Source organism: Streptomyces roseofulvus (assembly GCF_039534915.1).
GTDB lineage: Bacteria > Actinomycetota > Actinomycetes > Streptomycetales > Streptomycetaceae > Streptomyces > Streptomyces roseofulvus.
The window spans coordinates 2,764,927-3,223,373 of record NZ_BAAAWE010000001.1 but is presented as its reverse complement, the minus strand read 5'-3'; the positions used below and the strand labels follow the sequence as shown (position 1 = coordinate 3,223,373).

390 protein-coding genes, 12 tRNA genes, 4 pseudogenes and 1 riboswitch (1 of these 407 running past the window's edge) are annotated in these 458,447 nt (G+C 73.2%); of the genes and pseudogenes, 247 read left to right on the top strand and 159 right to left on the bottom strand.

All coding sequences use genetic code 11. The annotated features are described in order from the left end of the window. The 4 genes from ABFY03_RS14830 to ABFY03_RS14815 form a co-directional block, all read left to right on the top strand. Nucleotides 1-512, top strand: the 3' portion of a protein-coding gene (locus tag ABFY03_RS14830; RefSeq protein WP_319009387.1) for a GNAT family N-acetyltransferase. Its footprint begins 4 nt before the window's first position; 512 of the gene's 516 nt are visible here — the last part of the coding sequence; its start codon lies off the left edge, out of view; it ends in the stop codon at nt 510-512. A gap of 62 nt (nt 513-574) precedes the next feature. Then, nucleotides 575-2,854, top strand: coding sequence for a HelD family protein (locus ABFY03_RS14825; protein WP_346170095.1), 2,280 nt, complete (start codon nt 575-577; stop codon nt 2,852-2,854). 436 nt (nt 2,855-3,290) lie between these two features. Then, the gene (locus ABFY03_RS14820) at nt 3,291-4,706 is read left to right on the top strand and encodes an NAD-dependent malic enzyme (RefSeq protein WP_319009385.1); all 1,416 of its coding nucleotides are present in this window, start codon (nt 3,291-3,293) and stop codon (nt 4,704-4,706) included. Nucleotides 4,707-5,044: 338 nt separating this feature from the next. Next, nucleotides 5,045-5,326 carry an HU family DNA-binding protein gene (locus tag ABFY03_RS14815; protein WP_017237029.1) on the top strand — a complete coding sequence of 94 codons (282 nt, stop codon included), beginning with the start codon at nt 5,045-5,047 and terminating at the stop codon, nt 5,324-5,326. Nucleotides 5,327-5,546: 220 nt separating this feature from the next. Here the strand turns inward: ABFY03_RS14815 and murA are convergent, their stop codons facing one another. Continuing rightward, complete coding sequence (murA, locus tag ABFY03_RS14810; RefSeq protein WP_031008410.1) at nt 5,547-6,887, bottom strand: UDP-N-acetylglucosamine 1-carboxyvinyltransferase; 1,341 nt, start codon at nt 6,885-6,887, stop codon at nt 5,547-5,549. Between the two features lie 288 nt (nt 6,888-7,175). Here murA and ABFY03_RS14805 point away from each other — a divergent pair, with 288 nt between their 5' ends. The 9 genes from ABFY03_RS14805 to ABFY03_RS14765 all read left to right on the top strand — a co-directional run bounded on the left by ABFY03_RS14805 (nt 7,176) and on the right by ABFY03_RS14765 (nt 17,974). Then, complete coding sequence (locus ABFY03_RS14805) at nt 7,176-7,736, top strand: YqgE/AlgH family protein (protein WP_319009384.1); 561 nt, start codon at nt 7,176-7,178, stop codon at nt 7,734-7,736. Between the two features lie 30 nt (nt 7,737-7,766). After that, nucleotides 7,767-8,057: a DUF3039 domain-containing protein gene (locus tag ABFY03_RS14800; protein ID WP_037879418.1), complete on the top strand. Its 291-nt coding sequence runs from the start codon at nt 7,767-7,769 to the stop codon at nt 8,055-8,057. A 223-nt stretch (nt 8,058-8,280) separates the two neighbouring features. Next, nucleotides 8,281-9,585 (top strand): extracellular solute-binding protein, encoded by a 1,305-nt coding sequence (locus ABFY03_RS14795; protein ID WP_346170094.1) that lies wholly within the window; start codon nt 8,281-8,283, stop codon nt 9,583-9,585. Nucleotides 9,586-9,590: 5 nt separating this feature from the next. Continuing rightward, nucleotides 9,591-10,559 (top strand): carbohydrate ABC transporter permease, encoded by a 969-nt coding sequence (locus ABFY03_RS14790; protein ID WP_346170093.1) that lies wholly within the window; start codon nt 9,591-9,593, stop codon nt 10,557-10,559. Continuing rightward, on the top strand, nt 10,556-11,404 hold the full coding sequence (locus ABFY03_RS14785) for a carbohydrate ABC transporter permease (protein ID WP_319009381.1): 849 nt from the start codon (nt 10,556-10,558) through the stop codon (nt 11,402-11,404). The genes ABFY03_RS14790 and ABFY03_RS14785 overlap by 4 nt, the downstream gene beginning before the upstream one ends. 4 nt (nt 11,405-11,408) lie before the next feature. After that, a complete protein-coding gene (locus tag ABFY03_RS14780) occupies nt 11,409-13,034 on the top strand; it encodes a beta-N-acetylhexosaminidase (RefSeq protein WP_319009380.1) in 1,626 nt (541 codons plus the stop codon). Between the two features lie 307 nt (nt 13,035-13,341). Then, complete coding sequence (locus ABFY03_RS14775) at nt 13,342-14,217, top strand: FAD binding domain-containing protein (RefSeq protein WP_319009379.1); 876 nt, start codon at nt 13,342-13,344, stop codon at nt 14,215-14,217. Continuing rightward, the gene (locus tag ABFY03_RS14770; protein WP_346170092.1) at nt 14,214-15,650 is read left to right on the top strand and encodes a (2Fe-2S)-binding protein; all 1,437 of its coding nucleotides are present in this window, start codon (nt 14,214-14,216) and stop codon (nt 15,648-15,650) included. Before ABFY03_RS14775 ends, ABFY03_RS14770 begins: the two co-directional genes overlap by 4 nt. Further along, nucleotides 15,647-17,974, top strand: a complete 2,328-nt coding sequence (locus tag ABFY03_RS14765; RefSeq protein WP_319009377.1) for a xanthine dehydrogenase family protein molybdopterin-binding subunit — start codon at nt 15,647-15,649, stop codon at nt 17,972-17,974. The genes ABFY03_RS14770 and ABFY03_RS14765 overlap by 4 nt, the downstream gene beginning before the upstream one ends. Before the next feature lie 10 nt (nt 17,975-17,984). Here ABFY03_RS14765 and ABFY03_RS14760 read toward each other — a convergent pair whose 3' ends face one another. The 5 genes from ABFY03_RS14760 to ABFY03_RS14740 form a co-directional block, all read right to left on the bottom strand. Next, nucleotides 17,985-20,066 carry a protein kinase domain-containing protein gene (locus tag ABFY03_RS14760; protein ID WP_346170091.1) on the bottom strand — a complete coding sequence of 694 codons (2,082 nt, stop codon included), beginning with the start codon at nt 20,064-20,066 and terminating at the stop codon, nt 17,985-17,987. 28 nt (nt 20,067-20,094) lie between these two features. Next, nucleotides 20,095-22,263 (bottom strand): protein kinase domain-containing protein, encoded by a 2,169-nt coding sequence (locus ABFY03_RS14755; RefSeq protein WP_346170090.1) that lies wholly within the window; start codon nt 22,261-22,263, stop codon nt 20,095-20,097. 5 nt (nt 22,264-22,268) lie between these two features. Then, nucleotides 22,269-23,243 (bottom strand): protein kinase family protein, encoded by a 975-nt coding sequence (locus ABFY03_RS14750; RefSeq protein WP_319009374.1) that lies wholly within the window; start codon nt 23,241-23,243, stop codon nt 22,269-22,271. Between the two features lie 71 nt (nt 23,244-23,314). Then, complete coding sequence (locus tag ABFY03_RS14745) at nt 23,315-23,698, bottom strand: hypothetical protein (RefSeq protein WP_319009373.1); 384 nt, start codon at nt 23,696-23,698, stop codon at nt 23,315-23,317. Between the two features lie 162 nt (nt 23,699-23,860). Continuing rightward, nucleotides 23,861-23,935, bottom strand: a tRNA-Cys gene (locus ABFY03_RS14740). Between the two features lie 309 nt (nt 23,936-24,244). Here ABFY03_RS14740 and ABFY03_RS14735 point away from each other — a divergent pair. The 8 genes from ABFY03_RS14735 (at nt 24,245) to ABFY03_RS14700 (ending at nt 32,927) form a co-directional block, all read left to right on the top strand. Continuing rightward, the gene (locus ABFY03_RS14735; RefSeq protein WP_319009372.1) at nt 24,245-24,655 is read left to right on the top strand and encodes a hypothetical protein; all 411 of its coding nucleotides are present in this window, start codon (nt 24,245-24,247) and stop codon (nt 24,653-24,655) included. A gap of 12 nt (nt 24,656-24,667) precedes the next feature. Continuing rightward, a complete protein-coding gene (locus ABFY03_RS14730) occupies nt 24,668-27,034 on the top strand; it encodes a hypothetical protein (RefSeq protein ID WP_346170089.1) in 2,367 nt (788 codons plus the stop codon). Nucleotides 27,035-27,440: 406 nt separating this feature from the next. Next, entirely contained in the window at nt 27,441-27,707 is a 267-nt protein-coding gene (locus tag ABFY03_RS14725; RefSeq protein ID WP_319009370.1) for a hypothetical protein, read from the top strand. A gap of 82 nt (nt 27,708-27,789) precedes the next feature. Next, complete coding sequence (locus ABFY03_RS14720; protein WP_346170088.1) at nt 27,790-29,250, top strand: MFS transporter; 1,461 nt, start codon at nt 27,790-27,792, stop codon at nt 29,248-29,250. Nucleotides 29,251-29,295: 45 nt separating this feature from the next. Further along, a complete protein-coding gene (locus ABFY03_RS14715; protein WP_030221768.1) occupies nt 29,296-29,496 on the top strand; it encodes a ribbon-helix-helix protein, CopG family in 201 nt (66 codons plus the stop codon). Further along, a complete protein-coding gene (locus ABFY03_RS14710) occupies nt 29,493-29,882 on the top strand; it encodes a type II toxin-antitoxin system death-on-curing family toxin (RefSeq protein WP_346170087.1) in 390 nt (129 codons plus the stop codon). Before ABFY03_RS14715 ends, ABFY03_RS14710 begins: the two co-directional genes overlap by 4 nt. Nucleotides 29,883-30,074: 192 nt before the next feature. Further along, a complete protein-coding gene (locus tag ABFY03_RS14705) occupies nt 30,075-31,868 on the top strand; it encodes a DEAD/DEAH box helicase (RefSeq protein ID WP_037879424.1) in 1,794 nt (597 codons plus the stop codon). A 417-nt stretch (nt 31,869-32,285) separates the two neighbouring features. Then, nucleotides 32,286-32,927 carry an IclR family transcriptional regulator gene (locus tag ABFY03_RS14700; RefSeq protein WP_189847334.1) on the top strand — a complete coding sequence of 214 codons (642 nt, stop codon included), beginning with the start codon at nt 32,286-32,288 and terminating at the stop codon, nt 32,925-32,927. 39 nt (nt 32,928-32,966) lie between these two features. Here the strand turns inward: ABFY03_RS14700 and ABFY03_RS14695 are convergent, their stop codons facing one another. Continuing rightward, entirely contained in the window at nt 32,967-33,932 is a 966-nt protein-coding gene (locus tag ABFY03_RS14695) for a helix-turn-helix domain-containing protein (RefSeq protein ID WP_346170086.1), read from the bottom strand. Between the two features lie 102 nt (nt 33,933-34,034). Here ABFY03_RS14695 and ABFY03_RS14690 point away from each other — a divergent pair, with 102 nt between their 5' ends. Further along, nucleotides 34,035-35,123, top strand: a complete 1,089-nt coding sequence (locus ABFY03_RS14690; protein WP_346170085.1) for an alpha/beta hydrolase — start codon at nt 34,035-34,037, stop codon at nt 35,121-35,123. A gap of 91 nt (nt 35,124-35,214) precedes the next feature. Continuing rightward, entirely contained in the window at nt 35,215-35,997 is a 783-nt protein-coding gene (locus ABFY03_RS14685) for a S16 family serine protease (RefSeq protein WP_319009415.1), read from the top strand. Here ABFY03_RS14685 and ABFY03_RS14680 read toward each other — a convergent pair. From ABFY03_RS14680 to ABFY03_RS14670, 3 genes are all read right to left on the bottom strand, one after another. Next, complete coding sequence (locus ABFY03_RS14680; protein ID WP_319009365.1) at nt 35,930-37,249, bottom strand: MFS transporter; 1,320 nt, start codon at nt 37,247-37,249, stop codon at nt 35,930-35,932. The genes ABFY03_RS14685 and ABFY03_RS14680 overlap by 68 nt on opposite strands. 173 nt (nt 37,250-37,422) lie before the next feature. Next, a complete protein-coding gene (locus ABFY03_RS14675) occupies nt 37,423-38,028 on the bottom strand; it encodes a helix-turn-helix domain-containing protein (protein WP_346170084.1) in 606 nt (201 codons plus the stop codon). A gap of 73 nt (nt 38,029-38,101) precedes the next feature. After that, a complete protein-coding gene (locus ABFY03_RS14670; protein ID WP_319009363.1) occupies nt 38,102-38,581 on the bottom strand; it encodes an Lrp/AsnC family transcriptional regulator in 480 nt (159 codons plus the stop codon). A 121-nt stretch (nt 38,582-38,702) separates the two neighbouring features. Here ABFY03_RS14670 and hppD point away from each other — a divergent pair, with 121 nt between their 5' ends. Then, nucleotides 38,703-39,848, top strand: coding sequence for a 4-hydroxyphenylpyruvate dioxygenase (hppD, locus tag ABFY03_RS14665; protein WP_319009362.1), 1,146 nt, complete (start codon nt 38,703-38,705; stop codon nt 39,846-39,848). A 58-nt stretch (nt 39,849-39,906) separates the two neighbouring features. Here the strand turns inward: hppD and ABFY03_RS14660 are convergent, their stop codons facing one another. Next, nucleotides 39,907-41,367 carry a tetratricopeptide repeat protein gene (locus ABFY03_RS14660; protein WP_346170083.1) on the bottom strand — a complete coding sequence of 487 codons (1,461 nt, stop codon included), beginning with the start codon at nt 41,365-41,367 and terminating at the stop codon, nt 39,907-39,909. A 98-nt stretch (nt 41,368-41,465) separates the two neighbouring features. Between ABFY03_RS14660 and ABFY03_RS14655 the strand changes: the two genes are divergently transcribed. Next, nucleotides 41,466-42,842, top strand: coding sequence for an FAD-binding oxidoreductase (locus ABFY03_RS14655; protein ID WP_319009360.1), 1,377 nt, complete (start codon nt 41,466-41,468; stop codon nt 42,840-42,842). 28 nt (nt 42,843-42,870) lie between these two features. Here the strand turns inward: ABFY03_RS14655 and ABFY03_RS14650 are convergent, their stop codons facing one another. Continuing rightward, the gene (locus tag ABFY03_RS14650; protein ID WP_319009359.1) at nt 42,871-43,362 is read right to left on the bottom strand and encodes an SsgA family sporulation/cell division regulator; all 492 of its coding nucleotides are present in this window, start codon (nt 43,360-43,362) and stop codon (nt 42,871-42,873) included. Between the two features lie 283 nt (nt 43,363-43,645). Between ABFY03_RS14650 and ABFY03_RS14645 the strand changes: the two genes are divergently transcribed. Further along, nucleotides 43,646-45,064, top strand: coding sequence for an RDD family protein (locus ABFY03_RS14645; RefSeq protein WP_346170082.1), 1,419 nt, complete (start codon nt 43,646-43,648; stop codon nt 45,062-45,064). Nucleotides 45,065-45,148: 84 nt separating this feature from the next. Beyond that, on the top strand, nt 45,149-45,805 hold the full coding sequence (locus ABFY03_RS14640; protein WP_319009357.1) for an RDD family protein: 657 nt from the start codon (nt 45,149-45,151) through the stop codon (nt 45,803-45,805). Between the two features lie 36 nt (nt 45,806-45,841). Here the strand turns inward: ABFY03_RS14640 and ABFY03_RS14635 are convergent, their stop codons facing one another. Continuing rightward, entirely contained in the window at nt 45,842-46,120 is a 279-nt protein-coding gene (locus tag ABFY03_RS14635; protein WP_319009356.1) for a hypothetical protein, read from the bottom strand. A 362-nt stretch (nt 46,121-46,482) separates the two neighbouring features. Here ABFY03_RS14635 and ABFY03_RS14630 point away from each other — a divergent pair, with 362 nt between their 5' ends. Continuing rightward, on the top strand, nt 46,483-48,915 hold the full coding sequence (locus ABFY03_RS14630; protein WP_346170081.1) for an immune inhibitor A domain-containing protein: 2,433 nt from the start codon (nt 46,483-46,485) through the stop codon (nt 48,913-48,915). Between the two features lie 122 nt (nt 48,916-49,037). Further along, on the top strand, nt 49,038-49,349 hold the full coding sequence (locus ABFY03_RS14625) for a hypothetical protein (protein WP_319009354.1): 312 nt from the start codon (nt 49,038-49,040) through the stop codon (nt 49,347-49,349). 6 nt (nt 49,350-49,355) lie between these two features. Here the strand turns inward: ABFY03_RS14625 and ABFY03_RS14620 are convergent, their stop codons facing one another. Both ABFY03_RS14620 and ABFY03_RS14615 read right to left on the bottom strand, forming a co-directional pair. After that, nucleotides 49,356-49,955: an isochorismatase family protein gene (locus tag ABFY03_RS14620; protein WP_319009353.1), complete on the bottom strand. Its 600-nt coding sequence runs from the start codon at nt 49,953-49,955 to the stop codon at nt 49,356-49,358. Between the two features lie 93 nt (nt 49,956-50,048). Continuing rightward, the gene (locus ABFY03_RS14615; protein ID WP_346170080.1) at nt 50,049-51,377 is read right to left on the bottom strand and encodes a nicotinate phosphoribosyltransferase; all 1,329 of its coding nucleotides are present in this window, start codon (nt 51,375-51,377) and stop codon (nt 50,049-50,051) included. Nucleotides 51,378-51,488: 111 nt separating this feature from the next. Between ABFY03_RS14615 and clpS the strand changes: the two genes are divergently transcribed. From clpS to ABFY03_RS14580, 7 genes are all read left to right on the top strand, one after another. Next, on the top strand, nt 51,489-51,794 hold the full coding sequence (gene clpS, locus ABFY03_RS14610; protein WP_346170079.1) for an ATP-dependent Clp protease adapter ClpS: 306 nt from the start codon (nt 51,489-51,491) through the stop codon (nt 51,792-51,794). Beyond that, nucleotides 51,794-52,375: a DUF2017 domain-containing protein gene (locus tag ABFY03_RS14605; RefSeq protein WP_319009351.1), complete on the top strand. Its 582-nt coding sequence runs from the start codon at nt 51,794-51,796 to the stop codon at nt 52,373-52,375. Before clpS ends, ABFY03_RS14605 begins: the two co-directional genes overlap by 1 nt. A 313-nt stretch (nt 52,376-52,688) precedes the next feature. Continuing rightward, on the top strand, nt 52,689-54,125 hold the full coding sequence (locus ABFY03_RS14600) for an amino acid permease (RefSeq protein WP_319009350.1): 1,437 nt from the start codon (nt 52,689-52,691) through the stop codon (nt 54,123-54,125). 76 nt (nt 54,126-54,201) lie between these two features. Continuing rightward, complete coding sequence (locus ABFY03_RS14595) at nt 54,202-54,627, top strand: M67 family metallopeptidase (protein ID WP_031011679.1); 426 nt, start codon at nt 54,202-54,204, stop codon at nt 54,625-54,627. A gap of 107 nt (nt 54,628-54,734) precedes the next feature. Continuing rightward, nucleotides 54,735-54,851 (top strand): putative leader peptide, encoded by a 117-nt coding sequence (locus ABFY03_RS14590; RefSeq protein WP_315986240.1) that lies wholly within the window; start codon nt 54,735-54,737, stop codon nt 54,849-54,851. 90 nt (nt 54,852-54,941) lie between these two features. Beyond that, complete coding sequence (locus ABFY03_RS14585) at nt 54,942-55,220, top strand: MoaD/ThiS family protein (protein ID WP_031011677.1); 279 nt, start codon at nt 54,942-54,944, stop codon at nt 55,218-55,220. 4 nt (nt 55,221-55,224) lie between these two features. Next, nucleotides 55,225-56,175, top strand: coding sequence for a PLP-dependent cysteine synthase family protein (locus ABFY03_RS14580; protein ID WP_031011676.1), 951 nt, complete (start codon nt 55,225-55,227; stop codon nt 56,173-56,175). Nucleotides 56,176-56,417: 242 nt separating this feature from the next. Here ABFY03_RS14580 and ABFY03_RS14575 read toward each other — a convergent pair whose 3' ends face one another. Then, complete coding sequence (locus ABFY03_RS14575) at nt 56,418-56,936, bottom strand: type II toxin-antitoxin system PemK/MazF family toxin (protein ID WP_346170078.1); 519 nt, start codon at nt 56,934-56,936, stop codon at nt 56,418-56,420. Between the two features lie 206 nt (nt 56,937-57,142). Here ABFY03_RS14575 and ABFY03_RS14570 point away from each other — a divergent pair, with 206 nt between their 5' ends. Then, complete coding sequence (locus ABFY03_RS14570; protein ID WP_319010302.1) at nt 57,143-57,895, top strand: MBL fold metallo-hydrolase; 753 nt, start codon at nt 57,143-57,145, stop codon at nt 57,893-57,895. 65 nt (nt 57,896-57,960) lie between these two features. Here ABFY03_RS14570 and ABFY03_RS14565 read toward each other — a convergent pair whose 3' ends face one another. Both ABFY03_RS14565 and ABFY03_RS14560 read right to left on the bottom strand, forming a co-directional pair. Continuing rightward, on the bottom strand, nt 57,961-59,226 hold the full coding sequence (locus tag ABFY03_RS14565) for a PTS transporter subunit EIIC (RefSeq protein ID WP_319010303.1): 1,266 nt from the start codon (nt 59,224-59,226) through the stop codon (nt 57,961-57,963). 309 nt (nt 59,227-59,535) lie between these two features. Beyond that, nucleotides 59,536-60,834, bottom strand: coding sequence for a PTS transporter subunit EIIC (locus ABFY03_RS14560; RefSeq protein ID WP_346170077.1), 1,299 nt, complete (start codon nt 60,832-60,834; stop codon nt 59,536-59,538). Nucleotides 60,835-61,071: 237 nt separating this feature from the next. Between ABFY03_RS14560 and ABFY03_RS14555 the strand changes: the two genes are divergently transcribed. The 4 genes from ABFY03_RS14555 to rdgB all read left to right on the top strand — a co-directional run bounded on the left by ABFY03_RS14555 (nt 61,072) and on the right by rdgB (nt 63,310). Continuing rightward, nucleotides 61,072-61,305 (top strand): PTS sugar transporter subunit IIB, encoded by a 234-nt coding sequence (locus ABFY03_RS14555; RefSeq protein WP_030760915.1) that lies wholly within the window; start codon nt 61,072-61,074, stop codon nt 61,303-61,305. A gap of 142 nt (nt 61,306-61,447) precedes the next feature. After that, complete coding sequence (rph, locus tag ABFY03_RS14550) at nt 61,448-62,179, top strand: ribonuclease PH (protein WP_346170076.1); 732 nt, start codon at nt 61,448-61,450, stop codon at nt 62,177-62,179. A 142-nt stretch (nt 62,180-62,321) separates the two neighbouring features. Further along, nucleotides 62,322-62,693, top strand: coding sequence for a hypothetical protein (locus ABFY03_RS14545; RefSeq protein ID WP_319010338.1), 372 nt, complete (start codon nt 62,322-62,324; stop codon nt 62,691-62,693). An 8-nt stretch (nt 62,694-62,701) separates the two neighbouring features. Further along, nucleotides 62,702-63,310 carry an RdgB/HAM1 family non-canonical purine NTP pyrophosphatase gene (gene rdgB, locus ABFY03_RS14540; protein ID WP_319010306.1) on the top strand — a complete coding sequence of 203 codons (609 nt, stop codon included), beginning with the start codon at nt 62,702-62,704 and terminating at the stop codon, nt 63,308-63,310. Nucleotides 63,311-63,360: 50 nt separating this feature from the next. On the opposite strand, the gene ABFY03_RS14535 is transcribed toward rdgB, so the two are convergent. The 4 genes from ABFY03_RS14535 to bcp all read right to left on the bottom strand — a co-directional run bounded on the left by ABFY03_RS14535 (nt 63,361) and on the right by bcp (nt 65,344). Then, nucleotides 63,361-63,433: transfer RNA gene (locus ABFY03_RS14535), tRNA-Leu, on the bottom strand. 12 nt (nt 63,434-63,445) lie between these two features. Then, nucleotides 63,446-64,099, bottom strand: coding sequence for an HNH endonuclease signature motif containing protein (locus ABFY03_RS14530; protein ID WP_319010307.1), 654 nt, complete (start codon nt 64,097-64,099; stop codon nt 63,446-63,448). Then, complete coding sequence (locus tag ABFY03_RS14525; RefSeq protein ID WP_346170075.1) at nt 64,096-64,737, bottom strand: HNH endonuclease signature motif containing protein; 642 nt, start codon at nt 64,735-64,737, stop codon at nt 64,096-64,098. Before ABFY03_RS14525 ends, ABFY03_RS14530 begins: the two co-directional genes overlap by 4 nt. Nucleotides 64,738-64,876: 139 nt before the next feature. After that, nucleotides 64,877-65,344, bottom strand: a complete 468-nt coding sequence (bcp, locus tag ABFY03_RS14520) for a thioredoxin-dependent thiol peroxidase (protein ID WP_319010309.1) — start codon at nt 65,342-65,344, stop codon at nt 64,877-64,879. Between the two features lie 122 nt (nt 65,345-65,466). Between bcp and ABFY03_RS14515 the strand changes: the two genes are divergently transcribed. The 3 genes from ABFY03_RS14515 to ABFY03_RS14505 all read left to right on the top strand — a co-directional run bounded on the left by ABFY03_RS14515 (nt 65,467) and on the right by ABFY03_RS14505 (nt 66,619). After that, complete coding sequence (locus tag ABFY03_RS14515; RefSeq protein ID WP_319010310.1) at nt 65,467-65,787, top strand: DUF3618 domain-containing protein; 321 nt, start codon at nt 65,467-65,469, stop codon at nt 65,785-65,787. Between the two features lie 23 nt (nt 65,788-65,810). Then, on the top strand, nt 65,811-66,146 hold the full coding sequence (locus ABFY03_RS14510) for a GroES family chaperonin (protein ID WP_031011657.1): 336 nt from the start codon (nt 65,811-65,813) through the stop codon (nt 66,144-66,146). Nucleotides 66,147-66,202: 56 nt separating this feature from the next. Continuing rightward, a riboswitch (guanidine-III (ykkC-III) riboswitch) is annotated at nt 66,203-66,265 on the top strand. A 33-nt stretch (nt 66,266-66,298) separates the two neighbouring features. After that, nucleotides 66,299-66,619, top strand: a complete 321-nt coding sequence (locus tag ABFY03_RS14505; RefSeq protein ID WP_030497525.1) for a DMT family transporter — start codon at nt 66,299-66,301, stop codon at nt 66,617-66,619. Nucleotides 66,620-66,698: 79 nt separating this feature from the next. Here the strand turns inward: ABFY03_RS14505 and ABFY03_RS14500 are convergent, their stop codons facing one another. Beyond that, nucleotides 66,699-68,855, bottom strand: a complete 2,157-nt coding sequence (locus ABFY03_RS14500) for a transglycosylase domain-containing protein (RefSeq protein ID WP_346170074.1) — start codon at nt 68,853-68,855, stop codon at nt 66,699-66,701. Between the two features lie 329 nt (nt 68,856-69,184). On the opposite strand from ABFY03_RS14500, the gene ABFY03_RS14495 reads away from it, so the two are divergent. From ABFY03_RS14495 to ABFY03_RS14480, 4 genes are all read left to right on the top strand, one after another. Further along, a complete protein-coding gene (locus ABFY03_RS14495) occupies nt 69,185-69,988 on the top strand; it encodes an ABC transporter permease (RefSeq protein ID WP_319010339.1) in 804 nt (267 codons plus the stop codon). Then, nucleotides 69,981-70,862, top strand: a complete 882-nt coding sequence (locus ABFY03_RS14490) for an ABC transporter permease (protein WP_386723703.1) — start codon at nt 69,981-69,983, stop codon at nt 70,860-70,862. The genes ABFY03_RS14495 and ABFY03_RS14490 overlap by 8 nt, the downstream gene beginning before the upstream one ends. A 197-nt stretch (nt 70,863-71,059) precedes the next feature. Beyond that, nucleotides 71,060-72,031: an ABC transporter ATP-binding protein gene (locus ABFY03_RS14485; RefSeq protein ID WP_319010341.1), complete on the top strand. Its 972-nt coding sequence runs from the start codon at nt 71,060-71,062 to the stop codon at nt 72,029-72,031. A gap of 36 nt (nt 72,032-72,067) precedes the next feature. Further along, entirely contained in the window at nt 72,068-73,336 is a 1,269-nt protein-coding gene (locus ABFY03_RS14480) for a DUF445 domain-containing protein (protein WP_346170073.1), read from the top strand. A gap of 1 nt (nt 73,337) precedes the next feature. On the opposite strand, the gene ABFY03_RS14475 is transcribed toward ABFY03_RS14480, so the two are convergent. Then, nucleotides 73,338-73,646, bottom strand: a complete 309-nt coding sequence (locus ABFY03_RS14475) for a hypothetical protein (RefSeq protein WP_319010313.1) — start codon at nt 73,644-73,646, stop codon at nt 73,338-73,340. Between the two features lie 63 nt (nt 73,647-73,709). Next, nucleotides 73,710-75,476 (bottom strand): DUF262 domain-containing protein, encoded by a 1,767-nt coding sequence (locus tag ABFY03_RS14470; RefSeq protein WP_346170072.1) that lies wholly within the window; start codon nt 75,474-75,476, stop codon nt 73,710-73,712. A gap of 199 nt (nt 75,477-75,675) precedes the next feature. Here ABFY03_RS14470 and ABFY03_RS14465 point away from each other — a divergent pair, with 199 nt between their 5' ends. After that, the gene (locus ABFY03_RS14465) at nt 75,676-76,455 is read left to right on the top strand and encodes a hypothetical protein (protein WP_346170071.1); all 780 of its coding nucleotides are present in this window, start codon (nt 75,676-75,678) and stop codon (nt 76,453-76,455) included. 23 nt (nt 76,456-76,478) lie between these two features. Here ABFY03_RS14465 and ABFY03_RS14460 read toward each other — a convergent pair whose 3' ends face one another. Then, entirely contained in the window at nt 76,479-79,625 is a 3,147-nt protein-coding gene (locus ABFY03_RS14460; protein ID WP_346170070.1) for a DEAD/DEAH box helicase, read from the bottom strand. Between the two features lie 82 nt (nt 79,626-79,707). Next, nucleotides 79,708-80,706, bottom strand: a complete 999-nt coding sequence (locus ABFY03_RS14455) for an SEC-C metal-binding domain-containing protein (protein ID WP_346170069.1) — start codon at nt 80,704-80,706, stop codon at nt 79,708-79,710. 63 nt (nt 80,707-80,769) lie between these two features. Here ABFY03_RS14455 and ABFY03_RS14450 point away from each other — a divergent pair, with 63 nt between their 5' ends. Continuing rightward, a complete protein-coding gene (locus tag ABFY03_RS14450) occupies nt 80,770-81,573 on the top strand; it encodes a class E sortase (RefSeq protein ID WP_346170068.1) in 804 nt (267 codons plus the stop codon). Here the strand turns inward: ABFY03_RS14450 and ABFY03_RS14445 are convergent. Then, nucleotides 81,545-83,023 (bottom strand): MFS transporter, encoded by a 1,479-nt coding sequence (locus ABFY03_RS14445; RefSeq protein WP_346170067.1) that lies wholly within the window; start codon nt 83,021-83,023, stop codon nt 81,545-81,547. The genes ABFY03_RS14450 and ABFY03_RS14445 overlap by 29 nt on opposite strands. Nucleotides 83,024-83,139: 116 nt before the next feature. Here ABFY03_RS14445 and ABFY03_RS14440 point away from each other — a divergent pair, with 116 nt between their 5' ends. From ABFY03_RS14440 to ABFY03_RS14420, 5 genes are all read left to right on the top strand, one after another. Continuing rightward, entirely contained in the window at nt 83,140-83,670 is a 531-nt protein-coding gene (locus tag ABFY03_RS14440; RefSeq protein ID WP_319010325.1) for a winged helix-turn-helix transcriptional regulator, read from the top strand. A 97-nt stretch (nt 83,671-83,767) separates the two neighbouring features. Continuing rightward, a complete protein-coding gene (locus ABFY03_RS14435; protein ID WP_319010326.1) occupies nt 83,768-84,094 on the top strand; it encodes a DUF6412 domain-containing protein in 327 nt (108 codons plus the stop codon). 178 nt (nt 84,095-84,272) lie between these two features. Beyond that, nucleotides 84,273-85,001, top strand: a complete 729-nt coding sequence (locus ABFY03_RS14430) for a YidC/Oxa1 family membrane protein insertase (RefSeq protein WP_346170066.1) — start codon at nt 84,273-84,275, stop codon at nt 84,999-85,001. A 137-nt stretch (nt 85,002-85,138) separates the two neighbouring features. Then, nucleotides 85,139-86,008 (top strand): fumarylacetoacetate hydrolase family protein, encoded by an 870-nt coding sequence (locus ABFY03_RS14425; protein ID WP_319010328.1) that lies wholly within the window; start codon nt 85,139-85,141, stop codon nt 86,006-86,008. 185 nt (nt 86,009-86,193) lie between these two features. Continuing rightward, the gene (locus ABFY03_RS14420) at nt 86,194-87,804 is read left to right on the top strand and encodes a choice-of-anchor A family protein (RefSeq protein WP_346170065.1); all 1,611 of its coding nucleotides are present in this window, start codon (nt 86,194-86,196) and stop codon (nt 87,802-87,804) included. Here the strand turns inward: ABFY03_RS14420 and ABFY03_RS14415 are convergent. Then, complete coding sequence (locus ABFY03_RS14415) at nt 87,767-88,882, bottom strand: Gfo/Idh/MocA family oxidoreductase (protein ID WP_346170064.1); 1,116 nt, start codon at nt 88,880-88,882, stop codon at nt 87,767-87,769. The two genes, ABFY03_RS14420 and ABFY03_RS14415, sit on opposite strands and share 38 nt — an antisense overlap. A 65-nt stretch (nt 88,883-88,947) precedes the next feature. Here ABFY03_RS14415 and ABFY03_RS14410 point away from each other — a divergent pair, with 65 nt between their 5' ends. The 14 genes from ABFY03_RS14410 (at nt 88,948) to ABFY03_RS14345 (ending at nt 103,074) form a co-directional block, all read left to right on the top strand. Then, nucleotides 88,948-90,210 carry an ROK family transcriptional regulator gene (locus ABFY03_RS14410; protein ID WP_346172250.1) on the top strand — a complete coding sequence of 421 codons (1,263 nt, stop codon included), beginning with the start codon at nt 88,948-88,950 and terminating at the stop codon, nt 90,208-90,210. 118 nt (nt 90,211-90,328) lie between these two features. Next, a complete protein-coding gene (locus ABFY03_RS14405; RefSeq protein ID WP_346170063.1) occupies nt 90,329-91,162 on the top strand; it encodes a hypothetical protein in 834 nt (277 codons plus the stop codon). Nucleotides 91,163-91,349: 187 nt separating this feature from the next. Next, the gene (locus ABFY03_RS14400) at nt 91,350-92,129 is read left to right on the top strand and encodes a GntR family transcriptional regulator (protein ID WP_319011333.1); all 780 of its coding nucleotides are present in this window, start codon (nt 91,350-91,352) and stop codon (nt 92,127-92,129) included. A 131-nt stretch (nt 92,130-92,260) separates the two neighbouring features. Then, the gene (locus tag ABFY03_RS14395) at nt 92,261-93,382 is read left to right on the top strand and encodes a TIGR03364 family FAD-dependent oxidoreductase (protein WP_319011334.1); all 1,122 of its coding nucleotides are present in this window, start codon (nt 92,261-92,263) and stop codon (nt 93,380-93,382) included. Between the two features lie 8 nt (nt 93,383-93,390). Further along, nucleotides 93,391-94,068 carry a phosphonatase-like hydrolase gene (locus tag ABFY03_RS14390; protein ID WP_346170062.1) on the top strand — a complete coding sequence of 226 codons (678 nt, stop codon included), beginning with the start codon at nt 93,391-93,393 and terminating at the stop codon, nt 94,066-94,068. After that, complete coding sequence (locus ABFY03_RS14385; protein WP_319011336.1) at nt 94,065-95,117, top strand: ABC transporter ATP-binding protein; 1,053 nt, start codon at nt 94,065-94,067, stop codon at nt 95,115-95,117. Before ABFY03_RS14390 ends, ABFY03_RS14385 begins: the two co-directional genes overlap by 4 nt. Further along, a complete protein-coding gene (locus ABFY03_RS14380) occupies nt 95,110-96,000 on the top strand; it encodes a 2-aminoethylphosphonate ABC transporter permease subunit (protein WP_346170061.1) in 891 nt (296 codons plus the stop codon). Before ABFY03_RS14385 ends, ABFY03_RS14380 begins: the two co-directional genes overlap by 8 nt. Next, nucleotides 95,987-96,784 carry an ABC transporter permease gene (locus tag ABFY03_RS14375; RefSeq protein ID WP_319011338.1) on the top strand — a complete coding sequence of 266 codons (798 nt, stop codon included), beginning with the start codon at nt 95,987-95,989 and terminating at the stop codon, nt 96,782-96,784. The genes ABFY03_RS14380 and ABFY03_RS14375 overlap by 14 nt, the downstream gene beginning before the upstream one ends. A gap of 27 nt (nt 96,785-96,811) precedes the next feature. After that, nucleotides 96,812-97,870, top strand: coding sequence for a 2-aminoethylphosphonate ABC transporter substrate-binding protein (locus ABFY03_RS14370; protein WP_346170060.1), 1,059 nt, complete (start codon nt 96,812-96,814; stop codon nt 97,868-97,870). Nucleotides 97,871-98,002: 132 nt separating this feature from the next. Continuing rightward, nucleotides 98,003-99,538, top strand: coding sequence for an alkaline phosphatase family protein (locus tag ABFY03_RS14365; RefSeq protein WP_346170059.1), 1,536 nt, complete (start codon nt 98,003-98,005; stop codon nt 99,536-99,538). 87 nt (nt 99,539-99,625) lie between these two features. After that, nucleotides 99,626-100,405: an HAD-IIA family hydrolase gene (locus tag ABFY03_RS14360; RefSeq protein WP_319011341.1), complete on the top strand. Its 780-nt coding sequence runs from the start codon at nt 99,626-99,628 to the stop codon at nt 100,403-100,405. A 74-nt stretch (nt 100,406-100,479) separates the two neighbouring features. Further along, on the top strand, nt 100,480-101,049 hold the full coding sequence (locus tag ABFY03_RS14355) for a hypothetical protein (RefSeq protein WP_319011342.1): 570 nt from the start codon (nt 100,480-100,482) through the stop codon (nt 101,047-101,049). 2 nt (nt 101,050-101,051) lie between these two features. Continuing rightward, entirely contained in the window at nt 101,052-101,702 is a 651-nt protein-coding gene (locus ABFY03_RS14350; protein ID WP_319011343.1) for a class F sortase, read from the top strand. A gap of 367 nt (nt 101,703-102,069) precedes the next feature. Then, nucleotides 102,070-103,074 carry a glycoside hydrolase family 6 protein gene (locus ABFY03_RS14345; protein WP_346170058.1) on the top strand — a complete coding sequence of 335 codons (1,005 nt, stop codon included), beginning with the start codon at nt 102,070-102,072 and terminating at the stop codon, nt 103,072-103,074. Nucleotides 103,075-103,129: 55 nt separating this feature from the next. Here the strand turns inward: ABFY03_RS14345 and ABFY03_RS14340 are convergent. After that, nucleotides 103,130-103,203 (bottom strand) — tRNA-Lys (locus ABFY03_RS14340). Nucleotides 103,204-103,386: 183 nt separating this feature from the next. Between ABFY03_RS14340 and ABFY03_RS14335 the strand changes: the two genes are divergently transcribed. The 6 genes from ABFY03_RS14335 to ABFY03_RS14310 all read left to right on the top strand — a co-directional run bounded on the left by ABFY03_RS14335 (nt 103,387) and on the right by ABFY03_RS14310 (nt 111,538). After that, nucleotides 103,387-104,754, top strand: coding sequence for a peptidoglycan-binding protein (locus tag ABFY03_RS14335; RefSeq protein WP_346170057.1), 1,368 nt, complete (start codon nt 103,387-103,389; stop codon nt 104,752-104,754). A 25-nt stretch (nt 104,755-104,779) separates the two neighbouring features. After that, entirely contained in the window at nt 104,780-107,059 is a 2,280-nt protein-coding gene (locus ABFY03_RS14330; protein ID WP_346170056.1) for an SPFH domain-containing protein, read from the top strand. A gap of 202 nt (nt 107,060-107,261) precedes the next feature. Next, a complete protein-coding gene (locus ABFY03_RS14325) occupies nt 107,262-107,852 on the top strand; it encodes a lytic polysaccharide monooxygenase auxiliary activity family 9 protein (protein ID WP_346170055.1) in 591 nt (196 codons plus the stop codon). Nucleotides 107,853-107,877: 25 nt separating this feature from the next. Beyond that, the gene (locus ABFY03_RS14320) at nt 107,878-109,563 is read left to right on the top strand and encodes an AMP-binding protein (RefSeq protein ID WP_346170054.1); all 1,686 of its coding nucleotides are present in this window, start codon (nt 107,878-107,880) and stop codon (nt 109,561-109,563) included. Nucleotides 109,564-109,649: 86 nt separating this feature from the next. Next, nucleotides 109,650-110,945 carry a sensor histidine kinase gene (locus tag ABFY03_RS14315; RefSeq protein ID WP_346170053.1) on the top strand — a complete coding sequence of 432 codons (1,296 nt, stop codon included), beginning with the start codon at nt 109,650-109,652 and terminating at the stop codon, nt 110,943-110,945. Continuing rightward, nucleotides 110,885-111,538 carry a response regulator transcription factor gene (locus ABFY03_RS14310; protein ID WP_319011350.1) on the top strand — a complete coding sequence of 218 codons (654 nt, stop codon included), beginning with the start codon at nt 110,885-110,887 and terminating at the stop codon, nt 111,536-111,538. Before ABFY03_RS14315 ends, ABFY03_RS14310 begins: the two co-directional genes overlap by 61 nt. 62 nt (nt 111,539-111,600) lie before the next feature. Here ABFY03_RS14310 and ABFY03_RS14305 read toward each other — a convergent pair. Together ABFY03_RS14305 and ABFY03_RS14300 are read right to left on the bottom strand one after the other, a co-directional pair. Continuing rightward, a tRNA-Lys gene (locus ABFY03_RS14305) sits at nt 111,601-111,674 on the bottom strand. A gap of 75 nt (nt 111,675-111,749) precedes the next feature. Next, a complete protein-coding gene (locus ABFY03_RS14300) occupies nt 111,750-112,508 on the bottom strand; it encodes an IclR family transcriptional regulator (protein WP_319011351.1) in 759 nt (252 codons plus the stop codon). A gap of 376 nt (nt 112,509-112,884) precedes the next feature. On the opposite strand from ABFY03_RS14300, the gene ABFY03_RS14295 reads away from it, so the two are divergent. Both ABFY03_RS14295 and ABFY03_RS14290 read left to right on the top strand, forming a co-directional pair. Then, nucleotides 112,885-113,988 carry an LLM class flavin-dependent oxidoreductase gene (locus ABFY03_RS14295; protein WP_346170052.1) on the top strand — a complete coding sequence of 368 codons (1,104 nt, stop codon included), beginning with the start codon at nt 112,885-112,887 and terminating at the stop codon, nt 113,986-113,988. A gap of 253 nt (nt 113,989-114,241) precedes the next feature. Then, nucleotides 114,242-115,942, top strand: a complete 1,701-nt coding sequence (locus ABFY03_RS14290) for a glycosyl hydrolase family 18 protein (protein ID WP_346170051.1) — start codon at nt 114,242-114,244, stop codon at nt 115,940-115,942. Between the two features lie 97 nt (nt 115,943-116,039). On the opposite strand, the gene ABFY03_RS14285 is transcribed toward ABFY03_RS14290, so the two are convergent. After that, nucleotides 116,040-117,935, bottom strand: a complete 1,896-nt coding sequence (locus ABFY03_RS14285; protein ID WP_319011354.1) for a putative bifunctional diguanylate cyclase/phosphodiesterase — start codon at nt 117,933-117,935, stop codon at nt 116,040-116,042. A gap of 384 nt (nt 117,936-118,319) precedes the next feature. Here ABFY03_RS14285 and ABFY03_RS14280 point away from each other — a divergent pair, with 384 nt between their 5' ends. Beyond that, nucleotides 118,320-119,543 carry a M6 family metalloprotease domain-containing protein gene (locus ABFY03_RS14280; protein ID WP_386723684.1) on the top strand — a complete coding sequence of 408 codons (1,224 nt, stop codon included), beginning with the start codon at nt 118,320-118,322 and terminating at the stop codon, nt 119,541-119,543. Between the two features lie 61 nt (nt 119,544-119,604). On the opposite strand, the gene ABFY03_RS14275 is transcribed toward ABFY03_RS14280, so the two are convergent. The 3 genes from ABFY03_RS14275 to ABFY03_RS14265 form a co-directional block, all read right to left on the bottom strand. Then, nucleotides 119,605-119,678: transfer RNA gene (locus ABFY03_RS14275), tRNA-Lys, on the bottom strand. Then, complete coding sequence (locus ABFY03_RS14270; protein ID WP_346170050.1) at nt 119,669-120,313, bottom strand: hypothetical protein; 645 nt, start codon at nt 120,311-120,313, stop codon at nt 119,669-119,671. Before ABFY03_RS14270 ends, ABFY03_RS14275 begins: the two co-directional genes overlap by 10 nt. A gap of 165 nt (nt 120,314-120,478) precedes the next feature. Then, the gene (locus ABFY03_RS14265; protein WP_031014634.1) at nt 120,479-120,835 is read right to left on the bottom strand and encodes a hypothetical protein; all 357 of its coding nucleotides are present in this window, start codon (nt 120,833-120,835) and stop codon (nt 120,479-120,481) included. 54 nt (nt 120,836-120,889) lie between these two features. Between ABFY03_RS14265 and ABFY03_RS14260 the strand changes: the two genes are divergently transcribed. Beyond that, nucleotides 120,890-121,021, top strand: coding sequence for a hypothetical protein (locus ABFY03_RS14260; RefSeq protein ID WP_319011356.1), 132 nt, complete (start codon nt 120,890-120,892; stop codon nt 121,019-121,021). Between the two features lie 8 nt (nt 121,022-121,029). Here the strand turns inward: ABFY03_RS14260 and ABFY03_RS14255 are convergent, their stop codons facing one another. Genes ABFY03_RS14255 through ABFY03_RS14245 form a run of 3 tightly spaced genes read right to left on the bottom strand, consistent with a single transcriptional unit; the run spans nt 121,030 to nt 125,098 of the window. Beyond that, complete coding sequence (locus tag ABFY03_RS14255; protein WP_319011357.1) at nt 121,030-122,376, bottom strand: AAA domain-containing protein; 1,347 nt, start codon at nt 122,374-122,376, stop codon at nt 121,030-121,032. Beyond that, the gene (locus tag ABFY03_RS14250; RefSeq protein ID WP_346170049.1) at nt 122,373-123,950 is read right to left on the bottom strand and encodes a hypothetical protein; all 1,578 of its coding nucleotides are present in this window, start codon (nt 123,948-123,950) and stop codon (nt 122,373-122,375) included. The genes ABFY03_RS14255 and ABFY03_RS14250 overlap by 4 nt, the downstream gene beginning before the upstream one ends. Next, nucleotides 123,941-125,098, bottom strand: coding sequence for a hypothetical protein (locus ABFY03_RS14245; protein ID WP_386723680.1), 1,158 nt, complete (start codon nt 125,096-125,098; stop codon nt 123,941-123,943). The genes ABFY03_RS14250 and ABFY03_RS14245 overlap by 10 nt, the downstream gene beginning before the upstream one ends. A gap of 138 nt (nt 125,099-125,236) precedes the next feature. On the opposite strand from ABFY03_RS14245, the gene ABFY03_RS14240 reads away from it, so the two are divergent. Next, on the top strand, nt 125,237-125,833 hold the full coding sequence (locus tag ABFY03_RS14240) for a histidine phosphatase family protein (RefSeq protein ID WP_319011359.1): 597 nt from the start codon (nt 125,237-125,239) through the stop codon (nt 125,831-125,833). A gap of 11 nt (nt 125,834-125,844) precedes the next feature. Here ABFY03_RS14240 and ABFY03_RS14235 read toward each other — a convergent pair whose 3' ends face one another. Beyond that, a complete protein-coding gene (locus tag ABFY03_RS14235; protein ID WP_319011360.1) occupies nt 125,845-127,131 on the bottom strand; it encodes an NsdA family TPR-like regulatory protein in 1,287 nt (428 codons plus the stop codon). Between the two features lie 226 nt (nt 127,132-127,357). Between ABFY03_RS14235 and ABFY03_RS14230 the strand changes: the two genes are divergently transcribed. Both ABFY03_RS14230 and ABFY03_RS14225 read left to right on the top strand, forming a co-directional pair. Beyond that, entirely contained in the window at nt 127,358-127,825 is a 468-nt protein-coding gene (locus ABFY03_RS14230) for a hypothetical protein (protein WP_346170048.1), read from the top strand. Between the two features lie 33 nt (nt 127,826-127,858). Beyond that, a complete protein-coding gene (locus ABFY03_RS14225; RefSeq protein ID WP_319011362.1) occupies nt 127,859-128,722 on the top strand; it encodes a spermidine synthase in 864 nt (287 codons plus the stop codon). 185 nt (nt 128,723-128,907) lie between these two features. On the opposite strand, the gene ABFY03_RS14220 is transcribed toward ABFY03_RS14225, so the two are convergent. Then, complete coding sequence (locus ABFY03_RS14220) at nt 128,908-129,492, bottom strand: hypothetical protein (RefSeq protein WP_319011363.1); 585 nt, start codon at nt 129,490-129,492, stop codon at nt 128,908-128,910. 79 nt (nt 129,493-129,571) lie between these two features. Here ABFY03_RS14220 and ABFY03_RS14215 point away from each other — a divergent pair, with 79 nt between their 5' ends. The 3 genes from ABFY03_RS14215 to ABFY03_RS14205 all read left to right on the top strand — a co-directional run bounded on the left by ABFY03_RS14215 (nt 129,572) and on the right by ABFY03_RS14205 (nt 133,373). After that, nucleotides 129,572-130,273, top strand: coding sequence for a response regulator transcription factor (locus ABFY03_RS14215; RefSeq protein WP_319011364.1), 702 nt, complete (start codon nt 129,572-129,574; stop codon nt 130,271-130,273). Nucleotides 130,274-130,289: 16 nt separating this feature from the next. Further along, nucleotides 130,290-131,681, top strand: coding sequence for a HAMP domain-containing sensor histidine kinase (locus tag ABFY03_RS14210; protein ID WP_319011365.1), 1,392 nt, complete (start codon nt 130,290-130,292; stop codon nt 131,679-131,681). Between the two features lie 150 nt (nt 131,682-131,831). After that, the gene (locus ABFY03_RS14205; RefSeq protein WP_346170047.1) at nt 131,832-133,373 is read left to right on the top strand and encodes a cellulose binding domain-containing protein; all 1,542 of its coding nucleotides are present in this window, start codon (nt 131,832-131,834) and stop codon (nt 133,371-133,373) included. Nucleotides 133,374-133,457: 84 nt separating this feature from the next. On the opposite strand, the gene ABFY03_RS14200 is transcribed toward ABFY03_RS14205, so the two are convergent. The 10 genes from ABFY03_RS14200 to ABFY03_RS37930 form a co-directional block, all read right to left on the bottom strand. Next, on the bottom strand, nt 133,458-135,101 hold the full coding sequence (locus ABFY03_RS14200) for a bifunctional aspartate transaminase/aspartate 4-decarboxylase (RefSeq protein ID WP_319011367.1): 1,644 nt from the start codon (nt 135,099-135,101) through the stop codon (nt 133,458-133,460). Between the two features lie 22 nt (nt 135,102-135,123). Beyond that, nucleotides 135,124-136,827, bottom strand: coding sequence for an aspartate-alanine antiporter (aspT, locus tag ABFY03_RS14195; protein ID WP_319011368.1), 1,704 nt, complete (start codon nt 136,825-136,827; stop codon nt 135,124-135,126). A gap of 18 nt (nt 136,828-136,845) precedes the next feature. Beyond that, on the bottom strand, nt 136,846-138,528 hold the full coding sequence (aspT, locus tag ABFY03_RS14190) for an aspartate-alanine antiporter (protein ID WP_319011369.1): 1,683 nt from the start codon (nt 138,526-138,528) through the stop codon (nt 136,846-136,848). A 126-nt stretch (nt 138,529-138,654) separates the two neighbouring features. Continuing rightward, nucleotides 138,655-139,500, bottom strand: coding sequence for a carbohydrate ABC transporter permease (locus ABFY03_RS14185; RefSeq protein ID WP_428838191.1), 846 nt, complete (start codon nt 139,498-139,500; stop codon nt 138,655-138,657). Further along, entirely contained in the window at nt 139,497-140,480 is a 984-nt protein-coding gene (locus ABFY03_RS14180) for a carbohydrate ABC transporter permease (protein WP_346170046.1), read from the bottom strand. Before ABFY03_RS14180 ends, ABFY03_RS14185 begins: the two co-directional genes overlap by 4 nt. Before the next feature lie 97 nt (nt 140,481-140,577). Further along, on the bottom strand, nt 140,578-141,918 hold the full coding sequence (locus tag ABFY03_RS14175; RefSeq protein ID WP_346170045.1) for an ABC transporter substrate-binding protein: 1,341 nt from the start codon (nt 141,916-141,918) through the stop codon (nt 140,578-140,580). Between the two features lie 197 nt (nt 141,919-142,115). Beyond that, nucleotides 142,116-142,188: transfer RNA gene (locus ABFY03_RS14170), tRNA-His, on the bottom strand. A gap of 117 nt (nt 142,189-142,305) precedes the next feature. Continuing rightward, complete coding sequence (gene orn, locus ABFY03_RS14165; RefSeq protein ID WP_031005797.1) at nt 142,306-142,908, bottom strand: oligoribonuclease; 603 nt, start codon at nt 142,906-142,908, stop codon at nt 142,306-142,308. A gap of 248 nt (nt 142,909-143,156) precedes the next feature. After that, nucleotides 143,157-144,326 carry a helix-turn-helix domain-containing protein gene (locus tag ABFY03_RS14160; protein WP_319011373.1) on the bottom strand — a complete coding sequence of 390 codons (1,170 nt, stop codon included), beginning with the start codon at nt 144,324-144,326 and terminating at the stop codon, nt 143,157-143,159. Nucleotides 144,327-144,733: 407 nt separating this feature from the next. Next, nucleotides 144,734-145,120: a hypothetical protein gene (locus ABFY03_RS37930; protein ID WP_386723678.1), complete on the bottom strand. Its 387-nt coding sequence runs from the start codon at nt 145,118-145,120 to the stop codon at nt 144,734-144,736. 366 nt (nt 145,121-145,486) lie between these two features. Between ABFY03_RS37930 and ABFY03_RS14150 the strand changes: the two genes are divergently transcribed. Both ABFY03_RS14150 and ABFY03_RS14145 read left to right on the top strand, forming a co-directional pair. Next, on the top strand, nt 145,487-146,008 hold the full coding sequence (locus tag ABFY03_RS14150) for a universal stress protein (RefSeq protein ID WP_123452601.1): 522 nt from the start codon (nt 145,487-145,489) through the stop codon (nt 146,006-146,008). Between the two features lie 175 nt (nt 146,009-146,183). Beyond that, nucleotides 146,184-146,747 carry a GPR1/FUN34/YaaH family transporter gene (locus ABFY03_RS14145; RefSeq protein ID WP_319011374.1) on the top strand — a complete coding sequence of 188 codons (564 nt, stop codon included), beginning with the start codon at nt 146,184-146,186 and terminating at the stop codon, nt 146,745-146,747. A 202-nt stretch (nt 146,748-146,949) separates the two neighbouring features. Here the strand turns inward: ABFY03_RS14145 and glmS are convergent, their stop codons facing one another. Beyond that, nucleotides 146,950-148,767, bottom strand: coding sequence for a glutamine--fructose-6-phosphate transaminase (isomerizing) (gene glmS / locus ABFY03_RS14140; protein WP_319011375.1), 1,818 nt, complete (start codon nt 148,765-148,767; stop codon nt 146,950-146,952). A 57-nt stretch (nt 148,768-148,824) separates the two neighbouring features. Beyond that, complete coding sequence (locus tag ABFY03_RS14135; protein WP_319011376.1) at nt 148,825-149,100, bottom strand: hypothetical protein; 276 nt, start codon at nt 149,098-149,100, stop codon at nt 148,825-148,827. A gap of 493 nt (nt 149,101-149,593) precedes the next feature. On the opposite strand from ABFY03_RS14135, the gene ABFY03_RS14130 reads away from it, so the two are divergent. The 6 genes from ABFY03_RS14130 to ABFY03_RS14105 all read left to right on the top strand — a co-directional run bounded on the left by ABFY03_RS14130 (nt 149,594) and on the right by ABFY03_RS14105 (nt 156,677). Further along, nucleotides 149,594-150,643 carry an ABC transporter substrate-binding protein gene (locus ABFY03_RS14130; protein WP_319011377.1) on the top strand — a complete coding sequence of 350 codons (1,050 nt, stop codon included), beginning with the start codon at nt 149,594-149,596 and terminating at the stop codon, nt 150,641-150,643. Between the two features lie 4 nt (nt 150,644-150,647). Then, nucleotides 150,648-151,526, top strand: a complete 879-nt coding sequence (locus tag ABFY03_RS14125) for a siderophore-interacting protein (protein WP_346170044.1) — start codon at nt 150,648-150,650, stop codon at nt 151,524-151,526. A gap of 148 nt (nt 151,527-151,674) precedes the next feature. Then, nucleotides 151,675-153,114, top strand: coding sequence for a pyridoxal phosphate-dependent decarboxylase family protein (locus ABFY03_RS14120; protein ID WP_319011379.1), 1,440 nt, complete (start codon nt 151,675-151,677; stop codon nt 153,112-153,114). Continuing rightward, nucleotides 153,101-154,384: a lysine N(6)-hydroxylase/L-ornithine N(5)-oxygenase family protein gene (locus ABFY03_RS14115; RefSeq protein ID WP_319011380.1), complete on the top strand. Its 1,284-nt coding sequence runs from the start codon at nt 153,101-153,103 to the stop codon at nt 154,382-154,384. Before ABFY03_RS14120 ends, ABFY03_RS14115 begins: the two co-directional genes overlap by 14 nt. Continuing rightward, complete coding sequence (locus tag ABFY03_RS14110; protein WP_319011381.1) at nt 154,381-154,911, top strand: GNAT family N-acetyltransferase; 531 nt, start codon at nt 154,381-154,383, stop codon at nt 154,909-154,911. The genes ABFY03_RS14115 and ABFY03_RS14110 overlap by 4 nt, the downstream gene beginning before the upstream one ends. Next, nucleotides 154,908-156,677, top strand: coding sequence for an IucA/IucC family protein (locus ABFY03_RS14105; protein WP_319011382.1), 1,770 nt, complete (start codon nt 154,908-154,910; stop codon nt 156,675-156,677). Before ABFY03_RS14110 ends, ABFY03_RS14105 begins: the two co-directional genes overlap by 4 nt. A gap of 127 nt (nt 156,678-156,804) precedes the next feature. Here the strand turns inward: ABFY03_RS14105 and ABFY03_RS14100 are convergent, their stop codons facing one another. Genes ABFY03_RS14100 through ABFY03_RS14085 form a run of 4 tightly spaced genes read right to left on the bottom strand, consistent with a single transcriptional unit; the run spans nt 156,805 to nt 162,453 of the window. Further along, the gene (locus ABFY03_RS14100) at nt 156,805-157,965 is read right to left on the bottom strand and encodes an acyl-CoA dehydrogenase family protein (RefSeq protein WP_346170043.1); all 1,161 of its coding nucleotides are present in this window, start codon (nt 157,963-157,965) and stop codon (nt 156,805-156,807) included. An 8-nt stretch (nt 157,966-157,973) separates the two neighbouring features. Further along, nucleotides 157,974-158,903: a hydroxymethylglutaryl-CoA lyase gene (locus ABFY03_RS14095; RefSeq protein ID WP_319011384.1), complete on the bottom strand. Its 930-nt coding sequence runs from the start codon at nt 158,901-158,903 to the stop codon at nt 157,974-157,976. Further along, nucleotides 158,900-160,834 (bottom strand): acetyl/propionyl/methylcrotonyl-CoA carboxylase subunit alpha, encoded by a 1,935-nt coding sequence (locus ABFY03_RS14090; RefSeq protein ID WP_346170042.1) that lies wholly within the window; start codon nt 160,832-160,834, stop codon nt 158,900-158,902. Before ABFY03_RS14090 ends, ABFY03_RS14095 begins: the two co-directional genes overlap by 4 nt. A gap of 11 nt (nt 160,835-160,845) precedes the next feature. Continuing rightward, nucleotides 160,846-162,453, bottom strand: coding sequence for a carboxyl transferase domain-containing protein (locus tag ABFY03_RS14085; protein ID WP_346170041.1), 1,608 nt, complete (start codon nt 162,451-162,453; stop codon nt 160,846-160,848). 86 nt (nt 162,454-162,539) lie between these two features. Here ABFY03_RS14085 and ABFY03_RS14080 point away from each other — a divergent pair, with 86 nt between their 5' ends. After that, on the top strand, nt 162,540-163,130 hold the full coding sequence (locus tag ABFY03_RS14080; protein ID WP_319011387.1) for an SACE_7040 family transcriptional regulator: 591 nt from the start codon (nt 162,540-162,542) through the stop codon (nt 163,128-163,130). A 115-nt stretch (nt 163,131-163,245) separates the two neighbouring features. Beyond that, complete coding sequence (locus ABFY03_RS14075) at nt 163,246-164,028, top strand: phosphatase (RefSeq protein ID WP_319011388.1); 783 nt, start codon at nt 163,246-163,248, stop codon at nt 164,026-164,028. Here the strand turns inward: ABFY03_RS14075 and ABFY03_RS14070 are convergent. The 4 genes from ABFY03_RS14070 to ABFY03_RS14055 all read right to left on the bottom strand — a co-directional run bounded on the left by ABFY03_RS14070 (nt 164,025) and on the right by ABFY03_RS14055 (nt 168,270). Then, nucleotides 164,025-164,960 carry a cation diffusion facilitator family transporter gene (locus tag ABFY03_RS14070; RefSeq protein ID WP_346170040.1) on the bottom strand — a complete coding sequence of 312 codons (936 nt, stop codon included), beginning with the start codon at nt 164,958-164,960 and terminating at the stop codon, nt 164,025-164,027. The genes ABFY03_RS14075 and ABFY03_RS14070 overlap by 4 nt on opposite strands. Nucleotides 164,961-164,981: 21 nt before the next feature. Continuing rightward, the gene (tesB, locus tag ABFY03_RS14065; RefSeq protein WP_346170039.1) at nt 164,982-165,854 is read right to left on the bottom strand and encodes an acyl-CoA thioesterase II; all 873 of its coding nucleotides are present in this window, start codon (nt 165,852-165,854) and stop codon (nt 164,982-164,984) included. After that, on the bottom strand, nt 165,855-167,012 hold the full coding sequence (locus tag ABFY03_RS14060) for an acyl-CoA dehydrogenase family protein (RefSeq protein ID WP_319011391.1): 1,158 nt from the start codon (nt 167,010-167,012) through the stop codon (nt 165,855-165,857). 76 nt (nt 167,013-167,088) lie between these two features. Next, nucleotides 167,089-168,270 (bottom strand): helix-turn-helix domain-containing protein, encoded by a 1,182-nt coding sequence (locus ABFY03_RS14055; protein ID WP_346170038.1) that lies wholly within the window; start codon nt 168,268-168,270, stop codon nt 167,089-167,091. Between the two features lie 163 nt (nt 168,271-168,433). Here ABFY03_RS14055 and ABFY03_RS14050 point away from each other — a divergent pair, with 163 nt between their 5' ends. Next, nucleotides 168,434-169,039, top strand: a complete 606-nt coding sequence (locus ABFY03_RS14050) for a hypothetical protein (protein ID WP_319011393.1) — start codon at nt 168,434-168,436, stop codon at nt 169,037-169,039. Nucleotides 169,040-169,047: 8 nt separating this feature from the next. Here ABFY03_RS14050 and ABFY03_RS14045 read toward each other — a convergent pair whose 3' ends face one another. After that, complete coding sequence (locus tag ABFY03_RS14045; RefSeq protein WP_346170037.1) at nt 169,048-170,487, bottom strand: PucR family transcriptional regulator; 1,440 nt, start codon at nt 170,485-170,487, stop codon at nt 169,048-169,050. Between the two features lie 97 nt (nt 170,488-170,584). Between ABFY03_RS14045 and speB the strand changes: the two genes are divergently transcribed. Both speB and ABFY03_RS14035 read left to right on the top strand, forming a co-directional pair. Further along, nucleotides 170,585-171,553, top strand: coding sequence for an agmatinase (gene speB, locus ABFY03_RS14040; RefSeq protein WP_031005861.1), 969 nt, complete (start codon nt 170,585-170,587; stop codon nt 171,551-171,553). A gap of 78 nt (nt 171,554-171,631) precedes the next feature. Then, nucleotides 171,632-173,314 (top strand): thiamine pyrophosphate-binding protein, encoded by a 1,683-nt coding sequence (locus ABFY03_RS14035; RefSeq protein WP_346170036.1) that lies wholly within the window; start codon nt 171,632-171,634, stop codon nt 173,312-173,314. Between the two features lie 17 nt (nt 173,315-173,331). Here ABFY03_RS14035 and ABFY03_RS14030 read toward each other — a convergent pair whose 3' ends face one another. After that, complete coding sequence (locus ABFY03_RS14030) at nt 173,332-173,706, bottom strand: hypothetical protein (RefSeq protein ID WP_346170035.1); 375 nt, start codon at nt 173,704-173,706, stop codon at nt 173,332-173,334. A gap of 159 nt (nt 173,707-173,865) precedes the next feature. Between ABFY03_RS14030 and ABFY03_RS14025 the strand changes: the two genes are divergently transcribed. The 4 genes from ABFY03_RS14025 (at nt 173,866) to ABFY03_RS14010 (ending at nt 180,134) form a co-directional block, all read left to right on the top strand. Further along, complete coding sequence (locus ABFY03_RS14025; protein WP_386723683.1) at nt 173,866-177,612, top strand: ABC transporter ATP-binding protein; 3,747 nt, start codon at nt 173,866-173,868, stop codon at nt 177,610-177,612. 49 nt (nt 177,613-177,661) lie between these two features. Next, nucleotides 177,662-178,087 (top strand): hypothetical protein, encoded by a 426-nt coding sequence (locus tag ABFY03_RS14020; protein ID WP_346170034.1) that lies wholly within the window; start codon nt 177,662-177,664, stop codon nt 178,085-178,087. 83 nt (nt 178,088-178,170) lie between these two features. Beyond that, nucleotides 178,171-178,599: a hypothetical protein gene (locus ABFY03_RS14015; RefSeq protein ID WP_319011398.1), complete on the top strand. Its 429-nt coding sequence runs from the start codon at nt 178,171-178,173 to the stop codon at nt 178,597-178,599. Between the two features lie 86 nt (nt 178,600-178,685). Then, on the top strand, nt 178,686-180,134 hold the full coding sequence (locus ABFY03_RS14010) for an aminopeptidase (RefSeq protein WP_346170033.1): 1,449 nt from the start codon (nt 178,686-178,688) through the stop codon (nt 180,132-180,134). Between the two features lie 43 nt (nt 180,135-180,177). Here ABFY03_RS14010 and ABFY03_RS14005 read toward each other — a convergent pair whose 3' ends face one another. Both ABFY03_RS14005 and ABFY03_RS14000 read right to left on the bottom strand, forming a co-directional pair. Continuing rightward, nucleotides 180,178-181,989, bottom strand: coding sequence for a glycoside hydrolase family 3 protein (locus ABFY03_RS14005; RefSeq protein ID WP_346172247.1), 1,812 nt, complete (start codon nt 181,987-181,989; stop codon nt 180,178-180,180). Between the two features lie 190 nt (nt 181,990-182,179). Further along, entirely contained in the window at nt 182,180-183,091 is a 912-nt protein-coding gene (locus ABFY03_RS14000) for a LysR family transcriptional regulator (protein WP_319011401.1), read from the bottom strand. A 100-nt stretch (nt 183,092-183,191) separates the two neighbouring features. Between ABFY03_RS14000 and ABFY03_RS13995 the strand changes: the two genes are divergently transcribed. Together ABFY03_RS13995 and ABFY03_RS13990 are read left to right on the top strand one after the other, a co-directional pair. Beyond that, nucleotides 183,192-184,238: an EamA family transporter gene (locus ABFY03_RS13995; RefSeq protein ID WP_346170032.1), complete on the top strand. Its 1,047-nt coding sequence runs from the start codon at nt 183,192-183,194 to the stop codon at nt 184,236-184,238. A gap of 154 nt (nt 184,239-184,392) precedes the next feature. Next, nucleotides 184,393-184,968, top strand: coding sequence for an AAA family ATPase (locus ABFY03_RS13990; protein WP_346170031.1), 576 nt, complete (start codon nt 184,393-184,395; stop codon nt 184,966-184,968). Nucleotide 184,969: 1 nt separating this feature from the next. Here the strand turns inward: ABFY03_RS13990 and ABFY03_RS13985 are convergent, their stop codons facing one another. Next, nucleotides 184,970-185,536, bottom strand: a complete 567-nt coding sequence (locus ABFY03_RS13985; protein WP_346170030.1) for a Uma2 family endonuclease — start codon at nt 185,534-185,536, stop codon at nt 184,970-184,972. 40 nt (nt 185,537-185,576) lie between these two features. After that, nucleotides 185,577-186,623, bottom strand: coding sequence for a LacI family DNA-binding transcriptional regulator (locus tag ABFY03_RS13980; RefSeq protein ID WP_319011404.1), 1,047 nt, complete (start codon nt 186,621-186,623; stop codon nt 185,577-185,579). A gap of 208 nt (nt 186,624-186,831) precedes the next feature. On the opposite strand from ABFY03_RS13980, the gene ABFY03_RS13975 reads away from it, so the two are divergent. From ABFY03_RS13975 to ABFY03_RS13965, 3 genes are read left to right on the top strand one after another with little or no spacing between them, the layout of a single operon-like run. Continuing rightward, a complete protein-coding gene (locus tag ABFY03_RS13975; RefSeq protein WP_319011405.1) occupies nt 186,832-187,983 on the top strand; it encodes a Gfo/Idh/MocA family protein in 1,152 nt (383 codons plus the stop codon). Then, the gene (locus ABFY03_RS13970; RefSeq protein ID WP_346170029.1) at nt 187,980-189,134 is read left to right on the top strand and encodes a dihydrodipicolinate synthase family protein; all 1,155 of its coding nucleotides are present in this window, start codon (nt 187,980-187,982) and stop codon (nt 189,132-189,134) included. The genes ABFY03_RS13975 and ABFY03_RS13970 overlap by 4 nt, the downstream gene beginning before the upstream one ends. A 26-nt stretch (nt 189,135-189,160) precedes the next feature. Then, nucleotides 189,161-189,934 (top strand): sugar phosphate isomerase/epimerase family protein, encoded by a 774-nt coding sequence (locus ABFY03_RS13965; RefSeq protein ID WP_386723682.1) that lies wholly within the window; start codon nt 189,161-189,163, stop codon nt 189,932-189,934. A 77-nt stretch (nt 189,935-190,011) separates the two neighbouring features. Here the strand turns inward: ABFY03_RS13965 and ABFY03_RS13960 are convergent, their stop codons facing one another. Then, nucleotides 190,012-190,476: a DUF937 domain-containing protein gene (locus ABFY03_RS13960; protein ID WP_319011408.1), complete on the bottom strand. Its 465-nt coding sequence runs from the start codon at nt 190,474-190,476 to the stop codon at nt 190,012-190,014. 99 nt (nt 190,477-190,575) lie between these two features. On the opposite strand from ABFY03_RS13960, the gene recD2 reads away from it, so the two are divergent. Both recD2 and ABFY03_RS13950 read left to right on the top strand, forming a co-directional pair. After that, entirely contained in the window at nt 190,576-192,819 is a 2,244-nt protein-coding gene (gene recD2, locus ABFY03_RS13955) for an SF1B family DNA helicase RecD2 (RefSeq protein ID WP_319011409.1), read from the top strand. A 178-nt stretch (nt 192,820-192,997) separates the two neighbouring features. Then, entirely contained in the window at nt 192,998-194,287 is a 1,290-nt protein-coding gene (locus ABFY03_RS13950) for a citrate synthase (protein WP_319011411.1), read from the top strand. Between the two features lie 440 nt (nt 194,288-194,727). Here ABFY03_RS13950 and ABFY03_RS13945 read toward each other — a convergent pair whose 3' ends face one another. The 3 genes from ABFY03_RS13945 to ABFY03_RS13935 all read right to left on the bottom strand — a co-directional run bounded on the left by ABFY03_RS13945 (nt 194,728) and on the right by ABFY03_RS13935 (nt 198,224). Further along, complete coding sequence (locus ABFY03_RS13945; RefSeq protein ID WP_346170027.1) at nt 194,728-196,932, bottom strand: heavy metal translocating P-type ATPase; 2,205 nt, start codon at nt 196,930-196,932, stop codon at nt 194,728-194,730. A gap of 71 nt (nt 196,933-197,003) precedes the next feature. Next, the gene (locus ABFY03_RS13940; RefSeq protein WP_319011413.1) at nt 197,004-197,228 is read right to left on the bottom strand and encodes a heavy-metal-associated domain-containing protein; all 225 of its coding nucleotides are present in this window, start codon (nt 197,226-197,228) and stop codon (nt 197,004-197,006) included. 48 nt (nt 197,229-197,276) lie between these two features. Then, the gene (locus tag ABFY03_RS13935) at nt 197,277-198,224 is read right to left on the bottom strand and encodes a PrsW family intramembrane metalloprotease (RefSeq protein ID WP_346170026.1); all 948 of its coding nucleotides are present in this window, start codon (nt 198,222-198,224) and stop codon (nt 197,277-197,279) included. Nucleotides 198,225-198,288: 64 nt separating this feature from the next. On the opposite strand from ABFY03_RS13935, the gene ABFY03_RS13930 reads away from it, so the two are divergent. Further along, nucleotides 198,289-199,497, top strand: a complete 1,209-nt coding sequence (locus tag ABFY03_RS13930; protein WP_319011415.1) for a cation:proton antiporter — start codon at nt 198,289-198,291, stop codon at nt 199,495-199,497. Here the strand turns inward: ABFY03_RS13930 and ABFY03_RS13925 are convergent. Then, complete coding sequence (locus ABFY03_RS13925; RefSeq protein WP_319011416.1) at nt 199,475-200,134, bottom strand: TetR/AcrR family transcriptional regulator; 660 nt, start codon at nt 200,132-200,134, stop codon at nt 199,475-199,477. The genes ABFY03_RS13930 and ABFY03_RS13925 overlap by 23 nt on opposite strands. Before the next feature lie 165 nt (nt 200,135-200,299). Between ABFY03_RS13925 and ABFY03_RS13920 the strand changes: the two genes are divergently transcribed. Further along, the gene (locus ABFY03_RS13920; RefSeq protein WP_346170025.1) at nt 200,300-202,579 is read left to right on the top strand and encodes an MMPL family transporter; all 2,280 of its coding nucleotides are present in this window, start codon (nt 200,300-200,302) and stop codon (nt 202,577-202,579) included. Nucleotides 202,580-202,659: 80 nt separating this feature from the next. Here ABFY03_RS13920 and ABFY03_RS13915 read toward each other — a convergent pair whose 3' ends face one another. Then, nucleotides 202,660-202,857 carry a helix-turn-helix transcriptional regulator gene (locus ABFY03_RS13915; RefSeq protein WP_189945676.1) on the bottom strand — a complete coding sequence of 66 codons (198 nt, stop codon included), beginning with the start codon at nt 202,855-202,857 and terminating at the stop codon, nt 202,660-202,662. 275 nt (nt 202,858-203,132) lie between these two features. Then, nucleotides 203,133-204,047, bottom strand: coding sequence for a sugar phosphate isomerase/epimerase family protein (locus ABFY03_RS13910; protein WP_319011418.1), 915 nt, complete (start codon nt 204,045-204,047; stop codon nt 203,133-203,135). A 179-nt stretch (nt 204,048-204,226) separates the two neighbouring features. On the opposite strand from ABFY03_RS13910, the gene iolC reads away from it, so the two are divergent. The 4 genes from iolC to mmsA all read left to right on the top strand — a co-directional run bounded on the left by iolC (nt 204,227) and on the right by mmsA (nt 209,487). After that, nucleotides 204,227-205,216, top strand: coding sequence for a 5-dehydro-2-deoxygluconokinase (gene iolC, locus ABFY03_RS13905; RefSeq protein WP_319011441.1), 990 nt, complete (start codon nt 204,227-204,229; stop codon nt 205,214-205,216). A gap of 70 nt (nt 205,217-205,286) precedes the next feature. Beyond that, entirely contained in the window at nt 205,287-206,102 is an 816-nt protein-coding gene (gene iolB, locus ABFY03_RS13900) for a 5-deoxy-glucuronate isomerase (RefSeq protein ID WP_319011419.1), read from the top strand. Next, nucleotides 206,099-207,961, top strand: coding sequence for a 3D-(3,5/4)-trihydroxycyclohexane-1,2-dione acylhydrolase (decyclizing) (gene iolD / locus ABFY03_RS13895; RefSeq protein ID WP_346170024.1), 1,863 nt, complete (start codon nt 206,099-206,101; stop codon nt 207,959-207,961). The genes iolB and iolD overlap by 4 nt, the downstream gene beginning before the upstream one ends. Before the next feature lie 23 nt (nt 207,962-207,984). Continuing rightward, nucleotides 207,985-209,487: a CoA-acylating methylmalonate-semialdehyde dehydrogenase gene (mmsA, locus tag ABFY03_RS13890; protein ID WP_319011421.1), complete on the top strand. Its 1,503-nt coding sequence runs from the start codon at nt 207,985-207,987 to the stop codon at nt 209,485-209,487. 67 nt (nt 209,488-209,554) lie between these two features. Here the strand turns inward: mmsA and ABFY03_RS13885 are convergent, their stop codons facing one another. Continuing rightward, a complete protein-coding gene (locus ABFY03_RS13885; RefSeq protein ID WP_319011422.1) occupies nt 209,555-209,731 on the bottom strand; it encodes a hypothetical protein in 177 nt (58 codons plus the stop codon). A 191-nt stretch (nt 209,732-209,922) separates the two neighbouring features. On the opposite strand from ABFY03_RS13885, the gene ABFY03_RS13880 reads away from it, so the two are divergent. Both ABFY03_RS13880 and ABFY03_RS13875 read left to right on the top strand, forming a co-directional pair. After that, nucleotides 209,923-212,568 carry an alpha/beta fold hydrolase gene (locus ABFY03_RS13880; RefSeq protein WP_319011423.1) on the top strand — a complete coding sequence of 882 codons (2,646 nt, stop codon included), beginning with the start codon at nt 209,923-209,925 and terminating at the stop codon, nt 212,566-212,568. Continuing rightward, the gene (locus tag ABFY03_RS13875) at nt 212,565-213,446 is read left to right on the top strand and encodes an ABC transporter permease (protein ID WP_346170023.1); all 882 of its coding nucleotides are present in this window, start codon (nt 212,565-212,567) and stop codon (nt 213,444-213,446) included. The genes ABFY03_RS13880 and ABFY03_RS13875 overlap by 4 nt, the downstream gene beginning before the upstream one ends. A gap of 21 nt (nt 213,447-213,467) precedes the next feature. On the opposite strand, the gene ABFY03_RS13870 is transcribed toward ABFY03_RS13875, so the two are convergent. Further along, nucleotides 213,468-214,184, bottom strand: coding sequence for a helix-turn-helix domain-containing protein (locus tag ABFY03_RS13870; RefSeq protein ID WP_319011425.1), 717 nt, complete (start codon nt 214,182-214,184; stop codon nt 213,468-213,470). A 312-nt stretch (nt 214,185-214,496) separates the two neighbouring features. On the opposite strand from ABFY03_RS13870, the gene ABFY03_RS13865 reads away from it, so the two are divergent. The 4 genes from ABFY03_RS13865 to ABFY03_RS13850 all read left to right on the top strand — a co-directional run bounded on the left by ABFY03_RS13865 (nt 214,497) and on the right by ABFY03_RS13850 (nt 220,197). Further along, on the top strand, nt 214,497-216,089 hold the full coding sequence (locus ABFY03_RS13865) for a vWA domain-containing protein (protein ID WP_346170022.1): 1,593 nt from the start codon (nt 214,497-214,499) through the stop codon (nt 216,087-216,089). An 85-nt stretch (nt 216,090-216,174) separates the two neighbouring features. Beyond that, the gene (locus ABFY03_RS13860; RefSeq protein WP_346170021.1) at nt 216,175-216,642 is read left to right on the top strand and encodes an anthrone oxygenase family protein; all 468 of its coding nucleotides are present in this window, start codon (nt 216,175-216,177) and stop codon (nt 216,640-216,642) included. A 326-nt stretch (nt 216,643-216,968) separates the two neighbouring features. Next, nucleotides 216,969-218,000 carry an AfsR/SARP family transcriptional regulator gene (locus ABFY03_RS13855; RefSeq protein WP_346170020.1) on the top strand — a complete coding sequence of 344 codons (1,032 nt, stop codon included), beginning with the start codon at nt 216,969-216,971 and terminating at the stop codon, nt 217,998-218,000. 157 nt (nt 218,001-218,157) lie between these two features. Next, on the top strand, nt 218,158-220,197 hold the full coding sequence (locus ABFY03_RS13850) for a helix-turn-helix domain-containing protein (RefSeq protein WP_319011429.1): 2,040 nt from the start codon (nt 218,158-218,160) through the stop codon (nt 220,195-220,197). A gap of 18 nt (nt 220,198-220,215) precedes the next feature. Here ABFY03_RS13850 and ABFY03_RS13845 read toward each other — a convergent pair whose 3' ends face one another. After that, on the bottom strand, nt 220,216-221,436 hold the full coding sequence (locus ABFY03_RS13845) for an IS701 family transposase (RefSeq protein WP_428838205.1): 1,221 nt from the start codon (nt 221,434-221,436) through the stop codon (nt 220,216-220,218). 544 nt (nt 221,437-221,980) lie between these two features. Between ABFY03_RS13845 and crcB (ABFY03_RS13840) the strand changes: the two genes are divergently transcribed. From crcB (ABFY03_RS13840) to crcB (ABFY03_RS13830), 3 genes are read left to right on the top strand one after another with little or no spacing between them, the layout of a single operon-like run. Further along, entirely contained in the window at nt 221,981-222,394 is a 414-nt protein-coding gene (gene crcB / locus ABFY03_RS13840; RefSeq protein ID WP_319011431.1) for a fluoride efflux transporter CrcB, read from the top strand. Then, a complete protein-coding gene (locus ABFY03_RS13835) occupies nt 222,391-222,759 on the top strand; it encodes a DUF190 domain-containing protein (RefSeq protein WP_319011432.1) in 369 nt (122 codons plus the stop codon). Before crcB (ABFY03_RS13840) ends, ABFY03_RS13835 begins: the two co-directional genes overlap by 4 nt. Further along, nucleotides 222,756-223,109 carry a fluoride efflux transporter CrcB gene (gene crcB, locus ABFY03_RS13830; RefSeq protein WP_319011433.1) on the top strand — a complete coding sequence of 118 codons (354 nt, stop codon included), beginning with the start codon at nt 222,756-222,758 and terminating at the stop codon, nt 223,107-223,109. The genes ABFY03_RS13835 and crcB (ABFY03_RS13830) overlap by 4 nt, the downstream gene beginning before the upstream one ends. A 158-nt stretch (nt 223,110-223,267) precedes the next feature. Here crcB (ABFY03_RS13830) and ABFY03_RS13825 read toward each other — a convergent pair whose 3' ends face one another. From ABFY03_RS13825 to ABFY03_RS13810, 4 genes are all read right to left on the bottom strand, one after another. After that, nucleotides 223,268-224,359: an IS630 family transposase gene (locus ABFY03_RS13825; RefSeq protein WP_346169304.1), complete on the bottom strand. Its 1,092-nt coding sequence runs from the start codon at nt 224,357-224,359 to the stop codon at nt 223,268-223,270. Nucleotides 224,360-224,420: 61 nt separating this feature from the next. Further along, nucleotides 224,421-225,341, bottom strand: a complete 921-nt coding sequence (gene pucL / locus ABFY03_RS13820; protein ID WP_346170018.1) for a factor-independent urate hydroxylase — start codon at nt 225,339-225,341, stop codon at nt 224,421-224,423. A gap of 201 nt (nt 225,342-225,542) precedes the next feature. Then, a complete protein-coding gene (locus ABFY03_RS13815; protein WP_346170017.1) occupies nt 225,543-226,715 on the bottom strand; it encodes a winged helix DNA-binding domain-containing protein in 1,173 nt (390 codons plus the stop codon). A 40-nt stretch (nt 226,716-226,755) separates the two neighbouring features. Next, a complete protein-coding gene (locus tag ABFY03_RS13810; RefSeq protein ID WP_346170016.1) occupies nt 226,756-227,967 on the bottom strand; it encodes a saccharopine dehydrogenase family protein in 1,212 nt (403 codons plus the stop codon). 127 nt (nt 227,968-228,094) lie between these two features. Between ABFY03_RS13810 and ABFY03_RS13805 the strand changes: the two genes are divergently transcribed. The 4 genes from ABFY03_RS13805 to ABFY03_RS13790 all read left to right on the top strand — a co-directional run bounded on the left by ABFY03_RS13805 (nt 228,095) and on the right by ABFY03_RS13790 (nt 231,956). After that, the gene (locus tag ABFY03_RS13805) at nt 228,095-228,814 is read left to right on the top strand and encodes a TetR/AcrR family transcriptional regulator (RefSeq protein ID WP_319008485.1); all 720 of its coding nucleotides are present in this window, start codon (nt 228,095-228,097) and stop codon (nt 228,812-228,814) included. A 152-nt stretch (nt 228,815-228,966) separates the two neighbouring features. Then, a complete protein-coding gene (locus tag ABFY03_RS13800; protein ID WP_319008484.1) occupies nt 228,967-229,818 on the top strand; it encodes an MBL fold metallo-hydrolase in 852 nt (283 codons plus the stop codon). A gap of 393 nt (nt 229,819-230,211) precedes the next feature. Then, the gene (locus ABFY03_RS13795) at nt 230,212-231,312 is read left to right on the top strand and encodes a sensor histidine kinase (RefSeq protein ID WP_319008483.1); all 1,101 of its coding nucleotides are present in this window, start codon (nt 230,212-230,214) and stop codon (nt 231,310-231,312) included. Continuing rightward, complete coding sequence (locus ABFY03_RS13790; protein ID WP_319008482.1) at nt 231,309-231,956, top strand: response regulator transcription factor; 648 nt, start codon at nt 231,309-231,311, stop codon at nt 231,954-231,956. Before ABFY03_RS13795 ends, ABFY03_RS13790 begins: the two co-directional genes overlap by 4 nt. 24 nt (nt 231,957-231,980) lie before the next feature. Here ABFY03_RS13790 and ABFY03_RS13785 read toward each other — a convergent pair whose 3' ends face one another. Together ABFY03_RS13785 and ABFY03_RS13780 are read right to left on the bottom strand one after the other, a co-directional pair. Then, complete coding sequence (locus ABFY03_RS13785) at nt 231,981-232,910, bottom strand: UbiA family prenyltransferase (RefSeq protein WP_319008481.1); 930 nt, start codon at nt 232,908-232,910, stop codon at nt 231,981-231,983. A 104-nt stretch (nt 232,911-233,014) separates the two neighbouring features. Beyond that, a complete protein-coding gene (locus tag ABFY03_RS13780) occupies nt 233,015-234,601 on the bottom strand; it encodes an MFS transporter (RefSeq protein ID WP_319008480.1) in 1,587 nt (528 codons plus the stop codon). 81 nt (nt 234,602-234,682) lie between these two features. On the opposite strand from ABFY03_RS13780, the pseudogene ABFY03_RS37925 reads away from it, so the two are divergent. Next, nucleotides 234,683-234,973: pseudogene (locus tag ABFY03_RS37925) on the top strand (ArsR/SmtB family transcription factor); the annotation flags it as partial. 13 nt (nt 234,974-234,986) lie between these two features. On the opposite strand, the gene ABFY03_RS13775 reads toward ABFY03_RS37925, so the two are convergent. The 8 genes from ABFY03_RS13775 to ABFY03_RS13740 form a co-directional block, all read right to left on the bottom strand. Continuing rightward, on the bottom strand, nt 234,987-235,757 hold the full coding sequence (locus tag ABFY03_RS13775; protein ID WP_346170015.1) for a 4'-phosphopantetheinyl transferase family protein: 771 nt from the start codon (nt 235,755-235,757) through the stop codon (nt 234,987-234,989). Further along, the gene (locus ABFY03_RS13770; RefSeq protein WP_319008478.1) at nt 235,754-236,560 is read right to left on the bottom strand and encodes an AfsR/SARP family transcriptional regulator; all 807 of its coding nucleotides are present in this window, start codon (nt 236,558-236,560) and stop codon (nt 235,754-235,756) included. The genes ABFY03_RS13775 and ABFY03_RS13770 overlap by 4 nt, the downstream gene beginning before the upstream one ends. Before the next feature lie 188 nt (nt 236,561-236,748). Continuing rightward, nucleotides 236,749-237,969: a cytochrome P450 gene (locus ABFY03_RS13765; protein ID WP_319008477.1), complete on the bottom strand. Its 1,221-nt coding sequence runs from the start codon at nt 237,967-237,969 to the stop codon at nt 236,749-236,751. Nucleotides 237,970-238,002: 33 nt separating this feature from the next. Further along, nucleotides 238,003-238,671: an HAD-IA family hydrolase gene (locus tag ABFY03_RS13760; protein ID WP_319008476.1), complete on the bottom strand. Its 669-nt coding sequence runs from the start codon at nt 238,669-238,671 to the stop codon at nt 238,003-238,005. A gap of 66 nt (nt 238,672-238,737) precedes the next feature. Beyond that, complete coding sequence (locus ABFY03_RS13755; protein ID WP_346170014.1) at nt 238,738-239,727, bottom strand: AfsA-related hotdog domain-containing protein; 990 nt, start codon at nt 239,725-239,727, stop codon at nt 238,738-238,740. Between the two features lie 108 nt (nt 239,728-239,835). Then, a complete protein-coding gene (locus ABFY03_RS13750; protein ID WP_346170013.1) occupies nt 239,836-241,029 on the bottom strand; it encodes a beta-ketoacyl synthase N-terminal-like domain-containing protein in 1,194 nt (397 codons plus the stop codon). Beyond that, complete coding sequence (locus tag ABFY03_RS13745) at nt 241,026-242,264, bottom strand: beta-ketoacyl-[acyl-carrier-protein] synthase family protein (RefSeq protein ID WP_346170012.1); 1,239 nt, start codon at nt 242,262-242,264, stop codon at nt 241,026-241,028. The genes ABFY03_RS13750 and ABFY03_RS13745 overlap by 4 nt, the downstream gene beginning before the upstream one ends. Continuing rightward, nucleotides 242,257-242,529, bottom strand: a complete 273-nt coding sequence (locus tag ABFY03_RS13740) for an acyl carrier protein (protein WP_319008472.1) — start codon at nt 242,527-242,529, stop codon at nt 242,257-242,259. The genes ABFY03_RS13745 and ABFY03_RS13740 overlap by 8 nt, the downstream gene beginning before the upstream one ends. Before the next feature lie 319 nt (nt 242,530-242,848). Between ABFY03_RS13740 and ABFY03_RS13735 the strand changes: the two genes are divergently transcribed. Further along, complete coding sequence (locus tag ABFY03_RS13735) at nt 242,849-243,901, top strand: ketoacyl-ACP synthase III family protein (RefSeq protein ID WP_346170011.1); 1,053 nt, start codon at nt 242,849-242,851, stop codon at nt 243,899-243,901. 62 nt (nt 243,902-243,963) lie between these two features. After that, nucleotides 243,964-244,668: an SDR family oxidoreductase gene (locus ABFY03_RS13730; protein WP_319008470.1), complete on the top strand. Its 705-nt coding sequence runs from the start codon at nt 243,964-243,966 to the stop codon at nt 244,666-244,668. A 147-nt stretch (nt 244,669-244,815) separates the two neighbouring features. Here ABFY03_RS13730 and ABFY03_RS13725 read toward each other — a convergent pair whose 3' ends face one another. Beyond that, nucleotides 244,816-246,831 carry a heavy metal translocating P-type ATPase gene (locus ABFY03_RS13725; protein WP_346170010.1) on the bottom strand — a complete coding sequence of 672 codons (2,016 nt, stop codon included), beginning with the start codon at nt 246,829-246,831 and terminating at the stop codon, nt 244,816-244,818. Nucleotides 246,832-246,924: 93 nt separating this feature from the next. Between ABFY03_RS13725 and ABFY03_RS13720 the strand changes: the two genes are divergently transcribed. From ABFY03_RS13720 to ABFY03_RS13710, 3 genes are all read left to right on the top strand, one after another. Then, a complete protein-coding gene (locus tag ABFY03_RS13720; protein WP_319008468.1) occupies nt 246,925-247,299 on the top strand; it encodes an ArsR/SmtB family transcription factor in 375 nt (124 codons plus the stop codon). Nucleotides 247,300-247,488: 189 nt separating this feature from the next. Further along, nucleotides 247,489-248,595 carry an ABC transporter substrate-binding protein gene (locus ABFY03_RS13715; protein ID WP_346170009.1) on the top strand — a complete coding sequence of 369 codons (1,107 nt, stop codon included), beginning with the start codon at nt 247,489-247,491 and terminating at the stop codon, nt 248,593-248,595. Nucleotides 248,596-248,724: 129 nt separating this feature from the next. Continuing rightward, nucleotides 248,725-249,039: a hypothetical protein gene (locus ABFY03_RS13710; protein WP_319008466.1), complete on the top strand. Its 315-nt coding sequence runs from the start codon at nt 248,725-248,727 to the stop codon at nt 249,037-249,039. A 69-nt stretch (nt 249,040-249,108) separates the two neighbouring features. Here ABFY03_RS13710 and ABFY03_RS13705 read toward each other — a convergent pair. Both ABFY03_RS13705 and ABFY03_RS13700 read right to left on the bottom strand, forming a co-directional pair. Beyond that, nucleotides 249,109-249,528 (bottom strand): annotated as a pseudogene (locus tag ABFY03_RS13705) (response regulator transcription factor); the annotation flags it as partial. Nucleotides 249,529-249,621: 93 nt separating this feature from the next. After that, nucleotides 249,622-250,617 (bottom strand): quinone oxidoreductase family protein, encoded by a 996-nt coding sequence (locus ABFY03_RS13700; RefSeq protein WP_346170008.1) that lies wholly within the window; start codon nt 250,615-250,617, stop codon nt 249,622-249,624. Between the two features lie 592 nt (nt 250,618-251,209). Between ABFY03_RS13700 and ABFY03_RS13695 the strand changes: the two genes are divergently transcribed. From ABFY03_RS13695 to ABFY03_RS13680, 4 genes are all read left to right on the top strand, one after another. Next, nucleotides 251,210-251,812, top strand: coding sequence for a hypothetical protein (locus ABFY03_RS13695; protein WP_319008460.1), 603 nt, complete (start codon nt 251,210-251,212; stop codon nt 251,810-251,812). Further along, a complete protein-coding gene (locus ABFY03_RS13690; RefSeq protein WP_346170007.1) occupies nt 251,802-252,650 on the top strand; it encodes a hypothetical protein in 849 nt (282 codons plus the stop codon). The genes ABFY03_RS13695 and ABFY03_RS13690 overlap by 11 nt, the downstream gene beginning before the upstream one ends. Nucleotides 252,651-253,065: 415 nt before the next feature. Beyond that, the gene (locus ABFY03_RS13685) at nt 253,066-254,367 is read left to right on the top strand and encodes an MFS transporter (RefSeq protein ID WP_319008458.1); all 1,302 of its coding nucleotides are present in this window, start codon (nt 253,066-253,068) and stop codon (nt 254,365-254,367) included. Then, nucleotides 254,364-255,446, top strand: coding sequence for a HesA/MoeB/ThiF family protein (locus ABFY03_RS13680; protein WP_346170006.1), 1,083 nt, complete (start codon nt 254,364-254,366; stop codon nt 255,444-255,446). The genes ABFY03_RS13685 and ABFY03_RS13680 overlap by 4 nt, the downstream gene beginning before the upstream one ends. 103 nt (nt 255,447-255,549) lie before the next feature. On the opposite strand, the gene ABFY03_RS13675 is transcribed toward ABFY03_RS13680, so the two are convergent. Further along, nucleotides 255,550-256,059 carry a GNAT family N-acetyltransferase gene (locus ABFY03_RS13675; protein ID WP_346170005.1) on the bottom strand — a complete coding sequence of 170 codons (510 nt, stop codon included), beginning with the start codon at nt 256,057-256,059 and terminating at the stop codon, nt 255,550-255,552. Between the two features lie 68 nt (nt 256,060-256,127). Here ABFY03_RS13675 and ABFY03_RS13670 point away from each other — a divergent pair, with 68 nt between their 5' ends. Together ABFY03_RS13670 and ABFY03_RS13665 are read left to right on the top strand one after the other, a co-directional pair. Further along, the gene (locus ABFY03_RS13670) at nt 256,128-256,451 is read left to right on the top strand and encodes an ArsR/SmtB family transcription factor (protein WP_319008455.1); all 324 of its coding nucleotides are present in this window, start codon (nt 256,128-256,130) and stop codon (nt 256,449-256,451) included. Continuing rightward, nucleotides 256,441-256,941: a GNAT family N-acetyltransferase gene (locus ABFY03_RS13665; protein WP_319008454.1), complete on the top strand. Its 501-nt coding sequence runs from the start codon at nt 256,441-256,443 to the stop codon at nt 256,939-256,941. Before ABFY03_RS13670 ends, ABFY03_RS13665 begins: the two co-directional genes overlap by 11 nt. Here ABFY03_RS13665 and ABFY03_RS13660 read toward each other — a convergent pair. The 3 genes from ABFY03_RS13660 to ABFY03_RS13650 form a co-directional block, all read right to left on the bottom strand. Next, on the bottom strand, nt 256,938-257,999 hold the full coding sequence (locus ABFY03_RS13660; RefSeq protein WP_346170004.1) for an ArsO family NAD(P)H-dependent flavin-containing monooxygenase: 1,062 nt from the start codon (nt 257,997-257,999) through the stop codon (nt 256,938-256,940). The two genes, ABFY03_RS13665 and ABFY03_RS13660, sit on opposite strands and share 4 nt — an antisense overlap. Nucleotides 258,000-258,079: 80 nt before the next feature. Then, nucleotides 258,080-259,165 carry an ACR3 family arsenite efflux transporter gene (gene arsB, locus ABFY03_RS13655; protein ID WP_319008452.1) on the bottom strand — a complete coding sequence of 362 codons (1,086 nt, stop codon included), beginning with the start codon at nt 259,163-259,165 and terminating at the stop codon, nt 258,080-258,082. Continuing rightward, nucleotides 259,162-259,470 carry an ArsR/SmtB family transcription factor gene (locus ABFY03_RS13650; protein WP_189850390.1) on the bottom strand — a complete coding sequence of 103 codons (309 nt, stop codon included), beginning with the start codon at nt 259,468-259,470 and terminating at the stop codon, nt 259,162-259,164. The genes arsB and ABFY03_RS13650 overlap by 4 nt, the downstream gene beginning before the upstream one ends. A gap of 74 nt (nt 259,471-259,544) precedes the next feature. Here ABFY03_RS13650 and ABFY03_RS13645 point away from each other — a divergent pair, with 74 nt between their 5' ends. Both ABFY03_RS13645 and trxB read left to right on the top strand, forming a co-directional pair. Continuing rightward, entirely contained in the window at nt 259,545-259,976 is a 432-nt protein-coding gene (locus ABFY03_RS13645; protein ID WP_346170003.1) for an arsenate reductase ArsC, read from the top strand. Nucleotides 259,977-259,983: 7 nt separating this feature from the next. Next, nucleotides 259,984-260,988, top strand: a complete 1,005-nt coding sequence (gene trxB / locus ABFY03_RS13640; protein WP_319008450.1) for a thioredoxin-disulfide reductase — start codon at nt 259,984-259,986, stop codon at nt 260,986-260,988. A 70-nt stretch (nt 260,989-261,058) separates the two neighbouring features. Here trxB and ABFY03_RS13635 read toward each other — a convergent pair whose 3' ends face one another. From ABFY03_RS13635 to ABFY03_RS13625, 3 genes are read right to left on the bottom strand one after another with little or no spacing between them, the layout of a single operon-like run. Next, a complete protein-coding gene (locus tag ABFY03_RS13635) occupies nt 261,059-261,760 on the bottom strand; it encodes an ATP-binding cassette domain-containing protein (RefSeq protein WP_346170002.1) in 702 nt (233 codons plus the stop codon). Then, nucleotides 261,757-263,589 (bottom strand): phosphate ABC transporter permease subunit PstC, encoded by a 1,833-nt coding sequence (gene pstC / locus ABFY03_RS13630; protein WP_319008448.1) that lies wholly within the window; start codon nt 263,587-263,589, stop codon nt 261,757-261,759. The genes ABFY03_RS13635 and pstC overlap by 4 nt, the downstream gene beginning before the upstream one ends. 3 nt (nt 263,590-263,592) lie before the next feature. Further along, nucleotides 263,593-264,507: a phosphate ABC transporter substrate-binding protein gene (locus ABFY03_RS13625; protein WP_346170001.1), complete on the bottom strand. Its 915-nt coding sequence runs from the start codon at nt 264,505-264,507 to the stop codon at nt 263,593-263,595. A 144-nt stretch (nt 264,508-264,651) separates the two neighbouring features. Between ABFY03_RS13625 and ABFY03_RS13620 the strand changes: the two genes are divergently transcribed. Further along, entirely contained in the window at nt 264,652-265,053 is a 402-nt protein-coding gene (locus ABFY03_RS13620; RefSeq protein WP_319008446.1) for an ArsR/SmtB family transcription factor, read from the top strand. Between the two features lie 24 nt (nt 265,054-265,077). Here the strand turns inward: ABFY03_RS13620 and ABFY03_RS13615 are convergent, their stop codons facing one another. Genes ABFY03_RS13615 through ABFY03_RS13595 form a run of 5 tightly spaced genes read right to left on the bottom strand, consistent with a single transcriptional unit; the run spans nt 265,078 to nt 269,506 of the window. Further along, nucleotides 265,078-265,785 (bottom strand): glutamine amidotransferase-related protein, encoded by a 708-nt coding sequence (locus ABFY03_RS13615; RefSeq protein ID WP_346170000.1) that lies wholly within the window; start codon nt 265,783-265,785, stop codon nt 265,078-265,080. Next, a complete protein-coding gene (locus tag ABFY03_RS13610; protein ID WP_319008444.1) occupies nt 265,782-266,135 on the bottom strand; it encodes a hypothetical protein in 354 nt (117 codons plus the stop codon). The genes ABFY03_RS13615 and ABFY03_RS13610 overlap by 4 nt, the downstream gene beginning before the upstream one ends. Then, complete coding sequence (gene gpmI / locus ABFY03_RS13605) at nt 266,132-267,664, bottom strand: 2,3-bisphosphoglycerate-independent phosphoglycerate mutase (RefSeq protein WP_346169999.1); 1,533 nt, start codon at nt 267,662-267,664, stop codon at nt 266,132-266,134. Before gpmI ends, ABFY03_RS13610 begins: the two co-directional genes overlap by 4 nt. After that, complete coding sequence (aroA, locus tag ABFY03_RS13600; RefSeq protein WP_319008442.1) at nt 267,661-268,962, bottom strand: 3-phosphoshikimate 1-carboxyvinyltransferase; 1,302 nt, start codon at nt 268,960-268,962, stop codon at nt 267,661-267,663. The genes gpmI and aroA overlap by 4 nt, the downstream gene beginning before the upstream one ends. 34 nt (nt 268,963-268,996) lie before the next feature. Continuing rightward, on the bottom strand, nt 268,997-269,506 hold the full coding sequence (locus ABFY03_RS13595) for a hypothetical protein (RefSeq protein WP_319008441.1): 510 nt from the start codon (nt 269,504-269,506) through the stop codon (nt 268,997-268,999). A 350-nt stretch (nt 269,507-269,856) separates the two neighbouring features. On the opposite strand from ABFY03_RS13595, the gene ABFY03_RS13590 reads away from it, so the two are divergent. Continuing rightward, nucleotides 269,857-270,828, top strand: a complete 972-nt coding sequence (locus ABFY03_RS13590) for a helix-turn-helix transcriptional regulator (protein ID WP_319008440.1) — start codon at nt 269,857-269,859, stop codon at nt 270,826-270,828. Between the two features lie 108 nt (nt 270,829-270,936). Here the strand turns inward: ABFY03_RS13590 and ABFY03_RS13585 are convergent, their stop codons facing one another. From ABFY03_RS13585 to ABFY03_RS13575, 3 genes are all read right to left on the bottom strand, one after another. Beyond that, entirely contained in the window at nt 270,937-272,484 is a 1,548-nt protein-coding gene (locus ABFY03_RS13585) for a GNAT family N-acetyltransferase (protein WP_346169998.1), read from the bottom strand. An 80-nt stretch (nt 272,485-272,564) separates the two neighbouring features. Further along, on the bottom strand, nt 272,565-272,975 hold the full coding sequence (locus ABFY03_RS13580) for a hypothetical protein (protein WP_346169997.1): 411 nt from the start codon (nt 272,973-272,975) through the stop codon (nt 272,565-272,567). A gap of 251 nt (nt 272,976-273,226) precedes the next feature. Next, nucleotides 273,227-273,580, bottom strand: a complete 354-nt coding sequence (locus ABFY03_RS13575) for an ArsR/SmtB family transcription factor (RefSeq protein ID WP_319008437.1) — start codon at nt 273,578-273,580, stop codon at nt 273,227-273,229. Between the two features lie 115 nt (nt 273,581-273,695). Between ABFY03_RS13575 and ABFY03_RS13570 the strand changes: the two genes are divergently transcribed. Next, entirely contained in the window at nt 273,696-274,757 is a 1,062-nt protein-coding gene (locus ABFY03_RS13570; protein ID WP_346169996.1) for a permease, read from the top strand. 109 nt (nt 274,758-274,866) lie between these two features. Here the strand turns inward: ABFY03_RS13570 and ABFY03_RS13565 are convergent, their stop codons facing one another. Continuing rightward, nucleotides 274,867-275,232 carry an ArsR/SmtB family transcription factor gene (locus ABFY03_RS13565; protein WP_346169995.1) on the bottom strand — a complete coding sequence of 122 codons (366 nt, stop codon included), beginning with the start codon at nt 275,230-275,232 and terminating at the stop codon, nt 274,867-274,869. 141 nt (nt 275,233-275,373) lie between these two features. Here ABFY03_RS13565 and ABFY03_RS13560 point away from each other — a divergent pair, with 141 nt between their 5' ends. Then, nucleotides 275,374-275,547 (top strand): hypothetical protein, encoded by a 174-nt coding sequence (locus tag ABFY03_RS13560; RefSeq protein WP_319008434.1) that lies wholly within the window; start codon nt 275,374-275,376, stop codon nt 275,545-275,547. A 16-nt stretch (nt 275,548-275,563) separates the two neighbouring features. Continuing rightward, on the top strand, nt 275,564-276,769 hold the full coding sequence (locus ABFY03_RS13555) for a pyridoxal phosphate-dependent aminotransferase (protein ID WP_319008433.1): 1,206 nt from the start codon (nt 275,564-275,566) through the stop codon (nt 276,767-276,769). A 171-nt stretch (nt 276,770-276,940) separates the two neighbouring features. Here ABFY03_RS13555 and ABFY03_RS13550 read toward each other — a convergent pair whose 3' ends face one another. From ABFY03_RS13550 to ABFY03_RS13540, 3 genes are read right to left on the bottom strand one after another with little or no spacing between them, the layout of a single operon-like run. Beyond that, the gene (locus tag ABFY03_RS13550) at nt 276,941-277,162 is read right to left on the bottom strand and encodes a hypothetical protein (RefSeq protein WP_346169994.1); all 222 of its coding nucleotides are present in this window, start codon (nt 277,160-277,162) and stop codon (nt 276,941-276,943) included. A 45-nt stretch (nt 277,163-277,207) separates the two neighbouring features. Next, nucleotides 277,208-277,573: an ArsR/SmtB family transcription factor gene (locus ABFY03_RS13545; RefSeq protein WP_346169993.1), complete on the bottom strand. Its 366-nt coding sequence runs from the start codon at nt 277,571-277,573 to the stop codon at nt 277,208-277,210. 4 nt (nt 277,574-277,577) lie between these two features. Continuing rightward, on the bottom strand, nt 277,578-278,411 hold the full coding sequence (locus ABFY03_RS13540) for an NAD(P)-binding domain-containing protein (protein ID WP_346169992.1): 834 nt from the start codon (nt 278,409-278,411) through the stop codon (nt 277,578-277,580). Between the two features lie 104 nt (nt 278,412-278,515). Between ABFY03_RS13540 and ABFY03_RS13535 the strand changes: the two genes are divergently transcribed. Beyond that, on the top strand, nt 278,516-279,919 hold the full coding sequence (locus ABFY03_RS13535; protein ID WP_346169991.1) for an NAD(P)-binding domain-containing protein: 1,404 nt from the start codon (nt 278,516-278,518) through the stop codon (nt 279,917-279,919). Next, complete coding sequence (locus ABFY03_RS13530) at nt 279,916-281,235, top strand: MFS transporter (RefSeq protein WP_386723578.1); 1,320 nt, start codon at nt 279,916-279,918, stop codon at nt 281,233-281,235. Before ABFY03_RS13535 ends, ABFY03_RS13530 begins: the two co-directional genes overlap by 4 nt. 40 nt (nt 281,236-281,275) lie before the next feature. Here the strand turns inward: ABFY03_RS13530 and ABFY03_RS13525 are convergent. Continuing rightward, nucleotides 281,276-281,348: transfer RNA gene (locus ABFY03_RS13525), tRNA-Arg, on the bottom strand. A 299-nt stretch (nt 281,349-281,647) separates the two neighbouring features. Here ABFY03_RS13525 and ABFY03_RS13520 point away from each other — a divergent pair. From ABFY03_RS13520 to ABFY03_RS13490, 7 genes are all read left to right on the top strand, one after another. After that, a complete protein-coding gene (locus ABFY03_RS13520) occupies nt 281,648-283,264 on the top strand; it encodes a dynamin family protein (RefSeq protein ID WP_346169989.1) in 1,617 nt (538 codons plus the stop codon). A 1-nt stretch (nt 283,265) separates the two neighbouring features. After that, on the top strand, nt 283,266-285,107 hold the full coding sequence (locus tag ABFY03_RS13515; protein WP_346169988.1) for a YfjP family GTPase: 1,842 nt from the start codon (nt 283,266-283,268) through the stop codon (nt 285,105-285,107). A 177-nt stretch (nt 285,108-285,284) separates the two neighbouring features. Then, on the top strand, nt 285,285-285,785 hold the full coding sequence (locus tag ABFY03_RS13510) for a single-stranded DNA-binding protein (RefSeq protein WP_319008422.1): 501 nt from the start codon (nt 285,285-285,287) through the stop codon (nt 285,783-285,785). A gap of 223 nt (nt 285,786-286,008) precedes the next feature. After that, nucleotides 286,009-287,466 (top strand): LAETG motif-containing sortase-dependent surface protein, encoded by a 1,458-nt coding sequence (locus tag ABFY03_RS13505; RefSeq protein ID WP_319008421.1) that lies wholly within the window; start codon nt 286,009-286,011, stop codon nt 287,464-287,466. A 191-nt stretch (nt 287,467-287,657) separates the two neighbouring features. Further along, nucleotides 287,658-289,322, top strand: coding sequence for an energy-dependent translational throttle protein EttA (gene ettA, locus ABFY03_RS13500; RefSeq protein WP_319008420.1), 1,665 nt, complete (start codon nt 287,658-287,660; stop codon nt 289,320-289,322). Nucleotides 289,323-289,329: 7 nt separating this feature from the next. Further along, a complete protein-coding gene (locus tag ABFY03_RS13495; protein WP_319008419.1) occupies nt 289,330-289,755 on the top strand; it encodes an acyl-CoA thioesterase in 426 nt (141 codons plus the stop codon). Then, the gene (locus ABFY03_RS13490) at nt 289,752-290,420 is read left to right on the top strand and encodes a DUF8010 domain-containing protein (protein ID WP_319008418.1); all 669 of its coding nucleotides are present in this window, start codon (nt 289,752-289,754) and stop codon (nt 290,418-290,420) included. The genes ABFY03_RS13495 and ABFY03_RS13490 overlap by 4 nt, the downstream gene beginning before the upstream one ends. Before the next feature lie 22 nt (nt 290,421-290,442). On the opposite strand, the gene ABFY03_RS13485 is transcribed toward ABFY03_RS13490, so the two are convergent. From ABFY03_RS13485 to ABFY03_RS13400, 18 genes and pseudogenes are all read right to left on the bottom strand, one after another. Then, on the bottom strand, nt 290,443-291,390 hold the full coding sequence (locus tag ABFY03_RS13485; RefSeq protein WP_319008417.1) for an ABC transporter ATP-binding protein: 948 nt from the start codon (nt 291,388-291,390) through the stop codon (nt 290,443-290,445). Further along, complete coding sequence (locus tag ABFY03_RS13480) at nt 291,387-294,248, bottom strand: FtsX-like permease family protein (RefSeq protein ID WP_346169987.1); 2,862 nt, start codon at nt 294,246-294,248, stop codon at nt 291,387-291,389. Before ABFY03_RS13480 ends, ABFY03_RS13485 begins: the two co-directional genes overlap by 4 nt. Beyond that, nucleotides 294,248-297,013, bottom strand: coding sequence for an FtsX-like permease family protein (locus ABFY03_RS13475; RefSeq protein WP_346169986.1), 2,766 nt, complete (start codon nt 297,011-297,013; stop codon nt 294,248-294,250). Before ABFY03_RS13475 ends, ABFY03_RS13480 begins: the two co-directional genes overlap by 1 nt. A gap of 215 nt (nt 297,014-297,228) precedes the next feature. Continuing rightward, nucleotides 297,229-297,636 carry a globin gene (locus ABFY03_RS13470; protein ID WP_319008414.1) on the bottom strand — a complete coding sequence of 136 codons (408 nt, stop codon included), beginning with the start codon at nt 297,634-297,636 and terminating at the stop codon, nt 297,229-297,231. A gap of 78 nt (nt 297,637-297,714) precedes the next feature. Next, nucleotides 297,715-298,599, bottom strand: a pseudogene (locus ABFY03_RS37920) (FHA domain-containing protein); the annotation flags it as partial. A 1,475-nt stretch (nt 298,600-300,074) separates the two neighbouring features. Beyond that, nucleotides 300,075-301,400, bottom strand: a complete 1,326-nt coding sequence (locus ABFY03_RS13460; RefSeq protein ID WP_319008412.1) for a vWA domain-containing protein — start codon at nt 301,398-301,400, stop codon at nt 300,075-300,077. Between the two features lie 40 nt (nt 301,401-301,440). After that, nucleotides 301,441-302,811, bottom strand: a complete 1,371-nt coding sequence (locus ABFY03_RS13455; RefSeq protein ID WP_386723577.1) for a PP2C family protein-serine/threonine phosphatase — start codon at nt 302,809-302,811, stop codon at nt 301,441-301,443. Continuing rightward, nucleotides 302,808-305,357, bottom strand: a complete 2,550-nt coding sequence (locus ABFY03_RS13450) for a serine/threonine-protein kinase (protein WP_346169983.1) — start codon at nt 305,355-305,357, stop codon at nt 302,808-302,810. Before ABFY03_RS13450 ends, ABFY03_RS13455 begins: the two co-directional genes overlap by 4 nt. Beyond that, on the bottom strand, nt 305,354-306,631 hold the full coding sequence (locus ABFY03_RS13445; protein ID WP_346169982.1) for a coiled-coil domain-containing protein: 1,278 nt from the start codon (nt 306,629-306,631) through the stop codon (nt 305,354-305,356). The genes ABFY03_RS13450 and ABFY03_RS13445 overlap by 4 nt, the downstream gene beginning before the upstream one ends. 18 nt (nt 306,632-306,649) lie before the next feature. Beyond that, a complete protein-coding gene (locus ABFY03_RS13440; RefSeq protein ID WP_346169981.1) occupies nt 306,650-307,681 on the bottom strand; it encodes a glutamate ABC transporter substrate-binding protein in 1,032 nt (343 codons plus the stop codon). A gap of 11 nt (nt 307,682-307,692) precedes the next feature. Beyond that, the gene (locus tag ABFY03_RS13435) at nt 307,693-309,135 is read right to left on the bottom strand and encodes a hypothetical protein (RefSeq protein ID WP_386723576.1); all 1,443 of its coding nucleotides are present in this window, start codon (nt 309,133-309,135) and stop codon (nt 307,693-307,695) included. Nucleotides 309,136-309,403: 268 nt separating this feature from the next. Next, nucleotides 309,404-310,378, bottom strand: a complete 975-nt coding sequence (locus ABFY03_RS13430; protein ID WP_319008406.1) for an N-acetylglucosamine kinase — start codon at nt 310,376-310,378, stop codon at nt 309,404-309,406. After that, entirely contained in the window at nt 310,369-311,634 is a 1,266-nt protein-coding gene (locus ABFY03_RS13425) for a 6-phospho-beta-glucosidase (protein WP_346169980.1), read from the bottom strand. Before ABFY03_RS13425 ends, ABFY03_RS13430 begins: the two co-directional genes overlap by 10 nt. Nucleotides 311,635-311,641: 7 nt before the next feature. After that, nucleotides 311,642-312,508 (bottom strand): carbohydrate ABC transporter permease, encoded by an 867-nt coding sequence (locus ABFY03_RS13420; RefSeq protein WP_346169979.1) that lies wholly within the window; start codon nt 312,506-312,508, stop codon nt 311,642-311,644. A 3-nt stretch (nt 312,509-312,511) separates the two neighbouring features. Further along, entirely contained in the window at nt 312,512-313,510 is a 999-nt protein-coding gene (locus ABFY03_RS13415) for a carbohydrate ABC transporter permease (protein ID WP_319008403.1), read from the bottom strand. Nucleotides 313,511-313,526: 16 nt separating this feature from the next. Then, complete coding sequence (locus ABFY03_RS13410) at nt 313,527-314,873, bottom strand: ABC transporter substrate-binding protein (protein ID WP_319008402.1); 1,347 nt, start codon at nt 314,871-314,873, stop codon at nt 313,527-313,529. Between the two features lie 66 nt (nt 314,874-314,939). Continuing rightward, complete coding sequence (locus tag ABFY03_RS13405) at nt 314,940-316,148, bottom strand: ROK family transcriptional regulator (protein ID WP_346169978.1); 1,209 nt, start codon at nt 316,146-316,148, stop codon at nt 314,940-314,942. Between the two features lie 163 nt (nt 316,149-316,311). Continuing rightward, nucleotides 316,312-317,397 carry a mechanosensitive ion channel family protein gene (locus ABFY03_RS13400; protein WP_386723575.1) on the bottom strand — a complete coding sequence of 362 codons (1,086 nt, stop codon included), beginning with the start codon at nt 317,395-317,397 and terminating at the stop codon, nt 316,312-316,314. Between the two features lie 240 nt (nt 317,398-317,637). On the opposite strand from ABFY03_RS13400, the gene ABFY03_RS13395 reads away from it, so the two are divergent. Next, nucleotides 317,638-318,201, top strand: coding sequence for an HNH endonuclease (locus ABFY03_RS13395; RefSeq protein ID WP_319008399.1), 564 nt, complete (start codon nt 317,638-317,640; stop codon nt 318,199-318,201). Nucleotides 318,202-318,261: 60 nt separating this feature from the next. Here ABFY03_RS13395 and ABFY03_RS13390 read toward each other — a convergent pair whose 3' ends face one another. Continuing rightward, nucleotides 318,262-321,459, bottom strand: coding sequence for a glycoside hydrolase family 84 protein (locus ABFY03_RS13390; protein WP_346172245.1), 3,198 nt, complete (start codon nt 321,457-321,459; stop codon nt 318,262-318,264). A 306-nt stretch (nt 321,460-321,765) separates the two neighbouring features. Between ABFY03_RS13390 and ABFY03_RS13385 the strand changes: the two genes are divergently transcribed. The 3 genes from ABFY03_RS13385 to ABFY03_RS13375 are packed head-to-tail and all read left to right on the top strand — an operon-like array spanning nt 321,766 to nt 324,390. Further along, complete coding sequence (locus ABFY03_RS13385) at nt 321,766-322,041, top strand: hypothetical protein (RefSeq protein WP_386723574.1); 276 nt, start codon at nt 321,766-321,768, stop codon at nt 322,039-322,041. 1 nt (nt 322,042) lies between these two features. After that, nucleotides 322,043-324,139, top strand: a complete 2,097-nt coding sequence (malQ, locus tag ABFY03_RS13380; RefSeq protein ID WP_346169976.1) for a 4-alpha-glucanotransferase — start codon at nt 322,043-322,045, stop codon at nt 324,137-324,139. Nucleotides 324,140-324,159: 20 nt separating this feature from the next. Next, nucleotides 324,160-324,390 carry a hypothetical protein gene (locus ABFY03_RS13375; RefSeq protein ID WP_031013325.1) on the top strand — a complete coding sequence of 77 codons (231 nt, stop codon included), beginning with the start codon at nt 324,160-324,162 and terminating at the stop codon, nt 324,388-324,390. Between the two features lie 129 nt (nt 324,391-324,519). On the opposite strand, the gene ABFY03_RS13370 is transcribed toward ABFY03_RS13375, so the two are convergent. Further along, entirely contained in the window at nt 324,520-325,026 is a 507-nt protein-coding gene (locus ABFY03_RS13370) for a MarR family winged helix-turn-helix transcriptional regulator (RefSeq protein WP_319008397.1), read from the bottom strand. A 137-nt stretch (nt 325,027-325,163) separates the two neighbouring features. Between ABFY03_RS13370 and ABFY03_RS13365 the strand changes: the two genes are divergently transcribed. Genes ABFY03_RS13365 through alc form a run of 4 tightly spaced genes read left to right on the top strand, consistent with a single transcriptional unit; the run spans nt 325,164 to nt 329,207 of the window. Continuing rightward, nucleotides 325,164-326,117 (top strand): EamA family transporter, encoded by a 954-nt coding sequence (locus tag ABFY03_RS13365; RefSeq protein ID WP_346169975.1) that lies wholly within the window; start codon nt 325,164-325,166, stop codon nt 326,115-326,117. A 5-nt stretch (nt 326,118-326,122) separates the two neighbouring features. Further along, nucleotides 326,123-327,064, top strand: coding sequence for a DMT family transporter (locus ABFY03_RS13360; protein WP_346169974.1), 942 nt, complete (start codon nt 326,123-326,125; stop codon nt 327,062-327,064). Nucleotides 327,065-327,097: 33 nt separating this feature from the next. Beyond that, on the top strand, nt 327,098-328,024 hold the full coding sequence (locus ABFY03_RS13355) for a LysR family transcriptional regulator (protein ID WP_346169973.1): 927 nt from the start codon (nt 327,098-327,100) through the stop codon (nt 328,022-328,024). Nucleotides 328,025-328,082: 58 nt separating this feature from the next. Continuing rightward, the gene (alc, locus tag ABFY03_RS13350) at nt 328,083-329,207 is read left to right on the top strand and encodes an allantoicase (protein ID WP_319008394.1); all 1,125 of its coding nucleotides are present in this window, start codon (nt 328,083-328,085) and stop codon (nt 329,205-329,207) included. A gap of 70 nt (nt 329,208-329,277) precedes the next feature. Here alc and pepN (ABFY03_RS13345) read toward each other — a convergent pair whose 3' ends face one another. Further along, nucleotides 329,278-331,857: an aminopeptidase N gene (gene pepN / locus ABFY03_RS13345; RefSeq protein ID WP_319008393.1), complete on the bottom strand. Its 2,580-nt coding sequence runs from the start codon at nt 331,855-331,857 to the stop codon at nt 329,278-329,280. Nucleotides 331,858-331,999: 142 nt separating this feature from the next. After that, nucleotides 332,000-333,016 carry an aspartate-semialdehyde dehydrogenase gene (locus ABFY03_RS13340; RefSeq protein WP_319008392.1) on the bottom strand — a complete coding sequence of 339 codons (1,017 nt, stop codon included), beginning with the start codon at nt 333,014-333,016 and terminating at the stop codon, nt 332,000-332,002. A gap of 190 nt (nt 333,017-333,206) precedes the next feature. On the opposite strand from ABFY03_RS13340, the gene ABFY03_RS13335 reads away from it, so the two are divergent. Together ABFY03_RS13335 and ABFY03_RS13330 are read left to right on the top strand one after the other, a co-directional pair. Continuing rightward, entirely contained in the window at nt 333,207-333,680 is a 474-nt protein-coding gene (locus ABFY03_RS13335; protein ID WP_319008490.1) for an RNA polymerase sigma factor, read from the top strand. Between the two features lies 1 nt (nt 333,681). Beyond that, nucleotides 333,682-334,398 (top strand): hypothetical protein, encoded by a 717-nt coding sequence (locus ABFY03_RS13330; RefSeq protein WP_319008391.1) that lies wholly within the window; start codon nt 333,682-333,684, stop codon nt 334,396-334,398. Nucleotides 334,399-334,456: 58 nt separating this feature from the next. Here the strand turns inward: ABFY03_RS13330 and ABFY03_RS13325 are convergent, their stop codons facing one another. Both ABFY03_RS13325 and ABFY03_RS13320 read right to left on the bottom strand, forming a co-directional pair. Further along, the gene (locus tag ABFY03_RS13325; protein WP_319008390.1) at nt 334,457-337,771 is read right to left on the bottom strand and encodes a S8 family serine peptidase; all 3,315 of its coding nucleotides are present in this window, start codon (nt 337,769-337,771) and stop codon (nt 334,457-334,459) included. Nucleotides 337,772-337,969: 198 nt separating this feature from the next. Then, the gene (locus ABFY03_RS13320) at nt 337,970-338,512 is read right to left on the bottom strand and encodes a CGNR zinc finger domain-containing protein (RefSeq protein ID WP_346169972.1); all 543 of its coding nucleotides are present in this window, start codon (nt 338,510-338,512) and stop codon (nt 337,970-337,972) included. A 137-nt stretch (nt 338,513-338,649) separates the two neighbouring features. Between ABFY03_RS13320 and ABFY03_RS13315 the strand changes: the two genes are divergently transcribed. The 5 genes from ABFY03_RS13315 to ABFY03_RS13295 all read left to right on the top strand — a co-directional run bounded on the left by ABFY03_RS13315 (nt 338,650) and on the right by ABFY03_RS13295 (nt 342,547). Continuing rightward, nucleotides 338,650-339,105 carry a VOC family protein gene (locus ABFY03_RS13315; protein ID WP_319008388.1) on the top strand — a complete coding sequence of 152 codons (456 nt, stop codon included), beginning with the start codon at nt 338,650-338,652 and terminating at the stop codon, nt 339,103-339,105. 145 nt (nt 339,106-339,250) lie between these two features. Continuing rightward, a complete protein-coding gene (locus ABFY03_RS13310) occupies nt 339,251-340,135 on the top strand; it encodes a pyridoxamine 5'-phosphate oxidase family protein (protein WP_319008387.1) in 885 nt (294 codons plus the stop codon). 68 nt (nt 340,136-340,203) lie between these two features. Continuing rightward, a complete protein-coding gene (locus tag ABFY03_RS13305; RefSeq protein WP_319008386.1) occupies nt 340,204-340,755 on the top strand; it encodes an HPP family protein in 552 nt (183 codons plus the stop codon). A gap of 38 nt (nt 340,756-340,793) precedes the next feature. Next, a complete protein-coding gene (locus ABFY03_RS13300) occupies nt 340,794-341,261 on the top strand; it encodes an NUDIX hydrolase (protein ID WP_346169971.1) in 468 nt (155 codons plus the stop codon). 113 nt (nt 341,262-341,374) lie between these two features. Beyond that, nucleotides 341,375-342,547 (top strand): serine hydrolase domain-containing protein, encoded by a 1,173-nt coding sequence (locus ABFY03_RS13295; protein ID WP_319008384.1) that lies wholly within the window; start codon nt 341,375-341,377, stop codon nt 342,545-342,547. Nucleotides 342,548-342,551: 4 nt separating this feature from the next. On the opposite strand, the gene ABFY03_RS13290 is transcribed toward ABFY03_RS13295, so the two are convergent. Both ABFY03_RS13290 and pepN (ABFY03_RS13285) read right to left on the bottom strand, forming a co-directional pair. Further along, entirely contained in the window at nt 342,552-343,559 is a 1,008-nt protein-coding gene (locus tag ABFY03_RS13290; RefSeq protein WP_346169970.1) for a hypothetical protein, read from the bottom strand. 142 nt (nt 343,560-343,701) lie between these two features. Next, nucleotides 343,702-346,248: an aminopeptidase N gene (gene pepN / locus ABFY03_RS13285; RefSeq protein ID WP_346169969.1), complete on the bottom strand. Its 2,547-nt coding sequence runs from the start codon at nt 346,246-346,248 to the stop codon at nt 343,702-343,704. A gap of 141 nt (nt 346,249-346,389) precedes the next feature. Between pepN (ABFY03_RS13285) and ABFY03_RS13280 the strand changes: the two genes are divergently transcribed. Next, entirely contained in the window at nt 346,390-347,025 is a 636-nt protein-coding gene (locus ABFY03_RS13280) for a DsbA family protein (protein WP_319008381.1), read from the top strand. Nucleotides 347,026-347,137: 112 nt separating this feature from the next. Here ABFY03_RS13280 and ABFY03_RS13275 read toward each other — a convergent pair whose 3' ends face one another. From ABFY03_RS13275 to ABFY03_RS13265, 3 genes are all read right to left on the bottom strand, one after another. After that, nucleotides 347,138-347,785: a superoxide dismutase gene (locus ABFY03_RS13275; protein WP_319008380.1), complete on the bottom strand. Its 648-nt coding sequence runs from the start codon at nt 347,783-347,785 to the stop codon at nt 347,138-347,140. 209 nt (nt 347,786-347,994) lie between these two features. Then, nucleotides 347,995-349,428 carry an amino acid permease gene (locus tag ABFY03_RS13270; protein WP_319008379.1) on the bottom strand — a complete coding sequence of 478 codons (1,434 nt, stop codon included), beginning with the start codon at nt 349,426-349,428 and terminating at the stop codon, nt 347,995-347,997. Nucleotides 349,429-349,544: 116 nt separating this feature from the next. After that, on the bottom strand, nt 349,545-350,957 hold the full coding sequence (locus ABFY03_RS13265; protein WP_319008489.1) for an amino acid permease: 1,413 nt from the start codon (nt 350,955-350,957) through the stop codon (nt 349,545-349,547). Nucleotides 350,958-351,219: 262 nt separating this feature from the next. Here ABFY03_RS13265 and ABFY03_RS13260 point away from each other — a divergent pair, with 262 nt between their 5' ends. Next, the gene (locus tag ABFY03_RS13260) at nt 351,220-351,816 is read left to right on the top strand and encodes a biotin transporter BioY (RefSeq protein ID WP_319008378.1); all 597 of its coding nucleotides are present in this window, start codon (nt 351,220-351,222) and stop codon (nt 351,814-351,816) included. A 240-nt stretch (nt 351,817-352,056) separates the two neighbouring features. On the opposite strand, the gene ABFY03_RS13255 is transcribed toward ABFY03_RS13260, so the two are convergent. Further along, the gene (locus tag ABFY03_RS13255) at nt 352,057-353,493 is read right to left on the bottom strand and encodes an amino acid permease (protein WP_319008377.1); all 1,437 of its coding nucleotides are present in this window, start codon (nt 353,491-353,493) and stop codon (nt 352,057-352,059) included. 219 nt (nt 353,494-353,712) lie between these two features. On the opposite strand from ABFY03_RS13255, the gene ABFY03_RS13250 reads away from it, so the two are divergent. Continuing rightward, nucleotides 353,713-354,201: a ribose-5-phosphate isomerase gene (locus ABFY03_RS13250; protein WP_319008376.1), complete on the top strand. Its 489-nt coding sequence runs from the start codon at nt 353,713-353,715 to the stop codon at nt 354,199-354,201. 73 nt (nt 354,202-354,274) lie between these two features. After that, nucleotides 354,275-355,084 carry an Fpg/Nei family DNA glycosylase gene (locus ABFY03_RS13245; RefSeq protein WP_346169968.1) on the top strand — a complete coding sequence of 270 codons (810 nt, stop codon included), beginning with the start codon at nt 354,275-354,277 and terminating at the stop codon, nt 355,082-355,084. Between the two features lie 18 nt (nt 355,085-355,102). Here ABFY03_RS13245 and ABFY03_RS13240 read toward each other — a convergent pair whose 3' ends face one another. Then, entirely contained in the window at nt 355,103-356,332 is a 1,230-nt protein-coding gene (locus ABFY03_RS13240; RefSeq protein WP_319013844.1) for a GNAT family N-acetyltransferase, read from the bottom strand. Between the two features lie 106 nt (nt 356,333-356,438). On the opposite strand from ABFY03_RS13240, the gene ABFY03_RS13235 reads away from it, so the two are divergent. Continuing rightward, nucleotides 356,439-357,581, top strand: coding sequence for a PP2C family protein-serine/threonine phosphatase (locus tag ABFY03_RS13235; RefSeq protein WP_319013845.1), 1,143 nt, complete (start codon nt 356,439-356,441; stop codon nt 357,579-357,581). Nucleotides 357,582-357,719: 138 nt separating this feature from the next. Then, nucleotides 357,720-357,914 (top strand): hypothetical protein, encoded by a 195-nt coding sequence (locus ABFY03_RS13230; protein ID WP_031011923.1) that lies wholly within the window; start codon nt 357,720-357,722, stop codon nt 357,912-357,914. A gap of 57 nt (nt 357,915-357,971) precedes the next feature. Here the strand turns inward: ABFY03_RS13230 and ABFY03_RS13225 are convergent. Continuing rightward, nucleotides 357,972-358,042, bottom strand: a tRNA-Gly gene (locus tag ABFY03_RS13225). A gap of 130 nt (nt 358,043-358,172) precedes the next feature. Between ABFY03_RS13225 and ABFY03_RS13220 the strand changes: the two genes are divergently transcribed. The 5 genes from ABFY03_RS13220 to clpX all read left to right on the top strand — a co-directional run bounded on the left by ABFY03_RS13220 (nt 358,173) and on the right by clpX (nt 362,877). Further along, nucleotides 358,173-358,249 (top strand) — tRNA-Pro (locus tag ABFY03_RS13220). A 186-nt stretch (nt 358,250-358,435) separates the two neighbouring features. Then, nucleotides 358,436-359,821: a trigger factor gene (tig, locus tag ABFY03_RS13215; protein WP_319013846.1), complete on the top strand. Its 1,386-nt coding sequence runs from the start codon at nt 358,436-358,438 to the stop codon at nt 359,819-359,821. Between the two features lie 262 nt (nt 359,822-360,083). Beyond that, nucleotides 360,084-360,701 carry an ATP-dependent Clp protease proteolytic subunit gene (locus ABFY03_RS13210; protein WP_031011925.1) on the top strand — a complete coding sequence of 206 codons (618 nt, stop codon included), beginning with the start codon at nt 360,084-360,086 and terminating at the stop codon, nt 360,699-360,701. A 62-nt stretch (nt 360,702-360,763) separates the two neighbouring features. Next, on the top strand, nt 360,764-361,426 hold the full coding sequence (locus ABFY03_RS13205; protein ID WP_031011927.1) for an ATP-dependent Clp protease proteolytic subunit: 663 nt from the start codon (nt 360,764-360,766) through the stop codon (nt 361,424-361,426). A gap of 167 nt (nt 361,427-361,593) precedes the next feature. After that, nucleotides 361,594-362,877 carry an ATP-dependent Clp protease ATP-binding subunit ClpX gene (clpX, locus tag ABFY03_RS13200; protein WP_030494070.1) on the top strand — a complete coding sequence of 428 codons (1,284 nt, stop codon included), beginning with the start codon at nt 361,594-361,596 and terminating at the stop codon, nt 362,875-362,877. Nucleotides 362,878-363,119: 242 nt separating this feature from the next. Here clpX and ABFY03_RS13195 read toward each other — a convergent pair whose 3' ends face one another. Next, nucleotides 363,120-364,055, bottom strand: coding sequence for a hypothetical protein (locus tag ABFY03_RS13195; protein ID WP_346169967.1), 936 nt, complete (start codon nt 364,053-364,055; stop codon nt 363,120-363,122). 138 nt (nt 364,056-364,193) lie between these two features. Here ABFY03_RS13195 and ABFY03_RS13190 point away from each other — a divergent pair, with 138 nt between their 5' ends. Both ABFY03_RS13190 and ABFY03_RS13185 read left to right on the top strand, forming a co-directional pair. Then, nucleotides 364,194-366,815, top strand: a complete 2,622-nt coding sequence (locus ABFY03_RS13190; protein WP_346169966.1) for a valine--tRNA ligase — start codon at nt 364,194-364,196, stop codon at nt 366,813-366,815. Between the two features lie 149 nt (nt 366,816-366,964). Continuing rightward, nucleotides 366,965-368,107 carry a sensor histidine kinase gene (locus ABFY03_RS13185; protein ID WP_319013850.1) on the top strand — a complete coding sequence of 381 codons (1,143 nt, stop codon included), beginning with the start codon at nt 366,965-366,967 and terminating at the stop codon, nt 368,105-368,107. Between the two features lie 27 nt (nt 368,108-368,134). On the opposite strand, the gene ABFY03_RS13180 is transcribed toward ABFY03_RS13185, so the two are convergent. Next, on the bottom strand, nt 368,135-369,157 hold the full coding sequence (locus ABFY03_RS13180; protein ID WP_319013851.1) for a rod shape-determining protein: 1,023 nt from the start codon (nt 369,155-369,157) through the stop codon (nt 368,135-368,137). Between the two features lie 65 nt (nt 369,158-369,222). On the opposite strand from ABFY03_RS13180, the gene folC reads away from it, so the two are divergent. The 10 genes from folC (at nt 369,223) to ABFY03_RS13130 (ending at nt 381,692) form a co-directional block, all read left to right on the top strand. Continuing rightward, a complete protein-coding gene (gene folC / locus ABFY03_RS13175; RefSeq protein WP_319013852.1) occupies nt 369,223-370,767 on the top strand; it encodes a bifunctional tetrahydrofolate synthase/dihydrofolate synthase in 1,545 nt (514 codons plus the stop codon). Between the two features lie 7 nt (nt 370,768-370,774). Next, on the top strand, nt 370,775-371,143 hold the full coding sequence (locus ABFY03_RS13170; protein ID WP_319013853.1) for a DUF4233 domain-containing protein: 369 nt from the start codon (nt 370,775-370,777) through the stop codon (nt 371,141-371,143). Nucleotides 371,144-371,208: 65 nt separating this feature from the next. After that, complete coding sequence (gene ndk, locus ABFY03_RS13165) at nt 371,209-371,622, top strand: nucleoside-diphosphate kinase (RefSeq protein ID WP_319013854.1); 414 nt, start codon at nt 371,209-371,211, stop codon at nt 371,620-371,622. 232 nt (nt 371,623-371,854) lie between these two features. Further along, entirely contained in the window at nt 371,855-372,874 is a 1,020-nt protein-coding gene (locus tag ABFY03_RS13160; protein WP_019886273.1) for a rod shape-determining protein, read from the top strand. 76 nt (nt 372,875-372,950) lie between these two features. Beyond that, nucleotides 372,951-374,045 (top strand): rod shape-determining protein MreC, encoded by a 1,095-nt coding sequence (gene mreC / locus ABFY03_RS13155; RefSeq protein ID WP_346169965.1) that lies wholly within the window; start codon nt 372,951-372,953, stop codon nt 374,043-374,045. Beyond that, nucleotides 374,042-374,710 (top strand): rod shape-determining protein MreD, encoded by a 669-nt coding sequence (gene mreD / locus ABFY03_RS13150; protein ID WP_346169964.1) that lies wholly within the window; start codon nt 374,042-374,044, stop codon nt 374,708-374,710. The genes mreC and mreD overlap by 4 nt, the downstream gene beginning before the upstream one ends. Nucleotides 374,711-374,729: 19 nt before the next feature. Then, nucleotides 374,730-376,919 (top strand): penicillin-binding protein 2, encoded by a 2,190-nt coding sequence (gene mrdA / locus ABFY03_RS13145; protein ID WP_319013857.1) that lies wholly within the window; start codon nt 374,730-374,732, stop codon nt 376,917-376,919. A gap of 3 nt (nt 376,920-376,922) precedes the next feature. After that, nucleotides 376,923-378,122 carry a rod shape-determining protein RodA gene (gene rodA, locus ABFY03_RS13140; protein ID WP_319013858.1) on the top strand — a complete coding sequence of 400 codons (1,200 nt, stop codon included), beginning with the start codon at nt 376,923-376,925 and terminating at the stop codon, nt 378,120-378,122. A gap of 65 nt (nt 378,123-378,187) precedes the next feature. Next, a complete protein-coding gene (locus tag ABFY03_RS13135) occupies nt 378,188-379,711 on the top strand; it encodes a CYTH and CHAD domain-containing protein (protein WP_319013859.1) in 1,524 nt (507 codons plus the stop codon). A 52-nt stretch (nt 379,712-379,763) separates the two neighbouring features. Then, entirely contained in the window at nt 379,764-381,692 is a 1,929-nt protein-coding gene (locus ABFY03_RS13130; RefSeq protein WP_346169963.1) for a TIGR03960 family B12-binding radical SAM protein, read from the top strand. Between the two features lie 66 nt (nt 381,693-381,758). On the opposite strand, the gene ABFY03_RS13125 is transcribed toward ABFY03_RS13130, so the two are convergent. Further along, the gene (locus tag ABFY03_RS13125; RefSeq protein WP_346169962.1) at nt 381,759-384,056 is read right to left on the bottom strand and encodes a bifunctional glycosyltransferase/CDP-glycerol:glycerophosphate glycerophosphotransferase; all 2,298 of its coding nucleotides are present in this window, start codon (nt 384,054-384,056) and stop codon (nt 381,759-381,761) included. A 349-nt stretch (nt 384,057-384,405) separates the two neighbouring features. Between ABFY03_RS13125 and ABFY03_RS13120 the strand changes: the two genes are divergently transcribed. Continuing rightward, on the top strand, nt 384,406-388,002 hold the full coding sequence (locus ABFY03_RS13120; protein ID WP_346169961.1) for a bifunctional glycosyltransferase/CDP-glycerol:glycerophosphate glycerophosphotransferase: 3,597 nt from the start codon (nt 384,406-384,408) through the stop codon (nt 388,000-388,002). An 80-nt stretch (nt 388,003-388,082) separates the two neighbouring features. Here ABFY03_RS13120 and ABFY03_RS13115 read toward each other — a convergent pair whose 3' ends face one another. Further along, on the bottom strand, nt 388,083-390,083 hold the full coding sequence (locus ABFY03_RS13115; protein ID WP_319013863.1) for a glycosyltransferase: 2,001 nt from the start codon (nt 390,081-390,083) through the stop codon (nt 388,083-388,085). Between the two features lie 244 nt (nt 390,084-390,327). Between ABFY03_RS13115 and ABFY03_RS13110 the strand changes: the two genes are divergently transcribed. The 8 genes from ABFY03_RS13110 (at nt 390,328) to ABFY03_RS13075 (ending at nt 402,732) form a co-directional block, all read left to right on the top strand. Then, the gene (locus tag ABFY03_RS13110; protein WP_346169960.1) at nt 390,328-390,963 is read left to right on the top strand and encodes a hypothetical protein; all 636 of its coding nucleotides are present in this window, start codon (nt 390,328-390,330) and stop codon (nt 390,961-390,963) included. Between the two features lie 254 nt (nt 390,964-391,217). Further along, nucleotides 391,218-392,009, top strand: coding sequence for a TIGR03936 family radical SAM-associated protein (locus ABFY03_RS13105; RefSeq protein ID WP_319013865.1), 792 nt, complete (start codon nt 391,218-391,220; stop codon nt 392,007-392,009). A gap of 232 nt (nt 392,010-392,241) precedes the next feature. Further along, nucleotides 392,242-396,006 carry an Rne/Rng family ribonuclease gene (locus ABFY03_RS13100; protein ID WP_346169959.1) on the top strand — a complete coding sequence of 1,255 codons (3,765 nt, stop codon included), beginning with the start codon at nt 392,242-392,244 and terminating at the stop codon, nt 396,004-396,006. A 260-nt stretch (nt 396,007-396,266) separates the two neighbouring features. Beyond that, nucleotides 396,267-396,587 carry a 50S ribosomal protein L21 gene (gene rplU / locus ABFY03_RS13095; RefSeq protein ID WP_030494089.1) on the top strand — a complete coding sequence of 107 codons (321 nt, stop codon included), beginning with the start codon at nt 396,267-396,269 and terminating at the stop codon, nt 396,585-396,587. A 14-nt stretch (nt 396,588-396,601) separates the two neighbouring features. Beyond that, the gene (gene rpmA / locus ABFY03_RS13090; protein ID WP_030494090.1) at nt 396,602-396,856 is read left to right on the top strand and encodes a 50S ribosomal protein L27; all 255 of its coding nucleotides are present in this window, start codon (nt 396,602-396,604) and stop codon (nt 396,854-396,856) included. 122 nt (nt 396,857-396,978) lie between these two features. Further along, on the top strand, nt 396,979-398,418 hold the full coding sequence (obgE, locus tag ABFY03_RS13085) for a GTPase ObgE (protein WP_319013867.1): 1,440 nt from the start codon (nt 396,979-396,981) through the stop codon (nt 398,416-398,418). 487 nt (nt 398,419-398,905) lie between these two features. Further along, nucleotides 398,906-399,916, top strand: coding sequence for a hypothetical protein (locus ABFY03_RS13080; protein ID WP_346169958.1), 1,011 nt, complete (start codon nt 398,906-398,908; stop codon nt 399,914-399,916). Continuing rightward, on the top strand, nt 399,913-402,732 hold the full coding sequence (locus ABFY03_RS13075; RefSeq protein WP_319013869.1) for a stealth conserved region 3 domain-containing protein: 2,820 nt from the start codon (nt 399,913-399,915) through the stop codon (nt 402,730-402,732). The genes ABFY03_RS13080 and ABFY03_RS13075 overlap by 4 nt, the downstream gene beginning before the upstream one ends. Nucleotides 402,733-402,789: 57 nt before the next feature. On the opposite strand, the gene ABFY03_RS13070 is transcribed toward ABFY03_RS13075, so the two are convergent. Further along, nucleotides 402,790-404,547: a stealth family protein gene (locus ABFY03_RS13070; RefSeq protein WP_346169957.1), complete on the bottom strand. Its 1,758-nt coding sequence runs from the start codon at nt 404,545-404,547 to the stop codon at nt 402,790-402,792. 227 nt (nt 404,548-404,774) lie between these two features. Between ABFY03_RS13070 and galE the strand changes: the two genes are divergently transcribed. The 7 genes from galE to ABFY03_RS13035 all read left to right on the top strand — a co-directional run bounded on the left by galE (nt 404,775) and on the right by ABFY03_RS13035 (nt 411,630). Continuing rightward, nucleotides 404,775-405,761, top strand: coding sequence for a UDP-glucose 4-epimerase GalE (galE, locus tag ABFY03_RS13065; protein ID WP_031015218.1), 987 nt, complete (start codon nt 404,775-404,777; stop codon nt 405,759-405,761). Nucleotides 405,762-405,915: 154 nt separating this feature from the next. Then, nucleotides 405,916-406,353, top strand: a complete 438-nt coding sequence (locus ABFY03_RS13060; RefSeq protein ID WP_319013871.1) for a GtrA family protein — start codon at nt 405,916-405,918, stop codon at nt 406,351-406,353. A gap of 95 nt (nt 406,354-406,448) precedes the next feature. Next, a complete protein-coding gene (gene proB / locus ABFY03_RS13055) occupies nt 406,449-407,597 on the top strand; it encodes a glutamate 5-kinase (RefSeq protein WP_319014039.1) in 1,149 nt (382 codons plus the stop codon). Between the two features lie 197 nt (nt 407,598-407,794). Beyond that, a complete protein-coding gene (locus ABFY03_RS13050) occupies nt 407,795-408,301 on the top strand; it encodes a hypothetical protein (protein WP_031015212.1) in 507 nt (168 codons plus the stop codon). A 127-nt stretch (nt 408,302-408,428) separates the two neighbouring features. Further along, nucleotides 408,429-409,712: a glutamate-5-semialdehyde dehydrogenase gene (locus ABFY03_RS13045; RefSeq protein WP_319013872.1), complete on the top strand. Its 1,284-nt coding sequence runs from the start codon at nt 408,429-408,431 to the stop codon at nt 409,710-409,712. Between the two features lie 88 nt (nt 409,713-409,800). Next, nucleotides 409,801-410,445 carry an SCO2584 family spore wall biosynthesis protein gene (locus tag ABFY03_RS13040; RefSeq protein WP_319013873.1) on the top strand — a complete coding sequence of 215 codons (645 nt, stop codon included), beginning with the start codon at nt 409,801-409,803 and terminating at the stop codon, nt 410,443-410,445. 105 nt (nt 410,446-410,550) lie between these two features. After that, nucleotides 410,551-411,630, top strand: a complete 1,080-nt coding sequence (locus ABFY03_RS13035; RefSeq protein ID WP_319013874.1) for an SCO2583 family membrane protein — start codon at nt 410,551-410,553, stop codon at nt 411,628-411,630. Nucleotides 411,631-411,637: 7 nt separating this feature from the next. Here ABFY03_RS13035 and ABFY03_RS13030 read toward each other — a convergent pair whose 3' ends face one another. Continuing rightward, entirely contained in the window at nt 411,638-412,759 is a 1,122-nt protein-coding gene (locus ABFY03_RS13030; protein WP_346169956.1) for a M48 family metallopeptidase, read from the bottom strand. Between the two features lie 145 nt (nt 412,760-412,904). Between ABFY03_RS13030 and ABFY03_RS13025 the strand changes: the two genes are divergently transcribed. From ABFY03_RS13025 to ABFY03_RS12990, 8 genes are all read left to right on the top strand, one after another. Then, nucleotides 412,905-413,252, top strand: coding sequence for a hypothetical protein (locus ABFY03_RS13025; RefSeq protein WP_346172377.1), 348 nt, complete (start codon nt 412,905-412,907; stop codon nt 413,250-413,252). A gap of 84 nt (nt 413,253-413,336) precedes the next feature. Beyond that, nucleotides 413,337-413,501, top strand: coding sequence for a hypothetical protein (locus ABFY03_RS13020; RefSeq protein ID WP_030494103.1), 165 nt, complete (start codon nt 413,337-413,339; stop codon nt 413,499-413,501). A gap of 64 nt (nt 413,502-413,565) precedes the next feature. Next, a complete protein-coding gene (gene nadD / locus ABFY03_RS13015; protein ID WP_319013876.1) occupies nt 413,566-414,186 on the top strand; it encodes a nicotinate-nucleotide adenylyltransferase in 621 nt (206 codons plus the stop codon). A gap of 21 nt (nt 414,187-414,207) precedes the next feature. After that, nucleotides 414,208-415,938: an LCP family protein gene (locus ABFY03_RS13010; RefSeq protein WP_346169955.1), complete on the top strand. Its 1,731-nt coding sequence runs from the start codon at nt 414,208-414,210 to the stop codon at nt 415,936-415,938. Nucleotides 415,939-416,007: 69 nt separating this feature from the next. Further along, a complete protein-coding gene (gene rsfS / locus ABFY03_RS13005; protein WP_031005117.1) occupies nt 416,008-416,448 on the top strand; it encodes a ribosome silencing factor in 441 nt (146 codons plus the stop codon). Continuing rightward, nucleotides 416,445-417,098: a histidine phosphatase family protein gene (locus ABFY03_RS13000; RefSeq protein ID WP_319014040.1), complete on the top strand. Its 654-nt coding sequence runs from the start codon at nt 416,445-416,447 to the stop codon at nt 417,096-417,098. Before rsfS ends, ABFY03_RS13000 begins: the two co-directional genes overlap by 4 nt. Before the next feature lie 94 nt (nt 417,099-417,192). After that, a tRNA-Ala gene (locus tag ABFY03_RS12995) sits at nt 417,193-417,265 on the top strand. A 127-nt stretch (nt 417,266-417,392) separates the two neighbouring features. Continuing rightward, nucleotides 417,393-417,626, top strand: a complete 234-nt coding sequence (locus ABFY03_RS12990) for a hypothetical protein (RefSeq protein WP_030494108.1) — start codon at nt 417,393-417,395, stop codon at nt 417,624-417,626. On the opposite strand, the gene ABFY03_RS12985 is transcribed toward ABFY03_RS12990, so the two are convergent. Continuing rightward, on the bottom strand, nt 417,605-418,894 hold the full coding sequence (locus ABFY03_RS12985; protein ID WP_346169954.1) for a glycosyltransferase 87 family protein: 1,290 nt from the start codon (nt 418,892-418,894) through the stop codon (nt 417,605-417,607). The two genes, ABFY03_RS12990 and ABFY03_RS12985, sit on opposite strands and share 22 nt — an antisense overlap. Nucleotides 418,895-419,026: 132 nt before the next feature. On the opposite strand from ABFY03_RS12985, the gene ABFY03_RS12980 reads away from it, so the two are divergent. The 11 genes from ABFY03_RS12980 (at nt 419,027) to ABFY03_RS12930 (ending at nt 431,659) form a co-directional block, all read left to right on the top strand. After that, nucleotides 419,027-419,099 (top strand) — tRNA-Ala (locus ABFY03_RS12980). Between the two features lie 71 nt (nt 419,100-419,170). Further along, nucleotides 419,171-419,243 (top strand) — tRNA-Ala (locus ABFY03_RS12975). Between the two features lie 354 nt (nt 419,244-419,597). Further along, nucleotides 419,598-422,462 (top strand): leucine--tRNA ligase, encoded by a 2,865-nt coding sequence (leuS, locus tag ABFY03_RS12970; protein ID WP_346169953.1) that lies wholly within the window; start codon nt 419,598-419,600, stop codon nt 422,460-422,462. Between the two features lie 132 nt (nt 422,463-422,594). Further along, entirely contained in the window at nt 422,595-423,335 is a 741-nt protein-coding gene (locus ABFY03_RS12965; protein WP_346169952.1) for a hypothetical protein, read from the top strand. A gap of 99 nt (nt 423,336-423,434) precedes the next feature. Next, the gene (locus tag ABFY03_RS12960) at nt 423,435-424,280 is read left to right on the top strand and encodes a DegV family protein (RefSeq protein ID WP_319013881.1); all 846 of its coding nucleotides are present in this window, start codon (nt 423,435-423,437) and stop codon (nt 424,278-424,280) included. A gap of 109 nt (nt 424,281-424,389) precedes the next feature. Then, nucleotides 424,390-425,370 (top strand): ComEA family DNA-binding protein, encoded by a 981-nt coding sequence (locus tag ABFY03_RS12955; protein ID WP_346169951.1) that lies wholly within the window; start codon nt 424,390-424,392, stop codon nt 425,368-425,370. Then, nucleotides 425,367-427,847 (top strand): ComEC/Rec2 family competence protein, encoded by a 2,481-nt coding sequence (locus ABFY03_RS12950; protein ID WP_346169950.1) that lies wholly within the window; start codon nt 425,367-425,369, stop codon nt 427,845-427,847. Before ABFY03_RS12955 ends, ABFY03_RS12950 begins: the two co-directional genes overlap by 4 nt. A 73-nt stretch (nt 427,848-427,920) precedes the next feature. Continuing rightward, a complete protein-coding gene (locus tag ABFY03_RS12945) occupies nt 427,921-428,547 on the top strand; it encodes a helix-turn-helix domain-containing protein (protein ID WP_346169949.1) in 627 nt (208 codons plus the stop codon). After that, nucleotides 428,544-429,809, top strand: coding sequence for an MFS transporter (locus ABFY03_RS12940; protein ID WP_346169948.1), 1,266 nt, complete (start codon nt 428,544-428,546; stop codon nt 429,807-429,809). Before ABFY03_RS12945 ends, ABFY03_RS12940 begins: the two co-directional genes overlap by 4 nt. A gap of 27 nt (nt 429,810-429,836) precedes the next feature. After that, nucleotides 429,837-430,664: an arylamine N-acetyltransferase family protein gene (locus tag ABFY03_RS12935; protein ID WP_346169947.1), complete on the top strand. Its 828-nt coding sequence runs from the start codon at nt 429,837-429,839 to the stop codon at nt 430,662-430,664. Nucleotides 430,665-430,768: 104 nt separating this feature from the next. Continuing rightward, on the top strand, nt 430,769-431,659 hold the full coding sequence (locus tag ABFY03_RS12930; protein WP_319013887.1) for a YceI family protein: 891 nt from the start codon (nt 430,769-430,771) through the stop codon (nt 431,657-431,659). A 9-nt stretch (nt 431,660-431,668) separates the two neighbouring features. Here ABFY03_RS12930 and ABFY03_RS12925 read toward each other — a convergent pair whose 3' ends face one another. Continuing rightward, a complete protein-coding gene (locus tag ABFY03_RS12925; RefSeq protein ID WP_319013888.1) occupies nt 431,669-431,911 on the bottom strand; it encodes a hypothetical protein in 243 nt (80 codons plus the stop codon). 94 nt (nt 431,912-432,005) lie between these two features. Between ABFY03_RS12925 and holA the strand changes: the two genes are divergently transcribed. Beyond that, nucleotides 432,006-433,001 carry a DNA polymerase III subunit delta gene (gene holA / locus ABFY03_RS12920; RefSeq protein WP_319013889.1) on the top strand — a complete coding sequence of 332 codons (996 nt, stop codon included), beginning with the start codon at nt 432,006-432,008 and terminating at the stop codon, nt 432,999-433,001. A gap of 590 nt (nt 433,002-433,591) precedes the next feature. Here holA and rpsT read toward each other — a convergent pair. Further along, nucleotides 433,592-433,858 (bottom strand): 30S ribosomal protein S20, encoded by a 267-nt coding sequence (gene rpsT, locus ABFY03_RS12915; protein ID WP_030494120.1) that lies wholly within the window; start codon nt 433,856-433,858, stop codon nt 433,592-433,594. 207 nt (nt 433,859-434,065) lie between these two features. Between rpsT and lepA the strand changes: the two genes are divergently transcribed. From lepA to hemW, 3 genes are all read left to right on the top strand, one after another. Continuing rightward, nucleotides 434,066-435,934 carry a translation elongation factor 4 gene (lepA, locus tag ABFY03_RS12910; RefSeq protein WP_319013890.1) on the top strand — a complete coding sequence of 623 codons (1,869 nt, stop codon included), beginning with the start codon at nt 434,066-434,068 and terminating at the stop codon, nt 435,932-435,934. A gap of 180 nt (nt 435,935-436,114) precedes the next feature. Continuing rightward, nucleotides 436,115-437,992: an AMP-dependent synthetase/ligase gene (locus ABFY03_RS12905; RefSeq protein WP_346169946.1), complete on the top strand. Its 1,878-nt coding sequence runs from the start codon at nt 436,115-436,117 to the stop codon at nt 437,990-437,992. Between the two features lie 48 nt (nt 437,993-438,040). Beyond that, the gene (gene hemW / locus ABFY03_RS12900) at nt 438,041-439,282 is read left to right on the top strand and encodes a radical SAM family heme chaperone HemW (protein ID WP_319013892.1); all 1,242 of its coding nucleotides are present in this window, start codon (nt 438,041-438,043) and stop codon (nt 439,280-439,282) included. 119 nt (nt 439,283-439,401) lie between these two features. Here the strand turns inward: hemW and ABFY03_RS12895 are convergent, their stop codons facing one another. Both ABFY03_RS12895 and ABFY03_RS12890 read right to left on the bottom strand, forming a co-directional pair. Then, nucleotides 439,402-440,208 carry a DUF3097 domain-containing protein gene (locus ABFY03_RS12895; protein WP_319013893.1) on the bottom strand — a complete coding sequence of 269 codons (807 nt, stop codon included), beginning with the start codon at nt 440,206-440,208 and terminating at the stop codon, nt 439,402-439,404. A 119-nt stretch (nt 440,209-440,327) separates the two neighbouring features. After that, a complete protein-coding gene (locus tag ABFY03_RS12890) occupies nt 440,328-441,065 on the bottom strand; it encodes an MBL fold metallo-hydrolase (RefSeq protein WP_346169945.1) in 738 nt (245 codons plus the stop codon). Between the two features lie 137 nt (nt 441,066-441,202). Here ABFY03_RS12890 and hrcA point away from each other — a divergent pair, with 137 nt between their 5' ends. From hrcA to ABFY03_RS12845, 9 genes are all read left to right on the top strand, one after another. After that, nucleotides 441,203-442,222, top strand: a complete 1,020-nt coding sequence (gene hrcA / locus ABFY03_RS12885) for a heat-inducible transcriptional repressor HrcA (RefSeq protein WP_319013895.1) — start codon at nt 441,203-441,205, stop codon at nt 442,220-442,222. Next, a complete protein-coding gene (gene dnaJ / locus ABFY03_RS12880; protein WP_031005076.1) occupies nt 442,223-443,359 on the top strand; it encodes a molecular chaperone DnaJ in 1,137 nt (378 codons plus the stop codon). A gap of 218 nt (nt 443,360-443,577) precedes the next feature. Further along, nucleotides 443,578-444,666 carry a nitronate monooxygenase gene (locus ABFY03_RS12875; protein ID WP_319013896.1) on the top strand — a complete coding sequence of 363 codons (1,089 nt, stop codon included), beginning with the start codon at nt 443,578-443,580 and terminating at the stop codon, nt 444,664-444,666. After that, nucleotides 444,663-445,406, top strand: coding sequence for a 16S rRNA (uracil(1498)-N(3))-methyltransferase (locus ABFY03_RS12870; RefSeq protein ID WP_319013897.1), 744 nt, complete (start codon nt 444,663-444,665; stop codon nt 445,404-445,406). The genes ABFY03_RS12875 and ABFY03_RS12870 overlap by 4 nt, the downstream gene beginning before the upstream one ends. 55 nt (nt 445,407-445,461) lie before the next feature. Then, entirely contained in the window at nt 445,462-446,838 is a 1,377-nt protein-coding gene (locus ABFY03_RS12865) for an ATP-binding protein (RefSeq protein ID WP_346169944.1), read from the top strand. Continuing rightward, nucleotides 446,835-447,980: a tetratricopeptide repeat protein gene (locus ABFY03_RS12860; protein WP_319013899.1), complete on the top strand. Its 1,146-nt coding sequence runs from the start codon at nt 446,835-446,837 to the stop codon at nt 447,978-447,980. The genes ABFY03_RS12865 and ABFY03_RS12860 overlap by 4 nt, the downstream gene beginning before the upstream one ends. Before the next feature lie 59 nt (nt 447,981-448,039). Then, nucleotides 448,040-448,399, top strand: coding sequence for a histidine triad nucleotide-binding protein (locus ABFY03_RS12855; RefSeq protein ID WP_319013900.1), 360 nt, complete (start codon nt 448,040-448,042; stop codon nt 448,397-448,399). Nucleotides 448,400-448,409: 10 nt separating this feature from the next. Next, on the top strand, nt 448,410-449,312 hold the full coding sequence (locus tag ABFY03_RS12850; protein WP_319013901.1) for a ribonuclease Z: 903 nt from the start codon (nt 448,410-448,412) through the stop codon (nt 449,310-449,312). Nucleotides 449,313-449,322: 10 nt separating this feature from the next. Beyond that, a complete protein-coding gene (locus tag ABFY03_RS12845; RefSeq protein WP_346169943.1) occupies nt 449,323-450,312 on the top strand; it encodes an adenosine deaminase in 990 nt (329 codons plus the stop codon). A 496-nt stretch (nt 450,313-450,808) separates the two neighbouring features. Here the strand turns inward: ABFY03_RS12845 and ABFY03_RS12840 are convergent. Beyond that, nucleotides 450,809-452,148, bottom strand: a pseudogene (locus ABFY03_RS12840) (MFS transporter). A 398-nt stretch (nt 452,149-452,546) separates the two neighbouring features. On the opposite strand from ABFY03_RS12840, the gene ABFY03_RS12835 reads away from it, so the two are divergent. The 5 genes from ABFY03_RS12835 (at nt 452,547) to ABFY03_RS12815 (ending at nt 456,945) form a co-directional block, all read left to right on the top strand. Beyond that, nucleotides 452,547-453,623 (top strand): PfkB family carbohydrate kinase, encoded by a 1,077-nt coding sequence (locus ABFY03_RS12835; protein WP_319014041.1) that lies wholly within the window; start codon nt 452,547-452,549, stop codon nt 453,621-453,623. A gap of 104 nt (nt 453,624-453,727) precedes the next feature. Then, nucleotides 453,728-454,765, top strand: coding sequence for a PhoH family protein (locus ABFY03_RS12830; RefSeq protein ID WP_319013904.1), 1,038 nt, complete (start codon nt 453,728-453,730; stop codon nt 454,763-454,765). A gap of 11 nt (nt 454,766-454,776) precedes the next feature. After that, on the top strand, nt 454,777-455,274 hold the full coding sequence (gene ybeY, locus ABFY03_RS12825; protein ID WP_319013905.1) for an rRNA maturation RNase YbeY: 498 nt from the start codon (nt 454,777-454,779) through the stop codon (nt 455,272-455,274). 13 nt (nt 455,275-455,287) lie between these two features. After that, a complete protein-coding gene (locus ABFY03_RS12820; protein ID WP_319013906.1) occupies nt 455,288-456,595 on the top strand; it encodes a hemolysin family protein in 1,308 nt (435 codons plus the stop codon). Further along, nucleotides 456,592-456,945 (top strand): MmcQ/YjbR family DNA-binding protein, encoded by a 354-nt coding sequence (locus tag ABFY03_RS12815; protein WP_319013907.1) that lies wholly within the window; start codon nt 456,592-456,594, stop codon nt 456,943-456,945. The genes ABFY03_RS12820 and ABFY03_RS12815 overlap by 4 nt, the downstream gene beginning before the upstream one ends. A 29-nt stretch (nt 456,946-456,974) precedes the next feature. Here ABFY03_RS12815 and ABFY03_RS12810 read toward each other — a convergent pair whose 3' ends face one another. After that, the gene (locus ABFY03_RS12810; protein ID WP_346169942.1) at nt 456,975-458,375 is read right to left on the bottom strand and encodes an MFS transporter; all 1,401 of its coding nucleotides are present in this window, start codon (nt 458,373-458,375) and stop codon (nt 456,975-456,977) included. Between the last annotated feature and the right edge of the window lie 72 nt (nt 458,376-458,447).

Sequence of the window (458,447 nt, the reverse complement as noted above, 5' to 3'; positions counted from 1 at the left end):
AGAGTGTGGGGGTCAGGGAGGGGCGGGGGGCGGACGCCGCGGCGCTCGCGGACGCGCTGGCGCGGAACCGGGCGCACATGCGGGCCACCGAGCCCTACCGCGCCGAGCGGTACTACACCGCCGAGGCGCAGGCCGAGCGGCTCGCCGACGGCGGCCGGCGGTGGTTCGCCTTCGAAGGGGAGCGGATCGTCGGGGCCGCGATCCTCTCCGGGATCGTGCTGGGGCCGTTCCGCAGCGCGTCCCTGGGCTACTGGGTGGACGGCGAGCGCGTCGGCCGCGGCATCGCCTCCCTGCTCGTCGCCGAGGTGCTGCGCGCCTCGCGGGACGAGCTCGGGCTGCACCGGATCGAGGCGTCCACGCTGCTCGACAACCACGCCTCGCAGCGCGTCCTCGCCAAGGCCGGGTTCGAGCGGATCGGGACCGCGCCCCGGTACCTGCACATCGCCGGCGCGTGGCGCGACCACCACCTCTTCCAGCGGATCCTGCACGATCAGCCGCCGCCCCTCGCCTGACACGGCGGCCACCGGTGGCGTACCTTTGACGGCTGCCCAGTGCACGTCAGAAGGGGGCCTTAGTGGCCGCGCAGGAAGCCGTCGACACGGTCAGAGACCGTGAGATCGGCGTCGAGCAGGAACATCTGGACCAGGTCTACCGCCGCCTGGAGGAGAAGATCCACGAGGCGGAGTTCCTGATGAACGACGCCGCGCAGAAGGGGCACGTCGGCACGCCCGGAGCCCTCGCCGAGCGCGACGCCCAGGTCTTCCGCGCCGGGATCCACCTGAACCGGCTCAACAACGAGTTCGAGGACTTCCTGTTCGGGCGGATCGACCTGCTGGAGGGGAAGGACGGGGTCAAGGGGCCCGACGGCGCCTACACCTCCGTCGAGCCCGCCGACGACGCCATCCGGCCCGACAACACCGCCGACATCGGCGAGACCCTGCACATCGGCCGCATCGGCGTCCTGGACGCCGACTACTCCCCGCTCGTCATCGACTGGCGCGCCCCCGCCGCCGCGCCCTTCTACCGGTCCACCCCCGTCGAGCCGGGCCGGGTCGTCCGCCGCCGGGTCATCCGGTCGAAGGGCCGCCGGGTCCTCGGCGTCGAGGACGACCTCATGCGCCCGGAGCTGAAGGCCAGCCTCCGCGGCGCCGAACTGCCGGTCATCGGCGACGGCGCCCTGATGGCCGCTCTCGGCCAGGCCCGCAGCCACACCATGCGGGACATCGTCTCGTCCATCCAGGCCGAGCAGGACCTCGTCATCCGCGCCCCCGCCGCCTCCGTCACCTACGTCGAGGGCGGGCCGGGCACCGGGAAGACCGCCGTGGCGCTGCACCGGGCCGCGTACCTGCTCTACCAGGACCGCAGGCGGTACGCCGGCGGCATCCTCATCGTCTCGCCGACGCCGCTGCTCGTCTCGTACACCGAGGGCGTGCTGCCCTCCCTCGGCGAGGAGGGGCAGGTCGCCATCCGGGCGCTGGGCAACCTCGTCGACGGGGCCGAGGCCGACGCGTACGACGAGCCCGCCGTCTCGCGGGTCAAGGGCTCGTCGCGGATGCTCGCCGTGCTCCGCAAGGCCGCACGCGGCGCCCTGGAGGGCCCCGACACGCCCAAGCTGCTCCGGGTGGTCGCCTTCGGGCGCCGCCTCGAACTGGAGGAGGGCGAGCTGCGGCGGATCCGGCAGAACGTGCTCTCCGGCACCGCCCCCGTCAACCTGCTCCGCCCCCGCGCCCGCCGCCTGCTCCTCGACGCCCTCTACGCCAAGTCGGGCGCCGCCGGCCGGCACAGCGACCCCGAGCTCGCCGCCGAGCTGCGCTCCTCCTTCGACGAGGACGTCTCCACCGAGGACTCCTTCACCGGCTTCCTCGACGCCTGGTGGCCGGAGCTGGCCCCGCGCCGGGTGCTGGACGCCATGGCCGACGAGAAGCGGCTCGGCCGCTGGGCCCGCCGGGTCCTCAACCCCGGCGAGGTCCGCCGCGTCGCCCGCTCGCTGCGCCGCCCGGGCCTCTCGGTCCACGACGTCGCCCTCCTGGACGAGCTGCACACCCTGCTCGGCGCCCCCGCCCGGCCGAAGCGGAAGCGGGAGTACGACCCGCTGGACCAGCTCACCGGCCTGGAGGAGCTGATGCCGGTACGGGAGGAGACCCAGCGGGAGCGGGCCGAGCGGCTGGCCGCCGAGCGCACCGAGTACGCCCACGTGATCGTCGACGAGGCCCAGGACCTCACCCCGATGCAGTGGCGGATGGTCGGTCGCCGCGGCCGGCACGCCACCTGGACGATCGTCGGGGACCCGGCCCAGTCCTCCTGGTCGGACCCGGACGAGGCCGCCGCCGCCCGTGACGAGGCGCTCGGCTCCCGGCCGCGCCGCCGCTTCGAGCTGACCGTGAACTACCGCAACCCGGCGGAGATCGCCGAGCTGGCCGCCAAGGTCCTGGCCCTCGCCATGCCGGGCAAGGAGTCCCCGAAGGCGGTCCGCTCGACCGGCGTCGAGCCCCGGTTCGTCGCCGTCGGCGAGGGCGGTGACCTGGCCGGATCCGTGCGGTCCGAGGCGGAGCGGCTGCTCGCCGAGGTCGAGGGCACGGTCGGCGTGGTCGTCGCCATGGACCGGCGTACGGAGGCCGCCCGCTGGCTCGACGGGCTCGGCGACCGGGTGGTCGCGCTCGGCTCGCTGGAGGCGAAGGGCCTGGAGTACGACGCCACCCTCGTCGTCTCCCCGGCCGAGATCGCCGACGAGTCCCCGGCGGGCCTGCGGGTCCTCTACGTGGCCCTCACCCGGTCGACGCAGGCGCTCACCGTGCTCGCGGGCGAGCGGGACCTGCCGGACGCGGCCGGGGTCCCGGACCTCCTGCGGGACTGAGGACGGGACTGAGGACGGGACTGAGGGCGGGGCTGGGTACGGGACGCGGAACGAGGGCTCCCGAGGGTGATTTCCGGTCAACACGCGCCAGGGGAATCACCTTCGCGGAGGCTTTGTTAGCCTTGTCGTGACACCGGCTCGATCCAAGCCCCCGGGCCCAACCTTCGTCCCTCAGAGGGACCACTTGCCGCGAGGCGAGCATGGCGGGTCGGTGTCACTTAGACATACATACGAAGTTGAGGCCCCGGTCGTCTTCCGATGACCGGGGCCTCTTCTGTTGCTCCCGCATCTCTCGTATGGTGGAAACTACTTTCCGAAAACAAAATGACCGCATTACCTGCTACCGGCGGGTAGGTGCGACGATCGGAGGGCGCCGCCAGGGCAACCAGCCGGGGCGGCGTAGCAACGAAGCTAGGGAAAGCAGAGGAACCCGGCCATGGCAACGGCGCCCAGCGTCTCGTACTCGATGACGGTCCGGCTGGAGGTGCCCGCGAGCGGCACCGCGGTCTCGCAGCTCACGGCTGCGGTCGAGTCCCACGGAGGCTCCGTCACCGGCCTCGACGTCACCGCCTCGGGTCACGAGAAGCTCCGGATCGACGTCACCATCGCCGCGACCTCCACCGCGCACGCCGACGAGATCGTCGAGCGGCTGCGGGGCATCGAGGGCGTCGTCCTCGGCAAGGTCTCGGACCGCACGTTCCTGATGCACCTCGGCGGCAAGATCGAGATGGCGTCCAAGCACCCCATCCGCAACCGTGACGACCTCTCGATGATCTACACCCCGGGCGTCGCCCGCGTGTGCATGGCGATCGCCGAGAACCCCGAGGACGCCCGCCGCCTCACCATCAAGCGCAACACCGTCGCGGTCGTCACCGACGGCTCCGCCGTCCTCGGCCTCGGCAACATCGGCCCGATGGCGGCCATGCCGGTCATGGAGGGCAAGGCGGCCCTCTTCAAGCGCTTCGCCGACATCGACGCCTGGCCGATCTGCCTGGACACCCAGGACACCGACGAGATCGTGGCGATCGTCAAGGCCATCGCCCCCGGCTTCGCGGGCATCAACCTGGAGGACATCTCGGCGCCCCGCTGCTTCGAGATCGAGGCGCGGCTCCGCGAGGCCCTGGACATCCCGGTCTTTCACGACGACCAGCACGGCACCGCCATCGTCGTCCTCGCCGCCCTCACCAACGCGCTCCGCGTGGTCGGCAAGGGCATCGGGGACGTCCGGGTCGTCATGTCCGGCGCCGGCGCGGCCGGTACGGCCATCCTGAAGCTGCTGATCGCCGCGGGCGTGAAGCACGCGGTCGTCGCCGACATCCACGGCGTCGTGCACGCCGGCCGTGAGGACCTAGTGGCCGCCCCGGCCGACTCCCCGCTGCGCTGGATCGCCGACAACACCAACCCGGAGGGCGTCACCGGCACCCTCAAGGAGGCCGTCGTCGGCGCGGACGTCTTCATCGGCGTGTCGGCCCCGAACCTGCTGGACGCGGCGGACGTGGCCGCGATGGCCGAGGACTCCATCGTGTTCGCGCTCGCGAACCCCGACCCGGAGGTCGACCCCGCCGCCGCGCGGCAGACCGCCGCCGTCGTCGCCACCGGCCGCTCGGACTTCCCGAACCAGATCAACAACGTCCTGGTCTTCCCCGGCGTCTTCCGCGGTCTGCTCGACGCGCAGTCCCGCACGGTGAACACCGAGATGATGCTGGCGGCCGCCGCGGCCCTCGCGGACGTCGTCACCGAGGACGAGCTGAACCCGAACTACATCATCCCGTCGGTCTTCAACGACAAGGTCGCGGGCGCGGTCGCCGGGGCCGTCCGGACCGCCGCGAAGGCGGCGGGCGCGGGCGTCTGAGGTCACCGGGGAGCGGTACCCCGAGCGTGTCGCGATTCGCGGAGCCGTAAACCCGCCTTTAGGGTGGCTTTTCGGCTCCGCACCGTTTGCGGGGAGTCGACGCTACGTCACCACCAGGGGGCTCCGGCGCTTTCCGTGTGACCCCAGGGGGTGCCGGATTGGCGTTCCCGCCGCTGGTGGGGGCAGGATGCTCCCCCGAGGACTTCGTCCAGGGGGGAACCCCCAGGGCGCGAGGGATCCACGAGAGGCAGACCCGGTTCCGGGGACTGTCCGAGGCCCCTGGCAGCATCGGCTTCGATCTCACGCCTCACAGGCAAGAAGAACACGGGAGTAACAACATGAACCGCAGTGAGCTGGTGGCCGCGCTGGCCGACCGCGCCGAGGTGACCCGCAAGGACGCCGACGCCGTGCTGGCCGCCCTCGCCGAGACCGTCGGCGAGGTCGTCGCCAAGGGCGACGAGAAGGTCACCATCCCCGGCTTCCTGACCTTCGAGCGCACCCACCGTGCCGCTCGCACCGCTCGTAACCCGCAGACCGGCGACCCGATCAACATCCCGGCCGGCTACAGCGTGAAGGTCTCCGCGGGCTCGAAGCTCAAGGAAGCCGCCAAGGGCAAGTAAGCGGCCTGTAGGCGCACGCGAAGGGCGGCCACCCCCTCCGGGGTGGCCGCCCTTCCGTACGTCCGGGAGAAGGCCCCGCAGGGCCTTCCGCCAGGTGTCCTGCACGAGCGCGCTGCCCGGCGGCTCGACCTTCGCGCCGAGCTCGACGAGCTTCTCCAAGCTGTGCTCGCCCGGGGGACGACCCCCGGCCCCCCCGGCAGGGGGCCGGGGGGGCCGGGCCTCAGACCAGCGCGCTGCCCGGCAGCTCGACCTTGGCGCCGAGCTCGACGAGCTTCTCCATGAAGTTCTCGTAGCCGCGGTTGATCAGGTCGATGCCGTGCACCCGGCTCGTGCCCTGGGCGGCGAGGGCCGCGATCAGGTACGAGAAGCCGCCGCGCAGGTCCGGGATGACCAGGTCGGCGCCCTGGAGGCGGGTGGGGCCGCTGACGACCGCCGAGTGGAGGAAGTTCCGCTGGCCGAAGCGGCAGTCCGAGCCGCCCAGGCACTCGCGGTACAGCTGGATGTGGGCGCCCATCTGGTTCAGCGCCGAGGTGAAGCCGAGCCGGGACTCGTACACCGTCTCGTGGACGATGGAGAGGCCGGACGCCTGCGTCAGGGCGACCACCAGCGGCTGCTGCCAGTCGGTCTGGAAGCCGGGGTGGACGTCGGTCTCCAGGTGGATCGCGTTGAGCGAGCCGCCCGGGTGCCAGAAGCGGATGCCCTCGTCGTCGATCTCGAAGGCGCCGCCGACCTTCCGGTAGGTGTTGAGGAAGGTCATCATCGAGCGCTGCTGGGCGCCGCGCACGTAGATGTTGCCCTCGGTGGCGAGCGCCGCGGACGCCCAGGAGGCCGCCTCCAGGCGGTCCGGGAGGGCCCGGTGGGTGTAGCCGTCGAGCTTGTCGACACCGGTGATCCGGATGGTCCGGTCGGTGTCCATGGAGATGATCGCGCCCATCTTCTGCAGGACGCAGATCAGGTCCTCGATCTCGGGCTCCACGGCCGCGTTCGACAGCTCGGTGACGCCGTCGGCGAGGACCGCCGTGAGCAGCACCTGCTCGGTCGAGCCGACCGAGGGGTACGGGAGGCGGATCTTGCAGCCGCGAAGGCGCTGCGGGGCCTCCAGGTACTGGCCGTCGGCCCGCTTCTCGATGGTCGCGCCGAACTGGCGGAGCACGTCGAAGTGGAAGTCGATCGGCCGGCCGCCGATGTCGCAGCCGCCGAGGCCCGGGATGAAGGCGTGGCCGAGGCGGTGCAGCAGGGGGCCGCAGAAGAGGATCGGGATGCGCGACGAGCCGGCGTGGGCGTCGATGTCGGCGACGTTGGCGGACTCGACGTGGGTCGGGTCGAGCACCAGCTCGCCCGGCTCCTCGCCGGGGCGGACCGTCACTCCGTGCAGCTGCAGCAGTCCGCGCACGACGCGGACGTCACGGATGTCGGGCACGTTGCGCAGTCTGCTGGGGCCGCTGCCGAGCAGGGCGGCGACCATCGCCTTGGGCACGAGGTTCTTCGCGCCGCGAACGCGGATCTCGCCCTCCAGCGGGGTTCCGCCGTGGACAAGCAGGACATCGTCTGTGCCGGTCATGAATCTCGCGTTCCGGAGTCGTCGGTCGGGTGGCCAGAGAAAAGGGTAAGGGGCCATTGGACCCCGATCGGGCCGGTCGGGGTGCCTGTCAGATGTAATGAATTCGGCACAACACCCTCCGTTTCCGCGATCTTGCGGACTGTCACCGTCCGGTTGTCCCGCGCGGGCGGTCCGGGCCCTCCTGTCCCGCCCCTCCCGACCTGCGAGGCTCGCCTCGGCTTCCGCGGGTTTCCCGGCATTGCGCCCGAGAACCCCCGCTCGCGCCGAAGATGCGGGATCATGTGTCGCATGACCGAGGTGTCCTCGCTCACAGGACGGCTGCTCGTGGCCACCCCCGCCCTCGCGGACCCGAACTTCGACCGCGCGGTGGTGCTGCTGCTCGACCACGACGACGAGGGCTCGCTCGGCGTCGTCCTCAACCGGCCCACCCCCGTCACCGTCGGAGACGTGCTGGCCCCCTGGGCGGGTCTGGCCGGTGAGCCGGGCGTGGTCTTCCAGGGCGGCCCGGTCTCCCTCGACGCGGCCCTCGGCCTCGCCGTCATCCCCGGCGACGAGGGGCCGATCGGCTGGCGCCGGGTCTTCGGCGCGATCGGCCTGGTCGACCTGGAGACCCCGCCGGAGCTGCTCGGTCCCGCCCTCGGCGCGCTCCGCATCTTCGCCGGCTACGCAGGCTGGGGCCCCGGCCAGCTGGAGGCCGAACTGACCGAGGGCGCCTGGTACGTCGTCGAGTCCGAGCCCGGCGACGTCTCCTCGCCGACCCCGGAGACCCTCTGGCGGCAGGTCCTCCGTCGCCAGCGCGGCGACCTCGCGATGGTCGCGACCTACCCGGACGACCCTTCGCTCAACTGAGTCCCGCGGCTCCCAGTACCCTTGGGTGCCATGAGCACTCTCGAGCCCGAGCGCGGGGCAGGTACGGGAACCCTCGTCGAGCCGACGCCGCAGGTGTCCCACGGTGACGGCGACCACGAGCGCTACGCCCATTACGTCCAGAAGGACAAGATCATGGCGAGTGCCCTCGACGGCACTCCCGTCGTCGCCCTGTGCGGCAAGGTCTGGGTGCCGGGGCGCGACCCCAAGAAGTACCCGGTCTGTCCCATGTGCAAGGAGATCTACGAGTCCATGGGCTCGGGTGGCGACAAGGACAAGGACAAGGGCGGCAAGGGGAAGTAACCCCTCCGGATCCTGTCGGGGGCGGCCCCCGTCGTGCGCACCAGCGGTGCGCGCGGCGGGGGCCGTTTTCGTTCGCCCGGGCCCGCGCGGGGCTCCTCCGCGGGCGGGAAGTGGTCGAGACCTCTTGTCGTGATCGGCGGGCGCGCCTAACCTCACCGCTGTTGTTGTGCAGCACGAAACGCCCGTTGCGCATGTTGCAACGTACGCTCGGAGGGGAACCGCCATGAAGCTTCCTGCCCGGATCACCGCCCCCGTCGCCCTGCCGCTCGCCGCCCTCGTCCTCGCCGCCTGCGCGCCCCAGACCTCCGCCCCCGCCGCCGGCGGCGACGAGAAGACCGGCACCCTGCGCGTCTGGCTCTTCCAGGAGGTCGCCAACCAGCCCAAGGAGAAGGTCGTCGACGAGGCCGTCGCCGCCTTCGAGGAGAAACACCCCGGCGCCGAGGTCGAGGTCGAGTACATCCCCGTCGAGACCCGCGCCCAGCGCGTCAAGGCGGCCTTCAACGACCCGAAGTCCGCCCCCGACGTCATCGAGTACGGCAACACCGACACCGCCGGATACGTGAAGGACGGCGGACTCGCCGACCTCACCGCCGAGTTCACCGCCTGGGACCAGGCGAAGGACACCGACCCCACCGCCCGCGAGTCCGTCACCGTCGGCGGAAAGGTCTACGGCGCCCCGCTCTTCGTCGGCGTCAGGGCCCTCTACTACCGCACCGACGTCTTCCGCGACCTCGGCCTCACCGCCCCCCAGAGCCAGGACGAACTCGTCGCGACCGCGAAGAAGATACGCAAGGCCAGGCCCGAGCTGTACGGCATCGCCGTCGGCGGCGCCTACACCTACGGCGCCCTCCCCTTCGTCTGGGCCGCCGGCGGCGACCTCGCCGTCAAGGACGCCTCCGGCGCCTACAAGGCCGCCCTGAACAGCGACGCCGCCGTCCGCGGCCTCACCGCCTACACCTCGCTCCTCCGCGACGACAACTGCCCCGCCGCCACCTGCGCCCAGATGGGCGGCAACGCCACCGTCACCGCCTTCGCCGCCGGCAAGGCCGGCATGGCCATCGGCGGCGACTTCAGCCACGCCGCCGTCGAGGCCGGCCAGGTCAAGGGCAAGTACGCCGTCGTCCCGCTCCCCGGCACCACGCCCGGCTCCGTCGCCCCCGCCTTCGCCGGCGGCAACAACATCGGCGTCCTGAAGTCCACCGCCCACCGCACCCTCGCCGTCGAGCTGACGAAGACCCTCGCCGGCAAGGAGACCCAGGCCAGGCTGTTCGACGCGATGGGCTTCCTGCCCACCTTCACCGACGTCCGCACCGCCGCCGCCGCGCGCAAGCCCTTCGTGAAGCCCTTCATCGACACCCTCGCCGCCGGCACGAGGTTCGTGCCCGCCACCGCCGCCTGGGGCCGCATCGACTCCTCGCTCGTCGTCCCCACGATGCTCCAGGAGATCGCCAGCGGCCGGAAGGACGTGAAGGACGCCGCCGCCGACGCGGCGAAGAAGATGGACGCGGCCTTCGCCGAGGCGGGCTGAACCCGATGACCGCCACCGCCACCGCGCCGCCCACGCCCCCCGGCGCCGCGCGACCGCCCGCCCGCCGGCCCCGGAGCCGTACCGCGAACTCCCGCACCGGCACCTCCGCCTGGACCCCCTGGCTCTACCTGCTGCCCGCCCTCGCCGTCCTCGGCGCCCTCCTCGTCTACCCCGTCTACCAGCTCGGCCTGATCTCCTTCCTGGAGTACACCCAGGCCCAGGTCAGCGGCGGCGAACCCACCTCCTTCCGGGGCCTCGCCAACTACACGGCCCTCTTCGCCGACCCGCAGTTCCGCCAGGTCCTGCTCGCCACCGTCGTCTTCGCCGCCGCCTGCGTCGCCGGCACCCTCGCCGTCGGCTGCGCCCTCGCCGTCCTCCTCACCCGGGTACGGGCCCTGCCCCGCCTCGCCCTGATGCTGGCCGCGCTCGGCGCCTGGGCCACCCCCGCCGTCACCGGTTCCACCGTCTGGGTCTTCCTCTTCGACGCCGATTTCGGCCCCGTCAACAGACTCCTCGGCCTCGGCGACTACTCCTGGACCTACGGGCGGTACAGCGCCTTCGCGCTCGTCCTCCTCGAAGTCGTCTGGTGCTCGTTCCCCTTCGTGATGGTCACCGTCTACGCCGGGATCCGGGCCGTCCCCACCGAGGTCCTGGAGGCCGCCGCCCTCGACGGCGCCTCCCCGTGGCGGATCTGGCGCACCGTGACCGCGCCCCTGCTCCGCCCGATCCTCGCCGTCGTCACCATCCAGTCCGTCATCTGGGACTTCAAGGTCTTCACCCAGATCTACGTGATGACGAACGGCGGCGGCATCGCCGGCCAGAACCTCGTCCTCAACGTCTACGCCTACCAGCAGGCGTTCGCCTCCTCCCAGTACAGCCTGGGCGCCGCCATCGGCGTCGTCATGCTGCTGCTCCTGCTCGCGGTCACCCTGGTGTACCTGCGGCTGCTGCGCCGTCAGGGGGAGGAGCTGTGACCGCGTTCCGCATCCCCGGCGTCCGCCGCCCCGGGCGGCTGCTCGCCGAGACGGCGGCCCTGCTCACCGCCGTCGTCGTCGCCTTCCCGCTGTACTGGATGGTCCTCTCCGCCCTCAAGCCGGCCGGCGAGATCCAGTCGACCGAACCCCGGCCGTGGACGCTCTCGCCGTCCCTCGACTCCTTCCGGCGCGTCTTCGAGCAGCAGGACTTCGGCCGCTACTTCCTCAACAGCCTGCTGGTGGCGACGGCGGTCGTCCTCGCCTCCGCCGTCATCGCCTTCCTCGCGGCCACCGCCGTCACCCGCTTCCGCTTCCGGTTCCGCACCACCCTCCTGGTGATGTTCCTGGTGGCGCAGATGGTGCCGGTCGAGGCACTGACCATCCCGCTCTTCTTCCTCATGCGGGACGCCGGACTCCTCAACACCCTCGGCTCGCTCGTCCTCCCGCACCTCGCCTTCTCGCTGCCGTTCGCGATCTGGATGCTGCGCGGCTTCGTCCGGGCCGTGCCGGAGGCGCTGGAGGAGCAGGCCCGGATCGACGGGGCGAGCCACGCCCGCTTCCTGTGGACGATCCTCTTCCCGCTGGTCCTGCCCGGCCTCGTGGCCACCAGCGTCTTCTCGTTCATCTCCACCTGGAACGACTTCCTCTTCGCCAAGTCGTTCCTCATCAGCGACACCTCGCAGTCCACCCTCCCGATGGCGCTGCTGGTCTTCTTCAAGCCCGACGAGAACGACTGGGGAGGCATCATGGCCGGCTCGACCGTGATGACCCTCCCGGTGCTCGTCTTCTTCGTACTCGTACAGCGCCGTCTCGTCTCCGGACTGGGCGGGGCGGTGAAGGACTGACGTGATGACAGAGACGGATCTGATCCCGGCACCCCTGACGGCCCGCCACCCCCGGGGCAGCCGCGCGCTCGACGCCACCACCGCCCTGGACGCCGGACCCGGCACCGGGGGCACCGCCCGCTGGCTGCGCACCGTGCTCGGCGCCGCCACCGGGCTGCCCCTGCCCGACGGCACCGGACCCGGCGCGATCCGGCTCCGGATCTCCCCGGAGACCGGGAAGGAGTACGGCCCCGAGGGCTACCGGCTCTCCGTGACCGGGGACGGCGTCCTCCTCGACGGCGGCGGCCCCGCCGGGCTCTTCTGGGGCGCCCAGACCCTGCGCCAGCTCCTCGGCCCCGACGCGTACCGGCGGGCGCCGCTGCCCGGCCGGACCTGGGCGCTCCCGTACACCGAGATCGCCGACCGCCCCCGCTTCGGCTGGCGGGGCCTCCTCCTCGACGTGTCCCGGCACTTCACCGCCAAGGACGACGTGCTGCGGCTGCTCGACCTGATGGCCGCGCACAAGCTGAACGTCTTCCACTTCCACCTCACCGACGACCAGGGCTGGCGGATCGAGATCGAGCGGTACCCGCGCCTCACCGAGGTCGGCGCCTGGCGGGCCCGCTCCAAGCGCGGCCACCGCGCCTCGCCGCTGTGGGACGAGACCCCGCACGGCGGCCACTACACCCAGGACGACATCCGCGAGATCGTCGCCCACGCCGCCGCACGGCACATCACCGTCGTCCCCGAGATCGACCTCCCCGGCCACGCGCAGGCCGCCATCGCCGCGTACCCCTGGCTCGGCAACACCGACGTCGTCGACACCGCCGCCCTCACCGTCTGGGACACCTGGGGCGTCAACCCGAACGTCCTCGCCCCGACCGAGGAGGTGCTGCGCTTCTACGAGGGCGTCCTGGAGGAGGTCCTGGAGCTCTTCCCCTCGGAGTTCGTGCACATCGGCGGCGACGAGTGCCCCAAGGACCAGTGGAAGGCGTCCCCGGCCGCCCAGGCCCGGATCGCGGAACTCGGCGTCGGCGACGAGGACGGGCTCCAGTCCTGGTTCATCCGCCACTTCGACCGCTGGCTCACCGCCCGCGGCCGCCGCCTCATCGGCTGGGACGAGATCCTCGAAGGCGGCCTCGCCGAGGGCGCGGCCGTGTCGTCCTGGCGCGGGTACGGCGGCGGCATCGCCGCCGCCGAGGCCGGCCACGACGTCGTCATGTGCCCCGAACAGCACGTCTACCTCGACCACCGGCAGCACGACGGCCCCGACGAACCCGTCCCGATCGGCTTCGTGCGCACCCTGGAGGACGTCTACCGCTTCGAGCCCGTCCCGCCCGGCCTGTCCGAGGCGGCGGCCCGGCACGTCCTCGGCACCCAGGCCAACGTGTGGACCGAGGTGCTGGAGAACCGGGCCCGCGTCGACTACCAGGTCTTCCCCCGCCTCGCCGCCTTCGCCGAGGTCGCCTGGTCCGCGCTGCCCGCCCCCGACGACCGCGACACGGACGGCTTCCTGCGCCGCATGGAGACCCACTACCGGCGCCTGGACGCCCTCGGCGTCGCCTACCGGCCGCCCACCGGACCCGCCCCCTGGCAGCGCCGCCCCGGCCTCCTCGGCCGCCCGATCGACGGCCCGCCCCCGATCGTGTGAGCCACCTCGCTCCCCGGGGTCACCCGGGAGCGGCGAAACGGGAGTTACCTTCTCTGTCAGGGCGTCCCGGGGCGTCCAGGGGGCTCTCCGGACATCCCGGGCGTCCCGGGAGTCCGGGGCACCCGGGAGGGAGGGGGCTCGCGCGGCCCCTCGCTCCGGACGGCTCGGAAGATGTGCCAGAGTTGCCACGTCCGGCCTGTGAGCACGTACGGTACGCCCACACACAGGCGCGCCGTGCGCCCGCTCGCAGGCGCGGCGGCCGGGCACAGTCGGGGACGGACCGGGACAACCGGGAAGGGGCAGCGGGTTGACCACGCACGCACCACAGACGGCGCAGTCCGTGACGCTGCCCGCCTCGCTCGACGAGGCCGTGGCCGCGCTGACCGCCATGCCGGCCGCCGTGCCCGTCGCCGGCGGCACCGACCTGATGGCCGCCGTCAACCGCGGCCAGCTCCGCCCCGCCGGGCTCGTCGGCCTCAGCCGCATCAACGAGATCCGCGGCTGGCAGTACCAGGACGGCCACGCCCTCCTCGGCGCGGGCCTCACCCACGCCCGCATGGGCCGCCCCGACTTCGCCGCCCTCATCCCGGCCCTCGCCGCCGCCTCCCGCGCGGCCGGGCCGCCCCAGATCCGCAACGCCGGCACCCTCGGCGGCAACGTCGTCACCGCCGCCCCCACCGGCGACTCGCTGCCGGTCCTCGCCGCCCTGGAGGCCGACCTCGTCGTCGTCGGCCCGCTCGGCAGCCGCGAGATCCCCGTCTCGCACCTCCTCGCGGGCCGCGACCTGCTCGCCCCCGGCGAGCTCGTGGCGTTCGTCCGGGTGCCGCTGCTGCACGCCCCGCAGGTCTTCCTCAAGGCCACCGGCCGCACCGGCCCGGCCCGCGCCACCGCCTCCGTCGCCGTCGTCCTCGACCCGGCCCGGCGCGGGGTCCGCTGCGCCGTCGGCGCGGTCGCCCCGATGCCGCTGCGCCCGCTGGAGGCCGAGCGCTGGATCGCCTCCCTGGTCGACTGGGACAACGACCGGGGGCTCGCCCCGGAGGCGCTGACCGCCTTCGGCGAGTACGTGGCCGCCGCCTGTGTCCCCGATCCGCCGGACGGCGAGCAGCTGCCGCCCGCCGTACAGCACCTGCGGCGCACCGTCGCCACTCTCGCCCGCCGGGCACTGGGGAGGGCCCTGTCGTGAACACCGGCAACCACGAGCAGAACGAGACCGCGGCCCCGGCCGCGCCGGGCGGCTGGGAGCCGATCCCGCAGAGCGAGGGGTACGACGAGGGCGCGACCGCCTTCGTCCATCTGCCGCCGGAGTTCATGCTGGACGGCGTCCCCCTGGAGGCCCCCGGCCACGGCTACACGCCGCCGATGATCGTGCCGCTCCAGCCGCTCGCGCAGCCGGCCGAGGGCGTCGAGTTCTTCGCCCCGGAGCCCGGGCAGGGCTTCCCGGAGCAGGGCCCCGAGCCGCACGGGTACGGCGACGAGAGCGCGGGCGCGCCGGTGGTCCGGCCGTACGTGGAGCACGACCCGCACGCGACGGCGGAGTGGCACTTCGGCGGGACCGGGCAGTGGGAGCTGCCGGCGGACGGGCTCACCGCGTACCCGGCGGAGCCGGTGGTGCCGGAGATGCCGGTGGTTGCCGAGGCGCCGGTGGTGGCCGACGTGCCGGTGGTGCCTGCGGTGCCGGAGATGCCGGTGGTCCCGGAGATGCCGGTGGTCCCGGAGGCCGTGGAGCTGCCGTCGGACGTGCCGCCGGCCGCGCCCCTGGACGCGCCCCTGGACGTGCCGGTCGCCGGCGCGCCCGCCGAGGCGGCCCTCGACGCGTCGCCCGAGCCCGTCTCGTACGAGCAGGCCCCACCGACCCTGCCCGGCGGCGCGCCGGCGCCGTGGGCGGTGCCGGAGGCCGTGGCGGAGCCGGTGACCGAGCCCGCCGCGGAACCGGAGCCGGGGCCCGAACCCGAACCGGACCACGAGCACGCGCCGGCGGCGCGGACGGAGGCGGACGCGGCCGTCGTGGCCGCCGGGGCCGCACCGGACGCCCCGGTGCCCTCGTACACCTCCGTCGACAGCGACGAGCACCCGCACACCTCCTACGTGCTGCGGGTCAACGGCGCCGACCGGCCCGTCACCGACTCCTGGATCGGCGAGTCGCTGCTCTACGTGCTCCGCGAGCGGCTCGGTCTCGCCGGCGCCAAGGACGGCTGCTCGCAGGGCGAGTGCGGGGCGTGCAACGTCCAGGTCGACGGGCGGCTCGTGGCCTCCTGCCTGGTGCCGGCCGCGACCACCGCCGGGTGCGAGGTGCGGACCGTCGAGGGGCTCGCGGTGGACGGCGAGCCGTCCGACGTCCAGCGTGCGCTCTCGCGCTGCGGCACCGTGCAGTGCGGCTTCTGCATCCCGGGCATGTGCATGACCGTGCACGACCTGCTCGAAGGCAACCACGCCCCCACCGAGCTGGAGACCCGCCAGGCCCTCGCCGGCAACCTCTGCCGCTGCTCCGGCTACAACGGCGTGCTCCAGGCCGTGGAGGACGTCATCGCCGAGCGCGCCGCCGGCGAACACGTCACCGCGGGCGAGGACGACGCCTCGGCCCGCATCCCGCACCAGCACGACGGAGGCAGGGCGTGAGCAGCGACGCGACCACCGCCATTCCCACACTCCCCTTCGCGGAGGCCGCCGGGGCCGCGCCGGAGCCCGAGACCCCGGTCCTCGGACTCGGCGCCTCCCTCCCGCAGGCCGACGCCCGCGCCAAGGCCGAGGGCACCTTCCCGTACGCCTCCGACCTGTGGGCCGAGGGCCTGCTGTGGGCCGCCATCCTGCGCTCCCCGCACGCCCACGCCCGGATCGTCTCCGTCGACACCTCCGCCGCCGAGGCCATGCCCGGCGTACGGGCCGTGGTGACGGCCGCCGACGTGCCCGGCGCGGCCACCTACGGCCGGCGCGTCGCCGACCGGCCCGTCTTCGCCGACGGACTCGTCCGGCACCACGGCGAGGCCATCGCCGCCGTCGCCGCCGACCACCCCGACACCGCCCGGCTCGCCACCGCCGCCATCCTCGTCGAGTACGAGCTCCTGGAGCCCGTCACCGACCCGGAGAAGGCGTTCGAGGCCGAACCCCTCCACCCCGACGGCAACCTGATCCGGCACATCCCGCTGCGCTTCGGCGACCCCGAGGCCACCGGCGAGATCGTCGTCGAGGGCCTCTACCGGGTCGGCCGCCAGGACCCCGCCCCCATCGGCGCCGAGGCCGGACTGGCCGTGCCCCGCCCGGACGGCGGCGTCGAGCTGTACACCGCCTCCACCGACCCGCACACCGACCGCGACCTCGCCGCCGCCTGCTTCGGCCTCACCCCCGAGCAGGTCAAGGTCGTCGTCACCGGCGTCCCCGGCGCCACCGGCGACCGCGAGGACCCCGGCTTCCAGATCCCCCTCGGACTGCTCGCGCTGCGCACCGGCTGCCCGGTCAAGCTCACCGCCACCCGCGAGGAGTCCTTCCTCGGCCACGCCCACCGGCACCCCACCCTGCTGCGCTACCGCCACCACGCCGACGCCGAGGGCCGCCTGGTGAAGGTGGAGGCCCAGATCCTGCTGGACGCCGGCGCGTACGCCGACTCCTCGTCCGAGTCCCTCGCCGCCGCCGTCGCCTTCGCCTGCGGCCCGTACGTCGTCCCCCACGCCTTCGTCGAGGGCTGGGCGGTCCGCACCAACAACCCGCCGTCCGGACACGTCCGCGGCGAGGGCGCGATGCAGGTCTGCGCCGCGTACGAGGCCCAGATGGACAAGCTCGCCGCCCGCCTCGGCATCGACCCCGCCGAGCTGCGCATGCGGAACGTCATGTCCACCGGCGATCTGCTGCCCACCGGCCAGACCGTCACCTGCCCCGCCCCCGTCGCCGAACTCCTCGCCGCCGTGAGGGACTTCCCGCTGCCCGCCCTCCCGAAGGACACCCCCGAGGAGGACTGGCTGCTGCCCGGCGGGCCGGAGGGCGCGGGCGAACCCGGCGCCGTGCGGCGGGGCGTGGGTTACGCGCTCGGCATGGTGCACATGCTCGGCGCCGAGGGCACCGACGAGGTGTCCACCGCCACCGTCCGGGTCCTCGACGGCGTCGCCACCGTCATCTGCTCGGCGGTGGACACCGGGTCGGGCTTCACCACCCTCGCCCGCCAGATCGTCCAGGAGACCCTCGGCGTCGACGAGGTCCACGTGGCCCCCGTCGACACCGACCAGCCCCCGGCCGGCGCCGCCACCCACGGCCGGCACACCTGGGTCTCCGGCGGCGCCGTCGAGCGCGCCGCCAAGATGGTCCGCACCCAGCTCCTCCAGCCGCTGGCCCACAAGTTCGGCATGTCGACCGAGCTGCTCCAGATCAGCGACGGCAAGATCACCTCGTACGACGGGGTCCTCTCGACCACCGTCGCCGAGGAGATGCACGGCAAGGAGCTGTGGGCCACCGCCCAGTGCCGCCCGCACCCCACCGAGCCGCTGGACGAGTCCGGGCAGGGCGACGCCTTCGTCGGCCTCGCCTTCTGCGCGATCCGCGCGGTCGTCGACGTCGACATCGAACTCGGCGCCGTCCGGGTCGTGGAGATGGCCGTCGCCCAGGACGTCGGCCGCGTCCTCAACCCCGCCCAGCTCGCCACCCGCATCGAGGCCGGCGTCACCCAGGGCGTCGGCGCGGCCCTCACCGAGAACCTGCGCACCGCCCGCGGCCTGGTCCGCCACCCGGACTTCACCGGCTACGCGCTGCCGACCTCGCTGGACGCCCCGGACATCCGGATCGTGAAGCTCGTCGAGGAGCGGGACGTCGTCGCCCCCTTCGGCGCGAAGGCGGCGAGCGCCGTCCCGGTCGTCACCTCGCCCGCGGCGGTGGCGGCCGCGGTCCGCGCGGCGACCGGCCGCCCGGTCAACCGGCTGCCGATCCGGCCGCAGGCGGCGGTGGCGGCGACCCCCTAGACCGCGGGCGTCAGGCGGTGGGCATCGCCACGATCCTGCCCCTGCTGAGGAGGAAGACCCGGTTCCCGGCGGCGGCCACCGCCCACGGGCCCGGGTTCTCCCGCTCGTAGGTCCACAGGCGGTCCTTCGCGGACTTGGAGAGGGCCGAGACGCCCGCCTCCGTGTGGTTGCCCTCGACCACCCAGATCCAGTCGCCCTGCACCACCGGCGGCTGCATCGACGGATAGGGGCTGACCAGCGTGACGATCCACAGGTCGGTCCGCGTGCCGTCCTTCAGGTAGCGGTACGCCAGACCGCCGCTGGTCACGGTCAGACCGTCCGCGTCGGGCACCGGCGGCCCCCAGTCGCCGTACCCCTTCACCTCCCAGCGGCGCTCGCCGTCCGCGAGGGCGAACGCGCTGAGCACCTCCCCGCCGGCGTAGACCGTGTCGCCCTCGATCGCCGGCTGGAGGGCCTTGGACGCCTTGCCCTTCACGCTCCACGCCGTCCGCCCGTCCGCCGTGTCCAGGACGGTGAGGTCGCCGTTCGTCCCCGCCAGCACGAGCCGGCCGGGACCGGCGGCGGCGAGCGGGACGGAGGCGCCCGCCGGGTCCTCCGCCGACTCCGCCGTCCAGCGGATCCGCCGCCCCGCCGTGTCCACGGCCCGCAGCTTCCCCGCCGAGGTCAGGAAGTAGACGCCCTCGGGCGTGGCGGCCAGGAACAGCGCGGCCTCGGCGCCGTCCACCGCCCACGCCTCCTCGCCGGTGGACGCGTTCCGCACCGACAGCCGCCCCGAGGCGTCGGCGCAGGCGAACTCGTCGTCGTTCACCGCCACCTGGCCGGCCCGGGCGGAGAGCTCCCGGTGGGTCCACTTCGCCGTGCCGTCGACCACCCGCAGCGCGGTGAGACCGCCGTCCCGGGCCGCGAAGACCACCACGTCGCGCAGGACCACCGGCGTCGGCAGGGGGCCCGAGGCGGCCGCCTCCAGCGGCCCCCACAGGGGCTTCGGGCGGATGCCCGCGTTCTTCCCCTCCAGCAGCGCCGCGGCCGGGGCGTCCCCGGCCGCCGGCGGCTCCGCCCCCTTCCCGCCGAGCAGCCACCAGGCGGTCCCGCCGCCCCCGGCGAGGAGCAGCGCACCGCCCGCGCCCCAGCCGGCGAGGACGCGCCGCCGGGACGGCCCTCGCGCACCGGCACCGTCCGGACCCGGGACGACGGTGGCCGCCGTCAGCCGCCGGATCTCCGCCTCCCGCCCCTTCGCCTCCTCGTGCAGCGGCCCCCGACGCCACACCTCCCGGGCCTTCCGACCGCCGGAGCCCTGCGGGGCGAAGGCGCGGGCGATCTGCTCGGGCGTCGGCCGCAGCGCCGGGTCGTGCTGGAAGCAGGGGGCGACGAGCGGGTGCAGCGCGGGCGGCAGCCCGCCGAGGTCCGGCCGCTCGTGGACGACCGCGTACTGCACGGCGGCGACGTGCGGGCCGTCGTAGGCGCGCCGGCCGGTCGCCGCGTACACGAGCACCGCGCCCAGCGAGAACACGTCGGCGGCGCCCGTCACCCGCTGCCCGAGGACCTGCTCGGGCGCCCCGTAGCCGGGCGTGACGGGGATCTGGCCGGTGGTGGTGAGGGTGAGGCCGTGCTCGGGGCGGGCGATGCCGAAGTCGATCAGCCGGGGCCCGTCGGCGGTGAGCACGATGTTCGCCGGCTTGACGTCCCGGTGCACGAGCCCGGCCGCGTGCACGTCCCGCAGCGTCTCGCCGAGCGCCGCCGCGAGCATCCGTACCGCCTGCTCGTCCAGCGGCCCGTACCGGGCGACGGCCTCTTCGAGGGTGGGCCCGGACAGGAACTCCGTGGCGATCCACGGCCGTCCGCCCTCCACCTCGGCGGCGAGGACCCGGGCCACCCCGGGACTCTCCACGGCCGCCGCGGTGTGCGCCTCGCGCACGAACCGCCGGGCGAGGTCCGGGTCGTGGGCGAGTTCGGGGCGCAGCACCTTCACGGCGGCGGGCCGCCCGTCCCGCCCCGCCGCGAGGTACACCTTGCCCATGCCGCCCTCGCCCAGCACGCCGACGAGACGGTACGGCCCGAGCCGGAGCGGGTCGCCGAAGCCGAGGGGGTTCACGGAAGGTCACGTCCTTGTCCGGGTCGTATCAGTTCAGGGGGAGGGCGATGAGGGAATCGGCACCGACGCCGAACATCCGCCGGCGCTCCGGGAGTTCGACGAAGTGGTCGGCGTCCGTCTGGTACACCCAGGAGCGGCGGCGGGTCCTCAGGTCCACCGCGGCGAGGCCGAGGCGGGTCCGGTAGAAGAGGTGCCCCGGGCCCACGGCGAGGTACTGCTCCGAGGCGTACAGCGGCGGGTTGTCCTGCGGAGCCGACTCCTGCCACAGCCGCTTCCCGGAGTCCGGCGCGAAGGCGTGCGCACCCGTCTCCGACACCGTGTACAGGGTCCCGTCGCGGAGCTCGGGGGCGGCATACGCGTCGTTCGTCCCGGCCGGGAGCCGCCATGCCTCGCTCCCGTCCGTGAGCCGGCGGGCGACGAGGTCGGGGCCACCGGAGTAGACGTGGGTGCCGTCCAGGCAGATCCGTTCGGCCGGGAGGACGACGGGCTGCCTCCAGCGGACGGCGCCGGTGCGGGCGTCCCGGACGACGAGCAGCAGCCGGCCGGTCCGCAGCGTGTCGGCGGTCCACTCGACGGCGACGAACCGGCCGTCGCGGACCGCGGCGGCGGTGACGGGCGGGGTGTCCTCCCGCGGCGGCTCGACGGGCCGGGCCCGCCACAGCTCCCGGCCCGTGCGGACGTCGACGGCGGCGATCAGGTTCTCGCCGAAGTCCGCCCGGGTGCCGGTGGCGCCCCCGACGTACATGATCCCGTCCGCCACGCACGGGAGCTGGGTCGCCGCCATGTTGGCGTTGAGGCCCCGCACCCGGGTGCCGGGCCGGCGGAGTTCGAACCGGTCCGTGTCGATCGTGTGGAAGGCGAAGTCGTGGTGGGCGTCCTCCGGCTTCCGGGGGACGGCGTACACCTCGGTCCCGTCGGTGGCGAGGGCCCGCCAGGCCGTGTCCACCGTGCAGACGCCGGCGGTCTCGCCCGAGCCGGTGTCCGTGAAGGCGACGCCGAGCCCGGCGGGGACCGCGACCCGGTCGCCGGCGACCAGCGGGAAGGCACGGTCCCTGGCGATCTTGGGGACCAGCAGGTTCGCGTTCCAGAGCGAGTCCGGCGCGTCGCCGAGCAGCGGCGCCTTCGGCAGCTGCGCGCCGGTGGACCGGTCCGTGTCGCGGGTCGCCCAGAGCACCCCGCCCGCGCCTCCCGCGGCGAGCAGGACGCCGCCGCCGAGCGCCAGGAAGCGGCGCCGGGAGGGCGAGCGGCCGGCCCCCGCGGCGGCGGGCCGGGTCTCCGCGTACGGGTCGGCCTCCGGGGCCGGCAGCCGCTCCGGCAGCGGCAGCCACACGTCCGTCGCCCGCCGGGCGATGTCGGCGAGCACGACCGGCGGCAGATGGTCGGCGAACTCCCCCTGCCCGTCGTGGAGTCGCGCGGTGAGGACGTCCGTGGTGGGGCGGGCGGCCGGGTCCTTCGCCAGACAGGCGGAGAGCAGCGGGACCAGGCCCGGCGGCAGCCCGGAGAGGTCGGGTTCGGCGTACCGGACGCGGTAGAGCAGGTCGGCGGGGGAGCCGGTGCCGAACGGGCCGTGGCCGGTGGCGGCGAAGAGCAGCACCCCGGCGAGCGCGAACACGTCGCCGGCCGGGGCGTGTTCGAGGCCGCCCGCCTGCTCCGGCGACATGTAGGCGGGCGTGCCGGCCGCCGAGCCCGCGCGGGTCAGGTGGTCGTCGCCGGCGGCCCGGGCGATGCCGAAGTCGATGATCTTCGGCCCGTACGCGGTGACCAGGACGTTCGAGGGCTTCAGGTCCCGGTGCACCACGTCCGAGGCGTGCAGCCGCCCGAGCGCCCCGGCGAGCGCCGCGCCCAGGGCCCGTACCGTCGGCTCGGGCAGCGGCCCGCCGAGCCTCACCGCCCGGTCGAGCGGCGGCCCCAGCACGTACTCGGTCGCCAGCCAGGGCGTCTCCGCCAGCGGATCGGCGTCGACGACGGCCGCGCCGTGCCGCCCGCCGATGATCCGGGCCGCGTCCGTCTCCAGCCGGAACCGCCCCCGGAACACCGGATCGGCGGCGAGCCGGGCGTGCAGCGTCTTCAGCGCGACGACCCGGCCGCCGGGGGAGCGCCCGAGGTACACCGTCCCCATGCCGCCCGAGCCGAGGCGGGCGAGGAGCCGGTACGTACCGATCGCGGCGGGATCGTCATGGGTCAGGGGCGACAGCATCGGGTTCAGGTCCGTCGGGGGTCGTGCGGGCGGGCGGGCGCGGGCGCGGTGGGGAGCGCGGCGAAGGAGCGGGCCTCGTCGCGGGCGTCCGTCTCGGTCTCCGCCGCGAGGAGTTCGGCGGACTGGCGGGCGAGCGCGGCGACGACCCGGCCGGGCAGCCAGCCGGGCGCGAGGAGGGACGCGGCGGAGTTCAGCACGGTCGCGTGCGGGGCCGGCGGCGCCAGCGCGGGCAGCAGGGCGGCGGCGGTGGGGCGGTGCGCGGGGTCGCGGGTCAGGCAGGACAGGACGGGGCCGCGCAGGGCGGGCGGGAGCTCGGCGCTCTCCGGGACGGTGTGGCCGGTGGCGGCGTACGCGAGGACGGCGCCGAGCGCGAACACGTCACCCGGCGGTCGGGGCCGGCCGCCGGTGGCCTGCTCCGGCGCCAGCGCGCCCGGGTCGAGCCCGGGAAGCCCGGCGCGCGGCACGCCGTCGGGCCCGGCGGCCCGGACGGCGCCGTGGCAGGTGAGACGGGGGCCGTCGGCGGTCAGCAGCACGGCGGCGGGGGAGATCCCGGCGTGCGTGAACCCCTGCGCGTGCGCGGCGGCCAGCCCCTCGGCGAGGGCCGCGCCGACCGCCCGTACGGTCGCCTCCGGCAGCGGCCCGCCGTGCACGGCGAGCGCCACGGGCAGCGGCAGCGCGGGCCGGAACGGCGCGGCGTACCACGCCTGCCGCTCACCGGCCCCCGACACCCGCCCGACCGGCTCGAACCAGGGCGCCGGCAGTCGCCGCGCCTCCTCGGCCTCGGCGGCGAACGCGCGCGGATCGCCGCCGGGCGGCGCCACGCTCAGCAGCACGGTCTCCCCGTCGCCGCCGCGCGCGACGAACCGGCGGCAGGGGAGGGCGGGGGAGCCGGGCGGGTCGAGCCGCGTGATCAGCCGGTACGGACCGATGCGCCCCGACGCCCCGGAACCGGGAGCCCCGTGCGCGCGCGCCGTCTCCACCTGTGCGTCCCCCCGCCGTCGTCATCGCCTCTCGGTGGCGAGCCTACCGAGGGCGCGCGGCGGCGAGACCGTCAGTCCGCCGCGATCTCCGTCCGCGAGGTCAGCTGCGAGGCGACGACCATCGCGGTACGGGTGAGGAGCGCGGCGAGCAGGATCGTCCCCCACCCCTCGACGTGCATCGCCGAGATCTTCGGCGCCAGCCAGGACAGCAACCACCAGATCAGCGCGTCCTGAAGAAACCCCAGCCCCCCGAACACGAGGAGCATCCGCACCGGCACCCGCCCCGAGGGCCCGATGAACACGAGCTGGGTGAGCACCACGATCACCATCGTCGCGATCATCACGGAGAGCAGGACGTCGACCGTCTCCGCCCCCATCGTGACCCCGGGAAGCAGCCCCCCGGCCAGCCCGACACCCACGAGGATGCCCACCCTGCGTCTGACTCGATCATCCATGCGGCGGACTGTGACACACGGGCGCCGGGCCTGTGAAGATCACGGCCCCCCGGTCCGCGGCCGACGAGGGCCCGTGACGACGGTGCCCGCCTCGTAGGGGTGTGAGGGATGTGCGCGCGGCCGAGGCCCGCACCCGTCCGGACGGGTGCGGGCCTCGGCCTGTGGAGACCGTGGTCGGATTCGAACCGACGTCACTCGCTTTGCAGACGAGCCCCTGAACCACTCGGGCACACGGTCGTGTCGGTGTGGCGACAACGACGACGTTAGGGGGCGTGGGGGAGGGGCTCAAGGGAGATCGGGGCCGTGCCACGGGACTGCAACACCGCTGCCACACGCCGTTCATGGAAGGGCGGGCGGACCTGATGGATTCGGTGCTGTGAGGGGTGGCTGGATAGCGGGAGTAAACGTTCAAGCGGGGGTCGGGGAAGCGCTGTTGGGGTGCGGTGCCCCGACTTTCCGCGCCCGGCTGGAATTCGACGCGTACGTCTGTGCAGTGCCGTGTGCGTGCGTAAACTCCGGGGCCTCAGTGGCGGACGGGGGAGCGACGTGTCGTTCGAGGACGAGTGGGCCGCGGCGAAGGGCGGCGCGATGCGGCTCAACCGAGCGCCGGCCGACCCGGGGCGCTGGAGTCCCGGCGTCGACCTGTCCGTGAAGCAGGACCACCTCGGCGCGATCGGCCACGCCGCGTACGAGCTGCACGGCCGGCTGGCGAAGGACGGCAACCACGCGCGGACGGACGGCAACGAGGCGGCGATCGCGCTGTCCGGCCACGGGTTCCGCACGGGAGCGGCGCTGCAGACGGTCCAGGAGACCTGGGGCTTCCAGCTGCGGACCCTGCTGCACGCGGTCGCGCACATCTCCAACCACCTCGACTACAGCGTGGCCTCGCACGCGAAGGACGACGTCGAGGTCGGCACGTCCCTGTCCGTGTCCAAGATCAGCGAGTACTTCAAGTAGGGGGGAGCGACCGTGCTGACCTTCGACGGTGTCTACCGGGCGCCGCTCGCCCGGATGAAGGACGCGGCGGACCGCTGGTCCGAGATGAAGCGCAAGCTGGACGAGCTCGCCGAGGACGCCCGCCGGACGATGGTCGACCAGACCAGGGCGGAGGACTGGCGCGGTCTGAACGCCGAGGTGACGAAGCCGTTCATCGACAAGACCGCCAAGGAGTTCGCGGACGCGGCGAAGGCGGCGGACGGCATCCACAGGGTCCTGGAGGACGGGTACCAGACCTTCAAGAAGGCCAAGGACGAGCTGACGAGGCTCGTCGAGACCGACGCGCCGGGCCAGGGGCTCCTGGTGCGGACCGACGGCACCGTCGTGGCCCGCGAGCCGGTCGGGGAGGACGTCGCCGCCCGCCGTGACCCGGACTTCGCTCTCGTCTACCGCAAGGAACAGGCCCAGATCAAGGCGTTGAAGGCGCGCATCGACGCGGTCCTCGAACGCTGCGACGACGCGGACGTGGCCTGCGCCAACGCCCTGCGTGCCGACATCACCGGCGACACGCACCAGTTCAGCGCCCCGAAGTACGCGAGCCTCGACGCCGAGGAGGTCGACCGGGCGGTCGGGCTGGCCGAGAAGGGCCGGAAGCTCACGCACGCGGAGCTGGAACAGCTCAACGAGCTGCTGGCCGACAACCGGAAGGTGGGGTGGTTCTCCCGCACCTTCTACGACCGGCTCGGCGGCGAGGGTGCGCTGCGGTTCTTCGGCGAGCTCGCCGCCGACACGGGCGGGCAGGGCTCGGAGGAGCGTGACAAGGAGCGCCTGGCGGACGTCCAGGCCCTCCAGAAGAACCTGGGCCTCAACCTCGCGAACGCCACGCGCGGCGACGAGGGCTGGGCGAAGGAGTGGTCCGCGGAGATGCGGCGGCTCGGCACGGAGCGGGTCCCGCTCCCGTCGCGCCCCGACGGCACGGGCCCGTACGGCTACCAGCTGCTCGGCGGCCTGCTGCGGTACGGCGACTACCACCCGAAGTTCCTCGTCCCCGTCGCGGAACACGTCACCCAGCTCCACGCCAGGGAACCGGACCTCTTCCGTCCCGACCGCATGATGACGGGCCCCGGCGCCCAGGGCACGTACAACCCCTCGGGGACGAACGGCTACGGCTTCGACCCGGTGATCCCGGTGCTGGAGGCGCTGGGGCACAGCCCGGAGGCGGCGAAGGAGTTCTTCTCGGCCAAGCCGACGTCGTACGAGCGGGACGGGAGCGTGGGCGGGACGCTGGACCTGGGGACGGACAAGGACGGCAACGCCGTCGACACGTACCTCGACTTCTTCGCCAACGAGAAGTACGCGTCCTTCTCGGACCACGCCATCGGGGACGACCCCTCGAAGGCCAAGGACTACATGCCGGACGCGCTGGGACACGCGCTGGAGGCGGCGACGCTCGGGCACGCCTGGGACGATCCGCACCCTGCGCTGAACAGGGACGCGACCACGGCCCAGGTCATGAAGGATGTCGTGGAGAAGTACGGTGATGACGCCGAGTTGGTCAAGAAGCATCATTCCGCTCTGGCCGACAGCCTGGGCAACATGGGTGCCGGGTACATCGATGATCTGAGTTGGGCCATGAGCGACAACTACCCGGACTCTCTTTATGCGCCTGACGTCGAGGGCAAGTCGCTGAAGGACGCCGCTGACATCAGTGAGTGCCACCCGGAGTTCGGCAGGCAGGCCGCCGTCAAGTTTCTGAGTGTCCTGGGTCAGCATCCGGACGCCTTCGCGTCGATGTCCACTGCGGATCGCCTCTATACGGCGAGCATGCTGGAGGCACAGGTCGGTTCCGAGGGTCAGATCGACAAGGGGCACGCCCGCGAGGCCGTACGCATGGGGGCCACGGTTCAGGCAGTGCTGGACGAGGCGTGCGCGGCGCAGATCAAGGCCGAGGGCGAGAAGGTCCAGGAGGACTTCGAGAAGGCGCAGGAAGAACGCGGCGCGTGGGTGCAGTTCGGGGCGACCGCCGCCGTTGCGGCGGGCGTCGCCTTCCTGCCGGCCACCGCCGCTGCCGCAGGCGCGGCCGCGATCCTCGTCCCCCTCGCGGTCGACACAGGCGCCGGAGCCATGGAGACGCTGGCCGGAGTGGTGGTCGGAGACTGGTCCGAGAAGGCCGTCGAGGAACACAAGAAGGCCACGGAAGACAAGGCCGACGAGGCCAGCGGCGCCATCTTCGTGGAGGGGCGGCACAGCGCGGAGTCCCCTATGAAGCACTTCATCGACCTGCACAGGGATCACATCGACAGTAATTTCATGGAGGACCTCGTCGGAGCCGTGACCGGCGGATATGAGACGGGCTCTTCGTACACCGAGGACTTCGGCAACGGACCGGAGACGGGGTGAGAACATGAGACCGTCGTCGGTTGGCATGCGGAGGGCACTCAAGGGCGTCGTCTCCGGCATGGCCGTGTGTCTTCTGGCCACCGCGTGTGGCGGGGGCGAGGAACCGGAACCGGAGCGCGTCAGGGCCGAGCAGCAATGTGATGACACGCTGTCGCCGGAGGCGGCGCGTGCTCTGGAGACGGTACTGAAGACGAAACGCTTCGACCAGGCTCCCCGGGGCGGTGTGGAGCGGACAGCGAATGACCTGGTCAGTGACCACGAAGCGGCCAAGGGGCTGACGCTGCACCGGCCCATGTGCCGTGCCGGCTCATCCACCGAAACGGACAGGGTGGACATCCGGTTCGGCCTCTACGTGGACGACGAGCTCTTCGGAGACGTCCATCCCCGAGGACTCCACCCTTACGACATGGGAGTGGAAGCGCAGTCCGGGCCGAGCAAGGCGTACCTCTTCGTCAGGTGCGTCAGCCCCCGGCTCGAAGGCTCCGGCAAGCGTCCCGCCCGCATCCGCGGAACGCTCGGCCACAACCGCTCCAAACTCCCCGACACCGCCCCCATCCGCGAAGCCCACCTCACCATCCTCCACTCCGCCACCCTCGCCGTCGTCCGCGAGCTCGGCTGTGAGAACGACGCCGGGCTGACCGAGAAGCCCGTTCTCAGGCCGCTGCCCGAGTAGGGCGGGCGTAGGTCCAAAGGGGGAACGCCGCATCCGTCCCGCGACAGGGGTCATCCCATGAGATGACCCTTACCCTGGGCCCATGAGCGCCCTCGAACCCCGTGAGACCGAGACCCCTGCCGGCCCGCCCGTCCCCGTGGCACCCCGGGGTTCCGTCCTGGACTCCGGTCATCGCGCGCTCAGTGTCGGCATCGTCTCCGTCGTTCTGCTGATCGCCTTCGAGGCGACGGCGGTCGGTACCGCCATGCCGGTCGCCGCGCGGGAGCTGGACGGCATATCGGTGTACGCGTTCGCGTTCTCCGCGTACTTCACGACCAGCCTCTTCGGCATGGTCGTCGCCGGGCAGTGGTCGGACCGGAACGGGCCGCTGCTGCCCGTGACGGCCGGGATGAGCGCGTTCGCGGCGGGGCTGCTGCTGTCGGGGACGGCCGGCGCGATGGGGGTGTTCGTCCTCGGGCGGGCGGTGCAGGGGCTCGGCGGCGGGCTGGTGATCGTCGCGTTGTACGTCGTCGTCAGCCGGGCGTACGAGGAGCACCTGCGGCCCGCGATCATGGCGGCCTTCGCCGCGAGCTGGGTGGTGCCGTCCGTGGTCGGGCCGCTCGCCGCCGGGACGATCACCGAGCACCTGGGGTGGCGGTGGGTCTTCGTCGGGATCCCCGCGCTGGTCGCGCTGCCGCTCGCCCTCGCGCTGCCGGCGATCCGGCGGACCGCCTCCGGGCCCGCCGATCCGTCGGCGCCGGTCGCGCCCTGGGACCGGCGGCGGATCCTGCTGGCGCTCGCGATCTCGGCGGGCGCGGGGCTCCTCCAGTACGCGGGGCAGGAGCTGCGCTGGCTGTCGCTGCTGCCCGCCGCCGTGGGCGCGGCGCTGCTCGTGCCGGCCGTGCGGGGGCTGCTGCCGCGCGGCACCGTGCGGGCGGCGCGCGGACTGCCGTCCGTGGTGCTGCTGCGCGGGGTGGCGGCCGGGTCGTTCATCGCGGCCGAGTCGTTCGTGCCGCTGATGCTGGTCACGCAGCGCGGGCTCAGCCCCACGCTCGCCGGGCTCTCGCTGGCGGTCGGCGGTCTGACCTGGGCGCTCGGCTCGTGGATCCAGTCGCGGCCGTGGACGGAGCCGTACCGGGAGCGGCTGGTCGTGCTCGGGATGCTGCTCGTGGCGGCCGCGATCGCCGCCGCGCCCGGCGTGCTGCTGCCGGGCGTGCCGGTGTGGGTGGTCGCCGTCGCCTGGGCCTTCGGCTGTCTCGGCATGGGCGTGGTGATCGCCTCGACGAGCGTGCTGCTGCTGAAGCTGTCGCCGCCGGAGGAGGCCGGCGCGAACTCGGCCGCGCTGCAGATCTCCGACGGGCTGTCGAACGTGCTGCTGCTCGCCGCCGGCGGCGCGGCGTTCGCGGCGCTCGGCGGCGGGGCGGTCGGGCACGCGGTCGGCGCCGCCGCGTCCGAGGCGTCCCACCCCGGCGCCTTCGCCGTGGTCTTCCTGCCGATGGCGGGGGTCGCGGCGGTGGGGGCGTGGGTGGCGACGCGGCTGCGGGGCGGGGCGGAAGGCCGATGACCCGAGTGGTACCACTCTGGCCCCAGCCGGTGGTACCGTTCTGGTATGGCCATGAACCTGCGTCTCCGTGACGACCAGACCGAAGCCCTCAAGCTCCGTGCCGAGCAGGAGGGCACCAGCATGCACGCCATACTCCTCCAGGCGGTCGACGACTACCTGGCACGTACCGCCCAGCAGGCGATCGTGCGGAAGACGGCCATGGAGCAGGCCGCCAAGTGGCACGAGCTGATGGAGCGCCTCAAGTGACGTGTGTCTACCTCAGTGCCGAGGATGTCCTGGTCATCGCCGGATACGCGGTCGATGACCAGGACATCGTCGTTCGGGACGCGGGGCTGCTCGAATCGGCCGTCCACCGGCCGTCGGCCGCCATGTTCGGCCAGGAGGCGTACCCGGGCCTCCTCGACAAGGCGGCGGCCCTCCTGCAGTCCCTCGTGATCAACCACCCGTTCTTCGACGGCAACAAGCGGACCGCCTGGCTGTCCTGCGTGACGTTCCTGGCGATGAACGGCATCCAGCTGCGGCCGGACATCGACGCGGCGGAACGACTCGTCATCGAGGTGGCCACGGGCCGCACCGACGAGGTGAAGACGATCGCCCAGGAGCTGCGCGCGCTGCTCGACCCGGAGGTCTGAGAACGGCCCCGTCCCGCCGCGCCCGGGCCGGCCCGCGGATGTGAGACTCGCCGCACGGCCCGAGGTCAGAGCGCCGGCCGCCCCGTGTTCGATCGAGGTTCCGGCCGCCCCGCCGGTAAGGTGGCCCGGTTGTCATATCTGGACGTCGTCTGGACGAGCGTCGAACCGTAAAGCGTCGAACCGTAACCGGAGATCGTGACTACCACCGCCACCTCCTCTCATCACCTCTCTCCCGCCTTCCCCGGCCGGGCTCCCTGGGGCACCGCCAACAAGCTGCGAGCCTGGCAGCAGGGCGCGATGGAGAAGTACATCCAGGAACAGCCGCGTGACTTCCTCGCCGTCGCCACCCCCGGCGCCGGCAAGACCACCTTCGCCCTGACCCTCGCGTCCTGGCTGCTGCACCACCACGTCGTGCAGCAGATCACGGTCGTCGCCCCCACCGAGCACCTGAAGAAGCAGTGGGCGGCCGCCGCCGCGCGGATAGGGATCAAGCTGGACCCGGAGTACAGCGCCGGGCCGCTCAGCAAGGAGTACGACGGCGTCGCCCTCACCTACGCCGGTGTCGGCGTGCGGCCCATGCTCCACCGCAACCGCTGCGAGCAGCGCAAGACCCTCGTGATCCTCGACGAGATCCACCACGCCGGTGACTCGAAGTCGTGGGGCGAGGCGTGCCTGGAGGCGTTCGACCCGGCCACCCGCCGGCTCGCCCTCACCGGCACCCCGTTCCGCTCCGACACCAACCCGATCCCCTTCGTGACGTACGAGGAGGGGAACGACGGCATCCGCCGCTCCTCCGCCGACTACACCTACGGCTACGGGAACGCGCTCGGCGACGGCGTCGTCCGGCCGGTCATCTTCCTCTCCTACAGCGGCAACATGCGCTGGCGCACCAAGGCCGGCGACGAGATCGCCGCCCGGCTCGGCGAGCCGATGACCAAGGACGCGGTGTCGCAGGCGTGGCGCACCGCGCTCGACCCGCGCGGCGAGTGGATGCCGAACGTGCTCCGCGCCGCCGACCAGCGCCTCACCGAGGTGCGGAAGTCCATCCCGGACGCGGGCGGCCTGGTGATCGCCTCCGACCAGGAATCGGCCCGCGCCTACGCCAAGCTGATCCGCGAGATCACCGGCACCAAGGCGACCCTGGTCCTCTCCGACGAGGCCGCCGCCTCGGACCGCATCGACGAGTTCAGCGAGTCCACCGACCGCTGGATGGTCGCCGTCCGCATGGTGTCCGAGGGCGTCGACGTGCCCCGCCTCGCCGTCGGCGTGTACGCCACCACCATCTCCACCCCGCTGTTCTTCGCGCAGGCCGTCGGCCGCTTCGTACGATCCCGCAGGCGCGGCGAGACCGCGTCCGTGTTCCTTCCCACCATCCCCAGCCTCCTCGGCTTCGCCACCGAGATGGAGGTCGAGCGCGACCACGTGCTCGACAAGCCGAAGAAGGAGGGCGAGGAGGACCCGTACGCCGAGTCCGAGAAGGAGCTCGCGGAGGCCGAGAAGCAGCAGGACGAGGACACCGGCGAGCAGGACATGCTGCCCTTCGAGGCGCTGGAGTCCGACGCCGTCTTCGACCGCGTCCTCTACAACGCCGCCGAGTTCGGCATGCAGGCCCACCCCGGCAGCGAGGAGGAGCAGGACTACCTCGGCATCCCCGGCCTCCTCGAACCCGACCAGGTGCAGCTCCTCCTCCAGAAGCGGCAGGCCCGGCAGATCGCGCACAGCCGCAAGCGCCCCGACAGCGAGGCGGACCTCCTGGAGCTTCCGGCCGAGCGGCGCCCCGTCGTTTCCCACAAGGAACTCCTCGAGCTGCGGAAACAGCTCAACACCATGGTCGGCGCCTACGTCCACCAGAGCGGCAAGCCGCACGGCGTGATCCACACCGAGCTGCGCCGGGTCTGCGGCGGCCCGCCGAGCGCCGAGGCCACCGCCGGGCAGATCCGCGAGCGGATCAAGAAGGTGCAGGAGTGGGCCACCCGGATGCGGTGAGCCCCCGGGGGAAGACAGGGGAGAGGCCCGTACGACGGCGGTCGTACGGGCCTCTCCGCCGTTCCGTGCGAAGCGGTACGGCACCGGGGCCGGCCCCCACGGACGGCCACCCGGCACCCTCCACGCTACGGGCACGACATAGCCGCATCTGTCAGCCAAAGTCCCGAGGAGGGCCGACGAAAGTCCTGAACCGTCCGCATCCGGTCGCCCGCGCCCGGATTCTGGACGAGGTCTTCCGCTGAGCGGAGCGGGTCGCTACTGTCCCGGCACAAAGCAACCGCCCCGTGGCAGCGCCGCCGCGGAGCGCAGCCGGTGTACCCCTTCCTGCCGGCGGCCTCTGACGTGCGTCGCCGACGGGACCGGCGCCGCGAACCCCGTGGGAGCCGCCGCCACTCACTTTCCGAAGGAGAGGGCGTCGTGACCGCGGAGACCTCCCAGACGCTCGACAGAGGGCTCAGAGTCCTCAAGCTGCTCGCCGACACCGACCACGGCCTGACCGTCACCGAGTTGTCCAACAAACTCGGCGTCAACCGGACCGTGGTCTACCGTCTGCTCGCCACCCTGGAACAGCACGCCCTCGTCCGCCGCGACCTCGGCGGCCGGGCCCGCGTCGGCCTCGGCGTGCTGCGCCTCGGCCGCCAGGTCCACCCGCTGGTGCGGGAGGCGGCCCTGCCCGCGCTGCGCTCGCTCGCCGAGGACATCGGCGCGACCGCGCACCTGACGCTCGTCGACGGGGCGGAGGCGCTCGCCGTCGCCGTCGTCGAGCCCACCTGGACCGACTACCACGTGGCCTACCGGGCCGGCTTCCGGCACCCGCTGGACCGGGGCGCGGCCGGGCGGGCGATCCTCGCCGCCCGCCAGGGCACCCTGATCGACCCCGGCTTCACCCTCACCCACGGCGAGCTGGAGGCCGGGGCGAGCGGGGCGGCGGCCCCGCTGGTCGGCGTGACCGGCATAGAGGGCAGCGTCGGTGTGGTCATGCTGGCGGACGCCGTGCCGGAGCGCGTCGGCCCCCGTGTCGTGGACGCCGCCCGCGAGGTCGCCGACGCCCTGCGGTAGCCGCCCCGCGCGCACCGGGTCCACCACGGCGGCCGCGGCTCAGCGGAGCAGCAGCTCCGCCGTCGCCGTGCGGCTGTGGTGGACCGACCGGCCCGTGCGGGCCGTGGCCAGCAGACCCGCCGCGCGCAGGGCCGCGGTGTGGGCCGAGACCGTGGCCGCCGACACCCCCAGCGCCCTGGCCAGCTCGGTCGTCGTCCGCGGCGCGGGCAGGGCGCGCAGCAGCGCGGCCCTCGTCGGGCCCAGGACGCCCGCCAGCGGCTCCTCGGGCCCGCCGGCGTCCTCTTCCGGTACGGGCGGCAGCCCCGGCCCCGCCGGGTACGCGACGACCACCGGCCGCCCCGGCCGGTCCTGCACCAGCGGCCCGCCCCGCCAGTGGAAGGTCGGCGCCAGCACCAGCCCCCGGCCCCCGAGGCGCACCTCCCGCACCGCGGCCCCGGCTCCGGCCGGCCACGTCCACACCCCGCCCTCGAAGACCGAACCCGGCGCCAGGGCCGCCAGCGCCGCGCCCAGCCCGCCCTCCGCCAGCGCCACCGCGTGCCGGGCGAACTCCGCCCGGTGCAGGTCCTGCACCCGCCCCCACACCGGCGCCAGGACCGCCCCGTACGCCGCCCGCTGTGCGGCGGCGAGCGTCCGCCAGCCCTCCGCCTCGCCCGCGTGCAGCGCCCTGATCCACGCCGGAGCCGGGCCGCGCCCCGCGTACACCCGCGCCAGCTCGGACCGTACGAGCTCCGGCGCCGCCGCCCTGATCTCCGCGAAGCCCTCCTCCCGGCTCCCGCCCCGCACGTCCAGGAAGACCGGGGCCGAGCCGCCCGGCACCAGATCGGCCAGCGGCGCCGCGGCCGCCGGCAGGGCCCGCGCGACCCTGGACCGCCACCTGCCGAAGAGCAGCCCCTCGTGCGGGGCGCCGAGCATCAGCAGCGCCGCGTGCAGCTCCGGCACCGGTGACGGGCGCGGCGCACACCGCACCCGGGCCAGGTCCTCCACCGTGAAACGCACCCGCAGCACGTCCCCACCCTCTCCGTCGACCCTCCCGCGCCCCGGGGCGAGCCTTCAGGGCACGGCCGAAAGGCTCGGCCCGGCGCGGGCCCGGGCTCCAGGATGCCGGTCATGAAGCCCCTCTCCCGCCGCACCCTCGCCAAGGCCGCGCTGCTCGGCGGCGCCTCCGCCGCCCACGCCGGCCCCGCCGCCCACGCCGCCGCCCCGTTCGTCCCGGTGCTGCCCGCGCCCACCGGCCCGCACCCCGTCGGCGTCGTCCGGCACGCCTTCACCGACCGGGGCCGCACCGACCCGTGGGACCCCGCCCGCGGCGCCCGGCAGGTCGTCGTCAGCGCCGTCTACCCGGCCCGGACCGTCGCCGGACTCCCGCGCGCCCCGCAGCTCACCGCCGCCGAGGCGGCCGCCTTCGGCCTGATCGCGCCCCTGGTCCGGGGGCTGCCGGCGGCCGGGGTCGACTGGGCCGGGACGCTGACCCACGCGCACGCCGGGGCCCCGCCGCTGCCGGGGCGCAGGCCCGTCGTGCTGTACACGCCCGGCGGCGGCGACGCCCGCACCCTCGGCAGCGGCCTCGCCGAGGAGCTGGCCGGCCACGGCGCGGTCGTCGTCCTCGTCGACCATCCCGGCGAGGCGACCCAGGTGGAGCTGCCCGACGGGACGGTCCGGGAGACCGTCCTGTTCGGGCCGCCGGACCCGGCGACCTTCCGCACCATGGTCGACACCCGCGTCGCCGACCTCCGGCTCGTCCTCGACCGGCTCGGTGAACTGCCGCTCGGTACCGTGCCCGACCCGCGCCGCACCGGGATCTACGGGCACTCCGCGGGCGGCACCGCCGCCGCGCTGCTCGCCGCCCGCGACCCGAGGATCCGGGCCGTCGCCGACCTGGAGGGCTATCTCGACCTGGAGCCCTGGCCGGGCCACCGGCCGCTGCTCCTGATGGACACCGAGGGCTTCGAGGGCGCCGAGCGGATCGCCCGCTCCTGGGCGGGCCTGCGGGCCCGGCGCCGCACCCTGCGCGCCGCGAACCACTGGGTCTTCACCGACCACGCGGCCGTCGTCCCCCAGGTGCACGCCGCCGGGCTCGTCACGGACGCGGTACGGGACGGGCTCGTCGGCCCGGGCGACGCGGCGGCGGCCTTCGCGACCGTCCGGCGGGAGCTGCGCGCCTTCTTCGGCGGGACCCTGGGCCGCACCGGCCGCTGACCCGTGCGGGGCCCCGGCGTCGCACCGGTCGCTGACCCGGCCCGTATCCGGGGCCCAGTAGATTGGACGCGTGCTCTCGCGTCTCTCCCGTATGCCCCGGTCCCGTGTGCTCGCCGCGTGCGCCGTGCCCGTCGTGGCGCTGGTCGCCGTGGCCGGGCTCGCGCCGCTGCCGTTCGCCATCGCCCAGCCCGGGACCACCGCCGACGTCCTGGGCAAGGACAAGGGCCGGGAGGTCATCACGATCACCGGCGCCCCGGTCCGCCCCACCACCGGCGAGCTGCGGATGACGACCATCCTCGCCACCGGCCCCGGCACCGACGTGGACCTCGCCGACGTCGCCGACGCCTGGTTCCGCACGGACCGGGCGGTGCTGCCGCACGACTCCGTGTACCCGCCGGGGAAGTCCGACGCCGAGATCGAGCGGCGGAACCTCGGGCAGATGAAGGAGTCCCAGGACGCGGCCGCCGTCGCCGCCCTGAACTACCTGAAGCTGGACCCGGCGAAGGTGAAGGTCGAGCTGCACCTCGCCGACGTCGGCGGACCCAGCGCCGGCCTGCTCTTCGCCCTCGGGGTCGTCGACAAGCTCGACGGCGACGGCGACGGCGGCGACCTCACCGGCGGGAAGACCGTCGCCGGCACGGGCACGATCGCGCCGGACGGGAAGGTCGGCGCGGTCGGCGGCGTCTCCCTCAAGACCCAGGCCGCCGCCCGCGACGGCGCCACCGTCTTCCTCGTGCCGAAGGACGAGTGCTCGGACGCGGAGGCCGAACTCCCGGACGGGATGCGGCTCGTGCCCGTCGCGTCCCTCAGCGACGCGATCGGGGCGCTTCGGGCGCTGGAGCAGGGTCAGGAGTCGAAGGTTCCGAGCTGCTGAGGGAGACCTTCTCGATGCCGCGCCAGGCGGGGAAGACCGCCGGCGCGAGCGTCACCAGCAGATAGAGCCCGGCGGTGCCGAGCAGCGTCGCCGTCAGGCCCGCCCGCTCCACCACCAGACCCGTCACCAGACCGCCCAGCGGGGTCGCCATCAGCACCCCCGCGGTGCTGGCACCGGCCACCCGGCTGCGCAGTTCCTCCGGCACCCGCTCGTACATCACGGTCGCGAGGATCGGGTTGAGCACCCCGGCCCCGAGCCCGCCCGCCACCGCCGTCACCAGCAGCGGCGCCACCGACGAGGTCGCCGCCGCCACCAGGTACATCGGGGCGCCCGCGAGGACGAAGCCCGCCGTGAGGACCGCCCGGCGCGGGTAGCGGTGGCCCACGGCCCCGTAGAGCAGCGCCGCGGCCAGCGCGGACCCCGCGAAGACGGCGACCACCGCACCCTGGGCGGCCGGGCCGCCCAGGTGCTCCTTCGCGTGCAGCGGCAGCAGCACCGAACTCCAGCTCAGGGCGAGCCCGTTGGTGACCATCACCAGCAGCATGACGCCGAGCATCAGCCGGTCGCCGAAGAGGTACGCGTACCCCTCCCGCAGGTCGGCGCGGTAGCGCGCGGCGGAGAGCGGCGGCCCGTCGCGGCGCGGGGCGGCGGCGGCGACCCGGCGCAGCCCGACGGCGGTGAGCACGGCGGAGGTGCCGAACGTGACCGCGTCCAGCAGCAGCACGGTGTCGGCGCCGACCACCGCGACCAGGACGCCCCCGAGCGCGGCGCCGCCCATCCTGGCCCCGCGGTTGACCGCGTCGAACAGGCTGGTGGCCCGGGCCAGCGGCGTCCCGGCGCGCGCCGCGAGGTCCGGCACCATGACGTACCGGGCGGTCTCGCCGGGGGCGTGGAACAGACCGCTGACGCCCATCAGCACGCACAGCAGCCCGTACGAGAGCAGCCCGGCGTGGTGCAGCAGCGGGATCGCGGCGAGGGCCGCCCCGCAGACCACGTCGGACGTGATCCCGACCCGGCGGCGCCCGATCCGGTCGACGACCGGCCCGCCCGCGATCGCCGAGAGCACGACCGGCAGCGCGGCACAGAAGGCGACGAAGCCGGCCTTCCCGGGGCTGCCGGTGGTCTCCAGGGCGAACCAGGGGACGCCGATGAGGGTGAGGGCGTTGCCGGCGATGGAGACGGCGTTGGCGGTCAGGACGGCGAACAGGGGCTTCTTGTCGAGCGGTTCGGTGGGCTCGGGCGCGTTCTTCACTTGTGGTCCCCCGGGGTGGGCGGGTGGGTGCGGCGGTGGTGGGCGGTGGCGCTGAGTTTCAGCCCCGCCGGCGTCTGAGGCGCGGGGTCCGGGGCGGAGCCCCGGTTACGGGAAGGGGCGGGATGGGGGAGGAGCCCCGCGCAGCGGCCCCCCCGTCACGCGTCACGCCCCCGTCACCCCTCCCGCTGCGGAAACGCGTGCAGGTGGAGCCGTACCCGCGCCGCGTCCGCCGCGTCCGCCTCCGGGTGGTCCCGGTACTCGTCGATCAGCGCGTGCAGCCGTTCGCCGAGGTCGCGCGCGACCGCCGGCGGCAGCCGCAGGGTGAAGTCGCTCATGTCGGAGGCGCCGGCCCAGACGGGGTCCCAGTCGTGGCGGGTGGCGATCCAGGTCGACAGCTCCTGGGTGTGGTGGGCGGCGACCTCGTGCAGGAGGAGGTCGGCGGCGCCCCGCACCGCCGGGTCGGTGTCGTGGTGCAGGGACTCGTCCCAGCTGATGCCCCGCTGGACGGCCCGCCACCACCGCTCCCGCCCCTTCCCGAGGCTCGGGTCGTCCTCGACGAAGCCGTGGGCGGCGAGCTGGCGGAGGTGGTAGCTGGTGGCGCCGCTGGACTCGCCGAGGCGTCCGGCGAGCCCGGAGGCGGTGGCGGGGCCGTCGTGGCGGAGGGAGCGGAGGAGCTGGATGCGGAGCGGGTGGGCGAGGCCGCGCAGGGACCGCGGGTCGAGCACGCGGGTGTCCTGCGGCCAGGGCGCCCGCCGGGGCTGAGGCTGCTCGTTCGGCATGGGTCGAGCGTAGGCATGCAAAGAACCCGTTGCAAGGGGTTCTTTGCAACGGGTTCTTCGGAACTACTCGGGCCTACTCCGGCGGCTCCCCGCCCGCCGCCTGCTCGACCAGCGGGATGATCCGCAGCGGCACCGCGTTCTCCATCACGATCGCCGTCGACGCCCGCACGATCCCCTCGAAGGCCACCACCTTGTCGATCACCCGCTGGAGGTCCGCGTTCGACCGGGCCACCAGCCGGCACAGCATGTCCCCGTGCCCGGTCGTCGTGTGCAGCTCCAGCACCTCGGGGACGGTGGCCAGGTGCTCCCGTACGTCCGCGCCCTGGCCCTGCTTGATCTCCAGCGTCGCGAAGGCCGTCACCGGATACCCCAGCGCCGCCGGGTCCACCTGCGGTCCGAAGCCGCGGATCACCCCGCTCGCCTGGAGCCGGTCCAGCCGCGCCTGGACGGTGCCGCGGGCCACCCCGAGCCGCCGCGAGGCCTCCAGGACGCCGATCCTCGGCTCCCTCGCCAGGAGCACGATCAGCCGCCCGTCCAAATGATCGATCGCCACAGCGCCCTCCGAATGGTCACGATGTACAAGTCGCCCGCCGATACTCGCTGGTCGCTGTACAGATTGACCACCCCTGCAGCGAACTATTGCGCACCTTGCGAGGCGGCGGGACCCTCCTTCCATGACTGAGACCCTTGACCACACCCCTTCCACCGCGCGTGAGGCCGACCCCTTCCCGGTGAAGGGCATGGACGCGGTCGTCTTCGCCGTCGGCAACGCCAAGCAGGCCGCGCACTACTACTCCACGGCCTTCGGCATGAAGCTGGTCGCCTACTCCGGACCGGAGAACGGCAGCCGCGAGACCGCCAGTTACGTCCTCACCAACGGCTCCGCCCGTTTCGTGTTCACCTCCGTCATCAAGGCGACCAGCGACTGGGGCCGTTTCCTCGACGAGCACGTCGCCGAGCACGGCGACGGCGTGATCGACCTGGCGATCGAGGTCCCCGACGCCCGCGCCGCGTACGCCCACGCCGTCGGGCAGGGCGCGACCGGCCTGGTGGAGCCGTACGAGCTGAAGGACGAGCACGGCACCGTCGTCCTCGCCGCCATCGCCACCTACGGCAAGACCCGCCACACCCTCGTCGAGCGCTCCGGCTACGACGGCCCGTACCTCCCCGGCTACGTCGCCGCCGCCCCGATCGTCGAGCCCCCGGCCAAGCGCACCTTCCAGGCCATCGACCACTGCGTCGGCAACGTCGAGCTCGGCAAGATGAACGAGTGGGTGACGTTCTACAACGACGTCATGGGCTTCACCAACATGAAGGAGTTCGTCGGCGACGACATCGCCACCGAGTACTCCGCCCTCATGTCGAAGGTCGTCGCGGACGGCACCAAGAAGGTGAAGTTCCCGATCAACGAGCCGGCGATCGCGAAGAAGAAGTCGCAGATCGACGAGTACCTGGAGTTCTACAACGGCCCGGGCGTCCAGCACATCGCCCTCGCCACCAACGACATCGTCGCCACCGTGCGCGCGATGCGCGCCGCCGGCGTCCAGTTCCTGTCCGTCCCGGACACGTACTACGACACCCTCGGCGAGTGGGTCGGCGACACCCGCGTGCCGATCGACGAGCTGCGCGAGCTGAAGATCCTCGCCGACCGCGACGAGGACGGCTACCTGCTCCAGATCTTCACCAAGCCGGTCCAGGACCGCCCGACCGTCTTCTTCGAGATGATCGAGCGCCACGGCTCCATGGGCTTCGGCAAGGGCAACTTCAAGGCCCTCTTCGAGGCCATCGAGCGCGAGCAGGAGAAGCGCGGCAACCTGTAGGGCCGGCGCGCGCGTCCGGGGCGGGGTCACGGGGCCCGCTCCGGACGCACCGTCACCCCTACGCCGCCTCCGCCTCCGTCGCCGCTCCCGGCTTCGGCGCCCCGTCCTTCCGCGCGCCCTTCGGCGCCCCGCCCTCGGGCAGCGCGTCCTTCGGCACCGCGGCCGGGTCCGGCTCGCCCAGCCCGGCCAGCGCCGCCTCGGCCCGGGGCGCGTGCAGCGGCGAGAACGACGGGTGGATCCGCAGCGCCTCCTCCAGGTGCCGCCGCGCCGGTCCCGTCCTCCCCAGCGCCCGCTCGATCTCGCCCAGGTGGTAGGTGTACGCGGCGCTGCGCAGCCCCTCGTCGGTGGCCCGCCGCGCGTACGGCAGCGCCTCCTCCGGCTCGCCCGCCCGGTACAGCGCCCAGCCCAGCGCGTCCGCCACCGCCACCGACCGGTGGCCCTTCGCCCACGCGGCCCGCAGCCGGACCACCGCCGCCCCCGGATCGCCGTGGTCCGCGTCAAGCAGCCCGAGCACCACCTCGGTCGACGGGGAGGCCCACCTCCCCTCCCGCAGCCGCCCGTACGCCGCCCGCGCGTCCCCGTCCAGGCCCAGTGCCTCCGCCAGCTCCCCGGACTCCAGGACGTACTCCGGCAGCGGCTGCCGGGCCAGCGCCGCCCGCCAGTCCCGCTGCGCCTCCTCGGTCCGCCCCAGGGCCGCCAGCGCCCGCGCCCGGCCCGCCAGCGCCGGACCGTGGTCCCTCACGAACCGCAGCGCCGTCCCGTACCGCTCCAGCGCCTCCGCCGGCTCGCCCCGCTCCCACGCGAACTGCCCGAGCCGGCTGTGCGCCGCCGCCCGCTCCGCGTCCGTCGCCGCCAGCGCCGCCGCGTCCAGGGCGGTGGCGTCGGCGTCCTCCCGCCACCCCCGGTCCCGGTAGACCTGCGCCGCCCGGCCCCGCACCACCGGCCCGCCGTACAGCTTCTCCAGGCTCTCCATCGCCTTCCGGGCCGCCGGGTAGTCCCCGAGCCCGTTGTACGCGTCGATGAGCAGCGGATACGTGTTCCACCGCCGCGGGGCCGCCGCGCGGACCCGCTCGCCCCACTCCTTCGCGCCCTTCCAGTCGCCCCGCGCCCCCGCGAGGACCCCGAGGCCGAGTTGCGCGTCCACGTTCCCCCGGGCGGCGGGGAGCGCGGCGAGCGACCGGTCCAGGGCCCGCTCGGCCCGCGGCAGATCCCGGGCGTCCCCGAGCCGGGTGCCCCGCTCCGTGTAGGCCGCGGCGAGCACCGCCCACGCGGCCGCGTCGTCCGGGTGCTCCGCCAGCCACCTCTCCCGGTCGCCGATCAGCGCCACCAGGTCCGGCAGGGCCGCCGGCGCGCCCGCGTGCGCCGCGGTCGCCGCACGCTCCGCGGGGCCCGGCGGCCGCGGCGGGGCGTCCCGGTCCAGGAACTCCGGCAGGTACAGCAGCGCCGTCGCCGCGAGCACCGCCGCCGCCCCGGAGGCCAGCACCACCCGCGACACGTTCTGGCTCTTCATCGCGCACATGCGCCTCACTGTGCGCCCGGCCGCGCTCGTACGAAGAGCACACCGACCGCCCGCCCCGGCGGGTTCACACCGATGGCCGTCGGTGCCAGGCTGGGGGCATGGACGATCTTCAGACGCTCCTCGCGGACCTCCGCGCCGGGCTCCCCGCCGACGCCGTCCTCACCGACCCCGACGTCACCGCCTCCTACGCCCACGACATGGCGAGCTTCTGCGCGGCCGGCACCCCCGCGGCCGTCGTGCTCCCGCGCACCGTCGAACAGGTCCAGCACGTGATGCGGACCGCGACCGCCCACCGCGTCCCGGTCGTGCCGCAGGGCGCCCGCACCGGACTCTCCGGGGGCGCCAACGCCTCCGAGGGCTGCGTCGTGCTCTCCCTCGTCAAGATGGACCGGATCCTGGAGATCGACCCGGTCGACCGGGTCGCCGTCGTCGAACCCGGCGTGATCAACGCCGTCCTGTCCCGCGCCGTCAACGAACACGGCCTGTACTACCCGCCGGACCCCTCCAGCTGGGAGTCCTGCACCATCGGCGGCAACATCGGCACCGCCTCCGGCGGCCTGTGCTGCGTCAAGTACGGCGTCACCGCCGAGTACGTCCTCGGCCTCGACGTCGTCCTCGCCGACGGCCGTCTCCTCACGACCGGCCGGCGCACCGCGAAGGGCGTCGCCGGATACGACCTCACCCGCCTCTTCGTCGGCTCCGAGGGCAGCCTCGGCATCGTCGTGAAGGCCGTTCTCGCCCTCCGCCCGCAGCCGCCCGCCCAGCTCGTCCTCGCCGCCGAGTTCCCGTCCACCGACGCCGCCTGCGCCGCCGTCTGCGCGATCATGGAGCGCGGCCACACGCCGTCGCTCCTCGAACTGATGGACCGCACCACCGTGCAGGCGGTCAACCGGACGGCGCGGATGGGCCTCCCCGAGACCACCGAGGCGCTCCTCCTCTGCGCCTTCGACACCCCCGACCCGGCCGCCGACCTCGCCGCCGTCGGCGCGCTGTGCACCGCCGCCGGCGCCACCGAGGTCGTCCCCGCCACCGACGCCGCCGAGTCCGAACTCCTCCTGCAGGCCCGCCGGCTCTCCCTCCCGGCCCTGGAGACCCTCAAGCCCGCCACGATGATCGACGACGTCTGCGTGCCCCGCACCCGGCTCGCCGAGATGCTCGCCGGCACCACCGCCATCGCCGAGAAGTACGCCCTCACCATCGGCGTCTGCGTCCACGCGGGCGACGGCAACACCCACCCCGTCGTCTGCTTCGACCACACCGACGAGGACGAGTCCCGGCGCGCCCGCGAGTCCTTCGACGCGATCATGGCGCTCGGCCTCTCCCTCGGCGGCACCATCACCGGCGAACACGGCGTCGGCGTCCTCAAGAAGGAGTGGCTGGCCCGCGAGCTCGGCCCGGTCGGCGTCGAACTCCAGCGGGAGATCAAGCGCGTCTTCGACCCGCTCGGGCTGCTCAACCCCGGAAAGCTCTTCTGAGCCCGTCCGTACGGACACGGGGTCGGGCTCACAGCTCGCCGTCCTGCGACTCGTCCGACGGCCACGGGTCGCGCAGCCACAGGTCGTCGCCGACCACGGTGGTCGCGAGCAGCTCCGCCAGCCCGTCGTCGATGCCCAGCCGCTCCGACTCGGTGCCCGGCGGGACCGCGCGCAGGGTCCGCTCCAGCCAGGCGGACACCTGCGCCGACGGGGCCTCCAGGAGCGCGTCGCCGTCGGGGGAGGAGAGGGCCATCAGGATGACGCTGCGGCCGTCGACCTTGGTCGGCCAGATCCGCACGTCCCCGTGACCGCAGGCCCGGAAGACGCCCTCGACCAGCAGCTCCCGGGCGAAGGTCCAGTTCACCGGGTGCTCCGAGCCGATGTGGAAGGTCATGTGCACCGCGTACGGGTCGTCGCTGCGGTACGCCAGCCGGGCCGGCACCGGGACCGAGCGCTCGGGGGACAGCACCAGCTTCAGCTCCAGCTCGCGCTCGACGGTGGTGTGCTCGGTGTTCCGCATGACTGAATGCCTCTCGCGTAGGGGCCCCGGACGGGCCTTCACCTGGAGAGAGCGCGGCGGACGCGGTTCATTACGCGACTTCGGGGAAGTTTTTTCGGGAAGTTTTTTCCGGCCGCCCCCACCCCCGGCCCCGGGCCCGAACCTCACGGGGAGTGAGTGATTCCGTCCTCCTTCGCGTGAAGGCGGGCTTTCTCGCGGGCTCTTTCCTCCCTGGCGGAGGTTCTTCGTTACTGTGCCTCCTTAGTGTGGTGACGGAACGTTGTGACTGAACGGAGTCGGGGCAGTGGCTACTCCTCCCGGAGGCGGCGGCGAGGTACCGCAGGCGGGGTACTACCCGGACCCGTCGATCCCCGGATACATCCGGTACTGGAACGGCGGCTCCTGGGTGCCGGGCACGAGCCGGCCCGCCCCCAAGGACGGCGAGGCCGCACCGGTCCCGCCCGCCTCGGCCATGCCGGCCGGGCCGATCCTCGCCCCGAGCCCCGCACCGGCCCCGGTGCCGGCCCCCGCTCCCGAACCCGCGCCGGCCGCCGCCCCCGCGCCGGCCCCCGTCGAGGAGACCGGGCCCGTCTTCCTCGACGAGGAACCCCCCGCCAGGGAACCGGCCACCGCCTGGCGCGCCGACGCCGCCCGGCAGTCCGGCCACGCGGACGCCCAGGACCGGCCGGCCGCCTGGAGCGCGCCCCGGCCCGCCGCGCCCGCGCCCGCCCCCGAGCCGTCGCCCGCGCCCGCCGTGCCCGACCCGAGGTCCCCGGTCGAGTGGCCGGCCGCCCCCGCGCAGGCCGAGGCGCCCGCGCCGGCCGCCGACCCCCGGCTCGCGAGCGCTCCCGCCCGCCTCGGCGGCATGCCGGTCACCCCGGCCCCCGCCGCGACCCCGAGCCCGGCCCCGGCCCCGGCTCCGGCGCCCGCCCAGGAGGCCCCCGCCCCGGCGCCCGCGCCCGTACAGCCCCGGCCTCAGCCGCCGGCCCACCCGCAGCCCCAGGCCCAGCCGCAGCCGTCGGCCCACCCGCACCCCCAGCCCCAGCCCCACGTCCAGCAGGCTGCGGCTCCGGCCCCCGCGCCCGCTCCGGCTCCCGCGCCCGCTCCGGCTCCCGCCGCGCCCTCCTGGGCCCAGCCGCAGCCGCCCGCCCCCTCCGCGCCGCAGGCGCAGCAGCCGGTCGTGCCGTGGAAGCCGCCGGTCGAGGACCCCTTCCTCAAGGCCGCGCGCGAGCAGTCGTCCGCGCCGCCGGCCGGGCTCGGCCGCCGGCTCCTCGCCCGGGTGCTCGACACCCTCCTCCTCGGCGCGATGGCCGCCGGCGCCGGCTACCCCTTCGTCACCGCCGCCCTCGACCACATCCAGGAGAAGATCGAGGCCGCCAAGCGGTCCGGCGTCACCGTCCAGGTGTGGCTCGTCGACGGCACGACCTCGGTCCAGTTCGGCATCGCGCTCGGCCTGATGCTCGTCCTCGGCCTGCTCTACGAGGCGCTGCCCACCGCCAAGTGGGGCCGCACGCTCGGCAAGAAGCTGTGCGGGATCCAGGTCCGGGACATCGAGGCGCACGAGCCGCCGACCTTCGGCCGGGCGCTGCGCCGCTGGTTCCTGTACACCTTCCTCGGGGTGCTGGTGATCGGCGTGCTCAACGTGGTCTGGTGCGTCTTCGACCGCCCGTGGCGGCAGTGCTGGCACGACAAGGCGGCCGGCACCTTCGTCGCCCGGGCCTGAGCCCGCCGACCCGCCGGGGGAGCCGGTCCCCCGAACGGGGGCCCAGCCGTTGCGGGCCCCCGGCGGCCGGGATGCGATGCCCCCATGAGCACCGACCAGCCGCCGCCCGGCCCGCCCCCCGACGACGACCCGTTCGCCAAGCGGCCGCCGGAGCCGCCCCAGGGCCCGCCGCCGGGGCCCCCGCCGCCCGGCAGCCCGTACGACAACCCGTATCCGCCCCCGCCCCCGTACGGCGGTTACGGCGGCGGTTACGGCGGCAGCGACCCGCTCTCCGGGATGCCGCCGCTCGCCGAGACCGGGCGCCGGGTCCTCGCCCGGCTCATCGACTGGGTGATCATCGCGGTGCCGCTGGCCATCATCGGCATCCCGTTCGACATCTACGACCGGGCGACGGTCGACGGCGACGACTTCCAGGCCACCTGGACCGGCGGCGGCCAACTGGTCTTCCAGCTGCTCACGATCGTCGCCTACGTCACGTACGACACCGTGCTCACGGCACAGCGCGGACAGACCGTCGGCAAGCGGCTGATGAAGCTGCGCGTCGCCATGCTCAACGACGGCTCCACGCCCCCGATGAGCCAGTCGCTGCTGCGCGCGATCGTGCTCTGGCTGCCGGCGCTGATCTGCTGCGCCTGCCTGTGGCCGCTGCTCATCCTGATCCTGATCATGGTCGACAAGCCCTACAAGCAGGGCCTGCACGACAAGGCGGCGAAGACGGTGGTCGTCACCGTGCCCCAGTAGTTCACGGCCGGCACCGCCGGCGGCACGGACGGAGTCTCACGGACCGGTCCGGGTATCGGCTCCCGCGCCCACCTGCGCGGCCGGTACCCGGACCGCGTCGTTCCCGGTCCTGGCGCCGGTCTCGGCGGGGGTCTTGACGGGGCGCGTCCCCGCGGGCATCGTCACCGCCACGAGGACGCCGAGGAGCAGGCCGGCGAGGCAGGCCACGGCGATGCCGAGGGGTGCGGTGGCGCCGGTCAGGAGCAGGAGCGCGGCGGTCGCGAGGACGACGACGGCCGAACCGTAGGCGTACTGCGCTGCGTTCGGTCGCTGCATGACGGATACCGCCCCTCCGGACTCGCTGTCGACTCTACGACGCTCGATGCCCGGGCGGAACGGCGGGTAAGCGTGACCTGACCCACGGTGCCGGAGCACGGGGGGCGCACGGGTGGCACGGGGTGGGCACGGGGCGGTCCCGAACGGCCTCGCGCACGCGAACTTCCCCGGGTCGTAACCGGCTTGACCGTCCGCATATCGGATGTCGACACCCGCATAGTGCACTTGGTGTGTGCAAGTCAAGATCTGTCTTTTCTCGTCTCTCTCCGGTCGAATGTCGTCACTTGTGACGCGCGCCCTGTCGGACGGGACACCCCACCTCCTGGTCCCGAGGCGTGGGCGCCGGGGAGGAACGACACCAAGTGACCAACAGACGACGGGCCATGCGGGCGTCCGCGGTCGTCGTGGCGCTCGCGGCCACCGCCGCCACCGCCTCGACCTTCAGCACCGCCTGGGCGAACGAGGACGGCAGGATCTCGGCGGCGGACGTCCGCCACGACCCGGCTCCGGGCAACGACGCCGAGAAGACCACGGTCGACCACGACCTCGAAGGCCCCTTCAGCGAGCAGCAGGCGCAGCAGCGCAAGGCCGCCCTGGAGCAGGTCCTCAAGGGCGAGGCCAAGGTCGAGCGCCGCGGGGGCTCGCAGGTCGTGAAGCTCGACGCGAAGAAGTACGTCGAGCTCGGCCGCGAGAAGACCGACAAGATCTTCACCATCCTCGTCGAGTTCGGCGACCAGGTGGACACCACCACCCTCGTCGACCGCAAGGACGACGACACGACCGAGCTGAAGCCGAAGTACGGCGGCACGCCCGGCCCGCTGCACAACCAGATAGCCGAGCCGGACCGGGCGAAGGACAACTCCACCGCCTGGCAGCCCGACTACGACCAGAAGCACTTCCAGGACCTGTACTTCGGCTCCGGCAAGGACCCGAAGACGGGCCAGCAGAAGCACTCGCTGAAGACCTACTACGAGCGCACCTCGTCCGGCCGCTACTCGGTCGACGGCGCGGTCTCCGACTGGGTCAAGGTGCCGTACAACGAGGCCCGTTACGGCTCCAACTACTGCGGCGAGAAGAACTGCGCCAACGTCTGGGACACCGTCCGCGACGGCGTCAACGCCTGGGTCGCCGACCAGAAGGCCCAGGGCAAGACCGACGCGGAGATCAAGGCCGCCCTGGCCTCCTACGACCAGTGGGACCGCTACGACTTCGACGCCGACGGCAACTTCAACGAGGCCGACGGCTATATCGACCACTTCCAGATCGTCCACGCGGGCGAGGACGAGTCCGCGGGCGGCGGCGTCCAGGGCACCGACGCCCTGTGGGCCCACCGCTGGTACGCCTACGGCACCAGCGCGGGCAAGACCGGTCCGGCGAACAACAAGGCCGGCGGCACCCCGATCGGCGACACCGGCATCTGGGTCGGCGACTACACGATGCAGCCGGAGAACGGCGGCCTCGGCGTCTTCGCCCACGAGTACGGCCACGACCTCGGCCTGCCGGACCTGTACGACACCGCGGGCGGCGAGAACTCGACCGGCTACTGGTCGCTGATGTCCTCCGGCTCCTGGCTGGGCCTGGGCAAGGACTCCATCGGCGACATGCCCGGCGACATGAACGCCTGGGACAAGCTCCAGCTCGGCTGGCTCAACTACACCAAGGTGAGCGACGAGCTGCGCGCCTCCAAGACCACCCACAAGCTGGGTGTGGCGGAGTACAACACCAAGAACCCGCAGGCGCTCGTCGTCGAGCTGCCGAAGAAGGCCGTCACCACCGAGATCGTCGCCCCCGCGGAGGGCGCGGCGCAGTGGTGGAGCGACATGGGTGACGACCTCAAGAACACCCTCACCCGCTCCGTCGACCTGACGGGCAAGTCTGCCGCCTCCCTGGAACTCCAGGGCTGGTACGACATCGAGGCCGAGTACGACTACCTCTACACCGAGGTGTCGACGGACGGCGGCGCCAACTGGACCGCCGTGGACGGCACCGCCGACGGCGTGGCCCTCCCGCGCGACGCGGCCGGCTCCCCGGCGCTGACCGACGTCTCGGGCGCCCACAAGAAGCTCGTCTACGACCTCTCGGCGTACGCGGGCAAGAAGTTCGACCTCCGCTTCCGCTACCAGACGGACGGCGGCGCGGGCGGCAAGGGCTTCACCGCCGACGCCATCACGCTGACCGCCGACGGCGCCACCGTCTTCGCGGACGGCGCGGAGAACGGTGACAACGGCTGGACGCCGAAGGGCTTCTCGCGGGTCGGCAAGGGCTTCACCAACGAGTACGAGCAGTACTACATCGCCGAGAACCGCCAGTACGTCTCGTACGACGCCACCCTCAAGGTCGGCCCGTACAACTTCGGCTTCACCGGCGACAAGGCGAGCTGGGTCGAGCACTACCCGTACCAGAACGGGCTGCTCATCTGGAAGTGGGACCTGTCCCAGAAGGACAACAACACCTCCCAGCACCCGGGCCAGGGTCTGATCCTCCCGATCGACGCCCACCCGACCCCGCTGAAGTGGAACGACGGCACGCTGATGCGCAACCGCGTCCAGGCGTACGACTCCCCCTTCGGAACGTACCGGACGGACGCTTTCCAGCTGCACCTCAAGGACGTCCCGACCTGGATCGGCTCGCAGCCGGGCAACCGGGTCTTCGACGACCGCAAGGGCACGTACTGGTTCCAGGAGACCGCGCGCGCCGGCGTGAAGGTCACTGACACCAACACCAAGATCGAGGTCGTCAAGGAGCCGAAGAACGGCCAGACGATCACGGTCCGCGTGGGTCCGTCGACCAAGTAGTCGGTAAACCCGCAGGTCACAGCATGATCGGCCGTCGCCCTCTAGCGGGCGGCGGCCGATCGTGTTTAGGTGCGTCTGACCGCGTTCTTATTGACAGCCGACTCACGGGGGAGTGGTTCCGCATGCCCGGTGGAGGGTTCTGCAAGATGCCGGGAGGCAGTGTGGTGGTCGCGATAGGGCTGCCCAGCCCGGCCGGGGACGGCGCGACCGTACGCTTCCTCGTCCACGCCGCCAACCGCGCCAGGGCCCTGACCAGGCTCCGAAACCTGGGCCTGCGGTCGGTTTACCTGCGGGGGAACGCCGAGCCGCCCACGCCGGACGAGATCACGGCGGTGCTGCACCACCCGGACGGGCTGCTGTGGAGATCCACGCCGGGCGCCGCCCAGGAGCTGTGGCACCCGGCCCGCACCCTGCCGAGGGCCCCGGCGGCCTGACCGCCGCTACGCGACGACCGGCACGCCGGTGAGCTCGACGCCGGCCTCGCGGAGCTCCGCGAGGGCCCGGGCGGTGGTCTCGCGGGCCACCCCGGCCGTGAGGTCGAGCAGGACGTGGACGCGGAAGCCCTCGCGGGCCGCGTCCAGGGCGGTCGCCCGGACGCAGTGGTCGGTGGCGATGCCGACCACGTCGACCTCGGTCACGTCCCGGGCGCGCAGCCACTGCGCCAGCGTCTCCCCGTTCTCGTCGTGTCCCTCGAAGCCGCTGTACGCGGCGGCGTAGGCGCCCTTGTCGAAGACGGCCTGCACGGCGCCGCCGGCGACGGCGGGGGCGAAGTTCGGGTGGAAGCCGACGCCCTCGGTGCCGGCCACGCAGTGCACCGGCCAGGAGTCGACGTAGTCCGGCGCCTGGCCGGCCGGGGCGAAGTGCGCGCCCGGGTCGATGTGGTGGTCGCGGGTGGCGACGACGTGCCGGTACGCGGTGCCGGCCGCCTCCCCGATGAGTTCGGTGATGGCGGCGGCGACGTCCGCACCACCCGTCACGGCGAGGCTGCCGCCCTCGCAGAAGTCGTTCTGTACGTCCACGACGATCAGTGCGCGGTGCATGGCGGGTCCTCGGGTGGTCGGAAGGGGTGGGCCCGAGCCTAGAGACTCCGCCTCCGCTTCGGGAGGGGGAGTCACCGGGCTCTGGACGTATCTCTAGATGTACTCCGTCGGCAGCACCGGCTCGCCGCGGGAGAGCTGGATGGCCGACATCGGCAGCCCGGCGCGGGCCGCGATGTGGCGGGTGCGGGCCGCCTCCAGCGGCTCCCGGGCCACCACCTCGCCGCCCTTGACCAGCTCGACCAGGAGCTGGTCCGCGGCGAGCGCGTCCGGGACCGGGCCGGTGCCGACGACCTCGGCCGCCGCGACCCCGTCGGCGTCCTTGCGGCGCGCGGCCCACTTGCGGCCGCCGACCGACGCCTTGCCGCCCAGCGACTTCTTGGCGACCGGGACCAGGGGGGCCTTCGGGTCGGCCGAGGCGGCCCGGGCGACCAGCTTGTAGACCATCGAGCAGGTGGGGTGGCCGCTGCCGGTGACGAGCTGGGTGCCCACGCCGTACGCGTCGACCGGCGCGGCGGCCAGCGAGGCGATGGCGTACTCGTCGAGGTCGGAGGTGACCACGATCTTGGTGTCGCGGGCGCCGAGCTCGTCCAGCTGGGCCCGGACCCGGTGGGCGACGAGCAGCAGGTCGCCGGAGTCGATGCGGACGGCGCCGAGCTCGGGCCCGGCGATCTCGACGGCGGCACGGACCGCCTCGGCGACGTCGTAGGTGTCGACGAGCAGGGTGGTGCCCCGGCCGAGGCTGTCGACCTGGGCCCGGAAGGCGTCCCGCTCGCTGTCGTGCAGCAGGGTGAAGGCGTGCGCCGAGGTGCCGACGGTCGGGATGTTGTAGCGGAAGCCGGCGGCGAGGTCCGAGGTGGCCTCGAAGCCGCCGACGTACGCGGCCCGGGAGGCGGCGACGGCGGCCAGCTCGTGGGTGCGGCGGGCGCCCATCTCGATCAGCCGGCGCCCGCCCGCCGCCGCCGACATGCGGGAGGCGGCCGCGGCGATGGCCGAGTCGTGGTTGAGGATCGAGAGGATCACCGTCTCCAGGAGCACGCACTCGGCGAAGGAGCCCTCGACGCGCAGCACGGGGGAGCCGGGGAAGTACACCTCGCCCTCGGGGTAGCCCCAGATGTCGCCGGAGAAGCGGTAGCCCGCCAGCCACTCCAGGGTCGGCTCGTCGACGATCGCCCGCTCCCGCAGGAAGCCCAGGACGGCCGGGTCGAAGCGGAAGTTCTCGACGGCGTCCAGGACCCGGCCGACGCCGGCGAGGACGCCGTACCGCCGCCCCTCGGGCAGCCGCCGGGTGAAGACTTCGAAGACGGAGCGCCGGTCGGCGGTGCCGGCCCTGAGGGCCGCCTGGAGCATGGTCAGCTCGTACTGGTCGGTGAAGAGCGCGGTCGACGGCACGTCCACCGGGAGCCCAAGGTCCGCAGCGTTCATGCCGATGATGCTACCGCAGTATTCGTCAGTCTGACGAATACTGCGGTCGGTGTCGTCGGGAGGGGCGGCCCGTTTGTGCGACCGGGGGTCCCGGGTGGCAGCATGGGGTAAGTGAGCATCGCGCCTATCGAGATCGAACGGACCGAGCCGGCCGAGGAGGTCTCCGCGGTCGTCGAGCCCGACGTCCCCTGGGTCACCCTCGTGCACAACGACCCGGTGAACCTGATGAGCTATGTCACCTACGTCTTCCAGACGTACTTCGGCTACTCCAAGGACAAGGCGCACAAGCTGATGCTCGACGTGCACAACAAGGGCCGCGCGGTGGTCTCCAGCGGCACCCGCGAGGAGATGGAACGGGACGTGCAGGCGATGCACGGCTACGGACTGTGGGCCACGCTCTCCCAGGACCGCGGCTGATGGCCGGCCACTTCGAGGCCGTCCCGGGCGGCGGAGCGGCCGTCGCCCTCGACGAGGTCGAGGTCTCCATCCTGCGCTCGCTGGCCGTCCAGCTCCTCGAACTGGTCGGGCCCGGCGACGAGCCCGACGCGGACGCCGACCCGCTCGCCGCCCTCTTCGCCGAGGGCCCCAGCGAGCCGCCGTCCGACCCCGCCCTGCGCCGCCTCTTCCCCGACGCGTACGCGGACGACAGCGAGGAGCTGCGGGCCGCCGCGGCCGACTTCCGCCGCTTCACCGAGAACGACCTGCGCGCCCGCAAGCGCGAGGACGCCCTCGCGGTGGTGCGCGCCCTGGACGGTCTGACCAGCGAGGGCCCGGAGGAGTCCGCGGTCCTCAAGCTGACCCCGGACGAGTCCCGGTCCTGGCTCGGCACCCTCAACGACCTGCGGCTGACCATCGCCACCCGGCTCGACATCACCGAGGACGAGGAGAGCGAGCGGCTCTACCGGCTGCCGGACAGCGATCCGCGCAAGCCGATGGTGATGGCGTACCTCTGGCTCGGCGCTCTTCAGGAGTCACTGGTCGAGACGCTCATGTCCTGACCGACTCCGGGGGCGGGGCGTTCGCTCAGCGGACGCTCAAATCCGGATAACGAACTTGTTATCAGCGCGAGCACCTCGCCCTCTTGTGTCCGTTATATCCCGCCGTTTTCGTGGCGTGCGCCACACGCATCTCCGTCGATCACCCCCCACGCCGTGATAAATCTTCACGACCACTCGGGGACGCCACCCCTGTTCCCGAGGGCGCTTGAGCCGGCTGACCGCCGGTGGCACTCCATCCACATCCGGGGGGGATCAGGACCTGATCCGCAGCAGACACCGTCGCGCGGATCAGCATGGAGAAAGGCGCACCACCATGACCTCAGTGCGGGTCGACAAGCAGCACGACGGCAATGAGGCCGCGGACTCCGCCTCCGGCGAGGGTTACCACCGGGCACTCGGCGCCCGCCAGATCCAGATGATCGCGATCGGCGGCGCCATCGGCACGGGCCTCTTCCTCGGAGCGGGCAAGGGCATCTCCAAGGCGGGCCCCAGCCTGATCCTCGCGTACGCCCTCGCGGGCCTCGTCATCTTCTTCATCATGCGGGCGCTCGGCGAGCTCCTCATGTACCGCCCCGTCTCCGGCTCCTTCTCGGAGTACGCGCGGGAGTTCATCGGCCCCTTCGCGGGCTTCGTCACCGGCTGGACGTACTGGCTCTTCTGGGTCGTCACCGGCATCACCGAAGTCACCGCCGCGGCCACCTACATGACGTACTGGTGGGACATCCCGCAGTGGCTCTCGGCCCTGGTCTTCACCGTGATCCTCTACGGCGCCAACCTGATCTCCGTGAAGCTCTTCGGCGAGCTGGAGTTCTGGTTCTCCATGGTCAAGGTCACCGCCATCGTCGGCATGATCCTGATCTGCGCCGGCATCCTCACGATCGGCTTCTCCGACGCCGGTGACACCGCCTCGCTCACCCACCTGTGGGACCTCGGCGGCTTCTTCGCGGGCGAGAACGGCATCGGCTCCACCCTCATGACCCTCCAGATGGTCATGTTCGCCTTCCTCGCGGTCGAGCTGGTCGGCGTCACCGCCGGCGAGTCGAAGGACCCGGAGACCGTCCTGCCCAAGGCCATCAACACCGTGCCGTGGCGCATCGCGGTCTTCTACGTCGGCGCGCTCATCATGATCCTGTCGGTCGTCCCGTGGACCGAGTTCCAGCCGGGCGTCTCGCCGTTCGTCGCCGCCTTCGAGAAGATGGGCCTCGGCGTCGGCGCCGCGATCGTGAACTTCGTCGTCCTGACCGCCGCCCTCTCCTCCTGCAACTCGGGCATGTACTCGACCGGCCGCATGCTGCGCGACCTCGCGCTCAACGGCCAGGGCCCGAAGCTCTTCACGAAGCTGACGAAGAGCGGCACCCCGCTGATCGGCACCACCTTCTCCGCCGCGCTCATGATGGTCGGCGTGTGGATCAACTACCAGTGGCCCGGCGAGGCGTTCAACTACGTCGTCTCCTTCGCCACCATCTCCGGCATGTGGGCCTGGATCATGATCCTGGTCTGCCAGATCCGCTACCGCCTCAAGGCCGACCGCGGCGAACTGCCCCAGTCCTCCTTCAAGGCTCCCGGCGGCATCTGGGCCAGTGTCTTCGCCCTCGCCTTCATCGGCCTGGTCGTGGTGACCATGGGCATGGACGCGGGCAACCGGGTCGCCCTCTACGGCGCACCGGTCTGGGGCCTGCTCCTCGCCGTCGCGTATCTGGTGCTCAAGGCCCGCAACCCCGAGGGCGCCGCCTTCGCCAAGCGCTCCTGACCTGCACCGTCTCGGCATCCGGGCCGCTCCGTACCATTCCTCGGTACGGAGCGGCCCGTCTGCTTATCCTGTCGTCATGCTGACCATCACCCGGGCCCTGTACGACCGGATCGTGGAACACGCCCGCGCGGACCACCCCGACGAGGCATGCGGCGTCGTCGCGGGACCCGTCGGTTCGGGCCGCCCCGAGCGGTTCATCCCGATGCTCAACGCCGCCCGCTCGCCCACCTTCTACGAGTTCGACTCCGCCGACCTCCTCAAGCTCTACCGCGAGATGGACGACCGGGACGAGGAGCCCGTGATCATCTACCACTCGCACACGGCCACCGAGGCGTACCCGTCCCGCACCGACATCACCTACGCCAACGAGCCCGGCGCCCACTACGTCCTGGTCTCCACGGCCGACACCGACGCCGCCGGACCCTTCCAGTTCCGCTCGTACACGATCGTCGACGGGGTCGTGGAGGAGGAGGACGTCAAGGTCGTGGAGGAGTACGTCTAGGGAGCGGGCCGGGGCGTGCGCGGGGGCCGTCCGGCAGGTGGGCGGAAATCATCCAGTATCTGAGATCACACTCCGGATCCCGGTACGGGAATCGATACGATGACCGCATGGTTTCCCACGACGTGAGCGAAGAGACTCCGGGCACTGTGCTGCTCGTGGCACGCCTGCACGTCGACCTCTGCCGCCTCGCCAGCGCGATCTGTTCATCCCGCGCCGCGCTCTGAGCGCCGGCCGAGCGCACGTACGTACGACCCCCCTCCGCGCGGGGCCCCCGCAGCACGCCCACCACGTCACTTCCGACAGGAGTCCACGCCATGGCCATCGAGGTCCGCATCCCGACCATCCTCCGCACCTACACCGACGGCGAGAAGGCCGTCGAGGGCAGCGGCGCGACCCTCGCCGAGCTCTTCGCCGACCTGGAGACCCGCCACAACGGGATCGAGGCCCGCATCGTGGACGGCGGCAAGCTCCGCCGCTTCGTCAACGTCTACCTGAACGACGAGGACGTCCGCTTCCTCGACGGCATCGACACCAAGCTGACCGACGGCGACAGCGTCACGATCCTGCCGGCCGTCGCCGGCGGCATGGTCTGATCCCATGCGTTACGACTCCCCGCTGGCGGCGGTCGGCAACACGCCGCTCGTCCGCCTCCCCCGGCTCTCGCCCTCGGACGACGTCCGCATCTGGGCGAAGCTGGAGGACCGCAACCCGACCGGCTCCATCAAGGACCGCCCCGCGCTCCACATGATCGAGCAGGCGGAGAAGGACGGCCGCCTCACCCCCGGCTGCACCATCCTGGAGCCGACCAGCGGCAACACCGGCATCTCGCTGGCCATGGCCGCCCGGCTCAAGGGCTACCGCATCGTCTGCGTCATGCCCGAGAACACCAGCGAGGAGCGCCGGCAGCTGCTCGCCATGTGGGGCGCGGAGATCATCTCGTCCCCCGCGGCGGGCGGCTCCAACACGGCGGTACGCGTCGCCAAGGAGCTCGCCGCCGAGAACCCGACCTGGGTGATGCTCTACCAGTACGGCAACCCGCACAACGCGGGCGCCCACTACGCCACCACCGGCCCGGAGATCCTCGCGGACCTCCCGTCCATCACCCACTTCGTCGCCGGCCTCGGCACGACGGGAACCCTGATGGGCGTCGGCCGCTACCTCCGGGAGCACAAGCCCGACGTCAAGATCGTCGCCGCCGAACCGCGCTACGACGACCTCGTCTACGGGCTCCGCAACCTCGACGAGGGCTTCGTCCCCGAGCTGTACGACGCCTCCGTCCTCACCACCCGCTTCTCCGTCGGCTCCGCCGACGCCGTCACCCGCACCCGCGAACTCCTCCAGCAGGAGGGCATCTTCGCGGGCGTCTCCACCGGCGCGGCCCTCCACGCCGCGATCGGCGTCGGCAAGAAGGCCCTCAAGGCCGGCGAGACCGCCGACATCGCCTTCGTCGTCGCCGACGGCGGCTGGAAGTACCTGTCGACGGGCCTCTACACGGCTGCGACGACCGAGGAAGCGATCGAAACGGTCCAGGGCCAGCTCTGGGCCTAGGTCGTTTCTTTCGGATCAGGCCGGATCAGGGAGCGGCGTCTGGTGCGTGCGCTCGCAAGGCGGAGGAGGGAGTCGACGCGGAGCGTCGGCGACCGACGACAACGCGGCGAGCGTGCGTGCCAGGCGTCGCGAGCCCGGCATGATCCGGAAGAGACGACCTAGCCCGCACCCGAAGCGGCCCCGCACCACGGCGAGCGTGCGTGCCAGGCGTCGCGGGCCCGGCATGATCCGAAAGAGACTGCCTAGCGCGCGAGATGGCGGACCTGGTCCCACACGACCGGGTCCGCCTCCCCGACCCTCCGCCGGAACTCCCCGACCGGCACGTCCCGCAGCTCGTCCGTCTCCAGGAAGCTCGGCCGTCCCCGCGCGTCCCCCACCGCCCCCGGCGGCAGCGCGATCACCCCGGGCCGCTCGTCGTGGTACTTGCTCGTGATCTTCGCGACCAGCGCGACGCCCCCGCGCACCGACAGCACCAGACACGGCCGGTCCTTCGCCCGCCCGTCTCCCACCACCGCCCTACCCGACGCGCTGCGCGCGGCCCCCTTCGACGGCGGCCCGTCCTCGAAGGGCACCTCGGCCCACCAGATCTCCCGCGCCCGCGGCTCCCGCGCCCCCGGCCTCCGTACCGGAGGCCGCGCCGGCGGCCGGGTCCGCCCCGACGGCCGGGTCCGCGCCGGCGGCCGGGTCCGGCTCCCCGCGACGGCCACCACCAGCGCGATCACCACGACCGCGACCAGCGCGGGCCACCACGACGTGTCCATACCCCATGACGTTACCGGCGCCCGGCTCACCGCGCCGCCGCGCCCCGCCGTCCATCCGAACCGGTGACAGAGCCCGTGAGTTCGCCCACAACGGGCCGCCACGAAGGAGCGACCGGCCCCCGAGCGCCTTACGCTCGTCTGACCGCACGGCCTCCCCCTCCCCTTTGCGTGCCTGACCGCACCCGTCCACGGAGGTTCACGCTCCTATGAAGCTCACCGTCGTCGGCTGCTCCGGGTCGTTCCCGTCCGCGGAATCGGCCTGTTCGAGCTACCTCGTCGAGGCCGACGGCTTCCGGCTGCTCCTCGACATGGGCAACGGCGCCCTCGGCGAGCTGCAGCGCCACATCGGCCTGTACGACCTGGACGCGATCTTCCTCAGCCATCTGCACGCGGACCACTGCATCGACATGTGCGGCTACTTCGTCGCCCGGTACTACCGGCACGAGGGCGGCCGCTGCGACGCGATCCCGGTGTACGCCCCCGAGGGCGCCGAGCAGCGGCTCACCACGGCGTACGCGGACACCCCGTCGCCGTCCTCGATGAGCGAGGTCTTCGACTTCCGGACGCTGGGGTCGGGCACCTTCGACCTGGGCCCGTTCACGATCCGTACCGAGAAGGTGTGCCACCCGGTGGAGGCGTACGGCATCCGGATCGAGCACGGCGGCCGGTCCCTCGCGTACTCCGGCGACACCGGCGTCTGCGACGCCCTGCACCGGCTCGCCGACGGGGTGGACCTCTTCCTCTGCGAGGCGTCCTTCACCCACGGCAAGGAGGACATCCCGGAGCTTCACCTCAACGGCCGCGAGGCCGGCGCGCAGGCGGCCCGAGCCGAGGTGGGCCGGCTCGTCCTCACCCACATCCCGCCGTGGACGGACGGCGAGCGCAACCTCGCGGACGCGCGCGCGGTGTACGAGGGCCCGGCGGAGCTGGCGAAGGCGGGCGCGGTCTACGAGGTGTGAGAGCCCACGGCAAGGGCCCCGGAACTGACGGTTCCGGGGCCCTTGCGCGTCCTGCGGGGCGAGGCTCACGCCTTGGTGAGGTCCTCGACCTCCTCCTCGGGCTCGCGGCCCGGGGTGGGGAGGTTGAACTTGGTGATCGCGAAGCGGAAGAGCACGTAGTAGATCGCCGCGAAGACGAGACCGATCGGGATGATCAGCCACGGCTTGGTCGCGAGGTTCCAGTTCAGCAGGTAGTCGATGCCGCCGGCGGAGAAGGTGAAGCCCGCGTGGACACCGAACGCCCAGGTGACGGCCATCGAGACGGCGGTCAGGACCGCGTGGATCGCGTAGAGGACCGGCGCGATGAACATGAAGGTGAACTCGATCGGCTCGGTGATACCGGTGACGAAGGAGGTCAGCGCGAGCGAGAGCATCATGCCGAGGACGGCCTTGCGGCGCTCCGGGCGGGCGGCGTGCGCGATGGCGAGCGCGGCGGCCGGGAGACCGAACATCATGATCGGGAAGAAGCCCGACATGAAGATTCCGGCGCTCGGGTCACCGGCGAAGAAGCGGTTGAGGTCACCGTGGACGACCTCGCCGGCGGCGTTGGTGAAGTCACCGATCTGGAACCAGGAGACGGTGTTCACGAACTGGTGCATGCCGACCGGGATCAGCGCGCGGTTGATGAGACCGAAGAGACCGGCGCCACCGGCGCCGAGACCGGTCATCCACTCGCCGAAGTTGGAGATGCCCTCGCCGATCGGCTCCCAGACCAGGCCGAAGACGACGCCGACGGCGGTGCCGACGAAGGCCATGATGATCGGGACGAGACGGCGGCCGTTGAAGAAGCCCAGCCAGTCGACCAGCTTGGTGCGGTGGAACTTCTGCCACAGCACGGCGGCGAGCAGACCCATCAGGATGCCGCCGAGGACGCCGGGGTTGTTGTACGTCGCGGCGACGTCGACACCCTTGTTGGCGGTCGTGTTGACCACGGCCTCGGTGACCGGGAAGGCCTTCAGCACGTTGCTGTAGACCAGGAAGCCGACCAGGGCGGCCAGCGCGGTGGAGCCGTCGGCCTTCTTGGCGAAGCCGATGGCGACGCCGATGCAGAAGAGCAGGGGCAGGTTGTCGAAGACCGCGCCGCCGGCGGTGGCGAAGACCGAGGCGACCTTGTCCCAGCCGAGCCCGTCCTTACCGAAGACGTCGGGCTGGCCGAGACGGAGCAGAATACCCGCGGCCGGCAGCACGGCGATCGGCAGCTGCAGGCTGCGACCGACCTTCTGCAGGCCCTGGAACAGGCCGGATCCGCGCTTCTTCGCGGGAGCGGCGGCCTGGGCGGTGGCCGTACTCATCAACTTCCTCCAGTAGGCAAGGCGCCGCCAGAGGACAGTGAAAAGGGGGTGACGGCGGCGTCTCGGGAACGCGGTGGTCTGGACCGCGTGGTCTACACCAATGAGTGGTGTAGACCAGTTGTAGCACGTGAGACTTAGATAAGGAACCTGCGAATTTTTTGCGCGGCGGCATAGTGATGAAGGCGTGACAAAAGGCCCCCGGACCAGGAGGTCCAGGGGCCTTCGGCGGGCCTCGCGGCGGGGGCGAAAGCCCCGGAGCGGACGGGCCCGTCAGGTGATCACGGCGCTACGCCACGTCGCCGGACCGCCTCACTTGACGTTCTCGCGCTCCATCTCGTCGCCCACCTCGTCCGGCTCGCGTCCCGGGGTCTGCAGGTTGAACCGGGTGATCGCGAACCGGAAGATCACGTAGTACACGACGGCGAAGGCCAGGCCGATCGGGATGATCAGCCACGGCTTCGTCGCCAGGTTCCAGTTGATGACGTAGTCGATCAGGCCGGCCGAGAAGCTGAAGCCGTCCTTCACCCCGAACGCCCACGTCACCGCCATCGACACACCCGTCAGCACCGCGTGGATCGCGAACAGCACCGGCGCGATGAAGAGGAACGAGTACTCCAGCGGCTCCGTGATGCCCGTGACGAACGAGGTCAGCGCCACCGAGAGCATCAGACCGCCGACCTCCTTGCGGCGGTGCGGCTTCGCGCTGTGCGTGATCGCGAGCGCCGCCGCCGGCAGCGCGAACATCATGATCGGGAAGAAGCCCGTCAGGAACTGGCCGGCGTTCGGGTCGCCCGCCAGGAACATGGGGATGTCGCCGTGGACCACCGTGCCGTCCGGCTTCTCGTACGTGCCGAACTGGAACCAGATCGGCACGTTCAGGAACTGGTGCAGGCCGATCACCAGCAGCGCCCGGTTCGCCACGCCGAAGATGCCCGAACCCCAGGCGCCGAGCCCGACCAGCCAGTCGCTGAAGTTCTCCAGGGCGTCACCGATCGGCGGCCAGATCCACAGGCAGAGCGCGGCGAACAGGATCCCCACGAACGTCATGATGATCGGCACCAGACGGCGGCCGTTGAAGAAGCCCAGCCAGTCCACCAGCTTCGTCCGGTGGTACCGCTGCCACAGGTACGCGGTCAGCAGACCCATCACGATGCCGCCGAAGACCCCCGGATTCTGGTACGTGTGCGCGGCGAAGGCGTCGTCGAGCGCCAGGCAGCCGCCCCCGACGTCCTTCGAGCCCTCCGGGCAGTCCTTCGGGAACTGGCGCAGCACCGTGTAGTAGACGAGGAAGCCGACCACCGCGGCGAGCGCGGTCGAACCGTCCGCCTTCTTCGCCATGCCGATCGCGACGCCGATGCAGAACAGCAGCGGCAGACCGAGGTTGCCGTCCAGCAGCGCCCCGCCCGCGCCGGCCATCACCTTGGCGACGTTGTCCCAGCCGAGGCCCTCGGCCCCGAAGACGTCCGGCTGGCCGAGCCGGTTGATGATGCCCGCGGCGGGAAGCACGGCGATCGGCAGCTGCAGGCTGCGGCCCATCTTCTGCAGCCCCTGGAAGAAGCCTCCCCAGGAGACCTTCCTCGATCCGGCTGCTGTGCTGTCCGTACTCATCGGCGACCTCCCTGTCCCGGAACACCCCGGGGCCGCGGCTCGTTGCACACTGGTGTAGACCACTTGCGGTAGGCTCCGGGAGCCCGCTGAGGACAGGCCGCCGGTGATCGTCATCATTCGGCAGAACGGCGGCACTCGCTCGCGAAGTTGGGCCAACCGTGGGTTACCGTGACATCGCGGACCGTCGGTGCGCCGAGATTCGCGTGTCCCGCGAACGGAACGGACAGGGAGAAACACATGGCCAGCAAGGCTGAGAAGATCGTCGCCGGGCTCGGCGGCATCGACAACATCGAAGAGGTCGAGGGCTGCATCACCCGCCTGCGCACCGAGGTCGCCGACGCCAGCCTCGTCGACGACGCCGCGCTCAAGGCCGCCGGCGCCCACGGCGTCGTGAAGATGGGCACCGCCATCCAGGTCGTCATCGGCACCGACGCGGACCCGATCGCCGCCGAGATCGAAGACATGATGTGAGCAGCTGACACCCGGCTGACGAGGGCCCGTTCCGGCAGGGGGACGGGCCCTCGTGCGTACCCGGGAACGGGCACCCGTACGCAGGCGGGAACGGGCCCCCGTACGGACCGGGGCCTCGCCCGGAAAAGGCTAGGCTCGTCCCATGTCTCGCATCGACGGCCGTACCCCCGAACAGCTCCGCCCCGTCACCATCGAACGCGGCTGGAGCAAGCACGCCGAGGGCTCCGTCCTCATCTCCTTCGGCGACACCAAGGTCTTCTGCACCGCCTCCGTCACCGAGGGCGTCCCCCGCTGGCGCAAGGGCAGCGGCGAGGGCTGGGTCACCGGCGAGTACTCCATGCTCCCCCGCTCCACCAACACCCGCGGCGACCGCGAGTCCGTCCGCGGCAAGATCGGCGGCCGCACCCACGAGATCTCCCGCCTCATCGGCCGCTCGCTCCGCGCCGTCATCGACTACAAGGCCCTCGGCGAGAACACCATCGTCCTCGACTGCGACGTCCTCCAGGCCGACGGCGGCACCCGCACCGCCGCCATCACCGGCGCGTACGTCGCCCTCGCCGACGCCGTCGCCTGGGCCCAGGCCAAGAAGCTCGTCAAGGCCGGCCGCAGGCCGCTCACCGGCACCGTCTCCGCCGTCTCCGTCGGCATCGTCGGCGGCGTTCCCCTCCTCGACCTCTGCTACGAGGAGGACGTCCGCGCCGACACCGACATGAACGTCGTCTGCACCGGCGACGGCCGCTTCGTCGAGGTCCAGGGCACCGCCGAGGCCGAGCCCTTCGACCGCGCCGAACTCAACGCCCTCCTCGACCTGGCCGCCGCCGGCTGCGCCGACCTGGCCGACCTCCAGCGCAAGGCCCTCGACGCCACCCTCTGAGCGCTTCCCCTAGGGGAAACCCCTGAGCAACTGCCCCTCCGACGGGTGCGTCCTTTACGGCGAGGGGCGCGCGGCCGTACCGTGCGCCCCGTCGAATGTACGCAGCCAGGGGAGGACCCGAACAGTGAAGCGCCGCCGCACCATGACCACGCTCGCCGTCGCGACGGCGGCCGTGGTCACGACCATGCTGACGGGCTGCGGAGCCCTCGACAAGGCGATGGACTGCGTCAAGACCGCCGACGCGATCGCCACCTCGGTCGGCAAGCTCCAGGACGCCGTCTCCAACGCCTCCAACGACGTCACGCAGATCGAGGAGTCCCTGAACTCCATCTCCACGGAGCTCGGCAACCTCAAGAACAGCACCGACAACGCCGACCTCTCGAAGGCCGTCGACGACCTCACCAAGGGCGTCGAGTCGGTCCGCGACGCGGTGAAGAACGGCGACGCCACGCCGGACATCACGCCGATCACCTCCGCCGCCACCGAGCTGGGCAAGGTCTGCACGCCGGGATAATCGGGGGCATGACCCGACAGCGCCTGATCCTCGCCACCCGCAACGCGGGCAAGATCACCGAACTCCACGCGATCCTCGCCGACGCGGGCCTCGACCTCGACCTCGTCGGCGCGGACGCCTACCCGGAGATCCCCGACGTCAAGGAGACCGGCGTCACCTTCGCCGAGAACGCCCTGCTCAAGGCCCACGCCCTGGCCCAGGCGACGGGCCTGCCGGCGGTGGCCGACGACTCCGGTCTCTGCGTCGACGTCCTGGGCGGCGCCCCCGGCATCTTCTCCGCCCGCTGGGCCGGCGCCCACGGTGACGACAAGGCCAACCTGAACCTGCTGCTGGCCCAGCTGTCGGACATCGCCGACCCCCACCGCGGCGCCCACTTCGCCTGCGCCGCGGCCCTGGCCCTCCCCGACGGCACCGAGCGCGTGGTCGAGGGCCGCATGGAGGGCACGCTCCGCCACACCCCGGTCGGCACCAACGGCTTCGGCTACGACCCGATCCTCCAGCCGGAGGGCCACGACGTGACGTGCGCGGAACTGACCCCCTCGGAGAAGAACGCGATCAGCCACCGAGGCAAGGCCTTCCGGGCGCTGGTACCGGTGGTGCGGGAGCTGCTGGGCTGAGAGCAAAGGGAACGGCTCAGTGCATGGACCGCACTGAGCCGTTCGTGTCGTACGCCCGGTCGGATTCGAACCGACATACGCGACCACCTAAAGATCGCCGCTCACCAGGTGGCGTACGGGCGCGTGCACGTTGCCCTACTTTACCCGCCGTCCGCCTCGGCACCAGGTGTCAGTGACCGTATGGCAGTTGGGGCACAGCAAGCGCAGGTTCTCGCGCCGGTCGTCGCTCCAGTCCCCGTTGACGTGATCGATCTCCAGGGTGATCGCTTCCCCGAGCCATACGGGCCCGATACCGCATTCCGCGCACTCCTCGTGCACGCCCACCTCGTGGAGTGCCCTCCGGAGCAGATGGGTTCTGGTTCTCCGTTTGCCGTCGTGCCGGACGAGGATCTCTGGCGCCGGCTTTGTCCGCCCGGACCTGCCGCGTTGGTGTGCCTGCCCCAGGAAGTGAGTCGTGGCCAGACCGTCCTCCGCTGTCCATCGTCGGAACAGCTCACGCATCTGCCCGCTGTCCGTCCTGCCCAGGAGGCGCAGGGCGCCGGAGACGGAGGTCGATCTGTCGACTGCGTGCCGCAGGTCCTCGGCGGTCGGGCGTGGTGGCTGCTTGCCGCGCCGGCGGTGCGGGAAGTGCGAGATGTCGATGCCGTAGTGGGCGAAGCGCTTCAGGAGGTAGCGGCGCAGCTTGTCGTACGGCTGCACTCCGAAGAAGTCCATGACCTCCGCGATGTCCGCGCACTGCGATGCCGCCTCGGCCAGCCGTTCACGGGTGTACCGGACAGCCTCCCTCATCGGAGGCGTCCTTTCCCGCGCCCCCGGTAGTTGTCCGTCGCCGAGTGGCAGTTCGGGCAGAGGAACCGCAGGTTCTGGATGCGGTTGTCGCGCCAGTCGCCGTCGATGTGGTCGATCTCCAGTCGGAGCGGGCGGCCGCGCCAGACGCCTTCGTTGCCGCACCGCGCGCACTGCTTCCGTACGCCTGCCTCCGTCATCGCCCAGGCGAGGCGGTCGCTCGGGACGCGGCGGGCTTGCGGACCGGTCTGCCGCACGAGGAAAGCCTCGGGCGTCCGTGGGCGCCAGGGCTGGCCCCGCCGGGACGGCGCACGGAAGTGCGCGGTGTCGATCCCGTACGCCTTGATGCGGCGACTGATGTGCGTGTGCTGACCGCCCACCACCTCCACCCCGAGGCGCCGCAGCACCTCGCACATGTTCGTGGACGCCGCCACCGCCTCCGCCAGCACCTCCCGCGTCCACCGCACCCCCTCCCGTTCGAAGTGCGAGGTGTCGACACCGAGCTTCTTCATCCGGTCGCGGATGTAGCGCCGCGATCCACTCCTCGGGTCCACCCCCAACCGCTCCAGCGCCTCCGTCAGCGTCCGCGACGCTCGTGCCGCCGCTTCCAGCCGGTCCTTCGTGTACGGACTCGTCCCCATCGGAACGGACCCCCTCCCCAGTACGGATCTCGCACGGACTAACGAGTCGAATATCGGACGGTTACGCCGATCGCGTGCGGAACGCGGACGGGCCCGCGCCCTCGGGGTGAGGGTGCGGGCCCGTCGGGGGCCGGAAGGGTCAGATGCCCAGGTCGCGGATGATCTTGGCCACGTGGCCGGTGGCCTTGACGTTGTAGAAGGCGTGCTCCACCTTGCCGTCCTCGTCGACCACGACCGTCGAGCGGATGACGCCGGTCACGACCTTGCCGTAGAGCTTCTTCTCGCCGAAGGCACCGTACGCCTCCAGGACCTCCTTGGAGGGGTCGCCGACCAGGGTGACCTTCAGGTTCTCCTTCTCGCGGAACTTCGCGAGCTTCTCCGGCTTGTCGGGGGAGACGCCGATCACGTCGTAGCCCGCCGCGGCCAGCACGTCGAGGTTGTCGGTGAAGTCGCACGCCTGCTTGGTGCAGCCGGGGGTGAGGGCGGCCGGGTAGAAGTAGACGATGACCTTGCGGCCCTTGTGGTCCGCGAGGGAGACCTCGTTGCCGTCCGCGTCGGGCAGGGTGAAGGCGGGGGCGGTGTCGCCCGGCTGCAGTCGCTCGCTCATGGCTCGCTCTCCTCGGGATGTGCGCGTACGCCATGAGCCTAATGGGGGTCGGGGACAGCCTCCCGGCGGCGGAACTGACAGACTGTCCATCAACGACCGATTACGACTACGGAGGCAGCGCGGTGCCGGACGCCAGGACCCCTGCGCAGATCGAGGCGGACATCGTCCGCCGGCGCGACCAGCTCGCCGTCACGCTCGACGAGATCGGGATTCGGATGCACCCGAAGACGATCATCGGAGACGCCAAGGCCAGGGTCGCCTCGACCGTCGACGAGACGGCCGGACGGGCGTTCGTCGCCGTGAACCGCGTCGTCTCGGACGTGAAGGCACGTTTCACCCATGAGGACGGCGCCCCGCGCCTGGAGCGCGTGGTCCCGGCGGCCCTGGTGGCCGTCGCGGTCGTCGGGCTGCTGTTGTCCTCCTCCCGGCGGCACAAGGGCTGAGCGCGGCCGGTAGGTTCGTCACCGTGAGCGAGAACACCCACGACAAGCTGCCCATCCGGATGCTGCACGACCGGGTCCTGGTCCGCACCGACTCCCCCGAGGGGGAGCGGCGCTCAGGGGGCGGGATCCTGATCCCGGCGACCGCCGCGGTCGGCCGGCGCCTGGCCTGGGCCGAGGTGGTCGCGGTCGGGCAGAACGTCCGGACCGTCGAGATCGGCGACCGGGTGCTGTACGACCCGGAGGACCGCGCCGAGGTGGAGGTGCGGGGCGTCGCCTACGTACTGATGCGGGAGCGGGATCTGCACGCGGTGGCGGCGGACCGGTTCCAGAGCTCGGACTCGACGGGGCTGTACCTGTAGGACGTGTGGGCCGAAGGCCCTGGTGACCGGTGTCACCAGGGCCTTCGGCCGTTCCTTGCTAGGCTGGAGACATCCCGACGAGACGCGCCGTACCGGGTCACGCGCAAAGACGACGCACTCCTGTTGTTCCGTCTCGCGGAGGTGTCGTCGTCATGGCCTGGGTTCTTCTGATCGTCGCGGGTCTGCTCGAAGTCGGCTGGTCGATCGGGATGAAGTACACCGAGGGCTTCACCCGCCTTTGGCCCAGCGTCTTCACCGCTGCCGGGATCGTCGCCTCGATGGTGCTGCTGTCGCAGGCCGCCAAGACCCTCCCCATCGGTACCGCCTACGGCGTCTGGGTCGGCATCGGCGCGGCCGGCGCGGCGGTGCTCGGCATGGTGGTGCTCGGCGAGCCGGCGACCGCCGCCCGGATCTTCTTCGTCGTGCTGCTGCTGGTCGCCGTGGTGGGCCTGAAGGCGACCTCCGGTCACTAGCGGCCCCGTCCCGGCGACCAGCGGGCCTGGCCCCGCGACCAGCGGCCCCGTCCCGGCGACCAGCCGGCCTGGCCCGGCCCTAGCGGGCCGGTCTGCGGGTCTTCGCCGGTCCCGGGCCCGCCTCGCCCGTCCCGTCCCAGCCCTCGTCCTCCTCCCCCTCGGGGCCGTCCGGGACGGGCGGCACCTCGGGGAGTTCCGCGCCCGGCATCAGGCGCAGGTCGAAGTCGCGTACGGGGGTGTCCGCGAGGGCCTCGCGGGTGAAGCGGGCCCAGATCTCGGCCGGGGGGCCGCCGCCGTTGACGCGCGGGAGGCCGAGGGCGCCGTAGAGCGGTTCGTGGGCGCCGGTCTCCGGGTCCTGGCCCATCAAGGCGACGACGGTGGCGAGTTCGGGGGTGTAGCCGGCGAACCAGGCCGCCTTGTCGTCCTCCGCCGTGCCGGTCTTGCCGGCCGCCGGGCGTCCGGCGTCGAGCGCGGCCGTGCCCGTACCGGACTCGACGACGCTGCGGAGCACGGCGGTGGTGGTGTCGGCGGCCTCCCGGCCGACGGCCTGCCGGGGTTCGGCGGAGGGCAGCGGCAGCGGGTCGCCGTCGCGGCTGACGGCGGCGACGAGGGTGTGGTCGCCGCGCCGGCCGTGCGCGGCGAGCGTGGCGTACGCCTGGGCCATGTCGAGGACGCTGGCGGTGGCCGGGCCGAGGGCGATGGAGGGGGAGGCGGTGAGGTCGGGGGTGGTGGCCGGCAGGCCGAGGGCGACGGCGGTGCGGCGGACGCGGGCGGGGCCGACGTCGACGGCCATCTGGGCGTAGACGGCGTTCACGGAGAGGTCGGTGGCGGTGCCGACGGGGATCTCGCCGTAGCTCTCGCCGTCCTCGTTGGCGGGGTCGTAGGGGGCGCCGGGCCAGCCCTCGACGGGGCGGCGGTCGGTGCCGTCGTACAGCGTGTACGGGGTGATCGGTTCGCCGTACTGGGTCCGCGCGCCGCTCTGCACGGCGGCGGTGAGGACGAAGGGCTTGAAGGTGGAGCCGACCTGGTAGTCGCGGCGGGTGGCGTTGTTGACGTACTGCTCGGTGTAGTCGACGCCGCCGTAGAGGGCGACGACGCGGCCGGTGGCCGGTTCGACGGCGGCCGCGCCGGCGCGGACGTACCGGTCGGTGGGGTGGGCGGCCGGGTCGAGGCGGTGGGTGACGCGGTCCTCGACGGCGCGGACGAGGGCGGCCTGCCGGGCGGGGTCGATGGTGGTGACGATCCGGAAGCCGCCGCCGGCGAGGGTCTTCTCGTCGACGATCCCGCGGCCGGTGAGGTACTCCTCGACGGCCTGGACCAGGTAGCCGCGCTGGCCGGAGAGGCCGGTGGCGGGGCGGGCGGTCTGCGGGTCGGGGAAGCGGAGGGCGGCGCGTTCGCCGGGGGTGAGCCAGCCCTCGCCGACCATGCCGTCGAGGACGTACCCCCAACGGGCGAGGACGGCGGGGCGGTTCTCGGGGTGGGTGGTGACGTCGTAGGCGCTGGGGGCCTTGAGGAGGGCGGCGAGGTAGGCGCCCTCGGCGGGGCCGAGGCGTTCGACGTCCTTGCCGTAGTAGGCGTGGGCGGCGGCCTGGACGCCGTAGGCGTTGCGGCCGAAGTAGCTGGTGTTGAGGTAGCCCTGGAGGATCTCGTCCTTGGTCTTCTCGCGCTCCAGTTTGATCGCGATGAAGAACTCCTTGGCCTTGCGGGTGAGGGTCTGCTCCTGGCCCAGGTAGTAGTTCTTCACGTACTGCTGCGTGATGGTGGAGCCGGACTGGCGGCCCTTGCCGTTGAGGGTGTTCCAGGCGGCGCGGACCATGGCCTTGGGGTCGACGGCGCGCGAGGTGTGGAAGTCGCGGTCCTCGGCGGCGAGGACGGCCTGCCGGACGCTGAGCGGGATCCGGTCGAGGCGGACGTTCTCGCGGTTGACCTCGCCGTCGCGGGCGAGGACGGTGCCGTCGCGGTACAGGTAGAGGTTGGACTGGGCGACGGCGGCGGCGTTGGCGGCGGGGATGTCCACGAGCAGATAGCCGGCCACGAAGGCGCCGCCGAGGAGCAGCGCGCCGAGCAGGGTCAGCCAGGCGGCGGCCCGCAGCAGACGGCGCGGCAGGGAGGCCCGGGGCCGGGCGGCGGCGCGGGGTGCGGCGAGGGTGGGGTCCCTCGGTTCCCAGCCCGGATCCGCGCCGCCCGGGTCGGGGGGTGGCGGGGCCGGGGAGGAGGAGCGCAAGGAAGGGGACATGGCATCACATAGTGCACACAAAGCGGTCGAAACGCCCGAAGGTGACGGGTGAGCGGCGGGAGATCCGTCGGGAAAACCGCTCGCGGTGGTGTGTCCGGGGCCACTAGGGTCGTGCGCTTCCCGCTCTCCGGCATGCCCCCGCGTTCGGGGCATGCCCTCTTCCGCATGCCCCGCGTCCGGGGCGTGCCCTCATCCGCATGCCCCGCGTCCGGGGCATGCCCGCCTTCGCATGCCCGCCTTCCGGGCGTGCCCTCCTTGCCGCATGCCCAGCCTTCGGGGCATGCCCCTTCCCCCCCCCTGCCCTCCGACCCCTGAAGGGATGCTCCATGCTGCGGCTGTACGCGACCGTGGCCGCGGGCGGCTTCCGGCGGCACGCCACCTACCGGGTGGCCACGCTGGCGGGCCTGTTCACCAACACGGTCTTCGGTTTCGTCTTCTCGTACACCTACATCGCGCTGTGGGCCGAACGCCCCCAGCTCGGCGGCTACTCCATGTCCGACGCCCTCGCCTACGTCTGGATCGGCCAGGCCCTCATCACCGTCTGCGGCCTCATGGGCGGCGGCTTCGAGGACGAGCTCATCGAGCGGATCAGGACCGGCGACATCGCCGTCGACCTCTACCGCCCCGCCGACCTCCAGAGCTGGTGGTGCGCGGCGAACGCCGGCCGCTCCGCCTACCAGCTGCTCGGCCGCGGCGCCGTCCCGCTGCTGATCGGCGCGGCCGCCTTCGGGTTCACTCTTCCGGACGGTCTTTCCGGCTGGGCCGCGTTCCTGCTCGCGGTGGCCCTCGGCTCGTTCGTCTCCTTCGCCCTCTGGTACCTGGTCGCGATGAGCGCGTTCTGGCTCCTCGACGGCCAGGGCGTGGTCCAGGTCGCCTGGCTGAGCGGCCTGTTCTTCTCCGGGATGCTGCTCCCGCTGACCGTCTTCCCCGGCGCGCTCGGCGAGATCGCCCGGGCGCTGCCCTGGGCGGCCCTGCTCCAGGTCCCGGCGGACGTCTACCTCGGCCGGTACGGGGACGGCCGGGGGCTCCTGCGCGCGTACGGCTTCCAGCTCGGCTGGCTCGCGCTGCTGCTCGCGGCGGGCCGCGCGGCCCAGGCGGCGGCGACCCGGAAGGTGGTGGTGCAGGGTGGCTGAGCAGCTCCTGAGCGAGGGCGCGACGACCGGGCGGCTCCGTACCGGGGACCCGTACCGCTCCGGCCCGGGCGACGCCCTGCGCACGTACCGGATGGTCGCCGCCATGTGGATCCGCTCCACGATGGCGTACCGGACCTCCTTCGCCCTGACCCTGGCCACCTCCTTCTGCGTCACCTTCTTCGACTTCGTCGTCATCCTGCTGATGTTCGGCCAGGTCCAGGGGCTCGGCGGCTTCTCCTTCGCCGAGGTCGCCTTCCTGTACGGCACCACCGGCACCGCCTTCGGGATCGCGGATCTCACGTTGGGCTCGCTCCAGCGGATGGGGCGGCGGATCCGGGACGGCTCGCTCGACGTGTTCCTGCTGCGGCCGGCCCCGCTGCTCGCGCAGGTCGCGGCGGACAAGTTCGCGCTGCGCCGGCTCGGCCGGGTGCTCCAGGGGCTCATGGTGCTGGTGTGGAGCCTGGTGCTGCTGCGCGACGAAGTGGCCTGGACCTGGGGGAAGGCCCTGATGGTGCCCGGGATGGTGGCATGCGGCGCGGTGATCTTCATGGCGGTGATGGTGCTGGGCGCGTCGGCGCTCTTCTGGCTCCAGGACGCCGCCGAGGTCACCAACTCCTTCACGTACGGGGGGAACACGCTGCTCCAGTACCCGCCGACGGTCTTCGCGCAGGACCTGGTGAAGGGCGTGGTGTACGTCGTCCCGCTCGCCTTCGTGAACTGGCTCCCCGCCCTGTACGTGCTCGGCCGCCCCGCCCCGGCCGGGGTGCCGTCCTGGGCTGCCTTCGCCGCCCCGCTCGTCGCGCTGGTCTGCTGCGGGCTCGCGGGCCTGGCGTGGCGGGCGGGCGTCCGTTCCTACCGATCGACAGGAAGCTGAGAGCACACGTGTCCCTCGAAACGTCACCCGAAACGCCCCGCGAGACGCCCGGCGACACGCCCCTCCGGACGCCCCGCGACACCCCCGGCGACACGCCCCTCCGGACGCCCCGCGACACCCCCGGCGACACGCCCCGCGAGACGCCCCGCGACACCCCCGGCGACACGCCCCTCCGGACGCCCCGCGACACGCCGCTCATCGAACTGGACGGCCTGGAGAAGACCTTCACCGTCCGCCGCAGGTCAGGCGTCCTCCGCCGGGAGAAGCGGGAGGTGCGGGCCGTCGACGGCATCTCGTTCACCGTGGACCGGGGGGAGATGGTCGGCTACATCGGCCCGAACGGCGCCGGGAAGTCCACCACCATCAAGATGCTCACCGGCATCCTCACCCCCAGCGGCGGCCGCCTCCGCGTCGCCGGCATCGACCCCGCGCGCGAGCGCACCCGCCTCGCCCGCCGCATCGGCGTGGTCTTCGGGCAGCGCACGACCCTCTGGTGGGACCTGCCGCTGCGGGACTCGTACCGGCTGACCCACCGCATGTACCGGATCCCCGACGACCGCTACCGGGAGAACCTCGCCCGCTGCGTCGACCTCCTCGACCTCGGCGACCTCCTCGACGTCCCCGTACGCCAGCTCTCCCTCGGCCAGCGGATGCGCGGCGACATCGCCGCCGCCCTCCTCCACGACCCGGAGGTGCTGTACCTGGACGAGCCGACCATCGGCCTCGACGTCGTCTCGAAGTCCCGGGTCCGCGCCTTCCTCCGCGAGCTGAACGCGGAGCGCGGCACCACCGTCCTCCTCACCACCCACGACCTCACCGACATCGAACAGCTCTGCTCCCGGGTTATGGTCATCGACCACGGGCGGTTGATGTACGACGGCGACCTCGCCGGCCTGCACGAGACCGGCGACGGCGAGCGGATGCTCGTGGTCGACCTGGCGCGGGAACTCCCGCCGATCGAGAACGTCCCCGGCGCCCGCTTCGTACGGGCCGACGGGCCGCGCCAGTACCTCGCCTTCCCGGCGTCCGCGTCGGCCGCCCCGCTGGTGGCCGCGGTGGCGGAGGCGTACCCGCTGGTGGACCTCTCGGTGCGGGAACCGGACATCGAGTCCGTGATCGCGAAGATGTACGGGGGAACTCGTGAGGGCCGCCGGGAGTCCCTGAAGTAGGCCCCTGAGGCAAGCGGGCAGGGAGGTCGGGCTGGCATGGTGAGTTTCTCGTACACGGCTGCGGACGAGGAGAAGAGCAGAGGCGTCCGCAGGATGAAGGCCCTGGCCACGGGCCTGCTGGCGCTGGTCGCGGTGGTGTACGCCCTCGCGACCTGGGCCGAGAACAGCGGCGCGGGCGACTGGGCCGGATACGTGGCGGCGGCGGCCGAGGCCGGCATGGTCGGCGCGCTCGCGGACTGGTTCGCGGTGACGGCCCTCTTCCGGCACCCGCTCGGCCTCCCCATCCCGCACACCGCGATCATCCCGACCAAGAAGGACCAGCTGGGCGCCTCGCTCGGTTCCTTCGTCGGCGAGAACTTCCTCTCCGCCGACGTCGTCCGCGGCCGGCTGCGCGCCCTCGGCGTGGCCCGGCGCCTGGGCGGCTGGCTGGCCGAACCGGCGCACGCCGACCGGGTCACGTCGGAGGCCGCCACGGCCCTGCGGGGCGCGCTGACGGTCCTGCGCGACGCCGACGTGCAGGCGGTCGTCGGCGAGGCGATCACCCGCCGCGCCGACCAGGCAGAGGTCGCGCCCGGCCTCGGCAAGACCCTGGACCGCATGGTCACGGACGGCGCCCACCACCGGGCGGTCGACCTCGTGTGTGCCCGCGCCCACGACTGGCTCGTCACCCACGGCGACTCGGTGATGGACGCGGTCCAGGGCGGCGCCCCCGGCTGGACCCCCCGCTTCGTGGACCGCAAGGTCGGCGAGCGGGTCTACAAGGAGCTGCTCCGCTTCGTGACGGAGATGCGCGACATGCCGGCGCACCCGGCGCGCGGCGCCATCGACCGCTTCCTCACGGACTACGCGGCGGACCTCCAGTCCGACGCGGAGACCCGCGCCCGCGTCGAACGCCTCAAGTCCGACCTGCTGGCCCGCCCCGAGATCCAGGACATCATCGCCTCGGCCTGGGCCTCCGTCCGCGCCCTCATCCTGGCCGCCGCCGAGGACGACCGCAGCCAGCTCCGGCTCCGCGCCCGCGCCTCCCTGATCTCCCTGGGCAAGCGCCTGGCCTCCGACCCGCACCTCCAGCAGAAGGTCGACGGCTGGCTCGAATCCGCCGCCACCCACCTGGTCACCACCTACCGCCCCGAGATCACCTCCCTGATCACGGACACGGTGGCCGGCTGGGACGCCGCCCAGACCTCGAAGAAGATCGAGGCCAACATCGGCCGCGACCTCCAGTTCATCCGCATCAACGGCACGGTGGTGGGCGCCCTGGCCGGCCTGGCGATCCACACGATCAGCCACGCCGCGGGCGCCTGACTCAGCCCCGCCGGCGAGTGGCGGCCCAGGACACGGCGGCCATCCCCCCGGCCACGGAGAACACCGAGGGCCAGGCCCCCACCTTCTTGGCCAACGGATGCGACCCGGCGAACGCCGCCACATAAGCGGCGGACAACCCCACGGCCGCCCCCCGCCCCCCGACCCGCTGCCACTCCCGAGCCGCCACCACCCCGGCCGCCCCGAGCACCACCCCACCGAGCGGCCGCTTCCCGGTCCACCGGGCGACGGCATAGCCCCCTACGAGCCCGGCGGCGGCGACGGCGGGGGAGAGGGTACGGGGGCTGGGCATGGCGGGTCCCTTCGGGAGCAGAGCAGCTACGGAGCGAGCCTACGAGCACGCAGCGGCGCGCGGTCAGAGAGTCCCGACACCGCGGGCTCCTACCGGCCACACGTCGACGGCGATCTTGGCGAGGTCCGCCTGGCGTTCCTCAATGCCACGTGCGCGCCAGCTCTCATTCTCGAAGTCCCAAAGACGTTCGATTCCGGTCTCTTGCGTGATGAGGAGGGACGAGGAGCTGTAGGCATGGATTTTCTCGGGGTACGCCTTGTTGGACGCAACGCGGTTCTTTCGTCCGTGCAACAGGGTTTGGTTGCCCAGTCGATTGATCCACGCGGAGTGCTCATCGAGACGCAGGCCGGGTTCTGGCGCCTGCGGGTAGATGTGCTCGACGTGCACGGCTGTTGCGCCGGCCACAACCACGTCATCGACGTCCGCGTTCCGCCTCAGGTGCTGCTCGATGACGGTAAGCAGGTAGCGAGCCTGCGAACTCCGCGGGATGGGCGCCTGGGCGAAGTCGGACTGGAACGTTGCGTCATCAGGGGTCCAGTGGGTGATCTGCTCGAAGGCCGCCTCGGTGGTGAGACCGGAGCTGACCTGCTTCGCCAGGTCAAACAGCTTCTCTTCCAGCAGGGTCGACTCACGCCGTCCCACAACCGTCCAGCGGACGTAGTAGCTGATGAGCGCTTGCACCACCTTGACCATCTCGCTGTAGGGAACCTTCTCCGAGATGGCAAGAAGCAGGGGGTAGGCGGCGTCGGCGCTGAGGGCTCTCACCTCGTCCAGCAGACTGTCGAGCGATTCGACGCCCGTGCTGGATGCGATGAGCTCGATGTAGCGGACCGAGGCGTTTTGGAGCTCTGCGGCGAAGGTGCGCACCTCGTATCGAGGAGTCACCGCCTCGAAGCGGTGGGTGAGTTCCTTTCGGATGGTCGTGTACAGGCTATGCGAGCGCACATCACCGTGTCGGGCCACCCAGAAGTGGCGCAAGAATTTCTCTATGTCCTCACGCCGCTCGAAACCGTCGAGAAGAGACCGCCAAGCGTTATTGACTCGCTCCTTCTCGTCGTCGTTTCGGCTTTTTTCCATGAGGAAGTTACGGACGAGATCGACAGTCGAGAGGTCTTTTCCGCGGGAGTTGATAGTCTCAAAGACTTCGTTGGCGTCGTTGGACGTGGGCGTCTGGACTTCGACGAACACCAAACCCTTGACAAGGCAATCGGAGAGTTCGTCCAGCCAATCCAGGCGATCTTCTTCGGAGTAGATGGGTTCCAAAGCGCTGGCGATGTGATTCTTGAACGATGTATAGGAGTCTTGGATGAGCTTGTGTGAAGGTCGAGAGGGCTGCTCCGTCACGGCTACCCTGCCTGTGGCCTCATTCCAGCTCTGGACGTAGTCCTTAAAGAAATCACGATCAAATAGGGACAGCGTTATAAAGTATTGAGGGTGTGAGTGGCGCCCATCCCGGCGTGCGATGTAGTCGCGCTGGATGTTGTTTGCCATGACTCGGGCCTCGGTGGAGGCCATGGCGCCGAGAGTGTCTCTGATCGCTGCGATCAGGATGGTTGAGGTGGTGAGGCGCTGCTGGCCGTCAAGAAGAGACCGAGTGGTGATCTTGTCGTCAGTGATGGTGACAATGGGGCCGATGAAGTATTCAGAGGAGGCTTGGCTGCCTGTCCGCCGCGCTCGCATGAACTTTTGGATATCGGCCCAGTATGTATCCACCTCGCGCTTTCCCCAAGCGTATTGACGCTGACTGTCGTCCGGGACCACCGCCGGCGGGTTGTTGGCTCCGATGAGCTGGCCGAGTGTCTGGCGGGCGGCGTTCTTGATGATGGCCATGCTGTTCCTCCCCGAGTCTTACCGAGAGGCTATCTCGTGAGGCGGTGCCGGCATTGCGAGTGGCGCAAACTACGTCAAGAGGTGTGCCTTTTGTGATGAATTGTTCCTGAGGTGACGTGTGTGAGGGAGAGTGGTCCGCCCTGCCGTGGAGCGTCTGATAGCTTCGTTTCTTCCTGGTGTCCAAGCTGTGAGGTGGGGGATGGAGATTCGGATTCCCGGCACGAGTGCCCATGGATTGCACGACATTCTTGTGCAGGTGTGGCAGTCGGGGGCGCAGAACTTTCGGAGTGGGTGGGCCAAGGCCCTCGGTGTGGAGTGGGGCTCATCTGAATTCGCGCGTCGCCATGCTGAGGTCGCCGGCCTCCTCGCGGAGACCATCCAGCAACTACACGCACTGCCCGAGGCCCAGCAGGATCGGTACTCTCGCTACTTTCCGCAGTGGTGGACGGCTGTCGTTCAACCCGATCTGAGCTGGGCAGATGCGGGCCGTCCGGCCCGCGTATTGGTGACGCAGGAGACTCTTGATCACCTGGCGTCCGCCGCCGACCTGCTGCAGAGCGTGTTGGGAGGCACGCGTTCCGCTCCCGTCGGGTCCAACCTGGATGGCCTCAAAGAGAGTTGTGCCTCATGGTTGGACCTTCTCGCGCAGACTCCCGATGAGGAGCTTGCACCCATCGTGCGGGAAGAGATCGCGGCGCAGATCAGGCACCTCCTGTGGCTGATCGACAATGCCGAGCTCTTCGGCACTGCTCGAATCTCTCGCGAGGCAACATCTGTCATCGGCTCGATCGCGCAGGCGTCCACAGGGCTCACCGGCCAGGATCTGCAGACCGGCGGGAGGTGGCGGCGCGGATTTGTGGCGTTCGTCGCGGCGTCGGCCTTGCTTGCCACGGGCGCGACGCAGCTGCAGACGGCGATTGAGGCAGGTTCTGGTGTCGTCAAGGAGATCAGCCAGGTCGTCGAGAGTGTGACGCAGTAGCAGACTTATAGGTCGATGGGCTGTCAGCCAGTGGCGATCGTCGAGTAGGTCCACACGTCGGCGGGGAGCACATGCTGCAGTTTCCACGTGATCCCCATCGGCTTGCTGCCCTTGTGTGAAACGTACTCGGCCGGGCCTAGGAGCATCCATGGCTGGGGGCCGCCGATGTCAGTCTTCTTGTAGCGCCGGACGAAGAGGAGGACGTGGGAGCCATCTGCCTGGTGGTTCTGGTAGCGGCGACCTGTTGCTGAGCTGTCTGCGGTCCGGTTCTGGGACTCCCAGTGGAACAGGTGCTCACTCAGGGCGTAGTCGTGGTAGCGCGTTTGCGGGGAAAAGTCCTTCTCGTCCTTCTCCAGGGTGATGAACAAGGCATCCGCCTTGATGGAGTCGCACCACTTCACCCCCTCGCGGAAGTGCCCGGGGACATCGCGGTCTACTGAGGACTGTCCCAGGGCGGGCAGGATTTCCTCGCGGCTGTAGGAGGCATGGATGGTCAGCGGGAGGCCGGCGAGCGAGCCCTCCAAACGGATCGGGACGTGGTCGAGACGCTCCAAGGTGTAGGCCAGCACCTGTCGGAGTTCACTGCGGAAGTAACGCTGTGGACGGAGCGACTCCAGGCCCTCCTCGTAACTGCGGAAACCACTGAGCGGCCAGAGTGAGAAGTAGAGCATGCGGGCGAACGCTTGGTCGCGGTCGCTCAGGTCGCCGTAGCGGGGGGCATCGTCCTGAAGAATCGCGGAGTACGCCGCGATCCGCTCGGGGTCGTCCGCATGGTGGAACGCTGACACACGCTTCAGGAGTGTCTCTTCACCTTCGGGCGCTGCCTTCGGGAGCAACGCGGCGCGACGGAGGAGGCCGGTCCACGAGTTGCCGTTACCTCGGTAGATCTCCTTGAGCTCTCGACCGCTCTCGTGTAGGTACGCCGAGAGTTGCGGTACGCCATACCGCCTGACCTCCTGCGCAAGCTGTGTGACGTTGACGCCGATCTGGCTGCGAATATTGTCGATGATCAGTTCCTTGGCCTTCGACTCAAGGATGATCTGACAGCCCGACGGGAGCTGTGGGAAGTCGCGCTCGATGTTGGCCAGGAGGCGGTTGCGGGTCAGGTTCGTGAGGGCTCGGAACTGCTCCTCGAAGCGGAACTCCTTGCGGTGCTGTCCGATGAAGTCCAGCACGGTGAGGACGGCCTTGTTCTGCGTGCGACGCAGGCCGCGGCCCAGTTGTTGGAGGAAGACCGTGGCGCTTGAGGTCGGGCGCAGCAAGAGGAGCGTGTCAACGTCAGGGATGTCCAGCCCTTCGTTGAAGAGGTCAACCGAGAAGATCACTTGGACTTCGCCGGCGCGCAAGGCTGCCAGCGCGTTCCTGCGTTCCTCTTGAGGTGTCTCGCCCGACAGCGCAACGGCCCTGAGGCCAGCACGTCGGAAGAACTCGGCCATGAAGTCGGCGTGAGCGACGGAGACGCAGAAGCCGAGCGCGCGCATGGCTCCTGGGTTTGCCACCTTGTCCCGGACGGCCTGGACGACAAGCCGTGCCCTGGCGTCATTGCCGGTGAACACCCCGCTGAGGGCCGACGAATCGTAGGCACCGCGCTTCCACTCGATGGCACTGAGGTCGGTGTTATCGGTGATTCCGAAGTAGTGGAACGGGCTCAGGAGATCGTTCTCCAGCGCTTCCCACAGGCGCATCTCCGCTGCGATGCGGCCGTCGAAGAACTCGTCTTGGACGTTCCGGCCGTCCATGCGCTCCGGGGTCGCAGTGAGCCCAAGGAACTCCAGAGGGCGGAAGTGCTGGATGATCTTCTGGTAGGTCGACGAGACTCCGTGATGGAACTCGTCGATCACGATGACGTCGAAGTGGTCGGGAGCCAGTTGCTCCAGCCTCTGCGCCTTCAGGGACTGCACGCTGGCAAAGACGTGCTTCCACCCCTCAGGTACGAGCCCACTGTGCAGCTCCTCCCCGAAGTTGGCGTCGACGAGAACGTCCTGATATGTACGCAGCGACTGGCGCAGGATTTCCTGGCGATGGGCGACGAACAGCAACCGGAGGTCGCGGCCGTGCTGCTGTCGGAGGTGCTTGTAGTCCAACGCGGCCATGACGGTCTTCCCGGTACCCGTGGCCGCGACGAGGAGATTGCGGTGCCGGTCGTGGACCTCTCGCTCCACCTGGAGACGTTCCAGCATGTCTCGCTGGTGCGGGTACGGCCGTACTTCCAACCCGGACAGGGTGATGCCCTGAGTCGTTCCCGTCCCTGCTCCCTTGCCGGGCCCCGCGGCTACATGGAGCGCTTCACTGAGGCGTCCGGCGTCACGGTCGGGGTCGTACGTTTCGAAGGCCGGATCGCTCCAGTAGGAGTCGAAGGTGGCCTCGAACTTGCGGATGGCGTCCGGAGTCGCGACGGACGAGAGGCGTACATTCCACTCCAGCCCGTCCAACAGGGCGGCCTTGGACAGGTTGGAGCTCCCGACATACGCGGTGTCGTATCCGCTGTCTCGGCGGAAGAGCCATGCCTTGGCGTGCAGACGGGTCGAGCGGAGTTCGTAGTTGACCTTGACCTCTGCGTCGAACTGCCGGACGAGACGATCGAGCGCCTGACGCTCGGTGGCTCCGATATAGGTCGTCGTGATCACCCGTATGGGGACGCCTCGGGCATGCGCTGCTTCGAGCGACTGCTCAATCACGCGTAGGCCATGCCACTTCACGAAGGCGCAGAGGAGATCCACTCGATCGGCCGTCGCGAGCTCTGCTCGCAGCTCGAAACCCAGGCTGGGGTCCTCTGGGGCGTTCGTGAGGAGTGCGGCTTCGGCCAGCGGGGTTGCAGGGCGGATCCGGTAGGCGCCTTCGGCTTCTTGCTTCGAGACGGCAAGGAGCTGACGTGGACCGTCGGCGACGAGTTCGATCCACTCGCGAGCACCTTCGATGGTGTTCATCGATTCGAGGACGTGATTGGCCACGTGCACGTGATCCGACGGGGGCAGTCCCTCCAGAACGCGACGCACCGTGTCGGCTACATGCTTTGCGAGGACGCGGGGTGAGGAGTGGGGGCCGACGGTGTCGTCGATGGCATGCCAGCCCTGCTCTGCAAGGTTCTTGAGTTGGGCTTCGAGCCGCAGGGTCATCAACTGCTCATAAAGCCCCGACACCGGCCCACTGGGGCTCGACAGCTCACTCATTGCTTCCCCTCCCTGGTCAACCTGCCCCATTGGTATCAGGTGCCAGGGACTGCCTCGGCGAGACGCAGTCCCAGTGGACTGATCACTCGGCCCCGTGGCACTCCCCGTACGTCCGCTCCGAGCCGCACCAGCATGGGGCCGTGGTCAGTGGGGGCCAGGGGATGGCTCGGGCTCGGGCGGCGAGGGTGGTGGTGTATTGGGGGAGGAGGTCGGCGTTGGCGGGGGAGGAGGTCTCCGAGGCGGCGAAGGCTTCGTAGGAGGGGACCGTGGCGCGGACGATGCCGAGGTTGGGGGTGCCGGCCGCGGCGAGTTCTCGGAGGGAGGCTTCGATGTCCGTCAGGTGGGCCCGGTAGGTGGGGTACTCCGTCTCCAGTTCCGGGTACGACGCGAGGAGTTCCGTCAGTTCGGCTTCCGGCCAGTGGAGGACCGCCACCGGGAAGGGGCGGGAGAGGGCCGTGCGGTAGGTGCCGAGTTCGGCGCGGAGGCGGGTGATCTCGGCCTGGAGTTCGGCCGGGTCGTCGGAGCCCAGGGACCAGAGGCGTTTCGGGTCGTGGAGTTCGTCCAGGGGGATCGGGCCGGGGTGCAGGCGGTCCGCCCGGGTGTCCCAGGTGTCGTGGTCGCGGGCCAGCATGCGGCGGACTCGGTGGCGGGTGGTGAGGAGGGAGATCGTGGGGTGGGGGAGTTCCGGAGTGTCCGTCGCGAGGAGCGTCGCCGCCTCCGTGAGGGTCGCCTCCGCCTCCTCCAGTTCGTCGTGGGCCTCCAGGGTCTCCGCGACGATCTCCCACGGGGGCGCCTCCGACGGGCGGGCGCGGCGTACGCCGTCGATGATGGCCCTCGCCTCGGCCTCGTGCCCGTACTCCCACAGGTTCGCCGCCTTCAACGCGCGGATCAGGTGCGGGGCGGCCGGGTCGCCGGACAGCAGGTCGTCGTAGAGGGCCGTCGCGCCCGGGCGGTCGTCCGCGAGTTCCAGGTGGGCCGCGGCCTGGAGCAGCAGGGGCTCCCGGTCGCCGGGGTACTGCGCGGCGGTGCGCAGCAGACGGTCGGCTTCGGCGGTGTGGGCTGCAGGCGTGTCGGAGCGCATGCCCTTCACCGTACTGCTGTACGGCCCTGGAGAGTTGGCGCCGCAGCGCTTATCGTGCCGGGCGTGCGGGGCAGGGGGCGGGAGAGGGTGCCGGTCGTCGTCCAGGCGCGCTCGGGGCGCCATGGGCTCGCCCGCGTGCTCTGGATCGCCGCCGAGGCCGTCGTCACCTGCGGTGTTCTCATCCTGTTGCTCGTCGTCCACCAGCTGTGGTGGACCAACCAGCAGGCCCGCGCGGAGGCCGGGGAGCAGGTGGCCCGGCTGGAGCGGGAGTGGGACATCTCTCCTCCCGTCGTCGAGTCGTCGGCCTCCCCGTCCACGGCCGCCTCGGCTTCGCCTTCCGCCGTGCCTTCCGTTTCCGCCTCAGCCTCCGCCTCCGCTTCGGCCGCGCCTTCCCGGGCGTCCGCCCCGTCCGTCTCCCCGCCGCCCTCCGGCGCGGCCTTCGCCGTGCTCCGCATCCCCCGGATCGGGCTGACCGTGCCCGTCGCCCAGGGGATCTCCAAGAGCAAGGTGCTCGACAAGGGGTACGTCGGCCACTACCCCGGCACCGCCGCGCCCGGCCGGCCCGGGAACGTCGCGCTCGCCGGGCACCGGAACACGCACGGCGAGCCGTTCCGGTACGTCAACCGGCTGCGGAAGGGCGACGAGATCGTGCTGCGGACGCGGGAGGGGACGTACACCTACCGCGTCGACCAGATCCTGCCGGTCACCTCGCCGCGCGACACCGGCGTCATCCAGCCGGTGCCCCGGTCGATCGTCAAGCCCTCGTACGGCTACTCCCGGGCCGGTTCGTACCTCACGCTCACCACCTGCACGCCCGAGTTCACCTCCCGCTACCGGCTCATCGTCTGGGCGACCCTGCGACGGTGAGCGCCGCGCCCGCCAGGGCGAGGGCCGCGGCGGCCGTCACGGCCGCGTCCGGGCCCGCCGCCGAGAGGGCGAGCATCAGGGCCACGCCCGCCGCCGAACCGAGGTACCGGGCCGTGTTGTTCGCGCCCGAGCCCATCGCCGCCCGCTCGGGCGGGACCGAGTCGACCGCGAGGCGGGGGAGCGCGGCGTTCAGCAGGCCGCTGCCCGCGCCCGCCACCACCAGGCCGGCGATCAGGCGCGGCCAGGGAAGGTCGGGGGAGTCGAGGGCGCCGAGGAGGGCGAGGGTGCCGGCCGCCGACAGGACGAAGCCGAGGGCGAGTTGGTACGGGGCCGAGATCCGGCCCGCGAGCCTGCGGGCCTGCAGCGCGACCACGAACGACGTGCCCGACCAGAGGAGGAAGAGCCAGGCCGTCGCCAGCGGCGCCATCCCCGCGCCGCGCTGGAGCAGCACCGAGACCACGCTGAACAGGCCGATCACCGCCAGTCCGGTGAAGAGCGCCCCCAGCGCCGCGACCCGGAAGTCCGGCCTCCGCAGCAGCCCCAGGTCGATCATCGGCTGCGCCGCGCGGCGCTCCACCAGCAGGAACAGGGCGGTGAGCGCCACCGCCGCCAGCAGGAGCGCGCCGATCACCGGGCGCAGCCAGCCGTCCCGGCCCAGCGTCAGGGCCGTCAGCAGTGCCGCCATCGCGAGGGCGAGCGTCGTCGCGCCCGCGAGGTCGGGGCGGCTGCCGGCGCCCGGAGCCGAGGGGGTACGGGATCCCTCCGGGCGGGAGGGCGTAGCGGCGCCCGCCGGGCCGGAGGGCGTACCGGCTCCCGCCGGACCGGGCCTGTCGGCGGGCGTACCCGCTCCGGCCGGGCCGGCGAGCGTGCGGGCTCCCGCCGCCGCCGTCAGGACGGTCGCCGCGCCCAGTGCCGCGTACGCCAGGCGCCAGTCCAGCAGGCTGAGCGCGCCCGTCACGAGCGGGCCCAGGGCGATCCCGCCGCTCACCGACGCGCCCCAGATGCCGGTGGCCCGGATCCGGTCGCGGCCCGACGGGTACGCGTCGGCGAGCAGGCCCAGGCTGCCCGCGAGGACGGCGGCGCTGGCCGCGCCCTGGGCGATCCGGGCCGCGGTGAAGAGCGCCGTCGAGCCGGTGAAGGCGCCGAGCGCGGTCGTGACGCCGAGGGCGAGCGTGCCGAGCAGGAAGACCCGGCGCCGGCCGTGCGCGTCGGCCAGCGTACCCGCCACCAGGAGCAGCGCGGCGAGGCCCAGCGGGGTGCCGTTGAGCAGCCACGCCTGCGCCGAGGACGGCGTCCCGAACGCCTCCGCCGTCGCCGGGAGGGTCAGCATCGGCGCCGTGTAGTTCATGAGCGCGAGGGCGGTGGCGATGCCGGTGACGGCGAGGGTGGCGGGGCCGGGGGAGCGGGCGGGGGCGGTGGCGCGTGGGGGAGCGGAGCGGGCTGTTCGCACGGGGGGCCTCCACCCGGGAGAGAGGGGGAACGAGTGGGTTCGGTGATTGAACCCTCGGGATCCGCACCCTACCCTCCTCGGTTCGTTGAATGAACCCCCTTCGGTACGCTGGTGGCATGGCCCTCGGCAAGGACTACGCCCAGCAGCAGTGCTCGATCGCCCGCGCCCTGGAGGTCGTCGGCGAGCGCTGGACCCTCCTCGTGGTGCGCGACGCCTTCTACGGCGTCCGCCGCTACAGCGACTTCCTCGCCCACCTCGGCGCCCCCCGCGCCGTCCTCGCCGGCCGCCTCCAGGCCCTCGTCGACGCCGGTGTCCTGGACCGCCGCCGCTACCAGGACTCGCCGCCCCGCGACGAGTACGTCCTCACCGACCGCGGCCTCGCCCTCTGGCCCGTCCTGTGGGCCCTCGGCGCCTGGGGGAGGGCCGAGATCCCCGGCACCCTCCCCATGCGGCGCTTCCACCACGCCGTCTGCGGCACCGAGCTGGACCCGCGCGCCGCGTGCCCGGCCTGCCGCGTGCCCGTCGCCCCCGCCGACATCGAGATGCGGCCCGGCGACGGGCTCGACCCCGACCCCGCCGACCCCGTCGCCCGGGCGCTGCTCGCGCCGCGCCGACTGCTCACGCCGCTGGAACCGACGGCTGCGTGAGGGGATCCGGCGGTTCTCCGCGACGACGCCGGGAACTCTCTCGTACGGCCGTTCGTCCTACCCGACGGACAGCGAAGAGCGGGGAACGGGGGGCGTGATGAGCGGGAGTCTGGTCCTGCGGCGAGTCGCGCCCCTCGTTCTCCTCCCGGTCCTCCTCGTGATCGCCTTCGCGGGGCTCGTCCTCGCCGACGGCTCCGGTTCGGGCTCCGTCTCCGCGACCGTCGTCGCCGCCGTCTCCGCCGCCTCCGCCGTCGTCTGCGGCCTGATCGGCGTCCGTACGGCTCCGGCCGCGCCGTCCGCGCTCATACGCACCGCGCTGCGCGACCGGGCCCGGCGTACGGCCTTCCTCCCGCAGCGCGACCCCGACGCCGCCGGCCGCCGCCGGCCCCGGGCACCCGGACGTCCCCTCCCGACGGCCGCGTAGGGTCCTCACCGCACGCGTAAGCACTGCACGCGCACCGCCACACGCGGAAGCACCGCACGCGCAGCGCCACACGCGCAAGCACCACACGCCAAGCACCGCGCACGCGAGAGCACCCCCTCGCGCGGTCCGTCATGCCGTGACCCACCGTCCCCGGCACGACGAACCCCGGAGGGTTCCCTTGTCCGTCTTCCCGTCCCCCGTCCTCGACGCCTTCTCCGACCTCGTCGGGCGCCTCGCCGCGCTCCTCCAGCCCGCCTTCGGCGGCGCCTCGACCGCCGCCGCCGTCATCCTCCTCACCGCCCTCGTCCGGCTCGCCGTCCATCCCCTCTCCCGCGCCTCGGTCCGGGGCCAGCAGGCCCGGGTCCGGCTCGCGCCCCGGGTCGCCGCGCTGCGCGAGAAGCACAGGAACCGTCCGGAGCGGCTCCAGCGGGCGATCCTGGAGCTGCACGCCGAGGAGAAGGTCTCGCCGTTCGCCGGGATCCTGCCGAGCCTGCTCCAGGTGCCCGCCTTCCTCCTCCTGTACTCCCTCTTCTCCTCCGGCGACCGGATGGCCGGGCACGGCCTGCTGGCCGCGCCGCTGGACGCGCGGTGGGCCGACGCCCTCGACGACGGCGGGCCCTTCGGGCCGGCCGGGCTGGTCTACCTCGCGCTCTTCGCGGTGACCCTCGGCGTCGCCGCGTACCAGTACCTGCGCACCCGCCGGGAGATGGCGGCGGCGCCCGGCGGGAGCGCCCCCGCGGCCCTGGGGCGGGTGCTGCCGCTGCTCTCCTTCGGGGCGGTCGTCACCGCCGCCGTCGTCCCGCTGGCGGTCGCGCTCTACCTCGTCACCAGCACCACCTGGTCCGCCGTCGAGCGGGCGCTGCTCATGCGGCGGCCGCCGGCGCCCGGCGTCGCTACCCGTGCGTAAGGGTCCGCAGGCTGAACGGGGTCTTGCGGGCTGAACGGGAGTCTTGGAGGATCGGACGATCCTCCGATGGCCGCACTCCATCGGCCGGGGCACCGAAGGGCCTCCCCCGGGCCCACCTCGACCACAGGGAGAAGACCATGAAGCTGCTGCGAGTCGGCCCGCCGGGCGCCGAGCGCCCCGCCCTCCTCGACGGGGACGGGACCCTCCGTGACCTGTCCTCCTTCACCGACGACGTCGACGGACGGCTGCTCTCGGACACCGCCACCCTCGACCGGATCCGGGCCGCCGCCGAGGCCGGGGTGCTGCCCGCGTACGGCGGCTCCGGCGACCCCACCGGGCTGCGGGTCGGCCCGCCGGTCGGCCGGATCGGCAAGGTCGTGTGCATCGGGCTGAACTACCACGGTCACGCCGCCGAGACCGGCCAGGCCACCCCGGCCGAGCCGGTCGTCTTCCTCAAGGCCGCCGACACCGTCGTCGGCCCGGACGACACCGTGCTCGTGCCGCGCGGCTCGGTGAAGACGGACTGGGAGGTCGAGCTGGCGATCGTCATCGGCCGGACCGCCCGCTACCTGGAGACCGACGAGGAGGCCCTGGCGCACGTCGCCGGGTACGCGCTCGCGCACGACGTCTCCGAGCGCGAGTTCCAGATCGAGCGCGGCGGCACCTGGGACAAGGGCAAGAACTGCGAGACCTTCAACCCGCTCGGGCCCTGGCTCGTCACCGCCGACGAGGTGCCCGACCCGCAGGACCTCACCCTGCGCCTGTGGGTGAACGGCGAGCTGAAGCAGGAGGGGCACACCTCGGACCAGATCTTCCCGGTCGCCGAGGTCGTCCGGTACGTCAGCCGCTTCATGACCCTCTACCCGGGCGACGTCATCAACACCGGCACGCCCGCCGGCGTCGCCATGGGGCAGCCCGACCCCAAGCCGTACCTCCGCCCCGGTGACGTCGTCGAGCTGGAGATCGAGGGTCTGGGCCGCCAGCGCCAGGAACTGAAGAGCGCCTGACCCGTCCGGCTCCCGGGCCCTGTCCAGCGCCTGACAGGCCCCGCGCCTCGCCCGGCGCCTGACCCGTCCGGCCCCGGACCCGGTCCAGAGTCCGGACCCCGTCCAGAGTCCCGGACCCGTCCGAAAGAGCGGCATCCCGCGTGGGGTGCCGCTCTTTTCGTACCCTTTTATGCATATTGCGGCACATGGAACCTGTGAAGACCGCACGCGTCCCCCGCCGCAGAGCCCGCCTCGTCCTCTCCGCCGCGACGGCCGTCGTCGCCGCCGGCGCCCTCGTCGGCGGCCTGGCCGCCACCGGCGCCGCCGACCCGCTGCCCGGCGGGCTCGGCCCCTGCAAGCCGGGCACGTGCCCGCCCACGTACCCCGACATCAACAACGGCGGCGTGCAGTGGCGCGACAACGGCGTCAACGTCTTCGTCGGCGGCGACTTCCTGGTCCGCGAGGCCGCCGCCGAGGCCGAGGGCAAGGTCGTCGTCCTCGGCGGCTTCGACCAGGCCAAGCGCGCCGGCGTCTCGGCGGTCTACAACGTCGGCGTCGCCGGCGTCGGCTCGCGCGTCGTCCCCGACAACGGCACCGCCTTCCTCAGCGTCGGCAAGAACATCACCGTCGCCGCCGGGCAGCGCCTCCTCACCGAGGAGGGCTCCGTCACCGGGAAGACGGTGTACGCGGGCAACGTGACCGGCACCGTGATCCCGGCGCCCGTCAAGGACGCCGCCGCCGTCGCCCCGTACACCGCCCTGCGCGGCGAACTCACCGCCGCCAGCCAGTGCTACGCGTACGTGAAGGGCGCCTCCCGCACCCCCACCGGCACGGCCGTCAACAACGGCTCCGAGACCCTCTTCACCGGCGACGGCACCTCCGCGCTCCAGGTCTTCACCGTCGACTTCGACCTGGAGTCGGCGAGCGGCGGGCAGCAGGGCATCCGCTTCGAGAACATCCCCGCGAACGCGACCGTCCTCGTCAACGTCCTCGGGGACGACCGGACCATCGACTCCTACATCGGCGGCCTGCCGGGGCTCCGGGACCGGCTGCTGTGGAACTTCCCCGACGCGACCCGGGTCACGTTCGAGGGGACCGCGCAGTTCGCGGGCAGCGTGCTGATCGGCAACCAGGCCAGCACCGCGACCATCACCATGCCGGGCATGAACGGACGGTTCTTCACCACCGGCGACCTGACCCACGCGTCCGAGCCGGGCGGGGGCGGCGGCCAGGAGATCCACAACTACCCGTTCGACGGCGACCTGCCGTCCTGCGACGAGGACACCCCGACCCCGACCCCGACGGAGCCGACCCCGACGCCCACCGAGCCGACCCCGACCCCGACGGAGCCGACCCCGACCCCGACCGACCCCACGCCGACCCCCACCGAGCCGACCCCCACCGAGCCCACGCCGACCGAGCCGACCCCCACCGAGCCGACCCCGACCCCCACCGAGCCCACCCCCAGCCCGACGGAATCCACTGACGGCGGACTCACCACCGGTGGCGACTCGGGTGGCGACTCGGGCGGTGACTCGGGCGGTGATTCCGGCGGTGACACGGGTGGCTCCGACAGCGGCGGTGGCTCCGACGGCGGTTCCGACGGCGGTTACGGCTCCGACGGCGGCTACGGCGACGACAGCGGCGGGACCGGCGGCCACCACGGCGGCGGCCCGGGCGGTGGCGGGGAACTCCCCGAGACCGGCGCCGGCACCGGGAAGGCCGTCATGGGCGTGACGGCCGCCGGCCTCGCCCTCGGCGGCGGCGTGCTCGTCGCCGTCAGCCGCCGGCGCCGTCGGGCGCGGGGCGCAGCCTGACCGTGACGCCCTCGCGGGCCGACCGCCGTGCCGCCTCCAGGACGTCCAGGGCGGCGGCGGCCTCGTGCGCGGTCACCGGGTTCGGGCCGGTGCCGCGCACGGCGGCAGCGACGGCCGCGTAGTACGCCGGGTAGTCCCCGGGCACCGACTCGACGGGCGTCCCGCCGCCGGTCAGCGGGGACTCCCCGGAGCCGAGCCGGCCCCACAGGGCCTCGGGCTCCACGCCCCAGGCCGTGCCGGGGCCGGGCCGCAGCCCCTCGCGGAGCGCCGCCTCCTGCGGGTCGAGCCCGTACGTCACGAAGCCGGCGCGCTGCCCGAGCACCCGGAAGCGGGGGCCGAGCTGGGCGGCGGTGGCGCTCACGTACAGGTGGGAGCGGACGCCGTTCGCGTGGGTGATCGCCACGAAGGTGTCGTCGTCGGCCTCCGCGCCCGGCCGGCGCACGTCCGACTCGGCGTAGACGGAGACGGCGGGGCCGAAGAGGACCAGGGCCTGGTCGACGACGTGGCTGCCGAGGTCGTACAGGAGCCCGCCGATCTCCTCCGGGGCGCCGGACTCGCGCCAGCCGCCCTTCAGGCGCGGCCGCCACCGCTCGAAGCGGGACTCGAAGCGCTGGACCTCGCCCAGCTCGCCCTCGTCGAGGAGGCGGCGGAGGGTGAGGAAGTCGCTGTCCCAGCGCCGGTTCTGGAAGACGGACAGCAGCAGCCCGCGCTCCTCGGCCAGCTCCGCGAGACCGCGCGCCTCGGCGGCGGTCGGCGCGAGCGGCTTGTCGACGACGACCGGCAGCCCCGCCCTCAGCGCGGCCTCGGCGATCGGGACGTGGGTCTTGTTGGGGGAGGCGACCACGACCAGGTCGAGTTCCGGACCCCCGTCGGCCCAGAGGTCCTCCGGCCGGGCGAGCACCTGGACGCCGGGGTGGGCGGCCCGCGCCTCGGCGGCGCGCTCCGGGTTTCCGGTGGTGACGGCGGTGAGCGTCAGGTCGGGGGAGGCGGCGATCAGCGGGGCGTGGAAGACGGAGCCCGCGAGCCCGTAGCCGACGAGACCGACGCGGAGGGGGAGGGGGGTCGTGAGGGGGGTCATGCACAGCACTTAAGCAACGCTGTTGCCAAAGTGCAAGCAGGGGGCAGAATGGCCCGGTGACGGTGATGACGAGAGACCCCGGCGGCGGAGCCAACCTGTCGGCGCTGCGCGGCCACAACGCGGCGCTCGTGCTCGACCTGCTGCGCACGGCGGGGGAGGAGGGCATCAGCCGCCTCGAACTGGCCGCCCGCACCGGTCTCACCCCGCAGGCCGTCAGCAAGATCACCGCCCGGCTGCGCGCCGAGGGGCTGGCGGCGGAGGCCGGCCGCCGCGCCTCCACCGGCGGCAAGCCCCGGACCGTCCTGCGCCTCGTGCCCACCGCCGCGTACGCCGTCGGCGCCCACCTCGACCGCGACGGCCTGACCCTGGCCCTCACCGACCTCACCGGCACCCCCGTCGCCGTCCGCCACCTCCCCCTGACCCTCGCCGCCGGCCCCGACCCGGTCCTCGCGACCGTGACGGAGGAGGTACGAGCGCTGCTGACGGCGGCCACGGCCGCGACCACGGAGACGGTGCCGGGTGCGGGTGCGGGTGCGGGTGCGGGTGCGGAGGCGGAGGCGGACGGCGCGGGTACGGCGGCGGGCCCCGAGCCGGCGGCCGCCGTGCCCGTCCTCGGGGTCGGGCTCGCCATGCCCGGGCCGCTGGACCACCGGCGGGGGGTGCCGGGGCGGGTGACGGGGGCGCCGGTGTGGGACGGCTTCCCGGTACGGGAGGAGCTGGCGGCGCGCCTCGGGCTGCCCGTCACGCTCGACAAGGACACCAACGCCGCCGCCCTCGGCCTCGCCGTCCGCCCGGGCGCGCCCCGCTCCTTCGCCTACGTCCACCTCGGTACGGGGCTGGGCGCGGGCCTCGTCGTCGGCGGCGCCCCGCTGCGGGGCGAGCGGACGGGCGCCGGCGAGCTCGGCCACCAGACGGTCCAGCTCGACGGGCCGGTGTGCGACTGCGGCGCGCGCGGCTGCCTGGAGGTGCTGTGCCTCGCGGCGGTGGCCGGGGGAGAGCTGCCCGAGGCCGCGCGGATCCTCGGCACCGGCGCGGCGAACCTGGTCCGGCTCCTCGACATCGACCGGGTCCTGCTCGGCGGCCGGGTGGTCCTCGCGGCGCCCGGGGTCTTCGCGGAGGGGGTGGCCGCCGTGCTGGCCGGCCTCCGCCTCCCGACCCCGGTCGAGGTGACGACCGCCCCGCACGCCGTGGCGCGGGGCGCGGCCCAGCTCGTCCTGGCCCCGGTCTTCGGCCTGGCGCCGACGGCGGAGCCGCGCTCCCCGGTCCCGCGGTCCCCGGTCCCGCGGTCCCCGGTCCCGCGTTCATCGGACAGTCCGACCATAGGCTGATCGGGCGGATTCGGCGGTCCGGCCGGGGCACCCGGGAGTGTCGCCGCCCGCCGCGGGCCGGACGGCGTGGCAGCGTCGCGGGCGATCCGTACGTCCGCGAGCACGAAGGCACCCGCACATGGCACCCGACCCCCGGCCCCTGCGCAGCGCCCCCGCCCTCGCGGCCGTGGCCGTCACCCTGACGCTGACCCTCCCACCCGCCTCCGCCGCTGCCGCCCCCGCGCCCGCCCCGGCGTGCGGCGACGCCGCCGACGCCGGGTTCCCGCTCGACACGCGGATCCACGGCGGGCCCGCCGACTATCCCGCCGGAGGATCCTTCCGGGCCTGGGAGCTGGAGGTGCGGAACACCACCGGCAGCCCCTGCACCGGGGTGCATCCGGTGCTCGTCCTGGCCGACGAGGAGCGCGTGCTGAAGCCCGAGCAGATCCGCCTGGAGTTCTACGACGCGGCGGCCGAGCGGTGGCGGGCGGTCGCCTTCGAGGCGACCGAGGAGGCCGAGAGCGTCGGCGCGTTCACCGGCTTCGGCGGCTTCGCCGTGCCCGCCCGACGGGCCGTCACCGTGCCGGTCCGGATGGCCTTCCGGGCGGACGCCGTACCCGAGGAGGTCGTCGTCAACGCCGCGCTCGTCCAGCGCCGGGGCGCCGACGGCGACTGGGTCGGCCGCTCCGACGACTACCGCCTGACGATCGGCCCGCCCGACCCGGCGGACCCCCCGGCCCCCACCGCCACGCCCCCGCCCACCCCGGCCCCCACGGCCGCCCCCACCCCCTCGCCCGACGGGACCGCGCCGCCCCGCACCGGCACCACCGCCCCCCGCCCCCGCCCCGAACTCGCCCACACGGGGCCGGAGGACGCCGCCGCCGCCCTCGCCCCCTGGGCGGCGGCCCTCGCCCTCGCCGGCGCCCTCCTCACCCGCGCCGCCCGCCGCCTCGGCGTCCGCCCCCGCCGCTGACCGGCGCGGCACTCGCCGTACCCCCGTCCGCCGCCCCGACGAGCCGTCCGCCCCGACGGGCCGTCCCCCCCGACGAGCCGTCCGTCCCCCGGCGAGCCGTCCGCCCCGACACGTCGTCCGCGCCGCCGAACCGGCGGGACACCCGCCGTACACCCTCCCGTTCACCCCCGTCTGCGACGATCCCCGGATGAACCAGCACCACGCCCCGAGCACCCCGAGCGCCCCCGGCGCCCCCGTCCGTTCCGGCGTCCCGGAGCACGGCCGGGTGCCCAAGTACTACGCCGTGAAGGCGCGACTCGCCGTCCTCGTCGACGAGTTGGGGGAGGGGGGCGCGCTGCCCACCGAGCGCGACCTCGCCGTCCGCTACGAGGTGTCCCGGGAGACCGTCCGGCAGGCCCTGCGCGAACTCCTCCTGGAGGGGAGGCTGCGCCGGCAGGGGCGGGGCACGGTCGTCGCCGGCCCCAAGCTCGAACAGCCGCTCTCCCTCGCCAGCTACACCGAGGGCGTCCGCCGCCAGGGCCGCCGCCCCGGCCGCAGCATCGTCTCCCTCGACCGCTTCCCCTGCCCCGACGCCCTCGCCCCCGAGGTCGGCGTCGCGCCCGGCGCGCCCGTCTGGCACATGGAGCGGGTGCTGCTCGCCGACGACGAGCGGGTCGGCCTGGAGAGCACGTACGTCTCCGAGGCCCGGGTGCCGCGCCTCGACAGCGACTTCGACCCCGACTCCTCCTTCTACGGCTACCTCCGCGACCGGCTCGGCATCACCTTCGGTGACGCCGACGAGCGGATCGAGACCGTCCTCGCCACCCCCCGCGAGGCGCTGCTCATCGGCACCCCGCCGGCCCTGCCGATGCTGCTCCTGCACCGCGTCTCCCGCGACGAGCAGGGGCGGCCCCTGGAACGGGTCCGCACCCTCTACCGCGGCGACCGGTTCTCCTTCACCGCCCACCTCGGCCGCCAGGACGCCTGACCGGACCCCGACCGGGCCAGGCCCGTACATCACGAGAAGGTAACGGGTCTAGTCCAAGCTTGTCGGGCCGTTCACCGTCCCGTCGTCCGCGCGACCGGCCCGGGTCACCCACCGCCCCGAGCGTGGACGGCATGAAGGTGATCGTCGTAGGAGCCGGCGTGGTGGGCACCATGCACGCCTGGCAGGCAGTGGAACGCGGCCACGAGGTCGTACACATCGAGCGCGAGGCCGAGGCGCGCGGAGCCTCCCTGAGGAACTTCGGCCAGATCTGGGTCAGCGGCCGCGCGGGCGGCGAGGAGCTCGACACCGCCCTGCGCGCCCGCGAGCTGTGGGAGGGCGTCGGCGCCCGCGTCCCGGGCCTCGGCTTCCGGGCGAACGGTTCCCTCACCCCCGTCCGGGGCGCGCTGGAACTGGCCGTCGCCGAGGCGGCCGTCGCCCGCGCGGACGCCGCCGCGCGCGGCTACAAGCTGCTCACCCCCGACGAGGCCCGGGCGGTCAACCCGGCCCTGCGCGGCGCCTTCGACGCCGCCCTCTGGTGCGAGCGGGACGCCGCCGTCGAGCCGCGCACCGCGCAGCTCGCCCTCCGCGCCGCGCTCCTCGCCACCGGCCGCTACACCTTCCTCCCGGACCGCGAGGTCCGCGAGGTCGTCGGCGAGCACGCCGTCCGCGACGACCACGGCGAGCTGCACAGCGGCGACGCCGTCGTCCTGTGCACCGGCGCCTGGCTCTCCGGCCTGGTCCGCGAGGTCGCCGGACCGGTCCCGGTCCGCCGCGTCCGCCTCCAGATGATGCAGACCGCCCCCCTCGGCGAGCCCCTGACGACCTCCGTCGCCGACGCCGACTCCTTCCGCTACTACCCGGCCTACGCGTCGGGCGCCCTGGACGCGCTCAACGCCGGCCAGGCGCAGGACCCCACCGCCGCCGCCCACAGGATGCAGCTGCTCATGGTGCAGCGCCTCGACGGCGGACTGACCATCGGCGACACCCACGAGTACGAGCACCCCTTCGCCTTCGACACCGTCGAGGACCCCTACGAGCACCTGGTCCGCGTCGTCGAGTCGCTGCTCGGCCGCCCGCTGCCGCCGATCCGCCGCCGCTGGGCCGGCGTGTACGCGCAGTGCGTGGACACCACCCGGGTCGTCCACCGGCAGCGGGTACGGGACGGGGTCTGGCTCGTCACCGGACCCGGCGGCCGCGGCATGACCTGCTCGCCCGCCATCGCCGAGACGACCGCGAACGAACTGGGCTGGTGAAGCGTCAGATGACAGACATGAACCTGATCGTCCTCGACATGGCCGGCACCACCGTCGCCGACGACGGCCTCGTCGAACGGGCCTTCACGGCCGCCGCCGAACGCCTCGGCGAGGACCCGGCCACGATGATCGACCACGTCCGCGCCACCATGGGCGAGTCCAAGATCTCCGTCTTCCGCCACCTCCTCGGCGGCGACGAGACCCGCGCCCGGCAGGCCAACCTCGCCTTCGAGGAGGCGTACGGAGCCCTGGTCGCCGAGGGCCTGATCGCCCCCGTCCCCGGCGCCGCCGCGGCGATCGCCGAGCTGAGGGGCCAGGGCCGTACCGTCGTCCTCACCACCGGCTTCGCCCGCGCCACCCAGGACGCCATCCTCGACGCGCTCGGCTGGCGGGACCTCGCCGACCTCACGCTCTGCCCGGCGGACGCCGGCGGCCGGGGCCGGCCGTACCCGGACATGGTCCTCACCGCGTTCCTCCGCACCGGCGCCGCCGCCGACGTACGGCAGACGGTGGTCGCGGGCGACACGTCGTACGACATGCTCAGCGGCGTCCGGGCCGGCGCCGGGATCGTCGCCGGCGTCCTCACCGGCGCCCACGACAAGGCCGCGCTCACCGCGCACGGCGCCACCCACGTCCTCGGCTCCGTCACCGGACTCCCGGCTCTCATACGGGAGTACGAGTCGTGAGCAGCGGCATCCGCTTCGACGGCGTCTCCGTCGCCTACGGGGACACCACCGTCCTCGACGGGCTCACCCTCACCGTCGAACCCGGCGAGGTGATGGCCCTCCTCGGGCCCTCCGGCTCCGGCAAGACCACCGCCCTGCGCACCGTCGCCGGCTTCGTCCGGCCCTCCGCCGGCCGGGTGTGGATCGGCGACCGGGACGTCACCGACCTCCCGCCGTACCGGCGGGGCATCGGCATGGTCGTCCAGCAGTACGCGCTCTTCCCGCACCTGCGCGTGGACGAGAACGTGGCCTTCGGGCTGAAGGCGCGCAAGCACCCCAGGGCCGAGATCCCCGCGCGGGTCGCCGAGGCCCTGGAGATGACCGGGATGGGCGCCTACGCCCGGCGCCACCCCCGCGAACTCTCCGGCGGTCAGCAGCAGCGCGTCGCCATCGCCCGCGCCCTCGCCATCCGCCCCGACGTCCTCCTCCTCGACGAACCGCTCTCCGCGCTCGACGCCCAGCTCCGCTCCGGCATGCTCGGCGAGCTGGCCCGGCTCCACCGCGAACTCCCCGACGTCTCCGTCCTGTACGTCACCCACGACCAGGTCGAGGCGCTCACCCTGGCCGACCGGATCGCCGTCATGGACCAGGCCCGGCTCCAGGACTGCGGCACCCCGCAGGAGCTGTACCGGCGGCCCCGCACCGCCTTCACGGCCTCCTTCGTCGGCAACGCCAACCTGCTGCCGGTCCGGGTCGGCGCCGACGGCGTCGACTTCGCCGGCACCGCGCTGAAGGTCCCGGCCGGCGACGCGGCCCCCGGCGCCGCCGCCACCCTCTGCGTCCGCCCGCACCTCATCGGCCTCGGCGACGGACCCAACGCCCTGCGCGGCCGGATCGCCGAGGTCCAGTGGCGGGGCGCCACCCACAGGCTCTACGTGGACGTCGGCGGGCACCGCGTGAAGGCGGACGTGCGGGAGCTGCGGGACACACCGCCGCTGGGCCAGGAGATCACGCTGCACTTCGCGCCCGAGGACGCGGTGCTGCTGGCGGCGGGGGTGACCGATGGCTAGCGCCCGGGCCACCGCGCCGCCCGCCGCCGCGCCGCCGGTCGTCACGCCGCCGGTCGTCACGCCGGTCCGCCCGGCCCGGAGCCGTACCGTCCCCGCCTGGCTCTGGGCGCTGCCGCCCGTCGCCGTCCTCGGGCTCGTCTTCCTCTACCCGCTCGGTCTCGTCGTCCAGGAGTCGCTGGCACCCGGCGCGTACGCCGAGGTGTTCTCCTCGGCGTCCTTCCGGGACGCCCTGGTCACCACCGTGTGGCTCGCGGCCGGCGCCACCGTCGGCTGTCTCGTCCTCGGCTTCGTCCTCGCGCTGATCGTCGCCTTCGTGCCGTTCCCCGGGGCGAAGGCGGTCTCCCGGTTCATCGACGTCTTCCTCTCCTTCCCCTCCTTCCTCATCACCCTCGCCCTGCTCTTCGTGTACGGCACGGTCGGCATGGCCAACGGGCTGTGGACCGGCGTCACCGGCGCCGCCGACGGCCCCTTCCACTTCCTGACGACTCCCTGGGGCGTGCTCCTCGCCGAGATCACGTACTTCACGCCCTTCGTGATGCGGCCGCTGCTCGCCGCCTTCTCCCAGCTGGACACCGCGCAGCTGGAGGTGGCGTCCTCGCTCGGCGCCCGGCCCGCGAGGATCGTGCGGCGGGTGATCCTCCCCGAGGCGCTGCCCGCCCTCGCGGCCGGCGGCAGCCTGGTCCTCGTCATGTGCCTCAACGAGTTCGGGATCGTCCTCTTCACCGGCGCCAAGGGCGTCACCACGCTCCCGATGCTCGTCTACTCCAAGGCCATCCTCGAATCCGACTACGCCGCCGCCTGCGTCGTCGCCGTCGTCAACGTCGCGCTCTCCGTGGGCCTCTACGCCGTCTACCGGGTGGTGAGCAAGCGTGCTGGTGCATAGCCGTACCGGACGGTGGGCGTCCTGGATCGTCTTCGCGGTCCTCTTCGTGCCGCTCTTCGCCGTCCCCCTCCTCGTCATCGTCGCCGCCTCCTTCTCCACCCACTGGTCCGGCGCCCTCCCCTCCGGGCCGACCACCGAGCACTACACGGCGGCCGTCCGCGGCGAGTCCCTCCAGGCCCTGACGACCAGCCTCGTCACCGCCGCCGCCGCGAGCCTCCTCGCGCTCACCCTCGGCACCTGGGCCGCGCTCGCGGCCGCCGCCCTGCGCGGCAGGGGCCGCCGGGCGCTCGACGCCCTCTTCGTGCTGCCGCTCGCCGTGCCGTCGGTGGTCGTCGGCCTCGCCGTCCTGGTGGCCTTCTCCCGGCCGCCGCTGCTCCTCAACGGCACCCGCTGGATCGTGATCCTCGCCCACACGGTGCTGGTCACGGCCTTCGCCCACCAGTCGGTCTCGGCGGCGATCCGCCGCCTCGACCCGATGTACGAGCAGGCGGCGGCCGGACTCGGCGCCCGCCCCTCGTACGTCCTGTTCCGGGTCAGGCTGCCGCTGCTGCTGCCCTCGCTGAGCGCCGCCGCCGGGCTCTGCTTCGCCCTGTCCATGGGGGAGCTGAGCGCCACGATGATGCTCTACCCGCCGGACTGGACGCCGCTGCCGGTGCTGGTCTTCACCGCCACCGACCGCGGCTCCCTCTTCACCGGATCGGCGCTGGCCGTCGTCCTCATGGCCACGACCCTGCTGGTCCTGCTCGCCGTCTCCCGCATCCGTACCAAAGCCTCGTACCGATAGCCCTCACGCCAGGAGAAGAACGACGTCATGCTGACGTACGCCAAGCCGGTCGCCGCCGTCACCGGTGCCCTCGCCCTCGCCGCCTCCCTCACCGCCTGCGGAGGCTCCTCCGCCGCCTCCGACGAGAAGGTCGTCACCGTCTACAGCGCCGACGGCCTCAAGGGCGAGAAGGGCGACGGCTGGTACGACAAGGTCTTCGCCGACTTCGAGAAGGAGACCGGCATCACGGTGAAGTACGTGGAGGGCGGCTCGGGGGAGATGGTCCAGCGGGCCCTCCGCGAGAAGTCGAACACGCAGGCCGACGTGATCGTCACCCTCCCGCCCTTCATCCAGCAGGCCGGCTCCAAGGGCCTCCTGCAGAAGTACACCCCGAAGGGCGCCGACCAGGTCGACGGCGCCGACAAGGCCGCCGACGGCTCCTGGACCTCCGTCGTCAACAACTACTTCGGCTTCATCCACAACAAGAAGGAGCTGCCGCAGGCGCCCGGCACCTGGGAGGCCCTGCTCGACAAGAAGTTCGAGAACAGGCTGCAGTACTCCACGCCCGGCGTCGCCGGCGACGGCACCGCCGTCCTCATCAAGGCCATGCACGACTTCGGCGGCCAGGCGCCCGCCATGGAGTACCTGAAGAAGCTCCAGGCCAACAACGTCGGCCCGTCCTCCTCCACCTCCAAGCTCGCCCCCAAGGTCGACAAGGGCGAACTCCTCGTCGCCAACGGCGACGTGCAGATGAACTTCGCCCAGGCCAAGTCCATGCCGAACCTCGCCCTCTGGTTCCCGGCCAAGGAGGGCGGCAAGCCCACCACCTTCGCCCTGCCCTACGCGGCCGGCCTGGTCGACAAGGCCCCGCACACCGAGAACGGGAAGAAGCTGCTCGACTTCCTGCTGAGCGAGGGCGCCCAGCGCGAGGTCAGCGCCGTCGGCGGCGGCTTCCCGGCCCGCAAGGACATCAAGACCACCGACGCCAACGCCATCGAGCTGGCGAAGCTCATCGAGGGCGTCGAGATCTTCGAGCCGGACTGGGCCGACATCGACAAGAACCTGTCCGCCTACGTCGACGCGTGGAAGTCCGCGACCGGCAGCTGAGAGTTCACCGCACGTCCCCTCGACCCCCGCCGCAGATAGCGGAAAGATAACGGGTACGGACCAACGCCCCCGAGGAATCGGGGGCGTTGGTGTGCGTCCGTCCCCTTCTCCCCTTCCCCGGAGGACTCCGACATGCCGCTCCCCGGCATCTCCCGCCGCACCGTGCTCGCCGCGACCGCCGCCGGCACCGCCCTCGCCGCCGGCGGACTCGCGACCGCCCCCGCCGCCCACGCCGCCGCGCCGACGCTCCCGAACGGCACCAGCCTCGACAAGGTCCTCGTCGTCGGCATGGACGGCCTGCGGTACGACCGGATCGACGCCGCCCAGGCCCCCACCCTCAAGTCCCTGATGGCGAACGGCACCTACGGCCGCTCCCTGCTCTACGCCAACCCGATGGCCGCCACCTCCTCGGGCCCCGGCTGGTCGACGATCTCCACCGGCGTGTGGCCCGACAAGCACGGCGTCAGGGACAACACCTTCACCGGCAAGAACTACGCCAAGTACCCCGGCTTCCTGGCCCGTCTGCACCAGGTCCGCCCCGAGCTGTCGCTCTTCGCCGCCGTCGACTGGCCCGAACTCGACACCCACGGCACCGTCACCCCCGGCGCCGACGCCAAGCTCGTCTACGACAACGACTACGTGGTCAACGACAAGCTGATCACCGACATCACCGAGGACGTCCTGCGCCACCAGAACCCGGACGTCCTCTTCGTCTACTTCGGCGAGACCGACGAGATCGGCCACAACCACGGCGCCGCCAGCCAGAAGTACCTGGACGCCATCGACGTCCAGGACGGCTACCTCGGCCGGCTCCTCGCCGCGATCCGGGCCCGTCCCGCGTACGCCTCCGAGCGGTGGACCGTCCTCGTCACCACCGACCACGGCCACACCGACGCCGGCGGCCACGGCGGCTCCGCCATCGAGGAGCGCCGCACCTTCGTCCTCGCGCAGGGACCCGGCATCGCCGCCGGAGCCCGCCCCATCGACACCCGGCTCGTCGACGTCGCCGCGACCGTCTTCCGCCAGCTCGGCATCGCCCCCGACCCGTCCTGGGGCCTCGACGGCAAGCCGATCCAGGAGCGCTCCACCGACCCCTTCGACTCGCTGTACGGCTCGCTGGGCGGCCGGGTCGACGAGACCGGCATCCCCGCCGGCGTCCTGGGCTTCACCCACACCCCGCCCAGCGGCTGGTCCGTCGTCAACAACGCCATGGGCACCGGCGGCACGACCGAGTGGCGCGGCTGGTCCTTCGCCACCGACGAGTTCTGGTCCCGCACCCAGCGCGACCAGTCCCGCGAGCTCAACGTCCGCGCCCGCGGCGTCTTCGCCGTCGCCGACTCCGACGAGTGGGCGGACAAGAGCTTCTCCGGCGCGTACGACACCACCCTGGTCACCCCGGCGTACGCGGTCGGCGGCGCCGCCCGCGTCACCCTCGGCTTCACCACCTTCTACCGCCAGGAGGGCGCCCAGACCGCCCAGGTCCTCGCCTCCTTCAACGGCGGCACCCCGACCGTCGTCAAGAGCTACACCTCCGACGTGGTCTCCCAGCCCCAGTCGCTCACCGTCGCGGTCCCCGCCGGCGCGTCGAACGTCAGCTTCCGCTTCCGCTACACCGGTGCCAACAACTGGTACTGGACGATCGACGGGGTCACGGTGACGACTTCCTGACCTAGGCTGGGGGCGTCGCCACAGCGCTGTCGCGTCGCCCCCAGCACACCGCACGTCCCACGTCCGTACGGCAGGAGTCCCGCACCCATGGCAGAGCGCAAGCCGATCGAATCCTGGCTCACCGACATGGACGGCGTCCTCATCCACGAGGGCGTCCCGATCCCCGGCGCCGACGCGTTCATCAGGAAGCTGCGGGAGACCGGCAAGCCGTTCCTGGTGCTCACCAACAACTCGATCTACACCGCCCGCGACCTGCACGCCCGCCTCCTCCGCATGGGCCTCGACGTCCCCGTCGAGAACATCTGGACCTCGGCGCTCGCGACCGCCAAGTTCCTCGACGACCAGCGCCCCGGCGGCACCGCGTACGTCATCGGCGAGGCCGGCCTCACCACCGCCCTCCACGACATCGGCTACGTCCTCACCGACCACGACCCCGACTACGTCGTCCTCGGCGAGACCCGCACCTACTCCTTCGAGGCCATGACGAAGGCGGTCCGCCTCATCAACAACGGCGCCCGCTTCATCTGCACCAACCCGGACGAGACCGGCCCGTCCCTGGAGGGCCCGCTCCCCGCCACCGGCTCCGTCGCCGCCCTCATCACCAAGGCCACCGGCAAGGAGCCGTACTTCGCCGGCAAGCCCAACCCGCTGATGATGCGCACCGGCCTCAACGCGATCGGCGCCCACTCCGAGTCCAGCGCGATGATCGGCGACCGGATGGACACCGACATCCTGGCCGGACTGGAGGCGGGCATGCAGACCTTCCTCGTCCTCACCGGCCTCACCACGCAGGCGGAGATCGACCGCTTCCCGTTCCGCCCCTCGAAGATCGTGAAGTCGATCGCGGACCTCGTCGACCGCGTGTAGCGCTCACGGAGCGTCGCCCCTGCGGATGCGCGAACGCCCGAACCGGGTGACCCTGCCAGTACCAGGAGGTCACCATGCGTTCAGGTCCCATCGCTCTCCGTGCCGCGGGGGCGGCGCTGGCTCTGGTGCTCGCCCCCGCGGGCGGCACCGCCGTCGCCCACGACGGCGTCCAGGCCGGCGTCACCCCGGCCGCCGCGGCCCCCGGCGCCGACGTCGACGTCCGCGTCCAGGGCTGCAAGGGCACCACCGGCGCCGCCAAGTCCCCGGCGTTCGTCGCCGACGCCGAGCTCACCGGCCGCGACGGCGGCACGCACGCCCTGTTCGGCGGCGCCACCGTCCGCACCGGGCTCCAGGAGGGCACGTACCAGGTCTCCGTCACCTGCGACGGCCACGACCACCCCGACGTCGGCACCCTCACCGTCCGGCACCACCAGGAGCCCACCCACCGCCCGGCCCCGGTCGCCCCGGTCCGCGCCGGCGGCGGCGGCACCGCCGCGTTCGCCGCCCCCGCCGCGCCCGGCGTGGCCCAGACGGCGAGCGGAGACGGCCTCGGCACCCCGTACACCCTGCTCGGCCTCGGCATGGCCGGCGTCGCCGCCGTCGCGGTCGCCTTCCGGAGCTCCCGCCGCCGGCGTACGGAATAGGCGTGGCCGCGTCGAGCCGCCCGGTCACCGGTGTGGCCTGGGCGGTCCTGCTCCTCGGGCTCTGGCTGTGGGGCCAGGACACCGTCCACGGCCCCGGCGGCAGCTCGGCCCCGACGCACGGCGACATCGCGGCGGTCGGCCGCCCGCTGGGCGTGGACCTGCCGCCCTCCCGGGCGCCGCTATCCGGTGCGGCGGAACCCCGCCGCCTCCAGATACCGGCCCTCGGCATCGACGCCCCCGTCGTCCCCCGGGGCCTCGACGCCACCGGGGCGGTCGACCCGCCGCCGTACGAGCTGCCGCACACCGTCGGCTGGTACGGCCCCGGCACCACGACGCCCGGCGCGGCGGGCCCGGCCCTCCTCGTCGGCCACGTCGACACCGAGACGCGCCCCGCCGTCTTCTACGGCCTCAGCGCCGCCCGGCCCGGCGAGACCGTCCGCGTCACCCGGACGGACGGATCCGTCGCGGTCTTCACGGTCGACGACGTCCGCGTCGTCCCGCGCGACGCCTTCGACCCCCGGGCCGTCTACGGGCCCCGCGACCCGGGCCGCGCCGAACTCCGCCTCATCACCTGCGGCGGCACCTTCGACCGCACCACCGCCACCTACACCGCCAACGTGGTCGTCTCGGCCTACCTGACCGCAGCGGAGTAACCCCGCCGCCTGCGCCGCGCCGCCGGTCCGTTGTGGGCAATCGTTCCGCTGGGGCGATGGGGGTCCCCCCTGCTCGAGCGAAGCCGAGAGCTTGGGGGAGGGTGGGCACAACGGAACGGCGCCTTCAGCGGTGCCTCCGCGCCCCGAGCCTGGACCCGCACCCGTACGGAGCCGTACAGGGGGTGCGGGTTCAGGCGCGGAAGCCTGGGCGCGGCAAGGGGCGCCGTCCCTGTGCCCACCCGTCCCGCCCTGCGGGACGCCTGCCCACAGGGACGTGGGACGGCAGGTCGCGCCTCGCACCGCCCAGGGGGGCGCCGTGTCACGATGGGCGCGACTCCGCCACCCCCGCCGCGCCCCAGGGGCCCGTATGCCCGCACGCCCACCCGCGCCCCTCACCGCGCTCCTCGCACTCCTCGCCGCCACCGCCACCGCCACCGCCTGCGCCGCCCCCGCCCCGGAACCCGGCGCGCCCGGCCCGTCGGCGACCGCCGCGGGCGAGGCGCCGTACTGGGTGAACCCGGACAGCGGGGCCGCCCGCGCCGCCGCCGCGCACCGCGCCGCCGGGCGGACCGCCGAGGCCGCGCTGCTGGACCGGATCGCGAGTCGGCCGGTCGCGGAGTGGATCGGCCCCGACCGTCCCGAGGCGGAGGCGCGGGCGCTCACGGAGGCGGCGACGAAGGCCGGCCGGGCCGCGCTGCTCGTCCTCTACGCCATCCCGCACCGCGACTGCGGGCAGCACTCGGCCGGCGGCGCGCGGGACGGGACGGCGTACAGAGCCTGGGTGGACGCCGTCGCCCGGGGGATCGGCGGGCGGCGGGCGACGGTGATCCTGGAACCGGACGCCGTCATGCACGTGGTCGTCGGCTGCACCGCCGCGCAGCACCGCGCCGAGCGGTACGCCCTGCTCAAGGCCGCGGTCGACCGGCTGAAGCGGCAGCCCCAGGTCACCGTCCACCTGGACGCGGGCAACGCCGGCTGGGCCGCCCCGGAGCGCCTCGCCGCACCGCTGCGCCAGGCCGGCATCGCGGCCGCCGACGGCTTCGCGGTGAACGTCTCGAACTTCCGCACGACCCGGGAGAGCGTGGCGTACGGCCGCCGGCTCTCCGCCCTCGTCGGCGACAAGCCCTTCGTCGTCGACACCAGCCGCAACGGCAACGGCCCCCACCTGGCGGGCGACCCCGCGGAGAGCTGGTGCAACCCTCCGGGCCGGGCGCTCGGTACGCCGCCGACCCTGCGCACCGGCGATCCGCTGGTCCGCGCCCATCTGTGGATCAAGCGGCCCGGCGAGTCGGACGGGGAGTGCGGGGGCGGACCGAAGGCGGGCGAGTGGTTCGACGCGTACGCACTGGAACTGGCCCGCAACGCACGGTAGTTGAGTTGCGGCAACGAGAAGGCCCCTCGCTCTCGCGAGGGGCCTTCTCCGTCGGTGCGCCGCCAGGGACTCGAACCCCGGACCCGCTGATTAAGAGTCAGCTGCTCTAACCAACTGAGCTAGCGGCGCCTGCTGACAGAGATAACTCTACCCGACCTCCAGGGGTGCTCCTGACCAACGACGGCCGTCTCCGGCCTGTCGGATGGTCGTATCAGGCCGTTGATCCGTCAAAATGCGATTTGTCCAGACAGTTGAGAAACTGGCGCCCGAAACAGAGGCCCAAAAGATCTTGACGAGTGTGGAGGGGATCGCATGAGCGTGCCGGTCTTCGAGGAATTCGAACCCGCGCCCGACTGTGGCTGCCCGGGCTGCGCCCGGCACCGCCGTGACCTCGCGCTGGGCCTGCCGGTCCGCGCGGGCGGACACCCGGCGGCGCACGGCGCCCGCCGGGCCCTGGTCCTGGTGACGGCGGCGGGCGCCGTCCTGGGCGGCGGCGGGGCGAGCGGCATCGCCGCGGCCGTCGCCCCCGCCGTCCCGGTCACCCCGGCGGACGCCGCCGGCGCGGCGGAGGCCGCCCAGGGCTCCGACACCCCGCAGGGCGGCCGCGCCCCGCTGCACGGCCCGCCGGCCGCGCAGGGCGACGGCGGGCCCACCCCCGGCGCCGTCCCGACGACCAGTCAGATCTCGACGGAGACGCTGCGCAGGACGACCCGTACGGAGATCATCAACCGGGCCAAGCTGTGGGTGGCGGCCCAGGTGCCGTACTCGATGGAGAAGTACTGGTCGGACGGGTACCGCCAGGACTGCTCGGGCTACATCTCGATGGCCTGGAACCTGCGCAGCAACGAGTGGACCGGCAGTCTCGACCGCTTCGCCGTCCGCATCGACCGCACCGAGCTCCAGCCCGGCGACATCCTGCTCTTTCACAACCCGGCCAACCCGACCCGCGGCTCGCACGTGACGATCTTCGGCGGCTGGACGGACTACACCCACACGTCCTACGTCGCCTACGAGCAGACCAAGCCGCGCACGCGGAAGCAGGCCACGCCCATGGCCTACTGGGAGAACTCGAACCGGTACGTGGCCTACCGCTACAAGGGCCTCGTCAGCGCCGGCACCGGCGCCGGCGGCGGACCGACGGCGCCCGGCGCGGCCGCGTACCCGGGCGGGTCGAAGTTCGGCCCCGGCGCGAACAACGCGTACGTGACGCGGCTCGGGCAGATGCTGATCGCGCGCGGCGGGAAGCAGTTCTACGCCCAGGGGCCCGGCCCCCGGTGGGGCGAGGCCGACCGCCGGGCGACCCAGGCGTTCCAGCGCGCGCAGGGCTGGAAGGGCAGGGAGGCGGACGGTCTGCCGGGCCCGCACACCTGGCGGCTCCTCGTCGCGGGGGAGGGCCGGAACATCGGCGGTTCGAGTGGTTCGAGCGGTCCGAGCACAGATGCGAAGGGGTTCCCCGGGCGTGGCTCCTTCCGTCCGGGCCAATCCAACGCATATGTGGAGAAGCTGGGCAAACAACTGGTGAAGCGGGGCTTCGGCAAGCACTACCTGTCGGGACCCGGTCCGCGCTGGACGGAGGCGGACCGCCGCAACGTCGAGGCGTTCCAGCGGGCACAGGGCTGGCGCGGCGCGGCGGCCGACGGCTACCCGGGCCCGGAGACCTGGCGGCGATTGTTCCGATGACCCCGAGACAAGAGGTGGACCCCGAATGACGGCAGCGAACCCGAACGACTCCGGCGCGGCGGCCTCGCGCGACGCGGCGAGAACGGCCCGCCGCCTCACCGACGGCACCCTCCCCCGTCGCCCCGCCCCACCCCGGGCGACCCCGCCACCCCTCACGGTGCCCCCCGGCACCCGCGCCGTCCCGACGGCCGCGGCCCCGTCCCCGGCGGGGGAGCCGGGTACGGGCCCGGCGCCCGCCGTCCTCCCTGCGGGGGGCGCCGGTACGGCCCCGGCGCCGGCGCCGCCCGGCGAGGCGGGCACCGTCGGCCCGGCGCCGGCCGCCACGGCGGGCGGGAGAGGCGCGGCCGCCCCGACGACCGAGGCCCGCCCAGCCCCGGCACCCGCCGCTTCCCCGGCGCCCGCTGCTTCCCCGGCGCCCGCCGCTTCCCCGGCACCCGCCGCTTCCCCGGCGGCCGGCGCGGGCACGGCTCCGGCGCCCGCGTCCGCCGCGCCGCCGACCGCCCCGCGGCCGGGCGAGGCGCGCACGGCCCCGGCCCCGGCGGTCGCGTCGCCCTCGGCCCCCGCACCTGGGTCGGCCGCGACGGCGGCACGCGCCGCCGGTCCGGGGCCCGTCGGGCAGGGTGCCGCCCCCGACACGCCGTGGACCGCCCCGAGCGCGGGGCATGAGGCGCGCCCCGCGCCTGCCGCCGCCTCCGCCGCCACGCCGGGCGCGCAGCCCCCGGCCTCCCTCGGCCAGGGCTCCGCGCCCGCCGCCACGGCGGCTCCGGCGGCGGAGCAGACGCCCGTCAGGCCGAGCACCCCGCTCGGTGCGGCGCGTACGGCTCCTGCCCCGGTGGGCGCCGACCCGTCGGCCGCCGCCCGCCCGGAGCCCGCGACCGCCGCGCCCGCGCCGACGCCGGTCGGCTCCGCCTCGGCCGCCCGCCCGGCCGGCACGCTCCGCCCGGCGCGTACCACCGGCACCGGCACCGGCACCGCCCACGCCTCCCCCTCCCGCCCCGAGTCCAGTGACGCCCCCGTCCCCGGCAGCTCCGACCTGCCGGGGACCGTTTCGGTCGCGGTGTTCAAGGAGGAGCGGGACGTGCTCGACTTCGGGCGGATCACGGGCGGGAAGGTGGCGTCCATCGCCGTGCCGGTCGCCGCCGTGGGGCGGCTGCCGCGCCGGAAGAACGTCATCGGGGCGGAGACCACCGGGTCGATCCCCGTTCACCTGCTCTTCCGCGACGGCGGCGACACGCCCGGGACCGCCGCCGAGGACGACGGCGGCCCCGACACCGTCGCGATGGCGCCGCCCGCCGGCCGGGCCGCGCACCACGCGAAGACCGCGACGGCCTCGAAGGCCGCGATCCCGAGGCCGGCCCAGCCCGCGCGCACGGCGTCCGCGCGGCCCGCGCCGACGGCCGACCCGGCGCTCGTGGAGCGCGCGGCGGCCGTGCTGCCGGGCTGGGTCGGCGTGGCCGGCGGGCTGCTCGCGCTCGCGGGGTGCGCGGCGGTCCTGTGGTGGGCGGGCGTGGTGCCCACCGAGCTCGCGCGGATGCTGCGGCTGCCGTCGCGTCCGTACCACGGGATCCACCTCGCCCAGTGGGCGCTGCTCGCGCTCGGCGTGCTGCTGCTGCTCTTCTCGGTGGGCGGGCTCGGCCGCGGCCGGGTCGGGTACGCCTGGGTGCTGACCCTGTTCGGCGAGTACCGCGGCACGGTCCGGCGTACCGGCCTGGTCTGGGCGAGTCCGCTGCTGCTGCGCCGCCGGGTGGACGTCCGGCTGCGGCACTGGCGCAGCGAGCCGCTGCCGGCGGTGGACGCGAAGGGGACGGCCCTGGACGTGACCGTCCTCGTCGTGTGGCGGGTCCGGGACACCGTGCGCGCCGCGCTCGGGGTCGACGGCCACGAGGACTACCTGCGCGAGCAGGTGGAGGCGGCGATGGCCCGGGTGCTGTCGCAGCTGCCGGCGGACGCGTTCCACGAGGACGCGCCGACGCTGCGGGACGCGGAGGCGGTCGGCGAGGCGCTGACGCGGATGCTGTCGGCGGAGTGCGCCCCGGTCGGCCTGGACGTGTTCTCGGCGCAGCCGACGCGGATCGAGTACGCCCCCGAGGTGGCGGAGGCGATGCGCCGCCGCCGGATCGCGGCGATCGACGCGAAGCACCGGGACAGCGTGCTGACGTCGGTGGTGGACGCGGTGGACGACGTGGTCCACCGGCTGACCAGCCGTGGTCTGGTCGAGCTGGACGACTACGACCGGAAGGCCCTGGTGAAGGACCTGACGGTGGCGTTCTACACGGGCCGTGGGGGCCCGGGCGAGGGCGCCTGAGGCAGGGAGGGCCTCCGGCTCCTTCCGGTGCGGCGAGGGCGGTCGGGGTCTCCCCGGCCGCCCTCGCCGTTGGTATGGACATGTTCAACTCCGGTCCCTACCGTGGTACTTGGTCTAGACCTAGAGCGGTTCCCGCCGCACGCGCGCAGCACGACCCATGGGCCCCACGGAACTCCCCCACGTTCTCCCTGGAGCGAACAGCATGCGCAAAAAGACAGGGCTGGCCGCCGTGGCGCTCGGCGTCACGGCCGCCTCCCTCTTCGCCACCAGCACCGCGAACAGCCACGGCTACACCGACTCGCCCATCAGCCGACAGAAGCTCTGCGCCAACGGCACGGTGACCAACTGCGGCGACATCCAGTGGGAGCCGCAGTCGGTCGAGGGGCCCAAGGGCTTCCCGGCCGGCGGCCCCGCCGACGGCACCCTCTGCGCCGGCGGGAACTCCCGCTTCGCGCAGCTGGACGACCCGCGCGGCGGCACCTGGCCGACGACGAGGGTCACGGCCGGTCAGAGCTACACCTTCCGCTGGCAGTTCACGGCCCGCCACCGCACCACGGACTTCCGGTACTACATCACCCGGAACGGCTGGAACCCGGCCGCCAAGCTCACCCGGGCCCAGCTCGACCCGCAGCCGTTCCTCACCGTCCCGTACAACAGCCAGCAGCCGCCGTCGACGCTCTCGCACTCCGGGACCCTCCCGGCGGGCAAGACGGGCCGTCATCTGATCCTGGCGGTGTGGACGATCGCGGACACCGCGAACGCCTTCTACGCCTGCTCGGACGTTCAGTTCTGACGCACCGTCAGTTACAGTCCGGGCCATGACGGCCACAGCCACACCACGGGCAGGCGCGGACACCTTCGCGGAGCTGATACGGCGCCGCTGGGGCGACCACCGGACGGGGCTGAGGGACGAGCACCACACCCTCAGCCACCACCGGGCCGCCGCGGGCGCCGCCGCCCGGGCCGCCCTGCTCGTGGACCTGATGCCACCCCGGCCGGGGGGCGAGCCGCACCTCGGCCTGCTGCTCGACAACACGCCGGAGTACCCGCTCTGGCTCGGCGCGGCGGCCCTCGCGGGGGCCGCCGTCGCCGGGATCAACCCCACCCGGCGCGGCGCCGAACTCGCCCGCGACATCACCCACACCGCCTGCCGGGTCCTCGTCACCCAGCGCGCCCACCTGCCGCTCCTCGACGGCCTGCCGCTGCCCGGGGTCCGGCTCCTGGTCACCGACACCGAGGCGTACGAGGACCTCCTCGCGCCCTACGCGGACGCCCGCCCCGGCGACGCCGCCCTCGGCCCGGTGACCCCCGCCACCCGCTACCTCCTCACCTTCACCTCCGGCTCCACCGGCGCGCCCAAGGCCGCGCTGCGCAGCCAGGGCGCGGTCGCGTCGGCGGGTGCCGCACTGGCCCGCGCGTTCTCCGTCGGCCCCGACGACACCCACTACATCTGTATGCCGATGTTCCACGGCAACGCGGTCATCGCCGACTGGGCCCCGGCCCTCGCCGCGGGCGCCGGGATCGCCCTCCGCGCCCGCTTCTCCGCCTCCCGCTTCCTGCCGGACGTACGCCGCTTCGACGCCACCTACTTCACCTACGTCGGCCGGGCCGTCCAGTACCTCCTCGCCACCCCGCCCGGCCCCCACGACCGCGACCACCGGCTCCGCCTCGGCTTCGGCACCGAGGCGGGCGCCGTCGACGCGGCCCGCTTCCGCGAACGCTTCGGCGTGCCGCTCGTCGAGGGGTACGGCTCCTCCGAGGGCGGCGCGTCGGTCCAGCGCACGGCCGACACGCCGCCGGGCGCGATCGGGCGCGCGGCGCCCGGCGACGACCTCGCCGTCGTCGACCCCGAGACCCTCCGTGAGTGCCCGCCGTCCCGCTTCTCGCCCAGCGGCCTCCTCCTCAACGCCGACGAGGCCATCGGCGAACTCGTCAACCGCGGCGGCACCGGCACCTTCGAGGGCTACTGGCGCAACCCGGACGCCGAGGCGGCCCGCCGCCGGGGCGGCTGGTACTGGACCGGCGACCTCTTCCACCGCGACGAGGCCGGCTTCCTCTACTTCGCCGGCCGCACCGACGACCGGCTGCGGGTCGACAGCGAGAACCTGGCCGCCGCCGTGATCGAGGCGATCCTGTCCCGCTGGGACCGGGCGGCGGGCGTCGCCGTCTACGCGGTCCCCGACCCGGTGGCGGGCGACCAGGTCATGGCCGCGCTCGCCCTGCGGCCCGGCGCGACCTTCGACCCGGAGGCCTTCGCGGCCTTCCTGGCGGCCCAGCCCGACCTCGGCACGAAGATGCCGCCGCGCTTCGTCCGCGTCACCCCCGCCCTCCCCCTGACCGCCACCAACAAGATCCACCGCGTGGCCCTCCGCCGAGCCTCCTTCCTCTGCGACGACCCCGTCTGGTGGCGCCCCACCCCCACCTCCCCCTACGAACCCCTCACCACCGCCGCGCTCACCGCCCTCCAGGCCCAGTACGCCCGCCACGGCCGCACCCCGCGGTAGCCCGCCGTGGTAGGCCCAGCCCCACCCCCGGCACACCCACCCGCCCCCTCGTCGCGCCTCGGCGCCGCCGCCTACGGTGGGCGGTCATGGAAGCCCGTGACGTCCGGCAGGCGCTCGTCCGCCGCCCCCGGCAGTACCCGTTCGGCGCGTGGCCGTGGCGGTCGGCCGCGTATCTGGTGAGCGGGGTCCTCGGCGGCGCCCTCGCCTGCGTGGTCCTGCTCGTTTTGCTGCTCGCCTCGCTGCTCCTCGTCGGGATCCCGCTGCTGCTGTCCGGCGGGGTCGCGCTCGGCGGGGCCGAGCGGCTGCGGCTGCGGCTCGTGGACCGGACGCCGGCCGCCGACCCGCACCGGCTGCCCGCCGCGCCGGGCCTCGGCGCCTGGGTGCGGACGCGGGCGGGGGAGCGGGCGACCTGGCGGGAGCTCGGGTACGCGCTGCTCTTCGCCACCGTCCTCTGGCTCCTCGACGCCCTCGTGCTCGCCGTCACCGTCGCCGCGCCCGGCGCCCTGCTCGCCGCGCCGCTGCTGCTCGCCGCCGACGGGCAGGAGACCAAGCTCCTGAAGAGCGTGCTCGTCACCTCGTACCCCGGGGCCTTCGCCGGCGCCGCCGTCGGCGCGCTCGCCCTCGTCGCCCTCTGCTACCCCCTCGGCCTGTACGCGGCCGGGCGCGGCGCGCTCGCCCGGGCGCTGCTCACGCCGGGGGAGCGGGACGGGCTCGGCGAGGTCATCGCCTCCCGGGCCCGGCTGGTCGACGCCTTCGAGGCGGAGCGCCGCCGCATCGAGCGGGACCTCCACGACGGCGCCCAGCACCGGCTGGTCGCGCTGACCATGACCCTGGGCCTGGCCCGGCTCGACGCCCCGCCGGCCGGCCCGCTGGCCGCGCGGCTGGCGCAGGCACAGGAGGAGGCCGGGCAGGTCCTCGCCGAGCTGCGGGAGCTGATCCACGGCATCCATCCGCAGGTCCTCGCCGACTACGGCCTCGGTCCGGCCCTCGCCGACGCCGCCGACCGCACCGCCGTCCCCGTCGACGCCGACCTCGACGGGCTGCCCCGGCTGCCGGCCGCCGTGGAGAGCGCCGCGTACTTCACCGGCCGCGAGGCGCTCGCCAACGTCGACCGGCACAGCGGCGCCACCCGCGCCCGCCTCACCGGCCGGCACGACGGCCGGGTCCTCGTCCTCACCGTGGAGGACGACGGGCGCGGCGGCGCCGACCCGGCCGGGGGCTCGGGGCTCACCGGACTCGCCGACCGGCTCGCCGTCCTCGATGGCACACTGACGATCACCAGCCCGCCGGGCGGTCCGACGGTCCTACGAGTGGAGATCCCGTGCCGCGTTCGCTCCGAGTCGTCCTCGCCGAGGACGGCGTCCTCCTCCGGGAGGGACTGATCGGGCTGCTGTCCCGTTTCGGCCACGAGGTGGTGGCCGCGGTCGGCGACGCGGAGGCGCTGCGCGCGGCGGTCGCCGCCCACGACCCGGACGTGGTCCTCACCGACGTGCGGATGCCGCCGGGCTTCCGGGACGAGGGGCTGCGGGCCGCGGTCGCCCTGCGCGCGGAGCGCCCCGGGCTGCCGGTCCTCGTCCTCAGCCAGTACGTGCAGCGGGACTACGCCTCCGACCTGCTCGACTCGGGCGACGGCAGCGGCGTCGGCTATCTGCTGAAGGACCGGGTGGGGCAGGTGGAGGAGTTCGTGGACGCCCTGGACCGGGTCGCCGCCGGCGGCACGGTCGTCGACCCGGAGGTCGTACGGCAGCTGCTGCGCCGCCGCCGGGACCCGCTGGCCGCGCTGACCCCGCGCGAGCGGGAGGTCCTGGCGCTGGTCGCGGAGGGGCACTCGAACGGGGAGGTGGCCCGGCGGCTCGTCGTCACGGAGGCCGCCGTCGGCAAGCACATCGGCAACATCCTGGCCAAGCTCGACCTGCCGCCGGCCGAGGACACCCACCGCCGGGTCCTCGCTGTCCTCGCCTATCTCCAGGCATGACGGAGACCACCCGGGCACGCAGAAGAGGCCCCTCGCTTTCGCGAGGAGCCTCTTCCTGTCGGTGCGCCGCCAGGGACTCGAACCCCGGACCCGCTGATTAAGAGTCAGCTGCTCTAACCAACTGAGCTAGCGGCGCCTGCTGACAGAGAAAATACTACCTGGTCCCGGGGGGTGCTCGTGACCACCCCGCCGGGACGTCTCTTCCCGTCGCTCAGATCGCCAGCGACAGCACCACCGGGGCCGCCCGCCGGTTCAGCGTGTCGGCGGCCGAGCGCAGCCGGTGCGCGTGCTCGATCGGGAGGGAGAGCGCCAGGCAGCCCACGGCGGAGCCGGCCGTGAGCGGGACCGCGGCGCAGACCGTGCCGACCGCGTACTCCTGGAGGTCGAGGACCGGGACGGTGGGCGGCTGGCTGTCCAGCTTGGAGAAGAGCACCTTCTCGTTGGTGATCGTCCGGGAGGTGAGCCGGGCGATCTTGTGCCGGGAGAGGTGGTCGCGCCGTCCGTTGAGGTCGAGCTGGGTGAGCAGGCACTTGCCGACGGCGCTGGCGTGCGCCGCGGAGCGGAAGTCGACCCACTCGTGCACCTTGGGCGTGCGCGGGCCGTCGGCGAACTGGGTGATCCGTACCTCGCCGTCGATGTACCGGCTGATGTAGACGGCGGCGCCGACGGAGTCGCGCAGCTCGGTGAGGGTCTCCTGGAGCTTGGCCTCCAGGGCTTCCCGGCGGGTCGAGCCGGAGCCCAGGAGGACGAGCGAGTCGCCGATGACGTACGCGCCGTCGGAGACCTGTTCGACGTACCCCTCGCGGCGGAGCATCAGGAGCAGCGACGACAGATGGGCGACGGGCAGTCCGGCCTCCCGTGCGATCTGCGCGTCCGACACCCCGCCGCCGTGGCGCGACACCGTCTCGAGGACGCGCAGGGCGTACTGCACCGAGTGGAACGGCGCGGTGGGCTCGGGCTTCAGCGCCACGGTTTCCCCCTACCAGGTTGTGACCGCAAGCTTCCGTACCACGATAGCCGCCAAGGGCCCTTTGCGGGGCGGCTGTTGGCGAGATTCATGCGGAGGATCCCCGCCCTGTACTGCGGCGCTCCACCCTGGCATATGACAGGGGCATGGCTGGCCGTAAGAGTCTGAGGTCAGAAGGGTGCGGGGTCGTGTTCGCGCGGGTGTTCGGCCCGTCCGGAAGCGAGGATTTTCTGCGGAGAACCGGGCCCGGAACCCGCCGCTCCGCGTGGCCGGAATGTGACCCCGGTCACCCGGATCGCCCCGAACGCCCCGGAATAAGGCGCCGCGCACCCCTGTTGGCGATCCGATGGACGTACCCGCGCGGAGGAAGGACCGGACGGTGAGCGAGACCGGCACCCAGGAAGAAGCGGCCACGGCGGACGACGCCATACGCGGAGAGGCCCTGGGCAGCGCCCCCGTACCGCTCTCCGTGCTCGACCTGGTGACGGTCGGCAGCGGCTCCACCGCGAGCCGGTCGCTCGCCACCAGCGTCGAGCTGAGCCGGCTCGCCGAGCGGCGCGGCTACCACCGGCACTGGGTGGCCGAGCACCACTCGATGCCCGGGGTCGCGTCCTCCTCCCCGGCCGTGATCCTCGCCCACCTCGCCGCACACACCCGCCGCATCCGGCTCGGCTCCGGCGGCGTGATGCTCCCCAACCACGCCCCGCTGGTGATCGCCGAGCAGTTCGGCACCCTGGAGGCGCTCGCCCCGGGCCGGATCGACCTCGGCCTCGGCCGCGCCCCCGGCACCGACGGCGCCACCGCCGCCGCCCTGCGCCGCACCGACACGCTGAACGAGGGCGCCGACGATTTCCCGGAGCAGCTCTCGGAGCTGACCCGGTTCCTGGACGACGACTTCCCGGACGCGCACCCTTACTCCCGGATCCACGCCGTGCCCGGACCGGTGCAGGGCCCGAAGGGTCGGCCGCCGGTCTGGCTGCTCGGCTCCTCCGGCTTCAGCGCCCGGCTCGCCGGACTCCTCGGCCTGCCCTTCGCCTTCGCCCACCACTTCTCGGCCCGCAACACCCTCCCCGCGCTCGACCTCTACCGGGAGTCCTTCCGCCCCTCCGAGGTGCTGGACGAGCCCTACGCCCTCATCGGCGTCGCCGCCCTCGCCGCCGACGACGAGCGGGAGGCGCGCCGCCAGGTCCTCACCGGCGCGCTGTCGATGCTGCGGCTGCGCACCGGCCGCCCGGGGCTCATCCCGACGCCGGAGGAGGCGGAGGCGTACGGTTTCGCCCCGGCGGAGCGGGAGTTCGTCGACGGCTGGCTGGCGAACGTCGTGTACGGCACCCCGGACGCGGTCCGGACGGGCCTGGACGAGCTGCGGAAGCGGACCGGCGCGGACGAGCTGATGCTGACGGCCAACGTGCACGGCGGGGCGGCGCGCCTGCGGAGCTACGAACTGATCGCGGACGCCTACGGGTTGCCCGAGCGGGACTGAATCCCGGATTCCGGTGGGGGAGTGGTTCGTTCCCGGACCACCCCGCCGGCTTCCCTAAGTGAACCTTAAACCGCTCGTCACCGATGGTGGCGGGCGGTTCTCTTTTGTGCTGCACGTCCCTGACAAGGGCTTTCGTCGCCGAATTGGTCTAGTCCTCAATCTGGTTCAGACCATTGACGCGCCGTTCACGCGGGGGCTATCACTGCTCCAACTCCTGTACGGCACCACCAGTACCCCCCATCGGAGGACGCTCGTGCACCCCCGTAAGTCCTTGACCGCCGCGCTGCTCAGCTCGGCCCTCGCCGCCGGCGCCCTCGCCGCGACCGCGGGCCTCGGCTCCGCGCAGGCCGCCGACGCCTCGACCACCGCCTCCGCCGGCGGCGTGCGCATCGCGTACTACGACCAGTGGAGCGTGTACGGCAACGCGTTCTACCCCAAGCACCTCGACACGCGGGGCATCGCGAGCCAGCTCGACGTCATCAACTACTCGTTCGGCAACATCCACCCGACGAACCTCACGTGTTTCATGGCCAACAAGGCCGCGGGTGACGACAACAACCCGAACGCGGGCGACGGCGCGGGCGACTCCTACGCCGACTACCAGAAGTCCTTCTCCGCGGCCGACTCCGTCGACGGCGTCGCCGACAAGTGGGACCAGCCGATCGTGGGCGTCTTCAACCAGTTCAAGGAGCTGAAGGCGAAGTACCCCCACCTGAAGATCAACATCTCGCTCGGCGGCTGGACCTACTCCAAGTACTTCCACGACGCGGCGAAGACCGACGAGAGCCGCAAGAAGCTCGTCTCCTCCTGCATCGACCAGTACCTCAAGGGCAACCTCCCGGTCGAGGGCGGCTTCGGCGGCCCCGGCACGGCGGCCGGCATCTTCGACGGCATCGACATCGACTGGGAGTACCCGGGCTCCTCCGGCGGCCACCTGGGCAACCACTACGGCCCCGAGGACAAGCAGAACTTCACCCTGCTCCTCGCCGAGTTCCGCAAGCAGCTCGACGCGTACGGCGCGGCCAACGGCGGCAAGAAGTACCTGCTGACGGCGGCCCTCCCGGCCGGCCAGGACAAGATCAAGTACATCGAGACGGACAAGATCGGCGCGTACCTCGACTACGCGAACATCATGACGTACGACATGCACGGCGCCTGGGACGGCGACGGGCCGACGTACCACCAGTCCCCGCTGTACTCCGGCTCGAACGACCCGACCGACGTCATCGCGCCGGGCCAGGAGAAGTACTCGATCGACGCCGCCATCGACTCCTGGATCGACGGCAACCCGACCTACGGCATCACCGGCGGCTTCCCGGCGAACAAGCTGACGCTGGGCTACGAGTTCTACTACCGCGGCTGGAAGGGCGTGCCCGCCGGCACCACCAACGGCCTCGCGCAGACCGCCACCGGCGGCTCCAACGCCCGCCCGCTCTCCCAGCAGGCCGGCATCGCGCACTACAAGGAGCTCGGCGGCGTCGTCGACAACGCCTCGACCACCTTCTGGGACGACCAGGCCAAGTCCTCGTACTTCTACAAGGACGGCGAGTTCTTCACCGGTCTCAACCAGCGCTCCATCCAGGAGCGGGTGAACTACGGCAAGCAGCGCGGCCTGGCCGGCGCGATGATGTACTCGCTCCTCGGCCTGGACGAGAACGCCACCCTGCTGAAGCAGATCAACACCGCGCTCGGCGGCACCACCGTCCCGCCGACCACGCCGCCCACCACCACGCCGCCGACCACCCCGCCCACGACCCCGCCGACCACGCCGCCGACCACGCAGCCCCCGGCCGGCTGCGGCTCGGTCCCGGCCTACGTCGCCGGTCAGGTCTACACCGCGGGCAACGAGGTCTCCCACAACGGCCGCAAGTGGAAGGCCAAGTGGTGGACCCAGAACGAGGCCCCCGGCACCACCGGCGAGTGGGGCGTCTGGCAGGACCTCGGCGCCTGCTGAGGCCCTGACCGCCCCGCACCGCCCCGCATGAACCGCTGCCCCCGCCCGGAATGTCCCTCCGGCCGGGGGCAGTCCCATGCCCGGCGACCGCCCGGGATCAGACCCGCAGCGGGGTCGTGCCCTCCAGCATCGCGGCGATCCGGTCCGGGCTCACCGCCCGCGAGTACAGCCAGCCCTGGCCGGTGTCGCAGCCGATCCGGCGCAGCCGCGCCGCCTGCCCGGCCGTCTCCACGCACTCGGCGGTGACGGTGAGCCCCAGCCGGTGGGCGAGCTGCACCAGGGCCTCCACGATCAGCTCGTCCGCCGGGTTGGCGTGCTCCTCGTCCTGGAAGCCGCGCACGAAGGAGCCGTCCAGCTTGAGGACGGAGACCGGCAGCCGGCTCAGATAGGCCAGGTTCGAGTAGCCGGTGCCGAAGTCGTCGATGGCGATCCGCACCCCCATGTCGCTGAGCGCCTGGAGGGCCTGGAGCGGCCGGCCGGCCGAGCCCATCACCGCCGACTCGGTCAGCTCCAGCTGGAGCAGGTGCGGGGCGAGCCCCGTCTCGGCGAGGATCCCCGCCACGTCGGCCACCAGGTCGGAGTCCCACACCTGACGGACCGCCACGTTCACGCTCACGAAGAGCGGCCGCTCGCGCGGATGGTCCTTCTGCCACTGCCGGGCCTGCTCGCAGGCGGTCCGCAGCACCCACCGACCCAGCTCGACGATCGAGCCGTCCTCCTCGGCGATCCCGACGAACCGATTCGGCGGCAGCACCCCGAACTGCGGGTGGTTCCAGCGCACCAGCGCCTCCACCCCGCGCACCGCGCCGCCCGCCAGATCGACCAGCGGCTGGTACTCCAGGGCGAACTCCCCGCGCTCCACGGCCGGCCGCAGCGTCGAGGAGAGCGCCTGCCGCGTCATCCGGTGGGCGTTGCGCTCCGGGTCGAAGAGCGTCCAGCGGGCCTTGCCGTCGGCCTTCGCCCAGTACAGCGTGGTGTCGGCGGCCTGCATCAGACAGGTGGCGGTGGCGCCGGCGGCGGCGCGCTCGACGACGCCGATCGACGCCGAGACGGAGAGCCGCTGCCCGCCGAGGTCGAAGGGCCGCTCCAGCGCGCGCAGCACCGAGCGGGCCAGGTCGGCCAGTTGTTCCGTACCGGTGGAGTCCTCGACGAGGAGGGCGAACTCGTCGCCGCCGAGCCGGGCCACGAGGTGGCCGCCGCTGCGGGTGTAGCCGGCGCTGTCCGCGCACTCGGTGAGCCGCCCGGCGACGGCGGCGAGCAGCCGGTCGCCGATCCGGTGCCCGAGCGTGTCGTTGACCGCCTTGAAGCCGTCGAGGTCCAGGTAGCAGAGGCCGATCCGCCCTGTTCTGCCATACCCGTGCGACGCGTACGACCGCGGGGAGCGGTGGGCCCGGTACGGTTCCGGCGCGCCGGCCGGCCCGAGCGGTCCGCCCGCGCCGGAGGCCGCCTCGGCGCTCTCCGCCGCGGCCGTCTCCAGGGCGGCCGAGAGGCGCTCGAAGAAGAGCGCCCGGTTGGGCAGCCGGGTCACCGGATCGTGCATCTGGAGGTGGCGCAGCCGGGCCTGGAGCTCGCGCCGGTCGCTGATGTCCGCGACGGAGAGCAGCACCCGGCCGCTGTCGGGGACCGGGGCGACGGTGACCTCGGCCCACAGCCTGCGCCCGTCCGGGTGCTTGAGCCGGCGGGTGCAGCGGAAGCGGGAGCGGCGGCCGCGCAGCACCTCGCGGTAGGCGTGCCAGGTGCGTCCGTCGGAGGCGAGGTCCACGAGGTCGGCGGCGGCCTGCTCGTGCAGGGCGGCGCTGTCGGTGCCGAGGAGGGTGCCGAGCGAGTCGTTGGCGGCGATCACCAGGCCGTCCCGGTCGACCAGGGCCATGGCGAGCCGGGAGACGCGGAAGGCGGCCCGGTAGTCGCGGAGTTCACGCTCCGTGAGTGCCGGACGGGCCGGCGGGATGCCGGGCGGTTCTGGGTGTACCGGTCCTTCGGGGGTTCCGCTCACCGCTCGCTCCCGTGGTGCAGGGGGGCCGTTCACATGTGGTCGGGATGGTCGGCCTGGGACAAGTGTGCCGATCATAGAGCCAGCCCGGGTGGCCGTTCCAGCTACGGAGCGGGCTGCCGGGGCCCCGGACGGTGTGAGGCTGACCACCGGACGCCGCCCCTTCGACCGCTTCCGCACGAGTCTGACGTGCGACGGCGCCGGGATGACCGAAGGTGACTGTCCGTGAGCTGGAATCCGATCGTCTCGCGTCCACCCCGCGCCGCGCCCTCACCCGACCGGGGCAGCGGAAACATGCGAAACACCGCGAACCATCACAAGGTGGTGGAGGTGTCCCGCACTCGCGAACCGGAGGTCCACGTGGAGGGTCAGCAGCCACCCGGGGGAGTGGAGCGCTCCCGGCTGCGCGCCGGAGCCGCCTCGTTCACCGCGCTCGTCGCGCTCGCGGCCACCGGCCTGGTCGCCGGGCCGGCCGTGGCCGCGTCCTCGGCCGGCCCCTGCGCCCTGCCCCGTACCGCCGCGCACCACTCGCTCGGCCTCTCCAGCTGGAACGGCTCCTATCCGCGCCCCGAGCGGACGCTCGACGCGGTGATGATCTTCCTCTCGTTCCCGGACGCGGCCCCGCTGACCACCCCGGAGGAGCTGACCGCCGACCACTTCCCGGCCACCACCGAGTTCTTCCGGCGGGCCTCCTACGGACGGTTCACCCTGCGCCCGCACCCGCGCGCCGCCTGGACCGAGATGCCCCGCCCCTCCACGGCCTACGACATACGGCGTGACTGGGACGCCGGAAAGCGGGCCGCCTACCTGCGGGACGCCATCGCCGCCGTCGACGACTCCGTCGACTTCTCCCGGTACGACATCGTCTACCTGGTCGCCGACCCGGACGCGCCCGGCGTGGACTCGGACGCCACCAAGGTCGTCAACCTGGAGCGGCCGCTGGAGGCCGACGGCACGCCGATCCGCCGGGTCGTCACGGTCTTCGAGCGGCATCCGCCGGACCGGAACGTCCTCGCCCACGAGACCGGTCACGTCTTCGACCTGCCCGACCTGTACCGCCGGCCCGCCGACGGCAAGGGCGACTGGGACACCCATGTGGGGGACTGGGACGTCATGGGCAGCCAGTTCGGGCTCGCCCCCGACCCCTTCGGCTGGCACAAGTGGAAGCTGGGCTGGCTCGACCGCTCCCAGGTGACCTGCGTCCAGGGCGGCGAGCCGCGGGTGGTCGGCCTGGAGCCCGTCTCCGCCGCCCCGGCGACCCCCACCACGCGCTCCACCCGGCTCGCGGTCGTCCGCACCGGCCGGGACACCGTCCTCGCGATCGAGGCCCGCGCCGCCACCGGGAACGACGCCGACACCTGCACGGAGGGCGTCCTCGTCTACCGGGTGCGGGCCGGCGCCCCCTCCGGTGACGGCCCGGTCGAGGTCGTCGACGCCCACCCGGCCACGGAGGCGTGCTGGGAGCGCTCGGTCTACCCGCCGCTCGCCGACGCGCCCATGGAGGTGGGGGAGACGCTCACCGTGCCCGGCACCGGCGTCCGCGTCGAGGTCGCCGACCGCAGCGAGGCCGGCGTCTGGACGGTGAAGATCACCCCGCCGATCACGGAGTGAACCGAACCCGTCCCCGCATGCGAAAAGGCCCCTCACTCGCGTGAGGGGCCTTTTCCGTCGGTGCGCCGCCAGGGACTCGAACCCCGGACCCGCTGATTAAGAGTCAGCTGCTCTAACCAACTGAGCTAGCGGCGCCTGCTGACGTCGTAGACATTAGCATCCTGAGCGGCGGGAGCAAAAATCGATACCCGCACGTCGGCGGCGGAAACCATCCGCGCCGCCCGCACACAGGCCCACAGCATCACCTCGGGTCCCGGCAGCCACGGGCTCCGGGTGTCCGGGGCGACCAGCCAGCGCGGCCCGGACCCGCTCCCGCCAGGCACCAGCGGCGGCACGGTCACCGCGTCGCCGGTGCCGTGGCAGAGCGGTCGCGGCACGGCGTCGCCCCACTCCTCCCAGTCGAGCAGCGCGGGCAGCCGCTGGGACGTGCCGGGCGCGGCGAAGAGCAGCATCCGGCCCCGGTGCGCGGCCACCGGGCCGGAGCCCGGGCCCTCCTCCCACAGCCGGTCCAGCATCCGGCGGCCGAAGACCGGGTCCACGCTGACGACGTCGAAGACGGTCCCGCACGGCAGCACCGCCGGCGACTCCGGGCGCGTCTCCCAGCGCGCGAGCGCCGCCCCGAGGTCCCCGCTCGCCGCCGACGCCAGCCACGCGGCGCCGTCCGCCGTCACCCGGGCGGTCTGGTGCCGGTCCTCGTCCCCCGTCCGCAGGAAGCGGAAGACGTCGTGGGTGTACGGGGTCTCGTCGCGCAGCCAGGTCGTCGTCGTCATGCGACAGGTCTACCGCCGGTGACGAAGGGAAAGCCGAGAGTTGCGGAAAACACCGGGAAACGCGGGGAAACACGGACAGGCGCCAGGCGGGAGGAGTATCGTGCGCCCCGCATATGCCGAACGCCTGTTCCGGCCCGGCCCGCCGCCCCGCTCCCGTGAGCGCTCTCAGTCCTCGGCCGGCCGCCCGTTCGTACGGATCAGGTCCCGCCCGAACTCGATCATCTTGCGCGCGTAGTCCTCGGTCCAGGCCGCCCGCTCGGCCACGTCCGCCGCCGTCAGCCGGTCGAACCGCTTCGGATCGGCGAGCTGTGCCGCCGCGACGGCCTGGAACTCGATCGCCCGGTCCGTCGCCGCCCGGAACGCCAGCGTCAGCTCGGTCGCCCGGGACAGCAGCTCCTTCGGGTCCTCGATCGACTCCAGATCGAAGAAATGCTCCGGATCGGCGGTCGCCTCGGCAGGCTCGAAGATCAGGGGCGCCGGTCGCAGCCGCCGCTGTCCGCTCCGCTCCGCGGGTTCCGCCATCGTTCCGCTCCTCCTCGCCCACACGCGTGATCCGGACACCCGGACCACCCCCCATTGTCCCGTGCCCCGCAAGACCGCCCCGCCGTCGCCCCGGACGGCCGCATCGCCGCCGCGAAGTACGGCGAGCACATCGACGACCAGTGGTCGGTCGACGAACTCCTCGCCCACGCGGCGGCCACCGCCTGACCGGCGGGTCAGGGCGTCCAGGCCACCCGGTGTTCGGCGAGGTGCGACAGCACGGCGTGGTTCGCCTCCCAGCCGTCGGGGAACTTCACGGTGACGCCGAGCTGGACCGGTTCCGTGGAGGGGTGTTCGTCGAGGAGGTCCGTGACGCCGGCGCGGCAGACGACGACGCAGGCGTGGCGGTGGCGGGAGGCGAGGACGCAGAGGCGGCCGGTCTCCAGGTGGAAGGCGGTGGCGTCGGGGCGGCCCGACAGGGGGTGGAGGACGACCGTGACGTCGTACTCGCGGCCCTGGAGCCGGTTGGCCGTGTCGACCGTCACCCCCGACACGCCGAGGTCCGCCAGGGCCGTGCGGACGGCCGCCGCCTGGTCCCGGTGGGCGGTGCCCACCGCGATCCGGTCCGCGGTCAGCGGCACCGGCGTGTCGGAACGCTCGCTGACCGCCGCGCCGCCCCGGTCCAGGAGGCGGCGGACCACCAGGGCGACCGCGTGGACGGCCTCCGGGTCGGTGCGCGGGGTGTGCCGGGCGGGCAGTTCGAGCAGGCCCCAGCCGGACTCGGCCGCCTCGTCCAGGACCCGGTCCGGGGCGGAGCCGTCCGAGGCCACGCCGAAGGAGAGCCGGCGGTCCCCGGGCCCGGTGCCGGCGCGGAACGGTGTGTACGGGTAGAAGGCGTCCGACACCAGCGGCGCCGCCGACGCCGGCAGCCGCCAGGAGACCGGCAGCCGGTGCTGCGGCAGCTCCGGGTTGTGCGCGAGCAGCGTGGAGACCGCCGAGGCCGAGGGGTCGTAAGAGAGCCCCGCCCACTGGTCGGCGCCGACCACCGAGAACGGGTCCAGCTGCCCAGGGTCGCCCACGAACAGGGCCCGCTCGAAGAGCCCCGCCACGGCGAGCAGCGCGTCCGACCGCATCTGGTACGCCTCGTCGACGATCGCGTGCGCCCACGGCTCCACGTTCTTCACGTGCGCCCACTTGGCGGCCGTCGAGATCACCACCGGCAGCCCGGCCAGATCGCCCGCCTTCGCCGACTTCCGTACCTGCTCCAGCGCGTCGAGCGCCCGGTCGTACGGATCGCTGTCGCTGGAGTGCAGCCGGCCCACCTCCAGGTCCGGCTCCTTCTCGGCGAGCCGCAGCACCAGGTCGTCGACCTGCGCGTTGGTCTGCGCGACCACCATCAGGGGGCGCCCGGCGGCGGCCAGTTCGAGCGCGGCGCGCACCACCAGCGTCGACTTGCCGGCGCCGGGCGGGGAGTCGACGACGACGCCCCGGGCGGTGCCGTGCAGGGTGCTCTCCAGGATCGCGGCGGTCGCCTGCGCGGCGGCCGCGCCGGGGTCGAGCACGGCGGGGTCGTACAGGGTCACAGCAGGTCCTCGGGGGTCACGGCGTCGGGAAGCTCGGCGTCGGCGGAGCGCGGCGGGCCGCCGTGGGTCCACGGCGTCTCCTCCGGGTCGGGCAGCTTCGGCCCCACCCGCTGGTCGTGCTCGAAGAGCGTCCAGGCGATCCGCTCGCCCTTCTCCGGCACCGTGCCCTCCGCAGGCTCCTTCGACCGGCCCATCTTGTCCAGCAGCCGCAGCACCAGCGAGCCGTCCTCCTCGCGGCGGACGAACTCCGCCGACTGCGGCTTGCCGCCCAGCGAGCGGTACACCTTCACGCCCTCGTCCAGGTGCGGCCGGTCCTCCGTGCGGACCGTCAGCAGCGGGCGCGGCGCGGGCCGCTTCGACTCCGTCCACGCCATGGTCACCTCGGTGACCTCCCCGGTGAACGCCTCCCCGGACAGCCGCCGTCCGGCCAGCACCAGCGGGTCGTCCAGCGCCTCCTGCGCGTCCAGCTGCCCCTGCGCCTGCTCGCGCGCGGCGAGCTTCGCGGCGGCGGTCACGGCGTCGTCGCGGCGCGGCTGCGGCGGCTCCCCGGCGGTGATCCGGTCCCGGTGCGCGGTGAAGGACCAGCGGTCCCGGGTCCACCGGTCGGCGACCCGGGCCCCCTCGGGAAGCTCCCGCAGCAGGCCGAGCGCCCGCCAGGTCGCGTCCCAGGTCGGCTTCAGCCGGGAGACGACGAGCCGCCGGACCTCCCGCTCGGCCCGGTGCAGCCCGGCGAGGGCCGCGTCGGCGGCCTCGCCGTCCTCGGCGGCGCCGACGGCCTGCCGGGCCCGGTCGTACGCCTCGATCGCGGGCGCGAGGAGCCGGTTGTCGAAGGCCGGGTCGGTCGCGGGCCCGGCCGGCGGGCACAGCAACTGCCCGTCCGCGTCCCGCCCCAGCTCTGCCCGGTACGCCGCGCGGGCGCCGGACTCGCCCTCCGGCGGGTCGATCCAGGCGAGCAGCGCCCCCAGGTGCTGGTCCTCCAGGGAGGACTGCCCGGTCGCCCAGTGCCGGTTGAGCAGGTCGGTCGCCGCCAGCAGCAGCGAGGAGCCCGGCACCCGGGCCCGCTCGCCGTAGTGGGTCAGCCACCGTCCGAGCAGCGGCACGCGCGGCGGCGCCGGGTACGGCGTGTCCGGGTCCTGCTCGGCGGTGCGCCGGAACCGCGTCGACCGCCCCAGGAGCCGTACGTACTCGATCCCGGCCCGGCTGGGCACGATCAGCTGCGGCGCGTCCAGGCACAGCTCGACCTGGACCTTCTCACCGGTGGCGGAGTCCTTCCGCTCCACCGGCTCGACGGCGTCGGCGAACCCGTCGACGTACGGCAGCACCTCCTCGGCCAGCTCGGCGAGGAACGCGAACCGCAGCTCCCGGTCGCGCGGCTGGGGGACCACGAGGAGCCGCGGCTCCTCCGGGTCGGTGCCGACCAGCGCGCCCAGCGGGGCACCCGCCTCGCCGGCGGTGGTCAGCGGCACGAGGACGAGCGGCCGCTCGCCGAGGTGCCGGTGCCGGACGGTCGCCAGGGGCTGCGCCCGGCCCGCCTCCACGGCCTCCATCCGGGCCAGATGCGCGATCAGCGACATGCCGCGGCCTCCCCCAGCGCTTCCTGCCGCAGCGCCCGCGCCCGGCGCAGCGCCGCCACCGCCGGGTCCTCCGGGTCGCCCTCCTCCCCGCGCGCGGCGGCGAGCACCGCGCCGACCGTGGTCAGCCCGCCCAGCTCCGCCCGCACCGAGCGGCCCAGGGTCTGCACCGCGTCCGCCTCCCGGGCCCGCGACCGGCAGTGGAAGCCCAGCTCGCAGGCGGCCAGGCACTCCGGCGCGTACGCGTGCGGGACCGCCTCCACGGCGGCCGCCAGCTCCTCCGCCGAGCAGCCCTTCACGTCGAAGCTCAGCCCCTCGGGCAGCGCGTCGGCGATCTCCTCGATCCGGGTCAGCCGCTCCAGCTGGCGCCGGGTCACCGCCCGCTGCCTGCGGACGTCCACCACGGAGGCCGTCGGCAGGTTCGAGAAGTCCTTCGGGCAGACCAGCAGCACCGACTGCCCGACCTCGGCGCCCTCGGTGAGCGCCGCGACCCGCTCCAGCGCCAGCACGTACACGGCGGCCTGCCGGGCCGCCGCTCCCACCTTCGCCGCGTCCGCGGCCCCGTCCACCATCGGGAACGACTTGATCTCCACGACCGTCCACCGCCCGGCCGGGTCCACCACCACCGCGTCCGGCTCCAGGTGCACGGGCGAGCCCGCCACCTCCAGCGTCAGCAGCGGATGGTCGAGCAGCGTCCAGCCCCCGGCCGCGGTCGCCTCGCGCAGCGCCAGCGCCGTCCGCGCGGTCCGGCCCTCGGGCCCGGACGCCGACAGGTCCGGTACGGAGACGGCCCCGGGGTCCTCGACGCCGAGGAGCCGCAGCAGCTCCCGCCCGCCGTCCGCCTTGACCTTCGCCTCGAAGCTGTTGCCGCGCACGATCGCGAACTGCGACTGGCCGAACGGCGCCGGCGAGCCGAGCCGCGACGCGAGCGCCCCCTTGTCCACCCCGGCGCCGTCGAGCAGCGCCCGGCGCCTGCACCCCGGATTGGCGGCCAGCGCGGCCAGCGCCCGCGCGTCCAGCGGGCGCGGCGGAACCGCCGGCCCGCGCAGCTCGGCGAGTCTCTCCCGCGTCCTGCGCCGGCTCGCCGGGGTCGGCACGGGGTCCGTCGTGTGCGGCGGCCGTGACCCGCCGTCGTCCAGGGATGCGCTCACCCGCGGAAGTGTCGCATCCGGCACCGACAACGCGGGTGCGTTCCGGCCCGGGGACACCGGGAGTTCGCGCCCGGGCCGCCTGCGCGATGATGAGGAGACCCGCCCCATCCGCGTCACACCTTCTGGAGAGCCCCGCCCATGGCACCGCGCATCCTGCTCGCCCGTCACGGCCAGACCGAGTGGTCGCTCCTCGGCCGCCACACGGGCAGGACCGACATCCCGCTGCTCGACGAGGGCCGGCGCGGCGCCAAGCTGCTCGGCGAGCGGCTGCACCGGGGCCCCTGGCAGGGGCTGCCCGGCGTGGAGGTGCGCACCAGCCCGCTCGTCCGCGCGCGCGAGACCTGCGACCTGGCCGGATTCGGCGACCGCGCGGAGCCCTGGGACGCCCTGATGGAGTGGGACTACGGCGCCTACGAGGGCCTGACCCCCGCCCAGATCCAGGAGCTGCGCCCGGGGTGGCTGATCTGGCGCGACGGCGTCCCGGACGGCGAGTCGATGGCCGAGCTGTCCGCCCGCGCCGACGAGGTCGTCGCGTGGGCCCGCTCGGCCGACCGGGACGTGCTGGTCTTCGCCCACGGTCACATCCTCCGTTCCATCGGTGCCCGCTGGCTCGGCGAGGACGTCTCCCACGCCGCCCGCATCCGTCTGGACCCGACGAGCCTCTCGGTCCTCGGCTGGGCGTACGGCGCGCCGGCGATCGAGCGCTGGAACGACACGGGGCACCTGGAGGGCTGACCCCGGGCGCTTCACCCACCCGTCAGGATGAGTCGGGTCTCGGCCAGCAGTCCCCGGACCCGCGCCGACGCGATCCCGTCCATCGAGTCCGCCACCCGCCGCGCCTCCGCCTCCGCCTCGTCGCGGCGCCCGGCGCGGGCGAGGTGGCCGGCGAGCTGGGCGCGGTAGAGGGCGAGGTTGCGGGCGAAGCGCGGGTGCTGGAGGACGGTGGCCCGGTACGAGTGGCGGGCGGCGCGGCTCCAGTCGCCGAGGGCGGCCCAGCAGTGCGACTCCAGGGCCTCCAGTTCGGGTTCGCCGAAGAAGGACATCCACTCGGGGTCCTGTTCGGCGTGGCCACGGCCGAAGTGGTCGTGGGCGCGGCCGAGGCACTCCTCCGCGGAGGACCTGTCGCCGAGCCCGGCCCAGGCGGCGGCCTCGCGCAGCGAGAGCAGGGCGAGCAGCCGGGGGGAGGCGAGCGGCGCGGCGGCCCGCAGTCCGGCCTGGGCGGCGCGGACGGCCTCGCGGTAGCGGCCGGTGTCGCGGGCGAGGAAGGAGGTGTTGCAGAAGGCGTGCGCCTCCAGGGCCGCGTTCCCGGAGACCCGGGCGGTGGCGAGGGCCTCGGCGTAGTGGGAGCGGGCGTCCTCGTGGCGGCCCGAGTCGTGGGCGAGCCAGCCGACGGAGAGCGACAGCTCGCCGGCGCCGGCGAGCAGCCGGTCCTCGGTGGAGCGGCGGGCCGCGGTGCCCCCGTCGAGCAGCGCGTAGGCGGTGCGGAGGGGCTGGGCGGCGACCTTGTAGAGCCCGTCGGCGCCGTGCCGGTCGTCGAGCAGGCGGATGCGCCGTACGGCGTCCTCGACGGCGAGGACCTCGGCCTCGCCGATGCGGTGGGTGCCGCGGGGGCTGGGGATCGCGGCGGCGGTCGGGCCGAGTCCCCAGGAGGCGGCCGCCAGGGTGGCGGTGCCGCTCGTCATGAATGCGCGACGCAGCACGTCGCTCTCCTCATCGTTCCGGGTCGGGAGGGCGGGGGGCCCCGAGGCCCCGGCCGGGGCGGCCTGCCGTCGGCCGCGTACCGCCTCCCGTGCGGAGAAACCCAGGTCGGCAAGGGTCAGCCCGGGGAACATGTGCAGGAAGACCCGCTCGTACGCGTAGTTCGGGCAGCGGATCTCGCCCGCCTCCACGCGCCCGATGTAGCGGGCGTCGCACGCGACCTGTTCGCCGATCTCCCGCGCCGCCCGGCGGACCGAGGCGGCGAACTCCGCCGGGGAGTGCTGCCCGCGGAGCCGTCGGAAGGCGAGATTGGGAACTGCCCGTGACATGGCCATGGCCGAGCCCTCTCCTGGTGCTGCCGGGTGTTCCGGCGGCATGAACGTACCTGCTGTGACCGGATGCGTACGCTGAGTTTGGCTACAAATCGGATATCTCGCCTGCGATCTGCCATGAACTGCCATCCTTTGCGGCGGCGTGCCGCCGTAGCCGTTGACGCGCACGGGCGTTGAACCGTATGGGAGAGACGGAACGTGTCTCCTTCCGGGAAGCGAGGAGGGGTCCATGTCCGAGAACGCCGCGCCTTTCGAGACGACCGTGACGACCGCGACGCCCACGGCGACCGTGCCGGCCACGCCCGCCGCCGGCCCCGAGGAGCCCTGCGACCTGGTGACCGTGCCCGCGCGGCAGGGCCTGGAGGCCGTCGACATCCTCCGCCGCCGCGGCGCCCCCGCCGTCGGGCCCGTGCTGCACGACGGCGCCTGCGACACCCTCGGCTTCCTCGTCCCGCCCGGCACCGCCGCCGCCTGGGACCTCCCCGGCAGCGCCTGCACCCGCACCTCCGGCCGCGGCCTGCGCCTCCCCGAACTCCCCGAACTCCCCGAGCTCCCCGAGCCCGCCGGCGACGCCCCCCGCCCGGCCGGCTGGCTGCTGCCGCCCGGCGACACCGGACCGGTCACCGACCCCGCCGTCCTGCGCCGCGCCCTCGGCGAGGCCGCCCGCCTCATCGAGGCGGCCGACGGCTGTCACTGAACCACCCGCCCGGATCCGTCCGATAATGGGCGGATGGCCAGGAACAAGCAGCGCGAGCGGGCGGCGGCCGACGCCGTCTCCGAGACCGTCGACGGCGGGCTCGCCGAACTCATACCCGACCGCGACCGCCCCCGCGCCTGGACGCTGCTCCTCGACGGCGCCCCCCAGTCCCACGTGGACCTCGACGACCCCGCCGCGCTCACCTTCGAGTACCAGCGCCGGCTCGGCCACGTCGCCGACCTCGCCGCCCCGCCCGGCCGCCCCCTCCAGGCCGTGCACCTCGGCGGCGGCGCCCTCACCCTCGCCCGGTACGTCGCCGCGACCCGTCCCCGCTCCACCCAGCAGGTCGTCGAGATCGACGAACCCCTCGTCCGCCTGGTCCGCCGCGCGCTGCCGCTCGACCCAGGCGCCCGCATCCGGGTCCGCGCGACCGACGCCCGCGCCGGGCTCGCCAAGGTCCCGGACGGCTGGGCCGACCTGATCATCGCGGACGTCTTCCGCGGCGCCCGCACCCCCGCCCACCTCACCAGCACCGAGTTCCTGGACGAGGTGCGGCGCGCGCTGCGGCCCGGAGGCACGTACGCCGCCAACCTCGCCGACGGCCCGCCGCTCGCCCACCTCCGCGGCCAGATCGCCACCGCCGCCGCCGTCTTCCCCGAACTGGCCCTGATCGCCGACCCGACCGTGCTCCGCGGCCGCCGCTTCGGGAACGCGGTCCTCGTCGCCTCCGACCGCGAGCTGCCCGTCGCCGACCTGACCCGCCGGGTCGCCACCGACCCGCACCCCGGCCGCGTCGAACACGGCCGTCCGCTGGCCGACTTCACCGGCGGCGCGGCCCCGGTCACCGACGCCACCGCCAAGGCGTCCCCCGCCCCGCCGCCGTCCGTCTTCCGCTAGGCCGTCTCTTCCGGATCATGCCGGGCTCGCGGCGTCTGGCACGCACGCTCGCGGCGTTGTCGTCGGTCGCCGACTCCCCCAGCTACCGCTGGGAGGTGCCCCCACCGCGTCGGCTCCCTCCTCCGCCTTGCGAGCGCACGCACCAGACGCCGCTCCCTGATCCGGCCTGATCCGAAAGAAACGACCTAGGCCTGGTTCACGCGGTCGTCGATCTCCACCCGCGGGGCCGAGTCGTGCCAGAGGCAGAAGACCGAGATCTCGCGGTCGCCCTGGGTGAAGGTCACCCGGATCCACGACGGCTGCTTCCACACCTGCATCCGCCAGCCCGCGGCCGGGACCGCCGAGACCAGTTCGGCGGACGTCCCGCCGAGGTCGAACGTCACCCTGCCGCCGTCGGACGGATAGCTCTTCACCTGCGAGGACGACCCCGAGGGGACGGGCGGAGCCGAGGTCGCCGCCGGGGTGGTCCGGGGCGGGCCGGCCGGCCGGGTGGACGTCGGGGCCGTCGGCGCGGGCGCGGACGGCGGGGGAGCGGTCGCCCGGGGCGTGGCCGCCGGGCGGCTGGTCGAGGCCGTCACCGGCTCGCCGATGGCGGTCTCCACGGGCACGGGACCGTCCGGGGTGCCGACCGGCAGCGGCAGGGCGCGCGGCGGGTCGTAGACCGTGCCGGACAGCACCGTGTGCACTCCCCACCAGGAGAGCGTGACCGCCGCGCCGGTGGCGAGCGACCAGGCCAGGGCGTGAACGAGTCCTCTTCGCATCCGGGCCATAGTGCACCACGCCCGGCGGGCGCGGACCGGAAGGCGGGGAGTGACCGAGGCGTCCCCCGAATGGCGTACGGTGCCGCCCATGGCAAGTGTGCTCGTGGTCGAGGACGACCAGTTCGTGCGCTCCGCCCTCATCCGGCAGCTGACGGAAGCCTCCTACACGGTACGGAGCGTCGGCACCGCCCTGGAGGCGCTGCGCGAGGTCGCCCATTTCCGCTTCGACGTGGTCGTGCTGGACCTCGGACTGCCCGACCTGGACGGGTCCGAGGCGCTGAAGATGCTGCGCGGCCTCACCGACGTACCGGTGATCATCGCCACCGCCCGGGACGACGAGGCGGAGATCGTCCGGCTGCTGCACGCCGGCGCCGACGACTACCTCGTCAAGCCGTTCTCCGTCGAGCACCTCACCGCCCGGATGGCCGCCGTGCTCCGCCGCGCCCGGGCCGTCTCCGGGGAGCCCGCGCCGCCGACGGAGCTGCGCGTCGGCGGACTCGCGATCGACCCGCTGCGCCGCCAGGCCGAACTCGACGGCGTCCCCCTCGACCTGACCCGCCGCGAGTTCGACCTGCTCGCCTTCCTCGCCGGCCGGCCCGGCGTCGTCGTCCCGCGCAGGGAACTGCTCGCCGAGGTGTGGCAGCAGGCGTACGGGGACGACCAGACCATCGACGTCCACCTGTCCTGGCTGCGGCGGAAGCTGGGCGAGACGGCCGCCCGGCCCCGCTACCTCCACACCCTGCGCGGCGTCGGCGTGAAGCTGGAACCGCCCCGGGAGCAGCAGCCGTGAGACGGGAGCGGCAGCCGTGAGATGGGCGCTCGTGAAGGTGTCGCTGGCCGTCACCGCCATGGTCGTCATCGCCTTCGCCGTCCCCCTCGGCCTCGTCGTCAAGGAGATGGCCCGCGACCGGGCCTTCTCCAACGCCGAGCGGCGGTCGTCCGGGCTCGCCCCGGTCCTCGCGATCACCACCGACCGGGTGGAGCTGGAGAAGGCGATCGCCTCCACCGAGGACGGCGCCGCCGGCCGGCTCGCCGTGCACCTCCCGCCCGACGGCCCCGACGGTGAGGCCCTGGAGATCGGCACCCGCCGGGCCGACCCCGGCGAGCTGACCGCCACCCGCACCCTCGGCCGCGCCTCCATCGCCGAGGTGCCCGGCGGCTACGCCCTGCTCCAGCCCACCGCGCTCAGCTCCGGCCAGGTCGCCGTCGTCGAACTCTTCGTCCCCGAGGCCGAGGTCACCAACGGCGTCGCCACCGCCTGGCTCGTCCTCGCCGGCGTCGGCGTCGCCCTGATCGTCGGCTCCCTCGCCGTCGCCGACCGGCTCGGCGTCCGCATGGTCCGCCCCGCCCAGCGCCTCGCCCGCGCGGCCCACGAGCTCGGCGAGGGCCGGCTCGGCGTCCGGGTCGCCGAGGAGGGCCCGCCCGAACTCAAGTCGGCGGCCGTCGCCTTCAACTCCATGGCCGACCAGGTCGTCCAGCTCCTCGCCAACGAGCGCGAGCTCGCCGCCGACCTCTCCCACCGGCTCCGCACCCCGCTCACCGTGCTCCGCCTCAACGCCGCCTCGCTCGGCTCAGGGCCCGCCGCCGACCAGACCCGGGCCGCCGTCGAGCAGCTGGAACGCGAGGTGGACACCATCATCCGCACCGCCCGCGAGGCGAAGCCCCAGACCACCGCGCCGACCGGACCCGGCGCCGGCTGCGACGCGGCCGAAGTGGTCCGCGAGCGCATGGAGTTCTGGTCCGCGCTCGCCGAGGACGAGGGGCGGCTCGTCCGCCTCGCCGGGGTGGAGCGTCCGGTACGCATCCCGGTGGCGCGCCCCGAACTCGTCGCCGCCCTCGACGCCCTGCTCGGCAACGTCTTCCGGCACACCCCGGAGGGCACCGCCTTCTCCGTCGACGTCCACAACGGCGAGGACGCGGTCATCGTCCTCGTCTCGGACGCGGGGCCCGGCATCGCCGACCCGGACGCGGCGCTCGCCCGCGGCAACAGCGGCACCCGCGCCGGCTCCACCGGCCTCGGCCTCGACATCGCGCGCCGCATGGCCGAGGCCACCGGCGGCGACGTCCGGATCGGCCGCTCGGTCCTCGGCGGCACCGAGGTGCGCATCTGGATCGGGCTCGGCGGACACGGCCCCGGCGGCGCCGAGGGCCGCCGTTCGCACCGCCCGGCCCGCCGCCGCAAGGCCCCGCGGCGCTGAACCTTTGCCCGTGGTGATGGCTCCCTTAAGCGGAGCCTAAGAATCCCAACCCGGGTCCGTCATAAGGCAATTGTCCGTTCTCCCGGCGCTAGCGTGCTGCCCGCACCCCCACCGCACCCCGCATCCCCCCGCACCACGGAGGCAGCACCCATGGGCAGCAACGCGCACCGGCGCAGGACCAGCGGCCGTACGAAGGCCGTCGGGGCGGTCGTCGCGGCCGCGATCACCGGGGGCACGGTCTTCGCCCTCACCGGCACCGCCCAGGCCGCCGCCGTCGGCGCCGCCTACACCCGGACCTCCTCCTGGACCGGCGGCTACACCGGCCAGTACGTGATCACCAACGAGACCTCCGCCGCCCAGACCGACTGGACGCTGGAGTTCGACCTGCCCGCCGGGACCACCATCGGCTCCCTGTGGAACGGCGACCACACCGTCTCCGGCCGGCACGTCACCGTGAAGCCCGCGAGCTGGAACCGGCAGCTCGCCCCCGGCCAGTCCGTCACCGTCGGCTTCGTGACCTCGGCGGCCGGACAGGCCGGGGACCCCTCCGGCTGCCTCATCAACGAGGTCGCCTGCTCGGCCGGCGGACCCGCCCCCACCCCCAGCGGCCGCCCCACCGACCAGCCCACCGCGACCGCGAGCCCCCGGCCCACCGCGACCGCCACCACGAGTCCCCGGCCGACCCCCACGGCCACGGCGACCGCGACGGCCACCACACCCCCCGCCCCCACCCCGACCCCGACCACGGCGCCGCCCACCGCGCCGCCCACCACCGCACCCCCGACCACCCCGCCGACCGCCGCCGCCAAGTACGCCCCGTACGTCGACACCTCGCTCTACCCCGCGTACGACCTGCTCGCCACCGCCGACGCCACCGGGGTGAAGGAGTTCAACCTCGCCTTCATCACCTCCGGCGGCTCCTGCGCCCCGCTGTGGGGCGGCGTCACCGACCTCGGATCCGACAAGGTGGCCGCCCAGATCGGCGCCCTGCGCGCCAAGGGCGGCGACGTGCGGGTCTCCTTCGGCGGCGCCGCCGGCCACGAGCTGGCGCTGAACTGCGCGACCGCCGCCGACCTGGCGAAGGCGTACGGCAAGGTCGTCGACCAGTACCGGCTCACCAAGGTCGACTTCGACGTGGAGGGCGCCGCCCTCCCCGACACCGCCGCCAACACCCGCCGCGCCCAGGCCATCGCCCAGCTGCAGAAGAGCCACCCCGGCCTGAACGTCTCCTTCACCCTGCCGGTGATGCCCGAGGGCCTGACCCAGCCCGGGGTGAGCCTGCTCGCCGACGCGAAGAAGAACGGCGTCCGGATCGACGCGGTCAACATCATGGCGATGGACTACGGCCCCGCCTACAGCGGCGACATGGGCACCTACGCGATCCAGGCCGCGACGGCGACCCAGGCCCAGCTCAAGGGCGTCCTCGGGCTCTCCGACGCGGCCGCCTGGAAGACCGTCGCGATCACCCCCATGATCGGCGTGAACGACGTGGTCAGCGAGGTCTTCAGGGTCGACGACGCCACCCAGCTGGTCGACTTCGCCCGCTCCAAGGGGATCGGCTGGCTGTCGATGTGGTCCTCGACCCGCGACAAGCAGTGCGCGGCCGGCGCCGTGAACCACGCCGACGCCACCTGCTCCTCGATCCTCCAGCAGCCGCTCGCCTTCACGAAGGCGTTCGCCGCCTACCGATAGGCCGCCCCGTCCCCCCACACCGCGTGCCCCGGCCGGAGACACCCCACCCCCGGCCGGGGCACGCTCCCCTCTTCCCGGGGCGCGCTACGCGTTCTTCCACTCCTCGGAGTAGTCGTCGAAGATCGCCCGCAGATGGTGACCGATCTTCAGGTAGTCGAGGTCGTCCAGGTTGGCGAGGGAGACCCGGACCGACCATTCGGGGCCGTCGAAGCCGCCGCCGTTGAGGAGGACGACGCCGGTCTGCTCGGCGAGCCGGAACAGCGGGTCGACGGGCTCGTAGTTCTTCTCCAGGAAGTCGGCGAAGTCCTTCCCGTGGACCCGCTCGGCCTCGGCGAGGAGGTCCAGCTCGATGTAGTAGCCGGCCCGCTGGTCGTCCTCGGCGATCTTCATCTGGGCGCCTTCGAGCAGCAGGTCGAGGCGCTGCTTCACGATGGCCCGCAGCCGCTCCTTGTACTCCTGGCCCTCCGGCAGCATGTCGAAGAGGGAGAAGAGGGTCATCATGACCTGCTGCGGCAGCGACAGGCCGGCGGTGTGGTTGAGGGCCACCTGCCGGGAGTCCGCGACCAGCCGGTCGATGAACCGGATCTTCTCCGGCTCCAGGCTCAGGCTCCCGTACCGCTTGCGCAGCCGCTCCCGCTCGGCCGCCGGGAGTTCGGCGATCATCCGGTCGATGACGTTGTCGTCGTGGAGGCCGATGACGCCGAGCCGCCAGCCGGTGGCGCCGTAGTGCTTCGAGTACGAGTAGACGAGCAGGGTGTTGTGCGGCAGGTCGGCGGCGATGGAGCGGAAGCCGGGGACGAAGGTGCCGTAGACGTCGTCGGTGACGACGACCAGGTTCGGGTTCTTCTCGGCCACGATCCGCCGGAGCTGGTCCGCCACCCGCCGGCTCAGCGCCAGGGAGGGCGGGTTGGACGGGTTGACCAGGCAGACCAGCTTGACCGAGGGGTCCTCCAGCTTGGCGACCTCCTCCGTCGGGTAGCGCCACTCGCGGACGCCGGTCTCGGCGAAGAGCGAGGCGTTGACGTGCACGACGTCGAACTCGTACGTGTCCAGCTCGGGGATCTCGATGTACGGGGTGAAAACCGGAACCATCAGGGCGATCCGGTCCCCCTTCTTCAGGATCCCGTTCTTCATCAGCGAGTCGAAGACGTAGCACATGGCGGCGGTGCCGCCCTCGGTGGCGAAGTAGGAGACGTTCCCGGCGGGCGGGCGGCGGTCGAACAGCTCGTCGTCGACGTAGCCGCGGACGATCTGCTCGGTGTGGACGAGGATCCGGTCCGGCACCGGGTAGTTGTCGCCGATCGAGCTGTCGGTGAGCTCGTGGACGAAGGCGTCCTTGTCGAAGCCGAAGCGCTCGACGGCGTACTCGACCGACTTGCGCAGCATCTCGATGCCGGGCAGGTCCGGGTGCTGCCGCACGAAGGCGTCGAAGCGGGCGCCGGAGCCCTTGAGTTCGGGCATGCCGCCGAGGTCGTCGGCGGTCCACACCCGGCGGGACTCGGAGAGCGCGAAGTAGCCGAGGGCGTGGAACGCCTCGCGGGGGCCGGTGGCGGTCCAGTTCGGGTTGCCGCGGCCCGCGTTGAGCATCTGGACCGAGGACTTGTCCTTCTGGCCCGGCTGGTCGGCCTGGGCGGTCCTGGCCAGGGTGATGAACTTGTCCTTCAGCTCGAACGGCGAGAGCTGCGCGAAGGACTTGATCTCCTCGCGGGTGAACGTGGTCCTGGGCATGGCGCGTCCTTACGTACGGTGGTCAGTGGTTGAGGATGACGATCACGGCGCCCCAGATGGTCAGCAGCACGTTGCCCACCGCGTAGGGGATCGTGTAGCCGAGCGTGGGGATCTGGGACCGGGACTGTTCGTTGATGGCGCCGATCGCCGCGGTCGTGGTCTGGCCGCCGGCCAGCACGCCCATCAGGATCGGGAAGCGGATCTTCTGGACGTAGTGGCCGACGAGGAAGCCGACGACCAGCGGGACGAGGGTGGCGACCGCGCCCCACAGGAGCAGCCCCCAGCCGGCCGTGGAGAGGCCGCTGGTGAAGCTCGGACCGGCGTTGATGCCGACGACGGCGACGAAGGCGCACAGCCCGAAGGTGTCCATGAACCACTGGGCGCCCGGCGGCACGTTCCCGTACGTCGGGTACTTGCCGCGGATCCAGCCGAAGACCAGGCCCATGATCAGCGCGCCGCCGGAGGTCGACAGCGAGATCGGCACGCCGGAGACGGTGAGCGCCGGGATGCCGAGGCAGCCGCCGAGGAAGACGCCGAGGCCGACCCAGAGCATGTCGGTGGCGAAGGAGGTCGGCACCGGCTTGCCGATCGCCTTCCCCGCCGGGTCCACGAGCCGCTTCGGGCCGGTCAGGATCACGGTGTCGCCGCGCTCCAGCCGGGTCGAGAGCCGGTAGGGGAACTCGGCGCCGGAGCGGTAGATCCGGTCGATGTAGACGCCGACCATGAAGGGCTCGCGGCGCAGCTCGGCGACGGTCCTGCCGAGCTGTTCCTTGTTCGAGGCGACCACGTGCAGCGACTCGGTCTCGTAGCCGAGCAGTTCGACGTCGTCGGTCTCGGCGCCGATGTGGGTGCGGGCGTCGAAGTCGACGAGGGAGCCGCGCAGCGCGGAGACGGCGACGGTGTCGCCGGCCCGGAGCACGGTCGCCTGGTCGTGGGGGAGGACCGTGCCGTCGCGCCGCACCCGGGTGATGTAGATGCGGTGGCCGAGCTCCTTCTGCTGGTTCTCGAAGTCGTCGATGGTGCGGCCGACCAGGTCGGGGCGCTGGATCGTGTACGCGCGGAGCACGACCTCGTAGTAGCCCTCGGCGAGGTCGGGGTCGTCGCCGGGGGCGTCCAGCTCCTTGGCGAGCGCGGCGGACTCGGCGGCCAGGTCCCGCCGGTAGAGGCGGGGGAGGACGTTGGCGAGGAGGATGGCGCAGAGGATGGTGCCGAGCGGATAGGTCACCGCGTAGCCGATGGCGACCAGGTTCTCCTCCGTCTTCGCCTGGTCGGCGGAGAGGCCGGGGAGGTTGCCGATGGCGTCCTGGGCGACGCCGATGACGGCGGACTGGGTGAGCGCGCCGCCGAGCAGGCCGGCCGAGAGGCCGGGGCCGTACCCGAGCATCACGGCGAAGCCCCAGGAGACCAGCAGGCCGGTGACGCAGACGATGAGCGCGTTGACGACCTGCGGCAGCCCGTCCTTCTTCAGGCCGCGGAAGAACTGGGGGCCGACCTTGTAGCCGAGGGCGAAGAGGAAGAGGGTGAAGAAGAGGTTCTTCACCGTGGCGTCGATGGTGATCTTGAACTGGGCGCCGAGCAGCAGGCCCGCGACCAGACAGCCGGTGACGGCGCCGAGCGCGATCGCCCGGTAGCGCAGCTTCCCGAAGAGGAAGCCGAGGGCGACGGTGAGGAAGACCAGCAGTTCGGGGTGGGGCTGGAAGATGTTCCGGTTCAGGAAGTCGATCATGGAGGGGGTGGCCGCCTCTCAGGCTCCGAGGATGCCGACCAGCAGGGGGCCGGTCAGGGGGAGCAGGAAGTTGGAGAGGGTGTACGTGATCGTGTAGCCGAGCATCGGGACCGAGCTCTGCGCGACCTGGGTGATCGAGGTGATCGCCGGCGTCGAGCACTGCTGGCCCGCGATGGCGCCGATCAGCAGCGGTTTCTCGATCTTCAGCAGCTTGCGGCCGACGATCAGCGAGATCGTCGCCGGGACCAGGACCATGGCGATGCCCGCGAACGGCAGCAGCGCCCCGTACTCCTTGAGCAGCGGTCCCGCCTGCGGGCCCGAGACGAGGCCGGTGCAGGCGATGAAGATGGCCAGGCCCATGTCCTTCAGGGTGGTGGCGGCCTGCGGGGGGAAGGCGCCGAAGGTCTGGGTGCGGGAGCGGAACCAGCCGAAGAGCAGGCCGGAGATCAGGCAGCCGCCGCCGGTGCCCAGCGACATCGGCACGTCGCCGAACGTCACCACGACCTGTCCGAGGAGTGAGCCGGCGGAGATGCCGAGGCCGAGGTAGATGAAGTCGGTGGCGTCGTTCCTGACGATCGAGCCGACCTTGGAGGCGAGCCGGCCGAGCGAGGCGCGGGCGCCCACCAGGGTGAGCACGTCACCGCGGTGGACGACGGTCTCCGGGGTGGCGGGCAGATGCGCCTCGTTGCGCAGCACGTCCGTGACGTAGACGCCGCCGGAGGCGATCTCCGGGTGCTCGGTGGTCAGCTGGTCGAGGGACTTGCCGTCCGCCGTCCGGTCGGTGAGCGAGACCTGGGTGGTGGCGAGCGGGGTGTCGAGGCCCGGGACCGCCGGGGTCTCGGGGCCGATCAGCCGGCCCGCCTCGATGATGTTGGCCCGCCGGCCGACCGCGAGGACGAGGTCGGAGAGGGTCAGCTCGAAGCCGGGCGGCGGAGGGGTGAGGATTTCGCTGCCCCGCTTCACCGCCTCGACGGTGACCCGGTTGCCGAACTGCCGCTCCAGGTCGGACACCTTGGCGCCGTCGGCGAGGGTGACGAGGAAGGTGCGGCCGACCATGCCGGGCAGCGCCACCCGCTCGTCGTCCTCCAGGCTGCCGCCGGAGCCCCGCATCCGCTCCCACAGCGCGCGGGAGGCGTCGCGGAGGTTGATCCGCAGCAGCATCGGCATGATCTGGCTGGTGTAGATCACGATGGTGACGAGGCCGAAGAGGTAGCAGACCGTGTACGCGGTGGCCACATGGCCCTGGTACTGGGTGATCTGCTCCTGGGTCAGGTCGGACAGCTGGCCGATGGCCTCGGTGGCGGTGCCGACGACCGCGGACTCGGTGGCGGCGCCGGCCAGGATGCCGGCGGCGGTGCCGACGTCCAGGTCGAACGCCTCGGCGAGGCCGAGGGCGATGCCGACGACGCAGACGACCTCGATCAGGCAGAGGGTGAAGAAGCGCAGGCTCTTGCGGTTGAGGTTGGCGAAGAACTGGGGTCCGGCCAGATAGCCGAGCGAGAAGATGAAGAGCGCGAAGAAGATCGTCTTGACGTCGTCGGAGACGGTGACCTTCGCCCAGGCGCCCATGAGCAGCGAGACGATCAGCGTCCCGCAGATGCCGCCGAGCGTGATCGGTCCCACCCGGAGCTTGCCGAGCAGATAGCCGGCGGCGAGGCAGAGGAAGAGGGCGAGTTCGGGATGGTCGCGCAGGACTCCCATCCGGCCTCACCCCACCCACATGGTGCAATAACCATTCAAGTCGGACATAAAGGGACGCTAGCAGTGGCGGAACCGCAAAGGATCACCGCCACGCCCGTCCGGGTGAACACCCCCCGGCCGCCCGGCTCACCCCTTCACGGCGCCCCGCATCACCCCGCCCACGATCTGCCGCCCGAACAGCGCCAGCACCACCAGCAGCGGCAGCGTCCCCAGCAGCGCCCCCGCCATCACCACCGACGTGTCCGGCACATAGCCCCGCCCCAGCCCGGTCAGCGCCACCTGCACCGTCGGGCTGCCCGTCTGGGTGAGCGCCAGCACCGGCCAGAAGAAGTCGTTCCAGGCCGCCACGAACGACAGCATCCCCAGCACCGCCATCGCCGGCCGCGCCGCGGGCAGCACCAGGTGCCACACCACCCGCAGCGTCCCCGCCCCGTCCATCCGCGCCGCCTCCAGAAGCTCCGGCGGCAGCGCCCGCAGCAGGTGCTGGCGCATGTAGAAGACCCCGAAGGCGGAGACCAGCGAGGGCAGCACCACCGCCTGGAGCCGGTCCGTCCACCCCAGCCGGGCGATCAGCAGATAGAGCGGGACGACCCCGAGCTGCGGCGGGATCAGCATCGTCGCCCCCACCAGGAGCAGCAGCGGCCCCCGGAAGCGGAACCGCAGCCGGGCGAAGGCGAACCCGGCCAGCGTCGAGAAGAGCACCGTCCCGGCCGCCACCGACCCCGCCACCACGGCGGTGTTGGCCAGCGCCTCGCCCATCGCGCCCTCGTCCCAGGCCACCGACAGGTTCCGCGCCAGGTTCCGCCCGAACCAGAACGGCGGCGGGCTCTCCGCGAGCCGCCCGCTCGTCCGCGAGGCCGCGACCGCCGTCCACAGCAGCGGGAAGACGGACACCATCGTGAACAGGGCGAGGAGCAGATACGTCCCCCACCCCGCCCGCTCGTACGACTCCGAGCCCGCCCGTCCCGTCACCGCCGCACGCCCTTCCCGCGGACGAGCCGCACCACCCCGAACAGCACCACCAGGAGCAGCAGCATCGCCCAGGCGATCGCCGCCGCCCGCCCCAGGTGGAGGTTCACCCAGCCCTGCTCGTACAGATAGAGACCCAGCGTCTGGTACTGGTGGTCGGCGCCGCCCGAGGCGCCCGCCCCGCTGCTGAAGAGCAGCGGCTCGCCGAAGAGCTGCACCGCGCCGATCACCGACACCAGCCCCGTGAACGCCAGCGCCGGCCGCAGCCCCGGCAGCGTCACGTGCCAGAACCGCCGCCACCGCGAGGCCCCGTCCAGCGCCGCCGCCTCGTACAGCTCGGGCGGGATCGTCTGCATCGCCGCCAGGTAGATCAGCGCGTTGTAGCCGGTCCAGCGCCAGATCACGATCGACGCCACCGCGCACTTCGAGGCCCACGGCCCGTTCTGCCAGTCCACCGGATCCAGCCCGACCAGCCCGACCGCCCAGTTCACCATCCCCTGGTCGCGCCCGTAGAACAGGGCGAAGACCAGCGTCGCCGCCGCCACCGAGGTCGCGTACGGGGCGAGCGCCGCCACCCGGAAGAAGAGCCGCCCGCGCAGCCGGGCGTCGAGCAGATGGGCCGCGCCGAGCGCGAGCAGCAGCTGCGGGACGGTCGCGAGCACCCCGATCAGCACCGTGTTCGCCAGCGCGTTCCAGAAGAACTCGTCGGTGAGCAGCCGGGCGTAGTTGTGCGCGCCCACCCACTCCCGCGCCTCCGGCGCCGTCAGCTCCACCCGGAACAGCGAGGTCCACGCCGTCGCCGCCAGCGGGAACAGCCCGAAGGCCCCGAACAGCAGGAAGAAGGGGGCGATCAGCACGTACGGCGCCGCGCGCGACCGCAGCCGGCCGAGCCGCTCCCGCCGCGCGGCCCCCGGCCGCCCCGGGGCGCCCGGCCCGGTCAGCGGCAGGGCCCGCGCCACGAGCTCCGCCGTGCCGCTGCTCACGGTCCTCCGCCCCTCCGGCCCACTGCCCCGGCTCCCCACCCCGGCCCCGGCCACCCCGCCGGCCCCGGCCGTCACGTCCTCCGCCATCCCGTCCACCTCACCGGTCCAGCGCGTTGTCGATGGCCTTCATCGCCGCCCGCCAGGCGGACTCCGGCGAGCGGCCGGTCTGGTCGACCTGGAGCATCCCGGTGTCGGACAGGATCTGGTTCACCAGGCCGTCCTTCGGCCCGACCGGCGCGACCGGCACCCCCATGGCCGCCGCCGAGTAGATCCGGCCCACCGGCGCGTCGCCGAAGTACGGATGCCGTGCCTCCCGCACCTGCGGCAGGCCGAAGGCGGCCTCGGCGCTGGGGAAGCTGCCGCGCCGCTCGAAGAGCACCGCCTGCTGCTCCGGCGCGGTCAGCCAGGCCGCCAGCGCGGCCGCCTCCTCGACGTGCCGCCCGGCCGCCGGGACGACCAGGAAGGAGCCGCCCCAGTTCCCCGGCCGGGGCGCCTCGGCGATCTCCCACTTCCCCTGGCCGGCCGGGCCGCCCTTGTCCTGGATGTAGCCGAGCATCCAGGCGGGGCAGGCGATCGAGGCGAACCGCCCGTGCGCGAAGCCCTGGTCCCAGTCGGGGGTGAACTGCTGGAGGCGGGCGGTGAGTCCGTGCTCGGCGAACTCCGCGCCGAGGTCCCAGGCGGCCCGTACGGCGGGGTTGTCGGCCACCACGAGCCGTCCCTCGGCGTCGTAGTAGCGCGGATTCGCGCCGGAGATCACGGCGGCCATCACGCCGGACGCGGAGTCGGTGAACGCCACCCCCTCGGGTGCCCGTGCGGCGAACCGCCGCCCGGTCTCCAGGTACGCGCGCCAGTCGCCGGCCCACAGCCGGCCGACCTCCTCCCGGTCGGTGGGCAGTCCGGCGGCGGCGAAGTGGTCCTTGCGGTAGCAGACGGCCAGCGGCCCGATGTCGGTGCCGAGTCCGAGCACCCGCCCGTCCGCGGTCCGCGCCTGGGCCCACTTCCAGGGCAGGAAGTCGTCCTCGCGCACGCCGGGCGCGTGCGCCAGGTCGGCCAGCCGGTCCGCCTGGGTGTCGACGACCTCGGCGATGTTGCCGACCTCGACGGCCTGGATGTCGGCGAGCCCGGCGCCGGCCGTGAGGTGGGTGAGCAGCTGCGGGTAGTAGACGTCGGCGCGGGCGAGCGAGGTCTGCCGGATCGCGACGTCCGGGTGGAGCCGCATGTACGTGTCGTAGAGCCCGGCCTCCTTGAGCCCGAAGGTCCCGTAGACGCCGACGGTGAGCGTCACCGGGCGTCCCGAGCCGTCCACGGCCTCGCCGGAGCCGGCGGCCGGCGGCACGGGCGGGTCGGTGGCGCACCCGCCGAGCAGGGCGGCGGCGAGCAGCAGGGCGAGGGCCCGCCGACGCCGGCCCCGTGGTCGTGTCGCGGTCCTCCACCCCATGGACCCCGACCGTAGGCGTCGGGGGCGGGGCGGCCGGCGGGGCGGCGCCGGGGGCCGGGTCCGGCTCACCCGATCGGCCGATCGGCGGCGGCTTCGTCCCGGCCCGGTCTTCGACCGGAGCGAGAAGAACGTGCTCCTGGGGGAACGCGGAAACGACCGAGGCCCCGGTTCTTCCGAACCGGGGCCTCGGCCATCAGGGTGAGTAACGGGACTCGAACCCGCGACATCCTGGACCACAACCAGGTGCTCTACCAGCTGAGCTATACCCACCACGACCGGCGGTTTTCCCGAAGGTTTCCCCGACCGGCCGAGAAGAAGTCTACAGGGTTCCGAGGGGTGCTCGCGCACACGTTTTCCCCGGGTGCGCGAGCGAGCCCTCCCGGGGCCTTACTCCGCGGGGACGACGTGCCGGGCGGCGATCGCCTTGGCGGTCTCCGAGTCCGGACCGGGCTGCGGCACGAAGACGGCCTCCCGGTAGTAGCGCAGCTCGGCGATGGACTCCCGGATGTCGGCGAGCGCCCGGTGGTTGCCGTTCTTCTCCGGACTGTTGAAGTACGCCCTCGGGTACCAGCGGCGCGCCAGCTCCTTGACCGAGGACACATCGACGATCCGGTAGTGCAGGTGACTCTCCAGGGCGGGCATGTCCCGGGCGAGGAAGCCGCGGTCGGTGGAGACCGAGTTCCCGCACAGCGGGGCCTTGCCGGGCTCCTTCACGTGCTCGCGGATGTACGCGAGGACCTGGGCCTCCGCGTCGGCCAGCGTGGTGCCGCCGGGCAGCGCGTCGAGCAGACCGGAGGCCGTGTGCATCTGGCGCACGATCTCCGGCATGGTCTCCAGGGCGCGGTCCGGAGGGCGGATCACGATGTCCACGCCTTCGCCGAGCACGTTCAGTTCCGAGTCGGTGACCAGCGCGGCCACCTCGATGAGTGCGTCGTCCGTCAGCGAGAGCCCGGTCATCTCGCAGTCGATCCACACCATGCGATCGTTCATGCGTCCTACCTTAGGCGGCGATCCCGGGGGAGAGCCGCCCCCGTGCACCCCGGGGAAGCCCGGCGGAGGTCCCCGACCGGCCCCGGGACGCCCCGGGGAAGGTCCGGGTACGGCGACGGGCGCCCGGGGGTGGTGTCCCCGGGCGCCCGTCGGTACCGCGGTGCGCCGCTTGTGGCGGCGGTCCTTCGGCGCCGGTGGCGCGGGCGGCCTCCGTCAGGTCGGCGCCCCCGCCGGGCCGGCGCCGGCGGCTACGGAGCGCTGCGCTGACCCGGCAGCGCGGCCCGGCCCGGCGAGTACGCGTCGCCCTGCGGCTTGCCCGGCTCCAGCGGCGCCCCGGGGCGACGGATTCCCGCCCCCACCTGCGCGGGCACCACCGGCTCCAGGACCGCCGTCGCCGTCTCGCTCTGCGGCCGCCGGGCCCGGTACGCCGCCCGGTAGGCCGCCGGCGAGGAGCCGAGCTGCCGCCGGAAGTGGCCGCGCAGCGCCACCGGCGAGCGGAAGCCGCAGCGCCCCGCGACCTCGTCCACCGAGTAGTCCGAGGTCTCCAGGAGCCGCTGCGCCTGGAGCACCCGCTGGGTGATCAGCCACTGGAGCGGCGCGGAGCCGGTCAGCGAGCGGAAGCGGCGGTCGAAGGTCCGCCGCGACATGTACGCACGGGCCGCCAGGGTCTCCACGTCGAACTGCTCGTGGAGGTGCTCCAACGCCCAGGCCACGACCTCGGCGAGCGGGTCGGAGCCGATCTCCTCGGGTAAAGACCTGTCGAGGTAGCGCTCCTGACCGCCGCTGCGCCGCGGCGGGACGACCAGCCGGCGCGCCAGCGCGCCCGCGGCCTCGGTGCCGTGGTCGGTCCGCACGATGTGCAGACACAGATCGATTCCGGCCGCGGTGCCGGCGGAGGTCAGCACGTCCCCGTCGTCGACGAAGAGCTCCCGCGGGTCCACGTGGACCGACGGATAGCGCTTGGCGAGCGTCGGCGCGTACATCCAGTGCGTGGTCGCCGGGCGGCCGTCGAGCAGGCCGGCCGCGGCGAGGACGAACGCCCCGGTGCACAGGCCGACGATCCTGGCCCCCTCCTCGTGCGCCCGGCGGAGCGCTTCGAGCGCCTCCGGCGGCGGCGGCGAGGTGATCGAACGCCAGGCGGGGACGACGACCGTCCCGGCCCGTCCGATCGCCTCCAGGCCGTACGGCGCGGTGAGTTCGAGCCCGCCCGTGGTCCGCAGGGGGCCGTCCTCACCGGCGCAGACGAGCAGCCGGTAGCGCGGCACGCCGGCGTCCTGCCGGTCGATGCCGAACACGGAGAGCGGGATGGAGCTCTCGAAGATGGGGCCGCCGCTGAACAGCAGCACCGCGACGACTTCGCGACGGCGGCGCCCGGACAGCTTCCGTGCGACCTCCGGTGCGGCGGAGTCCTGGCTCATGGCGCTAAGCCCCCCTCGGTGTTCGCGTCTCCCTGGTCGTGTCGCTGTGCCACGTTTCCCCTCGGTTTTGCACGAGACCCCAGTCTTCGGTACCCATGATCGAATCTACTGTGTCCTGTGGCGCCGGCGTGACAACTTCTCCATCCGGCACATTGTCGACAAGGCCACTTGGCGTGAAGCGATCGATCCTCGGGTGATCGGCCGGAGGGACCCCCGAAGGGGCTCCGGGGTGACGAAGTGGCCGTACGCGACGGGTGCGGCCCTGTGGTGCAGGGCTTTTCCGGGGGAGCGGGCAGAGGCTGGCGTACCGTTTCGGCAAGGACGCGCCGAGAACTTCAAGTTGGCTGAAAACATATGGGATCGGCTGTGCGAACCTGTCAACTCGACGGGGGTCGCGGGCGTCCCGCTCAGCCCCGGCGGCGCCCTCCGGCGCGCGTGCCGGCCGACGCGCCCTCGGCGCGCAGCCCCCGTTCCGCCCGGCGCAGCAGCAGCCGGCACGCGGCCGTCACCGCCGCGAGCCCGAGCGCGGCTCCGCCGGCCCCGCCCAGCGAGGTGCCGAAGGCGACGAGCACCAGCGGGACGAGGGCGCAGCAGAAGACGGCCCACCGGACCACGTCGTCGGCCGGGCCCCCGCCGGCCGCCGCCCGTTCCCTCCCCGCGTCCCCCCGCGCATCCGCCCACGGCCCGGCCGGTCCGCCCCTCTCCGGGGCGGCGGGGGCCGCCGGGCCCGGCACCCGGGCGCGGTGGCGGGAGCGGGCGGAGGGGGTGGGGGCGGGGGTGGACGGTACGGGCACGGGCGGTCTCCCTGCGGCGGTGATCCGGACCTGAGGGGAACGAGGAACGGAACGCTCCGGTCACTCTGAGCGACGCCCGTTCGGCCCTGGAGGCGGCGGCGCAGGGACGCCTGTAGGGCACATCCGGCATTGCCAGATGGTGAACCCTTCGTGCATCCTCCGGAGGACACCGCGCGCGCCGAGCCGCGCACGGGCGGTCAGCACGCCGGGTGCGGCACGGCGGGCCCTGGGCAGGAGAGGAGTGTCGCCGTACCCTTGGGGGTATGGGGTTGGGAAGATGATTCCCGGACACAGCTCCGCCGCCACCCGTTGTTCCGCTCCCCTCCACCGTCCCTTCCCACGAGGACTTCCCTAGCCGAGACACCGATGGCCGGTCACGAATTCCCCGAACCCGCGGACCGCAAGCGCGTCGCCGACTCCACGGTCGACCCCCTCGCGGTGGAACAGCCACGCCACGCCTGCGACCCGGCCTTCCGGCACGGGGTGGTCGTCGGCTTCGACGGCTCCACGTCCAGCGAGCGCGCCCTCGCGTACGCCATCGGCATGGCCCGGCGCTCCGGCTCCGGCCTGATCATCGTGCACGTCGCCAACCGGCTCCCCACCACCGTGTGGGCCGGCTGCGAGCCGCCCGTCTTCGTCGACGTCCCGGACCACCGCACCGAGGTGCTCGGTCTGGAGCTGGCCTGCGCCGACCACCTCTCCGAGGTGCCGTGGATCCTGGTGGAGCGCGGCGGGGACATCTGCCACGAGCTGGAGGAGGTCGGCCGCGAGTACTCGGCCGACGCGATCGTGGTCGGCTCGACGCACGGCATCGTCGGGCGGATCTTCGGCTCGGTGGCCGGCCGGCTCGCGCGGCGCGCGCAGCGGCCCGTGATCGTCATCCCCTGACGCCGCCCCGGCCCCGTCCGTCCCACCCGCCTTTCCCCGACTCTCCCTCAACTCCCTTGCGGCGGCGATAATTTCTGCCCGCCTCAGGTGATTTGTGCGCTTGTGAAGGGTAGCTAAAGAGCACCGGAACACAGCAGCTCACGCGGCATCACCGCTCGTTCGAAGGGAGCCCCACGTGAACAAGGACGTCGCGTCGGGGAACGGCACCTCCACGCTCGGAAACCTCGCACTCGGACTGACCCTCCTGGCCTTCGGCCTGGGCGGCACCGGTGTGATCGACAACGTCGCGGCAGCCGATGCCGCGGGCCTCGCCACCTGGGTCGGCGGCGTGGCGCTCTTCCTGGTCGGCCTGCTCGCCCTGCGTGCGGGCAGCACCGGCGACGGCACGGCCTTCACGGCGCTCGGCGCCTTCTGGTTCACCTGGGGGACCGGAGTCGGCGGCGGGGCCTCGGCGGACGCGGTCGGACTCTTCCTGCTCCTGTGGGCGCTGCTGGCGCTCACGCTGACGCTGGCCGCCTCCGGCGGCGGGCTCTTCGGGCAGGGCGTCTACGGCCTGCTGTTCCTCGCCCTGCTGCTCTCGGGCATCGCCGCGCTGGCGGGCAACGAGGGCCTGGGCAAGGCGGGCGGCTGGGTGGCCGCGCTGGCGGGCCTCGCGGCCTGGTACGGCGCCACGGCGGCCGTCGCCGGCTGGCCGGCCCTGGGCCGCGCGAACAGCGGCAGCACGGCGGCGGCGGCGTAACCCTGCGGGGTCCGTACCCCCCACGTAGGACCGGCGAACCGGGCCCCGGAAAAGCAGAACGGCCCCTCCACGCTCCTGGGAAGCGTGGAGGGGCCGTTCTTCGTGTCCGGTCGGTTCGCCGGGGGACAGGCCCGGCGTACGGCTCCGGGGGACAGGCCCGGGGCCGCGGCGTGCTCGGCGGGTGACAGGTCCCGCCGGGCGACTACTCGACCGTGACGGACTTGGCCAGGTTGCGCGGCTTGTCGATGTCGCGGCCCATGGCGAGGGCGGTGTGGTACGCGAAGAGCTGGAGCGGGATGCCCATGAGGATCGGGTCGAGCTCGTCCTCGTTCTTCGGGACCACGATGGTGTGGTCGGCCTTCTCCTGCGGCTGGTGCGCGACCGCGAGGATGCGGCCGGAGCGGGCCTTGATCTCCTCCAGCGCGGCGCGGTTCTTCTCCAGCAGGTCGTCGTCGGGGACGATCGCGACCGTCGGCAGCGCCGGCTCGATGAGCGCGAGCGGGCCGTGCTTCAGCTCGGAGGCCGGGTACGCCTCGGCGTGGATGTAGGAGATCTCCTTCAGCTTGAGGGAGGCCTCCAGGGCGACGGGGTAGCCCCGGACGCGGCCGATGAACATCATCGACTGGGCGCCGGCGTACTCGGTGGCGAGGCGCTTGATCTCGTCCTCGTCCTTGAGGATCTCCTCGATCTGCGCGGGCAGCTTGCGCAGGCCCTCGATGATCCGCTTGCCGTCGGTGACGGACAGGTCGCGGATGCGGCCGAGGTGGAGGGCGAGCAGCGCGAAGGCGACCACCGTGTTGGTGAAGCACTTGGTGGAGACGACGCAGACCTCGGGGCCGGCGTGGACGTAGACGCCGCCGTCGGCCTCGCGGGCGATGGCGGAGCCGACCACGTTGACCACGCCGAGGACGCGGGCGCCCTTGCGCTTGAGCTCCTGGACGGCGGCGAGCACGTCGTAGGTCTCACCGGACTGGGAGACGGCGATGTACAGCGTGTCGGGGTCCACGACCGGGTTGCGGTAGCGGAACTCGGAGGCCGGCTCGGCGTCGGCCGGGATGCGGGCCATGCCCTCGATGAGGGAGGCGCCGATCAGACCGGCGTGGTACGAGGTGCCGCAGCCGAGGATCTTGATGCGGCGGATGGTGCGGGCCTCGCGCGGGTCGAGGTTGAGGCCGCCGAGGTGCACGGTGGAGAAGCGGTCGTCGATCCGGCCGCGCAGCACGCGGTCGACCGCGTCGGGCTGCTCGGAGATCTCCTTGTGCATGTACGTGTCGTGGCCGCCCATGTCGTAGGAGGCGGCCTCCCACTCGACGGTCTCGGGCGTCGCGGTGGTGGACGCGCCGGCGACCGTGTAGGTGCGGAAGTCGTCGGCCTTGAGGGTGGCCATCTCGCCGTCGTCGAGGGTGACGACCTGGCGGGTGTGGGCGATGAGCGCGGCCACGTCGGAGGCGACCAGCATCTCCTTCTCGCCGATGCCGAGGATGACCGGGGAGCCGTTGCGGGCGACGACGATGCGGTCGTTGAAGTCGGCGTGCATCACGGCGATGCCGTAGGTGCCCTCGATGACCTTGAGCGCGTCGCGGACCTTGTCTTCCAGGGTCTCGGCCTGGGAGCGGGCGACGAGGTGGGTGATGACCTCGGTGTCGGTCTCGGAGGCGAAGACGACGCCGTCGGCCTCCAGCTTGGCGCGGAGCTCCTGGGCGTTGTCGACGATGCCGTTGTGGACGACCGCGACCTTGTTCTCGGGGTCCAGGTGGGGGTGCGAGTTGTGGTCGCTGGGCGCGCCGTGGGTGGCCCAGCGGGTGTGCGCGATGCCGGTGGTGCCGGAGAAGCGCTTGGGGACGCGGGCTTCCAGGTCACGGACCCGGCCCTTGGCCTTGACCATCTTCAGCGCCGCGCTCTTCGGGCTGTTGATGACCATGCCGGCGGAGTCGTAACCGCGGTACTCCAGGCGGGCCAGGCCCTCAAGGAGCAGCGGCGCCACGTCGCGCTTACCGATGTAACCGACAATTCCGCACATAAAGGAAACCCCTCCGGTTGGTGATGGTGGTGCTGCTCGGGCCTGGACGGGACCGGGCTAGCCGTAGACGATCCGGCGCAGCTGCCGGAGCGAGAGCTCCGGCGGTGCGACGGCCCGGTGCGGCAGCTCGCCCGCGATCCGTTCGAAGATCTCCGCGTTCACGGCACCGCCGGACTGCAGTTCGCGGTGGCGGCGGCGGACGAACTCCTCGGTCGTCTCGTCGAAGTACGCCAGCACGTCGAGCACCACCCGGGCGGCCTCACCACGCTGGAGCGCGGTGCTGCGCATCAGATGGTCGATGAGGTCGTCATGGGACGGGCGGCGTTCGAGCACCCATGAATACTGAGGGGTACCCCCCGGTTCTCGCAAGAATCCTGCCCGAAATCGGGCAGAGACCGCATGATCATCGGCCCGGATGTGCCTATTGGTCCAGACCTTGACTCTGGGTAGGGGGATGTCACGCAGAGCGACCGGCCCGTGCGCCCGACGCATGCGCGCCGCGATCCACCCCCGCCCGCCGGTCTCGCGAACCCGGCCGGCCTGCGGGCGGTGGCCACGGCGGGGACGCGTGGCGGCTCCGCCTCGGCGGGTGGGCCCGCCGCTTCGACCTGGCGGTGCCTCAAGTGGCCCGGCGTGGAAGTGGACGGGGGCGTGGAGGGGCGGCGGGGTGGCGGCTCGTGCCTGCCGGTGCCGCCGCGACCGCGGGGCGTCCCCGGTGTGTGATCCAGACCTCGCGGGCCCGGCTCTGTCGGTCGGTGTGAGGTTAGGCTAACCTACCCTCGACTTGCCCAGGCCGACCCCGGCACGTATCGAAAGCGATCCCGCCATGCCCAGCAACGCCCGAGCCACCTCCCTCACCCGCCGCGGCATCCTCGCCGCGGGCGGCGCCCTCGGGCTCGGCGCCGTGCTCGCCGCCTGCGGTGACGACAAGAAGAGCACCGGCTCCTCGGCGTCCGCCTCCGCCAAGTCCGGCTCCTGGGAGTTCAAGGACGACCGCGGCCAGACCGTGAAGACCAAGTCGACGCCGAAGAACATCGTCGCCTTCACCGGCACGGCCGCCGCCCTCAAGGACTTCGGCGTCGAGGTCACCGGCGTCTTCGGCCCGACCTACGTCGAGGACCCGAAGACCAAGGCGAAGAAGGCCGACGTCCAGGCCGGCGACCTCGACATCACCAAGGTGAAGGTCATCGGCAACGTCTGGGGCGAGTTCAACATCGAGGAGTACCTCAAGCTCCAGCCCGAGGTCCTCATCACGGACATGTGGGAGAAGGACGCCCTCTGGTACGTGCCGGAGGAGCAGAAGGCCAAGATCCTGAAGATCGCGCCCAGCGTCGCCCTGTGGGCCGCCGGCAAGTCGATGCCGTCCGTCCTCCAGCGCCACGCCGACCTGGCCGCCTCGCTCGGCGCCGACGTGCAGAGCGAGCAGGTCAAGAAGGACAAGGCCCGCTTCGAGGCCGCCGCCGAGCGCCTGCGCAAGGTCGCCCAGGGCAAGAAGGACATCAAGGTTCTCATCGGCTCCGGCGCCCCGGACACCTTCTACGTCTCCACCCCGGTCCGCCCGACCGACACGCTCTTCTTCCAGGAGCTCGGCATCAACCTCGTCGTCCCGACGAAGCTGGACCCGTCCGGCTGGTTCGAGCTCCTCAGCTGGGAGAACGTCGACAAGTACAAGGCCGACGTCATCCTCCTCGACAACCGCACCGGCACCCTCCAGCCGGAGCAGCTGAAGGCCAAGCCCACCTGGGCCGCGCTGCCCGCCGTCAAGGCCGGCCAGGTCTTCCCGCGCGTGACCGAGCCGGTCTACTCCTACGCCAAGTGCGCCCCGCTCCTGGAGGACCTGGCCACCGCCCTGGAGAACGCGAAGAAGGTGTCCTGACCCGATGACGAACGCCGAGACCGCCCCGTTCCAGTTCTTCTCCCTCCAGGTCGACCGGACACGGCGGCTCGGCCCGTCACTGGTCCGCGTCACCTTCACCGGAGCGACCGGCGGGGAGCTGAAGGGCTTCGCCGCCGGCGGGCGCGACCAGTCGCTCTCGCTCTTCCTGCCCCACCCCGGCCAGGAGGCCCCGGTCCTGCCGCCGCTGGACGACCCCGACATGTACGGGATCCTCGGCGCCTGGCGGGCCATGCCCGACGACGTCCGGGCCGTGATGCGCTCGTACACCGTCCGTGCCCAGCGCACGGAGCCGGTGGACGAGATCGACATCGACTTCGCCGTCCACGAGGACGGCGGCCCGGCCTGCCGCTGGGCGCAGCACGCGAAGCGCGGTGACCGGGTGGTCGTGCTCGGCCCGGCGGTCGCCGACAACACCGGTGTCCGCTTCCGGCTGCCGGAGGGCGCCGACTCGGTGCTGATCTGGGCGGACGAGACGGCGCTGCCCGCCGCCTCCGCGATCCTGGAGTGGCTGCCGGCCGAGACCCGTGCCCAGGTCTTCCTCGAAGTGCCGTACTCCGGCGACCGGATGGAGCTCGCCACGGAGGCCGACGCCACGGTCACCTGGCTGGTCCGGGAGGAGGGCGCGCCCTCCGGCCTGGAGGCGATCGCGGGCGCGGAGCTGCCCGGGGAGTCGCCGTACGTGTGGATCGCGGGCGAGTCCGGAGCGGTCAAGGCGCTGCGGCGGCACTTCGTGCGCGAGCGCGGGCTCGACCGGCGCCGGGTGACGTTCGTCGGCTACTGGCGCAAGGGGCTGTCGGAGGACGCCCTGCGCGAGGTGCCGGACGAGACGACACAGGACGCGGAGCGGGACGAGACCGCCTAGGCTCGGGCGCAGCGCTCCCGCTCGTCATCTCACGGCCCCTCAACCTTCATCGGTTGGGGGGCCGTTGTCGTACTAAATTAGGTTAGGCTAACCTTACTTCGACATCACCGGTTGTAGACCGCGTCCCTCATCCCGGAAGGGCCCCCACATGCGTTCGCACCTGCTCAACGACACGACGGCGGAGAGCTACCGACGCTCCGTCACCGAAGGGGTCGAGCGGGTGGCGAGGAAACTCGCCACGACGAGCGGCCCGTTCACCGGCGTCACCCCCGCCGAACTGGCGCCCGTGATCGACGCCGTGGACCTCGACCGTCCCCTCGGTGACGCCTCCGCCGCCCTCGACGAGCTGGAGGACGTCTACCTCCGCGACGCGGTCTACTTCCACCACCCCCGCTACCTCGGCCACCTCAACTGCCCGGTGGTCATCCCCGCCGTCCTCGGCGAGGCCGTCCTCTCGGCGGTCAACTCCTCCCTCGACACCTGGGACCAGTCCGCCGGGGGCACCCTCATCGAGCGCAAGCTCATCGACTGGACCGCCGCCCGCATCGGCCTCGGCCCGCTCGCCGACGGCGTCTTCACCAGCGGCGGCACCCAGTCCAACCTCCAGGCGCTGCTGCTCGCCCGCCAGGAGGCCGGCACCACCGACCTGTCGAAGCTCCGCATCTTCTCCTCCGAGTGCAGCCACTTCTCCGTCCAGAAGTCGGCCACCCTCCTCGGCCTCGGCCCCGACGCCGTCGTCTCGGTCCCGGTCGACAGGAACAAGCGGATGCAGTCCGTCGTCCTCGCCGCCGAACTGGAGACCTGCCGCGCCGAGGGCCTCGTCCCGATGGCGATCGTCGCCACCGCCGGCACCACCGACTTCGGCTCCATCGACCCGCTGCCCGAGATCGCCGCCCTCGCCGAGGAGTACGGCGCCTGGATGCACGTCGACGCCGCCTACGGCTGCGGACTGCTCGCCTCGCTCAAGCGCCGCCACCTCCTCGACGGCATCGAGCGCGCCGACTCGGTCACCGTCGACTACCACAAGTCCTTCTTCCAGCCGGTGAGTTCCTCCGCCGTCCTGGTCCGCGACGGCGCGACCCTGCGCCACGCCACCTACCACGCGGACTACCTCAACCCGCGGCGGACCCTCGCCGAGCAGATCCCCAACCAGGTCGACAAGTCGCTCCAGACCACCCGCCGCTTCGACGCCCTCAAGCTCTGGATGACCCTGCGCGTCATGGGCGCCGACGGCGTCGGCGAACTCTTCGACGAGGTCTGCGACCTGGCCGCCGCCGGCCACGACCTGATCGCCGCCGACCCCCGCTACGACGTGGTCGTGGAGCCGCAGCTGTCCACCCTCGTCTACCGCTACGTCCCCGAGGCCGTCACCTCGCCCGCCGAGATCGACCGGGCCAACCTCTACGCCCGCAAGGCGCTCTTCGCCTCCGGCGAGGCCGTCGTCGCCGGCACCAAGGTCGACGGCCGCCAGTACCTCAAGTTCACCTTGCTCAACCCCGAGACCACGGTGTCCGACATCGCCGCCGTCCTCGATCTGATCGCCGGCCACGCCGAGCAGTACCTGGGAGAGAACCTTGTCCACGCCTGAGATCGCTGAGATCCACGACTTCATCGGGATCGGGCTCGGTCCGTTCAACCTCGGACTCGCCTGCCTGACCGAACCCATCGAGGAGCTGAACGGCCTCTTCCTGGAGTCCAAGCCGGACTTCGAGTGGCACTCCGGGATGTTCCTCGACGGCGCCCACCTCCAGACGCCGTTCATGTCGGACCTGGTGACCCTCGCCGACCCGACCTCGCCGTACTCCTTCCTCAACTACCTGAAGGAGAAGGGCCGGCTGTACTCGTTCTACATCCGCGAGAACTTCTACCCGCTGCGCGCCGAGTACAACGACTACTGCCGCTGGGCCGCCGGCCGGGTCAGCTCGATCCGCTTCTCCACCACCGTCTCCTCCGTCGCCTACGACGAGGCCGGCGAGGTGTACGTCGTCACCACCGAGGCCGGGGAGACCTACCGGGCCCGCCGGATCGTCCTCGGCACCGGCACCCCGCCCCACGTCCCCGACTCCTGCCGCGAGCTGGGCGGCGACCTCATCCACAACTCGCGCTACATGCAGAACAAGGAAGCCCTCCAGCGCAAGAAGTCGATCACGATCGTCGGCAGCGGCCAGTCCGCCGCCGAGATCTACCACGACCTCCTGTCCGAGATCGACGTCCACGGCTACAAGCTCAACTGGGTGACCCGCTCCCCGCGCTTCTTCCCGCTGGAGTACACCAAGCTGACCCTGGAGATGACCTCCCCCGAGTACGTGGACTACTTCCACGGCCTCCCCGAGGAGACCCGCTACCGCCTGGAGTCCCAGCAGAAGGGCCTCTTCAAGGGCATCAACGGCGACCTCATCGACGCCATCTTCGACCTGCTCTACCAGAAGAACTTCGCCGGCCCCGTCCCCACCCGGCTGCTCACCAACTCCGCGCTGCACACGGCCTCGTACGACGAGGCCGACGGCACGTACACCCTCGGCTTCCGCCAGGAGGAGCAGGAGAAGGACTACGAGATCGAGACCGAGGGCCTGATCCTCGCGACCGGCTACAAGTACGCCGTCCCCGCCTTCCTGGAGCCGCTGCGGGACCGGCTGCGCTTCGACGGCCAGGGCCGCTTCGACGTGGCCCGCAACTACGCGGTCGACACCACGGGCCGCCAGGTCTTCCTCCAGAACGCCGGTGTCCACACCCACTCGATCACCTCGCCCGACCTGGGCATGGGGGCGTATCGCAACGCCTACATCATCGGCGAGATGCTGGGGTCCGAGTACTACCCCGTAGAGAAGACCATCGCGTTCCAGGAGTTCGCCGTATGACCGTCCAGATCCGACCCCTCGACCCGCTGCAGGACGCGGAGCTGATCCACCCCTGGGTCACCGACCCCAAAGCCGCGTTCTGGATGATGCAGGACGCCGAGCTCCAGGACGTCGAGCGCGCCTACATGGAGATCGCCGCCCACCCGCACCACGACGCCTTCATCGGCCTCGTCGACGGGGAGCCCGCCTTCCTCATGGAGCGGTACGACCCCGCCCAGGTGGAGCTGGTCGGCCTGTACGAGGCGCAGCCCGGCGACGTCGGCATGCACTTCCTCGTGGCGCCCACCGACACCCCCGTGCACGGCTTCACCCGCAAGGTCATCACGGCCGTGATGACCGAGCTGTTCGCCGACCCGGCGACCGCCCGCGTGGTCGTCGAGCCCGACGTCCGCAACAAGGCCGTCCACGCGCTCAACGAGGCCGTCGGCTTCGTGCCCGAGCGCGAGATCCAGAAGCCGGAGAAGACGGCCCTGCTGAGCTTCTGCACCCGCGCCCAGTTCGAGACCGCCGTCGGAGCCCTCATATGAACCCCGTCGCGCACCTCACCCCCGAGCGCTGGGCCGACGCCAACCGCGCGCTGATCCGCAAGGGCCTCGCCGAGTTCGCCCACGAGCGGCTGCTGAACCCGCAGGAGCTGGGCGACTCCCGCTACCGGGTGCTCAGCGACGACGGCGCCACCGAGTACCGCTTCACGGCGGACCGCTTCGCCCTCGACCACTGGCAGGTCTACCCCGAGTCGATCAGCCGCCACCGCGGCGACGAGCAGCTGCCCCTGGACGCCCTCCAGTTCGTCACCGAGCTGCGCGGCGCGCTGGGCCTGAGCGACGAGATCCTGCCGGTCTACCTGGAGGAGATCTCCTCCACCCTGGCCGGCACCGCCTACAAGGCGACCAAGCCGCGGATCACCGCCGCCGAACTGGCCCGCGCCGACTTCCAGGCCATCGAGACGGGGATGACCGAGGGCCACCCCTGCTTCGTCGCCAACAACGGCCGCCTCGGCTTCGGCGTCGACGAGTACCGCGCCTACGCCCCCGAGGCCGCGAGCCCCATCCACCTGGTGTGGCTGGCCGCCCGCCGCGACCGGGCCGCCTTCACCGCCGGCGCCGGCATCGAGTACGAGACCTTCATCCGCGCGGAACTGGGCGACGCGGCCGTGGACCGGTACGCCGGCATCCTCGCCGAGCGCGGCCTGGACCTCGCCGACTACCTCCTCATGCCGGTCCACCCCTGGCAGTGGTGGAACAAGCTGTCGGTGACCTTCGCCGCCGAGGTGGCGCAGCAGCGCCTGGTGTACCTGGGCGAGGGCGACGACGCCTATCTCGCGCAGCAGTCCATCCGTACCTTCTTCAACACCGCCGACCCGGCCAAGCACTACGTGAAGACCGCGCTGTCGGTCCTCAACATGGGCTTCATGCGGGGCCTCTCGGCCGCGTACATGGAGGCCACGCCGGCCATCAACGACTGGCTGGCGCAGCTCATCGAGTCGGACTCCGTCCTGCGGGCGGCCCGGTTCTCGATCATCCGCGAGCGGGCGGCGGCCGGCTACCGGCACCTGGAGTACGAGGCCGCGACGGACCGCTACTCGCCCTACCGCAAGATGCTGGCGGCGCTCTGGCGCGAGTCCCCGGTGGAGCGGCTCGCCGAGGGCGAGCGGCTGGCGACCATGGCCTCGCTGCTGCACGTCGACCACGCGGGCGCGTCCTTCGCGGGCGCCCTGATCAAGGACTCGGGCCTGGCGCCCGAGGAGTGGCTGCGGAAGTACCTCGACGCCTACCTGCTGCCGATCCTGCACTGCTTCTACGCCTACGACCTGGTCTACATGCCGCACGGCGAGAACGTGATCCTGGTCCTGGACGAGCGCGGCGCGGTCGACCGGGCCATCTTCAAGGACATCGCCGAGGAGATCTGCGTGATGGACCCGCAGGCGGTCCTCCCGCCGGCGGTGGAGCGGATCCGCGCCGACGTCCCGGAGTCCATGAAGCTGCTGTCCGTCTTCACGGACGTCTTCGACTGCTTCTTCCGCTTCCTGGGCGCGACCCTGGCGGCGGAGGGCACGGTCGACGAGGACGTCTTCTGGCGGACGGTCGCGGAGTCCGTGAAGGCCTACCAGGACTCCAGGCCGGAGCTGGCCGACCGCTTCGCGCAGTACGACATGTTCGCGGAGACCTTCGCCCTCTCCGCCCTCAACCGCCTCCAGCTGCGCAACAACAAGCAGATGGTGGACCTGGCGGACCCGTCGGCGGCCCTCCAGCTCGTCGGCGACCTGGTGAACCCGATCGCGCGGTTCGCCTGACGGTCACGGCCCCGAGACCGGCGCGGGCCCTGGCGGAGTACGGTCCTCCGCCAGGGCCCGCGTTGTCGTCCCGTGCCGTCGCCCGCGCCCGCGGCGGGCGCGGGCGACGGGCGTGGGGGAGCGGGGCTCAGCCGGCGAAGCCCAGTTCGCGGGCGATCAGCATGCGCTGGACCTCGCTGGTGCCCTCGCCGATCTCCAGGATCTTGGAGTCGCGCCACATGCGGGCCACCGGGTACTCGTTCATGAAGCCGTAGCCGCCGTGGATCTGGGTGGCCTCGCGGGCGTTGTCGACCGCGACCGTGGAGGAGTACAGCTTCGCGATGGCCGCCTCCTTCTTGAAGGGCTCGCCCATGACCAGGCGGGAGGCGGCGTCACGCCAGCCGATGCGGGCCATGTGGGCGCGCGTCTCCATGTCGGCGATCTTGAACTGGATGGCCTGGTTGTCGCCGATCGGGCGGCCGAAGGCGTGACGTTCCCTCGCGTACTTCACCGACTCGTCGACGCAGCCCTGGGCGAGGCCCGTGGCGAGGGCGGCGATGGCGACGCGGCCCTCGTCGAGGATGCGCAGGAACTGGGCGTAGCCACGGCCCTCCTCGCCGAGGAGGTTCTCCACCGGGACGCGGACGTCGTCGAAGGAGAGCTCGCGGGTGTCCGAGGCGTTCCAGCCGACCTTCGAGTACGGGGCGGCGACGGTGAAGCCGGGCGTGCCGGACGGGACGATGATCGAGGAGATCAGCGGCCGGCCGTCGGGCTTGCGGCCGGTGACCGCGGTGACCGTCACCAGCCCCGTGATGTCGGTGCCGGAATTGGTGATGAAGCACTTCGAGCCGTTGATGACCCAGTGGTCGCCGTCCCGCACGGCGGTGGTGCGGGTGCCGCCCGCGTCCGAGCCCGCGCCCGGCTCGGTGAGGCCGAAGGCGCCCAGCATCTCGCCGGCGCAGAGCTTCGGCAGCCACTGCCGCTTCTGCTCCTCGGTGCCGAAGAGGTGCAGCGGCATGGCGCCGAGGGAGACGCCCGCCTCCAGGGTGATGGCCACCGAGGAGTCGACCCGGGCCAGCTCCTCCAGGGCGATGCCGAGGGCGAGGTAGTCGCCGCCCATGCCGCCGTACTCCTCCGGGAACGGCAGCCCGAAGAGGCCCATGCGGCCCATCTCGGCGACGATCTCGTACGGGAACTCGTGCCGCTCGTAGTAGTCGCCGATCTTCGGCGCCACCACGTCGTGGGCGAACTGCTCGACGGTGCGGCGCAGTTCCTCGTGCTCTGCGGAGAGCCGGTGGTCGAGGGACATGGTGTTCGTCACTCCTTGTGGGAGAGGGCTCGGACGGTACGGGACGGGCTCGGCCGGCCCAGTTGTTCGGCCATCCACACGCTCGTGGCGGTGAGGGCGGCCAGGTCGACCCCGGTCTCGATGCCGAGGCCGTCGAGCATCCACACCAGGTCCTCGGTGGCGAGGTTGCCCGTGGCGGACTTGGCGTAGGGGCAGCCGCCGAGGCCGCCCGCGGAGGCGTCCACGGTGGTCACGCCGTGCCGCAGCGCGGCCAGCGTGTTGGCGAGCGCCTGCCCGTAGGTGTCGTGGAAGTGCACGGCGAGCCGGGAGGTGGGCACCCCGGCCTCGTCCAGCTCCCGCAGGAGCCGCCCCACGTGCCCGGGGGTGGCGACGCCGATGGTGTCGCCGAGGCTGAGCTCGTCGCACCCCATGTCGGCGAGCGCCCTGGTGACGCGGACGACCTGCTCGACGGGGACGGCGCCCTCCCAGGGGTCGCCGAAGCACATCGACAGATAGCCGCGGACCTTCAGGCCCGCCTCCACGGCCCGGACGACGACCGGCTCGAACATGGCGAGCGCCTCGTCGACCGTCCGGTTGAGGTTGGCCTTGGCGAAGGACTCGGTGGCGGAGGCGAAGACGGCGATCTCACGGGCGCCGAGCGAGAGCGCCCGGTCGAGGCCGCGCTCGTTCGGCACGAGCACCGGCAGGCGTGCGGGGAGACCGTTCACGAGGGGGAACAGCTTCTCCGCGTCGGCCAGTTGGGGCACCCAGTGGGGGTGCACGAAACTGGTCGTCTCGACGGTGGACAGCCCGGCGTCGACGAGCCGGCGGATGAACTCCGCCTTCACCTCGGTCGGGACGGCCGTCTTCTCGTTCTGCAGCCCGTCGCGGGGACCCACCTCGTGGATCCGGACCCGGGCGGGCAGCGACGGGTCGGGGACGGTCATGGGCAGGGTCATGCCGCGGCCTCCTCGCGGGGCGTCACCACGGCCAGGATCTGGTCCATGGCGACGGTCGAGCCGGGCGTGACGTCCAGCTCGGTGACGGTGCCGGCGTGCGGGGCGGAGATGACGTGCTCCATCTTCATCGCCTCCACCACCAGCAGGCTCTGTCCCGCCTCCACCTCGTCCCCGACCGCCACCTTCACGACGGTGACGGTCCCGGGCATCGGCGCGGCGAGCGTGTCCGCCCCGCCGTGCCGGGCCCCGGAGAGCGCGGCGGCCACGGGGTCGTGGTCCATGACGTGCCAGGAGTCGCCGTCCCGGCCGAGCCAGGCGCCGGCCCGGCGGAACGTGTGGGTCAGCCCGTCGACGGTGACCGTGACGCCGGTGGCGGTGACGCGCGCGTCCGCCGGGGCCTCCACCGTGACGGGTTCGAGCCCCGCCGCCCGCAGCGGGAACGCGAGCGGCTTCGGCACGCCGCCGAGGCGCCAGCCGTCCGGCACGTCGAACGGGTCCGTCCAGCCGCCGCGCCGCCGCGGCGTCAGCTCCGCCCGGCGCACGGCCGCGGCCGCCGCGTACACCTCGTCCGGCACGCCCTCCGGGACCAGCGACTCCGCGTCCCGCTCCACCAGGCCCGTGTCCATCGCGCCCGACACCACGTCCGGGTGGGCCAGGAGACGCCGCAGGAAGCCCGCGTTGGTGGGGACGCCCAGGGTGGTGAGGTCCGCCAGGGCCGCGCGGAGCTTGCGGAGGGCCGTGGGGCGGTCCTTCGCGTGGACGATGACCTTCGACAGCATCGGGTCGTAGAGGGACGAGACCTCCGAGCCCTCCAGGAGACCGGAGTCGGTCCGCACCCCGTCGCCCGACGGCTCGCTCAGGGACAGGACCGTGCCGCCCGACGGGAGGAAACCGCGCGACGGGTCCTCCGCGCAGATCCGGGCCTCGACCGCCCAGCCGTCCAGGCGGACGTCGTCCTGGGCGAAGTCCAGCGGCTCGCCGGAGGCCACCCGCAGCTGCCACTCCACCAGGTCCAGACCCGTGATCAGCTCCGTGACCGGGTGCTCGACCTGGAGGCGGGTGTTCATCTCCATGAAGTAGTACTGGGACGGGTCGCCGCCCGGCACGATGAACTCGACCGTGCCCGCGCCCACATAGCCGCAGGACCGGGCCGCCTCCACCGCCGCCGCGCCCATCGCCGCCCGGGTCGCCTCGTCGAGGAGGACGCTCGGCGCCTCCTCGATGATCTTCTGGTGGCGGCGCTGGAGCGAGCACTCGCGCTCGCCCAGGTGCACCACGTTCCCGTGCGCGTCCGCCAGGACCTGGATCTCGATGTGCCGGGGACGGTCGATCCACCGCTCCACGAGGAGCGTGTCGTCGCCGAAGGAGGCCCGGGCCTCCCGGCGGGCCGCCGCGATCTCCTCGTCCAGGACCGCCAGGTCCCGCACCAGGCGCATGCCCTTGCCGCCGCCGCCCGCGCTGGGCTTCAGCAGGACCGGCGCGCCCATCTCCCGCGCGGCCTCGGCCACCCGGGGGTCGGCGTCGCCCGGGACGACGGGCACGCCCGCCGCCTTCACGGTCTCCTTCGCCCGGATCTTGTCGCCCATCAGGGCGATCGCCTCGGCGGACGGCCCGATGAAGACGAGCCCGGCGTCGGCGCAGGCGCGGGCGAAGGCCGCGTTCTCCGCGAGGAAGCCGTAGCCGGGGTGGACGGCCTGCGCGCCGGTGCGGCGGGCCGCGTCGAGCAGGGCCGGGACGGAGAGGTACGACTCCGAGGCCGCCGCGGGCCCGATCCGTACCGCCGTGTCCGCCTCCCGCACGTGCCGGGCGTCGGCGTCCGCGTCGCTGTAGACCGCCACCGAGCGCACGCCGAGGGCGCGCAGGGTGCGGATGACGCGGACCGCGATCTCGCCCCGGTTGGCGACGAGGACGGTGTCGAACATCTGCTGCATCGTCAGGGTCCTCACATCCGGAAGACGCCGAACTGGGGTTCACCCAGGGGCGCGTTGGCACAGGCGGTCAGCGCGAGACCCAGCACCTGGCGGGTCTCCAGCGGGTCGATCACGCCGTCGTCCCAGAGCCGGGCGGTCGCGTAGTAGGCGCTGCCCTGCGTCTCGTACTGCTCGCGGATCGGCGCCTTGAAGGACTCCTCCTCCTCGGCGCTCCAGTCGTCGCCGAGCTGGTCGCGCTTGACCGTGGCGAGGACCGAGGCGGCCTGCTCGCCGCCCATGACGGAGATCTTGGCGTTCGGCCACATCCACAGGAAGCGGGGGGAGTAGGCCCGGCCGCACATCGAGTAGTTGCCCGCGCCGAAGGAGCCGCCGACGACGACCGTCAGCTTCGGCACGCGCGTGGTGGCGACAGCGGTGACCATCTTGGCGCCGTGCTTGGCGATGCCGCCGTGCTCGTACGCCTTGCCGACCATGAAGCCGGTGATGTTCTGGAGGAAGACCAGCGGGATGCCGCGCTGGTCGCACAGCTCGATGAAGTGCGCGCCCTTCTGGGCGGACTCGGCGAACAGGATGCCGTTGTTGGCGACGATCCCGACCGGGTGGCCGTGGATCCGGGCGAAGCCGGTGACCAGCGTCTGCCCGTACTCGGACTTGAACTCCTGGAAGCGGGAGCCGTCCACCACGCGGGCGATGACCTCGCGCACGTCGTACGGGGTGCGGGAGTCGACCGGGACGGCGCCGTACAGCCCGTACGGGTCGACCTTCGGCTCCTCGGCGGGCTCGACCTTCCACGGCAGCGGGCCCCGCTCGGGCAGGGTCGCCACGATGTTCCGCACGATCCGCAGGGCGTGCGCGTCGTCCTCCGCGAGGTGGTCGGTGACGCCGGAGATGCGGGAGTGGACCTCGCCGCCGCCCAGCTCCTCCGCCGTGACGACCTCGCCGGTCGCCGCCTTCACCAGCGGCGGCCCGCCGAGGAAGATCGTCCCCTGGTTGCGGACGATCACGGCCTCGTCGCTCATCGCCGGGACGTACGCGCCGCCGGCCGTGCAGGAGCCCATGACCGCCGCGATCTGCGGGATGCCGGCGCCGGACATCCGGGCCTGGTTGTAGAAGATCCGCCCGAAGTGCTCGCGGTCCGGGAAGACCTCGTCCTGCATCGGCAGGAACGCGCCGCCGGAGTCGACCAGGTAGAGACAGGGGAGACGATTCTCCAGCGCCACCTCCTGGGCCCGGAGGTGCTTCTTCACCGTCATCGGGTAGTAGGTGCCGCCCTTGACCGTCGCGTCGTTGGCGACGATCACGCACTCGCGGCCGCTGACCCGCCCGACGCCCGCGATCACCCCGGCCGCCGGGGCCTGGTCGCCGTACATGCCGTTCGCCGCCAGCGGCGCCAGCTCCAGGAACGGCGAGCCCGGGTCGAGGAGGGTGTCCACCCGGTCGCGCGGCAGCAGCTTCCCGCGCGCGGTGTGCCGGGCCCGGGACTTCTCACCGCCCCCGAGGGCGGCCTGGGCGAGCTTGGCGCGCAGGGTCGCGGCCAGCTCGTGGTGCGCCGCCTCGTTGGCCCGCCAGGCCGGCGAGGCGGGATCCGCCGCACTCGACAGCACAGGTGCCTGCTGCATCGACCGATCTCCCTTGTTCGGTTAATGAGCGTTAACGTACGGGTTCAGGTTAACGACCGCTAACCGGGTTGTCTAGAATCGAATCCATGACCACGAGCCCGACCCGGATGGACGCGTCGACGCGCCGCGAGCAGATCCTCAAGGAGGCCGCGCGCCTCTTCGCCGAGCGCGGGTTCCACGGCGTGGGCGTCGACGAGATAGGGGCAGCCGTCGGCATCAGCGGCCCCGGTCTCTACCGGCACTTCCCCGGCAAGGACGCGATGCTCGCCGAGCTCCTCGTCGGCATCAGCGAGCGGCTGCTCGACGGGGGCCGGCTGCGGGCCGCCGCCTCGGACGGAGACCCGGCGGCGCTGCTCGCCTCCCTCATCGACGGGCACATCGACTTCGCCCTCGACGACCGGCCGCTCATCACCCTCCACGACCGCGAGCTCGACCGCCTCAAGGAGGAGGACCGCAAGCGGGTCCGGCAGCTCCAGCGGCAGTACGTCGAGCTGTGGGTGGACGTCGTCCGCGCCCTCCACCCGGAGGCGGGCGAGCCGGAGGTCCGCGCCGCCGTCCACGCCGTCTTCGGCCTCCTCAACTCCACCCCCCACCTCGGCACCCCCCTCGCCCGCGCCGACCTGGAACGCCTGCTGCGCAACCTGGCCCACGGCGCCCTCGACGCCCTGACGGTCTGACGGCCGGGACGGTCGGCGGGTCGGGGCGGCCGCCGTCGGACGCCGCCGGGGCCCCGGCCGGCCGGAGTGTGGGCGTCCGGCACGGTGGGGGCTCCGGCCCGGCAGAATGAGGCCCATGCCGATACTCAGCCGTGACGCCCTCGTCGAGCACCTCCTCCGCAGCCGGATCGCGGGGGACGTGGCCACGCCCCGTGAGAACAACCTGGACCACTACCGGAAGCTCGCCAACGGCGACCGGCACTACTGGCTCGGTCTGGAGCTCGGCGACCGGTGGACGGACGAGCAGGACGTGCTCGCCGTGATGGCGGAGCGCTGCGGCGTCGTCGACGACCCCGCCCACCGCGTCGGCCAGGACACCATCGACCCCGAGCTGACCGTGGACGCCCTGGACCGGATGGCGGCCCGGCTGAAGCAGGCCGCCGCCGGGCAGGAGCGGGTGCTGTTCGCGACCGGCCACCCCGGCGCGCTGATCGACGCGCACAGCCGGGTCGCCGCCGCGCTCCGGGCGCAGGGCTGCGACATCGTGCGGATCCCGGGCGGGCTCGTCGCCGACGAGGGGTACGTCGTGCAGTTCGCGGACGTCGCCGTCTTCGAGCGCGGCGCCAGCCTCTGGCACACCCACTCGCCCGAGCCGATGAATGCGATCCTCGACGGCCTCGCCCTGCTCGGCGAGGCCGCGCCGGACCTGGTCGTCGCCGACCACGGCTGGGCCGGCCGCGCAGCCCAGCGCGGCATCGACTCCGTCGGCTACGCGGACTGCAACGACCCGGCGCTCTTCCTGGCCGAGGCCGAGGGGACGATGAAGGTGACCGTGCCGCTCGACGACCACGTCGTCGACCCGCGCTTCTACGAGCCCATGACGGCCTATCTGCTGAACGCCGCCGGGCTGCTCGGCTAGGACGACGACCCCGGCGTCGGGTCCAGGTACACCCGGCGCACCGACGGCAGGCGGGCCCGCAGGCGCGTCTCGGCCTGTTCGCAGGCCCGCTCGACCTCGGCCGCCGTCACCACGTCCCGGAAGTCGACCTTCGCGGCGATCATGACCTCGCCGGGGCCCTGGATCAGGGTGATCAGGTCCAGGACGTCCACCACGTGCGGGACGCCCAGCAGTTCCTCCCGCACCTGTGCCCGCAGGGCGGGCGGCAGCGGGCGGCCGATGAGCAGCTGGGCGTTGGCGTGGCCCAGCGTCCAGGCCACGTACACCAGCAGACAGCCGATCATGATCGAGGCGACGCCGTCCCAGACGCCGGAGCCGGTGAGCTGGCCGCCGAGCAGGCCGCCCGCGGCGAGCATCAGGCCGGCGAGGGCGGCCGAGTCCTCCAGGACGACCGCCTTCACGGTGGTGTCGGGGGTGAGCCGCAGGTACCGGGCGAAGGGGGCCCGCATCCGTTCCGCCTCCGCCTTGACCTGCCGGACGCCGGTCCGCAGGGAGAAGCCCTCCAGGACGAAGGAGACGGCGAGGACGAGGTAGGAGACGAGCGGGTCGCCCGGCTCCTCCCCGTGGGTGAGGGTGTGGACGCCGTCGTAGACCGAGAAGACGGCGCCGCCGACGAAGGTGGCGACGGCGGCGAGCATCGCCCACACGTACCGCTCGCCGGCGTGGCCGACCGGATGGTCCTCGTCGGCGGGCTTCTCGCTCCGCTTGAGCGCGGTGAGCAGCATGACCTCGGTGACCGTGTCGGCGACCGAGTGGGCCGCCTCCGACAGCATCGCGCTGGACCCGCTGATGACGCCGGCGACGGCCTTGGCGGCGGCGATCCCGAGGTTCGCGACCGCCGCCACGATCACCGTGAGGGTGCTTTCGCCGTTGTCGGCCCTGACGTCCGTCATGACATCGGACGGTATGTCCGGTCAGCGGCGCGGGACGCGAACGACACCCTCCTGGATGACGGAGATCGCGAGTCGCCCGTCCCGGGTCCAGATCCGGGCCTGGCCGAGGCCGCGCCCGCCGGAGGAGGACGGCGACTCCTGGTCGTAGAGGAGCCATTCGTCGGCCCGGAAGGGCCGGTGGAACCACATGGCGTGGTCGAGCGAGGCGCCGACCACGTCGCCGACGGCCCAGCCGCCCCGCCCGTGGGCGAGGAGCACCGAGTCGAGCAGCGTCATGTCGGAGACGTAGGTGGCGAGCACGACGTGCAGCAGGGGGTCGTCGGAGAGCTTGCCGTTGGTGCGGAACCACACCTGCGAGCGCGGTTCGCGCGGCTCCCCGACGGTGCCCCACGGCGGGGTCTCGGCGTACCGCAGGTCGACGGCCGCGCGGGCCTCGACCAGCCGCCGGGCGACGTGCTCGGGCAGGTGCCGGGGGAGCATCTCCTCGGCGGTCGGCAGCGACTCCGGGTCGGGCGCGGCCGGCATCTCCGCCTGGTGGTCGAGCCCCTCCTCGTCCGCCTGGAAGGACGCGGAGAGGTGGAAGATCGGCTGCCCGTGCTGGATGGCCACCACCCGGCGGGTGGTGAAGGAGCGGCCGTCGCGGATCCGGTCGACCTCGTAGACGATCGGCGCCCCGGGGTCGCCCGGTACGAGGAAGTACGCGTGGAGCGAGTGGGCGAGCCGGTCCGCGGGGACGGTCCGGCCCGCGGCCACCAGCGCCTGGGCGGCCACCTGGCCGCCGAAGACGCGAGGGACGATCGCGGACCGGGATTGTCCCCGGAAGATGTCCTGCTCGATCCGCTCCAGGTCGAGCAGAGCGAGCAGGTCATCCAGTGCGGAAGGTGCTTCGGGCACTTACAGGCCCATGCTCTTGGCGATGATCGACTTCATGATCTCGCTGGTGCCGCCGTAGATGCGGTTGACGCGGTTGTCGGCGTACAGGCGGGCGATCGGGTACTCGTTCATGTAGCCGTAGCCGCCGTGCAGCTGGAGGCAGCGGTCGATGACGCGGTGCGCGACCTCGGTGCAGAAGAGCTTGGCGGAGGCGGCCTCGGCCGGGGTCAGCTCGCCCGCGTCCAGGGCCTCCAGGGCGCGGTCGGCCACGGCCTGGGCGGCGTCGACCTCGGCCTGGCAGGCGGCCAGCTCGAACTTGGTGTTCTGGAAGGACGCGACCGGCTTGCCGAAGACGGTGCGCTCCTGCACGTACTGCTGGGCGAAGCGGATCGCGGCCGCGGCCTGCGCGTAGGCGCCGAAGGCGATGCCCCAGCGCTCGGAGGCGAGGTTGTGGCCGAGGTAGGAGAAGCCCTTGCCCTCCTCGCCGAGCAGGTCCTCGACGGGGACCTTGACGTCGACGAAGGCGAGCTCGGCGGTGTCGGAGGTCTTCAGGCCGAGCTTGTCGAGCTTGCGGCCGATCGAGTAGCCCTCGGACTTGGTGTCGACGGCGAAGAGGGAGATGCCGAAGCGGCGGTCCTCGGCCGACGGGGCGGAGGTGCGGGCGCAGACGATCACGCGGTCGGCGTGGACGCCGCCGGTGATGAAGGTCTTGGCGCCGTTGAGGACGTAGTGGGTGCCGTCCTCGGAGAGCTTGGCGGTGGTCTTCATGCCCGCGACGTCGGAGCCGGTGCCCGGCTCGGTCATCGCGAGGGCCCACATCTCCTCGCCGGTGACGAACTTCGGCAGGTAGCGCTTCTTCTGGTCCCCGGTGGCGAGCATCTTGATGTACGGGAGGGCGAGCAGCACGTGCACGCCGGAGCCGCCGAAGGAGACGCCCGCGCGGGAGGTCTCCTCGTAGAGGACGGCCTCGAACTTGTGGGTGTCGAGGCCGGCGCCGCCGAACTCCTCGGGCACGTTGATGCCGAAGATGCCCAGCTCACCGAGCTTGTAGTAGAAGTCGCGCGGCGCCTGGCCGGCCGCGAACCACTCGTCGTAGACGGGGACGACCTCGGCCTCGATGAAGGCCCGGACGGTCTCCCGGAACGCCTCGTGGTCCTCGTTGAATACGGTACGGCGCACGGTGCGACTCCTCCGGGTGTGCGGTCTGGTTGTCTAAGCGCTTGCTCAGTATGTCTTCTCCGAAGTTACCCAGCGGTCACCCGTGCTGTCCAGACTCCTCGCCTGTGATCCAGGCCCGCCCCACGGAGTCGTACCCGTACAGGGGCCTCCCCTTCGCCCCGCTGGTCCGAAAGGGTGCCCCGTCCTCGTCGCCGATCCGGACCGTGCCCCGGCGCCCCTCCGCGCTCCACTCCAGCTCCAGGTACCAGCGGCAGTCGCACCCGGCGGTCCGCGCCGAGACCAGCAGCTCCTCCGGATCGGCGGCGGTGACCGCGTACGGGAAGGAGACCGCGGGCAGCGTCCGGCCCTCCTGGCCGGAGGCGTCGTAGCCGTCCAGCGCCCGCGCCACCGGCCGCGGCCGGTCCAGGTCCACCTCGAAGCGGCGCGGCGTCACGGCCCCGCCGCACCCGTCGTCCATCCGGTATCCCGCCCACGGCAGCGGCGCCTCGCGCCCCACCACGCGCACGTGCAGCGCCTGGAGCACGACGGCCGCGGCGCCCTTCCCCTGCACCGACACCCGCACCAGCGTCTCCCCGCCGTGCACGGCCCCCTGCGCCGCCGCCCAGCTCCGCGCGTCGGCCGCCTCCGGCGGGGGAGGGGGCGTCCGCTCCACGAGGTAGGTGTGTCCGCACCCGTAGTTCCAGAGGTGCGAGGAGACGGTCCACGTCAGCGGCGCGGGCGCCGGTGCCGGCGCTTCCCGGGGCAGGAGTACGGCTCCGAGCGTCACCGCCGCCACGACCGCGAGCGCCCCGCCGACCAGGCCCGCCCACCCCCACCGCCGGCGCCGCCGCTCGGACGGGAGGCCCGGCACGCGCGCGTGCACGGGCTCCAGCTCGTGCTCGGGTGCGGAACCGGGCCTGAGCTCGGGGGCCGGCACCGGGGCGGGCTCGGGCTCCGCGCCCGGTGCCGACTGGGATCCCGGCGCGGGCGCGGGCGCGGGCGAGGGCGAAGGCGAGGGCACGGGCGGGCGGCGGGCGGCGGAGGCGCGGGTCCACGCCGCCTCCAGGGCACGCCGTTCCTCCTCGTCCGCCCCGCACAGCAGGGCGAGGCGGTCGAGCACGCCGAACTCCTCCGGGACGGTCGCGCCGGAGCAGTAGCGGTGGAGCGTGGACGCGCTGACGCTCAGGCGCCGGCCCAGCGCCTCGTAACTCCTCCCGTCCCGCGCCTTCAGCGCGCGCACGAGCCGCGCGAACTCCTCGACGGCGGCGTCCTTCGGCATTCCATCCCCCTGGCTCTGCGTTCCACCCCTTCACATCCCTGCACGTCAGCAGGGGTGAAACGGTTCCGGGACGGAAGGCGGGCGCGTCACCGTTGCGGGCGGCCGGGCGCCGGCCCGACGCTGGTCGAGCACTGACCGAAAGACCGACGGGGGATCCCTGACCATGAACACGCTCCGCACCGCACTCGCCACCGCCGCCGCGGCCGCCCTGGGCCTCGGCGCGCTCGCCGCCGCCCCGGCGCAGGCCGCCGCCCAGCCGGCCTTCCTCTCCGCCTCCCAGATGCCGCCGTCCTCGACGCCGTGGACCGCCACCCCGATCTTCACCGGCGTCCCGGAGAACGGCGGCGCCCTCTGCGCCCCGTACAAGATCCCGGCGCAGAACACCCGCTACCGCGAGTTCAGCACCGAGCTCGACACCAACGGCGTCCAGATCACCACCGTCGCCCGCACCGAGGCCGACGCGGTGAAGCTGGTCGACACCCTCCGCAAGGCCCTCGCCGGCTGCGGCCCCCTCCTGGAGCGGCAGAACCCGGGCCTGGACGCCGTCAGCGCCTACCACGGCAAGCTCGCCGTGGAGGAGGGCGCCTGGGTCTACAGCCTCGACACCGCCGACCGGCAGATCGGCAACACCGACATCCACCTCTTCTCCGTCGGCCGCGACGGCCGCACCGTCACCTTCGTCCGCTGGGGCCAGATGGGCGACTTCAAGGACGCCCCGCTGAGCGCCTTCCGCACCACCACGAAGACGGCCGTCAACAAGCTGTACTGACCCGCTCCTCACCGGAGCGCGAACCACAGCTCCATCCGCACGTCCGCGTCGTCCAGATCGCGGTCGAGGAGGACCGCGCAGCGCGCGATCCGCTGGCGGACCGTGTTGCGGTGGACGCCCAGCGCGGCGGCCGTGCGGTCCCAGCTGCCGTGCAGGGACAGCCACGTGCGGAGCGTCTCCGCCTGCACCTCGCCGAGGGGAGCGAGGAGCACGCGGGCGTGGGCGGCGGCCTCCGCCGGGTCGACGAGCCCGGCGAGGCCGCTCGCGCGGTGCCGCACCAGCGCCTCCCGGGACGCCTCCGCCCGCCGCAGCGCCCGCGCGGCCTGCGCGTCCGCCGCCGCCAGCTCCGCGGCGGCGGACGGGGCGCTCACGCCGAGCGTCCACCCCGGCTGGGCCGTCACGGGCGCGCCCGGCGGCAGCAGGAGCCGTACGGGAGGGCCCGCGTCCACCAGCGCCGTGCCCAGCGCCGCCGCCAGGGCGGCCGCCGCGAACGGGGTGCCGTCGCCGCCCCGCGCGTGCACCACCGTCCACGGGCCGGCCGACAGGGACGCCGCCGCCTCCCCGGGCGGGGCGCCCAGCAGCACCCTCGTCAGGGCCCCGTCCCGCACCGACGCGTCGGTGGCGCCGTGCGGGGCCGTCAGCAGCGACAGCAGCACCACCGCCACCCCCGCCACCGTGTGGTCGCCGGGCTCGCGCCGCTCCGTCGCCACCCCCAGGGCCAGCCCGTCGCCGCCGCCCAGCGCGTACGCCGCCAGCTTCAGACCGCCGCCCTCGCCGCTCGCCGACGCCGGACCGCCGGGCCGGGGACCGACCACCCCCGCCAGCTCCGCCAGCGCCCGCGCCGCCTCCGCCGGCAGCTCGCGGCCGGCCGCCGCCGACTCCGAGCCGTCCGCGCCGAACAGCACCGCCCGGCCGCCCAGCCGGGACGCCAGCGCCCCCAGCACCGCCGGAACCGGTGCCGGACGCGCGGCCGCCGTCGCCAGCGACTGCTGGGCCTCCGTCACCCGGCGCAGCTCCCGCAGCCGGGCCTCCGCCATCAGCCGCCACAGCGCCCGCGCCACCGCCGTGAACGGCGTCCGCGGCGGCACCTCCACCAGCGGCAGCCCGTGCCGCGCGCAGGCGTCCACCAGCTCCGCCGGCACCGTGTCGTACACCGGCGTCACCCCGAAGCCCAGCGCCGCCGCGCCCGCCTCCACCACCCGCGCCACGAACCGCCCCGGATCCGCCAGCTGTACGCCCGCCGTCATCAGCAGCTCGCCGCCGAGCAGATACGGATACGGGTCGGCCATCTCCGTGGTGTGCACCCAGTGCAGCGCCACCTCGTCCGAGCCGGCGAGCAGCCGCAGGCCCAGCTCCCGGCGGGCCAGCAGCGCGGCGAGCGGCACCGGCGGCGCCGGGGGAGTGGCACTCGGCTCCGAGACGGTCACGGGCATGGTCCCTTCGTACATCTCCGGCCTCCGCGGTGGAGGAAACGTACACTTCAATGTGGCTTTCGGGCGACTTACCGTCGAGCCGGACCCCGACGACAGCCAGGAGGCACCCCCCATGAGCAGCAGCGACCAGAACACCCCGCGCGGCCCGATCGACTCCTCCCGCGTCCCGCGGTACGCCGGTCCCGCGACGTTCGCCCGGCTGCCGCGGCTCGACGAGGTCGGCACCGCCGACATCGCCGTGGTCGGCGTCCCCTTCGACTCCGGCGTCTCCTACCGTCCCGGCGCCCGCTTCGGCGGCAACGCGATCCGCGAGGCGTCCCGCCTGCTGCGCCCGTACAACCCGGCGCAGGACGCCTCCCCGTTCGCCCTCGCCCAGGTCGCCGACGGCGGCGACATCGCCGTCAACCCGTTCAACATCAACGAGGCCGTCGAGACCATCGAGGCCGCCGCCGACGAGCTCCTCGGCACCGGCGCCCGCATGATGACCCTCGGCGGCGACCACACCATCGCCCTCCCGCTGCTCCGCTCGGTCGCCAAGAAGCACGGCCCGGTCGCCCTGCTCCACTTCGACGCCCACCTGGACACCTGGGACACCTACTTCGGCGCCGAGTACACCCACGGCACGCCGTTCCGCCGCGCCGTCGAGGAGGGCATCCTCGACACCGAGGCGCTCTCGCACGTCGGCACCCGCGGCCCGCTGTACGGCAAGCAGGACCTGACCGACGACGAGAAGATGGGCTTCGGCATCGTCACGTCGGCGGACATCTACCGCCGCGGCGCCGACGAGGTCGCCGACCAGCTCCGCCAGCGCATCGGCGACCGCCCGCTGTACATCTCCATCGACATCGACTGCCTCGACCCGGCCCACGCCCCCGGCACCGGCACCCCCGAGGCGGGCGGCATGACCTCCCGCGAGCTCCTGGAGATCCTCCGCGGCCTCTCCTCCTGCAACCTGGTCTCGGCGGACGTGGTGGAGGTCGCCCCGGCGTACGACCACGCCGAGATCACCGCGGTCGCCGCCTCGCACACGGCGTACGAACTGACCACGATCATGAGCCGCCAGATCGCGGCGAGCCGATAATGCCCGGGGGTGCCCGGCCCCGCGGGGCCGGGCACCCCTCGCGTACGAGCCCGACCACGCCCGGGAGGAACCGGCCCCATGACCCACGACCACGACCTGGTCCTGCGCCCCACGCCCGCGCAGACGGAGGCCGCCCTCAACCCGCCCCCCGGCCGCACCGGCGGCGACCTCGTCATCGAGACCCTCACCGGCCTCGGCGCGAGCACCGTCTTCGGTCTCCCCGGCCAGCACGCCCTCGGCATGTTCGACGCCCTGCGCCGCTCGTCGCTCCGCTACGTCGGCCTCCGCGTCGAGAACAACGCGGGCTTCGCCGCCGACGCGTACGGCCGGATCACCGGCGAGGCCGCCCCGCTGCTGCTCTCCACCGGCCCCGGCGCGCTCATGTCGCTGGCCGCGCTCCAGGAGGCCGCCGCGGCCTCCGCGCCGGTCCTCGCCATCGGCAGCCAGATCCCCGTCGCCGGGCTCGGCGGCGGCCGGCACGGCTACCTGCACGAGCTGCGCGACCAGCGGGCCAGCTTCCGGGACGTCGTGAAGTCCGTCCACACGGTCCGTACGCACTCCCAGATCCCGTCCGCGATCGCGGCGGCCTGGGAGTCGGCGCTCACCGTCCCGCACGGCCCCGTCTGGGTCGAGATCCCGCAGGACGTGCTCACCGCGGAGACGACGCTGCCCGTCGTCACGGCGATGGACGCGACGCCCGAGGACGTCGTCCCGCGCCCCGAGCTGACGGCGGTCGCCGCCCACCTCCTGTCGACCGCCGCACGCCCGGCGATCATCGCCGGCGGCGGGGTCGTCCGCTCGGACGCCGCGGGCAAGCTCCGGGCGCTCGCGGAGCGGCTGGACGCGCCGGTGGCGACCACCTTCGGCGGCAAGGGCGCCTTCCCGTGGACGCACCCGCTCTCGCTCCAGTCGTGGCTGGAGGACCGGCACACCACCGACTTCCTGGAGGACGCCGACGTCCTCCTCGTCGTCGGCTCCGGACTCGGCGAGCTGTCCTCGAACTACCACACCTTCGCCCCGCGCGGCCGGGTGATCCAGATCGAGGCGGACGCGGGCAAGCTGGAGTCCAACCACCCGGCGCTCGGCGTCCACGCCGACGCGCGGCTCGCGCTCCAGGCGCTCCTGGAGACGACGGAGCCCCGCACGGACCCGACGGCCCCGGCCCGGGTCGCCGAGGTCCTGTCGAGGATCCGCACCCGCCTGGCGGCCCAGGACCTGGACCTGGAGCACCGGCTGGTGGCGGCGGTCCGCGAGGCGCTGCCGTCCCGGGCGCCCAGCTTCTGGGACATGACGATCCTGTCCTACTGGGCCTGGTCGGCCTTCGACGCCCGGCACCCCAACACCATGCACTCCGCGCAGGGCGCCGGCGGCCTCGGCTACGCCTACCCGGCCGCCCTGGGCGCGGCGGCCGCGGACCCGACGACGCCGGTCCTCGCGGTCTCCGGCGACGGCGGCGCGATGTACTCGATCGCGGAGCTGGCGACGGCGCGGCAGTACGACTTCGACGTCACCTGGCTGATCGTCGACGACGGCGGCTACGGCATCCTGCGCGAGTACATGACGGACGCGTACGGCGCGACCACCGGCACGGACCTCGCCCGCCCCGACTTCGTCGCCCTGGCGGAGTCCTTCGGCGTCCCGGCCGTCCGCACCACCCCCGACACCCTCGCCGCCGACCTGTCGAAGTCCCTCGCCACCCCCGGCCCCTCGGTGGTCGTCCTCCCGGCCCTCCTGAAGATGTTCGAACCGACCCACCTCTGACCGACGGCGGGCGGAGGTCAGTCGACGACGTCCTCCCACTCCTTGCGGTAGGCGGCGGTCCGTTCCGCGTACCCCAGCCGGAACGCCGCCGCCTCCGGGGGCTTCAGCCCGCCCCGTGACATGTGCTCCGGCGGTATCAGCCGCCCGATGTCGGCGACGGCCGTCTCGGTCGCCTCGGCGACCTTCCCGCCCTTCTGCCGGGCGGTGAGGACCTGTATCCCGAGGTGCGGCAGCATGGCCTCGAACGTGCCCCGGGGTGCCCCGGTCGCGTCCTTCGTCTCCCGCTCCGTGGCGGGCACGACCCGCCCGCCCTTCGCCAGCCCCCTGACGGCGACCAGCGCCGCGTAGAGCTGTCCCCAGCGGTACGGCGTTCCGTCCTCGACCCGTCCCATGGGACGTCCCCTTCCCGTCGTGCGGTCGTGTGCACGGTTCCTACCCCGGGGCCGGAGGTCCTAGGACTTCCGGCCGGGATTTGTTGCGGCGGGATGAAATCGCACGTGGGGCACGTTGTCGCCTTCCGGTAGACCAGGACGGACGGGAGGCGCCACGTGGTGGTGGAGCGGGAGCAGGGGTGGGCGCGGCGGCTGTGGTCGTACGCCTGGCGGTACAAGGCGGACGTGGTGCTCGCGCTCGGCTCGTCGCTGGCCGGCATGGCGCTGCTCGCGCTCGTGCCGCTCATCACCAAGGTGATCATCGACGACGTGATCGGGGCGGGGACGCGGTCCCTCGCCGTGTGGACGGGGCTGCTGCTCGGCGCCGCCGTGCTCGTCTACGTCCTGACGTACATCCGGCGCTACTACGGCGGGCGGCTCGCGCTCGACGTGCAGCGGGACCTCCGTGACGACATGTACGGGACGATCCTGCGGCTCGACGGGCGGCGGCAGGACGAGCTGTCCACCGGGCAGGTCGTCGGGCGGGCCACCAGCGACCTCCAGCTGATCCAGGGCCTGCTCTTCATGCTCCCGATGACCATCGGGAACGTCCTGCTGTTCCTCATCTCGCTGGCCGTGATGGCCTGGCTGTCGATCCCGCTGACCCTCGTCGCCCTCGCCGTCGCCCCCGCCCTCTGGTGGATCGCCAAGCGCAGCCGCACCCGGCTCCACCCGGCGACCTGGGCCGCCCAGCAGGAGGCCGCCGGGGTCGCCGGCGTCGTCGACGGGGCCGTCACGGGCGTCCGGGTCGTGAAGGGCTTCGGGCAGGAGGAGCAGGAGACCGGGAAGATCCGGGAGGCGGGGCGGAAGCTGTTCGCCGCGCGGCTGCGGACCATCCGGCTGAACTCGCTCTACACCCCCGCCCTGCAGGCCGTCCCCGCCCTCGGCCAGGTCGCCGTCCTCGCGCTCGGCGGCTGGCTCGCGTACAAGGGCCAGATCACCCTCGGCACCTTCGTCGCCTTCTCCTCCTACCTGGCCTCCCTGGTCGGCCCGGTCCGGATGCTCGCCATGGTCCTCACCGTCGGCCAGCAGGCACGCGCGGGCGTGGAGCGGGTCGTCGAGCTGATCGACACCGAGCCGGCCATCCAGGACGGCACGAAGGAGCTGCCGGCCGACGCCCCCGCCACCGTCGAGTTCGACGGGGTCACCTTCGGCTACGGCGACGGGGACGGCGCCGGCAAGCCCGTCCTCGACGGGTTCTCGCTGGAGCTGCGGGCGGGCGAGACCGTCGCCCTCGTCGGCTCCTCCGGCTCCGGCAAGTCGACCGTCTCCCTCCTCCTGCCCCGCTTCTACGACGTCGACCGCGGCGCCGTCCTCGTCGGCGGCCACGACGTGCGCGAGCTGACCCTGGAGTCGCTGCGGGCCGCGATCGGCCTCGTCCCCGAGGACTCCTTCCTCTTCTCCGACACCGTCCGCGCCAACATCGCGTACGGCGTCCCCGACGCCACCGACGAGCAGGTCGAGGCCGCCGCCCGGGCCGCCCGCGCGGACCGCTTCATCGCCGAGCTGCCGGACGGCTACGCCACCAAGGTCGGCGAGCACGGCCTCACCCTCTCCGGCGGCCAGCGCCAGCGCATCGCGCTCGCCCGCGCGATCCTCACCGACCCCCGCCTGCTCGTCCTCGACGACGCCACCTCCGCCGTCGACGCCAAGGTGGAGCACGAGATCCACGAGGCGCTGAAGGCCGTCATGGCGGGCCGGACGACCCTCCTCATCGCCCACCGCCGCTCCACCCTCGGCCTCGCCGACCGGATCGCCGTCCTCGACGGCGGCCGGCTCGCCGACCTCGGTACCCACGAGGAGCTGGAGGAGCGCTCCGCGCTCTACCGCCGGCTCCTCACCGACCCCGACGAGCTGGGCGGCGTCTCGCCCGGGCACACCCCGGCGACCGGGACGGACACCGCGGAGGACGACGGCCTGCGGGCCGAGCTGGACGCCGAGTTCGACGCCGAGCGCGGCATCACCCCCACCCTGTGGGTGCGGGACGAGACGCCCGACCGGGACGCCCAGGCGGCCGGCGCCACCCCCGAGCTGCTCGCCGCCGTCGCCGCGCTGCCGCCGGCCGCGGACACCCCGGACGTCGACGAGGCCCGGGCCGTCCAGCCGGAGGCGAGCTACGGGCTCCGCCGGCTGCTGCGCGGCTTCGGCGCGCCGCTCCTCATCAGCCTCGGCCTGGTCGCCCTCGACGCGGGCGCGGGCCTGCTCCTGCCGGTGCTGATCCGGCACGGCATCGACGAGGGCGTGAACCGGCTGGCGATCGGCGCCGTCTGGGCCGCCTCCGCGCTCGCGCTGGTCACCGTCCTCGTCCAGTGGGTCGCGCAGACCGCCGAGACCCGGATGACCGGCCGCACCGGCGAGCGGGTGCTGTACGCGCTCCGCCTGAAGATCTTCGCCCAGCTCCAGCGGCTCGGCCTGGACTACTACGAGCGCGAGCTCACCGGCCGGATCATGACCCGGATGACGACGGACGTCGACGCCATGTCGACCTTCCTCCAGACGGGCCTGGTCACCGCCTTCGTCTCGGTCGTCACCTTCTTCGGGATCATGGCGGCGCTGCTCGTCCTCGACCTCCAGCTGGCCCTGGTCGTCTTCGTGACCCTGCCGGTCCTCGCCGTCGCCACGTACTACTTCCGCCGCTCCAGCGTGAAGGCGTACGAGCTGGCCCGGGAGCGGATCAGCGTCGTCAACGCCGACCTCCAGGAGTCCGTCGCCGGCCTGCGGATCGTGCAGGCGTTCGGCCGGGAGCGGGCGGGCGCCGCCCGGTTCGCCGAGCGCGGCGACGCCTACCGGGACGCGCGCGTGCGCGGCCAGTGGCTGATCTCGGTCTACTTCCCGTTCGTCACCCTGCTGTCCTCGGCCGCCGCCGCGGCCGTCATGATCGTCGGCGCGAACCGGATCGAGGCGGGCACCCTCACCACCGGCGCCCTCGTCGCCTACCTCCTCTACATCGACCTCTTCTTCGCCCCCGTCCAGCAGCTCTCCCAGGTCTTCGACGGCTACCAGCAGGCCGCCGTCTCCCTCGGGCGGATGCAGGAGCTGCTCCAGGAGCCGACGTCGACGGCCGCCGCGGCGGAGCCCCGCGAGGTGCTGTCGCTGCGCGGCGAGATCGCCTTCGAGGACGTCTCCTTCGCGTACGGCACCGAGGAGGCCGCCCTCAGCGGGATCGACCTGCGGATCCCCGCCGGGCAGACGGTCGCCTTCGTCGGCGAGACCGGCGCCGGCAAGTCCACCCTGGTCAAGCTGGTCGCCCGGTTCTACGACCCGACGTCCGGCCGGGTCACCGCGGACGGCACCGACCTGCGGGACCTCGACCTGACCTCGTACCGGCACCGGCTCGGCGTCGTCCCCCAGGAGGCGTACCTCTTCGCCGGCACCGTCCGCGACGCCATCGCCTACGGGCGGCCCGGCGCCACCGACGCCGAGGTGGAGGCGGCGGCCCGCGCGGCCGGCGCCCACGACATGATCGCCACCCTGGACGGCGGCTACCTCCACGAGGTCGCCGAACGCGGCCGGAACCTGTCGGCGGGCCAGCGGCAGCTGATCGCCCTGGCCCGGGCCGAGCTGGTGAACCCGGACGTCCTCCTCCTCGACGAGGCCACCGCCGCCCTGGACCTGGCCACCGAGGCGCAGGTGAACGCCGCCACCGAGCGGCTCGCCGGCCGCCGCACGACGCTGATCGTCGCCCACCGCCTCACCACGGCGGCCCGCGCGGACCGGGTGGTCGTCATGGACCACGGCCGCGTCGCCGAGGACGGCAGCCACGACGAGCTCCTCGCCCGGGACGGCCGCTACGCCGCCCTCTGGCGCACCTTCATCGGCGAGGCCGACCCGGAGGCGGAGCCCGAGGAGGCACCGGCCGCGATCTGAGTACGGGGGCTCATGACAGGGCCGGGCGGCGCGGGTTGGATCGGGTGTCATGAACGACACCGGCGGCCCGAACGCCCCCGCCCCGGCCCCCGCGCCCGACGCCCCTTCCCCCGCGCCCGACGCCCCTTCCCCCGCGCCCGTCCCGGCGCCCGCCCGGATCCCCTATCTGGAAGCCCGGGTGCTGCGCCGCGCCGCGCTCTGGGCCGGGCTGCTGTTCCTGCCGGCCACGCTGCTCGGCGTCGTGCTCGCCCTCTCCTCCGAGGCGGGCACGGCGTGCGTGATGCGCGGGACCTGCCGGCAGATCCCCGGCTGGCTGTACGCGACCACCCTGGCCGTCGCGGGCGGCGCCTGGCTGCGGGCGCTCACCGTCCCGGACGGCGCCCCGCCCACCCGGGGCCGCTGGGCCGCCCTGTGGACGCTGATCGGCGCGGAGGTGATCTTCCTGTGCCTGGTCATGGGCTACTTCCTGCCGTGACCGGGACCGCCGGGGGCAACCGTACGGACGTCCCGGACGTCGTAAGCCTGTACGGAAGAACGGGCGACGGGGGAGGAGCGGGCATGTCCGCAGGCACAGGGGAGCGACGACGCGGGACGCACGCCCCGGCGGCCGCCCGCAGAACCCTCGCGTACGGCCTCGTCCTCGCCCTCGCGGTCGGGCTGCTGACCCTGGTCGGGCCCGGCACCGGCACCGCCGACGCGATCTCCGTCTGCCAGGGGCGGCCGACCCGGACCGTCTCCTTCGCCACCGGCGAGCTGCGCCTCTACCGGACCCGTCACTACGCCTGCGCCCTCGTCCTCGCCAAACGGCCCGGCGCGCCCCGGCCGATGAAGGTCACCCTCCAGCCGCGCGGCGGCCGGGCCGCCGTGGTGAGCGGACGCTGGGGCCGGCAGGCCGGTCCGGTGACCGTGCACGCGCTGAACCGCTGCGTCCGCGCCTCCGCGACCGTCTCCGGCCGCTCCACCGCCACCGGCTGGATCCTGTGCTGAACCACAGGTAAGACCCAACCGGGTCTGGCGGCCCGGACGTTCACCCCGCTAGGTTCACGGCACCGTTGTGAATCATGGGAGGGTGCATGCGTAAGTCGCTGAGACTGATGCTGTCGCTTTCGGTGCTCATAGGCACCGTGGGCTCCACCGGCGTGGCCACCGCCACCGCCGCGGACACGGAGTCCGCCGGCATCGTCGCGGACGCGCAGAGCCAGGACATCAAGGACCGCCTGCTGGCGATCCCCGGGATGAGCCTGATCGAGGAGAAGCCGTACGCCGGCTACCGCTACTTCGTCCTGAACTTCGAGCAGCCGGTCGACCACAAGCGCCCCTGGGCAGGAACGTTCCAGCAGCGGATCTCGGTCCTCCACAAGGGCACCGACCGCCCCACCGTCTTCCGCACCAGCGGCTACGGCCTGAGCACCACCCCGAGCCGGTCCGAACCGACCCGGATCATCGACGGCAACCAGGTCTCCATGGAGTACCGCTTCTTCACGCCGTCCCGCCCGGCCCCCGCCGACTGGTCCAAGCTCGACATCTGGCAGGCCGCCAGCGACCAGCACCGCATCTTCACCGCCCTGAAGAAGGTCTACGGCGAGAACTGGCTCTCCACCGGCGGCTCCAAGGGCGGCATGACCGCCACCTACTATGAGCGCTTCTACCCGCGCGACATGGACGGCGTCGTCGCCTACGTGGCCCCCAACGACGTGGTGAACAAGGAGGACTCGGCCTACGACCGGTTCTTCGCGAACGTCGGCACGAAGGAGTGCCGCGACCGCCTGAACTCCATGCAGCGCGAGGCCCTGCTGCGCCGCGCCCCGCTCCAGGAGAAGTTCAAGGCGTGGGCCGAGACCGAGGGCGCCACCTTCAACACGGTCGGCTCGCTCGACAAGGCGTGGGAGGCGACCGTCCTCGACTTCGTCTGGGGCTTCTGGCAGTACTACGGCGAGGACGTCTGCGACACGATCCCGGACGCGAAGACCGCGAGCGACGACACCGTCTACGAGACGATCGACGCGTACGCCGGCTGGTCCGCCTACTCCGACCAGGGCCTGGAGTACTACACCCCGTACTACTACCAGGCGGCCACCGAACTCGGCTCGCCCACCATCAGGCAGCCGCACCTCGACGGCCTGAACCGCTACGGCTACCAGCCGGCCTCGAACTTCGTGCCCCGCGAGATCCCGATGAAGTTCAAGCCGTGGGTCATGCGGGACGTCGACGACTGGGTCCGCAAGAACGCGAACCGGATGCTCTTCGTCTACGGCGAGAACGACCCGTGGGGCGCCGAGCCGTTCCGCGTCGACAAGGGCGCCCGCGACAGCTACGTCTACTACGCGCCCGGCGGCAACCACGGCGCCAACGTCGCCGGACTCGTCGACGCCGAGCGGGAGAAGGCCACCGCCCGCATCCTGGCCTGGGCCGGGGTCGACGCCCCCGCCGTCGCGGCGGCCCAGCCGCTGGCCGGCTTCGACGCCCGCCTCGACCGGCCCGTCGACGAGGACGTGACCAGGGAGCACGGCCTGCGGCCGTAGCCGTCCGGAGGGTGCGGCCCCGCGAGGAGCCGCACCCTCCCCGTCAGGCGTACGAGAGTCCGAACCCGACCGGGTAGAGCGTCACCGCCGGGTCCTCGGCGCTCCGCACCGGCACCGGCAGCCGCCCGCGCGGCTTCGCCCGCCCGGCCAGCACCCGTACGGCGGCCCGCAGTTCGACGTCGGTCCACGCGTAGGCGGCGAGCGTGGCCCGCTGCCCGGAGGTCCGGGCGACGTCGTACGGGTTGCGGATCGCGACCGTGACCACCGGCACCCCGGTCGCCACGAGCCGCGCCACCAGCGTCCGCTGCGGGCTGGTCGCGGACAGGTTGTACGTGCCCACCACGATCACGTCCTGGCCGGCCGCGGCCGCCACCGCCTCCTCGATCCGCGCCGCCGTCGGGGTGATCCCGGTGGACAGGACGGTCGGGGTGAAGCCCAGCTCGCGCAGGGCCCCGCCGAGGGTGGTGGTCGGCGGGCCCGTCGTCCCGGACGGGGAGGCCGGGTCGGCGCCGACGACCAGGACCTTCCCGTGCGAGGCCGGGGAGAGCGGCAGGAAACCGTCCTCGTTGACGAGCAGGGTGGTGGTCCGCTCGGCGATCCGGTCGGCCTCGGCGAGGTGCCGGGCGGTGCCGACGGTCGCGTCCACGTCCGCCCGGGTCGTGTACGGGTCGGCGAAGAGCCCCCGCCGGGCCTTCAGCCGCAGGATCCGCAGAACCGATTCCTCGATCCGCTGCTCCGTCAGCTCCCCGTCCCGGACGGCCTTCAGGACCGCGTTCCAGGCCACGTCCAGCTTCGGCGGGTTGAGCAGCTGGTCCACGCCCGCCTTGAGCGCGAGCACCGGCACCCGGTCGTCGCCGTACTTGGTGCGCACGCCCTGCATGTCGAGCGCGTCGGTCACCACCACCCCGTCGTAGCCCAGCTGTTCGCGCAGGACGCCGGTGAGGATGGGGTACGAGAGCGTCGCCGGGTCCTCGGACGGGTCGAGCGCCGGGACGACGAGGTGCGCGGTCATGATCGCGTCGATGCCGGCGGCGATCGCGGCCCGGAACGGCGGGGCGTCCAGCTCGGCCCACTGCGCGCGGGTGTGGGTGATGACCGGCAGGCCGTAGTGGCTGTCGACGGCGGTGTCCCCGTGGCCGGGGAAGTGCTTGGCGGTGGCCGCGACGCCGGCGCCCTGGTAGCCGCGGATCTGCGCGGCGACGAGACCGGAGACCGCGCCGGGGTCGGAGCCGAGGGAGCGGACGCCGATGACGGGGTTGGCCGGGTTGACGTTGACGTCGGCGACCGGCGCGTAGTTCTGCCGGATGCCCAGCGCGGCCAGCTCGGCGCCGGCGATCCGGGCCGCCTTGCGGGTGTCCGCCGGGGAGCCGCCCGCGCCCAGCGCCATCGCCCCCGGCAGGAGGGTGGCGGGTTCGCCGACCCGGCAGACGATGCCGTGCTCCTGGTCGGTGGAGATCAGCACGGGGACGGGGGTGCCCGCGGCGAGTGCGGCGGCCTGGATGCCGTTGGACAGCTCGGCGATCTGGTGCGGGTCGCGGGTGTTGTGGGCCCAGGCGAAGTAGATGATCCCGCCGAGGTGGTAGCGCGCGAGGAGCTCGGCGGCGGTGCGGACGCCGAGCTCCCGGAGGTTGGCGTCGACGTCGGCCTGGTCGGGGGCGGTGGCCGAATGGCCGTACACCCGGCTGACGAAGAGCTGGCCGACCTTCTCCTCCAGCGACATCCGTCCGACGATCCGGCGCAGCCGCTCCTCGGTCCTGGCGTCGGTGGCGCGGGCGGCGGGGGCGACGGCCCCGGTGACGGCCGCGGCGGCGGCGGCCGCGGTGACGGCGAGCAGGGAGCGGCGGGTGGGAACCAGAGGAGTGCGGCGGGTGGGGGTGGGGGTGGGGGTGGGGCGAGCGGGGGCGGGGTGGGGCACTGGTGCTCCTTCCGGCCGTGCGGGGGTGAGAGCAGTGGTGAAGGAAACTGCCAAGGTGCACGGATAGCCTGAAAGTAACTGCCAGGTCAAGGATTCCCGCACGAATCGCCGAGGCGGCCGGTGCGTGAGCTCAGGCCGCCGACGCGATCGACGGCCACCGCTCCTGGAGCGTACGGACCGTCTCCACGATCGCCGGACGGCGCGCCGCACCCGTCCGCCACAGCGCGTGCAGCCGGCGCGTCGGTGCCGGGTCGAGCCGCAGCGGCGCCACCTCGGGCGGCAGCCCGCCGCGCCCCAGGCGGGGCACGAGCGCGATGCCGAGACCGGCCGCGACCAGCGCCACCTGGGTGTGGTTCTCCTCCGCCTGATGCACGATCAGCGGCTCGGCCCCGGACGCCCGCAGCGTGCGCGTCAGCCAGTCGTGGCAGACCGTCCCCGGCGGCTGCGAGATCCACCGCTCGTCCGCCAGCTCCTCCCGCCGCACCGACCGCCGGGCCGCCAGCGGATGGTCCCGGTGGACCAGGACGTCGCAGCCGTCGTCGCCGATGACCGCCTGCTCGACGCCGGGCGGCGCCGGCAGCGGGGCGATGTCCCAGTCGTGGGCGACGGCCAGGTCGAGCACCCCGCGCGCCACCAGGTCCACCGACAGGTGCGGGTCGACCTCCGTCAGCCGGGCGTCCAGACCGGGGTGGCGCACGGCCAGGTCCGCGAGCACCCGGGGCATCAGACCGCGCGCGGCGCTCGGGAAGCAGCCGATCGAGAGCCGCCCGGCGGGCAGCCCCCGCCGCTCTTCGAGCCGTACCTCCGCCTCCTCCACGATCGCCAGCAACCGGCGTGCCGTGGCGGCGAGTTGATGGGCCTCGTCGGTGAGGCGGACGCCCCGCCCGCTCCGTTCGAGCAGGGTCGTACGGGTCTCCCGCTCCAGCTTCGCGATCTGCTGGGAGACCGCCGACGGGGTGTAGCCGAGCGCGGTCGCGGCGGCGCCCACGCTGCCGTGGACGGAGACCGCGTGCAGGGCGCGCAGACGTCCGAGATCGAGCACGGGAACCTCCGGCGGGCGCTCTGGATTCAGTATCGCTTCATCCAACCATGAAGAGACCTGTGCTGGTGCTACACGGTCGACGGCGGTCATGCTCGCTTCCATGCGCCCCGCACACATCGCCCTCGCCGCGCTCGTCGCCGCGGTCTGGGGGGTCAACTTCGTCGTCATCGAGATCGGCCTCGACCACTTCCCGCCGCTGCTCTTCTCCGCCCTCCGCTTCCTCGCCGCCGCCCTCCCCGCGGTCTTCCTCGTCGGCCGCCCCAAGGTCGCCTGGAAGTGGATCGTCGCCGTCGGACTCGCCCTGGGCGTCGCCAAGTTCGGCCTCCTCTTCACCGGCATGGACCTCGGGGCCCCCGCCGGTCTCTCCTCCCTCGTCCTCCAGGTGCAGGCCGTCTTCACCGCCCTGTTCGCCTTCGCCGCCCTCGGCGAACGCCCCGCCCGGCGCGCCCTCCTCGGCATGGCCGTCGCGCTCGCGGGCATCGGGGTCGCCGCCGTCGACGAGGGCACCTCCGGGCCGGTCACCGGCTTCGTCCTGGTCATCGTGGCCGCGGCCTGCTGGGGCGTCTCCAACGTCCTCACCCGCAAGGCCGCCCCGCCCGACCCGCTCAACTGGATGGTCTGGGTCAGCACCGTGCCCGTCCTCCCGCTGCTCGCCTTCTCCCTCCTCCTGGAGGGACCCGAGCGGGACCTGGCCGCGCTCCGCGCCCTCGACTGGACCGGCGCCGGCGTCATCCTCTACGTCGCCTGGGTCACCACCGTCTTCGGCTTCGGCGCCTGGGGCTGGCTGCTCCGCCGTCACCCCGCCTCCTCCGTGGCCCCCTTCTCCCTCCTCGTCCCCGTCTTCGGCATGTCCTCCGCCGCGCTCTTCCTCGGCGAGTCGGTGAGCCCGCTGCGCTGGGTCGCGGCGACGCTCCTCGTCGGCGGCGTGGCCCTGACGTCGCTGTCCCCGAGGCGTACGCCCTCCGGCACGGCGGAGCCCGTACCCGGCGCGGTGGCAGCTTCGGGCGCGGCGGAGGCCGTACCGGCTGCGGCCGCCCCCGTGCCGGGCGCGGCGGACGCCCGGCATGAGGACGCCTGCCCGGCCCCCTCCGGGGGACAGGCCGAGCCCGCCGCCGCGGCACCGGCGCCCGGGAGAGCCCTTCCGTGACGGCACCGGCCCGGGGCGGGCGAGCGGGGCGGGCGCCCTCGCGTACTGACTCCCGGAGGAAAGCCGGCCGGTACTGCCCTGGAGGAAGCCGGCCGGTACTGCCCCCCGGAGGAAAGCCGGCCGGGCGGACGAACGGATGATCTAGGGTGCGGGGATGGACCTCGTACCCGTCGACCGCTCCCCGTCCGCCCCCGGCACCGTCCTGATCAGCGGCATCCCGGGCAGCGGCAAGTCCACCGTCGCGGCGGCGCTGGCCGCCCGCTTCGCGATGTCCGCGCACATCGAGGTCGACGAGCTCCAGAACCTGATCGTGCGGGGCTGCCACTGGCCCACCCCGGACGGCGACCCCGAGGCCGACCGGCAGATCTTCCTGCGGGCCCGCAACGCCTCCCTGCTCGCCGGCAGCTTCGTCACGGCCGGTTTCCTGCCGGTCGTCGACGACGTCGTCGTCCGCCGCTCCCACCTGGGCTTCTACCGCGACCGGATGACGGCGGGCCCGCTGCACGTGGTCTTCCTCGCCCCCGGCCCCGACAAGGCGTGGGAACGCAACAACGCCCGCCACAAGCGCCTCACCACCAACTGGGCCTTCCTGGACGAGGCCATGCGCGAGGAACTCTCCGGCGAGGGCGTCTGGATCGACAACGCCGACCAGACGGTGGACGAGACCGTCGACGCGGTCCTCGCCGCCACCGGCCTGACGGCCCACGCGGTCCCGAAGACCGCCGCGTAGCTCACCCCTCCGCGGGCGGGAACCCTTCCGTCCTCACGACGATCTCGCGCCCTTCGAGGGGCAGGACCAGGTCCTCACCGAAGGGGATCTTCTCCTGCTCGGTGTAGGTGCCGGTACGCGTCGGGTTGCTGTGCACGGTGCAGGCGTTCTCGGACGGGTCGATGATCACGTAGAGCGGGATCGCGCACTCGGCGTACATCCGCAGCTTCTTCTCGAAGTCGTTGTCCCGGGTGCTGAGCGAGATGATCTCCAGCACGGCCTCCAGGCTGTGCCACTCGAAGCGACCGCGCTTGTTGCGCTCGGAACCGGGGGCGACGATGGCCAGGTCGGGGGCGTAACCCCACAGGCCGGACGGGAAGTCGATCATGACGTCCGACAGGACCTCGCCCTGTCCGGCCAGCTGCTTCTTGATCTGAGGCGCGGCCTCGATCAGGACATCCGACCGGCTCTCGCCCTGCGGCGTCATGATGATCTTTCCCTCGGTGATCTCCACGCGGTAGCCGTTGGGCAAGTTGGCGCCGTCCAGGACGTCCCAGGCGCTGGACGTGTCCCTCAGTACGGCCGTCACGAGATCCTCCGTGTGTCGTCGCTCACAACGATAGCGGGGCCTACCCCCGCGGCGCCCCCGTCGAGTCCCGCACCACCAGCTCGCCCGGGACCGTCTCCGTGCCGTCGGCGGGGGCGTCCTCGGTGCCCATCGCCAGCCGCCCGGCGCGGACGCCGGAGTCGTGGAGCGGGAGGCGGACGGTGGTCAGGGCGGGGACCGCGTCGACCGAGAACGGCAGGTCGTCGAAGCCGGCCACCGAGACGTCGCCGGGGATCGACAGGCCCCGCTCCCGCAGCGCCGCGCAGACGCCCAGGGCCACCGTGTCGTTGGCCGCGACGATCGCCGTGAGCTCCGGGTCGCGGTCGAGGAGTTCCGCGACGGCCGCGTGGCCGGAGGCGCGGTCGTACGGGCCGTGGACGGTCGGCCCCTCGGCGACGCCCGCCGCCGCGAGGGCCTCCCGGTGGCCCTCCAGGCGGTGCCGGGTGGTGGTGCGGTCGGCGGGGCCCGCGACGTAACCGATCCGCGTGTGGCCGAGGCCGAGCAGGTGCTCGGTGAGGCGGCGCCCGCCGGTGCGGTTGTCGAAGACCAGCGCGGCGGTGTGCGCGTCCCCCGGCACCGGCGGCCGGCCGCACAGCACGACCCGCGTCCCCGCCTCGGCCATCCGCGACAGCTTGGCCGCCGTCGCGGCCAGGTGCTCCGGGTCCTCCAGCGAGCCGCCCATGAGGATCACGGCGGCGGCGCGCTGCCGCTGCAGCAGGGTGAGGTAGGTGAGCTCGCGCTCGGGGGAGCCGCCGGTGTTGCAGACGACGGCCAGCTTCTCGCCGCCCGCGCGGCCCGACGCGCCCTCGCCGATGGCGCTCTGCGCCGCGCTCGCCATGATCCCGAAGAAGGGGTCGGCGATGTCGTTGACCAGCACCCCGACCAGGTCGGAGGTGGCGGCGGCGAGCGAGCTGGCCGGCCCGTTCAGGACGTAGTCCAGCTCCTCGACGGCCTTCAGGACCCGCTCGCGCGTCGACGCGGCCACCGGGTAGTTGCCGTTCAGGACCCGGGAGACGGTCGCGGGGGAGACCCGGGCGCGGGCGGCCACGTCCGACAGGGTGACGGTCATCGCGTGCGTACCTCCGACATCGCGTGCACAGCTCCGAGGCCGTAGGCGCTGGGGCCTTGTCCGGCGTGATGTCGGCAGGCTAGCGTCATCTGCGGCAGAAAGCGCTTTCTATCGTCGCGCCGAAAGCGCTTTCTGCCCGCATGGCGCTTTCCGTCGTGCTTCCACGCGGTGATCGAGGGCGCAGCCCCGCCGGAGAGAGGAACCTTCCATGACACGCAGGACCGTCCGCATCGCCATGAACGGCGTCACCGGACGCATGGGCTACCGCCAGCACCTGGTCCGCTCGATCCTCGCCCTCCGCGAGCAGGGCGGCCTCGACCTCGGCGACGGGCGGGTCCTGTGGCCCGAGCCCGTCCTCGTCGGCCGCCGCGAGCACGCCCTGCGCGCCCTCGCCGAGCGGCACGGCCTCACCGAGTGGTCCACCGACCTCGACGCCGTCCTCGCCGACGACTCCGTCGACGTCTACTTCGACGCCCAGGTCACCTCGGCCCGCGTCGACGCCCTCACCAAGGCGATCGCCGCCGGCAAGCACGTCTACACCGAGAAGCCCACCGCCGCCGACTTCGCCGGCGCCCTCGACCTCGCCCGGCTCGCCCGGGCGAAGGGCATCAAGCACGGCGTCGTCCAGGACAAGCTCTTCCTCCCCGGCCTGCTCAAGCTCAAGCGGCTCGTCGACGGCGGCTTCTTCGGCGAGATCCTGTCCGTCCGCGGCGAGTTCGGCTACTGGGTCTTCGAGGGCGACTGGCAGGAGGCCCAGCGCCCCAGCTGGAACTACCGCTCCGAGGACGGCGGCGGCATCGTCGTCGACATGTTCCCGCACTGGGAGTACGTGCTCCACGAGCTCTTCGGCCGGGTCACCTCCGTCTCCGCCGAGATCGCCACCCACGTGCCGCGCCGCTGGGACGAGCAGGGCAAGCCGTACGAGGCGACCGCCGACGACGCCGCCTACGGCACCTTCCACCTGGAGGGCGGCGCCATCGCCCAGATCAACTCCTCCTGGGCCGTCCGCGTCCACCGCGACGAACTCGTCGAGTTCCAGGTCGACGGCACCGAGGGCTCGGCCGTCGCCGGCCTGCGCACCTGCCGCGTCCAGCACCGCGGGCTGACCCCCAAGCCGGTCTGGAACCCCGACATCCCCGCCGCCCACTCCTTCCGCGAGCAGTGGCAGGAGGTCCCCGACAACGCCGACTTCGACAACGGCTTCAAGGCCCAGTGGGAGCTCTTCCTCCGGCACGTCGTCCTCGACGAGCCGTACCACTGGGACCTGCTCGCCGGCGCCCGCGGCGTCCAGCTCGCCGAACTCGGCCTGAGGTCCGCCGCCGAGGGCCGCCGCCTCGACGTCCCCGAGGTGACCCTGTGACCCTCCACCTCCCGCTCCCCGGCGGCGGCACGCGCGCGTACGAGCCCCGCACCGAACCGCTCGCGCCCTCCGCGACCGGCCCGCTCACCTCCCGTACGGTCTTCTCCGCCGCGCACGTCGTCGCCGACCCGTACGCCGACACCACCCCCGACGGCCCCGCGGCCGTCGACTGGGAGGCCACCCTCGCCTTCCGCCGCCACCTCTGGTCCCACGGCCTCGGCGTCGCGGAGGCCATGGACACCGCCCAGCGCGGCATGGGCCTCGACTGGGCGGGCGCCGCCGAACTCATCCGCCGCAGCGCCGCCGAGGCCAAGGCCGAGGGCGGCCGGATCGCCTGCGGCGTCGGCACCGACCAGCTCACAGGTCCGGCCACCCTGCCCGAGATCCGGGCCGCGTACGAGGAGCAGCTCGCCGTCGTGGAGGAGTCCGGCGCCCAGGCCGTCCTGATGGCCTCCCGCGCCCTCGCCGCCGCGGCGACCGGCCCCGAGGACTACCTCGACCTCTACGGCCACCTGCTGCGCCAGGCCGCCGAACCCGTCGTCCTCCACTGGCTCGGCCCGATGTTCGACCCGGCCCTGGAGGGGTACTGGGGCTCCGCCGACCTCGACGCGGCCACCGAGACCTTCCTGGAGGTCATCGCCGCCCACCCCGACAAGCTCGACGGCGTCAAGATCTCCCTCCTCGACGCCGGCCGCGAGGTCGACCTGCGCCGCCGTCTCCCCGAGGGCGTCCGCTGCTACACCGGCGACGACTTCCACTACCCCGAGCTGATCGCCGGCGACGATCAGGGCTTCAGCCACGCCCTGCTCGGCATCTTCGACCCCCTCGGCCCGCTGGCGGCAGAGGCCGTCCGGGTCCTCGACACCGGCGACACGGCGGGCTTCCGCGCGCTCCTCGACCCGACCGTCGCGCTCTCCCGGCACCTCTTCGAGCCGCCGACCCGCTACTACAAGACGGGCGTGGTCCTGCTCGCCTGGCTCGCCGGCCACCAGGACCACTTCACCATGGTCGGCGGCCTGCACTCGGCCCGCTCCCTGCCGCACCTGGCCCGCGCCTACCGACTCGCCGACGGCCTCGGCCTGTTCCCGGACCCGGCCCGAGCGGAGTCCCGGATGCGCGCCCTCCTCACCGTCCACGGAGTGCCCCAGTGAACCTCGACCGCTTCAGCATCAACCAGATGACGGTGAAACAGCTCCCGCTGCCCGAACTGATCGCGGAGTGCGTCCGTCTCGGCGTCCCCGGGATCGGCCTGTGGCGCGACCCGGTGAAGGAGTACGGCGTCGACGAGACCGCGGCCCTGGTCCAGGAGGCGGGCCTGAAGGTCACCACCCTCTGCCGCGGCGGCTTCTTCACCGCCGACGGCTGGGAGGCCGACAACCGGGCGGCGATCGACGAGGCGGCGGCGCTCGGCACCGACACCCTCGTCCTGGTCTCCGGCGGCCTGCCCGCCGGCAGCCGCGACCTGCCTGGCGCACGCGCGCGCATAGCCGACGCCGTCGGCGCGCTCGCCCCCTATGCGGGCGAGCGGGGGGTGCGGCTCGCGATCGAACCCCTCCACCCGATGTACGCCTCCGACCGCTGCGCGATCTCCACCCTGGACCAGGCCCTGGACATCGCGGAGCGCCACCCGGCCGAGCAGGTGGGCGTCACCGTCGACACCTACCACCTGTGGTGGGACGAGAAGGCGCCGGCGGCGGTGGAGCGCGCCGCCGCCGGCGGCCGCGTCCACTCCTTCCAGCTCGCCGACTGGACGACCCCCCTCCCGGAGGGCGTCCTCGACGGCCGGGGCCAGCTCGGCACGGGCTCCATCGACCTCACGTGGTGGGCGGCCCTCCTCGAACGGGTCGGCTACACGGGCCCGGTGGAGGTCGAACTCTTCAACGACGGCCTCTGGGCGAGGGACGGCGTCGAGGTCCTGGAGGAGACCCTGGAGGCGTTCCTGAAGGTCTGACCCCGTCCCGTGCGAGCCGGGCCCCCGCGTGCGCGGCGGGGCCCTCCGGGCCCGGCCCCGTGTGCGGCGGGGCCGGGCTACTTCTTCCCGCCGCCCAGGAGGTCGCCGAGGCCGCCGCCCTTCTTCGCGGCGGCGCGCCTGGTGAGGACCGCCAGGACCACCGGGACCAGGAGGTCGACCGCGCGGTTCACGGTGGCCGGGGGGAGGCCGGTGCGCCTGGCGACGGCGGAGGCGGCGGGCTTCGCCAGCCTGCCGAGGACGCCCGCCAGCAGGCCGCCGGCCGCGAGGCCGCCGAAGGCGGCGACGCCCTGGAGGGGCGGTGCGGCCGAGGCGGCCTCGTCGACGGCCGCCTTCACGTCGGCGGCGCTGCCCGGCTCGGCCGCGGCCTGCCGCAGATTGCCGGAGAGTTCCGCCACCGAGCCGTCCACCAGGGCCCGGGCGCCGGCCGTGTCGGTGCCGGCGAGGGCGGCGATCTCCGCCAGACGGTCCTCGCCGAGCTCGGCCAGGACCTCGTCCCGGAAGGAGTCACTGCGTTCGCTCATGTCCGGAACGCTACGGTTCCTCCCCGGGGTCGGCACCCCGGGGCGGGAGTTGTCCACAGCCCCGCCCCCGTTGTCGGCGGCCTTCGCTACGGTCGGTCCATGTCCAACGAGGGGTCCGACGAGGGCCGGCCGCACCGCCCCACCGTGGTCGAGGGCGTGCTGGAGAGGATCACGTACGCCAACGAGGAGAGCGGCTACACGGTCGCCCGGGTCGACACCGGCCGCGGCGCCGGGGACCTGCTCACCGTCGTCGGCGCGCTGCTCGGCGCCCAGCCGGGGGAGTCGCTGCGGATGGAGGGGCGCTGGGGGTCGCACCCGCAGTACGGCCGGCAGTTCCAGGTGGACAACTACACGACCGTGCTGCCCGCCACCATCCAGGGCATCCGCCGCTATCTCGGCTCCGGCCTCGTCAAGGGCATCGGACCCGTCTTCGCCGACCGCATCACCACCCACTTCGGCCTAGACACCCTCGACATCCTGGAGGAGGCCCCGGGACGGCTGATCGAGGTCCCCGGCCTCGGCCCGAAGCGGACGAGGAACATCACTGCCGCCTGGGAGGAGCAGAAGGCGATCAAGGAGGTGATGGTCTTCCTCCAGACCGTCGGCGTGTCCACCTCCATCGCCGTCCGCATCTACAAGCAGTACGGCGACGACTCGATCACCGTCGTGCGCGAGCGGCCCTACCGGCTGGCCGCCGACGTCTGGGGCATCGGCTTCCTCACCGCCGACCGGATCGCCCGGTCCGTCGGCATCCCGCACGACAGCCCGGAGCGGGTGAAGGCCGGGCTCCAGTACGCCCTGTCCCAGTCCGCCGACCAGGGGCACTGCTTCCTGCCCGAGGAGCGGCTGATCGCCGACGCGGTGAAGCTGCTCCAGGTGGACACCGGGCTCGTCATCGAGTGCCTCGCCGAGCTGGCCGGGGATCCCGAGGGGGTCGTCCGGGAGGCGGTCCCCGGCCCGGAGGGCGAGCCGGTCACGGCCGTCTACCTGATCCCCTTCCACCGGGCCGAGCTCTCCCTCGCCGGGCAGCTGCGGCGCCTGCTGCGCGCCCCGGAGGACCGGATGCCCGCCTTCCGGGACGTCGCCTGGGAGAAGGCGCTGGCGTGGCTCGCGGCCCGGACCGGGGCCACGCTGGCGCCCGAGCAGGAGCAGGCCGTCCGGCTGGCCCTGACGGAGAAGGTCGCGGTCCTCACCGGCGGCCCCGGCTGCGGCAAGTCCTTCACGGTCCGGTCCGTCGTGGAGCTGGCCCGGGCCAAGAAGGCCAAGGTGGTCCTCGCGGCGCCGACCGGCCGCGCGGCCAAGCGGCTCGCCGAGCTGACCGGCGCCGAGGCGTCCACCGTCCACCGACTCCTTGAGCTGAAGCCGGGCGGGGACGCGGCGTACGACCGGGACCGGCCGCTCGACGCGGACCTCGTCGTGGTCGACGAGGCGTCGATGCTCGACCTGCTGCTGGCGAACAAGCTGGTCAAGGCGGTCGCGCCGGGCGCCCATCTGCTGCTGGTGGGGGACGTGGACCAGCTGCCCTCGGTCGGCGCCGGGGAGGTCCTGGGGGATCTGCTCGCCCCCGGCAGCCCCGTTCCGGCCGTGCGGCTGACCCGGATCTTCCGCCAGGCCCAGCAGTCCGGCGTGGTCACCAACGCCCACCGGATCAACGGGGGCCTGCCGCCCACCACCACGGGCCTGCCGGACTTCTTCCTCTTCGCGGAGGAGGAGACGGAGGACGCGGCCCGGGTCGCCGTCGAGGTCGCCGCCCGGCGCATCCCGGCCAGATTCGGCCTCGACCCGCGCCGGGACGTGCAGGTCCTGGCCCCCATGCACCGGGGTCCGGCCGGCGCGGGCGCGCTGAACGGGCTGCTCCAGCAGGCGATCACCCCGGCCCGCCCGGACCTCCCGGAGAAGCGGTTCGGCGGCCGGGTGTTCCGGGTGGGGGACAAGGTCACCCAGATCAGGAACAACTACGAGAAGGGGGCGAACGGGGTCTTCAACGGTACGGTCGGAGTGGTGACGGCCCTGGACCCCGTGGAGCAGCGCCTGACGGTCCGGACGGACGAGGACGAGGAGGTGCCGTACGGCTTCGACGAACTGGACGAGCTCTCCCACGCGTACGCGGTCACCATCCACCGTTCGCAGGGCAGTGAGTATCCGGCGGTGGTGATCCCGGTCACCATGAGTGCGTGGATGATGCTCCAGCGGAACCTGCTCTACACGGCCGTGACCCGGGCCCGGAAGCTCGTCGTCCTGGTCGGTTCGCGCCGTGCGATCGCCCAGGCGGTCCGTACCGTCTCGGCCGGTCGGCGCTTTACCGCACTGGCCCACCGGCTCACAGGGGCCGCCCCCGTGTGAAAGATCACGGAGGACTACCGGAACCGGGGCGAAGGGGGCAGGATAAGCAGGTTGGCGGCACTGAGTGCCGCCGATTGGCCCAATGGCGACCCCGAGTGCACTCTCCTGAGCCAAGTGGGGGATGGTAGAGACAGTCAGGGCACCTCGAAGAAGAGGCACTACGTCGGTGAGGGATGACGTGAGCGACAACTCTGTAGTACTGCGGTACGCGGACGGTGAATACACCTACCCGGTGGTCGAGAGCACCGTCGGCGACAAGGGCTTCGACATCGGGAAGCTGCGAGCCCAGACCGGTCTGGTCACCCTGGACAGCGGATACGGCAACACCGCCGCCTATAAATCCGCGATCACCTACCTCGATGGTGAGCAGGGCATCCTGCGGTACCGCGGTTACCCCATCGAGCAGCTGGCCGAGCAGTCCACCTTCCTGGAGGTGGCGTACCTGCTGATCAACGGCGAGCTGCCGAAGGCGGACGAGCTCGCCGTCTTCCAGAACGAGATCACCCAGCACACGCTGGTCCACGAGGACGTCAAGAACTTCTTCCGCGGCTTCCCGCGGGACGCCCACCCGATGGCGATGCTGTCCTCGGTGGTCTCCGCGCTGTCCACCTTCTACCAGGACAGCCACAACCCCTTCGACGAGACGCAGCGCCACCTCTCGACGATCCGGCTGCTCGCGAAGCTGCCGACGATCGCGGCGTACGCGTACAAGAAGTCGATCGGCCACCCGTTCGTCTACCCGCGGAACGACCTCGGCTACGTCGAGAACTTCCTGCGCATGACGTTCTCGGTCCCGGCCCAGGAGTACGAGCTCGACCCGGTCGTCGTCTCGGCGCTGGACAAGCTCCTCATCCTGCACGCGGACCACGAGCAGAACTGTTCGACGTCCACCGTGCGTCTGGTCGGCTCCTCGCAGGCGAACATGTTCGCCTCGATCTCGGCCGGCATCTCCGCGCTGTGGGGCCCCCTGCACGGCGGCGCCAACCAGTCGGTCCTGGAGATGCTGGAGGGCATCCAGGCCAACGGCGGCGATGTCGACTCCTTCATCCGCAAGGTGAAGAACAAGGAGGACGGCGTCCGCCTGATGGGCTTCGGCCACCGGGTGTACAAGTCCTTCGACCCGCGCGCCAAGATCATCAAGGCGGCGGCGCACGACGTCCTCTCGGCCCTCGGCAAGTCCGACGAGCTGCTGGACATCGCGCTCAAGCTGGAGGAGCACGCGCTCTCCGACGACTACTTCGTCTCGCGCAACCTCTACCCGAACGTGGACTTCTACACGGGCCTCATCTACCGCGCGATGGGCTTCCCGACCGAGATGTTCACCGTGCTCTTCGCGCTCGGCCGCCTCCCCGGCTGGATCGCCCAGTGGCACGAGATGATCAAGGAGCCCGGCTCCCGCATCGGCCGCCCGCGCCAGATCTACACCGGCGAGGTCCTCCGCGACTTCGTCCCGGTCGACGAGCGCTGAGCCGACCCCGCACAGGTCGACTGAGGCGTACACACGGGGTCCCCCGGCGAAAGCCGGGGGACCCCGTCACCGTCATGAGGCGCCCCGGAGGCGAGCCGAGCCTCCCGAGAAAGCAGAAGCGCCCCGCTCTCCGATCCCCCCACGGGTCGGCGAGCGGGGCGCTTCCCATATCCCCGGTGCGGATTCCCCCCACGGGATCCGGGCCGGGCGTCCGGTGCGCGGTCTGCCGGGGTACGTACGGGAGGGCCGCTCAAGCTCCCCGCTGCACGTGCCCCGGCCGCGCTTGCCTGTCGGGACGTCCCCCAAGACCTCCCGGCGAACGTCCCCCAAGACGTTCTGGCATCGCCCACTTAGACTCGCGAACAGCCCAGATGGTTACCCCCCAATATCTGTGATCTAGGTCTCTTTGTGAAGGACTTGTGCGTCACGTGTAGGTGAAATCAACGGAACCGCCGCAGACGCAGGCTGTTCGTCACGACGAACACGGACGAGAAGGCCATGGTCAGACCGGCGATCATCGGGTTGAGCAGGCCGGCCGCGGCGAGCGGCAGCGCGGCCACGTTGTAGCCGAAGGCCCACGCCAGGTTGCCCTTGATCGTCGCCAGGGTGCGGCGGGCGAGCCGGATCGCGTCGGCGGCCACCCGCAGGTCGCCCCGGACGAGGGTGAGGTCGCTCGCCTCGATGGCCGCGTCCGTCCCGGTGCCCATGGCGAGCCCCAGGTCGGCGGTGGCGAGCGCGGCGGCGTCGTTGACGCCGTCGCCGACCATGGCGACGGTACGGCCTTCGGCCTGGAGCCGCCGGACCACGGCGGCCTTCTCCTCGGGCAGCACCTCGGCGATCACCTCGTCGATGCCGACCTCGGCCGCCACGGTCTCGGCGACGGCCCGGTGGTCGCCGGTGAGGAGCACCGGCCGCAGCCCGAGGGCGCGGAGCCGGGCGACGGCCTCGGTGCTGGTGTCCTTGACGGCGTCGGCGACGGTGAGGGAGCCGCGCAGGACGCCGTCCCAGGCGACCAGCACGGCCCCGGCCCCGACGCCGTCCGGCACCGGCACCTCCTCGGCGGCGAGCAGCGCGGCCCGTCCGGCGAGGACGAGCCGGCCGTCGACGGAGCCGCGGACGCCGAGCCCGGGGACGTTCTCGAAGGCCTTGGGGGCGGGCAGCTCGCCGACGGCGATTCCGAGCCGTTCGGCGGCGCCGGTGGCGACGGCGCGGGCGACGGGGTGCTCGGAGGAGTGCTCCAGGGCGCCGGCGAGCCGCAGCAGCTCGGTCTCGTCGGTGGAGCCGTACGGGTGGACGCCGGTGAGGGTCATCCGGCCGGTGGTGACGGTGCCGGTCTTGTCGAGGACGACGGTGTCGACGCGACGGGTGGACTCCAGGACCTCGGGGCCCTTGATGAGGATGCCGAGCTGGGCGCCGCGGCCGGTGCCGACGAGCAGCGCGGTGGGGGTGGCGAGGCCGAGGGCGCAGGGGCAGGCGATGATCAGGACGGCGACGGCGGCGGTGAACGCGGCGGTCGCGCCGGCGCCGGAGCCGAGCCAGAAGCCGAGGGTGGCGAGCGCGATCAGCAGGACGACGGGCACGAAGACGGCGGAGACCCGGTCGGCGAGCCGCTGGACCGCGGCCTTGCCGCTCTGCGCCTCCTCGACGAGCTTCGCCATCCGGGCCAGCCGGGTGTCGGCGCCGACCCGGGTGGCCCGCACGACGAGCCGGCCGGAGACGTTGACGCAGCCGCCGCTGACCGGGTCCCCGGCGGTGACGTCGACGGGCAGCGACTCGCCGGTGAGGAGGGAGGCGTCGACGGCGGAGGCGCCCTCGGCGACGGTGCCGTCGGTGGCGATCCTCTCGCCGGGGCGCACGACGAAGAGCTCGCCGGTACGGAGCGCGGCGACCGGCACCCGTACCTCGCCCCCGTCCCGGAGGACGGCGACGTCCTTGGCGCCGAGTTCCATCAGGGCGCGCAGCGCGGCGCCGGCCTTCCGTTTGGCGCGGGCCTCCAGGTAGCGGCCGAGGAGGATGAAGACGGTGACGCCGGCGGCGACCTCCAGATAGATCGTGGAGGAGGCGTCGGTGCGGTCGACGGTGAGGTCGAAGCCGTGCCGCATCCCGGGCATGCCGGCGTCGCCGAGGAAGAGCGCCCACAGGGACCAGCCGTAGGCGGCGAGGGTGCCGACCGAGACGAGGGTGTCCATGGTGGCGGCGCCGTGCCGGAGGTTGGTCCAGGCGGCCCGGTGGAAGGGGAGGCCGCCCCAGACGACGACGGGGGAGGCGAGGGTGAGGGAGAGCCACTGCCAGTTGTCGAACTGGAGGGCGGGGACCATGGCGAGCAGGACGACGGGGGCGGCGAGGACGGCGGAGACGACCAGCCGACGGCGCAGCGCGTCGAGCTCGGGGTCGGCGTCCGGTCCGGCGGGGGCCTCGGGCTCCGGCGGGGCCGGTTCCTCGGCGGTGTAGCCGGTCTTCACCACGGTGGCGATGAGCGCGTCGACGCCCACCTCGGGGGCGTGCTCGACGTGCGCCTTCTCGGTGGCGTAGTTGACGGTCGCGGTGACGCCGTCCATCCGGTTGAGCTTCTTCTCGATGCGGGCCGCGCAGGAGGCGCAGGTCATTCCGCCGATGGTCAGCTCGGTGACGGTGGTGCTGGGCATGTGCGGTTCCAAAGGGGAGCAGGGCCGTACCGTAACGGTACGACCCTGCCCGGGCGGTGCGCGGCCGGTGGTCAGACCAGCTCGTAGCCGGCCTCGTCGACGGCGGCGGCGACGGCCTCGCGGTCGAGGGGGGCGCTGGAGACCACGGTGACCTCGCCGGTCTTGGCGACGGCGGTGACGGAGGAGACGCCGGGGATCGCGGAGATCTCGCCGGAGACGGCGCCCTCGCAGTGGCCGCAGGTCATGCCCTTGACCTGGTAGACGGTGGTGAGTTCGGTCTGCGTCTCGGCGGCCATGGTGGTCTCCTCATTCGGTTCGGAGTCGTACAGCTCGATGCTATACCCCTAGGGGGTATAAATTCCAGTGCGGTCGGGCTCGCGTCGCGCGAGCGATCTCAGCCACGCCAGTCCCACCAGCGTCACCAGCACCAGACCGCCCACCGAGAAGAGGGTGAAGAGGTGCTCCTGCTCGGAGGTGGGCCGCGGGATGTAGCCCTGGGCGAAGAGGGAGCGGTCCAGGTCCGTGGTGGTCAGCCGGAGGACGAGCCAGAGCGCGATCCCGTGCATCGAGTCCCAGAGCGCGTGCAGCACCGCCACCCCGAGGTAGGCGCCGACGATCGGGCCGGCGAGGCGGAAGCGGCCGTCGGGGCGGCGGTAGGAGAAGAGCACCGCGCCCGCGACGGCCGTCCACAGGCCGTGCCCGAAGGGGGCCAGGAGGCCGCGGAGGATCTCCGTCTCCAGGAGGGAGCGCAGGTCGATGCCGTCCAGGGTGACCGCGGCGTTGAAGGCGTATCCCGCGCTCTCGAAGGCGGCGAAGCCGAAGCCCACCGTCCCGCCGAGCACCAGGCCGGCGCGCCGGCCGCGCAGGTACGGGCGGTGCCGGACGACGAACATCAGGGCGGCGAGCTTCACCGCCTCCTCGATCAGCCCCACCCCGAGGAACATCCACAGGGACGGGTGGAGCAGGTAGTACTCCATGACCGAGGCGCCGAGGACGCCCAGGATGCCGCCGGTGACGAAGCAGCCGAGGATCACCGGCAGCCCGAGGTCGCGGCCGTGCCGCTCGTACGCCCACAGCACGAAGACGCCCGGGACCAGGAAGCTGCCCAGGAGGATCAGGGTGGGCAGCAGGGTGGTGTTGGCGGTGGCGTACGTGACCACCGCGGTCAGCGCCCACAGGGCCAGACCGCCCCACAGGCACCGCTTCCACAGCCCGGGGCGAGGGCCGGCGGACTCCGGGGGAGCCGGGGGTGGCGGGGGAGGGGTCTGGGGGGTGGACCGGTACTCGTACATCAGCGGGCCTCCAAGTCCCTCCGCCGACCGGGCGTCTGACCGGAGCTTATGGTAGATACCCGATATGTCGCATTCGGGGATCACGCTCGTCCTGATCATGACGGTCGCCGTCCTGGCGCCCCTGCTGGCGTACTGGGTGGGGCGCCGGGTCCCCGTCCCGCTCGCCGTCTTCGAGATCCTTCTCGGCATCGTCATCGGCCCCGACGTCCTCGACTGGGCGCACTCGGACGAGCTGATCGACGGCCTCTCCGAGCTCGGCCTCACCATGCTGATCTTCCTCGCGGGGTACGAGATCGAGTTCGGCAAGGTCCGCGGCGACACCCTCAGGCGCTCGGTGTGGGCGTGGCTGGCCGCGCTCGCCCTCGGACTCACCGCCGGCGTCCTGATCGGCGGCGGCTACTCCACCGGGGTCTTCATCGGCGTCGCCCTCACCAGCACCGCCCTCGGCACCGTCCTGCCCGTGCTGCGGGACTCCGGCGGGCTGCGCGGCCGCTTCGGCACGGTCGTCATGGCCTTCGGCGCGGTCGGCGAGTTCGGGCCGATCATCGCCATGGCGCTGCTGCTCAGCGGGCGGACCGCCGCCGAGTCCACGGTGCTGCTCGCGGTCTTCGCCGCGCTCACCGCGGCCGCCCTCTACTGGGCGATGCGGCCCCGCCCGCCGTGGTTCGCCACCGTCATCGCCAGGACCCTGCACACCAGCGGCCAGTTCGCGGTCCGCTTCGTCTTCCTGCTGCTCGCCCTGATGCTCGGGGCCTCGACGGCGCTCGGCCTGGACGTGCTGCTCGGCGCCTTCGCCGCCGGGCTCATCACCCGGCTGGTGCTCACCGGGGCGGCTCCGGAGGCGGGGCCGGAGATCCTGGAGAAGGTCGAGGGGGTCGGCTTCGGCTTCCTGGTGCCGGTCTTCTTCGTCGTCACCGGCCTGGAGTTCGACCTGGACTCGCTGCTCTCCGGCGGCCGCGCGCTGCTGCTCCTGCCGGTCTTCCTGCTGCTCTTCCTGGTGGTGCGGGGCGGCCCGATGTGGTTCCTCGCCCCGCGCGACCTCGACCGGACGGACCGCGGCGCACTGGTGCTGTACGGCTCCACCGCGCTGCCGCTCGTCGTCGCCATCACCACCATCGGCCTGGACGACAAGGCCCTGTCGGCGGGCGAGGCGGCGGCGCTCGTCGGCGCCGGGATGGTCTCGGTCCTGGTCCTCCCGCTGCTCGCGATGCGGCTGCGGGCGGGCCGGGACCAGGCGCCGGCGGAGGCGGTCAGCGGGTCGGAGTCGTGGTGACCGCCGCGCCGGCCGGTGCCTCGCCGACGATGGGCGCGAGGTAGCGGAACATCACCTTCTTCAGCTCGGCCACGGCCGCGTCCCGCACCGGGCCCTCGGGGGCGGCGACGATCAGCACGAGTCCGCCCTTGAAGACGGCGAAGGCCATGTCGGCGACCCGGTCCAGCTCGTCGGCGGCGAGCGGCGGGACGGCCCGCGCGCCGATCGTCTCGCGGACCTGGGAGAGCAGCGAGGCGTGCAGCTCGTCGTGCTCCTCGGCGATCCGGCCGGGCACCTCGGAGCCGTGCATCAGGGCGAGGAAGGCCGGGTTGAGGCAGTTGAACTCGATCATCGGGTCGAGCACCGCGTCGATCAGCTCCCGCAGTGGCAGCGCCAGGTTGGCCGGGGTGAAGACCTGGCCGTGGGCCTCGCGCATCTGCTGGATGAGCCGGCCGCCGAGCTCGACGGCGATCGCCTCCTTGTTCGGGAAGTACTGGTAGAGCGTGCCCGGCGAGACCTTGGCCTCGCGGGCGATCGCGTTGGTGCTGCTGGCCGTGTAGCCGTTGGCGCAGAAGACGTCGGCGGCGGCCTGGAGCAGCTGGGCGATGCGGCGCTCGCCGCGGGCCTGTCGGCGGCGCGGCTTCGGGTCCTCGGGCATGGCTGTCCCCAGTCCTCCTCGATACGCGTTGACAAATGCGAGAGGGCGCTCGCATTCTTGGATAACGCGAGCGATCACTCGTGTTTGCCAGTCTATGGCAATGGGCGGCCCCCGCGACCTGCCGGGAAGCGAGAGCGGGGGCCACGGTGAAGGGGACACCGCGTGATGTCCGAAGTCAAGAAAACCGCCTCCGCACAGGGCGCGGGACCGGGCGGAAGCCCTGGTGAGCGCCGGGAGCCCGGCGGGGGATGGACGCGGTTCGTGACCGCGCGGCCCCGCCTCACCCTGCTCGTCGCCCTCGTCCTCACCGCCCTCGCGGTCCTCGCCGGCGGCGGCGTCGCCGACCGGATGGGCAGCGGCGGCTGGGAGGACCCGGCCGCCGAGTCCAGCTACGCCACCGCGGCCCTGGAGCGCGAGTTCCCCGGCTCCCAGCCGAACCTGCTGCTCCTCGTCGACGCCGGGAAGGCCGGGGTCGACGACCCCGCCGTGGCCGCCGAGGCCCGCCGGCTGACCGAACGGCTCGCCGCCGAGCCCGGCGTCGAGGGCGTCGGCTCCTACTGGGCCGGCGGCTCGCCCGCCCTCCGCTCCGAGGACGGCACCAAGGCCGTCGTCGCCGCCCGGATCGCCGGCGAGGAGAAGGAGGCCGGCGCACTCCTCGACCGCATCGCCCCGGCGTACCGGGGCACCCACGGACCCGTCGAGGTCACCCTCGGCGGCGGCCTCGCCGTCCGCCACGAGATGCAGACGATCATCCAGGAGGACCTGCTGCGGGCCGAGCTGATCGCCCTGCCCGTCACCCTGGTGCTGCTCGTCATGGTCTTCGGCAGCGCCGTCGCCGCCCTGCTGCCGCTCGGCGTCGGCATCGTCGCCATCCTCGGCACCAACGCGGTGCTGCGCGGGATCACCGAGTTCACCGACGTCTCCGTCTTCGCGCAGAACCTCACCACCGCGCTCGGCCTCGGCCTCGCCATCGACTACGCGCTCTTCGTCGTCCGCCGCTACCGCGAGGAACTGGCCGCCGGCGCCGACCCGTCCGCCGCCGTCCGCACCACCCTGCGCACCGCCGGGCGGACCGTGCTCTTCTCCGCGCTCACCGTCGCCGTCTCGCTCGCCGCCATGCTCGTCTTCCCGCAGTACTTCCTGCGCTCCTTCGCCTACGCGGGCATCGCCGTCGTCCTGCTCGCCGCGGCCGCCGCCCTCACCCTGCTGCCGGCCGCCCTCGTGCTCCTCGGCCACCGGGTCGACGCCCTCGACCTGCGCCGGCTCCTCCGCCGCCGCCGCGCCCCCGGGCCGGACGACACCGGGGCGGCCGCCGGCTGGACCCGGGCGGCCGGCCTGGTCATGCGCCGGGCCCCCGTCTTCGCCGTCCTCACCACCGCCGGCCTCGTCCTGCTCGGACTGCCCTTCCTCGGCGTGAAGTTCGGCACCGCCGACGACCGCCAGCTACCCGCCACGGCCACCTCCCGGATCGTCCAGGAGGAGCTCCGCGCCGGCTTCCCCGGCGACCCCGGCGGCACCCTCACCGTCCTCGCCGAGGGCGCCGCCACCCCCGCCGACTACGGCGCCTACCGCGAGCGGATCGCCGCCCTCGACGGCATCGTGCGGGTCGACGGCCCCGTGGTCTCCGGCACCGGGGCGGACGCCCACGCCTACTACAGCGTCGTCCCCGACGGACCGGCCACCGGCGAAGGAGCGCAGCACGCGGTCGGCGAACTGCGCTCCGCCGACGCCCCCTTCACCACCTCCGTCACCGGCCAGGCCGCCGTCCTCGTCGACTCCAAGGACGCCATCGGCGAGCGGCTGCCCTGGGCCGCCGGCATCGTCGTCCTCGTCACCCTGCTGCTCGTCTTCCTGCTCACCGGCAGCGTCCTCATCCCCGTCCAGGCCGTCGTCCTCAACGCCCTCAGCCTCACCGCCATGTTCGGCGCCGTCGTCTGGGTCTTCCAGGACGGGCACCTCTCCGGACTCCTCGGCTTCACCGCCACCGGCGACATCGAGACGACCCTGCCCGTCCTCATGTTCTGCGTCGCCTTCGGCCTCTCCATGGACTACGGCGTCTTCCTGCTCTCCCGCATCAAGGAGGAGTACGACTCCACCGGCGACCACGAGGGCGCCGTCCGCTTCGGCCTGGCCCGCACCGGCGGACTCATCACCGCCGCCGCCGTCATCCTCGCCGTCGTCATGGTCGCCATCGGCACCTCCCGGGTCACCAACACCAAGATGCTCGGCCTCGGCGTCGCCCTCGCCGTCCTCATGGACGCCATGGTGGTCCGCAGCCTCCTCGTCCCCGCGGTCATGAAGCTCACCGGCCGGCTCACCTGGTGGGCCCCCGGACCGCTGCGCCGCTTCCACGACCGCTTCGGCATCAGCGAGTCCGAGCAGCCGCCCGCCGCCGCGGCCGGCACCCCCGAGGAGCGACGCGAGCCCGTCGGCGCCCGCGGCTGACCCGTCCCCGCACGCGGCGCGGCGCCGCCCCCCCGGACTCCACCGGAGGACGGCGCCGCGCACGGGACGGACGGAGCGGGTCAGTCGCGGCGGGCCCGATTGCCGGGACGGCTCGCGACCCAGGCCCGGACGGTGTCCGCGTACCAGAAGGGCTTGCCCGACTCGACGCGGTCGGGCGGCGGCAGCAGCCCGTGTTTCCGGTAGGACCGCACCGTGTCCGGCTGCACCCGGATGTGCGCGGCGATGTCCTTGTACGACCAGAGGCTTCTGTCCGTCATGCCTGTACCTCCCTCACGCCCCGTGCCACGCAGCGGTGGCGGGGGTGCCGTTCGGGGGCGCTGCGGGCGGTGGCGTCGGTGACCACTGAGCCTGTGCCCCGAGAACGACCCGCTCGGACGGCCGGGGAGCGGCTGTCGAACGCCTGTGACGTGAAGCCCGCGTAACCGCGACATGCGTGACGGGGGCGCGACCCCCGTGACAGAAGTGACGAACGGTCACAACGGCGCGCCCGCGTGCGCCGGAGCGCTCCAGGGGTCCGCGGCGGACCGTCCGCCTACAGGCCGCAGGACCGGAGGTAGTCGCGGGTGCGCAGCGCGATCGGGTAGGGCGCGTCCGGCTCGCACGGGTACATGTCCTGCTCCACGATCGCGAAGAGCTCCACGTCCAGCGCCGCCGCGGCCGCGAGCACCGGCTCCAGGGCCGGCACGCCCGCCGGCGGCTCGCACATCACCCCGCGCGCCACCGCGGGGCCGAACGGCAGGCCCTCGTCCCGCACCGCCGCCAGCACCGCCGGATCCACCTGCTTCAGATGCAGGTAGCCGACGCGCTCCCCGTAGGTCTCGATCAGCTTGACGCTGTCCCCGCCCGCGTACGCGTAGTGCCCGGTGTCCAGGCAGAGCGCCACCGCCTCCGGATCGGTCGCGTCCAGGAAACGGGTCACGCTCTCCTCGTCGTCGAGATGCGTGTCGGCGTGCGGATGGACCACGATCCGCAGCCCGTACCGCTCCCGCACCTCCCGGCCCAGGCGCTCCGTCAGCGCGGTGAGATCCCGCCACTGCTCCGCCGTCAGCACCCGGTCCTCCAGGACCTCGCCGGTCCTGTCGTCCCGCCAGAAGGACGGGATCACCACCAGGTGCCCGGCGCCCATGGCCTGCGCCAGGGCCGCGTTCTCCGCGACGTGCGCCCACGTCCGCTCCCACACGGCCGGACCGTGGTGCAGCCCGGTGAAGACCGTGCCGGCCGACACCCGCAGCCCGCGCCGCGAGGTCTCCTCGGCCAGCAGCGCCGGATCGGTCGGCAGATAGCCGTACGGACCCAGCTCGATCCACTCGTATCCGGCCCCCGCCACCTCGTCCAGGAACCGCTGCCACGGCACCTGCCGGGGATCGTCGGGGAACCACACCCCCCAGGAGTCCGGGGCGGAACCGATCCGGATGCGGCCGGGCGACGGCGGTGACGGCTTCGTCATGCCAGCCACCTTGACCGCGCCCCGGAGCAGCGTCAAGACACCCGCCGGACCCGCGGGGCATCCGTCCGAATGTCCGGACATATCGTTGACACGCCTCCCGGCGGAGGGCTAGACCTGGGAAAGGACGCCGGAGTCGAGAGGTGGCACGGGTGGAGTCGGAGCCGTACGACCTGATCACCATGGGGCGGCTCGGCGTCGACCTCTACCCCCTCCAGAGCGGCGTCGGACTCGACCGGGTCGAGACCTTCCGGCGCTTCCTCGGCGGCTCCCCGGCCAACGTGGCCGTCGCCGCCGCCCGCCTCGGCCGCCGCACCGCCCTGATCAGCCGCACCGGCGCCGACCCCTTCGGCGGCTTCCTCCGGCGCGAGCTCAAGGAGTTCGGCGTGGACGGCCGCTGGGTCACCGAGGTCCCCGGCCTCGCCACCCCCGTCACCTTCTGCGCCCTCTTCCCGCCCGACGACTTCCCCCTCACCTTCTACCGCCGCCCCAAGGCCCCCGACCTGGAGATCCACCCGCACGAGCTGGACCTCGACGCGATCCGCGCCGCCCGCGTCCTGTGGACCACAGGCACCGGACTCAGCGAGGAACCCAGCCGCGCCGCCACCCTCACCGCCCTGCGGGCCCGCGCCCGCCGCGCCCCCACCGTCCTCGACCTCGACTGGCGGCCCGCCTTCTGGCCCGATCCGGCCACCGCCCGCCCCCACTACGCCGAGGCCCTGCGGCACGCCACCGTCGCCGTCGGCAACGCCGAGGAGTGCGAGGTCGCCACCGGCGAACGCGACCCGGAGGCCGCCGCCCGCGCCCTGCTCCGCCTGCTCGCCCCCGGCACCCCCGGCGACCCCGCCGGCGTCCCGCTCGCCGTCGTCAAACGCGGCCCCGAGGGCGTCCTCGCGCTCGCCGCCGACGGGCGCCGCGCCGTCGTCCCGCCGCTGCCGGTCGACGTCGTCAACGGCCTCGGCGCCGGGGACGCCTTCGGCGGCGCCCTCGTCCACGGCCTCCTCGCCGGCCTCCCCCTGGAGGACGTCCTGCGCCGTGCCGGCGCCGCCGGCTCGATCGTCGCCGGCCGGCTGGCCTGCTCCTCCGCCATGCCCGACGCCGCCGAGATCGACCGCGCCCTCGCCGCCGGCTCGGGCACCCTCCCGGGGCGGCCGGAGGACGACCCCCGGTGACCACCGGCCGGCGCCGCCGGCCCCCGCCCCTCCCGTCCCTTCCGCCCCCCACCACCAAGGACCGCAGCCGGTGACCAGCCGCCGCCTCCACCTCCCCGCCGGGACCGCCGCGCGGGGGCCGTACGCCCTGGACATCGACCCCGGGAGGGCCGGGTGGAGCCGTTCCGCCCTCCGCGTCCTCGACCTGCCACCCGGCGCGAGCCACGTCTTCGACAGCGCGGATGCCGAATGGGTGGTGCTTCCCCTCGCCGGGAGCGGTACCGTGCGCGTCGACGGGGAGCTCTTCGAACTCGGGGGCCGCACCGACGTGTTCGCCTCCGTGACCGACTTCGTCTACGTACCGCGCGACGCCCACGCCCAGATCGCCTCCGGCGCGGGAGGCCGCTTCGCTTTGGCAGGAGCGAACTGCGAGCGACGACTCCCCGCCCGCTACGGCCCCGCGCCGGAGGTTCCCGTGGAGGACCGCGGGAGCGGTGACCGCGCCCGCCGGGTACGGAACTTCGCCTCCGCCGACGCCTTCCCCTGCGACCGGCTGATCGCCGTCGAGGTGATCACCCCCGGTGGGCACTGGTCCTCGTACCCGCCGCACAAGCACGACGAGCACCGCCCCGGGACCGAGTCCGTCCTGGAGGAGATCTACTACTACGAGATCGCGGACCCGCGCGGCTACGCCTACCAGCGGATCTCGCCCTCGCGGGCCGGCGGTGCCGACCTCCTCGCCGAGGTCCGGCACGGCGACGCCGTCCTGGTCCCCGACGGCTGGCACGGCCCCTCGATCGCCCAGCCGGGCCACGACCTCTACTACCTCAACGTCATGGCGGGCCCCGGCCCCGAACGGGCATGGAAGATCAGCTTCCACCCGGACCACACGGAGGGATACGCATGAGGCTCACCGTGGCCCAGGCGCTCGTCCGCTTCCTCGCCGCCCAGTACACCGAGCGCGACGGCGAACGGCACCGGCTGATCGCCGCCACCTGGGGCATCTTCGGCCACGGCAACGTCGCCGGGATCGGCCAGGCGCTGATCGAGGAAGACGGCATGCCCTTCCACCAGGGCCGCAACGAACAGGCCATGGTGCACGCCGCCGTCGGCTACGCCCGCCAGTCGAACCGGCTCTCCGCGCACGCCGTCACCACCTCCATCGGCCCCGGCGCCACCAACCTCGTCACCGGCGCCGCCCTCGCCACCATCAACCACCTGCCGGTCCTGCTCCTGCCCGGCGACACCTTCGCCGGCCGCCCCGCCGACCCCGTCCTCCAGCAGCTGCAGGTGCCGTACGCCGGCGACGTCTCCGTCAACGACTGCCTGCGGCCCGTCTCCCGCTACTTCGACCGGATCGTCCGCCCCGAGGCCCTGATCCCGGCCGCCCTGGAGGCCATGCGGGTCCTCGCCGACCCGGCCGCCACCGGCGCCGTCACCCTCGCCCTCCCGCAGGACGTGCAGGCCGAGGCGTACGACTGGCCCGAGCGGTTCTTCGCCGAGCGGACCTGGCGGATCCGCCGGACCTCGCCCGACGAGGCCGAACTCGACGCGGCCGCCGCCGCGATCGCCGGAGCCGCCCGCCCGCTGATCGTCGCCGGCGGCGGCGTCCGGCACAGCGGCGCCGAGGACGCCCTCGCCGAGCTCGCCTCGCTCACCGGCATCCCCGTCGCCGCCACCCAGGCCGGCAAGGGCGCCCTGCCCCACGGCCATCCCCAGGACGTCGGGGCCGTCGGCCACACCGGCACCGCCGTCGCCGACCACCTGGCCCGCACCGCCGACGTCGTCCTCGGCGTCGGCACCCGCTGGACCGACTTCACCACCGCCTCCGGGACCCTCTTCGGCCACCCCTCCGCCCGCTTCGTCAACCTCAACACCGCCGCCTTCGACGCGCACAAACAGAACGCCCTGCCGCTCGTCGCGGACGCCCGCGAGGGGCTCGAACAGCTCCACGCGCTCCTCGACCCGCACCACGTGCCCGCCCCCTACGTCCACGAGTACGCCGAGGAGAAGCTGCGCTGGGAGGCCCGCGTCACCGCCGCCTACGCCGCCCCCGACGAGGACGCCCTCCCCACCCAGACCCAGGTCCTCGGCGTGCTCGACACCCTGGTCGACGCCACCGACATCCTGATCAACGCCGCCGGTTCGCTCCCCGGCGACCTCCACAAGCTCTGGCGGACCCGTTCCCGCGACCAGTACCACGTCGAGTACGGCTACTCCTGCATGGGCTACGAGATCCCCGCCGCCATCGGCGTCCTCCTCGCCGCCCCCGGCCGGCCCGTCTGGGCACTCGTCGGCGACGGCACGTACCTGATGAATCCCACCGAGATCGTCACCGCCGTACAGGAACGCCTCCCGCTGAAGCTGGTGATCCTCCAGAACCACGGCTACGCCTCCATCGGCGGCCTCTCCGAGGCCGTCGGCGCCGAGCGGTACGGCACCGACTACCGGCGGCGGGCCGCCGACGGAGGCTTCACCGGCCCCCCGCTCCCCGTCGACCTCGGGGCCAACGCGGCCTCCCTCGGGATGCGCGTGCTGCGCCCCCGCACCATCCGTGACCTGCGGGAAGCCCTCGCCGATGCCCGGGCCGCCACGGATCCCACATGTGTCTACGTCGAGACCGAAACGGCAGACAGTGTGTCGGGCCCGCCCCCGGCCCAGGCGTGGTGGGATGTGCCCGTGGCCGAGATCTCGACCCGCCCGTCGGCGGTCAAGGCCCGCGAGGAGTACGACCGGCACGTCACCGCCCGACGCCGCCATCTCTGAAGGCCCCGAAGGAGTAACACGTCATGACGAAGAGCGTCCACCACTGGATCGGTGGCAAGACCGTCGAGGGCACGTCGGGCAACTGGGGCCCGGTCACCGACCCGGCCACCGGTGCCGTCACCACCCAGGTCGCCCTCGCCTCGGTGGAGGAGGTCGACGCGGCCGTCGCCGCCGCGAAGGACGCCTTCGCCACCTGGGGCACCTCCTCGCTGGCCCAGCGCACCACCGTCCTCTTCGCGTTCCGCGCGCTGCTCGACGCCAACCGCGACGCGATCGCCGAGCTGATCGTCGCCGAGCACGGCAAGGTCCACTCCGACGCCCTCGGCGAGGTCGCCCGCGGCCTGGAGATCGTCGACCTGGCCTGCGGCATCACCACCCAGCTCAAGGGCGAGCTGTCCACCCAGGTCTCCAACCGGGTCGACGTCGCCTCGATCCGCCAGCCCGTCGGCGTCGTCGCCGGCATCACGCCCTTCAACTTCCCGGCCATGGTGCCGATGTGGATGTTCCCGATCGCCATCGCGACCGGCAACACCTTCGTCCTCAAGCCGAGCGAGAAGGACCCCTCGCCGTCCCTGAAGATCGCCGAGCTGCTCGCCGAGGCCGGCCTGCCGGACGGCGTCTTCAACGTCCTGCACGGTGACAAGGTCGCCGTCGACCGCCTCCTGGAGCACCCGGACGTCGCCGCGATCTCCTTCGTCGGCTCGACCCCGATCGCCCGGCACATCCACACCACCGCCTCCGCGAACGGCAAGCGCGTCCAGGCGCTCGGCGGCGCCAAGAACCACATGCTGGTCCTCCCGGACGCCGACCTCGACGCCGCCGCCGACGCCGCCGTCTCCGCCGCCTACGGCTCCGCCGGCGAGCGCTGCATGGCCATCTCCGCCGTCGTCGCCGTCGGCGCCATCGGCGACGAGCTGGTCGAGAAGATCCGCGAGCGCGCCGAGAAGATCAAGATCGGCCCCGGCACCGACCCGACCTCCGAGATGGGCCCGCTCATCACGGCCGCCCACCGCGACAAGGTCGCCTCCTACGTCACCGGCGCCGAGGCCGAGGGCTGCACGGTCGTCCTCGACGGCACCGGGTACACCGTCGAGGGCCACGAGAACGGCCACTGGATCGGCCTCTCCCTCCTCGACCACGTGCCCACCACCGCCAAGGCCTACCAGGACGAGATCTTCGGCCCGGTCCTCTGCGTGCTGCGCGCCGAGACGTACGAGGAGGGCCTCGCCCTCATCAATGCCTCGAAGTTCGGCAACGGCACCGCGATCTTCACCCGCGACGGCGGCGCCGCCCGCCGCTTCCAGCTGGAGGTCGAGGCCGGCATGGTCGGCGTCAACGTGCCGATCCCGGTGCCGGTGGGCTACCACTCCTTCGGCGGCTGGAAGGACTCGCTCTTCGGGGACCACCACATCTACGGCAACGACGGCGTGCACTTCTACACCCGCGGCAAGGTCGTCACCACCCGCTGGCCCGACCCGGCCGACGCCCCCGCCGGCGTGGACCTGGGCTTCCCCCGCAACCACTGACCCCTCACAGGTCGTACGACGGCCCCCGGTGCGCACTCCGCACCGGGGGCCGTCGAACGTGCCGGGATCAGCCCACGTGCCAGCAGGTGGCCTCGAAGTCCGACACGTGGACACTGCCCGCCGAGGCTTCGACCGCGCTGAACCAGCAGCCGTCCACGTCACCGGCGTGCGCGGCGGCGGGGGAGGCGGCGATGAAGCCGACCGCGAGCAGACCGGCCAGAGCGATCGAGATGCGCCGAAGCATGTTCTCTCCTTCGAGTGGGGGTTGACTCGCCACGACTCTTCGGCACCTTCCGGCCCGCCGCACGCCGGGAGGCGCGATCGAGTGGAGCCGTTCGGCCGTCCCGGGCGTACCGCGACCGCTGTACGCGGACCGTACGGCGTACGACTCCAGGAGGCCGCCCGTGCACAGGCGGCCCGCCTAGGCTCGGGGGTATGCGACTCCGACTTCCCCGGTGGGCCGCGGTGACCGCCGTCCTCACCGTCCTCGCGGGCGCCGGCACCTGGACCGCCGTCGCCCTGGACGAACCACCGCCCGTGCAGCGCGAGGACCGGGCCCTCGATCTCGACGGGGTGCGGATCGACACCTCGTACTTCACCGGCGCCGGCACCGGCCGCCGCCCCGCCGTGCTGCTCGCCCACGGCTTCGGCGGCTCCAAGGACGACGTCCGCCCGCAGGCCGAACGGCTCGCCCGCGACGGCTACGCGGTCCTCACCTGGTCCGCCCGCGGCTTCGGCGCCTCCGGCGGGAAGATCGGCCTCAACGACCCCGAGCACGAGGTCCGGGACGTCCGGAAGCTCGTCGACTGGCTCGCCGCCCGCCCCGAGGTCCTCCTCGACAAGCCCGGCGACCCGCGCGTCGGCGTCTCCGGCGCCTCCTACGGCGGTGCCGTCTCCCTCCTCGCGGCCGGCCACGACCCCCGCGTCGACGCGATCGCCCCCGAGATCACCTACTGGAACCTGGCCGACGCCCTCTTCCCCCAGGGCGTCTACAAGAAGCTGTGGTCCGGGATCCTCTTCTCGATGGGCACCGGCCCCGGGAGCGACGCCTGCGGCCGCTTCGCCCCCGAGATCTGCGCCCTGAGGGAGCGCGTCGCCGTCTCCGGCCGGCCGGACGCCGCCGCCCGCGCCCTCCTGGAGGCCCGCAGCCCCTCCGCCGTCGGCGACCGCATCAAGGTCCCCACCCTCATCGTCCAGGGCCAGACCGACTCCCTCTTCACCCTCGACCAGTCCGACGCCATGGCCCGCGCCGTCGCCGCCAACGGCGCCCCCGTCGCCGTCGACTGGGCCGCGGGCGGCCACGACGGCGGCGACCGCGAGACCGGCCGGGTCGAGGACCGCGTCGGCGCCTGGTTCGACCGCTGGCTGAAGCGGGACGCCTCCGTCGACACCGGCCCCGCCTTCCGGGTCAGCCGCACCGGCGGCGTCGACTCCACCGACGGCCGCGCCACCCTCCGCGCCGCCACCGCCGACCGCTACCCGGGCCTGACCGCCGGCACCCGCGCACTCACCCTGGCCGGACCGCCGCAGCGCTTCACCAACCCGGCCGGCGCGGCCCCGCCCGCCGTCTCCGCCGTCCCCGGCCTCGGCGGCGGCCTCTCCGGCCTCTCCTCCTCCCTCGGCGTCGGCATCGCCCTCGACTTCCCCGGCCAGCACGCCCGCTTCGACGCGGCCCCGCAGACCGAGCCGCTCCGCGTCACCGGCACCCCGACCGTCCGCGTCAAGGTCACCTCCACGGCCGCCGACGGCTCCGCCGTCCTCTTCGCCAAGGTGTACGACGTCGGGCCCGACGGACGTCAGCAGGTGCTGCCCGCGCAGCTCGTCGCCCCGGTCCGGGTCGAGGACGCCGCCCAGGGCCGGCCGGTCACCCTCACCCTGCCCGCGATCGACCACGAGGTGGAGGCCGGCCACCGGCTGCGCCTGGTCGTCTCGGCCACCGACCTCGGCTACGCCTCCCCGGTCACCACCGCCGGCTACACCGTCGCCGTCGAGGGCCCCCTCACGGTGCCCACCGCCCCCGCCGTCACCACCCAGGCCGCCGCCCTGCCGTGGTGGGTGTGGGGCCTGCCGCTCGCCGGCCTCGCCGTCGCCGCGGCGCTCCTGCTGACCGCCCGCCGCCGCACGGCGACCCCGGCCCCGGACCCGGCACTGGCCTCCGTGCCCCTCCAGATCACCGGCCTGTCGAAGAAGTACAAGGGCGGCGAGCGGTACTCGGTCCGCGAACTCTCCTTCCGGGTCGAACAGGGCCAGGTCCTCGGCCTCCTCGGCCCCAACGGGGCGGGGAAGACCACCACCCTGCGCATGCTGATGGGCCTGATCACCCCCGACGAGGGCGAGATCCGCGTCTTCGGCCAGGCGATCCGCCCCGGCGCCCCGGTCCTCTCCCGGGTCGGCTCCTTCGTCGAGGGCGCCGGCTTCCTGCCGCACCTCACCGGCCGGGAGAACCTGGAGCTGTACTGGAAGGCCACCGGCCGCCCCGCCGAGGACGCCCACCTGGACGAGGCCCTGCGCATCGCCAACCTCGGCGGCGCCCTCGAACGGGCCGTCCGCACCTACTCGCAGGGCATGCGGCAGCGCCTCGCCATCGCCCAGGCCATGCTCGGCCTGCCCGACCTCCTCATCCTCGACGAGCCCACCAACGGCCTCGACCCGCCGCAGATCCGCGAGATGCGGGAGGTGATGATCCGGTACGCCGCCGGCGGCCGTACCGTCATCGTCTCCAGCCACCTCCTCGCGGAGGTCGAGCAGTCCTGCACCCACCTGGTCGTCATGGACCGCGGACAGCTCGTCCAGGCCGGCCCGGTCGCCGAGATCACCGGCGCCGGCGACTCCCTCCTCGTCTCCCTGGGCGCCCCCGTCCCCGACGCGCTCGTCGAGAAGATCGCCGCCCTGCCCGGCGTCGGCTCGGCGGTCCGCGCCGACGACGGCCTCCTGGTCCGCCTCGACGCCCCCGACGGCGCCGCCGCCGACACGACCGCGCTGATCGGCGAACTCGTCCGGCTGGACGTCCCGCTGACCGGCGTCGGCCCGCACCGCCGCCTGGAGGACGCGTTCCTCACCCTGATCGGAGGTTCCGCATGACCGCGACGGCCACCGGCCCCGGCCCCGGCCCCGAGGCCCTCGCCCCCGGCTACCGGCCCGGGCGCACCCTGCCGCTGCGGGTCGAGGCGCTGCGCCAGTGGAAGCGCCGCCGCACCCTGGTGATGGCCGGGGTGATCGCCGCCCTGCCCTTCGTCCTGATCGTCGCCTTCGCCATCGGCGGCCCCGACGCCGACGACCGCGGCGGCCGGATCACCCTGATCGACACGGCGACCGCCTCGGGCGCCAACTTCGCGGCGACCTGCCTCTTCGTCTCGGCCGGTTTCCTCCTCGTCATCCCCGTGGCGCTCTTCTGCGGCGACACCGTCGCCTCCGAGGCCGGCTGGTCCTCGCTCCGCTATCTGCTGGCCGCTCCCGTGCCGCGCTCCCGGCTGCTCGCCGCCAAGCTGACGGTCGCGCTCGGCTACAGCACCGCGGCGCTCTTCCTCCTCCCGCTGCTGGCCCTCGCCGTCGGGACGGTCGCCTACGGCTGGGGCCCGCTCCAGCTGCCCACCGGCGGCTCGCTCCCGGCGGGGGATTCCGTCGTCCGGCTGCTCATCGCCACCTCCTTCGTCCTGGTCTCCCAACTGGTCACCGCGGGGCTTGCCTTCTGGCTCTCGACCCGCACCGACGCCCCGCTCGGCGCGGTCGGCGGTGCCGTCGGCCTGACCATCGTCGGCAACGTCCTGGACGCGATCACGGCACTGGGCGACTGGCGCGACTTCCTGCCCGCGCACTGGCAGTTCGCCTGGATCGACGCCCTCCAGCCCCGGCTGGAGTGGGGCGGGATGGCGCAGGGCGCGGCGATCTCCGTCACCTACGCCCTGGTCCTCTTCGCGCTCGCCTTCCGCGGCTTCGCCCGCAAGGACATCGTGTCCTGAGACCGGACCCGGCCGGTGGTCTCACAACCACCCCCTCCGAGCCGCTTCCGCGCCCGCGCGGAAGCGGCTCGTCGTCCCCAGGGCCGCCATCAGCTCGCCCACCCGCCGGCTGTACGTCCGCGCCGACATGCCGAGCCGGGCCGCGGCCGTCTCGTCCGTCAGCCCCGAGAGGAGCGCCTCCAGGACCGGCCGCAGTTGTTCCGGCGGCCCGCCCGAAGGCCGCGGCGGCGGGATGTGGCTCAGCTCCTCGGCCACCGTCCAGCAGGCCTGATGGGCCCGCACCAGGGCCTGCACCACCACCGGGTCCCGGATCAGCAGCAGCCCGTTGTAGAGCAGCTCGAGGTCGAGCGGGACCGCCGCGACCGTCCGGTCCACCACGATCAGCTTGAACGGGATGGCGTCGGCGAACCGCGCCCGCCCCGGTATCCACGGCCCGTCCCCCAGCCGGGGCAGCGCGTGCCGCGGCACGATCCGCCGCACCTCCCCGGCCCGCTCCGCCGCCGCGCGCATGCACGCTCCCGCCAGCTCCAGGAACGGCTCGGGGATCGCACGGTCCGCCGAGGCCACCGGATCGTCGAAGGTCAGCAGCTCGTGCCGGGTCGAGGCGGCCAGCCCGGCGAGCGCCGCGCTGATCCGCCGCGCTCCCCGGACCGGGCGCCCCGCGGGCCGCTGTCCCTCGGTCGCGGCCCGGTTCATCGCCGAACGGGCGAGCACCACGGAGCCCGCGCTCTCTGCCACCGCTGACCACCCCCGCCCGATCGATGTCCACTCCATGTACGCATGCGACTCCGCACGGTGACAAGCCCTGTGGACAAACCTGGCGTCTCCATGCCATCACCCCCCGATCCGGCTCACTCTTCGCTCCCGGCCCGTCGCCCATCCCTTCCCGATCCGCCGGTCGTTGCCACATCGAGATCCATCCGCAACCCCTTCGCGGGGTCCGCGCGCGCCCCCCGTTCGTCACAGTCGCAGGAGCCGGGCGCGGCTCCCGCCGCTCCCGGCGGGTTTCCGTGCCCGGCGCAAGGTCCTCACCGAAACGGGGAGTTGTCCATGAACCGTGCTCACAGGAGAACCGGCGTCCTCGCCGCGGCGCTCGCCGCCGGGCTGCTCCTCGGCGGCTGCGCCGGCGCAGGCGGGGCGGACGAGGCGAGCGGCGACCACCGGAAGGCCGCCCCCGACGGCGGCCGCACCGCCGCGCCCGCCCCCTCGGCCGCCGCCCCCTCCGCCCCCTCCGAGGGGAGCGCCACCGACCGGCCCGAGGGCGAGCAGCGGGCGCCCGGCGCCGCCCCCGACTACCTCTCCACCTTCGCCCTGGACGTCGACACCGCCTCGTACGGCTACGCCCGCCGCATGCTCGCCGACGGCCGGCTGCCCGACCCGTCCACGGTGCGGCCCGAGGAGTTCGTCAACAGCTTCCGCCCCGACTACCCGCGCCCGGCCGACGACGGCTTCAGCGTGACCGTCGACGGCGCCGCCACCGGCGCCGAGGGCTGGTCGCTGGTCCGGGTCGGCCTCGCCACCCGGGCCGCGGACCGCGCCGGCGAACGCCCGCCCGCCGCCCTCACCTTCGTCGTCGACGTCTCCGGCTCGATGGGCGAGCCGGGCCGCCTCGACCTCGTCCAGCACTCCCTGCGGCTCGCCGCCGACGAGCTCCGCGACGACGACTCGGTCGCCGTGGTCGCCTTCAGCCACGAGGCCGAGACCGTGCTGCCGATGACCCGGCTCGGCGAGGGCCGCGAGCGCGTCCGCGAGGCCGTCGACTCCCTCGCCGTCCGGTCCTCCACCAACCTGGAGGCGGGCCTGCGCACCGGCTACGACGTGGCCGCCGAGGGCCGCCGCGAGGGCGCCACCAACCGGGTCGTGCTGCTCTCCGACGCCCTCGCCAACTCCGGCGAGACGTCCGCCGACGCTCTCCTCGCCCGCATCGACGAGCAGCGCAGGGAGCACGGCATCACCCTCTTCGGGGTGGGTGTCGGCAGCGACTACGGCGACGCGCTGATGGAACGGCTCGCCGACGAGGGCGACGGCCAGACCGCGTACGTCTCCACCCAGGAGCAGGCCCGGAAGGTCTTCGTCGACCAGCTCCCCGCCCAGGTCGAACTGCGCGCCCGGGACGCCAAGGCGCAGGTCGCCTTCGACCGGGCGACCGTGGAGCGGTTCCGGCTGATCGGCTACGAGAACCGCGAGGTCGCCGACGAGGACTTCCGGAACGACCGGACCGACGGCGGCGAGGTCGGCGCCGGGCACACCGTCACCGCCCTGTACGTGGTGAAGACCCGGCCCGGCGCGAGCGGCCGGATCGCCACCGCCACCGTCCGCTGGCTCGACCCCGACTCCCGCTCCCCGCAGGAGCGTTCGGGCATCGTCGAGGCCACCGCGCTCCGTGCCGGGCTCTGGGACTCCGGTCACGACAGCCTGCAGCTCTCCGCGATCTCGGCCTACTTCGCCGAGCAGCTGCGCGGCGGCTCGCTGCCCGGCGCCCCGCTTCTCGGCGAACTGGCCGCGCACGCGGACGCCATCCGGGGCCGGTCGGGCTCGGCGGTGGTGGGAGAGCTGGCCGAAGCGGTCCGGCAGGCCGACCGGCTGATCGGTGAACGTCCGGCACAGAAAGGGGAGTTCAAGTCCTCCGACCCGTACGCCTGAGCCCGCGGGCGGCCCGTGCGCGCACGGGCGCGGGCCGCCACCTGGGGAACGGGCGGCTCCGCCGGAGGGGCGGCATCATGAGCGCATGGCCACCCTGCTGCTCGCCCTCGCCGTCGGAAGCACCGGCCTCTACGCCGGGTTCTTCCTCATCTTCCTGACCGGGATCATGCCCGCCCTGGGCCGCCTCACGGACGCCGCGTTCGTCACCGCGATGCGCCGGGTGAACGAGGCGGTGCCCAGGGCGGTCTTCCTCACCGTCTTCGCCGGGGTCGCGGCGCTGCCCCTCGCCGCCTATCTCGTGCCGGCCGACGACCGGACCGGTGCGCAGCGCTGGCTGGTGCTCGCCGGCTTCGTCTGCGCGGTCCTCAACCACCTGGTCACCGTCGTCGGCAACGTCCCCCTCAACAACGCGCTCGCCGCCGCCGAGGGGCCCGACGAGGACCCGTCCGCGTCCCGCGCCGCCTTCGAACTGCGCTGGAACGCCTACCACCGGATCCGCACGGCGCTGATCGTCGTGGCCTTCGGCCTGCTCACCGCCGCCGCCGTCGGCTGACCCCGGTGCGTACCGGCCCGGCAGGGGGAAACCGACTGCCGGGTCCGCTTGCCCTCCAGGTTGGCGCGATCTCGTCGAAGATCGCCTTCCACGCATCCACAGGGACCCTTCAAAACCAAACTACCGAGTCCGAAAGCTGCCTTTGCCGTACATCTACTTTCAGCCCCTGGCGCGAACCCGGCGTCCTTATATCCCGGCAAAGGGGGTGAATCACCCCGATTTCAGGGACCCGGATTCCGTACCTTCCGGTTTCTTATTGACATGACCCGGGGGGTCTTTTTTTAATCAACCCGAGGATCCGCGTGCGCAGACACCGAGGGGGCAAAGTGGACGTCCACATCCTGGGGGGACTGTCGGTCCGTGAGGGCGGAATGTCGATCACCCCGACCGCCGCCGCGCCGCGCCAGGTGCTCGCCCTGCTCACCGCCTTCGCCGGGCAGGTCGTCCCCGTCACGGTCCTCACCGAGGAGCTCTGGCCGTCCGGAGCCCCGCGCGGCGCGCGTACCGAACTCGCCACCCACATAGCCGAGCTGCGCGCGCTCATCGCCCGCGCGCTGCACGCGTCCGAGGGCGGCGACGCGCCGGCCGGCTGGACCGAGGAGCGCACCGCCGACGCGGTCCTGGTCTCGCTCCCCGGCGGCTACCGCCTCGACACCGGCGTCGGCGCCCACGACATCGGGCAGTTCGAGCGCGCGGCGGGCGCCGGCTACCGCGCCATGGACGCCGGGGACCTGGCCCGCGCCTCGATGCGGCTCGGCGAGGCCCTCTCCCTCTGGCGCGGCGACCCCTACGCGGGCGTGGCCGCGGGCCCCTGCCTCCGCCGCGAGATCGAACGGCTGGAGACGGCCCGCCTCAGCGTCCTCGACCAGTGGGTCGAGGCCCAGCTCGGCCTCGGCCGGCACGAGGAGATCCTCTCCGAACTCCCCGGACTCGCCGCCCGCTACGCCACCAACGAACCGCTCCAGGCCCACCTCATGGTCGCCCTGCTCCGCTGCGGCCGCCACGAGGAGGCCCTCGCCGTCTACGAGCGGCTGCGCTCGGTCCTCCACCGGGAGACCGGCATGGAGCCCTCCGCGCGGCTCCGCCGCCTCCAGCACTCGGTCCTCGCCGTCCGCCACACGCGCGTGGGCGCCGGCGGCCCGACCCCCCGCACCGAGGTCCCCGCCGCCGCCTTCGGCCCCGCGTACGCGACCACCGCCGCCGTGGCCGCCGCGCCCGTGACCACCGTCACGGCCGCCGCGCGCGGCGAGGGAACGCCGCCGGTCATCTGGTACGGCCCCGCCGTCCCGCGCGTCCCCGGTCAGCCCCAGGGCGGCCGCGCCGACACCGCCCTCAAGGGCGTGGCGGTGGCCGTCTGACGGCGCGTCGCCTCCGTCCTCGGAGGGAATCGGGACCGCGGGGAACGAAGTGCCGCACGTCACCGTTGACCCACTTCCGGGACCGAATTAGTTTCGGCCGCCAGGACGGGTTTCCTCCGAGGTGCCCGATTTAAGCTTGACGACGGGGGTGGGGGCCATGGACACGTACGGCGTGGACGGGGGCGCGGGCGCCGACGCGCTGCTCGCCGTCCTGGAGCTGCTCGCCGGAGAGGGCCTGCCCGGCCAGTTCGAGGCGCTCCTCGACGAGGCCCGCATCGCCGGGCTCGACGGGGCCGGCCTCGCCCGGCTGGAGCGGGCCGTCACCCTCGCCCGCACCCTCCACACCGAGCGCGCCGTCGGCCGCGCCCGCGCCGACCAGCGGGGCGCCTCCCTCGCCGCGCTCACCGACACCGCGCGCGACCTGACGCTCAGCTACGACCTCGACGGCCTCCTCCGGATCGTCACCCGCCGCGCCCGCCGCCTGCTCGGCCTCGACATGGCGTACGTGACCCTGCGCGGCCCCCAGGGCGCCTGCTACATCCGCGTCACCGAGGGCTCCCGCACCGGCGGCGACACCGGCGAGGCCAACGGGCCCGGACTCAGCGTCGGCCTGCGGATCGGCACCGGCAACTGCCTCGGCGGCGTCGTCCAGCGCTCCGGCGAACCCGTCTGGACCCCCGACTACCCGGCCGACGAGCGGTTCACCAGCGGCCAGGCACCCGACCCGGCCGCCGCCCTCGACGACGCCGAGGTCGTCGACCCCGGCGACGAGGCCGTCCGCGCCGAAGGGCTGCGCGCCATCGTCGCCGTCCCGCTCCGCAGCGGCGACTCCGTCATCGGCGCCCTCTTCGGCGCCGACCGCCGGGTCCGCGAGCACACCCCGCAGGAGATCGCGCTGCTCGGCGCCCTCGCCGACCTGGCCGCCCTCGCCGTGGAGAAGGCCGGACTCCTCGACCGCACCCGCGCCGAACTCACCGAACTGGAACGGGACAGCGCCCGCGTGCGCACCAGCCTCACCCGGATGCGGCACGTCAGCGAGGCCCACGGCCGGATCATGAACCTGGTCCTCGCCGGCGGCGACCTCCCGCACGTCGCCAAGGCCGCGGGCGACGCGCTCGACGCCACCGTGATGGTCTGCGACCCCGGCGGCCGCCGGCTCGCCGCCAGCGGCGACTTCCCCGGCCTCGACGAGGACGCCGTCGCCAAGGCGTCCCTCGACGCCCACGCGCTGCGCCGGCCGGTCCTCGCCGCCGACTCCGTCTGGGTCGCCCCCGTCATCGCCGGCTCCGAGGACCTCGGCGGCCTGGTGGTCCGTGCCGAGGGCGGCCTCACCGAGGAGGACGAACGGCTCCTCGAACTCGTCGCCCAGTCCGTCGCCCTGCTCCTCCTCATGCAGCGCTCCAGCGCCGTCGCCGAGGGCCCCGTCCGCGACGAACTCCTCGACGACCTCATCGCCGACCCGCCGCACGCCCCGCAGCAGAGCGCCCGGCGCGCCCGCCGCCTCGGCGTGGACCTGCGCAGACCGCACGTCCTCGTGGTCGCCCGGCCGGAGGGCGGCGAACAGGGCCGGGCGGTCGTCTGGGCGTCCTCGTACGCGTACCGGCTCGCCGGCCTCAAGACCGTGCAGGGCGGCTGCATCGTGCTGCTGCTCCCCGGCGTGGACGCCTCCGCCGCCGCGGCGGCCGTCTCCGAGGAGCTCACCCCGCTCCTCGGCCACCCCGTCTCGGTCGCCGCCGCGGGACCCGGCGGCAGCCCCGACGCCGTCGGACCGCTGTACGCGGAGGCGCTGCGCTGCCTGGACGCGATGAGCGCCCTCGGCGGTACGGGCTCCGCCGCGGCCGTCACCGACCTCGGCTTCCTCGGCATGCTGCTCTCCGACGACCACGACGTGGACGGCTTCGTGGAGAACGCGATCGGGCCCGTCCTCGACTACGACGCCGAGCGGCTCACCGACCTCACCCGCACCCTGGAGGCGTACTTCGCCTCCGGCTCCAGCCCCACCAACGCGGCCGAGGCGCTGCACGTCCACCCCAACACGGTCTCCCGGCGGCTGGAGCGGATCGGTGAACTCCTCGGCCCCGGCTGGCAGAAGCCCGGCCAGGTTCTGGAGGTCCAGCTCGCCCTGCGGCTCCAGCGCACCCGCGAGGTGCTGGCCCGCCGCAGGGCCGCCACGGCCCCGGCCCGCCCGGCCGACTGACCCGCGCCCGACGGGGCGTCAGCCGGCCGCGCGGCGGGTGACGTAGCCCGAGCCGTACCCCCCCGCCTCCCACGCCGACCCGAGCACCGTCGCCGTGTGCGCGGCCGAGGCCAGCGTGATGTGCCGGTGCCAGCCCCGGTACGAGCGGCCCACGAAGTCCCGCAGCCCCGCCTCCTCGCCGACCGCGGCGAAGTCCCGGTCCACCCGCTGCGTCAGCTTCGTCAGCCGCAGCAGCGAACCGACCGTCGCCTGCGTGAGGTCGCTGATCCACACCCGGGCCGGACCCCGGCGCGGGTCGTCCCACTCGCCGAGCAGCATCAGCGGCCGCATCCGCTCCCCGCCGGGGGACGGCAGCGCGACCCGGACGGCGGTGGCCAGCGAGGTGCGCGAGGTCCGCGCGCCGCCGACCGTGTCCACCCAGCTCACCGGCCTGCGCAGCCCCTTCAGGGACTCCAGTATCTGGGCCGCCGGGAGCGGGCCCGCGCCGAAACCGGGCAGCGAGCGGTCCGCGATCGCCAGCCGCGAACCGGCCCCGATCCGCGCCACCACCGGCACCCCGGCGGCCGCCAGCCGGGTCAGCGCCGACCGGCCCGCGCCGCCCCGGATGTCGAGCAGCACCGGCTTGCGGGTGATGTCGGTCCAGCGGGCGGTGTCGAGGGCGGCGGCGACCGCGCACTCCTCCAGCGTCTCCTCGCCCGCCTCGTCCGGCACCTCCGCGCGGTCACGGCGCGTCCGGTCCTTCACCCACGGGTCCGGCAGGAACAGCCGCCAGTTGACCGGCGCGCTCAGCTCCTCGCCGGCGAACCACACGCCGAACGCCTGCTGGCCCTGGAAGACCTGGCCGCGCTCCGGGTCGAAGCGCCGGTCCACGCCCACCGAGTGCTCGCCGGCCTTCGGGATCGGCATCGGCCGCACCACCCACGCCTGCGGGTGCGCGGCACGCTCCAGGAACCGCCCGAGGGAGGCGCGCATCGGCTGCCAGTCCCAGGTGGAGCTGGAGATGAAGTGGTGCAGGCTCTGCTCGGCGGCCGGGCCGCCGATCTGCGCGGCGATGTTCCGGATCGACTTCCGGCCCTGCGCGGTGAGCAGGCCGTGCAGGTACTGCTCCGCCTTCAGCCGCTGGTCGCGGCGGGCGAAGCCGGAGAAGAGCGCGGTGGACAGCTCGGTGAAGACGTCCTCGCCGGGACGGGGGGCGACGGCCCGGGGGACGGCGCGGACCCGGGGCCGCGGCACGGTCAGCGGCGCGGCCGCGGCGGCGGTCCCGTACTTGATGGCGACGGATGTACTCACGACACTCCTGCCCGTCCTGTCCGAAGGGTGCGCAGCTGCCTCCCGCTGCTCCACCACCGTCGCCCGGGCTCCCCCTCCCCGACGAGGTGGACCCGGCACCCGATTCGGCCGCCGGATGGTGGCCGGACCACCGTCCCGCCCCTGACCTGCGGTTCCACCCCCTCCGGCGGGGCCGTCAAGGACGTGTGAACGGCCCCCGGAGGGGCCCGTTCACCTCTCCGCCACCCGGCGACGGTGGTCCGGCCACCACACCCCTGACAGCGCCCCGGATGGCCGGTACCCACCCCCCGGCGACGGGTTCCGGACAGCTCCCGGGCGCGCCGCCGGGTGAGCTGACAGACTCGACGGACCGGCTTTGACCGGTCGCTCTCCGTCGCCGGACCATCGCAGAGCGAGGCGACACGGGCCCCCGGTTAATGCCCCAGGCCGGCACCGCCCGTGGCGCCTCGCCCCACACCGCGTCCGCGCCCGTACCGCCCTCTAACCTGGGGGTATGGGAACGCGTGGGCAGGCACCGGTCGTCGCCGTGGTCGCGGCCGGCGGGGTGCTCGGCGCGACCGCCCGCTACGCGGCCGGCCTCCTCTGGCCCACCGCACCCGGCGCCTTCCCCTGGACGGTCCTCCTGGTGAACGCGCTCGGCTGCGCCGCGATCGGCCTGCTGACGGTCTTCGCCACGGAGGCGCCCACGGCACCGCACCCGCTGCTGAGGCCCTTCCTCGGCACCGGCTTCTGCGGTGGCTTCACCACCTTCTCGACCTACGCCCTCGACACCCGGCGGCTCCTCGGCGCGGACCACACCGCCGCCGGCGTCCTCTACCTGGGCGGGACGCTGGTCGCCGCGCTCGCCGCCGTCGTGGCGGGCGTCGCCGCCGGCCGGGCCCTGTGGGTGAGGAAGGAGACGGCATGACACCGCCGCACACCGGTCCGGCGCTCCGGCTCACCGTCGTCGTCGGCGAGAACGACACCTGGCACCACCGCCCGCTCTCCACCGAGATCGTGCACCGCGCCCACGCCGCCGGGCTCGCCGGCGCCTCCGTCTTCCGGGGCGTCGAGGGCTTCGGTCGGTCGTCCCGCATCCACACCGCGCGGCTCCTCTCGCTCAGCGAGGACCTGCCGGTGGCGGTCCTGATCGTGGACGAGGAGGAGCGGATCCGCGCCTTCCTGCCGGAGCTGGACGAGCTGGTGACGGACGGTCTGGTGGTCCTCGACGCCTGCGAGGTGGTGCGCCGGCCGGGCTCCGCCGGCCCCCCGGAAGGGGCACCGGCGGAGTGAACTGGCTGTTCGTGGCGCTCGGCGCCGCCGTGGGCGCACCCCTGCGCTACCTCACCGACCGGGCCGTGCAGGCCCGCCACGACTCGGTCTTCCCCTGGGGGACCCTCGCCGTCAACGTGGTGGGCTCGTTCGTGCTCGGGCTGCTCACCGGCGTCACCTCGGCGCAGGCGCAGCTGCTGCTCGGCACCGGCCTGTGCGGCGCCCTCACCACGTACTCGACCTTCTCGTACGAGACGCTGAAGCTGTACGAGGGCGGGGCGAAGGGGTACGCGGTGCTGAACGTGGCGGGCAGCCTGACCGCCGGGCTCGGAGCCGTATGGCTCGGAACCGAGGCGGCCGGGCTGCTCTAGGCCGTCTCTTCCGGATCATGCCGGGCTCGCGACGCCTGGCACGCACCCTCGCCGCGTTGTCGTCAGTCAGCAACGCTCCGCGTCGACTCCCTCCTCCGCCTTGCGAGCGCACGCACCAGACGCCGCTCCCTGATCCGGCCTGATCCGAAAGAAACGACCTAGTGATCTGAGTCAGAGATTCGTCGGCAGTAGGCGGCGACCTTGTCGAGAATCTCGTCGGCGGTTTTCGTCCAGACGAAGGGCCTGGGGTGCTCGTTCCAGTCGGCGAGCCAGGCCCGGATGTCGCGTTCGAGGGCCTGGACGGAGCGGTGGACGCCGCGCTTGAGCTTCTTCTGCGTGAGTTCGGCGAACCACCGCTCGACCAGGTTCAGCCAGGACGCGCTGGTCGGCGTGAAATGCAGGTGGAACCGCGGATGGGCCAGCAGCCACTTCTTGATGTCGGGTGTCTTGTGCGTCGCGTAGTTGTCCAGGATCAGGTGAACCTGCAGATCAGCCGGGACTTCCTTGTCCAGCTTGGTCAGGAACTTCTTGAACTCCGCTGCCCGGTGGCGCCGGTGGAGGGAGCCGATGACCTTGCCGGTGGCTACTTCGAGCGCGGCGAACAGGGTCGTGGTGCCGGCCCGGACATAGTCGTGGCTGCGGCGTTCAGGAACACCAGGCACCATCGGCAGCACCGGCTGGGACCGGTCCAGGGCCTGGATCTGCGACTTCTCGTCCACGCAGAGCACCAGAGCCTTCTCCGGCGGATCGAGATACAGACCGACGACGTCGCGGACCTTGTCGATGAACAACGGATCGGTCGACAGCTTGAACGTCTGCGACCGGTGCGGCGCCAGCGCGAACGCCCGCCAGATCCGCGAGACCGTCGACTGGGACATGCCTGTCGCCGCGGCCATCGACCTCGTCGACCAGTGGGTCGCGTTCTTCGGGGTCTCCTCGAGCGTCTTGACGATCACCCGCTCGACGTCGGCATCGGTGATCTTCCTCGGGACGCCGGGCCTCGGGTCGTCGCACAAACCGTCCAAGCCGCGTTCGATGAACCGGCGCCGCCAGGTGCGGACCGTGTCCGGAGTGACCCGCAGCCGGCGGGACACCTCCATGATCGAGTGGCCTTCGGCGCACTCCAGCACGATCCGCGACCTCTGGGCCAGAGCCTGGGCCGTCGTCCGGCGACGCAACCAGCCTTCCAGCACCGCCCGCTGGGCGTCAGTGACCGACAACGGCGGAATCTTCGGACCAGGACGACTCATGCCCAACCAACGACGAATCTCCGACTCAGGTCACTAGGCCGGGCCGCCCGTGGCCGGTACGTCAGGCGGTGATCCAGTCGGAGGTGGCGATCACCGGCTGGACGCCGTCGCGGTGGACGGTGCCCTCGATGAGGCCGTACATGCGGTCCGCCGCGAAGTACACCTCGTTCTCGTTCTTCAGGCCGAACGGCTCCAGGTCCACCAGGAAGTGGTGCTTGTTCGGCAGGTTCAGCCGCACCTCGTTGACCGTCGGCACGTGGTCGAGGACCCGGCAGGCCATCGCGTGCAGGGTCTGCTGGAGCGAGTAGCTGTACGTCTCCGCGAACGCCTCCAGCATGTGCCGGCGGGCCTTCCGGTAGGAGCGGTCCCAGTCGTGCTCCGGGTCCGCCGCGGCCGTGGCCGAGTGCGCCCAGCGGGCGGTGACCTTGGTGGCCAGGATCCGGTCGTACGCCTCCTGGAGCGTGGTGTACTCGTCCTTGATGAAGCCGTGGAACTCGGAGTCGGTCGAGTTCATCACGGTGAGGTCCTTCAGCCCGGACAGCACCTGGAGACCGGTCGACTCGCTGTACGTGACCTGCGCGGTGCGGACCTCCTGGCCCTTGCGGACGAAGGAGTGCTGCTCCTTGCGGGTCGGCACCGGGATCCGCTCCCAGGCGAACTCCTCGACGCGGATCTGCGCCTCGCGGATCACCTCCTGGGAGGTCACGAAGTGCCGGGCGAGCAGGATCGCGAACGCCTCGGGGGAGTCGACGCCGTGCTCCTTGGCGAAGGCGTAGACGGTGTTCTTGGTGGTGTCGGTCGGCAGGCAGTTGGCGTTGTCACCGGTCAGGTGGACGTCGCGGTACTCGCCGCGCAGCGCCACCGACACGTTCAGGTCGCGGATCTCGTGCCAGGCGCCGTCCTCGCCGCCACGGCGGGCGATGCGGACGATGCGGTTCTCGGCCTTGCCGTACTGGTTCTGGGCCAGAACGTGCTTGCTCATGCAGCTCAGCTCCTGCGGGTACGCGGATACGGATATCCCGTACGCCCGGCGTCCAGCGCGCCCGCGTCCCGCGGTGGTGCGCTCCCCGCCGTCCGGCCCGTGAACGGCGGACCGCCCCGGGACTGACGAGCATCCCGGTCCGTAGGTGTGGCTCGAAGATAAGGGCCTTCCCGGGGGCTGGCAATGGGGGTCCGCGCCCGGTCAGTACGGCAGCACCCGCGTCTCCACCGCCGGCAGGCCCTTCGCCCACCAGTGGTCGTACCGCCCGTAGACCCGCGGATCGCGGTCGGCGAGCAGCCGCCCCAGGGACGCCGCCTCGGCCGCGAGGCCGTCCCAGTCGGCGGGCGTCAGCGGGTGGAAGGCGGCCGCCTCGATCCCGCCGTCGACCGGCCGCCAGGCCCCGGCCACGTACCCGTCGACCAGCAGGGTGGGCAGCACGTCGCCGTTGATCCGTATGACGTGCCCGCGGTACGCGGCCGGGACGATCCGGCCGCGGTCCGCGTACGCCAGCAGCGTGCTGTCCCACATCGCCATCAGGCGTGGCGGGGCCGGCGCGTCCCCGTCCGGGCGGACCGCGCCCGGCAGGTCGTAGAGCACCGCCCCGGCCGGCCCCTCCAGGAGCTCGGCCGCGCCCTCCCGGACCAGCGCGTCGAGCGCCGCCCGGGCCCGGCCGCGCTGCACCAGGCCGAACTGGGCCAGGTCCGCCGCCGACGCGGGCCCGAAGCCCGCCAGATAGCGGCGGGCCAGCGTCTCCAGGCCCGCGGCCGCTGCCTCCGGGCCGGTCCGCACCGGTTCGGGTCGCGCCGCGACGAAACCGGGCGAGACGGGGTACTGCCACGGCGGGCCGCTCGGCACGTGCCACAGCGGCGCGTACTGCCGCAGCAGCCGTCCGGCCGTCGGGGTGAGGCTCCCGCCGCCCCACGACTCCTCGGCCCGCGCCCGCAGTTCGTCGCCGGTGCGCGGCCGGTCCGCGTAGGCGAGGAGCTCCGGCAGCAGGGCGTCCGCGTCCTCCGGGGTGATCCCGGTCTCCGTGAACCGGCGGTCGCGCAGCCGGCTGCCGCGCAGCGTCGGCTCCACCGCCTCCCGGAAGGGCCGGTAGTCGTCGGCGTGGACGAGGTGCAGGGTGATCCGCATCAGGGTCGAGCGGACCAGCCGGAACCCCTCGACGGCGGCGTCGAGTCCGGCCGGGTCGAAGTCCGCCACCCGGTTCCACAGCGCCACGTACGGCGAGCCGGGCTGCTGTGCCTGGAGCGCCACCGCCCGCCGCACCGCCTCCTCGACGCCGACCGGCTCCCGGGCCAGCAGCGACTGGCGGGCGAGCGTGGCCCGGTTGAGGGCGCGGGCGGTGAGGGCGGGCGGCGCGGTCGCGGTCATGGCTCCGATTGTGACGGGCGGCACCGACAGTCCCGGTGCCTCACTGCTCGCGCAGCCCCCAGGGGGACCCGTACTCCGTGAGGAGGTCCAGGAAGGGACGCGGGTCGAGGGCCTCGGGGCCGAGCACGCCCGAGCCGGACCAGACGCCGGTGGCGAGGAGTTCGAGGGCGACGACCGGGTTGACGGCGGTCTGCCAGACGACGGCCTGGGAGCCGTACTCGCGCATCGACCACTCGTTGTCGACGACGTGGTACAGGTACACCTCGCGCGGCGCCCCGTCCTTCAGGCCCTTCACCCAGGTGCCGGCGCAGGTCTTGCCGCGCATCCGGTCGCCGAGCGTGGCCGGGTCGGGCAGACAGGCCGCGACGACGTCGCGCGGGGAGACCCGGGTGCCGTCCGGCAGGGTCACCGGCTCCGTGCGGTCGAGCCCCACCCGGTGCAGCTCCTTCAGCGTCCGGATGAACTCCTCGCCGAGGCCGTACTTGAAGGTGACCCGGCGGGCGTCCACCCAGCGGGGGATCAGCAGCACCTCCTCGTGCTCCACGTTCACGCACTCCACCGGGCCGATGCCCTCGGGGAAGTCGAAGACCTCCGGCTCGCTGAACGGCGGCGTGGTGAACCAGCCGCGGTCCGCCTCCCACACCACCGGCGGGTTCAGGCACTCCTCGATGGTGGTCCAGATGGAGAACGACGGCGCGAAGTCGTAGCCGTCGACGGTGAGGTTCGCGCCGTCGCGGACCCCGATCTCCTCGATGGAGTCGAAGAGTTCCTCGGCGGCGTAGCGGGCGAAGACGTCCGAGAGGCCCGGCTCCACGCCGAGGCCGACGAGCGCCAGCCGGCCCGCCTTCTCCCACTCCGCCGCCCGCACGAACTGGGCGTCGCCGAGCTTCACCCCGCACTCCTCGTACGGGCGCTCGGGGTGCGGCCGGGACAGCGACATCGCCATGTCCAGGTAGTGCGCCCCGGCCGCCAGCGCGGCCTCGAAGAGCGGCGGCACGAACCGCGGGTCGGTCGCGTTCAGCAGGACGTCGCAGCGCTCGCGCTCCAGGAGGGCGGTGACCGCGGCCCGGTCGGAGGCGTCGATCCGGGCGGCGCTGAACCGTCCGCCGGACCCGCCGAGCGCGGCGACGGCCGCCTCGGCGCGGGACAGGTCGTAGTCGGCCACCACCATGTGGCCGAGGAAGGAGCGGCGGGCGGCGATGCGGGTGACGGCGGTTCCCACACCACCGGCACCGACGAGCAGGACGCGCATATCGACAAACCACCTCTCATCGTGAGGAAGAAGACAGGTCCCGGGAGTGCGCCCATGAAAGCCGTCCGCCCGGAGACCGGTCAACGGCGTTGGCATAACCTGGGAAGAAGAGGAGAGGAGCGTTCTCATGCCTAAGAAAGTGGTGCCGGAGGGGGAGCGACGCCGTCGAAAGCCCGTCAAGGCGGGAGGCGTCGTGCTCTCCGAGCGGCTCTACATCGAGACCGCCCTGCGCATGCTCCAGGAGCACGGCAGGGACGGGCTGACCGTGCGCCGCCTCGGCGCGGCCCTCGGTGCCGACCCCAGCAGCCTCTACCGCTACTTCCGCGGCACCGACGACCTCCTGCTCGCCGTCGGCGACGAACTCGCCGGCCGCGCCCTGCGCGGCTGGGCGCCCACCGGGGACTGGCGGGCCGATCTGCGCGAGCTCGGCCTGCGCGTCCACTCCGCGTATCTCGCCCACCCGCAGGCGGCGATCCTCACCGCCAGCCGGGTCAGCGGCCGGTCGCACGAGATCGCCGCCGACGAGGCCGTCCTCGGCGTGCTGCGCACGGCCGGCCTGCCCGACGCCGAAGCGGCACGCGTCTACCACGCCTTCATCGACCAGGCCCTCGCCTTCGCCGCCCTCGACGCTGCGGCCCTCGCCCTCCCGCACACCGCCCGCGCCGCCGACGAGGCCGTCTGGCAGGCCACGTACGCGCGCCTCCCGGCCACCACCCACCCGCACATCGCCGCCACCGCACCCCGTCTGGTCGCCCGCATGAACACCAGCGCCTACCCGACGGCCCTGGAGATGCTGCTGGACAGCGCGGCGGCGACCCTGGCGCGGACGGCCGGACCCGCGGAGTGACGGACCGTGGCCGAGCCCACGAGAACACGTCTTGTCGATGCACGGGTCTTCCCACTAACGTCGTTGACGTGTTATCAGACGCGCATGACCCCGGGCCGCGGCCGGACCGAACGCCGAGTGGACTCGGCGAGCGGCTCCACCGCTTCTCGCCCGTGCGCTCGCTCGACTTCGGCGAGCACCGTCTGACCTATCTCGCCGACGGCTTCGTCCAGCTCGCGCCCCGTGCCTGGTTCCCCGGCACCACCGGGGAGACCTGGGAGCGGTACGCCGCCCATCTCGACGGCGACGGGCATCTCATGGCGTCCGTGGGCGGCCTCCTGGTGGAGCACCGCGGCCGGGCCCTGCTCATCGACACCGGGTACGGGCGGCGCCGGACCGAGTCCGCCGACAGCTATCCGTTCCTCGGCGTCGAGGAGGGCGGGCGGCTGCCCGCGAGCCTGGCGGCGTGCGGGGTGGACGTCGACGCGATCGACACGGTCGCCTTCACCCACCTCCACGAGGACCACGTCGGCTGGGCCTTCAGCCCGGCCGCCGACGGCCCCGGACTCCACTTCCGCCGGGCGCGGTACGTCACCTCCCGGTACGAGTGGGCGCACTGGAGCGGCACCTTCCCGGACTTCCTCGCCCGCGAGCTGCGGGGCAAGGCCGTCGGGGTCCTGGACGGCGAGGAGGTCTTCCCCGGCGTGACGGCCTGGGCGACCCCCGGTCACACGGACGGGCACACCTCGTACGTGATCACCTCGGGCGACCGCCGGATGCTGGTGCTCGGCGACGCGCTGCACAGCGCCGTGCAGATCGAGCGCCCCGAGTGGCGGGTGCTCGTCGACGCGGGCCGGGACATCGCGGTGGACACCCGGCTGCGGATCCTGAAGGAACTGACCCGGCCCGACACGGTGGGATTCGCCGGGCACTTCGCCGACGTCGTCTTCGGACGGGTCGTCACCGACGGCGGCCGGCACCGCTGGGAGCCGCTGGCGACCACCGCCGGCGGGGACTGTTGCTGACGCACACGTCACTCTGAGCGCATCGACGCCTCCCGTCACGGGCGAGCGGGGCCGCCGGAGCCCTCCGGTGTCCCTTCTCACGTCCCCGGCGGTGAACCGGGAGGCCCTCGGTGACGTCTCTCCGCGCGGTGGGGCAAGGGGGCCCGGACCGCTTCGGGAGGAGTCCCGTCCGGCCCGGCCGGACGGGCTGTCGTCGTACCCGCAGTACGCCCTTGACCTGCGAACTAACGGGGTTGTCCGGGGGGATCGGCGCATGTAACCGTAGGGCTATGCATTCGTGGAGTGACTGACACACATCTATATGATGATCAGTCGACCAACCATGCGTTCGGAGGGCCGCACAGCCTCCGGTGACCATGGCCGGTCGCGGATAGCGCTGAGGGGGAAGCTGTCATGACCGCTACGAGATGTGGCGTCTGCTCGCCAGACGTCACGAACGCAATCATCGCCGAATACGCCGACCGCCTCCGGGCCGTCGGCAGCGTCCTCGCCTCGGACGAGAACGTCTGGGCGGAGTGCGCCCAGCAGGCCCGCCACATCGTGGCGGAGTGCCAGCGCACCCTCCACGACGACTGCGAGGAACTGCCCGCCGGACAGCTCGACGCCGAGTTCGCCTCGCTGGAACTCGGCGCCCGGCGCGCCGTCCAGCACATCCCCGCCCGGGAGTCGCTCCGGGCCGCCCGCATCCTGCGGGACGTCGTCCTCGACGCCCTGCCCGGCATGCTCGCCGGGCTGGGCCCCGACGAGGCACTGCCCCGCGGCCTCGCCGCCGTCCGGGCCCTCACCCGCGCCATCGACGCCCGGGTGACCGCGGCCGAGATCGGCTACGACGCCTTCCTCATGCGCGGCGCCGACCTGCCCTCCGTCGACCGCGGAAGCCGGCTGGCCCGCGAGGTCCACGACCGGATCGGCAGCAACCTCGGCCTCGCCCTGAGGTATCTGGAGCTCCACGAGCTGGAACAGGACCGCCCGGACGACGCCCAGGACCGGATCGACTCCGCCAAGGCCGCCCTCCTGGACACCTTCGGCTTCGTCCGCGAACTCGTCAGCGGCCTCCGGGTGCCGCAGCAGGGCGGGACCGGACTGCGCAGCCACCTGATGAACTACGCGGCCGTCACCCGGCCGGCCGGCACCGAGGTCGACATCCAGGTGAGCGGCCCCGTCGACCGGCTGCCCCCGCTCCACCAGGACGAGGTCTTCCTCGTCCTGCGGGAGTGCCTGCGCAACAGCTTCGCCCACTCCGGCGCCGCCGAGGTGCGCGTCCGGGTCGCCGTCGACCGCCACGGCCTGGAGGGCCGGGTCACCGACGACGGCAAGGGGATCGGCGCCCCTGCGGCGGCCCTGCTCCGGGGCAACGGCCTGGCGTCCATGCGGGAGCGGATCGCCGCGCTCGGCGGCACCCTGAGCCTCAGCGGCCCGCCCGGCCGGGGCACCAGCGTCGTCTTCCGCGTCCCGCTGCGCAGTACCGAGGGCGCGCTGGGGATCAGCGCATGAGCGAGGACGCCCCCGAGGTGGTGCGGATCCTCGCCGCCGACGACCACACCCTGCTGCGCGGCGCGCTCTGCACCATGCTGGCCAAGGAACCGGACATCGAGGTGGTCGGCGAGGCCGTGGACGGTCCGACGACGGTCCGGCTCGCCACCCGGCTGCAGCCCGATGTCGTCCTGCTCGACCTGGAGATGCCGGGGCCCGGACCGCAGGCCACCCTGCGGCAGCTCCGGGCCGTCGCCCCCGGCGCCCGCGTCGTCGTGCTCACCATGCACGACGACGGGGACCTGGTGCAGACCCTGCTCGCCGACGGCGCCTCCGGCTACCTCCACAAGTCGGCCAGCCGCGACATGCTGCTCTCGGCCATCCACAGCACGGTGGCCGGCGGCACCACCGTCTTCACACCCCGTCGGCCCGCCGCCCCGCGCCGGGCGGCGGACACCCCGGAGGCGCCCGTCCTCACCTCGCGCGAGCGCGAGGTGCTCCAGTGCGTGGCCCAGGCCATGAGCAACCGTCAGATCGGGCGCCGGCTCGGCATCACCGAGGGGACGGTCAAGCGGCACCTGCGGAACATCTTCGCCAAGCTGGAGGCCACCACCCGGCTCGACGCGGTCAACCGGGCGCTCGCCGCCCGTCTCATCGGCTGGTGAGACGGGCGGGTCCGTCCGTCAGGATCACCCCAGGGCCAGCAGGCCCGCGGCGAGCCCGGCGTTGGCCGCGTACTGCGTGACCATGAACGCCCGGTACGGGGCCCGGGCCCGGTCCGGCCGGGGGCGCAGGCAGCGCCACGCGACCCAGCCGGAGCCCGCCGCCAGCGGCACCGCGCCCGCGAACACCACCGGGTCGCTCAGGGCGGCAACGGCGAGGCCGGCCGCCCCGAGGACGGGCGCGGCGACCGCCACCAGGCGGCGCGCCGCCCGCTCGCCGCGCACCACGGCGAAGGTGACCCGGCCGGCCAGCGCGTCGCCGCGCACGTCGCTCAGGTCCTTGGAGACGGCGCCGACCGCGCCCATCCACAGGGCGAGCACCCCGCACAGGGCGAGCGGCCCGCCGGCGAGCGACCCGTGGACGGCGACGGCGCCGGCCAGATAGGCGGCGAGGCCCGCCACCGTCACCACCACCGCGCCGGCCCAGGTCCGGCGCTTCGCGGTGAACGGGGGCATCGAGTAGGCCCAGCCGAGCAGCAGCAGGACGGCGACCGGCGCGGCGAGGCCGGGGACCGAGGCCGCGAGCAGCAGCGAGACCACCGCGCTGCCGGCCGCGACCTTGGCGCCGGTGCGGGCCGGCAGGTCACCGCGCGCGATGGGCCGCCGCGATCCGTTGCCCCGGTCCTCGGCGATGTCCATCACGCCGTTGAGCAGGTACGTGGCCAGCACGGCGAGGGACAGGGACGCGGCGCCGGCCAGGACGTCCTGCGGCGCCGGGCGGGCTCCGCCGGCGATCGCGGCGCAGAGCGCGCCGAGCAGGAAACGGGTGAGGAAGACGAGCTGGACGACGGGCCGGGCCTCCGCGACGCAGTGACGGGCCACGGTGAACAGGCGTCCGGGCAGGGGGGCGGCCGGCAGGGCCGCGGCGGAAGGACCGGGGTGGGGGGTGACGGTCACGGGTCTGCTCCAAGGGACGGGGGCATTCGCCGAGAGGCGCCTCTGCCGTACAGAGGCGCCTCGGGGGGCGCGGGTCGCGCCGGGGCGGGGGACCGGGGGTGCGGTCAGCCCGCCGAGGGGGCCGCGGACTTGCCGCCCCGCAGCAGGAGGGCGATGACCGCGAGCAGCACCAGGCAGGTCGCGGCGAGCACCCAGAGGACGGTGTGGAAGGAGCCGTCGTACGCCTTGACCAGGAAGTCGACGAAGCCGTCGCGCTGGGAGGCGGCGACCGCCTCGGCCGGGCCGCTGATGTTGCCGCCGGCCGCGGTGCCGGCCACCGTCGCGGCGTCGCCGGCGCCCGGGAAGGCGGCGATGCCGTCGTTGGTGCGGCCGGTCAGGAGGGTGGCGAGCAGCGAGCCGTAGACGGCGACCGCGATGGCCTCGCTGCCGAGGCGCAGGGTGTTGAGGAAGCCCGCCGCCATGCCGGCCCGCTCCGGGGCGATCAGGCTGAGGGCCTCGCCGTCGACGAGGCCGGCGGCCAGTGCGTACCCGGCGCCGGTGATGAGCATCGGCAGGGCGACCAGCGCGATGTTCACGTCCGGGGAGAAGAGGGAGAGGCCGGCGACGCCGACGACCAGGCAGACCAGGCTGACGAAGATGATGGTCATCGCGGAGATGCCCTTGGCCACCAGCTTGGCGGCGATCAGCGGGAAGACCAGCATCGGGAAGGTGAGCAGCACCATGATCAGGCCGGCCGAGCCGCTGGAGTAGCCGCCCGCCGCGGTGAGGTAGCTGGGCAGGTACGTCAGCATGGTGACGAAGGCGAAGGAGCCGGCCACCGGCACCAGGCACAGGGCGAGGAAGCGGCGGTTGGCGACGGCGCCCAGGTCGAGCATGGGGTGCGGGTGGCGCTTCTCCACGGCGGCGAAGGCGACCAGCGCCACGACCGTGCCGGCGAAGAGGCCGAGCACGCCGGGGCTGGCCCAGCCCCACTGGGAGCCCTGGGCGATGCCGGTGGTGAGCAGCAGCATCGCGACGACGAAGAGGGCGGTGCCGGGGACGTCGACGCGGGCGTCCGGGTTGCGGGTCTCGGTGACGCCCTTGCTCATCGCGGGGATGGCGAGCAGCACCAGGCCGAGGACGACGGCGTGCAGGGCGAAGACCCAGCGCCAGCCGGCGGTCTCGATGAGCAGGCCGGAGAGGGAGGGGCCGAAGGAGACGCCGAGTCCGGCGACGGTGCCGAAGAGGGCGAACGCCCGGCCGCGGGCGGGGCCTTCGAAGACGGTGGAGAGCAGGGCCGCGCCGCAGGCGAAGATGGCCGCGCCGCCGATGCCGGCGAGGGCGCGGGCCGCGTCCAGGACGTAGACGTCGGCGGCGAAGACGCTGATGAGCGAGGCGGCCGCGTAGACGGCGGCGCCGATGGTGAAGGCGCGGACGCGGCCGATGATGTCGGCGATCGAGCCCCAGGCGAGGGTGAGGCAGGCGAAGGCCACGTTGAAGGCGTTGACCACCCACTGCAGCGGCACGAGGCTCGCGTCGGTGTCGGCGCCGATGTAGGGCAGGGCCACGCCGGTGCCGGAGATCGAGGTGGGGACGACGAAGATCGCCAGCAGCACCGCGGTGAGGATCAGCGTCTGCCGCTGGGGGGCGGCCTGACCCTGCGCCGGCGAGGCGGTCTCGCCCCCGGCGGGGACGGACTCGGTCTGTGTCATGGGAGGAAACTCCTGTAGTTCCAGCGGCGTTGGGGGAGGTTCGGAATTTTTCGAACCTAGGTTGGCAGAGGCGGAGGTACGATGCAAGTGAAACCTGACAACGGCGGCGGCCTCCGGACGAGGCGCTTCCGCCGACCGATGGCGGACCCGAGTGAAGGAGCCGAAGCGATGCCCGACGAGGAAGGTCATCCGACCCGGAGCGAGATGGACCTGCTGACGGTCCTGAACGCGCTCTCCGACCCCCTCCGGTACGAGGTGATCCAGACCTTCCTGACGCTCCCGGAGGGAACCGAGCGGACCTGCCTGTCCTTCGGCTTCCCGGTGTCCAAGTCGACGCTCAGCCACCACTTCCGGATCCTGCGCGAGTCCGGCCTGGTGCAGCAGGTCAACCGGGGCAACAGCCGCAAGGCGCACCTGCGCAGGGAGGACCTGGAGGCCCGCTTCCCGGGCCTGCTGGAGCTGCTCGCGGACAATCCGCCGGCCCCTCCGGCCGGGTCGGATCCCGAGCAGGACGCCACAGCACCAGCGCGGTCACGAGCAGCCCGTCCCGGGCGAGCCACCGGCCGCTGACCACCCGGCACCGGCCGCCCCGCCCCGGCGCGGCGACCCGGGCCCGGAAGACGCCGGCCACCGGATCCACCGTGATCAGCGCGTCCGCGAAGCCCAGCTCGCCGAGGACCGGCGCGCACGCCTTGTAGACGCACTCCTTGGCGCTGAACAGCAGCCGGTCCCAGCTCACCCCGGGCCGCTCGGCGGACAGCCGCGCCACCCAGGCCCGTTCGGCCGCCAGCGAGACCCGGGGCAGCATCCCCGGGTGCCGCAGCGGCTCGTCCGGTTCGGCGTCCACCCCGAGCGACAGCACCGCGCCGGAGCGGGCGACCGCGGCAGCGTGGTAGCCCCGCGTGTGGGTCATGCTGCCGGTCAGACCGGCGGGCCACACCGGCGCGCCGCGCGGTCCGCGCGGGACGGCCGCGGGTGGCTCCCCGAGCCGGCGCATGCCCCGCCGGGCACAGTCGCGGACCGCGGCGAACCGGGCCCGGCGCACCGCCGACATTCCGGCCGCGGCGGCCTCCTCCCCGGGGAGGAGCCGGATCTCGTCGGGCAGCCGGACGCCGTCGAAGGCCGCCACCGGCGCCGGGAACAGGGCCTGGATCACGGCCGCGCCGGACTTCCCGGCGCCGGCTCCGCGCCGCTGAGCAGCCGGTCCCGCAGCAGCAGGACCTCCTGGGAGGGCTCCATGCCGAGCTCCCGGCGCAGCAGGACGCGCAGTTCCTCGTACGCGGCGAGCGCCTCGGCCCGCCGGCCCGATCCGTGCAGCGCGCTGATCAGCCGCGCGTGCCGCCACTCGTCGAACGGGTGGCGCGCGACCAGCGCCCGCAGTTCGTCCACGATCTCCCGGTGCCGGCCGCGCCGCAGGTCCGCCTCCAGACGGGCCTCCAGCGCCTGTTCCCGCAGCGCCGTCAGACCGGCGGCGAGCGGCTCCAGGACCGGACCCGGCGGTACGTCGGAGAGCACCGGCCCGCGCCACAGCGCGAGGGCGCCGCGTAACGCGCGGGCCGCCTCCTCCACCCGCCCCTCGGCGAGCAGCCGGGCGCCGCGCTGATGCGCCGCCCGGAAGAGCCCGGCGTCCACACCGCCCGCCGGGGCCTCCAGGAGATAGCCGTGCGGACGGCCGGCCAGCCGGGGCCGCAGCGCCTCCTCGACCGGCAGCGAGGCGAACCACTTCCGCAGGTGGTACACGTGCGTCCGGGCCGTCATGACCGCGCTGCCCGGCGGGTCGCCCGCCCACAGCTCGGCGACGAGGTCGTCGAGGCTCACCAGCTCGTCCGCCCGGACGGCGAGGAGCGCGAACACCTTCCGCAGCTTCGGCCCGCGGAGCGTGAACTCCCGGTCGCCGGCGGACAGGCGCAGGGCGCCGAGGACGCCGAACCGTATCGCTCCGGTCCCGTTCTCCGTCATGCCCCGTGCCCCCGCATCCGCTCCGCGCCCGCTCCGAAGCCCTTCCGGAGGCGCCTTCCGACGCTAACGAGCCCGTCGGCGCGAACTCCATGCCTCTACCGCCCAGGACACATCGGGAGTACGTCCAAAGGAACATGCCGGGCGGTGCCCCGGCCCGGCCGGGGCACCGCCCGAGGAAGCGCGCGCTGCTACCAGCGCACCGGCAGCGAGACGGGCCGGCGCAGCAGCGCCCCCTCGTCCCACGGCAGCGCGGCCGGGTCGGCGTCCAGGGCCAGCCCCGGGAACTCGCGGACCAGCCGGGTCAGGATCGCGCCGATCTCCAGCCGGGCCAGGGCGGCGCCCAGGCAGTGGTGCATGCCGTAGCCGAACTGGAGGTGCCGCTTGCCCGTGCGGTCCGGGTCGATGACCAGCGGACGCTCGTACACCGACGGGTCCCGGTTGGCGGCGAACGCGTCCGCGTAGACGACGTCACCCGGCAGGATCGTTCCCTCGCTGGTGACCACCTCGCGGTGCGCGACCCGCGGGAAGGTCGACATGGTGCCCAGCGGGACCAGCCGGATGATCTCCTCGACCAGCTGCGGCACCACGTCCGGGTCCGCCACCGCCCGCTGCCACAGCGAGGGCGCGCTCAGCAGCACCAGGGCCGCCTTCGAGAGCACCGACAGCACGTTCTGGTCGATCGCCACCAGCGCGGCGAAGACCAGCCCGACCAGCTCCTTGTCCTCCAGCGGGGGTTCCGTCTCGTCCCGGGTGGCGAGGAACCGCTCGATGAGCCCGCCGGGCACCACCGGCCGCTTCCCGGTCACCAGGTCGGTGACGTAGCCGTACGAGGTGAAGAACTCCTCCATCAGGCCCGGGACGTCGTCGTGCAGGGCCTTCTGGATGGTGGGGGAGTGCGGGCGGAAGTACGCCACGTCCTCCTCCGGGATGCCGAGGAAGCGGCAGGTCACCTCGATCGGGATCGGGTCGAGCACCGCCGTGTACAGGTCGGGGCGCTCCTGGGCCCGCAGGTCGGCGAAGCGCCGGGTGACGAGCTCGTCGAGGAACGGGGCCAGCCGGGCGACCGCGTTGGCGCTGTAGTCCGCCGTCACGAACCGCCGCATCCGCGAGTGGTCCGGTCCGTCCAGGTTGATCAGCATCTCGGGCGGCAGCGTCGTCGGGAAGAACGTCGGCCCGCCCTCGACGTTGGTCTCGGCGCGGCCGAAGGTCGAGTCGGTCAGCACCTTGTGCACGTCGGCGTACCGGGTCAGGTGCACCACGTGGTGCCCGCTCGGCAGCTTCACCTGCGGCAGGCCGCCGGCCGAGCGCTCCGCGACCGGGACGTACGGCGGCAGGGGGTCGAGGTGGGGGACGTCGGCGACGGTCACGCCGTCCTCGCGCTCCTCCACCGCTTCCAGCGAGGTGGTCATGTCAGGCTCCTTCGGCCGTCCGGGCGGATGGGGTCACAGCAGGCCGGACAGGCCGGCCAGGCCCGTCACGGACCGCAGGTCGGCCAGCGTCTGCTCGTCGTCGCGGAACAGCACCGTCTGCCAGCCCTGGGCGCGGGCCGCGACCAGGTTCTCCTCGACGTCGTCGATCAGGAGGCAGTCGGCCGGGGCGACGCCGGCCGCCTTCGCGGCGATCTCGAAGATCTCCGCGTCGGGCTTGCGGCAGCCGACGTCCGAGGAGTCGATGAGGACGTCGACCTCGCCGACCGGGGCGATGATCGCCTTCCAGTACGGGCCCCACTCGACGACGTTGTTGGAGAGGACGCCGGTGCGGAATCCGTTCTCCTGGAGGTGGAGGTAGGCGCGGACCATCACCGGGTTGGCCACCACGCCGTCGAACCACTGCTCGCCGAAGGTCCGCAGCCGGGCCCGGGAGAGGTCGATGCCCGGGTTCTGGGCGGCCAGCACCCGGGCCAGCCGGGTGCCCCACTCGGGCTCGGTGAGCGCGCCGATCTCGACGGGCGCCATGGTGGGCATGGACAGTTCGTCGGCGACCCCCTTGATGGCGGCCTTGAGCTGGGAGGGGGTGATGCCGGTCTTGACCTCGTACGCCTCGTAGATGCGCTCCAGGGGCGGCGACAGGACGCCGCCGAAGTCGAACCAGATCATGGAGGGCTGAGCCATGGGAGTGCCTTTCAGGGGGAGGGAGTTCTCGGCGGGCGGGAGCGGTGGCGCGGCGGCCGGGTGCGGTCAGGCGAGGGTGAGCGAGACGGACGCGACGGTCTGGCCGTCCTGCTCCGCCCGCATCAGCCAGGCGCCGGCGCCGGGTTCCGGGTCGGCCGCGGCCGACAGCCGTACGGGCCGGTCCAGTTCGGCGAACCGGTCGAAGGAGCCGTCCAGGCGCACCACCCGCGCCGGACCGGCGGCGCCGCCCGCGAGGAGCAGTCCGCACTGCCGGGCCGCCTCGCTGAACACCATCGCCGGGACGTGGTCGTAGGGGTGGTCGTACATGCTGCGGTTGCGGAAGCTGCGGGGGCTGAGCGCGGCCGTCACGACCCCGTCCGCGCTCCGTACGTCGTCGAGGACGGCGTTCACCGGGTCCAGCCGGCCCACCGCGGCGGGCGCGACCGGCTCGCCGGCCGGCTCGGCGGGCAGCCCGAACGCGGTGGGCACCTCCCCGCCCCGCTGCATGTACCGCAGGTCGTGGTACTGGTCCGTCGGCGTGGACCGGACGTCCATGGTGAGCCGGCCCAGCGGCCGGCCGTCGAGCGCCAGGTCCATCGCGAACTCCAGCCGCCGCAGCCGTCCGCCGCGCTCGTGCCGGCCGGTGACGTCGCCGGCGATGGCCAGCTCGCCCGGCCGGGTGCCGCAGGCCAGCGCCTCCGGGTCGGTGATCTCCAGGGACCACGCCGTCACCATGAAGGTCGTCGCGGCCGGGACGCCCTGGTGGAGATGGGCGGCGCAGGTCACGGACTGCCGGCACGCCTCCAGCACGAGGAGCACGTCATGGTGCTCGCCGCGCCCCACGTGGTCCCGGAAGTAGGCGTGCGACAGCGGGAGTTGGGCCGCGGCCTCGAAGCGCCGCCCGTCCAGGGCGCGCGAACCGGTCAGGAAGACCTCGGACAGCGACCAGCGGTGGACCAGGCCGCGTGGCACGGTCTGCTCGTAGCTGAGCGCGGGCCGCTCCTCGGCCTCCGCGGCCTCCCCGCCCTGCGGGGTGAGGAGGGAGCTGCTCTTCACGTCGGAATCTCCAGTCGTTTCGGTGCGAGGGGCGGACAGGGAAGGGAGGGCGGACGGGTGAGGGGCGGGCGGACGGGTGAGGGGCGGGCGGACGCGCCTGACGGCGGGTCAGGCCCGCGCCGGCCGGGTGACGACGGCCGCGCCGACCGAGCCGTCCTGGCCGACGGCGGTCAGCACGGCGGCCCGCTCGTCGCCCGCGCCGGCCTGCCAGCGGGCCAGCACGGTCGCCAGCCGCAGCGCGCCGGACGCCGCGTGCGTCTCGCCGAGCGCACCGTCGACCCGCACCGCGCGGGAGTCCGGAAGCGGCCCGAACACCGCTCGCAGCGACCGGAGTTCGACGGCCGCCCAGCCGCGCCGGGCGCCCGCGCCGGGGACCACGAGCGGCTGCTCGCCGACGGTGACGCCGCTGCGCAGCAGCGCCGTACGGACGCACTCCGCGAGCCGCGCCGCCACCCCGAGCGGCCCCTCGGCCACGGGATCGGCGTAACCGGTCTCGCAGGCGAGCAGCCGCCCGAGCGGCTCCCCGTCCCCGGCGGACCGGTCCGCGCCGCCGGCCGTCCCGGCCCGCAGGACGAGGACCGCGCAGCCCTCGCCGAGCGCGGCCCCGGACCGGAGCGCGCCCGCGCGGTGCCAGGCCCAGGCTCCCGCGGCGGACGCCTCCTCGACGCCGCCCACGAGCAGCCGGTCGGCGTGCCCGTTGACGAGGGCGTTCCGCGCGTACCGGAGGGCGTGCAGGGAGGCCAGCGCACCGCCGGACACCGTCGCGTTCAGCCCGGTGAGACCCAGCCGGATCGCGGTCCGGCCGGCCGCCGAGTTCATCAGCGTGCCCGGGAACGCCGACGGGTTGACCAGGTACGGCCGCTCCCGCGTGAACGTGTCGCGGAAGAAGTCCGCCTGCGCGGCGGTGCTGCCGACGTCGGTGCCGAGCACGATGCCGGTCCGCTCCCCGGCGCCGCCGGGGGCGCCCGTGGCGGCGGCCAGGCAGGCGGCCATCGCCAGCCGGTCGGTGCGGGACAGCCCCCGCAGCCCCTTCCGGCCGAGGACCGCCTCCGCGTCGAAGCCGGTGACGCCGCGGACCGGCAGCGGCGGCCAGGAGCCGTCCGCCTCCGCCGTCGCCCCGGCGGTCGCCCCGGCGGTCGCGCCGGCGGTCGCGCCGCCCGGGAGGTCGGCGAGGGCGGCGAGACCCGGGCCCGCCGCGCTGAACACGCCGGCGCCGACGATGTCGAGAGGCACCACCCCGGGGAGCGGTCCCGCACCGGCGCCCGCGTGCGTCGACGGTTCCGTGACTGCGAGGGTGGTCATGTCCCGGCCTTCCCGAAGAGCACGACGGCGTTGTTGCCGCCGAAGGCGAATCCGTGGTTCTGCACGATCCGGGGGCTCGCGGCCCGGCCGACGCCGGGCACCACGTCCACCGCCCCGAGCTCCGGGTCGACCGTCCGCAGCGTCGCGGTCGGCGGCAGGAACCCGTCGTGCAGCGCCGCGCAGGACACCAGGGCCCCGAAGGCGGCGGCCGCGCCCATGGTGTGTCCGAGCATGGACTTGACGGAGGAGATCGGCGGCAGGTCGTCGCCGAACACCTCCCGTACGGCGGTGACCTCGGTGATGTCGTTGGCCCGGGTCCCCGTGCCGTGGGCGCAGATGTAGTCCACGTCGGCCGGCGTGATCCCGGCCCGCTCGTGCGCGGCGCGCACACAGGCGGCGATCGTGCCGGCGTACGGATTGGTCATGTGCCGGGCGTCGCAGGTCATGCCGTGGCCCAGGACCTCGGCGTAGATCCGGGCGCCGCGGGCGACCGCCGCGTCGAGCGGTTCGAGGACCAGCGCGGCGCCGCCCTCGGCCGTGACGATCCCGTCGCGGTGCTCGTCGAAGGGGCGGGGCACGTCCTCGGCGAGGGCGCCGAGGGCGTGGAAGCCGGCGTGGGTGGCGCGGTTGGAGGCGTCGGCGCCGCCGCAGACGGCCAGGTCGGCCTCGCCGGAGCCGATCAGGTCGTAGGCGTAGCCGACGGCGTAGTTGCCGGCCGCGCACGCGGTGCCGAAGGTCAGGGCCTCGCCGGTGAGCCCCAGTTCGGCCGCGGCCGCCCCGGCGATGTTCCCCGGCGCGGTGCGGCCCGGGAGGGCGGGGTCCACGGAGCCGGGCCCCCGGTCGACCGACTGGGCGACGACCCGCTCGACCTCCTGGGACTCGCCGTTGGTCGTACCGAAGACGCTGACGCCCCGGTGCCCGGCCAGGCTCTCCTCGCCCAGGCCGGCGTCCGCCACGGCGAACCGGGCGGCGACGGCGGCGAACTGCCCGCTGCGGCCCCAGCGTTCGGGGGTGGTGCGCCGCAGATGGGCCCCGGGCCGGAAGCCCCGGACCTCGCCGGCCAGGGTGTGCTCGAAGCCCGTCACGTCGAACTGCTCGGCGGGCCCGATGCCGTGCCGCCCGTACCGGACGGCGTCGACCAGCTCCCGGGCGCCGAGCCCGAGGCTGCTCACGGCGCCGAGACCGGTGACGACGACCCGGCGGGAGGAGCGGGACGCGGTGGGCTGACTAGGCACCCACGACCCCCGCGGCGTAGTGCTTGCCCACGAGCTCGTACGCCTCCGGCAGGGTGTCCAGCTCGGCGAGCTCGTCCTTCGGGATCTTGACGTGCAGGTCGCGCTCGAAGCGGGAGATGATCTCGATCACCAGCAGCGAGTCGGCGTCGAAGTCGTTCACGAAGCTGCTGTCCTCGGTGAGTTCGGAGGCGTCCACCTCCAGCACCTCGGCGACGATCTCGCGGATGCCCGCCCGGACGTCCTCGGGAAGCTGAGTGCCGGCCATGTCTTTTCCCCTTCGCACTGGTCGCCGCGGCCGGTCGCTCCCCCGCGGGGATTCCCGGCACCACCGGAATTCCGGCGACCCCGGAATTCCGGGGTCCGGCGCTTCGGCTTTCTTCTGCCGTTCGGAATGAAAGTCGCCGCCCACCCCCTCGGGCAAGGTTTCGATAGTGGTAGCAGGCCGTGTCTCGAAGGAGGTACGCACCCCTCCCCACCAGCGCGGACGGCGTTCCGAGAGGGGAATTTCCGAGCAACTTCCACGGCGCTTCTATATCGGCCCGGCATACTCCTCCAGCGAATCCCTCAGGAAAGGCGGAGCGGAGATGGAGCTGGCGGAACCGGTCGGTATTTCGGCCGCGGCGCTGTGGCTTCCGCGCGGACGGGACCGGGTCGAGGACGCGGTCGCGGAGGGCCGGCTGACCCGGCGCCACGCCGAGGACCTCGGCCACACGGCCGTCCCCGCGGCCCTCGACGAGTCGGCCCCCGACATGGCCGTCTCCGCCGCGTCCGACGTCCTGGACGCGGCCGGGATCGAGCCCAAGGAACTCGACCTGACGTTCCACGCGAGCATGTACTACCAGGGCCACGACCTGTGGTCGCCCGCCCACTACGTCGCCCACCGCATCGGCGCCGAACGCGCGCTGCCGATCGGCATCCAGCAGGTGTGCAACGGCGGCAGCAGCGCCGTCCAGCTCGCCTCGGCCTATCTCACCGCCGCCCGCACCACGGGCTCGCCGCGGTCCCGCCGCGCCCTCGTCACCACCGCCGACCGCTTCGTCGCCCCCGGCTTCGACCGCTGGGCCAGCGACTACGGCGTGGCGTACGGGGACGGCGGCACGGCCCTCGTGCTCACCGCGCCCGCCGCCGACGAGGACCCGCTGCTGCTCCTCTCGGTGGCCAGCACCGCCGCACCCGAACTGGAGGAGATGCACCGCGGCGCCGACCCCTTCGCCCCCGTCCCGCGCGGCGTCCGCGACCGCGTCGACATGCGCGTCACCAAGCGCGCGTACCTGCGGGAACACGGCAACGAGGGCTTCGTCGCCGCCAATCTGCGCGGCATCCGCACGGTCGTCGGCGAAGCCCTCGTCGACGCCGGGATGCACCCGTACGACCTGCGGCTGCGCTACGCGGTCCTGCCCCGCTTCGGCCGCAGGACCCTGCGCGACTCCTGGCGGGCCGTGCTCGCCGAGCACACCTCCGCCGAACCGCTGGAGTACGGGCTGGCCACCGGCCACCTCGGCGCGGGCGACGCCGTCGCCGGCATCGCCGACCTGATGCGCGAGCGGGCGCTCGCCCCGGGGGAGGCGGCGCTGGTGTTCAGCGCGGGCGCCGGCTTCACCTGGTCCTGCCTGGTCGTCCAGGCGCCGGACCGCTGACCCGCCCCTCCCTCCCTCGCTCTCTCCCTTCGCACGTACCAGGAAAGGACGGCCGGACAGCCGTGTCACGATCAGTGTTCATCACCGGAGCCAACCGGGGCATCGGACTCGCGGTGGCCCGCATGATGGCCGCGGACGGCGACCGGGTGGCCGTCGGCCACCGCGGCGGCGATGTCCCCGAGGGCCTCCTCGGGGTGCGCTGCGAGGTCACCGACCAGAGCTCCGTCGACGAGGCGTTCGAAACGGTCGCCCGCGAACAGGGCCCCGTCGAGGTGCTCGTCGCCAACGCCGGCATCACCCGTGACACGCTGCTGCTGCGCATGGGCGACGACACCTTCGACGAGGTGCTCGACACCAATCTGCGGGGCGTGTTCCGTACGGTGCGGGCGGCGGCCTCGGTGATGCTGGCCGAGCGGCGCGGCCGGATCGTGCTCCTCTCCTCCGCGCTCGGCTTCCTCGGCTCGCCCGGCCAGACCAACTACGCGGCCACCAAGACCGCCCTGCTCGGCTTCGCCCGCTCGCTGGCCTGGGAACTCGGCCCCCGGGGCATCACGGTCAACCTGGTGGCGCCCGGCATCATCGAGACGGACATGACGAAGGACCTCAGCGACCGGCGCATGCGGGACACCATGCGGATGACCCCGGTCGGCCGCCCCGGCACCGACCGCGAGGTCGCCGCCGCCGTCCGCTTCCTCGCCTCCGAGGACGCCGGCTACATCACCGGGGCGGTGCTCCCGGTGGGCGGCGGCATCGGCATGGGCATCTGACCCGTCGCCGTACCCCTGGCGTGTAGCGCTGCCGCGCCGGGGGGTCCGTACCCCTCGACTCCCGGTCCGGGCGGCCGTACCGGGGCCGGCGTCCGCCGTCCCCCGGGTCGGTGCCCAGCCGTGCCCGCCCGGACCGGGCGCATTCCGTCAGCGCGCCGCGGGGCGCGGCCAGGCCGCCGTCCGCAGGAGGCGGAGGCCGTTGAGGCCGACGAGGACCGTGGAGCCCTCGTGCCCGGCGACGCCGAGCGGCAGCGGGAGCGTGCCGATCAGGTCCCACGCGACCAGCACCGCGATGAAGGCGCCCGCGATCACCAGGTTCTGGACGACCAGCCGGTGCGCGGTGCGGGAGAGCGCGACGACCGCGGGGACGGCGGCCAGTTCGTCGCGGACGACCACCGCGTCGGCCGTCTCCAGGGCGAGGTCGGAACCGGCCCGGCCCATCGCGACCCCGCAGTGCGCGGCGGCCAGCGCCGGCGCGTCGTTGACGCCGTCGCCGACCACCAGCACCCGGCGCCCCTCCGCCTCCCAGGCGCGGACGGCCGCCACCTTCTCCTCGGGCAGCAGCCCGGCGCGTACGTCGGTGATGCCGACCCGCTCGGCCACCTGCCGCGCGGCCCGTTCGTTGTCGCCGGTCAGCAGGACCGGGGCGCGGCCGGTCAGCCGGGTGAGGGCGGCGACGGTCGCGGCGGCGTCGGGGCGGAGCCGGTCGGCGACGCCGAGGACGCCCACCGGCTCCCCGTCGCGCAGCACCGCCACCGCCGTCTTCCCCGCCTCCTCCAACTCCCGCACCACGCGCGCGTGTTCGTCGCCGGAGGCGTCGGGGTCGTCGGCGAGCAGCCGGGCGGGGGACCCGATCTCGATCCGCCGGCCCTCGACGGTGGCGGTGACGCCCCGCCCGGGGGCGGCGGTGAAGCCCTCCGCGGCGGCCAGGACGAGACCGCGCTCCCGGGCCGCGCCGACGACGGCCCGGGCCAGCGGATGCTCGCTCTCGTGCTCGGCCGCGGCGGCGAGCCGGAGCAGGGCGTCGGCGTCCAGGCCGCCGCCGGGCACCGGGCGTACGTCGGTGAGGCGCGGGGTGCCCTCGGTGAGGGTGCCGGTCTTGTCGAGGGCCACGGCGTCGACCTGCCCGAGGCGCTCCATGACGACGGCGGACTTGGCGAGGACGCCGTGCCGGCCGGCGTTGGCGATGGCGGAGAGCAGCGGCGGCATGGTGGAGAGCACCACGGCGCACGGCGAGGCGACGATCATGAAGGTCATCGCCCGGAGCAGCGCGGAGGTCAGGTCGTCGCCGAAGGCGAGGGGGACGCCGAAGACGGCGAGGGTCGCGAGGACCATCGACACCGAGTACCGCTGCTCGACCTTCTCGATGAACAGCTGCGTGGGTGCCTTGGTCCGGGACGCCTCCTCGACCATGCGCACGATCCGGGCGATGACCGAGTCCGAGGGGTCGCGCCCGACCCGTACGCGCAGGGCGCCGGTGCCGTTGACGGTCCCGGCGAACACCTCGTCGCCCGTCTCCTTGACCACCGGCAGCGGTTCGCCGGTGATCGTGGCCTGGTCGACCTCGCTCGCCCCGCCGACGACCCGCCCGTCGGCGCCGATCCGCTCCCCGGGCCGGACGAGGACGGTGTCGCCGACCGCGAGCACCTCCGCGTCCACCATCTCCTCGGAGCCGTCGGGCAGCAGTCGGGTGGCGGTGGCGGGCGCGAGGTCGAGCAGTCCGCGCACCGAGTCCTCGGTCCGGGCGGTCGCGACCGCCTCCAGGGCGCCGGAGGTGGCGAAGATGACGATGAGCAGGGCGCCGTCGAGGACCTGGCCGATCGCGGCGGCGCCGAGCGCGGCGACGACCATCAGCAGGTCCACGTCGAGGGTCCGCTCGCGGAGCGCCTTCAGCCCCTCCCAGCCGGGCTCCCACCCGCCGGTGGCGTAGGCGGCGGCGAAGAGCGTGCCCCACAGCCAGGCGGGGCCGTCCGCCAGGTACGGGACGAGGGCGAGCAGGAAGAGGGCGAGCGAGGCCAGCGCCCAGCGCACCTCGGGGAGTGCGAGGGCGCGGGTCCGGGTGCGGGAGGGCGGCGCGGCGGCGGGGGGAGCGGGCTCCCGGGGGTGGGCGTCCCGTTCGTGCCGGTCGCGACGCCGGTCGCGCTGGTCCAGGGAAGAAGGCATGGCGGAGCGACCCTTCGCGGGCAGGGGCATCGACCCCCTCACCATACCGGAACACCTGAACACCTATTCATGTGTCATCCGTATGATGGGCGCATGGGCCACGGAATCGACACCGCCACCGGCGCGACCCCCCGCGAACGGCTGGACGCCGTCGGCACCGCCGACGTCGCCGCCACCCTCCAGGCCCTCGCCACCCCCTCCCGCCTGTACATCCTCGCCAGGCTCCAGGAAGGCCCCTGCTCGGTGGGCGACCTCGCCGAGGCCGTCGGCATGGAACCCTCCGCCTGCTCCCACCAGTTGCGCCTGCTGCGCAACCTCGGACTGGTCACCGGCGAGCGTCACGGCCGCTCGATCGTCTACGCCCTGTACGACAACCACGTCGCCGAACTCCTCGACCAGGCGCTCTACCACGTGGAGCACCTGCGCCTCGGCGTCCGCGACACCACCGCGGAGCCGTCGGCCACCTGACCGGCGCCACCTGACCGGCGCCATCCGGCCGCCGCCTGGCCGGCGCCGCCGCTCGGGCCGTTGTGCTCGGGCCGTCGTGCCCGGGACGCGCCGCGCTCGGGCCCCGGCGCGTCGGACCGGGCCGGGCGCCCCCTCCCGTACGAAGAATGGGGTGGAACCGTACGAACCACCCGCGGGAGACGCCCGTCCATGAGCACCACGCCCCCACCCCCCGTCCGGATCGGCGCCCTCGCCCCGCTCACCCGCCCCGGCTGGACCGAGGCCGGCCGCCATCTGCTCGCCGGCCTCGAACTGGCCGCCGGGGAGGCCAACGCCGGCGGCGGGATCGACGGCCGGCCGCTGGAACTCGTGGTCCGGGACACCGCCGCCGACCCGCACCGGGCCGAGGCGGCCGTGGACGACCTGGCCGGGCTCGGCGTGGCCGCCCTGGCCGGCGAGTACCACAGCGTCGCCGCCCGCGCGGCGGCCGCCCGGGCCGACGCCCTCGGCCTGCCCTTCCTCTGCTCCTCCGCGGTCCTCGACGCCCTCACCGAACGGCCGACGGACCGGGTCGCGCGGCTGGCCCCGGCGCAGTCCCACGGCTGGCGCGTCTACGCCGACTTCCTCCTCGCCGCGGGCCACGGCCGCGTCGCGGTCGCCGCCGAACCGAGCGTCTACTGGGCGGCCGGCACCCGCATCCTCCGCGACCGACTGGCCCCCCGGGGCGGCACCGTCACCGAACTCGACGCGCGCGCCCTGCCCCCCGCGGCGCTGTGCGACGCGCTGGCCGCCGGAGGCGAGACGGCCCTCCTGCTCCTGACCGGCTTCCCGGACCCGGCCGTCCCGATCGTCAGGGCGGTCCGCCGGGACCCCCGCCTGGCCGACGTCCTCGTCGGCGCGCCCGCCGGCCAGCCGGAGTTCCCCGCCTGGGAGTCCCTCCTCGGCGAGGACGGCGCCGCGATCCCGTTCCTCCGCTACCTCCCCGTCCACCCCACCCCGCTGGGCGCGCGCGTGGAGTCCGCCCTCCGCGCCCGCCTCGGCGCCACCCCCTCCTTCGTGGCGTTCGAGGGGTACGACACGATCACCGTCCTCACCGAGACCCTCCGCGCCCACGGCACCGACCACGCGGCCATCGCCGGCTCCTGGCCCCGGGTGACGGTGGAGGGCACCCGGGGCGCCATCCGCTTCACCCGGCCCACCGACACGCCCGTCCAGCAGTGGGCCTGGCCCCCCGTCCAGGTGACCGACCGCGACCCGGCCGCCCCCGCCCGCTTCCGCACCCTCCACACGGCACCCCCGGAACACCCCGGACGGTGAGGGCGGCACCGCCCCGCCCGCGCCCGGGCCGAGGGGCAGTTCCCGGGCGACTGCCCCTCGCGCCCCCTGCCCGTCACTAGCTTCTCCTCCGGAGCGAGACACGCTCCAGAACAGGGAGACGGAACGAGAATGAAGCGATCCTCAGTACGTCTGGCTCTCGCCTTCACCGCGGCGCTCGGCCTGGCGGGCCTCGGCGGCGCGGGCACGGCGGCGGCCGACACGGCGTCGACCGACACGGTGACCGTCACGACCCAGTACTTCACCGGCTTCGGCACCGGCTCGACCGCCTGGGCGGCCGAGTCCTCCGCCTCCAACGACGCCTACGCGAAGGCCTCGTTCGCAGGCTACCCCCGCTACACGTGCTACCCGTCCGGCATCCCGTACACGCGGCAGATCAGCCCGTACATGTACTGGTCGGACGCCACGGTCCGCTGCACGAAGTGACCCCGGGGCCCCGCCCCCGACCCGTCAGGGGCGGGGCCGCCGCGCCGCCTGCGTGCCCATGATGGCGGATCAGCTGCCGGCTTCCCCCGGCTGCACCAGGGCCGTCTCGTAGGCGAGGACGACCGCCTGGGCACGGTCGCGCAGGGAGAGCTTGGCGAAGATCCGGGCCACGTGGGTCTTCACGGTGGCCTCGCTCAGCGTCAGTTCCCGCGCCAGCTCGGCGTTCGAGAGACCACGGCCCATCAGGGTGAGCACCTCCAGCTCGCGCGGGGTCAACGGGGTCAGGTCGCGGTGCACGGCGGGGCGAGCCGGGACGGACCGGCCGCCGGCGCCCGCCGGGGGAAGGCCGTCACCCGAGGCGAAGCGCTCGACCAGCCGCCGGGTGATCGACGGGGCGAGCAGCGCGTCGCCGGTGTCCACCAGGCGTACCGCCGCGGCCAGGTGGGCGGCCGTGACGTCCTTGAGCAGGAAGCCGCCGGCGCCCGCGGCCCTTCGTCGACTTCTACCGCGGGGACCGGCTCGACTCGGCCGAACCGCTCGTCCAGGGCCGCCGGCCGACCCGGCCGCGGCCGCCGGAAGCCGTCAGCGGTGTACCCCAGCGGCCGCACCGGGTATGACGAGCAGCTTGCCGGTGGTACGCCGAGCCTCCAGATCGCTGTGGGCCCGGGCCGCCTCGGACAAGGCGTAGCGGCCCGTCACGGTGACCTCGAGCGCCTTGGAGCGCACCCACTCGAACACGTCGGCGGCCCGTCGGAGCAGTTCGGACCGATCGGCGACGAAGTCCCCGAGGCTGGGCCGGATCAGGGTCAGCGAACCGCCGTGGGCGAGCCGGATCGGATCGAACGGCGGCACGGCACCGCTCGCCGCGCCGAAGAGCACGAGATGGCCGCGGGGTCGCAGGCTGGCGAGGCTCGCGTCGAAGGTGTGCGCGCCGACGCCGTCGAAGACGACCGGCAGTCCCTGACCGCCGTTGAGCCGCCTCACCTCGGCTGCGAGATCGTCGACCGCGGAGGAGAGGATCACCTCGGCGGCCCCGGCACGCTTCGCCAGCTCGGCCTTCGCCGTGGTCGACGTCGTGCCGATCACCCTGCCGCCGAGATGGGTGATGAGCTGGGTCAGCAGCAGCCCCATGCCGCCGGCGGCCGCGTGGACGAGCACCGTGTCGCCCGCCTGGACCGGGTAGGCGTCCTTGACGAGATAGTGCGCGGTCATGCCCTGGAGGAGCACGGCGGCGGCTGTCTCGAAGTCGATGTCGTCGGGCAGCGGCACCAGCCGGGAGGAGTCCACGACGGCCCGCTCGGCATAGGTGCCGGGAATCTCCACCCACCCGACCCGGTCCCCGACCGCCACGTCGACGACGCCGGGTCCGACCTCGACGACCGTGCCGGCGCCCTCAGACCCCGGAGTGAAGGGCAGCGGGACGCTGTACCGGCCCTCGCGGTGGTAGACGTCGAGGAAGTTGACCCCGGACGCGGCGACCTCCACGACCGCCTCGCCCGGCCCCGGCCGCGGCTGGTCCACCTCGGCCTCCAGCAGCACCTCGGGACCGCCCACTTCGTACACCTGTATCGCTCGCATGATCCCCACCAACCCCGTGGACGAAGCTCCGATTCCCGCCGCCCCCGCCGCGCCCTCACACCCCGAACAGGACCGTCAGCACGCCCCCTCCGGGCCGTCCGCCCCGGAGGAGCGCGGACTTCCCGAAAACGTCCGGAGTCTTCGGGGTCGCGGTCGAGTTCGTCGGGGACGAGCGAGGACAGGGCGGCCATGAGGGCGGTATCGCCGACGCGTACGCGACCGGTTTCGTCGTAGAGGGACACGTCGAGCCCGAGAGGGCCGACGATGCAGCGCGTCGTCGGAGTGGGCGGAGATGTCCGAGGGCCGGGTCAGGTCCTGGAGCACTTCCTCGGTCGGCTTCAGCAGCTCTCCTTCACGGTGTGCGACGGCGGTTCACCATCGGCCTGACCGTACGGAGCGGCACGGCGGCGCACACGAGTGCGCAGGGGTGCGTGACCTGGACCGCAGCTCGCCCGATCGGCAGGACGGTGCCAGAGGTGGTTCATGCCAGGGGCGGCGGGTTCCGCCCGGGCACGGGGGTGACGAGACTCGACGGTGACCGCAGTGTGCGCCGGCATGGGCGGCGTACGCGTCCCATCGAAAGAGAGCGCACGTGTCCCCAACACCACGGGCCAAGCTGCTCAGTCGGGCGATCCTCGCGGGGACGTCCGTCTACCTCGCCGGCCAGGTGGTGCACACGGTCCTCAACACCAACCGGTGGCCGTTCTGCACCTTCAACATGTTCGCGTACCACAAGCGGGACCAGGCGCTGCAGATGCGCGTCCGGCTCGTCACGGACGACGGAGGGACCGTCGGGCCCACCGATCCGTGGTCGCTGCTGCCGCTGGAGTTCTTCCGGGTGGTGTCCGTCCTCGAGCGCGTCTTCCACGCCCAGGACGACGTCGAGGTCCGGGACCGGTTCTGCCGGCAGGCGCTGGAGCGGCTGAACCGGCGCGGGTGGCGGGCCTGGGACGAGGTGAAGGCGTCGTTCTCGGCAGGGCCGGGCCGGCGGTTCGTCGCGATGGAGCTGTACTTCGTCGAGGTCGACTTCCGGACCTGCTCGCCCGGCGACCGGACGTCGGTCACGTCGGCCGAACTCGTCCACCGGTACGACCCCGAGGGGGCCGTGGCCGACCAGCCGGAGGCGCAGTTGTGGAGCTTCGTCGAGCCGTTCGCAGAGGAGACCGAGAAGGAGGAGGCGGGGCATGCTGCCTGAGAACACCGGGGCGCGTCAGCGCCTCGCCCTGGCCCGGCTCACCACGGGCCTGGCGATCCTGAACACGCTCTGGCACCTGCCGCCCGGCGACGCCCTCGTCGACGAGTGGAGCCGGAAGGAGGACGGGGAGGGCCCGGGCTCCGGGCGGCTGAGTGCCGAGCAGTACGAGGCCCTGCGGCGGCTGGCGTTCGTGTCGACGGCCGCCTGGACGCTGGGTGCCGAGAGCAAGGCCCTGAAGTTCGCGGCCAACGCCTCCTTCGCCGCCGTACAGCGGCACGTGGCGCAGTTCGACGAGAGGGCGTGGAACTACAACTCCAATCTGAACGTCTACCTGCTCCTGCTCTCCCTGACCGACTCGCGCGGCAGTCTCGCCGAAGCCGCCGGGGACGGGACGGAGGACGACACACCGTCGTCCGAGGTGGCCACCGCCGTGCTGCTCGCGATGCGGCTCTACTACGGCTGCCTCTACTTCCAGTCCGGACTCTCCAAGGTGCTGTTGAGCGGGCCCGCATGGGCCGACGGCCGTACTCTGCGCGGGAGCTGGGCCGAACTGGGCAACCGGGCCGGCAAGTGGCTCAGTCGTCGCCCGATGACGGTGGCGGCGGCCGCCAGTGCCGCCACTCTCGCCTTCGAACTCCTCTTCCCGGCCGCGCAGATCGCCCTGCGGAAACGTCCCCGTGCGGTGGGGCTGTCCTCCCTGGCCTTCCACGCGTCCATCAAGGCGACGATGGGCATCTCCTTCTGGCACCACGCCGTCCACGCCCTGCCGCTGTTCGTCCTCGACCCCGGCGCCGAGCGGCACACGGCACGCCTCCTCCGAGCCTTCCGGAAGCGCTGAACAGAGCTCCGCACGCTTCCTCCGCCGGCCCCCCGAGCCTCTCGCTCGGGGGGCTTTCGCGTTCCCCGGACTTCTTTTCCGGTGATTTCCCCTTTCTCCTCTCGGCAGCTTCCTGCCGCGTGCAATTGATGCCACTCGGAAGGGCTTCCGAGGGCCCTTGGAGCAGGACATCATTAACTCGTCGCCAACAAACGGAGGCGGCACCGGGAGTGAATCCCGGGACATCTCGAAAAAACTCAGGAGCAATCATGCTGAAGATCATCAAGGTCGTCACCGCCAAGGCCGTCTCCGGTCGCGCCTTCAACTAGCAGTTGTCGCCTCGCGGGCCGGGAGTGACCCCGGCTCCCGGCCCGCGGCAGCGGCTTCCCTCAGCTTCCCTCCCAGATCCAGAGTTCGTCCGGAGGCGGAACGGTCCATGGTGCATACGGAAAAGAAGAGCGCGGAACCGTCCGATGTGAAGTCCATCTGGCGTGACTCGAGATTCCGCCGCCATTTCGCCGGAATGTGGGTCAACGCCTTCGGTAACGGCGTCTTCAACATCGTCCTTCCTCTCCTCGTCTTCGACCGGACGCATTCCTTCGCCGCCATGGGCGGCGTGGCCCTCGCCACGCAGTTGCCCAAGGCGTTTCCGGGGCCTCTGGTCGGCGTGCTCGCCGACCGCCGTTCTCCCCGCGCGATGATGCTGTGGGCCTATCTCCTCCAGGCCGGCCTCGTCCTGACGATCCCGCTCGCCGCCGGAGCGTCCGTCGCCTCCGTGTGGCTGATCGGCCTCATCGCGTACGCGATGAACACCGTCGACCTGTTCGCCCGCACGGCCACCTTCGTCACCGTCCCCCGCGTGTACGGAGACCGCCGCAGCAAGGTGAACGCGGCCTTCGCCAGCGCCTGGACGTCCGCCTCGGTCCTCGGCCCCGCGGCCGGCGGCTTCCTGCTGCAGGTCACCTCCGCCGACGTGCTGATGCTGCTCGACAGCCTCACCTTCCTGGCCATCGCCGGCGTCGTCCTCACCATCGGCGCCCCGACCACACCGGGGAACACCTCCACCGCGCCCCTGCGCAAGAGCCTCCTCGACGGCCTCACCTGGTTCCGCCGGGCCGAGGGCGCCGGACGGTTCATGAGCTCGATCGCCGCCGTGGCGGTCGTGTACGCGCCCCTCGGCACCCTGGCCGTCTTCGCCGTACGGGACGTGTACGGCGACGGGCCCACCGAGGCGGGCATCGTGACGAGCGCCGCAGGCGCCGGCCTCTTCCTCGGCACCCTGATCTGCCAGCGCCTCGCCGACCGGCCCAAGGAACCCGTGATGCGCCGGGCCGCCCTCTGGATGGCCGTCGGCTCCGCGCTCTTCGCCATCCCCTCCTGGCTCGGCGCCGCCGCGGCGATGCTCGTCGTGAACCTCTGCGGCATGGTCTACGCGGTCTCCCGCTCCAACCTCATCCAGGAGCGCGTCCCCACGGAGCACCTGGGGCAGACGATGACCGCCGTGCAGTCCCTGGAGTCCGCCGTCCAGCCGGTGTCCGTCGCCGTGGTGAGCGCCGTGCTCGCCCTCGCCGGACCGCCCGGAGCGGCCGTCTTCCTGACCGTCTTCTCGGTCGCCGCGGCCCTGCTCGTCCTCGGCGGCGGCCGGCTGCTGTCCCCCCGTACCGAGACCACCGCCTCGCCCCTCTCGCACACCCTGAACGCGACCGCCTCCGTGGCGGCCCACGGAGGAACCCGATGACATCGCTCAATCTGCGGCAGGGACTGTCCGTCCTGCAGCCGGGCAAGGACCTCATGATCGGCCTCATGCCGCCCGCGGCCCTGGCCATCGAGAACGCCCCCGACTACCTGCGGCACGTCCTGTCCGCCTTCTCCCGGCCCGTCCCGGAGGAGCAGGCGCTCGCCACCGTCACCGCCCACTCCGACCTGAACGACGAGGAGGCCGGGCAGCTGCTCCACGAGCTCCGCTGCGCCGGCGTCCTCACCTCGCACTGGGTCGACCGCGAGGAGCGCTACAGCCGCCACCGCCTCTACTTCGGCGTCGCGGGCTTCGAGGGCGACCCGATGGCGGTCATCCGGAACAGCACCGTGGGTCTCATCGGCACGGGCGGCATCGGCAGCAACGTGGCGATGATGCTGGCCGCGGCGGGCGTCGGCCGACTGGTCGTCGCCGACGCGGACGTCGTGGAGACCACGAACCTCACCCGCCAGTTCCTGTACACCGAGGGCGACGTCGGCACCCCGAAGGTCGAGGCCCTGGCCCGCCGGGTCGCCGAGCGCAACACCGAGGTGCGCGTCGACGTGGTCAACGACGTCTTCGACGGCCCCGACTTCGCCGTCCGGCACTTCGCCGACTGCGACCTCGTCATCCTCTCCGCCGACACCCCGCAGGACGTCCACCGCTGGCTGAACGAGGCGTCGGTGCGGACCGGCGTCCCGTACACCTGCGCCGGCTACCTGGACACCATGGGCATCGTCGGCCCCCTGGTCGTGCCCGGCCGGACGGCCTGCCTGGAGTGCCACTTCGCCGACACCGGCCTGGCCTCGTACAACGACGGAGACCTGGAGAACACCGACTTCACCGACTACAACCGGTCCTACCAGGCACCGAGTTACGGCCCCCTCAACGCCATGGTCTCCGCCGCCGCGGTCAACGACACGCTGCGCTTCCTGCTCGGCCTGCCGGCCAAGTCCCTGGGATCCAAACTGCTCATCGACTCCCTGGAGTACGGCGTCCAGACGGAGGAGTACGAGAGGAACGAAGCCTGCGGCTCCTGCGGTTCGGGTGTGCGCGAGGAGGCCCTGAGCGGCGTGGCCTAGAGCTGCCGCGCGCGGGGCGAACGGTCGCCGGGGCGGACGGGGGAGACCCCGTCCGCCCCCGGCTTCCTGGCATTGCACCGCCGCTCACCGACCGCCGACCGGATCAGTCACGCAAGGGGAGCACCATCTCCAGCTCCCGCTGGCTCTCGTCCAGGGGGTACGGCTCCTCGTGACCCGTCGCGACGAGGCCACTGCGCCGGTAGAAACCGATCGCGCGGCGGTTTTCCTCATGGACCAGGAGGACGAGGCGCTCGGCGGCCGTCTCCTCGCGCGCCCAGCGCACGATCTCGTCCAGCATGAGCGCCGCCGCCCCACCGGCCGGGCCCCGGTGGTCCGGGTGCAGCCAGACGCCCACGAGCTTGGCCGTGTCCGGCGCGGGCAGGAAGCCGTTCATCACCCCGACCCACGAGCCCTCGGGACCGACGGCAGCGATGCCGATGTTGCCGGGGCCCTCCGCGCGCTTCGTTCGGAACTGCCACTCGGAGTCCGGGTGGCCGAGCGCGTCGTCGATGGTCTCGAGGTAGGCGAGCGGGGTGTCCCGGATCATCGCCAGACGTATCGCCCGGTACGCCGGCCAGTCCTCCGCTCGCACGCGGTGCAGGGTGTAGTCCATGGCGGGCGATCCTCGCAGGCGTCGCAGCTCTGGCCAAGCTCTCCGATATCGAATATCGTCGATGATCGATGAAAAGCACCGGATCGATCACCGACGAGCAGGCCCACACGTACGCCACTTGGTTCCGCGCGCTCGCGGACCCCACCCGCGTACGACTCCTGCACCTGCTTGCCGGGGCGGGCAGGCCGATGACCGTGGGCGAGCTGGTGGCCCAGGTGGAGGTCGGCCAGTCGACCGTCTCCCACCATCTGAAGATCCTGGCCGAGGTCCGCTTCGTCCTGCCCGAGAAGCAGGGCACCTCGACCCTGTACGCCGTGAACCGCACCTGCCTGTCGGTGTTCCCGCGCGCGGTCCGGTCGATCATGGGAGAAGAGACGCCCGATGGCTGCTGAGTTCGTCGTGACCCCGATGACGGCCGACCACGCAGAGCAGGTCCTCGCCATCTATCAGGCCGGAATCGAGGAGGGCGACGCGACCTTCGAGACCACGGTTCCGACATGGGACGCCTTCGACGCGTCCAGGCTGCCCGAGCACCGATGCGTCGCCCTCGGCGAGGCCGGCCGCGTGCTCGGCTGGATCGCCGCCTCCGCCGTCTCGGATCGGTGCGTCTACGCGGGGGTGGTCGAGCATTCGGTGTACGTCCACCCCGAGGCCCGCGGGCGCGGCGTCGCCGGCGGGCTCCTGCGGGCGCTGATCGCCTCCACCGAGGCCGCCGGGATCTGGACGATCCAGTCCGGGATCTTCCCGGAGAACACGGCGAGCCTCGCTTTGCACAAGCGCGTGGGCTTCCGCGTGATCGGCAGGCGCGAGCGCGTCGGACGCCATCACGGCCGGTGGCGGGACACGGTGCTGCTGGAGCGCCGCAGCCAGGTCGTCGGCTAGCGCAGGAGGTCGGCGATCGCGCGGGCCGCGTCGCGGGCCGGGCGGCCGACGCCGATGAGGGTGGCGGAGGCGGGGCCGGTCCAGTCGCCGTAGCCGAGGAGGTGGAGGCGGGGTTCGGCGAGGGCCTGGGTGCCGGCCGTGGGGATGTGGCCTCGGGGGCCGCGCAGGCCGAGCGGCGCGAGGTGCGCGAGGGCGGGGCGGAAGCCCGTGCACCAGATCACCGCGTCGGCGTCCGTCCTCGTGCCGTCGGGCCACTCCACGCCGGTGTCGTCGAGGCGGGTGAACATCGGCTGGGCCTTGAGGAGGCCGGCGTCGCGGGCGGCGCGCACGGGCGGGACGGCGACGATGTCTCCGAGGGAGGCGACGCCGCCGGTGTCGGTGCGGCCTTCGTCGAGGGCCTTGCGGCGGGCGGTGGCGTGGTCGAAGAGGGCACGGCCGTCGATGTCGTCGGCGAGGTAGCGGGGTTCGCGCAGGGTGACCCAGGTCAGGTCGGAGTCGTACGCGAGGTCGGCGGCGATCTGGGCGCCGGAGTTCCCTCCGCCGACCACGATGACCTTCTGGCCGGTGAAGTCCGACGCGCGGCGGTATTCCACGGTGTGGAGCTGGGTGCCCTGGAACTCCGTACGTCCGGGGACGGCCGGGATGAAGGGGCGGGACCAGGTGCCGGTGGCGCTGATGACCGCGCGGGTCCGATACGTACCGGAGTCGGTCTCGACGCGGAGGAGTTCGCCGTCGCGGTGGACGCCGGTCACGCGTACGGGGCGGTGGACGGGGAGGTCGTACCGCTGCTCGTAGTCGGTGAGGTACGCGACGACGTGGGCGGCGTCCGGGTACGTCTCGCCCGGCTGCGGGGGCATGAGCCGGCCGGGGAGGGAGGAGTACGCGGCGGGGGAGAAGAGGTGCAGGGAGTCCCAGGTGTGCTGCCAGGCGCCACCCGGGGTGGTCCCGGCGTCCAGGACGACGAAGTCCAGGCCCGCGCGGCGCAGGTGGTAGCCGGCGGCGAGGCCGGCCTGGCCTCCGCCGATGACGACGACGTCCACGGCCTGGTGCTGGGTCATGCCCGGATTCCCTCCTGGACGGAGGTGCCCCGCCCGCGCGTCGGCGGAGCGGGGCACCTCGGTGGTGATGGCGGCTGTGCCTACCGCTGGGCGGGGGCGAACTTCTTGCGCCAGGCCAGTGAGACGTAGACCAGTGCGACGAGGACGGGGACCTCGATGAGCGGGCCGACGACGCCGGAGAGGGCCTGGCCGGAGGTGACGCCGAAGGTGGCGATGGCGACGGCGATGGCGAGCTCGAAGTTGTTGCCCGCGGCCGTGAAGGCGAGGGTGGCGGTGCGGTCGTAGTTCAGGCCGATGGCCTTGCCGAGCGCGAAGGTGCCGAACCACATGATCGCGAAGTAGACGAGGAGGGGGAGGGCGATGCGGGCGACGTCGAGCGGCTGCGAGGTGATCGTCTTTCCTTGGAGAGCGAAGAGGATGACGATCGTGAAGAGCAGGCCGTAGAGGGCCCACGGGCCGATTTTCGGGAGGAAGTTCCGCTCGTACGACTCCCGGCCCATCTTCTTCTCCCCGATGCGGCGGGTCAGGAAGCCGGCCAGCAGCGGGATTCCGAGGAAGATGACCACATTGAGCGCGATCTTCCCCATCGAGATGTCGAGGGTCTCGCCCTCTCCGAGACCGAGCCAGCCCGGCAGGATATCGAGGTAGAACCAGCCCAGCAGGCCGAAGGCGATCACCTGGAAGACCGAGTTCAGGGCGACCAGGACGGCGGCGGCCTCACGGTCTCCGCACGCGAGGTCGTTCCAGATGATGACCATGGCGATGCAGCGCGCCAGGCCGACGATGATCAGGCCGGTGCGGTACTCGGGCAGGTCCGGCAGGAAGATCCAGGCCAGCGCGAACATGACCGCCGGGCCCAGGACCCAGTTGATGACCAGCGACGACACCATGAGCCTCTTGTCGCCGGTGACCGCGTCGAGCTTGTCGTAGCGGACCTTCGCGAGGACCGGGTACATCATGATCAGCAGCCCGACGGCGATCGGCAGCGAGATCCCGCCGATCTCGACCTTCGCGAGAGCGTCGTCCATGCCGGGGATCAGCCGCCCCAGACCGAGGCCGAGGCCCATGGCGAGGAGGATCCAGACGGCGAGGAAGCGGTCGAGCGTCGACAGCTTCGCGACGACCGAGGAGTCCTCGGCGGCGGTCGCGGGGGCGGCGGGGGTCACGGGCAGGACCTCTTGGAGTCGGCGTGGGCGCGGGCGGTGGCGGCGAGGCCGGCGAACTGGCCGGCGAGCTGCTCGATGACGTCGGGCCGCAGCCGGTAGTACGTGAACCGGCCGCACGGCTCCGTCTCCACCACGCCCGCCTCCCGCAGCACCTTGAGGTGGTTCGAGAGGTTGGTCTGTCTGGCTCCGGTCTCCTCGACCAGGTGCGTGGTGCACAGGGTCTCGCGGGCGAGCAGGGTCACGATCTGGAGCCGCAGCGGGTCGGCGAGGACCTTCAACAGCTCAGTGTCGACTGACGTCAGCATGGACTGATACTGTCACATCAGTGAAGGGTGATGCCAGTCCAGGTTGATGCCCGTCTGTCACGAAGGAAGAACCGATGTCCGAGTCCCCGCTCGCGTCCGTGCTGTTCGTCTGCGTCCACAACGCGGGCCGGTCCCAGATGGCCGCCGGATTCCTCCGGCACCTCGCGGGCGACCGTGTCGAGGTCCGGTCCGCCGGCTCCCTCCCGGGCGACCAGGTCAACCCGGCCGCGGTGGCCGCCATGGCCGAGCTCGGCATCGACATCTCCGACCAGAAGCCGAAGGTCCTCACCGTCGAGGCCGCGCAGGCGTCGGACTACATCATCACCATGGGCTGCGGCGACGCCTGCCCGTACTTCCCCGGCAAGACCTACCTCGACTGGGTCCTGGAGGACCCGGCCGGCCAGGGGGTCGAAGCCGTCCGGCCCATCCGCGACGAGATCAAGACGCTCATCGAGGGCCTCATCGCCGAGATCGACTCCAAGAACGCCGAGAAGCAGGAGAACTGACCTCACCATGACGACGACCACCACGACCGGCGCCGAGAACGACGTCCGCGAGGTCATCATCATCGGCTCCGGCCCCGCCGGGTACACCGCCGCGCTCTACACCGCCCGTGCCCAGCTGAAGCCGCTCCTCTTCGGCAGCTCCGTCTTCGTCGGCGGCTCCCTCACCACGACCACCGAGGTCGAGAACTTCCCCGGCTTCCCCACCGGCATCGACGGCCCCGACCTCATGGACAACATGCGGGCCCAGGCCGAGCGGTTCGGCGCCGAGATGATCGACGACGACATCGTCGCCGTGGACCTCGCCGGCGACATCAAGCTCCTCACCGACTCCGCCGGCACCGTCCACCGCGCCAAGGCCGTGATCATCGCCACCGGCTCCGGCTACCGGAAGCTCGGCCTGCCCAAGGAGGACGAGCTGTCCGGGCGGGGCGTGTCCTGGTGCGCCACCTGCGACGGCTTCTTCTTCCGTGACCGCGACATCGTCGTGGTCGGCGGCGGCGACACCGCCATGGAGGAGGCCACCTTCCTCACCCGCTTCGCCCGCTCGGTCACCGTCGTCCACCGCCGCTCGACCCTGCGCGCGTCCAAGACCATGCAGAACCGCGCCTTCGCCGACGACAAGATCTCCTTCGCCTTCGACAGCGAGGTCGCCGAGATCAAGGAGACGGACGGCATGCTGTCCGGCGTCGTCCTGCGCGACGTCCTCACGGGCGGGACCCGGGAGCTGGACGCGACCGGCCTGTTCATCGCCATCGGCCACGACCCGCGCACCGAGCTCTTCGCCGACCAGCTCGAACTCGACGACGAGGGCTACCTGAAGACGCGCTCCCCGTCGACCCGTACGAGCCTGCCGGGCGTCTTCGGCGCCGGTGACGTCGTCGACCACATCTACCGCCAGGCGATCACCGCCGCGGGTTCCGGCTGCGCCGCCGCCCTCGACGCGGAGCGGTACCTCGCGGCCCTCCGGGACGCCGAGCCTGCCGCCGGCACCGCGCTCGTCGACGTGGTCTGAAAGGGCGCCGGGCCCGTTCCGTCGTGCTTGCCTCACGACGGAACGGGCCCGGTTCATGCTTTTCGGCAGGTCAGGAGAGCAGAGCCGCCGACTGCGGCAGTTCCAGCCGGACGGTGCGGTCGCAGAGCCGTTCCACCTGGCCGGGGTCGTGCGACACCAGCAGGACCGTGCGGTTCCCGCGCAGCGCCGCCACCGACTCCTCGACGGTGTCGCGGCTGCGTTCGTCCAGGGCGCTGGTCGGCTCGTCCAGCAGGAGCGCCGCCGGCTCCAGGGCGAGGGCCCGGGCCAGGCACAGGCGCTGGCGCTGGCCGTTGGAGAGGGACTGGGCAGGGGTGTCGAGCCGGTCGCGGACCTCGTTCCACAGGCCCGACTCCCGCAGCGCCTTCTCCATCCGGTCCCGCATCTCCGTCCGGGAGGCGCGGACCAGGTGACGCAGGCCGAACAGGGCGTTGTCCATGATGCTTCCGCCGAACACCACCGGCGTCTGCGGCACCAGGACGACCGTGCTCCGCAGGTCCGCGTCGCCCTTGCCGTACCGGACCGGCTCGCCCAGCACCCGCACCTCGCCCTCCCGCCGCAGGCCGTGCGGCAGCAGATCGACCAAGGCGCGCAGCACCGTCGACTTGCCGGCGCCGGACGGGCCGCACAGGCCGGTCGTGGAGCCGGCGGGCAGCTCGAAGTCGACCGGACCGACCAGGGTCTTCTTCCCGTCCAGAACCCGCAGGTCGCGGACGGCGATCACGTTTCGCGGGCCGGCGTTCCCCGTCGTCACGTTGTCCAACGTCGTGCTCCTTCGAATCGGTTGCGCAGGAAGACGGCCAGGCTGAGCAGTCCGGCGGTGATCAGCACCAGGACGAGGGCGCTGCCCCACGCCTGGGCGATCGCCTCGGGGGCGCCGGAGTCCTGCGACAGGGTGAAGATGTGCGTGGGCAGGGCCTGCACCGGGGCGTTGACGATGCCGGTCGGGAGGGCGGGGGCTCCGAAGAACACGGTGGCCGTGAAGATCAGGGGAGCCGTCTCGCCCGCCGCGCGGGCCAGTCCGAGCAGCAGTCCCGTGAGCGTGGCCGGCCAGGTGTAGGGGATGACCACGGAGCGGATGTACTGCGCCCGGGTCAGGCCCAGCGCGAGGGCGCTCTCGGTGAGTTCGCCCGGCATGCCGCGGACGCGGCCGGCTGTGGTGAGGGCGACGACCGGCACCACGACGGGCACCAGGACGACGGCGCCGGCCAGCCAGGAACGACCCCAGCCCATGGTCGTGCACAGCAGCACGTAACCCGCCAGACCGAGCAGGATGGTGGGCGTCCCGCCGACCGCCACGGTCAGCGTCTCCAGGATCCGGGAGGTCTTCGCGGAGGCACGGGTCCCGATCACGATGCCCGCTCCGTAGCCGAGCGGAAGCGCGATCAGCGCGGTGGTCGCGAGGAGCAGGAGCGTGCCGACGATCTGGTCGCGGATGCCCCCGTCGGAGGCGCCGGCCGACGGGGTGAACCAGAAGGCCGGATTGAGCGCCGTTCCGCCGCGGGCCAGCAGGATGCCGACCATGCCGAGCAGGAGGGCGGTCGGCAGCAGCAGGGCGCCGTAGCGCACGGCCGTGGTCAGCCGGTCCTTGGGGCCGCGCATCCACGCGGAGGTCCGTCGTACGCGCGGTCCGCGCCGGACCTGGGCCGAGGCGCCGCGGGTGCCCCAGACGGTGGCCGCGGCGACGAGGGCCAGCAGGATCATGCCGAGGCCGCACAGGGCGGCGAAGTAGGGGCCGGAGGTTCCGGCGAGCATCGGCTCGGGGCCGGCCAGCTTGGTGGTGAGGGTCTGGCCGGGGCGGACGAGCGAGGAGAAGAAGTCGCCGAACGACTCCGGGAGCCGGCCGTCGGCACGGCCGATGACCATGAAGACCGCGATGGCCTCGCCGAGCGCCCGGGCCAGGCCGAGCAGGACGCCGGCGCGCATGCCCGAGCGGGCCTGGGGCAGGACGGCGGAGCGGACGACCTCCCGGCGGGTGAGGCCGAGGGAGTACGCGGCCTCCCGGTAGCGGCCGGGTACGGCTGCCAGGGCGTCCACGCTCACCGCCACGATCGTCGGCGTGATCATCACGGCGAGGACGATTCCGGCGGCGAGGATGCTGTCGCCGCCCGGCACGTCGCCGAGGCCGGCGACGAACGGCCGGATCACCATGATGCCGATGAGGCCGTAGACGATGGAGGGGACGGCCGCGAGGAGTTCGATGCTCAGGCGCAGCGGCTTGGCGAGGCGGGGCGGCAGGTACTCGGAGAGGGCGATGGCCGCCGCCCAGCCGACGGGGACGGCGAGGACCAGGGCGAGGACGCAGACCACCGCCGATCCGTAGATCATGGCCAGGCCGCCGAAGGCGAGGTTCCCCGGGCTCCAGACGGAGTCGGTGAGGAGGGCTCCCCAGTCGACCGTGCCGCTCGCGATGCCGTCGGCCAGGTAGCCGAGCAGGACCACGAGGGCGAGGACGACGGACAGGACGCCGCTGTAGGCCCAGCCCCAGACCCATCTGGCCCGGCCGGGGCGGCCGCCCTCCTCGGGCGGCCGCGTCGCGGTGGTTCCGGGCGCCTTGGCGGGGCGCTCCAGAGTGAGGCTCATCGGTCAGAGCCCCATCTGCTCGCGGGTCAGGTAGCCGTGCTTCGGCAGCAGCTTCTGGCCCTCGGCGGAGAGGATGTAGTCGATGTACTGCTTGGCGTGGCCCTTGGGCTGACCGTTGGTGATCATGAACAGCGGGCGGGTCATCGGGTACTTGCCGGACGCCACGTTCTCCAGGGTCGGGGCGACACCGTCCAGGGGTACGGCGACCAGGTCGGGGTGGCCGTCGATGAAGCCGGTCGACAGCGGGGCGATGGAACCGCGGGTGGACTTCAGCTTGTTGCGGGTCTCCGTGTTGCCGCCGACGACGGCGTAGTTCGCGGACTGCGGCGGGGCCGGCGGCTCGCCCTTGCCGTAGACGAACTTGTCGAGGACCTCGCGGGTGCCGCGGCCGGGCTCCTTGTCGTAGACGAAGACCTGGAGGTCGGGGCCGCCGACCTCCTTCCAGTTGGTGATCTTGCCTTCGAAGAGGCCCTTCACCTGCGCCTTGGAGAGGCTCTTCACCCCGCCGTCGGCGACCTCCTTGGTGATGATGACGCCGACGGCGTCCGCGCCGATCTGTGTGGTGACGAAGTCGGCGTTCGGGTACGCCTTGTGGTCCTTGTCGGAGAGCGGCTTGGAGCTGAGGGCGATCTCGATCTGGCCGGTGCCGAGCTGGGAGATGCCGCCGGCGGAGCCGCCCTGGGTGGCGACGGTGATGTTCAGGCCCTTGGCCTTGAGCGCCTCGGCGGCGTCGGAGGCGACCGGGGCGACCGTGGTGGAACCGCTGGCCTGCAGGGCCCCGGTGTCGGCCTTCGCGGCACCGGCGCAGCCGGTGAGGACGGCGGCGAGCACGAGGCCGGCGGAGGCGGCGGCTCCCTGTCGCATCCGGCGCGAGGAGAACGTCGCGTTGCTTCGAAGTGCGGTGGAGGTGACAGACATGGCGGTGCCTTTGCGGTGGTGGGAAAGGGGAGAAGGGGGGACGTGCGGGAGCTGCTCGGACGTCTGCTGAATGTCAGGCGAACAGTGGGTGAACTCGCTCGATGTGACTCAGACGGTCGGCGCGGCGGACATAGGGTGATCGTCATGCCAGCAGAACAAGCGACCGACCATCGCTCGGGGTTGCTGCCCTTCGTCGACGAGGATCCGACCTGCGGGCCGCCCCTCGACGTGGAACCGCTGCCCAGGGAACGGGCGGAGGCGTTGGCCCGGAACGTGAAGGGCATCGCCGATCCGACCAGGCTGCAGATCCTCAGCGTGCTGCTGGCCGCCCCGGAGGGCGAGGCGTGCGTGTGCGACATGACGCCGCTGCTGGACCTCGCCCAGCCGACCGTCAGCTACCACATGAAGATCCTCGTGGACGCCGGCCTCGTGAGCCGCAGGAAGCGCGGCACGTGGGCCTGGTACGCGATCCGGCCCGAGCACCGCGCCGTGCTCGACGCGCTGATCTGGGGCGAGGGCGAGGGCGAGGGCTCGGCGGAGGCGTGAGCATCCCCGGCCGGGCGTACCGCCTCAGACGGCGACGGCCGCCCGGGCGCTCACCTCGGCCGTGAAGGCCGTGATCAGCCGGTGGATCCGGCCCGGCCCCGAGACCAGCTCGGGCTGGAACAGAGTGCCGATGAAGAACGGGTGGCCCGGCACCTCGGCGGCCCGCGGGGCGCCTTCCTCGTCCCAGCCGCTGAACAGCACGCCCGCGCCGGTGAGGAGTTCGACGAACTCCGCGTTCAGCCCGTACTTGCAGTGGTACGTCTCCGTCGAGCGCTCGGCGCCGTCGTAGACCGCGGAGAGCCGGCTGCCGGCGGTCAGCAGCAGGGGCGCCTGCTCGCCGGCGAGGCAGCAGGTGAGCGGCACGATCAGCGGGGTGGCCGCCTCGGGGTCGTACTGGACGTCGTCGGCGTCGGTGAGACCGGCGACGCTGCGGGCGTACTCGATCAGCGCGTGCTGGAAGCCGCCGCAGGTGCCCAGGTACGGGATGCCGTTCTCGCGGGCGTGCCGGACGGCGGCGAGGACGCCGTCCTTGTTCTCGTACGGGGAGCCGGGCACGACCCACAGGCCGTCGAAGCCGTCGAACGACTCCGGGCCGGTGATCGTGTCGGTGGGCACCCACACGGTGTCCACCTCCAACTCGGCGCGGAAGCCGTCGAGGCGGGCGTGGGCGGGGGACTTGCCGTGGTCCCCGATCAGCGCCACGCGCGGGCGCGGTCCGGTGACGGTGGTCATGAGGCGTGCTCCTGGTCGGTGTCGAGGGCGCGCCCGAGGCGGACGAACCCGTGGGGGGCGAGGCGGGCGACGAGCAGGCCGTCGCGCTCGGCGGTGGTGGACGCGCCGCCGAGGAACAGCAGCGGTCCGTCGCCGGGCGGCAGCAGCGGCTCGGGCAGCAGCTCCTGCGCCTCGGAGGTGAGGTTGGTGACGGTCAGCACGTGGGCGGAGCCGTCGGCGCTGGCGCGGACCTCGGCGGCCAACGCGGGGCCGGCGTCCGGCTCGTGGCGGACGGCGCCGTCGGCGTAGGCGCCGGCGAAGCGGGTGCCGCCCGGGGTGATGGTCTGGGCGAGCGGGGGCGCGAGGGTCACAGCAGGCTCCTTCCGGTCATGGCGGGACCGCTCGGACGGCCGAGCAGGGCGAGCACGGTGGGCGCGATGTCGGCGAGGCTGCCGCCGTCACGGAGGGCGTCGGGCAGGAGCTGCCCGGGAGCCGGGACGACGACCGCGGGAACCGGGTTGGTGGTGTGCCCGCCGTACGGGAGCGGGGCGCCGTCCGGGCCGGGCTTGGACATCCGCTCGGCGTTCCCGTGGTCGCCGACCAGCACCACCCAGCGTCCGGTGGCCGCGGCGGCGGTCAGGATCCGTTCGACCTGGCCGTCGGTGTACTCGGCGGCCTTCACGGTGGCGTCGTGGTCGCCGGTGTGGCCGACGACGTCGATGTTGGCGAGGTTGGCCGCCACGAGGGCGACGTCGGTCCGGCCCGCGGCCTCGATGACCGCGTCGGCGACCCGGTCGAGGTTCATCTCGGGCCGGGCGGTGTACTCGGGTGCCTCGTCCGAGGTGATCCGGACGTGCTCCTCGACCTCCCGGCGCCGCTCGTCGCGCCCGTTCAGGTAGTACGTGACGTGCTCGAACTTCTCCTGTTCCGCGACCCGTACGGAGCGCAGGCCGTGCGCCTCCAGCTGGTCCGCGAGGCCGCCGGAGGCGTCGGCGCGGCCGACCAGGGCGGGGATGTCCGCCTCGGTGTCGTACTGGGTGAGGGAGAGGATCCGTACGTCGCTCTCGGCCAGGTGCTTCACCAGGTCGTTGGCGAGCTGCTGGATGCGGTCGCTGCGGAAGTTGGCGAACAGGATCGCGTCCCCGTCCCGCACGGTCGCCAGCGGTTCGCCGGCGGCGTCGGTGAGGACGGTCGGGTTGATCCACACGTCGCCGTCGCCGGCGCCCGCCAGGATCTGGCCGTGGTCGCGGGCCAGGGCTCCGCGTCCGTCGGCGACCGCCTGGGTGACCTTGGCGGTCAGCTCCAGGTCACCGCTCTTGTCGAGGGCGTAACCACGGCCGGAGACCGTGGCCAGGCGGCCGACGCCGGTCGTCGCGAAGAACTCCTCGACCCGGCCGAGGTAGTGGCCGGCCGTGCGGTCGGCGACGTCCCGGCCGTCGGTGATCGCGTGTACCCAGACCCGCTCGACGCCGCGGGCGGCGGCGATCGAGAGCAGCTCGTGCAGGTGGTCGACGTGGGCGTGGATCTGCCCGTCGGAGGCCAGCCCGACCAGGTGCAGGGCGCCGCCGCCGGCCGCGAGCGCGTCCAGCGCCTCGGTCAGACGCGGGTTGTCGCGCAGACCGCCGGAGTCGATCTGCCGCTGGACGAGCACGCTGTCGTAGTCCAGCGGCCGTCCGGCGCCGATGACCATGTGGCCGATCTCGGAGTTGCCGACCGTGCCGGGCAGCAGGCCGACGTGCTCGCCGGACGCCTCCACGAGGGTGGCGGGATACTTGGCCCGGATGCCGTCCAGGACGGGGGTGTCCGCGACGGCGAGGGCGTTGCCGGGGCCTGGCTCGGCGTGGCCCCAGCCGTCGAGGACGAGCAGGATGCCGGGACGGGTGTCCGTGGTCTCGGTCATCGCAGGGTGTCCAGGGTCTGCCAGAAGGCGGGGAAGGACTTGGCGACGCAGCCGGGGTCCTTGATGACGACGCCGGGGGTGCGCAGGCCCATGATCGCGAAGGTCATGGCGATGCGGTGGTCGTCGTAGGTGTCGATGACCGCGCCGTGCGAGGGGCCGCCGTGGACGGTCATGGCGTCGTCGTACTCGTCGACCTTGACGCCCATCTTGCGCAGCTCGGTGGTGACGGCCGCGATGCGGTCGCACTCCTTCACCCGCAGGCTGGCGATGTTGGTGATGTGGGTCGGGCCCTCGGCGAAGGCGGCGACGGCGGCGAGCGAGGGGACGACGTCGGGCATGGCGTCCATGTCGACCTCGATGCCCCGCAGCTGTCCGCCCTTGACGGTGACCGAGTTCTCGGTGACCTCGGTGTGGGCGCCCATCCGGCCGAGGACCTCGACCAGGCCGACGTCGCCCTGGTGGGAGGTGGAGCCGATGCCGGGGATGGTGACCCGGCCGCCGAGGATCGCGGCGGCGGCGATGAAGTACGACAGGCCCGACGCGTCCGGCTCGACGATCGCGTGGCCGCCCTTGAAGGACTGGCCGGCGGGCACCTTGAACCAGCGGTAGCCGTCGCGCTCGACGGTGATGCCGTGCTCGGCGAGGGTGGCGAGGGTCATCTCGACGTACGGCTTGGAGACCAGTTCGTCGACGATCTCGATCTCGGTGTCCTGCTGCGCGAGCACGGAGCTGATGAGGAGCGAGGAGGTGTACTGGCTGGAGACGGCGCCGGAGATCTTCGTCTTCCCGCCGACGAAGTTGCCGCCGGTGACACGGATCGGCGGAGAGCCGTTGCCGCGCACCGCGATCGCCTCGACGCCGAGACCGGGCAGGGCGGCGAGCAGGTCGCCGAAGGGGCGCTCCTGCATCCGGGCGTTGCCGGTGATGGTGGTGGTGCCCTCGGCGAGGCCGGCCATGGAGATGAGGAAGCGCAGCGGGGTGCCGGCGCCGCCGACGAAGATCTCCTCCTGCGGGGCCGTCATCGGCTTGCCCGTGGGGGTGAAGGAGATGCGCGCGGCCTCGTGGTCGATCTCGGCGCTGACGTGCCCGAACGACTCGACGGCCTTGGTGAAGAAGACGGTGTCGTCGGAGATGAGCGCACCGTCGATCACGCCCTCCTTGCCGGACAGGGCGGCGACGGCGATCTGCCGGTTGGTGTAGCTCTTCGAGCCGAGCACCTTCACGTCGTGGTCGATGGCGGCCAGCGGCTCGACGGTGAGCTCTTCGGCCTTGAGACGGGGGTCGTTGATGCCGCTCATGGGTGGTACTCCTCGCAGGGGTGTGTGATCTGGGTCACGCGGGAAGGGGGCCCGGGCCGGGGAGGGCGTCGGGGAGTCGGGGGGTGGCAGTGATCCGCCAATGGGCGAGAGAAGGGCTGGAATTCAGCGCGCGCACGCAGATTTCCCACGCGGCGGAAATCGCCTCGGCGGGGTTGCGCGTCCGGTGGAAGAAGGTCAGCTCGATTCGACCCGGAACGGAACTGGCGTGGACATGCTCAAGGTCGTCCTCGGTCATCGCGGACGCCCAGACGATGTCCGTCACCGTCGCCGCCTCCAGGTCCCGGTGGGTGGCGGCGTCGGTGGCGACGAGGGTGGCGGTGGCCATGAGCATGGGGCCTCCCGGTCGGGCGGCGAGCCCAGGTACGGACCACACGTGCTGGTCGGCCACGGCGGGGGCGACCTCGCCGTACAGGTGGGCGTGGCGGCACTTCGGGCCGCAGCCGTGCCCGCCGGCGGGCGAGAAGCCCAGGGCGACGGCGGCGGCCCTGTTGGCCAGGCGCAGCAGACTCCGCGCAGCGGACATGGCTGTCCTCCGTGTGTGGTGGATGGAATGCCCCGCGAAAAGGGGCGTGAGGTGAGGTGCGGAATCCGTCGTGCCGGCCTGCCGAACCTTTGTGACCACCAGTCTGCTGAGGTGCCGGCGGCGGCGGAAGGGATATCCGCTGGCATGAACCGCGCCCGGCAAGGACCTGCCTGTGAGGGGTAATTCAGGCCGCCGGGGGCGAGCGCGGAAGGCGCGGCCGGGCCTGATCGCAGTGCGAACACGTCTTGTCTGCGGGCGTCCTGAGCTGCAAAGATCGGCGCTCGCCAATGGACTGATGAGGATGTCTCGCATGATGAGACGTGGACCGGGGGGTCGCTGTGCTGGCGAGTTTGGGACTGGATGCGGACGCCGAGACGGTCTACCGCCTGATGCTCACGCACCAGGACTGGGGCGTCGAAGAGCTCGCCGCCCATCTGGCCCGTCCTGAGTCGGACGTTCGCGAGGCCCTGGACCGGCTCGCCGAGCTCAACCTCCTGCGCCGCTCGCTCCAGGCTCCCGGCGGCGTGCGCCCCGTCAGCCCCAACCTGGGCTTCCAGCTCCTGCTTCAGCGGCAGCAGGCAGAACTCCTCGCACAGCAGCAGCAGTTCGCGGAGTCGCAGGCGGCCATCAGCACGCTGCTCGCCGAATACGCCGAGCTGCGCACCGGTGAGCGACACGGCGTGGAGTACCTCCAGGGAATCGACGCCATCCAGGCCCGGCTCGAGGAACTGGCCCACCGCAGCACCACCGAGTGCCTGTCCTTCATGCCCGGCGGTGCCCAGTCCGCGGCCAGCCTGGAGGCGAGCCGGCCCCTCGACGAGCAGCTGATGCGGCGCGGCGTGCGCGTCCTGACCGCCTACCTCGACAGCGTCCGCAACGACACCCCCACCGTCGAGTACGCGCACTGGCTGCACGACAACGGTGGCGAGGTGCGTACCGTCCCGGCCCTTCCGCTGCGGATGGTGCTCTTCGACCGCGAGGTCGCCCTGCTCCCCGTCGATCCGGACAACACCAAGAAGGGCGCCGTCCAGCTGACCGGCCCTGGTGTCATGACCGCTCTGGTCGCCCTGTTCGAGCAGGTCTGGGAGCGCGCGGCTCCCCTCGGCAGCGTGCGCGACCGGGACGAGGCCGGCCTGACCGCGCAGGAGCGCGAACTCCTGCGCCAGCTGACGCAGGGGGCCACCGACGAGATCGCCGCGAAGAAGCTCGGCATCGGTCTGCGCACGGAGCGCCGGATCATGTCCGAGCTGATGGCGCGGCTGGGCGCCCGCAGCCGCTTCGAGGCCGGGGTCCTCGCGGCCAAGGCGGGCTGGACGGACTGACGGATCCGCCGCCGGCCGTTTCCCGCCGGGAAACACGGACTGGTCCGGTGCGCGAGGCACCGGACCGGTTCTATGGAGTTGCGGTGAGGAGAGGACCGATTCCGCGGGTCAGCCGCAGCAGCCGCCCTCGGGCTGGAGAGGCTTGATCGGCTCGTAGGCGGTGCTGCCGAGCAGCTTCGCCTTCAGACGACCGATCGCCGTCGTCGGCGCAGCTTCCCCGGCCGCACCGAGCGTCTCGCGGCGGGCCTGGCCGTAGGCGGCGTGCAGCTCGGCGACCTTCGGCCGGAGCGTGGAGTCGGCGACCAGGACGACCGAGCGGATCTGCCCCGGACGGAAGCCGCGCAGCCGCTTGGCCTCGTCCGCGCCCGGGCCCGCCTCGATCGCGGTGATGCCCTCGGCGAAGGCGTCGCGCAGCGGACGGTCGAGCGCGATCTCGAAGTAGACGCCGCTGCGCTCGCCCAGCGCCTCGTAGTCGAAGCCGGCCCACTTCACGAACAGCCGCTTGCCCCGCCGGACCATCACCGAGGCCGCGACCACGGCGTCGTCCTTGTGGACCAGGTACGCGCGGATGTCGGCGCCGCCCTCGACGAGCGCGGTCAGCAGGGCGCCGATGTGCGCCTCGTCCTCGCCACCCTCGTACTTCTGGCGGTTCTGCGTGACGAGCTCGGTGATCCGGCCGATCAGCGGGCGCAGCTCCTCGCGGTCCTTGCGCTCGATGCGGGTGCCGGAGTCGTCCGCGCGCTCGCGGTCCTCCTTCACGCGGCGGCGCTTACGGGAGGGGAGCGAGGCGAGGTAGGCGTCGTAACTGTCGTGCTGGAGGTCGAGCAGGTTGTTCTCGCCGTGGAAGGCGATGTCGCCGCCGTACGCCTGGAGCGCCAGGGCGAGGACGTCGCTGTACGCGCTGTCGTGCAGCCACGGGGCGGTGATCGAGCGGATGCCGGCCTCCATGGCGGCCGGGACGACGCGGTCGACCAGGTCGGCGACGAGCAGCGGGTCCTCGACGGACGCGGTCGCCTCGGAGCGGTAGCCGAGCGGCGAGCCGAGCAGCAGCGAGGGGAAGAACGCGTCGGTGCCCAGGGCCTCGACGGCGTCGGTGGCGGACTCGCAGCAGGAGGTGGTGGCCGAGCAGCAGGCCGAGGTGCCGTCCTTCGGCTGCCAGCCCAGCAGCGTACGGGGGTCGGCGTCCACGATCGGGTCGACGTCGAAGACGTACCCCGGGAGGAAGGCGATGTCGCCCTCGCCGCGGTCGGCGACGGTGTGCCACGCCTTGGCGCCCTGCAGGCTCGCCTCGGTCGCCCGCAGCCAGTCCACCTGTGCGTACGGGGTGGGGTCGGTGGCCTGCGGGACGCCGCCGCCGAGCGCCGCGATCGCGTCGTCCAGGGAGAGGCCGGTGCGCACCTCGGCGGGTTCGGCCCGCTCCTCCTGCGGACCGCAGCATCCGGACGCGGCGGGCTCGGGCTCGGCGGCCGGGGCGTCACAGCATCCGGACGCCTCGACGGGCTCGGGCTTCTCGGTGCCGCAGCAGGAGGACGCCTCCTCTTCGGCGGCCTTCCCGGCCGGCTCGGGGATCGAGCAGCAGCCGGAGGAAGGGGTCTCGACGACCGGGAGGGCCGGTGCCGGCTCCTCGGCGGTGGTGCTGCAGCAGGTGGTGCTCATGGGGGTGCTCTCCTCGTGGGGTCAGCGGTGCGCGGGGGATACGGGGTGGGGTGCCCGGCGGGAAGGACGAGGGGCGTGGGTCAGTCCCAGCCGGCGCCGTCGGTGGAGGGGTCGGTCGGGGCCACGTCCCAGCCGGCGCCGTCGGAGCCGTCGTTCGTCGTGGTGGGGGCCACGTCCCAGCCGGCGCCGTCGGAGCCGTCGTTCGTCGTGGTGGGGGCCACGTCCCAGCCGGCGCCGTCGGAGCCGTCGTTCGTCGTGGTGGGCGCCACGTCCCAGCCCGCGCCGTCGATGGAGGAGGCGAGGACGACGGTCGGGGCCACGTCCCAGCCCGCGCCGTCCGTGGAGTCGGTGGGCGCGGTGGGGGCCGTGTCCCAGCCCGCTCCGGCGAGGGCGGGGACGGCGCCGGCGCCCAGGGTCGAGGTGGCACCCAGTCCGATCACGGCGACGAGTGCGGCGGTGGCGAGACGCATCGAGGTACGCGAAACAGACATGGCTCTCCCCTGGCGATGACGGTGGCTTTTTTGTCGGCCGGCGGCCTCGGTGGCCGTTCCCGGTGTCCCGGGGGCTTGTCGCCCTTCCGGTGTTCATGAGTCTGTCCGAGCTCACCCAGGGTGTGGAAGGGATCACCGGTGGCAGGAAACGCGTCCGGCACCCACCTGCCTGGAGATGCCGAAGGGCCGGTTCGCCCGCGCATGGCGCGCGCATGAACCGGCCCTCGGGGAAGGGGTGTTGCCGAGGCCGCTCAGCCTGCGGCGAGCAGCTGGGGTGAGGGGTCCAGTGCCTGGCAGAGCACGCTCATGCTCTCCGGGGCGATCCGGTAGTAGGTCTGGCGCCCGCGCTTCTCGCGCTCCAGGAACCCGGCCTCGTACAGCACCCGCAGGTGGTGCGTGACGGTCGGCTGGGTGAGGCCGAGGGGCTCGGTGAGGTCGCAGGTGCACGCCTCGCCGCTCGGCTGGGTGCGGATCAGGCCGAGCAGGCGCAGGCGGGTGGCGTCGGCGACCACCTTCAGGGCGGTCGCGAGATCGTCGGCGGCCTCGGGCGTGAGCGGGCCGGCGAGCACGGGGGAGCAGCACAGCTCCGAGATCGACGTGGGCATACCGGACTCAACGATGGCCGTCTATGAATTGTTCCCGAGATGCATTGACAGTCATCTATGGGTTCCGGCAGAGTCTGACCCATCGACAGCCGTCTATGAATTGCTGGAGCCCCCCGTGATCGACACCGTCCTCGACGTTCTGTGGCGCACCGCCCAGGATGTCGGCCACTCCCTCTCCGCCAACTGGCCGTTCCTGCTGATCAGTGTGGTCCTGGCCTCGGCCATCCCCGTCTACGTCGGAGCGGACCGCCTGTCGGCGTGGATGCGGCGCAAGACCGCGGTCGCGGTGCTCGGTGCGATCGTCCTGGCGACCCTCACCCCCTTCTGCTCCTGCGGCACGACCGCGGTGGTGCTCGGGGCGCTCGCCTCCAGCGTGCCGTGGGCCCCGGTGGTCACCTTCATGGTGGCCTCGCCGCTGACCAGCCCCGAGGAGTACGTGCTGTCCACCGGGCTCTTCGGCTTCGACTTCGCCACCACCTTCTTCGTGGCCGCGATGGTCCTCGGCGTCTTCGCCGGTGTCGTCACCTGGCTGATCGAGAAGACCGGCTGGCTGGAGGGCCAGGCGCGTCTCACCGCCAACCAGGCGGAGGAGAAGGCGTCCGAGAGCTGCTGCAGTGGCGAGGAGGACCCCGAGGGCTCCGGAGGTGGCGTCTCGGCCGGTGGTGGTGTCCCCGCCGGTGGCGGCGGTCTGGCCCGTACGGCCCTGCTCACCCGCCCGGTCGTCACGAAGCCCGCCCCCGCCCCCGCCCCGGCCGGCGTCGTGGAGCGCCTGAAGCTGAAGGAGTTCGGAGAGGAGCTGAAGGTCAACGTCAAGCGCCTCGCCCTCTACTTCCTGGGCTTCGCCACCCTCGGCTTCCTGCTCATCAACTCGATCCCCACGCACTACCTCACCGGGTTCCTCGGCGACGGCAACATCTTCGCGGTCCCGGTCGCCGCCCTCATCGGCATCCCGGTCTACCTGAACTCCGACGGCTCGCTCCCGCTCGTCGCCACCCTGATGCAGGGCGGCATGGGCCCGGGCCCGGCGCTCGCCTTCCTCATGACCGGCGCGGGCACCAGCATCGGCGCCATCAGCGGCATGCTCCTCATCGCCCGCTGGCGCGTCGTCGCCCTGGTCGTGGGCATCCTCTTCACCGGTGCGATCGTCCTCGGCTACACGGCCCCCATCTGGCTCTGACCCTCGCGTGCCGTCACTCGGCGGCACCGTGGACACCACCAGCACATGCAAGACGGCAACGGCCCGCCCCCCAGGCTCGGGGGCGGGCCGCAGCCGTTCTTTCGCGTCCTCAGCAGCGCGAAGGCGTACGGGCTGTGCTCCGCATGCCCGCCAGTGGGCCCATCAGGTGCTCGATCCGCTCCGGGCGGACGAAGTAGTAGACCTCGTTCGCGCGCCGTTCCGAGGCGAGGATGCCGGCCTCGCGCAGCTTGCGGAGGTGGTGGCTGATGGTCGGTCCGGTCAGCTCGAACTCGGCGGCGATCTCGCCCACGCACACCTCGCCCGCCGGGCAACAGGCCACGATGCTGGCGATCCGCAGGCGCACCGGATCCGCCAGTGCCTTGAACATGACCGACAGCTCCTCCGCCTGATCCGGTGTCATGGGGGCGGAGCAGCACGATCCGGACGGCGTCTCGGTGGTCAAGGGCTCGATCATGCGGCCCAATGTGGCCGATGGCGACGGGTCGCGTCCAGAGTCGACCGCTTCCCGGACCGGCACGGTCGATCCATTGACTCTCATCTATGGATCGCGTCATACTCATCCCATAGATAACCGTCTATGAATCGAGGTCGCGTCATGTCGTCTCTTCTCGCCTCCCTCCGCCGGCTGAGCGCCGCCCGCCGCCCCTCGCGCCCGGCCGACGTGCGGTTCTGCGACGGCTGCGTGGAGGTCGTCGACCGGGGCGCCCGGGCGGCGGCCCTCCGGCGTGGCCACGAGGCCACGCTCACCCACCTCGCCGTCCGCCTCTGACCCGTAGGGAACCCCAGTGAACCCGCTCCGTCCCTCCGCGCGCGCCGCCGCCGTCCCGCCCTCGGCCACCGCCGCGCTCGATGCCCACGCCAAGGCGCTCGTCGCCGCGGGTGCCGACGTCATCAACCTGACCAGCGGCGAACCGGCGTTCCCGACCGTCGAACCCGCCGCGCGCGCGGCGGAGCAGGCCATCGCCGAGGACTTCACCCGCTACACCCCGGCGGCGGGAGTCCCCGAACTCCGCGCGGCGATCGCCGCCCACCTCAACCGCCACGGCACGGCGTACGAGGCGTCCCGGGTCGTCGTGACGGCCGGCGCCAAGCAGGCCCTCCACCACGCCTTCACCGCCCTGCTCGACCCGGGCGACGAGGTGCTCGTCCCGGCCCCGTACTGGGTCAGCTACCCCCACCTCATCGCCCTGGCCGGCGGAACCCTGATCCCCGTCCGGCCCGCCCCCGGCGCCGGCCTGAAGGTCACGCCCGAACAGGTGCGGGAGGCGATCACCGACCGCACGCGGGTCCTGCTCCTCAACAGCCCCGCCAACCCCTCCGGCGTCGTCTACAGCCGCTACGAACTGGCCGCCCTGGCCGAAGTGGCCGTGGAGCACGACCTCGTCATCGTCAGCGACGAGATCTGCGAGCACTGGGTCTTCGGCGACGCCCGCTTCGCCTCCGTGGCGGCGCTGGGCGCCGAGATCGCCGCCCGCACCGTCACCGTCGGCGGCGTCTCCAAGACCTTCGCCATGACCGGCTGGCGCATCGGCTGGCTCGCCGCCTCGGCCGAACTGGCCTCCACCGTCACGGCCCTGCAGAGCCACACCGCCTCGGCCCCGTCCTCCATCGCCCAGCGGGCGGCCCTCGGCGCGCTGACGGCCGACCTCGGCGCCGAACTGGAGCGCCGCCGCTCCGCGCTCGACGCCCGCCGCCTCGCGACCGTCAAGGCGATCGGCGACGTCCCCGGCCTGCGGGTCGACGGCGACCCCGAGGGCGCCTTCTTCCTCCTCGCCGACGTCACCGGCCTGTACGGGAAGGCATGCGCCGGCCGTACCGTCACCTCGGCCGCCGACTTCGCCGCACTCCTCTTGGCCGAGGCTCAGGTGGCGGTCGTCCCCGGCGCCGACTTCGCGGCTCCGGACCACGTCCGCATCTCGTACACGGTGCCGCCCGAGCAACTCGACGAGGCGCTCGGACGTCTGGCGGGGTTCGTGGGCGCGCTGTCCTGAGACAGGAGCTCTCGCCGCGACTCCCTGGGGGCGTCGACCGTGACGGTCGGCGCCCTCGGACGCACCGGCCGCCGATGCCGCCTCCCGGAAGCGACCGCTCTGCCACCTCTGCGTCCCGTCGAAGAGCGACATCGGCTCGCTGAGCTGCTTCTCGGTGCTGACGCCGGCGGTTCAGAAAGGTGCTGTTCTCCGACACGGAACAGGGGGACGCCAGGCGGGAAGGACCCGATCCACGATCTGCTCGACCACCTGCGCGCTCGCGATGATCTCGTCGCCGGAGCCGCGGGTCTCCAGGGGGAAGCCGATCACGTCGGGGACGGACGGCGAGTGCGTCGTCGTCGGCGTCGGACACCTGGCGATCTCGGATCGCGCCCCGACGACATCGTCGGCCATGCCGCCCTCATGCGACGGGCCGCTGACAGAAGGGGCGGGCTTCGCTCACGCCTCGGCCGCGGTCGGGCTCAACAACTGCCCCATCGCCGCCAGAACCCCCGGCTCCACCCGGTAGTACACCCAGGTCCCGCGCCGCTCGGAGGTGAGCAGGCCGGCCTCCTTCAGCTTCTTCAGGTGGTGGGAGACCGTGGGCTGGGAGACGCCGACGTCGGAGATGTCGCACACGCACGCCTCGCCGCCCTCGTGCGAGGCCACCGCAGAGAACAGACGCAGCCGTACGGGGTCGCCGAGCGCCTTGAACATGAGGGCGGTCCGCTCGGCCTCCTCGGCCGTCAGAGGTCGCTCGGTGAGCGGCGGGCAGCACGGTTCGACGGTGGGCTCAAGCAGCGGCAACACCTTCACGTTCGGCATACGTCTATGTTGACATACGTCGAAGCAAAGGTCGCGGGGTCGGGAAGGGCGCAGCTCGCGCGCCGGACGGACGGCGGCACGCCGGGCGTCGCGGCCGACTCCACGGGGAGACGCGGACGACAGGCCGCGCTGCCACGCGTCGACGTGACGACGGGTCCGTCGACGCGGGTGAACAAGGGGCGCCGGTCCGGCCGGCCGGCGGCGGGGGCTGCGCGGTAGCGGCCGCCGTCGACGACCGCCACCGTCGCCGGATGCCGTGGGTAGCGCCGAGCGGCGCCGTGTCCAAGCCGGTGGCCGCGAGCCGGAAGGGCAGGTCCCCTCCGAGCGGCCGCTGCGGGAACCAGCGCACCGGAGCCCGGCTCGCCTGGCCTACCCGCGCCACCTCCGCGAGCTCGACCGCCACCCGTACCGCCGATTTCTCCGCGCCCACCACCACGACGCGCTGCCCCGCGAACGGGGCCGGGGCGCGGTGCTCCGAGACGTGCAGCGCCGCGCCGGTGAAGGTGTCGAGCCCGGGCGGCGCGGGCCGCTTCGGGCGGCCGAAGCCGCCGGTGGCGGCGACCACCGCGCCGGCGCCCGGTGTCCGTCCGCTGTCGAGGTCGAGCGCGGACCCCTCCCCGGCCGGGCGGACCGCGGTGACGCGGTGACCGGTGCGGAGGTCGGCGCCCGGGCGCTCGGCGTAGCGCGTCAGGTAGGCCACTCCTTCGTCCCGGGGCGGGTAGCGGTCCGGGTCGCCTCGTCGCCTCCGAAGGGCGACCCCGGAAGCGAGCTGCACCGGGCGGGCGAGAACGGGGTGAGACCGCCCGGCTCCGATGACGGCGACGTCGACGTGCTCCATGAGCACACCCAATTTGATGTATGTCTATGTTGACGCCCATCGATATCCGATGCATCCTGAGGGCGCAAGAGATCGACGGACGTCGAAACACAAGGGGACTCGTCATGAACGCCACCGCCACCGAGCATCTGCCCGTCGTGGTCATCGGGGCCGGCCCCGTGGGCCTGGCCGCCGCCGCCCACCTCGTCGACCGCGGCCTGGAACCCCTGGTCCTGGAGGCCGGCGCGCGGGCGGGCGCGGCGGTGCGCGAGTGGGCGCACGTCCGGCTCTTCTCGCCCTGGAGCGAGGTCACCGACCCGGCGGCGGAGAAGCTGCTGGCCCCCACCGGCTGGGTGAAGCCGGACCAGGCCGCGTATCCCACCGGCGGCGACTGGGCCGACCGCTACCTCCAGCCGCTCGCCGACGTCCTCGGCGACCGCGTCCGCACCGGCGCCCGCGTCACCGGCGTCTCCCGCGCAGGCCGGGACCGGATCGTCGACGCCGACCGCGACGCCCAGCCGTTCGCCGTCCACGTCACGTACGCCGACGGGCGCGAGGAGCGGATCACCGCCCGCGCCGTCCTCGACGCCTCCGGCACCTGGACCCTCCCCAGCCCCGCCGGCGCCGACGGCCTCCCGGCCCTCGGCGAACGCGCCGCCGCCGACCGCATCTCGTACCGCGTGCCCGACCTCGCCGACCCCGCCGTCCGCACCCGGTACGTGGGCAGGCGCACCGCCGTCATCGGCTCCGGCGCCTCCGCCTTCACCGCACTCGCCTCCCTCGCCGCACTCGCCCGCGACGAGGAGGACGGGACGAAGGCGCTCTGGATCCTCCGCCGCGGTCTGTCCGGCGCCACCTTCGGCGGCGGCAGCGCCGACCAGCTCCCCGCCCGCGGCGCCCTCGGCCTCGCCGCCAAGGCCGCCGTGGACGAGGGCCACGCCGACGCCGTCACCGGCTTCCGCACGCAGGCGATCGAGCGCGACGGCGACGGACGTCTCGTCCTCGTGGCGGAGGACGGCCGCCGCCTCGACCCCGTCGACGAGGTCGTCGTCCTCACCGGCCTCCGCCCCGACCTGTCCTTCCTCGACGAACTCCGCCTCGGCCTCGACGACCGCCTCCAGGCCCCCACCGCCCTCGCCCCGCTCATCGACCCCAACCAGCACTCCTGCGGCACCGTCTACCCCCACGGCCACCGCGAACTCGCCCACCCCGAACAGGGCGTGTACCTCGTCGGCATGAAGTCCTACGGCCGCGCCCCGACCTTCCTCGCCCTCACCGGCTACGAGCAGGTCCGCTCCGTCGCCGCCGCCCTCGCCGGCGACCACGACTCCGCCGACCGCGTCGAACTCACCCTCCCCGAGACCGGCGTCTGCGGCGGCTCCGGCCTCTACGACACCCCCGCCCCCCAGTCCGACGCCGCCGCCGGCTGCTGCGCCCCGCCGCCGGCGCCGCACCTCGTACAGCTCGGCGGCCCCGCCGCTCTCCCCCTCGCCACCGAGCAGCCCGCGGGGGGATGCTGCGGCTCGTGACCAGCCTCGACACCCCGCCGCACGGGGCCGCGACCGACTCGAAGGAGCGGTCGCGGCCGCGCGCCGTCCTGCCCGCGCTCTGCCTCACGCAGATCACCGGCTGGGGCATCGTCTACTACGCCTTCCCGGTCCTGAACCCGCAGATCACCGCCGCCACCCGCTGGTCCGCGGCGACGACCATGGCCGCGTTCTCACTCGCCCTCGTCGTCTCCGGCGTCGCGGGCATCGGCGTCGGCCGGGTCATCGACCGGCACGGCCCCCGCACGATCATGACGGCGGGATCGGCGACCGGCGTGCTGGGCTTGGTCGTCATCGCCCTCGCCCCGAACCCGGCGGTGTTCTTCGCCGGCTGGATCCTGGCCGGACTCTCCATGTCCGCCACCTTCTACCAGCCCGCCTTCGCGGCCCTCACCCGCTGGTGGGCCCCCGACCACGTCCGCGCGCTCGTCATCGTCACGCTCGCGGGTGGCCTCGCCTCCACCGTCTTCGCCCCGCTCGCGGCCGTTCTCGCGGATCACCTGACCTGGCGGTCCACCTACCTCGTCCTCGCCGCGATCCTGGCGGTCGTCACGATTCCCGCCCACGCCCTCGCCCTGCGCGCGCCGTGGCCGGCGGCCACGCCCGCGCCGGAGACGGTCACCGCCACGCCCCGGGCGATCATCCGCAGCCGTCCGTTCCTCCTCCTCGGACTCGCCCTCACCCTGTCGGCGTTCGCGATGTACGCCGTCGTCGTGACCCTCGTCCCCCTCCTCGTGGAACGCGGCTACACCACGGCCCAGGCCGCCTGGGTCCTCGGCCTCGGCGGCGCCGGCCAGACCCTGGGCCGCACCCTCTACGCCCCGTTGGCCCGCCGCGCCGGCGCCACCACCCGCACGGCCACCCTCATCGCCCTCGGCAGCCTGACCACCGCGGCCCTCGCCCTCACCCCGGGCCCGTACGGACTCCTGGTCGCCCTCTCCGTCGCCGCCGGCATGGTCCGGGGCAACCTCACCCTCCTCCAGGCCACCGCCGTCACCGACCGCTGGGGCACCCGCCACTACGGTCGCCTCTCCGGCCTCCTCGGCGCCCCCGCGATGACCGCCTCCGCCCTGGCCCCCTTCGCGGCGGCCGTCCTCGCACCCTCCCTCGGCGGCCACCCCGCGTTGTTCCTCACCCTGGCCGCCATGGCCGGTGCTGCCGCCGTCATCGCCACCGGCGCGTCGGTCCGGAGGGACGAGCCGTCGACCGCCGTTCAGGGACTGCCACTTCATAAGGAGGCGCGGACAGACCGCGGCCTCCGCACAAGCGATCGTCCGTCGGCAGAAGACCAACCCTGACCAGCAAAAAGGACCCTCCCGAAGGAGGGTCCCTGTCTTGCGCCCCCGGCAGGACTCGAACCTGCGGCCAAGTGCTTAGAAGGCACCTGCTCTATCCGCTGAGCTACGGGGGCCGGTGGTGGCCTCGGGCCTGGTGGCCCTGGTGGGTGGGGTGGGGCTGCCGGGACAAGGATAGGGGTCCTGGCGGCTCGGGCCCGGTGCTTCACCTGCGTGGCACGATGTGGAGGTTCGGTGAAGCGAACCGATAATCGCAGGCAGGTGCGATTCGCGCAGCGCTTTTCACGCCGCTCGGGGCGGGTGTTGTGCACTCGTTATGCCCGGGCTTCCGGCCGGCCTCCCCTTCTTCGGCGCGCAGGGCCGCCATACGCTTCAAAAACGCTCATAAATTGGGCATTCTTCGCATGTGGTGACCTTGGACGAACGGCCTCAGCTGATCGACGCACTCTCGGCCCTGCGCGACCGAGTCGCGGCCGTGCGTCTTCCCCTCCCGCTTCCGGACGTGCCGCGCGCCCGGCAGACCCGGGCCGAGCTGCTCGCGCAGCTCGACGACTACCTGGTGCCCCGGCTGAAGGACCCGGACGCGCCGCTGCTCGCCGTCGTCGGAGGATCGACCGGGGCCGGGAAGTCCACGCTCGTGAACTCGCTCGTCGGGCGCCGGGTCAGCGAGGCCGGGGTGCTGCGGCCGACCACCCGGACGCCGGTGCTCGTCTGCCACCCCGAGGACCAGCACTGGTTCGCCGGACTGCGGGTGCTGCCCCAGCTCACCCGGGTCTGGCTGCCGCAGGCCGACGAGGAGCACCCCGCGGAGCCGGGCGACGCCGAGGACAACGCGCTGCGCGTCGAGACCGCGGCCACCCTGCCGCGCGGGCTGGCCCTCCTCGACGCCCCCGACATCGACTCCCTCGTCGTCGAGAACCGGCTGCTCGCCGCCGAGTTGATCTGCGCCGCCGACATCTGGGTGATGGTCACCACCGCGTCCCGGTACGCCGACGCCGTGCCCTGGCACCTGCTCCGTACCGCCAAGGAGTACGACGCCACCCTCGTCACCGTCCTCGACCGGGTGCCCCACCAGGTGATCGGCGAGGTCTCCCGGCAGTTCGAGGCGCTGCTCGACAAGGCGGGGCTCGGCGACGTGCCGCGGTTCACCATCCCCGAGCTGCCCGAGTCGACCGGCGGCGGCAGCGGGCTGCTGCCGGAGAGCGCCGTCGCCGCGCTGCGGGGGTGGCTCGCGCACCGGGCCGAGGACCCCGCCGCGCGCCAGCAGGCCGTCTCCCGTACCGCCTCCGGGGTGATCGACTCCCTCGACACCCGGCTCCCCGAGCTCGCCGGCGCCGTCGCCGCGCAGTACGCCGCCGCCGTACGCCTCGGCGGCGCCGTCGAGGCCGCCTACGGCCGGCAGGCGGCGCGGGTGCGGAAGGAGCTCGGGAAGGGGGCCGTGCTCGCCGGGGACGCCCGGGCCCGCTGGCGCGCCTATCCGCGCGACAGCACCGCCGACGAACTCCTCGACGCCCTCACCGAGTCGCTCGCCGCCCTCCTCCACTGCGCCGTCTCCGCCGCCGAGGAGGCGATCCGGGACGTCCACCGCCGCGAGCCCGCCGCCGCCGCCCTCCGGGCCGTCACCGACGGAGACCGGGAGGTCGCCGAGCGGATCGGCCTGGAGGTGCGCCGCTGGCGGCGGGTCCTGGAGGAGCTGGCCGAGGACGAGGTGCGGTCCGTGGAGAAGCCCGCCGGACGCGGGGCCGCCCGCGTCGCCGTGCCCGACGCCGAGACCGTCGCCGCCCTGCTCGCCGCCTCCCTCCTCGGCGGCCGGCGCGCCCGCCCGGCCGGCGAGCGGCTCGCCGAACTCCTCGGCGCCCAGGCCGCCCTGCGCCTGCGCGACAAGGGCGGCGACCTGGTCCTCACCCACGTCGACCGCGTCCTGCACGCCGAGCGCGACCGCCGCCTGGCACCCCTCGACGCCCTCGACGTCACCCCCGAGCCGCAGGCGGAGCTGATCGCCGCGCTCTCCGTACTGCAGAAGGAGAAGTGACGTGGCCGAGAAGCCGGTCAGGACGGAGAAGAAGCAGGAGAAGGAGAAGGGGAAGGACGGGGAACGGCGGTGGGACGACGGGCTGATCGCCCGGCGGGCCGCCGAGCGGGCCGCCCCCGAGGAGCCGCCCGCCGAAGGGACCGGCGCCGGGGAGGGGTCCGAGGACGCCGGGGGCTTCGGCGGGACCTACGGCGGCGGGCTGCGGACCCGGCTCGACGCCCTCCACGAGCTCGTCGGACTCTCCCGCACCCGGGTCGAGACCGACGCCCTCGCCGAGGCCGGCCGGGTGCTCGACGAGGCCGCCGCCCGGCAGCGGCTCTCCTCACGGCACACCGTCGTCGCCCTCGCCGGCGCCACCGGCAGCGGCAAGTCCACCCTCTTCAACGCGCTCGCCGGCGTCGCCGTCTCCGAGACCGGGCTGCGCCGGCCGACCACCTCCGCGCCGCTCGCCCTCACCTGGTCGGAGGGGGCAGCGGGGCTCCTCGACCGGCTCGGGGTGCCCGGGCGGCTGCGGCGGCGGCCCCTCGCGGGCGGCGCCGCCGACGCCGACCTCGCGCCGCTCGTCCTCATCGACCTGCCCGACCACGACTCGGCCCTCACCGCCCACCGCGACCAGGTGGACCGGGCGCTCGGCCTGGTCGACGCGGTGATCTGGGTGGTCGATCCGGAGAAGTACGCCGACGCCGCCCTCCACGAGCGGTACCTGCGGCCGCTCGCCGGGCACGCCGAGGTGACCTTCGTGGTGCTCAACCAGGTGGACCGGCTCGGCGCCGAGGCCACCGAGCTCGTCCTCGACGATCTGCGCCGGCTCCTCGACGAGGACGGCATGGCCCTCGGCGAGCACGGCGAGCCCGGCGCCACCGTGCTGCCCGTCTCCGCCCTCACCGGCGAGGGCGTACCCGAACTGCGCGAACTCCTCGCCCGGTTCGTCCAGGAACGCACCGCGCCCGAGCGCCGCATCGCCGCCGACATCGACGCCGCCGCGGCCAGGCTGCGGCCCTCGTACGTCGCCGACGGGCGGTCGGGTCTGGGGGAGCGGAGCCGCGAGGAGTTCGCGGGCCGGCTCGCCGTCGCGGTCGGCGCCCAGGCGGCCGGCGAGGCCGCCGAGCGGGTCTGGCGGCGGGGCGCGATCCGCGCCTGCGGCTCGCCCTGGCTGCGGCTGCACCGCTGGTACGAGCGGAAGCGCTGGCACGGCTCCACCGATCCGCGGCTCGCGGTGCCCGCCGAGGACGAGCTGACCGCCCGGCAGCGCGTCGAGCAGGCGGTGCGGATCGTGGCCGACGAGGCGTCCCGGGGGCTGCCCGCGCCCTGGGCCCTGGCCGTGCGGGAGGCGGCGACGCGCGGCGCGGAGGGGCTGCCCGAGGCGCTGGACGAGCTGACGGTCACCCTCGGCGACCCGGCCGCCCGGCCGCCGCGCCCCGCCTGGTGGCCGGCCGCGGTCCTCGTCCAGGCCCTGATGACGCTCCTCCAGCTCTTCGGCGCGCTCTGGCTGGTCGGCCAGATCGTGGGCGTGGTGGAGCCGGGGCTGCTGCCCCCGGTCCTGATCATGCTGGGCGGGATCGTCGGTGGTCCGCTGGTCGAATGGGCCTGCGAGAGCGCCGTGAAGGGACCGGCGCGGCGGTACGGGCAGGAGGCCGAACGCAAGCTGGCGGAAGCGGCGGCCGCCTGTGGCCGGGCCCGCGTCCTCGACCCCGTCTCGGCCGAGCTGCTGCGGTACCGGGAGGTGCGCGAGCAGTACGCGAGGGTGGCCGGGCCCCGGCCCTCGCCGCGGATCGTCGGCGCGGGCGGCCGCGGAACCGGACCCCGGCTGGGCGCCACCCGGGCCGGCGCGCGGCTCCGGTAGGGCCCCGGCTCCGGCAGGCCCGCCGGCCCGTCGGCCGGTGACTCCCACCGGGGCCGTCAAGCCCCCGCAGGAGTGTCCGAGTTGTCCACAGCCCGTCGGTCGTCCACAGACGCCGGCGGGCTTTCCGCGTGGTCGCCAGCATGGTGGCAGCAGGATGCGACCGGGAGGGGCTCGGAGATGAACGACACGACGGTGACGCTGGTGGGGAACGTGGCGACGGCGGTGGAGTACCGGGACACGGTGGCGGGCTCGGTGGCCCGCTTCCGGTTCGCGGTGACGGCCCGGAGGTGGGACCGCGAGCGGGCGGCCTGGACCGACGGCGCCACCAGCTTCTACACGGTCTCGGCCTGGCGCGCGCTCGGGGCCAACCTGGCCGCCTCGGTCTCGGTGGGCGAACCGCTGGTGGTGCACGGCCGGCTGAAGGTCCGTGAGGACGAGCGGGACGGACAGCGCAAGACCTTCGTCGACATCGACGCCGTCGCCGTCGGCCACGACCTGACCCGGGGCACCTCGGCCTTCCGGCGGACCGTGCGGACCGAACCGGGGTCCGGGGCGCAGGCTCCTCCGGGCGTCGGCGAGGGCGACTTGACGGATCGTGAGGCGCCGCCGGGACTCGTTCCGGCCGACGGAAAAGACCCCTGGACGGCCGCCACGCACCGGTTGGTAACCGCCCCCTGACCTTGTGTCGTGGGGATTTGTCGACCAACTCGCCAGCGATATAACGATTCCGAGACGGAATGGTTATCTCGTCGTATGACCGGGGACCGGGGTCTTCCGCCTCCCTAGGATTCCGAATACTCATGAGGCACGTGAGCCCATCGAGTCAGTGAGTGCGCTGGCGAGCGCTCCCCCCACGCGAATCGACCACGTTCGCGGAGCCGCTCGCCCGGAGGGGAAATCCATGTTTTCAGTTCGTCGGCCTGGCGCCGCACGCCTCGCCGCAGCGACGCTGGTCGCCGGTCTCGTCGCGTCCGCCTCGATAGCCACCGCCGGTACGGCCTTCGCCGACGGGGGTGCCACGGCGAAGCTCGGCGGTCTGACCGACGAGGTCGGCAAGATCAGGATCACCGAGAAGGACGGCGACGAGTTCACCGAGACCGGTGGCCTCTTCACGATGCAGGTCGAGGGTGGCGGAAACCTCTTCACCTACTGCATCGACCTCTACACCCTCGCGAAGACCGAGTACGACTACAAGGAAGTCGGCTGGGACGAGTCCTCGCTCCACAACAACCCGGACGCCGGCAAGATCCTCTGGATCCTGACCCACGGCTACCCGGAGCAGAAGCTCGAGGACCTGAACGCGAAGATCGGCGCCACGCTCACCAAGGGTGACGCCGCCGCCGGTACGCAGGCCGCGATCTGGACCCTCTCCGACGGCGTCAAGGCGACCCCGCTCGACGAGGACGCCAAGAAGCTGACCGAGTACCTCCTGAAGGAGGCGGTCCAGCTCGACGAGCCGACCGCGTCCCTCTCCCTGGCGCCCGCCTCGGTGAACGGCAAGCCCGGTGAGAAGCTCGGCCCGATCACCGTCACCAGCAACAAGAAGGAGGGCACCTCGGTCGCCCTCAGCCCGGGCGCCCCCGAGGGCGTCAAGGTCGTGGACGAGGCCGGCAAGCCGGTCACCACCGCCGGCGACGGCAGCAAGCTCTTCTTCGACGTCCCCGCCGGCACCGCCGACGGCGCCGCCGAGCTGACCGCCTCCCTCACCACCGAGGTCCCCCTGGGCCGCGCCTTCGTCTCCATCGACGGCCCGTCCCAGACCCTGATCCTGGCCGGCTCCAGCGCCTCCACCGTCACCGCCAAGGCCGGTGCGACCTGGGCGAAGACCGGTCCCGTCCCGGCCGTCACGGTCGCCAAGGACTGCGCCGAGGGCGGCCTGGAGATCGTCGCCTCCAACAGCGGCGACGAGCCCTGGACCTTCGACCTGAAGGGCACCTCGTACACGGTCGGCGCGGGCGAGACCAAGACGATCGCCCTCCCGATCGGCGAGGACGAGGCGTACAACTTCACCATCACCGGCCCGAACGGCTTCTCGGAGACCTTCGAGGGCGTCCTCGACTGCAAGACCGCCCCGAGCCCGGAGCCGTCCACCGGCACCCCGTCGGAGACCCCCTCCGGCACCCCGTCGGCCGGCACCCCGTCCGAGACCCCCTCGGCGAGCCCGTCCACCCCGGCGCCCAGCACCACCACGGACGCCTCCACCGGCACCACCGGCACGACCGGCACCACCGGCGGTGACCTGGCCGAGACCGGCAGCTCCAACGCCACCCCGATGATCGCCGGCATCGCCGTCGCGCTCGTCCTGGTCGGCGGCGGCGCGGTGTTCTTCCTCCGCAAGAAGAAGGCCGCCGGTCAGTAAGCAGGTGAAAGCGTGACGTCACGGGGTGCTCCCACCCCGTGACGGACGGCCCCGGACGCGACCCGCGTCCGGGGCCGTCGCGCTTCCCCGGGCCCGAAGAGCGCCGCCGGGGACTACTGGTTTCCGCCTGAGGGCGGTGGTGCGGCAAGATGGGTGTATCTGCCCACTCACTCCTTGCCGGACGGTTTCCTTTGGCTGAGTACATCTACACGATGCGCAAGACGCGCAAGGCGCACGGCGACAAGGTCATCCTCGATGACGTGACGCTGAGCTTCCTGCCCGGTGCGAAGATCGGTGTGGTCGGCCCGAACGGTGCCGGTAAGTCCACCGTTCTGAAGATCATGGCCGGTCTGGAGCAGCCGTCCAACGGCGACGCCTTCCTGACCCCCGGCTACTCGGTCGGCATCCTCATGCAGGAGCCGAAGCTCGACGAGTCCAAGACCGTCCTCCAGAACGTCGAGGACGGCGTCGCGGAGATCAAGGGCAAGCTCGACCGGTTCAACGCCATCGCCGAGGAGATGGCCACGAACTACACGGACGCGCTCATGGAGGAGATGGGCAAGCTCCAGGAGGACCTGGACCACGCCGAGGCGTGGGACCTGGACGCCCAGCTGGAGCAGGCCATGGACGCCCTGGGCTGCCCGCCCGGCGACTGGCCGGTCAACAACCTCTCCGGTGGCGAGAAGCGCCGCGTGGCGCTCTGCAAGCTCCTCCTGGAGGCCCCCGACCTGCTGCTCCTCGACGAGCCCACCAACCACCTCGACGCCGAGTCGGTGAACTGGCTGGAGCAGCACCTCGCCAAGTACAAGGGCACCGTCGTGGCCATCACCCACGACCGGTACTTCCTCGACAACGTGGCCGAGTGGATCCTGGAGCTCGACCGCGGCCGCGCCCACCCGTACGAGGGCAACTACTCGACCTACCTCCAGAAGAAGGCCGAGCGCCTCAAGGTCGAGGGTAAGAAGGACGAGAAGCGCGCCAAGCGCCTCAAGGAAGAGCTCGAGTGGGTGCGGTCCAACGCCAAGGGGCGTCAGGCCAAGTCCAAGGCGCGTCTCGCCCGCTACGAGGAGATGGCGGCCGAGGCCGAGAAGATGCGGAAGCTGGACTTCGAGGAGATCCAGATCCCGCCGGGCCCGCGCCTGGGCTCCGTCGTCGTCGAGGTCAACAACCTCTCGAAGGCGTTCGGCGAGAAGGTCCTCATCGACGACCTCTCCTTCACCCTGCCCCGCAACGGCATCGTCGGCATCATCGGCCCGAACGGCGCCGGCAAGACCACGCTGTTCAAGATGATCCAGGGCCTGGAGAAGCCGGACTCCGGCGACATCAAGATCGGCGAGACGGTCAAGATCTCCTACGTCGACCAGGGCCGCGCCAACATCGACCCGAAGAAGACCCTCTGGGCCGTCGTCTCGGACGAGCTGGACTACATCAACGTCGGCCAGGTCGAGATGCCGTCCCGCGCCTACGTCTCCGCGTTCGGCTTCAAGGGCCCGGACCAGCAGAAGCCGGCCGGCGTGCTCTCCGGCGGTGAGCGCAACCGCCTCAACCTGGCGCTCACCCTCAAGCAGGGCGGCAACCTGCTGCTCCTCGACGAGCCCACCAACGACCTCGACGTCGAGACCCTCTCCTCGCTGGAGAACGCGCTCCTCGACTTCCCCGGCTGCGCCGTGGTCGTCTCCCACGACCGCTGGTTCCTCGACCGAGTGGCCACGCACATCCTGGCGTACGAGGGCGACTCCAAGTGGTTCTGGTTCGAGGGCAACTTCGAGTCGTACGAGAAGAACAAGGTCGAGCGGCTCGGCCCGGACGCCACCCGTCCGCACCGCGCCACCCACAAGAAGCTCACCCGGGGCTGAGGTCGTCGTGGCGAGGCACATCTACAGCTGTCCCCTCCGCTGGTCGGACATGGACGCCTTCGGGCACGTCAACAACGTGGTCTTCCTCCGCTACCTGGAGGAGGCCCGGATCGACTTCATGTTCCGGCTGGCGCCCGGGGACGGCAGCCCGTCGTTCTCCGGCGGCTCCGTGGTGGCCCGCCACGAGATCGACTACCTGCGCCCGCTGGTCCACCGGCACGAGCCGGTGACCATCGAGTCGTGGGTCACGAAGATCGGCGCGGCCTCGCTGACGATCGCGTACGAGATCAAGGACCCGGACGTGACCTACGTCCGGGCGTCCACGGTCGTCGTGCCGTTCGACCTGGAGGCGCAGCGCCCGCGCCGGATCTCCGAGGAGGAGCGCAGCTTCCTCCAGGAGTACGTCGACGACGGGATGACGTCCCGCGCATGATGGTGCTCGCCCCGCTGCACTTCGCCGACCCCAGGGAGGCGGCGGCCCTCGCCGCCTTCCTGACCCGGCTCGTGCACTACGACCGCGCCGCCGCCGTCCGCCTCCAGGCCGGGGGCGGCGCGCTCGCCGTGTTCGGACGCCCGCCGTCCTTCGAGGTGCTCGCGATCCGCACCGCCCGGCTGGTGGACGCCGTCGACCTCGACATCACCGTCTCCGCCGGGGAACTCCTCGACGGCATCGAGGAGACGGCCGGCAAGGCCGTCGTCCCCGCCGCCGTCACCGGCCCGCCGTGGGCCGGCGTCCTCCCGCCGCGGACCGGCTGGCGGCCCGTCGAGGGCCTGCCCGCCGCCGCCGAACTGCGCGGGGCGGTCGCCGCGGCCGTCGCCGAGTTCCGCCGCCGCGACGAGGAACTGCCCGAGGAGCGGCGCACCCGCGCCGAGCGCGACCGCATCGGCCGCGCGATCTGGTCCCGCACCCTCGGCGCCACCGGCCTGCCGCTGCGGGCCGTGCACGCCGCCCAGTCGCTGGGCTTCCTGCCCCCGCAGGACCTGCCGGTCGCCCTGATGGCCGCCGGACCCTGGCTGCGGCTGCGCACCCCGTACGGCTCCGTCGCCCTGCGCACGGCCCCCGCCGCGCTCACGGTCACCCCGGCCGGCCAGGGCTAGGCCGGCCTCCGCCCCGGCTTCCTCAGCCCTCCGCGTCGTCCGGCCACACCCCGATGTGGTCCTGCTCCAGCTCCAGCGCCACCCGGTGCTCCATGTTCAGCGCCTTGGTGTAGTCCGCCGGCAGCTGGAGCCGGCCCGCGCGGTCGAGCATCGCGTACTCCCGCGCCACCAGCGACTCCCGGCCCGCCTCGTCGACCTCGGTGCGGCGCAGCACCTCGGAGGACGTCCGGCCGTCGCGGATCGCGACCGTGCGGCGCACCTCGGTGGCGACGGCCTGGTCGTGGGTGACGATGACGATCGTCGTGCCCAGCTCCTCGTTGGCCCGGCGGAAGGAGGCGAAGACCTGCTCACCGGTGGCCGAGTCCAGCTCGCCGGTCGGCTCGTCGGCGAGGAGGACCTTCGGGTCGTTGGCGAGGGCGACGGCGATCGCGACCCGCTGCTGCTGGCCGCCGGAGAGCTGGTGCGGCCGCCGGTCCCGGCAGTGGGCGATGTCCATCATCGTGAGCAGTTCCTCGGCCCGCTCGGCCCGCTTCTTCCTGCTGCCGGCCAACTGCATGGGCAGCGCCACGTTCTGGGCCGCCGTCAGGTAGGGCAGGAGGTTGCGGGCGGTCTGCTGCCAGACGAAGCCGACCACCTCGCGCCGGTAGCGCAGCCGGTCCTTGCCGGTCATCGCGAGCAGGTCGCAGCCGCCGACCCGGGCCGCGCCGGCGGTCGGCACGTCCAGGCCGGCCAGGATGTTCATCAGGGTCGACTTGCCCGAGCCGGAGGCCCCGACCAGGGCCATCAACTCGCCCTGCTTGACCAGCAGGTCGAGGCCCTGGAGCGCCTGCACCTCCACCCCGTCGGTGGTGAAGATCCGCACCAGGCGGTCGCAGGCGATCAGCGCGTCGTGGCCGTACGAGGGCCGGTCGCGGTGCGCGTTCGCCCGCCGCTCCAGCTCCTCCAGCGTCGCGTTCGCGGTCGTCGTCATCGTGCGTCTCCTGCCCTGAGTTCCTTCACCGAGCTCTTCCGCCCCGTCCACCACGCCTGGACGCCCGCCGCCGCCCCCGTCAGGAGGATCACGGCCAGCGCCGGCACCACCAGCGACCACGGGTCGGCCCGCAGCGCGACGCCACCGGGCCCCACGCCGTCCGCCGCCGTCGCCAGCGCCAGCCGGTGCAGGTCGACGCCGGGCGCGAGCAGCGGCACCGTCGCCCAGCCGGCGAGCGCCCCGCCGAGCGCGGCGAAGACGGCCGGCGGCAGCGCCTCCAGACCGAGCAGCCGGCGCCCCTGCCGCCGGGTCAGGCCCATCGTCCGCAGCCGGGCGAGGAGCGTGGCCCGCTCGGGCCCGCTCCGCGTCAGCGACAGCAGCACGGCGACCACCGCGTAGCCGGCGCCCGCCCCGATCGCCGCCGTGTAGAGCCCCTCGGCGCCGGACTGGAGCGGCGAGTCCACGTAGGAGCCGCGCGCCTCGGAGCTGAGCGTCACCTGGAAGTCCGGGGACTTCGAGGCGACGGCCGCACGCAACGCGGCGCCGTCGACGTCACCGCCGACCAGCACGGTGGTCAGCCGCAGGTTGGTGATGTCGGCGGCGTTGACCACGAGGAAGTCCTCGCCGCGGACGGCCGGGGTGGAGTCCCGTACCGCGACGACCTTCACCCGGAAGGCGCCGGCCGCGGCGTTCAGCCGCTGCGGCTGGTCGCCGAGCCGGGCGGCGACCTCGGGGGAGGCGAGTGCCGGCAGCACCCGCTCGGTGTCGCCGACGGCCTCCCGGCCGCCCTTCCCGGTCGAGGCGAGCAGCTCCGCGGGGAAGGCTCCGTTCCCGGTCCGCCGCGCGAGCCGCGCGTATGCGGCGGGGTCGACGGCGATGAGCGGGGCGCTCATCGGCCGGTCGGTGGAGACCGGGGACGGCAGCGACAGCCCGTACTCGATCTGTACGGGCTGCGCCTCGCGGACGCCCTTCGCGGAGCGCACCGCCTCGGTGAGCCCGGCCGGCAGCGGGATGCCCTCGGTGCGGCCCTCGATCCGGGCGTCGGAGCCGGTGGCGAGCAGCGCGGCCCGGTCGCGGGCGTCGGCGACCCCGGCGAGGACGGAGCCGCCGAAGGCGGCCGTGGTCAGCGCGAGGACGAGGGCGAGCAGCGGCAGCACCCCGGTCGCCGAGGAGCGGGCGGCGCGGGCGATGGCCAGCGGTCCGACGACGCCGCGCATCCGGCGGGCCGGGCGGGCCAGCCAGCGCAGCGGCAGCGGCTGGATCCGTACCAGGAGGAGGGCGGCGATCACGCCGATGAACACCGGGGCGGCGCTGACCAGGTGGTCGCCGGCGTCGTCGGTGCCGCGCAGCCGCAGCGAGCCGATCGCGCCCGCCGCGAGGACCAGCAGGGTCAGTTCGGCGACGGTGCGGCGCCGGGACGGCTTGGCGTCCACCAGGTCCTCGCGTGCGCCGTGCAGCCGGGGCGCCCGGTGCCGCAGCACGGCCCGGACGGGCAGCACCAGGGCGGCGATCAGGGCCACCAGGACGGCGCCGAGGACCGAGGGGAGGAGCGGCGCGGAGCCGGTGAGGGACGGGGCGCCGGGGGTGTCGGGGCCGCGCACCAGGGCCACCGCCGCCGCCAGGCCGAGCGCGGCCGCCGGGACGGCGACGGCGGTGGTCTCGCCGAACAGCCGGAGGCCGATGCCGGGCAGGGAGGCGCCGCGGGCGCGGAGCAGGGTGAGTTCGCCGTCCCGGCGGCTGAGGAAGAGACCGCCGGTCATGGCGACGACGACGGCCGCGACGGCGCCGATGCCGAAGACGGCGACGGCGACGACGGGGGAGATGGCGGCCTTGGTCGCCGCGTAGGCCGCCATGATCTCGTCGAGGCCGGTGCTGAGCAGGCCGGTGTCGCCGGTGATCTCGCGGATCTTCGCCGAGGCGGGGCCGGTGCGGGCGGAGTCGACGGCGGCGGCGAGCGGTTCGGCGTCCCGCGCGGTGAGGTGGTCCGCGAGGGCGGGGAAGCGCCAGAAGACCTCGGGGGTGCCGGTGGTGGAGACGAGGGCGGAGCCCGACTCCGGGGCGACGAGGAGGCCGGCCCGCCAGTAGCGCTTCGGGTTCACCGGGTCGTCCGTCGTCGCGAGCACCGGCGTGGCCAGCAGCGGCTCCACCACCCAGTACGGCCGCCGCGGGTCGCGGGGCTCCACGATGCCGGTCACGGTGACGGCGACCGGCTCGGCGAAGACGCCGGGCACGTGCACGACGGAACCGGGCTTGAGGCCGAGGGTCTCGGCCATCGCCGTCGTCGCGACGGCCTCCGGGCGGAGCGGGTCGCCCTTGGCCATCCGGCCCTGCCGCAGGACCGCGTGGGCGGGGAGGTCCGAGGGCGAGGAGAGCAGGAACTGGACCGGCTCGTGGTCGGGCCGCGGCAGCCACGGGTCGAGGCCCTGGACCGGCACCGTGGTCCGGATCCCGTTCGCGGTCTGCTCCCGGTCGGTGCGCAGCGGTGCGGGCAGCAGCCCCCGCAGCGTCTCCTGGTCCTCGCGCAGGGCGGCGGGCGCCACCCGGGCGCCGTGCTTCAGCGGGTAGGTGATCTCCAGCTGGGACTGGTGGGCGGGGGCGGTACGGATGCCGTGCCGCAGCCCCTTCGTCTCGTACGCGTCCGTCACCCGCGGCAGCGCGGCGGCGAGCAGCGCGGTGACGAACACCAGCAGCGCCAGGCCGGCGGCGGCGCCGGGCGCGGCCCGCAGCCGGGTCCGCACCCAGGGCGCGACGGCCCGGGCACGGGGCTGCTCGGGCGCGGCCGCCACCCGGGCCTGGGCCTTCTCGGACTCGCCTGCGGGCTGCATCGGGCGGGACTCCTCGCGCGGGACGTCGGACATCAGTTGTCTCCCTGGTGGCGCAGGGACACCGCCGGGTCGTTGCGGCGCAGGGCGATGGCCGCGACGACCGCGAGCGGCAGGGCGGCGACTCCGGCGAGGAGCAGGGCCACCTCGCCGAGGGGCAGTTCGACCAGGACGGGCGGCACGGGCCGGGTGGCCCGGCCCGTGAGCACCACGAGCGGGACGACCACGCGGGCGAGCAGGGCGCCGAGGGCGAGGCCCACCAGCAGCCCCACCGCGATCAGGACGCCCTGTTCGGCGGCGAGGAGCCGGGCGAGCCGGCGGCGCGGCGCGCCCAGCGCCCGCAGGATGGCGAACTCGGCGGACCGTTCCCGTACGGAACCGGCCGAGCCGACCGCGAAGCCGACGGCGGCGAGCGCGGCGGCCGCGGCGGCCGCGGCCATGAGGGCGGTGTGGGGGCCGGCGCCGAGCGGGTCGCCGAGCAGTTCGGCGGCGATCGCGTCGCGGACGACGATCTCGCCGGGCTCCGCGTCGGCGCGTTCCCGCAGGGCCTTGGCGACGTCGTCCGCCCGGCCGGGTTCGGGGGTCAGCCACCACTCGGTGGGTGCCACCCGCGCGTCCGGGTCGGTGGTGGCGAGGTAGCCGTTGACCGCCGTCAGGTCGACGAGCACGCCGCCGCCGTCCTCCGGCAGCTGGGTGGCGGCCGCCGCGTCGGTGGTCCGGCCTCCGGAGCCGGTCGTCGGCAGGTCCTCCACGACCCGGCCGACGACGACGTAGAGCCGCCGGCCGTCGAGCGACAGCTCCAGGTGGTCGCCGGGCTTCGCCTTGGCCGCGGCCATGAACGCCTCGGAGGCGACGGCCGGCAGCAGGTGGTCCCGTCCGCGCTCGACGGGCGAGGTGAGCGGGGCGAGGAGCCGGGCGGCGGAGCCGTCGGCCAGGTCCTCGCGCAGCAGCATGCCGTCGGCGAGCCGGTCGGTGGCGACGGCCAGTACGGTCGCGGTGTGGCCCGCCAGGTCCATGGTGGACCGGTGGGCCGGCGCGACCTCCCGGACGCCGGGGACGGCGGCGAGCCGCGCGGCGCGCTCCGGGTCGCCGGGGCCGACGCCCAGCACCCGCACCGGCGCGCCGGCCCGGAAGTCGGCCTGGTCGTGCTGCGACCGCTCCCAGGAGTTGCTCTGGCCGATCGCCAGCATGCCCATCGCCACGGCCAGCACCAGCAGCAGCACGGGGCCGGCGCCGCGCAGCGGGCGGCGGCTGAACTGCCATCCGGCCAGCGCGGCCGACAGCCCCCGGCCGGCGGCGGCGCGCCGCTCGGCCAGCCGGGCGGCGGGCGGCAGCAGACGGAGCGTCAGGACCGTGCCGGCGAGCAGCGCCAGCGCGGGCGCGGCGACGAGCACCGGGTCGATCCCGGCGTCGTCGGCGGCGGCCTCCGGCGTCCGCTGGAGCTGCCACAGCGCGATGCCCGCGACGAGCAACAGCGCGATGTCCGCGCCCGCCCGCACCGGCCAGGGGAGGGTGCCGCCGCGGGCCTTGCGCAGCGAGACGGCGTCGCCGTCCCGGGCGCCGAGCGCGGGGGCGACGACCGCCGCCGCGCAGGCGAGGGCGACCGCGACGGAGACCAGCCAGACCGTCGCCGACGGCGAGGTGTCGAGCCGGACGCCGAGCGAGGAGAGCGCGGACCGCTCGGCGAAGAGCCGGGTCAGCGGGCCGGAGAGCAGCGGGGCGACGACGGCCGCGGGCAGCGCGAGGAGCAGCGCCTCGGCGGCGGCGAGGCCGGCGATCCGGCGCCGGGAGCCGCCGCGGGCGCGCAGCAGCGCGGTCTCGCCGGAGCGTTCGGTGCTGAGCAGGCGGGCGACGAGCAGCAGCGCGTAGGCGGCGAGCATCACCAGCTGGACGGCGACGATCAGGAGGGTGGAGCGGGAGACGGCGAGGGCGCGTTCGGTCTGCGCGAGGAGCGTCGGCAGGCCGGTGACCGCGTTGACCGTGGTGCCGAAGGTGGTGGTGTCGGCGGTGAGCCGCTGGGACTCCCGGGCCGCCGCCTCGCGCAGCGGCGCGATCCCGCCGGTGTCGAGGCCGGAGAAGTCGGCGGAGCCGACCCAGGCGGTCTCGCCGGCGACGACGGCGCCTGAGGCCAGCACCGAGGGGTCGGCGAGCAGCGGCCCGTACGTGGTGAAGGAGACGGTCTGCACGCCGCGGCCGCCGGCCGGGTCGAGCGCCCAGTAGGGGTCGGTGAGGTCGACCGGCGCGTAGACGCCGGTGATCCGGACCCGGAGGGTCTTCTCGGCGAGCCGGTCGGTGAGTACGAGGACCGCGCCGGTGCCGGTCCTGAGCCGTTTCGCCGCCTCCTGCGGCAGAGCGGCCTCCAGGACGTCGCCGGGGCGGCCGGCCTTCGGCCAGGCGCCGTCGACGAGGGTGAGCCGGGAGCGGTCGAGCGCCGCGAAGCGGGTCAGGTCGGGGTCGCCCCCGCGGGCCGCGGGCGGCTGGAGCGAGCGCGGCAGCGCGTACGACCCCGAGCTCTCCAGGCGCCGGACGGTGACGGGCAGTCCGTCGAAGGCGCGCCGGGCGGCGTCGTGGACGGCCTGCTCGGCGGCGGACCGGTGGTCGGCCGGTATCTGCCCGGAGACGGTCAGGGTCGCGGCGCCCGCGGAGCGCTCACGCAGGCCGGCCTGGAGCGCCGCGTTCCCGATGGAGCCGGAGAAGCCGGTGAGGGCGGCGAGGACCGTCGTGGTCAGGACGACGGCGAGCAGTGCCGCGCCGAGCAGCAGCCGGTGTGCCCTGACGCGCAGAAGTACGAACCCCGTCACCCATCCCCCTGGCCGCTCCACGCGCGTCCGCATGCCGCCGAACGCCTGTCGAACTCTCGAAAACGTTCTGGGAATGCTTTCATCGGCCACCGGTCGCTGGAAACCGCTTGCGCATCGACCTTGATGGGATCGTGACCGTTATTCGGTCATCCGTCCCCGGAATGTGTTCATCCGGTGGCGTGGAGTGGCCCGACGGGCGTGGAGGCGGGGCTTGTTCAGCCGGCGGTGTTGATCATCGAGGCCGCCGCGTACGTCATGTACCGCCACAACTGGGCGTCGTGCTCCGGCGTGAGGTCCAGGCTGTCGAGCGCGGCGCGCATGTGCCGGAGCCAGGCGTCGTGCGCGGCCTGGTCGACGGTGAAGGGGGCGTGCCGCATGCGGAGGCGGGGGTGGCCGCGGCGCTGACTGTACGTCCCCGGGCCGCCCCAGTACTGCATGAGGAAGAGCGCGAACCGCTCCTCGGCGGGGCCGAGGTCCTCCTCGGGGTACATCGGGCGGAGCAGCGGGTCCCCGGCGACGCCCTCGTAGAAGCGCCGGACGAGACGGCGGAACGTCTCCTCGCCGCCGACCTGCTCGTAGAAGGTCTGCTCCTGCACCGTGTCGTCCCCGGGAATCTCGTTCACCGTTCCATCGTCTCAGACGGGGCGGCGGAGGACCGGAGGTCTAGGACCTCCGGCCTCCGGCCCTTCCGGTCAGCCGGTTCAGCCGCGCCGGACGGTGATCGTCGTCCAGGCGCCGACGTGCACCCGGTCGCCGTCCTGGAGCTGGACGGGGACGTACGGCTGGATCGGCTCCTCGCCGCCGTTGACCGTGGTGCCGTTGGTGGAGTTCTGGTCCACCACCGCCCACGAGCCGTCGGGCTGCTGCACCAGCACGGCGTGCTGGTGCGAGACGCCCGGGTCCTCCGGCGGCACGGCCAGGTCGATGTCGGGGGACTCGCCGGTGGAGTGCCGGCGGCGCCCGATGGAGACCTGGTTGCCCTGGAGCGGCAGCTGCTTCGGCGGCGCGTACGCGGGCAGGTTGAGGCCCGACGCCTCCGGGCCGCTGCGGCGCATCATCGCCATGAAGTAGTCGCGGTCCGGCCCGATGTGGGCGGTCCACTGCTGCGGGCGCGGCGGTCCGGCCTGCGGGGCCTGCGGGGGCTGCGGAGCCTGCGGGGGCTGCGGCTGGGACGGCGGGGACAGCACCCAGTCGTCGTCGGCCGCGGCCCGCGGCTGCGGCGGGGCCGGCGGTGCCTGGGCGTACGCGGGCGGCGCCTGGTGGTGCGTCGGCTCGGCGCCCAGCGGTTCGGCGGGCCGGTTCACCTGCGACGGCCGCGAGTCGTGGTACCCGAACGGGTCCTGCGGCGCGGCCGGAGCCGGCGGCCCGGCCGGCCGGTTGGCCGGGGCGATCGGCGTGTACGAGGTCGCGGTACCGGTCAGGAAGTTCCAGCGGCACTCCTCGCAGTACGGCGCCATGTGCTCGCGCGGCGTACGGCACTGGGGGCACAGCTCCGCCTGGGCGGTGGCATTCGGATCCCCACCACCCGAGAACCCCCCGGGAGCCCCGGGCGGAGGAGGCGGCGTACCGGGCCCACCGGGGAACCCGGGCCCGCCGGCAGGCCCACCGGGCGCGGGCGGGAAGCCGGGGCCGCCGGCGGGACCGCCCGGGAAGCCGGGACGGTCGCCACCGGGCGCACCGGGGCCGTCGGAGAAGCCGGGACCGCCGGGACCGCCAGGGCGGCCGGGCGCACCGGGACCGTCGGGGAAGCCCGGGCGGCCGGCGTCGCCCGGCGCACCTCGACCGCCCGGGAAGCCGGGACCGTCGGGAGAGCCGGGCCTGTCGGCACCCGCGGGCCCGCCGGGACCACCGGCGAAGCCGGGGCCACCGGGCGCGCCGGGACCGTCGGGGAACCCGGGACGACCGGGACCGCCGGGCGGGAAGCCGGGACCGTCGGACCTGCCGGGACCCCCCGGCGCACCGGGACCGCCCGGGAAGCCGGGACCGTCGGCGCGCGCCGGGCCGCCGGGGAAGCCGGGGCGACCGCCGTCGGCCGAGGCACCGGGCCCGCCGGCGAAGCCGGGGCCGTCGGGACCGTCGGAGAAGCCGGGGCGACCGGGACCGCCAGGGCGGCCGGGCGCACCGGGACCGTCGGGGAAGCCGGGACCGCCGGGTGCGGCGGGCGGGAAGCCGGGCGCACCCGGGCCACCGGAAGCACCGGGCGCACCCGGGCCGCCGGGCGCACCGGGACCGTCGGGCCGACCAGGGCCGCCAGCGGCACCGGGCGGGAAGCCGGGCCCGCCAGGCCCGCCGGAGGCACCGGGCGCACCGGGACCGTCGGAGAAGCCGGGACCGCCGGGACCGCCAGGGCGGCCGGGCGCACCGGGACCGTCAGGGAAGCCGGGACGGCCGGGACCGCCGGGCGCACCGGGACCGTCGGGGAAGCCGGGACCGCCAGCGCCACCAGGCGCGCCGGGACCGTCGGGGAAGCCCGGGCGGCCGGGGCCGCCGGGAGGAGCGGGCGGGAAGCCGGGGCCGTCGGCGCCCGCCGGGCCGCCGAAGCCGGGACGGCCGCCGTCGGCCGGGGCACCGGGGCCACCGGGGAAGCCGGGGCCGGCCGGGCCTCCGGGGTTGCCCGGTCCGGCCGGGGCGCCGGGACCGCCGGCGAAGCCGGGGCCACCAGGGCCGCCGGAGTTGCCCGGGCCACCGGGACCGCCGGAGTTGCCGGGGCCGGCCGGAGCGCCGGGGAAGCCGGGGCCGCCGGGGCCACCCGGCGCGCCCGGGCCGTCGGAGAAGCCGGGGCCGCCGGGATCGCCCGGGTAGCCCGGGCCGCCGGGCGCACCGGGGCCGGGCGCACCGGGGCCGGCGGGGGAGGGCGGGTGGGGGTAGCCGTAGGCGGGCGGGGGGCCCGGGGGGCCGGGCGGGGGCGGGGGAGGGGGCGGTACGGCAGCCGCAGGCGCGCCCGCCCCGGCCATGCGATGGCCGCAGACCTCGCACCAGTCGTCGGAGACCGACTGGTGTCCGTTCGGGCAGGTCGGCATGTCGGTGCTTCCCCCTCTCGTCGTCCGGCCCGGTGGCCGGGCTACCTCGTGACGCGAACGGTCTTGGTGGAACGCGTCTCGAGTGTCATCTCGTCCGCCTCCGCGACCTTCGCCTTCAACCGCACAGTACCCGCCGCCGCGTCGACCACGTCCACCACCTTCGAAAGCAGTTTCGCCGTATCGGCGTTCCCGGAGGCCGCCGCGAGCTGCACCGCACGGCCCAGTTTCGCGGTCGCTCCGTCCTGATCGCCCGATTTGCGAGCGTCGAGACCGGCCTGGATGGCGTCCGCGAGCTCCGCCTGGCCCGTGTAGTGGGCGACCTGGGGGTCGATGGCCGTGGTCATCGCCACGTCGTGCGTCCACACCGCCCGTATCAGCCCTTGGGACACCGGCCGGGCGTCGCCGCCGGCCGGGTCGGGGACGATCAGGGAGACCCGGGCGGCGAGCATCTCCTGCCCGACCGCGTTCGCCGGCACCCGGACCCGCACGTGGTAGTCGCGGGACTCGTCGCCCCAGGAGCCCGTCGGATAGTCCCCGGCGCGCGGCCCGACGTCGGTGCGGCGGGCGGTCAGGTCGGCGACCGCCGGGGCGACCTGCTTGACGAAGGCCAGCTCCGCCCCGACCGGGGTCCACAGCCGCAGCGCCACGCCGGCGACGCCCTTGCCCATGACGTTCTCCATCATGGCCGTGAAGTCGGCGGCGAGACCGGCCGGATCGGCGACGATGTCGGCGGAGCCGAGCAGCGCCGAGGCGATCCCGGTGACCTCCTTGACCTCCCAGTCGGTGCCGACCCCCCGCGCGTCGCAGGTGAAGCGGCCCGCGCAGGCGTCGAGCGCGGCCCGCAGCGCCTCGGGCGACTCGTGCTCGTTGCGCCCGTCGGTGAGCAGCACGGCGTGCCGGATGACCAGGTCCTCGTCGCCGAGGAGGGCGTCGGCGAGCCGCAGCCAGGTGCCGATCGCGGTGCCGCCGTCGGCGGTGAGCCCGGCCAGCGACTCCTTCGCCTCGGCGCGGGTCCGGGGGCCGGCGACGGCGAGCCGCCCGTGGTCCGGGTAGACCTGGGTGGCGAGGTGGTTGCCGGCGACGACGGCGAAGGAGGTGCCGTCCCGGAGGGTGTCGATCGCGGCGGCGGTCGCGGCCCGGGCGCCCTCCATCTTGGCCGCCGGGTAGTTCATCGAGCCCGAGCAGTCGATCATGATCACCACGCCGGCCGGCCCGCCGGCCGTGACCCCCCGCGCCCCGCTGGTGCCGCCGCCGGTCGCGGTGACGGTGACGACGGCGTCGACGTCCCGCCCGCCGACCGGCAGGTACTCGTTCTGGTAGACGTCCACCGAGAACTGCGGCACGGACGGCTTGGCGAAGTTCGCCATCTGGTTTCGGCTCCTTGGCAGCAGCGGAGGTGACGGGGGGTCAGGAAGAGCCTGCCCCCGCCGGCGGCGGGGCGAACGGCGTCAGCGCGACCGTGATGTTGTCGTGTCCGCCGCCGTCGAGGGCGTGGCCGACCAGGACCCGCGCCGCGTGCAGCGGCCGGACCGCCGCGTCGGCGGGGACGGCCCGGGCCATCGACTCGGCGGCCTCCGCGTAGTTCCACAGACCGTCCGTGCAGACCACCACGACACCGGGCCGGTCCGGCTTGAACGCGGCGGTGTGCGGCTCCAGTTCGTACGCGTCGGCGCCGAGCCAGCCGGTGATGGCGTGGGCGCGCTCGTCCGCGTACGCCTGCTCCTCGCTCATCAGCCCCGCCTTGACCATCTGGGCGGCCCACGAGTCGTCCTCGGTGAGCCGTGCGGCGGGGCCGGACCGGTCGTCGGGCACCCAGTAGGCGCGGCTGTCGCCGACCCAGCCGACGACGAGCAGGTCGTCGGTGACGACGGAGCCGACGATGGTGCAGGCGGGCGAGTTGCCGCCGTGCGGGGAGTCGGCGCTGCCGCCGCCCGCCCCCGCGGTACGGGCCAGGGCGGTGACGGCCTCGGCGGCGGCGACGATCGCCTCGTGCATGGCCTGCTGCGGGTGGGTGCCGCGCGGCAGCGCCTCGCCGAGCACGGCGCCGGCGGCGCGGGCCGCGGCGGCGGACGCCTCGTCGGGGCGGTGGGCGGAGGAGACGCCGTCGCAGACGATGGCGACGGCGGCGGGACGGCCGTCGGGCAGCGTCGTCTCGGTGAGCGCGAACGCGTCCTCGTTGCGGTGGTGGCGCAGTCCCCGGTCGCTGACCGCCGCGACCGTGCCGAGCTCCCGCTCCATGTGGTCGCGCTCGCGCGGCTGGGCGTGCCCGCAGTTCTCGCAGTAGCCGTCCCCGTCGACCCGCCCGGCCCGGCAGGCCACGCAGACCCCGTCCGGCACCTCCCCGCCGGCCCCGGCGGCGGCCCCGTCCGCGGGCGCGGCCGCGGGCTCCGCCCGGACGGCGGCCCGCGGGTCGGGCGCGGCCAGCTCGAAGTCCCCGCCGCCGCGCACGGTCGGCCCGCTCGGCTCCGCCGGCCCGTCCGTGCGCACCGGCACCGTCGGCAGCTCGCGGCCGCCGGAGTCGGTGCCCGGCAGCTCGCCGGGGTGCTGGGTCATCGTCGACAGCGAGCCGGGGTCCCGGGGCGGCGCCTCGGGCCAGACGGGCGCGGCGATCGGCATGGTCGGCCGGTCCTCGCCGGCCGGCTGCTCCACGGTGGCCGACAGGTCGTAACCGCAGGCCCCGCAGTAGCGGTCCCTCGGATCGACGGGCTCGGCGCACTCCGGGTTCGGGCAGGCGTCGAGTCCGTGCGACGGCGGCTGGGGCTTCTGGGACATCCTCACACCCACGTCCTGGGGCGGTAGCGGTTGGCCCGCTCCACCAGTTCGATCCTCTCCTCGCCCCGCTGGGCGAGCCGGGCCAGCACCCGGTAGGCGCGCTCCAGGCCGAAGCGGAGCCCGTTCTCGTCCAGCGCGCTGCCGAGCAGCGGCTCCCCGCCGCCCGGCGCGGCACCGGGACTCCCGGAGAGTACCCAGTCCAGGGCCGTACCGAGCACCTCCGTCGACAACCGCTCCCGGCGCACCGGGTCGAGGCCGAAGCCGCCCAGCGCCGAGACCTGCGCGGCGGCCGCGGTCAGGTCCGCGCCGAGCGGTTCGCGGGGCGGGCGCCGCCGCAGCCGGGCGCGGACCGCCGCGACCCGGGCCGCCGTGTAGTGGATGGACGACTCCGGTACGGATTCCAGCGCGGCGACCGCGCCCGTACGGTCCCCGGCGGCGAGCCGCACCCGGGCCAGCCCGAACGCGGCGCTGACGAAACCGGGGTCGGTCGTCCACACCAGGTGGTAGTACTCGGCCGCGTTGTCGAGCTGGCCCAGCACCTCCGCGCAGACGCCGAGCGCCAGCTTGGGCGCGGGCTCGCCGGGGAAGGCGTCGTACACCGCGTCGAAGGCGAGCGCCGCGTGTGTCAGGTCGCCGCCCACCAGCGAGGCCACGCCCCGGTGCCACACCACCCGCCAGTCGTCCGCGTCCCACTGTTCGAGGGCGCCCAGCGTCTGCCCGGCCGAGACCAGGTCCCGCAGGTCGAGCTGGGCCCGCAGGGCGCGCAGCCGCAGCTCGGGGGTGTCGGCGGGGGCGGCCCGCAGCGCCCCGAGGAGCTCCGCGGGCGCGGCGGCCAGCAGGCCGGCGAGGAAACCGGCGTTGGCGTCCGCCGGGTCCACCCGCGGCACCGGCAGCGCCAGCGCGGTGGCCGCCACGTCGAGCGGGGCGAGCAGCGCGTCGAGCGGCTGCCCGGCGGGGACGCCCGGCGCGGCCGGGGGAGCGGAGCGCCGGGCCCGGCCGGTGCGGCGGGCCCCCAGCACCGACACGTCGTCGGTCTGCTCGGCGAAGAGCACGGTGTCGGTGACCCGGGTCTCCGCGCCGAAGAGCGTCGACAGCGCCGGCCGGGGCCGCCCCGTCTGGAGCGCGACGACCTCCCGCAGCACACCGGTCAGCTGCTCCGCCATCTCCTCGGCGGAGGCGAAGCGGCGCGCCGGGTCCGGGTCGGTGGCCCGCACCAGGAACCGGTAGAACGACTCGTACCGCTGAAAGACCTCGATGTGCCGCGGCTCCGGCAGCGAGTCCGCGAAGACGTTGGTGTAGCCCTGGAAGTCGAAGGTGAGCACGGCGAGCGTGCGGGCCACCGTGTACAGGTCGCTGGCGACCGACGGGCCGACCTCCGCCACCTCGGGCGCCTGGTAGCCGACCGTGCCGTAGATCGCCGACTCGTCGTCGTCCATCCGCCGGACCGCGCCCATGTCGATGAGCTTCAGCTGGTCCTCGGTCTGGAGGGCGTTGTCCACCTTGAAGTCGCAGTACAGCAGGTTGCGGCTGTGCAGGTGGCCCAGCGCCTCCAGGGCCTCGATGCCGTACGCGCACGCCTGCTCGACCGGCAGCGGGTCGCGCCGGCCCTCCGGGGTCCGCCGGTCGTTGGCGATCTCCTTGAGCGACTTGCCGCCCACGTACTCCATGACGATGTAGCCGTCCAGGGAGCCGGTGCGCGGGTCGAGGTGCTCGACGAAGTTGTAGATCCGGACGATGTTGGAGTGCTCGATCTCGGCGAGGAAGCGGCGCTCCGAGATCGCCGCCGCCATGGCGTCCTGGTCGCCGGTGTCGAGGAGGCCCTTGAGGACCACCCACCGGTTCGAGACCGCCCGGTCGACGGCGAGGTAGATCCAGCCGAGGCCACCGTGCGCGAGACACCCCGCCACCTCGTACTGGCCGTGCACCACGTCCCCCGCCCGCAGCTTCGGCACGAAGGAGTACGGGTGCCCGCACGAGGTGCAGAAGCCCTCGGTGCGGCCCGGCCGGTCACCGCGCGAACGCCCCACCGGCGCACCGCAGTCGGAACGCGAGCAGAATCGCTTCCGCTCCGGCACCTCGGGCCGCTCCATCACCGCCGCGCGGGGGTCCGGGCGCGGCACCTCCGGGATCGTGACCAGCCCCGCGCCCAGCCGCTTCCGGGCCGACTTCCCGGTGGAGGAGCCGGAGCTGCGCACCGACACCGAACGGCCGGTGGCCCGCCCCGACAGCGACCGCGACAGCCGCCCCGACACCGAGCGGCGGGAGGACGAGGAGCGCGACGAGGCCCGCGAGGACGCGCGCGAACCGCTGCGCGCCGACGCCGAGTCGGGGCCCCAGGCCGCCGCCTCGGACGGCGCGCCGAAGCCCGCGCCCGTGCCGCCGTGCCTCCCCGGCACCGCGACGCCGGTCGGGTTGGCCTGGAGGTGCCCGCTGGGCGCCACCACCGGCGCCAGACCGCAGGTGTCGCAGTACAGCTCGCCGCCGCCGACGTCCTCGTACGCGCCCTCGCACGTGGGCCGCTGGCAGCTCCCCGGCGCTCTCAGACCGCTCACCACTGTCGTCCTTCCGTCTCCCGCGGACCGGACAGCAGATCCGCCACCGCCTGCTGGTAGCGCAGCACGGCCTGCTCCGCGGCCCGCAGGTCGCAGGGCGCGCTCCACAGCATCCGGCGCGCCGTGTCGTACCGCTCGGTCAGGAACGGGTCGTCCGCCCCGCCGAGCCGGTTCGCCTTCGCCCGGTACGCGTCCAGCCGGCCGCGCAGCTCCGCCCGCACCGCCAGCGGCGCCGTCACCGCCGTGAGCGAGTCGCGGGCCCGCAGCAACTCCTCCTCCGCCTCCCGCTCCAGCGCGTCGAGCAGGGGTGAGAGCCGGTGCCACCGGGCGTGCCTGCGGTGCTCGGCGGCGGCCTGGAGCCGCTCCTGGAGCGCCGTCGGCGGCCCGCTCACGGCCGGCACCTCGGAGGCGGCGATCTTCGCCAGCACCTCGCCGCGCGCCACCCGGGCCTCGGCGAGGGTCCGGTCCGCCCGGGACAGCACGTCCCGCAGCCGCAGCAGCCGCTCCTCGGAGTCCTGCCGCACCGCGAGGACCGCCTCGATCTCCCGCCGCACGTCCTCCAGGGCGAGCGCCGCCCGGTCGTACCGCGCGGTGTCGGGGCGGCCGCCGCCGGGCGCCGAACTGCCCGCCGCAGGACGCCAGAAGGCCAGCGGGTCGGTCACCACCCGGGACCGCAGCTCGGTCAGCTCGGCGGTGATCGACTCCAGTTCGTCCCCGGCCGGGTGCTCCCCGGGCCGCACCCCGACCGAGTGCGCCAGCGAACGGGTCCGGCCCAGCTCGGCGGCGAGCAGGTCTATCCGCGCGGGCAGCGCCGACCACACCGCGTCCGCCGTGACCACCACGTCGAGCGAGGCCGCGTACAGCTCGTTCATCCGCCGCACCAGGCCGTCGAGGGTGAACCGCTCGGCGAGCAGGGCCTGTTCGCCCGCCCCGCCGGGCACGTGCACCGAGTCGCCGCGCAGCCGCTCGGTCAGCTCGGCCAGCTCCTCCCGGTTCGGCCACTTGTGCCGCGACCGGACCTCCCGGGCCTCCCGCAGCGCCGCCGTGTACGCGTCGAAGCAGCTCCAGAGCACGGTGATGGTCCGCTCGGTCGCCTCCCAGCGCTCCCGGGTGATGCCGGTCAGCCCGGCGCCTTCGAGGAGCCGCCGGCCGGCGTGGTCCTGGAGCGCGAGGAGCGAGTCCTCGACCGCCTTGTGCTCCGCGCCGAGGCGCGCCAGCGCACGGTCCACCTCGTCCCGGTCCATCACCGGCCCAGGGGGTCCCGTGACGCCCATCGCTCTCCTCATCTCCTTCTACTTGTACAGCGGGAGGGGCGGTTCGGCCTTCCCGAGGTCCGCCTCCAGCCAGGTCCGGTACGCCTCCTGCCAGGGGCCCTTCCGGTAGTCCTCCAGGACCTTGTTGACGCGGCGCACCAGGTCGTCGTTGCCCAGCTTCGCCGCCACCCCGTAGTACTCCTCGGTGAACGGCGCGCCCTTCAGCTCCACCGCCGGGTCCTGCGCGGCCTGTCCGGCCGCCAGCGCGTTGTCGGTGACGACCGCGTCGACCTCGCCCATCTGGAGCCGGGCCAGGCAGTCGAGCTGGTTGGGGACGGTCAGCAGGTCCCGGTCGGCGGGGGTGCCGTCGCCCTCGTCCTTGACGACCGCGCCGAAGGACTTCTCCTCCAGCGCCTCGTAGGCCGTGGACCCCTCGGCGGTGCAGACCCGCTTGTCCTTCAGCGAGGCGTCGTAGCCGGTGACCGGGGAGTCCTTGGGCGCCAGCACCTGCTGCCCGGCCCGGAAGTAGGCGGTGGAGAAGGCCACCTGCTTGATCCGCTTGCAGTTGATCGTCATCGTGCGGACCACGAGGTCCACCTTGCCGCTGTCCAGGGCCGCGATCCGCTGGTTGGTGGGGACGGCCCGCAGCACGACCGCCTCCTCGTCGTCCAGCAGGTCCTTGGCGATCGCCCGGGCCAGGTCGATGTCGAAGCCCTCCAGGGTGCCGGTCTTCGGATTCCGGAAGCCCCAGCGGTAGCTGGACTGGTCGACGCCGACGATCAGCTTGCCGCGCCGCTTGATCGCGGCGACCGACGGCCCGTCCACCGTCGACGGCCGCAGCGACGCCTGCGGGTTCTCGCAGGTGTCGGCCTTGACCTGGAGGCCCGTGCCCACGCCGGGGCCCGGCCCGGAAGGACCGCCGGACGGGACCGCGCCGCCCGCGTCCCGGGTGAGCGGCAGCAGGGTGAGGGCGGCGGTCAGCGCGCAGGCCGCACCCATCGCGGCCACGCCGCCCCAGCCCCGCAGCCGCCGGGCCGCCCGTCGCGCCGCCGGCTCGCCGTCGTGTGCCATTCCGCCCCCTCTCACCGGTACTCCGACAGTCTTCGGTTGATGCCGAGCACCGCGCCCAGCGCGCCCAGCGCGCCCAGCGCCGCCGCGCCCAGCGGCAGCCCGGTCAGCGCGTCCACCGCCCCGCGCGCGGAGCGGGTGAACTCGTCCTGCTCGTGCGTGAGGGCCCGCTCCAGGGCCGCGTCGACCTGGTCGAAGGACCAGCCGGCCGACTCCTTCGGCTCCGTCTCGCCCTGCGGGCCGACGATCAGGTCGAGGGCGCCGCGGTAGTCGCCGTCGTCGCCGCGCTTCTGCGCCTCGGCGTGCCGCTTCCGCCACTCCTCGACCGCGGCCGCGGCCTCGGCCAGCGGGGCCCGGCCGGCCTCGTCGTCGGCGAGCCGGGTCGCCCGGGCGAGCGCGTCGGCGAGGGCGCCCATCCCGGTCGCGTACTCCGCCTCGTACTTGTCGTCCTTCCCGTCCTCGGTGAGCACCGCGCCCCGGGCGACCTGCGTCAGGTTCTCGTTGGCGCGGGCCTTGAGGGAGCTGATCCGCGCCTCGTTGAGGAGCTGCAGCGACTGCTGCCCCTCGGACTGCGCCGAGCCCAGACCGGTCCGGGCCACCGTGTGCGCCCCGGCCAGCCACAGCAGCACCACGACGGAGGCGGCGGTGGCGGCGAGCAGCCCCCGGCTGAACACCCGGTTGGTCCGCCGGTACTCCCGCCGCTGCGCCCACCCCAGCACGCCGAGGGCGAGCCCCCCGGCGCCGAGCGCCAGGTAGGGCCAGGCGCGGGCGTCGTCGTCGTCCTCGTGCAGCCGGGCCGTCTCCGCCGCGTACAGCCGCTCGGCGGCGGGCAGCAGCCGGGTCGTCATCTCCTGGTTCGCGTACCGCAGATAGGCGCCGCCGAGCGGCAGGCCCTGCCGGTTGGCGGCCCGGGCGCGCTCGATCAGCCCGGTGTAGCGGGGCAGCAGTTCGTTGAGGGTGGTGATCTCGCGGGCCGACTCGCCCGAACCGTCCGTGTTCGCCGCGGCCTTCACCAGGAGCCGGGAGGCGGTCGCGATGTCCCGGTCGTACCGGGCGCGGGACTCGCCCGGTTCGAGTATCCCGGCGAGGAAGCCGGCCGCGGCGGTCGAGTCCGCGTCGGCCAGGGAGCGGTAGATCGCGGCGGCGTCGGCGCTCAGCGGCTGGCTGCGTCCGACGACGTCCTCGGCGGAGCCGGCCCGGTCGGCCGCTTCGAGACCGGCGACCGTGCCGAGCGCCAGGACGAGCAGGGCGAGGACGGCCCCGAGGATCCGCAGCCGGCCCGGCTCGGTCGTCGCGGCCTCCCGCAGCACCTCGCGCCCGGTCGCCCACGCCCCTCGCGCGGGCGGCGGTGCGGCGCCGACGGCGGCGGCACGCGAGACCTGCCCGGGCACGGCCGGCCGCGCGGGCGCGGATGCCGGATGCGGCGCCGCGGCGGGCGCGCTCGGCGGATGTGTCACGTGACCTCCCCCTCGGTCTCGACGTCGATCGACCCCGGCGAGCAGTATGGCCGCAGGTGACCCGCCCGCACACCGGGAATGACACGATCTTGTGCCTATCGCGCCCCACTCTCCCGGGACTTCCGCGGGCGAGGCCCCCCTCGCTCTCTCCCCTGACCGCTCGCGCCCGCATCGAACCCGCTTCGAACACCATTCACTCTGAATACGACGGATCCCCCGGATCGGTTCCACCCGGGGGATCGCTCGAACAGGTGAACATGTGCGGGCGTCAGCCCGCGTAGTGCGCCCGCAGCCGCTCCGCCGCCGCCGGCCCCGCCCCCCGCTCGTCCAGGGCGAGCAGCCCCGCGCCCAGCACCGGCGGCGCCGTCACGAACCGCACGACCGCCTTCGGCGCCCGCTCCGCGAGGAGTTCGAGGATCCGGGCGTCCAACTGCGGGTGCCGGGCGGCGAGGACGCTGCCGCCGAGGACCACCGGCGCCTCCTCGTCCAGCAGTCCGAGCCGCCGCAGCGCCACCGTCGACAGGGCCACGACCTCCTCGGCCATCCGGTGCACCAGGGACAGCGCCACCGGGTCGCCCTCCGCCGCCACCCGGAACAGCACCGGCGTCAGCTCGTGCCGCCGCGCGTGCGGGATCCGGCCCAGGTGCACGGCCTCGATCAGCGCGTACATGGTGTCCAGGCCGAAGTGCGCGGGCAGCGCCCGGGCCAGCTCGGTCGGCTCGCCCCGGCCGTCCTCCGCACGGGCCCCGAACCACATGGCCTCGTCGGAGAGCCCGCCGCCCCCGCCCCAGTCCCCGGAGATCTTCCCGAGCGCCGGGAAGCGGGCGGTCCGCCCGTCCGGGGTCATGCCCACGCAGTTCACCCCGGCCCCGCAGACCACGGCCACCCCGCGCGGCTCGTCGAGCCCGGCCCGCAGGATCGCGAAGGTGTCGTTGTGGACCCGTACCGAAGCACTCCACCCCCGCCCCGTCAGCTCCCGCTCCAGCGCCGCCTCCTCGACCGGCAGGTCCGCGTTGGCCAGGCAGGCCGTGACGTGGGCGAAGGACAGCGGGACACCGGCGTCGGCCGCCGCCCGCCCCGCGATCTCCGCCAGCCCGTCGACGGCCGCCGCCACCCCCACCAGCGGCGGCTGGAAGCCGCCCCCGCGCGCCGCGCCCAGCACCGTCCCGTCCGGCGCGAGGACCGCCACGTCGGTCTTGCTGTTGCCCGCGTCGACCGCGAGCAGCCCCCCGTTCACGCCCACGCGAGGTGCCCCCGGTTGTGGGCGATCAGCCGGTCGGTGAGCTGCTCGGCGTACGCGTACTGCCCGACCAGCGGGTGGGCGAGCAGCGCCTTGAAGACCCGCTCCCGGCCGCCGCGCAGGGCCGCGTCGAGCGCCAGGTCCTCGTAGGCCGTGACGTGCGCGATCAGACCGGCGTACAGCGGGTCCACCGGCGCGACCGGCAGCGGCACCGCGCCGCCGGGCCCGACCGCCGCCTGCGTCTCGATGACCGCGTCGTCCGGCAGGAACGGCAGCGTCCCGCCGTTGAGGGTGTTCACCACCTGGTACGGCGAGCCCGCCCCGCCCAGCAGCGAGGCCGCCAGGTCCACGGCCGCCTCCGAGTAGAAGGCCCCGCCGCGCTTGCCGAGCAGCGCCGGCTTCTCGTCGAGCGCCGGGTCCCCGTACATCTCCAGGAGCTGCTTCTCCATCGCGGCGACCTCGGCGGCCCGCGACGGCTTGGTGCGCAGCTCCTCCACCACCTCGTCGTGCGCGTAGTAGTAGCGCAGGTAGTACGAGGGGACGACGCCGAAGCGGTCCATCACCAGGCGCGGCAGGTGCAGGTCGCCGGCGATCGTGTCGCCGTGCTCGGCGAGCAGCCGGGGCAGCACGTCCTCGCCGTCCGGGCCGCCGAGCCGGACGCCGGTCTCCCAGGTGAGGTGGTTGAGGCCGATGTGGTCGAGGTGGATCTCGGCCGGGGCCACGTCGAGGAGCTTCGCGAACTTGCGCTGGAAGCCGATGGCGACGTTGCAGAGTCCGACGGCCTTGTGCCCGGCCTTCAGGAGCGCGCGGGTGACGATGCCGACGGGGTTGGTGAAGTCGATGATCCAGGCGTCCGGGTTGGCGCGCCGGACCCGTTCGGCGATGTCGAGGACGACGGGGACCGTGCGCAGCGCCTTGGCGAGGCCGCCCGCGCCGGTGGTCTCCTGGCCGACGCAGCCGCACTCCAGCGGCCAGGTCTCGTCCTCGTTGCGGGCGGCCTGGCCGCCGACGCGGAGCTGGAGGAGCACGGCGTCGGCGCCCTGGACGGCGGCGTCGAGGTCGGTGGTGGTGGTGATCGTCCCGTCGTGGTCCTGCTTGGCGAAGATGCGCCGGGCGAGCCCGCCGACGAGGGCGAGCCGGTCGGCGGCGGGGTCGACGAGGACGAGTTCGGTGATGGGCAGGGTGTCGCGCAGCCGCGCGAATCCGTCGATCAGTTCGGGGGTGTAGGTGGAGCCGCCCCCCACGACAGCGAGCTTCATGTGTGTCTCAGCCCTTCACTCCGGTCAGGGTGACTCCCTCGACGAACGCCTTCTGCGCGAAGAAGAACACGAGGATCACGGGGGCCATGACCAGGACGGTCGCGGCCATGGTCAGGTTCCAGTCGGTGTGGTGCGCGCCCTTGAAGGACTCCAGGCCGTAACTGAGCGTCCAGGCGGCCGGGTTCTCGGAGGCGTAGATCTGCGGCCCGAAGTAGTCGTTCCAGCAGTAGAAGAACTGGAAGAGGGCGACGGCGGCGATGCCGGGCTTCGCCATCGGCAGCACGATCCGCAGCAGGGTGCGCAGTTCGCCGCAGCCGTCGATCCGGGCCGCCTCGACGTACTCGTCGGGGATGGTGAGGAGGAACTGGCGCAGCAGGAAGACGGCGAAGGCGTCGCCGAAGGCCAGCGGGATGATCAGCGGCCAGAGCGACCCGGAGAGGTCCATCTGCTTGGCCCAGAACAGGTACATGGGGATGATCACGACCTGCGGCGGCAGCATCATCATCGAGATGACGAGCAGCAGGGACAGGTGCCGGCCGCGGAAGCGGAACTTGGCGAGCGCGTACGCGACGGGGATCGAGGAGACCACGACGAGGACGGTGCCGAGCCCGGCGTACAGCAGCGAGTTCTTCCACCAGGTGAGGAAGCCGGGCGTCTCGAAGACCTTGGTGTAGTTCTCGAAGTGCCAGGTGTCCGGGGTGAGGTCGCGGGTGAGCGCCTGCTGGTCGCTCATCAGCGAGGTGAGGACGACGAAGACGAACGGCAGGACGAAGAAGAGGGCCGCGGCGATCCCGAGGGAGTGCACGGCGATCCAGCGCAGCAGGGCCTTGCGGCGGGCCGTCCGGGCGGCGGGCGGGGTCGGGGACACGGTCATGGTTCAGTCACCCGAGCCGATCAGGCCGCCGCGCCGCCGCATGAGCAGGGCGGTGAAGGCCATGGAGAAGGCGAAGAGCACGAGCGCGATGACGCAGGCCGCGCCGTAGTTGAACTGGCTGAAGCCGAGGCTGTAGACGAGCTGCGGCAGCGTGAGCGTGGAGTCGTCGGGGTAGCCGGGGACGAAGGTGACGCCGGAGCCGCCCATCACGCCGGAGGCGACCTTGGAGGCCACGATCGGCTGCGTGTAGTACTGCATGGCGCCGATGACCCCGGTGACCAGGGCGAAGAGGATGATCGGCGAGATGTTCGGCAGGGTGATGTGCCGGAACCGCTGCCAGGGGCCCGCGCCGTCCAGCTCGGCGGCCTCGTACTGCTCCTTGGGCACGTCGAGCAGGGCGGCCATGAAGATGACCATGAGGTCGCCGACGCCCCACACGGCGAGCACGGTGAGGGCCGGCTTGGCCCAGGCCGCGTCGTTGAACCAGGCGGGGGCGGGCAGGCCGAGCGCCTCCAGGAGCGAGTTGACCGGCCCGGTGCCGGGGTTGAGCAGGAAGACGAAGGCGAGCGTCGCCGCCACCGGCGGCGCCAGGTACGGCAGGTAGAAGAGGGTCCGGAAGACCCCGGCCCCCGTCTTGATCTTGGTGATGAGCAGGCCGATGCCGAGGCCGAAGACCACCCGGCAGCTCACCATGACGACACAGAGCCAGAGGGTGTTCTGGAGCGCCGGCCAGAACTGCGGGAAGGACGTGAAGACGTACGTCCAGTTGTCCAGGCCGCGCCACTCGGGCGGGTTGAGCCCGTCGTACTTCATCAGCGAGAAGTAGACGGTCGAGACGAGCGGATAGGCGAAGAAGAAGCCGAAGCCGATCAGCCAGGGCGACATGAAGGCCAGGGTGCGGAGCGCGTTGCGGCGGCGCTTGGCCCGCAGCGTGTTCCGCGCCCCGGGGGCGGAGGCGGCCGGGGCGGCCGCCTCCGTCGCGGGCAGGGTGTCCGTGCTCATGAGCGGTGTCCGGCCGTCACTTCGCCGCGGCGATGTCGCGGTCGATCTGCGCGGCGGTGTCCGCGAGGCCCTTCTTCAGGTCGGTGACCTGGCCCTTCTCGTACTGCTGGGCGAACTTCTGGAGGGTGTCCTGGTACGCGGAGCCGTTCACCGCGCCGTCCGAGGTGGTGGACTTCGGGTGCCGGGCGATGTCGAGGAAGGTCCTGAAGCGCTCGTCGAACTTCAGGTCCGGGGACTTCAGGGCCTCCAGGGTGGAGGGGACGTTGCCGATGGCGTTGGCGAAGCTCACCACGGCCTCGGTGTCCGTGGTCATGTACTTGACCAGCTCCCAGGCGGCGTTCTGCTTCTTCGACTGCGGCGCGATGCCCATGATTGTGCCGGAGAGGTAGCCCTTGCCGTACTCGGCCACCTCGTCGTCGGCGACCGGCAGCGGGGCCACGCCGACCTCGAACGGGACCTTGGCCTCCTTGATGAAGTTCAGCCGCCACTCGCCGTCCAGCTGCATGGCGACCTGGCCGGTCTGGAAGGGGTGCTTGGCGCCCCACTCGTCGCCGAAGGTGGTGCGGTACTTGTCCAGCTTCTGGAAGCCGCCGAGCGCGTCCACCAGTGACTTCTGGTACGTCATCATCTCGGCGAACGCGGGGTCGGTGCCGACCGTCGACTTGCCGTCGGCGCCGAAGTAGCCGCCGTGGCCCCACTGCGACATGTAGTGCGAGACCACCGTCTCGTAGCCCAGGTAGTTCGGCATGAAGCCGAGCCGCTCGTACGAGTCGCCCTTGGCCTTCGTCAGCTTCTTGGCGACCTCGGTGAACTCGGACCAGGTCTTCGGCGGCGCCTCCGGGTCGAGGCCGGCGGCCTTGAAGGCGTCCTTGTTGTAGTAGAGCCCGTACGCGTCGGAGAGCAGCGGCAGCGTGCAGCGCTTCCCCTCGAACTGGGTGTAGTCCTGGAGGACCTTCGGGAAGATCGCGTCGAGGTCCAGCTTGTCCTTCTCGATGAAGGGCTTGAGGTCGGCGAGGGCGCCCGTGTGGCAGAACTTGCCGACGTTGGCGGTGGTGAAGGAGGCGACCACGTCGGGGCCGTTGGAGCCGCCCGCGCGGAGCGCCTGGCCGAGCTTGTCGTCGTTGATGTTGCCGACGACCTTCACCTTGATGTTCGGGTGGGCCTTGGTGAAGCGGGCGACGTTCTCCTCGATCGCCTTGACCTCGGACGGGGCCGTCCAGCCGTGCCAGAAGGTGAGGGTCGTCTCGGCCTTGGGGTCGTCGCTCGCGGTGTTGGTCGCGGAGCCGGTACAGGCGGTGGCGAAGAGGGCGAGCGAGGCGGTGGCGGCGAGCGCGGCGGCGGCTCTGCGGGCGCGTGCGGGCATGGCGGTGTCTCCCTTGGCGGACTGACGGGAAAGGGGGGATGGGGCGAGGACCGGGGCCGGGGCGGGTCAGCGCGAGGTGTCGAAGACCTCGTCGCGGGTGGTGGCGAGGGCGCTCTCCAGCGCCCCGCGCAGCACGGGTTCGTGCGGGACGGCGGTGAGGACGAGGCGCGGCCGGGAGGCCGCGAGGTCGGCGAGCTCGGCCTGGACGCGGGCCCGCAGCGGTTCGCCGCCGGCGACGAGGACGTCTCCGGACAGCACGACGAGTTCGGGGTCGAGGACGGCGACGAGCGAGGCGAGACCGGTGGCGAGCCGCTCGGCGTACCGGTCGAGCAGCTCCGCGTAGGGCCCGTCCTCGGGGGTCTCGGCGGCCCGGGCGAGCAGTCCGGACGCCACGGCCACGTAGGGCTGCTCGGGCGTGTCGATGCCGACCGCGCGGGCGATCCGGGGCACCGACTGGACGCCGGCGAGCTCCTGGAAGCCGCCGGAGTTGGCCTGGGTGACCTGGCGGACCAGCGGGGTGCCGGGGACCGGCAGGAAGCCGACCTCGCCGGCACCGCCGGTGAAGCCGCGGTGCAGCCGGCCGCCGAGGACGAGGGCGGCGCCGAGGCCCTCCTCGTTCCACAGCAGCACGAAGTCCTCGTGGCCGCGGGCGGCGCCGAGGGCCCGCTCGGCGATCGCCACCAGGTTGACGTCGTTCTCGTACTCGAAGGGCATGGGCAGCACCGCGGCCAGCTCCTCCAGCAGCGTGGGGGAGTGCCAGCCGGGCAGGTGCGAGGCGTACCGGAGCCGTCCGGTGGCCGGGTCGAAGGCGCCGGGGGTGCCGATGACCAGCCGGCGGACGTCGGCGCGGGTGAGCCCGGCCGCCTTGACGGCCCCGTCGAGGGCGTCGGTGACCTGGCGGACCACGCCGTCGCCGGTACGGCCCTCGGTGCGGAGCTCGTACTCGCCGGTGACGGCGCCGGTGATGTCGGCGACGGCGGCGCGGATGCGGTGCTGGTTCACGTCGAGCCCGGCGGCGTACCCGGCGCCCGGTTCGAGCGCGTACAGCTGGGCGCTGGGGCCGGGGCGGCCCTCGGTGGTGCCGGTGACCCGGACCAGCCCCGCCGCTTCGAGGCGGGCGAGGAGCTGCGAGGCGGTCGGTTTGGAGAGGCCGGTCAGCTTGCCGATCCGGGTCCGGGAGAGGGTGCCGTGCTCCAGGAGCAGGTCGAGTGCGGCGCGGTCGTTCATGGCCCGCAGCACCCGCGGGGTGCCGGGGGTGCCCTGGATGCCCGCCATCACGGTCGCACCTGCCTTCCACACTGTTAGGAAAGTTTCCTATCCGATGGGGAGGACGGTAGGGCGGGCGTCGGCGGGGCGTCAATACCCGCACACGCACGACACCCCCGACGGCAACCGAAGCGTTACCGGCGGGGGTGTCGAGGGCGGGCGGGGCGGCGGCTCAGGGCTTGTTGAGGTCCGTCCGCGGCAGCGGCGTGGCCGCCGCCGACTGCGGGGAGGTGGCGCTGGAGAAGACCGAGGGGGCCGCCATGCCGGCCGTCGGGTCGGCCGGCGCCGGCTCCTCCGCCTGCGCGGGCAGCCCGCCGACGATCCGGATGCCGGCCTCGTCCAGCCCCCGCTTGATCCGCCAGCGCAGCTCGCGCTCGACGCCCAGCTTCTTGCCCGGCATCGTCTTCGCGGAGACCCGGACGGTCATCGAGTCCAGCAGCACCTCGGTCAGGCCGAGGACCTCCACCGGACCCCACAGCCGCTCGTTCCACGGCTCGTCCTTCGCCATGGTCTCGCCGGCCGCCGCGATCACGCCCTGCACCCGGTCCAGGTCCTCCGTCGGCCGGACCGTGACGTCGACCGAGGCCGTCGCCCAGCCCTGGCTGAGGTTCCCTATCCGCTTGATCTCGCCGTTGCGCACGTACCAGATCTCGCCGTCGATCCCGCGCAGCTTCGTCACCCGCAGCCCCACCTCGACGACCTCGCCGGACGCCACGCCCGCGTCCACCGAGTCGCCGACGCCGTACTGGTCCTCCAGGATCATGAAGACGCCGGAGAGGAAGTCCGTCACCAGGTTCCGCGCGCCGAAACCGATCGCCACACCGGCCACACCGGCCGAGGCGAGCAGCGGCGCCAGATCGATGTCGAAGGCGCCCAGGACCATCAGCCCGGCCGTGCCCAGGATCAGGAAGGAGGCCACCGAGCGCAGCACCGAGCCGATCGCCTCGGACCGCTGCCGTCGGCGCTCCGCGTTGACGAGGAGCCCGCCGAGCGCCGTTCCCTCCACCGCCTGGGCGGAGCGGTTCATCCGCTCGATCAGCTTCGTCAGGGCGCGGCGGACGGCCCACCGCAGCAGCAGGGCGACGACCAGGATCAGCAGGATCCGCAGACCGGTGTTCAGCCAGGTGGACCAGTTCTCCTCCACCCAGCTCGCCGCGTCGGTGGCCTTCTCGGCCGCCTCGTCCAGGGTCACCGGGATGGGCTCGGGATCGGTGGCGGCCGCCAGGACGGACCAGGACACGGGACAACCTCCAGGCATCGCGTACGCAGGCCATCCACCCTAACGGGGCATCGGATGCGGAACGGTTCCCCTGTTCGAGGGAGAGACCGACCTCACCCGGGCACATACCCGGGAGACATGCCGATGTGGTCGAGAACACGTCCGGCACGGCGCGGGCGATCGCGGGAACGTGGTGGCGCTCCGACCAGGCATGAGGAGAGACTGAGAGCAGTTCGTCCCGGCGCGAGCCACGCGCCGCCGGCGTCATAGGAGGCATCCGTGCCGCATGTCCTGGTCCTCAACGCGTCGTACGAGCCCCTGGGCGTCGTACCGCTCCGCCGCGCACTCGTCCTCGTACTGGAGAACAAGGCCCTCTGTATCGAGGAGTCCGGCGCCTTCCTGCACAGCGAGCATCAGGTCGTCCCCGCGCCCAGCGTGGTACGGCTGAAGCGCTTCGTGCGGGTCCCCTACCGGGGGCCCGTTCCCTTGACCCGCCGGGCCCTGTTCGCACGCGACGGCGGCCGCTGCATGTACTGCGGGGGAGTGGCGACCAGCGTCGACCACGTCATCCCGCGCAGCCGGGGCGGGACGCACGCCTGGGAGAACGTGGTGGCGGCCTGCCGCCGCTGCAACCACCTCAAGGCGGACCGGCACCTGAGGGAGATCGGCTGGCGGCTGCGCCACCAGCCCGCGCCGCCGACCGGCCTGGCCTGGCGGATCATCGGCACCGGCCACCGGGACCCACGGTGGCTGCCCTACCTCACGCCGTACGGCGCCGAGGACGCGATGGCCCGGATCGACTCCGTCGCCGACACCCCCGCGGGGGTGCTGACGACCGGCTGAGGTCCGGGCCTTCCGCGTCCCCGGGCCGGTCCGGCGGAGGTACGGAGGCGGGGGCGCCGCTCAGGGAGCGGCGTCCTCCTCCCGCGTGCCCTCCTCCGGCGACGCGTCCTGCTCCGGGGCGGCCTGCTCCGGGGCCTCCTTCTCCGGTGCGTCCGCCGCGGGCGCGTCCGGCTTGTCGGCCTGCTCCGGGGCCGCCGGCTCCTGGGCCACCGCGTACGTCTCCACCGACCAGAGCGAGTAGCCGTACGGCGTCGCCCGCTTCTCGCCCTGCACCCGCACGAAGCGGGTGTCCGCCGCGTCCATCCGCACCGACTCGCGGCCGCCCCGCCCGTCCGTGACGGTCGCCGCCGTCCGCCAGATCCGGCCGTCGGCGGAGACCTGCACCCGGTAGCGGGCGGCGTGCGCGTCCTGCCAGTGCAGCACCACCTGCCCTATCCGGGCCGGCTCGGCCAGCTCCAGCTGGAACCAGGCGCCGTCCTCCGCCGGCGAGGACCAGCGGGTCGCCGGATCCCCGTCCACCGCCAGCGCGGCCGGGAAGTCCGCCGTCTCGTCGCCGGACGAGGAGGCCGTCGCCGTGCGGGCCAGGTCCGGGCCGCCGGTCCGCGGGAAGGTCCGCACCGTCAGCACCCGCTCCTCGCCCGCGAAGGCCACCGGCACCCGGTACTCCCCGGACGGCGTGCCCGGCGCCACCGACACCTCCATCGGCACGGTCGTCGTGCCGCCGCGCTCGACCGACGCCTCCTTCGGCAGCCGTACGGTGATCCCCTTCGGCGCCTTCGCGGTCAGCGGGCCCCGCACCCCGGCCGCCCGGTTCCCGGTCAGCTTCAGCTCCACCCGGCCCGCCGCGCCGCCGGCCTCCAGGTCCGTCTCCGTCCGGGCCAGCTCCAGACCGGCCCGCGGCCCGTCCGCGAACCACGGCACCAGCGACCGCACGTCGGGCGCCGGGCCCTCGCCGTCCCAGACGATCCGCAGCGCCTCGGCGCGCAGCCCCTTCAGCTCGGTCTGCGTCCAGCCCGACGCGTCCAGCGGCCCCAGCGGCCGCCAGCCCTCGCCCGCCACGAACGCCTCCACGCGCGCGTGCGGGGTTTGTTCCGCCCCCGGCCGCCCGTCGCCCGAGGGCTTCCCGGCGGCCTTCCCGGTCAGCACCGTCACCGCCTCCACCGGCCGCGCCCGGTCCAGCCTCACCGTGTACGAGCCGGCGGCCCGGTCCACCTCACGCTCCGGGTCGCGGTCGGCGCCGGTCCAGGCCGCCGCCTCCTTCACCGCCCGGTCCAGGAACGGGTCGAGGACCCCGTCGCCGACCGTCGCCCCGCTCGCCCCGATCCGCGGCCGCAGCGGCTCCAGGCGCAGCTGCGCCTGCCAGGCCGCGGGACCGTCGCCGCGCGCCTGCGCGAGGAGCATGTCGACGGCCGCCTCGCCCGCCGCCCCGTACCGGGACAGCTGCTCCAGCCAGGGCCCCGACTCGGCGCGCAGCGCCCCGCCCGCCGTGCCGGCCAGTCGCTCCGGCGCCTCCCGCATCACCGTGAACGCGGCCCGCAGCTCCCGCCCCGCCGCGTCCCGGGCCGCCGCCGTCCCGGAGCTCCGCGCCGACCAGAACGCCTTCATCAGCGGCTTCAGGCCGGCCGACTCGGCGTCCGGGGCGAGGAGCGACGAGGCCGCGTTCCCGGCCAGCGCGTCGAGCGCCGCCCGCGCGGCCGGATCCGGTCCCGCCAGGTCGGCGACGGCCGCCCGCCAGGACTCGGCGGGCCGGTAGCCGCGCGGGTTCCAGGCGAAGTCGGCGGTGGTGAACAGCGGGATCCTGGAGGCGGCCGGCTGCTCCATCGCGTGCGCCAGATAGGCGGCCGAACCGGCCGCGACCGCGGGCTCCCGGCCCGTGGCGGGCCCCAGGAAGAGCCGGTCCTGCGCGTAGTCGTTCACCGGGTAGTTGTCCATGGTGACCAGCGGCCGCCGGCCCAGGGCCGCCCGCACCCCGGCCAGTTCGGTGCCGGTGATGGTGCGCGGCACCACCCCGACGCCCGTCCACGCCACCCGCACGCGCGCGTCGAGCGCGCCCGCGAGCGCCGAACGGTACTCGCTGGTGCCCTCCTGGTAGTACTCCGTCGGCAGCACCGTCAGGGGCTCCGCGTCCGGATGGTGCTCGGACAGGTGCCGGGCCACCGCGTTCGCCACGCGCGCGTGGGCCCGGGCCGCGCCCGCCGCGTCCCGCCCGAACGCGTCGGCGTCCTCGTCGCAGGTCCACTCGCCGAACCCGGCGTCCGGGAACTGCAGCTGGAAGGAGCGGAAGCCGAGCTCCCGCATGGCGTCCAGCTTCCGCGCCAGCGCCGCCACGTCCGCGTCCGAGGAGAGGCACATCGACTGCGCCGGGGCCACCGCCCAGCCCAGCGTCACGTGGTTGGCGAGGGCCCGCTCGGACATGGCCCGGAACCCGGCGCGCTGCGCCTCCGGGTACGGCTCGCGCCACTGCGCCGTGCGGTACGGGTCGTCACCGGGCGCGTAGAGGTAGCGGTTCTGCTTGGTGCGGCCCAGGAAGTCGAGCATCGCCAGGCGCTGTGCGGTCGTCCACGGGGTGCCGTAGAAGCCTTCCGCGAGCCCCCGCTCGGCCGTGCCGGGCCAGTCCCGGACCACGACGCCGGGCACCTCACCGCCGACCCCGTCCGGGCCCTCGCCGAGCAGCTGACGGAGCGTCTGCACGGCGTGGAACAGGCCGTCCTCGCCCACCCCGTCCAGCACCACGGTGTCCCGCCCGCCGAACCGGCCGGTCGCCAGCCGGTAGCCGCCGCGGGGCAGGTCGGCCCGCTCGGCCACCCCGAAGGAGGCCAGCGCCTCCTGCGCCGCCTCGCCGGACGGCCCCGACAGACGCAGCACCGGACCCGCGCCCGGCAGCCCCTCGTGCACGGTCCGCACCCCGGCGTCGGCGAGCAGCCTCCGCACGGCCGCCAGGGCCGCCGGGTCGGCGTCCTCGTCCGCCACCAGGGTCACCCGCTCGCCGAGCCGCACGGCGGGCCCCGCGGCCGTCAGCGACTGCGGCCGGGGCCACACCGAGGGCTGCGCCGCCGCGCGCGCGGCACGGACCCGGGGCGCGGGGACGTCCGGGGCGGCGGGAACGGCCGCGGGGGCCGCGGGCAGGGCGGCCAGGTCGGGTGCCGCGGCGGGCGGCGGGACGGCGCCCGCCGAGCCGGGCACGGCACCGCCGAGGAGCCCGCCGATGACGGCGGCGGCGACCGCGGTCGCCGTACGCGGCCCACGGCCCGGACGCACGGGGGTCACGGGGTCTCCCTTCACCGGGCCCCGGACCCGCCGGATCGTCAGGGGCGGGTCCTGCCCGGCCGGTTGGTCACGAGCGGGTTACGACGACACCACCCGTCGCACGGAGGTGTCAATGCGACGGGGCGAAGTGTCGGCTTTGCCCGGTGAACCTCCGGCGAGCTGTCGCCCTTTCGCCACGTTCCCCCGGTAAAAGGGGCAAAGAGAGGCGCGGTGGGTAGGTCTCTCACTCGTCGCACCCACGGCCGCCGGTGACCAGCCGTCCGGCCACCACCCGTCGAGACGAACCGGGAGACCCCCGTGACCACGACCGCCCGCCCCCAGTCCGGACGGATACGGATCCCGCGCCAGGCCGCCTCCGGCGACGCCCCGCCCGCCGGCCCGCCCGCACCGGCCGGCCCCGCGCCGCTGACCAGCGAGCCCTCCTGGGCGGCCGCCGCGCCGCTGACCAGCGAGCCGCCGCAGGCCGGCGCCGCGCCCCTCACCAGCGAGCCGCCTCTCACCGGAGCGGCCCCCCTCATCAGCGAGCCCGCCGCCTCCGGAACCCGGTGCGGCACGGAGTCCCCCGGAGCGTGAAGTGACCCTGGCCCGCCTCGCCGCCCGACACGGCGTCGCCACCGAGTTCAGCCCGTCCGAGGGCGTCACCAGGGCCGTGCCCGAGACCACCGTGGTCGCGGTGCTCGGCGCCCTCGGGGTCGACGCCACCACCCCGGAGGCGGTCGCCGCCTCCCTCGGCGCGGCGGAGCGGGCCGACCGGGAGCGGCTGCTCCCGCCCACCCTCGTCCGGCACACCGGCGACGGGCCGCCCGCACCGCCCCCGGAGCTGCCCGAGGGAACCCGGCTGCGGATCACCACCGAGACCGGCGCCGTCCGCACCGGCGCCGACGGCGCCGTCTGGGAGCGGCTGCCGCTCGGCGTGCACACCGTGGACGCCGAGGCGCCCGACGGCCGCACCGCCCGCGCCACCCTGATCGTGGCCCCCGCGCGGGTCCCGGCCCCCGCCACGCGCGCGTACGGCCTGCTCGTCCAGCTCTACTCGCTGCTCTCCGAGCACTCCTGGGGCATGGGCGACCTGGGCGACCTGCGCGAACTCGTCACCTGGGCGGGCCGCGCGCACGGCGCCGGATTCGTCCAGGTCAACCCGCTGCACGCGGGCGTGCCCGGCGCGCCCTCGGACCCGTCCCCGTACCGCCCCTCCTCGCGCCGCTTCCCGGACCCCGTCCACCTGCGGATCGAGCGGATCCCCGAGTACGCCCACCTGGCCCCCGGCCCCCGCGAGGAACTGGACCGGATCCTCGCCGCCGCCGCCGAACTGCGCGAGAGCGTCCTCGGCAAGGGCACCGCCATCGACCGGGACGCCGTCTGGGCGCTCAAGCTCCGCGCCCTGGAGCGCGTCGCCGCCGTCGAGCTCGGCCCCGGCCGCCGCGCCGAATTCCACGACTTCCTCGCCGAGCGCGGCCGCGCCCTGGAGGACCACGCCACCTACCAGGCCCTCGCCGAACGCCACGGCCCCCACTGGCGCTCCTGGCCCGAGGAGCTGCGCACCCCCGACGGGGCCCGGGCGGCCGTCCGCGCCGACGCCAAGCTGGCCGCGCGGATCGACTTCCACTGCCGGCTCGCCTGGCTGACGGACCGGCAGCTCGGCGAGGCCGCCGACGCGGCCCGGGAGGCCGGCATGGCGGTCGGGATCGTCCACGACCTGGCCGTCGGGGTGCACCCGGAGGGCTCCGACGTCTGGGCCCGGCAGGGCGACTTCGCCGCCGGGATGTCCGTCGGCGCCCCGCCCGACGCCTTCAACTCCCGAGGCCAGGACTGGGGCCTGCCGCCGTGGCGCCCCGACGCCCTCGCCGCCGCCGGGTACGCCCCGTACCGCGGTCTGCTGCGCGAGCTCCTGCGGCACGCGGGGGCGCTCCGCATCGACCACGTGATGGGCCTCTTCCGGCTCTGGTGGGTGCCGGAGGGCCGGGAGCCCACCGAGGGCACCTACGTCCGGTACGACGCCGAGGCGATGCTCGCCGTCCTCGTCCTGGAGGCGCACCGGGCCGGCGCCCACGTCGTCGGCGAGGACCTGGGCACCGTCGAGCCGGGCGTCCGCGAGGCGCTCGCCGCGCGCGGGGTGTCCGGCACCTCCGTGCTCTGGTTCGAGCGGGACTGGGACGGCGGCGGCGCCCCGCTGCCGCCCGAGGCGTGGCGGGCCGGCTGCGTGGCCACCGCCACCACCCACGACCTGCCGTCCACCGCCGCCCGGCTCTCCGGCGACCACGTGCTGCTGCGCCACCGGCTCGGGCTGCTCACCGGCGACCTGACGCGCGAGCGGGCCGCGGACGCGGCGGAGACCGCCGAGTGGCGCGCGGTCCTGCAGCGGCTCGGGCTGCTCCCGGAGGGCCCGGGCGACGAGGAGGCCGAGATCCTGGCCGTCCACCGCTTCCTGGCCCGCACCCCGGCCCGGATGGTCGGCGTGTGGCTGCCGGACCTGGTGGGGGACCGCCGGCCGCAGAACCTGCCGGGCACCTGGGACGAGTACCCGAACTGGCGGCTGCCGGTGGCGGGGCCCGACGGGCAGCCGCTCCCGCTGGAGCGGATCGCCGCCTCGGCCCGTGCGCACACGCTGCTGCGGACCGTCGCGGAGGGGGTCGGAGCCCGTACGGCACCCCCGGGCGCGCGGGCCGTTTAGGTGTTCGCTACTTTTGCACCGTGGACAAGAAGAACGCCCTGCGCGCCGGCGCCGTCGCGGCCGGTACGACGCTGATGATGCTGCTCATGTCGTCCCCCGCGCTCGCGCTGACCCGCGACGACGGTGACGACCCGGCCCCCAAGCTGGAGGTCGTCGAGACCCTCGGCCTCTTCGTGGCGCTCCCGCTGGCGCTGTTCCTGGTCATCGCCGGTCTGGTGATGGTCCTCGACAAGTCCCGCAAGAAGGCGTAACCGCAGAAGGCGACCCGCCTCCTCCGTCCGTTCCCGAGGGCGCCGCACGGCCACCGGCCGCGCGGCGCCCTCGCGCGTGCTCGGGGCCGCGCGCCGAGCACGTCCGCCCGTGCCGTCGCCGCCGCTTCTTCAGCCGGTCGTCGCGAGCAGCTTCCGCAGCAGCCCGGCCAGCTGCTCCGCCTCCTCCCGGGTCAGCGCCGCCTCCACCGCCTCTCGCTGGCGTTCCAGGCCCGCGCCGACCGCCTGGTCGACCAGCTCGCGGCCGCGCTCGGTGAGCGTGACGCGCAGTCCGCGCCGGTCGTTCGGGTCGGGGCTGCGGGTGAGCAGCCCGGCCTTCTCCAGCTTGTCCAGCCGGCCGGTCATCCCGCCGGTGGTGATCATCAGCGTGGCGGTCAGCTCGCGGGGCGAGAGCGTGTACGGCTCTCCGGACCGGCGCAGCGTCGCCAGCACGTCGAACTCCCCGAGCCCCATGCCGTAGGGCTTGTACGCCTGGTCCACCTGGTTCCGGACGGCGGCGGAGAGCCGGTGGATCCGGCCGAAGACCGCCATCGGGAGGGTCTCCAGGTCGGGTCGGACCACGGCCCACTGGTCGGTGATGGCGTCGACGGCGTCATGCGCGGGCGGCTGCGTGTTCATGGGTCCAGTCTTCCGTCCCTCCCACTCGATGGCAAGAAAGCCACTTGCAAGTGAGTAGCTTAGTGCTAAGTTAATTACCGCCAAGCCAGCCGTGCTCCGGTCCACCGGGGCCGCACCGCTTCAGGGGGAGTACCGCCATGTCCCGCAAGGCCGCCGTCGTCGCGCTCACCGCCCTCGCCCCGATCTCCTGGGGCTCGACCTACTTCGTCACCACCGAGTTCCTGCCGCCGGACCGGCCCCTCTTCACCGGCCTCATGCGCGCCCTGCCGGCCGGCCTGCTGCTCCTCGCGCTGACCCGCACGCTCCCGCGGGGCGCCTGGTGGGGGAAGTCCGCGGTCCTCGGGGCGCTCAACATCGGCGCCTTCTTCCCGCTGCTCTTCCTCGCCGCCTACCGGCTGCCCGGCGGCGTCGCCGCCGTCGTCGGCTCCGTCGGCCCGCTCTTCGTCGTCGGCCTCGCCGCCCTCTTCCTCGGCGAGAAGCCCACCGTGCGGACCCTGCTCACCGCGGTCGCCGCGGCCTTCGGCGTCAGCCTCGTGGTCCTCAAGGCGGGCGCCGCCTTCGACCTGATCGGCGTCGGCGCCGGACTGCTCTCCTCGCTCTCGATGTCCGCCGGCGTCGTCTTCACCAAGCGCTGGGGCCGCCCCGAGGGCGTCGGCGCCCTCGCGCTCACCGGCTGGCAGCTCACCGCGGGCGGCCTGGTCATCCTCCCGATCGCCTTCCTGGTCGAGGGCGCCCCGCCGGCCCTCACCGGCACCAACCTGGCCGGCTACGCCTACCTCGCCCTCGGCAACACCGCGATCTCGTACTTCCTCTGGTTCCGCGGCATCGAGCGGCTGAGCGCCTCCTCCGCCACCCTCCTCGGCCCGCTCTCCCCGATCACCGCGGCCGTCATCGGCTGGGCCGCGCTCGGGCAGGCGCTCGGCCCGGTGCAGATCCTCGGCATGGTGATCGCCTTCGGCGCCACCCTCGCCGGCCAGCTGGCCCCCGCGAAGCCGGACGCCCGGCCGGCCGCGGTCGGATCGTTCAGCTCAGCTGAAAGGAACGGTCAGGAAGTTTCGATGGACCTGGAGGTTTCGGCGGTGCGACGGTAGGCCGCATGACCCCCGCCACCCCCGCGACCTCCACCCCCGAGACCGCCATCCCCGAGACCGCCACCCGGAGACCGGCCCCCGCCCGGGGTGCCGGTCTCGGTCTGCTGCTCGCCCTCCTCGCCACCGTCGTCTGGTCCGGCAGCTTCGTCGCCACCCGCGACCTGGCCGACTCCGTCCCGCCCGTCCAGGCCGTCTTCTGGCGCTGGGTCATCGCCCTCCTCGCCGTCGCCCCGTTCGCCGCCCGCCCCTTCTGGCGACAGCGCGCGGCCCTCCGCCGCCACCTCGGATTCACCGCCCTCGCCGCCCTGTTCGGCGTCACCCTCTACAACACCCTGGTCCACCAGGCCGGCCTGACCACCTCCGCCACCAACATGGGCATGATCATGGCCGCCGCCCCGGTGATCATGGCGGTCTACGCCCGGCTCGGCGGCGAACGGCTCGGCGCCCGCCGCCTCCTGGGCCTCGCGGTCGCCGTCCTCGGCGTGCTCCTCCTCGTCGGCAGGGGCTCCCTCACGATCGACCTCGGCCCCGGCGACCTCTGGATGTTCGCCGCCGCCCTCTCCTTCGCCTCCTACAGCGCCCTGCTCAAGCGCCGGCCGGCCGGGCTCGACGGGCTCGCCTTCCTCTTCGCCACCTTCGTGCTCGGCGCCGTCATGCTCGCCCCCGCCTACGCCGTCTCCCTCGCCGTCCAGGGCGGCTTCCCCGTCACGCCCGGCACCGTCGGCCCCCTGCTCTACATCGGCGTGTTCTCCTCCGCCGTCGCCTTCTTCGCCTGGAACAAGGCGGTCGCCCTGATCGGCGCGGCCCGCGCCGGAGTCGTCTACTACCTCCAGCCCGTCTGCGTCGCCCTGCTCTCGTACGCGCTCCTCGGCGAGCGCCTGGGGCCGGCCGGCGGCGCCTGCATGGCCCTCATCCTCGGCGGGGTGGCGCTCAGCTCCTCCCGGTGAGCCCGGCGAGCCCGGCCCGATAGGTTGCGCCCCATGACCGAGTGGGACATCAAGAAGCTGCACATCCTGCGCACCCTGCGCGACCGGGGCACCGTCACCGCCACCGCGGAGACCCTGCTCATGACCCCCTCGGCCGTCTCCCAGCAACTCACCAACCTCGCCAGGCAGCTCGGCGTGCCGCTCCTGGAGGCCCACGGCCGGCGCGTCCGCCTCACCGACGCCGCCCACCTCGTCCTGCGTCACGCCGAGGCGGTCTTCGCCCAGCTGGAGCGGGCCGACGCCGCACTCGACGGCTATCTGCGGGGCGAGGCCGGCCAGGTGCGCGTCGCCGCCTTCTCCACCGCCGTCCCGGCGCTCCTCGTCCCCGCCGTACGGCAGCTCCGCACCGCCTGCCCCGGGCTCGACGTCCGGATCCGGGAGGCCGAGGCGGGGGAGGCGTACGAGCTGCTCACGGCCGGCGAGGCGGAGCTCGCGCTGTCGCTCGCCGCCCACGCGCCCACCGCCCGCGACCCCCAGTTCAGCCGGGTGCCGCTGCTCGCCGACCCGCTCGACGTCGCCCTGCCCGCCGGCCACCCGCTCGCCGACGCTCCCGGCCTGCGCCTCGCCGACCTCGCCGCCGAGCCCTGGATCTTCGGCGGTTCCGGCCCCTGGTCCGAGATCACCACCGCCGCCTGCGAGGCCGCCGGCTTCGTCCCCGAGCAGGCCCACAGCGCCTCCGGCTGGACCGCCATCCTCGCCATGGTCGAGGCCGGGCTCGGCATCGCCCTCGTCCCCCGGATGGCCGCGGCCGACCGCCGGAGCGGCACCGGCGTCGTCATGCGGGTGCTCTCCGCCGACCAGCCGCGCCGCCATGTCGTCGCGGCGGTACGGCGCGGGGCCGAGGAGGGCCCGGCGGTGGCCCGGGTGCTCGCCGCCCTGCGGCAGGCCGCCGTGCAGCGCGAGAACGTTCAGCAGAACTGAAAAGACCCGTCGAAAACATTCGATGGACCCCTGGCTCCCGGGGCGGGACAGTCGGACCATGACCGCCATCGAGGACACCCAGGACCCGCACGCCAACGACGCCGCCCCGTACGCCGGAGGCGACCCGTACGCCGACTACCGCACCGGCGACTTCCCCTTCGCCGAGCTGGTCGACCTCGCCGACCGCCGCCTCGGCGGGGGCGTCGTCGCCGCCAACGACGAGTTCTTCGCCGAGCGCGAGAACCTGCTCGTCCGCGAGCGGGCCGTCTTCGACCCGGAGCACTTCGGCCACAAGGGCAAGATCATGGACGGCTGGGAGACCCGCCGCCGCCGCGGCGCCGACGCCGAGCACGTCTTCCCCGCCCCCGAGGACCACGACTGGGCCATCGTGCGCCTCGGTGCCCCCGGCGTCATCCGCGGCCTGATCGTCGACACCGCCCACTTCCGCGGCAACTACCCGCAGAAGGTCAGCGTCCAGGCCACCGCCGTCGAGGGCAGCCCCGGCCCCGAGGAGCTGCTGGACGCGAAGTGGGAGGAGCTGGTCCCGCCCACCCCCGTCCGCGGCCACGCCGCCAACGGCTTCGCGGTCGACAGCGACCGCCGCTGGACCCACGTCCGCCTCTGCCAGCACCCGGACGGCGGCATCGCCCGGTTCCGCGTCCACGGCGAGGTGCTGCCCGACCCCGAGTGGCTGGACCTCCTCGGCACGATCGACCTGCTCTCCGTGCTCAACGGCGGGTCGTACGAGGACGCCTCGGACCGGTTCTACTCCTCGCCGACCCAGATCATCCTGCCCGGCACCTCCCGCAAGATGGACGACGGCTGGGAGAACCGCCGCCGCCGGGTCCGCGGCACCCACGACTGGGTCCGCTTCCGCCTTCCCGCCCAGGGCGCCGTCCGCGCCGTCGAGATCGACACCGCCTACCTCAAGGGCAACTCGGCCGGCTGGATCGCCCTCCACGGCCGGAACGGGGAGACGGGGGAGTGGTTCGAGATCATCCCCCGCACCCGCCTCCAGCCCGACACCTTGCACCGCTTCCGGCTCCCCGCCCGGGCGGTCGTCACCCACGTCCGGCTCGACGCCTTCCCCGACGGCGGCGTCGCCCGCCTGCGCCTGCACGGCTCCCTGACCGAGGAGGGCGCCGCCGACCTGCGCGCCCGCTTCGACCGCGCGAGCCGGTAACACCCGGGCAGGACGAAGGGGCGCCCCCACGGGGGAGGGCGCCCCTTCGTCGTACGGATACCGCCGGTCCCTACTTCGCGGCCGCCGCGTCCGCCGCGCGGGCCTTCAGGGCCCGCTCGACGCCCGCCCGCGACTCCGTCACCAGACGCCGCAGCGCCGGCACCGGGTCGTTGGCCGCGATCCACGCGTCCGTCGCGTCCAGCGTCTCCTGGGAGACCTGGAGCGTCGGGTAGAGACCGACCACGATCTGCTGGACGATCTCGTGGCTGCGGGTCTCCGACACGCGCTTGATCGACGCGAAGTACTTCTCCGTGTACGGGGCGAGCAGCTCGCGCTGGTCGGTCTGGACGAAGCCGCCGATCACCGCCTCCTGCACCGCGTTGGCCAGCTTGTCGTCCTCGACGACCGCCGCCCACGCCTCGGCCTTCGCGGCCTCGGTCGGACGCGCCGCGCGGGCCGTGGCGGCGTGCCGCTCACCGGCCGCCGTGCGGTCGCGCTCCAGCTCGGCCGCGATCTCCGGCTCGTCGAAGACGCCGGCCGCGGCGAGCCGCTGCACGAACGCCCAGCGCAGCTCGGCGTCGACGGCGAGGCCCTCGATCGTCTCCCGGCCCTCCAGGAGCGCGGCCAGCAGGTCGAGCTGCTGCGGCGTCCGGGCGGTGGCGGCGAAGGCCCGCGCCCACGCCAGCTGGTGGTCGCTCGCCGGCGCGGCCGCCTTGAGGTGGGTCAGCGCCGCCTCGGTCCAGCGGGTCAGGCCCGCGTCGCGCCACTCCGGCGCCGCGTACAGGTCGAGGGCCGCCTTCACCTGGCCCTGGAGCGACTGCACCACGCCGATGTCGGACTCCTTGCCGATGCCGGAGAGCACCAGCTCCAGGTAGTCGCGGGTGGCCAGCTCGCCGTCCCGGGTCATGTCCCAGGCCGAGGCCCAGCACAGCGCCCGCGGCAGCGACTCCGCGAAGTCGCCGAGGTGCGCGGTCACGTTCTGGAGCGACACCTCGTCGAGGCGGACCTTGGCGTACGACAGGTCGTCGTCGTTCAGCAGGACGACCGCCGGGCGGGACTTGCCGACCAGCGCCGGCACCCGGGTCACCTCGGCCGCCTCGATGTCCAGCTCCAGGCGCTCGCCGCGGACCAGCTTGCCGGCCTCGTCGAGGTCGTAGAAGCCGATCGCGATGCGGTGCGGGCGGAGCACGGCCTCGCCCTTGGCGCCGGCGGGCAGCGCCGGGGCCTCCTGGCGCACCGCGAAGGCGGTGATCGAGCCGTTCTCGTCGGTCTCGATCTCCGGGCGCAGGACGTTGATGCCGGCCGTCTCCAGCCACGCCTTCGACCAGGTCTTCAGATCGCGGCCGGAGGTCTCCTCCAGCGCGCCGAGCAGGTCGCTGAGGCGGGTGTTGCCGAAGGCGTGGCGCTGGAAGTACGCCTGCACGCCCTTGAAGAACTCGTCCTGGCCGACGTAGGCCACGAGCTGCTTGAGGACCGAGGCGCCCTTGGCGTACGTGATGCCGTCGAAGTTGACGAGCACGTCCTCCAGGTCGTTGATCTCGGCCATGATCGGGTGCGTCGACGGCAGCTGGTCCTGGCGGTAGGCCCAGGTCTTCTCCGCGTTGGCGAAGGTGGTCCAGGCGTTCGGCCAGCGGGTGCCCGCCACGGACGCCTGGCAGGCGACCGAGGTGTAGGTGGCGAACGACTCGTTCAGCCAGAGGTCGTTCCACCACTCCATGGTCACGAGATCGCCGAACCACATGTGGGCCAGCTCGTGCAGGATCGTCTCGGCGCGGCGCTCGTAGGCCGCGTCCGTCACCTTCGAGCGGAAGACGTACTGGTCGCGGATGGTGACCGCGCCCGCGTTCTCCATCGCGCCGGCGTTGAACTCCGGCACGAACAGCTGGTCGTACTTGGCGAACGGGTAGGCGTACGCGAACTTCTCCTGGAACCAGCCGAAGCCCTGCCGGGTCACGTCGAAGATGTGGTCCGCGTCCAGGAACTCCGCCAGCGACGGACGGCAGTAGATGCCCAGCGGCACGACCTGCCCGTCCGGGCCCTCGTACGTCGAGTGCACCGAGTGGTACGGGCCGACGATCAGGGCCGTGATGTACGAGGAGATCCGCGGGGTCGGCTCGAAGGCCCACACCCCGTCCTTCGGCTCCGGGGTCGGAGAGTTCGAGATGACGCTCCAGCCCTCCGGCGCCTTCACGGTGAACTGGAAGGTCGCCTTCAGGTCCGGCTGCTCGAAGGAGGCGAAGACCCGGCGCGCGTCCGGCACCTCGAACTGGGTGTACAGGTACGCCTGGCCGTCGACCGGGTCGACGAAGCGGTGCAGGCCCTCGCCGGTGTTGGTGTACGCGCAGTCCGCGACCACCCGCAGCTCGTTGCGGCCCTGCTTCAGGCGCGGGAGCGCGATCCGCGCGTCGCGGAAGACGGCGGCCACGTCCAGGGAGTGCCCGTTGAGCACGACCTCGTGGACGGCGGGGGCGACGAGGTCGATGAAGCTCTCGGCGCCCTCCTCGGCGGAATCGAAGCGGACGGTGGTGACGGACCGGTAGGTGCCGCCCTCCTGCGCACCGGTGAGGTCCAGTTCGACCTCGTACGCGTCCACGGTCAGCAGCGCCGCCCGCTGCTGGGCCTCTTCACGGGTCAGGTTCGTACCAGGCACCCGGTCAACTCCTCGGTTTCGTGACGTTTGGCCCATCCTTCCACGGGGTCCTCGGCGAGCGCATCGCGCATTTCCCAGGGCGAACACGGAAGAACGGCGGTCACCCGGAAGGATGACCGCCGTTCTTCGCGGGGACGGGGGCTCAGCCCTGGAGCTCGGCCGCCACCAGCTCCGCGATCTGCACCGCGTTGAGCGCGGCGCCCTTGCGCAGGTTGTCGTTGGAGAGGAAGAGCGCCAGGCCGTTCTCGACGGTCTCGTCGACGCGGATGCGGCCCACGTACGAGGCGTCCTTGCCGGCCGCCTGGAGCGGGGTCGGGATCTCGGACAGCTCGACGCCCTCGGCGTCCTTCAGCAGCTCGTAGGCGCGCTCGACGCTGATCGGACGCTCGAAGCGGGCGTTGACCTGGAGCGAGTGGCCCGAGAAGACCGGCACGCGGACACAGGTGCCGGAGACCTTCAGCTCGGGGATCTCCAGGATCTTGCGGGACTCGTTGCGGAGCTTCTGCTCCTCGTCGGTCTCGTGCGTGCCGTCGTCGACGAGGTTGCCGGCCAGCGGCACCACGTTGAAGGCGATCGGGCGGCGGTAGACGTTCGGCTCGGGGAAGGCGACGGCCTCGCCGTCGAAGGCCAGCTGGTCGGCCTGCTCGGCGACGGCGCACGCCTGGGTGCGCAGCTCGGCGACGCCGGCCACGCCCGAGCCGGAGACGGCCTGGTAGGTCGTGGCGATCAGCGCGGTGAGGCCGGCCTCCTGGTGGAGCGGCTTGAGGACCGGCATGGCGGCCATCGTGGTGCAGTTCGGGTTGGCGATGATCCCCTTGGGGCGGTCCTTGACCGCGTGCGGGTTGACCTCGGAGACGACGAGCGGGACCTCGGGGTCGCGGCGCCAGGCGGAGGAGTTGTCGATCACGACGGCGCCCTGGGAGGCGACCTTCTCGGCGAGGGCCTTGGAGGTGGCGCCGCCGGCGGAGAAGAGCACGATGTCCAGGCCGGTGTAGTCGGCGGTGGCCGCGTCCTCGATCGTGACGCCGTCGACGACCTTGCCGGCCGACCGGGCGGAGGCGAAGAGCCGCAGCTCGTCGACCGGGAAGTTGCGCTCGGCCAGGATCTTGCGCATGACTGTGCCGACCTGACCGGTGGCTCCGACGATTCCGACCTTCACGGGGACTCCTCCGTACGTGTGTGCAGGTGCTGCCGCTCCCCATCATGCGTGCCGCCTGCCGCTGCTTGTCCAATCCATTGTCCGAGGAGCGGGACGCGGTCCGGCGGCTGAACGTTCCGGCGGATGAACGTTCCGGGGCGGTCGCGCGTCGAAGGGGGGTCACCGGCAGGGAGGAGGCGGGGTGGAGCAGATGGACGCGGTGCTCGTGGACCGGGTGCGCGCGGTCCTGGCGCTGGGCGGGGTGCCGTACGCGGAGCTCCAGGACGGGGTCCAGCAGGTGGGGCTGCGGCTCCTGGAGGCCCGGGCGAAGGGGGACCCGCCGCGCTCCCCGGGCGCCTGGTGCGCGGTGGTCGCCACCCGGGTGGCCGCCGACTGGCACCGGGCCCGCCGCCGCGACGAGCGGCTGGGCGAGCGGCTGACCGCGTTGCCCGCCCCGCCGGGCGGGGGCGGCGAGGAGGACCGGCTGCTCGCGCTGGCCGTGGCGGACGGCCTGGAGGCGCTGCCCGAGAAGCAGCGGCAGGTCCTGGTGCTGCGCTTCTACGCGGACCTTCCGGTGGCCCGGATCGCCGAGGAGCTGGGAGTCCCGGAGGGGACCGTCAAGAGCAGGCTGCACGCCGCCGTCCGCGCGATGCGGGAGCGGCTCCACACGGACGAGGTGGTGTGAGGTGGAGGAGCAGGAGCGGGACCCGCTGGCGCTGGTGCTGGCCCTGGAGGACGACCAGCCGCTGCCCCCGGGCGCCGGGGACGATCCCGAGGTCGCCCGCGCCCTCGCGGACGTGGCCCTGATCCGCCGGCAGCTGGGCGTCCTCGCCGGCGCGCTCACGGCGGAGCCCGTACCGGCGGCTCCGGTCGTACGGCCCCGGCGCCGCGGCCGGATCGCGGCCTGGGCGCTCGCCGCCTGCGTGGCCCTCGGCGTGCTCGGCACCGGCGGGGCGTGGCTGGCCGCGCACCCCGGGACGCTCGACAGCGGAGGCATCGACAGCGGCGGGAGCAGCGCGAAGCTCACCGCCGGCGGGTTCGTGGCCTGCGCCACGGACGTCGCCGAGGGGACGGTCGCCCGGGTCGAGCCGCTCGCGGACGAGGGGGAGCTCCGCGTGGTGCTGCGGGTGGAGCGCCGGTACAAGCCGGAGGGCGCCGGCTCCGGCGAGCTGGCCTTCCGCGGCGGGGCGGCGGACCCGTCGTTCTACCGGCCCGGTGCGCGGATGCTCGTGGTCGTCTCCCGCTTCCCCGACGAGGGGGCGCTCACCTTCCGGCAGGACATGGAGCCGCCCGGCGAGCTCGGCGAGGACGTCGGCCCCGTCCGCGACGAGCTGGAGTACGGACGCGCGTGGGTGGAGAAGGGGCTGCGCGAAGGGGTGGGCGACTGCCCCGGCCGGGGCTGAACGCGGAAGGGGCGGGCACCCGCACGGGTGCCCGCCCCTCCTCGTACTGCCCGGGGTGTTACGGGGTGACGCCGCCGATCAGGACGCTGCCGGTGCCCGCGACGGTGCCGCGCGCGTTGAGCAGCTGGACCTGGCCGAAGAACCGGCGTCCCTCGGGGGCCGCGCCGCCGACGACGACCTCGGCCGCGACCTTGGCGCTCGCGCCGTTGGCCAGCGGGTACGTCTTCGCCTCGTCGACCTTCACGGTGCCGAGCGACGGGGAGAAGTACACGTCCTTGTAGTCGTAGGTCGTGCCGCCCTCGGCGTGGACCGCGTAGCCGTCGACGACGACGGTGTAGGTGCCGGCGGCCGGCTTCACGAGGGAGACGGCCTCCTCCGAGTCGCCGTCCGCCGACTGGCCGACCTGCTTGCCGTTGAGCAGCACGGTCAGGTCGAGGTCGGCGGCCTTGTCGGAGGTGTTGCCGATCGCGATGTCGAGACGCTCGACGCCCTCACCGATGGTGACGGTCTTCGTCTGCTGCTCGTGGTGCTGGATGGTCGGCGTCTCGGACTTCTGGGAGCCGAGCGAGCCGCCCTTGAGCTTGCCGTCGAGCGCGGCGAACGTGTTGGTGACCGTCCACTCGACGGCGGCCGGGGTGCCGACCTTCGCCTCGGCGACCGTCTGGACGGCCGGGTCGAAGGAGGCGCCGAGCACGGAGACGTCCAGCTTGTACGGGTTGTCCAGGTCCGGCGAGGTGCGGCGCGCCTCGACCTCGATCTCCCAGACGCCGGCCTGCGGGTTGGCGTACGAGCGCAGGTCGGGGCGGCAGGTGTTCGCCGGGTTGTAGTGCGGGTAGCAGCCGGTGGTCGCGGTCGGGTCGACCGGGACGCCGTACGGGTGGATGGCGATGAACCGGGTCTGGCTCTTCTCCTTCAGCCCGCCGATCCGCACCTCCAGCGAGGTCGCGCCCTGCGGCACGGTCACGAAGTACGACTTGGTGCTGTTGCGCTGCACCGAGCCGGCGGCGGAGAAGCCGTAGCCGGGGGCGACCAGGTCGCTCGCGACGACGGAGGTGGCCATGATCTGCTTGTCGACGCCCTCGGTGTCCTCGTCGTCGGCCTCCAGGAGCACGCTGTGCACGCCGGCGGTGGTCGGACGGGCCTCCAGCTTGACGGTGACCGGCTTGTTCAGCGGCAGGTCGACCTCGTCGTCGCCGAGGATGCGGAAGGTGCCGTCGTTGTACTTGAGGTCCAGCTCGTGCTCGATCGCACGGTCCGGGCCGCTGGTGCGGGTGACGGTGACGTCGTAGACCTTCTTCTGGCCGACCTTGAGGCCGCCCTCGCGGTCGTACACACCGGTGCCGGTGTGCGGGGCCGGGAAGATCACGGTGTCGACCGGGGCCTCGACCTTGTAGGAGTGGGCGGTGGCCCCGTCCTTGATGGAGTCCCACGCCTCGACGACGTCGACGAGACCGGCGCCCTGCTCGTGCGCCGCGACACCCGGGATCCGCTTCGCGGTCGAGGTGAGGGCGGTGCGGAGGGTCAGCGGGGAGAGCTCGATGCCGCGCTGCTTGGCTGCGGAGAGCAGCAGCGCGCTCGCGCCGGCGACCTGCGGGGACGACATCGAGGTGCCGTTGAGCATGCCGTAGCCGGCGGGCAGCGCGTAGCCGGACTCGGCGACGCCGGCGCCGGCCTGCCAGGTCGGGATGGTGTTCACGGCCGAGCCCGGGCCGGTGACCAGCGGGGCGGCGCCGCCGTCCTCACGCGGACCGCGCGAGGAGAACGGGAACATGGCGTACGACTTCTCGACGGCCGAGCCGTAGTTGGCGGCCCAGGTCGAGCGGGAGACGGCCGCGCCGACCGAGAGGACCTTGTCGGCCAGGCCGGGGTCGCCGATGGTGTTGGTGCCCGGGCCGGAGTTGCCGGCCGAGATCACCAGCTGCACGCCGTACTCGTCGATGAGACGGGTGTAGAGGCGGGCGCGGACGTTGTCGCCGTCGTTCAGCGCGGGCAGGCCGCCGATCGACATGTTGACGATGTCGACGCCGCGGTTGACGACGAGGTCGACCATGCCCTCGGTGAGGGCGGTGTTGGTGCAGCCGCCGGTCCAGGTGCAGGCGCGCGAGGAGACGATCTTCGCGCCGGGCGCGGCGCCGTTCATCCGGCCGCCGAAGAGGCCCTTGGCGGCGGTGATGCCGGCGACGTGGGTGCCGTGCGAGGACTCGACGAGGCCGATGTTGACGAAGTCGCGCTTCTGGCCGACCCAGGAGCCGCCCAGCGGGTCCATCGGGACGTCCTTGCGGATCTCCACGACGAAGGGGGTGCGCTCGGCGACCTCGGTGGCCGGGTTGTCGGTACCGAAGTAGCCGATCTGGTACCCGTCCTTGTACGGCTTCATCGGCGCGTTGTCCGTGAAGTCGAAGTCCTGGTCGGTGTCGACGCGGACGGTGCCGGCGGCGGGGTCGTACAGCATGCCGAAGACGTCGGTGGTGTCGCCGTCGCGGTTGATGTCACCGGCCGGGTCGCCGCCCGCCGTGACGGACTCGCTGAAGCGGCTCCACTGGTAGGAGCCCTCGGGCGCCTTCCAGGACTGCGAGGCGGCGCTGAAGACGGGGCCCGCGACCGGGGTGATCTGGGCGCGCCAGGTGCCGTCGCTCTCGGTGAGCGGGTCGGTGGCGGTCACCCAGTCGACGATCTTGCGCTCGCCGGTGGTGGTCTTCTGCAGGGCCGGGTGGCCCAGGTCGACGCCCGAGTCGAGGATGCCGATGGTCACGCCGCGGCCGTCGGCCCGCGGGTGGTCCTCGACGAACTCGACCGCGCCCGTCTCGTGGGACGGGTTGTACGGGTTCTTCGCCGGGGTGTACTTCGACGGCGCCGGGTACGTCCGGTCCACCGTGGTGCCCTCGACGGCGCCGGTGACGCCCTCGTCGGGGCGCGGGTCGTCCAGCTTGATCTCGGCCTGGAGGTCGAGCGACTGGACGGAGGAGAGCTTGGCGGCGGCCTTGATCGCGGCCTCGGCCTTGGCGGTCGGCAGGGTGGCGCGGACGTAGCCGAGCTCGTCGTTGCGGTTGCCGACGGAGCCGCCGGGGACGGCGTCGAGCTGGCCCGCGACCTGCTCGGTCGCGCCGGGCGCGGTGGCGACCAGGACGGTGACGTGCGGCTCGCCGGCGGCCTCGGCCTCGGCGAGGCGCTGCGCGTCGATGGCGCCGAGCTTGTCGGCGGGCTCCGCGGTCTTGACCGGGGGGTTCGTCGCCGGGGTCTCGGCGGCGAGCACCGGCGCGGCACCGGCCGCGACGAGCGCGGTCACCAGACCGGCGGCGGCGGCGATCCTGGCCGCCCGCCCGGTCCCGGTCGAGCGCCCGGGTATGGAGCTCTGGGTTTCGGGGGTGGTCATTTACATCCCTGTTTGTGAAAGAAGAGGGTCCGGATTCCGGTACCGGATGACCGCTCAGCCTTTCGCAAGTGACAGGGTTTTGTGGAGAGTTCCTGGAGGGCATGTTGTGTCCATGGCGTACATCCGCCACCGCGCGTCCTCCGCCACAGAGCACGAATCGCCCTCAACGAGGACGATTCGACGGGTGGTTCCCGGCCGTCACTGATCCTTCGTGCGGGCGTAGTGCCGGGACGCCTTCGCGCGGTTGCCGCAGGTGGCCATCGAGTGCCAGCGGCGGGTGCCGTTCCGCGAGGTGTCGAAGAAGTGCAGGATGCACGCCTCGTGCGCGCAGGTCCTGATCCGGTCCGGTGCGGTGCGGAGCAGGTCCAGGTAGTCGCGGGCGGCGGTCCAGGCCGGCCCCCACGCCGGATCGGCGAACTCGGCCCGCTCGCCGGGGCCGTCGGCGGAGAGCAGCACGCGGATCCGGCCGTGCTCCAGGACGGCGTCGACCCCCGCGATCGCCCCGGGGTCGCCGGGGCGGTCGACCAGTGCCTTCAGCGCCTCGCGGGCGGCGCGGGTGTGCCGGAGCGTGGCCTCGTCGGCGGCGAAGCGCCCGTCGAGCCCGTTGGCCGCGAGCCAGACGGCCAGCCCCTCGGTGTCGGTGAGCAGGTCCTGGCGTTCCCCCTCGCGCATCCAGCGGGTGTTGAGCAGGTCCAGGGAGACCGGTTCGCCGGTGTGCGGCCGCGGGTCGGTGACGGGCATGGCGGGCATCCTCCTCGATCCCCCGGGCGATCTAACCCCTCAAGCGTACGTGACGGGTTGCGCCTGATGTCGCCTAACCTCTAAAGTCGAGTTAACCGGTTAGCCCGAAGGGGGCGACCGACGACGAGGGGACCGTCATGTCCGCGATCGGCACGCTGAACACGGCGCACATCGGCATCAACGTCACCGACCTGGACCGCTCGCTCCGCTTCTACGGCGACGTCCTGGGCTTCGAGGCGATCGGCTCCGGCGACGCCGACGGCCGCCGCTACGCCTTCCTCGGCCAGGGCGGCCGGCTCGTGCTCACCCTCTGGCAGCAGGCCGCGGGCGGTTACGACGCGGGCCTGGCCGGCCTGCACCACCTGGCCTTCGAGGCCGAGTCCATCGAGCGGGTCCGCGAGGCCGAGGCGGCCCTCAGGGCGGAGGGCGTCACCTTCGCCTACGACGGCGTGGTCGCCCACCGCGAAGGCGCGGCCTCCGGCGGCATCTTCTTCCACGACCCCGACGGCACCCGCCTCGAGATCTCCGTCCCCAAGGGCGCCGAATCCGCCCCGGCCCCCAACAGCTCGGCCCCCACCTGCGGATTCTTCTAGAGACCCGGGCGCGGGCAGGCGTTCCGCCCGGGACCCCCGGACGAAGTCGTCGGGGGAGGAACGGGTGGGCACACCGCCGAACGCGCCACCCGCGCCCGCGCCCTGCCCGCACCCCGCAAACCCACACCCGCCCGGAGGCGCAGCCATGAGCACCACCGCCTACCACCACGGCTCGCTCGCCGTGCAGCAGAAGCTCGGCCTCCAGGCCGCCGCCGCCCACATCGCCCCCAGCATCCGCCCCGGCATCCGCCCCGTCGCCGCCGCGTTCCTGGAGGCCCAGCCCATGCTGGTCCTCGCCGCGGCGGCGCCCGACGGCCGGGTCTGGGCGAGCCTGCTCACCGGCACTCCCGGCTTCGCCCGCGCCACCGGCCCGCACACGGTCTCGCTCGCGGCCACCCCCGGCCCCGGTGACCCGCTCGCCGAGGCGCTGAGGACGGAGACGCCTGTCGGCACCCTCGCCCTCGACCCGCGCACCCGCCGCCGCATGCGCCTCAACGGCACCGCCCGCCCCGGCGCCCGCGGCCTGCTCGTCGAGGCCGAGCAGGTCTTCGCCAACTGCCCCAAGTACCTCCAGAAGCGGGAGCTGTACGGCTCCGGCCCCGCCGGCCCGGACGCCCCCGCCGTCCACCGGGGCGACGCCCTCACCGAGGCCCAGCTCGCCGCCGTCCGCGCGGCCGACACCTTCTTCGTCGCCACCGTCGGACCGGACGGCGCCGACGCCAGCCACCGCGGCGGCAACCCCGGCTTCGTCCGGGCCGAGGGCCCCCGCGAGCTGGTCTGGCGGGACTACCCGGGCAACGCGATGTTCCTCACACTCGGCAACCTGGAGACCGACGACAGGGCCGGTCTCCTCTTCCTGGACTGGGAGAACGGCACCACCCTCCAGCTCAGCGGCCGGGCGGAAACGGTATACCGTTCCGAGGAGCGGTTCGTCCGCTTCCGGGTCGACAGCGTCGTCGAGACCCCGGCCGCCAGCCCCCTGCGCTGGTCCGCGCCCGAGTACTCCCCGGCCAATCCGACCACCCCCTGAACCTCCCGCGCACCGAACGCCCCCTGCCGCCCGCACGCGGACTCCCGATCCACGATCCCGAGGAACCCGTGACCACCAGCACCCAGGCTCCCGAGGCCACCGTGCCGCCGCCGTCCGCCCCCGCCTCCGCTCCCGCTCCCGTACGCCCCGGCCCGCCGCCCCGCCCGCGCCCGACGGCGGTCCTGCTCGCCACCGGCGTCAGCACCGCCGCCCTGCTCCTGCTCGTCGCCCTCGGCACCGTCCTGCACCACCCGCTGCTCATACCGCCGCTCGCCGCGAGCATGGCGCTGGTCGCCGCCTCTCCGGACCTGCCGCTCTCCCAGCCCCGCTCGGTCGTCGGCGGCCAACTCCTCTCCGCCCTCACCGGCTTCGCCGTCCTCGCGGTGGCCGGCCCGGGCCTGTGGAGTGCCGCCGTCGCCGGCGGACTCGCCCTCGGCGTGATGATGCTCGCCCGCGCCCCGCACTCCCCGGCCGCCGCCACCGCGGTGATCGTCGCCCTCGGCTCCCCGCCGTTCTGGACCTTCACCGGCCTCCTGCTCCTCTCCTGCGCGCTGCTCGTCGCCGTCGGCCTGCTCGCCGCCCGCGCCACCCGCCGCCGCTACCCCGTCTACTGGTTCTGACCGGTCCGGCCGTCACCCCCATCGCCTAACCTCGCCCCATGAAGCAGGAGTTGAGGGTGGCGGCCTACGCCGTGTGCGTCCGTGACGGCGAGGTCCTCCTCGCCCGCTGGGTCGCCAAGGACGGAACGAAACGCTGGACCCTGCCCGGCGGCGGCATGGACCACGGGGAGAACCCCGTGGCGACCGTCGTCCGCGAGGTCGAGGAGGAGACCGGATACGTCTCCGAGCCGGTCGCCCTCCTCGGCGTCGACTCGGTCACGCGCGACTGGCTGCCCCGCGTCGGCGCCCCCGGCTCCTGGCACGGGCTCCGCCTCCTCTACGAGGCCCGGATCACCGGCGGCGCGCTCCGGCCCGAGACCGGCGGCTCCACCGACCTCGCCGCCTGGCACCCCCTCGACACCGTGCCCGGCCTGACCCGGGTCCACCTCGTCGACGTCGGCCTCGACCTCTGGCGCACCCGCCCGCCCCTCGGCCACTCCACCCTCAGCGACCCGCACCGCAACTAGGGCGAGAGAACGGCCGGAAACCGCTCAACCGTCACGAGCCCGCTCAACCCTCCCGTCCCGCCCCCGGTCCTCCCCGCCGACCGCAGCACCGGACCAGCGAGACAGGGGACCCCATGACCAGCAGCCGCACCCGCACCCGCACCGCCCGTACCGTCGTCGCCGCGGCGCTCGCCGCCGGCCTCGGCGTCACCGCGCTCGCCGCCCCCGCCCTCGCCGCCGGCCCCACGGCCCCCGCGGCCGCCGCCCAGAAGGGCCACGCCGCCACCCAGGCGGCGCTCCGGGCCAACGTCGACGCCGGCGTCCCCGGCGTCGTCGCCCAGGCCCGGGTGAACGGCCGCTCCTGGACCGGCACCGCCGGCGAGCGCGGCGGCGACGACCGCTTCCGCGTCGGCTCCATCACCAAGACCTTCGTCGCCACCGTCCTCCTCCAGCTCCAGGCCGAGGGCCGGATCGACCTCGACGACCCGGTCGAGAAGTGGCTGCCCGGCGTGGTCCGCGGCAACGGCCACGACGGACGGAAGATCACCGTCCGGCAGCTCCTCAACCACACCAGCGGCATCTACAGCTACACCGAGGACCCCGCCTTCGCGGAGAAGGTCTTCGGCCCCGGCTTCCTCCAGCACCGATACGACACCTGGAGCCCGCGCGACCTGGTCGGCGTCGCCATGACCCACGCCCCCGAGTTCGCCCCCGGCACCTCCTGGCGCTACTCCAACACCAACTTCGTCCTCGCCGGGATGGTCATCGAGAAGGTCACCGGCCGCCCCTACGGCAAGGCCGTCGAGAACCGGATCATCAAGCCCCTCAAGCTCCGCTCCACCAGCGTCCCCGGCACCCGGGCGACGATGCCGAGCCCGAGCAGCCCCGCGTACTCCACGCTCGCGCCCGGAGCGGCAACCCCCGTCCACGACGTCAGCGAGCTCAACCCCTCCCTCGCCCACGCCGCCGGCGAGATGATCTCCGACTCCGCCGACCTCCAGACCTTCTACCGCGCCCTCCTCAAGGGCCGGCTCCTCCCGAAGGCCGAGATGCGCGAACTGACCACCACCCACCCGGTCTCCCCCCAGTACCCCGACTACCGCTACGGCCTCGGCATCTCCTGGCAGAAGCTGAGCTGCGGCACCGAGATCTGGGGTCACGGCGGCGGCATCCACGGCTCCCTCTCGGAGGCGTACACCACCCGCGACGGCCGGCACACCCTCGCCGCCAACGCCAACGCCGACTGGACCGGCGACACCGCGGCGATCGTCGAGGCCGAGTTCTGCGGCACCGAGCCGAAGAAGTAGCCCGTCACCGGGGCAGGACGACGACATAGGCGGCGGGCTGCCGCTCCGACGCGGCCATCAGCGCCGTACGGACCACGGTGGCCTGCTGCTCCATCGCCTCCCGCAGCTTGCGCGGGGTCAGATGAACCACCGTGATGCCCAGCCGCTCCAGGTGCTCCCGCTTGCGGGTGTACTCGGACCACATCGCGTCCTCGTCCTGCCGCGGCGCCCGGGTGTCCAGCTCCACCGCCACCGCCTGGTCCGGCCAGTAGGCGTCCACCCCGCCCAGGTGCGGGCCGCCCGGCAGCCGCAGGTCCACGTTCCACAGCGGGTCCGGCAGCGCGAAGTCCCGCACCATCTCGTACAGCCGCTCCTCCGACAGCGCCCGCCCCTCCACCAGGAGCGAGTCCACCGCGTCCACCACGTGCGGCCGGCTCAGCAGCCGGGACCGGCTCAACTCCCGCACGAGCGCCGGGGGTTCGCAGTGACCGCCGCTGACCGCCTCGGTCAGCAGCCGGCGTACGGTCTCGGCGTCGTGCAGCCCCGAGACGGCGTCGGCCACCGCCCGCGCCACCGGCGCCACCGGCAGCCCGGTCAGCTCCACCGGCTCCGGCGACTCGGGCGACCGCACCACCCGCACGAAACCGGTCGAGCGCAGCCGCCGGGTGCGGCCCACCAGGACGTCGATCCGGTCCAGCGCGGTCAGCGGGGGAGCGGACGAGAAGCCGTGCAGGGCGAGCGCGGCGAGCCCGGTGATCATCGCGCCCGGGCCGTACAGCGGCGCCTCGCCGTCCCGTCGGGCGTACAGCAGCGCGGCCCGCAGCCGGTCGTCGCTGGTCGGCGCGCCGGGGCGGAGCAGGAAGACGCCCGGCAGCAGCTGCTGCCAGTCGCCGCCGGCCGCGACCCGCCCGGCGACCTCCGCCGCGGGCACGCCCATGGCCCGCAACTGGCCGGTGGAAGCGAGTCGTTGGGTGGTCCCTGCGGGGGAGGAGAGGGGACGGGGGCCGGGGGTGATGGGGGTGTTGTGGTTCATGCCGGGGGTCTTCCGCTCCCCGGCCCGGTCCTAACTGCCTGTTACAAGGTGGTCGCTCAATCCGGACAACCCCGTACTAAAGTACGCGCGTTCGACTGCCGAGAGGGGCCCCGGCCCCCCGCCGGCAGTCGACGCGGGACTCTCATCCCTCCAGCGCGTCGCACTCCTGCGCCCGCAGGGCCCGGGCCAGGTCGTCGCGGGACTCCAGGACGAGCCGCCGCAGCGCCGGGGCCGCGTCCGCGTGCTCCGCCAGCCAGGCGTCGGTCGCCGCCAGGGTCTCCGGGCGGTCCTGGAGCGCCGGGAAGAGCCCCCGCACCACGTCCATGCCGATCTGGATCGACCGCTCGGCCCAGATCCGCTCGATCACCGCGAAGTACTTCTCCGCGTACGGGGCGGTCAGCTCCCGCTGCGAGGGCTGCGCGAAGCCGGCGATCACCGCGCCCGCCAGCGCGTTCGACAGGGCGTCGGACTCGACGACCTGCGCCCACGCCTGCGCCTTGACCGCCGCCGACGGGCGCGCCGCGAGCAGCCGCACCTGGTGGCGCTTGCCGCTCGCGGTGTCGTCCCGGGCCAGCTCCTCGCCGATCCGCGCCTCGTCGGCCCGGCCCTGCTCGGCCAGGGTCGAGAGCAGCGCCCAGCGCAGTTCCTGGTCGACGTCGAGCCCGTCGATCCGGGCGGTGCCGGCGAGCAGCCCCTCCAGGAGCTGGAGGTCGGCGTCGGAGGAGGCGGTCGCGGCGAAGAAGCGCGCCCAGGTCAGCTGGTGTTCGCTGCCCGGCTCGGCGAGCCGCAGCTCGCGCAGCCCGCCCTCGGCGAGCAGCCGGCCGCCCTCCGCGCGCCAGGCGGGGGCCGCGTAGTGGGTGACGGCGCTCCGCGCCCACGCGTGCACCATCTGCAGGACGCCGATGTCGGTCTCGCGGCCCGCGAAGGCGAGCACGGCGGCGACGAAGTCGCGGGCCGGCATCAGCCCGTCCCGGGTCAGGTTCCACAGCGCCGACCAGCACACCGCGCGGGCCAGCGGGTCGGTGATGTCACCGAGGTGCTCGCGGAGGGTGTCGAGCGAGCCCTCGTCGAAGCGGACCTTGCAGTAGGTGAGGTCGTCGTCGTTGACCAGGATCAGGTCCGGCCGCTCGCTGCCGGCCAGCCCGTCGACGACGGTCCGGACGCCGGCGACGTCGGCCTCCACGCGCGCGTACCGCACGAGCGCGCCGTCGGTGAGCCGGTAGAGGCCCACGGCGATCCGGTGCGGGCGCAGCTCCGCGCCCTCCTGCAGGACGGCGAGCTCGGTGATCCGGCCCTCGGCGTCGTAGGTGACCTCGGGGGCGAGCACGTTGACGCCGGAGGTCTGGAGCCAGGACTTCGACCAGGCCCGCATGTCCCGGCCGGAGGTCTCCTCCAGGACCGTCAGCAGGTCGCCGAGGCGGGTGTTGCCGTAGGCGTGGCGCTTGAAGTAGCGGCGCGCGCCCTCCAGGAAGGCGTCCCGTCCCGCGTAGGCGACGAGCTGCTTGAGGACGGAGGCGCCCTTGGCGTACGTGATGCCGTCGAAGTTCAGCTTGGCGTCCTCCAGGTCACGGATGTCGGCCGTGATCGGGTGGGTGGACGGCAGCTGGTCGGCGCGGTAGGCCCACGCCTTGCGGTTGTTGGCGAAGGTGACCCAGCTGTCGGTGAAGCGGGTCGCCTCGGCGAGCGCGAAGGAGCCCATGAAGTCGGCGAAGGACTCCTTCAGCCACAGGTCGTCCCACCACACCATGGTGACCAGGTCGCCGAACCACATGTGGGCCATCTCGTGCAGGATCGTGTTGGCGCGCCGCTCGTACGCCGCCCGCGTGACCTTGCCCCGGTAGATGTACTCCTCGGTGAAGGTGACCATGCCGGGGTTCTCCATGGCGCCGAGGTTGTACTCGGGCACGAACGCCTGGTCGTACTTGCCGAAGGGGTACGGGTAGTCGAAGAGCTCGTGGAAGAGGTCGAAGCCCTGCTTGGTGACGAGGAAGACGTCGTCCGCGTCGAAGTGCTTCGCGAGCCCCTTGCGGCACATCGCGCCGAGCTGGATCTCGACGTCGCCGCGCCGGTAGGTGTCGGTGACGTAGTGGTACGGGCCGGCCACCACACAGGTGATGTACGTGGAGATGGGCGCCGTCTCGGCGAACCGCCACACCCCGTCCGCGTCCTGCTCGCCGGCGCCGTTGCTCCACACCGTCCAGCCCTCGGGCGCGGTCACCTCGAAGCGGTACGGCGCCTTGAGGTCGGGCTGCTCGAAGTTGGCGTACACCCGGCGGGCGTCGGCCGGCTCGTACTGGGTGTACAGGTACACCTCGCCGTCCTCGGGGTCGACGAAGCGGTGCATGCCCTCGCCGGTGCGGCTGTACGCGCACTGCGCGTCGACGACCAGCACGTTCTCGTCCGCCAGGCCGTCCAGGGCGATCCGGGCGCCGTCGAAGACCACTGCCGGGTCCAGCTCCCGCCCGTTGAGGGTGACGGAGGTGACCGACGGCGCGAGCAGGTCCACGAAGGTCGTGTCGCCGTCGCCGGTGCGGCGGAAGCGGATCGTCGTCACCGAGCGGAAGGTGCGTACCGCCTCCGTGGACTCGCCGACCGCCGAGCGCAGGTCGAGCGCGACGTCGTAGCCGTCGACGGACAGCAGCGCGGCCCGCTCATGGGCCTCGTCGCGGGACAGGTTCTCACCGGGCACGGTCACTCCTTCGTGGCGTGTTCGAAACAGCACCGATCCTCCCATGCGCACCTTTCACCCGGCGCACGGGAATGCCGACCCGGCCGCGGGGTGTTGCGCCATGTCGGCGCATATCCCCGTTTCCGCGCCTTGAGGAGTGACATGTCCGAGAGCAGGACCACCGCAGACTTCTTCTTCGACCCCCTGTGCCCCTGGGCCTGGATGACCTCGCGGTGGATGCTGGAGGTGGGGAAGGTCCGCCCGGTGGACGTCCGCTGGAAGGTGATGAGCCTCGCCGTCCTGAACGAGAACCGGCTGGACGAGCTCTCCGCGGAGTACCGGGAGACGATGGAGACCAAGGCGTGGGGCCCGGTCCGCGTCGTCGTCGCGGCTCAGCAGCTGCACGGCGACGAGGTCGTCGGCCCGCTCTACACGGCCCTCGGCACCCGCTTCCACAACGACGGCGAGGGCCCCAGCCGCGAGGCCATCGCCGGCGCGCTGCGTGAGGTCGGCCTCCCCGAGGACCTGGTGGAGTACGCCGACAAGGACACGTACGACGCCGAGCTGCGCGCCTCCCACACGGAGGGCATCGAGAAGGTCGGCCAGGACGTCGGCACCCCGGTGATCGCGGTGCCCGGCCCGGACGGCGACGAGGTCGCCTTCTTCGGCCCGGTCGTCACCCCGACCCCGCGCGGCGAGGCCGCGGCCCGGCTGTGGGACGGCACGCTGCTGGTGGCCTCGACCCCGGGCTTCTACGAGATCAAGCGCACCCGGACGGCGGCGCCGAGCTTCGTGTGAGCCGGTGGAGCGGACGGCCCCCGCGGTCCATGCCACCGCGGGGGCCGTCCTCTTTTCCGCCTGCCGGTGAAGGTTGAGAAGACGATCACGGGCAGGAGTTCTCCGGCGTCCCTCAGATGCCGATGAGCGGCGTGCGCCCCTTCGCGTCGCTGTACCGCTTCTGCACGTCCTGCCAGTTCACGACCTGCCACATGGCGTCGATGAAGTCGACCTTCTGGTTCTTGTACTGGAGGTAGAAGGCGTGCTCCCAGGCGTCGAAGACCAGGATCGGGACCGAGCCCTGGCCGACGTTGCCCTGGTGGTCGTAGACCTGCTCGACGATGAGCCGGCCGCTGATCGGCTCGTAGGCGAGGACGCCCCAGCCGGAGCCCTGCGTCGTCGCCGAGGCCTTGGTCAGCTGGGCCTTGAACTTGGCGAAGGAGCCGAAGGACTCGGCGATGGCGTCCGCGAGTTCGCCGACGCCGTCGGCCGCGAGCGGTTCGCCGCCGCCCTCGCCGGTCTTCGGGCTCGCCATGTTGTTCCAGTAGATGGAGTGGAGGATGTGGCCGGAGAGGTGGAAGGCGAGGTTCTTCTCCAGGCCGTTGACCGAGCCCCACTGCTCCTTGTCGCGGGCCTCCTCCAGCTGCTCCAGGGTGTCGTTCGCCCCCTTGACGTAGGCGGCGTGGTGCTTGTCGTGGTGCAGCTCGATGATCTGCGGGTTGATCACCGGCTCCAGCGCCGCGTAGTCGTACGGCAGCTCCGGAAGTGTGTAGATCGCCATGTGTGCCGAGCCCTTCGCCTGACTTCTTATTGCAAGCTATGTGCAAGTGCAGGCTAACAGCACCTGCGCATGAAGTTGATCAGCCCTCCGACCTAGGTCCCCCGCGCGCCCGACCGCTCCGCACCCTGCCCCGACGCGGCACCCGACCCCGCCCGGAACGCGCGAACGCCCCGCCGGACCGGCGGGGCGTTCGTACGGGGCGGGGTGGGTCAGGCCGCGTTCTCGCGTGCCTTCTCGGGTGCCTTCTCGCGCGCCTTCTGGAGCGCGAAGCCGACGACGGCGAGGCCGAGCGTCAGCGCGCCCGTCGCGTACAGCTGCACCCGGGTGCCCTCCTCACGGGCCATCAGGAAGAAGACCGCCGCCATGCCGGCCAGCGCCACCCAGGTCAGCACCGGGAAGGCCCACATCCGCACGACCAGCTTCTCCGGCTCCTCGCGCTCGGTGCGGCGGCGCAGCACCAGCTGGGAGGCGGCGATGAAGAACCAGACGACGAGGATGATCGCGCCGATGGTGTTGAGCAGCCAGATGAACGCCTTGTCCGGCGACCAGTAGCTCAGCAGGACGGCGCCGAAGCCGACGACCGAGGAGAGCAGGACGGCCGGGCGCGGCACGCCGCCGTACAGCCGGCCGACCGCCTTCGGGCCCTGGCCGCGGCCGATCAGCGAGCAGGCCATGCGGGAGGCACCGTAGATGTTGGCGTTCATCGCGGAGAGCAGCGCGATCAGGACGACCACGTTCATGATCTGGCCGGCGGCCGGGATGCCCAGGTGGTCGAGGGCGGCGACGTACGGGCCCTTCTCGACGACCGCCGCGTCGTCCCACGGGACGAGGGTGACGATGACCGCCATCGAGCCGATGTAGAAGAGCGCGATGCGCCACATCGCCGTACGGACCGCCTTGGCGACGCCCTGCACCGGGTGCTCGGACTCGGCCGCCGCGATGGTGACCGTCTCCAGGCCGCCGTACGCGAAGACGGAGGCGAGCAGGCCGACGATCAGGCCCTCGGAGCCGTGCGGGAAGAAGCCGCCGTCGCCGGTGAGGTTGGTGGTGCCGGGGGCGTCGGTGCCGGGCAGCACGCCGAGGATGGCGAGCACGCCGATGCCGAGGAAGAGGACGATCGCGCCGACCTTCAGCGCGGCGAACCAGAACTCGAACTCGCCGAAGTTCTTCACCGCCGCCAGGTTGGTGCCGCAGAAGACCACCATGAAGAGCGCCACCCAGGCCCACGCCGGGGTGCCCGGGAACCAGCCGGTCATGATGTTCGCGGCGCCGATGCCCTCCAGGCCGACGGCCACGCAGAGCAGGAACCAGAAGGCCCAGCCCGCGGTGAAGCCGGCCCACGGGCCGAAGGCGCGTTCGGCGTGGACGGAGAAGGAGCCGGAGGCCGGGTTCGCCGCCGACATCTCGCCGAGCATGCGCATCACCAGCATGACGAGCACGCCGGAGATCGCGTAGGCGACGACGATCGACGGCCCGGCGGCGGCGATGCCGGCGCCGGAGCCGACGAAGAGGCCGGCGCCGATGACGCCGCCGAGGGCGATCATCGACAGATGGCGCTGCTTGAGGCCGTGGGAGAGGCCCTCGGCGGGAGCGGCGGCGCCGGCCTCGCGGTCGGCCTGCGCGGGCGCGGTGGTCCGAGACATGGGCAACCCTGTTCATAGGCTGAGACGGGGAGGGGAGCCCACAGTCTGGGCGCCCGCACCGCTCAGAGGGAACGGGTGTCCGCTATACGGTCACGACCTTCACACAAGGTGAAGATTCAGTTCCGTTTCGTCGTGGACGTGGGCGCTTCCCGGCGCGCCCGCACCTCCCGGAGCCACGCCACCAGCAGCACCGCCGCCGTCGCCCCCGCGGACCACAGCACCTGCGGCCGAGCCCCGTCGTCGGTCAGCATCAGGACCAGCACCGCGCCCATCGCCGCCAGCGCCGTCCACGTCAGCCACGGGAACGCCCACATCCGCAGCGTCAGCTTCTCCGGGGCCTCCCGCTCGATCCGCGGCCGCAGCCGCAGCTGCGACACCGCGATCAGCGCCCACACGAACAGCAGCACCGCGCCGACGGCGTTGAGCATGTAGAGGAAGACGGAATCCGGCCACTTCAGATTCAGCAGCACGGAGACGAACCCGAAGGCCACCGAGGCGAGCACCGCGCGCCGCGGCACGCCCCCGCCCGACACCTTCAGCAGCCCGCGCGGCGCCTCCCCGCGCTCCGCCAGCGAGAAGACCATCCGGGAGGAGCCGTACAGATTGGCGTTGAGCGCCGACAGCAGCGCCACGAACACCACCACGTTCATGATCTGGCCCGCGCCCGGCACCCCGATCGCGTCCAGGACCGCCACGTACGGCGACTCGCCCGGCACCATCGCCGTCCACGGCAGCAGCGTCACGATCACCAGCATCGAGCCCACGTAGAAGAGGAGGATCCGCCAGACGGCGCTGCGGACCGCCCGGGCCACGTTCCGCGCCGGGTCCTCCGACTCCGCCGCCGCGATCGTCACGACCTCCAGGCCGCCGAAGGCGAACACCACCGCGAGCACCCCGGAGATCACCCCGGACCAGCCGTTCGGCAGGAAACCGCCCTGCCCGGTCAGGTTGGCGAGCCCCACCGGGTCCGTGTCGGGCAGCCAGCCGACGATCGCCAGCGCGCCGAGCACCAGGAAGAGCACGATCGCGCCCACCTTCAGCGCGGCGAACCAGAACTCGAACTCGCCGAAGTTCTTCACCGCCGCCAGGTTCGCCGCCGTGAAGACCACCATGAACAGCAGCACCCAGCCCCACTGCGGCACCCCCGGCACCCAGCCGTGCGCGATCCGCGCCGCGCCCGTCGCCTCCACCGCGAGGACGACCACCAGCAGGAACCAGTACAGCCAGCCCACCGAGAACCCGGCCCAGCGGCCCAGCGCCCGCTCCGCGTGCACCGAGAACGCGCCGGACGCCGGCATGGCCGACGACATCTCGCCGAGCATCCGCATCACCAGCATCGCGAGCGCGCCCGCGATCAGGTACGAGAGCACGATCCCGGGCCCGGCGACCGCGATGCCCGCGCCCGAGCCGACGAAGAGCCCGGCGCCGATGACCCCGCCCAGGCCGAGCATCGTCAGGTGACGCTGCTTCAGGCCGTGGGAGAGCGGCTCGGGTTCGGTGAGGGGAGCGGGCGGGGCGGCGTCGCGCATGGTGGGGGACTCGCGCTCTGGGAGGAGGGGCACTTTATGGAGACCCCACAGTCTCTCCGGTGACCGGCCCCTGGCGCAAAAGGGACTAGCCAGTGCCATCCCCTAGTGACAAGCGTCACGTGGCGCCCGGTGACTCCGCCGTCCTTTGTCGGAACCCCATGAAGCGCCCGGCGGAGGCTTTGTCGGCGGCTGACGGTGATCGAGCGTTCACTCCTGGCATAGCGTCAACCTGTCCCGTCACCCTCACCCCCGCGGAGTATCGATGAGTAGCACCGCCGCCGCCCCCGTCCGCACCCTCCGTGCGGGCACCGTCCTGGCCGACCTCCTCCCGTCGAGCCGCGTCCGCGACGTCGCGCTCGTCGTCGGCGGCGCCGCCCTCACCGGCCTCGCCGCGCAGCTCTCCGTCCCGGTCCCCGGCTCCCCGGTCCCGGTCTCCGGCCAGACCTTCGCCGCCCTGCTCGTCGGCACCGCCCTCGGCGCCCGCCGCGGCTTCCTCTCCCTCGCCCTCTACGCCGTCGCCGGCATGGCCGGCGTCCCGTGGTTCGCGCAGGGCACCTCGGGCTACGCGATGCCGTCCTTCGGCTACATCCTCGGCATGCTGCTCGCCGCCACCGTCGTCGGCGCCCTCGCCCGCCGCGGCGCCGACCGCTCGGTCCTGCGCACCGCCGGCACCATGGTCCTCGGCTCCGCGCTCATCTACGCGGTCGGTGTCCCCTACCTGGCCCTCGCGACCGGCATGACCCTCGGGCAGGCGGTCGCCGCCGGCCTGACCCCCTTCCTCATCGGCGACGCCCTCAAGGCCGCGCTCGCCATGGGCGCCCTCCCGGCCGCCTGGAAGCTGGTCGGCCGCAAGGGCTGACCACCACGCGCGAAAGGGCCCGCCGCTCCCCGGGGAGCGGCGGGCCCTTTCGCGCGGAGGGACCGCTAGGTCCTGTCGTCAAACTCCCGCCGTTGCCCGAAGGGCGGCCCCGCGGCGTCAGGTGCGTGCTCTCGGCGTGCCGGGCGCGAGCCCTCGTACTGGACGTACTCGGGCTTGTGCCCGGTGCGGCGAGAGCGCGTGCATGGCGTCGCGGGGCAGGCGGGAGTTTGACGACAGGGCCTAGTCGCGGGCCACGGCGTTCTTCCTGACCCGGTCCCGGACCAGCGCGATCGCCATCACCAGCGCGGCGACGAGCAGCGAGAGCACGACCTGCTCCCGGGCGCTGCCGCCGTCGTAGATCATGTAGCCGAGGACGAAGACGATCATGCCGATCGTCGCCCAGGTCAGGTACGGGAAGAGCCACATCCGCACGACCAGCTTCTCCGGCGACTCGCGCAGGATGATCCCGCGCATCCGCAGCTGGGTCACGCAGATGACCAGCCAGACGAAGAGCGCCACCGCGCCGGAGGAGTTCAGCAGGAAGGCGAAGACGGTGTCCGGCCACTCGTAGTTGAAGAAGACCGCGACGAAGCCGAAGACGACCGAGGAGAGGATCGCCGCGCGCGGCACGCCCCGCTTGTCGACCTTGGCGAACGCCTTCGGCGCGTCACCGCGCTGACCCAGCGAGAAGGCCATCCGGGAGGCCGTGTAGAGGCCCGAGTTGAGGCAGGACAGCACGGCGGTCAGCACGATCACGTTCATGATCTGGCCGGCGGCCGGGATGCCGATGGAGTCGAGGGCGGCGACGTACGAGCCCTTCTCCACGATCGACGGGTCGTTCCACGGCAGCAGCGTCAGGACCACGAAGATCGAGCCCAGGTAGAAGACGCCGATCCGCCAGATCACGCTGTTCGTCGCCTTGGTCACGGCCCGCTGCGGGTCCTCCGACTCGCCGGCCGCCAGGGTCACGATCTCGCTGCCCATGAAGGAGAAGACGACCATCAGGACACCCGTCAGGATCGCGCCCGCGCCCATCGGGAAGAACCCGCCCGCGTCGGTGAGGTGCGCGAAGCCCGCCCCCGGGTTGTCCGAGCCCGGCAGCACGCCGAAGACCGCGAGGAAGCCGATCACCACGAAGGCGCCGATGGCGACGACCTTGATGCCGGCGAACCAGAACTCGAACTCGCCGTACGAGGCCACCGAGGCCAGGTTGGTCGCGGTGAGCACCACCATGACGATCAGCGCCCAGGCCCACTGCGGCACCGCGGGGATCCAGCTCTCCAGGATGACGGCGCCGGCGGTCGCCTCGACGGCCAGCACGACGACCCAGAAGAACCAGTACAGCCAGCCGATGGTGAAGCCCGCCCAGCGGCCGAGCGCCTGGTCGGCGTAGGCCGAGAAGGAGCCGGAGGAGGGGCGCGCGGCCGCCATCTCGCCGAGCATCCGCATGACGAACACGACCATCGCGCCGACGAGGGCGTACGAGAGGAGGATCGCGGGCCCGGCGGCGGCGATGCCGGAGCCGGAGCCGACGAAGAGGCCGGCGCCGATGACGCCGCCGATCGCGATCATCGACAGATGGCGGTTCTTGAGCCCGGCCTTGAGGCCGTCGGACGGGGTCTGACCGGTGGTGCCGGTGCTGCCGCCTTCCTTGGCGAGGGTCGGCTGCGTGTTCATGAACGCTTCCTTCGGGTGTGGGGGCAGGCTCGGATCGCGAGCCGGAGCCATGAAACCCGGCGACTCGCCAGTACGGAAGCTTTGACTCCGGATCGTGATTCAGGACATATGCGGGTCATAAGGTCCAGACCAGCCGGGGCGGAGGTCCGTGACCCGACGGGACCAAGGTCCCGACCCCGCTGACGCCTGCCCCGTCCCGGCCGTGCCACACTCGAAGCCATGCGCGTCTACATCGGTTCCGACCACGCCGGCTACGAACTCAAGACCCACCTCGTGGAGTGGCTCACCGCCCACGGCCACGAGCCCGTCGACTGCGGTCCCCACATCTACGACGCCCTCGACGACTACCCGCCGTTCTGCCTGCGCGCCGCCGAGAAGACGGCCGCCGACGCGGACAGCCTCGGCATCGTCATCGGCGGCTCCGGCAACGGCGAGCAGATCGCCGCCAACAAGGTCAAGGGCGTCCGTGCCGCCCTCGCCTGGAGCGAGCAGACCGCCGCCCTCGGCCGCGAGCACAACAACGCCAACGTCGTCGCCGTCGGCGCCCGCATGCACACCGAGGAGGAGGCGACCAAGTTCGTCGAGATCTTCCTCAACACCCCGTACTCCGGTGACGAGCGCCACACCCGCCGCATCGAGATGCTGAGCGCGTACGAGACCGAGGGCATCATGCCCCCGATCCCGGCCCACCACCCGCAGCAGGGCTGAGTCCGCCCGCCCGTGCCGCCGGCCGAGCCCGGCGGCACGGCCGCGCCGCCCCGTCCCACCCAGGAGAACCGCCGTGCCCGAAGGGCATACGATCCACCGCCTCGCCCAGGACCACCGGGAGCGCTTCGGCGGCCGGCCCGTCTGCGCGAGCAGCCCGCAGGGCAAGTTCTCCGACTCCGCCGCCCTCCTCGACGGCTCCGTCCTGGAGACCACCGAGGCCCACGGCAAGCACCTCTTCCTCGGCTTCCCGCGCGACGAGTGGGTCCACATCCACCTCGGCCTCTTCGGCAAGGTGAACTTCGGCGACGCCCCCGCGCCCCCGCCGGCCGACACCGTCCGGCTGCGCCTCGCGAACCCCGAGTCGTACGTCGACCTCCGCGGCCCCACCACCTGCGCGCTCGTCACCGACGCCGAGAAGCAGGCGATCCACGCCCGCCTCGGCCCCGACCCGCTGCGGGACGGGGACGACCCCGACAAGGCGTGGCACCGCATCGCCAGGTCCCGCACGACGATCGCCGCCCTGCTCATGGACCAGAAGGTCATCGCCGGCGTCGGCAACGTCTACCGCGCCGAGGTCCTCTTCCGCCACGGCATCGACCCGTACCGGGCCGGGAAGGACCTGACGGCGGGGGAGTGGACCGCGATCTGGGAGGACCTCAGGGCCCTCATGCGCGAGGGCGTCCGCCTCAACCGCATCGACACGGTCCGCCCCGAGCACACCCCCGAGGCGATGAACCGCCCCCCGCGCGTCGACGACCACGGCGGCGAGGTCTACGTCTACCGCCGCGCGAACCAGCCCTGCCACCTCTGTGGCACGGACATCCGCACGGCCGACCTGGCGGCCAGGAACCTCTTCTGGTGCCCGACCTGCCAGCACCGCTGAACCGCGTGGCGGGCTGCCCTAGAACCCGTGCGGCAACCAGGGCGCGACCGGCGACCCGAACGCCAACGACGCCTCCGCCAGCGCCCCCTCGCGCAACTCCGTGACCCGACCCGCGGAAGCCAGCGCGGCAAGGCTCGTACCGCCCAGATACGCCGCCCCCAACTCCCGTACGGACAGCGCGAGGTCAGCCGCGTCCGACGTCCGGGAACAGCTCGCCCCCTTCGCGTCGCCCGACAGCCGCCAACGCCCCGCGTTCCACGGGCAGAACGCGTCCGCCACCTCGAACACCACGTCCACCGGCGCCTGGTACGTCCGCGCCTCCAGCGCCGCGCCGACGTCCACCAGCCGCGCGAACAGCGCCTCCCGCACGGCCGGTTCGCACCGCCGCACGTCCGAGACCAGGTGCTGCCAGGCCGAGTCCACCGGCACGCTGTTCACCCGCACCTTCGACGTCAGGTCGACCGAGCACAGGAACCGCCACAGCGCCGCCTCCGCCGCCGGGTCGAGCCCGTACAGCTCGTGCACCGTCACCGCACCGTCCGCGCCCGCCCAGCTCCAGTCCGGCTTGATCGCGTAGTACGCGTACCCCACGACCTCCCCGTCCCGCTCCGCCAGCACGCACAGCCGCGGCGAGGCGCCCTCCCGCGACCCCGGCGGGTCGAGCAGCGGCAGCCGCTCCCAGCCGGGCCGCCGGGCGAGCATCCCGGGCCGGCGCGGCACCATCCGCGCGTACACCGCCTCCGTCACCGCCGAGGACTCCGCGAGCGGCACCATCCGCAGCGACACCGCGTCCGTCCCGGCCGGCACGTCCAGCCGCACCCGGGTCGTGTCGATCACCGTGCGCTGCGACCACGTCGCCGCCCCGTAACCGAACCGCCCGTAGATGACCGGCTCCGAGGCCGTCAGCACCGCCAGCGGCTCGCCCGCCGCCCGGACGTCGTCGAGCTGCCGGCGCATCATCGACGTCAGCAGCCCCCGGCGCCGATGCGTTCCGGCCACACTCACCATCGTCACGCCGGCCGCCGGCACCGACGCCCCGCCCGGCACGGTCAGCCGGAACGAGAACGCCCCCGCCGTCGCCACCGGCGACGCGCCCTCCCAGACCGCCAGCGAACGCCCGCACTCGGTCAGGTCCCGCCACAGCGCCCGCTCCTCCGGCTCCTCCGCCAGCCCCCCGAAGGCGAGTTCCAGCGTCGCGAACCAGCGATCCCACTCCGACGGGTCCAGCACCCGCAGTTCAGTCGTCATATGCCATCGATATCAGCGGTCCTCGCCCGAGGCGACCCGATTTCACGCACCTTGTCACCGGGGTACCCCTGCACGGGACCGGCCGGGGTGGATAGGGTCCAGGCCAATGGCCCACCACGGAGTGAACACGTACACGGCCCGGTTGCGCAGGCGCGCCCACCGGGCCCGCGTCGTGCTGCGCCGGACCGGCGTCGACTACTTCCGCGGCGGCACCTCCGACCGGCTCGCCCTCGCCGGGCTGCTGCTCACCATCCCCGCCATCGTCTGCGGCACCGTCCTCGACCCGGTCTGGTGCTCGCCCGCCGCCCTCGTCCTGCCCATCGTGGCCGGCGGACTGCTGCTGCGGCCCGCCAGCCTGCTCGGCCTGTACGCGGCGGCAGCCGGCGGCCTGATCGTCGAGTCCACCATCCTCGGCCCGTACGGCGAGGGGCCCGCCCGCGTCACCCCCGGCACCGTCCTGGTGGTCGCCGCCTGCGGTCTCTTCGGCCTGCTCATCGCCCAGTTCAGGGCCCGGGTCGGGGTGCCCTGGCGGCGCGGCGGCACCATGCTCTTCGACCTGCGCGAACGGCTCCGGGTGCAGAGCGCGCTGCCCCGGCTGCCGCGCGGCTGGCACCGCGAGATGGCGCTCCGCCCGGCCGGCGGACAGTCCTTCTCGGGCGACTTCGTCGTCGCCGCCCGCACCCACGGCGGCCGCACCCTGGAGGTCGTCCTCACCGACGTCTCCGGCAAGGGCATGGACGCGGCCTCCCGCTCCCTGCTGCTCTCCGGCGCCTTCGGCGGCCTCCTCGGCTCGCTCCCGCCGCACGGCTTCCTGCCCGCCGCCAACGGCTATCTGCTCCGGCAGAACTGGGACGAGGGCTTCGCCACCTCCATCCACCTCGTCCTCGACCTGGACTCCGGCGACTACGAGCTCTTCTCCGCCGGCCACCTGCCCGCGCTGCAGCTCCACTCCGGCACCGGCCGCTGGGAGGAGAAGGACGGCGACGGGCCCCTCCTCGGCGTCTACGACGGCGCCGAGTTCCACCCGGTCAAGGGAACCCTGCACCCCGGCGACGTCCTGATGCTCTTCACCGACGGACTCGTCGAGGCCGCCGACCGCGACCTCGCCGAGGGCATCGACCGGCTCACCGGCGAGGCCGACCGCTGCGTCCCCGGCGGCTTCGAGGGCGTCGCCTGGCACCTCATCGAGGCGGTCGCCAAGGACGTCAACGACGACCGCGCCCTCGTCCTGATCTCCCGCCCCGCCTGAACCTTTCGGCGCCGTGACGCGTCCCACGATTCGTCACCCCCCGCCGAGGGCAAAGGGGTTGGTGGCACGATGGAGGCGCGGGGGTGTCCGGATACATACCCCGGGCTGGGCAGGGACCGACCGAGGGTGTGATCAGTTGTGGCCATTTCGCTGTCTGTGGTGTTGCTGTTGGCGATCGTCCTCGTGGTGCTGATCCGCGGCGGAAGCCTCAAGGGCGGGCCGGCCGTGGTCGCCGTCCTCTTCGGCTTCTTCCTCGCCTCCACGGGCATGGCGGACGACATCCAGCGCTTCCTGGACTCGATAACCCAGACGATCGGCGCCATCAAGTTCTGACGCGGAACGGCTCCGGCCCGGTCCCTCGACGAGGGACCGGGCCGGAGCCGTACACAGAGCGGGCGACGGGAATCGAACCCGCGTAGCTAGTTTGGAAGACTAGGGCTCTACCATTGAGCTACGCCCGCACGGAACGCGCCACAGGCGGAAGGCCGCGGCACGGACAGCATCGTAGCCGGTCCGGAGCCGTCCGTGCACGCCCCGAAAAAGAGGGGGCGTCGCAGCGTCCCCGTACATGTACCCTACGTGTCGCACCGACGGGGTGTGGCGCAGCTTGGTAGCGCGTCCGCTTTGGGAGCGGAAGGCCGTGGGTTCAAATCCCGCCACCCCGACCAGCATGATCCTCACGATCCCCCCGGGGCCCCGACCTCGCGGGTTCTTGATCACGTTGTGGGCCTCATCCCACGTGCGGTTACTATGCAAGCTGCGAGCCCGTGTGTCTTTCTGACCGGGCCCATCGGCCGGAACCGCCCCGCGCGGCCCGTCCGGAATCCAGGAATCAGCCACAAGGAGACCGAACCGTGAAGAGCGCCGTGGAGACCCTGAACCCGACCCGGGTTCGGCTCACTGTCGAGGTGCCCTTCGAGGAGCTCAAGGACAGCCTCGACGCGGCGTACAAGAAGATCAACCAGCAGGTCACGGTCAAGGGCTTCCGCAAGGGCAAGATCCCGGCTCGTGTGATCGACCAGCGGTTCGGCCGCGGCGCCGTGCTGGAGGAGGCCGTCAACGACGCGCTCCCGAAGTTCTACACCGAGGCCGTGAACGAGGCCGAGGTCAACGTGCTGGGCCAGCCCGAGGTCGACATCACCGAGCTGAAGGACGGCGAGCTGCTGGCCTTCACCGCCGAGGTCGACGTCCGCCCGGCCATCGAGATCCCGGACTACTCCGGCATCGAGGTCGAGGTCGACGCCATCGAGGTCACCGACGAGGACGTCGAGAAGTCCGTGGAGCAGCTCCGCGAGCGCTTCGCGTCCACCAGCAAGGTCGAGCGCGCCGCCGCCGAGGGCGACGTCGTCACCCTCGACCTGACCGCCAAGGTCGACGGCGAGGTGCTGCCCGACGGCGTCGCCGACGGTGTCTCGTACACCATCGGCTCCGGCGAGCTGCTCGACGGCATCGACGCCGCCGTCACCGGCCTGGAGGCCGGCGGCGAGGCCACCTTCACCTCGCAGCTGAAGGGCGGCTCCGCCGCGGGCAAGGACGCCGAGGTCACCGTCAAGGTCACCGAGGTCGCCGCCCGTGAGCTCCCCGAGCTGGACGACGAGTTCGCGCAGATGGCGTCGGAGTTCGACACCCTCGACGAGCTCAAGGCCGACAGCCGCAAGCGCCTCGAGAACATGAAGCAGTTCGACCAGGCCACCCAGGCCCAGGAGCGCGTCCTGGAGAAGTTCCTGGAGCTGGCGGAGATCCCCGTCCCCGAGAAGCTCCTCGAGGACGAGGTCAACACCCGCAAGCACAACCTGGAGCACCACCAGCTCGGCCAGATGGGCCTGAGCCTGGAGAAGTACCTGGAGCTCCAGGGCAAGACGGTCGAGGAGTTCGAGGCCGAGACCAAGGAGCAGGCGGTCAAGGGCATCAAGACCCAGTTCCTCCTCGACGAGCTCGTCTCCAAGGAGAAGCTGAACGTCGAGCAGGACGAGCTCACCGAGCACCTGTTCCGCCGTGCCGCCTCCTCCGGCATGTCCCCCGACCAGTTCGCCCAGGCCGTCGTCCAGGGCGGCCAGGTGCCGATGCTGGTCGGCGAGGTCGCCCGCGGCAAGGCCCTCGCGGTCGTCGTCGAGGCCGCCAAGGTCGTCGACACCAACGGTGAGGTCGTCGACCTCTCCGACGACGAGGACGAGGTCGAGGCCGCCGCCGAGACGGTCGAGGCCGTCACCGGCGAGGCCGAGGTCGCCGAGGAGAAGTAAGGCCCCACCGGGCCGACGCCGGGGCTCCGCCCCGCGCGCGCCGTACCGTGCCACGGGCCCGGCCGCACTGCTGTGCGGCCGGGCCCGTGGACGTACGCGGACCGTTTATGCGCCGCCAACTACCTTGCGCTCCCAGCGAACAGTTCGGGAACCGGGATGGCGTTGTCCTACCTGCGCGTTAGGGTCCATGGATACGGGGGCACTGCCCTCAGAACGAGACGCTGAGACGGCCCGGGGCCGTCGGAGACGAGCAGGTGGATACGTGACGAATCTGAAGCCTTACGCCGCGGGTGAGCCGTCCATCGGTGGTGGCCTCGGCGACCATGTCTACAACCGGCTGCTCGGCGAGCGCATCATCTTCCTCGGCCAGCAGGTCGACGACGAGATCGCGAACAAGATCACCGCGCAGATGCTCCTCCTGGCCGCCGACCCGGAGAAGGACATCTACCTCTACATCAACAGCCCCGGTGGCTCCGTGACGGCCGGCATGGCCGTCTACGACACCATGCAGTACATCCCGAACGACGTCGTCACCATCGGTATGGGCATGGCGGCCTCGATGGGCCAGTTCCTGCTCACCGGCGGCACCCCCGGCAAGCGCTTCGCGCTGCCGAACACCGACATCCTGATGCACCAGGGCTCCGCCGGCATCGGCGGCACCGCCTCCGACATCAAGATCCAGGCCGAGTACCTGCTGCGCACGAAGAAGCGCATGGCCGAGATCACCGCGCACCACTCCGGCCAGACCGTCGAGACGATCATCCGCGACGGCGACCGCGACCGCTGGTTCACCGCGGAGGAGGCCAAGGAGTACGGCCTCATCGACGACATCATCACGCACGCCGCGGGTGTTCCGGGCGGCGGCGGCACGGGCGCCTGAGCGCCGGCCAGCCGCAGAGCCCCCAGCCCCCTCCGAACGCCACCAGGACGGTGAACACCCAGATGCAGAACAACCTCTCCCCGAGCGGCCTCTACACCGGCGCGCCGATGGACAACCGCTACGTCGTCCCGCGCTTCGTCGAGCGCACCTCGCAGGGCGTGCGCGAGTACGACCCGTACGCGAAGCTCTTCGAGGAGCGCGTGATCTTCCTCGGCGTGCAGATCGACGACGCCTCGGCCAACGACGTCATGGCGCAGCTGCTGTGCCTGGAGTCGATGGACCCGGACCGCGACATCTCGATCTACATCAACAGCCCGGGCGGCTCCTTCACCGCCCTCACGGCCATCTACGACACGATGCAGTTCGTGAAGCCCGACATCCAGACGGTCTGCATGGGCCAGGCGGCCTCCGCCGCGGCCGTGCTGCTCGCCGCCGGCACCCCCGGCAAGCGGATGGCCCTGCCGAACGCCCGTGTGCTGATCCACCAGCCCTCCGGCGGCACCGGCCGCGAGCAGCTCTCCGACCTGGAGATCGCGGCCAAGGAGATCCTGCGGATGCGCGACCAGCTGGAGACCATGCTGGCCAAGCACTCCACCACGCCGATCGAGAAGATCCGCGACGACATCGAGCGCGACAAGATCCTGACGGCCGAGGACGCCCTCGCGTACGGCCTGATCGACCAGATCGTCTCGACCCGCAAGAGCACGGCCGCCGCGGCACACTGACGCGCCCGACCTTCCCTCGGCACGGTTCTCCCGGCTCGTGTGGCCGAATCGCGACCATGTGAACCGTGCCAAGGGGGGCCCGAACGGGGGGCCCGGCAAGGTACCGTCGAATATGAGGCACCAGGAGTCGCTGAACCAAGCGCTCCCAGGCGAAGGGGAAGCACCTCGTGGCACGCATCGGTGATGGCGGCGATCTGCTCAAGTGCTCGTTCTGCGGAAAGAGCCAGAAGCAGGTGAAGAAGCTCATCGCGGGACCCGGTGTGTACATCTGCGACGAGTGCATCGACCTCTGCAACGAGATCATCGAAGAGGAACTCGCGGAGACGAGCGAGGTGCGGTGGGAGGAACTCCCCAAGCCCCGCGAGATCTACGAGTTCCTGGAGGGGTACGTCGTCGGCCAGGAGCCGGCGAAGAAGGCCCTCTCCGTCGCCGTGTACAACCACTACAAGCGCGTCCAGGCCGGCGAGAACGGCGGCGCGCAGGGCCGTGACGACGCGATCGAACTGGCCAAGTCCAACATCCTGCTGCTGGGCCCCACGGGTTCGGGCAAGACGCTCCTCGCCCAGACCCTGGCCCGCATGCTCAACGTCCCGTTCGCCATCGCCGACGCGACGGCGCTGACGGAGGCCGGCTACGTCGGCGAGGACGTCGAGAACATCCTGCTCAAGCTGATCCAGGCCGCGGACTACGACGTCAAGAAGGCCGAGACCGGGATCATCTACATCGACGAGATCGACAAGGTCGCCCGTAAGAGCGAAAACCCGTCGATCACGCGCGACGTGAGCGGCGAGGGCGTGCAGCAGGCCCTCCTCAAGATCCTGGAGGGCACGACCGCCTCCGTCCCGCCGCAGGGCGGCCGGAAGCACCCGCACCAGGAGTTCATCCAGATCGACACGACGAACGTGCTCTTCATCGTGGGCGGCGCCTTCGCCGGCCTGGAGAAGATCATCGAGTCGCGGGCGGGCGCCAAGGGCATCGGCTTCGGGGCGACCATCCGCTCCAAGCGCGAGATCGAGGCGAGCGACCAGTTCCAGGAGGTCATGCCGGAGGACCTGGTGAAGTTCGGGATGATCCCCGAGTTCATCGGCCGCCTCCCCGTGATCACCTCGGTCCACAACCTGGACCGCGAGGCCCTGCTGAAGATCCTCGTCGAGCCGCGCAACGCGCTGGTGAAGCAGTACCAGCGCCTCTTCGAACTCGACGGCGTGGAGCTGGACTTCGACCGCCCGGCCCTGGAGGCCATCGCCGACCAGGCCATCCTCCGCGGCACCGGCGCCCGCGGCCTGCGCGCGATCATGGAGGAGGTCCTCCAGTCGGTGATGTACGAGGTCCCCTCCCGCAAGGACGTGGCCCGCGTCGTCATCACGGCGGACGTCGTCCGCAACAACGTGAACCCGACCCTGGTCCCCCGCATCGTCAAGAACGACGGCCGCCACGAGAAGTCGGCGTAGCCGACCCTCAAGACGAAGGGGCGCCCCACCGAACTCCGGCGGGGCGCCCCTTCGCATGCGCGCGCCGTGTCAGATCTTGACGGGACTTCCTTGCGGAGCCCGGCGGCGATGGAACTCTTCGCAGGAGCCGCTGCGGCGCCACGGGGCCGGGGCCTGTTCTGGTCTCCTCCTGCGCGGTCTGACGAAGAGGGGTGCCCTGACCACCGGTGAGGGCGCCCCTCCCTTCTCGTGGACGCCGTGCGTCAAATCTTGACGCGGACTTCCTTGCGGAGCTTGGCGGCGATGGTGGAGACCTCATCGATGGTCCCGCCCTTGCCGGCCATCATGTCGGCCAGGTTGAAGTGCATCACGTAGCCCAGCGTGCTGTGGTCGCCCCAGACGCAGACCGGCATGGTGACCTCCTTGGGGCCGAGGCCCCCGGACTCCTCGCCGGTCTTGGACTTGACCTCCTGGCACTTCATCACGGCGCCGTCGAGCTCGGCCGGGGTGACGGTCTTGGGCTCGCCGATGAGCTCGCCCTCGTTCTTGTCCTTCTCGGCCTCCATCTCCGCCTTCATGCCGGCGAAGACGTTGTCGACGGTCTTCTCGGGGTCCTCGATCTCGCCGTACGCCCCGCCGAACATCAGCATCTTGCCCGCGAGGGGGTTGCTGGCGTCCTTCACCTGGTAGGCGCCGTTCGCCCGCTGGGGGTTCTTGACGCCGTACTTCTCCGCGTCCTTGATGAAGTCGTCCTCGTCCGACTGCTTGCCCTCGTCCGGGGACTTCTTGTACTCGGTCAGCACCGTCTCCGGCGTCACCAGCTTGTGCGGGCCGTCGTTCGCGACGGAGGCGCCCGCGCCGCCGCCGATCAGGAAGTACGCGCCGACCGCGATCGCCGCGACGACCGCGACCGCGCCGATGATCAGCGGGGTCTTGGACTTCTTCGGGGCGGGCGGGTGGGGCACGTAGCCGCCGGGGCCCTGGGGGGCGCCGTACGGGGGCTGCTGGCCGTAGGGGCCGGGCTGCTGCTGGGGGTAGCCGTACGGCTGCTGCGGCGGCACGCCCTGCGGGGCCTGCTGGGGGTAGCCGTAACCGGGCTGCGGCGCCGGCGGCTGCCCGTACGGGCCCGGCTGCTGGCCGTACGGCCCGGGCTGCTGCGGCTGCTGGCCCCCGTACGGACCCGGCTGGTTGTAGCTCATCGACTGCTTCCCCTCACAGGACGTTTATGCGTAGCGAACATCCTGTCGGAAGCCGCCCCGCGATGGGGCGGCGGGGGTCACACCGTTACCGAACAATCGCGTTTCGGGACACGACCGTCGCACCCCTAAACTGGGCCCGTGACCGAGAACACTCAGCAGCAGACAGCGCCCACCACCGAACTGCCGACCCAGTACGCGCCGGCCGAGGTAGAGGGGCCGCTGTACCAGCGCTGGGTAGAGCGCGGCTACTTCGAGGCCGACGCGAAGAGCGAGAAGCCGGCGTACACCATCGTCATCCCGCCGCCCAACGTCACCGGCTCGCTCCACCTGGGCCACGCCTTCGAGCACACGCTGATCGACGCCCTCACGCGCCGCAAGCGCATGCAAGGCTTCGAGACGCTGTGGCAGCCGGGCATGGACCACGCCGGCATCGCCACCCAGAACGTCGTCGAGCGTGAGCTCGCCAAGGAGGGCAAGTCCCGCCACGACCTGGGCCGCGAAGCCTTCGTCGAGCGCGTCTGGGAGTGGAAGGCCGAGTCCGGCGGCCAGATCGCCGGCCAGATGCGCCGCCTCGGCGAGGGCCTGGCCTGGAGCCGGGACCGCTTCACCATGGACGAGGGTCTGTCCCGTGCCGTCCAGACCGTCTTCAAGAAGATGTTCGACGACGGCCTGATCTACCGCGCCGAGCGCATCATCAACTGGTGCCCGCGCTGTCTGACGGCCATCTCCGACATCGAGGTCGACTACCAGGACGACGACGGCGAGCTCGTCTCCATGAAGTACGGCGAGGGTGACGACACCATCGTCGTCGCCACGACCCGCGCCGAGACGATGCTCGGTGACACGGCCGTCGCCGTCCACCCGGACGACGAGCGCTACGCCCACCTGATCGGCAAGCAGATCAAGCTGCCGCTGACCGACCGTACGATTCCCGTCGTCGCCGACACGCACGTCGACCCGGAGTTCGGCACCGGCGCCGTCAAGGTGACCCCGGCGCACGACCCGAACGACTTCGCCATCGGCCAGCGCCACGACCTCGAATCCATCGAGGTCCTCGACGAGCGCGGCGTGATCACCACCCACGGTCCCTTCCAGGGCCTGGACCGCTTCGAGGCCCGCTCCGCCATCGTCGCCGCCCTGCGCGCCGAGGGCCGGATCGTCGCCGAGAAGCGCCCGTACGTCCACTCCGTGGGCCACTGCTCGCGCTGCAAGACGACGCTGGAGCCGCGTCTGTCCCTGCAGTGGTGGGTGAAGGTCGAGACCCTGGCCAAGGCGGCCGGTGACGCGGTCCGTGACGGTCGGGTCAACATCCACCCGGCCGACATGTCGCAGCGCTACTTCGACTGGGTCGACAACCTCAACGACTGGTGCATCTCGCGCCAGCTGTGGTGGGGCCACCGCATCCCCGTCTGGCACGGCCCGAACGGCGAGCTGGTCTGCGTCGGCCCCGACGACGAGGCGCCCACGGGCGAGGGCTGGACGCAGGACACCGACGTCCTCGACACGTGGTTCTCGTCCGGCCTGTGGCCGTTCTCCACGCTCGGCTGGCCGGAGCGGACGCCGGACCTGGAGAAGTTCTACCCGAACTCCGTCCTGGTCACCGGCTACGACCTCATGTTCTTCTGGGTCGCCCGGATGATGATGTTCGGCCTGTACGCGATGGACGGCCAGCCGCCGTTCCACACGATCGCGTTCCACGGCATGGTCCGCGACGAGTTCGGCAAGAAGATGTCGAAGTCGTTCGGGAACACGGTCAACCCGCTGGACTGGATGGACAAGTACGGCTCCGACGCCCTGCGCTTCACCCTGGCCAAGGGCGCCAACCCGGGCGTCGACGTCCCGATCGGCGAGGACTGGGTCCAGGCGTCCCGTAACTTCGCCAACAAGATCTGGAACGCCACCCGCTTCGCGATGATGAACGGCGCGACGGTCGAGGGCCCGCTGCCGGACGCCTCCGCGATGTCGGCGACCGACCGCTGGATCCTGTCCCGCCTGAACAAGGTCGTCGCCGAGGCGGACGCCTACTACGACGACTACCAGTTCGCGAAGCTCGCCGACGCGCTCTACCACTTCGCCTGGGACGAGGTCTTCGACTGGTACGTCGAGCTGTCGAAGACGACGTTCTTCGAGGGCGGCGAGCAGGCCAAGGTCTCGGCCCGCGTCCTGGGCGAGGTCCTTGACGTCACCCTGCGGCTGCTCCACCCGATCGTCCCGTTCGTCACGGACACCCTGTGGACCACGCTGACGGGCCGCGAGTCGGTCGTCATCGCCGAGTGGCCGAAGGACTCCGGCTTCCGCGACGAGGCCGCGGAGAAGGAGATCGAGCTGGTCCAGCGGGTCGTCACCGAGGTCCGCCGCTTCCGCTCCGACCAGGGCCTCCAGCCCGGTCAGAAGGTCCCGGCCCGCCTGGAGCTGGACGGCACGGCGCTCGCGCCGCACGAGGCGGCCATCCGCCAGGTGCTGCGCCTCCAGCCGGAGGGCGAGGGCTTCTCGGCCACCGCCTCCCTGCCGGTCGCCGGCGCCACCGTCGCGCTCGACCTGTCGGGCACCATCGACGTCGAGGCCGAGCGCAAGCGCCTCGCCAAGGACCTGGCCGCCGCCGAGAAGGAGAAGGCCCAGGCCGAGGCCAAGCTCGGCAACGAGGCGTTCCTCGCCAAGGCCCCCGACAACGTCGTGGACAAGATCAAGGGCCGCCTCGCCAAGGCGGACGAGGACATCACCCGCATCCGCACCCAGCTGGAGAAGCTGCCGCAGGCGTGACGCGGACGGCGGAAGGGCCCGGGACCGGTACGGATCCGGGCCCTTCCGCGTCCCGGGGACGGCCGGAACCCGGACGAAGTGCCCCATCTCACAGCAGACGGGACTTCAGGTCCACGGCGTAGGGACCAAGGACCCTGGATGATGAAGACATGGTCCGCCCCTCCACCCTCCCCGCGCTGCGCCGCCGCGTGGACCGGTGGGCCGGCTCGCCCCGGGCCCTCGACGTCGTCGCCGCGCTCAGCGCCTTCGCGCTCATGGTCCTCGACGTGCCCGGCCTCGCCCGCGCCGACAACTCGCTCACCGGCGTCACCGCCACCCTGGTCCTCGCCGCCGGCGCCGCGACCCTGGTGCTGCGCCGCCGGGCGCCCTGGGTGCCGTACCTGGTCGCGCTCGCCCTGATGGGCTGGCTGCACGAGGTCACCCTCATCCAGTTCGCGCTCTACTCCATCGGCCGCTTCCGGGGCCGCCGGGCCGCCGTCGCCGCCACCCTGCTCTACGTCGGTGTCGCCTACGCCTACTTCCAGCTGCCCGGCTGGCCCGCCGAGCAGCACGGCGGCACCCTCAGCGACTTCCTCAGCCTGATCGTCCCCATCGGCGTCCTCGCCGCCGGCGTCGGCATCGCCGCCCACCGCCAGGACCTCGTCCGCGCCCTGGAGGTCCAGCGGCGCGAGGCCGCCGCCCGGCAGGCCGTCCAGGAGGAGCGCATCCAGGTCGGGCGGGACGTCCACGACCTGGTCGGACGCGAGCTGACCGTGCTCGCGGTCCGGGCCGAGGTGCTCGCCGTACGGGCCCGGGGCGAGGCGCACCGGAAGGACTTCGAGGAGCTCGCGGACACCGCACGGCGCGCCCACCTCATGCTGAACGAGACCCTCGTGCGGCGCGCCGACCGGGACGGTGCCACGCCCGGCCTGGAGGGCCTCGCGGACCTGGCCGCCGAGAGCGAGCGGATGGGCAGCCCGGTCGAGCTGGAGGTGGCCGAGGAGGTCAAGGCGCTCTCGCCGCTGCGGCAGACCGCCGTCCACCGGGTGGTCCAGGAGTGCCTGACGAACGCGGCCAAGCACGCGCCGGGCCTGCCGGTCCGGGTGCGGATCGGCGTCGAGGGACCGGACCTGAGGATCGAGGTCCGCAACCCGCTGCCGAAGTCCCCGCCGGACCGCGCGCCCGTCTCCACCGGCACCGGCCTCGTCTCGATGGACGAGCGGGTCGCCAGCATGGGCGGCACCTTCACGGCGGGGGAGGAGGACGGCCACTACGTGGTCCGGGCGACCCTTCCGTCCGGCCTCTCCCGCTGAGCCGGGCCCTCCCCGTACGCCCCCCGGCTACCGCGTCGGCTCCGCCTTCCCCAGGACCCGCTGGAGGCCGTCGAAGTCCTCCACGCAGCGGCCCGAGCCGAGGGCCACGCAGTCCAGCGGGTCGTCGGCCACGAAGACCGGGATGCCCGTCGCCGACGCCATCCTGAGGTCCAGGCCCGGCAGCAGCGCCCCGCCGCCGGTCAGCACGATGCCGTGCTCCATCACGTCGCCGGCCAGCTCCGGCGGGCACTCCTCCAGGGTCACCCGCACCGCCGCGATGACCGCCTCCACCGGCTCGTCGAGCGCCTCGCGGACCTCCGGGACGGTCAGCTCCACCGTCCGGGGCAGCCCGCTGACCTTCTCCCGGCCGCGGACGGTGAAGACGCTCCGCTCGAACTCCTCGCCGCCCGGCACCGGCCACGCCGAGCCGATCGCCACCTTCACGTCCTCCGCCGTCCGCTCGCCGACCAGCAGCGAGTGCGCCTTGCGGACGTGGTCGGTGATCGCCGCGTCGAAGCGGTCCCCGCCGACCCGCAGCGACTGCGCGACGACGATCCCCCCGAGCGAGATCACCGCCACCTCGGTCGTGCCGCCGCCGATGTCCACCACCATCGAGCCGCGCGGGTCGGAGACCGGAAGTCCCGCCCCGATCGCCGCCGCCATCGGCTCCTCGATGAGGTGGACGGCGCGCGCGCCCGCCGAGACCGACGCGTGCACGATCGCCCGCCGCTCCACCGGCGTGACCCCGCTCGGCACGCACACCACCATCCGGGTGCGCGGGCGGCGCCGCCCCGGCACCGCCTTGCGGACGAAGTGCCGGATCATCTCCTCGGCCGCCTCGTAGTCACTGATCACACCGTCCCGCAGCGGCCGGATCGCGGTGATCGAGCCCGGCGTCCGGCCGATCGTCTCCTTCGCCTCGGCGCCGACCGCGAGCGCGTGCCGGGAGCCCTCCTGGACCGCCACCACGGACGGCTCGTTGAGCACGATGCCCTGCCCGCGCGCGTAGAGGAGGGTGTTGGCCGTGCCGAGATCGATGCCTATGTCCATGATCGCCAAGTTTGCCGGGCGGCCCCGGCGGACGGCGGGCCGAAGGTCCCGAAAGGGGGAGGTCCATGGTCCTGTCGGTGGGTCTCCGTAGACTTGGGTCCGTGAGTGACCCGAGCGACCAGAGCGACCACGCCGACGGCTTCGACGACATCATCGACGAAGCGACGGACCGAGACCCCGACCTGGCGGTGATCGAGGCCGGCAGCCGCACCCTGCGCGCCCTGGCCGGACCGCCGCAGGGCGACCCCGTGCCCAGCCGCCCCGAGGACCCGGAGCTGGACAAGGCGCTGCGCGACGTCGAGACCGAGCTCTCGACCCGCTGGGGCGAGACCAAGCTGGAGCCGTCCGTCAAGCGGATCGCGGCGCTCATGGACGTGCTGGGCGAGCCGCAGCGCGCGTACCCCTCGATCCACATCACGGGCACCAACGGCAAGACGTCGACCGCCCGCATGGTCGAGTCCCTGCTCAGCGCCTTCGAGCTGCGCACCGGCCGCTACACCTCGCCGCACGTGCAGACCATCACCGAGCGGATCAGCCTGGACGGCGCCCCGATCTCCGCCGAGCGGTTCATCGAGACGTACCAGGACGTCAAGCCGTACGTGGAGCTGGTCGACGCCCGGGAGGAGTACCGCCTCTCCTTCTTCGAGGTCCTCACCGGAATGGCCTACGCGGCCTTCGCGGACGCCCCGGTGGACGTGGCGATCGTCGAGGTCGGCATGGGCGGCACCTGGGACGCGACCAACGTGATCGACGGCTCCGTCGCCGTCGTCACCCCGATCGACCTGGACCACACCGACCGGCTCGGCGAGACCACCGGCGAGATCGCCGGCGAGAAGTCCGGGATCATCAAGCAGGGCGCGACCGTCATCCTGGCCCAGCAGCCGGTGGACGCCGCCCAGGTGCTCCTGAAGAAGGCCGTCGACGTCGACGCGACCGTGGCCCGCGAGGGCATGGAGTTCGGCGTGGTCTCCCGCGAGGTGGCCGTCGGCGGCCAGCTGCTGACCCTGCGCGGCCTCGGCGGCGAGTACGAAGAGGTCTTCCTGCCGCTGTACGGCGCCCACCAGGCGCACAACGCGGCCGTGGCGCTCGCCGCCGTCGAGGCGTTCTTCGGCATCGGCGCGGAGCACGCCCGCACCCTCGACATCGAGACCGTCCGGCGGGCCTTCGCCCAGACCTCCTCGCCCGGCCGCCTCGAAGTCGTCCGCTCCTCCCCGACGGTCGTCCTCGACGCCGCGCACAACCCGCACGGGGCCCGCGCCACCGCCGAGGCCGTCTCGGAGTCCTTCGGGTTCTCCCGGCTCATCGGCGTCGTCTCCACCAGCGGCGACAAGGACGCCCGGGGGCTCCTGGAGGCGTTCGAGCCGATCTTCGCCGAGATCGTCGTCACCCAGAACTCCACCCCCCGCGCCACCGACGTCGACGCGCTCGCCGCGGTCGCCGTCGAGGTCTTCGGCGAGGACCGGGTCGTCGTGGAGCCCCGGCTGCCCGACGCCCTGGAGGCGGCGATCACGCTCGCCGAGGAGGAGGCCGAGTACGGCGGCGCCGGCGTGCTGGTGACCGGTTCGATCTTCACGGTCGGCGACGCCCGGCTGCTGCTCAAGAGGGGCTGACCCGGACATGCGCACGCTCTGTTCCTCCACCCTCATCGGCGAGTTCTTCGTCATCGGCTTCGCCGGTCTCGTCGCCATGAAGGACGACTCGCTCACCACCTCCACCGTGTGGTGGGTGTGCGGCGTCGCGATGGTCCTGTCCGTGCTGCTCTGCGGGATGATCACCCGTCCCGGTGGTGTCCAGCTCGGCTGGGCCCTCCAGATCGGGCTGATCCTCAGCGGCTTCTTCGTCCCCGTCATGTTCTTCCTCGGGGCCGTCTTCGCCGTGCTGTGGTGGTGCTCGGTGCACTACGGGCGCAAGGTGGACGAGATCAAGGCCCGCTGGGCCGCCTCGAACGGCGCGGCCCAGGGCTCCGCAGGGCCTGACGCTGCGTGACGGGAAGCGGTGCGGGCCCTGTAGATTCAGAGGCCCGCACATCTTTTCCCGAAGGAGTTCCCCCCGTGAGCCAGCGCACGCTCGTCCTGCTCAAGCCCGACGCGGTCCGCCGCGGCCTCGTCGGCGAGATCATCGGCCGCATCGAGCGCAAGGCCGGCTGGACCCTCGCGGCCCTGGAGCTGCGCGAGCTGGACCAGGAGACGCTGGAGCAGCACTACGGCGAGCACAAGGGCAAGCCCTTCTACGAGCCGCTGATGGGCTTCATGTCCTCCGGTCCGGTCGTCGCGCTCGTCGTCGAGGGCGAGCGGGTCATCGAGGGCGTCCGCCAGCTGGCCGGCCCGACCGACCCGATCGCCGCCGCTCCGGGCTCCATCCGCGGCGACTACGGCACCATCGTCCGCGAGAACCTCATCCACGCCTCGGACTCGGAGGAGTCCGCCGCGCGCGAGCTGAAGATCTTCTTCCCCGGTCTCGCGTGACCCTCGTATGACCCGCCGCTGACCCACCGTCAGTCGAACGGCAGCCAGATGTGGGGCGACCGAAGGAATTCGGCCGCCCCCAGGCATATGAACGCCAATCCCGGGAACGGATCGCCGCAACCTACCGTCACCTAGTACAGAGGTGGACCAGCGCGCGCCATCCGCGTGAGCGGCACTACGATGAAAACTCTTCGCCGCACCACCCTCAGCCATGGGAAACAAGGGGAACTTCATGTCGTTCATCGGCCGTGACATGGCTGTCGACCTCGGGACCGCCAACACGCTGGTGTACGTCAGGGGTCGAGGCATCGTCCTCAACGAGCCGTCCGTCGTCGCGATCAACACCAACACCGGCGGGATCCTCGCGGTGGGTGCCGAGGCGAAGAAGATGATCGGCAGGACCCCCGGCAACATCGTCGCCGTCCGCCCGCTGAAGGACGGCGTCATCGCCGACTTCGAGATCACCGAGCGGATGCTCCGCTACTTCATCCTCAAGATTCACAAGCGGCGCTACCTGGCGCGCCCCCGGGTCGTGGTCTGCGTGCCCTCCGGCATCACCGGAGTCGAGCGCCGCGCCGTCATCGAGGCGTCCACCCAGGCCGGCGCCCGCCAGGTGCACATCATCGAGGAGCCCATGGCCGCCGCCATCGGCTCCGGCCTCCCCGTCCACGAGGCCACCGGCAACATGGTCGTCGACATCGGCGGCGGCACCACCGAGGTCGCGGTGATCTCCCTCGGAGGAATCGTCACGGCACAGTCCATCCGGGTGGCCGGCGACGAGCTGGACAACGCGATCATCCAGCACATCAAGAAGGAGTACTCGCTCCTCCTCGGTGAGCGCACCGCCGAACAGATCAAGATCACCATCGGTTCGGCCTACGACCTGGAGCAGGACGAGCACACCGAGATCCGCGGCCGCGACCTCGTCTCCGGTCTGCCCAAGACCGTCGTCATCTCGGCCGCCGAGGTCCGCAAGGCGATCGAGGAGCCGGTCAACGCGATCGTCGACGCCGTGAAGACCACCCTCGACAAGTGCCCGCCGGAGCTCTCCGGTGACGTGATGGACCGCGGCATCGTTCTCACGGGTGGCGGCGCCCTGCTGCGCGGCCTCGACGAACGGCTGCGCCGCGAGACCGGCATGCCGATCCACATCGCCGAGGACCCGCTCGACTCCGTCGCCCTCGGCTCCGGCAAGTGCGTCGAGGAGTTCGAGGCGCTCCAGCAGGTCCTGGACGCCCAGCCGCGCCGCTGACCCGTCGGCCGGGCGGAAGCCCGTACGGTACGAACATCTGCACAACGAACCACGAGGAAGGGCACGGCCGCCGCACGTGAGGGACACACGAGAGAGCCGGCTGCTGCTGGTGCTGCTGGTCGCCGTCGCGTTCGCGCTGATCACGGTGGACATCCGCGGCGGCCAGGAGTCGCCGGTCGACGGCGCCCGGCAGGCCGCCGCCGCCGTCTTCGGCCCGGTCGAGAACGGCGTCGCGGCGGCCGTCGACCCGATCGGCAACGCCATAGGCGCCGTCCGCGACTCAGGCGAGCGGCACAACCGGATCGCCGCCCTGGAGAAGGAGAACGCCGCGCTCAAGGCCGAGCTCGGCAGCGACGACCGCAACCGCAACCGGCTGCGCGAACTCGACTCCCTCCTCAAGACCGCCGGCGCCGGCCAGTACGGCATCAAGGGCGCCCAGGTCATCGCCATAGGGTCGGCCCAGGGCTTCTCCTGGACCGTCACCATCGACGTCGGCGCCCGCGACGGCATCCAGCGCGACATGACCGTCCTCAACGGCGCCGGGCTCGTCGGCCGGGTCACCACCGTCGGCCCGTCGACCTCCACGGTCCTGCTCGCCAACGACCCCGACTTCACCGTCGGCACCCGCATGGAGAAGACCGACGAACTCGGCTTCGCCACCGGCCAGGGCGACCGCCCGCTCCTCGTCCAGCTCCTCAACGGCAAGGCCAAGGTGAAGCCGGGCGACCGCCTCGTCACCTTCGGCTCGGCCGGCGACCGGCCCTTCGTGCCCGGTGTGCCCGTCGGCGAGATCATCCGCGTCGACCCGATGGGCGGCGGCCTGACCCGCAACGTCTACGTCCGCCCGTACGTCGGCTTCAGCAAGCTCGACATCGTCGGCGTCGTCGTCCAGGCGCCCCGCTCCGACCCGCGCGACACGGTGCTGCCGCAGAAGCCCAAGCCCGCGCCGACCGTCACCGTCACGGTCACCGCGAAGCCGCCGGCCGAGGGCGAGCAGGCCCAGGGGGAGAAGGCCGAACAGCCGCTCCAAGACCAGGCGCAGGACCAGCGGGCCGGACAGGACCAGGCGCAGGACCAGCAGGCCGGACAGGACCAGGCGCAGGACCCCGTACCGGACCAGGCGCAGAACCAGGAACAGAACCCGGACGACCAGGGGGACGCGACACCGTGAAGTTCAACCGCATCCTCCTCTCCGCGACCCTGATCGTGGTCGCCCTCGTGGTCCAGGTCTCCGTCCTCGCCCGGCTCCAGCTCCCCGGCGCCGTCCCCGACCTCGTCCTGCTCACCGTCATCGCCCTCGCCCTCGTGCACGGCCCCGTCACCGGCTCGCTCGTCGGCTTCTCGGCCGGCCTCCTCGCCGACCTGGCCCCGCCCGCCGACCACGCCGCCGGCCGCTACGCCCTGGTGCTCTGCGTCGTCGGCTACCTCGTCGGCCTCGCCCGGCCCGAGAACGGCCGCTTCACCTCGGCGATCGGCCCCATGGCCGCCGTATTCGGCGCCGCCGTCGGCTCCACCCTGCTCTACGCCGGCGTCGGCGCCCTCGTCGGCGACACCGCCGCCCGCCACGTCGGCCTCGGCTCCCTGATCTTCACCGCCGTCGTCTACGACCTGCTGCTGGCCCCCTTCACGGTGCCGCTCGTCATGGCCCTGGCCCGGCGGGCCGAGAACGACCCGGTCGCCGACGCCACGGGGGCGGGCGCCGGCGACGTCGCCTCCGGCTGGCTCTCCTCCGGCACCGGCCTGAGGATCGGAACCCAGCGCGGCGGCCTGCGCGTCAAGGCCGCCCGTACCCGCGCCACCCGCGCCGGACGGATCAAGGGAGTCAAGCGACTGTGACCGAGGGGGCACCGGCAGCATGAGCAACATCCCCGAGACCGGAAGGACCCCCCGGGTCCAGACCCGGCTCGTCGTCATCCAGGTCCTCGTCTTCTCGCTGCTGCTCACCCTGGGCGGCCGGCTCTGGTACCTCCAGATCCGCAACGGCAAGGAGTACGCCGACGAGGCCAAGAGCAACAACATCCAGCAGGTCGTCACGCCGGCCGTCCGCGGCTCCATCCTCGACGCCCGCGGCGTCCCGCTCGCCGACAACGAGACCCGGCTCGTGGTCTCCGCCTCGCGCACCGAGCTGATGAAGATGAAGGACGACGGCAAGGCCGTCCTCACCCGGCTGGCCGGCGTCCTGAACATGAAGCCCGAGGACGTCGCCAACAAGATCCGGCTCTGCGACTCCAAGACGCCCAAGCCGTGCTGGAACGGCTCGCCCTACCAGCCGATCCCGGTCACGGACGAGGCCACCGTCCAGCAGGCGCTCACCATCCGGGAGAGCACCGAGGACTTCCCCGGCATCACCGCCGAGCTCACCGCCGTCCGCCGCTACCCCGCCCCCGGCAAGGCCCGTACCGCCCAGGTGCTCGGCTACCTCTCGCCGGTCACCGACGACGAGATCACCAAGGCCAAGGACACCGACTCGCCGTTCCTCCGCTCCGACCAGGTCGGCCGCTCCGGCATCGAGCGCACCTACGACAAGGAGCTGCGCGGCAAGGCCGGCGTGACCCGGTACGAGGTCGACAACCTCGGGCGCGTGATGGGCCAGACCAAGTCCGACCCGGGCGTGGCCGGTTCCACCCTCGTCACCAGCATCGACGCCCGCGTGCAGGCCGTCGCCGAGTACGAGCTCGCGCAGGCCATGAAGACGGTCCGCAACGAGACCGACAAGATCACCGGCCGCAAGTACGAGGCCGACTCCGGCGCCGTCGTCGTCATGGAGACCAAGACCGGACGGGTCGTCGCCATGGCCTCCCAGCCCGACTACGACCCCAACGTGTGGATCGGCGGCATCTCCGCCACCGACTACGCCGCCCTCACCAGCAAGAAGTCCAACTACCCGCTGCTCAACCGCGGCATCCAGGGCCAGGCCCCGGCCGGCTCCATCTTCAAGGTGATCTCCGCGAGCGCCGCCGTCCGGGCCGGCTACGACTTCAACGACAGGTACAACTGCAGCGCCTCCTACAGCCTCGGCAGCCGCAGCTTCGCCAACTTCGAGTCCCAGGGGCACGGCCCCATCACCCTCGGAGACGCCCTCAAGTACTCCTGCAACACCGTCTTCTACGCCCTCGGCCACAAGGAGTGGCAGAAGGACGGCGGCATCACCGCGAACAAGGACGCCAAGGACTGGTTCTACGTGACCGCCCGCGACTTCGGCCTCGGCTCGGAGACCGGCATCGACCTGCCCAACGAGGTCAAGGGCCGCATCCCGGACCGCCAGTGGAAGCAGGCGTTCTGGGAGGCCAACAAGGACGCCTGGTGCAAGCAGGGCAAGAAGGGCGGCAGCTACGTCGAGCAGATCGCGTACGAGAACTGCCTCGAAGGCAACCAGCTGAAGGCGTACGACAGCATCAACTTCGCCATCGGACAGGGCGACGTCCTCGTCACCCCCATCCAGATGGCCACCATCTACGCCGCCATCAGCAACGGCGGCACCCTCTACGACCCCACCGTCGGCAAGGCCGTCATCAGCCCCGACGGCAAGCAGGTCCGCGAGATCAAGCCCAAGGCGCACGGCAGGCTGCCGGTCGGCCAGGAGACCATCCGCGACCTCGACAAGGGCCTGCGCTCGGTCGTCGAGCCCGGCGGCACCGCCGCCTGGCGCTTCGGCGGCTGGCCCCAGGACAAGATCCCGATGCGCGCCAAGACCGGCACCGCCCAGGTCTACGGCAAGCAGACCACCTCCTGGCTCGCCACCTACACCGACGACTTCACCATCGTCATGACCATCTCCCAGGGCGGCACCGGCTCCGGCGCCTCCGGCCCCGCCGTCCGCAACATCTACGACGCCCTCTACGGCCTCGACGACGCGGGCAACCAGGACCTCAAGCGCGCCCTGCTGCCGAAGCCGCAGAAGACGCTGCCGAAGGTCAACGCCGACGGCACCATCGACGCGCCGGCGGTCAAGCCGTACGACCCGAAGTCCCAGCTGGTCGACCCGGCCGGACCGGACGGCGCCGTGCCGCCGCTCGCGGGCCCGCCTCCCCACAGGAGGGACTGACCCATGACGACACGGACCAGCTTCTCGGTCTCCCGGTACGCCCCCGAGCGCGGCGCCGTCGCCCGGCTGACCGCCCGCGACTCGGTGCTGCGCCGGCTCGACTGGCCGATCCTGCTGTCGGCGCTGGCGCTCTCCCTGATCGGCTCGCTGCTGGTCTGGTCGGCGACCCGGGGCCGCACCGAGCTGAACCAGGGCGACCCGTACTACTTCCTCTTCCGGCACCTGCTCAACACCGGCATCGGCGTGGCGCTGATGATCGGCACGGTCTGGCTCGGCCACCGCACCCTGCGCGGGGCCGTCCCGGTCCTCTACGGCCTGTCGATCGTGCTGATCCTCGCCGTCCTCACCCCGCTCGGCGCCACCATCAACGGCGCCCACGCGTGGATCGTGATCGGCGGCGGGTTCTCGCTCCAACCCAGCGAGTTCGTGAAGATCACCATCATCCTGGTGATGGCGATGCTGCTGGCCTCGAAGGTGGACGCCGGCGACCAGCTCCACCCGGACCACGGCACCGTCGCCAAGGCCCTGGTGCTCGCCGCCCTCCCCATGGGCATCGTCATGCTCATGCCCGACCTGGGCTCGGTCATGGTGATGATCGTGATCGTGCTCGGCGTCCTGCTCGCCTCCGGCGCCTCCAACCGCTGGGTCCTCGGCCTCATCGGCTCCGGCATCGCCGGCGCGGTCCTCGTCACCACCCTCGGCATGCTCGACGAGTACCAGATCAACCGCTTCGCCGCCTTCGCCAACCCGGACCTCGACCCGTCCGGCGTCGGCTACAACACCAACCAGGCCCGCATCGCCATCGGCTCCGGCGGCCTCTACGGCGCCGGCCTCTTCAACGGCCACCAGACCAGCGGCCAGTTCGTCCCCGAACAGCAGACCGACTTCGTCTTCACCGTCGCCGGCGAGGAGCTGGGCTTCGTCGGCTCCGGCTTCATCCTGCTGCTGCTCGGCATCGTCCTCTGGCGGGCCTGCCGGATCGCCCGCGAGACAACGGAGCTCTACGGCACCATCGTCGCCGCCGGCATCATCGCCTGGTTCGCCTTCCAGGCCTTCGAGAACATCGGCATGAACCTCGGCATCATGCCCGTCGCCGGCCTCCCGCTGCCCTTCGTCTCCTACGGCGGCTCCTCCATGTTCGCCGTCTGGGTCGCCGTCGGACTCCTCCAGTCGATCCGGGTGCAACGGCCGATGACCGCCTGACGCCCGGCCGCTCCGGTGGCGGGATTCGACGTATGGCGGACGGCTCCGGCGGTTAGATTCGACATATGGCCGAGACCAAGCGCGAGATCGAGCGGAAGTACGAAGCCACCACGGAGACCCGGCTGCCGGACCTCACCCGCGCGGCCGGAGTCGCGTCCGTGACGACCGAGGGCGTCACGGACCTCGACGCCGTCTACTACGACACCGCCGACCTGCGGCTCGCCGCCGACTCCCTCACCCTGCGGCGCCGCACCGGCGGCGCGGACGCCGGCTGGCACCTCAAGTTCCCGGTCGCCGTCGGCGTCCGCGACGAGATCAGGGCCCCGCTCACGGAGACGCTCCCGCCCTCCCTGGAGCGGCTGCTGCGCTCCCGCGTCCGCCACGCCGGAGTCGTCCCCGTCGTCCGCCTCCGCTCCTCCCGCGACGTGCGCCACCTCAGGGACGAGGACGGCGCGATCCTCGCCGAGGTCTCCGTGGACACCGTCCACGCCGACCGGCTCCTCGGCGGCGACGGGACCGCCGCCTGGACCGAGATCGAGGTCGAGCTCGCGGACGACGCCGACCCGGCGGTCCTCGACGCCGTCGAGAAACGCCTCCGGAAGGCCGGCGTCCACCCCTCCGACGCCCCCTCCAAGCTGGCCCGCGCCCTCGACGAGACGGGCCTCGCCCCCGAGCCCCGGCACCGGGCCGAACCGGACGGCGACGGCACGGCGGGCGCCGCCGTCCTCGCGTACGTACGCGAACAGGCCGACGCCCTCGTCCGCCTCGACCCCGCCGTCCGCCGCGACCTGCCCGACGCCGTCCACCAGCTCCGGGTCGCCTGCCGGCGGCTCCGCAGCGCCTTCAAGACCTACCGCAAGGTCCTCGACCGGGAGGTCACCGACCCGATCGGCGCCGAGCTGAAATGGCTCGCCGGCGAGCTCGGCCACGCCCGCGACCAGGAGGTCCTGGCCGCCCGCCTGGCCGAGGCCCTCGACGGGCTCGACCGCGAACAGCTCCACGGCCCGGTCCGCGGCCGGCTGCGCACCTGGGACCGGACCCGCTCCACCGGCACCCGCCGCCGCGCGCTCGACGCCCTCGACTCGCCCCGCCACCTCGCCCTCCTCGACGCCCTCGACCGCCTCCTCGCCGAGCCGCCGCTGAAGCCGGGCGCCCGGAAGAAGGCCGCCCAGCAACTGCCGAAGGCGATCCGGCGCGACTACCGGCGGCTCGCCGACCGGATCGGCCCCGCCCTCGACCTCGACCCGGGCCACGACCGGGACCTCGCCCTCCACGAGGCCCGCAAGGCCGCCAAGCGGGCCCGGTACGCCGCCGACGCCGCCGTACCGGCCCTCGGCAAGCCCGCGAAACGGTTCTCCAAAAGGATGAAGGCCGTCCAGAGCCTCCTCGGCGACCACCAGGACGCCGTCGTCGCCCGCGCCGCCCTGCGCGACCTCGCCGCCGAGGCCGAGGAGGCCGGCGAACCCTCCTTCACCTGGGGCGTCCTCCACGCGCGGCAGGAGGCGGCCGCGGCCGCGCAGGAGCGCGAGCTGCCGGCCGCGTGGGAGCGGGCCTCGGCCCCGGATCTCCGCGCGGCGCTGAGCCGCTGAGCACCGGGGTACGCTTGAGAGTCGCCCCCCTGCCAGCTCACGAAGGTTCGAGATGTCTGCTGCCGAGTCTGTCTTCCCGCAGCTCGAAGCTCTGCTCCCGCACGTGCAGAAGCCGATTCAGTACGTCGGTGGAGAGCTGAACTCCACGGTCAAGCCGTGGGAGTCCGCCGACGTCCGCTGGGCGCTGATGTACCCGGACGCGTACGAGGTCGGCCTGCCCAACCAGGGCGTCATGATCCTCTACGAGGTGCTGAACGAGCGCGAGGGCGTCCTCGCCGAGCGCACCTACAGCGTGTGGCCGGACCTCGAGGAGCTGATGCGCGAGCACAAGGTGCCGCAGTTCACGGTCGACAGCCACCGCCCGGTCGGTGCCTTCGACGTGTTCGGCCTGTCCTTCTCCACGGAGCTGGGCTACACCAACATGCTCACCGCCCTCGACCTGGCGGGCATCCCGCTGGAGTCGAAGGACCGCACCGTCGACCACCCGATCGTGCTCGCCGGCGGCCACGCCGCCTTCAACCCCGAGCCGATCGCGGACTTCATCGACGCGGCGATCATCGGCGACGGCGAGCAGGCCGTCCTGGACATGACCGAGATCATCCGCCAGTGGAAGGCCGAGGGGCGTCCGGGCGGCCGCGAGGAGGTCCTCCTCCGCCTCGCGAAGACCGGCTCGGTCTACATCCCGGCGTTCTACGACGTCGAGTACCTGCCGGACGGCCGCATCGGCCGCGTCGTCCCCAACCGCTCGGGCGTGCCGTGGCGCGTGTCCAAGCACACCGTCATGGACCTCGACGAGTGGCCGTACCCCAAGCAGCCCCTCGTCCCGCTCGCGGAGACCGTCCACGAGCGCATGTCCGTCGAGATCTTCCGCGGCTGCACCCGCGGCTGCCGCTTCTGCCAGGCCGGCATGATCACGCGCCCCGTGCGGGAGCGAAGCATCACCGGCATCGGCGAGATGGTGGACCGCGGCCTGAAGGCCACCGGCTTCGAGGAGGTCGGCCTCCTCTCGCTCTCCTCCGCGGACCACTCGGAGATCGGCGACATCGCCAAGGGCCTCGCGGACCGCTACACCGAGGACAAGGTGGGCCTGTCCCTCCCCTCGACCCGCGTGGACGCCTTCAACGTCGACCTCGCCAACGAGCTGACCCGGAACGGGCGCCGCTCCGGCCTCACCTTCGCCCCCGAGGGCGGCTCCGAGCGCATGCGCAAGGTCATCAACAAGATGGTCTCGGAAGAGGACCTCATCCGTACCGTCTCGACGGCCTACGGCAACGGCTGGCGCCAGGTGAAGCTGTACTTCATGTGCGGCCTGCCGACGGAGACCGACGAGGACGTCCTCCAGATCGCCGACATGGCGATGAACGTGATCGCCGAGGGCCGCAAGGTCTCCGGCCAGAACGACATCCGCTGCACCGTCTCCATCGGCGGCTTCGTGCCCAAGCCGCACACCCCCTTCCAGTGGGCCCCGCAGCTGTCGGCCGAGGAGACGGACGCGCGCCTGCTGAAGCTCCGCGACAAGATCCGCGGCGACAAGAAGTACGGCCGCTCGATCGGCTTCCGCTACCACGACGGCAAGCCCGGCATCGTCGAGGGCCTGCTCTCCCGCGGCGACCGCCGCATCGGCGCGGTCATCCGCGCGGTCTACGAGGACGGCGGCCGCTTCGACGGCTGGCGCGAGCACTTCTCGTACGACCGCTGGATGGAGTGCGCGGAGAAGACCCTCCCCGCGTACGGCGTGGACGTCGCCTGGTACACCACCCGCGAGCGCTCCTACGAGGAGGTCCTGCCCTGGGACCACCTGGACTCCGGTCTCGACAAGGACTGGCTCTGGGAGGACTGGCAGGACGCCCTCGACGAGACCGAGGTCGAGGACTGCCGCTGGACCCCGTGCTTCGACTGCGGCGTCTGCCCGCAGATGGACACCCACATCCAGATCGGCCCCACCGGCAAGAAGCTCCTGCCGCTGACCGTGGTCAAGTAGTCCCGCACACGAAAGGGGCGCCCGGACGGATCTCCGTCCGGGCGCCCCTTCGTGTGGGCGGGGTCGTCAGCCGGCGACGTGCTCCTGGCGGGTGGTGGCCGCCTCGGCGGCTTCCGGGGTGGGGGCCGGGGTGCGGTCGGCCACCGGGGTCACCGGCGGGGTGAGGGTCTCCTGGCCCAGGAAGACCGCGCGGACCACGCGCTCGGCGGCGTGGCCGTCGTCCCACATGCAGAAGCGCTCGCGGAAGGCGCGGCGGAGGGCGGCGGCCGGCTCGGCGGCCCAGGCGCCGCTGCGGAAGGCCTCGATCAGCTCGTCCTCGGTGGTGGCGATCACGCCGGGGGTGTCGCCGGGCTCGCCGGAGAGCAGGTCGAAGGTCACACCGCGGCAGGTCCGGTACATCTCCCAGTCGTCGGCGTAGGTGACGATCGGCCGGTCGAGGTTGGCGTAGTCGAACATGATCGACGAGTAGTCCGTGATCAGGGCGTCCGACGCCAGGCACAGCTCCTCCACCGAGGGGTGGCGGGAGACGTCGATCAGCGCGCCGCGCTCGGCGAGCGCGCTCAGCTCGCGGTCGGCGCCGTAGAAGTAGTGGGCGCGGACCAGGAGGACGTGGTCGGGGCCGAGCTCGCGGGCGAAGCGGGCCAGGTCCAGACGGGAGACGAAGGCGTCCTTCTGGTGGTCGCGGACGGTCGGCGCGTACAGGATCGCCGTCTTGCCGGGCGCGATGCCGAGCGCGCCGCGGATCCGGCGGACGTCCTCGGCGGTGGCCCGGTAGTAGACGTCGTTGCGCGGGTAGCCGGCGTTGAGGGTGCGGAAGGGGGCCGGGTAGACCCGCTCCCACTGCTCGGTGGAGTGCTGGTTGGAGGAGACGCTCCAGTCCCAGCGGTCGACCCGCTCCATGAGCTTGTCGAAGTCCATGCTCTTGGCGACGGCCGGGTAGTACTGCTGGTCCAGGCCCATCCGCTTCAGCGGGGTGCCGTGGTGGGTCTGGAGGTGGACCTGGCCGGGGCGCTTCACCACGGAGTCCGGGAAGTTCACGTTGTTGACCAGGTACTTCGCCCGGGCCATGGCCTTCCAGTAGCCGAAGGTGGCGGGGGCGACCCGGCTGATCCCGGCGGGCAGCTTGCCGGCGTGCGCCTGGTTGACCACCCAGACGCCGCGCAGGTTCGGCGCCAGCTTCTTGGCGGCGTCGTGGATGGCGAGCGGGTTGCAGCCCGGGGTGCGGCCCCAGTAGGCGGAGTAGACGGCGAGGTTCTCGTCGACGGGGAGCCGGCGCTGCACCGCGTAGTACGTCTTCAGCGCCTTGCGGCCGCCCCAGCGCTTGGACCGGCCCAGCGCGCGGAAGGCGGTCTCGCGGGTGCCGTTGGCCGCCTTGAGCGACTCGAAGGCGGCGTACGAGCCGGTCCGCAGCACCTTGAACTTGAGGCCGGCGATGCCGGGGGGCGGGGTGAAGCCCTTGGGCTCGTTCCTGCGGTAGGCCCTGCCGGCCTGCTGGACGTAGGCGCGGCGGTGGCTGCGCGGTATGCGGAAGCCGCGGGCGAGGGTGTAGAGGAAGTGGCTGACCATCCGCTCGAAGACGATCGTGCGGTAGGCGTCGAGCCCGGGCCGGCCTTCGAGGTAGTCGAAGACCCGCTGGTACTGGTCGAAGATCACGAAGTGCTTGCGGGGCGAGCTGCTCCGCATGGAGCTGCCCTGGCGGCGCTGGCGGTACTCGACGACGACGTACTCCAGGCCGGCGACGCGCTGGGCGGCGGCCATGGTCGTGTAGACCATCAGCGCGTCCTCGTAGAGGCCGTCGGTGAAGCGGAAGCCGTCGCCGGTGAAGCCGCCGGTGGTGAAGAAGTCGCGGCGGTAGACGCGGTTCCAGACGACGGCGAAGATCCGCAGCAGCTCCAGGTGGTCGGCGGGGCGGACGACCTGGTCGCCGATGGAGGCGATGTGCTTGCCGGACTTGCTGGCCTCGACGGTGCCGTCCACGTGGGTGCGGACGTAGTCGAAGAGGAGGATCTCGGGGTCGGCGGTCTCGGCGAGCCGCTCGGCTATGGCCTGGAGCGAGCCGGGGCGTATGGAGTCGTCGCCGTCGAGGAAGAGCAGGTAGTCGCCGCGGGCGTGGGCTATGCCGGTGTTGCGGGCGGCGCCGATGCCGCCGTTCTGCTCGCGGTGCACGGCGCGGACCCGCGGGTCGCGGGCGGCGAACTCGTCGACGATGGCGCCGCTGCTGTCCTGGGAGCAGTCGTCGACGGCGATGATCTCGAAGTCCGGGTAGCTCTGCGAGGTGATCGATTCGAGGCATTCGCGTATGTAGCCCTCGACCCCGTAGACAGGGATGATCACGCTGAAACGGGGGGTAGCTGCAGACGGCATGCCGTGTGTCTCTCCTCTGTCGGACCGCTCAAGCGCAGTATGACAGGAGTACTCGAACGTCTCTCCGGGCGCGGGCGGCCGTCCGGGCCCGGAAGCGGGTGAACGGCGTGTTCCCGGCGGGTGAGGCGGCGGCCAACTGGGTTCGAACGGCCGAGGAGCCCATCGTCTATTCTGAAGAGCTGCGGCGGTGCTGCGCTCCGGCGCCGGGGCGGACGGGCCGGCAGGCGGGTCTCTCCCGGTCAGGGGAGAACCCCCATCGGTCCGCTGAAAACCGATAGCACGCCCCGTCACCCCCTCAGACGCTCGAGCCTGTCGAGCGGGTCTGAACCGGAAAGGAACGCAGAACTACATGGCTCCCAGGCTCAGCGTCATCGTCCCGATATACAACGTGGCGTACTACCTGCCCGCCTGCCTGAACTCGCTCGCCGTGCAGACCTTCCAGGACCTGGAAGTGATCATGGTGGACGACGGGTCGACCGACGAGTCCCACGAGATCGCGGCGGAGTTCGCGGCGAAGGACGACCGCTTCCGGCTCATCCGGAAGGAGAACGCCGGCCTGGGCGCCGCCCGTAACACCGGTCTGGACAGCCTGGCGCCGGAGGCCGAGTTCATCGCCTTCGTCGACAGCGACGACCTGATCCCGCCGGACGCCTACCGGCTGATGATCGAGACCCTCGACGAGACGGGCTCCTCCTTCGCCACGGGCAACGTGGAGCACATCAACTCCACCCGCATCTGGCAGTCGCCGATGCACCGCTTCCTCTCCCGGGGCGCGGTCAAGAAGACGCACGTCAGCCGGAAGCGCGCGCTGCTCACCGACCGCATCGCCTGCAACAAGGTCTTCCGCCGCGACTTCTGGGAGCAGCACGCGCTGCGCTTCCCCGAGGGCGTGCTGTACGAGGACACCCCGGTGATCGTCCCGGCGCAGTACCTCGCCGAGTCCGTCGACATCATCAGCGAGACCACGTACTACTGGCGTCTGCGCGAGGGCGAGGCCGCCCCGTCGATCACCCAGCGCCGCACCGAGCCGAAGGCCGCGCGCGACCGCGCCTCCGCGGTGGAGAGCGTCAGCCGCTTCCTCGCCCAGCGCACCGAGCCGGGCGCCGAGGCGCTCAAGCGCGAGTACGACAAGACCGTCCTCACCGGCGACCTGCGCATCTTCCTCAACGTGCTGCCCGACGGCGACGAGGAGTACCGCGCGGAGTTCATGGCCGCGGCCAACAAGTTCCTCGACCAGATCGACCTGAAGACGGTCAAGGAGCTGCCCACGGCGCTGCGCGTCAAGTGGCTGCTGGTCCGCAAGCACGCCCTGGCCGAGCTCCTGGCCTTCATCGAGGCCGAGCGGATCGGTGAGCCGGTCGAGCTCGACGGCTCCTTCCGCCGGTACGCGAAGTACCCGTTCCTGGAGTCCACCCAGCTGCCGAAGAAGGTCCTCCGGATGGACCAGGACCTGCAGCTGCGTTCGCCGCTGCGGGAGCTGGAGTGGCTGCCGGGCGGCAAGCTGCGGCTGGCCGGTCACGCCTGGATCGACCGGGTCGACCAGAGCGGCAAGCGGTCCGTGGTGAAGCTGCTCCAGCTGAAGAAGGACGGCACCCAGCGGCGGATGCTGATCCCGCTGAAGAACCTCCAGACCGAGGACGCCACCACGGCCGCCGGCTGGAAGAACCGCGGTCACAGCTTCGACTGGGCCGGCTGGGAGACCGAGATCGACCTGTCCCGCTTCCGCAAGGGCGGGCAGTGGCAGGAGGGTCTCTGGCACGTCGGCATGCGCGTGCTCTCCGGTGGTCTGGTGCGGTCCCGCTCGGTCCACTCGTACGGCTCCGACCACACCGCCTACCCGCAGCCGCACTGGCTCGACGAGACCCACCGGATCGTGCCGGAGCTGCGCCGCGCCGCGCTGAAGCTGCGCGTCGAGAAGGTGCCGTTCACGGTCACCGGCTTCGCGCCGGACGGGGACGCGATCGTCGTCGACGGTCTGCTGCGCGAGTCCGTCGCCCCGGGCGTCGAGGTCTCCCTGCGGATCATCAACCAGAGCAGCGGCGAGGCGTTCTTCGTGCCCGCCGAGATCGTGTCCGCCGCCGGCGAGCGCACCGAGCTGCGGATCCGCGTCCCGCTGAAGGACGTGGCCCTGCTGCCGGAGCACCTGGAGACCGCCGACACGGCGGGCGCCGACCCGGCCAAGAACATGCGCCGCAACTGGAGCACCCAGCTCCAGCTCCAGGAGGGCGAGGCGAAGCCGCGCCGTCACCGGGTCGTGGTCCAGGACGGTCTGGCCGACCTCCAGGTCCGGCTCACCGACGCCTTCGGCGAGGACGCCCCGCTGAACGAGGTGGCGGTGCTCTCCGGCACCAACGGCTACCTGAAGTTCGCCGGCCGCCCGCTGCGCGCCAAGATCACCGGGATCGCCACCACCGACGGCACCTTCCTGATCCGCGGCACCGCGCCGGTGGACCTGGCCGACTACCACCTGGTCGTCAGCGCCAAGAACCGCTTCGACGAGCGGACCGTGCCGCTGAGCGTGGGCGCGGACGGCACCTTCGAGGCGACCTTCCGCCCGTCCACGATGTCCGGCACCGGCGGCGGCCTGCCGCTGAAGGCCGGCCGCTGGGTCTTCCGCCTGGAGGCCGGGGACGACGCGCCGGCGCTGCCGCTCGTCGTCGACCGGCTCGCCGTCACCCAGTTCCCGCTGGAGAGCACGTACAACGGGCGCGAGAACCGCCTGGAGGTCCACTGGCAGGACCACCCGCAGCTCAACTGCCTGCCGGACCTGTCCCCGCTGGAGCGCGGCGACAACCGCCAGTACCAGCTGCGCCAGGAGGTGTACGAGAAGGGCCGCGAGCTGCCGCTGCGCGACTCGGTCCTGTACATCAGCTACAACGGCAAGCAGTACTCGGACAGCCCGCGCGCCATCCACGAGGAGCTGCTGCGCCGGGGTGCCGACGTCGAGCACCTGTGGCTGGTCCGCGACGGCCAGGTGGAGCTGCCCGACACGGTGCAGCCGGTCCGCTTCCAGGGCCGTGAGTGGTACGAGGCGCTGGCCCGTTCGCGGTACATCATCACCAATGCCCACCTGCCGCACTGGATCCGCCGCCGCGCGGGCCAGGTGATCGTGCAGACCTGGCACGGCACGATGCTGAAGAAGATCGGTCTGGACATCGACGCGCCGAAGTTCGACCCGAACTACCACGAGCGTCTGGTCAAGGAAGCCGAGAGCTGGAACATCCTGGTCTCGTCGAACCGCTTCTCCACCCCGATCCTGAAGCGGGCCATGGGCTACAACGGCCTGATCGCGGAGACGGGCTACCCGCGCAACGACTACCTGTACGCCGAGGACCGCGACGAGCGCGCGGCCGAGGTGAAGGCCAAGCTGGGCCTGCCCGCGGACAAGAAGGTCGTGCTGTACGCGCCGACCTGGCGCGACGACCTGTCGCACGCCCGCGGCCAGTTCAAGTTCGACCTGCGGGTGGACCTGGAGGACGCCCGCCGTCGCCTCGGTGACGACCACGTCTTCCTGATCCGCCGTCACTCGAACATCGTGGACAGCATCCCGGGCGCCGGGAACGGCTTCGTCTACGACGTCTCCGAGTACCCGGACATCGCGGACCTGTACCTGGCGGCCGACATCATGATCACGGACTACTCGTCGGTCATGTTCGACTACGCGCACCTGCGCCGCCCGATGCTGTTCTTCACGTACGACCTGGAGCACTACCGCGACCGTCTGCGGGGCTTCTACTTCGACTTCGAGAACGACGCGCCGGGCCCGCTGGTGGAGACCTCGGACGACCTGCTCACGGCGATCCGGGAGATCGACGAGGTCCAGGTCGCGTACCAGGAGAAGTACGACGAGTTCCACCACCAGTTCTGCGACCTGGACGACGGCCACGCGGCCGGCCGTGTCGCCGACCTGATGTTCAAGATCGCCGAGGAGGGCGCGCCGCTGTAGGCGGTGCCCCCCGGGCGCGCACGTGAAGGAGCCCCGGTCCGCGGAAGCGGGCCGGGGCTCCTTCGTGTCCGCCGGGGCGGTTACTTCTTGTCGATGATCTTCAGCGACAGCTGGCCGTTGCTGGAGAAGTACGGGCGCAGCTCGTGCCGGGCGCCGGCGACGGCGGTCGGCACCGACGCCAGGCGGTTGCGCCAGCCGCTCTTCGGCTTGGTCTCGACGGAGGCCGGGACCGGGGCGCCGGACGTCTTCACCACCGGGTACGGGAAGGTGAAGACGTCCATCGGGACGAGCACGTCGGTGGCGAGCTTGCAGACCCGGACGCGGGGGGAGTCCTGGTCGGGCAGCAGCCAGAGGTCCCAGACGTCCTCGGCGCCGGCCTGGTGCAGGCGGGCCGCGGCGGCGTTGTCCAGGGAGGCGGTGAACCGCCCGTCGGCACCGGCCTTCACCGGGAAGGTGAAGTTCTTGTCGGCCTCCTTGCGGTGGACGGCCTCGATCACGCTGCCCCGGCCGGGCTGGACGCCCCAGGCCTCGGCCTCGACGACGATCGCGCTGGCGCCGGCCTTGATGGCCGCGACCTCGACGTGCTGGGCGCGGACCCGGCTCTGCACCCGGAGGGTGCCGTCGGTGTGGGCGTACGGCAGCAGCAGGGAGAGCGCGGGGCCCTCGGTGCGGGGCAGCTTCAGCGACAGGATCTGGAGGGTGTCGCAGCCGGCCGAGCGGAGCGGCAGGTCGTAGCCGGCGGCGCGGATCTGGAGCTCCCAGTCGCCCTCGACGAGCTTGCCGAGCGCGGGGACCACCGCCTCGTCGCCGACGAAGGGGACGACGACCTCGTCGGCCTTCTTGCGGATGTCCTTGCAGACCAGCCGGGCGTCGCTGTCGGCGGGCAGCCCCTCGACGCGGACCCGGACGTCGCCCTGCGGGCTCACCACGGCGGCGGCCGTGCGGGGGATGGCCCGGCGGGCCCGCATGGTCTCGACGAGCTGCTCGAAGCGGGCGGCGGTCTCGGCCTCCTGGAAGCGGACCACGTTGGCCACCGCGGCGGCCGCCATCTTCCGGCGCAGGTCCTCGTCGGCGATCAGCTTCTCGATGTGCTCGGCGAGCGCTTCCTTGTCGCCGAGCGGGACGACGTAGCCGTCCTCGCCCTGCTTGATGATGTTGCGCGGGCCGTGCGGGGCGTCGTAGCAGACCGCCGGGAGGCCGGCCGCCATCGCCTCGACGGTGACGTTGCCGAACGCCTCCAGGTGGGAGGGGAGGACGAAGATGGACGCCTTGGCGAACTCCGGGGTGACCGGGGTGGCCGGGCCCATCAGGAAGATCTGGTTGTTGCTGTCGGTCTCGTCGATCTTCTTGCGCAGGTTGGCGCGCTCGGGGCCGGAGCCGTAGATCCGCAGGCTCCAGTCCGGGTGGCGGGGGGCCACGGTGGAGAACGCCTCGATGAGGTCGCCGAAGCCCTTGTGCGGCTTGAGCAGGCCGGCCGTGACGACGATCTTGTTGTCGCCGGTGGACATCTGGCCCTGGTGGGCCGGGATGCAGTTCGGCATGGGGGAGAGCAGGTGGCTCACGGCGGGGACGACCCCGGCGATGGTCCGGCACTCGTCCGGCGTCGGCGCGGTGATCGCGTCCATCTTCGGGTACGCGTCGCGGAAGAGGGCGTCGCGGATGTGGCTGCCGTACCGGGCGGGCCGCGAGTGCTCCATCGCGACCTTGAGGAAGTCGCGGTCGGAGTAGGCCAGCATGATGGTGATCTTGGGGTTGTTGCTGACCACGACGTCGGCGTCGGTGGTGGCCAGGTACTCCATCAGCCGCTTCTCGGCGAGCCGGCCGATCCACGGCTTCTTGTCCGTGGGCTCGTTCGGGTAGATGTGCGGGAAGACCTCGAGCTGCGGGTCGTCGCCGTCGTACGTGTGGGAGTGCTTCCGGTAGTCGGAGAGCGCCACGGTCTTGACCCGGGGGTCCAGCGGGAAGAACGCCTGGTCGCGGTTGCGGCGGAGGGCGACCAGCTCCACCTCGTGGTGCTCCACGAGCGCACCGGCCAGGTTGTGGATCGCGCTCACCACACCGCCGATGTGGCAGCGGTCCACCAGGAGGAAGGATATTTTCACGCCGGGCCTCGATGTCTGCGAAGAGGGGGGACCCCCGGGCGGGGGCTTGCTGCACGTGCGTCGAGCACGAGGTTGACGCACCTTAGGTTACGGGGCACCGGCCCGGAAGCGGGGCCGGTCCGTCCGCACCCTACGGCGAACGGGCGGTATCCGCCGCGTAACGCCTTGATCTCGGCCGGACGAACGGGAAACCCGCCGGCCGCCCCGGCACGTCGTCCTGGGCATGAACACGGAAAACCCGGGCTGCCTCACGGGAGTGGCGCGCGCCGTCGCCCTCGTCGTCGTCCTGCCCGTGCGGCTGGTCTGGGACGCGTTCGCCTGTTGCCTCCGGCAGCTCTGGCAGTGGATTCTCGCCCCGGTCTGCCGGGGTGTCGCCTGGCTGCTCCACCACCTCGTCGTCGTTCCCCTGGGGTGGCTGTGGGAACGGGTCCTCGCCCCGATCGGCCGAGCCCTCGGCCGGCTGCTCCACCACGTGCTCGTCGTCCCCCTCCGGTGGCTGTGGGAGTGGATCCTCGTCCCCGTCGGCAAGGCCCTGTGGTGGGTCGTCGACCTGCTCGTCGTCACCCCGCTCCGCCGGCTCTGGCGGTACGTGCTCGGCCCCGTCTGCCGCTTCGTCGGCGCGATCCTCGCCCGGGCCTGGCGGATCGCCGGCGAGGTCTCCCGGGCCGTCGGCCGGGCGATCCGCTGGGCGTTGTGGAACGCCGTCGGCCGCCCCCTCGCCTGGGTGTACCGCACGGTCCTCACCCCCGTCGGACACTGGCTGCGCACCTGGGTGTGGGAGCCCGTCGCCGCCGCCGGCCGCGCCGTCCGCGCCGCCGCCCGCGAGGCGCGCACCGCCCTCTTCGGCGGCCCCCGCTGACCGGCCCGTCCGCCACCCCGGCGGCCCGCCGGGGAACCCCAGGTGGGGCGGGCGCGTACTCTGGGTAGTAAAGGAACGTCCCCGGCGCGGCGCCCGCCCCCGAGATCTCCCCGCCCCCGGCGGGGGTGATCCGGGCAGGAGCCCACGGGACGCCCCAAGAGCTTCCGGGCGGAGCGCCACCCGCGCCCGCCCCGCACCGAGGAGAAGAACCACTGGGCAAGCGACAGCCCGAAGGCCCGCCGCCCGCACCGGCGGTGCAGCGCATCCGTCTGCGCTACACCAAGCGCGGCCGCCTCCGGTTCACCAGCCACCGCGACTTCCAGCGCGCCTTCGAGCGCGCCCTGCGCCGTGCCGAGGTGCCCATGGCGTACTCGGCCGGCTTCACCCCGCACCCCAAGGTGTCGTACGCCAACGCCGCCCCCACGGGTACGGGCTCCGAGGCCGAGTTCCTGGAGATCGCCCTCACCGAGCGCCGCGACCCGGAGACCCTGCGGGCCCTGCTCGACGAGTCCCTCCCGGCCGGCCTCGACATCACCGACGCCGTCGAGGCCCGCACCTCCGGCCTCGCCGACCGGCTCACCGCCTCCGTCTGGGAGCTCCGGCTCGACGGCGTCGCCGTCGACGACGCCCGCAAGGCCGCCGACGCCTTCCTCGCCGCGGAGACCGTGGAGGTGCAGCGCAAGACCAAGAACGGCATCCGTACCTTCGACACCCGCTCCGCCGTCGTCGAGCTCGTCGCGGACCGTCCCCAGGGCGATCCCCAGGGTGATAGGCCCGCCGACGATGCCTGTGCGATACTGCGGCTGGTCGTTCGGCACGTGACACCCGCCGTGCGACCCGACGACGTCCTGTCCGGTCTCCGAGCTGTGGCCGACCTGGCGCCGCCGGTCCCCGCAGCGGTGACCAGGCTGGCGCAGGGGCTCTTCGACGAGGAGTCCGGCACGGTGACCGACCCGCTCGCGCCCGACCGCGAGGCAGTCACGGCCGCAGCACCCACGGCCGCCGCGACCGCCCCGGCGACGGCGCCGGAGGCAGGCCCCGCGTAAGGGACGGAGTCGAGCGCAGCCCTGGCACTCGGGAGCCACCTGGGTCGGGCAGCGCACTGACCAGGAGACTTTCGCCAGGCCGTACGCATCGGGCGTACGGAACCGGCGAGCCAGACATTCAGCTCCCGTGCGGCGCCCGCGCCCCGGACGGCGGCACCGCGCACGACGCGCGTCCGTGCCGCCCACCGGAATCCGACGCGGCGCCCGGGAGCGTGACGGGAGAACCGCCCGCATGCTCGAAGACACCAACGACACCAACGAGAACAACGACAGCAACGCCCCCGGCGACAAGCTGCCGCCGCGCCGCCGGCGCCGCGCCGCGTCCCGGCCCGCCGGCCCGCCGGTGACCGCCGCCGGCGAGGCCGCCGAGGCCGCCGCCGAGATCGTGGAGCCCACCGCGGCCCCCGCCGCCGAACCGGCCGCCGAGGCCGCCCCGGCGCGCACCCGCCGCCGAGCGACCCGCAAGACGGCCGCCCCGGCCCCCGCCGCCGCCGAGTCGGCAGCCCCGGCCCCCGCCGAGGAGCCCGCCGCACCCGAGGCCGTCGTGGAGACCCCGGCCGCCGAGCCGGAGGCCGCCCCGGCCCGCACCCGCCGTCGCGCCACCCGCAAGGCGACCGCGCCCGTGACCTCCACGGCCGCCGCCGAGGAGCCCGCCGAGGCCGAGGCCGAGGCCGTCGTGGAGACCCCGGCCGCCGAGCCGGAGGCCGCGCCGGCCCGCACCCGCCGCCGCGCCACCCGCCGCGCCAGCGCCCCGGTCACATCCCCGGCCCCGGCCGAGGAGCCGGCCGCCGAGGAGTCCGCCGCCGTGGAGGCGCCCGCCGAGCCGGCCGCCGAGGCCGCCCCGGCGCGCACCCGCCGCCGCGCCACCCGGCGTACCGCCACCCCCGAGGTCACCGCGGACGTGGCGGCCGAGCTCGCCGCGCCGACCTCCGGCGAGTCCCTGCCCGAGGACACCGTCGAGGAGATCGCCTCCCACGGTGCCGACGTCGCCGCCGCCGAGGCCGCCGCCACCCGCGGCCGCGGCCGCCGCCGGGTCAGCGCGCCGCAGTTCACCTCCGAGCCGCCCACCGCCGAGGAGGCCCCGCGCCGCCGCCGCGTCGAGCGCCCGGCCGTCGCCGTCTTCCAGGCCCCGGTCTTCGCCGAGCCGATGTTCCAGACGCCGGAGACCGCCGCCTTCGCGGCCGCCGCTGCCGCCGAGGCCGAGGAGGAGCCGGAGGAGGAGACCGTCGTCGAGACGGTCGAGGCCGTCGAGCCCGAGCGCGCCGAGACCGGTTCGCGCCGCCGCCGTCGCCGCCGCGGCGAGCCCGTCGCCGTCGAGCCCGTCCCGACCACCGTCGCCGACGAGCCCGAGGTCGAGCACGTCGCCGACGAGGCCGAGGCGGAGGAGACCGAGGAGGCCGACGAGACCGACGAGTACGGCGACCGCCCGTCCCGCCGCCGCCGTCGCGGTGGCCGTCGCCGTCGCCGCGGCGAGTCCGCCGAGGCGGAGGAGACCGAGGAGTCCGACGAGTCCGACGAGCTCCACGCCGAGGACGAGGCGGAGGCCGAGGAGTCCGAGGAGACCGATGACGAGTCCGGCTTCGCCGGCTCCAGCAGCTCCCGCCGTCGCCGTCGCCGTCGCCGCCGCAGCGGTGACGCCGCCGGCGAGGCCGAGGCCACCGACGAGGACGGCGTCCGCACGGTCGTCAAGGTCCGCGAGCCGCGCCCGAAGCCCGAGCCCTCCGACGAAGTGCAGTCCATCAAGGGCTCCACCCGCCTGGAGGCCAAGAAGCAGCGCCGCCGCGAGGGCCGTGAGCAGGGCCGCCGCCGCGTCCCGATCATCACCGAGGCCGAGTTCCTCGCCCGCCGCGAGGCCGTCGAGCGCGTCATGGTCGTCCGCCAGAACGGCGAGCGCACCCAGATCGGCGTCCTGGAAGACAACGTGCTCGTCGAGCACTACGTCAACAAGGAGCAGGCCACCTCGTACGTCGGCAACGTCTACCTGGGCAAGGTCCAGAACGTGCTGCCGTCCATGGAGGCCGCCTTCGTCGACATCGGCAAGGGCCGCAACGCCGTCCTGTACGCCGGCGAGGTCAACTTCGAGGCGCTCGGCATGGGCAACGGCCCGCGCCGCATCGAGTCCGCCCTCAAGTCCGGCCAGTCGGTCCTGGTGCAGGTCACCAAGGACCCCATCGGCCACAAGGGCGCCCGCCTCACCAGCCAGGTCTCCCTCCCGGGCCGCTACCTCGTGTACGTCCCCGAGGGCTCGATGACCGGCATCAGCCGCAAGCTCCCGGACACCGAGCGCGCCCGGCTGAAGACCATCCTCAAGAAGATCGTCCCCGAGGACGCGGGCGTCATCGTGCGCACCGCCGCCGAGGGCGCGAGCGAGGACGAGCTGCGCCGTGACGTCGAGCGCCTCCAGGCGCAGTGGGCCGACATCCAGAAGAAGGCCAACCAGATCTCGACGTCCGCGCCGAGCCTGCTCTACGGCGAGCCGGACATGACCGTCCGCGTCGTCCGCGACATCTTCAACGAGGACTTCTCCAAGGTCATCGTGAGCGGCGACGACGCCTGGGAGACCATCCACGGCTACGTCTCGCACGTCGCGCCCGACCTGGCCGACCGCCTCCAGCGGTGGACCAGCGAGGTCGACGTCTTCGCCACCTACCGGATCGACGAGCAGCTGATGAAGGCGCTCGACCGGAAGGTCTGGCTGCCGTCCGGCGGCTCGCTGGTGATCGACAAGACCGAGGCGATGATCGTCGTCGACGTCAACACCGGCAAGTTCACCGGCCAGGGCGGCAACCTGGAGGAGACCGTCACCAGGAACAACCTGGAGGCGGCCGAGGAGATCGTCCGTCAGCTGCGGCTGCGCGACCTCGGCGGCATCGTCGTCATCGACTTCATCGACATGGTCCTGGAGTCCAACCGCGACCTGGTGCTGCGCCGCCTCCTGGAGTGCCTGGGCCGCGACCGGACCAAGCACCAGGTGGCCGAGGTCACCTCGCTCGGCCTGGTGCAGATGACCCGCAAGCGGGTCGGCCAGGGCCTCCTGGAGTCCTTCTCCGAGACCTGCGTCCACTGCAACGGCCGCGGTGTCATCGTCCACATGGAGCAGCCGGCCACGCACGGCGGCGGTGGCGGCAAGCGCGCGAAGAAGCGCGGCCGTGGCGGCGACGAGCACGTGCACGAGCACGCCCACGAGGCCGTCGAGGCCGAGGCCCCGGCGGAGACCGAGGCCGAGGTCGCGGCCGAGCTGGCGGCCCCGGTGGCCGTGCCGGTCCCGATCGCCCCGGACGAGGAGCTGTACGGCTCCGCCGCCGAGGCCGAGGCCGCCGCGACCCGCGGCCGCGGCCGCCGCCGGGTCACCCGCAAGGTGACCGCGCCGGTGGTCCCGACGCCGATCGCGGAACCCGTCGTGGAGCCGGTCGCCGAGCCGGCGGCCGAGGCCGTCGCCGAGGCCGAGCCGGTCGTGGAGACCCCGGTGGCCGAGCCGGTCGCGGAGGAGGCGCCCGCGCCCCGGACCCGTCGCCGCGCCACCCGCCGGGTGACCTCGCCGGTCGTCTCCACGTCCGAGCCGGCCGCCGCCGAGGCCGAGACGGTCGTCGCGGTCGCGGAGCCGGAGGCCGTGACGGCGCCGGAGCCGGTCGTGGAGACCGCGCCCGAGCCGGTGGCCGAGCCCGGCGAGGAGGCCCCCGTGGCCGCCGCGCCGCGCGCCCGCCGCCGGGTGGTCCGCAAGGCCACCGCCCCGGCCGGCGCCCCCGCCGGCGCCGAGGCCGCCGAGATCGTGGTGGCCACGGCCGCCCCGGCCGCGGCGCCCGAGCCGGCCGCGGAGGACTCCGAGGCCGCCCCGGCGGCCAAGAAGGCCGCCCGGAAGACGGCGAAGAAGGCCACCGCCAAGAAGGCCGCCACTAAGAAGACGGCGGCCAAGAAGACGGTGGCGAAGAAGACCGTCGCGAAGAAGGCCACGGCCAAGAAGGCCGCGGAGAAGACCGCGGCCCCGGCCCAGGACTGAGCCGGTCCCGCCCCGGCGGCACCCCCTCCCGAGGGGGTGCCGCCGGGGCGGTCCGCACCCGCACGGGCGAATTTGACCCTCTGTGGCAGGCGCCCGTAACCTAGACCGTCGGCGTGTCTATGACGCGCCGCGCCTCTGAGCATCCCCCTCCCGTCCGCCGGGAGAGGCCGCTCGTCCGATCCGGATCGCCGTGGGCCCCAGGCCCGTGCGTGGGCGGCTGGCGTCAGAGGTCCCCATTACCGAGTGAGAGAGAGATCCGCGTGTACGCCATCGTGCGCAGCGGTGGTCGCCAGCACAAGGTTGCTGTCGGCGACATCGTTGAGGTTGACAAGATTTCCACCGCCAAGCCCGGCGACACGGTCGAGCTCTCGACCCTGCTCGTCGTCGACGGCGACGCCGTGACCAGCGACCCGTGGGTCCTGGCCGGCATCAAGGTCCAGGCCGAGGTCGTGGACCACACCAAGGGCGCCAAGATCGACATCCTGCGCTACAAGAACAAGACCGGCTACCGCCGTCGCCAGGGTCACCGTCAGCAGTACACGGCGATCAAGGTCACGTCCATCCCGACGGCCGCGAAGTAAAGAGGGACTGAGCAATGGCACACAAGAAGGGCGCATCGTCCACCCGGAACGGTCGCGATTCCAACGCCCAGCGGCTCGGCGTGAAGCGCTTCGGCGGTCAGGTCGTCAACGCCGGTGAGATCCTGGTCCGCCAGCGCGGCACCCACTTCCACCCGGGCTCGGGTGTCGGTCGCGGTGGCGACGACACGCTGTTCGCCCTGCAGGCCGGTTCGGTGCAGTTCGGCACCTTCCGTGGCCGCAAGGTCGTGAACATCGTTCCGGTCGCCTGATCGGACGCTTTGCGGAGGCGGACCTCACTTCCCGGCAGGGAAGAGGGTCCGCCTTTCGCGTGTTACTAGATAGACATTCCCGTACATAGCTTTCCCGTACTTCGCTCTGGAGGCACAGAACCATGACCACCTTCGTGGACCGCGTCGAGCTGCACGTCGCCGCGGGTAACGGGGGCCACGGCTGCGCCTCCGTCCATCGCGAGAAGTTCAAGCCGCTCGGCGGCCCGGACGGCGGCAACGGCGGTCGCGGCGGTGACGTGAGCCTGGTCGTCGACCAGTCGGTCACCACGCTCCTTGAGTACCACCACTCGCCGCACCGCAAGGCCACCAACGGCAAGCCCGGCGAGGGCGGCAACCGCGCGGGCAAGGACGGCCAGGACCTCGTCCTGTACGTGCCCGACGGCACGGTCGTCCTCGACAAGAAGGGCAACGTCCTCGCGGACCTCGTCGGCCACGGCACGACGTACGTCGCCGCGCAGGGCGGCCGCGGCGGCCTCGGCAACGCGGCGCTCTCCTCCGCCCGCCGCAAGGCCCCCGGCTTCGCGCTGCTCGGCGAGCCCGGCGACCTGCAGGACATCGTCCTGGAGCTGAAGACCGTCGCCGACGTGGCGCTCGTCGGCTACCCCAGCGCCGGCAAGTCCTCGCTGATCTCCGTCCTCTCGGCCGCCAAGCCGAAGATCGCGGACTACCCCTTCACCACCCTGGTCCCGAACCTCGGCGTGGTCACGGCGGGCTCGACCGTCTACACCATCGCCGACGTCCCCGGCCTCATCCCCGGCGCCAGCCAGGGCCGTGGCCTCGGCCTGGAGTTCCTGCGCCACGTCGAGCGCTGCTCGGTCCTCGTCCACGTCCTCGACACGGCGACGCTGGAGTCCGACCGCGACCCGGTGACCGACCTCGACGTCATCGAGGAGGAGCTGAAGCAGTACGGCGGCCTCGACGACCGTCCGCGCGTCGTCGTCCTCAACAAGATCGACATCCCGGACGGCCAGGACCTCGCGGACATGATCCGCCCGGACCTGGAGGAGCGCGGCTACCGCGTCTTCGAGGTCTCCGCGGTCGCCCGCACCGGCCTGAAGGAGCTCTCCTTCGCCCTCGCCGACATCGTCGCGAAGGCCCGCGCCGCGAAGCCGAAGGAGGAGGCGACCCGCATCGTCATCCGCCCGAAGGCCGTCGACGACGCCGGCTTCACCGTCACGTACGACGAGCAGGAGGACGTGTACCGCGTGCGCGGCGAGAAGCCGGAGCGCTGGGTCCGTCAGACCGACTTCAACAACGACGAGGCCGTCGGCTACCTCGCCGACCGCCTCAACCGCCTCGGCGTCGAGGACGAACTGATGAAGGCCGGCGCCCGCGCCGGCGACGGCGTCGCCATCGGCTCCGAGGAGAACGCGGTCGTCTTCGACTGGGAGCCCACCCTCATGGCCGGCGCCGAGATGCTCGGCCGCCGAGGCGAGGACCACCGCCTCGAAGCCCCCCGCCCCGCAGCCCAGCGCCGCCGTGACCGCGACGCGGCCCGCGACGACGCGGACCGCGAGTACGACGAGTTCAACCCGTTCTAGCGGGGAGCGGTTCGCCCGCTCGGACGGAACTGGGAACCCCCGGTGGCTTCGGCCGCCGGGGGTTCCGGCGTTTTCGGGGCTTCCAGGGGTGGTCCGGCTTTCCCACTATCGGGTGAGATTCGTGGTGGGGGGCGCAGGGGCGCGTGCGCCCGCGTGCGCGACGGCTCGCGCCGGGCGCGTGGCGCTCCGCCGGGCGGGAGGAGGACGGCGGGCGGCGGCGCCGCGTCGCCGCGGGGCCCGGGTCGGGCGGGGAACGCCGAGGTCATGGGTGGGATGCGGGGCGTGGCCCGGCGGTGGCCGGCCGGGCGGCGCGCGGCGACCGGCGGCGAAGCCCGTACAGACGACCCGGACGGACCACCGGATCTTCACCCGGCGGCCGGGGTCGGACGCCCTCCGGACGCCTCCGGGGCGATTTGCCTTCGTTGGGGGGCCTTGCCACTATGTGGCGCCCCGACTGTCAACCCCCAGAACGGAAGCCGGGATTGTCGTGAGTGACGCCTTGCTGCCCTACGCGGTGGGTGCCGCGAAACGAGCCCGGCGGGTGGCGGTGCGGATGCGCCGCCGGGTCGAACGGCTGCACACCGCGCCGGCGTTCGGCGGGGGAATCCCGCCCCGGCCCGCGCTCCGCCCGCTCCACCTCTCCGTCCTCGGCGGCCGCACCCTCAACGTCGCCCTGCTCCTGCCGCCCACCGCCGACGTCGCCGCCGCCCGGCTCGAACTCGCCCGCGGCGGACGCGTCCACCGGCTGCCGCTGGAGCTCGAACCGCAGAGCGACGGCACCCGCCTGCTCACCGCGACCACCGCCCTCCGCTTCACGGACACCCCCGACGGCGACGACGACGGCGCCCCCGACCTCGGCCTCACCGCCGGACTGTGGCGCGTCGCCACCGTCCTCACCGGCCCCGCCGGGCAGGAGACCCGCACCGGCGTCGCCGCCGTGGCGCTCCCCGCGACCGACGGCCCCGTCGCCCCCGTCTCGCCCGACCCGGCCGGCGGCGCCCACTTCCGCCTGATGCGCTCCGTCGACGGCTTCGCCGTCCTCAAGGTCCGCGCCCCCGCCCATCAGGCCGAACTCGACACCTTCGCCCTCCGCTGGGACCGGATCACGGTCCGCGGCCGGGTCGTCGCCCCGCAGGCCCCGCCCGCCGCGTACACCGCCCAGGCGGTCCGCCGGGGCGGCGGCGCGGTCCTCCAGGCCCCCCTGGAGTGGGACGGCGACCGCTTCGCCTTCGACCTGCCGCTCGCCGGCATGGTCTCCGGCCGCCGCGCCCACCGCTGGGACATCCAGCTCCAGCAGGGGCGTACCGGCCTCAAGATCGGCCGCCGGCTCACCGACCTGCGCCGGCGCGACCAGGTGATCCGGACCTCGTTCCGGATCATCGCCCTGGAAGACGGCTCGCTCCTCCGAGTGCATGCCTACATCACCTCGGCCGGGGCGCTCGCCGTCTCCTGCGTCGGGTTCGAAGGCGCCCCCGACGGCGCGGAGGAACGCGTATGAAGATCACCATCCTGCTCACCTGGGGCGACGCCATGGGCGGCACCGAGATGGCCGCCTACACCCAGGCCGCCCAGCTGATGCCGCGTCACGAGGTCGAGGTCCTCAGCGTGTTCAGGACGGAGCAGGAGCCGTTCCTGCCGGAGGCGAAGGGGATCGCCGTCCGCTACCTGGTGGACCGCACCGGCCGCTCGCCGCGCCCGGTCCGCCCCTCCACGCTCACCCCGGGCGAGTGCGAGGCCCTCGCCAAGCTGCCCAGCGAGCTGATCGAGACCGCCTGGGAGCCCACCTTCGACCGGCTCTCCGACATCGAGATGACCGCCGCCCTCTCCGGGCTCGACGCGGACGTCCTGGTGACCACCACCCCCGCCCTGATGGCCGCCGCCGTCGCCCTCGCCCCGGCCCGGGTCGCCGTCGTCCACCAAGAGCACCGCGTCTCCCAGCTGCGCGGCGCCACCGGCGAACCGCTCCTCACCCACGCCCCCCGGCTCGACGCCCTGGTCTCGCTCACCGAGCTCACCACCGACTGGTTCGCCGAGTCGCTCGGCGCCGCCGCCCCGCGCCTCGCCACCATCCCCAACGCCATGCCCGAGGGCTACCGGCCCCGCTCCGACCTCGGCTCGAAGACCATCGTGGTGGCCGGCCGACTGGTCCCGGAGAAGCAGCTCGACCACGCGATCCAGGCGTTCGCCGAGGTCGCCGACGAGCACCCCGGCTGGCGGCTGCGGATCTTCGGCGACGGCCCCCAGCTGGCCGCCCTGCGCCGGCTCGTCGAGGGCCTCGGCGTGCACGACCGGGTCGAACTCGTCGGCCGCAGCCGCCGGATGGCCGAGGAGTGGGCCACGGCGGCGATCTGTCTGATGCCCTCGCGCGTCGAGTCCTTCGGCCTGGTGATGCTGGAGGCGTTCACCGCGGGCGTCCCCGTCGTCGCGTACGACACCCTCACCGGCCCCTCCCAGATCGTCCGCCACGAGGTGGACGGCCTGCTGGTGCCCGCCGACGACATCGCCTCGCTGGGCGCCGCCCTCTCCCGGCTGATGGGCGACGACGCGCTGCGCGCCGGCTACGGCGCCGCCGCCCGCGCCGGGGCCCGCGAGCGCTTCGCCCCCGAGGTCGTCACCGCCCGCTGGGACGAGCTGTTCACCGCGCTGCACGCCGAGGGCCCGGCCGCCCGTGCCGCCGCCCGCGCCGACCGCGCCGCCCACCGGGTCGCCGCCGGAGGCAGCCGCAGTTTCGCCGTCTCCGCGCCGGTCAGCAGGCTCTCGCCCTCCCCGGACGAGCAGAAGGCCCGCGAGGTCATCCTCCAGGCCAAGGACCCCAAGTCCCTGGTCCGCTCGGCGGGCCGGCTCGCCGAGGTCCGCGACGACGTCCCGTCCTGGCGCATGGGCGAGATCAACCTGGAGCTGACCGCGCAGGCGCTGGAACGGCACGGCGTCCCCTACGTCCTGCTCCACGACCCCACGACCGTCAGCCACCGCCTCGCCGTCAAGCAGCCCGACCGGGAGCGCGCCCTGCGCGCCCTCGGCACCGAGCTGCACGGACGCCCGGTCTACGCGGAGCTCGTCGCCCCGCGGACCGCCGCGCCGGGCGCCCGGCTCGCCGAGACCCTCACCCACGCCCCCGACGTGGCCGGCGTCCGGATCTTCAAGCCGCTCGTCAGCGACAGCCGGACCCTGCGGTACGGGCCGGTGTACGGCTGCGGCGTCGAGTTCTGGCCCGAGGAGGAGGGCGACACCGGCTGGTACGCCGCCCCGCGCGGCACCACCCTCGTCGGCCCCCGGCTGCCCTCCCTCGACGGCGACGCCAGGATCACCGTCGCCGGCCGGGACTACCCGACCCTGGCGGTCTTCACCAAGAAGCTCATGTGGAACGTCGACTTCCCCGTCGACGCCGTCTACACCTGGGTCGACGACACCGACCCGGTGTGGCGGGCCAAGCGCGACGCGGCCCGCCGCGAGCAGGGCCTCGCCGCCGACGACGCCCAGTCCGGCGACGTCCGCTTCCGCAACCGCGACGAACTGCGCTACTCGCTGCGCTCCCTCGCCGCGCACGCCCCCTGGATCCGGCGGATCTTCCTCGTCACCGACGACCAGGCGCCGTCCTGGCTGGACACCGCCCACCCGGACGTCGAGGTGGTGAGCCACCGCGATCTCTTCGCCGACGCGGCGTGGCTGCCCAGCTTCAACTCGCACGCCATCGAGTCCCAGCTGCACCGCATCGAGGGCCTGGCGGAGCACTTCCTCTACATCAACGACGACGTGTTCTTCGGCCGCCCCCTCGCACCGAACAAGTTCTTCCAGTCGAACGGCAACTCGCTCTTCTTCCGCTCGCCGACCGCCGTCCCGCCCGGCGAGGTCACCGAGGAGACCGAGGGCTACTTCGTCGCCGCCAAGAACAACCAGGCCCTCCTGGAAGAGGCCTTCGGCCGGATCGCCACCCACGGCTTCCTGCACACCCCGCACCCGCTGCGCCGCAGCGTCCTGGCGGAGATCGCCGAGCGGTGGCCGGAGGAGACCGCGCGGACCGCCGCGACCCCGTTCCGCGGCCGGACCGACCTGTCGATCACCTCCTCGCTCCACCACCACTACGGGTATCTGACCGGCAAGGCGTCGCCCGGCGGCATCTCCGCCGCCTACGCCAACATCGGCGACTACAAGCACCACGTGGCGCTCAGCCGCCTCCTCGCCGCCCGCCACCGCGACGTCATCTGCATCGGCGAGTCCGCGGAGGCGGAGGTTCCGCTGGACGAGCAGGACCGGGTGCTCCGTGCCTTCCTGGAGGCGTACTTCCCGGTGCGCTCGCCGTACGAGAAGGACTGACGGGCCCGGACGCGCGGAAGGGGGCGCCCGGCCCGGGCGCCCCCTTCCGCGTGCCGTCTAGCGCTTCTCGTACGGGCTCGGGACCGGGAAGTACGCCTCCAGGAAGGGGGTGATGAGGTCCTTCTGCCCGCCCGCGTCCTGCTCCGTGGAGACCGTGTCGTTGACGCAGAAGACCGCCCGGTCGCGCTGGGCGAGCAGCCGCCCGAGCCGGGTCTCCGTCCACGGGTGGGTGAGGTCCAGGTAGGCGTACGGCAGGTCGTTCGACGGGACCGCGCGGCCGGTGTGGAACGCGTAGTAGTGGTGCAGCGAGGAGGCGATCGAGATGTCGTCGACGCTGCGGAAGCGGTTCGCCTCGGTGCGGCGGTACTCGGCGGCGAACTCCGTCTCGATCTCCGCCAGCACGCTGCGCCGCAGCGGATGCGGCATGTGCTTCATCTTCTGCACCAGGACCGAGCCGTACCGCTGCTCGATCAGCCGGCGGTTGTTCTTGCCGGCGGCGGCCACCGGCGGGTCGTCGAGGCTGCGCTCGCCGACCGGGACCAGCGCGGGGGAGGGGAAGAACTTGGTGAGCCCGCTGGCGTGGAAGAAGTCCCCGGGGGTCACCTCGCGGCTGAGCATCACGTCGTCGTTGAGGTAGAGGAAGTGCTCGGCGAGTCCGTCGATGTGGTGCAGCTGCGACTCGATCGCGTGCGAGTTGAAGGTCGGCAGCACCTCGGGGGAGCGGAAGATCTCCTTGTGCGAGACGACCCGCAGGCCGGGGACGGTGGTGTCCAGCCAGGCCGGCGTCTGGTCGTCGGTGACCAGGAAGACGGTCCGCACCCAGGGCGCGTACAGGTGGAGCGAGCGCAGCGAGTAGCGCAGCTCGTCGCGGCTGAGGTAGCGGGCCGCGTTGGCCGCCTCCGCGTGGTACGCCTCGCCGGCGTACTCCGCGCGCCGCCGCAGCCACTCCGGGTCCGAGCCGTCCACCCAGGTGTAGACGACGTCGACGGGGAAGGTGACCTGGTCGGTGCGGACGACGGCGGTCTCGGCGCGGGCCGGCACGAGCGGCGCGCCGTCGGGCACGGTGCGGGCGCCGGGGCGGACGTCGGTGAAGTCGGTGAAGCAGGACTCCGGGGCCTCCACGAGTCGGCCCTGGCGGGGCAGCACGGCGGTGACCCTGCCGGGCCGGGGCGCGGTCAGCTCGCCGCCCTCCTCGCGCCAGAACTCCACGTCGCAGCCGTACGCCTCGCCCAGCTTGAGCTGGTGGGTCGGGTCGGCCCGGTACCAGGTCAGCCGCACGACGGCGGCGGTACGCAGCCGGTGCCAGGTCCCGGCGGCGAAGCCGGGCTGGGAGGGGCGGTTCACCGGGCCGTTCCCGCCGACCGGGGTCGCGTAGCCCGGTTCCCGCGCGCAGGCGGCGGCGAGGGCGGCCAGCACGGCGGCCCGGTCCTCCTCGCGCACGGCCACCGCCGAGGAGGTGTCCGACTTGCCGGGGACGCAGAAGTGCGGGACGCCGGCGGCGGCGAGCGCGCCGAGCACCGCCTCCAGATTGGCCCGGCGGGCCCGCAGCGGGGTGATCCCCTCGGCGATCAGCGCCACCTTCGGCTCCCGGCCGACGCTGATCACGGCACGGTCCGGTCCGGCGGTGAGCGCCGCGTACCGCCGGGCCAGCCGGTTGCGGCGCAGACGCTCGGCGGCGGCCGTCCCGCTGGCGATGCGGAGCTTCACGCGGCGGCGCACATCGGCGTCCACCTGCGCGACGACGGCCCGTCGCACGCGGTCGGGAACGGCTCGGCGGTAGACCCCCAGCAGCCGGGGTGACTCGGGATTTCGCACTGCTGTTTACTCCTCGAACACGTACATATGCGGAGAGTGAGCAGCACCAGTATGCAGCCTTCCGAGGGCACCCCCGGGGCGCGTGAGCACTGGTCACGCGCCCCCCTGTGGGCGTGCGCGCCCCTGCGTCGGGACGCAGGCGTTTCGACGTACTGGCGGGCAGCAGGTACGGTGTGATTCCGCGGTGGAGTTCCCGCGGTGCTCAGCGACAAGGGAGTGGGGAGAGCATGACGTACCTGATCACCGGCGGTGCCGGTTACATCGGCGCGCACGTGGTCCGGGCCATGACGGCGGCGGGGGAGCGGGTGGTCGTCCTCGACGATCTGTCGACCGGATACGCGCACCGGGTGCCCGAGGGCGTGCCGCTCGTCGTCGGCTCCACGCTCGACCGCGAGCTGCTGGACCGGACGCTCGCCGAGCACGCCGTCACCGGCGTCGTCCACCTCGCCGCGAAGAAGCAGGTCGGCGAGTCCGTCGAGCTGCCGCTGCACTACTACCGCGAGAACGTCGTCGGCCTCACCGTCCTCCTGGAGGCGGTCGCCGCGGCCGGCGTGCGCAACTTCCTCTTCTCCTCCTCCGCCGCCGTGTACGGCATGCCGGACGTCGACCTCGTCACCGAGGAGACCCCCTGCGCCCCGCTCAGCCCGTACGGCGAGACCAAGCTCGCGGGCGAGTGGCTGGTCCGCGCGGCCGGCCAGGCGCACGGCATCGCCACCGCCTGCCTGCGCTACTTCAACGTGGCCGGCGCGGCCACCCCCGAGCTCGCCGACACCGGTGTCTTCAACCTGGTGCCGATGGTCTTCGAGCGGCTCGACGCCGGCGAGGCGCCCCGGATCTTCGGCGACGACTACGCCACCCCGGACGGCACCTGCATCCGCGACTACATCCACGTCGAGGACCTGGCCGACGCCCACCTCGTCGCCGCCCGCAAGCTCGCCGAGTGGGCCGAGGCCGGCGAGCCGCGCGACCTCACCGTCAACATCGGCCGCGGCGAGGGCGTCTCCGTCACCGAGATGGTCGGCCTGATCAACGAGATCACCGAGCACACCACCGAGCCCGTCGTCACCCCGCGCCGCCCCGGCGACCCGGCCCGTGTCGTCGCCTCCGCCGACCGCATCGCCGCCGAGCTGGGCTGGAAGGCCCGCTACGACGTCCGCGACATGATCGGCTCCGCCTGGGCCGGCTGGACCGCCCGCCGCGGCGCCGCCGTCTAGGAACCGCCGCCGCCTAGGAACCGCCGCCCCGCAACCGCCGAACGGCCCCTCGTGCGCACCCGCACGAGGGGCCGTTCGTACGCGGGGGCCGTTCGTCGCGCGGGCGTCGCCCCCGCGGCATGTCCCGTTCATCTCTCGGCGATCTGATGGGCCCATGCGAGACCAGCTCGGCCAGATCATCCGCTTCGGCGTGGTGGGCGGGATCAACACCGGCACCTTCTTCGGCTGCTACCTGCTGCTCCACCCCTGGATGCCGTACTTCGCCGCGTACACCCTCGCCTTCCTGCTCAGCATGGTGGGCTCCTTCTTCCTCAACACGTACTTCACCTACCGCACCCGCCCCACCTGGAAGAAGTTCGCCCTCTTCCCCCTCACCAACGTCACCAACTACGTGGTGCAGAGCGCCGGCCTGTACGCGCTCGTCACCTGGGCCGGCATGGACGACCGGATCGCCCCCCTCGTGGCCGCCGTCGTCGCCATCCCCTTCACGTACGTGATCTCCCGCCGGATCCTCGTCAGCCGGGGTCCCGTTCCGCGGGACGCGGGTCCGGAGGGCGAAACGGAGGAGCGGCAGCCGTCCCGGCTCGCGTAGATTGCCCCTCGCGACCGTGCCGGGAGCGCACGGCGCCAGAACAGCGAGTGAGGACGGCGCAGGTGGCGACGGAGATGGCGACGGTGCAGCAGGACATGAACCGACCGGACGTGACTCCGCAGGCCGTGACGCGACCGTTCGTCACCGAGGCGCGCCGGATCGTCGTGAAGGTCGGCTCGTCCTCCCTCACCACCGCCGCCGGCGGCCTCGACGCCGACCGGGTCGACGCCCTCGTCGACGTCCTCGCCAAGGTCCGCAGCGGCGGCGAGAAGGAGATCGTCCTGGTCTCCTCCGGCGCCATCGCCGCCGGCCTCGCCCCGCTCGGCCTCACCCGCCGGCCCAAGGACCTGGCCCGCCAGCAGGCCGCCGCCAGCGTCGGCCAGGGCCTCCTCGTCGCCCGGTACACCGCCTCCTTCGCCCGCTACGGCGTCCGCGTCGGCCAGGTGCTGCTCACCACCGACGACACCAGCCGCCGGGCCCACTACCGCAACGCCTACCGCACCCTCGACCAGCTCCTCGCCATGGGCGCGCTGCCGGTCGTCAACGAGAACGACACCGTCGCCACCGACGAGATCCGCTTCGGCGACAACGACCGGCTCGCCGCCCTTGTCGCCCACCTCGTCCGCGCCGACCTCCTCGTCCTCCTCTCCGACGTCGACGGCCTCTACGACGGCGACCCCGCCAAGCCCGGCACCTCCCGGATCGCCGAGGTCGGCGGCCCGCAGGACATCGCCCACGTCGAGATCGGCTCCGCCGGCAAGGCCGGCGTGGGCACCGGCGGCATGGTCACCAAGGTCGAGGCCGCCCGGATCGCCGCCGCCGCCGGCATCCCCGTCGTCCTCACCTCCGCCAGCCGGGCCGCCGACGCCCTCGCCGGCCGCGACACCGGCACGTACTTCCAGCGCACCGGCCGCCGCTCCGCCGACCGCCTCCTCTGGCTCGCCCACGCCTCCACCCCCCAGGGCTCGCTCGCCCTGGACGACGGCGCCGTCCGGGCCGTCGTCGAGGGCAAGAAGTCGCTCCTCGCCGCCGGCATCGCCGCCGTCGAGGGCGAGTTCGTCGCCGGCGACCCGGTCGAGCTCCGCGACACCGGTGGCCGCCCCGTCGCCCGCGGCCTCGTCAACTTCGACGCCAGGGAACTCCCCCGGATGCTGGGCCGCTCCACCCGTGAACTCGCCGCGGAACTCGGCCCCGAGTACGAGCGCGAGGTCGTCCACCGCGACGACCTCGTCGTCCTCGGCTGAGCGCGACCCGCTCCGAGGCCGGAAACCGGTGCGGAAGCCCTTGCGAAACCGCCGCCGAAACGGCTGAAACTCCTGCCATCCGGAAGGGACCTTTACCAAAACCGCCCCATGCGACGGCTCGGACTGGTCAACTTTGTCTCGGGGGTAACGAGCAAACGCGGGGTACAGCACCACACGCATCACACAGGAGGCCGCCGGTGAGACGAGCGCGCCCAGGGGCACTGCCCCGCGGGACGGCCGAACGCGCCCTGACGAGTGTCGAGGCCGGAGCCGACTTCGACGCGGCACAGGACACGGCCACGGAAGGCAAGGGCACAGCAGCCGAGACGGGCACACGGGACGGCGGCGCGGGGGAGCGACCGCTGTCCAAGCTGTGGCACGTCACCCTGAGCGTGTCCGGCGTCGAGTCACCGCTGAAGGAGGTGCGCCGCGGGCTCGAACAGCTGGCCCACGACCACCCCTTCCTGCTGACCAGCCGCTACGCCAACGACCACGCCGAGATCCGGTACTGGGAGGAGGCCCGCGACCTGCACGACGCGGCCGCCGTCGCCCTCCGGCTCTGGGGCGAGCACCGGCAGACCGCCAAGCTCCCCCCGTGGGAGATCGTCGGCCTGGAGGTCATCGACCGGGAGACCTACCACCAGCGGATCGCGGAGGGCTACGGCCCGCCGCCCGCCGCCCCCGTCGGAGTCCACCCCTACTGACCGGCCGGGGCCCCGGACCACGGGCCGGACCCCCGCCGTCCGCACACCGGCACGGGCGCGTCTCGCACTGCGGGATGCGCCCGTCGTACGTGCCGGGTCGACGCGCCCGTGCCAGTACCCTGCGGGCATGACCTCGCTCACGCCCCTCGACAACCTCTCCCCGGTCACCCAGGCCGCCTACCGGGCCCGTGGCGCCGCCGCACAGATCGCGCCACTGCCGCGCTCGGCGAAGGACGACGCCCTCCTCGCCATCGCGGACGCCCTCGAAGTCCGCACCGCGGAGATCGTCGAGGCGAACGCCGAGGACATCGCCAAGGCCCGCGAGGCCGGCACCAGCGAGTCGATCATCGACCGGCTCACCCTCACCCCCGAGCGGGTCCGCGCCATCGCCGCCGACGTCCGCCACGTCGCCGCCCTGCCCGACCCGGTCGGCGAGGTCGTCCGCGGCTCGACCCTGCCCAACGGGCTCGACCTCCGCCAGATCCGCGTCCCGCTCGGCGTCGTCGGCATCATCTACGAGGCCCGGCCCAACGTCACCGTGGACGCCGCCGCCCTCTGCCTCAAGGCCGGCAACGCCGTCCTGCTCCGCGGCTCCTCCTCCGCCTACGCCTCCAACACCGCCCTCGTCACCGTCCTCCGCGACGCCGTCGGCGGCGCCGGGCTGCCCGCCGACGCCATCCAGCTCGTCCCCGGCGAGTCCCGCGACTCCGTCCGCGAGCTGATGCGCGCCCGCGGCCTCGTCGACGTCCTCATCCCGCGCGGCGGCGCCTCCCTGATCAAGACGGTCGTCGAGGAGTCCACCGTCCCGGTCATCGAGACCGGCACGGGCAACTGCCACGTCTACGTCGACGCCGAGGCCGACCTCGACATGGCCGTCGACATCCTGATCAACTCCAAGGCCCAGCGGGTCAGCGTCTGCAACGCCGCCGAGACCCTCCTCGTCCACCAGGACATCGCCGCCGCCTTCCTGCCCCGCGCCCTCGACGCGCTCGCCGGGGCCGGCGTCACCGTCCACGCCGACGAGCGGGTCCTCGCCCACGCCGAGGGCACCAAGGCCACCGTCGTCCCGGCCACCCCCGAGGACTGGGAGACCGAGTACCTCTCCCACGACATCGCCGCCGCCGTCGTCGACTCCCTCGACAAGGCCGTCGAACACATCCGCATGTGGACCTCCGGCCACACCGAGGCCATCGTCACCACCTCGCAGGCCGCCGCCCGCCGTTTCACCCAGCTGGTCGACTCCACCACGGTCGCCGTGAACGCCTCCACCCGCTTCACGGACGGCGGACAGTTCGGCTTCGGCGCGGAGATCGGCATCTCCACCCAGAAGCTCCACGCCCGCGGCCCCATGGGCCTTCCGGAGCTCACCTCCACCAAGTACATCGTGACCGGCGACGGTCACATCCGGTAACACCACCTCGCACACCTCCTTTCGGTACGGGCGGGGAGACTTCGCACTCTCCCTGCCCAAAACCACATCCCCGGTCTACTCTGAGACCGTGCCGGACGACGTGGGGGGCAGGCCGTCCCCGAACGGCTGGGAGCCCGACGACGAGCGCGGAGGCGCCGCCGAGGGCCGCTGGGACGTGGTCTTCGACGAGGAGTTCGTCAAGGCCGCCGCCGTCCACGAGCCGACGGCCGTCGAACGCCTCCTCGCCGCCGCCCAGGCCCGCGCCGAAGCCGAATCGGCCCGCGCCCGCGCTCTTCGCGCCGCGGGCGACGACGACCTCTACGACGACGGCCGCGACCCCGTGGGCCTCACCTACGAGCCCGACGACATCGGCGACGACGCCAGCCCCTACGGCCGCCACGGCGGCGCCCTCCGCCCCTACCGTGGCAGCGCCCGCTGGCACCGGCCCGTCGCCTGGCTCCTCGCCCTCCTGATGGGCATCGGCATGGTGGCCCTCGCCTTCACCGCCGTCTACCGCGGCGCCGCCGCCAACCGGCAGGACCAGGTCCCCCCGGCCTCCACCGGCGTCGACCAGCCCAACCCGGCCCCGCCGGCCGCCTCCCCGGCAGCCGCGCCGCCGGTACCGGTGCTCACCGGCACCCCGGCCACCGCCGCCGCCCCGCCGGCCGCCGGACGCCCTGCCCCCGCCGGCCCCACGCCGCCCGCGGCCTCCGCCGCGTCCCGCACACCCTGACGCCACCCGGACGGCCGTCGGGCCACCACTCCGACGGCGGAAAACTTCCGAACTTGTCGTGTACCTGGGCGTTTACCGAAGCCCCCGCCGACCTACCCTGAAGGTATGGCAGGGCGTGGCGACCCGCCTGAGGGGACTCCCGAGGGACTCCCCGGCGGTGACGACGAGTACCGAGCCGTCGTCTTCGACGAGGCGTTCGTCCGCGCTGCCCACCTCCAGGAGTACTCGGCCCGGGAAAGGATGGGCGAGCACGCGCTCGCCGTCCGCAACCGCCCCGGCCCCATCGGCCGCCGGGGCTCCGGACAGGCCCTCCTCCTGGTCCTGCTGATCGTCCTCGCCTTCGGCACGGCCGTCTATCTCGGCCTGCGCAACCCCTACCAGCCCCCGCCGGACCAGCGCGCCGAGCCGCTCCGCACCACCGTCGTCCCGCTCGCCCCCCAGGGTCCCGTCCCCGGCGGCGACCCGGCCCGGCTCTTCGCCCGAAGCCCCGCCGCCGAGTACCGCACCGGCGCCGCCGGCATCAACCTCCCCGTGGCCGCCCGCACCCTCCACTTCTCCGAGGGCCAGGTCGTCACCGCCCTCAGCATCGCCAAGGACTACCTCGTCGCCTCCTCCCTGGAGCCCGACGTCCTCGCGGGCCAGACCGTCCGGCCCGCCCGCCTGCTGCTCGACCCCGACCAGCTGGCCCAGTTCGACCGGAGCGTCTCCGCGCCCGCCGACGACGGCCGGCACGCCGTCGCCGCCTGGGTGGTCCGCTTCGACCCCCGGCAGGTCACCGTGGCCGACGCCGCGCCCCGCGTCCAGGGCACCCTGCGCTTCGCCGAGACCGCCCCGGACACCCTCGACGTCACCGCCGACCACACCTTCACCTACGCGCTGCGCCCCGCCGTCCAGGGTCCGGGCACCGACGCCGCCGCCTCCCTCTTCACGGTCCACCGCACCCTGCACTTCCGCTTCGACCGCGACGACCTGCGCATGCACCGTGCCGAGCTGCTGGTGAGCACCGTGGAGGCCGGGCCGCAGGCATGCGGCGCCGACACCGGGGGCGGGCTCAGGCCGCTGCTGGCCGGAGCCCAGGTCCCGGCGAAGGCCGGACCGGCCCTCACCGACCCGTACGCCACCGACCGCCCGACGGCCCCCGCGCTCTGCGGAGCCCTCGCCCCGGCCGCCCAGCCCCGGCCCTGACGCCCGACTAGGCCTCGGCGCCCTGGCCCCCGGCGGAGTCCCCGCCGGCATCCTTGCCGGTGTCCTTGCCCGGCTCCTTCGAGGCGCCGCCGCCGAACACCGTCCGCAGCCGTCCGCCGAGGTCGCCCGCGAGCTCCCCGGCCCCGCCGGCTATGTCCCCGACGAGCTTGACCAGCGGATCCTTGCTCTCCTTCACGGTCTGCGCGTAGTGCCCCGCCGACTCCCGGAAGGAGTCCGTGACCGAGGTGTCCTTGTCCTCCGAGCGCTTCGGGTAGTGGCCGTCCATCAGCCGCTGGTAGTCGCGGCTCTCCGACCACTTCTTGAGCTCGGCCGCCCGCACGGTGGTGAACGGGTGCGAGCGCGGCAGCACGTTGAGGATCTTCAGGACCGAGTCCCGCAGGTCACCGGCCTTCTCGTACTCGTCCGCCTGGGCGAGGAACGCGTCCACGTTCATCTCGTGCAGGTGGTTGCCGCCGGCTATCTTCATCAGACCCCGCATCGAGGCCCGCAGGTCCTGCCCCACGAGCAGCCCCGCCCGGTCGGCCGACAGCTCCGACTTGCGGAACCACTCGCGCAGCGCGGTCACGATCGCCATCACCGCCACGTTCCCCAGCGGGATCCAGGCGACCTTCAGCGCCACGTTCGTCAGGAAGAGCAGCACCGTCCGGTAGACCGCGTGTCCCGACAGGGCGTGCCCGACCTCGTGGCCGACGACCGCCCGCATCTCCTCCTCGTCGAGCAGCTCGACGAGCCCCGTCGTCAGCACGATCACCGGCTCGTCCAGGCCCACGCACATCGCGTTCGGCACCGGGTTCTGCGTGACGTACATCGGCGGGACCTTGTCCAGGTCGAGGATGTAACAGGCGTCCCGCAGCATGTCGTTGAGGTGCGAGAACTGCGCGTCGCTCACCCGGACGGAGTCCGAGAGGTAGAGGAGCCGCAGGCTGCGCTCCGGCAGCAGTCCGCTGAGCGCCTTGAACACCGTGTCGAAACCGCTCAGCTTCCGCAGCGCCACCAGCGCCGACCGGTCCGCCGGGTGCTCGTAGGCCCGCGAGGAGATGCCGGGGAACCGCTTGCGCTGCCTGCTCGGCACGCTTCCCTGGTGGTTTCCGCCGTGGTTGTCGGTCATGAACGCCCCCTGTCCATCCGTACGAGTCGGTACTCGTCCCCCTGACACGCCCCACCCTAGGCGAGGGCGCTACCGTGGGCGGAGCGCCTGTGGACAACTCGGGCCCTGTGGACAACGAACCCTGTGGATAAGGGAGCACCACCCCATGCCGGACACCGCCGGAGCCACCACCGCCCTCACCGGCATCGCCGCGGCGGCCCAGCAGGGGTCGGGCGACACGCTCCGCATCGTCCTGCTGGTCTCCATGGTCGGCGGCGCCCTCCTCGCCTGGTTCCTGCTCCGCGGCTACGGCCGCGGCGAGACGACGGACGCGACGCCCGCCCCCGACCGGACCAGCACCGAGGCCACCGACCGGACCAGCGCCGAAGCCACCGAGGCCACCGACCGGACCAGCCCCGGGACGACCGCCGGAACCACCGCCGAGACGGCGGACCGGTCCGCAGGCACCCCCGCCCGAGGGGCGTCCGGGGACGCCGAGGACGCCAACGCCTGAGTCGGCGTGAGCGAGCCGCGACCGCCCGCATACGATGTGCGCGAAGTCTCCGCTCCCACCCCCGATCTGATAGGTCTGCCGAAGATGAGCCTCCACAGCACCGCCGCCAACCTCGTCACGCTTGCTTCCGAGGGCGCCGAGCACGGTGGCAACCACGACAGCCTCAACCCGTACGTCACCGGCGGTGGCGCCTTCCTCGCGCTGATGCTGCTGCTCTGGATCACCACCCGCTTCAACCGCGACCGCTGAGCCGGACGCCGACCGGGAGGCCGCTGAGCCGGCGTCCGCCGCCGTGCCAGTAGGCTCTGCACGCATGGGAGAGCAGGAAGTGCCTACTGGCGGCCGCGGCAAGCGCCGCCTCGGCGTGATGGGCGGGACGTTCGACCCGATCCACCACGGACACCTGGTGGCGGCCAGCGAGGTCGCCGCCCTGTTCCACCTGGACGAGGTGGTGTTCGTACCGACCGGCGAGCCGTGGCAGAAGAGCCACAAGGCCGTGTCGCCCGCCGAGGACCGCTATCTGATGACGGTCATCGCCACGGCCTCCAACCCGCAGTTCTCGGTCAGCCGCATCGACATCGACCGCGGCGGCGCGACCTACACCATCGACACCCTGAGGGAGCTGCGCTCCCTCAACAGCGACGCCGACCTCTTCTTCATCACCGGTGCCGACGCGCTCTCGCAGATCCTCACCTGGCGCGACGCGGAGGAGCTCTTCGCCCTCGCCCACTTCATCGGCGTCACCCGGCCGGGCCACGACCTCACCGACGACGGACTGCCCGAGGGCGGCGTCTCCCTCGTCGAGGTCCCCGCCCTCGCCATCTCGTCCACCGACTGCCGCGCACGGGTCGCCGAGGGCGACCCCGTCTGGTATCTCGTCCCGGACGGCGTCGTCCGCTACATCGACAAGCGCCAGCTGTACCGCGGCGAGTGACAGTCCCGGGGAGGGGCACCGGTGAACGATCAGCAGAACCCGTACGACCCGTACTACCCGCAGCCGCAGATCATCGGCTACGACGCGTACGGGCAGCCGGTGTACCAGCAGCAGGCCGAGCCCCCGCAGCAGTCCGCGTACGACCCGTACGCCGGACAGCAGCAGACGTACGGCTACGACCCCTACGCCCAGCCCCAGCAGCCCCAGGCCCCGCAGCAGCCCCAGGCGCCCCAGCAGCCCTCGTACGACCCCTACGCCGGCCGGCCCGGGCAGGGGCAGGCCCAGGGCGGCTACGCCCAGCCCTCGTACGACCCGTATGAGACGTACGGCGGCGCCGGACAGCAGTGGCAGGCCGCCGAGCCCGCCGCGCCCGTCGCCGCCGCCCCGGCGGGCGTCCCCGGTCAGCGGCCCGCCCCCGAGCCGCCCCCCGCGGCCCCCGCGCCCCCCAGGGCGCCCCGCCGGGACGACGCCGACGAGGACCGGGAGTACCGCACCGAGCAGTTCTCCTTCATCGAGGAGCCCGACGAGGACTCCGAGGACGTCATCGACTGGCTCAAGTTCACCGAGAGCCGGTCCGAGCGGCGCGAGGAGGCCCGCCGGCGCGGCCGCAACCGGGTGATCGCCCTCGTCGTCGTCCTCGTCCTCGCCGCCGTCGGCGGCGTCGGCTACCTGTGGTCGGCCGGTCTGCTCCCCGGCACCGGCGACTCGGAGCAGAAGCAGCAGGGCGCCGCCACCGGTCCGCAGCAGCGCGACACGATCGTCCTCCACCTCCACGACCTCCAGGGCGGCGGCACCTCCACCGCCCTCCTCGTGGACAACGCCACCACCAAGCAGGGCACCACCGTCCTGCTGCCCAACGCGCTCGCCGTCGCCGACACCGAGGGCGCGGCCACCACCCTCGGCAAGTCCGTCGAGGACGACGGCTCCAGCGGCACCCGCGAAGCCCTCGACACCCTCCTCGGCGCCAAGATCGCCGGCACCTGGCGGCTGGACAGCCCGTACCTGGAGAACCTCGTCGAGTACCTCGGCGGCATCGAGGTCGACACCGACACCGACGTCCCCGACCCCAAGGCCAAGAAGGGCTCCGACCCGCTCGTCACCAAGGGCGAGAAGCAGACCCTCACCGGCCGCGCCGCCGTCGCCTACGCCACCTACCGGGCCTCCGGCGAGGCCGAGGCCAAGCAGCTCCAGCGCTTCGGTCAGGTCGTCAACGGCATGCTCCGCAAGATGCCCAGCGACGCCGCGAACGCCACGACCGCCATCGAGTACCTTCAGCAGATCGCCGACCCGTCCCTCCCCGAGAAGGACCTCGGCGCCTCCCTCGCCAAGCTCGCCGAGCACGCCAAGACCGGCGCCTACAAGACGGCGATGCTGCCCGTCGGCCAGGACGGCGCGCTCGCCGAGGGCGCCGGCGACAGCGTGGTCAGGGACATCCTCGGCGGCAAGGTCACCGCACTCGACGCCGGCGGGGTGCCGCGGGTCTCGATCAAGGACGCGACCGGCGAGGACGCCGTCGAGGCGGCCAAGATCGTCCTGATCAACGGCGGCTACGCCTTCGTCGGCGGGACCAAGGCCGACAGCCAGGCGAAGTCCGAGGTCGTCTACGCGGACGACGCCCAGAAGGCCACGGCCGTCGAGGTCGCCAAGACCCTCGGCCTGCCCGACGACTCCGTCACCAAGGGCAAGCCCTCCGGCACCGCCGCGATCACCGTCGTCCTCGGCCGGGACTACGAGATTCCGGGCGCCTCGTAATCGTTTGCGGGGTCGTCGGCGGTCCGTGAGACCCTGGAGGGGTACTGGACCGCCGACGAAAGCCTGCTTGTGACCGCCACGGATCGCTCCATCGAGCTCGTCAACGCCGCCGCCCAGGCGGCGGCCGACCGGCTCGCTCACGACATCATCGCGTACGACGTCAGCGACGTGCTGTCGATCACCGACGCCTTCCTGCTCGCCTCCGCGCCCAACGACCGCCAGGTCAAGTCCATCGTCGACGAGATCGAGGAGCGGCTCCAGAAGGAGCTCGGCGCCAAGCCGGTGCGCCGCGAGGGCGACCGCGACGCCCGCTGGATCCTCCTGGACTACGTCGACATCGTCGTCCACGTGCAGCACAGCGAGGAGCGGGTCTTCTACGCCCTGGAGCGGCTGTGGAAGGACTGCCCCGAGCTGCCCCTCCCCGAGGACGCCGTCAAGACCCGCGGCAAGGCCGCCGAGCACGCCGCCCTGACCGGTGCCGACACGGCGGCGGACGGTGAGCTGAGCTGAGCGCCCCCAAGGGCGGCACCGGCCGCCGTATCGTCCTGTGGCGCCACGGCCAGACCTCCTGGAACCTGGAGCGCCGCTTCCAGGGCTCGACCGACATCGAGCTCACGGAAGCCGGCGTCCACCAGGCCCGCCGGGCCGCCCGGCTGCTCGCCGCCCTGCGTCCCGACGCGATCGTCGCCTCCGACCTGAAGCGGACGGCGGCCACCGCCGCCGAGCTGGCCGCGCTCACCGGACTCTCCGTCGCCCACGACGCCGCGCTCCGCGAGACGTACGCGGGGGAGTGGCAGGGGCTCACGCACGACGAGATCGTGGCGCGGTTCGGCGAGCAGTACGCCGCCTGGAAGCGCGGCGAGCCGGTGCGCCGGGGCGGCGGCGAGCTGGAGACCGAGGTGGCCGACCGGGCCGCCCCGGTGATCCTGGAACACGCCGACAAGCTCCCGCAGGACGGCACCCTGGTCGTGGTCAGCCACGGCGGCACCATCCGTACCGCCATCGGCCGGCTCCTCGGCCTGGAGCCGCACCACTGGGAGGGCCTGGGCGGCGTCTCGAACTGCTGCTGGTCGGTCCTCGGCCAGGGCGCGCGCGGCTGGCGCCTCCTGGAGCACAACGCCGGCTCACTGCCCGAGCCGGTCCTCGGCGACGACACCTGACGGCCCGGGCCGGCCCCAGGGCCCGGATTTCACTTTCCGGCAGGTCACAGGCTAGAGTTCTTCTTGTTCGCAGCGCTGAGCGTGAAGAACACGAGGGGCTATAGCTCAGTTGGTAGAGCGCCTGCATGGCATGCAGGAGGTCAGGAGTTCAATTCTCCTTAGCTCCACAGTCACCGGATCCCGTCCTCTGCAAAGGGGGGCGGGATCTGTCGTTTTGTCACTTCTGGGCCGCCGCCCGGCCATGGCAGAATCGGACGGCCGGAGGGGGACCAGGTCCGGACGGGAGGGTGGCCTTTGGGTGCGCACAGGCGGAAGTGCGACTGGTGCGGCAGCGGCACGCCCATCGTGCGGGACATGGACCCCGTCAACCCCGACTACCAGTACTGGTGCGAGGAGTGCGCGCGGGCGCTGATCATAAAGGGCGACCCGATCGAGACCTACCGCGAGCTCGAGGGGGAGCCGATCTACGGCCGGCTCCTCGACGAGCACTGCACCCTCAAGCGGTTCTACTCCTTCGCCACGGCCTGAGGCTCCCGCACCGCGGCGGCCTCCCGCAGCTCCTCGGGGGCCTCCGGCCGGCGCGTCCGCCACACCGCCAGCGCGTACGCGGCGAAGAGCGCCGTCGCCGTCAGCGGGTAGACCGCCGACAGCAGCATCTGGCCCGCGTTCTGGTCGAGTTCGGGGCGGCCCGGGTCGTGCGGCACCCACCACAGCGCGAACGAGGCGAAGGCCAGTGCCACCGCGCCCGTCGTGAGCCACGCGCGCGTGGCGCGGTCGTACAGCAGGATCAGCAGGGGCACGCACCAGACCCAGTGGTGGGACCAGGAGATCGGCGAGACCATCAGCGCCGTGACGGCGGTGATCACCACGGCCACCGCCCTGTCGCCGCGCACCGCCGCCCGTATCGCGAGAACCATCGCGGAGCCGCCGAGCAGGACCGCCGCCGCCAGCCACCACAGGCCGGGGGCGTCCGTGTGCATCAGCCGGGCCAGGACCCCGCTCAGGGACTGGTTGGCGGTCTCCTCCGCGTGGCCGACCCGGCCCGTCTCGAACAGCGTCCGCGTCCAGAAGGTCCTGGAATCCGCCGGCAGCGCCACCACCATCGCCAGCGTCGTCGCCAGGAAGACGCCGGTCGCGGTGAACGCCGTGCGCAGCCACTCGTTCATCCCCCGGTCGCGGCGCCACAGCAGCAGGCCGGCGACGAGGAGCAGCACCACGAAGAGCCCCGGTGTGAGTTTCACCGCGGTCGCCAGGCCGATGCCGAGACCGGCCCAGCGGCTGCCCTCGCGGCGCGTGAAATCCCACAGCACGGCCACCGCGACCAGCAGGTTGATCTGCCCGTACCGGAGCGTCGTCCACACCGGCTCGCACCAGACCACGACCGCCGCGACCCACAGCGTCGTACGCCACAGGTCGGCCCGCCGCCCGGGCGCGGCGAGCGCCGGCCGGACCAGCTGGAGCGAGAGCCGTACCAGCGCCAGTACCAGCAGCAGGTTCCCCGCCGTGGAGAGCGTCCGCATGAGCGGGACGCCGACCAGGGTCAGCGGCAGGAACAGCACGGCGGCGAACGGCGGATAGGTCATCGCCAGGTTCGCCGAGGTGGCGCGCATCGCGTACAGGTCGCCGCCGGCCCGCAGCGTCTCGGCCTCGGCCCGGTAGACCATCACGTCGAGCATGTTCACGTGGGCGACGCGCTGCGCCACCCAGAAGGCCGCGAACGAGATCAGGCAGGTGACCGCGGCGGCGACCAGGGGCCACGGCCGGGCGCGGGACGGGGAAGGTGCGGAGGGGGACACAGGGGGCGACCCTACCCGGAGCCTCCGACAGCGCCGGAGAAACGGATTTGGAGATCTGCCCGGCGGCCGGTTACTGTTCTGTCCGTCGCCGCGAGGAAGACCCGCCAGGGAGCCGGACGGAGACGATCACGAGGGGCTATAGCTCAGTTGGTAGAGCGCCTGCATGGCATGCAGGAGGTCAGGAGTTCAATTCTCCTTAGCTCCACAGAAGGCAGACGGGCCATCCACACCGGATGGCTCTCCGCACTTCTGCGGTACGCTGATATGCCGCATTGAGGGGCTATAGCTCAGTTGGTAGAGCGCCTGCATGGCATGCAGGAGGTCAGGAGTTCAATTCTCCTTAGCTCCACAGACGGGAAGCGGGTCATCCGGATCGGATGGCCCGCTTCTTCGTTTCCCGGCAGGGCTCCCTCTCCCGGCAGGTCTTCGTCTCCCGGGCAGGCCTTCGTCTCCCAGGCAGGTCTTCGTCTCCCGGCGGGCCGGTGTCGCCCCGTGGACATCGATGCGGCCCGTGTGGGCGCTGCGGTACCCTGGCGCCATGCGTGCCGTACGCCTCCTGCTTATCGAGCCGCGCTGATCAGTCCCGACGGGCGGAAGAGATCCCGTCGGAGTCGGCGCGGCGTCCCCTCCTGTGCGAGGGGATTTTTCATTTCGTGGCAGTTCGTGGCAGTGGGCAGAGACGATCGATGGAGCTTCTAGGACCATGACCGAGATCAACACGGCTGCCGAGACGGCGGCCCCGCATCGCTACACGGCGGCCATGGCCGCCGACATCGAGGCACGCTGGCAGGACGTCTGGGACGCCGAGGGCACCTACGAAGCGCCGAACCCCTCCGGTGACCTGGCGGGCGACCCCGCGGTCGCCGCCCGGCCCAAGAAGTTCATCATGGACATGTTCCCGTACCCCTCGGGTGCGGGCCTCCACGTCGGCCACCCGCTCGGCTACATCGCCACGGACGTCTTCGCCCGCCACGCGCGCATGAGCGGCCACAACGTCCTCCACACCCTCGGCTTCGACGCCTTCGGCCTGCCCGCCGAGCAGTACGCCGTGCAGACCGGCACGCACCCGCGCGTGTCCACCGAGGCCAACATGGAGAACATGAAGGCCCAGCTGCGCCGGCTCGGCCTGGGCCACGACAAGCGGCGGTCGTTCGCCACGATCGACCCCGAGTACTACAAGTGGACCCAGTGGATCTTCCTGCAGATCTACAACTCCTGGTACGACTCCGAGGCCGCGAAGGCCCGCCCGATCGCCGAGCTGATCGAGCAGTTCGAGAACGGCACCCGTGAGGTCCCCGGCACGCGCGCGTGGGCCGACCTGACCGCCGCGGAGCGCGCCGACGTCCTGGGCGAGTACCGCCTGGCGTACGCCTCCGACGCGCCGGTCAACTGGTGCCCCGGCCTGGGCACCGTCCTCGCCAACGAGGAGGTCACCGCCGACGGCCGCTCCGAGCGCGGCAACTTCCCGGTCTTCAAGGCCAAGCTGCGCCAGTGGAACATGCGCATCACCGCCTACGCGGACCGCCTGCTGGACGACCTCGACGGCCTGGACTGGCCCGAGGCGATCAAGCTGCAGCAGCGGAACTGGATCGGCCGCTCCGAGGGCGCCCGCGTCGACTTCCAGGTCGGCGACACCGGCGCCATCACCGTCTTCACCACCCGCCAGGACACCCTGTTCGGCGCCACCTACATGGTCCTGGCCCCCGAGCACGACCTGGTCGAGAAGATCGTCCCGGCCGCCTGGCCCGAGGGCACGCACGCGGTGTGGACCGGCGGTCACGCCACCCCCGCCGAGGCCGTCGACGCCTACCGCAAGCAGGCCGCCTCCAAGTCCGACGTCGAGCGGCAGGCCGACGCCAAGGAGAAGACCGGCGTCTTCACCGGCGCGTACGCGACCAACCCGGTCAGCGGCGAGCAGGTCCCCGTCTTCATCGCCGACTACGTCCTCATGGGCTACGGCACCGGCGCCATCATGGCCGTCCCCGCGCACGACAGCCGCGACTTCGCCTTCGCGCGCGCCTTCGAGCTGCCGATGCGCTGCGTCGTCGAGCCGAGCGACGACCGCGGCACCGACCCCTCGACCTGGGACGACGCCTTCGGCTCGTACGAGGCGAAGCTGGTCAACTCCGCCAACGACGAGATCTCCCTGGACGGCCTGGGCGTCGTCGACGCCAAGGCGAAGATCACCGCCTGGCTGGCCGACCGCGGCATCGGCGAGGGCACCGTCAACTTCCGCCTCCGCGACTGGCTGTTCAGCCGCCAGCGGTACTGGGGCGAGCCCTTCCCGATCGTCTACGACGAGGACGGCGTCGCCCACGCGCTGCCCGAGTCGATGCTGCCGCTGGAGCTGCCCGAGGTCGAGGACTACTCGCCCCGGACCTTCGACCCGGACGACGCCGACACCCAGCCCGAGACCCCGCTCTCCCGCAACGAGGAGTGGGTCAACGTCACCCTCGACCTGGGCGACGGGCCGAAGAAGTACCGCCGCGAGACCAACACCATGCCCAACTGGGCCGGTTCCTGCTGGTACGAGCTGCGCTACCTGGACCCGCACAACGACCAGAAGCTCGTCGACCCGGCCATCGAGCAGTACTGGATGGGCCCGCGCGAGGGCATGCCCACCGGCGGCGTCGACCTGTACGTCGGCGGCGCCGAGCACGCCGTGCTCCACCTGCTGTACGCGCGCTTCTGGTCGAAGATCCTCTTCGACCTGGGCCACATCTCCTCGGCCGAGCCGTTCCACAAGCTCTACAACCAGGGCATGATCCAGGCGTTCGTCTACCGCGACGCCCGCGGCATCGCCGTGCCGGCCGCCGAGGTCGAGGAGCGCGACGGGGCGTACTGGTACGAGGGCGAGAAGGTCAGCCGCGTCCTCGGCAAGATGGGCAAGTCCCTGAAGAACGCCGTCACGCCGGACGAGATCTGCGCCGAGTTCGGCGCCGACACCCTGCGCCTGTACGAGATGGCGATGGGCCCGCTGGACGTCTCCCGGCCGTGGGACACCCGCGCCGTGGTCGGCCAGTACCGCCTGCTCCAGCGGCTGTGGCGGAACATCGTCGACGAGGCGACCGGCGAGGCCACCGTCGTCGACGCCGCGCCCGACGAGGACACCCTGCGCGCCCTGCACAAGGCGATCGACGGCGTCGCCCAGGACATGGCCGGGATGCGCTTCAACACGGCCATCGCCAAGATCACCGAGCTGAACAACCACCTCACCAAGGGCGGCGGCGCGATCTCCCGCTCGGTCGCCGAACAGCTGGTGCTGCTGGTCGCCCCGCTCGCCCCGCACATCGCGGAGGAGCTGTGGCACCGCCTCGGCCACACCGACTCCGTCGTCCACCAGGACTTCCCGGTCGCCGACCCGGCGTACGTGGTGGACGAGACGGTGACCTGCGTCGTGCAGATCAAGGGCAAGGTCCGGGCCCGCCTGGAGGTCTCCCCGTCGATCTCCGACGCCGACCTGGAGGCGCTGGCCCTGGCCGACGCGCACGTCGTCGCGGCCCTCGGCGGCGCCGAGATCCGCAAGGTGATCGTGCGCGCGCCCAAGCTGGTGAACATCGTGGCCTGAGTGCCACGACACGCCTAGGGGTTTCCCCTACGGGCAGGTTGGGGGTTCCGATGGAACCTCCGGCCTGCCCGTTCCGTTTACCGTGGAAGAACCACACCCGTGGGACGCCGACGGAGCCGAGGAGCGACGCACATGGAAGCCGCGATTGTCACGATCCTGGCGCTGCTCTTCCTTTCGTTCGTGGCGCTAGGGGTCTACGCCACGGTGAAGGTGGTCAAGGCGGCCAAGCGCGGCGTCGACCGCACGCTCGACCAGGCCCGGCGCACCGTCGAGGACACCACGCTGCGGGCCAAGAGCCTCGGCCAGGTCGGGGTCGCCGCCGAGCTGGCCAAGCTGCGGCTCTCGCTGCGCACCTCGATGCGCGCCACCCAGGACGCGCTCCAGGCGGGGGCCGTCGAGGACGCCTCGCTGCGGGAGTCGCTCGACCTCTTCGGGCGGCTCAGCGCGCACGGCCGTGAGCTGGACGAGGACCTCAAGCGCCTGGAGCGGGAGCCCGACAAGGCGTACGTGGCCGGGCAGCTGCCCGCGCTCACCGAGCGGACCGAGCGGATCACCGGCTCCGCCGACGCGCTGCGCCAGGCCGCCCGCGACCGCGCCCGGCGGTTCGCCGACGACGACCTGGACACGCTGAGCGCCCAGATCGACGTCGAGACGGGCGCGCTGCGCCACTGGACCACCGTCGACCGGGGCACGGCCGCGCCGGAGGACGCGCAGACGGCCTGGTACGAGACGGCGCCCGGGCAGCAGGCGTCGGACGGGCAGCCGCAGGGACCGTCGCAGGCCGCGGAGGCGCCGCAGGCGATCACCGCGCCCGACCCGCGCACGACCGCGTACCCGTGGGAGAAGACGGCCCGTCCCGAGTCCGCCGGCTGACCCTCCCCGGCGCCGGGCGGCCCCCCTGTGGGATCGTCGGACCGGCTGTGAGCGGGGCCGGGCTGCCGAGCGGCGGTCGCGGCGGGTAACCTCCCGCTCATGTCCCGGCATGTCGCGATCGTCACCGATTCAACGGCCTACCTGCCACCCCAGACGATGGAGCGGCACGCCATCACCGCGGTCCCGCTGACCGTCGTCATCGGCGACCGCGCCCTCCTGGAGGGCACCGAGATCTCCGCCAGATCGCTCGCCGAGGCGCTGCAGAAGCGGCGGTCCGTCACCACCTCCCGGCCCAGCCCCGAGGTCTTCGCCGCCACCTACCGCGAGGCCGCGGAGGCCGGCGCGCGCGGGATCGTCTCCCTCCACCTCTCCGCCGAGGTCTCCGGCACCTACGACGCCGCCGTGCTCGCCGCGAAGGACGCCCCCGTCCCGGTACGGGTCGTGGACACCCGCATGATCGGCATGGCCCTCGGCTTCTGCGCGCTCGCCGCGGCGGAGACCGTGGAGGCCGGCGGGTCGCTCGACGAGGCGGTCGCGGCCGCCGAGAAGCGCGCCGGGGATACCTCCGCCTACTTCTACGTCGACACGCTGGACTATCTGCGCCGGGGCGGGCGGATCGGGACCGCGCAGGCGCTGCTGGGCTCCGCGCTCGCGGTGAAGCCGCTCCTCGAACTCGACGGGGGCCGCATCGAACTGCGGGAGAAGGTACGGACCGCCTCCAAGGCGATCGCACGGCTGGAGGAGCTGGCCGTCGCGCAGGCCGGCTCCGGGCCCGTCGACATCGCCGTCCACCACCTCTCCGCGCCGGAGCGGGCCGACGCGCTGGCCGAACGTCTCCGGGAGCGGGTGCCGGGCCTCGCCGAGCTGCACGTCAGCGAGGTCGGCGCGGTCATCGGCGCGCACACCGGGCCGGGGCTGCTCGCGGTGGTCGTCTCGCCGCGCTGAGACGGGGCGTTCACCCTTGTGGGTGAGCGAATTGTCCACAGGGGCGCGGCTGTCCACGGAGGTGGGAGGCCGACGGCACGGGGCGGTGGCGGACCCTACCGTCGCAGGCATGGATCTTCGTACGGCTTCATCGCCTTCTTCGCTCACCTCTTCTTCCGGATCTTCGCGCTCCTCCACCGGTCTCACCGGGCCTCGTCGGGGTGCGCCGCCCGGTCGTGCCCGTCGGCGGGCGCGGGTGCGGCGGGTGCTCGCGCCGCCGGGTCCGGGCGGGGACGGGACGGGGGCCGTACGGGAGCGGGGCGACGCGCTGTTTCCGCCGCGGACTCCCGATCCGCCGGTTTCCGATCCGCCGCCCGTCGTGGACGCGGTGGCGGTCGAGGAGCCGGGGGCCGTCGGGGTCGGCGAGCGGCGGTGGCGGTCGGCGGTACGGGAGCGGCTGCCGTTGTGGGTGCAGACGAGGTGCGGGCTTGAGCCGCGGTCGTTGGCGGCGCTGGCGGTGGTTCTGGGAGTGGCCGCCTGCGCGGCCGGAGGGTTCTTCTGGGCGGGACGGCCGGAGCAGGTCCGTGCGCCGGAGGCCGTCCCGGTCGCTCCGGTGGTGGCCTCGCCCACCTCGGTGTCGCCGTCGGCGTCCGCCGGGGACGGCGGCGCGTCGGCGAAGGTCGTCGTGGACGTGGGAGGGAAGGTGCGCCGGCCGGGAGTGCTGACGCTGCCGGCCGGCTCGCGGGTCGCGGACGCGCTGCGAGCCGCCGGAGGGGTGCGGGCGGGGACGGATCTGACGGGGCTCAACCGGGCGCGGGTCCTCTTCGACGGCGAGCAGGTGCTCGTCGGGGTGCCGGGAGCGGCGGCCGGGGCGGGGCCGGGCGGCGGAGCTGCGGGCGCGGCCACGGGAGCGGCCGGGGTGCCGCTGAGTCTCAACACGGCGACGGCCGAGGAGTTCGACGCGCTGCCGGGGGTGGGGCCGGTGCTCGCCCGCCGCCTGGTCGACCACCGGACGCAGCACGGCGGGTTCCGGTCGGTGGAGGAGCTGCGCGAGGTCGACGGGATCGGCGAGCGGCGTTACGCGGATCTCCAGCCGCTGGTGCGGCCGTGAACCGGGGCGAGCGGGAGACCGCCGATCTGCGGCTGGTTCCGCCCGCGCTGGCCGCCTGGGCGGCCGCCGCCGTGGCGCTGGGCGTGGCCGGCTGGTGGACCGTTGCCGGGGTGGGGCTCTGTCTCGCCGGGGCGGCGGCGCTGCTGACGCCGCCGGTGGCGTGGCGGCTGACCGGGCGGCCGCGGGATCCCGTGCCGGGTGGCGGTGCCGGTGAGGGGGTGAGGTCGCCGGGGTGGCGGCTGCGGGCCACGGCCTGGGGCGGGGTGCTGCTGTGCGCCGCCGCGGGGGCGGCGTCGGCGGGGCTGCACGCGGCGGACCTGCGGCGCGGTCCGGTGCCCGTGCTGGCGCAGGAGTACGGCAGGGCCTGGGCCGAGGTGACGGTCACCTCGGATCCCCGGCTCACCCGGCCCCGGGTGAGCGGGCGGGCGATGGTGCCGGTGTCGGTGGTGATGGACGCCGAGGTGGTGCGGGTGGAGCGGGCGGACGGTGCCGCCGTGCGGACGCGGGCGCCGGTGCTGCTGATCGTGCCGCCGGGGGAGGGACGGGACGCGTGGCTGGGGCTGCTGCCGTCGACGCGGCTGCGGGTCGGTGCCCGTTTCGCGCCGCCGAGGGAACCGGGGGACCCGTACGCGGCCGTGCTCAAGGCCGGGTCGGGGCCGCCGAGGGTCGTGGGGGGCCCGAGCTCGCTCCAGCGGACCGCCGGCGACCTCCGGGCCGGGCTGCGCGCGGCGACCGACGGGCTCGCCCCGGACGCGCGGGCGCTGCTCCCGGGCCTGGTGGTCGGGGACACCTCCCGGATCGGCACCGGGTTGCGGGACGCCTTCGAAGCCACCGATCTCACCCACCTGTTGGCCGTCTCCGGCAGCAATCTGTCGATCGTGTTGCTGCTGCTCGTCGGGCGGCCGGGGCGGGCGCGGCAGGTGGAGCGGGGCGGACTCGCGCCCCGGATCGGGCTCTCGCTGCGGGGGACGGCGCTCGCCGGGGCGGGGCTCACGCTGGCGTTCGTGGTGGTGTGCCGGCCCGATCCGAGCGTGCTGCGGGCGGCGGCCTGTGGGCTGGTCGCGCTGCTGGCCGTCGCCACCGGCCGCAGGAGGTCGCTGATTCCGGCGCTGGCGGCGGTGGTGCTGCTGCTGGTGCTGTACGACCCCTGGCTGGCGCGGAGTTACGGGTTCCTGCTGTCCGTGCTGGCCACCGGGGCGCTGCTGGTGGTGGCACCGGGGTGGAGCGAGGCGCTGCGGCGGCGTGGGGTGCCGGGCCGGCTCGCGGAGGCGCTGGCGGCCGCGCTGGCGGCGCAGGCGGTGACCGCGCCGGTGGTGGTGGTCTTCGCGGGCCGGATGAGTCTGGTGGCGATCCCGGCGAACCTCTTCGCGGAGCTGGCGGTGGCGCCGGCGACGGTGTTCGGGTTCGCGGCGCTCGCGCTGGCGCCGGTGTGGGCGGCGGGCGCGGCGGGGGCGGCGTGGGTGGCGGGGTGGCCGGCCGGGTGGATCGCCGGGGTGGCCCGGGCGGGTGCGGAGCTGCCCGGTGCGGAGCTGGCCTGGCCCGGTGGCTGGTGGGGCGGGGCGGCGCTGGCGCTCGTCACGGGCGCGGTGGTGGCCGGGGTGCGGCGGGTGCGGCACCGTCGTCGGCTGGTGGTCGGGGTGGCCCTGGTGCTGCTGCTGGTGGTCGTGCGGCCGGTGCCGCTGGTGCGCTGGGTCACCGGATGGCCGCCGCCGGGCTGGCTGTTCGCGATGTGTCAGGTGGGGCAGGGGGACGCACTGGTGCTCTCGGCGGGTGAGGGCGCGGGGGTGGTGGTGGACGCGGGGCCGGATCCGGCGGCGGTGGACCGCTGTCTGCGGGAACTGGCGGTGACGCGGGTGCCGTTGCTGGTGCTGACCCACTTCCACGCCGACCATGTGGCCGGTCTTCCGGGGGTGTTGAGAGGGCGGGAGGTGGGGGCGGTTCAGGTGACGGGACTCGACGAGCCGCCCGGGCAGGCGGAGTTCGTCCGGCGGGTGGCCGGGGCGGCGGGGGTGCCGGTGGTGCGGGCGGAGCCGGGGGAGCGGAGGCGCGCCGGGGCGCTGGAGTGGCGGGTGCTGTGGCCCCCGGCGGGGCCGGGGCCGCCGGACGGCGGGCCCAACGACGCCAGCGTCACGCTGCTGGTCCGGGGGCCGGGCGGGGTGAGTCTGCTGCTTCTCGGCGATCTGGAGCCGCCGGCACAGCGGGCGCTGTGGCGGGCGCACCCGGAGCTGGGGGCGGTGGACGTGCTGAAGGTGGCGCACCACGGGTCCGCGCACCAGGACCCGGGGCTGACGGCGGCGGTGCGGCCGCGGCTGGCGCTGGTGTCCGCGGGGAGGGAGAACCCCTACGGACATCCGCACCCGAGGACGTTGGAGGCGCTGCGGGCGGGTGGGGCGCGGGTGCTGCGGACCGACCGGGACGGGGCGATCGCCGTGGCCGGAGCGGGGGAGGAGCTGGTGGCCGTGGCGCGGGGGTGGTGACGGGCGAGGAAGTCCTTGGAACGCTGGTGAAGAAGTGCTTGTAAAGGAGTCTTTCTATAGATAGCTTTACATCATGCCGGAGAACAGCACACCGCCTCCCGGGGGCGAGCAGCCCCGCAGTATCCAGCTGACCGACCCCAGGGCCCTGCGGGCCTACGCACACCCGCTGCGGATGACCCTGGTCGGGCTGCTCCGCCGGCACGGGCCCTTCACCGCCACCCGGGCCGCCGAGCTGACCGGCGAATCGGTCGCCAGCTGCTCGTACCACCTGCGGATACTCGCCAAGTACGGGCTGGTGGAGGAGGCGTCGGGCGGGCGCGGCCGGGAGAAGCCCTGGCGGGCCACCGCCCGGTACACGGAGTGGCCCGGCCACAGCGACGACCCGTCGGTCGCCCAGGCGGCCGACGAGCTCAACGTGGCCGTCGCCGAGCGCTACTTCGGACGGTTCGCCAAGGTGCTGGAGAGCAGGGAGGGCGTCTCGAAGCAGTGGCGGGAGGCCGAGCTGTTCGGCGACGCCCTGGTCTACCTCACGCCTGAGGAGCTCGCCTCCCTCGGGGAGCGGATCGACGAGCTCCTCGGGGCCTACGCGGACCGCGAGGACGACCCGTCGCTCCGCCCCGCGGGCGCGCAGCCCGTCAGCTTCCTGAAGATCGCCTATCTGGACCCGGACACCGACGAGACCGAGGAAGGGCAGAGATGAGCCTCACCGCACGGATTCCGGCGCTGCTGCGCGAGCGCACCTTCCGCCGCTACTGGACGGGGCAGACCGTGTCGCTCGTCGGCGACCAGATCTCCCTCATGGCGCTGCCGCTCGCCGCCGTGCTCGTGCTCGGCGCCGACGCGGCCCAGATGGGCTGGCTCAAGACCCTCGAACTGCTCCCGGCCCTCCTGCTCAACCTGCCTTTCGGGGCCTGGGCCGACCGGCGGGCCAACCGCCGCCGGATCATGATCGCCACGGATCTGGGCCGGGCCGCCCTGCTGGTCACGCTGCCCGTCGCGTACGCCCTGGACGTGCTGACCCTCGCTCAGCTCTACGTCGTCGCCCTCGGGGTGGGCTCGCTGTCGGTGCTCTTCGAGGTCTGCAACTCCACGGTCTTCGCGACCCTCGTCCCCACCGAGCGCTTCGTGCAGGCCAACTCGCTGGTGAACGGCAGTCGTTCGATGGCCTGGCTCGCCGGACCCAGCATCGGCGGCGTACTGGTGCAGGTCCTCACCGCCCCGCTGGCGCTGCTCGCCGACGCCGTCACCTACCTGGTGTCGGCCGGCTACCTGGCGAAGATACGCCCGGTCGAGCCCGCCCCGGCCCCCGTGGCCAAGGGGCACTTCACCGAGGGGATGCGCTGGGTGGTGCGGGAGCCGTCGATGCGGGCGCTCTTCGCCTCCGCCGGCACCGTGCAGTTCTTCAACTACATGTTCCACACCCTCTTCGTCCTCTACGCGACCAAGGACCTGGGACTCGGCGCCGGGCTGCTCGGCCTGGTGCTCGGCACCGGGGCCGTCGGCGGCCTGATCGGAGCGGCGGTCAGCGGGGCCGTCGTCCGTCGGATCGGCATCGGCGGGTCCCTCGTCGCCGGCTACATCGGCTTCACTCTGCCGCTGGTCCTCATACCCGCCGCCGACGGGCCGCTGCCGCTCGTCGTGGGGGTGCTCTTCGCCGCCGAGTTCCTGTCCTGCGCCGGCGTGATGATCGTCGACGTGGCGGCCGGCTCGTTCCAGATGGCCCTCATACCCGAGACCATGCGGGCCCGGGTCATGGGCGCCTTCCGCACCCTCAACCACGGCTTCCGTCCGATCGGCGCCCTCGTCGGCGGCGTGCTCGGCACCGCGATAGGCGTCCGCCCCACCCTCTGGGTCGCCACCGTCGGCGCGGTCTTCGCGGTCCTGTGGCTGCTGCCCTCGCCGCTCCCGCGGATGCGTGAACTGCCCACCCGGGAGCGGGAACAGGCCACCGCCACCCCGTGAAGCCGGTCGGGCGGGCAGACTGCCCCCATGACCGATCATGAAAAGCCGGCGGGGCTGCCGGAGGCCGACGTGGAGCGGTACCTGGAGCGCATCGGCGCCGGACGGCCGGAACGGGCCGACGCGGGGGCGCTGCGCGAGCTGCATCTGCGGCACCTGCTGACCGTGCCCTTCGAGAACCTGTCCCTGCACCTCGGGGAGGACATCGTCCTCGACGAGAAGGCACTGGTCGACAAGGTGACCGTGGCCCGGCGGGGCGGGTTCTGTTACGAGCTGAACACCGCGTTCGCCGCGCTGCTGCGGGCCCTCGGCTTCCGGGCCGAACTGCTCCAGGCGCGGGTCTTCGGCCCGGACGGGCGGCTGGGGATCCCGTACGACCACATGGCCCTGCTGGTGGAGACCGAGGACGGGGGACGGTGGCTGGCCGACGTGGGGTTCGGGGACCACAGCCACCATCCGCTCGCCTTCGACGAGCGCGGGGAGCAGGCCGACCCCAGGGGGGTCTTCGCGATCCAGGAGGCCACGGGGGCGGACGGGGACCTCGACGTGGTGCGGGACGGCAAGCCGCAGTACCGGCTGGAGCCGCGGCCGCGGGTGCTCGCGGACTTCGAGGCCGGCGCCTGGTACCACCGCACGTCACCGGAGTCGCACTTCACCCGCGGGGTGATCTGCTCCCTGCTCACCGAGGACGGCCGGGTCAGCATCGGCGGCCGGAAGCTGTACCGGACCGTCGCCGGCGAGCGCACCGAGCGGGAGCTCGGCACGGACGAGGAGCTGCGCGAGGCGTACCGGGAGCTGTTCGGGATCGAGCTGGACGTGCTGCCGGCGGTACGGGAGGCGGAGAAGCGGAACCCGTAATTCGGACTCGTCGGTAATAAGGGCGCGTTTGCCTCGAACGCCGCAGGGATGATCGAATGCCAACTCGTTGCATGGTGAACGAGTCGCACGGGGGTGCGTGGGAAATGTTCGGTGGTCTCTTCGGGAAGCGCGGGAACGGCGCGGCCGGCGGCCGGGGCGGTGCCCTCGCCGGGGTCACGGTCCCGGCCTCGGCCGGGGTGCTGAGCTGCCGGGTGCTCGACCCCGTCCACGAGCCGCTACGGCAGGCGGAGTTCACGCTCACCGACACGACGGGCCGCCGGGTGCTGGGCGGGGAGACCGACCCGTACGGCACCCTCCTCGCCACCGTCCCGGCCGGCGAGTACCGGATCGCCGTGAAGTCCGACGGGTACACCCCGCACCACGCCACCGCCGTGGTGGACCAGGGCGTCCACGCCGACCTCGGGGACGTGCTGCTCCAGGTCGCCCCGCAGCCGCCGCTGCCCGAGCCGGGCGACTGGGAGATCGACCCCGCCCACTCCCAGATCGGCTTCACCGCCCGGCACATCGGCCTGGCGCGGATCCACGGCCGGTTCAACAGCTTCGCCGGCGCGATCCGGATCGCCGACCGCATGGAGCACTCCGCGATGCACGTCGTCATCGACGCGGCGTCCATCGACACCGGCGTCCAGATGCGCGACGACCACCTGCGGTCGGGGGACTTCCTCGACGTCGGCGTCCACCCGACCATCGAGTTCTTCAGCGAGCGCTTCACCCACCGCGGCGGCACCCGCTGGAACGTCACCGGCGGGCTCAGCCTCCACGGCGTGAACCGCACCGTCACCCTGGACACCCAGTACCTCGGCCTCGGCAGCGGCCTGGAGGGCGAGACCCGCTGCGCCTGCCGGGCCACCACCGAGCTCCACCGCGAGGACTTCACCCTCACCTGGCAGACGCTGCTCGCGCGCGGCATCGCCGCCGTCGGCTCCAGCATCGCCATCGACCTGGACGTCCAGATCGTGCCGAAGGCCGGCTGAGCCGTACCGTCACGGGGCCTCCAGCCAGCCCTCGTACTCGGCGGCGAAGGCGTCCAGCGCCGCGGGGTCGAGCCGGCCGTCCGGGTCCTCGACGACCACCAGCCACTGGGCGTCCTCGGCGTCGTCCTCGCCGGCCAGGGCGTCCCGGACCAGCTGCGGCTCCTCGGCCACGCCGAAGCGGCCGGCCAGTTCCTCGGCCACCTCCTCGGCGGCGTCGCGGTCGGGGAGCACCAGTACGTGTCGTTCACTCACGGGGCCATTCTCGCCCGGGCGCGGCCGGAGCCTCGCCGGGGTCCGCGACGCCGCCGGGGCCGGGTGTCGGTGGGCCGTGGGATGCTGGATCGCGATGGCCACCAGAAAGACTTCCAGCGACGATCTCCTCGGCCCCGTCACGCTCGCCGTGGGCCAGGAGGACCTGCTCCTCGACCGCGCCGTCCGGGAGGTGGTGGCGGCCGCGCGGGCCGCCGACGCCGACACGGACGTCCGGGACCTCACCCCCGACCAGCTCCAGCCCGGATCCCTCGCCGAGCTCACCAGTCCCTCGCTCTTCGCCGAGCGCAAGGTGCTGATCGTGCGCAACGCGCAGGACCTCCCGGCGGAGAGCGTCAAGGACGTCAAGGGGTACCTCGACGCGCCCGTCGAGGACATCACGCTCGTGCTCCTCCACGCCGGCGGCGCCAAGGGCAAGGGGCTGCTCGACGCGGCGCGCAAGGCGGGGGCGCGGGAGGTGGCCTGTCCCAAGACCACGAAGCCCGCGGAGCGGCTGACCTTCGTCCGGCAGGAGTTCCGGGCGCTCGGACGGTCCGCCACGCCCGAGGCCTGCCAGGCGCTCGTCGACTCCATCGGCAGCGACCTGCGGGAGCTGGCCTCGGCGGTCACGCAGCTGGTGGCGGACGTCGACGGGACGATCGACGAGGCGGTCGTCGGGCGGTACTACACCGGGCGGGCCGAGGCGTCGTCCTTCAACGTGGCCGACCGGGCCGTGGAGGGGCGGGCGGCGGAGGCGCTGGAGGCGTTGCGCTGGTCGCTGTCGACCGGGGTCGCGCCCGTCCTGATCACCAGCGCCCTCGCCCAGGGCGTACGGGCCATCGGCAAGCTCTCCTCGGCGCGTGGCGGGCGGCCCGCCGACCTCGCGCGCGAGCTCGGCATGCCGCCGTGGAAGATCGACCGGGTGCGGCAGCAGATGCGGGGCTGGACCCCCGACGGCGTCGCCATGGCCCTGCGGGCCGTCGCGGAGGCGGACGCGGGCGTGAAGGGCGGCGGGGACGACCCCGAGTACGCCCTGGAGAAGGCGGTCGTCGCGGTGGCCCGCGCGGCGCGGGCGGGGCGCGGCGGACACTGAGCGCGAGGCGCGGGGCGCGGCGGACACTGGGCGCGAGGCGCGGGGCGCGGCGGACACTGGGCGCGAGGCGCTGGGCGCCGGCGCTGCTGGGCGCTGAGCCGGGCGCGGGCACCGAGCCGGGCGCGGGGCGCTGAGGCGGGCGGGGGGGCGCGCTGAACCGGGCGCGGGGCGCTGAGCCGGGCGCGGGGCGCTGAGGCGGGCGGGGCGTCGGCCGACGCGGCGGTCGTCGGCCGGGTGCCGTTGCCGGTGGGGCGGTGCGGTCGTCGGCCGGGTGCCGTTGCCGGTGGGGCATTGCGGCCCCTCGTCTGTTGCCGTCTTGAGGGCCCCACGCCCTCCGGGAGCCCCGCGGGCGCGCCCGGCCCACGGAACCCAGGCTCCGACGCCCCCAGGTCTCGGGCGTCACCGACGCGAAGGCCCCGGCCGTCTCCTGGGGAAGGAGGCGGCCGGGGCCTTCGGGTTACTGCTCTGTGGTCCCGTACACGCGTGGCGAACGCGTCTCGCGTACGGGCCGGGTGGCCGGGCGGGAGCGGTAGAGAGGGTCCGCTGGGTCCCTTACGGCCGGGTACAGCCTGAGATCAGAAGATCCGGACTCAGCCCTGGAGGGAGGCAACCTTGATCGCCAGCGCCGACTTCTTGTTGGCGGCGGCGTTCTTGTGGATGACACCCTTCGAGACGGCCTTGTCGAGCTGACGCGAGGCGGCACGGGCGGCCACGGTGGCCTTCTCGAGGTCGCCGGCGGCGACAGCCTCACGGGCCTTGCGGATCGCGGTCTTGAGCGACGACTTGACGGCCTTGTTGCGCAGGCGCGCCTTCTCGTTGGTCTTGTTCCGCTTGATCTGGGACTTGATGTTCGCCACTGAAAGAGCCTTTACAGGTTCGATGTTTCTTCAGGTATGTGCCACGCAGCTGAGAGGGCACACGAGACACAGCTGTCCACGGTATCAGGCGCCGTCGCGGCCCCCCAAACGGGGAGCGGGAGCGCCCGAACCGGACGCCCGGCGGCGGGCATGGGACGATGGGGGCTACGTATCCGTTCCGAACACCGCCCGAGACGAGAACCCTGCGTGCCCGCGACTCCTACCAACGTGCCCGAGCCGAGCCGTACCGACCCGGCTCTGATCCGCAACTTCTGCATCATCGCGCACATCGACCACGGCAAGTCCACGCTCGCCGACCGGATGCTCCAGCTGACCGGTGTGGTCGACCAGCGGCAGATGCGCGCCCAGTACCTCGACCGGATGGACATCGAGCGTGAGCGCGGCATCACGATCAAGTCCCAGGCGGTCCGGCTGCCCTGGGCCCCCACCGAGGGGCCGGAGCAGGGGCGTACGCACATCCTCAACATGATCGACACCCCCGGGCACGTCGACTTCACCTACGAGGTGTCGCGGTCGCTGGCCGCGTGCGAGGGCACGATCCTGCTGGTCGACGCGGCCCAGGGCATCGAGGCGCAGACCCTCGCCAACCTCTACCTGGCGATGGAGAACGACCTCACCATCGTCCCGGTCCTCAACAAGATCGACCTCCCGGCCGCCCAGCCGGAGAAGTTCGCCGAGGAGCTGGCGAACCTCATCGGCTGCCAGCCGGAGGACGTCCTCAAGGTCTCCGCGAAGACCGGCATGGGCGTCGAGGCGCTGCTCGACCGCGTCGTCCGGGACATCCCGGCCCCGGTGGGCGTCGCCGACGCCCCCGCCCGCGCGATGATCTTCGACTCCGTGTACGACTCGTACCGGGGCGTCGTGACGTACGTCCGTGTCGTCGACGGCCAGCTCAACAAGCGCGAGCGCATCCGCATGATGTCGACCGGCGCCACCCACGAGCTCCTGGAGATCGGCACCAACTCGCCCGAGATGCTGCCGGCCGACGGCCTCGGCGTCGGCGAGGTGGGCTACCTCATCACCGGCGTGAAGGACGTCCGGCAGTCCAAGGTCGGTGACACCATCACCTCGCAGTCCAAGGGCGCCGAGGAGGCGCTCGGCGGCTACAAGGACCCGAAGCCGATGGTCTTCTCGGGTCTGTACCCGCTGGACGGCTCTGACTACCCGGAGCTCCGCGACGCGCTCGACAAGCTGCAGCTCAACGACGCCGCGCTCGTCTACGAGCCGGAGACCTCCGCCGCGCTCGGCTTCGGCTTCCGCGTCGGCTTCCTCGGCCTGCTCCACCTCGACGTGATCCGCGAGCGGCTGGAGCGCGAGTTCGGTCTCGACCTGATCGCCACCGCCCCCAACGTGGTCTACCGCGTGGTCATGGAGGACGGCAGCGAGCACACCGTCACCAACCCGAGCGAGTTCCCCGAGGGCAAGATCGACGAGGTGTACGAGCCGGTCGTGCGCGCCACGATCCTCGCGCCCACCGAGTTCATCGGCTCGATCATGGAGCTGTGCCAGAACCGGCGCGGCACCCTCCTCGGCATGGACTACCTCTCCGAGGACCGGGTCGAGATCCGCTACACCCTCCCGCTGGCCGAGATCGTCTTCGACTTCTTCGACCAGCTGAAGTCCAAGACCCGCGGCTACGCCTCGCTCGACTACGAGCCCACCGGCGAGCAGAGCAGCTCGCTCGTCAAGGTCGACATCCTGCTGCACGGCGACAAGGTGGACGCCTTCTCGGCGATCACCCACAAGGACGCCGCCTACGCGTACGGCGTGCGGCTCGTCGCCAAGCTGCGCGAGCTCATCCCGCGGCAGGCGTTCGAGGTGCCCATCCAGGCCGCCATCGGCTCCCGGGTCATCGCCCGCGAGACCATCCGCGCCATCCGCAAGGACGTCCTCGCCAAGTGCTACGGCGGTGACATCTCCCGTAAGCGGAAGCTGCTGGAGAAGCAGAAGGAAGGCAAGAAGCGGATGAAGATGGTCGGCTCGGTGGAGGTCCCGCAGGAGGCCTTCATCGCCGTCCTGTCGAGCGACGAGTCCGCCGGCAAGGGCAAGAAGTAGTCAGCTCGGCCGACAGGAACGGGTCCGTGTGCCACCGGCGCGCGGACCCGTTCGTTATCCACAGGCTCTTACGCGCCGGACGTCGGCGCTCTAATCTGAAGCCCCCCGAAGGTTACTCGTGAGTTAGTTACGCATCCGTAGTTGCACCCCAACAGGCACCGCCGCCGCCCGGAGGACGACGTGAGCGACAACCAGACCCAGATCGACAACCGGCCGCCCTCCGTCGCGGCGCTCTTCCTCGAACGGGTCGAGCGCACCCCCGACGCGGAGGCGTACCGCCATCCGGTCCCCGCCGCCTCCGGCACCGGACCGGACGACTGGAAGTCGCTCAGCTGGGGTCAGGCCGCACAGCGCGTCTTCGCCATCGCCGCCGGCCTGATCGACCTCGGCGTCCGCCCCGAGGAGCGGGTCGCCCTCGCCTCCTCCACCCGGGTCGAGTGGATCCTCGCCGACCTCGGCGTCATGTGCGCGGGCGCGGCGACCACCACGGTCTACCCGCAGACCAACGCGGAGGAGTCCGCCTTCATCCTCTCGGACTCCGAGTCGAAGGTGCTCATCGCCGAGGACGCCGCCCAGCTGGCCAAGGCGGTCGAGCGCCGGGCCGACCTGCCCGGGCTCCACCACGTCGTGGTCGTCGACCCCGAGGGCGCCGACACGTCCGAGGAATGGGTGCTCACCCTCGCCGAGCTGGAGGCGCGCGGAGCCGCGTACCTGGAGAAGCACCCCGAGGCGGTCAAGGAGCGGGTCTCCGCCATCACCGCCGACCAGCTCGCCACCCTCATCTACACCTCGGGCACCACCGGCCGCCCCAAGGGCGTCCGCCTGCCGCACGACAACTGGTCGTACATGGCCAAGGCCATCGCCGCCACCGGCCTCGTCACCCGGGACGACGTCCAGTACCTCTGGCTGCCGCTCGCCCACGTCTTCGGCAAGGTCCTCACCTCCGGCCAGATCGAGGTCGGCCACGTCACCGCCGTCGACGGCCGCGTCGACAAGATCATCGAGAACCTGCCGGTGGTCCAGCCGACCTACATGGCGGCCGTCCCCCGCATCTTCGAGAAGGTCTACAACGGGGTCGCCGCCAAGGCCCGCGCCGGCGGCGGCGCCAAGTACAAGATCTTCCAGTGGGCCGCCGGCGTCGCCCGCGAGTACGCCAAGGTCACCCAGGACAACTTCCGCCGCACCGGCACCGCCTCCGCGCCCTTCGGCCTCTCCGCCAAGCACAAGGTCGCCGACGCCCTCGTCTACGCCAAGATCCGCGAGGCGTTCGGCGGCCGGCTGCGCGCCTGCGTCTCCGGCTCCGCCGCCCTCGCCCCCGAGATCGGCTACTTCTTCTCCGGCGCCGGCATCCACATCCTGGAGGGGTACGGCCTCACCGAGTCCTCCGCCGCCTCCTTCGTCAACCCCGGCGAGGCCTACCGCACCGGCACCGTCGGCAAGCCGCTCCCCGGCACCGAGGTCCGCATCGCCGACGACGGCGAGATCCTGCTCCGCGGCCCCGGCATCATGGAGGGCTACCACGGCCTGCCCGAGAAGACCGCCGAGGTCCTGGAGGCCGACGGCTGGTTCCACACCGGCGACATCGGCGAGCTCTCCGCCGACGGCTACCTCAAGATCACCGACCGCAAGAAGGACCTGATCAAGACCTCCGGCGGCAAGTACATCGCCCCGGCCGAGGTCGAGGGCCAGTTCAAGGCCGTCTGCCCGTTCGTCTCCAACATCCTCGTCCACGGCGCCGACCGGAACTTCTGCACCGCGCTCATCGCCCTCGACGAGCCCGCCATCCTCGGCTGGGCCGCCGAGCACGACCTCGCCGGCAAGTCGTACGCCGAGGTCGTCGCCGCCCCGCAGACCGAGCGGCTCATCCAGGGCTACGTGGACCGGCTCAACGAGGGCCTCCAGCGCTGGCAGACGATCAAGAAGTTCCGCCTGCTCCCGCGCGACCTCGACATCGAGCACGGCGAGCTCACCCCCTCCCTGAAGCTGAAGCGCCCGGTCGTCGAGCGCGAGTACAAGGACCTCATCGAGGAGATGTACGCGGGATCGCGCGAGGTCTGACCGCGGCGGACCGCCACCGCGGGCGGTACGGGAGCGGGGTGCGGGACAATGGACCCCATGCCTTCCGTACTGCCCGATGGTGAGCCCATGCCCGAGGACGGGGCGCTGCCCGCGCGCGCCCTGGAGGGGGCCGGGGAACGGCCGCTCGGGTTCTATCTGCACGTGCCCTACTGCGCCACGCGGTGCGGGTACTGCGACTTCAACACGTACACCGCGAGCGAGCTGCGCGGTGCCGGGGGCGTGCTCGCCTCGCGGGACAACTACGCCGGGCAGGTCGCCGAGGAGATCCGGCTCGCCCGGAAGGTCCTCGGCGACGACCCGCGGCCGGTGCGGACCGTCTTCGTCGGCGGCGGTACGCCGACGCTGCTGGCCGCCGGCGACCTCGTGCGGATGCTGGGGGCGATCCGGGACGAGTTCGGGCTCGCCGACGACGCCGAGGTGACGACCGAGGCGAATCCGGAGTCCGTGGACCCCGCCTACCTGGCGGAGCTGCGGGCCGGCGGCTTCAACCGGATCTCCTTCGGGATGCAGAGCGCCCGGCCGCACGTGCTGCAGGTCCTCGACCGGACCCACACGCCCGGGCGGCCCGAGGCGTGCGTCGCGGAGGCGCGCGCCGCCGGGTTCGAGCACGTGAACCTCGACCTGATCTACGGGACGCCGGGGGAGAGCGACGACGACTGGCGGGCCTCGCTCGACGCGGCCATCGGGGCCGGCCCCGACCACGTCAGCGCCTACGCGCTGATCGTCGAGGAGGGGACGCAGCTGGCGCGGCGGATCCGGCGCGGCGAGGTGCCGATGACCGACGACGACGTGCACGCGGACCGGTACCTGATCGCCGACGAAGCCTTCGAGGCGGCCGGCTTCTCCTGGTACGAGGTGTCCAACTGGGCCACCTCGGACGCCGGGCGCTGCCTCCACAACGAGCTGTACTGGCGCGGCGCGGACTGGTGGGGCGCGGGACCCGGCGCCCACTCGCACGTGGGCGGGGTGCGGTGGTGGAACGTCAAGCATCCGGGCGCGTACGCGGCGGCGCTCGGCGCCGGGAAGTCGCCCGGCGCGGGGCGGGAGCTGCTGTCCGACGAGGACCGGCGGGTCGAGCGGATCCTGCTGGAGCTGCGGCTGCGGGAGGGCGTCGAGCTGTCGATCCTCAAGCCGGCGGGACGGGCCGCGGCCGAGCGCGCGCTCGCGGACGGGCTCCTCGACGCGGCGCCGTACGCCGCCGGGCGCGCCGTGCTGACGCTGCGGGGGCGGCTGCTCGCGGACGCGGTGGTGCGGGACCTGGTGGACTGACGGACGCGGCGCCTCCGGGCGCGGTTCAGGCGCGGAAGCCGGGGCCGGAGGGCGCCGTCCCGTGCGCCCACCCGTCCCGGGGGGACCCCCGGCGGGACGACGGCCCGCACGGGGGCCGGCTACCCCACCGTCACGAAGTCGATCAGTTCCTCCACGCGGCCCAGGAGCTCCGGTTCCAGGTCCTTGTAGGACTCGACGCGCTTGAGGATGGCCTGCCAGACGGCGCCCGTGTTGTCGGCCGGCCAGCCGAGGGCCTGGCAGGTGCCCGTCTTCCAGTCCTGGCCTCGGGGGACCGCCGGCCAGGCCGGGATGCCCAGGACGGCGGGCTTCACCGCCTGCCAGATGTCGATGTAGGGGTGGCCGACGACCAGGACGTGGTCCGAGGCGACCTGGGCGGCGATGCGGGACTCCTTGGAGCCCGGGACCAGGTGGTCGACCAGGACGCCCAGGCGGGCGTCGGGGCCCGGGGCGAAGCCGGCGACGATCTCCGGGAGGTGGTCGACGCCCTCCAGGTACTCGACGACCACGCCCTCGACGCGCAGGTCGTCGCCCCAGACCCGTTCGACCAGCTCGGCGTCGTGGCGGCCCTCCACGTAGATGCGGCTCGCCCGGGCCACCCGGGCCCGCGCGCCCGGGACGGCGATCGAGCCGGAGGCCGTACGGGCCGGGCGGGCCGGGCCGCCGGAGGACGGGCGGACCAGGGTGACGACCCTGCCCTCCAGGAGGAAGCCGCGCGGCTCCATCGGGAAGACCCGGTGCTTGCCGAAGCGGTCCTCCAGCGTCACCGTGCCCGCCTCGCAGCGGATCACCGCCCCGCAGAAGCCCGTGGAGACCTCCTCCACGACCAGATCGGGATCGGCCGGGACCTCGGGGACGGGGGCCGCGCGCTTCCACGGCGGGGTGAGGTCGGGGTCGTAGCTCCGCACGGGTTCCAGTCCTCCGGGTGCGCTGGCGGTGGTCTCTGCCGGGGCCCGGGGGTCCGTCGCCCCCGGAGACGCGGCCACGGGGCGTCGGGTCCGGTGCGTGGCCGCGCGTTCCGGGGACGCTACGACACCTCGAAGCGGCGTGCCAGTTCATCGCGCTGGCGTCGGACGAAAGCCGCGTCGACCACCGCGCCGTGGCCGGGGACGTACAGGGCGTCCTCGCCGCCGAGGGCGAGGAGGCGGTCGAGGGCGTCGGGCCAGCGGGAGCCGACCGCGTCCGGGCCGGCCTGCGGCTCGCCGGACTCCTCGACGAGGTCGCCGCAGAAGACGACCTCCCGCTCGCCCGGCACGCAGACGACCAGGTCGTGGCCGGAATGGGCGGGGCCCAGATTGGCCAGGAGGACCTGCCGGCCGCCCAGGTCGAGGGTCCACTCGCCCGTGACGGTGTGGCGCGGGGCCACCAGCACCTCCGTCGCCTCCGCCGCGGCCCGCGCGTCGACGCCCTGCCGCACCGCGTCCGTGTACAGCTCCTCGCGGGCGTGCGCGGAGCCGAGCAGCTCCTCCGTGCCGACCGCGCCGAAGACCTCCGCGCCGGCGAAGGCGGCCGTGCCCAGGACGTGGTCGAAGTGGGGGTGGCCGAGTGCGATGTGCGTCACGCGCCGGCCGCCGGTGATCGCCTCCGCCTGGGCCCGGATCGCCGCGCCCTCGGCGAGCGTGGAGCCGGTGTCGTACAGCAGCACGGCCCGTTCGCCCACGACCAGTCCGGTCGTCGCGTCCCAGCCCGGGAGCCGCCGCCGGCCCACCCCGTCCGCGAGCCGTTCCCACCCCTGAGCCGTCCAGACCGCTTCGTCGATGTCCATGTCGCCGACGCTAGCGGGTCCGCCTCCTTGCCAGGATCGACGGGCCCGGCCGTACACTGGCCGGGGGTTTCCTGGCACTCGGACAGGGCGAGTGCCAAAAGCGGAGCAACCGGAACGGCTGGAACGGAGGTGTGCGCGTGCTGAGCGAACGCAGACTCGAGGTGCTGCGCGCCATCGTCCAGGACTACGTCGGCACGGAGGAACCGGTCGGTTCCAAGGCGCTCACGGAACGCCACAAGCTCGGGGTCTCCCCCGCCACCGTGCGCAACGACATGGCGGTGCTGGAGGAGGAGGGGTACATCGCCCAGCCCCACACCAGCGCCGGCCGGATCCCCACCGACAAGGGCTACCGGCTCTTCGTGGACCGGCTGGCCGGCGTCAAGCCGCTCTCGACCCCCGAGCGGCGCGCCATCCACAACTTCCTCGACGGCGCCGTGGACCTCGACGACGTCGTGGGCCGTACGGTGCGGCTGCTCGCGCAGCTGACCCGGCAGGTCGCCGTCGTCCAGTACCCGTCGCTCACCCGTTCGTCGATCCGTCACGTCGAGCTGCTGTCGCTGGCCCCGGCCCGGCTGATGCTCGTCCTGATCACGGACACCGGGCGGGTCGAGCAGCGGGTCATCGACTGCCCCGCGCCCTTCGGCGAGACCTCCCTCGCCGATCTGCGGGCCCGGCTGAACAGCCGGGTCGGCGGCCGTCGCTTCGCCGACGTGCCGCAGCTGGTGCAGGACCTCCCCGAGTCCTTCGAGGAGCCCGAGGACCGCGCCACGGTCTCGACCGTGCTCGCGACCCTCCTGGAGACGCTCGTGGAGGAGCACGAGGAGCGGCTGATGATCGGCGGCACCGCCAATCTCACCCGCTTCGGACACGACTTCCCGCTGACGATCAGGCCCGTCCTGGAAGCCCTCGAGGAGCAGGTCGTGCTCCTCAAGCTCCTCGGCGAGGTCAAGGAATCGGGCATGACCGTACGCATCGGGCACGAGAACGCCTACGAAGGGCTGAACTCCACGTCCGTCGTCTCGGTCGGCTACGGTTCGGGCGGCGAGGCAGTCGCCAAACTCGGCGTGGTCGGACCGACCCGCATGGACTACCCCGGAACGATGGGAGCGGTACGCGCAGTGGCACGTTACGTCGGACAGATCCTGGCGGAGTCGTAAGTGGCCACGGACTACTACGCCACACTCGGCGTGCGCCGCGACGCGTCCCAGGACGAGATCAAGAAGGCCTTCCGCCGCCTCGCCCGCGAGCTTCACCCGGACGTCAACCCGGACCCGAAGACGCAGGAGCGGTTCAAGGAGATCAACGCCGCCTACGAGGTCCTGTCGGACCCGCAGAAGAAGCAGGTCTACGACCTCGGCGGCGACCCCCTGTCCAACTCCGGCGGGGGCGGCGCGGGCGGCTTCGGGGCCGGTGGCTTCGGCAACTTCTCCGACATCATGGACGCCTTCTTCGGCACGGCCTCGCAGCGCGGACCGCGCTCGCGGACCCGCCGCGGCCAGGACGCCATGATCCGCCTGGAGATCGACCTCAACGAGGCGGCCTTCGGCACCACCAAGGACATCCAGGTCGACACGGCCGTCGTCTGCACCACCTGTTCGGGTGAGGGCGCCGCGCCCGGGACCTCCGCGCAGACCTGTGACATGTGCCGCGGCCGCGGCGAGGTCTCGCAGGTCACCCGGTCGTTCCTCGGCCAGGTCATGACCTCCCGGCCCTGCCCCCAGTGCCAGGGCTTCGGCACCGTCGTCCCGACCCCGTGCCCCGAGTGCGCGGGCGACGGCCGGGTCCGGTCGCGGCGCACGCTGACGGTGAAGATCCCCGCCGGCGTCGACAACGGCACCCGGATCCAGCTCGCGGGCGAGGGCGAGGTCGGCCCCGGCGGCGGCCCCGCCGGCGACCTGTACGTCGAGATCCAGGAGACCCCGCACGAGGTCTTCCAGCGGCGTGGCGACGACCTGCACTGCACGGTCACCCTCCCGATGACGGCGGCGGCGCTCGGCACCAAGGTGCAGCTCCAGACGCTGGACGGGCTGGAGGAGATCGACATCCGGCCGGGCACCCAGTCCGGCCAGTCGGTCCCACTGCACGGCCGGGGCGTCACGCACCTGCGGGGCAACGGGCGCGGCGACCTGATCGTCCACGTCGAGGTCCAGACCCCGGGCAAGCTCGACGCCGAGCAGGAGCGCCTCCTGCGCGAACTGGCCAAGCTCCGCGGCGAGGAACGGCCCACGGGCCAGTTCCAGCCGGGGCAGCAGGGGCTGTTCTCGCGGCTGAAGGACGCGTTCAACGGTCGCTGACCGGGCCGGGTCCGTGCGGCCGGGGGTCCGGGGGTGGTCCCCCGGGTCAGCACGGCCAGCCGGGGCAGCAGGGGCTGTTCTCGCGGCTGAAGGACGCGTTCAACGGTCGCTGACCGGGCCGGGTCCGTCGGGGCCGGTGTGATCGGTGCGTGAGAGGGGCGGCACTCTGAGTGCCGCCCCTTTCCCGTGCCCGGGAGCGGGCATGACACGATGCCCATATGTCCACCACCGCACTGAACGATCTCTTCCGGTACCCGATCGTGCAGGCCCCCATGGCGGGTGGCGCTTCCAGTCCCGCGCTCGTCGGCGCCGTCGCCGCGGCCGGCGCGCTCGGCTTCCTCGCCGCCGGGTACAAGACGGCCGGCGGTCTCTACCAGGAGATCAAGCAGGTCCGCGGGCTGACCGGACAGCCCTTCGGCGTCAACGTCTTCATGCCGCAGACCGGCCCCTCGGCCGACCCCGCGGCCATCGAGGTCTACCGCCACCAGCTGGCCGGGGAGGCCGGCTGGTACGGGACGGCGCTCGGCGAGACCGACGACTCGCGCGACGACGGGTACGAGTCCAAGCTGGCGATCCTGCTGGAGGACCCGGTCCCCGTCGTCTCCTTCACCTTCGGCTGCCCGAAGCCCGAGACCCTGGAGGCGTTCGCCCGCGCCGGTACGTACACGATCGTCACCGTCACCTCCCCGGAGGAGGCCCGTACGGCCCAGGCGGCGGGCGCCGACGCGCTGTGCGTCCAGGGCGTCGAGGCCGGCGGCCACCAGGGCTCGTACCGCGACGACCCGGCCGACGAGCAGCCCGGCACCGGTCTCCTCGCCCTGCTCACCCAGGTCCGGGCGACCACCGCGCTCCCGCTGGTCGCCGCCGGCGGGCTGATGCGGGGCGCGCAGATCGCCGCCGTGCTCGCCGCCGGGGCCGCCGCCGCCCAGCTCGGCACCGCCTTCCTGGTCTGCCCCGAGTCCGGCGCCCACCCGCTGCACAAGCGGGCCCTCACCGACCCGCTTTTCCACCGCACCGCCCTCACCCGGGCGTTCTCCGGCCGTCCGGCCCGCGGGCTCGTCAACCGCTTCATGCGCGAGCACGGCCCGTACGCCCCCGCCGGCTACCCCGAGATCCACCACCTCACCGCCCCGCTGCGGAAGGCCGCCGCCGGCGCCGGCGACCCCCAGGGCATGGCCCTGTGGGCGGGCCAGGGCCACCGGCTGGCCCGCGAGCTGCCCGCCGGGGAGCTCGTCGAGGTGCTCGCCGCCGAACTCGACACCGCCCTCACCGAACTCGCCGACCCGGCCCTCAGGAGTGCCTCATGACCGCCCCCGTCTTCGTCGTCGACGCCGTCCCCGGCGCCGGCACCTTCGTCCTGGAGGGACCCGAGGGACGGCACGCCGTCTCCGTGAAGCGCCTCCAGGCCGGCGAGGAGCTCGTCCTCACCGACGGCCGGGGCCGCTGGGCGGAGTGCGTCGTACGGGAGACCGAGGGCAAGGACCGGCTGACCGTGGAGGTGACGGGAGAGCACGAGGAGCCGGCGGAGGAGCCGCGGATCACCGTCGTCCAGGCCCTCCCCAAGGGCGACCGGGGCGAACTCGCCGTCGAGACGATGACCGAGACCGGCGTCGACGCGATCGTGCCGTGGGCCGCCTCCCGCTGCATCACCCAGTGGCGCGGCGACCGCGGCCTCAAGGCGCTCGCCAAGTGGCGCGCCACCGCCCGCGAGGCCGGCAAGCAGTCCCGCCGCACCCGCTTCCCCGAGGTCGCCGAGCCGATGACCACCAAGCAGGTCGCCCAGCTGCTCGCCACCGCCGACTTCGCGGCCGTCCTGCACGAGGACCGCGCCCACCCGAGCGGCGCCCTCGCCACCGCCGAACTCCCCGCGAAGGGCTCGGTCGTGCTGGTCGTCGGCCCCGAGGGCGGGGTCTCCCCGGAGGAGCTGGCCGCCTTCGAGGCGGCGGGAGCGAAGCCGTACCGGCTCGGCCGGAGCGTCCTGCGCACCTCCACGGCCGGCACGGCGGCCACCGCCCTCGTCCTCGGCCGCACCGGCCGCTGGGGCTGAACCCCCCGGGGGGACCCGCTGTCCGGCCGCCACGGGTCTTTTCTAGGCTGACCCCATGGCCGACGAGTCCCCCCTGATCCGCAGTCTGCGCGCCGCGGTCGCCGCCGCCCCCGGTGACGTGCCCCTGCGCCTCCACTTCGCCGAACTCCTCCTCGCCGAGGGGCGGAACGACGAGGCCGTCACGGAGGCGGCCGTCGCCCTCCAGCACGCGCCGGGGGACGCCGCCGCCCGGGCCCTGATGGTCCGCGCCATGGGGATGCCACCGGTCGCGCCCGCGCCGGAGCCGCCGGTCGCGCCCGCGCCGGAGCCGCCGGTCGCGCCCGCGCCGGAGCCGCCGGTCGCGCCCGCGCCGCCCGTCGCGCCCGCGCCTCCGGCCGTACCGCCGTCGCCCGGGCCGGAGACCCCGGACGCGCCCGTACGGCCCGACGCGAGGCCGGACTTCGACTGGGCCGCCGCCGAGGAGCAGGTGTCCGACCTCGTCGGGCCGCGGTTCCTGGACGCGCCGCAGGCCGACGGCGGGGACGGGCTCGCCGGGGACGCCGCCGCCTGGGACGTGGACGCGCCCGGGACCGTGCGCCTCGCCGACGTCGGCGGCATGGCCGACGTCAAGGAACGGCTCGAAGCCGCCTTCCTCGCCCCCATGCGCAACCCCGAACTCCGCCGCCTCTACGGCAAGTCGCTCCGCGGCGGACTCCTCCTCTACGGCCCTCCCGGCTGCGGCAAGACCTTCATCGCCCGGGCCGTCGCCGGCGAACTGGGCGCCAACTTCCTCACCGTCTCGCTCTCCGACGTCCTCGACATGTGGATCGGGGCCTCCGAGAAGAACATCCACGACATCTTCGAGACCGCCCGCCGCCAGGCCCCCTGCGTGGTCTTCCTCGACGAGCTGGACGCCCTGGGCGGCAAGCGCTCCCGCACCCACAGCAACGGCCTCCGCAACGTCGTCAACCAGCTCCTCACCGAGCTCGACGGCATCGCCTCCGGCGCCGGCAACGAAGGGGTCTTCGTCCTCGCCGCCACCAACGTGCCCTGGGACGTCGACATCGCCCTGCGCCGCCCCGGCCGCCTCGACCGCACCCTGCTCGTGCTGCCGCCCGACGCCGCCGCCCGCGAGGCGATCCTCCGCTACCACCTGCGCGAGCGGCCGATCGAGGCCGTCGACCTCGGCAAGCTCGTCAAGGCCACCGACGACTTCTCCGGCGCCGACCTCGCCCACCTGTGCGAGACCGCCGCCGAGTCCGCCCTCCTCGACTCCGCCCGCACCGGCAAGGTCCGGCTCATCACCACCAAGGACCTGCTCGGCGCCGCCAAGCAGATCCGGCCGTCCACCGAGCCCTGGTTCGCCGCCGCCCGCAACGTCGCCATGTTCGCCAACGAGGGCGGTCTCTACGACGACCTCCTCGCCTACCTGAAGCGGAAGCGCAAGCTGTGACCACCCCCGCCACGCCCTCCGGCCCCGCCACGCCCTCCGGCCCCGCCACCCCCTCGGCGCTCGCCCGGGCCGAGGCGCTGTACGAGGCCGGGCGGTACGAGCAGGCCGGCGAACTCGCGGCCCGGCACCTCGCCGAGGACCCCGAGGACGCCGACGCCCTCACGCTGCTGGCCCGGTGCCGGCACCGGGCGGGGGACCACACGACCGCCCTCGCCGCCGTCGAGCAGGCGCTGCGCGCCGAGCCCGAGCTGGTCATGGCGCACCTGATGCGCACCCAGATCCTGCTCGCCCTCAAGCGGTACGGGGACGCCGAGGCCGCCGCCCACCGCTCGGTCCAGCTCGCCCCACAGTTCTGGGGCAGCCACTACGCGATGGGCACGGCGCTCGCCGCGACCGCCGAGGCCGGCGGCGGCCGCGACCGGGCGCGGCTCGCCGCCGCCTACGAGGCCGCCAGGACCGCCGTCGCCCTCGGTCCCGAGGAGGACGCCGCCCACTTCCTCGTCGGCCTCACCGCCCAGCGGCGCGGCGACCACGCCACCGCCCGGCGGGCGTACGAGACGACCCTGCGGCTCAACCCGCAGAGCAGCGAGGCCCACAACAACCTCTCGCTGGTCCGGCTGCGCCGCCGCTGGTTCCGGCGCGGGGCCTGGACCCAGGCGGCGGAGGGCTTCGTCGCCTCCGCCGCGCTCGACCTCACCGACCGCAAGGCCCGCTTCAACCTGGAGGCGATGGCCTGGGGGACCGCCGCCGGCGCCCGCTGGGTCGCCCTGGTCGGCTTCCTCGCCTCCGCGATCGGCTCCGCCCCGGTCAGGACCGGCGCGACCGGCGCCGACGCGCTCGTGCCCCTCGCCCTCGGGGCCGCCGTGCTCGTCGGCGCCTGGGGCGGCTGGGCCGTGTGGATGGCCCGCCGGGTGCCGCCCCGGCTGCGCCGCCCGCTGCTCCTCGTCGCCCGCAACTGCCGGCCGGTGCTGGCGATGGCCGCCGCCGTCGCGCTGCTCGGGCTGTACTCGGCGGTCTCCATGGCGCTGTGGTCCTTCGACGCCGGGGTGGTCGCGGGGCTCGGCACGCCGCTGTTCTGGGCCGTCGTGCTCACGTACTGGATCAGCCGCTCCGCCCTCAACCGGCGGATGCCCAAGGACTGAGCGGGCTCGCCGGATAGCATGCGCAGGTACCGATCCACCGACGGCGAGGAGCCCGCAGCATGGCCGGAGAGCCGCAGAGCGACTGCCTGTTCTGCAAGATCGCGGCAGGGGAGGTGCCGGCGACCATCGTCCGCGAGACCGAGACGACGCTGGCGTTCCGCGACATCAACCCGCAGGCGCCCACGCACGTGCTCGTGATCCCGCGCCTCCACTACCCGGACGCCGCCTCGCTCGCCGCCGGCGCGCCGACCGTCGCCGCCGACGTGCTGCGCGAGGCCGGCGAGGTCGCCGCGCAGGAGAAGGTCGACGGCAGCGGCTACCGCATCATCCTCAACACCGGCGCCGGCGCGGGCCAGACCGTCTTCCACGCGCACGCGCACGTGCTGGGCGGCCGCGGCCTCAACTGGCCCCCCGGATAGGACCGCACCCGTGTCCGTCCGCGAACTCGTCGTCCTCGGCACCGCCAGCCAGGTCCCGACCCGCCACCGCAACCACAACGGGTACCTGCTCCGCTGGGACGGGCACGGCCTGCTGTTCGACCCCGGCGAGGGCACCCAGCGGCAGATGCTGCGGGCCGGGGTCGCCGCGCACGACCTGAACCGGATCTGCGTCACGCACTTCCACGGCGACCACTCGCTGGGCCTGGCCGGGGTGATCCAGCGGATCAACCTCGACCAGGTCCCGCACCAGATCACCGCCCACTACCCGGCGAGCGGGCAGCACTTCTTCGAACGGCTGCGGTACGCCACCGCCTACCGCGAGTCCGTCGAGCTGACCGAGGCGCCGGTCGCTGAGGACGGCGTCCTCGCCGTCACCGGCGCCTTCACGCTGGAGGCCCGCCGGCTCTCCCACCCCGTCGAGTCCTTCGGCTACCGGCTGGTCGAGCCCGACGGGCGCCGGCTGCTGCCGGAGCGGCTCGCCGCGCACGGCATCAAGGGCCCGGACGTGGGCCGCATCCAGCGCGAGGGCAGCCTCGGCGGGGTCCGCCTCGACGAGGTCAGCGAGGTCCGGCGCGGGCAGCGCTTCGCCTTCGTCATGGACACCCGGCTCTGTGACGGCGTGCACGCCCTCGCGGAGGGCGCCGACCTGCTGGTCATCGAGTCCACCTTCCTCGACGAGGACGTCCGGCTCGCCACCGACCACGGCCACCTCACGGCCGGCCAGGCCGCCGCCGTCGCCCGCGACGCCGGCGTCCGGCACCTCGTCCTCACCCACTTCTCGCAGCGCTACTCCGACCCGGCGGAGTTCGAACGGCAGGCCCGGGCCGCCGGATTCGAGGGCGAGCTGAGCATTGCCCAGGACCTCATGAGGGTTCCCGTACCGAAGAGATAGAGCACCACCCATGCCCCTCCCCACGGCAGAACTGCACCTCCACATCGAAGGCACCCTCGAACCCGAGCTGGCCTTCGCCCTCGCCGAGCGGAACGGCGTCACCCTCCCGTACGCCGACACCGCGGCGCTGCGCGAGGCGTACCGCTTCAGCGACCTCCAGTCCTTCCTGGACCTGTACTACGCCCTGATGACCGTCCTGCGGACCCCCGAGGACTTCACCGCGCTCGCCGACGCCTATCTGGAGCGGGCCGCCGCGCAGGGCGTCCGGCACGCCGAGATCTTCTTCGACCCGCAGGCGCACACCTCGCGGGGCGTCCCGATCGGCACCGTCGTCGAGGGGCTGAGCGCCTCCCTCGACCGGGCCGAGGAGCGGTACGGGATCTCCACCCGGCTCATCCTCTGCTTCCTGCGCGACGAGTCCGCCGAGTCGGCGCTGGCCACGCTGGAGGCCGCGAAGCCGTACCTCGACCGGATCACCGGCGTCGGCCTCGACTCGGCCGAGGTCGGCCACCCGCCGGCCAAGTTCCGCGCGGTGTACGAGGAGGCCGCCCGGCTCGGTCTGCGGCGGGTCGCGCACGCGGGCGAGGAGGGACCGGCGTCGTACGTCCGCGAGGCGCTGGACGTGCTCGGAGTGGAGCGGATCGACCACGGTCTGCGCTGCATGGAGGACCCGGAGCTGGTCGAGCGGCTGGTCCGCGAGCGAATCCCGCTGACGCTGTGCCCGCTGTCGAACGTGCGGCTGCGGGTGATCGACACGCTGGCGGACCATCCGCTGCGGGCGATGCTGGACGCGGGGCTGCGGGTGACCGTCAACTCGGACGACCCCGCGTACTTCGGGGGGTACGTGGGGGACAACTACGACGGGGTGCGGGACGCGCTCGGTCTGGGCGAGGAGCAGCTCCGGACGCTGGCGCGGCACTCCTTCGAAGCGGCCTTCCTGGACGACGACGAGCCCCGCCGCGCCCGCTACCTCGCCGAAGTGGAAGCCTTCACCTTCTGACCCCCGTGGCGGGCCCCGCCGCCGCTCCGTTGTGGGCCCTCGTGCCGCTGAGGCGGTGCCCCCGGGCCCGGCGCCGCCGCCCTTTCGTTGTGGGCAATCGTTCCGCTGGGGCGGAACGGGTGGGCACAACGGAACGGCACCCCCAGCGGTGCCTCCGCGCCCTGGGCCTGGACCCGCACCACATGTGCGCCGTCCACGGGGTGCGGGTTCAGGCGCGGAAGCCTGGGCGCGGCACGGGGCGCCGTTCCGTGTGCCCACCCGTTCCGCCCCTTGCGGAACGCTTGCCCACACGGAGGTCCGGCCAGCGGCGCCGACCGGCAGCCGGGCCCGGCGCGTAAGCCGGACGTGAGGGTGGGCACCGCCCTGCGGAACGCCTGCCCACACGGGGGGCCGGCCAGCGGCGCCGACCGGCAGCCGGGCCCGGCGCGGAAGTCGGACGGGCAGGGTGGGCACCGCCCTGCGGAACGGCTGAGTCGGGCCCGGCGCGACGGTGGGGTCAGGCTCGGTCTGAGGGGCGGGCCAGGCGGAAGGCGGACCGGACGGGGCGGCGGCGGGCGGCCGCGGGCGCCGGGATCGGGGCGATCTGCTGCTCCGGGGCGCCGACCTGGGGGAGGAGGGCCGTCGGAGTCGGCGACGCGCCCGCGACGAAGGCGGCCGGCGCGCCGCCGCGGCGGCGGATGGAGCCGGGAACCAGCGGCCGGCCGGAGGCGTGCCGGGCGACCGCCGTCATGGGGGCGGCCACCAGCAGGAGGAGGCCGGCGAGGACCGCGCCCATGAACGGGTAGCCGGCCGTGTCCGAGAGGACGCTGCCGGCCAGGGGGCCGCACGCCGTGCCGAGGGACGACGCCGAGCCGACCAGGACCGCCCAGCGCCCGCGCGGGTCGAGGGAGGCGGCGAGGCCGAGCAGGTACGAGAGGACGACCGGGTAGACCGCGTTCCAGAGGATCTCGCCGGTCGCGAAGGAGGCGAGGCCGTCGGCGGCCGCGCTCAGCAGCACGCAGCACGCGATCAGGGCCGTGCCCGCGCCGATCGGGACCGCGCGCCCCAGGCGTGAGCCGAGCGCCCCGGCCGCCGTGACCCCCGCCAGGCCCGCGCCGAGCGCCAGCGCGAAGACCGCGCCGACGGTCACCTCGGAGAGCCCCGCCTGGCCGGTGCCGATCCGGCCGCTGACGCCCCAGAGGGCGTTCTGGGCGAGGGACCAGCACAGGACGCAGCCGGCCAGCACCGCGCCCGCCCGCCGGTACGGCAGCGGTCCGGCGGCCTCCGGGACCGGCGCGCCCCGGTACGCGCGCGTGGCCCCCGGCAGCCGGCCCGTCACCGGCCACACCAGGGCCGCCGCCATCGCCAGCGCGAGCAGCGGCAGGGCGTGGCCGCCGCCGAGCCGCGGCAGCGTCAGGTAGAGCGCCCCGGCCGCCGCCGAGACCGACAGCAGGCCCAGCGTGGAGGCCCGCTGCGGATCGGGCTGCCCGGCGATCCCGGAGGCCGCCACCGCCGTCGCCGTACCGGAGCCGAATCCGCCGAGGACCACCCCGGCGACGACCAGCGGCACGCTGCCGGTCGCGGCGGCGGAGCCGTACCCAGGGCCATGGCGAGCAGTCCGAGGCGGGCGGCCCGGCGGGGGCCGATCCGCTCCACGCGCGCGGCGAGCGTGAAACCGGCGGAGGCGGAGCCGAGCAGCAGCACGGAACCCGTCAGACCGGCCTGGGACGGGCCGAGGCCGAGTCCGGCGGCGAGCCGCCCGACGACGGTCGGCAGCAGGTACGGGGCGAGGTAGCCGGCCGTGAAGAGGGCGACGAGGGCGACGAGGGGCCCCCGGGCGCGCGGGCGCGCAGACATGGGCGTTCCAGGAACCGAACGGGGAAATGAGACGGCGCCCCGGTGATCCACGGGGTCGCGGCACCATGTGTATCAAGCAACCGAATGGGCGGAGAAGGCACTCTCCCCCGATTCGTCCTGTGATACGGGACACAATCGGTTTGGGTGGGGTGATCCGGGGTAGGACCGGCGATCCGCCGCGTCACCCCCGTCTCCCCGACCCCATCGGGCACACTGTCCGGATCGGCACCGGCTGCCGATCCCGCCGCACCACGACCGGGGAGTTCGCCGTGAGCACAGCCAGCGGAGACCAGCGCGCAGAGCCGTACCGAGAGGACGCGCGGCCGGACGCGGCGGACGCGGGACCGCACGGCGAGCGGCCCGGCGCGCGAACCCGCCCGGAGCCCGGCGCCGACCCGCTGATCGACCCGCTGGAGACCGTCCGCGAACCCGCCGACCCGGCCTGCGACGTCTTCCTCACCGGCACCGTCTTCCTCGACATCATCTTCACCGGCCTCGACAGCGCGCCCGTCCGCGGCACCGAGTCCTGGGCCCGCGGCATGGGCTCCAGCCCCGGCGGCGTCGCGAACATGGCGACCGCCCTCGCCCGCCTCGGCCTGCGCACCTCCCTCGCGGCCGCCTTCGGCGACGACCACTACGGCGAGTACTGCTGGGACGCCCTCGAACAGGGCGAGGGCATCGACCTCTCGCTCTCCCGCACCGTCTCCGGCTGGCACTCCCCGGTCACCGTCTCCATGGCCTACGAGGGCGAGCGCACGATGGTCTCGCACGGCCACGAGGCGCCCCACCCGGACGGGCCCGCCGTCCGCCCGCCGTTCGCCCGCGCCGCCGTCGCCTCCCTCGCCCCCGGCCGGACCGAGGAGTGGGTGGCCCGCGTCGCCCGCGACGGTGCCCGGGTCTTCGCCGACGTCGGCTGGGACGACACCGGCCGCTGGGACCTGGCGGCGCTGACCGACCTGGAGCACTGCGAGGCGTTCCTGCCCAACGCCGCCGAGGCGATGCGCTACACCCGCACCGACTGCCCCCGCGCGGCCGCCCGCGCGCTCGCCGACAAGGTCCGCTACGCCGTGGTCACGCTCGGTGCCGAGGGCGCCTACGCCGTCGACGGCGCCACCGGCGAGACCGCCGAGGTGCCCGCCATCCGCGTCGAGGCCCTCGACCCCACCGGCGCCGGCGACGTCTTCGTGGCCGGCTTCGTCACCGGCACCCTCGCCGACTGGCCCCTCGCCGACCGGCTCGCCTTCGCCGGCCTCACCGCCGCCCTCTCCGTCCAGGAGTTCGGCGGCTCCCTCTCCGCCCCCACCTGGACCGAGATCGCCGCCTGGTGGCAGCACGTCCAGCACGACGACCGGCAGGACCCGGAGGCGCTGCGCGCCCGCTACGCCTTCCTCGAAGCCCTGCTCCCCGCCCCCGCCCGCCCCTGGCCGCCGCGCCGCGCGGTACCCACCATCGGCTTCCGGGCGGCCGTCCCGTAAACCGCTTCGGGCACACCGGCACCAGGTCGTAGGCTGGGGGCGAGAGGTTGTCGAGCAGCGAGAACCCCGCAGCAGGAGGTATGCGCAGGCCAGAGGGCCGGCCCATGACGCAGACACCCACAGCCCCCAACGGAACGCCGGGCGAGGCCCGTGCCCACTTCGCGGTGCCCGCCAAGCACCCCATGGTGACCGTCCTCGGTTCCGGCGACTCCCTGCTCCGCGTGATCGAGCGGGCGTTCCCCCGGGCGGACATCCACGTCCGGGGCAATCAGGTCAGCGCGGTCGGCGACGCCAGGGAAGTCGCCCTCATCCAGCGCCTGTTCGACGAGATGATGCTGGTGCTCCGCACCGGACAGCCGATGACGGAGGACGCAGTGGAACGCTCCATCGCCATGCTCAAGGCGAGCGACGACGGCGAAGGCGCCGACGAGACCCCGGCCGAGGTGCTCACCCAGAACATCCTTTCCAGCCGCGGCCGCACCATCCGCCCCAAGACCCTCAACCAGAAGCGCTACGTCGACGCGATCGACAAGCACACGATCGTCTTCGGCATCGGCCCCGCCGGCACCGGCAAGACCTACCTGGCCATGGCCAAGGCCGTCCAGGCCCTCCAGTCCAAGCAGGTCACCCGGATCATCCTGACCCGTCCGGCGGTCGAGGCCGGCGAGCGCCTCGGCTTCCTCCCCGGCACCCTCTACGAGAAGATCGACCCCTACCTGCGCCCGCTCTACGACGCCCTGCACGACATGCTCGACCCGGACTCCATCCCCAAGCTGATGGCGAACGGGACGATCGAGGTCGCGCCGCTGGCGTACATGCGCGGCCGGACGCTCAACGACGCGTTCATCATCCTCGACGAGGCGCAGAACACGAACCCCGAGCAGATGAAGATGTTCCTCACCCGCCTCGGCTTCGACTCCAAGATCGTCATCACCGGCGACATCACCCAGGTCGACCTCCCCGGCGGCACGAAGAGCGGTCTGCGGCAGGTCCGGGACATCCTCGACGGCGTCCCCGACGTGCACTTCTCGGCCCTCACGTCGCAGGATGTCGTCCGGCACAAGCTCGTCGGCCGTATCGTCGACGCGTACGAGAAGTACGACAGCGCCAACGAGCAGCGCACCGGCCGCAACGGGAAGTAGAAGCACCGCACATGTCGATCGACGTCAACAACGAGTCCGGCACCGAGGTCGACGAGCAGGCGATCCTGGACATCGCCCGCTACGCCCTCGGCCGCATGCGCATCCACCCGCTCTCCGAGCTCTCGGTGATCGTGGTCGACGCGGAGGCGATGGAGCAGCTCCACATCCAGTGGATGGACCTCCCCGGACCGACGGACGTCATGTCCTTCCCGATGGACGAGCTGCGCCCGCCGACCAAGGACGACGAGGAGCCCCCGCAGGGGCTCCTCGGCGACATCGTGCTCTGCCCCGAGGTCGCCAAGAAGCAGGGCGAGGACGCCCCGACCAAGCACTCCATGGACGAGGAGCTCCAGCTGCTCACCGTCCACGGCGTCCTCCACCTGCTCGGCTACGACCACGAGGAGCCGGACGAGAAGGCCGAGATGTTCGGCCTCCAGGCGGCGATCGTCGACGGCTGGCGCGCCGAGAAGGGCCTCACCGGCCCGTCGCCCGCCCCCACCGTCAACTGACCCCGCGCGCCCGATGAGCATCCAGCTGATCCTCGGCGCGGTCGCCCTGGTCGTCGTCGCCTGGCTCGCCGCCTGCGCCGAGGCCGGACTCGCCCGCGTCTCCGCCTTCCGTGCCGCCGAAGCCGTCCGCTCCGGGCGGCGCGGCGCCGAGAAGCTCACCCAGGTCGCCTCCGACCCGACCCGCTACCTCAACGTGGCGCTGCTCGTCCGGGTCGCCTGCGAGATGGCGGCCGGCGTCCTCGTCACCTACGCCTGCCTGGAGTACTTCCCGGAGACCTGGGAGGCGCTGCTGGTCGCGATCGCCGTGATGGTGCTGGTCAGCTATGTGGCCGTCGGCGTCTCGCCGCGCACCATCGGCCGCCAGCACCCGCTGAACACGGCGACCGCCGCCGCGTACGTCCTCGTCCCGCTGGCCCGGATCATGGGCCCGATCCCGCAGCTGCTGATCCTCATCGGCAACGCGCTCACCCCCGGCAAGGGCTTCCGCAAGGGCCCCTTCGCCTCCGAGGCGGAGCTACGGGCCATGGTGGACCTGGCCGAGCAGGAGTCGCTGATCGAGGACGACGAGCGCCGGATGGTGCACTCGGTCTTCGAGCTGGGCGACACCCTGGTCCGCGAGGTGATGGTGCCGCGCACCGACCTCGTCTGCATCGAGCGGTACAAGACCGTCCGGCAGGCCCTCACCCTCGCGCTGCGCTCCGGCTTCTCCCGCATCCCGGTGACGGGGGAGAACGAGGACGACGTCGTCGGGATCGTGTACCTGAAGGACCTGGTCCGCAAGACGCACATCAACCGCGACGCCGAGGCCGACCTGGTCTCCACCGCGATGCGCGCGGCGGCCTTCGTCCCCGACACCAAGAACGCCGGCGACCTGCTGCGCGAGATGCAGCAGGAGCGCAACCACGTCGCCGTCGTCATCGACGAGTACGGCGGCACGGCCGGCATCGTCACCATCGAGGACATCCTGGAGGAGATCGTCGGCGAGATCACCGACGAGTACGACCGGGAACTGCCGCCGGTCCAGGAGCTCGGCGACGAACGCCACCGGGTCACCGCCCGCCTCGACATCGGCGACCTGGGCGAGCTGTACGGCTTCGGCCCCGACGAGTTCGACGACGAGGACGTGGAGACCGTCGGCGGGCTGCTCGCCAAGGCGCTCGGCCGGGTCCCGATCGCCGGTGCCACGGCCGTCGTCGCCCTGCCCGACGGCCGGGAGCTGAAGCTGACCGCCGAGGCCCCGGCCGGCCGCCGGAACAAGATCGTCACCGTGCTCGTCGAGCCGGTCGCCCCGGCCGGAGCGGAGGGGGAGGACCCGGAATGACCCCGGACCGGCTGCGCGCCCTCTGCCTGGAGTTCAACGACGCCACCGAGGAGTTCCCCTTCGGTCCCGACGCCTCGGTCTTCAAGGTGGCGGGGAAGATGTTCGCGCTCTCCTGGCTGGACGGCGAGCCGCTGCGGGTCAATCTGAAGTGCGATCCCGAGGACGCCGTACGGCTCCGCGAGGAGCATCCGGCGATCACCCCGGGCTACCACATGAACAAGCGCCACTGGAACACGGTGGAGGTGGCCGGGCTCCCGGACCGGATGGTCCGGGAGCTCATCGAGGACTCGTACGACCTGGTCGTCGCCGGCCTGCCGAAGGCGGTCCGGCTCCGCCTGGACCGGCCCTAGCCGGCCGGCCGCGGCTCACCGGCCCCGGGTCACCGCGCGCGCCGCAGGCCCACGGCGAGCAGGAGCACCGCGGCCAGCACGATCGCGGTGTCCAGCGCGATCACCGTCCGCACCCCGTCGTAGAGGGTGGTCCCGGTGGTGGCGAGCACCCCGAGCATCGGGATGCCGACGGTGAGCCCGACCTGCTGGGTGGTGGTCACCAGGCCGGTCGCCAGCCCCTGCTCCTCGTCCCGGACGCCCGAGGTCACCGTCAGGCCGTACGAGATGATCGCGCCGAGGTGGAACATCGAGGCGAGGGTGACCGCGACGGTCGCCACGACCGCGCCCGAGCGTTCGCCCACGCCGAGCAGCGCCGCCGTGAGCACCGCCTGCCCGGCGAGGGAGACGACCAGGGTGCGGCGGGCACCGAGGCGGCCGATCACCCTCGGCGTGAGCGTCCCGGCGAGGACCGAGAAGACGCCCTGGATCCCGAAGACGACACCGGTGGCGAAGGCCGAAAGGCCCAGCGTCTCCTGGAGGTACAGGGTCAGCACGAAGACGATCGTCGACATCATCGAGAAGGTGACGAGCCCGCCGAGGTTGCCGAAGGCGACCGTGCGCCGGCGCAGCATCGGCAGCGAGACCAGCGGCGCCGGGTGCCGGGACTCGACGATCACGAACACGGTCAGCAGGACCAGCCCGCCGGCCAGGGCGAGCAGCACGTCCGTGCCGCCGAAGCCGCGCTCGGCGGCGGTGGTCAGGGCGTAGATCAGGGCGAGCAGACCGCCGGTGACGGTGACCGCACCGGGCACGTCGAGCCGCGGCCGGTCGGGGGTGCGGGACTCGGTGAGCAGGCCGGGCGCCAGCGGCAGCACGACCAGCGCGAAGACGGCGAGCAGGCCCATGGTGGAGCGCCAGCCGAGGGACTCGGTCAGCACGCCGCCGAGGACCATGCCGACGGTGAAGCCCAGCGACATCAGGGTGCCGGAGATGCCGAGCGCCCGGTCGCGCAGCGGGCCCTCCGGGAAGGAGGTGGTCAGCAGCGACATGCCGGTGGGCACGATCGCGGCGGCCCCGAGGCCCTGGAGGGCGCGGCCGGCGAGGAAGGAGGCCGGGTCCCAGGCGACGGTGGCGAGCACGGACGCGGCGGCGAAGAGACCGAGGCCGCCGAGGAAGAGCCGCTTGCGGCCGTACAGGTCGCCGATCCGGCCGAAGAGCAGCAGGAAGCCGCCGGAGGGGAGGGCGAAGGCGGTGACGGCCCACTGGAGCGCGGACCGGTCGAGGCCGACGTCGGCGCCGAGGACCGGCAGGGCGACGTTGAGGACGGAGAAGTCGAGCGCCACGATGAACTGGGCGGCGCAGAGCACGAAGAGGACGAGCCGGGCCCGCCCGGTGAGGGCCGGGGGAGCGGGTGCGGGGGTCGTGCCGGAGACAGGGGTGACGGTTGCCATGACGCCCACTCTCGGCGGGCGGGAACAACCGCGGGGAGCGGGAACTTATCCTGTTGCCCGCACCACCAGGCA

Excerpts from the sequence above, each read along its gene's own strand:
- ABFY03_RS14820 (WP_319009385.1), top strand. The coding sequence starts at position 3,291 with ATGGCAACGGCGCCCAGCGTCTCGTACTCGATGACGGTCCGGCTGGAG.
- ABFY03_RS14815 (WP_017237029.1), top strand. The coding sequence starts at position 5,045 with ATGAACCGCAGTGAGCTGGTGGCCGCGCTGGCCGACCGCGCCGAGGTG.
- murA (WP_031008410.1), bottom strand. The coding sequence starts at position 6,887 with ATGACCGGCACAGACGATGTCCTGCTTGTCCACGGCGGAACCCCGCTG.
- ABFY03_RS14805 (WP_319009384.1), top strand. The coding sequence starts at position 7,176 with ATGACCGAGGTGTCCTCGCTCACAGGACGGCTGCTCGTGGCCACCCCC.
- ABFY03_RS14800 (WP_037879418.1), top strand. The coding sequence starts at position 7,767 with ATGAGCACTCTCGAGCCCGAGCGCGGGGCAGGTACGGGAACCCTCGTC.
- ABFY03_RS14795 (WP_346170094.1), top strand. The coding sequence starts at position 8,281 with ATGAAGCTTCCTGCCCGGATCACCGCCCCCGTCGCCCTGCCGCTCGCC.
- ABFY03_RS14790 (WP_346170093.1), top strand. The coding sequence starts at position 9,591 with ATGACCGCCACCGCCACCGCGCCGCCCACGCCCCCCGGCGCCGCGCGA.
- ABFY03_RS14780 (WP_319009380.1), top strand. The coding sequence starts at position 11,409 with ATGACAGAGACGGATCTGATCCCGGCACCCCTGACGGCCCGCCACCCC.
- ABFY03_RS14755 (WP_346170090.1), bottom strand. The coding sequence starts at position 22,263 with ATGCTGTCGCCCCTGACCCATGACGATCCCGCCGCGATCGGTACGTAC.
- ABFY03_RS14745 (WP_319009373.1), bottom strand. The coding sequence starts at position 23,698 with ATGGATGATCGAGTCAGACGCAGGGTGGGCATCCTCGTGGGTGTCGGG.
- ABFY03_RS14725 (WP_319009370.1), top strand. The coding sequence starts at position 27,441 with ATGGGAGTGGAAGCGCAGTCCGGGCCGAGCAAGGCGTACCTCTTCGTC.
- ABFY03_RS14720 (WP_346170088.1), top strand. The coding sequence starts at position 27,790 with ATGAGCGCCCTCGAACCCCGTGAGACCGAGACCCCTGCCGGCCCGCCC.
- ABFY03_RS14715 (WP_030221768.1), top strand. The coding sequence starts at position 29,296 with ATGGCCATGAACCTGCGTCTCCGTGACGACCAGACCGAAGCCCTCAAG.
- ABFY03_RS14690 (WP_346170085.1), top strand. The coding sequence starts at position 34,035 with ATGAAGCCCCTCTCCCGCCGCACCCTCGCCAAGGCCGCGCTGCTCGGC.
- ABFY03_RS14685 (WP_319009415.1), top strand. The coding sequence starts at position 35,215 with ATGCCCCGGTCCCGTGTGCTCGCCGCGTGCGCCGTGCCCGTCGTGGCG.
- ABFY03_RS14675 (WP_346170084.1), bottom strand. The coding sequence starts at position 38,028 with ATGCCGAACGAGCAGCCTCAGCCCCGGCGGGCGCCCTGGCCGCAGGAC.
- hppD (WP_319009362.1), top strand. The coding sequence starts at position 38,703 with ATGACTGAGACCCTTGACCACACCCCTTCCACCGCGCGTGAGGCCGAC.
- ABFY03_RS14660 (WP_346170083.1), bottom strand. The coding sequence starts at position 41,367 with ATGTGCGCGATGAAGAGCCAGAACGTGTCGCGGGTGGTGCTGGCCTCC.
- ABFY03_RS14655 (WP_319009360.1), top strand. The coding sequence starts at position 41,466 with ATGGACGATCTTCAGACGCTCCTCGCGGACCTCCGCGCCGGGCTCCCC.
- ABFY03_RS14650 (WP_319009359.1), bottom strand. The coding sequence starts at position 43,362 with ATGCGGAACACCGAGCACACCACCGTCGAGCGCGAGCTGGAGCTGAAG.
- ABFY03_RS14640 (WP_319009357.1), top strand. The coding sequence starts at position 45,149 with ATGAGCACCGACCAGCCGCCGCCCGGCCCGCCCCCCGACGACGACCCG.
- ABFY03_RS14635 (WP_319009356.1), bottom strand. The coding sequence starts at position 46,120 with ATGCAGCGACCGAACGCAGCGCAGTACGCCTACGGTTCGGCCGTCGTC.
- ABFY03_RS14625 (WP_319009354.1), top strand. The coding sequence starts at position 49,038 with ATGCCCGGTGGAGGGTTCTGCAAGATGCCGGGAGGCAGTGTGGTGGTC.
- ABFY03_RS14620 (WP_319009353.1), bottom strand. The coding sequence starts at position 49,955 with ATGCACCGCGCACTGATCGTCGTGGACGTACAGAACGACTTCTGCGAG.
- ABFY03_RS14615 (WP_346170080.1), bottom strand. The coding sequence starts at position 51,377 with ATGAACGCTGCGGACCTTGGGCTCCCGGTGGACGTGCCGTCGACCGCG.
- ABFY03_RS14605 (WP_319009351.1), top strand. The coding sequence starts at position 51,794 with ATGGCCGGCCACTTCGAGGCCGTCCCGGGCGGCGGAGCGGCCGTCGCC.
- ABFY03_RS14600 (WP_319009350.1), top strand. The coding sequence starts at position 52,689 with ATGACCTCAGTGCGGGTCGACAAGCAGCACGACGGCAATGAGGCCGCG.
- ABFY03_RS14595 (WP_031011679.1), top strand. The coding sequence starts at position 54,202 with ATGCTGACCATCACCCGGGCCCTGTACGACCGGATCGTGGAACACGCC.
- ABFY03_RS14590 (WP_315986240.1), top strand. The coding sequence starts at position 54,735 with ATGGTTTCCCACGACGTGAGCGAAGAGACTCCGGGCACTGTGCTGCTC.
- ABFY03_RS14585 (WP_031011677.1), top strand. The coding sequence starts at position 54,942 with ATGGCCATCGAGGTCCGCATCCCGACCATCCTCCGCACCTACACCGAC.
- ABFY03_RS14580 (WP_031011676.1), top strand. The coding sequence starts at position 55,225 with ATGCGTTACGACTCCCCGCTGGCGGCGGTCGGCAACACGCCGCTCGTC.
- ABFY03_RS14575 (WP_346170078.1), bottom strand. The coding sequence starts at position 56,936 with ATGGACACGTCGTGGTGGCCCGCGCTGGTCGCGGTCGTGGTGATCGCG.
- ABFY03_RS14570 (WP_319010302.1), top strand. The coding sequence starts at position 57,143 with ATGAAGCTCACCGTCGTCGGCTGCTCCGGGTCGTTCCCGTCCGCGGAA.
- ABFY03_RS14565 (WP_319010303.1), bottom strand. The coding sequence starts at position 59,226 with ATGAGTACGGCCACCGCCCAGGCCGCCGCTCCCGCGAAGAAGCGCGGA.
- ABFY03_RS14560 (WP_346170077.1), bottom strand. The coding sequence starts at position 60,834 with ATGAGTACGGACAGCACAGCAGCCGGATCGAGGAAGGTCTCCTGGGGA.
- ABFY03_RS14555 (WP_030760915.1), top strand. The coding sequence starts at position 61,072 with ATGGCCAGCAAGGCTGAGAAGATCGTCGCCGGGCTCGGCGGCATCGAC.
- rph (WP_346170076.1), top strand. The coding sequence starts at position 61,448 with ATGTCTCGCATCGACGGCCGTACCCCCGAACAGCTCCGCCCCGTCACC.
- ABFY03_RS14545 (WP_319010338.1), top strand. The coding sequence starts at position 62,322 with ATGACCACGCTCGCCGTCGCGACGGCGGCCGTGGTCACGACCATGCTG.
- rdgB (WP_319010306.1), top strand. The coding sequence starts at position 62,702 with ATGACCCGACAGCGCCTGATCCTCGCCACCCGCAACGCGGGCAAGATC.
- ABFY03_RS14530 (WP_319010307.1), bottom strand. The coding sequence starts at position 64,099 with ATGAGGGAGGCTGTCCGGTACACCCGTGAACGGCTGGCCGAGGCGGCA.
- ABFY03_RS14525 (WP_346170075.1), bottom strand. The coding sequence starts at position 64,737 with ATGGGGACGAGTCCGTACACGAAGGACCGGCTGGAAGCGGCGGCACGA.
- bcp (WP_319010309.1), bottom strand. The coding sequence starts at position 65,344 with ATGAGCGAGCGACTGCAGCCGGGCGACACCGCCCCCGCCTTCACCCTG.
- ABFY03_RS14505 (WP_030497525.1), top strand. The coding sequence starts at position 66,299 with ATGGCCTGGGTTCTTCTGATCGTCGCGGGTCTGCTCGAAGTCGGCTGG.
- ABFY03_RS14500 (WP_346170074.1), bottom strand. The coding sequence starts at position 68,855 with ATGTCCCCTTCCTTGCGCTCCTCCTCCCCGGCCCCGCCACCCCCCGAC.
- ABFY03_RS14480 (WP_346170073.1), top strand. The coding sequence starts at position 72,068 with ATGGTGAGTTTCTCGTACACGGCTGCGGACGAGGAGAAGAGCAGAGGC.
- ABFY03_RS14475 (WP_319010313.1), bottom strand. The coding sequence starts at position 73,646 with ATGCCCAGCCCCCGTACCCTCTCCCCCGCCGTCGCCGCCGCCGGGCTC.
- ABFY03_RS14470 (WP_346170072.1), bottom strand. The coding sequence starts at position 75,476 with ATGGCCATCATCAAGAACGCCGCCCGCCAGACACTCGGCCAGCTCATC.
- ABFY03_RS14465 (WP_346170071.1), top strand. The coding sequence starts at position 75,676 with ATGGAGATTCGGATTCCCGGCACGAGTGCCCATGGATTGCACGACATT.
- ABFY03_RS14460 (WP_346170070.1), bottom strand. The coding sequence starts at position 79,625 with ATGAGTGAGCTGTCGAGCCCCAGTGGGCCGGTGTCGGGGCTTTATGAG.
- ABFY03_RS14455 (WP_346170069.1), bottom strand. The coding sequence starts at position 80,706 with ATGCGCTCCGACACGCCTGCAGCCCACACCGCCGAAGCCGACCGTCTG.
- ABFY03_RS14440 (WP_319010325.1), top strand. The coding sequence starts at position 83,140 with ATGGCCCTCGGCAAGGACTACGCCCAGCAGCAGTGCTCGATCGCCCGC.
- ABFY03_RS14435 (WP_319010326.1), top strand. The coding sequence starts at position 83,768 with ATGAGCGGGAGTCTGGTCCTGCGGCGAGTCGCGCCCCTCGTTCTCCTC.
- ABFY03_RS14425 (WP_319010328.1), top strand. The coding sequence starts at position 85,139 with ATGAAGCTGCTGCGAGTCGGCCCGCCGGGCGCCGAGCGCCCCGCCCTC.
- ABFY03_RS14420 (WP_346170065.1), top strand. The coding sequence starts at position 86,194 with ATGGAACCTGTGAAGACCGCACGCGTCCCCCGCCGCAGAGCCCGCCTC.
- ABFY03_RS14415 (WP_346170064.1), bottom strand. The coding sequence starts at position 88,882 with ATGACCCCCCTCACGACCCCCCTCCCCCTCCGCGTCGGTCTCGTCGGC.
- ABFY03_RS14410 (WP_346172250.1), top strand. The coding sequence starts at position 88,948 with ATGACGAGAGACCCCGGCGGCGGAGCCAACCTGTCGGCGCTGCGCGGC.
- ABFY03_RS14405 (WP_346170063.1), top strand. The coding sequence starts at position 90,329 with ATGGCACCCGACCCCCGGCCCCTGCGCAGCGCCCCCGCCCTCGCGGCC.
- ABFY03_RS14400 (WP_319011333.1), top strand. The coding sequence starts at position 91,350 with ATGAACCAGCACCACGCCCCGAGCACCCCGAGCGCCCCCGGCGCCCCC.
- ABFY03_RS14395 (WP_319011334.1), top strand. The coding sequence starts at position 92,261 with ATGAAGGTGATCGTCGTAGGAGCCGGCGTGGTGGGCACCATGCACGCC.
- ABFY03_RS14390 (WP_346170062.1), top strand. The coding sequence starts at position 93,391 with ATGACAGACATGAACCTGATCGTCCTCGACATGGCCGGCACCACCGTC.
- ABFY03_RS14380 (WP_346170061.1), top strand. The coding sequence starts at position 95,110 with ATGGCTAGCGCCCGGGCCACCGCGCCGCCCGCCGCCGCGCCGCCGGTC.
- ABFY03_RS14370 (WP_346170060.1), top strand. The coding sequence starts at position 96,812 with ATGCTGACGTACGCCAAGCCGGTCGCCGCCGTCACCGGTGCCCTCGCC.
- ABFY03_RS14365 (WP_346170059.1), top strand. The coding sequence starts at position 98,003 with ATGCCGCTCCCCGGCATCTCCCGCCGCACCGTGCTCGCCGCGACCGCC.
- ABFY03_RS14360 (WP_319011341.1), top strand. The coding sequence starts at position 99,626 with ATGGCAGAGCGCAAGCCGATCGAATCCTGGCTCACCGACATGGACGGC.
- ABFY03_RS14355 (WP_319011342.1), top strand. The coding sequence starts at position 100,480 with ATGCGTTCAGGTCCCATCGCTCTCCGTGCCGCGGGGGCGGCGCTGGCT.
- ABFY03_RS14345 (WP_346170058.1), top strand. The coding sequence starts at position 102,070 with ATGCCCGCACGCCCACCCGCGCCCCTCACCGCGCTCCTCGCACTCCTC.
- ABFY03_RS14335 (WP_346170057.1), top strand. The coding sequence starts at position 103,387 with ATGAGCGTGCCGGTCTTCGAGGAATTCGAACCCGCGCCCGACTGTGGC.
- ABFY03_RS14330 (WP_346170056.1), top strand. The coding sequence starts at position 104,780 with ATGACGGCAGCGAACCCGAACGACTCCGGCGCGGCGGCCTCGCGCGAC.
- ABFY03_RS14325 (WP_346170055.1), top strand. The coding sequence starts at position 107,262 with ATGCGCAAAAAGACAGGGCTGGCCGCCGTGGCGCTCGGCGTCACGGCC.
- ABFY03_RS14320 (WP_346170054.1), top strand. The coding sequence starts at position 107,878 with ATGACGGCCACAGCCACACCACGGGCAGGCGCGGACACCTTCGCGGAG.
- ABFY03_RS14315 (WP_346170053.1), top strand. The coding sequence starts at position 109,650 with ATGGAAGCCCGTGACGTCCGGCAGGCGCTCGTCCGCCGCCCCCGGCAG.
- ABFY03_RS14270 (WP_346170050.1), bottom strand. The coding sequence starts at position 120,313 with ATGACGACGACGACCTGGCTGCGCGACGAGACCCCGTACACCCACGAC.
- ABFY03_RS14265 (WP_031014634.1), bottom strand. The coding sequence starts at position 120,835 with ATGGCGGAACCCGCGGAGCGGAGCGGACAGCGGCGGCTGCGACCGGCG.
- ABFY03_RS14250 (WP_346170049.1), bottom strand. The coding sequence starts at position 123,950 with ATGTCGCTGATCGCGCATCTGGCCCGGATGGAGGCCGTGGAGGCGGGC.
- ABFY03_RS14240 (WP_319011359.1), top strand. The coding sequence starts at position 125,237 with ATGGCACCGCGCATCCTGCTCGCCCGTCACGGCCAGACCGAGTGGTCG.
- ABFY03_RS14235 (WP_319011360.1), bottom strand. The coding sequence starts at position 127,131 with ATGGCCATGTCACGGGCAGTTCCCAATCTCGCCTTCCGACGGCTCCGC.
- ABFY03_RS14230 (WP_346170048.1), top strand. The coding sequence starts at position 127,358 with ATGTCCGAGAACGCCGCGCCTTTCGAGACGACCGTGACGACCGCGACG.
- ABFY03_RS14225 (WP_319011362.1), top strand. The coding sequence starts at position 127,859 with ATGGCCAGGAACAAGCAGCGCGAGCGGGCGGCGGCCGACGCCGTCTCC.
- ABFY03_RS14220 (WP_319011363.1), bottom strand. The coding sequence starts at position 129,492 with ATGGCCCGGATGCGAAGAGGACTCGTTCACGCCCTGGCCTGGTCGCTC.
- ABFY03_RS14215 (WP_319011364.1), top strand. The coding sequence starts at position 129,572 with ATGGCAAGTGTGCTCGTGGTCGAGGACGACCAGTTCGTGCGCTCCGCC.
- ABFY03_RS14205 (WP_346170047.1), top strand. The coding sequence starts at position 131,832 with ATGGGCAGCAACGCGCACCGGCGCAGGACCAGCGGCCGTACGAAGGCC.
- ABFY03_RS14200 (WP_319011367.1), bottom strand. The coding sequence starts at position 135,101 with ATGCCCAGGACCACGTTCACCCGCGAGGAGATCAAGTCCTTCGCGCAG.
- aspT (WP_319011368.1), bottom strand. The coding sequence starts at position 136,827 with ATGATCGACTTCCTGAACCGGAACATCTTCCAGCCCCACCCCGAACTG.
- aspT (WP_319011369.1), bottom strand. The coding sequence starts at position 138,528 with ATGGGAGTCCTGCGCGACCATCCCGAACTCGCCCTCTTCCTCTGCCTC.
- ABFY03_RS14175 (WP_346170045.1), bottom strand. The coding sequence starts at position 141,918 with ATGGGGTGGAGGACCGCGACACGACCACGGGGCCGGCGTCGGCGGGCC.
- orn (WP_031005797.1), bottom strand. The coding sequence starts at position 142,908 with ATGAACGATCGCATGGTGTGGATCGACTGCGAGATGACCGGGCTCTCG.
- ABFY03_RS14160 (WP_319011373.1), bottom strand. The coding sequence starts at position 144,326 with ATGAGCCAGGACTCCGCCGCACCGGAGGTCGCACGGAAGCTGTCCGGG.
- ABFY03_RS14150 (WP_123452601.1), top strand. The coding sequence starts at position 145,487 with ATGGCCGGTCACGAATTCCCCGAACCCGCGGACCGCAAGCGCGTCGCC.
- glmS (WP_319011375.1), bottom strand. The coding sequence starts at position 148,767 with ATGTGCGGAATTGTCGGTTACATCGGTAAGCGCGACGTGGCGCCGCTG.
- ABFY03_RS14130 (WP_319011377.1), top strand. The coding sequence starts at position 149,594 with ATGCCCAGCAACGCCCGAGCCACCTCCCTCACCCGCCGCGGCATCCTC.
- ABFY03_RS14125 (WP_346170044.1), top strand. The coding sequence starts at position 150,648 with ATGACGAACGCCGAGACCGCCCCGTTCCAGTTCTTCTCCCTCCAGGTC.
- ABFY03_RS14120 (WP_319011379.1), top strand. The coding sequence starts at position 151,675 with ATGCGTTCGCACCTGCTCAACGACACGACGGCGGAGAGCTACCGACGC.
- ABFY03_RS14110 (WP_319011381.1), top strand. The coding sequence starts at position 154,381 with ATGACCGTCCAGATCCGACCCCTCGACCCGCTGCAGGACGCGGAGCTG.
- ABFY03_RS14105 (WP_319011382.1), top strand. The coding sequence starts at position 154,908 with ATGAACCCCGTCGCGCACCTCACCCCCGAGCGCTGGGCCGACGCCAAC.
- ABFY03_RS14100 (WP_346170043.1), bottom strand. The coding sequence starts at position 157,965 with ATGTCCCTCGACCACCGGCTCTCCGCAGAGCACGAGGAACTGCGCCGC.
- ABFY03_RS14095 (WP_319011384.1), bottom strand. The coding sequence starts at position 158,903 with ATGACCCTGCCCATGACCGTCCCCGACCCGTCGCTGCCCGCCCGGGTC.
- ABFY03_RS14090 (WP_346170042.1), bottom strand. The coding sequence starts at position 160,834 with ATGCAGCAGATGTTCGACACCGTCCTCGTCGCCAACCGGGGCGAGATC.
- ABFY03_RS14085 (WP_346170041.1), bottom strand. The coding sequence starts at position 162,453 with ATGCAGCAGGCACCTGTGCTGTCGAGTGCGGCGGATCCCGCCTCGCCG.
- ABFY03_RS14080 (WP_319011387.1), top strand. The coding sequence starts at position 162,540 with ATGACCACGAGCCCGACCCGGATGGACGCGTCGACGCGCCGCGAGCAG.
- ABFY03_RS14075 (WP_319011388.1), top strand. The coding sequence starts at position 163,246 with ATGCCGATACTCAGCCGTGACGCCCTCGTCGAGCACCTCCTCCGCAGC.
- ABFY03_RS14070 (WP_346170040.1), bottom strand. The coding sequence starts at position 164,960 with ATGACGGACGTCAGGGCCGACAACGGCGAAAGCACCCTCACGGTGATC.
- ABFY03_RS14055 (WP_346170038.1), bottom strand. The coding sequence starts at position 168,270 with ATGCCGAAGGACGCCGCCGTCGAGGAGTTCGCGCGGCTCGTGCGCGCG.
- ABFY03_RS14050 (WP_319011393.1), top strand. The coding sequence starts at position 168,434 with ATGAACACGCTCCGCACCGCACTCGCCACCGCCGCCGCGGCCGCCCTG.
- ABFY03_RS14045 (WP_346170037.1), bottom strand. The coding sequence starts at position 170,487 with ATGTACGAAGGGACCATGCCCGTGACCGTCTCGGAGCCGAGTGCCACT.
- speB (WP_031005861.1), top strand. The coding sequence starts at position 170,585 with ATGAGCAGCAGCGACCAGAACACCCCGCGCGGCCCGATCGACTCCTCC.
- ABFY03_RS14035 (WP_346170036.1), top strand. The coding sequence starts at position 171,632 with ATGACCCACGACCACGACCTGGTCCTGCGCCCCACGCCCGCGCAGACG.
- ABFY03_RS14030 (WP_346170035.1), bottom strand. The coding sequence starts at position 173,706 with ATGGGACGGGTCGAGGACGGAACGCCGTACCGCTGGGGACAGCTCTAC.
- ABFY03_RS14020 (WP_346170034.1), top strand. The coding sequence starts at position 177,662 with ATGAACGACACCGGCGGCCCGAACGCCCCCGCCCCGGCCCCCGCGCCC.
- ABFY03_RS14015 (WP_319011398.1), top strand. The coding sequence starts at position 178,171 with ATGTCCGCAGGCACAGGGGAGCGACGACGCGGGACGCACGCCCCGGCG.
- ABFY03_RS14010 (WP_346170033.1), top strand. The coding sequence starts at position 178,686 with ATGCGTAAGTCGCTGAGACTGATGCTGTCGCTTTCGGTGCTCATAGGC.
- ABFY03_RS13995 (WP_346170032.1), top strand. The coding sequence starts at position 183,192 with ATGCGCCCCGCACACATCGCCCTCGCCGCGCTCGTCGCCGCGGTCTGG.
- ABFY03_RS13990 (WP_346170031.1), top strand. The coding sequence starts at position 184,393 with ATGGACCTCGTACCCGTCGACCGCTCCCCGTCCGCCCCCGGCACCGTC.
- ABFY03_RS13980 (WP_319011404.1), bottom strand. The coding sequence starts at position 186,623 with ATGACCGTCACCCTGTCGGACGTGGCCGCCCGCGCCCGGGTCTCCCCC.
- ABFY03_RS13975 (WP_319011405.1), top strand. The coding sequence starts at position 186,832 with ATGACACGCAGGACCGTCCGCATCGCCATGAACGGCGTCACCGGACGC.
- ABFY03_RS13965 (WP_386723682.1), top strand. The coding sequence starts at position 189,161 with ATGACGGTGAAACAGCTCCCGCTGCCCGAACTGATCGCGGAGTGCGTC.
- ABFY03_RS13960 (WP_319011408.1), bottom strand. The coding sequence starts at position 190,476 with ATGAGCGAACGCAGTGACTCCTTCCGGGACGAGGTCCTGGCCGAGCTC.
- recD2 (WP_319011409.1), top strand. The coding sequence starts at position 190,576 with ATGTCCAACGAGGGGTCCGACGAGGGCCGGCCGCACCGCCCCACCGTG.
- ABFY03_RS13945 (WP_346170027.1), bottom strand. The coding sequence starts at position 196,932 with ATGCCCAGCACCACCGTCACCGAGCTGACCATCGGCGGAATGACCTGC.
- ABFY03_RS13940 (WP_319011413.1), bottom strand. The coding sequence starts at position 197,228 with ATGGCCGCCGAGACGCAGACCGAACTCACCACCGTCTACCAGGTCAAG.
- ABFY03_RS13935 (WP_346170026.1), bottom strand. The coding sequence starts at position 198,224 with ATGTACGAGTACCGGTCCACCCCCCAGACCCCTCCCCCGCCACCCCCG.
- ABFY03_RS13930 (WP_319011415.1), top strand. The coding sequence starts at position 198,289 with ATGTCGCATTCGGGGATCACGCTCGTCCTGATCATGACGGTCGCCGTC.
- ABFY03_RS13925 (WP_319011416.1), bottom strand. The coding sequence starts at position 200,134 with ATGCCCGAGGACCCGAAGCCGCGCCGCCGACAGGCCCGCGGCGAGCGC.
- ABFY03_RS13920 (WP_346170025.1), top strand. The coding sequence starts at position 200,300 with ATGTCCGAAGTCAAGAAAACCGCCTCCGCACAGGGCGCGGGACCGGGC.
- ABFY03_RS13915 (WP_189945676.1), bottom strand. The coding sequence starts at position 202,857 with ATGACGGACAGAAGCCTCTGGTCGTACAAGGACATCGCCGCGCACATC.
- ABFY03_RS13910 (WP_319011418.1), bottom strand. The coding sequence starts at position 204,047 with ATGACGAAGCCGTCACCGCCGTCGCCCGGCCGCATCCGGATCGGTTCC.
- iolC (WP_319011441.1), top strand. The coding sequence starts at position 204,227 with ATGGGGCGGCTCGGCGTCGACCTCTACCCCCTCCAGAGCGGCGTCGGA.
- iolD (WP_346170024.1), top strand. The coding sequence starts at position 206,099 with ATGAGGCTCACCGTGGCCCAGGCGCTCGTCCGCTTCCTCGCCGCCCAG.
- mmsA (WP_319011421.1), top strand. The coding sequence starts at position 207,985 with ATGACGAAGAGCGTCCACCACTGGATCGGTGGCAAGACCGTCGAGGGC.
- ABFY03_RS13885 (WP_319011422.1), bottom strand. The coding sequence starts at position 209,731 with ATGCTTCGGCGCATCTCGATCGCTCTGGCCGGTCTGCTCGCGGTCGGC.
- ABFY03_RS13880 (WP_319011423.1), top strand. The coding sequence starts at position 209,923 with ATGCGACTCCGACTTCCCCGGTGGGCCGCGGTGACCGCCGTCCTCACC.
- ABFY03_RS13875 (WP_346170023.1), top strand. The coding sequence starts at position 212,565 with ATGACCGCGACGGCCACCGGCCCCGGCCCCGGCCCCGAGGCCCTCGCC.
- ABFY03_RS13865 (WP_346170022.1), top strand. The coding sequence starts at position 214,497 with ATGAACCGTGCTCACAGGAGAACCGGCGTCCTCGCCGCGGCGCTCGCC.
- ABFY03_RS13860 (WP_346170021.1), top strand. The coding sequence starts at position 216,175 with ATGGCCACCCTGCTGCTCGCCCTCGCCGTCGGAAGCACCGGCCTCTAC.
- ABFY03_RS13850 (WP_319011429.1), top strand. The coding sequence starts at position 218,158 with ATGGACACGTACGGCGTGGACGGGGGCGCGGGCGCCGACGCGCTGCTC.
- crcB (WP_319011431.1), top strand. The coding sequence starts at position 221,981 with ATGGGAACGCGTGGGCAGGCACCGGTCGTCGCCGTGGTCGCGGCCGGC.
- ABFY03_RS13835 (WP_319011432.1), top strand. The coding sequence starts at position 222,391 with ATGACACCGCCGCACACCGGTCCGGCGCTCCGGCTCACCGTCGTCGTC.
- ABFY03_RS13825 (WP_346169304.1), bottom strand. The coding sequence starts at position 224,359 with ATGAGTCGTCCTGGTCCGAAGATTCCGCCGTTGTCGGTCACTGACGCC.
- pucL (WP_346170018.1), bottom strand. The coding sequence starts at position 225,341 with ATGAGCAAGCACGTTCTGGCCCAGAACCAGTACGGCAAGGCCGAGAAC.
- ABFY03_RS13815 (WP_346170017.1), bottom strand. The coding sequence starts at position 226,715 with ATGACCGCGACCGCGCCGCCCGCCCTCACCGCCCGCGCCCTCAACCGG.
- ABFY03_RS13810 (WP_346170016.1), bottom strand. The coding sequence starts at position 227,967 with ATGCGCGTCCTGCTCGTCGGTGCCGGTGGTGTGGGAACCGCCGTCACC.
- ABFY03_RS13805 (WP_319008485.1), top strand. The coding sequence starts at position 228,095 with ATGCCTAAGAAAGTGGTGCCGGAGGGGGAGCGACGCCGTCGAAAGCCC.
- ABFY03_RS13795 (WP_319008483.1), top strand. The coding sequence starts at position 230,212 with ATGACCGCTACGAGATGTGGCGTCTGCTCGCCAGACGTCACGAACGCA.
- ABFY03_RS13790 (WP_319008482.1), top strand. The coding sequence starts at position 231,309 with ATGAGCGAGGACGCCCCCGAGGTGGTGCGGATCCTCGCCGCCGACGAC.
- ABFY03_RS13780 (WP_319008480.1), bottom strand. The coding sequence starts at position 234,601 with ATGACACAGACCGAGTCCGTCCCCGCCGGGGGCGAGACCGCCTCGCCG.
- ABFY03_RS13770 (WP_319008478.1), bottom strand. The coding sequence starts at position 236,560 with ATGACGGAGAACGGGACCGGAGCGATACGGTTCGGCGTCCTCGGCGCC.
- ABFY03_RS13765 (WP_319008477.1), bottom strand. The coding sequence starts at position 237,969 with ATGACCACCTCGCTGGAAGCGGTGGAGGAGCGCGAGGACGGCGTGACC.
- ABFY03_RS13760 (WP_319008476.1), bottom strand. The coding sequence starts at position 238,671 with ATGGCTCAGCCCTCCATGATCTGGTTCGACTTCGGCGGCGTCCTGTCG.
- ABFY03_RS13750 (WP_346170013.1), bottom strand. The coding sequence starts at position 241,029 with ATGACCACCCTCGCAGTCACGGAACCGTCGACGCACGCGGGCGCCGGT.
- ABFY03_RS13740 (WP_319008472.1), bottom strand. The coding sequence starts at position 242,529 with ATGGCCGGCACTCAGCTTCCCGAGGACGTCCGGGCGGGCATCCGCGAG.
- ABFY03_RS13735 (WP_346170011.1), top strand. The coding sequence starts at position 242,849 with ATGGAGCTGGCGGAACCGGTCGGTATTTCGGCCGCGGCGCTGTGGCTT.
- ABFY03_RS13725 (WP_346170010.1), bottom strand. The coding sequence starts at position 246,831 with ATGCCTTCTTCCCTGGACCAGCGCGACCGGCGTCGCGACCGGCACGAA.
- ABFY03_RS13720 (WP_319008468.1), top strand. The coding sequence starts at position 246,925 with ATGGGCCACGGAATCGACACCGCCACCGGCGCGACCCCCCGCGAACGG.
- ABFY03_RS13715 (WP_346170009.1), top strand. The coding sequence starts at position 247,489 with ATGAGCACCACGCCCCCACCCCCCGTCCGGATCGGCGCCCTCGCCCCG.
- ABFY03_RS13710 (WP_319008466.1), top strand. The coding sequence starts at position 248,725 with ATGAAGCGATCCTCAGTACGTCTGGCTCTCGCCTTCACCGCGGCGCTC.
- ABFY03_RS13700 (WP_346170008.1), bottom strand. The coding sequence starts at position 250,617 with ATGCGAGCGATACAGGTGTACGAAGTGGGCGGTCCCGAGGTGCTGCTG.
- ABFY03_RS13690 (WP_346170007.1), top strand. The coding sequence starts at position 251,802 with ATGCTGCCTGAGAACACCGGGGCGCGTCAGCGCCTCGCCCTGGCCCGG.
- ABFY03_RS13685 (WP_319008458.1), top strand. The coding sequence starts at position 253,066 with ATGGTGCATACGGAAAAGAAGAGCGCGGAACCGTCCGATGTGAAGTCC.
- ABFY03_RS13680 (WP_346170006.1), top strand. The coding sequence starts at position 254,364 with ATGACATCGCTCAATCTGCGGCAGGGACTGTCCGTCCTGCAGCCGGGC.
- ABFY03_RS13675 (WP_346170005.1), bottom strand. The coding sequence starts at position 256,059 with ATGGACTACACCCTGCACCGCGTGCGAGCGGAGGACTGGCCGGCGTAC.
- ABFY03_RS13670 (WP_319008455.1), top strand. The coding sequence starts at position 256,128 with ATGAAAAGCACCGGATCGATCACCGACGAGCAGGCCCACACGTACGCC.
- ABFY03_RS13665 (WP_319008454.1), top strand. The coding sequence starts at position 256,441 with ATGGCTGCTGAGTTCGTCGTGACCCCGATGACGGCCGACCACGCAGAG.
- ABFY03_RS13660 (WP_346170004.1), bottom strand. The coding sequence starts at position 257,999 with ATGACCCAGCACCAGGCCGTGGACGTCGTCGTCATCGGCGGAGGCCAG.
- ABFY03_RS13650 (WP_189850390.1), bottom strand. The coding sequence starts at position 259,470 with ATGCTGACGTCAGTCGACACTGAGCTGTTGAAGGTCCTCGCCGACCCG.
- ABFY03_RS13645 (WP_346170003.1), top strand. The coding sequence starts at position 259,545 with ATGTCCGAGTCCCCGCTCGCGTCCGTGCTGTTCGTCTGCGTCCACAAC.
- trxB (WP_319008450.1), top strand. The coding sequence starts at position 259,984 with ATGACGACGACCACCACGACCGGCGCCGAGAACGACGTCCGCGAGGTC.
- pstC (WP_319008448.1), bottom strand. The coding sequence starts at position 263,589 with ATGAGCCTCACTCTGGAGCGCCCCGCCAAGGCGCCCGGAACCACCGCG.
- ABFY03_RS13625 (WP_346170001.1), bottom strand. The coding sequence starts at position 264,507 with ATGTCTGTCACCTCCACCGCACTTCGAAGCAACGCGACGTTCTCCTCG.
- ABFY03_RS13620 (WP_319008446.1), top strand. The coding sequence starts at position 264,652 with ATGCCAGCAGAACAAGCGACCGACCATCGCTCGGGGTTGCTGCCCTTC.
- ABFY03_RS13615 (WP_346170000.1), bottom strand. The coding sequence starts at position 265,785 with ATGACCACCGTCACCGGACCGCGCCCGCGCGTGGCGCTGATCGGGGAC.
- gpmI (WP_346169999.1), bottom strand. The coding sequence starts at position 267,664 with ATGACCGAGACCACGGACACCCGTCCCGGCATCCTGCTCGTCCTCGAC.
- aroA (WP_319008442.1), bottom strand. The coding sequence starts at position 268,962 with ATGAGCGGCATCAACGACCCCCGTCTCAAGGCCGAAGAGCTCACCGTC.
- ABFY03_RS13595 (WP_319008441.1), bottom strand. The coding sequence starts at position 269,506 with ATGTCCGCTGCGCGGAGTCTGCTGCGCCTGGCCAACAGGGCCGCCGCC.
- ABFY03_RS13585 (WP_346169998.1), bottom strand. The coding sequence starts at position 272,484 with ATGAGCACCACCTGCTGCAGCACCACCGCCGAGGAGCCGGCACCGGCC.
- ABFY03_RS13580 (WP_346169997.1), bottom strand. The coding sequence starts at position 272,975 with ATGTCTGTTTCGCGTACCTCGATGCGTCTCGCCACCGCCGCACTCGTC.
- ABFY03_RS13575 (WP_319008437.1), bottom strand. The coding sequence starts at position 273,580 with ATGCCCACGTCGATCTCGGAGCTGTGCTGCTCCCCCGTGCTCGCCGGC.
- ABFY03_RS13565 (WP_346169995.1), bottom strand. The coding sequence starts at position 275,232 with ATGATCGAGCCCTTGACCACCGAGACGCCGTCCGGATCGTGCTGCTCC.
- ABFY03_RS13560 (WP_319008434.1), top strand. The coding sequence starts at position 275,374 with ATGTCGTCTCTTCTCGCCTCCCTCCGCCGGCTGAGCGCCGCCCGCCGC.
- ABFY03_RS13550 (WP_346169994.1), bottom strand. The coding sequence starts at position 277,162 with ATGGCCGACGATGTCGTCGGGGCGCGATCCGAGATCGCCAGGTGTCCG.
- ABFY03_RS13545 (WP_346169993.1), bottom strand. The coding sequence starts at position 277,573 with ATGCCGAACGTGAAGGTGTTGCCGCTGCTTGAGCCCACCGTCGAACCG.
- ABFY03_RS13540 (WP_346169992.1), bottom strand. The coding sequence starts at position 278,411 with ATGGAGCACGTCGACGTCGCCGTCATCGGAGCCGGGCGGTCTCACCCC.
- ABFY03_RS13535 (WP_346169991.1), top strand. The coding sequence starts at position 278,516 with ATGAACGCCACCGCCACCGAGCATCTGCCCGTCGTGGTCATCGGGGCC.
- ABFY03_RS13510 (WP_319008422.1), top strand. The coding sequence starts at position 285,285 with ATGAACGACACGACGGTGACGCTGGTGGGGAACGTGGCGACGGCGGTG.
- ABFY03_RS13505 (WP_319008421.1), top strand. The coding sequence starts at position 286,009 with ATGTTTTCAGTTCGTCGGCCTGGCGCCGCACGCCTCGCCGCAGCGACG.
- ABFY03_RS13490 (WP_319008418.1), top strand. The coding sequence starts at position 289,752 with ATGATGGTGCTCGCCCCGCTGCACTTCGCCGACCCCAGGGAGGCGGCG.
- ABFY03_RS13485 (WP_319008417.1), bottom strand. The coding sequence starts at position 291,390 with ATGACGACGACCGCGAACGCGACGCTGGAGGAGCTGGAGCGGCGGGCG.
- ABFY03_RS13480 (WP_346169987.1), bottom strand. The coding sequence starts at position 294,248 with ATGTCCGACGTCCCGCGCGAGGAGTCCCGCCCGATGCAGCCCGCAGGC.
- ABFY03_RS13460 (WP_319008412.1), bottom strand. The coding sequence starts at position 301,400 with ATGGCGAACTTCGCCAAGCCGTCCGTGCCGCAGTTCTCGGTGGACGTC.
- ABFY03_RS13445 (WP_346169982.1), bottom strand. The coding sequence starts at position 306,631 with ATGGGCGTCACGGGACCCCCTGGGCCGGTGATGGACCGGGACGAGGTG.
- ABFY03_RS13440 (WP_346169981.1), bottom strand. The coding sequence starts at position 307,681 with ATGGCACACGACGGCGAGCCGGCGGCGCGACGGGCGGCCCGGCGGCTG.
- ABFY03_RS13425 (WP_346169980.1), bottom strand. The coding sequence starts at position 311,634 with ATGAAGCTCGCTGTCGTGGGGGGCGGCTCCACCTACACCCCCGAACTG.
- ABFY03_RS13420 (WP_346169979.1), bottom strand. The coding sequence starts at position 312,508 with ATGACCGTGTCCCCGACCCCGCCCGCCGCCCGGACGGCCCGCCGCAAG.
- ABFY03_RS13415 (WP_319008403.1), bottom strand. The coding sequence starts at position 313,510 with ATGAGCACGGACACCCTGCCCGCGACGGAGGCGGCCGCCCCGGCCGCC.
- ABFY03_RS13410 (WP_319008402.1), bottom strand. The coding sequence starts at position 314,873 with ATGCCCGCACGCGCCCGCAGAGCCGCCGCCGCGCTCGCCGCCACCGCC.
- ABFY03_RS13405 (WP_346169978.1), bottom strand. The coding sequence starts at position 316,148 with ATGGCGGGCATCCAGGGCACCCCCGGCACCCCGCGGGTGCTGCGGGCC.
- ABFY03_RS13400 (WP_386723575.1), bottom strand. The coding sequence starts at position 317,397 with ATGCCTGGAGGTTGTCCCGTGTCCTGGTCCGTCCTGGCGGCCGCCACC.
- ABFY03_RS13370 (WP_319008397.1), bottom strand. The coding sequence starts at position 325,026 with ATGAACACGCAGCCGCCCGCGCATGACGCCGTCGACGCCATCACCGAC.
- ABFY03_RS13365 (WP_346169975.1), top strand. The coding sequence starts at position 325,164 with ATGTCCCGCAAGGCCGCCGTCGTCGCGCTCACCGCCCTCGCCCCGATC.
- ABFY03_RS13360 (WP_346169974.1), top strand. The coding sequence starts at position 326,123 with ATGACCCCCGCCACCCCCGCGACCTCCACCCCCGAGACCGCCATCCCC.
- ABFY03_RS13355 (WP_346169973.1), top strand. The coding sequence starts at position 327,098 with ATGACCGAGTGGGACATCAAGAAGCTGCACATCCTGCGCACCCTGCGC.
- alc (WP_319008394.1), top strand. The coding sequence starts at position 328,083 with ATGACCGCCATCGAGGACACCCAGGACCCGCACGCCAACGACGCCGCC.
- ABFY03_RS13335 (WP_319008490.1), top strand. The coding sequence starts at position 333,207 with ATGGACGCGGTGCTCGTGGACCGGGTGCGCGCGGTCCTGGCGCTGGGC.
- ABFY03_RS13325 (WP_319008390.1), bottom strand. The coding sequence starts at position 337,771 with ATGACCACCCCCGAAACCCAGAGCTCCATACCCGGGCGCTCGACCGGG.
- ABFY03_RS13320 (WP_346169972.1), bottom strand. The coding sequence starts at position 338,512 with ATGCCCGTCACCGACCCGCGGCCGCACACCGGCGAACCGGTCTCCCTG.
- ABFY03_RS13315 (WP_319008388.1), top strand. The coding sequence starts at position 338,650 with ATGTCCGCGATCGGCACGCTGAACACGGCGCACATCGGCATCAACGTC.
- ABFY03_RS13310 (WP_319008387.1), top strand. The coding sequence starts at position 339,251 with ATGAGCACCACCGCCTACCACCACGGCTCGCTCGCCGTGCAGCAGAAG.
- ABFY03_RS13300 (WP_346169971.1), top strand. The coding sequence starts at position 340,794 with ATGAAGCAGGAGTTGAGGGTGGCGGCCTACGCCGTGTGCGTCCGTGAC.
- ABFY03_RS13295 (WP_319008384.1), top strand. The coding sequence starts at position 341,375 with ATGACCAGCAGCCGCACCCGCACCCGCACCGCCCGTACCGTCGTCGCC.
- ABFY03_RS13290 (WP_346169970.1), bottom strand. The coding sequence starts at position 343,559 with ATGAACCACAACACCCCCATCACCCCCGGCCCCCGTCCCCTCTCCTCC.
- ABFY03_RS13280 (WP_319008381.1), top strand. The coding sequence starts at position 346,390 with ATGTCCGAGAGCAGGACCACCGCAGACTTCTTCTTCGACCCCCTGTGC.
- ABFY03_RS13275 (WP_319008380.1), bottom strand. The coding sequence starts at position 347,785 with ATGGCGATCTACACACTTCCGGAGCTGCCGTACGACTACGCGGCGCTG.
- ABFY03_RS13270 (WP_319008379.1), bottom strand. The coding sequence starts at position 349,428 with ATGTCTCGGACCACCGCGCCCGCGCAGGCCGACCGCGAGGCCGGCGCC.
- ABFY03_RS13265 (WP_319008489.1), bottom strand. The coding sequence starts at position 350,957 with ATGCGCGACGCCGCCCCGCCCGCTCCCCTCACCGAACCCGAGCCGCTC.
- ABFY03_RS13260 (WP_319008378.1), top strand. The coding sequence starts at position 351,220 with ATGAGTAGCACCGCCGCCGCCCCCGTCCGCACCCTCCGTGCGGGCACC.
- ABFY03_RS13255 (WP_319008377.1), bottom strand. The coding sequence starts at position 353,493 with ATGAACACGCAGCCGACCCTCGCCAAGGAAGGCGGCAGCACCGGCACC.
- ABFY03_RS13250 (WP_319008376.1), top strand. The coding sequence starts at position 353,713 with ATGCGCGTCTACATCGGTTCCGACCACGCCGGCTACGAACTCAAGACC.
- ABFY03_RS13240 (WP_319013844.1), bottom strand. The coding sequence starts at position 356,332 with ATGACGACTGAACTGCGGGTGCTGGACCCGTCGGAGTGGGATCGCTGG.
- ABFY03_RS13235 (WP_319013845.1), top strand. The coding sequence starts at position 356,439 with ATGGCCCACCACGGAGTGAACACGTACACGGCCCGGTTGCGCAGGCGC.
- ABFY03_RS13205 (WP_031011927.1), top strand. The coding sequence starts at position 360,764 with ATGCAGAACAACCTCTCCCCGAGCGGCCTCTACACCGGCGCGCCGATG.
- ABFY03_RS13195 (WP_346169967.1), bottom strand. The coding sequence starts at position 364,055 with ATGAGCTACAACCAGCCGGGTCCGTACGGGGGCCAGCAGCCGCAGCAG.
- ABFY03_RS13185 (WP_319013850.1), top strand. The coding sequence starts at position 366,965 with ATGGTCCGCCCCTCCACCCTCCCCGCGCTGCGCCGCCGCGTGGACCGG.
- ABFY03_RS13180 (WP_319013851.1), bottom strand. The coding sequence starts at position 369,157 with ATGGACATAGGCATCGATCTCGGCACGGCCAACACCCTCCTCTACGCG.
- folC (WP_319013852.1), top strand. The coding sequence starts at position 369,223 with ATGGTCCTGTCGGTGGGTCTCCGTAGACTTGGGTCCGTGAGTGACCCG.
- ABFY03_RS13170 (WP_319013853.1), top strand. The coding sequence starts at position 370,775 with ATGCGCACGCTCTGTTCCTCCACCCTCATCGGCGAGTTCTTCGTCATC.
- ABFY03_RS13160 (WP_019886273.1), top strand. The coding sequence starts at position 371,855 with ATGTCGTTCATCGGCCGTGACATGGCTGTCGACCTCGGGACCGCCAAC.
- mrdA (WP_319013857.1), top strand. The coding sequence starts at position 374,730 with ATGAGCAACATCCCCGAGACCGGAAGGACCCCCCGGGTCCAGACCCGG.
- rodA (WP_319013858.1), top strand. The coding sequence starts at position 376,923 with ATGACGACACGGACCAGCTTCTCGGTCTCCCGGTACGCCCCCGAGCGC.
- ABFY03_RS13135 (WP_319013859.1), top strand. The coding sequence starts at position 378,188 with ATGGCCGAGACCAAGCGCGAGATCGAGCGGAAGTACGAAGCCACCACG.
- ABFY03_RS13130 (WP_346169963.1), top strand. The coding sequence starts at position 379,764 with ATGTCTGCTGCCGAGTCTGTCTTCCCGCAGCTCGAAGCTCTGCTCCCG.
- ABFY03_RS13125 (WP_346169962.1), bottom strand. The coding sequence starts at position 384,056 with ATGCCGTCTGCAGCTACCCCCCGTTTCAGCGTGATCATCCCTGTCTAC.
- ABFY03_RS13120 (WP_346169961.1), top strand. The coding sequence starts at position 384,406 with ATGGCTCCCAGGCTCAGCGTCATCGTCCCGATATACAACGTGGCGTAC.
- ABFY03_RS13110 (WP_346169960.1), top strand. The coding sequence starts at position 390,328 with ATGAACACGGAAAACCCGGGCTGCCTCACGGGAGTGGCGCGCGCCGTC.
- ABFY03_RS13100 (WP_346169959.1), top strand. The coding sequence starts at position 392,242 with ATGCTCGAAGACACCAACGACACCAACGAGAACAACGACAGCAACGCC.
- rpmA (WP_030494090.1), top strand. The coding sequence starts at position 396,602 with ATGGCACACAAGAAGGGCGCATCGTCCACCCGGAACGGTCGCGATTCC.
- obgE (WP_319013867.1), top strand. The coding sequence starts at position 396,979 with ATGACCACCTTCGTGGACCGCGTCGAGCTGCACGTCGCCGCGGGTAAC.
- ABFY03_RS13075 (WP_319013869.1), top strand. The coding sequence starts at position 399,913 with ATGAAGATCACCATCCTGCTCACCTGGGGCGACGCCATGGGCGGCACC.
- galE (WP_031015218.1), top strand. The coding sequence starts at position 404,775 with ATGACGTACCTGATCACCGGCGGTGCCGGTTACATCGGCGCGCACGTG.
- ABFY03_RS13060 (WP_319013871.1), top strand. The coding sequence starts at position 405,916 with ATGCGAGACCAGCTCGGCCAGATCATCCGCTTCGGCGTGGTGGGCGGG.
- proB (WP_319014039.1), top strand. The coding sequence starts at position 406,449 with ATGAACCGACCGGACGTGACTCCGCAGGCCGTGACGCGACCGTTCGTC.
- ABFY03_RS13045 (WP_319013872.1), top strand. The coding sequence starts at position 408,429 with ATGACCTCGCTCACGCCCCTCGACAACCTCTCCCCGGTCACCCAGGCC.
- ABFY03_RS13035 (WP_319013874.1), top strand. The coding sequence starts at position 410,551 with ATGGCAGGGCGTGGCGACCCGCCTGAGGGGACTCCCGAGGGACTCCCC.
- ABFY03_RS13030 (WP_346169956.1), bottom strand. The coding sequence starts at position 412,759 with ATGACCGACAACCACGGCGGAAACCACCAGGGAAGCGTGCCGAGCAGG.
- ABFY03_RS13025 (WP_346172377.1), top strand. The coding sequence starts at position 412,905 with ATGCCGGACACCGCCGGAGCCACCACCGCCCTCACCGGCATCGCCGCG.
- ABFY03_RS13020 (WP_030494103.1), top strand. The coding sequence starts at position 413,337 with ATGAGCCTCCACAGCACCGCCGCCAACCTCGTCACGCTTGCTTCCGAG.
- nadD (WP_319013876.1), top strand. The coding sequence starts at position 413,566 with ATGGGAGAGCAGGAAGTGCCTACTGGCGGCCGCGGCAAGCGCCGCCTC.
- leuS (WP_346169953.1), top strand. The coding sequence starts at position 419,598 with ATGACCGAGATCAACACGGCTGCCGAGACGGCGGCCCCGCATCGCTAC.
- ABFY03_RS12965 (WP_346169952.1), top strand. The coding sequence starts at position 422,595 with ATGGAAGCCGCGATTGTCACGATCCTGGCGCTGCTCTTCCTTTCGTTC.
- ABFY03_RS12960 (WP_319013881.1), top strand. The coding sequence starts at position 423,435 with ATGTCCCGGCATGTCGCGATCGTCACCGATTCAACGGCCTACCTGCCA.
- ABFY03_RS12955 (WP_346169951.1), top strand. The coding sequence starts at position 424,390 with ATGGATCTTCGTACGGCTTCATCGCCTTCTTCGCTCACCTCTTCTTCC.
- ABFY03_RS12945 (WP_346169949.1), top strand. The coding sequence starts at position 427,921 with ATGCCGGAGAACAGCACACCGCCTCCCGGGGGCGAGCAGCCCCGCAGT.
- ABFY03_RS12940 (WP_346169948.1), top strand. The coding sequence starts at position 428,544 with ATGAGCCTCACCGCACGGATTCCGGCGCTGCTGCGCGAGCGCACCTTC.
- ABFY03_RS12935 (WP_346169947.1), top strand. The coding sequence starts at position 429,837 with ATGACCGATCATGAAAAGCCGGCGGGGCTGCCGGAGGCCGACGTGGAG.
- ABFY03_RS12930 (WP_319013887.1), top strand. The coding sequence starts at position 430,769 with ATGTTCGGTGGTCTCTTCGGGAAGCGCGGGAACGGCGCGGCCGGCGGC.
- holA (WP_319013889.1), top strand. The coding sequence starts at position 432,006 with ATGGCCACCAGAAAGACTTCCAGCGACGATCTCCTCGGCCCCGTCACG.
- hemW (WP_319013892.1), top strand. The coding sequence starts at position 438,041 with ATGGACCCCATGCCTTCCGTACTGCCCGATGGTGAGCCCATGCCCGAG.
- ABFY03_RS12890 (WP_346169945.1), bottom strand. The coding sequence starts at position 441,065 with ATGGACATCGACGAAGCGGTCTGGACGGCTCAGGGGTGGGAACGGCTC.
- ABFY03_RS12875 (WP_319013896.1), top strand. The coding sequence starts at position 443,578 with ATGTCCACCACCGCACTGAACGATCTCTTCCGGTACCCGATCGTGCAG.
- ABFY03_RS12870 (WP_319013897.1), top strand. The coding sequence starts at position 444,663 with ATGACCGCCCCCGTCTTCGTCGTCGACGCCGTCCCCGGCGCCGGCACC.
- ABFY03_RS12865 (WP_346169944.1), top strand. The coding sequence starts at position 445,462 with ATGGCCGACGAGTCCCCCCTGATCCGCAGTCTGCGCGCCGCGGTCGCC.
- ABFY03_RS12855 (WP_319013900.1), top strand. The coding sequence starts at position 448,040 with ATGGCCGGAGAGCCGCAGAGCGACTGCCTGTTCTGCAAGATCGCGGCA.
- ABFY03_RS12845 (WP_346169943.1), top strand. The coding sequence starts at position 449,323 with ATGCCCCTCCCCACGGCAGAACTGCACCTCCACATCGAAGGCACCCTC.
- ABFY03_RS12830 (WP_319013904.1), top strand. The coding sequence starts at position 453,728 with ATGACGCAGACACCCACAGCCCCCAACGGAACGCCGGGCGAGGCCCGT.
- ybeY (WP_319013905.1), top strand. The coding sequence starts at position 454,777 with ATGTCGATCGACGTCAACAACGAGTCCGGCACCGAGGTCGACGAGCAG.
- ABFY03_RS12820 (WP_319013906.1), top strand. The coding sequence starts at position 455,288 with ATGAGCATCCAGCTGATCCTCGGCGCGGTCGCCCTGGTCGTCGTCGCC.
- ABFY03_RS12815 (WP_319013907.1), top strand. The coding sequence starts at position 456,592 with ATGACCCCGGACCGGCTGCGCGCCCTCTGCCTGGAGTTCAACGACGCC.
- ABFY03_RS12810 (WP_346169942.1), bottom strand. The coding sequence starts at position 458,375 with ATGGCAACCGTCACCCCTGTCTCCGGCACGACCCCCGCACCCGCTCCC.